Source organism: Delftia sp. Lp-1 (assembly GCF_020523835.1).
GTDB classification, from domain to species: Bacteria; Pseudomonadota; Gammaproteobacteria; order Burkholderiales; family Burkholderiaceae_C; genus Comamonas; species Comamonas acidovorans.
In genome coordinates, this window is sequence record NZ_JAJALJ010000004.1 from 226,951 (window position 1) to 675,256 (window position 448,306).

General features: G+C 68.3%; 415 protein-coding genes, 1 tRNA gene and 1 riboswitch (2 of these 417 running past the window's edge). Of the genes, 213 read left to right on the forward strand and 203 right to left on the reverse strand.

Annotated features, from left to right (window positions below; translation table 11 throughout):
• The 5 genes from LGR64_RS26225 to LGR64_RS26245 all read right to left on the reverse strand — a co-directional run.
• A protein-coding gene (locus LGR64_RS26225; RefSeq protein ID WP_013800247.1) for a D-alanyl-D-alanine carboxypeptidase family protein crosses the window boundary here: on the reverse strand, positions 1-1,027 show its 5' portion. Its footprint begins 143 nt before the window's first position; the window shows 1,027 of its 1,170 coding nt (coding positions 1-1,027); its start codon is at positions 1,025-1,027; its stop codon lies off the left edge, out of view.
• Between the two features lie 92 nt (positions 1,028-1,119).
• The gene (locus LGR64_RS26230; RefSeq protein WP_012202323.1) at positions 1,120-1,755 is read right to left on the reverse strand and encodes an alpha/beta hydrolase; all 636 of its coding nucleotides are present in this window, start codon (positions 1,753-1,755) and stop codon (positions 1,120-1,122) included.
• Positions 1,756-1,835: 80 nt separating this feature from the next.
• Positions 1,836-2,210: a (2Fe-2S) ferredoxin domain-containing protein gene (locus LGR64_RS26235; RefSeq protein ID WP_230357321.1), complete on the reverse strand. Its 375-nt coding sequence runs from the start codon at positions 2,208-2,210 to the stop codon at positions 1,836-1,838.
• Between the two features lie 10 nt (positions 2,211-2,220).
• Complete coding sequence (locus tag LGR64_RS26240; protein WP_141832724.1) at positions 2,221-3,354, reverse strand: VanZ family protein; 1,134 nt, start codon at positions 3,352-3,354, stop codon at positions 2,221-2,223.
• Positions 3,355-3,385: 31 nt separating this feature from the next.
• Positions 3,386-3,814: a CopD family protein gene (locus tag LGR64_RS26245; RefSeq protein WP_013800243.1), complete on the reverse strand. Its 429-nt coding sequence runs from the start codon at positions 3,812-3,814 to the stop codon at positions 3,386-3,388.
• A gap of 123 nt (positions 3,815-3,937) precedes the next feature.
• On the opposite strand from LGR64_RS26245, the gene hemB reads away from it, so the two are divergent.
• Both hemB and LGR64_RS26255 read left to right on the forward strand, forming a co-directional pair.
• Positions 3,938-4,945 carry a porphobilinogen synthase gene (gene hemB / locus LGR64_RS26250; RefSeq protein WP_013800242.1) on the forward strand — a complete coding sequence of 336 codons (1,008 nt, stop codon included), beginning with the start codon at positions 3,938-3,940 and terminating at the stop codon, positions 4,943-4,945.
• Positions 4,946-4,949: 4 nt separating this feature from the next.
• On the forward strand, positions 4,950-6,152 hold the full coding sequence (locus LGR64_RS26255) for a magnesium transporter CorA family protein (protein WP_141832728.1): 1,203 nt from the start codon (positions 4,950-4,952) through the stop codon (positions 6,150-6,152).
• On the opposite strand, the gene LGR64_RS26260 is transcribed toward LGR64_RS26255, so the two are convergent.
• Together LGR64_RS26260 and LGR64_RS26265 are read right to left on the reverse strand one after the other, a co-directional pair.
• Positions 6,149-8,107, reverse strand: a complete 1,959-nt coding sequence (locus LGR64_RS26260) for a sensor histidine kinase (protein ID WP_141832730.1) — start codon at positions 8,105-8,107, stop codon at positions 6,149-6,151. The genes LGR64_RS26255 and LGR64_RS26260 overlap by 4 nt on opposite strands.
• A gap of 19 nt (positions 8,108-8,126) precedes the next feature.
• Entirely contained in the window at positions 8,127-8,864 is a 738-nt protein-coding gene (locus LGR64_RS26265) for a response regulator transcription factor (RefSeq protein ID WP_012202316.1), read from the reverse strand.
• Positions 8,865-9,073: 209 nt separating this feature from the next.
• Between LGR64_RS26265 and LGR64_RS28595 the strand changes: the two genes are divergently transcribed.
• The 3 genes from LGR64_RS28595 (at position 9,074) to LGR64_RS26280 (ending at position 12,883) form a co-directional block, all read left to right on the forward strand.
• Positions 9,074-11,695, forward strand: a complete 2,622-nt coding sequence (locus tag LGR64_RS28595) for a choice-of-anchor Q domain-containing protein (protein ID WP_268869065.1) — start codon at positions 9,074-9,076, stop codon at positions 11,693-11,695.
• Positions 11,692-12,336, forward strand: a complete 645-nt coding sequence (locus LGR64_RS26275; RefSeq protein ID WP_141832734.1) for a molybdopterin-dependent oxidoreductase — start codon at positions 11,692-11,694, stop codon at positions 12,334-12,336. Before LGR64_RS28595 ends, LGR64_RS26275 begins: the two co-directional genes overlap by 4 nt.
• A 229-nt stretch (positions 12,337-12,565) precedes the next feature.
• Positions 12,566-12,883 carry a hypothetical protein gene (locus LGR64_RS26280; RefSeq protein ID WP_099732463.1) on the forward strand — a complete coding sequence of 106 codons (318 nt, stop codon included), beginning with the start codon at positions 12,566-12,568 and terminating at the stop codon, positions 12,881-12,883.
• A gap of 77 nt (positions 12,884-12,960) precedes the next feature.
• On the opposite strand, the gene LGR64_RS26285 is transcribed toward LGR64_RS26280, so the two are convergent.
• Positions 12,961-13,251, reverse strand: coding sequence for a nucleotidyltransferase family protein (locus tag LGR64_RS26285; protein ID WP_034399096.1), 291 nt, complete (start codon positions 13,249-13,251; stop codon positions 12,961-12,963).
• 122 nt (positions 13,252-13,373) lie between these two features.
• Complete coding sequence (locus LGR64_RS26290; protein ID WP_013800233.1) at positions 13,374-14,066, reverse strand: dienelactone hydrolase family protein; 693 nt, start codon at positions 14,064-14,066, stop codon at positions 13,374-13,376.
• A 189-nt stretch (positions 14,067-14,255) separates the two neighbouring features.
• On the opposite strand from LGR64_RS26290, the gene LGR64_RS26295 reads away from it, so the two are divergent.
• Complete coding sequence (locus tag LGR64_RS26295; RefSeq protein ID WP_123695576.1) at positions 14,256-14,903, forward strand: MarC family protein; 648 nt, start codon at positions 14,256-14,258, stop codon at positions 14,901-14,903.
• Positions 14,904-14,936: 33 nt separating this feature from the next.
• Here the strand turns inward: LGR64_RS26295 and LGR64_RS26300 are convergent, their stop codons facing one another.
• The 7 genes from LGR64_RS26300 to LGR64_RS26330 form a co-directional block, all read right to left on the reverse strand.
• The gene (locus tag LGR64_RS26300) at positions 14,937-15,437 is read right to left on the reverse strand and encodes a hemerythrin domain-containing protein (protein ID WP_034365659.1); all 501 of its coding nucleotides are present in this window, start codon (positions 15,435-15,437) and stop codon (positions 14,937-14,939) included.
• 254 nt (positions 15,438-15,691) lie between these two features.
• Positions 15,692-16,279: a hypothetical protein gene (locus LGR64_RS26305; protein ID WP_096914293.1), complete on the reverse strand. Its 588-nt coding sequence runs from the start codon at positions 16,277-16,279 to the stop codon at positions 15,692-15,694.
• Positions 16,280-16,423: 144 nt separating this feature from the next.
• On the reverse strand, positions 16,424-16,642 hold the full coding sequence (locus LGR64_RS26310; protein ID WP_012202308.1) for a CsbD family protein: 219 nt from the start codon (positions 16,640-16,642) through the stop codon (positions 16,424-16,426).
• A gap of 519 nt (positions 16,643-17,161) precedes the next feature.
• Positions 17,162-17,830 carry an ABC-type transport auxiliary lipoprotein family protein gene (locus tag LGR64_RS26315; protein ID WP_230357323.1) on the reverse strand — a complete coding sequence of 223 codons (669 nt, stop codon included), beginning with the start codon at positions 17,828-17,830 and terminating at the stop codon, positions 17,162-17,164.
• A gap of 14 nt (positions 17,831-17,844) precedes the next feature.
• A complete protein-coding gene (locus LGR64_RS26320) occupies positions 17,845-18,807 on the reverse strand; it encodes an MlaD family protein (RefSeq protein WP_013800229.1) in 963 nt (320 codons plus the stop codon).
• 198 nt (positions 18,808-19,005) lie between these two features.
• Complete coding sequence (locus LGR64_RS26325) at positions 19,006-19,809, reverse strand: ABC transporter ATP-binding protein (RefSeq protein WP_016448536.1); 804 nt, start codon at positions 19,807-19,809, stop codon at positions 19,006-19,008.
• The gene (locus tag LGR64_RS26330) at positions 19,809-20,939 is read right to left on the reverse strand and encodes an MlaE family ABC transporter permease (protein ID WP_034397875.1); all 1,131 of its coding nucleotides are present in this window, start codon (positions 20,937-20,939) and stop codon (positions 19,809-19,811) included. The genes LGR64_RS26325 and LGR64_RS26330 overlap by 1 nt, the downstream gene beginning before the upstream one ends.
• 321 nt (positions 20,940-21,260) lie before the next feature.
• Between LGR64_RS26330 and LGR64_RS26335 the strand changes: the two genes are divergently transcribed.
• A complete protein-coding gene (locus LGR64_RS26335) occupies positions 21,261-22,988 on the forward strand; it encodes a GMC family oxidoreductase (protein WP_230357474.1) in 1,728 nt (575 codons plus the stop codon).
• Here the strand turns inward: LGR64_RS26335 and LGR64_RS26340 are convergent.
• Positions 22,985-23,908, reverse strand: coding sequence for a LysR family transcriptional regulator (locus LGR64_RS26340; RefSeq protein WP_088166594.1), 924 nt, complete (start codon positions 23,906-23,908; stop codon positions 22,985-22,987). The two genes, LGR64_RS26335 and LGR64_RS26340, sit on opposite strands and share 4 nt — an antisense overlap.
• 99 nt (positions 23,909-24,007) lie before the next feature.
• Here LGR64_RS26340 and LGR64_RS26345 point away from each other — a divergent pair, with 99 nt between their 5' ends.
• From LGR64_RS26345 to LGR64_RS26365, 5 genes are all read left to right on the forward strand, one after another.
• On the forward strand, positions 24,008-25,036 hold the full coding sequence (locus LGR64_RS26345; protein WP_230357325.1) for a zinc-dependent alcohol dehydrogenase family protein: 1,029 nt from the start codon (positions 24,008-24,010) through the stop codon (positions 25,034-25,036).
• 297 nt (positions 25,037-25,333) lie between these two features.
• Positions 25,334-26,092 carry a sulfite exporter TauE/SafE family protein gene (locus LGR64_RS26350; protein ID WP_013800226.1) on the forward strand — a complete coding sequence of 253 codons (759 nt, stop codon included), beginning with the start codon at positions 25,334-25,336 and terminating at the stop codon, positions 26,090-26,092.
• A 251-nt stretch (positions 26,093-26,343) separates the two neighbouring features.
• A complete protein-coding gene (locus tag LGR64_RS26355; protein ID WP_013800225.1) occupies positions 26,344-27,114 on the forward strand; it encodes an ABC transporter substrate-binding protein in 771 nt (256 codons plus the stop codon).
• Positions 27,115-27,179: 65 nt separating this feature from the next.
• Positions 27,180-27,962: an amino acid ABC transporter permease gene (locus LGR64_RS26360; protein ID WP_012202298.1), complete on the forward strand. Its 783-nt coding sequence runs from the start codon at positions 27,180-27,182 to the stop codon at positions 27,960-27,962.
• Complete coding sequence (locus LGR64_RS26365; protein WP_012202297.1) at positions 27,959-28,717, forward strand: amino acid ABC transporter ATP-binding protein; 759 nt, start codon at positions 27,959-27,961, stop codon at positions 28,715-28,717. The genes LGR64_RS26360 and LGR64_RS26365 overlap by 4 nt, the downstream gene beginning before the upstream one ends.
• Before the next feature lie 68 nt (positions 28,718-28,785).
• Here the strand turns inward: LGR64_RS26365 and mrdA are convergent, their stop codons facing one another.
• The 4 genes from mrdA to LGR64_RS26385 all read right to left on the reverse strand — a co-directional run bounded on the left by mrdA (position 28,786) and on the right by LGR64_RS26385 (position 33,661).
• Complete coding sequence (mrdA, locus tag LGR64_RS26370) at positions 28,786-30,831, reverse strand: penicillin-binding protein 2 (protein WP_088166591.1); 2,046 nt, start codon at positions 30,829-30,831, stop codon at positions 28,786-28,788.
• Positions 30,832-30,844: 13 nt separating this feature from the next.
• On the reverse strand, positions 30,845-31,363 hold the full coding sequence (gene mreD / locus LGR64_RS26375; RefSeq protein ID WP_013800223.1) for a rod shape-determining protein MreD: 519 nt from the start codon (positions 31,361-31,363) through the stop codon (positions 30,845-30,847).
• Positions 31,360-32,433 carry a rod shape-determining protein MreC gene (gene mreC, locus LGR64_RS26380; RefSeq protein WP_063327706.1) on the reverse strand — a complete coding sequence of 358 codons (1,074 nt, stop codon included), beginning with the start codon at positions 32,431-32,433 and terminating at the stop codon, positions 31,360-31,362. Before mreC ends, mreD begins: the two co-directional genes overlap by 4 nt.
• A gap of 184 nt (positions 32,434-32,617) precedes the next feature.
• A complete protein-coding gene (locus LGR64_RS26385) occupies positions 32,618-33,661 on the reverse strand; it encodes a rod shape-determining protein (RefSeq protein WP_012202293.1) in 1,044 nt (347 codons plus the stop codon).
• Between the two features lie 212 nt (positions 33,662-33,873).
• Here LGR64_RS26385 and gatC point away from each other — a divergent pair, with 212 nt between their 5' ends.
• From gatC to gatB, 3 genes are read left to right on the forward strand one after another with little or no spacing between them, the layout of a single operon-like run.
• Positions 33,874-34,173: an Asp-tRNA(Asn)/Glu-tRNA(Gln) amidotransferase subunit GatC gene (gene gatC / locus LGR64_RS26390; protein WP_012202292.1), complete on the forward strand. Its 300-nt coding sequence runs from the start codon at positions 33,874-33,876 to the stop codon at positions 34,171-34,173.
• 52 nt (positions 34,174-34,225) lie between these two features.
• Positions 34,226-35,722 (forward strand): Asp-tRNA(Asn)/Glu-tRNA(Gln) amidotransferase subunit GatA, encoded by a 1,497-nt coding sequence (gene gatA, locus LGR64_RS26395; protein ID WP_013800221.1) that lies wholly within the window; start codon positions 34,226-34,228, stop codon positions 35,720-35,722.
• Between the two features lie 6 nt (positions 35,723-35,728).
• Positions 35,729-37,174, forward strand: a complete 1,446-nt coding sequence (gene gatB / locus LGR64_RS26400) for an Asp-tRNA(Asn)/Glu-tRNA(Gln) amidotransferase subunit GatB (RefSeq protein ID WP_230357327.1) — start codon at positions 35,729-35,731, stop codon at positions 37,172-37,174.
• Positions 37,175-37,217: 43 nt separating this feature from the next.
• Here gatB and LGR64_RS26405 read toward each other — a convergent pair whose 3' ends face one another.
• A complete protein-coding gene (locus LGR64_RS26405) occupies positions 37,218-38,189 on the reverse strand; it encodes a tripartite tricarboxylate transporter substrate binding protein (RefSeq protein ID WP_065347697.1) in 972 nt (323 codons plus the stop codon).
• Positions 38,190-38,316: 127 nt separating this feature from the next.
• Here LGR64_RS26405 and LGR64_RS26410 point away from each other — a divergent pair, with 127 nt between their 5' ends.
• Together LGR64_RS26410 and LGR64_RS26415 are read left to right on the forward strand one after the other, a co-directional pair.
• Entirely contained in the window at positions 38,317-39,540 is a 1,224-nt protein-coding gene (locus tag LGR64_RS26410) for a serine hydrolase domain-containing protein (protein WP_230357329.1), read from the forward strand.
• A 131-nt stretch (positions 39,541-39,671) separates the two neighbouring features.
• Positions 39,672-40,838 carry an HPP family protein gene (locus LGR64_RS26415; RefSeq protein ID WP_230357330.1) on the forward strand — a complete coding sequence of 389 codons (1,167 nt, stop codon included), beginning with the start codon at positions 39,672-39,674 and terminating at the stop codon, positions 40,836-40,838.
• A gap of 64 nt (positions 40,839-40,902) precedes the next feature.
• Here LGR64_RS26415 and serA read toward each other — a convergent pair whose 3' ends face one another.
• A complete protein-coding gene (serA, locus tag LGR64_RS26420; RefSeq protein ID WP_016453593.1) occupies positions 40,903-42,132 on the reverse strand; it encodes a phosphoglycerate dehydrogenase in 1,230 nt (409 codons plus the stop codon).
• 358 nt (positions 42,133-42,490) lie between these two features.
• Between serA and LGR64_RS26425 the strand changes: the two genes are divergently transcribed.
• From LGR64_RS26425 to LGR64_RS26440, 4 genes are all read left to right on the forward strand, one after another.
• Positions 42,491-43,468 (forward strand): hypothetical protein, encoded by a 978-nt coding sequence (locus LGR64_RS26425; RefSeq protein ID WP_230357332.1) that lies wholly within the window; start codon positions 42,491-42,493, stop codon positions 43,466-43,468.
• Positions 43,469-43,517: 49 nt separating this feature from the next.
• On the forward strand, positions 43,518-44,081 hold the full coding sequence (locus LGR64_RS26430; RefSeq protein ID WP_034397858.1) for a nitroreductase family protein: 564 nt from the start codon (positions 43,518-43,520) through the stop codon (positions 44,079-44,081).
• Positions 44,082-44,203: 122 nt separating this feature from the next.
• On the forward strand, positions 44,204-44,440 hold the full coding sequence (locus tag LGR64_RS26435; RefSeq protein ID WP_013800215.1) for a hypothetical protein: 237 nt from the start codon (positions 44,204-44,206) through the stop codon (positions 44,438-44,440).
• A gap of 76 nt (positions 44,441-44,516) precedes the next feature.
• On the forward strand, positions 44,517-44,870 hold the full coding sequence (locus LGR64_RS26440; protein ID WP_063327711.1) for a hypothetical protein: 354 nt from the start codon (positions 44,517-44,519) through the stop codon (positions 44,868-44,870).
• A gap of 30 nt (positions 44,871-44,900) precedes the next feature.
• On the opposite strand, the gene LGR64_RS26445 is transcribed toward LGR64_RS26440, so the two are convergent.
• The 3 genes from LGR64_RS26445 to pyrE form a co-directional block, all read right to left on the reverse strand.
• Positions 44,901-47,507 carry a membrane-bound PQQ-dependent dehydrogenase, glucose/quinate/shikimate family gene (locus tag LGR64_RS26445; RefSeq protein ID WP_141832762.1) on the reverse strand — a complete coding sequence of 869 codons (2,607 nt, stop codon included), beginning with the start codon at positions 47,505-47,507 and terminating at the stop codon, positions 44,901-44,903.
• Between the two features lie 211 nt (positions 47,508-47,718).
• On the reverse strand, positions 47,719-48,387 hold the full coding sequence (locus LGR64_RS26450) for a hypothetical protein (protein ID WP_013800212.1): 669 nt from the start codon (positions 48,385-48,387) through the stop codon (positions 47,719-47,721).
• Positions 48,388-48,394: 7 nt separating this feature from the next.
• Complete coding sequence (pyrE, locus tag LGR64_RS26455) at positions 48,395-49,096, reverse strand: orotate phosphoribosyltransferase (RefSeq protein WP_013800211.1); 702 nt, start codon at positions 49,094-49,096, stop codon at positions 48,395-48,397.
• Positions 49,097-49,106: 10 nt separating this feature from the next.
• Between pyrE and LGR64_RS26460 the strand changes: the two genes are divergently transcribed.
• The gene (locus LGR64_RS26460; protein WP_034399090.1) at positions 49,107-49,910 is read left to right on the forward strand and encodes an exodeoxyribonuclease III; all 804 of its coding nucleotides are present in this window, start codon (positions 49,107-49,109) and stop codon (positions 49,908-49,910) included.
• Positions 49,911-49,962: 52 nt separating this feature from the next.
• Here LGR64_RS26460 and LGR64_RS26465 read toward each other — a convergent pair whose 3' ends face one another.
• From LGR64_RS26465 to LGR64_RS26475, 3 genes are read right to left on the reverse strand one after another with little or no spacing between them, the layout of a single operon-like run.
• A complete protein-coding gene (locus tag LGR64_RS26465; protein ID WP_012202277.1) occupies positions 49,963-51,387 on the reverse strand; it encodes an NAD(P)(+) transhydrogenase (Re/Si-specific) subunit beta in 1,425 nt (474 codons plus the stop codon).
• On the reverse strand, positions 51,384-51,728 hold the full coding sequence (locus LGR64_RS26470; protein WP_012202276.1) for an NAD(P) transhydrogenase subunit alpha: 345 nt from the start codon (positions 51,726-51,728) through the stop codon (positions 51,384-51,386). Before LGR64_RS26470 ends, LGR64_RS26465 begins: the two co-directional genes overlap by 4 nt.
• A gap of 1 nt (position 51,729) precedes the next feature.
• Positions 51,730-52,845, reverse strand: a complete 1,116-nt coding sequence (locus LGR64_RS26475) for a Re/Si-specific NAD(P)(+) transhydrogenase subunit alpha (RefSeq protein WP_063327715.1) — start codon at positions 52,843-52,845, stop codon at positions 51,730-51,732.
• 320 nt (positions 52,846-53,165) lie between these two features.
• Here LGR64_RS26475 and LGR64_RS26480 point away from each other — a divergent pair, with 320 nt between their 5' ends.
• The 3 genes from LGR64_RS26480 to LGR64_RS26490 all read left to right on the forward strand — a co-directional run bounded on the left by LGR64_RS26480 (position 53,166) and on the right by LGR64_RS26490 (position 55,706).
• Positions 53,166-53,405: a zinc ribbon domain-containing protein gene (locus LGR64_RS26480; RefSeq protein WP_013800208.1), complete on the forward strand. Its 240-nt coding sequence runs from the start codon at positions 53,166-53,168 to the stop codon at positions 53,403-53,405.
• Positions 53,406-53,491: 86 nt separating this feature from the next.
• Positions 53,492-54,130 carry an MBL fold metallo-hydrolase gene (locus LGR64_RS26485; RefSeq protein WP_012202273.1) on the forward strand — a complete coding sequence of 213 codons (639 nt, stop codon included), beginning with the start codon at positions 53,492-53,494 and terminating at the stop codon, positions 54,128-54,130.
• 115 nt (positions 54,131-54,245) lie between these two features.
• Entirely contained in the window at positions 54,246-55,706 is a 1,461-nt protein-coding gene (locus tag LGR64_RS26490) for an aldehyde dehydrogenase family protein (protein WP_141832764.1), read from the forward strand.
• Positions 55,707-55,892: 186 nt separating this feature from the next.
• Here the strand turns inward: LGR64_RS26490 and LGR64_RS26495 are convergent, their stop codons facing one another.
• The 3 genes from LGR64_RS26495 to LGR64_RS26505 all read right to left on the reverse strand — a co-directional run bounded on the left by LGR64_RS26495 (position 55,893) and on the right by LGR64_RS26505 (position 58,628).
• Complete coding sequence (locus LGR64_RS26495; protein WP_141832766.1) at positions 55,893-56,795, reverse strand: M48 family metallopeptidase; 903 nt, start codon at positions 56,793-56,795, stop codon at positions 55,893-55,895.
• Between the two features lie 60 nt (positions 56,796-56,855).
• Positions 56,856-57,827, reverse strand: a complete 972-nt coding sequence (locus LGR64_RS26500) for a DMT family transporter (RefSeq protein ID WP_141832768.1) — start codon at positions 57,825-57,827, stop codon at positions 56,856-56,858.
• Between the two features lie 72 nt (positions 57,828-57,899).
• The gene (locus LGR64_RS26505; protein ID WP_047326943.1) at positions 57,900-58,628 is read right to left on the reverse strand and encodes a helix-turn-helix domain-containing protein; all 729 of its coding nucleotides are present in this window, start codon (positions 58,626-58,628) and stop codon (positions 57,900-57,902) included.
• Positions 58,629-58,714: 86 nt separating this feature from the next.
• Between LGR64_RS26505 and LGR64_RS26510 the strand changes: the two genes are divergently transcribed.
• The 3 genes from LGR64_RS26510 (at position 58,715) to LGR64_RS26520 (ending at position 62,186) form a co-directional block, all read left to right on the forward strand.
• Complete coding sequence (locus tag LGR64_RS26510; RefSeq protein WP_434533786.1) at positions 58,715-60,085, forward strand: AmpG family muropeptide MFS transporter; 1,371 nt, start codon at positions 58,715-58,717, stop codon at positions 60,083-60,085.
• 104 nt (positions 60,086-60,189) lie between these two features.
• Positions 60,190-60,951, forward strand: coding sequence for a response regulator transcription factor (locus LGR64_RS26515; RefSeq protein ID WP_230357336.1), 762 nt, complete (start codon positions 60,190-60,192; stop codon positions 60,949-60,951).
• 8 nt (positions 60,952-60,959) lie between these two features.
• On the forward strand, positions 60,960-62,186 hold the full coding sequence (locus LGR64_RS26520) for an ATP-binding protein (RefSeq protein WP_063327723.1): 1,227 nt from the start codon (positions 60,960-60,962) through the stop codon (positions 62,184-62,186).
• Between the two features lie 15 nt (positions 62,187-62,201).
• Here the strand turns inward: LGR64_RS26520 and LGR64_RS26525 are convergent, their stop codons facing one another.
• Positions 62,202-62,639: a hypothetical protein gene (locus LGR64_RS26525; protein ID WP_230357338.1), complete on the reverse strand. Its 438-nt coding sequence runs from the start codon at positions 62,637-62,639 to the stop codon at positions 62,202-62,204.
• 374 nt (positions 62,640-63,013) lie between these two features.
• Positions 63,014-63,904: a LysR family transcriptional regulator gene (locus LGR64_RS26530; protein ID WP_223275289.1), complete on the reverse strand. Its 891-nt coding sequence runs from the start codon at positions 63,902-63,904 to the stop codon at positions 63,014-63,016.
• A gap of 110 nt (positions 63,905-64,014) precedes the next feature.
• Here LGR64_RS26530 and LGR64_RS26535 point away from each other — a divergent pair, with 110 nt between their 5' ends.
• Both LGR64_RS26535 and LGR64_RS26540 read left to right on the forward strand, forming a co-directional pair.
• Positions 64,015-65,403, forward strand: coding sequence for an MFS transporter (locus tag LGR64_RS26535; protein WP_230357340.1), 1,389 nt, complete (start codon positions 64,015-64,017; stop codon positions 65,401-65,403).
• Positions 65,375-65,794, forward strand: a complete 420-nt coding sequence (locus tag LGR64_RS26540) for a DUF4440 domain-containing protein (RefSeq protein ID WP_141832776.1) — start codon at positions 65,375-65,377, stop codon at positions 65,792-65,794. Before LGR64_RS26535 ends, LGR64_RS26540 begins: the two co-directional genes overlap by 29 nt.
• 22 nt (positions 65,795-65,816) lie before the next feature.
• On the opposite strand, the gene LGR64_RS26545 is transcribed toward LGR64_RS26540, so the two are convergent.
• The 4 genes from LGR64_RS26545 to LGR64_RS26560 are packed head-to-tail and all read right to left on the reverse strand — an operon-like array spanning position 65,817 to position 70,178.
• Positions 65,817-66,770, reverse strand: a complete 954-nt coding sequence (locus tag LGR64_RS26545; RefSeq protein WP_230357342.1) for a glycosyltransferase family 32 protein — start codon at positions 66,768-66,770, stop codon at positions 65,817-65,819.
• Positions 66,767-67,795 (reverse strand): glycosyltransferase family 2 protein, encoded by a 1,029-nt coding sequence (locus tag LGR64_RS26550; RefSeq protein ID WP_230357344.1) that lies wholly within the window; start codon positions 67,793-67,795, stop codon positions 66,767-66,769. Before LGR64_RS26550 ends, LGR64_RS26545 begins: the two co-directional genes overlap by 4 nt.
• Positions 67,792-68,913 (reverse strand): glycosyltransferase, encoded by a 1,122-nt coding sequence (locus LGR64_RS26555; protein WP_141832782.1) that lies wholly within the window; start codon positions 68,911-68,913, stop codon positions 67,792-67,794. Before LGR64_RS26555 ends, LGR64_RS26550 begins: the two co-directional genes overlap by 4 nt.
• Positions 68,910-70,178 carry an O-antigen ligase family protein gene (locus tag LGR64_RS26560; protein ID WP_141832784.1) on the reverse strand — a complete coding sequence of 423 codons (1,269 nt, stop codon included), beginning with the start codon at positions 70,176-70,178 and terminating at the stop codon, positions 68,910-68,912. The genes LGR64_RS26555 and LGR64_RS26560 overlap by 4 nt, the downstream gene beginning before the upstream one ends.
• A 131-nt stretch (positions 70,179-70,309) precedes the next feature.
• On the opposite strand from LGR64_RS26560, the gene LGR64_RS26565 reads away from it, so the two are divergent.
• Positions 70,310-71,176 carry a capsular polysaccharide synthesis protein gene (locus LGR64_RS26565; protein WP_230357346.1) on the forward strand — a complete coding sequence of 289 codons (867 nt, stop codon included), beginning with the start codon at positions 70,310-70,312 and terminating at the stop codon, positions 71,174-71,176.
• A 31-nt stretch (positions 71,177-71,207) separates the two neighbouring features.
• Here the strand turns inward: LGR64_RS26565 and LGR64_RS26570 are convergent, their stop codons facing one another.
• The 4 genes from LGR64_RS26570 to radA all read right to left on the reverse strand — a co-directional run bounded on the left by LGR64_RS26570 (position 71,208) and on the right by radA (position 74,338).
• On the reverse strand, positions 71,208-71,417 hold the full coding sequence (locus LGR64_RS26570; RefSeq protein ID WP_012202256.1) for a zinc-finger domain-containing protein: 210 nt from the start codon (positions 71,415-71,417) through the stop codon (positions 71,208-71,210).
• A 35-nt stretch (positions 71,418-71,452) separates the two neighbouring features.
• Positions 71,453-72,391, reverse strand: a complete 939-nt coding sequence (locus tag LGR64_RS26575) for a branched-chain amino acid transaminase (protein WP_016448585.1) — start codon at positions 72,389-72,391, stop codon at positions 71,453-71,455.
• A 44-nt stretch (positions 72,392-72,435) separates the two neighbouring features.
• The gene (locus LGR64_RS26580; protein ID WP_141832788.1) at positions 72,436-72,873 is read right to left on the reverse strand and encodes a glycerate kinase; all 438 of its coding nucleotides are present in this window, start codon (positions 72,871-72,873) and stop codon (positions 72,436-72,438) included.
• Between the two features lie 79 nt (positions 72,874-72,952).
• Positions 72,953-74,338: a DNA repair protein RadA gene (gene radA, locus LGR64_RS26585; protein ID WP_034397813.1), complete on the reverse strand. Its 1,386-nt coding sequence runs from the start codon at positions 74,336-74,338 to the stop codon at positions 72,953-72,955.
• 143 nt (positions 74,339-74,481) lie between these two features.
• Here radA and LGR64_RS26590 point away from each other — a divergent pair.
• Positions 74,482-74,558 (forward strand) — tRNA-Met (locus tag LGR64_RS26590).
• Positions 74,559-74,625: 67 nt separating this feature from the next.
• On the opposite strand, the gene LGR64_RS26595 is transcribed toward LGR64_RS26590, so the two are convergent.
• Positions 74,626-75,438, reverse strand: coding sequence for a siderophore-interacting protein (locus LGR64_RS26595; protein ID WP_141832790.1), 813 nt, complete (start codon positions 75,436-75,438; stop codon positions 74,626-74,628).
• Positions 75,439-75,534: 96 nt separating this feature from the next.
• On the opposite strand from LGR64_RS26595, the gene LGR64_RS26600 reads away from it, so the two are divergent.
• Positions 75,535-75,975: a MarR family winged helix-turn-helix transcriptional regulator gene (locus tag LGR64_RS26600; RefSeq protein ID WP_012202251.1), complete on the forward strand. Its 441-nt coding sequence runs from the start codon at positions 75,535-75,537 to the stop codon at positions 75,973-75,975.
• Here the strand turns inward: LGR64_RS26600 and alr are convergent, their stop codons facing one another.
• On the reverse strand, positions 75,976-77,079 hold the full coding sequence (gene alr / locus LGR64_RS26605; RefSeq protein ID WP_141832792.1) for an alanine racemase: 1,104 nt from the start codon (positions 77,077-77,079) through the stop codon (positions 75,976-75,978). It lies immediately after the preceding gene.
• Positions 77,080-77,213: 134 nt separating this feature from the next.
• Between alr and lplT the strand changes: the two genes are divergently transcribed.
• Positions 77,214-78,515 carry a lysophospholipid transporter LplT gene (gene lplT, locus LGR64_RS26610; protein WP_198820250.1) on the forward strand — a complete coding sequence of 434 codons (1,302 nt, stop codon included), beginning with the start codon at positions 77,214-77,216 and terminating at the stop codon, positions 78,513-78,515.
• 198 nt (positions 78,516-78,713) lie between these two features.
• Positions 78,714-79,613: a DMT family transporter gene (locus LGR64_RS26615; RefSeq protein ID WP_230357348.1), complete on the forward strand. Its 900-nt coding sequence runs from the start codon at positions 78,714-78,716 to the stop codon at positions 79,611-79,613.
• 51 nt (positions 79,614-79,664) lie between these two features.
• Here LGR64_RS26615 and LGR64_RS26620 read toward each other — a convergent pair whose 3' ends face one another.
• From LGR64_RS26620 to glcE, 5 genes are all read right to left on the reverse strand, one after another.
• Complete coding sequence (locus LGR64_RS26620; RefSeq protein WP_013800183.1) at positions 79,665-80,183, reverse strand: AmiS/UreI family transporter; 519 nt, start codon at positions 80,181-80,183, stop codon at positions 79,665-79,667.
• Positions 80,184-80,490: 307 nt separating this feature from the next.
• Positions 80,491-81,357 (reverse strand): ProQ/FinO family protein, encoded by an 867-nt coding sequence (locus tag LGR64_RS26625; protein WP_034397802.1) that lies wholly within the window; start codon positions 81,355-81,357, stop codon positions 80,491-80,493.
• Positions 81,358-81,441: 84 nt separating this feature from the next.
• Positions 81,442-82,692, reverse strand: a complete 1,251-nt coding sequence (gene glcF, locus LGR64_RS26630; RefSeq protein WP_141832794.1) for a glycolate oxidase subunit GlcF — start codon at positions 82,690-82,692, stop codon at positions 81,442-81,444.
• A gap of 61 nt (positions 82,693-82,753) precedes the next feature.
• On the reverse strand, positions 82,754-83,536 hold the full coding sequence (locus LGR64_RS26635) for a YoaK family protein (protein WP_088166567.1): 783 nt from the start codon (positions 83,534-83,536) through the stop codon (positions 82,754-82,756).
• A 25-nt stretch (positions 83,537-83,561) separates the two neighbouring features.
• A complete protein-coding gene (gene glcE, locus LGR64_RS26640) occupies positions 83,562-84,701 on the reverse strand; it encodes a glycolate oxidase subunit GlcE (RefSeq protein WP_230357350.1) in 1,140 nt (379 codons plus the stop codon).
• A 38-nt stretch (positions 84,702-84,739) separates the two neighbouring features.
• On the opposite strand from glcE, the gene LGR64_RS26645 reads away from it, so the two are divergent.
• On the forward strand, positions 84,740-84,877 hold the full coding sequence (locus tag LGR64_RS26645) for a hypothetical protein (protein ID WP_185750964.1): 138 nt from the start codon (positions 84,740-84,742) through the stop codon (positions 84,875-84,877).
• A 16-nt stretch (positions 84,878-84,893) separates the two neighbouring features.
• On the opposite strand, the gene amt is transcribed toward LGR64_RS26645, so the two are convergent.
• The 3 genes from amt to LGR64_RS26660 are packed head-to-tail and all read right to left on the reverse strand — an operon-like array spanning position 84,894 to position 87,392.
• Positions 84,894-86,267, reverse strand: a complete 1,374-nt coding sequence (gene amt / locus LGR64_RS26650; RefSeq protein WP_170962109.1) for an ammonium transporter — start codon at positions 86,265-86,267, stop codon at positions 84,894-84,896.
• Positions 86,268-86,298: 31 nt separating this feature from the next.
• Positions 86,299-86,637: a P-II family nitrogen regulator gene (locus tag LGR64_RS26655; RefSeq protein ID WP_012202241.1), complete on the reverse strand. Its 339-nt coding sequence runs from the start codon at positions 86,635-86,637 to the stop codon at positions 86,299-86,301.
• 23 nt (positions 86,638-86,660) lie between these two features.
• Positions 86,661-87,392, reverse strand: coding sequence for a TorF family putative porin (locus LGR64_RS26660; RefSeq protein WP_013800176.1), 732 nt, complete (start codon positions 87,390-87,392; stop codon positions 86,661-86,663).
• Between the two features lie 496 nt (positions 87,393-87,888).
• Here LGR64_RS26660 and LGR64_RS26665 point away from each other — a divergent pair, with 496 nt between their 5' ends.
• Positions 87,889-88,407: a DUF2165 family protein gene (locus LGR64_RS26665; RefSeq protein ID WP_088166697.1), complete on the forward strand. Its 519-nt coding sequence runs from the start codon at positions 87,889-87,891 to the stop codon at positions 88,405-88,407.
• Positions 88,408-88,441: 34 nt separating this feature from the next.
• Here LGR64_RS26665 and LGR64_RS26670 read toward each other — a convergent pair whose 3' ends face one another.
• The gene (locus tag LGR64_RS26670; protein ID WP_141832798.1) at positions 88,442-89,770 is read right to left on the reverse strand and encodes a sulfatase family protein; all 1,329 of its coding nucleotides are present in this window, start codon (positions 89,768-89,770) and stop codon (positions 88,442-88,444) included.
• An 85-nt stretch (positions 89,771-89,855) separates the two neighbouring features.
• On the reverse strand, positions 89,856-90,833 hold the full coding sequence (locus tag LGR64_RS26675; protein ID WP_141832800.1) for a tripartite tricarboxylate transporter substrate binding protein: 978 nt from the start codon (positions 90,831-90,833) through the stop codon (positions 89,856-89,858).
• 102 nt (positions 90,834-90,935) lie between these two features.
• On the opposite strand from LGR64_RS26675, the gene LGR64_RS26680 reads away from it, so the two are divergent.
• Positions 90,936-91,451 (forward strand): MarR family winged helix-turn-helix transcriptional regulator, encoded by a 516-nt coding sequence (locus LGR64_RS26680; RefSeq protein WP_013800170.1) that lies wholly within the window; start codon positions 90,936-90,938, stop codon positions 91,449-91,451.
• Positions 91,452-91,472: 21 nt separating this feature from the next.
• Here the strand turns inward: LGR64_RS26680 and aldA are convergent, their stop codons facing one another.
• From aldA to LGR64_RS26700, 4 genes are read right to left on the reverse strand one after another with little or no spacing between them, the layout of a single operon-like run.
• Positions 91,473-92,906: an aldehyde dehydrogenase gene (gene aldA / locus LGR64_RS26685; RefSeq protein ID WP_141832802.1), complete on the reverse strand. Its 1,434-nt coding sequence runs from the start codon at positions 92,904-92,906 to the stop codon at positions 91,473-91,475.
• Positions 92,907-92,922: 16 nt separating this feature from the next.
• Entirely contained in the window at positions 92,923-93,732 is an 810-nt protein-coding gene (locus tag LGR64_RS26690; protein ID WP_047474140.1) for an HpcH/HpaI aldolase family protein, read from the reverse strand.
• 11 nt (positions 93,733-93,743) lie between these two features.
• A complete protein-coding gene (gene rhmD, locus LGR64_RS26695) occupies positions 93,744-94,931 on the reverse strand; it encodes an L-rhamnonate dehydratase (RefSeq protein WP_043823180.1) in 1,188 nt (395 codons plus the stop codon).
• 29 nt (positions 94,932-94,960) lie between these two features.
• Entirely contained in the window at positions 94,961-96,256 is a 1,296-nt protein-coding gene (locus tag LGR64_RS26700; RefSeq protein WP_141832804.1) for an MFS transporter, read from the reverse strand.
• Positions 96,257-96,505: 249 nt separating this feature from the next.
• On the opposite strand from LGR64_RS26700, the gene LGR64_RS26705 reads away from it, so the two are divergent.
• Complete coding sequence (locus LGR64_RS26705) at positions 96,506-97,480, forward strand: LysR family transcriptional regulator (RefSeq protein ID WP_185750965.1); 975 nt, start codon at positions 96,506-96,508, stop codon at positions 97,478-97,480.
• Here the strand turns inward: LGR64_RS26705 and LGR64_RS26710 are convergent.
• Positions 97,468-98,874 (reverse strand): aminotransferase-like domain-containing protein, encoded by a 1,407-nt coding sequence (locus LGR64_RS26710; RefSeq protein ID WP_141832808.1) that lies wholly within the window; start codon positions 98,872-98,874, stop codon positions 97,468-97,470. The two genes, LGR64_RS26705 and LGR64_RS26710, sit on opposite strands and share 13 nt — an antisense overlap.
• A 118-nt stretch (positions 98,875-98,992) precedes the next feature.
• On the opposite strand from LGR64_RS26710, the gene LGR64_RS26715 reads away from it, so the two are divergent.
• From LGR64_RS26715 to LGR64_RS26730, 4 genes are all read left to right on the forward strand, one after another.
• The gene (locus LGR64_RS26715; protein WP_016448615.1) at positions 98,993-100,282 is read left to right on the forward strand and encodes a hydroxymethylglutaryl-CoA reductase, degradative; all 1,290 of its coding nucleotides are present in this window, start codon (positions 98,993-98,995) and stop codon (positions 100,280-100,282) included.
• A 41-nt stretch (positions 100,283-100,323) separates the two neighbouring features.
• Entirely contained in the window at positions 100,324-100,749 is a 426-nt protein-coding gene (locus LGR64_RS26720; RefSeq protein ID WP_016448616.1) for a hypothetical protein, read from the forward strand.
• A gap of 1 nt (position 100,750) precedes the next feature.
• Positions 100,751-102,133, forward strand: a complete 1,383-nt coding sequence (locus tag LGR64_RS26725) for a tripartite tricarboxylate transporter permease (RefSeq protein ID WP_123695045.1) — start codon at positions 100,751-100,753, stop codon at positions 102,131-102,133.
• 166 nt (positions 102,134-102,299) lie between these two features.
• On the forward strand, positions 102,300-103,958 hold the full coding sequence (locus LGR64_RS26730; RefSeq protein WP_034397775.1) for a YifB family Mg chelatase-like AAA ATPase: 1,659 nt from the start codon (positions 102,300-102,302) through the stop codon (positions 103,956-103,958).
• Here LGR64_RS26730 and LGR64_RS26735 read toward each other — a convergent pair.
• Positions 103,953-104,870, reverse strand: a complete 918-nt coding sequence (locus LGR64_RS26735; RefSeq protein WP_034397773.1) for a LysR family transcriptional regulator — start codon at positions 104,868-104,870, stop codon at positions 103,953-103,955. The two genes, LGR64_RS26730 and LGR64_RS26735, sit on opposite strands and share 6 nt — an antisense overlap.
• A gap of 102 nt (positions 104,871-104,972) precedes the next feature.
• Between LGR64_RS26735 and LGR64_RS26740 the strand changes: the two genes are divergently transcribed.
• On the forward strand, positions 104,973-106,175 hold the full coding sequence (locus LGR64_RS26740) for a YbfB/YjiJ family MFS transporter (protein WP_141832813.1): 1,203 nt from the start codon (positions 104,973-104,975) through the stop codon (positions 106,173-106,175).
• A 34-nt stretch (positions 106,176-106,209) separates the two neighbouring features.
• Positions 106,210-107,283: an NAD(P)H-dependent flavin oxidoreductase gene (locus LGR64_RS26745; RefSeq protein ID WP_141832815.1), complete on the forward strand. Its 1,074-nt coding sequence runs from the start codon at positions 106,210-106,212 to the stop codon at positions 107,281-107,283.
• Between the two features lie 13 nt (positions 107,284-107,296).
• Here the strand turns inward: LGR64_RS26745 and metC are convergent, their stop codons facing one another.
• The 4 genes from metC to LGR64_RS26765 all read right to left on the reverse strand — a co-directional run bounded on the left by metC (position 107,297) and on the right by LGR64_RS26765 (position 111,816).
• The gene (gene metC / locus LGR64_RS26750; protein WP_141832817.1) at positions 107,297-108,514 is read right to left on the reverse strand and encodes a cystathionine beta-lyase; all 1,218 of its coding nucleotides are present in this window, start codon (positions 108,512-108,514) and stop codon (positions 107,297-107,299) included.
• Positions 108,514-109,512 carry a Bug family tripartite tricarboxylate transporter substrate binding protein gene (locus tag LGR64_RS26755; protein WP_141832819.1) on the reverse strand — a complete coding sequence of 333 codons (999 nt, stop codon included), beginning with the start codon at positions 109,510-109,512 and terminating at the stop codon, positions 108,514-108,516. Before LGR64_RS26755 ends, metC begins: the two co-directional genes overlap by 1 nt.
• Positions 109,513-109,567: 55 nt before the next feature.
• Positions 109,568-111,148 (reverse strand): rhodanese-like domain-containing protein, encoded by a 1,581-nt coding sequence (locus LGR64_RS26760; protein WP_230357355.1) that lies wholly within the window; start codon positions 111,146-111,148, stop codon positions 109,568-109,570.
• Between the two features lie 131 nt (positions 111,149-111,279).
• A complete protein-coding gene (locus LGR64_RS26765) occupies positions 111,280-111,816 on the reverse strand; it encodes a cysteine dioxygenase family protein (RefSeq protein WP_230357479.1) in 537 nt (178 codons plus the stop codon).
• Positions 111,817-111,978: 162 nt separating this feature from the next.
• Between LGR64_RS26765 and LGR64_RS26770 the strand changes: the two genes are divergently transcribed.
• From LGR64_RS26770 to LGR64_RS26785, 4 genes are all read left to right on the forward strand, one after another.
• Positions 111,979-112,839, forward strand: a complete 861-nt coding sequence (locus tag LGR64_RS26770) for a LysR substrate-binding domain-containing protein (RefSeq protein ID WP_230357357.1) — start codon at positions 111,979-111,981, stop codon at positions 112,837-112,839.
• A 147-nt stretch (positions 112,840-112,986) separates the two neighbouring features.
• The gene (locus LGR64_RS26775; RefSeq protein WP_160851204.1) at positions 112,987-113,301 is read left to right on the forward strand and encodes a DUF3649 domain-containing protein; all 315 of its coding nucleotides are present in this window, start codon (positions 112,987-112,989) and stop codon (positions 113,299-113,301) included.
• On the forward strand, positions 113,298-115,016 hold the full coding sequence (locus LGR64_RS26780; RefSeq protein ID WP_230357359.1) for a PepSY-associated TM helix domain-containing protein: 1,719 nt from the start codon (positions 113,298-113,300) through the stop codon (positions 115,014-115,016). Before LGR64_RS26775 ends, LGR64_RS26780 begins: the two co-directional genes overlap by 4 nt.
• Entirely contained in the window at positions 115,013-115,294 is a 282-nt protein-coding gene (locus LGR64_RS26785) for a DUF3325 domain-containing protein (RefSeq protein ID WP_012202210.1), read from the forward strand. The genes LGR64_RS26780 and LGR64_RS26785 overlap by 4 nt, the downstream gene beginning before the upstream one ends.
• A gap of 17 nt (positions 115,295-115,311) precedes the next feature.
• Here LGR64_RS26785 and LGR64_RS26790 read toward each other — a convergent pair whose 3' ends face one another.
• Positions 115,312-116,103: an SDR family NAD(P)-dependent oxidoreductase gene (locus tag LGR64_RS26790; protein ID WP_034397753.1), complete on the reverse strand. Its 792-nt coding sequence runs from the start codon at positions 116,101-116,103 to the stop codon at positions 115,312-115,314.
• Between the two features lie 93 nt (positions 116,104-116,196).
• On the opposite strand from LGR64_RS26790, the gene LGR64_RS26795 reads away from it, so the two are divergent.
• The 6 genes from LGR64_RS26795 (at position 116,197) to LGR64_RS26820 (ending at position 120,654) form a co-directional block, all read left to right on the forward strand.
• Positions 116,197-117,132, forward strand: a complete 936-nt coding sequence (locus LGR64_RS26795; RefSeq protein WP_141832827.1) for a LysR family transcriptional regulator — start codon at positions 116,197-116,199, stop codon at positions 117,130-117,132.
• 260 nt (positions 117,133-117,392) lie between these two features.
• Positions 117,393-118,166, forward strand: a complete 774-nt coding sequence (locus tag LGR64_RS26800) for a ferredoxin--NADP reductase (RefSeq protein ID WP_012202207.1) — start codon at positions 117,393-117,395, stop codon at positions 118,164-118,166.
• Positions 118,167-118,210: 44 nt separating this feature from the next.
• Positions 118,211-119,017: an IclR family transcriptional regulator gene (locus LGR64_RS26805; RefSeq protein WP_141832829.1), complete on the forward strand. Its 807-nt coding sequence runs from the start codon at positions 118,211-118,213 to the stop codon at positions 119,015-119,017.
• Positions 119,018-119,150: 133 nt separating this feature from the next.
• Positions 119,151-119,924, forward strand: a complete 774-nt coding sequence (locus tag LGR64_RS26810; RefSeq protein ID WP_012202205.1) for an SDR family oxidoreductase — start codon at positions 119,151-119,153, stop codon at positions 119,922-119,924.
• 95 nt (positions 119,925-120,019) lie between these two features.
• Entirely contained in the window at positions 120,020-120,313 is a 294-nt protein-coding gene (locus LGR64_RS26815; RefSeq protein WP_141832831.1) for a DNA-binding protein, read from the forward strand.
• Positions 120,314-120,315: 2 nt separating this feature from the next.
• Entirely contained in the window at positions 120,316-120,654 is a 339-nt protein-coding gene (locus LGR64_RS26820; RefSeq protein ID WP_141832832.1) for a BrnA antitoxin family protein, read from the forward strand.
• 25 nt (positions 120,655-120,679) lie between these two features.
• Here the strand turns inward: LGR64_RS26820 and LGR64_RS26825 are convergent, their stop codons facing one another.
• The 12 genes from LGR64_RS26825 to LGR64_RS26880 form a co-directional block, all read right to left on the reverse strand.
• Positions 120,680-120,979 carry a HigA family addiction module antitoxin gene (locus tag LGR64_RS26825; protein WP_034399070.1) on the reverse strand — a complete coding sequence of 100 codons (300 nt, stop codon included), beginning with the start codon at positions 120,977-120,979 and terminating at the stop codon, positions 120,680-120,682.
• A gap of 42 nt (positions 120,980-121,021) precedes the next feature.
• Positions 121,022-121,303, reverse strand: a complete 282-nt coding sequence (locus LGR64_RS26830; RefSeq protein WP_141832834.1) for a type II toxin-antitoxin system RelE/ParE family toxin — start codon at positions 121,301-121,303, stop codon at positions 121,022-121,024.
• Positions 121,304-121,432: 129 nt separating this feature from the next.
• Positions 121,433-122,608, reverse strand: coding sequence for an ABC transporter substrate-binding protein (locus LGR64_RS26835; RefSeq protein ID WP_013800139.1), 1,176 nt, complete (start codon positions 122,606-122,608; stop codon positions 121,433-121,435).
• A gap of 177 nt (positions 122,609-122,785) precedes the next feature.
• On the reverse strand, positions 122,786-123,493 hold the full coding sequence (locus LGR64_RS26840; protein WP_043823207.1) for an ABC transporter ATP-binding protein: 708 nt from the start codon (positions 123,491-123,493) through the stop codon (positions 122,786-122,788).
• Complete coding sequence (locus LGR64_RS26845; protein ID WP_013800137.1) at positions 123,480-124,244, reverse strand: ABC transporter ATP-binding protein; 765 nt, start codon at positions 124,242-124,244, stop codon at positions 123,480-123,482. The genes LGR64_RS26840 and LGR64_RS26845 overlap by 14 nt, the downstream gene beginning before the upstream one ends.
• Positions 124,231-125,205 (reverse strand): branched-chain amino acid ABC transporter permease, encoded by a 975-nt coding sequence (locus LGR64_RS26850; RefSeq protein ID WP_012202200.1) that lies wholly within the window; start codon positions 125,203-125,205, stop codon positions 124,231-124,233. The genes LGR64_RS26845 and LGR64_RS26850 overlap by 14 nt, the downstream gene beginning before the upstream one ends.
• A complete protein-coding gene (locus LGR64_RS26855) occupies positions 125,206-126,069 on the reverse strand; it encodes a branched-chain amino acid ABC transporter permease (protein WP_043823209.1) in 864 nt (287 codons plus the stop codon). It lies immediately after the preceding gene.
• Between the two features lie 236 nt (positions 126,070-126,305).
• Positions 126,306-127,244, reverse strand: coding sequence for a LysR family transcriptional regulator (locus LGR64_RS26860; RefSeq protein WP_043780296.1), 939 nt, complete (start codon positions 127,242-127,244; stop codon positions 126,306-126,308).
• Positions 127,245-127,368: 124 nt separating this feature from the next.
• On the reverse strand, positions 127,369-128,355 hold the full coding sequence (locus LGR64_RS26865; protein ID WP_141832840.1) for a YihY/virulence factor BrkB family protein: 987 nt from the start codon (positions 128,353-128,355) through the stop codon (positions 127,369-127,371).
• A 70-nt stretch (positions 128,356-128,425) separates the two neighbouring features.
• Positions 128,426-129,991 carry a galactarate dehydratase gene (gene garD / locus LGR64_RS26870; protein ID WP_141832842.1) on the reverse strand — a complete coding sequence of 522 codons (1,566 nt, stop codon included), beginning with the start codon at positions 129,989-129,991 and terminating at the stop codon, positions 128,426-128,428.
• A gap of 174 nt (positions 129,992-130,165) precedes the next feature.
• Positions 130,166-131,164 carry a Bug family tripartite tricarboxylate transporter substrate binding protein gene (locus LGR64_RS26875; RefSeq protein WP_141832844.1) on the reverse strand — a complete coding sequence of 333 codons (999 nt, stop codon included), beginning with the start codon at positions 131,162-131,164 and terminating at the stop codon, positions 130,166-130,168.
• Between the two features lie 50 nt (positions 131,165-131,214).
• On the reverse strand, positions 131,215-132,531 hold the full coding sequence (locus LGR64_RS26880; RefSeq protein WP_141832846.1) for a glucarate dehydratase family protein: 1,317 nt from the start codon (positions 132,529-132,531) through the stop codon (positions 131,215-131,217).
• Between the two features lie 82 nt (positions 132,532-132,613).
• Here LGR64_RS26880 and LGR64_RS26885 point away from each other — a divergent pair, with 82 nt between their 5' ends.
• The 10 genes from LGR64_RS26885 (at position 132,614) to LGR64_RS26930 (ending at position 142,158) form a co-directional block, all read left to right on the forward strand.
• Positions 132,614-133,402 carry a FadR/GntR family transcriptional regulator gene (locus LGR64_RS26885; RefSeq protein ID WP_133073289.1) on the forward strand — a complete coding sequence of 263 codons (789 nt, stop codon included), beginning with the start codon at positions 132,614-132,616 and terminating at the stop codon, positions 133,400-133,402.
• Between the two features lie 148 nt (positions 133,403-133,550).
• Positions 133,551-134,528: a Bug family tripartite tricarboxylate transporter substrate binding protein gene (locus LGR64_RS26890; protein ID WP_013800130.1), complete on the forward strand. Its 978-nt coding sequence runs from the start codon at positions 133,551-133,553 to the stop codon at positions 134,526-134,528.
• A 45-nt stretch (positions 134,529-134,573) separates the two neighbouring features.
• Positions 134,574-135,485, forward strand: coding sequence for a 5-dehydro-4-deoxyglucarate dehydratase (gene kdgD / locus LGR64_RS26895; protein ID WP_012202190.1), 912 nt, complete (start codon positions 134,574-134,576; stop codon positions 135,483-135,485).
• 58 nt (positions 135,486-135,543) lie between these two features.
• Entirely contained in the window at positions 135,544-136,503 is a 960-nt protein-coding gene (locus LGR64_RS26900; protein ID WP_012202189.1) for a Bug family tripartite tricarboxylate transporter substrate binding protein, read from the forward strand.
• A 105-nt stretch (positions 136,504-136,608) separates the two neighbouring features.
• Positions 136,609-137,595: a 2-hydroxyacid dehydrogenase gene (locus LGR64_RS26905; RefSeq protein ID WP_230357362.1), complete on the forward strand. Its 987-nt coding sequence runs from the start codon at positions 136,609-136,611 to the stop codon at positions 137,593-137,595.
• Positions 137,596-137,639: 44 nt separating this feature from the next.
• Positions 137,640-138,977, forward strand: coding sequence for an enolase C-terminal domain-like protein (locus tag LGR64_RS26910; RefSeq protein ID WP_097204620.1), 1,338 nt, complete (start codon positions 137,640-137,642; stop codon positions 138,975-138,977).
• A gap of 36 nt (positions 138,978-139,013) precedes the next feature.
• Positions 139,014-140,462, forward strand: a complete 1,449-nt coding sequence (locus tag LGR64_RS26915; protein WP_013800127.1) for an aldehyde dehydrogenase family protein — start codon at positions 139,014-139,016, stop codon at positions 140,460-140,462.
• A gap of 226 nt (positions 140,463-140,688) precedes the next feature.
• Positions 140,689-141,462 (forward strand): hypothetical protein, encoded by a 774-nt coding sequence (locus tag LGR64_RS26920; protein ID WP_141832852.1) that lies wholly within the window; start codon positions 140,689-140,691, stop codon positions 141,460-141,462.
• Positions 141,459-141,752 carry a hypothetical protein gene (locus LGR64_RS26925; protein ID WP_141832854.1) on the forward strand — a complete coding sequence of 98 codons (294 nt, stop codon included), beginning with the start codon at positions 141,459-141,461 and terminating at the stop codon, positions 141,750-141,752. Before LGR64_RS26920 ends, LGR64_RS26925 begins: the two co-directional genes overlap by 4 nt.
• A gap of 124 nt (positions 141,753-141,876) precedes the next feature.
• Entirely contained in the window at positions 141,877-142,158 is a 282-nt protein-coding gene (locus LGR64_RS26930) for a hypothetical protein (protein ID WP_133073283.1), read from the forward strand.
• Between the two features lie 55 nt (positions 142,159-142,213).
• Here LGR64_RS26930 and LGR64_RS26935 read toward each other — a convergent pair whose 3' ends face one another.
• The 3 genes from LGR64_RS26935 to LGR64_RS26945 form a co-directional block, all read right to left on the reverse strand.
• The gene (locus LGR64_RS26935) at positions 142,214-142,528 is read right to left on the reverse strand and encodes a hypothetical protein (protein WP_012202185.1); all 315 of its coding nucleotides are present in this window, start codon (positions 142,526-142,528) and stop codon (positions 142,214-142,216) included.
• A gap of 746 nt (positions 142,529-143,274) precedes the next feature.
• The gene (locus LGR64_RS26940; RefSeq protein WP_061287476.1) at positions 143,275-143,967 is read right to left on the reverse strand and encodes an LrgB family protein; all 693 of its coding nucleotides are present in this window, start codon (positions 143,965-143,967) and stop codon (positions 143,275-143,277) included.
• A gap of 5 nt (positions 143,968-143,972) precedes the next feature.
• On the reverse strand, positions 143,973-144,446 hold the full coding sequence (locus LGR64_RS26945; RefSeq protein ID WP_012202183.1) for a CidA/LrgA family protein: 474 nt from the start codon (positions 144,444-144,446) through the stop codon (positions 143,973-143,975).
• A gap of 76 nt (positions 144,447-144,522) precedes the next feature.
• Between LGR64_RS26945 and LGR64_RS26950 the strand changes: the two genes are divergently transcribed.
• On the forward strand, positions 144,523-145,431 hold the full coding sequence (locus tag LGR64_RS26950; RefSeq protein ID WP_012202182.1) for a LysR family transcriptional regulator: 909 nt from the start codon (positions 144,523-144,525) through the stop codon (positions 145,429-145,431).
• Positions 145,432-145,435: 4 nt separating this feature from the next.
• On the forward strand, positions 145,436-146,071 hold the full coding sequence (locus LGR64_RS26955) for a pseudouridine synthase (RefSeq protein WP_013800122.1): 636 nt from the start codon (positions 145,436-145,438) through the stop codon (positions 146,069-146,071).
• Here the strand turns inward: LGR64_RS26955 and LGR64_RS26960 are convergent.
• On the reverse strand, positions 146,068-147,090 hold the full coding sequence (locus tag LGR64_RS26960; protein WP_230357363.1) for a hypothetical protein: 1,023 nt from the start codon (positions 147,088-147,090) through the stop codon (positions 146,068-146,070). The two genes, LGR64_RS26955 and LGR64_RS26960, sit on opposite strands and share 4 nt — an antisense overlap.
• Before the next feature lie 2 nt (positions 147,091-147,092).
• Positions 147,093-147,449 carry a zinc ribbon domain-containing protein YjdM gene (locus LGR64_RS26965; protein WP_016448692.1) on the reverse strand — a complete coding sequence of 119 codons (357 nt, stop codon included), beginning with the start codon at positions 147,447-147,449 and terminating at the stop codon, positions 147,093-147,095.
• Positions 147,450-147,587: 138 nt separating this feature from the next.
• On the opposite strand from LGR64_RS26965, the gene LGR64_RS26970 reads away from it, so the two are divergent.
• From LGR64_RS26970 to LGR64_RS26980, 3 genes are all read left to right on the forward strand, one after another.
• A complete protein-coding gene (locus tag LGR64_RS26970; protein ID WP_230357365.1) occupies positions 147,588-148,481 on the forward strand; it encodes a LysR family transcriptional regulator in 894 nt (297 codons plus the stop codon).
• Between the two features lie 94 nt (positions 148,482-148,575).
• A complete protein-coding gene (locus tag LGR64_RS26975; RefSeq protein WP_013800118.1) occupies positions 148,576-149,298 on the forward strand; it encodes a DsbA family oxidoreductase in 723 nt (240 codons plus the stop codon).
• A gap of 92 nt (positions 149,299-149,390) precedes the next feature.
• A complete protein-coding gene (locus LGR64_RS26980) occupies positions 149,391-150,422 on the forward strand; it encodes a cyclase family protein (protein ID WP_016448695.1) in 1,032 nt (343 codons plus the stop codon).
• 174 nt (positions 150,423-150,596) lie between these two features.
• Here LGR64_RS26980 and argE read toward each other — a convergent pair whose 3' ends face one another.
• Positions 150,597-151,760 carry an acetylornithine deacetylase gene (gene argE, locus LGR64_RS26985; RefSeq protein WP_013800116.1) on the reverse strand — a complete coding sequence of 388 codons (1,164 nt, stop codon included), beginning with the start codon at positions 151,758-151,760 and terminating at the stop codon, positions 150,597-150,599.
• A gap of 164 nt (positions 151,761-151,924) precedes the next feature.
• Between argE and LGR64_RS26990 the strand changes: the two genes are divergently transcribed.
• The 4 genes from LGR64_RS26990 (at position 151,925) to LGR64_RS27005 (ending at position 157,098) form a co-directional block, all read left to right on the forward strand.
• Positions 151,925-153,238 carry an MFS transporter gene (locus LGR64_RS26990; RefSeq protein ID WP_096914349.1) on the forward strand — a complete coding sequence of 438 codons (1,314 nt, stop codon included), beginning with the start codon at positions 151,925-151,927 and terminating at the stop codon, positions 153,236-153,238.
• Positions 153,239-153,556: 318 nt separating this feature from the next.
• Positions 153,557-154,900 carry a C4-dicarboxylate transporter DctA gene (locus LGR64_RS26995; RefSeq protein ID WP_141833170.1) on the forward strand — a complete coding sequence of 448 codons (1,344 nt, stop codon included), beginning with the start codon at positions 153,557-153,559 and terminating at the stop codon, positions 154,898-154,900.
• On the forward strand, positions 154,897-155,583 hold the full coding sequence (locus LGR64_RS27000; RefSeq protein WP_012202175.1) for a GntR family transcriptional regulator: 687 nt from the start codon (positions 154,897-154,899) through the stop codon (positions 155,581-155,583). The genes LGR64_RS26995 and LGR64_RS27000 overlap by 4 nt, the downstream gene beginning before the upstream one ends.
• Positions 155,584-155,754: 171 nt before the next feature.
• Complete coding sequence (locus tag LGR64_RS27005; protein ID WP_141833172.1) at positions 155,755-157,098, forward strand: glycerophosphodiester phosphodiesterase family protein; 1,344 nt, start codon at positions 155,755-155,757, stop codon at positions 157,096-157,098.
• A gap of 102 nt (positions 157,099-157,200) precedes the next feature.
• Here the strand turns inward: LGR64_RS27005 and metH are convergent, their stop codons facing one another.
• Positions 157,201-159,930: a methionine synthase gene (gene metH / locus LGR64_RS27010; RefSeq protein ID WP_230357367.1), complete on the reverse strand. Its 2,730-nt coding sequence runs from the start codon at positions 159,928-159,930 to the stop codon at positions 157,201-157,203.
• Positions 159,931-159,984: 54 nt separating this feature from the next.
• Positions 159,985-160,111, reverse strand: a riboswitch (S-adenosyl-L-homocysteine riboswitch).
• Positions 160,112-160,388: 277 nt separating this feature from the next.
• Here metH and LGR64_RS27015 point away from each other — a divergent pair.
• The 5 genes from LGR64_RS27015 to LGR64_RS27035 are packed head-to-tail and all read left to right on the forward strand — an operon-like array spanning position 160,389 to position 164,126.
• A complete protein-coding gene (locus LGR64_RS27015) occupies positions 160,389-161,180 on the forward strand; it encodes a FadR/GntR family transcriptional regulator (RefSeq protein ID WP_099732517.1) in 792 nt (263 codons plus the stop codon).
• On the forward strand, positions 161,177-161,983 hold the full coding sequence (locus tag LGR64_RS27020) for a transporter substrate-binding domain-containing protein (protein WP_230357369.1): 807 nt from the start codon (positions 161,177-161,179) through the stop codon (positions 161,981-161,983). Before LGR64_RS27015 ends, LGR64_RS27020 begins: the two co-directional genes overlap by 4 nt.
• Before the next feature lie 31 nt (positions 161,984-162,014).
• A complete protein-coding gene (locus LGR64_RS27025) occupies positions 162,015-162,743 on the forward strand; it encodes an amino acid ABC transporter permease (protein WP_016448704.1) in 729 nt (242 codons plus the stop codon).
• Entirely contained in the window at positions 162,740-163,393 is a 654-nt protein-coding gene (locus tag LGR64_RS27030) for an amino acid ABC transporter permease (protein WP_012202167.1), read from the forward strand. The genes LGR64_RS27025 and LGR64_RS27030 overlap by 4 nt, the downstream gene beginning before the upstream one ends.
• On the forward strand, positions 163,380-164,126 hold the full coding sequence (locus LGR64_RS27035) for an amino acid ABC transporter ATP-binding protein (RefSeq protein ID WP_012202166.1): 747 nt from the start codon (positions 163,380-163,382) through the stop codon (positions 164,124-164,126). Before LGR64_RS27030 ends, LGR64_RS27035 begins: the two co-directional genes overlap by 14 nt.
• Before the next feature lie 72 nt (positions 164,127-164,198).
• On the opposite strand, the gene LGR64_RS27040 is transcribed toward LGR64_RS27035, so the two are convergent.
• The 7 genes from LGR64_RS27040 to urtA form a co-directional block, all read right to left on the reverse strand.
• Positions 164,199-164,558 (reverse strand): FmdB family zinc ribbon protein, encoded by a 360-nt coding sequence (locus LGR64_RS27040; protein ID WP_012202165.1) that lies wholly within the window; start codon positions 164,556-164,558, stop codon positions 164,199-164,201.
• A 46-nt stretch (positions 164,559-164,604) separates the two neighbouring features.
• A complete protein-coding gene (gene fmdA, locus LGR64_RS27045) occupies positions 164,605-165,834 on the reverse strand; it encodes a formamidase (RefSeq protein WP_013800108.1) in 1,230 nt (409 codons plus the stop codon).
• Positions 165,835-165,870: 36 nt separating this feature from the next.
• On the reverse strand, positions 165,871-166,560 hold the full coding sequence (gene urtE, locus LGR64_RS27050) for an urea ABC transporter ATP-binding subunit UrtE (protein ID WP_012202163.1): 690 nt from the start codon (positions 166,558-166,560) through the stop codon (positions 165,871-165,873).
• Positions 166,561-166,580: 20 nt separating this feature from the next.
• Entirely contained in the window at positions 166,581-167,324 is a 744-nt protein-coding gene (gene urtD / locus LGR64_RS27055) for an urea ABC transporter ATP-binding protein UrtD (RefSeq protein ID WP_012202162.1), read from the reverse strand.
• 19 nt (positions 167,325-167,343) lie between these two features.
• On the reverse strand, positions 167,344-168,546 hold the full coding sequence (gene urtC, locus LGR64_RS27060) for an urea ABC transporter permease subunit UrtC (RefSeq protein ID WP_141832868.1): 1,203 nt from the start codon (positions 168,544-168,546) through the stop codon (positions 167,344-167,346).
• Between the two features lie 72 nt (positions 168,547-168,618).
• Positions 168,619-169,533 carry an urea ABC transporter permease subunit UrtB gene (gene urtB / locus LGR64_RS27065; RefSeq protein WP_141832870.1) on the reverse strand — a complete coding sequence of 305 codons (915 nt, stop codon included), beginning with the start codon at positions 169,531-169,533 and terminating at the stop codon, positions 168,619-168,621.
• A 110-nt stretch (positions 169,534-169,643) separates the two neighbouring features.
• Positions 169,644-170,909 (reverse strand): urea ABC transporter substrate-binding protein, encoded by a 1,266-nt coding sequence (gene urtA / locus LGR64_RS27070; RefSeq protein ID WP_012202159.1) that lies wholly within the window; start codon positions 170,907-170,909, stop codon positions 169,644-169,646.
• Positions 170,910-171,123: 214 nt separating this feature from the next.
• On the opposite strand from urtA, the gene LGR64_RS27075 reads away from it, so the two are divergent.
• Together LGR64_RS27075 and LGR64_RS27080 are read left to right on the forward strand one after the other, a co-directional pair.
• A complete protein-coding gene (locus tag LGR64_RS27075) occupies positions 171,124-174,624 on the forward strand; it encodes a hybrid sensor histidine kinase/response regulator (protein WP_141832872.1) in 3,501 nt (1,166 codons plus the stop codon).
• 19 nt (positions 174,625-174,643) lie between these two features.
• Positions 174,644-175,618: a response regulator transcription factor gene (locus tag LGR64_RS27080; protein WP_230357370.1), complete on the forward strand. Its 975-nt coding sequence runs from the start codon at positions 174,644-174,646 to the stop codon at positions 175,616-175,618.
• Here the strand turns inward: LGR64_RS27080 and LGR64_RS27085 are convergent.
• Positions 175,591-176,085, reverse strand: a complete 495-nt coding sequence (locus LGR64_RS27085; protein ID WP_012202156.1) for a PACE efflux transporter — start codon at positions 176,083-176,085, stop codon at positions 175,591-175,593. The genes LGR64_RS27080 and LGR64_RS27085 overlap by 28 nt on opposite strands.
• Positions 176,086-176,159: 74 nt before the next feature.
• Here LGR64_RS27085 and LGR64_RS27090 point away from each other — a divergent pair, with 74 nt between their 5' ends.
• The 4 genes from LGR64_RS27090 to LGR64_RS27105 all read left to right on the forward strand — a co-directional run bounded on the left by LGR64_RS27090 (position 176,160) and on the right by LGR64_RS27105 (position 180,115).
• A complete protein-coding gene (locus LGR64_RS27090) occupies positions 176,160-177,092 on the forward strand; it encodes a LysR family transcriptional regulator (protein ID WP_123694984.1) in 933 nt (310 codons plus the stop codon).
• A 68-nt stretch (positions 177,093-177,160) separates the two neighbouring features.
• The gene (locus tag LGR64_RS27095; RefSeq protein ID WP_141832876.1) at positions 177,161-178,807 is read left to right on the forward strand and encodes a M30 family zinc metallopeptidase; all 1,647 of its coding nucleotides are present in this window, start codon (positions 177,161-177,163) and stop codon (positions 178,805-178,807) included.
• 5 nt (positions 178,808-178,812) lie between these two features.
• Positions 178,813-179,214 carry a hypothetical protein gene (locus tag LGR64_RS27100; protein ID WP_141832878.1) on the forward strand — a complete coding sequence of 134 codons (402 nt, stop codon included), beginning with the start codon at positions 178,813-178,815 and terminating at the stop codon, positions 179,212-179,214.
• A gap of 28 nt (positions 179,215-179,242) precedes the next feature.
• Positions 179,243-180,115 (forward strand): PPK2 family polyphosphate kinase, encoded by an 873-nt coding sequence (locus tag LGR64_RS27105; protein ID WP_043823254.1) that lies wholly within the window; start codon positions 179,243-179,245, stop codon positions 180,113-180,115.
• 24 nt (positions 180,116-180,139) lie between these two features.
• Here LGR64_RS27105 and LGR64_RS27110 read toward each other — a convergent pair whose 3' ends face one another.
• Entirely contained in the window at positions 180,140-180,958 is an 819-nt protein-coding gene (locus LGR64_RS27110; RefSeq protein ID WP_141832880.1) for a fumarylacetoacetate hydrolase family protein, read from the reverse strand.
• 176 nt (positions 180,959-181,134) lie between these two features.
• On the opposite strand from LGR64_RS27110, the gene LGR64_RS27115 reads away from it, so the two are divergent.
• The 7 genes from LGR64_RS27115 (at position 181,135) to LGR64_RS27145 (ending at position 188,128) form a co-directional block, all read left to right on the forward strand.
• Positions 181,135-182,439: a Glu/Leu/Phe/Val family dehydrogenase gene (locus tag LGR64_RS27115; RefSeq protein WP_013800098.1), complete on the forward strand. Its 1,305-nt coding sequence runs from the start codon at positions 181,135-181,137 to the stop codon at positions 182,437-182,439.
• A 320-nt stretch (positions 182,440-182,759) separates the two neighbouring features.
• Positions 182,760-183,728, forward strand: coding sequence for a Bug family tripartite tricarboxylate transporter substrate binding protein (locus LGR64_RS27120; protein ID WP_141832882.1), 969 nt, complete (start codon positions 182,760-182,762; stop codon positions 183,726-183,728).
• A gap of 21 nt (positions 183,729-183,749) precedes the next feature.
• Entirely contained in the window at positions 183,750-185,330 is a 1,581-nt protein-coding gene (locus LGR64_RS27125) for a class I adenylate-forming enzyme family protein (protein ID WP_141832884.1), read from the forward strand.
• Between the two features lie 20 nt (positions 185,331-185,350).
• Positions 185,351-186,340, forward strand: coding sequence for a tripartite tricarboxylate transporter substrate binding protein (locus tag LGR64_RS27130; RefSeq protein ID WP_207442907.1), 990 nt, complete (start codon positions 185,351-185,353; stop codon positions 186,338-186,340).
• Positions 186,341-186,366: 26 nt separating this feature from the next.
• Positions 186,367-186,819: a PaaI family thioesterase gene (locus LGR64_RS27135; protein ID WP_043783107.1), complete on the forward strand. Its 453-nt coding sequence runs from the start codon at positions 186,367-186,369 to the stop codon at positions 186,817-186,819.
• A 347-nt stretch (positions 186,820-187,166) separates the two neighbouring features.
• Positions 187,167-187,643 carry a Rap1a/Tai family immunity protein gene (locus LGR64_RS27140; RefSeq protein WP_230357372.1) on the forward strand — a complete coding sequence of 159 codons (477 nt, stop codon included), beginning with the start codon at positions 187,167-187,169 and terminating at the stop codon, positions 187,641-187,643.
• On the forward strand, positions 187,640-188,128 hold the full coding sequence (locus LGR64_RS27145) for a T6SS effector amidase Tae4 family protein (protein WP_141832888.1): 489 nt from the start codon (positions 187,640-187,642) through the stop codon (positions 188,126-188,128). Before LGR64_RS27140 ends, LGR64_RS27145 begins: the two co-directional genes overlap by 4 nt.
• 228 nt (positions 188,129-188,356) lie before the next feature.
• Here LGR64_RS27145 and LGR64_RS27150 read toward each other — a convergent pair whose 3' ends face one another.
• The 8 genes from LGR64_RS27150 to LGR64_RS27185 all read right to left on the reverse strand — a co-directional run bounded on the left by LGR64_RS27150 (position 188,357) and on the right by LGR64_RS27185 (position 197,190).
• On the reverse strand, positions 188,357-188,902 hold the full coding sequence (locus LGR64_RS27150; RefSeq protein WP_012202143.1) for a hypothetical protein: 546 nt from the start codon (positions 188,900-188,902) through the stop codon (positions 188,357-188,359).
• Between the two features lie 138 nt (positions 188,903-189,040).
• On the reverse strand, positions 189,041-190,120 hold the full coding sequence (locus LGR64_RS27155; RefSeq protein ID WP_328511986.1) for a Bug family tripartite tricarboxylate transporter substrate binding protein: 1,080 nt from the start codon (positions 190,118-190,120) through the stop codon (positions 189,041-189,043).
• Positions 190,121-190,307: 187 nt separating this feature from the next.
• Entirely contained in the window at positions 190,308-191,180 is an 873-nt protein-coding gene (locus LGR64_RS27160) for an HpcH/HpaI aldolase/citrate lyase family protein (protein WP_230357376.1), read from the reverse strand.
• 23 nt (positions 191,181-191,203) lie between these two features.
• Positions 191,204-192,211, reverse strand: a complete 1,008-nt coding sequence (locus LGR64_RS27165) for a tripartite tricarboxylate transporter substrate binding protein BugD (protein ID WP_017406883.1) — start codon at positions 192,209-192,211, stop codon at positions 191,204-191,206.
• Between the two features lie 103 nt (positions 192,212-192,314).
• Positions 192,315-193,679, reverse strand: coding sequence for an MmgE/PrpD family protein (locus LGR64_RS27170; RefSeq protein ID WP_230357378.1), 1,365 nt, complete (start codon positions 193,677-193,679; stop codon positions 192,315-192,317).
• Between the two features lie 41 nt (positions 193,680-193,720).
• A complete protein-coding gene (locus LGR64_RS27175) occupies positions 193,721-194,923 on the reverse strand; it encodes a CaiB/BaiF CoA transferase family protein (RefSeq protein WP_230357379.1) in 1,203 nt (400 codons plus the stop codon).
• 164 nt (positions 194,924-195,087) lie between these two features.
• Positions 195,088-196,254 carry an acyl-CoA dehydrogenase family protein gene (locus tag LGR64_RS27180; RefSeq protein WP_012202137.1) on the reverse strand — a complete coding sequence of 389 codons (1,167 nt, stop codon included), beginning with the start codon at positions 196,252-196,254 and terminating at the stop codon, positions 195,088-195,090.
• A 30-nt stretch (positions 196,255-196,284) separates the two neighbouring features.
• Entirely contained in the window at positions 196,285-197,190 is a 906-nt protein-coding gene (locus LGR64_RS27185) for an FAS1-like dehydratase domain-containing protein (protein WP_230357381.1), read from the reverse strand.
• Positions 197,191-197,397: 207 nt separating this feature from the next.
• On the opposite strand from LGR64_RS27185, the gene LGR64_RS27190 reads away from it, so the two are divergent.
• The 6 genes from LGR64_RS27190 (at position 197,398) to LGR64_RS27215 (ending at position 203,012) form a co-directional block, all read left to right on the forward strand.
• Positions 197,398-198,315 (forward strand): SDR family NAD(P)-dependent oxidoreductase, encoded by a 918-nt coding sequence (locus tag LGR64_RS27190; RefSeq protein ID WP_230357383.1) that lies wholly within the window; start codon positions 197,398-197,400, stop codon positions 198,313-198,315.
• A gap of 13 nt (positions 198,316-198,328) precedes the next feature.
• A complete protein-coding gene (locus tag LGR64_RS27195; protein WP_230357384.1) occupies positions 198,329-199,222 on the forward strand; it encodes a MaoC family dehydratase in 894 nt (297 codons plus the stop codon).
• Between the two features lie 212 nt (positions 199,223-199,434).
• Positions 199,435-200,244 carry an enoyl-CoA hydratase/isomerase family protein gene (locus LGR64_RS27200; RefSeq protein ID WP_013800086.1) on the forward strand — a complete coding sequence of 270 codons (810 nt, stop codon included), beginning with the start codon at positions 199,435-199,437 and terminating at the stop codon, positions 200,242-200,244.
• On the forward strand, positions 200,241-201,542 hold the full coding sequence (locus tag LGR64_RS27205; RefSeq protein ID WP_013800085.1) for an acetyl-CoA hydrolase/transferase family protein: 1,302 nt from the start codon (positions 200,241-200,243) through the stop codon (positions 201,540-201,542). Before LGR64_RS27200 ends, LGR64_RS27205 begins: the two co-directional genes overlap by 4 nt.
• Before the next feature lie 35 nt (positions 201,543-201,577).
• Positions 201,578-202,786, forward strand: a complete 1,209-nt coding sequence (locus tag LGR64_RS27210; protein ID WP_012202131.1) for an acetyl-CoA C-acetyltransferase — start codon at positions 201,578-201,580, stop codon at positions 202,784-202,786.
• A 10-nt stretch (positions 202,787-202,796) separates the two neighbouring features.
• Entirely contained in the window at positions 202,797-203,012 is a 216-nt protein-coding gene (locus LGR64_RS27215) for a hypothetical protein (protein WP_052151677.1), read from the forward strand.
• A gap of 11 nt (positions 203,013-203,023) precedes the next feature.
• Here the strand turns inward: LGR64_RS27215 and LGR64_RS27220 are convergent, their stop codons facing one another.
• From LGR64_RS27220 to LGR64_RS27230, 3 genes are read right to left on the reverse strand one after another with little or no spacing between them, the layout of a single operon-like run.
• Positions 203,024-204,031 carry a Bug family tripartite tricarboxylate transporter substrate binding protein gene (locus tag LGR64_RS27220; protein WP_034397674.1) on the reverse strand — a complete coding sequence of 336 codons (1,008 nt, stop codon included), beginning with the start codon at positions 204,029-204,031 and terminating at the stop codon, positions 203,024-203,026.
• Complete coding sequence (locus tag LGR64_RS27225; protein ID WP_230357480.1) at positions 204,028-205,047, reverse strand: NADPH:quinone oxidoreductase family protein; 1,020 nt, start codon at positions 205,045-205,047, stop codon at positions 204,028-204,030. Before LGR64_RS27225 ends, LGR64_RS27220 begins: the two co-directional genes overlap by 4 nt.
• Before the next feature lie 56 nt (positions 205,048-205,103).
• Entirely contained in the window at positions 205,104-206,327 is a 1,224-nt protein-coding gene (locus tag LGR64_RS27230; RefSeq protein ID WP_230357386.1) for a CaiB/BaiF CoA transferase family protein, read from the reverse strand.
• 99 nt (positions 206,328-206,426) lie between these two features.
• On the opposite strand from LGR64_RS27230, the gene LGR64_RS27235 reads away from it, so the two are divergent.
• The 6 genes from LGR64_RS27235 to LGR64_RS27260 all read left to right on the forward strand — a co-directional run bounded on the left by LGR64_RS27235 (position 206,427) and on the right by LGR64_RS27260 (position 213,060).
• The gene (locus tag LGR64_RS27235) at positions 206,427-207,422 is read left to right on the forward strand and encodes a LysR family transcriptional regulator (protein WP_442873859.1); all 996 of its coding nucleotides are present in this window, start codon (positions 206,427-206,429) and stop codon (positions 207,420-207,422) included.
• Between the two features lie 155 nt (positions 207,423-207,577).
• Entirely contained in the window at positions 207,578-208,594 is a 1,017-nt protein-coding gene (locus tag LGR64_RS27240) for a Bug family tripartite tricarboxylate transporter substrate binding protein (protein WP_043823455.1), read from the forward strand.
• 14 nt (positions 208,595-208,608) lie between these two features.
• A complete protein-coding gene (locus LGR64_RS27245; protein ID WP_141832910.1) occupies positions 208,609-210,120 on the forward strand; it encodes a class I adenylate-forming enzyme family protein in 1,512 nt (503 codons plus the stop codon).
• Positions 210,121-210,475: 355 nt separating this feature from the next.
• Positions 210,476-211,447: a tripartite tricarboxylate transporter substrate binding protein gene (locus tag LGR64_RS27250; RefSeq protein WP_230357389.1), complete on the forward strand. Its 972-nt coding sequence runs from the start codon at positions 210,476-210,478 to the stop codon at positions 211,445-211,447.
• Positions 211,425-211,685, forward strand: a complete 261-nt coding sequence (locus LGR64_RS27255; RefSeq protein WP_013800077.1) for a hypothetical protein — start codon at positions 211,425-211,427, stop codon at positions 211,683-211,685. The genes LGR64_RS27250 and LGR64_RS27255 overlap by 23 nt, the downstream gene beginning before the upstream one ends.
• On the forward strand, positions 211,669-213,060 hold the full coding sequence (locus tag LGR64_RS27260; RefSeq protein WP_013800076.1) for an amidase: 1,392 nt from the start codon (positions 211,669-211,671) through the stop codon (positions 213,058-213,060). The genes LGR64_RS27255 and LGR64_RS27260 overlap by 17 nt, the downstream gene beginning before the upstream one ends.
• 68 nt (positions 213,061-213,128) lie before the next feature.
• Here LGR64_RS27260 and LGR64_RS27265 read toward each other — a convergent pair whose 3' ends face one another.
• The 5 genes from LGR64_RS27265 to fmdA (LGR64_RS27285) form a co-directional block, all read right to left on the reverse strand.
• On the reverse strand, positions 213,129-214,259 hold the full coding sequence (locus LGR64_RS27265; RefSeq protein ID WP_141832925.1) for a zinc-dependent alcohol dehydrogenase family protein: 1,131 nt from the start codon (positions 214,257-214,259) through the stop codon (positions 213,129-213,131).
• Complete coding sequence (locus LGR64_RS27270) at positions 214,256-215,497, reverse strand: ABC transporter substrate-binding protein (RefSeq protein ID WP_141832927.1); 1,242 nt, start codon at positions 215,495-215,497, stop codon at positions 214,256-214,258. Before LGR64_RS27270 ends, LGR64_RS27265 begins: the two co-directional genes overlap by 4 nt.
• A gap of 146 nt (positions 215,498-215,643) precedes the next feature.
• Positions 215,644-216,669, reverse strand: coding sequence for a tripartite tricarboxylate transporter substrate binding protein (locus LGR64_RS27275; protein ID WP_141832929.1), 1,026 nt, complete (start codon positions 216,667-216,669; stop codon positions 215,644-215,646).
• 146 nt (positions 216,670-216,815) lie between these two features.
• Positions 216,816-217,169, reverse strand: coding sequence for a zinc ribbon domain-containing protein (locus LGR64_RS27280; RefSeq protein WP_034397657.1), 354 nt, complete (start codon positions 217,167-217,169; stop codon positions 216,816-216,818).
• Positions 217,170-217,186: 17 nt separating this feature from the next.
• A complete protein-coding gene (gene fmdA / locus LGR64_RS27285; protein WP_216294508.1) occupies positions 217,187-218,419 on the reverse strand; it encodes a formamidase in 1,233 nt (410 codons plus the stop codon).
• A gap of 364 nt (positions 218,420-218,783) precedes the next feature.
• Between fmdA (LGR64_RS27285) and LGR64_RS27290 the strand changes: the two genes are divergently transcribed.
• Genes LGR64_RS27290 through LGR64_RS27305 form a run of 4 tightly spaced genes read left to right on the forward strand, consistent with a single transcriptional unit; the run spans position 218,784 to position 221,986 of the window.
• Positions 218,784-219,188, forward strand: coding sequence for a Zn-ribbon domain-containing OB-fold protein (locus tag LGR64_RS27290; protein ID WP_016452202.1), 405 nt, complete (start codon positions 218,784-218,786; stop codon positions 219,186-219,188).
• Entirely contained in the window at positions 219,185-220,396 is a 1,212-nt protein-coding gene (locus tag LGR64_RS27295) for a thiolase (protein WP_141832931.1), read from the forward strand. The genes LGR64_RS27290 and LGR64_RS27295 overlap by 4 nt, the downstream gene beginning before the upstream one ends.
• A gap of 25 nt (positions 220,397-220,421) precedes the next feature.
• Positions 220,422-221,579 carry an acyl-CoA dehydrogenase family protein gene (locus tag LGR64_RS27300; protein WP_013800068.1) on the forward strand — a complete coding sequence of 386 codons (1,158 nt, stop codon included), beginning with the start codon at positions 220,422-220,424 and terminating at the stop codon, positions 221,577-221,579.
• A gap of 5 nt (positions 221,580-221,584) precedes the next feature.
• Positions 221,585-221,986 carry a PaaI family thioesterase gene (locus LGR64_RS27305; protein WP_047473018.1) on the forward strand — a complete coding sequence of 134 codons (402 nt, stop codon included), beginning with the start codon at positions 221,585-221,587 and terminating at the stop codon, positions 221,984-221,986.
• Between the two features lie 152 nt (positions 221,987-222,138).
• Here LGR64_RS27305 and LGR64_RS27310 read toward each other — a convergent pair whose 3' ends face one another.
• Entirely contained in the window at positions 222,139-223,053 is a 915-nt protein-coding gene (locus LGR64_RS27310) for a LysR family transcriptional regulator (RefSeq protein WP_012202113.1), read from the reverse strand.
• Positions 223,054-223,215: 162 nt separating this feature from the next.
• Here LGR64_RS27310 and LGR64_RS27315 point away from each other — a divergent pair, with 162 nt between their 5' ends.
• A complete protein-coding gene (locus LGR64_RS27315) occupies positions 223,216-224,517 on the forward strand; it encodes a CaiB/BaiF CoA transferase family protein (RefSeq protein WP_088166499.1) in 1,302 nt (433 codons plus the stop codon).
• Positions 224,518-225,111: 594 nt separating this feature from the next.
• Positions 225,112-226,764, forward strand: coding sequence for a methyl-accepting chemotaxis protein (locus tag LGR64_RS27320; RefSeq protein ID WP_141832936.1), 1,653 nt, complete (start codon positions 225,112-225,114; stop codon positions 226,762-226,764).
• Here LGR64_RS27320 and LGR64_RS27325 read toward each other — a convergent pair whose 3' ends face one another.
• The 9 genes from LGR64_RS27325 to LGR64_RS27365 form a co-directional block, all read right to left on the reverse strand.
• Positions 226,765-227,763, reverse strand: coding sequence for a porin (locus LGR64_RS27325; protein ID WP_012202110.1), 999 nt, complete (start codon positions 227,761-227,763; stop codon positions 226,765-226,767). It lies immediately after the preceding gene.
• Between the two features lie 319 nt (positions 227,764-228,082).
• Positions 228,083-229,492, reverse strand: coding sequence for a Fe-S oxidoreductase (locus LGR64_RS27330; protein ID WP_141832938.1), 1,410 nt, complete (start codon positions 229,490-229,492; stop codon positions 228,083-228,085).
• A gap of 22 nt (positions 229,493-229,514) precedes the next feature.
• On the reverse strand, positions 229,515-230,579 hold the full coding sequence (locus LGR64_RS27335; protein ID WP_043823294.1) for a homocysteine S-methyltransferase family protein: 1,065 nt from the start codon (positions 230,577-230,579) through the stop codon (positions 229,515-229,517).
• 218 nt (positions 230,580-230,797) lie between these two features.
• Entirely contained in the window at positions 230,798-231,481 is a 684-nt protein-coding gene (locus tag LGR64_RS27340; RefSeq protein ID WP_185750967.1) for a helix-turn-helix domain-containing protein, read from the reverse strand.
• A gap of 53 nt (positions 231,482-231,534) precedes the next feature.
• Positions 231,535-232,620 (reverse strand): YkvI family membrane protein, encoded by a 1,086-nt coding sequence (locus tag LGR64_RS27345; RefSeq protein WP_012202106.1) that lies wholly within the window; start codon positions 232,618-232,620, stop codon positions 231,535-231,537.
• Positions 232,621-232,681: 61 nt separating this feature from the next.
• On the reverse strand, positions 232,682-233,836 hold the full coding sequence (locus LGR64_RS27350) for an NAD(P)/FAD-dependent oxidoreductase (RefSeq protein ID WP_328511987.1): 1,155 nt from the start codon (positions 233,834-233,836) through the stop codon (positions 232,682-232,684).
• 151 nt (positions 233,837-233,987) lie between these two features.
• Positions 233,988-235,421, reverse strand: coding sequence for an efflux transporter outer membrane subunit (locus LGR64_RS27355; protein ID WP_230357393.1), 1,434 nt, complete (start codon positions 235,419-235,421; stop codon positions 233,988-233,990).
• A complete protein-coding gene (locus LGR64_RS27360; protein WP_034397640.1) occupies positions 235,414-238,608 on the reverse strand; it encodes an efflux RND transporter permease subunit in 3,195 nt (1,064 codons plus the stop codon). The genes LGR64_RS27355 and LGR64_RS27360 overlap by 8 nt, the downstream gene beginning before the upstream one ends.
• 13 nt (positions 238,609-238,621) lie before the next feature.
• Complete coding sequence (locus tag LGR64_RS27365) at positions 238,622-239,836, reverse strand: efflux RND transporter periplasmic adaptor subunit (protein WP_230357395.1); 1,215 nt, start codon at positions 239,834-239,836, stop codon at positions 238,622-238,624.
• Positions 239,837-240,275: 439 nt separating this feature from the next.
• Between LGR64_RS27365 and LGR64_RS27370 the strand changes: the two genes are divergently transcribed.
• The 3 genes from LGR64_RS27370 (at position 240,276) to LGR64_RS27380 (ending at position 247,462) form a co-directional block, all read left to right on the forward strand.
• Positions 240,276-243,419, forward strand: a complete 3,144-nt coding sequence (locus tag LGR64_RS27370) for a hypothetical protein (protein ID WP_230357397.1) — start codon at positions 240,276-240,278, stop codon at positions 243,417-243,419.
• Positions 243,420-243,450: 31 nt separating this feature from the next.
• The gene (locus LGR64_RS27375) at positions 243,451-245,178 is read left to right on the forward strand and encodes an SWIM zinc finger family protein (RefSeq protein ID WP_043823302.1); all 1,728 of its coding nucleotides are present in this window, start codon (positions 243,451-243,453) and stop codon (positions 245,176-245,178) included.
• Between the two features lie 307 nt (positions 245,179-245,485).
• Positions 245,486-247,462, forward strand: coding sequence for a reverse transcriptase family protein (locus tag LGR64_RS27380; protein ID WP_230357399.1), 1,977 nt, complete (start codon positions 245,486-245,488; stop codon positions 247,460-247,462).
• A gap of 20 nt (positions 247,463-247,482) precedes the next feature.
• Here the strand turns inward: LGR64_RS27380 and LGR64_RS27385 are convergent, their stop codons facing one another.
• Both LGR64_RS27385 and LGR64_RS27390 read right to left on the reverse strand, forming a co-directional pair.
• On the reverse strand, positions 247,483-248,316 hold the full coding sequence (locus tag LGR64_RS27385; protein WP_013800053.1) for a helix-turn-helix domain-containing protein: 834 nt from the start codon (positions 248,314-248,316) through the stop codon (positions 247,483-247,485).
• A 31-nt stretch (positions 248,317-248,347) separates the two neighbouring features.
• Positions 248,348-248,731 (reverse strand): hypothetical protein, encoded by a 384-nt coding sequence (locus LGR64_RS27390; protein ID WP_034397631.1) that lies wholly within the window; start codon positions 248,729-248,731, stop codon positions 248,348-248,350.
• Between the two features lie 223 nt (positions 248,732-248,954).
• Here LGR64_RS27390 and soxR point away from each other — a divergent pair, with 223 nt between their 5' ends.
• Positions 248,955-249,458, forward strand: coding sequence for a redox-sensitive transcriptional activator SoxR (gene soxR, locus LGR64_RS27395; protein ID WP_012202096.1), 504 nt, complete (start codon positions 248,955-248,957; stop codon positions 249,456-249,458).
• On the opposite strand, the gene hutG is transcribed toward soxR, so the two are convergent.
• From hutG to LGR64_RS27460, 13 genes are all read right to left on the reverse strand, one after another.
• Complete coding sequence (gene hutG, locus LGR64_RS27400) at positions 249,459-250,322, reverse strand: N-formylglutamate deformylase (protein WP_065345020.1); 864 nt, start codon at positions 250,320-250,322, stop codon at positions 249,459-249,461.
• A 14-nt stretch (positions 250,323-250,336) separates the two neighbouring features.
• The gene (locus tag LGR64_RS27405) at positions 250,337-251,737 is read right to left on the reverse strand and encodes a formimidoylglutamate deiminase (RefSeq protein WP_141832952.1); all 1,401 of its coding nucleotides are present in this window, start codon (positions 251,735-251,737) and stop codon (positions 250,337-250,339) included.
• Positions 251,734-252,879, reverse strand: a complete 1,146-nt coding sequence (locus LGR64_RS27410; protein WP_141832954.1) for a histidinol-phosphate transaminase — start codon at positions 252,877-252,879, stop codon at positions 251,734-251,736. The genes LGR64_RS27405 and LGR64_RS27410 overlap by 4 nt, the downstream gene beginning before the upstream one ends.
• On the reverse strand, positions 252,876-254,264 hold the full coding sequence (locus tag LGR64_RS27415) for an FAD-binding oxidoreductase (protein ID WP_141832956.1): 1,389 nt from the start codon (positions 254,262-254,264) through the stop codon (positions 252,876-252,878). Before LGR64_RS27415 ends, LGR64_RS27410 begins: the two co-directional genes overlap by 4 nt.
• Before the next feature lie 10 nt (positions 254,265-254,274).
• Entirely contained in the window at positions 254,275-255,573 is a 1,299-nt protein-coding gene (hutI, locus tag LGR64_RS27420; protein ID WP_141832958.1) for an imidazolonepropionase, read from the reverse strand.
• A 26-nt stretch (positions 255,574-255,599) separates the two neighbouring features.
• Complete coding sequence (locus tag LGR64_RS27425; RefSeq protein WP_141832960.1) at positions 255,600-256,160, reverse strand: HutD/Ves family protein; 561 nt, start codon at positions 256,158-256,160, stop codon at positions 255,600-255,602.
• 23 nt (positions 256,161-256,183) lie between these two features.
• Positions 256,184-257,917, reverse strand: a complete 1,734-nt coding sequence (gene hutU / locus LGR64_RS27430; RefSeq protein WP_012202089.1) for a urocanate hydratase — start codon at positions 257,915-257,917, stop codon at positions 256,184-256,186.
• A gap of 39 nt (positions 257,918-257,956) precedes the next feature.
• Positions 257,957-259,528, reverse strand: a complete 1,572-nt coding sequence (hutH, locus tag LGR64_RS27435; protein ID WP_141832962.1) for a histidine ammonia-lyase — start codon at positions 259,526-259,528, stop codon at positions 257,957-257,959.
• 113 nt (positions 259,529-259,641) lie between these two features.
• Positions 259,642-260,412 (reverse strand): histidine utilization repressor, encoded by a 771-nt coding sequence (gene hutC, locus LGR64_RS27440; protein ID WP_049801468.1) that lies wholly within the window; start codon positions 260,410-260,412, stop codon positions 259,642-259,644.
• Between the two features lie 27 nt (positions 260,413-260,439).
• Positions 260,440-261,219, reverse strand: coding sequence for an ABC transporter ATP-binding protein (locus LGR64_RS27445; protein ID WP_012202086.1), 780 nt, complete (start codon positions 261,217-261,219; stop codon positions 260,440-260,442).
• Positions 261,219-262,103: an ABC transporter permease gene (locus LGR64_RS27450; RefSeq protein WP_016447378.1), complete on the reverse strand. Its 885-nt coding sequence runs from the start codon at positions 262,101-262,103 to the stop codon at positions 261,219-261,221. Before LGR64_RS27450 ends, LGR64_RS27445 begins: the two co-directional genes overlap by 1 nt.
• 18 nt (positions 262,104-262,121) lie before the next feature.
• Positions 262,122-263,096 carry an ABC transporter substrate-binding protein gene (locus LGR64_RS27455; protein WP_043823311.1) on the reverse strand — a complete coding sequence of 325 codons (975 nt, stop codon included), beginning with the start codon at positions 263,094-263,096 and terminating at the stop codon, positions 262,122-262,124.
• A gap of 274 nt (positions 263,097-263,370) precedes the next feature.
• Positions 263,371-264,261 carry a LysR substrate-binding domain-containing protein gene (locus LGR64_RS27460; protein ID WP_230357401.1) on the reverse strand — a complete coding sequence of 297 codons (891 nt, stop codon included), beginning with the start codon at positions 264,259-264,261 and terminating at the stop codon, positions 263,371-263,373.
• A gap of 94 nt (positions 264,262-264,355) precedes the next feature.
• Between LGR64_RS27460 and LGR64_RS27465 the strand changes: the two genes are divergently transcribed.
• The 3 genes from LGR64_RS27465 (at position 264,356) to LGR64_RS27475 (ending at position 268,911) form a co-directional block, all read left to right on the forward strand.
• A complete protein-coding gene (locus LGR64_RS27465) occupies positions 264,356-265,597 on the forward strand; it encodes a CaiB/BaiF CoA transferase family protein (protein WP_230357404.1) in 1,242 nt (413 codons plus the stop codon).
• 10 nt (positions 265,598-265,607) lie between these two features.
• Entirely contained in the window at positions 265,608-266,759 is a 1,152-nt protein-coding gene (locus LGR64_RS27470) for an acyl-CoA dehydrogenase family protein (protein WP_230357406.1), read from the forward strand.
• A gap of 220 nt (positions 266,760-266,979) precedes the next feature.
• Positions 266,980-268,911 carry a RecQ family ATP-dependent DNA helicase gene (locus tag LGR64_RS27475; RefSeq protein WP_034397618.1) on the forward strand — a complete coding sequence of 644 codons (1,932 nt, stop codon included), beginning with the start codon at positions 266,980-266,982 and terminating at the stop codon, positions 268,909-268,911.
• A 100-nt stretch (positions 268,912-269,011) separates the two neighbouring features.
• Here LGR64_RS27475 and LGR64_RS27480 read toward each other — a convergent pair whose 3' ends face one another.
• The 3 genes from LGR64_RS27480 to LGR64_RS27490 all read right to left on the reverse strand — a co-directional run bounded on the left by LGR64_RS27480 (position 269,012) and on the right by LGR64_RS27490 (position 272,909).
• Entirely contained in the window at positions 269,012-269,821 is an 810-nt protein-coding gene (locus LGR64_RS27480; RefSeq protein WP_141832968.1) for a DUF4198 domain-containing protein, read from the reverse strand.
• Positions 269,822-269,827: 6 nt separating this feature from the next.
• Positions 269,828-270,316 carry a hypothetical protein gene (locus LGR64_RS27485; protein ID WP_141832970.1) on the reverse strand — a complete coding sequence of 163 codons (489 nt, stop codon included), beginning with the start codon at positions 270,314-270,316 and terminating at the stop codon, positions 269,828-269,830.
• Positions 270,317-270,488: 172 nt separating this feature from the next.
• Entirely contained in the window at positions 270,489-272,909 is a 2,421-nt protein-coding gene (locus LGR64_RS27490) for a TonB-dependent hemoglobin/transferrin/lactoferrin family receptor (RefSeq protein WP_141832972.1), read from the reverse strand.
• Positions 272,910-273,187: 278 nt separating this feature from the next.
• On the opposite strand from LGR64_RS27490, the gene LGR64_RS27495 reads away from it, so the two are divergent.
• The 3 genes from LGR64_RS27495 to LGR64_RS27505 are packed head-to-tail and all read left to right on the forward strand — an operon-like array spanning position 273,188 to position 276,529.
• Positions 273,188-274,561 carry an aspartate aminotransferase family protein gene (locus LGR64_RS27495; RefSeq protein ID WP_034397609.1) on the forward strand — a complete coding sequence of 458 codons (1,374 nt, stop codon included), beginning with the start codon at positions 273,188-273,190 and terminating at the stop codon, positions 274,559-274,561.
• Between the two features lie 7 nt (positions 274,562-274,568).
• Complete coding sequence (locus LGR64_RS27500; RefSeq protein WP_141832974.1) at positions 274,569-275,642, forward strand: GNAT family N-acetyltransferase; 1,074 nt, start codon at positions 274,569-274,571, stop codon at positions 275,640-275,642.
• Positions 275,624-276,529, forward strand: coding sequence for a hypothetical protein (locus LGR64_RS27505; protein WP_141832976.1), 906 nt, complete (start codon positions 275,624-275,626; stop codon positions 276,527-276,529). The genes LGR64_RS27500 and LGR64_RS27505 overlap by 19 nt, the downstream gene beginning before the upstream one ends.
• Before the next feature lie 18 nt (positions 276,530-276,547).
• Here LGR64_RS27505 and LGR64_RS27510 read toward each other — a convergent pair whose 3' ends face one another.
• From LGR64_RS27510 to LGR64_RS27550, 9 genes are read right to left on the reverse strand one after another with little or no spacing between them, the layout of a single operon-like run.
• On the reverse strand, positions 276,548-277,777 hold the full coding sequence (locus LGR64_RS27510; RefSeq protein WP_141832978.1) for a DegT/DnrJ/EryC1/StrS family aminotransferase: 1,230 nt from the start codon (positions 277,775-277,777) through the stop codon (positions 276,548-276,550).
• Positions 277,770-278,264 carry a DMT family transporter gene (locus LGR64_RS27515; protein WP_230357408.1) on the reverse strand — a complete coding sequence of 165 codons (495 nt, stop codon included), beginning with the start codon at positions 278,262-278,264 and terminating at the stop codon, positions 277,770-277,772. The genes LGR64_RS27510 and LGR64_RS27515 overlap by 8 nt, the downstream gene beginning before the upstream one ends.
• A 1-nt stretch (position 278,265) precedes the next feature.
• Complete coding sequence (locus LGR64_RS27520) at positions 278,266-278,634, reverse strand: EamA family transporter (protein ID WP_141832980.1); 369 nt, start codon at positions 278,632-278,634, stop codon at positions 278,266-278,268.
• Positions 278,624-279,565 carry an alpha/beta hydrolase gene (locus LGR64_RS27525; RefSeq protein ID WP_141832982.1) on the reverse strand — a complete coding sequence of 314 codons (942 nt, stop codon included), beginning with the start codon at positions 279,563-279,565 and terminating at the stop codon, positions 278,624-278,626. The genes LGR64_RS27520 and LGR64_RS27525 overlap by 11 nt, the downstream gene beginning before the upstream one ends.
• Positions 279,562-280,266, reverse strand: a complete 705-nt coding sequence (locus tag LGR64_RS27530) for an MtnX-like HAD-IB family phosphatase (protein WP_141832984.1) — start codon at positions 280,264-280,266, stop codon at positions 279,562-279,564. The genes LGR64_RS27525 and LGR64_RS27530 overlap by 4 nt, the downstream gene beginning before the upstream one ends.
• Positions 280,259-281,203: an HlyD family secretion protein gene (locus LGR64_RS27535; RefSeq protein ID WP_141832988.1), complete on the reverse strand. Its 945-nt coding sequence runs from the start codon at positions 281,201-281,203 to the stop codon at positions 280,259-280,261. The genes LGR64_RS27530 and LGR64_RS27535 overlap by 8 nt, the downstream gene beginning before the upstream one ends.
• Entirely contained in the window at positions 281,200-281,958 is a 759-nt protein-coding gene (locus LGR64_RS27540) for an ABC transporter ATP-binding protein (protein ID WP_013800028.1), read from the reverse strand. The genes LGR64_RS27535 and LGR64_RS27540 overlap by 4 nt, the downstream gene beginning before the upstream one ends.
• Before the next feature lie 15 nt (positions 281,959-281,973).
• On the reverse strand, positions 281,974-283,128 hold the full coding sequence (locus tag LGR64_RS27545) for an ABC transporter permease (protein WP_034397592.1): 1,155 nt from the start codon (positions 283,126-283,128) through the stop codon (positions 281,974-281,976).
• Complete coding sequence (locus tag LGR64_RS27550) at positions 283,125-284,597, reverse strand: efflux transporter outer membrane subunit (protein ID WP_043823333.1); 1,473 nt, start codon at positions 284,595-284,597, stop codon at positions 283,125-283,127. The genes LGR64_RS27545 and LGR64_RS27550 overlap by 4 nt, the downstream gene beginning before the upstream one ends.
• A gap of 344 nt (positions 284,598-284,941) precedes the next feature.
• Here LGR64_RS27550 and LGR64_RS27555 point away from each other — a divergent pair, with 344 nt between their 5' ends.
• From LGR64_RS27555 to LGR64_RS27565, 3 genes are all read left to right on the forward strand, one after another.
• A complete protein-coding gene (locus LGR64_RS27555) occupies positions 284,942-285,946 on the forward strand; it encodes a fimbrial protein (RefSeq protein WP_141832992.1) in 1,005 nt (334 codons plus the stop codon).
• Between the two features lie 133 nt (positions 285,947-286,079).
• Entirely contained in the window at positions 286,080-286,805 is a 726-nt protein-coding gene (locus LGR64_RS27560; RefSeq protein WP_013800025.1) for a response regulator, read from the forward strand.
• Positions 286,790-287,968 (forward strand): sensor histidine kinase, encoded by a 1,179-nt coding sequence (locus LGR64_RS27565; RefSeq protein ID WP_012202061.1) that lies wholly within the window; start codon positions 286,790-286,792, stop codon positions 287,966-287,968. The genes LGR64_RS27560 and LGR64_RS27565 overlap by 16 nt, the downstream gene beginning before the upstream one ends.
• A 41-nt stretch (positions 287,969-288,009) precedes the next feature.
• On the opposite strand, the gene LGR64_RS27570 is transcribed toward LGR64_RS27565, so the two are convergent.
• The gene (locus LGR64_RS27570) at positions 288,010-288,669 is read right to left on the reverse strand and encodes a TetR/AcrR family transcriptional regulator (protein WP_141832994.1); all 660 of its coding nucleotides are present in this window, start codon (positions 288,667-288,669) and stop codon (positions 288,010-288,012) included.
• Positions 288,670-288,714: 45 nt separating this feature from the next.
• Here LGR64_RS27570 and LGR64_RS27575 point away from each other — a divergent pair, with 45 nt between their 5' ends.
• Entirely contained in the window at positions 288,715-290,421 is a 1,707-nt protein-coding gene (locus LGR64_RS27575) for an acyl-CoA dehydrogenase family protein (protein WP_141832996.1), read from the forward strand.
• 45 nt (positions 290,422-290,466) lie between these two features.
• Complete coding sequence (locus LGR64_RS27580) at positions 290,467-291,987, forward strand: class I adenylate-forming enzyme family protein (protein WP_141832998.1); 1,521 nt, start codon at positions 290,467-290,469, stop codon at positions 291,985-291,987.
• Between the two features lie 41 nt (positions 291,988-292,028).
• Here LGR64_RS27580 and LGR64_RS27585 read toward each other — a convergent pair whose 3' ends face one another.
• Together LGR64_RS27585 and LGR64_RS27590 are read right to left on the reverse strand one after the other, a co-directional pair.
• A complete protein-coding gene (locus LGR64_RS27585; protein ID WP_141833000.1) occupies positions 292,029-293,141 on the reverse strand; it encodes a siderophore-interacting protein in 1,113 nt (370 codons plus the stop codon).
• Between the two features lie 123 nt (positions 293,142-293,264).
• Positions 293,265-294,293: a helix-turn-helix transcriptional regulator gene (locus LGR64_RS27590; protein ID WP_141833002.1), complete on the reverse strand. Its 1,029-nt coding sequence runs from the start codon at positions 294,291-294,293 to the stop codon at positions 293,265-293,267.
• Between the two features lie 135 nt (positions 294,294-294,428).
• Between LGR64_RS27590 and LGR64_RS27595 the strand changes: the two genes are divergently transcribed.
• The 3 genes from LGR64_RS27595 to LGR64_RS27605 all read left to right on the forward strand — a co-directional run bounded on the left by LGR64_RS27595 (position 294,429) and on the right by LGR64_RS27605 (position 298,075).
• Complete coding sequence (locus LGR64_RS27595; RefSeq protein ID WP_141833004.1) at positions 294,429-295,628, forward strand: threonine ammonia-lyase; 1,200 nt, start codon at positions 294,429-294,431, stop codon at positions 295,626-295,628.
• A 106-nt stretch (positions 295,629-295,734) separates the two neighbouring features.
• On the forward strand, positions 295,735-295,884 hold the full coding sequence (locus LGR64_RS27600) for a hypothetical protein (protein ID WP_013800017.1): 150 nt from the start codon (positions 295,735-295,737) through the stop codon (positions 295,882-295,884).
• Between the two features lie 325 nt (positions 295,885-296,209).
• Positions 296,210-298,075: a phosphoenolpyruvate carboxykinase (GTP) gene (locus LGR64_RS27605; RefSeq protein WP_071953918.1), complete on the forward strand. Its 1,866-nt coding sequence runs from the start codon at positions 296,210-296,212 to the stop codon at positions 298,073-298,075.
• Positions 298,076-298,218: 143 nt separating this feature from the next.
• Here the strand turns inward: LGR64_RS27605 and LGR64_RS27610 are convergent, their stop codons facing one another.
• Entirely contained in the window at positions 298,219-298,638 is a 420-nt protein-coding gene (locus tag LGR64_RS27610; protein ID WP_141833006.1) for a hypothetical protein, read from the reverse strand.
• Between the two features lie 141 nt (positions 298,639-298,779).
• On the opposite strand from LGR64_RS27610, the gene LGR64_RS27615 reads away from it, so the two are divergent.
• From LGR64_RS27615 to LGR64_RS27700, 18 genes are all read left to right on the forward strand, one after another.
• Positions 298,780-299,739 carry a LysR family transcriptional regulator gene (locus LGR64_RS27615; protein ID WP_013800015.1) on the forward strand — a complete coding sequence of 320 codons (960 nt, stop codon included), beginning with the start codon at positions 298,780-298,782 and terminating at the stop codon, positions 299,737-299,739.
• 48 nt (positions 299,740-299,787) lie between these two features.
• Entirely contained in the window at positions 299,788-300,687 is a 900-nt protein-coding gene (locus tag LGR64_RS27620) for a metallophosphoesterase (RefSeq protein WP_230357412.1), read from the forward strand.
• 63 nt (positions 300,688-300,750) lie between these two features.
• Positions 300,751-301,173, forward strand: coding sequence for a universal stress protein (locus tag LGR64_RS27625; protein WP_012202049.1), 423 nt, complete (start codon positions 300,751-300,753; stop codon positions 301,171-301,173).
• A gap of 210 nt (positions 301,174-301,383) precedes the next feature.
• Positions 301,384-305,031 (forward strand): fibronectin type III domain-containing protein, encoded by a 3,648-nt coding sequence (locus tag LGR64_RS27630; protein WP_230357414.1) that lies wholly within the window; start codon positions 301,384-301,386, stop codon positions 305,029-305,031.
• Positions 305,032-305,204: 173 nt separating this feature from the next.
• Positions 305,205-305,885: a fumarylacetoacetate hydrolase family protein gene (locus LGR64_RS27635; RefSeq protein WP_141833010.1), complete on the forward strand. Its 681-nt coding sequence runs from the start codon at positions 305,205-305,207 to the stop codon at positions 305,883-305,885.
• Positions 305,882-306,643: a fumarylacetoacetate hydrolase family protein gene (locus tag LGR64_RS27640; protein ID WP_141833012.1), complete on the forward strand. Its 762-nt coding sequence runs from the start codon at positions 305,882-305,884 to the stop codon at positions 306,641-306,643. Before LGR64_RS27635 ends, LGR64_RS27640 begins: the two co-directional genes overlap by 4 nt.
• A gap of 27 nt (positions 306,644-306,670) precedes the next feature.
• The gene (gene hpaE / locus LGR64_RS27645) at positions 306,671-308,128 is read left to right on the forward strand and encodes a 5-carboxymethyl-2-hydroxymuconate semialdehyde dehydrogenase (protein WP_012202045.1); all 1,458 of its coding nucleotides are present in this window, start codon (positions 306,671-306,673) and stop codon (positions 308,126-308,128) included.
• Between the two features lie 45 nt (positions 308,129-308,173).
• Positions 308,174-309,181, forward strand: a complete 1,008-nt coding sequence (locus LGR64_RS27650) for a tripartite tricarboxylate transporter substrate binding protein (protein ID WP_230357416.1) — start codon at positions 308,174-308,176, stop codon at positions 309,179-309,181.
• Between the two features lie 22 nt (positions 309,182-309,203).
• Positions 309,204-309,530, forward strand: coding sequence for an aromatic ring-opening dioxygenase subunit LigA (locus LGR64_RS27655; RefSeq protein WP_012202043.1), 327 nt, complete (start codon positions 309,204-309,206; stop codon positions 309,528-309,530).
• A 1-nt stretch (position 309,531) separates the two neighbouring features.
• On the forward strand, positions 309,532-310,350 hold the full coding sequence (locus LGR64_RS27660) for an extradiol ring-cleavage dioxygenase (RefSeq protein ID WP_141833016.1): 819 nt from the start codon (positions 309,532-309,534) through the stop codon (positions 310,348-310,350).
• Positions 310,351-310,785 carry a 5-carboxymethyl-2-hydroxymuconate Delta-isomerase gene (locus LGR64_RS27665; protein WP_012202041.1) on the forward strand — a complete coding sequence of 145 codons (435 nt, stop codon included), beginning with the start codon at positions 310,351-310,353 and terminating at the stop codon, positions 310,783-310,785.
• Between the two features lies 1 nt (position 310,786).
• Positions 310,787-311,620 (forward strand): 2-oxo-hept-4-ene-1,7-dioate hydratase, encoded by an 834-nt coding sequence (gene hpaH / locus LGR64_RS27670; RefSeq protein WP_141833018.1) that lies wholly within the window; start codon positions 310,787-310,789, stop codon positions 311,618-311,620.
• A gap of 45 nt (positions 311,621-311,665) precedes the next feature.
• Positions 311,666-313,120 (forward strand): NAD-dependent succinate-semialdehyde dehydrogenase, encoded by a 1,455-nt coding sequence (locus tag LGR64_RS27675; RefSeq protein ID WP_141833020.1) that lies wholly within the window; start codon positions 311,666-311,668, stop codon positions 313,118-313,120.
• Between the two features lie 18 nt (positions 313,121-313,138).
• On the forward strand, positions 313,139-313,960 hold the full coding sequence (locus tag LGR64_RS27680) for an aldolase/citrate lyase family protein (RefSeq protein ID WP_012202038.1): 822 nt from the start codon (positions 313,139-313,141) through the stop codon (positions 313,958-313,960).
• Between the two features lie 86 nt (positions 313,961-314,046).
• Positions 314,047-314,535, forward strand: coding sequence for a homoprotocatechuate degradation operon regulator HpaR (gene hpaR, locus LGR64_RS27685; RefSeq protein WP_013800005.1), 489 nt, complete (start codon positions 314,047-314,049; stop codon positions 314,533-314,535).
• Positions 314,536-314,579: 44 nt separating this feature from the next.
• Positions 314,580-315,215: a 3'-5' exonuclease gene (locus LGR64_RS27690; protein ID WP_141833022.1), complete on the forward strand. Its 636-nt coding sequence runs from the start codon at positions 314,580-314,582 to the stop codon at positions 315,213-315,215.
• Positions 315,216-315,405: 190 nt separating this feature from the next.
• Positions 315,406-315,909 carry a flavin reductase family protein gene (locus LGR64_RS27695; RefSeq protein WP_012202035.1) on the forward strand — a complete coding sequence of 168 codons (504 nt, stop codon included), beginning with the start codon at positions 315,406-315,408 and terminating at the stop codon, positions 315,907-315,909.
• Positions 315,910-316,119: 210 nt separating this feature from the next.
• Complete coding sequence (locus tag LGR64_RS27700; RefSeq protein ID WP_141833024.1) at positions 316,120-317,535, forward strand: amino acid permease; 1,416 nt, start codon at positions 316,120-316,122, stop codon at positions 317,533-317,535.
• Here the strand turns inward: LGR64_RS27700 and LGR64_RS27705 are convergent.
• On the reverse strand, positions 317,532-318,731 hold the full coding sequence (locus LGR64_RS27705; RefSeq protein ID WP_230357418.1) for a DUF5666 domain-containing protein: 1,200 nt from the start codon (positions 318,729-318,731) through the stop codon (positions 317,532-317,534). The genes LGR64_RS27700 and LGR64_RS27705 overlap by 4 nt on opposite strands.
• A 148-nt stretch (positions 318,732-318,879) precedes the next feature.
• Between LGR64_RS27705 and LGR64_RS27710 the strand changes: the two genes are divergently transcribed.
• The 3 genes from LGR64_RS27710 to LGR64_RS27720 are packed head-to-tail and all read left to right on the forward strand — an operon-like array spanning position 318,880 to position 321,597.
• The gene (locus LGR64_RS27710; protein WP_224986229.1) at positions 318,880-319,590 is read left to right on the forward strand and encodes a PepSY domain-containing protein; all 711 of its coding nucleotides are present in this window, start codon (positions 318,880-318,882) and stop codon (positions 319,588-319,590) included.
• Entirely contained in the window at positions 319,590-320,270 is a 681-nt protein-coding gene (locus tag LGR64_RS27715) for a response regulator transcription factor (RefSeq protein WP_016452258.1), read from the forward strand. The genes LGR64_RS27710 and LGR64_RS27715 overlap by 1 nt, the downstream gene beginning before the upstream one ends.
• Positions 320,260-321,597, forward strand: a complete 1,338-nt coding sequence (locus LGR64_RS27720) for a sensor histidine kinase (protein ID WP_141833028.1) — start codon at positions 320,260-320,262, stop codon at positions 321,595-321,597. The genes LGR64_RS27715 and LGR64_RS27720 overlap by 11 nt, the downstream gene beginning before the upstream one ends.
• Positions 321,598-321,616: 19 nt before the next feature.
• Here the strand turns inward: LGR64_RS27720 and minE are convergent, their stop codons facing one another.
• The 7 genes from minE to LGR64_RS27755 all read right to left on the reverse strand — a co-directional run bounded on the left by minE (position 321,617) and on the right by LGR64_RS27755 (position 328,899).
• Complete coding sequence (gene minE / locus LGR64_RS27725) at positions 321,617-321,880, reverse strand: cell division topological specificity factor MinE (RefSeq protein WP_012202033.1); 264 nt, start codon at positions 321,878-321,880, stop codon at positions 321,617-321,619.
• A 6-nt stretch (positions 321,881-321,886) separates the two neighbouring features.
• Positions 321,887-322,699 (reverse strand): septum site-determining protein MinD, encoded by an 813-nt coding sequence (minD, locus tag LGR64_RS27730; protein ID WP_034397563.1) that lies wholly within the window; start codon positions 322,697-322,699, stop codon positions 321,887-321,889.
• A gap of 49 nt (positions 322,700-322,748) precedes the next feature.
• On the reverse strand, positions 322,749-323,495 hold the full coding sequence (minC, locus tag LGR64_RS27735; protein WP_043823374.1) for a septum site-determining protein MinC: 747 nt from the start codon (positions 323,493-323,495) through the stop codon (positions 322,749-322,751).
• A 168-nt stretch (positions 323,496-323,663) separates the two neighbouring features.
• Positions 323,664-324,452 carry a crotonase/enoyl-CoA hydratase family protein gene (locus tag LGR64_RS27740; RefSeq protein WP_141833030.1) on the reverse strand — a complete coding sequence of 263 codons (789 nt, stop codon included), beginning with the start codon at positions 324,450-324,452 and terminating at the stop codon, positions 323,664-323,666.
• A 24-nt stretch (positions 324,453-324,476) separates the two neighbouring features.
• The gene (locus tag LGR64_RS27745; protein ID WP_141833032.1) at positions 324,477-325,505 is read right to left on the reverse strand and encodes an acyl-CoA dehydrogenase; all 1,029 of its coding nucleotides are present in this window, start codon (positions 325,503-325,505) and stop codon (positions 324,477-324,479) included.
• A gap of 84 nt (positions 325,506-325,589) precedes the next feature.
• Entirely contained in the window at positions 325,590-326,747 is a 1,158-nt protein-coding gene (locus LGR64_RS27750; protein ID WP_141833034.1) for an acyl-CoA dehydrogenase family protein, read from the reverse strand.
• Positions 326,748-326,835: 88 nt separating this feature from the next.
• Positions 326,836-328,899 carry an acetoacetate--CoA ligase gene (locus tag LGR64_RS27755; protein WP_230357420.1) on the reverse strand — a complete coding sequence of 688 codons (2,064 nt, stop codon included), beginning with the start codon at positions 328,897-328,899 and terminating at the stop codon, positions 326,836-326,838.
• A gap of 195 nt (positions 328,900-329,094) precedes the next feature.
• Here LGR64_RS27755 and LGR64_RS27760 point away from each other — a divergent pair, with 195 nt between their 5' ends.
• The 3 genes from LGR64_RS27760 (at position 329,095) to LGR64_RS27770 (ending at position 332,727) form a co-directional block, all read left to right on the forward strand.
• Positions 329,095-330,402 carry a solute carrier family 23 protein gene (locus tag LGR64_RS27760; RefSeq protein ID WP_012202026.1) on the forward strand — a complete coding sequence of 436 codons (1,308 nt, stop codon included), beginning with the start codon at positions 329,095-329,097 and terminating at the stop codon, positions 330,400-330,402.
• Between the two features lie 207 nt (positions 330,403-330,609).
• Positions 330,610-332,124 carry an acetyl-CoA hydrolase/transferase family protein gene (locus tag LGR64_RS27765; protein WP_230357422.1) on the forward strand — a complete coding sequence of 505 codons (1,515 nt, stop codon included), beginning with the start codon at positions 330,610-330,612 and terminating at the stop codon, positions 332,122-332,124.
• A 129-nt stretch (positions 332,125-332,253) separates the two neighbouring features.
• Positions 332,254-332,727 carry a hotdog fold thioesterase gene (locus LGR64_RS27770; RefSeq protein WP_012202024.1) on the forward strand — a complete coding sequence of 158 codons (474 nt, stop codon included), beginning with the start codon at positions 332,254-332,256 and terminating at the stop codon, positions 332,725-332,727.
• Here the strand turns inward: LGR64_RS27770 and LGR64_RS27775 are convergent, their stop codons facing one another.
• The 6 genes from LGR64_RS27775 to LGR64_RS27800 are packed head-to-tail and all read right to left on the reverse strand — an operon-like array spanning position 332,728 to position 338,958.
• Positions 332,728-333,441 carry an ABC transporter ATP-binding protein gene (locus tag LGR64_RS27775; protein WP_409333513.1) on the reverse strand — a complete coding sequence of 238 codons (714 nt, stop codon included), beginning with the start codon at positions 333,439-333,441 and terminating at the stop codon, positions 332,728-332,730.
• Entirely contained in the window at positions 333,434-334,192 is a 759-nt protein-coding gene (locus tag LGR64_RS27780) for an ABC transporter ATP-binding protein (protein WP_141833040.1), read from the reverse strand. Before LGR64_RS27780 ends, LGR64_RS27775 begins: the two co-directional genes overlap by 8 nt.
• Complete coding sequence (locus LGR64_RS27785; RefSeq protein ID WP_141833042.1) at positions 334,185-335,261, reverse strand: branched-chain amino acid ABC transporter permease; 1,077 nt, start codon at positions 335,259-335,261, stop codon at positions 334,185-334,187. Before LGR64_RS27785 ends, LGR64_RS27780 begins: the two co-directional genes overlap by 8 nt.
• 3 nt (positions 335,262-335,264) lie before the next feature.
• A complete protein-coding gene (locus LGR64_RS27790; protein ID WP_074921168.1) occupies positions 335,265-336,137 on the reverse strand; it encodes a branched-chain amino acid ABC transporter permease in 873 nt (290 codons plus the stop codon).
• Between the two features lie 42 nt (positions 336,138-336,179).
• Positions 336,180-337,343 (reverse strand): ABC transporter substrate-binding protein, encoded by a 1,164-nt coding sequence (locus LGR64_RS27795; protein WP_141833044.1) that lies wholly within the window; start codon positions 337,341-337,343, stop codon positions 336,180-336,182.
• Positions 337,344-337,401: 58 nt separating this feature from the next.
• The gene (locus tag LGR64_RS27800) at positions 337,402-338,958 is read right to left on the reverse strand and encodes a benzoate-CoA ligase family protein (protein ID WP_126311550.1); all 1,557 of its coding nucleotides are present in this window, start codon (positions 338,956-338,958) and stop codon (positions 337,402-337,404) included.
• A 174-nt stretch (positions 338,959-339,132) separates the two neighbouring features.
• On the opposite strand from LGR64_RS27800, the gene LGR64_RS27805 reads away from it, so the two are divergent.
• The 4 genes from LGR64_RS27805 (at position 339,133) to boxA (ending at position 344,736) form a co-directional block, all read left to right on the forward strand.
• The gene (locus LGR64_RS27805) at positions 339,133-340,047 is read left to right on the forward strand and encodes a helix-turn-helix transcriptional regulator (RefSeq protein WP_230357424.1); all 915 of its coding nucleotides are present in this window, start codon (positions 339,133-339,135) and stop codon (positions 340,045-340,047) included.
• A gap of 194 nt (positions 340,048-340,241) precedes the next feature.
• On the forward strand, positions 340,242-341,912 hold the full coding sequence (boxC, locus tag LGR64_RS27810) for a 2,3-epoxybenzoyl-CoA dihydrolase (RefSeq protein ID WP_141833046.1): 1,671 nt from the start codon (positions 340,242-340,244) through the stop codon (positions 341,910-341,912).
• A 38-nt stretch (positions 341,913-341,950) separates the two neighbouring features.
• Positions 341,951-343,378: a benzoyl-CoA 2,3-epoxidase subunit BoxB gene (gene boxB, locus LGR64_RS27815; protein ID WP_047217550.1), complete on the forward strand. Its 1,428-nt coding sequence runs from the start codon at positions 341,951-341,953 to the stop codon at positions 343,376-343,378.
• 26 nt (positions 343,379-343,404) lie between these two features.
• Positions 343,405-344,736, forward strand: a complete 1,332-nt coding sequence (boxA, locus tag LGR64_RS27820) for a benzoyl-CoA 2,3-epoxidase subunit BoxA (RefSeq protein ID WP_141833048.1) — start codon at positions 343,405-343,407, stop codon at positions 344,734-344,736.
• On the opposite strand, the gene LGR64_RS27825 is transcribed toward boxA, so the two are convergent.
• On the reverse strand, positions 344,730-345,491 hold the full coding sequence (locus tag LGR64_RS27825) for an aspartate/glutamate racemase family protein (RefSeq protein ID WP_141833050.1): 762 nt from the start codon (positions 345,489-345,491) through the stop codon (positions 344,730-344,732). The two genes, boxA and LGR64_RS27825, sit on opposite strands and share 7 nt — an antisense overlap.
• A 14-nt stretch (positions 345,492-345,505) precedes the next feature.
• Complete coding sequence (locus LGR64_RS27830; RefSeq protein ID WP_012202010.1) at positions 345,506-346,387, reverse strand: amino acid ABC transporter substrate-binding protein; 882 nt, start codon at positions 346,385-346,387, stop codon at positions 345,506-345,508.
• Positions 346,388-346,609: 222 nt separating this feature from the next.
• Here LGR64_RS27830 and LGR64_RS27835 point away from each other — a divergent pair, with 222 nt between their 5' ends.
• Entirely contained in the window at positions 346,610-347,839 is a 1,230-nt protein-coding gene (locus LGR64_RS27835) for a D-amino acid dehydrogenase (protein WP_141833179.1), read from the forward strand.
• A 12-nt stretch (positions 347,840-347,851) separates the two neighbouring features.
• Here the strand turns inward: LGR64_RS27835 and LGR64_RS27840 are convergent, their stop codons facing one another.
• Together LGR64_RS27840 and LGR64_RS27845 are read right to left on the reverse strand one after the other, a co-directional pair.
• Positions 347,852-348,757 carry a LysR substrate-binding domain-containing protein gene (locus LGR64_RS27840; protein ID WP_012202007.1) on the reverse strand — a complete coding sequence of 302 codons (906 nt, stop codon included), beginning with the start codon at positions 348,755-348,757 and terminating at the stop codon, positions 347,852-347,854.
• Positions 348,758-348,810: 53 nt separating this feature from the next.
• Complete coding sequence (locus LGR64_RS27845) at positions 348,811-349,383, reverse strand: cob(I)yrinic acid a,c-diamide adenosyltransferase (RefSeq protein WP_141833052.1); 573 nt, start codon at positions 349,381-349,383, stop codon at positions 348,811-348,813.
• Between the two features lie 180 nt (positions 349,384-349,563).
• On the opposite strand from LGR64_RS27845, the gene LGR64_RS27850 reads away from it, so the two are divergent.
• Both LGR64_RS27850 and LGR64_RS27855 read left to right on the forward strand, forming a co-directional pair.
• On the forward strand, positions 349,564-349,923 hold the full coding sequence (locus LGR64_RS27850; RefSeq protein WP_096914465.1) for an EF-hand domain-containing protein: 360 nt from the start codon (positions 349,564-349,566) through the stop codon (positions 349,921-349,923).
• An 82-nt stretch (positions 349,924-350,005) separates the two neighbouring features.
• On the forward strand, positions 350,006-351,430 hold the full coding sequence (locus LGR64_RS27855) for an FAD-binding oxidoreductase (RefSeq protein ID WP_013799978.1): 1,425 nt from the start codon (positions 350,006-350,008) through the stop codon (positions 351,428-351,430).
• Here LGR64_RS27855 and LGR64_RS27860 read toward each other — a convergent pair.
• Complete coding sequence (locus LGR64_RS27860) at positions 351,420-352,325, reverse strand: LysR family transcriptional regulator (RefSeq protein ID WP_071953945.1); 906 nt, start codon at positions 352,323-352,325, stop codon at positions 351,420-351,422. The genes LGR64_RS27855 and LGR64_RS27860 overlap by 11 nt on opposite strands.
• A 129-nt stretch (positions 352,326-352,454) precedes the next feature.
• Here LGR64_RS27860 and LGR64_RS27865 point away from each other — a divergent pair, with 129 nt between their 5' ends.
• Together LGR64_RS27865 and LGR64_RS27870 are read left to right on the forward strand one after the other, a co-directional pair.
• Entirely contained in the window at positions 352,455-353,663 is a 1,209-nt protein-coding gene (locus LGR64_RS27865; protein ID WP_013799976.1) for a CaiB/BaiF CoA transferase family protein, read from the forward strand.
• Positions 353,664-353,734: 71 nt separating this feature from the next.
• On the forward strand, positions 353,735-354,736 hold the full coding sequence (locus LGR64_RS27870) for a Bug family tripartite tricarboxylate transporter substrate binding protein (protein ID WP_013799975.1): 1,002 nt from the start codon (positions 353,735-353,737) through the stop codon (positions 354,734-354,736).
• 453 nt (positions 354,737-355,189) lie between these two features.
• On the opposite strand, the gene LGR64_RS27875 is transcribed toward LGR64_RS27870, so the two are convergent.
• Both LGR64_RS27875 and LGR64_RS27880 read right to left on the reverse strand, forming a co-directional pair.
• A complete protein-coding gene (locus LGR64_RS27875; RefSeq protein ID WP_012202000.1) occupies positions 355,190-356,479 on the reverse strand; it encodes a M20/M25/M40 family metallo-hydrolase in 1,290 nt (429 codons plus the stop codon).
• Positions 356,480-356,636: 157 nt separating this feature from the next.
• A complete protein-coding gene (locus LGR64_RS27880; RefSeq protein WP_043795639.1) occupies positions 356,637-357,911 on the reverse strand; it encodes an MFS transporter in 1,275 nt (424 codons plus the stop codon).
• 65 nt (positions 357,912-357,976) lie between these two features.
• Between LGR64_RS27880 and LGR64_RS27885 the strand changes: the two genes are divergently transcribed.
• The 5 genes from LGR64_RS27885 (at position 357,977) to sorU (ending at position 362,005) form a co-directional block, all read left to right on the forward strand.
• Entirely contained in the window at positions 357,977-358,999 is a 1,023-nt protein-coding gene (locus LGR64_RS27885; protein WP_230357426.1) for an AraC family transcriptional regulator, read from the forward strand.
• A gap of 98 nt (positions 359,000-359,097) precedes the next feature.
• Positions 359,098-359,673, forward strand: a complete 576-nt coding sequence (locus LGR64_RS27890) for an RNA polymerase sigma factor (protein WP_088166429.1) — start codon at positions 359,098-359,100, stop codon at positions 359,671-359,673.
• Positions 359,670-360,257, forward strand: coding sequence for a hypothetical protein (locus tag LGR64_RS27895; protein WP_013799970.1), 588 nt, complete (start codon positions 359,670-359,672; stop codon positions 360,255-360,257). The genes LGR64_RS27890 and LGR64_RS27895 overlap by 4 nt, the downstream gene beginning before the upstream one ends.
• A gap of 56 nt (positions 360,258-360,313) precedes the next feature.
• Positions 360,314-361,561 carry a SorT family sulfite dehydrogenase catalytic subunit gene (gene sorT / locus LGR64_RS27900; protein ID WP_230357428.1) on the forward strand — a complete coding sequence of 416 codons (1,248 nt, stop codon included), beginning with the start codon at positions 360,314-360,316 and terminating at the stop codon, positions 361,559-361,561.
• Between the two features lie 96 nt (positions 361,562-361,657).
• The gene (sorU, locus tag LGR64_RS27905) at positions 361,658-362,005 is read left to right on the forward strand and encodes a SorU family sulfite dehydrogenase c-type cytochrome subunit (RefSeq protein WP_230357430.1); all 348 of its coding nucleotides are present in this window, start codon (positions 361,658-361,660) and stop codon (positions 362,003-362,005) included.
• 16 nt (positions 362,006-362,021) lie between these two features.
• On the opposite strand, the gene LGR64_RS27910 is transcribed toward sorU, so the two are convergent.
• The 9 genes from LGR64_RS27910 to mnmG all read right to left on the reverse strand — a co-directional run bounded on the left by LGR64_RS27910 (position 362,022) and on the right by mnmG (position 372,554).
• Positions 362,022-364,322, reverse strand: a complete 2,301-nt coding sequence (locus LGR64_RS27910; protein ID WP_230357432.1) for an IPTL-CTERM sorting domain-containing protein — start codon at positions 364,320-364,322, stop codon at positions 362,022-362,024.
• 335 nt (positions 364,323-364,657) lie between these two features.
• A complete protein-coding gene (locus LGR64_RS27915; RefSeq protein WP_230357434.1) occupies positions 364,658-365,479 on the reverse strand; it encodes a class I SAM-dependent methyltransferase in 822 nt (273 codons plus the stop codon).
• A 173-nt stretch (positions 365,480-365,652) separates the two neighbouring features.
• Positions 365,653-366,687, reverse strand: a complete 1,035-nt coding sequence (locus LGR64_RS27920) for a peptidoglycan-binding domain-containing protein (RefSeq protein WP_013799966.1) — start codon at positions 366,685-366,687, stop codon at positions 365,653-365,655.
• A 196-nt stretch (positions 366,688-366,883) separates the two neighbouring features.
• Positions 366,884-367,819, reverse strand: coding sequence for a ParB/RepB/Spo0J family partition protein (locus tag LGR64_RS27925; protein ID WP_230357436.1), 936 nt, complete (start codon positions 367,817-367,819; stop codon positions 366,884-366,886).
• Between the two features lie 13 nt (positions 367,820-367,832).
• The gene (locus tag LGR64_RS27930) at positions 367,833-368,411 is read right to left on the reverse strand and encodes an RBBP9/YdeN family alpha/beta hydrolase (RefSeq protein WP_212645598.1); all 579 of its coding nucleotides are present in this window, start codon (positions 368,409-368,411) and stop codon (positions 367,833-367,835) included.
• A gap of 2 nt (positions 368,412-368,413) precedes the next feature.
• Positions 368,414-369,184, reverse strand: a complete 771-nt coding sequence (locus LGR64_RS27935) for a ParA family protein (protein ID WP_012201989.1) — start codon at positions 369,182-369,184, stop codon at positions 368,414-368,416.
• A 13-nt stretch (positions 369,185-369,197) separates the two neighbouring features.
• The gene (locus LGR64_RS27940) at positions 369,198-369,812 is read right to left on the reverse strand and encodes a LysE family transporter (RefSeq protein WP_012201988.1); all 615 of its coding nucleotides are present in this window, start codon (positions 369,810-369,812) and stop codon (positions 369,198-369,200) included.
• A gap of 106 nt (positions 369,813-369,918) precedes the next feature.
• Entirely contained in the window at positions 369,919-370,578 is a 660-nt protein-coding gene (rsmG, locus tag LGR64_RS27945; RefSeq protein ID WP_013799961.1) for a 16S rRNA (guanine(527)-N(7))-methyltransferase RsmG, read from the reverse strand.
• A complete protein-coding gene (gene mnmG / locus LGR64_RS27950; RefSeq protein WP_088166421.1) occupies positions 370,575-372,554 on the reverse strand; it encodes a tRNA uridine-5-carboxymethylaminomethyl(34) synthesis enzyme MnmG in 1,980 nt (659 codons plus the stop codon). The genes rsmG and mnmG overlap by 4 nt, the downstream gene beginning before the upstream one ends.
• A 300-nt stretch (positions 372,555-372,854) precedes the next feature.
• Between mnmG and LGR64_RS27955 the strand changes: the two genes are divergently transcribed.
• Entirely contained in the window at positions 372,855-373,442 is a 588-nt protein-coding gene (locus LGR64_RS27955) for an NADPH-dependent FMN reductase (RefSeq protein WP_230357437.1), read from the forward strand.
• Positions 373,443-373,537: 95 nt separating this feature from the next.
• Positions 373,538-374,146, forward strand: a complete 609-nt coding sequence (gene gstA, locus LGR64_RS27960; protein WP_013799958.1) for a glutathione transferase GstA — start codon at positions 373,538-373,540, stop codon at positions 374,144-374,146.
• Between the two features lie 60 nt (positions 374,147-374,206).
• On the opposite strand, the gene LGR64_RS27965 is transcribed toward gstA, so the two are convergent.
• Positions 374,207-374,980, reverse strand: a complete 774-nt coding sequence (locus LGR64_RS27965; RefSeq protein WP_230357439.1) for an IclR family transcriptional regulator — start codon at positions 374,978-374,980, stop codon at positions 374,207-374,209.
• A gap of 138 nt (positions 374,981-375,118) precedes the next feature.
• Here LGR64_RS27965 and LGR64_RS27970 point away from each other — a divergent pair, with 138 nt between their 5' ends.
• From LGR64_RS27970 to LGR64_RS27995, 6 genes are all read left to right on the forward strand, one after another.
• Positions 375,119-375,850, forward strand: a complete 732-nt coding sequence (locus tag LGR64_RS27970) for an SDR family NAD(P)-dependent oxidoreductase (protein WP_230357442.1) — start codon at positions 375,119-375,121, stop codon at positions 375,848-375,850.
• A 13-nt stretch (positions 375,851-375,863) separates the two neighbouring features.
• Positions 375,864-376,250 carry an NIPSNAP family protein gene (locus LGR64_RS27975; protein ID WP_063327853.1) on the forward strand — a complete coding sequence of 129 codons (387 nt, stop codon included), beginning with the start codon at positions 375,864-375,866 and terminating at the stop codon, positions 376,248-376,250.
• 12 nt (positions 376,251-376,262) lie between these two features.
• A complete protein-coding gene (locus tag LGR64_RS27980) occupies positions 376,263-376,814 on the forward strand; it encodes a VOC family protein (RefSeq protein WP_012201980.1) in 552 nt (183 codons plus the stop codon).
• 73 nt (positions 376,815-376,887) lie between these two features.
• Entirely contained in the window at positions 376,888-377,862 is a 975-nt protein-coding gene (locus tag LGR64_RS27985) for a tripartite tricarboxylate transporter substrate binding protein (protein ID WP_230357444.1), read from the forward strand.
• Positions 377,863-377,866: 4 nt separating this feature from the next.
• On the forward strand, positions 377,867-378,448 hold the full coding sequence (locus tag LGR64_RS27990) for an NADPH-dependent FMN reductase (RefSeq protein WP_230357446.1): 582 nt from the start codon (positions 377,867-377,869) through the stop codon (positions 378,446-378,448).
• Between the two features lie 81 nt (positions 378,449-378,529).
• Positions 378,530-379,648: an alkene reductase gene (locus LGR64_RS27995; RefSeq protein ID WP_230357448.1), complete on the forward strand. Its 1,119-nt coding sequence runs from the start codon at positions 378,530-378,532 to the stop codon at positions 379,646-379,648.
• 104 nt (positions 379,649-379,752) lie between these two features.
• On the opposite strand, the gene LGR64_RS28000 is transcribed toward LGR64_RS27995, so the two are convergent.
• On the reverse strand, positions 379,753-381,447 hold the full coding sequence (locus LGR64_RS28000; RefSeq protein ID WP_034397522.1) for a methyl-accepting chemotaxis protein: 1,695 nt from the start codon (positions 381,445-381,447) through the stop codon (positions 379,753-379,755).
• Positions 381,448-381,747: 300 nt separating this feature from the next.
• Here LGR64_RS28000 and LGR64_RS28005 point away from each other — a divergent pair, with 300 nt between their 5' ends.
• Complete coding sequence (locus LGR64_RS28005) at positions 381,748-381,942, forward strand: heavy-metal-associated domain-containing protein (RefSeq protein WP_012201975.1); 195 nt, start codon at positions 381,748-381,750, stop codon at positions 381,940-381,942.
• A gap of 44 nt (positions 381,943-381,986) precedes the next feature.
• Positions 381,987-382,421 carry a Cu(I)-responsive transcriptional regulator gene (gene cueR, locus LGR64_RS28010; protein WP_012201974.1) on the forward strand — a complete coding sequence of 145 codons (435 nt, stop codon included), beginning with the start codon at positions 381,987-381,989 and terminating at the stop codon, positions 382,419-382,421.
• A 26-nt stretch (positions 382,422-382,447) separates the two neighbouring features.
• On the opposite strand, the gene LGR64_RS28015 is transcribed toward cueR, so the two are convergent.
• Positions 382,448-383,212, reverse strand: coding sequence for a TetR/AcrR family transcriptional regulator (locus LGR64_RS28015; RefSeq protein ID WP_230357450.1), 765 nt, complete (start codon positions 383,210-383,212; stop codon positions 382,448-382,450).
• Positions 383,213-383,342: 130 nt separating this feature from the next.
• On the opposite strand from LGR64_RS28015, the gene LGR64_RS28020 reads away from it, so the two are divergent.
• From LGR64_RS28020 to LGR64_RS28055, 8 genes are all read left to right on the forward strand, one after another.
• Positions 383,343-384,227, forward strand: a complete 885-nt coding sequence (locus LGR64_RS28020) for an ABC transporter ATP-binding protein (protein ID WP_034397519.1) — start codon at positions 383,343-383,345, stop codon at positions 384,225-384,227.
• Entirely contained in the window at positions 384,224-385,105 is an 882-nt protein-coding gene (locus LGR64_RS28025; RefSeq protein ID WP_013799949.1) for a branched-chain amino acid ABC transporter permease, read from the forward strand. The genes LGR64_RS28020 and LGR64_RS28025 overlap by 4 nt, the downstream gene beginning before the upstream one ends.
• A gap of 22 nt (positions 385,106-385,127) precedes the next feature.
• Positions 385,128-386,165 (forward strand): branched-chain amino acid ABC transporter permease, encoded by a 1,038-nt coding sequence (locus LGR64_RS28030; protein ID WP_230357452.1) that lies wholly within the window; start codon positions 385,128-385,130, stop codon positions 386,163-386,165.
• 37 nt (positions 386,166-386,202) lie between these two features.
• A complete protein-coding gene (locus LGR64_RS28035; protein WP_043825208.1) occupies positions 386,203-387,384 on the forward strand; it encodes an ABC transporter substrate-binding protein in 1,182 nt (393 codons plus the stop codon).
• A gap of 13 nt (positions 387,385-387,397) precedes the next feature.
• Positions 387,398-388,216 carry an ABC transporter ATP-binding protein gene (locus LGR64_RS28040; protein ID WP_230357454.1) on the forward strand — a complete coding sequence of 273 codons (819 nt, stop codon included), beginning with the start codon at positions 387,398-387,400 and terminating at the stop codon, positions 388,214-388,216.
• Positions 388,217-388,229: 13 nt separating this feature from the next.
• Positions 388,230-390,059, forward strand: coding sequence for an AMP-dependent synthetase/ligase (locus tag LGR64_RS28045; protein WP_230357456.1), 1,830 nt, complete (start codon positions 388,230-388,232; stop codon positions 390,057-390,059).
• Between the two features lie 9 nt (positions 390,060-390,068).
• On the forward strand, positions 390,069-390,857 hold the full coding sequence (locus LGR64_RS28050) for an enoyl-CoA hydratase/isomerase family protein (RefSeq protein WP_013799944.1): 789 nt from the start codon (positions 390,069-390,071) through the stop codon (positions 390,855-390,857).
• 99 nt (positions 390,858-390,956) lie between these two features.
• The gene (locus LGR64_RS28055) at positions 390,957-392,144 is read left to right on the forward strand and encodes an acetyl-CoA C-acyltransferase family protein (protein WP_013799943.1); all 1,188 of its coding nucleotides are present in this window, start codon (positions 390,957-390,959) and stop codon (positions 392,142-392,144) included.
• A 60-nt stretch (positions 392,145-392,204) separates the two neighbouring features.
• Here the strand turns inward: LGR64_RS28055 and LGR64_RS28060 are convergent, their stop codons facing one another.
• Positions 392,205-393,251: a recombination-associated protein RdgC gene (locus tag LGR64_RS28060; protein WP_230357457.1), complete on the reverse strand. Its 1,047-nt coding sequence runs from the start codon at positions 393,249-393,251 to the stop codon at positions 392,205-392,207.
• Positions 393,252-393,561: 310 nt separating this feature from the next.
• On the opposite strand from LGR64_RS28060, the gene LGR64_RS28065 reads away from it, so the two are divergent.
• Together LGR64_RS28065 and LGR64_RS28070 are read left to right on the forward strand one after the other, a co-directional pair.
• Positions 393,562-394,119, forward strand: a complete 558-nt coding sequence (locus LGR64_RS28065; RefSeq protein WP_183018729.1) for a Spy/CpxP family protein refolding chaperone — start codon at positions 393,562-393,564, stop codon at positions 394,117-394,119.
• 175 nt (positions 394,120-394,294) lie between these two features.
• Positions 394,295-394,957: an acyloxyacyl hydrolase gene (locus LGR64_RS28070; RefSeq protein ID WP_230357458.1), complete on the forward strand. Its 663-nt coding sequence runs from the start codon at positions 394,295-394,297 to the stop codon at positions 394,955-394,957.
• Between the two features lie 1,546 nt (positions 394,958-396,503).
• On the opposite strand, the gene dinG is transcribed toward LGR64_RS28070, so the two are convergent.
• Entirely contained in the window at positions 396,504-398,678 is a 2,175-nt protein-coding gene (gene dinG, locus LGR64_RS28075; protein ID WP_230357459.1) for an ATP-dependent DNA helicase DinG, read from the reverse strand.
• A 794-nt stretch (positions 398,679-399,472) separates the two neighbouring features.
• Here dinG and LGR64_RS28080 point away from each other — a divergent pair.
• From LGR64_RS28080 to LGR64_RS28100, 5 genes are all read left to right on the forward strand, one after another.
• A complete protein-coding gene (locus LGR64_RS28080) occupies positions 399,473-400,621 on the forward strand; it encodes an efflux RND transporter periplasmic adaptor subunit (RefSeq protein WP_013799937.1) in 1,149 nt (382 codons plus the stop codon).
• Between the two features lie 21 nt (positions 400,622-400,642).
• Positions 400,643-403,747: an efflux RND transporter permease subunit gene (locus LGR64_RS28085; RefSeq protein ID WP_230357460.1), complete on the forward strand. Its 3,105-nt coding sequence runs from the start codon at positions 400,643-400,645 to the stop codon at positions 403,745-403,747.
• Between the two features lie 289 nt (positions 403,748-404,036).
• Positions 404,037-405,173: a TolC family protein gene (locus tag LGR64_RS28090; RefSeq protein WP_224986423.1), complete on the forward strand. Its 1,137-nt coding sequence runs from the start codon at positions 404,037-404,039 to the stop codon at positions 405,171-405,173.
• A 153-nt stretch (positions 405,174-405,326) separates the two neighbouring features.
• On the forward strand, positions 405,327-406,031 hold the full coding sequence (locus LGR64_RS28095) for a response regulator transcription factor (protein WP_017407046.1): 705 nt from the start codon (positions 405,327-405,329) through the stop codon (positions 406,029-406,031).
• 4 nt (positions 406,032-406,035) lie between these two features.
• Positions 406,036-407,436 carry a sensor histidine kinase gene (locus LGR64_RS28100; RefSeq protein ID WP_013799933.1) on the forward strand — a complete coding sequence of 467 codons (1,401 nt, stop codon included), beginning with the start codon at positions 406,036-406,038 and terminating at the stop codon, positions 407,434-407,436.
• A 7-nt stretch (positions 407,437-407,443) separates the two neighbouring features.
• On the opposite strand, the gene LGR64_RS28105 is transcribed toward LGR64_RS28100, so the two are convergent.
• The 3 genes from LGR64_RS28105 to LGR64_RS28115 all read right to left on the reverse strand — a co-directional run bounded on the left by LGR64_RS28105 (position 407,444) and on the right by LGR64_RS28115 (position 409,420).
• Complete coding sequence (locus tag LGR64_RS28105; RefSeq protein WP_013799932.1) at positions 407,444-407,842, reverse strand: YkgJ family cysteine cluster protein; 399 nt, start codon at positions 407,840-407,842, stop codon at positions 407,444-407,446.
• 130 nt (positions 407,843-407,972) lie between these two features.
• The gene (locus tag LGR64_RS28110) at positions 407,973-408,437 is read right to left on the reverse strand and encodes a MaoC family dehydratase (RefSeq protein ID WP_016447265.1); all 465 of its coding nucleotides are present in this window, start codon (positions 408,435-408,437) and stop codon (positions 407,973-407,975) included.
• Between the two features lie 11 nt (positions 408,438-408,448).
• Entirely contained in the window at positions 408,449-409,420 is a 972-nt protein-coding gene (locus LGR64_RS28115) for a tripartite tricarboxylate transporter substrate binding protein (RefSeq protein ID WP_099751006.1), read from the reverse strand.
• 126 nt (positions 409,421-409,546) lie between these two features.
• Between LGR64_RS28115 and LGR64_RS28120 the strand changes: the two genes are divergently transcribed.
• On the forward strand, positions 409,547-410,467 hold the full coding sequence (locus tag LGR64_RS28120; protein ID WP_141833183.1) for a LysR family transcriptional regulator: 921 nt from the start codon (positions 409,547-409,549) through the stop codon (positions 410,465-410,467).
• Positions 410,468-410,600: 133 nt separating this feature from the next.
• Positions 410,601-411,707 (forward strand): CaiB/BaiF CoA transferase family protein, encoded by a 1,107-nt coding sequence (locus LGR64_RS28125; RefSeq protein ID WP_230357462.1) that lies wholly within the window; start codon positions 410,601-410,603, stop codon positions 411,705-411,707.
• Positions 411,708-411,787: 80 nt separating this feature from the next.
• Here the strand turns inward: LGR64_RS28125 and gyrB are convergent, their stop codons facing one another.
• From gyrB to dnaA, 3 genes are all read right to left on the reverse strand, one after another.
• Entirely contained in the window at positions 411,788-414,367 is a 2,580-nt protein-coding gene (gene gyrB / locus LGR64_RS28130; RefSeq protein ID WP_230357464.1) for a DNA topoisomerase (ATP-hydrolyzing) subunit B, read from the reverse strand.
• 202 nt (positions 414,368-414,569) lie between these two features.
• Positions 414,570-415,688, reverse strand: coding sequence for a DNA polymerase III subunit beta (dnaN, locus tag LGR64_RS28135; RefSeq protein ID WP_012201942.1), 1,119 nt, complete (start codon positions 415,686-415,688; stop codon positions 414,570-414,572).
• Positions 415,689-415,809: 121 nt separating this feature from the next.
• Positions 415,810-417,216: a chromosomal replication initiator protein DnaA gene (dnaA, locus tag LGR64_RS28140; RefSeq protein WP_012201941.1), complete on the reverse strand. Its 1,407-nt coding sequence runs from the start codon at positions 417,214-417,216 to the stop codon at positions 415,810-415,812.
• 414 nt (positions 417,217-417,630) lie between these two features.
• Here dnaA and rpmH point away from each other — a divergent pair, with 414 nt between their 5' ends.
• The 7 genes from rpmH (at position 417,631) to LGR64_RS28175 (ending at position 423,477) form a co-directional block, all read left to right on the forward strand.
• Positions 417,631-417,765 carry a 50S ribosomal protein L34 gene (gene rpmH, locus LGR64_RS28145; protein ID WP_012207856.1) on the forward strand — a complete coding sequence of 45 codons (135 nt, stop codon included), beginning with the start codon at positions 417,631-417,633 and terminating at the stop codon, positions 417,763-417,765.
• A 58-nt stretch (positions 417,766-417,823) separates the two neighbouring features.
• Positions 417,824-418,333, forward strand: a complete 510-nt coding sequence (locus tag LGR64_RS28150) for a ribonuclease P protein component (protein ID WP_012207855.1) — start codon at positions 417,824-417,826, stop codon at positions 418,331-418,333.
• Positions 418,330-418,620: a membrane protein insertion efficiency factor YidD gene (yidD, locus tag LGR64_RS28155; protein ID WP_012207854.1), complete on the forward strand. Its 291-nt coding sequence runs from the start codon at positions 418,330-418,332 to the stop codon at positions 418,618-418,620. Before LGR64_RS28150 ends, yidD begins: the two co-directional genes overlap by 4 nt.
• Positions 418,617-420,329, forward strand: coding sequence for a membrane protein insertase YidC (yidC, locus tag LGR64_RS28160; protein WP_012207853.1), 1,713 nt, complete (start codon positions 418,617-418,619; stop codon positions 420,327-420,329). The genes yidD and yidC overlap by 4 nt, the downstream gene beginning before the upstream one ends.
• Before the next feature lie 98 nt (positions 420,330-420,427).
• The gene (gene mnmE / locus LGR64_RS28165; RefSeq protein ID WP_230357466.1) at positions 420,428-421,849 is read left to right on the forward strand and encodes a tRNA uridine-5-carboxymethylaminomethyl(34) synthesis GTPase MnmE; all 1,422 of its coding nucleotides are present in this window, start codon (positions 420,428-420,430) and stop codon (positions 421,847-421,849) included.
• A 219-nt stretch (positions 421,850-422,068) separates the two neighbouring features.
• Positions 422,069-422,548: a Crp/Fnr family transcriptional regulator gene (locus LGR64_RS28170; RefSeq protein WP_012207851.1), complete on the forward strand. Its 480-nt coding sequence runs from the start codon at positions 422,069-422,071 to the stop codon at positions 422,546-422,548.
• 176 nt (positions 422,549-422,724) lie between these two features.
• Positions 422,725-423,477: a hypothetical protein gene (locus tag LGR64_RS28175; protein ID WP_230357468.1), complete on the forward strand. Its 753-nt coding sequence runs from the start codon at positions 422,725-422,727 to the stop codon at positions 423,475-423,477.
• A 17-nt stretch (positions 423,478-423,494) separates the two neighbouring features.
• On the opposite strand, the gene LGR64_RS28180 is transcribed toward LGR64_RS28175, so the two are convergent.
• A complete protein-coding gene (locus LGR64_RS28180) occupies positions 423,495-424,052 on the reverse strand; it encodes an adenine phosphoribosyltransferase (RefSeq protein ID WP_012207849.1) in 558 nt (185 codons plus the stop codon).
• Between the two features lie 97 nt (positions 424,053-424,149).
• Here LGR64_RS28180 and LGR64_RS28185 point away from each other — a divergent pair, with 97 nt between their 5' ends.
• Genes LGR64_RS28185 through LGR64_RS28200 form a run of 4 tightly spaced genes read left to right on the forward strand, consistent with a single transcriptional unit; the run spans position 424,150 to position 427,167 of the window.
• Positions 424,150-425,151, forward strand: a complete 1,002-nt coding sequence (locus LGR64_RS28185) for a KpsF/GutQ family sugar-phosphate isomerase (RefSeq protein WP_230357470.1) — start codon at positions 424,150-424,152, stop codon at positions 425,149-425,151.
• Positions 425,151-425,711 (forward strand): KdsC family phosphatase, encoded by a 561-nt coding sequence (locus LGR64_RS28190; protein WP_012207847.1) that lies wholly within the window; start codon positions 425,151-425,153, stop codon positions 425,709-425,711. Before LGR64_RS28185 ends, LGR64_RS28190 begins: the two co-directional genes overlap by 1 nt.
• Positions 425,708-426,325: an LPS export ABC transporter periplasmic protein LptC gene (gene lptC / locus LGR64_RS28195; protein WP_013804806.1), complete on the forward strand. Its 618-nt coding sequence runs from the start codon at positions 425,708-425,710 to the stop codon at positions 426,323-426,325. Before LGR64_RS28190 ends, lptC begins: the two co-directional genes overlap by 4 nt.
• A 41-nt stretch (positions 426,326-426,366) precedes the next feature.
• Positions 426,367-427,167 (forward strand): SDR family oxidoreductase, encoded by an 801-nt coding sequence (locus LGR64_RS28200; RefSeq protein ID WP_141833114.1) that lies wholly within the window; start codon positions 426,367-426,369, stop codon positions 427,165-427,167.
• A gap of 104 nt (positions 427,168-427,271) precedes the next feature.
• Here LGR64_RS28200 and LGR64_RS28205 read toward each other — a convergent pair whose 3' ends face one another.
• A complete protein-coding gene (locus LGR64_RS28205; protein WP_141833116.1) occupies positions 427,272-427,805 on the reverse strand; it encodes an RNA recognition motif domain-containing protein in 534 nt (177 codons plus the stop codon).
• A 255-nt stretch (positions 427,806-428,060) separates the two neighbouring features.
• Positions 428,061-428,435, reverse strand: a complete 375-nt coding sequence (locus tag LGR64_RS28210) for an RNA recognition motif domain-containing protein (RefSeq protein ID WP_012207843.1) — start codon at positions 428,433-428,435, stop codon at positions 428,061-428,063.
• A 493-nt stretch (positions 428,436-428,928) separates the two neighbouring features.
• Between LGR64_RS28210 and LGR64_RS28215 the strand changes: the two genes are divergently transcribed.
• The 4 genes from LGR64_RS28215 (at position 428,929) to LGR64_RS28230 (ending at position 432,579) form a co-directional block, all read left to right on the forward strand.
• Positions 428,929-429,507: a TMEM165/GDT1 family protein gene (locus tag LGR64_RS28215; RefSeq protein ID WP_034397481.1), complete on the forward strand. Its 579-nt coding sequence runs from the start codon at positions 428,929-428,931 to the stop codon at positions 429,505-429,507.
• Between the two features lie 106 nt (positions 429,508-429,613).
• Entirely contained in the window at positions 429,614-430,762 is a 1,149-nt protein-coding gene (gene metX / locus LGR64_RS28220; RefSeq protein ID WP_099735023.1) for a homoserine O-succinyltransferase MetX, read from the forward strand.
• Complete coding sequence (gene metW / locus LGR64_RS28225) at positions 430,759-431,343, forward strand: methionine biosynthesis protein MetW (protein WP_012207840.1); 585 nt, start codon at positions 430,759-430,761, stop codon at positions 431,341-431,343. The genes metX and metW overlap by 4 nt, the downstream gene beginning before the upstream one ends.
• Before the next feature lie 72 nt (positions 431,344-431,415).
• Complete coding sequence (locus tag LGR64_RS28230) at positions 431,416-432,579, forward strand: glycerophosphodiester phosphodiesterase (protein WP_141833118.1); 1,164 nt, start codon at positions 431,416-431,418, stop codon at positions 432,577-432,579.
• Here LGR64_RS28230 and LGR64_RS28235 read toward each other — a convergent pair.
• Both LGR64_RS28235 and LGR64_RS28240 read right to left on the reverse strand, forming a co-directional pair.
• On the reverse strand, positions 432,563-433,213 hold the full coding sequence (locus LGR64_RS28235) for an NAD(P)H-dependent oxidoreductase (RefSeq protein WP_141833120.1): 651 nt from the start codon (positions 433,211-433,213) through the stop codon (positions 432,563-432,565). The genes LGR64_RS28230 and LGR64_RS28235 overlap by 17 nt on opposite strands.
• 25 nt (positions 433,214-433,238) lie before the next feature.
• On the reverse strand, positions 433,239-433,652 hold the full coding sequence (locus tag LGR64_RS28240; RefSeq protein WP_141833122.1) for a MerR family transcriptional regulator: 414 nt from the start codon (positions 433,650-433,652) through the stop codon (positions 433,239-433,241).
• 122 nt (positions 433,653-433,774) lie between these two features.
• On the opposite strand from LGR64_RS28240, the gene LGR64_RS28245 reads away from it, so the two are divergent.
• Both LGR64_RS28245 and LGR64_RS28250 read left to right on the forward strand, forming a co-directional pair.
• Positions 433,775-435,283: a M20 family metallopeptidase gene (locus tag LGR64_RS28245; protein ID WP_013804799.1), complete on the forward strand. Its 1,509-nt coding sequence runs from the start codon at positions 433,775-433,777 to the stop codon at positions 435,281-435,283.
• Positions 435,283-436,167, forward strand: coding sequence for an alpha/beta hydrolase (locus LGR64_RS28250; protein WP_141833124.1), 885 nt, complete (start codon positions 435,283-435,285; stop codon positions 436,165-436,167). Before LGR64_RS28245 ends, LGR64_RS28250 begins: the two co-directional genes overlap by 1 nt.
• Here LGR64_RS28250 and LGR64_RS28255 read toward each other — a convergent pair.
• Entirely contained in the window at positions 436,154-436,906 is a 753-nt protein-coding gene (locus tag LGR64_RS28255; RefSeq protein ID WP_141833125.1) for a 16S rRNA (uracil(1498)-N(3))-methyltransferase, read from the reverse strand. The genes LGR64_RS28250 and LGR64_RS28255 overlap by 14 nt on opposite strands.
• Positions 436,907-436,919: 13 nt before the next feature.
• On the reverse strand, positions 436,920-438,017 hold the full coding sequence (locus LGR64_RS28260; protein WP_013804796.1) for an aminoglycoside phosphotransferase family protein: 1,098 nt from the start codon (positions 438,015-438,017) through the stop codon (positions 436,920-436,922).
• A 92-nt stretch (positions 438,018-438,109) separates the two neighbouring features.
• Here LGR64_RS28260 and LGR64_RS28265 point away from each other — a divergent pair, with 92 nt between their 5' ends.
• The 3 genes from LGR64_RS28265 to rsmA all read left to right on the forward strand — a co-directional run bounded on the left by LGR64_RS28265 (position 438,110) and on the right by rsmA (position 442,858).
• Positions 438,110-440,545 (forward strand): LPS-assembly protein LptD, encoded by a 2,436-nt coding sequence (locus LGR64_RS28265; RefSeq protein ID WP_099735025.1) that lies wholly within the window; start codon positions 438,110-438,112, stop codon positions 440,543-440,545.
• A 41-nt stretch (positions 440,546-440,586) separates the two neighbouring features.
• Complete coding sequence (locus LGR64_RS28270) at positions 440,587-442,014, forward strand: peptidylprolyl isomerase (protein WP_013804794.1); 1,428 nt, start codon at positions 440,587-440,589, stop codon at positions 442,012-442,014.
• A 76-nt stretch (positions 442,015-442,090) separates the two neighbouring features.
• The gene (gene rsmA, locus LGR64_RS28275; RefSeq protein ID WP_043783066.1) at positions 442,091-442,858 is read left to right on the forward strand and encodes a 16S rRNA (adenine(1518)-N(6)/adenine(1519)-N(6))-dimethyltransferase RsmA; all 768 of its coding nucleotides are present in this window, start codon (positions 442,091-442,093) and stop codon (positions 442,856-442,858) included.
• Between the two features lie 86 nt (positions 442,859-442,944).
• Here rsmA and LGR64_RS28280 read toward each other — a convergent pair whose 3' ends face one another.
• From LGR64_RS28280 to LGR64_RS28300, 5 genes are all read right to left on the reverse strand, one after another.
• Positions 442,945-443,370 carry a barstar family protein gene (locus LGR64_RS28280; protein WP_013804792.1) on the reverse strand — a complete coding sequence of 142 codons (426 nt, stop codon included), beginning with the start codon at positions 443,368-443,370 and terminating at the stop codon, positions 442,945-442,947.
• Positions 443,371-443,519: 149 nt separating this feature from the next.
• Positions 443,520-443,939: a ribonuclease domain-containing protein gene (locus LGR64_RS28285; protein WP_065345005.1), complete on the reverse strand. Its 420-nt coding sequence runs from the start codon at positions 443,937-443,939 to the stop codon at positions 443,520-443,522.
• 317 nt (positions 443,940-444,256) lie between these two features.
• A complete protein-coding gene (locus LGR64_RS28290; RefSeq protein WP_012207827.1) occupies positions 444,257-446,566 on the reverse strand; it encodes an NADP-dependent malic enzyme in 2,310 nt (769 codons plus the stop codon).
• A 208-nt stretch (positions 446,567-446,774) separates the two neighbouring features.
• Positions 446,775-448,241 (reverse strand): M81 family metallopeptidase, encoded by a 1,467-nt coding sequence (locus LGR64_RS28295; RefSeq protein WP_141833127.1) that lies wholly within the window; start codon positions 448,239-448,241, stop codon positions 446,775-446,777.
• Positions 448,238-448,306: the end of a Zn-dependent hydrolase gene (locus LGR64_RS28300; protein ID WP_141833130.1), read on the reverse strand. It continues 1,227 nt past the right edge of the window; only the last 69 of its 1,296 coding nucleotides appear in the window; the start codon falls outside the window, past its right edge; the stop codon is at positions 448,238-448,240. Before LGR64_RS28300 ends, LGR64_RS28295 begins: the two co-directional genes overlap by 4 nt.

Below are 448,306 nucleotides of genomic sequence, written 5' to 3' on the forward strand. Positions count from 1 at the left end.
TGAACGGGGCGATCAGCGGGTCCTGGCGCACGACTTCGGTGCTCAGCTTGCCGCCGCTGCCGGCCGGCACGGTGACCACGATGGGCGTGGTGCGGCCGATCTTGACGGTGTTCGCCTTGCCCTTCCAGACTTCGGGCGTGGCCACGGCCTGCTCGGCATCGAACAGCTTGACCGAATCGAAGGCCGCATAGCCCCAGTTCAGCAGCTTCTGGCTTTCATTGGCACGCGCGTTCTCGCTGGCCGCGCCCAGCACGATGGAGATCAGGCGGCGGCTGCCCACGTTGGGCAGGTCGCGCTTGGCGGTGGCCACCAGGCAGTAGCCGGCGGCGGCCGTGTGGCCGGTCTTGAGGCCATCGACGGTCGGGTCGCGGAACAGCAGCGAGTTGCGGTTGGTGCCGTTGGAGGCCGGCGTGCCCGGATAGAAGTACTTCTTGGTCGAGTAGTAGTGCATGTACTCGGGGAAGTCCTGCATCAGGCGCTGGGCGAGGATGGACAGGTCGCGCGCCGTGGTCAGGTGGCCGGGCTCGGTCAGGCCTTCGGGGTTCTTGTAGCTGGTGTTCTTCATGCCCAGCGCCTTGGCCTGCTCATTCATGAGCCGCACGAAGTTCTCGGCCGAGCCACCCACGCCTTCGGCCAGGGCCATGGTGGCGTCGTTGCCGGACTGCACGATCATGCCCTTGACCAGGTCATCGACCGGCACCTGCATCTTGGGGTCGATGAACATGCGCGAGCCGGGCATCTTCCAGGCGCGTTCGCTCACGGGCAGGCGCTGCTCCAGCGTGATCTTCTTGGCACGCAGCGCGTCGAAGACCAGGTAGCCGGTCATCAGCTTGGTCAGCGAGGCCTGCTCGATGGGCGCATCGATGTCCTTGGCGCCCAGCACCTGATTGGCGGTGACATCGACCAGCAGATAGTTGCGCGCCGCGATTTCGGGCGGCTGGGGCGGGGTGATCTGCGCCAGCGCCAGGGCCGGCGCCATGGCGGCCGCCAGTGCCAGGACTCGCAGCGTGGAGGAAAGTGGCTTCATGAGGAAAACTCTCGCTAAAGGGCAGGGAATGCAGGAAAGGCGAAAACATGCCCGCCCGATGGGGCAGGCCTGTTGAGCAGCGGCGCGGGCCGCTAGGGGAGTGAGCGCAAATGGCGGACCACGAGGCTTTTGAGCAGCGGCAATTGTCCGTGAAAGAAATGACCGCCCCCGGGCACGACGGTAACAGGCAGTATCTGCGGGCGCGCCCAGTCCATGACGGCAGACAGAGGCACCGTGTCATCGGCTTCGCCGTGCACCACCAGGGTCCGGTCATGGGCTTCGGGCGGGACAGGCGCCACGGTGAAACGGCTGGCCGCCGTTCCCACCAGCACCGCCTTTTCCACCCGGCCCTCGTTCCAGAGCCCCGCCAGCACATGGCTGGTGACGAAGGCTCCGAATGAGAAGCCGGCCAGCGCGATCGGTCCTTCGGGGGCGACCTGGCGGACCACGGACAGCATGTCCTGGGCCTCGCCGACGCCTGCGTCGTGCTCGCCGGCACTGGCGCCCACGCCGCGGAAGTTGAATCGCACGGCCGTGTAGCCGCACTGCACGAAGGCACGCGCCAGGGTCTGCACCACCTTGTTGTCCATGGTGCCGCCGAACAGCGGATGGGGGTGGGCGATGATGGCCACGCCGCGCGGCGGTGCATCGGCGGCCGGCGCATCGCGCAGGGCCTCCACGGCCCCGGCAAGGCCGGTCAAGGTCAAACGTTCGGTCTGCGCATTCACAATCGCTATCCTAGTAGTAGCAGCCAATCCAAGCTGACAAAGCACTGATGCCCGGAAAGGCCCAAAGTTCCAGCCGGTGCTCAGCGACCCACGTCGGGCGGCAGCAGCAGGCGCTCCACGGGCTGGCCGTTCTTGAGGTGGGACTCGACGATCTCGTCGATGTCGGACTCGTCCACGAAGGTGTACCAGGTGCCTTCGGGGTAGACCACGGCCACGGGACCGCCCGCGCAGCGGTCCAGGCAGCCGGCCTTGTTCACGCGCACCTGGCCCTTGCCGGCCAGACCCAGCTGCTTGACCTGCTTCTTGCAGTGGTCAAAGCCCGCCTTGGCGCCGTGCAGCGCACAGCAGTCCTCGCCGTTGGGCCTCTCGTTGAGGCAAAAAAAGATGTGGCGCGCATAGTAGTTGCCTGCGCCTTGCTGGCCGCTGTCGGCCCAGGGACGTGGGTGTTCGCTCATGGAGCGGATTCTAGGCCTGCGGCACTGCAGGCGCCGGGGGCGGCGGCGGTGCCGCATCGCGGCGCGCCAGCCTGAGCAGCACATAGACCAGGGTCGCATAGGGCCACAGCCAGCCCAGCCACTGGCCCAGTCCGTAGAAGCGGATGAAGCGGCCCTGCTCCCAGGCCTGCAGCGTTTCCGAGAAATAGGCGCTGGTGGGCGCCTGGTTCAGGATGCTCAATTGCAGCACCAGCACCAGCAGCAAGAGGGCAGCACAGGCCCGGCGCGGCAGCGGCATGGCCACCATGGCCAGGCCCAGGCCACCCCACACGCCCATGCGCACCGGCAGGTCCACCCACTCCCAGGCATGGGCCGGCCCCCAGCTCAGCGCAGCCGACAGTGCCGAGACACCGATGCCGATCACCACCGCAGAGCCCGCCAGCATGGCGCGCCGGCCCATGTGGCGCATCACGCAGTAGGCCAGCAGACAGGGCACCCACAGGCCCAGCATCACGCACAGCATTTCGGTCACGGGCGACAGCGGCGTCAGGGCCGACTCGCGCAGAGGCAGCCACATGAGGAAGGGCGTGCCTTCGAGCAGATCCAGCAGCCCCTGCTCCAGCCGCTCCAGCACCTGGCCCAGGCCAAAGGGAACGGCGGCGGGAAAGAGCAGCGCCCAGGGCCACAGCGCCAGCAGCACCATGGCGCCGCCGCCGTCCTCGCCCAGCCAGTGGGTGCGAAAGGCGCTCCAGCGCGCCAGCGCGCCCAGTCGCTCCAGCAGCAGCGCCACCAGCGCCCCCAGCAGGGTGCCGCCCGCATTGAGCACCAGATCCAGATTGGAGGGAACACGCCGCGGCAGGTAGATCTGCAGGAACTCCATGGACAGCGACAGCATGGTGCCTGCCAGCGCCGCCAGCGGCACGGCCGCGCGCGGGCTGCCGCTGCGCACCAGGGCCAGCGCCAGGAAAAAGCCCAGCGGCGCGTAGCCGACGATATTGATGTTGATGTCGAACCAGGTCCAGTACGGCGGCGGGATCTTTGCCGTCAGGAAGACCAGCGGATCAATGCCCTGGGCACGCCAGCCATCGAAAGGAAACAGGCTGGCGAAAACGATGAGCACCGCATAGACCAGTGCCAGCGGCCAGGCCGAAGTCTTTTGCACCACGCCCTGCCTCCCTCTTCGTTGGATCGGTTTCTCAGAAAGGTTTGACGACCACCAGGATGACGATGGCCACCAGCAGCAGCACCGGCACCTCGTTGAAGAAGCGGAACCAGCGGTGGCTGTGCTGGTCCCGGTTGTCGATCAGCTTGCGCAGCAGGCGCGCGCAGGCGTGGTGGTAGCCGATGACCAGCAGCACGCCGGCCAGCTTGGCATGCATCCAGCCGTTGCCCGGCCCCTTGCCGATGCCGTAGCCCAGGTACAGCCACAGGCCCAGGCCCAGTGCAGGCACGGCCAGCAGCGTGGTGAAGCGCAGCAGCTTGCGTGCCATCAGCAGCAGGCGCTCGCGCTCGGCCACCGAGCCGGGCGTGACCATGGCCACGTTGACGAAGATGCGAGGCAGATAGAACAGGCCCGCGAACCAGCTTGCCACGAACACGATATGAAAGGCTTTGACCCACAGCATGCGGGCAGTGTACGTGCGTACAGGGGTGCGCCAGGCTGCGCAGGCGCAAAAGCCGAGTCCCGCGTGCCGGCGTCGTCGCCAGGGTTGCGGGGCCTGCGGCGGGAATGGGGCACAATTTTCGGCATGCATCTGTCCAGCCCCACCCCCTTCCCGCACAACCGCCCTCGCCGCCTGCGCCGCGATGCCTTCACGCGCAATCTGGTGCGCGAGAACGTGCTCACGGCCCATGACTTCATCTACCCCGTGTTCGTGCACGAAGGCACGAACCAGCGCGAGGCCGTGCCCTCCATGCCCGGCGTGGACCGCCTGAGCCTGGACCTGCTGCTGCCCGTGGCCGAGCAGTGCGTGCAGCTGGAGATCCCGTTCCTGGCGCTGTTCCCCGCCATCGAGACCTCGCTGAAGACGCCCGACGGCAAGGAAGCGCTCAACCCCGACGGCCTGATCCCGCGCGTGGTGCGTGCGCTCAAGAAGGAATTCCCGCAACTGGGCGTGATGACCGACGTGGCCCTGGACCCCTACACCAGCCACGGCCAGGACGGCATCCTGGATGAGTCCGGCTACATCATCAATGACGAGACCGTGCAGGTCCTGGTGGGCCAGGCCCTGAACCATGCCGAGGCCGGCGTGGACATGGTGGCGCCCAGCGACATGATGGACGGCCGCATCGGCGCCATCCGCGAGGCGCTGGAGGCCCACGGCCACATCCACACCCGCATCATGGCCTACAGCGCCAAGTACGCCAGCGCCTTCTACGGCCCGTTCCGCGATGCCGTGGGCACGCGCGGCGCGCTGGGCAAGGCCGACAAGAACGTCTACCAGATGGACCCCGCCAACACCGACGAGGCCCTGCGCGAAGTTGCCCAGGACCTGGCCGAAGGCGCCGACATGGTCATGGTCAAGCCCGGCATGCCGTACCTGGACGTGGTGCGCCGCGTCAAGGACGAGTTCGGCGTGCCCACCTTCGCCTACCAGGTCAGCGGCGAGTACGCCATGCTCAAGGCCGCCGCCGCCAACGGCTGGCTGGACCATGACCAGGTGATGATGGAATCGCTGCTGGCCTTCAAGCGCGCGGGTGCCGACGGCATCCTGACCTACTTCGCCATCGACGCCGCGCGCAAGCTGCGCGGCTGAGCGCATGCAGCCGGTGACGCCGCCCGCGGGAGCCGCTCCCGCCGCCAGGAACATGCGCATCTTCCACCTGCAGCCGGGCGGCGCCACCGAGCTGGCCGCCCTGCCCGACCAGGCGCCTGCGCAGGGATTCGTCTGGATCTCCTGCACCCGCGCCACCTTGCAGGAGCGGCTGGCCGAGGTGCAGCGCACGCTGCAGCTGCTGTCGGGCCAGCAGCTGGTGGACCTGCATGTCTCGGACCTGCTCAACGCCCAGCTGCCCTCGCGCTACGACTACACCTCGCAGTACGACCTGCTGGTGTTTCGCCGCCTGGCCAGCGGGCAGGCACGTGCCGCCCCGCAGGCCGGCACGGCCTCTTCGCCTGCGGCGCAGGCGGTGCCCCCCTCACCTCCCGTGCGCCGCACAGGTCCGCCCGTGCTGCGCAACATCGACACCAGCCCCGTGGGCTTTGCCATGTTCGATCAGGTGCTGCTGTCCGTGCACCCCGACGACTGCACCGTGCGCGACGCCTATGCCGCGCGGCTGCTGGCCGCCGTGCCCAATGACCCGCGCGAGGGACGGCTGAACCCCACCTCCGGCACGCGGCTGCCTGCCAGCCCGCCCGACCTCATGCTGCGCGTGGTCAACCTCATCGTGGACGGCTTCCTGGACCTGCGCCGCGAACTGTCGCGCCAGCTGGACCATTGGCAGACCGAGCTGCTGCGCCCGCGCACGCGCTTTGCCAACTGGAGCGCCCTGCTGGACGCACGCCTGGCCCTGCACGAGCTGGACGAGGTCTGCGAAGACCAGCGAGCCGCCGTGCAGGACTGGACGGACGCGCTGGAGACCTGGGCGCCGCCTGAAGATGCGGCGGCGCTGCGCGAGCTGGACCTGCTCAAGGTGCGCAGCCGCGACGTGCTGGAACACATAGAGCGCGTGGTCCACCACGTGCGGCGGCTGGAGCAAAGCACCGAGACCGTGGTGCAGATGCATTTTTCGGTGCAGAGCAACCGCACCAACGACATCATGCGCACGCTCACCGCGCTGACGGCCGTCTTCCTGCCGCTGAACCTGATTGCCGGCATCTTCGGCATGAATTTCGAATTCATCCCCCTGGTGCACAAGCAGGACGGCTTTTGGTGGGCCATGGGCTCGATGACGACGATTGCCGTGGGCCTGACCGTGTTCTTCTGGCGCAAGCGCTACATGGCGCGCACGGCGCAGGACTAGGGCCCTGCCCGCTCCAGCGGCATCCACAGCGTGAAGCGATTGCCGCCGGCCAGCGGCGCCCAGTCCAGCCGCGCCTGCAGCGCCAGCGCGCGCGTGCGCATGTTCACCAGTCCCTTGCGGCCCTCGGTGGGTGCCTGGGCGCGGTCGAAGGGGTGGCCGTCGTCCACCACCAGCACCTGCACGCCGGCCCGGCCTTGCAGCGGGGCCTGGGCCGTGCGCACCGTGATCTCGCGCGCGCCGCTGTGCTTGATGATGTTGGTCAGCACCTCCTGCAGGATGCGCAGCACATGCAGGGCGGCCTGCGCGTCCAGCCAGGGCAGCGCGGGCAGGTCGCTCACCTCCCAGTGCAGCCGCAGCCCCGCCCCCTCCAGGCGCGGCCCCAGCCGGTAGCGCAGCCCGGCCAGCAGCGCCAGCAGGTCGCAGTCCAGCGGCTCCAGCGAATCGATGGACAGCTTCAGGTCATCGATGCACTCCTGCAGCAGCTGCACCAGGTCCACCGTGCCGGCCTGGTTGAACTCCACCACGCGCAGCGCGCTCATCAGCGAAGAGCCCACGCCGTCGTGCATCTCGCGCATCAGGCGCTGGCGCTCCTGCATCAGCGTCTGCTCGCGCTCCACGGCCAGCAGGCGTTCATGGGCCTGGGCCAGCTCCGCCTCCTGGGCCTTGAGCCGTTCCGCCAGATGCAGGTTGGCGTTCTCTGCCACGGCCAGCGCGCCGTTGTAGCGCCGGTAGGCCACCAGCAGGAACAGCGTGAACAGCCCCAGGTACACATAGGGCGTGAGGTAGATGCTCTCTATGCTGATCAGGTAGCTCTGCAGCGCCAGGTCATGGAAGCCGATGGGAAACGACAGCAGCATCCACACGGCCAGCATGGTGCTGCCGCCATCGCGCATGCGCCAGGCGCCCGCCACGGCCATGCACAGCACCAGGATCTCCGGCGGCACCATCAGCAGCCGCAGCAGCGGCAGGATGGTCTCGTGCGCCGGCCCCCACAGCGGCACCGCCACCAGCAGCACCGTGCCCACATAGCCCTGCAGCACCCGGCCCAGCCATGGCCGGCGCCTGCGCTGCATCAGGCACAGGAAATGGAAGGCCGCCACCGTGGCGCCCATGAGGCCGGCCAGCGTCAGCCAGGAGAACCAGCCGTCCGACAGGGCCAGCCCCTCGCCGTCCACCATGAACTGCAGCGAGCCCAGCAACTGGCACAGCGACATCAGGAAGAACAGCAGGAACACCACATCCCCGCGCCGCCGCTGCAGCGTCCACAGCGCCAGCGCGAACAGGCCCAGCACCAGGTAGGAGCCCGCCGTGTAGACCACCAGATCGGCCTGGAGCAGGCTGCGCAGCCGCCAGGACAGGCGCAGCGACTCGGCCGGCCCCGCCCACAGGCTGGACAGCGCCCCGCCCACGCCCTGCTGGCTGGCCATGCGCACATGCACCTGCAGCGGCCTGCCCGGCTGCGCCAGCCCGCCCAGGTCCAGCCACACCGGCCGGTTGAAACTGTTCCACACCCGGCTGCCGCGCGTCTGCCAGGCCAGCGCCCCGTCCACATACACCGCCACCGTGCCCACCGTCTGCCAGCGCGGGATGTACAGGCGCGCGCCCTGGGGCGTGGGCGCCAGCGCCCCGGGCGGCACCACGGCGCGGAACCAGCGCACCTCTGGCGGCGCCGCGGCCAGGTCGTCGCTGCCCGACACGGCCCTGTCGCCCCCATAGGGCAGTTCCACATCGCTCCACGGCGTCGATGCATCCAGCACCGCATCGTCGGCCGACGCAAGCGCCGCAGGCGGCGCCCAGTGCGGGCTGTCCGACCGCCACAGCTGCGCCTGGCGCAGTTGCACCGCTTCGCCTGCGGCGGGTCCACGCAGCCCGAACGCCCCCGCCAGCAGCATCGCCAGCGCCACCAGCCCCGCCGAAACCAGCAAGACCCTCCCCCGCAGCAGCGGCTGCGTCATCTGCCCACCCTGGCGGCGCTCATTGCCGCCCCTCGGCAAGCCAGCCCCGCTGCAACGCCACATGCATCATCTGCGTGCGGCTGGACACCTGCAGCTTGCCGTAGATGCGCCGCACGAAGGTGCGCACCGTATGGCGCGACACGCCCAGCTGGCGCGCCACCTCGTCCAGCGTATGGCCGCGCGCCACCAGGCGCAGCACCTCCAGCTCGCGCGCAGACAGCGCCTGCGCGGCGGCCTGCGGCTCGGCAGGCGGCTGCAGCCCGGCCACCGCCCCGGCCCGCTGCTGGCGCAGCAGCAGCTTGCGCGCCACCATGGGATTGATGGGGCTGCCGCCCGCGTGCAGGCTGCGCACTTCCTCCAGCACCGCGTCGGCGGCCAGGTCCTTGAGCAGATAGCCCATGGCGCCGGCCTCGATGGCGGCCAGCACATGCTGCTCGTCGCCAAAGATGGTGCTGACCATCACCGCCGCCCCCGGATGGCGGGTGCGCACGGCAGCAATCACCTCCAGGCCGCTGCCGTCGGGCAGGCCCAGGTCCACCAGCATCACGTCCATGGCACCGGCCCCATCGGCCCGGCCGAGCTGGTGCAGGGCCTCCGCGCGGCTGGCTGCCGCCCAGCACAGGACCATGTCCTTCGCAGCATTGATCACGCCCACCAGGGCGTGGCGGCAGGCGGCGTCGTCCTCCACCACGGCCACGCGGATGGGTGTGGCGCCACCCGTCGCGGCGGCAGAGTAAGGGTCTGTGTGCGTGTCCATGGACGTGGAGTGCGTGGCGAGGGCCGCATGTTCACATGGAACAAGACCGCTGTCATGTCGCCCGGATAGGCGACATGGGCGGCATGGCGCCCTGCCCCCTCTCATCGGCCATGTAGCCCGAACGGGGGACATACAGAAAGCCGGACACCCCATAGATTTGCCCTCTTCAGCACATCACCGAGATGCTGTGCCTACCGAGGGGGTCCGCCATGTCCATCATCCACCCGTCTGCTGCAGCCGACGTACCACCCATACCCACGCCGAGCCCCCGGGGCCGGACATTGCCGGGCCTGGCGGGCGGGTTGGCACTGGCCCTTGCCGGCGCCGCGGCCCAGGCCGCCACACTCACCGTCACCACCGCCGGCGAGATTGCAGACACCGAGCCGCTGTCTCGTGCGCAATGCTCGCCTGCCGCAGGCGACCGCAACTGCGACACCCTGCGCGACGCCATCAACCATGCCGCCGATGGCGACACCATCGTCTTCGGCGCGGCCCTGGATGGGCAGACCATCTCGCTGACCCGCTTTACCAACTGCATGGACACCGGGCAGGCCGCCGGCGCCACCTGCCTGCCGCTGGCCAGCTGGCCCGGCTACGTCTCGCAGTTCGGCCCCAGCGCCTTCTTCATCAGCGGCAAGCGCATCACCATCGATGCCACCGCCAATGGCATGACGCCCCAGGGCGTGAGCGTGCAGCGCCTCGGTACCGCACCCGGTTTCCGGCTGTTCGACATCGATGCGCAGGGTGGACTGGTCCTGCGCGGCCTGACCCTGGCCGGGGGGCAGGCCACAGGCGGCTCCAGCCGCTTTGGCGGCGGCGCGCTGGGTGCGGGCGGTGCCATCTTCAATCGGGGCCAGCTCACCATCGAACGCAGCACGCTCACGCGCAATCACGCACAAGGGGGGCAAGGAGGCAGGCTTTCCTTGAACTCCTTTGCAGGTGCCGGCGTGGGCGAGGATGGGACTTTGTCCCCGGGGGGACGGCCGAACGCTGGTGGCCCGGACGATGGCGGCCTGGGCGGTGGCAGTGGCAGCGCCAGCGGCAAGAACGGCGGCTTCGGTGGTGGCGGCGGCGGCTCCGGCGGTGGCGGATTTGGCGGCGGTGGTGGCCGTCGTGGCAGCGGTGGCGGCTTCGGCGCTGGCAACGGTGGGGGCGGCGCCTTCGACGCTGGCGGTGGCGCAGGCGGCATGGGAGGGGCCATTTTCAACAACGCAGGCACCTTGACGCTGAACCAGGTCACCCTGGCTGGCAACGGTGCACACGGCGGGCTGGGCAACAGCAGCGGCGGCGGCGCCGGCCTGGGTGGCGCCGTTTTCAACTACAACGGCGCGCTCACCATCCGTTTCTCCACCCTGGCCGGCAATACCGTGCAGGCCAATGGCGACGACAACCCGGCCGCGCAAGGCGGCGCCATCTACAGCCTGGGCGATTCCCAGGCCGCCTGCAGTTCGGGTGGCAACATCAGCTGCACCCGCAGCGGCGCCTCGCTGGAGATGCAGGCCAGCATTGCCCAGGGCAGCGTGTTCGAGCCGGCCACCAAACAGCCCGCTGGCAGGGACGTGGTGCTGGACCTGCGCAATGGCGGCACCAGCGATGCCAGCGGCAGCAACAATCTGCTGGGCCTGGCGCAGGCCCTGAACAATGCCGACATCAGCGCCCTGGCCTTCACCACGGGCAACCCGCAGCTCGGCCCCCTGGCCAGCCACGGCGGCCCTACCCAGACCATGTTGAACAGCACCGGCAGCCCGGCACTGGACGGGGTGGCCTGCACGGCCGCACCCGGCACGGACCAGCGCGGCGTGGTCAGGCCCCAGGGTGCGCGGTGCGACATCGGTGCCGTGGAGGCGAACGTCTTCCAGGCGGCATTGACCGTGCTGACCAGCGGCGTGGGCGGCGTATCGGCGCAGGCCTTCCCGCCTGCGGCCACGGGTGCCATACAGGACTGCGGCCGCCCAGGCGGCCTGTGCCAGGCCGGCTATGGCTACTTCGAAGGCGCGCCCACCCTGGTGACCCTGGCCGCCACCCCCGACCCTGGCCATGCCTTTGCCACCTGGGGTGGTGCCTGCAGCGGCAGCATGTCCACCTGCAGCGTCACCATCGATGCAGCCAGGAGCGTGCAGGCCAGCTTCACGGCATTCAGCGTCACGGCAAGCCTGCCCTCCGGCACCTACGGCACGGCCTACAGCCAGCCGCTGGCGCCCGTGCCCGGCGGCGGCGTGGGGCCGTTCAGCTACAGCGTGGGCGGCTTGCCCGCAGGCTTCAGCCAGGCCGCCGGCACGCTCTCGGCCCCGGCCACGCAGGCGGCAGGCAGCTACAGCTTCACGCTGACCGCCACCGATGCCAACGGCGCCACCACCGAACCCGCAGCCGTGACCGTGGTGATCGGCCCGGCAGCCACCAGCGCCCACCTGTCGGCCTCCCCCTCTGCGCCAGGCCCTGGCCAGAGCGTGACTTTCAGCGTCCAGGTCACGCTGCCTGCCGGCGCCAGCGGCACGGTGGATTTCTTGAACGGAACGCAGGTGCTGTGCGCCAGCGTTCCGGTGACCGGCGGGCAGGCCAGCTGCAGCGTGCCCCGGCTGCCCCCGGGCACGGCCACGGTGCAGGCACGCTATGTGCCCGGTGATGGCAATACCTCCGGCTCGGACAGCAACACCGTGACCGTCACGGCGGCCCCCGCACCATCTGCGGCGCCCATTCCAGCGCTGGGCGCCGGGGGGCTGGCGCTGCTGGGCCTGCTGACCGCAGCGGGCGCGGCGTTGTCGCGCAGGCAGGGCACTTCACGGAAAATCGGCGCTGGCACATCGCCACGCACCCCCAGGAGTTCCCCATGACCGCATCCGCAAGCCGGAGCCCGCTTTCACGCCGCAGCCTGCTGGCCGCCAGCGCAGCCACCGGCCTGGCCCTGTGCGAAAGCGCCCTGGCCGCCCCCGCCGCCCCCGGGAAAAGCACCGAAGCCGCCGTGCTCACCATCAGCGGCCCCGGCGTGCGCGGCAACCGGGGGCCGCTGGACCCGGTGGCCGACCTGCTGCTGAAAAACCATGGCCTGGCCTTCGACTCGGCCTGGACCACAGGGGCCGGTGCGCTGGAGCGCCTGCCCACGGTGGAGATCACGCCCCATATCGAATACGACGGCCAGCCCCACCGGCTGCGCGGCCCGCTGCTGGCCACCGTGCTGCAGGCGGCCGGAGTGGACAGCGCCGCCGCAGCGGCCAAGGGCCAGTGGATCACCCTGCAGGCCATCGACGGCTACCGCGCCCAGCTGCCGCTGGACCAGGCCCTGCAATGGCGCATGCTGCTAGCCACGCACATGGACGGCCGGCGCCTGGGCCTGGGCGGCCTGGGCCCGCAATGGGCCATGTACGACGCCGACCGCATTGCCGATCTGGCAGGCAAGCCCCTGAAGGAACGCTTTGCGCAGGCGCCCTGGGGGCTGTACCACATGGGGCTGCACGCGCAGCAGCCCCAGGGCTGAACCTGGCTTCAGAGCGCGGCAGGGCGCGCATTTGGAGTACCATTTCGCGATCCCCTCGGGGGATACGGGCTTGGCGGCCCGAAAGCAAAGGAGCAGCAGCCGTTTGTCTTTACAACGAGACAGCGGCTTTTCCATCTTCCCAGTGTGCTGCGCTGGGCACAGTTCCGTTTTGGCGGGGCTGTGCGGGACCTCCGCAAGGGGGTGCCAGTCCAATGCCAAAGGAGCCGCCATGCCTGACCTCGATGCACCCAGCGGAGCACACGCCTCCCCGCCTTTCTTTTCTTCCCCGCAACTGCCGAGGGAAGAGACCAGCCTGTACTACCCCATTTCCGAATACGAGGTCTATCGCATCAAGGACTGCATGCACCAGATGGGCCTGGTGATCGACCTGTGCTGCATGGCCGGCCCCGACCAACAGCTGAACGACCTGGGCGGGCTGATGAGCTTCCTGACCGCGCAGCAGCGCGCGCTGCGGGGCACGCTGCAGACCGTGCAGGCACGCAAGGCGACGCCGGGGCCAGCCTGTGATCCTGACCCCGGGGACTGATCAGGCCAGTTGCGGACACTCGCGCAGCACCGATCAGCACAGCTTGTCGCCGAGGTAATCGGGAAGGCGATGCCCGTTCATATCGGCTGCGCCTCCGCAAGCACCTGGGCACGGAACTTCAGCGGCAGGTCTCCGGGCGTCAGCAGATCAACGCGAAGGCCGAGCAGCGATTCCAGCTCGACCTGCAGGCCGCCCAGGTCGAACAGCGTCGCGCCCGGCAATGCATCGACCAGCAGGTCGAGGTCGCTGCCGTCCCGGTCGGTGCCATGCAGCACGGAGCCGAAAACGCGCGGGTTCGCAGTGCGGAAACGGCTGGCCATTTCACGCACTGCGCTGCGATTCATGTCGAGCACCACGGACGGTCGCATGGACATCCTTTCCTGTTGAGACTTCTGGAAAGCCTATTGCATCAGGCACCGGGTTTCAAGCAGCACTCCCGGAAATCCCGATGCCTGGATTTTCCATGCCGGGCCACGCCCGGCACGGCAGATCAGGCCAGGTGCTGGTCGAAGAAGGCCAGCGTGCGGTCGCGCGCCTGCAGGGCGCTGGCCTCGTCGTAGGCGCTGCGCTGGTCGCAGTTGAAGCCGTGGTCGGCGTCGTACAGGTGCACCTGCACATGCTTTTGCGCCTGGGCGAAGGCCTGCACGGCGTCCACGGGAATGTGCGTATCGCGCCGGCCGAAGTGGGCGATGACGGGACACAGCGGCTCGCGGCCCATCTCCAGCGGCGTGGTCATGCCGCCGCCGTAGTAGCAGGCTGCAGCCGACAGGCTGGGCAGGTTGCAGGCCGCGCGCCAGGCCCACAGGCCGCCCCAGCAAAAGCCCACGATGCCCACCTTGCCGCCGGGCACCAGCGTGGCGGCATGGGCGATGGCGGCCTCGATCTCGGGCAGCACGCCGGGCTGGGGCAGCGCCTCGGCGGCGGATTTCAGCGCCATGCCCTTGGCACGGTCGGCGTCGCCGTAGCCCAGGTCCACACCGGCCTCGACACGCGTGAACAGCGACGGCGCCACGGCCACATAGCCGCGGGCTGCCAGGCGGTCGGCCACGGCGCGGATATGGGCGTTGACGCCGAAGATCTCCTGCAGCACCACGACGGCACCGCGCGCGGGCACGTCGGGCCGGGCCACCCAGGCCGGCGAAGCCGTGCCATCCAATGAAGTCAACTGCACAAAACTGCCCATGCCCGCGTTCCTTTCTGTCTGAGAACCTGTTGTGATTTCCCGGTGGGCGGACGCGCCCCGCAATGCTGTAATGGCGGCGGGCCGGCCCGTGCGGCAATTCTTTCACAGGAGACATTCGATGGAACGAAAAGTCGTGCGTACCGGCAAGCGCCGGGCACAGGTGGGCGGCGGCAACCTACAGGGAATGCGATGGACCTCAAACCGCTGATCACGCTGGTGGCCATCATCAACCCGCTGGCCATCGTCCCCTTCTTCATCCACTACACCGAGGGATTCAGCACGCAGCAGCGCCAGCAGACCATTCGCACGGCGGCGCTGGCCTCGTTCTGCGTGATCGCGGCCTGCGCCATCATCGGGCTGCAGGTGCTGGACTTCTTCAACATCTCGCTGCAGAGCTTTCAGGTGGGCGGCGGCCTGCTGCTGCTGATCAGCGCGATGAACATGCTCAACGCCCGCCCGGCCGAGGAACGGCCCAACGCGCCCACGCTGGTCGCTGGCGCGGAAAAGGCCGCCATGGGCAACAGCATTGCCGTGGTGCCGCTGACGATTCCGCTGCTGACGGGGCCGGCCTCCATGTCCACCGTGGTGATCTACGCCGACCAGGCACGCACCATCTGGCAGCACCTGGCCCTGGTGGGCTATGGCGTGGTGGTGGCGCTGGTGGTGATGGTCTGCTTTTCGCTGGCCGACCCGATCGCCCGCGTGCTGGGCAAGACCGGCATCAACGTGATGACGCGGCTCATGGGCCTGATCCTCGCGGCCCTGGCCGTGGAGGTGATGGCGGGCGGGCTGGTGAAGATCTTCCCCATCCTGGCCTCGCCCGCGATCGTGCCCTGAGCGGGCTGGCTGGCCGATTGAAGGCCCGCCGGCTCAGGCCGGCACGGCCCGCGCGCGGTCGGCGCTGCCGTCGCAGGCACCGCCGCAGCCTGTGATGGGCTGCTCGGGCAAGGCCTCAGGGTGCGCCAGGGAGCCCGTGGCGGGATCGAAGCCCGCACTGCGCAGATGCAGGGCCAGCGCCGCATCCATGGTCTGCGCATGGTGCACGAACCACGCCGCCAGCTCGCCCGCCATGCTGCGGATCACGGCCAGATCACCGGCCGCCGCCTTGGCCGCCCCCTCGCGCATCACCTGCAGCACCACCTTGTGCTGCAGGCTGTGGCAGTTGGTGCTGGTGAAGCGCGTGGACTGCATCCAGCGGTCTTCCTGGTCGAAATGCACCTGCGTATGCGCGATCAACTCATCCCAGCGCGCGCACAGCTGCGCATCATCGGCCGCCTCCACCTCGGCCAGCAGCAGGACGAACTCCTGATGCACCTCGTCCATGGCCGGCAACTCCAATGCCAGCGCTCCGCTCCATTCCAGCACGGCCATATGCTTCTCCTGCCTTCATCGTGAAAGCCTGCAGCTTAGGAACAGCACCGCCCAACCCGTTTGACCCACATCAGCCAACCCGAAAACAGCAAAGCCCCGCGAACGGGGCTTGGTCAAGGCGGATAAAACTGGCGCGGCCAAAAGGCCAGGGGCACCGAGCAAGAGCCGCCTCGCGGCGAAGGTGCCGTCCCCCTCCCTTGCGAAGCAAGTAGAGAGGGGGAAGGCGCGCAGCGCCTCAGGGGGTGCCTACCAGCTTACTGTCCAAACTTCCGCTTGGCATCAGCCACGCAGGTGTCCTTGGCAGCGCCGCTCATGGTGTCGCAACGGGCCTTGGCAGCCTTGTAGTCCGCTTCGCGGGTTTCCTCGGCAGCGTCCTTGCGGGTTTCGGCCACGTTGGCAGCCTTGGCTGCGGAGTTGGCAGCGGGCTCGGCCTGGGCCTTGTTCACCTTGGCGGCTTCCACGGCGTGCACGTGGGCGGCCTTGGCATCCTTCACGCAGACATCCTTGGCGTCGCCCTTGAGGTCGTCACACTTTTCCTTGGCGATGTCGTAGTCCGCATCAGCCTTGGCCTTGAGTGCCTTTTCGCTGTTCTTGGGCGAAGGATTGCGGCGCGATTCCAGTTCGGCCTTGGCCACGTTTTCCTGGCCCTTGGCCTGCTTCTCGCAGACGTCCTTGGCGTTGTCCTTGAGCGGCTTGCACTGTTCCTTGGCAGCCTTGTAGTCGGCCTCGATCTGGTTCTTGGCGGCCGTGTGCTCCGCATTGGTCATGGCCATGGCGCCGGAGGCCATCAGGCCCAGGGCGACGGCGGACAGCATGTGGCGAAAGCGTTGCGGTGTTTGCATGATGGAACTCCTTGTATTTGTACTGAAGCGGCCCTTGGTGCCTGCGGCGGCGGGCCATTGGTGCGTGCCCTCAGGCACGCTGGCTGTCGAGGAGCGGATGGCGGCGCCGGCCAGGGCGTCCAGCCCATCCGCAGTCCACCCTCGTCAGTCTTCGAAGCGGAAGTCGGGGTTGCGCTTTTGCCAGTCGGTCAGCTGCTTTTCGGCAGCGTCGCGGGCCAGGCCCTGGCGCTCCTGCAGCTTGCCCAGGAATTGCTCGCGCTTGCCGGCGATCACGTCCAGATCGTCATCGGTGAGCTTGCCCCATTGCTCACGGATCTTGCCGGTGAATTGCTTCCAGTTGCCCTTGATGCGGTCTTCATTCATGGCTTGGTCCTTTCAGTGATGTTGAAGTAGCGCTGTGCAATCAGGCCTTGTTTTTTCAAAGCCGCGATCTGCATCAGCGACGGTTCCACTGTAAAAAACCTGGGGGCTGCGCGTCGTAGTCTGGACCTAGTGTTGACGGTCGTCCCAGGGGCAGCCGAGACGGTGGGATCGGGACTACAGCCCCTGACGGACGCGCGGGAAGCGCTGGGTCAGGCGCGGCCCGCCCCTGCCCTGAGTACCCGGCCTTTTCCCCGTATGTCCGCGCCTGCGCCGTGGCGAAGCGAAGGGGTCGCGGATATTCGGGTCGCCTTCTTTGATCTGACCTTTCTTGGCGAATCAAGAAAGGGCCGTCGGCTGCCGGGCCGAGACCCGGCCTCGAAAAGCAACCACCCGGCAGGGGCGGAAAAAGCCCCACTTGCTTGCAGAGCCAATTGCCCGAGAACAAAAAACGGCCAGCGGATGCAATGCACCCACCAGCCGTTCTCAAGAGAATGGATGGGCTGGAAATCCAGCCGCCGCTCAGTGCCCCTGCTGCCCCAGCCACGCATCGATCTGCGCAATGGCGGCATCGGCCGCCGTCGCCAGCGCCTTCGCGCCGCCTGCGGCATCGCCCGAAGCTGCAGGACTGCGCACCTCGAAGAGTTTTTGGCCCAGCAGGCGGTCCACGGCACCGCTTTGCTCGACCAGGGTGGCGCGCAGGCGCACGACGCCGGCACTGGAGCCGGGCGCGTCAAAGACCTGGCTGAACTCTTCGATGTCCACGCGCAGCAGCGTGGGCACGGCGCCCTGCAGGCGCGGCTGGGCCACGCTTTCGCTGCTGGCCAGCACGGGGCGCTGCAGGCCCAGTTGGCTGCGCAGGCGCTGCTGCAGCAGCAGTGCAGGAGGCTGGCTCCAGCGCGCCAGCTGGTAGGGGCGCAGTTCCTGGCCGTTGGCATAGGCCAGGCGGTAGAACATGGCCGTGCTGCCGTCGGACAGGGCGGGCGCCTCCACATCGGCCAGCGCCAGCGGCGTGCGTGCCTGCGGGGCGGCGGATGTGGCGGACTGCGCGGGCGCAGACAGCGGCGCCAGGCCGAAGTCATAGCGCGCGGGCTGGGCGGGGGGCTGCGGCAGGGCCGAGCAGCCGGCCAGCAGGATCAGGGCGGCAGCCAGTCCAGCGCTGGCCACGGCGGTCTTGCGAGATAGGGGCATGCGGGTTCCTTGGGTCAGGGCTGGGTGGCTGCGGACGGGGCGACGAAGCCGGGCTCGCCCGGCCCCGGGCGGGCCTGGCCCGGCCCGTAGATCACGGCCTGCGGGTTGTCGCTGAAGCGGCTGGCCGCCGTGCCCATCTGGCGCGCGGCGCGCGAGACATCGTCGGCCGCGCGGTTGGCGTGCGGCACCGTGCTGCGGCCCAGCGAATCGGCCATGCGGGTCAGCGCGCGCGTGCTCTGGGCGATCTGCTCCAGCGGCCCGTCCTGCGCGTTCACGCGGCGCACGGTCTGCTGCAGTTCGGAGGCCACGGCAGAGGCGCCGTTGCTGGCCTTCTCCAGCGACTGCAGGGTGTTGTGGGCGTCGGCGGCGAGCTGCGGCACCTGGGTGGACAGCGTGCGGTCCAGGTTCTGCGTGAGCTGCTGCACGCCTGCGGCAGCCGCTGCAATGTTCTCCAGCGCCTGGCTCACGCGCTTTTGGTTGTCGGTGTCCAGCATGTCGCTGAGGCGGCGCGAGATCTCATCGGCGCGCTCCAGCAGCACTTGCCCCTGGTCGGCCAGCATGCTCAGCGGCGACGAGCGCAGCGGCAGGCGCGGCAGCCCGCTGGGGCCCGGGGGCAGCTGGGGCTGCGGCTGGTCCGCATCATCGAGCTGCACATGGGCCAGGCCCGTGACGCCCTGGTAGCCCAGCACGGCGAACGTGGTGGGCGTGATGGGCGTGTTCACACCGATGGCGATGCGGATCAGCACATTGCCATTGGTCTGCGGATCGAACCCGATCCGCGTGACCTTGCCCACCGCCACGCCCTTGTAGCGCACGGCAGCCTGGGCCTGCAGCCCGCTGATGCCGTCCTTGGTGGACAGCTCGTACTCGTTGTACTGCCGCGTATCCCGCGTCAGCCAGATCGCCAGCCCCGCCAGCAGGGCCGCCACGACCAGCACGAAAATGCCGGCCGCCATGGCATGTGATTTGTTTTCCATATCAATGGTCCATAACGTTGAGCCCAGCAAAACAAGGCATGGGGCCACAGCCCCAAGGGCCAGCACTCAGAGCGCGGCCTTCAAAACCGGCGCACCCCAAGGCAAGGGACACCGAGCAAGGGCCGCCCCGCCGCGAGGGTGTCGCCCCCCCCCGCAAAGCGAGAGGGGGGAAGGCGCGAAGCGACTCAGGGGGGCTTCTCATACCGTGCTCATCGCGCGCCTGCCGCGCTCCCCCTGGAAGAAATGCTCGATGAACGGATGCTTGAACTCGGCCACCTCGCGCGGCGGGCCGCTGACCAGCACCTTCTTCTCGGCCAGCACGGCCACGCGCGAGGACAGGGCGAACAGCGTGTCCAGGTCGTGCGTGACCATGATGACGGTCAGGCCCAGCTCGGCACGCAGCTCGCGCAGCAGTTCGCAGAATTCGTCGGAGCTGGTGGGGTCCAGCCCGGCCGTGGGCTCGTCCAGCAGCAGCAGGGGCGGGTCCATGATCAGCGCCCGCGCCAGCGCCACGCGCTTGATCATGCCGCCCGAGAGATCGGCCGGCATGCGCGAGGCATGCTCGGGCTTGAGGCCCACCATCTGCAGCTTGACCAGGGCCGCGTCGCGCACCAGTTCGTCGGGCAGCGTGCCCTGCTCGCGCAGCGCGAAGGCCACGTTGTCCAGCACGCTGAAGGCCGAGTACAGCGCCCCATGCTGGAACAGCATGCCCACGCGGCTGGCGGCGCCCTCGCGGCCCATTTCGCTGGCCGGGCGGCCCAGCACTTCGACACGGCCCTTGGTGGGCTCCAGCAGCCCCAGCATCTGGCGCAGCAGCACGGTCTTGCCCGTGCCCGAGCCGCCGACGATGGACAGCATCTCGCCGCGCTGCACATCCAGGTCCAGGTCCTGGTGCACGGCAAAGGCGTTCTCGCCTTCGCCGAACACGCTCCACAGCCCGGCGATGCGCACGATGGGCTCGTCGGCTGCGGGCGTGGAGGAGGTTTCGGTGTCCATGGCCATCAGATGCCTACGTCCTTGAACAAGATGGCGAAGATCGCATCCACCACGATGACCATGGTGATGGCCGTCACCACCGAGGCCGTCGTGCCCTTGCCCAGGCTCTGCGTATTGGGCTCCACGCGCAGGCCCCAGTGGCAGCCGATCAGGGCGATGAGGGCGCCGAAGACCACGGATTTGCCCATGGCGATCCAGAGGTTGCCGATCTTCACGGCGGCAGGCAGGGCCTCGGCAAAGTAGGCGCCCGTGACGCCCATGGTGAGGTCGGCCGCGAGCATGCCGCCGGCCAGCGCGGCCAGCGTGGTCCACAGCGAGACCAGGGGCATGGCGATGGCCAGCGCCAGCGCGCGCGGCAGCACCAGGCGAAAGCCGTGCGGTATGCCCATGACCTGCATGGCATCCAATTCCTCGGTCACGCGCATGACGCCGATCTGGGCGGTGATGGCCGAGCCCGTGCGGCCGGCCACCAAAATGGCCGCCAGCAGCGGACCCAGCTCGCGGATCAGCGAGATGCCCAGGATGTTGACGATGAAGGATTCAGCCCCGAACTGGCGCAGCTGCAGCGCCATCAGGTAGGCCAGCACCACGCCGATCAGAAAGCCCACCAGGGCCGTGATGGGCAGGGCCGTGGCGCCCATGGAATAGAGATGGCCGGAGATGTCGCGCCAGGGCCCCCGGTGCGGGGCACGCGCAAAGCGCAGCAGGTCGATCAGCAACTGGCCGATGAGCCGCGTCATCTGCGCGAAATGGCCGCAGGCGTTGATCACCAGGCACCCCAGGCTGTCGATGCGCTCCAGCAGGTTCGGGCGCGGGGGCGGCGGCGCAGGTTCCTTGGAGAAACGGCCCACGCGTTCGAGCATGGCACGCTGCGCATCGCTGGCCGCAAGACGCGCGGGCAGGCGACGGCCCCAGTGATTCCACAGCAGCTGCGCGCCCACGTGGTCCAGCCAGTCCAGCCCTTCGAGGTTCCAGCCCAGGTCATCGCCCTTGGCATCGGCCAGCTGCGCACGCAGCCTGCGCCATTGCGCCCGCCGGCCCAGCTCGGCCGCGCCCCAGGAGCCGGTCAGCAACGCCCACTGGCCGTCGTTGTCGCGGCGCAGGCTGCATTGGGGGGGATTGTTGAGGGCAGACAAGTGCGGAAAGTCCTTGGGGGTTGCGAAGGCGGGGCGCGCAGGCAGGGCCGGGCGGCATTGCAGCCAAGACCGCAGGATAACCGAGCGGCACGGGCCGCAGATTGCCTGGCGGCGCCGTGCGCACGACAGCTTTGCCCTACGCGTGCAATTTTTATCAAAAAACCAGCGCGACAGCCATGACTGCTGCATGCGATGCTGCAAAAAAAGGAGTCCAGCGCGCTTTCCCTCTCGACAGTGCGCATGCCGTCCGCACAATGGGCCGAAGCACCAACCCCGGCTCCCAAGGACGTTCCGGCCCGCAGCGGACGCCCGCCCATCTCCATGAGCAACACCACCTTCGACTACATCGTCATCGGCGCCGGCACGGCGGGCGCCCTCCTGGCCAACAGGCTTTCGCGCGATGGCCGCAGCCGCGTTCTGCTGATCGAGGCGGGCGCCAAGGACGACTACCACTGGATCCACATCCCCGTGGGCTACCTGTACTGCATCGGCAATCCGCGCACCGACTGGCTCTACCAGACCGAGCCCGACGCAGGGCTCAACGGCCGCAGCCTGCGCTATCCGCGCGGCAAGACGCTGGGCGGCTGCTCCAGCATCAACGGCATGATCTACATGCGCGGCCAGGCCCGCGACTACGACAGCTGGGCCGAGCTGACCGGGGACGACGCCTGGCGCTGGGACCAGGTGCTGCCGGCCTTCCGCCAGCATGAAAGCCATTGGCGGCTTGATGCCGGCGGCAATGCCGATGCAGGCTTTCGTGCCCTGCACGGCGGCACGGGCACAGGCGGCAGCGCTGAATGGCGCGTGGAGCGGCAGCGCCTGCGCTGGGACATCCTGGACGCCTTTGCCGAAGCCGCGCAGCAGGCCGGCATTCCGGCCACCGAGGACTTCAACGGCGGCAGCAACGAGGGGGTGGGCTACTTCGAGGTCAACCAAAAGGGCGGCCTGCGCTGGAACACCGCCAAGGCCTTCCTGCGGCCCACCTGCTATGGCCGCCCCAATTTCGAGCTGTGGACCCATGCCCAGGTCAGCCAGCTGCTGTTCGAGCCATTGCCCGCCGGCGGCCTGCGCTGCAGCGGCGCCCAGGTCTGGACCGGCTCGGAAATGGTCAACGTGCAGGCAAGCCAGGAGGTGCTGCTGTGCGCGGGCGCCGTCAACTCCCCGCAGATCCTGCAGCTGTCGGGCATCGGCCCGGGCGCGCTGCTGCAGAACCACGGGATTGCCGTGCGCCACGACCTGCCCGGCGTGGGCGAGAACCTGCAGGACCATCTGCAGATCCGCTCGGTCTACAAGATCAAGGGCGCGCGCACGCTGAACACCATGGCCAATTCGCTGTGGGGCAAGGCCGGCATCGGCCTGGAATACCTGCTGCGCCGCAGCGGGCCTATGAGCATGGCGCCCTCCCAACTGGGGGCCTTCACGCGCAGCAGCCCGCAGCAGGAGCACCCCAATATCCAGTACCACGTGCAGCCGCTGTCGCTGGACGCCTTCGGCGAGCCGCTGCACGGTTTTCCGGCCTTCACGGCCAGCGTCTGCAACCTCAATCCGACGAGCCGGGGCACGGTGCGCATCCACAGCGGGGACTTCCGCCAGGCGCCGGCCATTGCGCCGCACTACCTGTCCACGCCCGAGGACCGGCAGGTGGCCGCCGACAGCCTGCGCGTGACGCGGCGCATCGTCAGCCAGAGCGCGCTGGCGCGCTTCGTCCCCGAGGAATGGAAGCCCGGCGTGCAGTACCAGAGCGACGAAGATCTGGCGCGCCTGGCCGGCGACATCGCCACCACCATCTTCCACCCCGTGGGCACGACGAAGATGGGCCGCGCCGACGACCCCATGGCCGTGCTGGACAGCCGCCTGCGCGTGCGCGGCGTACAGGGCCTGCGCGTGATCGATGCAGGCGCCATGCCGCGCATCACCAGCGGCAACACCAACAGCCCCACGCTGATGATGGCGGAGAAGGCGGCCGGCTGGATTCTTGCGGACCGGCAGGGCCGGGGCCAGGGGCCGGCACGGCAGAGCACGGAACCGGCCGTTGCGCTGGCCGCCTAGGACTGCTCCTGCAGCAGCGGCGGAATCGCCGCCAGCAGCGCATCGATGGTCACGCGCAGCCGGTAGGGCAGAAAGCGCGTGCGCGGCCACAGCACATGCAGGGGAATGCGCGCGGCCGGCACGTCGGGCAGCAGGCGCACCAGCGCCCCGCTGTCCAGAGCACTGCGCACCCGCCACAGCGGCATGTGGGCCAGGCCCGCGCCCTGCAACGTGGCCGTGGCAATGGTTTCTATGTCGTCAAAGCCCAGCGCCGGCTCCAGCACGGGCGCGGCCAGCGATCCATCCTCACCTGCCAGCCTCCAGGGGGCGGCGCGGCCGCTGCGCATATAGGCAATACAGCGATGCCCGGCCAGGTCGGCCACGCTGCGCGGCGCGCCATGGGCCTGCAGATAGGCGGGTGATGCGCACAGCACCATGGTTTGCATGCCAAGGGGCCGCGCAACCAGCCAGTCGCTGTCAGACAGTTCCCCGCTGCGTATGGCCAGGTCGATGCCGTCATCGGCGAAGTCCAGCTGGCGGTCGGTGAAGCTGGCCTCGATGCGCAGGCGCGGATGCAGCTGCGCCAGCTCCAGCAGCAAGGGAGCCACGTGGTGGCGGCCGAAGACCACGGGTGCGCTGATGCGCAGCCGGCCCACCACTTCCCGCCGCCCGGCTTCCAGCATGTGCCGGGCGGCATCCAGGTCCTCCAGCGCCTGCGCGCAGCGCTCGTAGAACATCTGGCCGTCCTCGGTCAGCCCCAGGCTGCGCGTGGTGCGCACGAACAGCCGCGCGCCCAGGCGCTCTTCCAGCCGCGCCACGGCCTTGCCGACAGCCGAGCGCGTAAGGCCCAGGCGCTCGGCCGCCTGGGCGAAGCTGCCGGCCTCGGCCGAGGCGACGAAAGCGCTGACGCCTGCCAGCCTGTCATTTGCAATTGGTTCCATAAATTCTACAAACCATAGCCTCAATTGAATCAATGCAATTATGAAGGAATCAATAGACTGAAGTCCTGTTTGATACCTGCCTCGAAAGGACCGCCTTCCATGACCGTGCCTGCGTCTTCCCCATTCATGCAGCAATGGCAACTGCCCGCTCTGGGCCATGAAAACCTGCAGCTGGTGCAAGTACCCATTCCCGAGCCCCGGCGGGGCCAGGTACTGGTGCGCGTGCATGCGGCATCGCTGAACTACCGCGATCTGATGATCCTGCGCGATGGCATGGGCATGGTGCCGGCCCTGCCCCTGGTGCCCGGCTCGGACATGGCTGGCGAGGTGGTCGCCCTCGGCCCGGGTGTCGCGGAGTTCGCGGTTGGCGACGCCGTGATCAGCACATTCTTCGCCGGCTGGCAGGACGGCGTGCAGCCGCGCACCAGCCTGCCGCTGGGCTCGCCCGGGCCGGGCATGCTGTCGGAATACGTGGTGCTGGGCGAAGACAACCTGGTCGCCGCGCCCCTTCAGCTGGACTTTGCGCAGGCCAGCACCCTGACGTGCGCGGGCGCAACCGCCTGGTTCGCGCTGGCCGAGTCCGCGCCGACGCGGCCCGGCGACACGGTGGTCATCATGGGCACGGGCGGCGTGGCACTGTTCGCCATGCAGATTGCCCATGCCCAGGGTGCGCGCGTGGTGGTGGTTTCGGGCAGCGACGACAAGCTGGCGCGGGCTGCGCAGCTGGGTGCAGACCACGGCATCCACCGCCACCGCACGCCCGACTGGGCCGCCGAAGTGCGCGCCCTCACGGGAGGGCGTGGTGCCGACCATGTGCTGGAACTGGCCGGGGGGGATAACTTCGGCCGCTCGCTATCGGCCCTGGCACAGGGCGGTCGCGTGTCGGTGATCGGCAATCTGCAGGGCGATGAGCTGCACGGCTCGGTCTATCCGCTGCTGCTGGGGCGCGCCACCGTTCAGGGCATCGGCGTGGCACACCGGCGTGCGCTGCAGGATCTGGTGCGGGCCGTGGACTGGCTGAAGCTGCAACCTGTGATCGACAGCGAATACGCGCTGGCCGATCTGCCGACAGCCCTGAAGCATCTGGAGCGGGGTGCTTTCGGCAAGCTGGTGCTGCGCATGCGCTGAACGTCCGGCAACCGACAATCATCGCTCCAGCCCTTTGCTGGTGCAATCCCGCACTTTTGCGGTAACTGCGGGAAATCCCCGATGCACCACCCAGGTGCGACCATTAAAGTCCACCCACTCTCGCGGCACCACAGTGCTGCACAAGAGGGGCCGAGGAGACAACTCGTACACAACCAGATCAACATTCATAAATAGCATCTCAAGATGCATTTCCCAGAGCGCCGGCAAGTCCGGCGCTTTTTTTATGCCTGCGGCCAGCCTGCTGCGGCACCTGGGCGGTGCGACAATCGCCGCCCTATGGAATGGATCATCGTCTCGCTGGCCTCGATGCTGGCCGGCTTCGTGGACGCCATCGTGGGCGGCGGGGGCCTCATCTTGCTGCCCGCGCTGTTCGCCACCTTCCCCACCGCACCGCCCGCCACGCTGCTGGGCACCAACAAGAGCGCCTCGGTCTGGGGCACGGCCATGTCCACCTGGCAGTACGGCCGCAAGGTGCAGTTGCCCTGGCGCGCGATGATGCCGGCGGCCTGCGTGGGCATGGCGGGCTCCTTTGCGGGCGCCTGGGCCGTCACGCAGATCTCCCCCGATTTCCTGCGCCGGCTGCTGCCGCTGGTGCTGCTGGGCGTGCTGGTCTACACGCTGGCGCGCAAGGACATGGGCCGCCACCACACGCCGCACTATTCGGGCCGCGCCGAGACGCTGATCGCCTGCGCCATCGGCCTGGTGATTGGCTTCTACGACGGTTTCTTCGGCCCCGGCACGGGCAGCTTCTTCGTGTTCCTGTTCGTGCGGCTGATGGGCTATGACTTCCTGAACGCATCGGCCTCGGCCAAGCTGCTGAACATGGCCACCAACCTGGCGGCGCTGGCGCTGTTCGCGCTCAAGGGCCATATCTGGTGGCACCTGGCCGTGCCCATGGCGGTGGCCAATGTGCTGGGCGCCATGCTGGGCACGCACATGGCCCTGCGCCATGGAACGGGCTTTGTGCGCGGCATTTTCATCGGCGTGGTGAGCCTGCTGATCCTCAAGACCGGCTACGACGCCTTCATCGCCTGAGCACGGGCCAGCGGCGTTCGCAACACCTGCCATCGGCGTTGGCGACGGCAACCTTCTATAATTGCCGACTTTTCGCCTTGAGCTGCGGCGGCTGGTGCATGTCGCACCCCTGCCAGCGGCCGTACCCGACCAGCCGACCAGCCGCAAAAAACCGGCCCCGCCGTCCATGGCCCATGCACTGATGCGTGCCTTGGCGCTTTCTTCATGCTGCGGCGCCGGGGTCAGGTCTTGAGCGACAGCCCAGGAGTTCCATGAAACGCTTTACCGTCATCGCCGCCGCCGCGCTGGCCCTGTGGACCGCCGCCGGCGTTCAGGCCCGCCCCTTCGACGCCATCCAGAAGGAAGGCACGCTGCGCCTGGCCACCGAGGGCTACTACGCGCCCTTCGCCCATTTCGAGGGCAAGCAGCTGACCGGCTTCGAAGTCGAGCTGGCCCAGATGATGGCCGCCAAGATGGGCGTGAAGTACGAGTGGAAGACCATCAGCTTCGATGCCCTGCTCACCGGCCTGCAGCAGGACCGCTGGGATCTGGTGATTTCCTCGCACGGCATCACGCCCGAGCGCGAGAAGGCCGTGACCTTCACCCAGCCCCACTACTGCTCTGGCGCCATCGTGATGTCGCTGGACCCGGCCATCCGCTCGGCCAAGGACCTGGCGGGCAAGACGGTGTCGGTGCAGACCGGCACCACCTATATGCAGTACATGGAGAAGAACCTGCCCGGCATCAAGCGCCTGGTCAACTTCCCCACCAACGAGGCAGCCCGCAATGCGCTGCTGTCCAAGCGCGTGGACGCCTGGGTGACCGAACGCTTCATTGCCAAGGAACTGCAGCAGAAGAACCCCAATGCCCAGCTCAAGCAGGGCGAGTTGCTGCTGGTCGAGCGCATTGCCGCCGCCGTGGCCAAGGACAACAAGTCGCTGGCCGATGCCTGGAACAAGGCCTTCAAGGAAGCCCTGGCCGACGGCAGCTACGCCAAGCTGTCGCAGAAATACTTCCACGAAGACATCCGCTGCCCTGACTGAGGCCCCGGGCAGATCTGCCCGACCGGCGCCCACTTGCAGGGCGCCTTTTTGTTTCTAGCCCACCTATGCTTACCGTCCTCTGGCCCGCCCACTGGAGCCGCTCGCAGCGCAGCAACGCCACCCTGGTCACGGCCCTGCTGCTGATGGTGCTCGTGGTTTCGCTGCTGGGGCAGTTGCTGTCCCTGCTGCCCGAGCCCATAGGCTCCAATGCCGACACCTTCGCCGAAGGCGCGCGCACCACGCTGTACCTGACGCTGGTCAGCGGCGCCGCCGGCCTGGTGCTGGGCATCGCCGCCGCGCTGGCGCGCACCTCGCGCACGGCCGCCCTGCGCTGGGCCGCGGGCTTTTATGTCTGGGCGATCCGCGGCACGCCGCTGCTGGTGCAGATCCTGTTCATCTACTTCGCGCTGCCGGTGCTGATCCCGGGCCTGAACCTGCCCGACTTCGCAGCCGCCTGCATTGCACTGGCGCTGAACGTGGGCGCCTACAACGCCGAAGCCGTGCGCGCCGGCCTGCAGGCCGTGCCGCGCGGCCAGGCCGAGGCCGCACGCGCCCTGGGTCTGCCGCGCATCTGCGTTTTCATGGACGTGGTGTTCCCGCAGGCCTTCAAGATCTCGCTGCCGCCGCTGGTGAGCAACTTCGTGGCCCTGCTCAAGGATTCGTCGCTGGCGTACGCCATCGGCGTGGTGGAGCTGACCAATGTGGGCAACCGCATCCAGTCGGCCACCTTCCAGCCCGTGGAGACCCTGGTCACCGTGGGCGTGACCTACCTGGTGCTGACCACGCTGGTGACCCAGGTCACGGCTGCCGTGGAGTACCGCTTCGACGTGGAGGGCCGCCACAAATGAGCGCCGACAAGCTGGCACGGGGCATGCCCTACATCGTGGCCGAGAAGGTCACCAAGTCCTTCGGCAGCCACCAGGTGCTCAAGGGCGTTTCCACGCAGTTCTGCACGGGCGAGGTGACGGTGATCATCGGCGCCTCGGGCTCGGGCAAGTCCACGCTGCTGCGCGCCATCAACCGGCTGGAGCCGCACGACGGCGGGCGCATCACCATCGACGGCGTCGAAGTCACCGACAACGAAGCCACGCTGCAAAAGCAGCGCTGCGAAGTGGGCATGGTGTTCCAGCAGTTCAACCTGTTCGGCCACATGACGGTGCTGGACAACGTGACCCTGGCGCCGCGCCGCATCCACAAAACGCCGCGCGCCCAGGCCAATGCCAAGGCCATGGCCCTGCTGGAGCGCGTGGGCATGCAGGCCCATGCCCACAAGTACCCTTGGCAGCTGTCGGGCGGCCAGCAGCAGCGCGTGGCCATTGCCCGCGCCCTGGCCATGGAGCCGCAGGTGATGCTGTTCGACGAGCCCACCAGCGCGCTGGACCCGGAGATGGTCCAGGAAGTGCTGGACGTGATGCGCGAGCTGGCACGCGGCGGCATGACCATGATCGTGGTCACCCACGAAATGGGCTTCGCCCGCGAGGTCGCCGACCGCGTGATGTTCTTCGACCAGGGCTGCATCGCCCACGAGGCGCCACCGGCCGAGTTCTTCGGCAACCCGGCCAGCGAGCGGATCGCGGCGTTCATCGGGCGCATGGGGCATTGAGGCCTGGGCCTGCGCACGCAGGCTGCTCAAGAAAACAAAGAGCCGGCAATGCCGGCTCTTTTGCTTTCTCAATCCTCCAGCTCGCCAGCAGACGGCGGTGGCAGCGCGGCAGCGCGGTTGGATGCCACGGGCGCCGATGCCTCGGGCGGCTCGTAGCGCGGCAGGCCGGGCAGGTTCACGGTTTCTGCGTCCAGCGTGATTTCGGAGACGCGGCGCGGGGCGCCTATGGGCACGCCAGCCTGGCCCTTGCGCATGGCGGCCATGTCCTCCAGGCTGGGGTAGCGGCCCAGCAGCCAGTAGTCGAACACGCGGCGTGCCAGCGGCGCGGCGGCGGCGGCGCCAAAGCCGGCGTTCTCCACGATGACGGCGACGGCGATGGTGGGGTTGTCGGCCGGCGCGTAGGCGATGTACAGCGAGTGGTCGCGCTGGAACTCGGACAGGCGCGAGGCGTTGTACTTCTCGTTCTGGCGCACGCCCACGGCCTGGGCCGTGCCGGTCTTGCCGGTGGAGGTGTAGGGCGCGTTGCCGAAGATGCCGCGCGAGGTGCCCTCCACCGTCACGGCGGCCACGGCGGCGCGCACGGCTTCCACGTTCTCGGGCTTGTAGCCCATGCTGGTGCCGGGGTCCTTGTTGATGGCCGAGAACTGCTGCGTCACGGCATCGACACGTCCCACGGCCAGGTGGGGCCGGTGCTTGACGCCCTTGGCCGCCAGCGTGGACATGGCGTTGGCCAGCTGCAGGATGGTGAAGTTGTTGTAGCCCTGCCCGATGCCCAGCGAGATGGTCTCGCCCGCGTACCACTTCTTCTGCTCGGGCCGCTTGTAGGTGTTGCGCTTCCACTCGGTGCTGGGCAGCACGCCGCGCGCCTCGCCGCGCACGTCGATGCCGGTGATCTGGCCGAAGCCCAGCGGCTTCATGTAGTCGTGGATCATGTCCACGCCCATGTCGTTGGCCAGCATGTAGTAGTACACGTTGGACGACTTGATGATGGAGCGGCGCAGATTGGTCGGCCCGTTGGGGTGGCCCGAGCGGAAGGTGTGGCCGCCGAAGGTCCAACTGCCGTTGTCCATGATGGTGGTGTCGGGGCGGCGCTTGCCCGACTCCAGCGCGGCAATCGCCATGAAGGGCTTGTAGGTGGAGCCCGGCGGATAGGTGCCCCGCAGCGCGCGGTTGAGCAGCGGGCGGTTGATGGATTCGTTGAGCGCGGCCCAGCTTTCCTGGTCGATGCCATCGACGAAGAGATTCAGGTCGAAGGTCGGTCGGCTGACCATGGCCAGCAGCTCGCCGCTGCGCGGATCGATGGCCACCAGGGCGCCACGGCGGTCGCCGTACAGCTCCTCCACCATGCGCTGCAGCTTGATGTCCAGCGACAGCACCAGGCTGTCGCCGGGCGTGGCGGGGCGGCTGCCGAGCTTGCGCACGGCATGGCCGCCGGCCGAGGTTTCCATCTCTTCCCAGCCGGTCTGGCCGTGCAGGTCGGTTTCGTAGCTCTGCTCCACGCCCAGCTTGCCGATGACGTCGGTGCCCCGGTAGTTGGCGGCGTCGTCGGAGTCTTCCAGTGCTTCCTTCTCGCGCTGGTTGATGCGGCCGATGTAGCCGATGACGTGGCTGGCCGTGTCCTGCATGGGGTAGGTGCGGAACAGCCGCGCCTTGATGTCCACGCCCGGGAAGCGGTAGCGCTGCGCGGCGAAGCGCGCGACCTCGTCATCGGTCAGGCGCGTGCGGATGGGCAGGGAGTCGAAGCTGCGGGAATCATCCACCAGGCGCTTGAACTTGCGCCGGTCGCGCGGCGTGATCTCGACGATCTCGGCCAGGCCGTCGATGGTCTCTTCAAGGTTGCCCGCGCGCGAGGGCATGATCTCCAGCGTATAGGCCGAGTAGTTGGTGGCCAGCACCACGCCGTTGCGGTCCAGGATCTGGCCCCGGTTGGGCACGATGGGCACCACGGCCGTGCGATTGCTTTCGGCGCGCTCGGCCAGCTCCTCATGGCGCTGCACCTGCAGCACCAGCAAGCGAGCCACCACCAGCCCGAAGGCCAGCAGCACCACCACGCTCATCACCCATGCGCGCAGCCTGAATCGCTGCAGCTCGGCTTCTGTATTGCGGATTTCCATCACGCGTCAAGCCTCACAGGGGACGGTTCTCGTCACTGTCCGGCGGGCGGCGCTGCGGCGCCAGCAGCAGGCCGCTGACCAGGGGCCACAGCAGGGCCTCGATCAAGGGAGCCACCACCACCAGCGGGCCGGGCACGATGCCGCCGGCCACCATGCGCAGCAGCACCTGCAGGCCGTGCACGACGGCGAACAGGGGCAGCAGGTGCAGCGCCTGCACGGGCGTGGAGAACCAGGACAGGCGCCGGCCCATGGCGCCGGCCGCGAACACCAGCAGCGCATAGGCCAGCGCATGCTGGCCCAGCAGGGAGGAGCGGTCCACATCCATGCACAGGCCCAGCAAAAAGGCCACGCCCATGCCCACGCGCTGGGGCTGGTTCAGCGCCCAGAAGGCCAGCAGCACCATCAGCAGGTCCGGCTGCCAGGCCTGGCGGCCCAGCGGCAGCATGTTGAGTGCCAGCGCCGCCAACAGGCTGACGACGATGAACAGGGGGTTGACCGGCAGCAGCAGCTGCTGGCCGCGCGGCATGATCATGCGGGCTCCTTCCTGGCGGAGGCGGGTGCGGCGGGAGCAGCGGGTGCTGCAGGCGTGGCCGGTGCATCTGTCTTGCCGGCCTTGCCACCGTCCCTGGAGGCTTCCTTGCCCTTGCCGTCCTTGGCCTTGTCTTTTTCCTTGCCCTTGTCTTTTTCCTTGCCCTTGCCGGCGCGCAGGGGTTCGGCGGCGCCTTCCGCCTCGGGGTGGGTGGCACGGTCCAGCGGCTTGAGCACCACCACGTGGCGCACGCCTTGCACGCGGCCCACGGGCTCGCAGTAGATGCGCGAGAAGGCCGAGTCGGCGCGGCGCTCCACCGAGACCACCTTGGCCACGGGCAGGCCCGGCGGGTACAGGCCATCGACGCCGCTGGTGGTCAGCAGGTCGCCTTCCTGGACATCGGCATTGCTGGGCATGAAGCGCAGCTCGATGCCGCCGGTGCGCAGCGGCGACGGATCGCCATAGGCCACGCTGCGCGCGCCGGTGCGCGGGTTGAAGACGGGAATGGCCTGGTCGCGGTCGATGAGCAGGGTGACCTCGGCACGCAGCGGATACACGCGCGTGACCTGGCCGACCACGCCCTTTTCATCGAGCACGGGCGAGCCCTGGTCGATGCCATCCACCTGGCCGCGGTCGATGACCACGCGGCGCGTATAGAGATCGGGGCTGTCGTAGACCACCTCGGCAGCGGTACCGGGCGTGGTGAGGCGATCGCGCAACTGCAGCAGCTCGCGCAGGTGGTCGTTTTCCTGGATCAGCTCGTCGGCCAGCGATGCACGCTGGGCCATGGCCACCAGTTCCTTGCGCGCGGCCTGTTCGCGGGCCTGGGCATCGTCCAGCGAGCCCAGGTAGCGGCTGGCGTCGTGCACGGCCTGCACCGGCTTGAGCATCACCCATTGCACGGGGTACAGCACGGTGGCCACGGCCACGCGCACGGGATCGGTGATCCTGAAACGCGCGTCGGCCACCATCAGGAACAGCGCCAGGGCGCTGTACAGGGCCAGTTGCGAGACCCGCGAGGGCCGACGCTTGAACAGCGAGGGCGCCGAGTGGTCCAGGGTATTGGGATTCATGCGGCCCTCCCGCGTGGCAGGGCCTGCCCTGCCGCACTTGCTGCAGCCTGGAAAGCACGGGCCGGTCCCGGTGCGAAGGAAGGCAGGGCAAGCATGCAGGTCACCACGGAAGGGGGAGAAAAATCGTTGCAGTCAGACGGCTGCGGCCCCGGGCCCGCGACAACGGGCCCCGGCCTGCGCCGCATCAGTCGCTGGTGAAGATGCTGCCCTGGCGGTCCATGGTCTCCAGCGCCATGCCGCAGCCGCGCACCACGCAGGTCAGCGGCTCTTCGGCCACCAGCACGGGCAGGCCGGTTTCTTCGGCCAGCAGGCGGTCCAGGTCACGCAGCAGCGCGCCGCCGCCGGTGAGCATCATGCCGCGCTCGGCAATGTCGGCGCCCAGCTCGGGCGGTGTCTGCTCCAGCGCGTTCTTGACGGCGCTGACGATCTGGTTGAGCGGATCGGTCAGGGCTTCCAGCACCTCGTTGGACGAGATGGTGAAGCTGCGCGGCACGCCTTCGGAGAGGTTGCGGCCCTTGACTTCCATCTCCTTGACTTCCGAGCCGGGGAAGGCCGAGCCGATGTTCTTCTTGATGGACTCGGCCGTGGGCTCGCCGATCAGCATGCCGTAGTTGCGGCGGATGTAGCTGATGATGGCTTCGTCGAACTTGTCGCCGCCCACGCGCACGGAGCCCTTGTAGACCATGCCGCCCAGCGAGATCACGCCGACTTCGGTGGTGCCGCCACCGATGTCCACCACCATGGAGCCCGAAGCCTCGGACACCGGCAGTCCGGCGCCGATGCCGGCAGCCATGGGTTCCTCGATCAGGTAGACGGAGGTGGCGCCTGCCGCCTCGGCCGCGTCCTTGATGGCGCGGCGCTCGACCTGGGTGGAGCCGCAGGGCACGCAGATGATGATGCGCGGGCTGGGCGTGAGCACCGAGCGCGGATGCACCATCTTGATGAACTGCTTGATCATCTGCTCCGTGATGACGAAGTCGGCAATCACGCCGTCCTTCATCGGGCGGATGGCCTCGATGTTGCCGGGCACCTTGCCCAGCATGGCCTTGGCCTCGCGGCCCACCGCCTGGATCACCTTCTTGCCGTGCGGCCCGCCTTCGTGGCGGATCGCGACAACGGAGGGTTCGTCCAGAACAATGCCCTTGTCGCGGGCGAAAATCAGGGTGTTGGCTGTGCCAAGATCAATGGCAAGGTCGGTGGAGAAATACCGACGGAAAGCTCCGAACATTACGAGAGTCCTCTCAGGCACGGCATGCTCGTCGGCCTGCCATCGCCGGGATGAAAGTTAGGGAGTCTGGATGGGGTTGGCTTTTCGCACAATGACCGGCTCGGAGAGGGTATTGCGGCAAAGCCGAGATAATACCGTATCCCCTGTGAATAACTTCTACTGCCGGGGCTTGAAATACGGGTTTACATCCCGTTGCCCCCTTCAAAAATCCTATGGCACTGAACGCACAAGACATCGCACGCATCGCGAACCTGGCACGACTTGAGCTCTCCTCCACCGAGAGTGAGCGCATGCTAGGCCAGCTCAATGATTTTTTCGGCATCGTGGAGAAGATGCAGGCTGTGGATACTTCAGGCGTCAGCCCGCTGTCACATCCGGTCGCCGCCATCCAGGACATTGCCCTGCGTCTGCGCGAGGACATTGCCAGCGAGCCCGACCAGCGCGACGCCAACCAGCGCAGCGCACCGGCCGTCGAGCGCGGCCTGTTCCTGGTCCCCAAGGTGATCGAGTAAGCGTCGCGCGCCCTCGTCACTGGCATCCGTCCCCGTTTTCCGCACCCCATACATGACCCAGCAAACCACTGATCTGCACACGCTCGGCGTGTCGGCCCTGTCGGCCCTGCTGCGCGAGCGCAAGCTCGGCGCCGTCGAAGCCGCCCAGCACTTCCTGGCCCGCGCCCAGGCGCACCAGAACCTGGGCGCCTTCGTCAGCATCGACGAAGAGGCCACCCTGGCCCAGGCCCGCGCTGCCGACGCCCTGATTGCCCAGGGCAAGGGCGGCCGCCTGGCTGGCGTGCCCATTGCGCACAAGGACATCTTCGTCACGCGCGACTTCCCGACCACGGCCTCCAGCAAGATGCTGGCCGGCTACCGCTCGCCCTTCGACGCCACCGTGGTGACGCGCCTGGCCGAGGCCGGCGCCGTGACGCTGGGCAAGCTCAACTGCGATGAATTCGCCATGGGCTCGGCCAACGAGAACTCGGCCATCGCGCCCGTGGGCTTCGACGCCCCCGCGCCCGTGCGCAACCCCTGGAACACGGACCGCGTGCCCGGCGGCTCCTCGGGCGGCTCGGCCGTGGCCGTGGCCGCCGGCCTGGCGCCCGCCGTCACCGGCACCGACACGGGCGGCTCCATCCGCCAGCCCGCATCGTTTTGCGGCATCACGGGCATCAAGCCCACCTATGGCCGCGCCAGCCGCTACGGCATGATCGCCTTCGCCTCCAGCCTGGACCAGGCCGGTCCCATGGGCAAGAGCGCCGAGGACTGCGCCCTGCTGCTGTCCGAGATGTGCGGCCCCGACCTGGACCGCGACTCCACCAGCCTGGACGTGCCGGCCGAGGACTTCACGGCCCGCCTGAACGACGGCATCGAAGGCCTGCGCATCGGCATTCCCGCCGAGTTCTTCGGCGAAGGCCTGTCGGCCGACGTGCGCGCCGCCGTGGATGGCGCCCTCAAGGAATACGAGAAGCTGGGCGCCCGCCTGGTGCCCATCTCGCTGCCCCGCACCGAGCTGTCGATTCCCGTGTACTACATCCTGGCCCCGGCCGAGGCATCGTCCAACCTGTCGCGCTTCGACGGCGTGAAGTTCGGCCACCGCGCCAAGGACTACACGGACCTGGTGGACATGTACAAGAAGACCCGCGCCGAAGGCTTCGGCGACGAGGTCAAGCGCCGCATCATGATCGGCGCCTATGTGCTGTCCGAGGGCTACTACGACGCCTACTACCTGCAGGCGCAGAAGATCCGCCGCATGATCGCCGACGACTTCCAGGCCGCCTTCCAGCAGTGCGACGTGATCGCCGGCCCCGCCGCGCCCACCGTGGCCTGGCAGCTGGGCGGAAAGAGCGACCCGCTGGCCAACTACCTGGCCGACATCTTCACGCTGCCCGCATCGCTGGCCGGCCTGCCCGGCATGAGCGTGCCCGCAGGCTTTGGCGAGGCCGGCATGCCCGTGGGCCTGCAGCTGATCGGCAACTACTTCAAGGAAGGCCAGTTGCTCAACGCCGCCCACCGCTTCCAGCAGGCCACCGACTTCCACCTTCAAGCTCCGAAGGGCATCTGATCTCCCATGACCGCGAAACTCATCCATGGCTATGAAGTCGTCATCGGCTTCGAGACCCACGCCCAGCTGGCCACCCAGTCCAAGATCTTCAGCCGCGCCAGCACCGCCTTCGGCGCCGAGCCCAACACCCAGGCCTGCGCCGTGGACATGGCGCTGCCCGGCACGCTGCCGGTGATGAACAAGAAGGCCGTCGAGTGCGCCATCCGGCTCGGCCTGGCGCTGGGCTCGCACATTGCGCCGCGCAGCATCTTCGCGCGCAAGAACTACTTCTACCCCGACCTGCCCAAGGGCTACCAGATCTCGCAGTTCGAGATTCCCGTGGTCCAGGGCGGCGAGGTGGCCTTCTTCCTCGGCGACGAGAAGAAGACCATCCGCCTGGTGCGCGCCCACCTGGAGGAAGACGCCGGCAAGTCGCTGCACGAGGACTTCATCGGCCAGTCGGGCATCGATCTGAACCGCGCCGGCACGCCGCTGCTGGAGATCGTGACCGAGCCCGACATCCGCAGCACGGAAGAAGCCGTGGCCTACGCCAAGACGCTGCACCAGATCGTGACCTGGATCGGCATCTGCGACGGCAACATGCAGGAAGGCAGCTTTCGCTGCGACGCCAACGTCTCCGTGCGCAAGCCCGGCCAGCCGCTGGGCACGCGCCGCGAGATCAAGAACCTCAACAGCTTCAAGAACATGCAGCTGGCCATCGACTACGAGATCCGCTGGCAGATCGAGGAAATCGAGGACGGCCGCCGCATCCAGCAGGCCACCGTGCTGTTCGACCCCGACACGGGCGAGACGCGCTCCATGCGCACCAAGGAAGACGCGGCCGACTACCGCTACTTCCCCGACCCGGACCTGCCGCCGCTGGTGGTCGCGCCCGAATGGGTGGAACAGGTCAGGGCCGACATGCCCGAGCTGCCGCGCGCCATGGCCGCGCGCTTTGTCGAGCAGTACGCCCTGCCCGAGTACGACGCCACCACGCTGACGCAAAGCCAGGCCATGGCCGCCTACTTCGAGGACACGGCCCGGGCCTGCAATGCGCCCAAGCTGGCCAGCAACTGGATCATGGGCGAGATCTCGCGCCGCCTGAACACCGAGGAAATCGGCATGGAGGCCGCCAAGGTCTCCAGCGCCCAGCTGGCAGCGCTGATACAGCGCATCGGCGACGGCACCATCTCCAACAACGCCGCCAAGCAGGTCTTCGAGGCGCTGTGGAGCGGTGAAGGCAGCGATGTCGATGCCATCATCGAGGCCAAGGGCCTCAAGCAGATGAACGACACGGGCGCCATGGAGAAGATCATCGACGAGGTGATCGCCGCCAACCCGGCCAACGTGGAGCAGTACCGCGCAGGCAAGGACAAGGCCTTCAACGCCCTGGTCGGCCAGGTCATGAAGGCCTCCAAGGGCAAGGCCAACCCGGCGCAGGTCAACGAGCTGCTCAAGGCCAAGCTGGCCTGACCGGCCGCAGCGGGCGCCCCACGCGCTCCGGGGGGCGCCTGCCTCAATCCACCGAGGCGCCCGACTGCCGCACGGCCTGGCCCCACTGCGTGATCTCGGAGGCCACAAAGGCATCCATCTCGCGGGGCGTGGTGGGCGCAGCCTCCGAGCCCCGGTCACTGATGAACTTGCGCATCTCGGGGCTGCGCAGGATGGCCACGGCCTCGCGGTTGAGACGGTCGATCACTTCCTGCGGCGTGCCCTTGGGCGCCATCAGGCCCAGCCAGCCCACGGCCTCGAAGCCCCGGAACTCGGGCAGGCCCGATTCGGCAATGGCCGGCACCTCGGGCAGCTGGCTGGAGCGGGCGCTGGAGGTCACACCCAGCGGCACCGCCTTGCCCGCCTGGATATTGGGCAGGGCGGCCGTCACCGAATCCACCATCAGCGGCACCTGGCCGCCCACGAAGTCCGCCTGCGCGGGGCCGCTGCCCTTGTAGGGGATGTGCTCTATCTGTATCTTGGCGCGCGCCTTGACCATCTCGGCGCTCAGGTGCTGGGTGCCGCCGATGCCGGCGCTGGCGTAGTTCCAGCGGCCCGGCTCGGCACGCGCCTTGGCCACCAGATCTTTCATCGATTGGATGCCCGCACCCGGGTGCGCCAGGAACACCAGCGGCACCTTGGCGATCAGCGTGATGCCCACCAGGTCGGTGCGCGGGTCGAAATTCACCTTCTTGTACAGCGTCTGGTTCACGGCCATGGCACTGCCGGCCACGAGCAGCGTGTAGCCGTCGGCCGGGCTGCGCACCACCTGCTCGCTGCCGATGTTGCTGCCGGCCCCGGCCTTGTTCTCCACCACCAGCGGCTGGCCCAGCTTCTGGGCGAGCTTTTCAGCCAGCGCGCGCGCAAAGATGTCCGTGGCCTGCCCGGGCGGGAAGGGCACGACCAGGCGGATGGGCTTGTCGGGATAGGCGGCGCTGGCCGGCATGGCAAAGGCGGCGGCCGCGCAGGCTGCGGCGGCCAGAATGATCTGCTTCATGGTGTCGTTGTCTCCTGCGGGCCAGTTTAGCGGCGGCATGCCCGCTGCACCTGCACGCCGCTGTCCCGCAGCCAACAGCGCACTAGGCCATCTGCCGGAACAATCGGCGCACACCACAGGAGACTCCATGACCGCCAGCACCGACCGCCTGCACATCCCCGGCCTGCCCTGGGCCGACTCCCCTGAAACCGTGGGCCTGGGCAGCGCGCGCCTGGCGCGCCTGTCGGCCCGGCTGCAGCGCGGCGTGGACACCGGCGAGATCCCGGGCGCCGTGGCCCTGGTGGCACGGCGCGGCAAGCTGGCCTACCTGGAGAGCTTCGGCCTGCTGGACCCCGAGGCCGGCACGGCCATGCGGCCCGATGCCATCTTCCGCATCGCCTCCATGAGCAAGCCCATCACCTCGCTGGCCATCATGATGCTGGCCGAGCAGGGGCGGCTGTCCATCATCGAGCCCGTGGAGCAGTACCTGCCCGAGCTGGCCGCGCTGCGCGTGGGCCTGGAGCGCGCGCCGCTGGCGCGGCCCATCACGCTGCAGGACCTGCTGCGCCACACCTCCGGCATTCCCTATGGATTCGCCGGCACCGAGCACCCCGTCAAGAAGATGTACCTGGATGCGGGCCTGTTCAGCGGCAAGTTCACCAATGCGCAGTTCATCACCAAACTCGCGCAGCTGCCGCTGGTGGCCCAGCCCGGCGAGACCTGGGAATACGGCATGTCCACCGACGTGCTGGGCCGCGTGGTCGAGGTGGTCAGCGGCCAGACGCTGGCCGCCTTCGTGCGCGAGCACATCACCGGGCCGCTGGGCATGGCCGACACGGGCTTTCATGCACCCGACAGCGAGATCGCACGGGCCGCCCGGCCCCAGCCCGAAGGGCCACAGAAACAGATGCCGCCCATCCCCTCGGTCACGCGCGCCATGATGTTCGAGTCGGGCGGCGGGGGCATGGTCTCGACCATGGCCGACTATGCGCGGCTGTGCCTGTTCTGGTGCAACGGCGGCACGCTGGACGGCGTGCGCCTGGTCTCTCGCAAGACCGTGGAGCTGATGACCACCAACCACCTGCCCGCCAGCGTGCGCATGGGGCCGGACATGGCGTATTTCGGCGCCCAGCTGCCCTCGCCCGAGGTGGGCCAGGGCTTCGGCCTGGGCTTTGCGGTGCGCACGGCGCCCGGCCTCAACCCGCTGCCGGGCAGCGTGGGCGACTTTTCATGGAGCGGCATCTACGGCACCTTCTTCTGGGTGGATCCGAAGGAGGATTTGTTCGCCATCCTCATGATGCAGTCCATGGCCCAGCGCATTCCCTACCGCTGGGTGATGCGCGAGGGCGTGTACCAGTCCGTGGTGGACTGAATCTTCCAGGTTTGCACCAAGGCAGTGCAAAGCCCATGCTGCCAGCAAGAGCGGCGTCCCTTCCTAAAATGACGCGCTTTTGCAGCCCTCCCCCGGGGCCGCGCAGGCAAAGACAAAAAGACAACAAGGCCATGGGCTGGAACAGAAAAGCATGGGGGCCGGTGGTGCCACGCCCCGCGCCTGCGGACATGTGGCGCGTGGCCATGGGCTCCATCGTGGGCATGGGGCTGGCCACGGCCCTGGTCTGGCTGGCGCATGCGGGTACCTGGGATCTTCCCCTGCGCCTGTTCGCACCGCTGGGCGCCACGGCCGTGCTGCTGTTCGCCGTGCCCACCAGCCCGCTGGCCCAGCCCTGGTCCTGCGTGGTGGGCAATACGGTGTCGGCGCTCTGGGCCCTGTTCGTGCTGCAGTGGTGCCCGCCCCAGCTGGCCCCTGCGCTGGCCGTGGGCGGCGCCATAGGCTGCATGCTGCTGACGCGCTCGCTGCACCCGCCAGGTGGCGCCATGGCCCTGCTGACGGTGCTCAACGCCAAGGCCTCGCTGGCCGCCGGCTGGATGCTGCCCTTCCTGCCCGTGGGCGCGCTGACACTGGGGCTGGTCCTGGCGGCCACGGCGCTCCACCGCGCCACGGGCCGGCGCTATCCCCACCATGCCGACACGGCGCCCAAGGCCGCGCCCGCCGATGCAGCCCACCGCCATGCCTCGCGCCTGGGCCTGTCCCATGCCGATCTGGAGGGGCTGCTGCTGCGCTTCGGCCAGGAAAACAACCTGGAAGCCGATGACCTGGCCGAGCTGCTGGCCGCCGCCGAGGAAACCGCCATCGAGCACCGCCTGGGCGGCGTGCGCTGCGCCCAGCTGATGACGCGCGATCCCGTGAGCTGCGCCTTGGACGACGACGTGCACGCCGTGGCGGCACGCTTTCGCGCGCACCCGGCCAAGAGCCTGCCGGTGCTGGACGCCGATGGCGGCCTGGCCGGCACGGTCTCCCGTGCCGAGCTGTACGAGTGGCTGTGGATGAGCCCCGTGCGCCCGGCCGAATCTGCGGCAAAACCTTCTTTGTTGAACTGGTTGGGCCAGCGCCTGCCCGGCAAGACCCGGGCCGCGCCCCGCCTGTCGGAGCTGCCCCAGCTGGTTCATGCGCCTGAACTCAGCGTGGACGAAGACACGCCCGTGGGCCAGTTGCTGGACGCCCTGGCCCGGCACAGCGTGCCCTGCATTCCCGTGATGCGCGAAGGCCGGCTGACCGGCCTGATCACGCGCACGGATCTGATGCGGCTGCTGCTGCAGCCGGGCAGATAGGGCGACCCGGCAATGCGCCAGTTTCAGGAAGTGCGCCCAAGCGCAGCATCCTGAAACCTGGCCATCAGAACAGCACGCGGCAGCGGATGGTGCCGGGAACCTGGGTCAGTTTCTCGACCGCCAGACCCGAGGACTGGGCCGCCAGGTCGATCACCACATAGCCCACCTTCTCGTCGGTGCGCAGGTACTGGCCGGCGATGTTGATGCCGTTCTCGGCAAACACCTGGTTGATGGCCGACAGCACGCCGGGCTGGTTGTGGTGCACGTGCAGGATGCGGTTCTGGCCGGGGTGGGCGGGCAGGGCCACTTCGGGGAAGTTCACCGCCGAGGTGGTGGTGCCGTTGTCGCTGTACTTGACCAGCTTCTCGGCCACTTCCAGGCCGATGTTGGCCTGGGCTTCCATGGTGGAGCCGCCCACGTGCGGGGTCAGGATGACGTTGTCCAGGCCGCGCAGGGGCGAGACGAATTCATCCTTGTTGCTGCGCGGCTCGGTGGGGAACACGTCGATGGCGGCGCCCAGCAGCTTGCCGGCCTTCAGGGCCTCGGCCAGCGGCTCGATTTCCACCACGGTGCCGCGCGAGGCATTGATCAGGATGGCGCCGGGCTTCATGGCCGCGATTTCCTTGGCGCCGATCATCCACTGGGTGGAGGGCAGCTCGGGCACGTGCAGGGTGACGATGTCGCTGCTGGCCAGCAGATCGGCCAGCGATGCGGCCTGGCGCGCATTGCCCAGCGGCAGCTTGGTGGACACGTCATGGAAGAGCACCTGCATGCCCACCGACTCGGCCATCACCGACAGCTGGGTGCCGATGGAGCCGTAGCCCACGATGCCCAGCGTCTTGCCGCGGATTTCGTAGGAGTTTTCGGCGCTCTTGAGCCAGCCGCCGCGGTGGGCGGAGGCGTTCTTGGCGGGCACGCCGCGCAGCAGCAAGATGGCTTCGGCCAGCACCAGCTCGGCCACCGAGCGCGTGTTGGAGTAAGGCGCGTTGAAGACCACCACGCCACGCTCGCGCGCCGCGTCCAGGTCCACCTGGTTGGTGCCGATGCAAAAGCAGCCCACGGCCACGAGCTTTTGCGCGGCGGCGAACACGTCGGCCGTCAGCTGCGTGCGCGAACGGATGCCGACGAAGTGCACGTCGGCGATCTTGCGCTTGAGCTCCTCGCCTTCCAGCGCGCCCGTCACGGTCTCCACATTGGTGTAGCCCGCGTTGCGCAGCACTTCGAGTGCGGAAGGATGGATGCCTTCGAGCAGCAGGAACTTGATCTTCGATTTATCCAGCGACGTTTTGGTCATGGGCGAGCCCTCTCTAGTCAGTCAGAAATCAGAGCGAGCATTACAGCGGATTCGGGAAGCCGCTACAGCCGGTAGGCCCAAAGCCTGCGCGCCCGCAAGCGGGAGAACCATGCGCCCTGCGGCCATGAACATCCCGCCATCCGGCAGACACCCATTGCAGGACAGCGCATGCCACGGGAGCACATGCACACTTCGAGATTGGCGCGAAATGTAAAACATTGAGAACCGGTGCGCCCGTGCGCGGCAGCCTTCCTAGAATTCGCGCGTCTGTGTCCGGCGCTTTCAAATCAATAGCAACAGAACAGGCCTACAGGCGGGCCGGACGCGCCCTTGTTTTACGAACCAACCGAGGATTCCGATGATTACAAACATGCTGCGCAGGATCGAGGACCTGCTGGTGCAGGTGGTGCGCGTGGTGCTGCTGGTGTTCTCCCTGCTCGTGCTGGTGGGCATGGCACTGTGGACCTGGGAGAGCTTCAGGCCCGGCAAGGCCGAGGCACCCCAGGCCGTGGCCCAGGAATTGAACTGGAAGGACGCCAGGCCCGACCTGCAGTTCGTCGTGGACGAAACCAGCCGAGACCTGGGCGCGGGCGGCGGCGAACCCGCCATGGAAAAGCGCCTGGCCGATCCGGCGCTGCGCCCCGCCTTCCAGAAGGCCGACGCCCTGGTGCGCGCCTTCGTGAACAAGGATCCCGCGCGGCGCGAGCGCACCGAGCGGGACAACCAGGCCCGGGGCCTGGCACCGCTGCACCCGCTGCTGCAAGGCGACGCCCTGCCATCCGAGGCCGATGTGCAGCGCCGCATCCAGGAACGCGGGCAGCGCGAAGGCGATGCCGGGGCCGTGGATGCGGCAGCCGATGCAGCGGCTGCCGATGCAGCGGCTGCCGCTGCAGCCTCCACCGACGAGGAAGACGGCTGGATGGTCGAGCCCGTGGATACCGCCGCCGCCATCCATGAGCGTGCCCAGGCCGCCGAGCTGGAACACGGCAAGGGCGCCTATGCGGCCTACGTGCAGGGTCTGCCCGCCGCGCTGGAGCAGGTCTTCGGCAATGCCGCGCTGGAGCCGCGGCTGCAGGCGCAGACGGCCCAGCAGATCCTGTCCACGGTGCTGCTGAACTACACGCTGTCCCTGGACAATGCGGCGCGCGCGCTGCGCGGCGAGGACAGCCACGGCAGCAGCTCCTGGAAGGAGCGCTTCGGCGCCGTGGAGACGGCCTTCTGGAGCATGCTGATGTCATTCCTCGTGCTGGTGGTGATGGTGCTGGTCTTCATCCGCATGGAGCGCCACCTGCGCGTGATCAGCCAGCAGCATGGCCAGGCACCGCGCCAGCCCTGAGGCCTTGCGCTATCGTTGCCGCTTTCCTTTCTGCTTGCCGCCCATCCGCATGACACGCAACACCACCACCCCCATCCATCCCCAGTTCCTGGGCCGCATGTCGCCGCGCGCCTTCAAGCCGGAGGCACTGAGCCAGGCCCAGATCGAGCAACTGGCCGACGCCGCGCGCTGGGCCCCTTCGGCCAGCAACAAGCAGCCCTGGCACTTTGCCTATGCGCTGCGCGGCGATGCGAACTGGCAGGCCTTCAGCACCATCCCCAACGAGTTCAACCGCCGCTGGTGCCTGGAGGCGGGCGCGCTGATCGTGCTGATGTCCGACCGCCAGGCCTCGCCCGGCAAGCACAGCTTCGACGCGGGCTGCGCCTGGGGCTACCTGGCGCTGGAAGCCCACGCCATGGGCCTGGCCACGCACGCCATGGGCGGCTTCTCGGCCGACGCCGCACGCGAGGTGCTGCGCCTGCCCGAGCACCTGGAGCCCGAGGTGGTGATCGCCGTGGGCTGGCGTGGCGATGCGGCCACCCTGCCCGACGATCTGCGCGAGCGCGAGGTGCCCTCGCCCCGCAAGCCGCTGGCCGAAGTGCTGAGCGCCGGCCCCGTGGCCACGGGCGGCTGACGGCGGGTTCCAAGTCCTACGCCGCTTTGCGGGGATGCCCCGGATGGCCTGCCCAGGCCCCGGGGCTACACTGGCCCACAGGCCTGCAGCGCAGCAGGCGTCCATGACCCCAAGGAGTTGCCATGACCCCATCCACCAGCCCCAATCTCGACAAGCTGCGCAACATCGTCCAGAAGTTCGGCGCAAGCTCCTTCACCACGGACCAGGTGGCCAGCGAATACGACGACGCCCCGGCCACGGCGGAAAGCACCGAGCAATTCGACGCCCTGCTGCAGCGCCACGCGGCCGTGCTGGGCATCCATGCCGTGCCCGGAAGCGGCGGCCAGGGCCACGGCGCCACCGTCTGGCAGCCGGCCTGAGCGCGCAGGCGGCGCAAAGCACGGCGCCGCTACACTCGCTGCGGCCGGCACGGTGCCGGCGCGCAGTTTTCTTTTGATGTCCTCACTCTCTCCCCATACCTGGCTGCAGCTGTCCGTGGCAGCCAGTGCCTTGCTGGTGCTCGCCTCCATCGGCTGGGTCTGGCACGGCACGCGCGCCCTGCCCGCAGATTCGCGCGATGGCCGCAGCGCCCGGCGCATGGCGGCCTTGTTCGCCCTGGGGGCGCTGGCCTGGCTGGCCTACGGCCTGTACACGGGCTATGCCGCGCTGTGGAAGGCCGACGCGCTGATGCTGTTTGCCCAGCAAGGCGCGCTGCTGCGCCTGCCGTTTCTGATCGGCGGACTGGCCTGGGTGGCCGCGCTGCTGGTCACGCGCGTGCTGCGCATGCTGGGCCGGGCCGGATCGGCATGAGCCGGCGCAGACCCCCATGGTGCTGAGTGCTCAGGGCGCCGCCACCTCCTTGGGCAGCACATAGGCGCGCACGCTGTCCCCGGCCTTGGTTCCGGTCGAACCATGCCCACCCGCCACCACCACCAGGTACTGGCGCTGGTCCGTGCCCAGGTAGGTCATGGGCGTGGCCTGGCCGCCTGCGGGCAGGCGGTCCTGCCAGAGCTGGCGGCCGCTGTCCACGTCATAGGCGCGCACATAGTTGTCCAATGCCCCTGAGTAGAAGGCCACGCCGCCAGCGGTCATCACCGGGCCGCCAATGCCGGGCACGCCCATGCGAAAGCCCAGCGGCAGCGGGCTCAGGTCACGCGGCGTGCCGTTGCGGCGCTGCCAGACGATCTGGCCCGTGCGCAGGTCGGCACCCGCCACAAAGCCCCAGGGCGGCGCCTGGCAGGGAATGCCCAGCGGCGAGACAAAGGGCTTGAGCCGTACCGCAAACGGTGCGCCGAAGTTTTCGTTGAGCGCGGGCAGGCCGTCCTTGGGCGGGCCGCCATCCTGCACTAGCAGCGAGGTATCGTCCGCACGCGGCACCAGGGTGGAGACGAAGGCCAGCCGCGTGGGCGTGGCAAACACCACCTGCCGGCGCGGGTCCACGGCCACGCCGCCCCAGTTGAAGACGCCGAAGTTGCCCGGATAGATCAGCGAGCCCTGCTCCGAGGGCGGCGTGAAGCGCCCCTCGTAGCGCAGGCGGCGAAAGGCCAGCCGGCACCACAGTTGCTCGAAGGGGCTGGCGCCCCACATGTCGCGCTCGGTCAGGGCCGGGGGGTTGAAGCTCAGCTGCGAATGCGGCTGCGTGGGCGCCGTGCGGTCGCCGCGCGCCGCGCCCTGCGGCGCAGCCACCTCGGTGACGGGCAGCAGCGGCTGGCCCGTGCGCCGGTCCAGCACGAACAGCTCGCCCTGCTTGGTGGGCTGCACCAGGGCGGGCACGCTGTGGCCGCCGATCTCCAGGTCGATCAGGCTGGGCTGCGAGGGCACGTCGTAGTCCCAGAGATCGTGGTGCACGGTCTGGAACACCCAGCGCACGGCGCCCGTGGCAATGTCCAGCGCCACCACCGAGGACGAATACTGCTCGGCCTCGGCGCTGCGCCGCCCGCCCCATTGGTCGGGCGGCGCATTGCCCATGGGCACAAAGACGAGGCCCAGCGTCTCGTCCACGCTGGAGATGGACCAGCTGTTGGGCGAGCTGGGCACATAGGTCTGCCCCGGGGGCAGCGGCGTGCTGTTGCCTGGCCGCCCCGGGTCCCAGGCCCACAGCAGCGCACCCGAGCGGATGTCGAACGCACGGATCACGCCCGAAGGCTCGCGCGTGGAATGGTTGTCCAGCACCGTGCCGCCCACGATGATGCGGTCGCGCGCCACCACCACCGGCGAGGTCGAGTAGTACGAGCCCGGCTTGCGCTCGGGCATGCCCTGCCAGAGGTCGATCTGGCCCTGGCCGCCCGCCACATTGCTGCAGGTCTGGCCATCTGCGGGATTGAGCGCGACCACCTTGCCGTCGGCCGTGGCCATGAACAGCTTGGCGGTGCAGCGGCCGTCATCGCCAGGGGCTGCAGAAGCCGAAGCCGTGGATGCGGCGGTGGGTGCAGGCATGGCCTGCGCGCCGGACTTCCTTGCAGCCGGCGCCACCGCCGAATGCGTCTGCCCTGCCGCCGCATCGAACTGCGCGGCCGCCTGCGCCGACTGGTAGGACAGGCCCCGGCAGGTCAGATGCTGCAGCGCCAGCCCCTTGGGCATGGGCAGGTCGCGCCGCCACAGCTGCTTGCCCGTGGTGGCATCGAGTGCAATCACCGACTGGTGGGGCGTGCACAGGAACAGGCGCTCGCCGATCTTCAGCGGCGTGACCTCGAACGTGGTTTCTTCGGGATCGCCGGGTTTGCCACGCACATCGCCCGTGCGGAACTCCCAGGCCAATTGCAGCAGCCGCACGTTGTGCGGGCCGATCTGGCGCAGCGGCGAATAGCGCTGGCCCGCTCCGGTGCGGCCGTAGGCGTGCCATTCGCCATCGGGCACGGCATCGGTGGCATCGCCCTGCAGCACCGGCGGGCTGCGCAGGCCACCGGCATCGGAGGCCACCATGGACATGTTCTGCACGGCCGTGACCTGGCCATCGGCCGGAAGGTCCGACGCGGCGGCGGCCGCGCCCGCAAACTGGCCCTGGGTTTCATGGGCATCGCGCTGGCGCCCGAATGACAGGCCCGCAAGAATGGCTGTGCCCAGCACCACCAGCGCCAGCGCCGCATGGGCCGGTGCCAGGCCCCGGTTCTGGCCCATGTCGGGCTCATGGCGCAGCGCACGCACCGACCAGGGCAGCACCAGCAGCAGGCCCATCAGCCAGGGCACCCCCAGGCGCCCCGCCAGCGGCCACCAGTCCAGCCCTATCTCCCAGACCGCCCACAGCGCGGTGCCCAGCAGCCACAGCGCAAACAGCCACAGCGCCGCAGCCGAACGGCGCGCCACGCCCAGGCCCACGGCCAACAGCAGCACACCTGCCACCACGTAGTAGCCGCTGCCCCCGGCCCACAGCAGCTGGGCGCCTCCCCAGGCCAGCCAGGCACCGGCGGCCCACAGCCACAGCACCGTCAACCATCGCCATGCCGTCATGCATGCTCCCTTCTCGCGGCGGCCCGGCACCAGTGGCTGCAGCGCACACCAGCAGCCAGGCCCTGAGGGCCCGGGAAAATCCGTGGCCGGGAATGTAGTGACAGCCTAGACCGCCGCAATGGCAGCGCTTGCAGGACGAATCCGATTCACGCGCACCGGGCGTGCGGCAGGCCGTTCGCGCCAGACGGGAAAGACAGGGGGCAAGGGCCGTTCAGCGGCCCGTGGGAGCCGCAGCGGCGGCGGCCGCGCTCCACAGCGCACGCAGCGGCACGAGCTCGGCATCGAAGCGCTGGTTGATGCGGCTTTTTTCCTGCTCCTGCTGCTGGATGAAGCGCTGCTGCTCTTCTTGGCTGCTGCGGTTTTCATCGAGCTGGCGGCGCAGGGAGGCGGGGGCCTTGGACGGGTCCTTGCGGTAGAACTCCATCTCGCCATCGATCTTGACGCGCTGGGCCTGCAGCTCCTGTATGCGCTGGCGCGCCAGGTTGGCGACCTGGTCGGTCTGCGACAGGGCCTCGGCGCGTTCGGCGTCGTGCGCGGCCTGGTTGGGATAGCGCGCAATCAGGGCGCGCTCGCGCGAGCGCTCCTCGCGCACACGGCGCTGTTCGGCCTGCTCGCGGCGGCGCTGGGCATCGAGTTCGGCGCGCTCGTTGTCAGTCAGCGTGGGGCCGACGCGGCGCAGCTCCACACCGGAGCTGCCCAGCACACGCTGGTCGCGGTCCACGCATTCGGCAATCGGGCGGTCTGCCGTCAGGCGCCGACCCTTGGCGTCGGTGCATGCATAGATGCCGGCCGGCACGCCGGCATCCAAGGCGCAGGCAGGGCCAGCCGCGGCACCAGCCAGGGCGCACCACAGGAACCGTGCATGCAACGCCTTGTTCATCAAACCCTTATTCCTTGTCGTTGACTCCGTAACGCTGGCGGTAGGCCAGCACGCGCTCATGGTGGCCGCTGCCTTCGCTGCCACCTTGAATCTCAAGATAAAGCAATAAGTCTGCCAACTTTGCAATGGTGCAGACCTGCATACCCAGCTGGTTGCGCACGTACTGCACGGCGCTGTGGGGCACGTCCTGGCCATTCTCGGTGGCCATTTCCTGGCGGTCCAGCGCGATCGCCACGGCATGCGGCGTGGCGCCTGCGGCGCGGATGATGGCGATGGACTCGCGCGCGGCCGTGCCAGCGCTCATCACGTCGTCCACGATCAGCACGCGGCCCTTGAGGGGCGCGCCCACCAGGGTGCCGCCCTCGCCGTGGTCCTTGGCTTCCTTGCGGTTGTACGCAAAGGGCTTGTTCAGGCCCATGCGGGCCAGCTCCACGGCCACGGTGGCGGCCAGCGGGATGCCCTTGTAGGCGGGGCCGAAGATCATGTCGAACTCGATGCCGCTGGCTGCGATGGCTTTTGCATAGAATTCGGCGAGACGGCCCATCTTGCCGCCGTCATCGAACAGGCCGGCATTGAAGAAGTACGGGCTCATGCGCCCGGCCTTGGTCTTGAACTCGCCGAAACGCAGCACCCCTGCATCAACGGCGAATTGCACAAATTCCTGCGCCAGACGGCCTGTGTCATCGGCCTGCAGATTACTCACCACCATGGATTCATCCTTGTTCAAATTGACCAGCCTCAACCTCAACGGCATCCGCTCGGCCTCGACCAAGGGCGTCGAAGCCTGGATCGAGGCCACTGCGCCGGATTGTATTTGCGTGCAGGAAATCAAGGCCCAGGCCGCCGACATGACCGGACGCTTCGAGCTGCTGGCCGGCCTGCGCGGCCACTTCCACTACGCCGAGAAGAAAGGCTACTCGGGCGTGGGCGTCTACAGCCGCCACGAGCCCAGCGATGTCGTGGTCGGCTTCGGCTCGCACGAGTTCGACGCCGAGGGCCGCTACGTGGAGGCGCGCTTCGACACGCCTGCGCGCAAGCTGTCCATCATCAGCGCCTACTTTCCCAGCGGCAGCTCGGGCGAACTGCGCCAGACGGCCAAGTTCCGCTTCCTGGCCGAAATGCACGATCACCTGATGCGCATGAAGGGCGAGCGCGAGTTCATCCTGTGCGGCGACATCAACATCGCCCACCAGCAGATCGACCTCAAGAACTGGCGCAGCAACCAGAAAAACAGCGGTTTCACGCCCGAAGAGCGCGAGTGGATGACAAAGTTGTTACACAAAACTGATCCCACGGGCGGTCTTGTGGACGTTTATCGCCTGCTCCAGCCCGACACCACGGACACCTGCTACACATGGTGGAGCAACCGCGGCCAAGCCTATGCCAACAACGTGGGATGGCGCCTGGACTACCACCTGGCCACCCCGGCCACCGCCGCACTGGCTCGCACCGAGCACATCTACAAGGATGTGAAGTTCTCGGACCATGCGCCGGTCACCATCGGCTATGACATGAAGGTGTGAGCGCAAGGAGCGGCTCGCGCCGCCCCTTGTACCTTGTGCTCCACGCAGCACCTCACTCCAGCGCCTTGCCCATGTCCTCCACCACCTTCTTGGCGTCGCCGAAGACCATCATGGTCTTGTCCATGTAGAACAGCTCGTTGTCCAGGCCCGCATAGCCGGCCGCCATGGAGCGCTTGTTGACGATCACCGTCTTGGCCTTGTAGGCCTCCAGGATGGGCATGCCGTAGATGGGGCTGCCCTTGACGTGTGCGGCGGGGTTCACCACGTCGTTGGCGCCCAGGATGATGGCCACGTCGGCCTGGCCGAACTCGCTGTTGATGTCCTCCATCTCGAAGACCTGGTCGTAGGGCACCTCGGCCTCGGCCAGCAGCACGTTCATGTGGCCGGGCATGCGGCCGGCCACCGGGTGGATGGCGTACTTCACCGTCACGCCGCGCTCGGTGAGCTTGTCGGCCAGCTCCTTGACCGCGTGCTGGGCACGCGCCACGGCCAGGCCGTAGCCGGGCACGATGACCACGGTTTCGGCATTGCCCAGGACGAAGGCCGCATCGTCGGCGCTGCCGCTTTTCACGTTGCGCTGCTGCTGGGAGCCTGCCGCCGCGCTGGTGGCCTCGCCGCCGAAGCCGCCCAGGATCACGCTGAAGAACGAGCGGTTCATGGCCTTGCACATGATGTAGCTCAGGATGGCGCCCGAGCTGCCCACCAGCGAACCCGCAATGATCAGCATGCTGTTGTTCAGCGAGAAGCCGATGCCCGCCGCCGCCCAGCCCGAGTAGCTGTTGAGCATGGACACGACCACCGGCATGTCCGCGCCGCCGATCGGAATGATCAGCAGCACGCCCAGCAGCAGGCCCAGGGCGATGACCAGCACGATGTCCATCCAGCTTTGGCTGTGCCAGAAGCCGAAGACGAAGAAGGCCGCTGCCAGCCCCAGCACGGCGTTGAGCGCATGCTGGCCCTTGAACTGCACGGGCGCGCCCTGGAACAGGCGGAACTTGTACTTGCCGCTGAGCTTGCCGAAGGCGATCACCGAGCCCGTGAAGGTCACGGCGCCGATGAAGGCGCCCAGCGCCAGCTCCACGCGGTTGCCGCCCGGAATGGCGCCGCCCTTGGCCGTGATGGCAAAGGCCCAGGGCTCGGCCACGGCGGCCACGGCGATGAACACCGCCGCCAGGCCGATCATGCTGTGCATGAAGGCCACCAGCTCGGGCATCTTGGTCATCTCCACGCGCTGGGCCATGACCGCACCGGCCGTGCCGCCGACCAGCAGGCCCAGCAGCACCCAGCCCAGCCCCAATGCATTGCCGCCCGCCAGCTGCACGATGAGCGCCGCCGTGGTCAGCACGGCGATCACCATGCCGGCCATGCCGAACAGGTTGCCGCGTATGGAGGTGGTGGGATGCGACAGCCCCTTGAGCGCCTGGATGAAGCAGACGCTGGCCACCAGGTAGAGCAATGTGACGAGGTTCATGCTCATGACTGGCCCTCCGCCTTGGCGTCCTTGCCGTCCTTGGCCGGAGCGCTCTTGCGCTCTTTCTTGCGGAACATCTCCAGCATGCGCCGCGTGACCAGGAAGCCGCCGAACACGTTGACCGCGGCCAGCGCCACGGCCAGCACGCCCATGGTCTTGCCCAGGCCCGTTTCCGTGAGCGCCGCCGCCAGCATGGCGCCGACGATGACGATGGCCGAGATGGCATTGGTCACCGCCATCAGCGGCGTGTGCAGCGCGGGCGTGACGGTCCAGACCACGTGGTAGCCCACGTAGATGGCCAGCACGAAGATGATGAGATGGATGATGGTGGGGGATACGGCTTCCATGTCATTTCCTCCGCAGCTGGCCTTCATGGGCCATCAGGCACGCGGCCACGATGTCGTCCTCCATGTCCACATGCAGGGCGCCATCCTTGTTGATGATGAGCTTGAGAAAATCGAGCACATTGCGTGCATACAGGGCCGAGGCATCGGCCGCCACCATGGCGGGCAGGTTGGTCAGGCCCACGATGGTCACGCCATGCGTGACCACGGTCATGCCGGCCTGGGTCAGCGGGCAGTTGCCGCCGCGCTCGGCCGCCAGGTCCACGATGACAGCGCCGGGCTTCATGGCCTGCACCATCTCGGCCGTGACCAGCACGGGCGCGGGCCGGCCCGGGATCAGCGCCGTGGTGATGACCACGTCGGCCTGGGCCACGCGCTTGGCCACCTCGGCCTTCTGGCGGTCCAGCCAGCTTTGCGGCATGGGGCGCGCGTAGCCGCCCACGCCTTCGGCGGCCTCTTTTTCCTCGGCGGTCTCGTAGGGCACGTCGATGAACTTGCCGCCCAGGGATTCGACCTGCTCACGCACGCTGGGCCGCACATCGCTGGCCTCGATCACGGCGCCCAGGCGCTTGGCCGTGGCAATGGCCTGCAGGCCGGCCACACCCACGCCCAGCACCACGACGCGCGCGGCCTTCACCGTGCCGGCCGCCGTCATCAGCATGGGAAAGAAGCGCTGGTACTGGTTGGCCGCGATCATCACGGCCTTGTAGCCGGCGATATTGGCCTGGCTGGACAGCACGTCCATGCTCTGCGCACGCGTGGTGCGCGGAGCCGCCTCCAGCGCATAGGCCGTGATGCCCGCATCGGCCAGGCGCTGCAGGCCTGCGGGCTGGAACGGGTCCAGCATGCCGACCAGCGTTGCACCCTTGCGGATGCCGGGCAACTCGTCCTCCGAAGGGATACGGACCTTGAGCACCAGGTCGGCGCCCAGGGCGCCTGCCACATCGACGATCTCCGCGCCCGCCGCCTCGTACAAGGCATCGGGCACGCTGGCCGCCACTCCCGCCCCCGCCTGCACGCGCAGCACATGGCCTTGCGCACGCAGCTTCTTGACGGTCTCGGGGGTCGCAGCCACCCGGGTTTCTCCTGCCATGGTCTCGGCAGGCACGCCAATCAACATACCGGTTCTCCCTCGCGTGATGCCGGTACCCGCCCTGCATTGCGCAGGTGGCGGCCCGGCCCATCCTCGAAAAAATCCTTGCGTGCCTGCATCGGGGGCAGGCTGGCTTGGCGGCACGGCTAGCTTGTAACACGGCGGCGTTGCCGCAGCCACGGGGTCTGCCCGCGAGGCTGTCTCCTGTCCGTCACAGGACCTGGATTGCCACGAGATGACAGCCACATTAAATGATCGCCATCCACGGCCCGGCGGACCGCTGCCGTGTCCCAATGCACCTTTGAACGACTGCAGCGGCGCATCCGCGCAGTGCGAAGGAATGCACCATGGGACTCTTGCAAAGACTGTTCGGAAATCATTCGCGCGGCGGCCACCACGGGGGCGGCGCATACCGTGCCGCAGCCGTGGCGGCGGTCTGCCCCGGCTGCCGTGCATCCATTGCCGCAAGCTCGCGCTTTTGCCCGCAGTGTGGCGGCGCGGTGCTGCCGCAGGCCTGCAGGAACTGCAACGCCAGCCATCCGGCCGGCGCGCGGTTCTGCGGGCAATGCGGCCAGCCGACCACCTGACGGCGCAAGCGGGGGCGGCCCTGCGCTGCCATCAGGGGAAGGAGCGGGAATAATGGGCGCTTTCGCCAGAAGCACCCACGCCGCCCATGCTCCAGTACCACACCATCCCCGTCACCGCCTTCCAGCAGAACTGCTCGCTGGTCTGGTGCGACCAGACCATGGAAGCCGCCGTCATTGACCCGGGCGGCGACCTGGAGCAGATCGGCTGGGAGATTGAGCGCCTGGGCCTGGCGCTCAAGGCCATCTGGCTCACGCACGCCCACATAGACCACGCGGGCGGCACGCGCGAGCTGGCCGATGCACAGCAGCTGCCCATCATCGGCCCCCATCCCGGAGACCAGTTCTGGATCGATGCCCTGCCCCAGCAGGGCGCCATGTTCGGCTTCCCGCATTCGGACCCCTTCACGCCCACGCGCTGGCTGCACGATGGCGACACGGTGAGCATCGGCCAGGAAACGCTGCAGGTGCGCCACTGCCCCGGCCATACGCCCGGCCACGTGGTGTTCCATGCGCCGCAGATCGACCGCGCCTTCGTGGGCGATGTGCTGTTCGCGGGCAGCATCGGCCGCACCGACTTTCCCCAGGGCAACCACCAGCAGCTGATCGACAGCATCGTCCAGCGCCTGTGGCCCATGGGCGACCAGACCGTGTTCATCCCGGGCCACGGCCCCGAAAGCAGCTTCGGCCGCGAGCGCAAGAGCAACCCCTACGTGGGCGGTACCTGAGCCGTACGGGAGTCCCCTACAGGACTCCGCGCGCCTGCGTCCATCGGGCATCATGCCCGGCACAGTCGGCGGCGCCCCCGGACCGCCTCCCATTCCAACTAACGGAGACAGCTTCATGAGCACGCAAGAGCACCTGCAGTTCTATATCGACGGCCAATGGGTTCCCCCGGCCGTGCCGCGCACGCTGGATGTGATCAATCCGTCCACCGAGGAGGTGGCGGCTCGCATCAGCATGGGCTCGGCCGCCGATGTCGATGCAGCCGTGGCCGCCGCACGCCGAGCGTTCGACGGCTTCTCGCAGACCACGCGCGACGAGCGGCTGGCCCTGCTGGACAAGGTGCTGGCGGTCTACATGCGCCGCATCGACGAGGTGGCGCAGACCATCTCGCTGGAGATGGGCGCGCCGCTGTGGCTGTCGCGCGCCGCCCAGGCCACGGTGGGCGCGGGGCACCTGAAGCAGACCCTGCAGGTGCTCAAGGAATTCGAGTTCGAGAGCGTGCGCGGCACCACCGGCATCGTGCATGAGCCCGTGGGCGTGGTGGGCATGATCACGCCCTGGAACTGGCCCATCAACCAGATCATGTGCAAGGTGGCACCGGCCCTGGCGGCGGGCTGCACCATGGTGCTCAAGCCCTCGGAGATCGCGCCGCTCAACGCCATCCTGGTGGCCGAGATCCTGCACGAAGCGGGCGTGCCGGCCGGCGTGTTCAACCTGGTCAACGGCGACGGCCCCTCGGTGGGCGAGGCCATGTCCGTGCACCCCGGCATCGACATGATGACCTTCACCGGCTCCACGCGCGCGGGCATTGCCGTGGCCAAGGCCTCGGCCGATACCGTCAAGCGCGTGACGCAGGAGCTGGGCGGCAAGTCGGCCAACATCGTGCTGGACGACGCCGACATCGAAAAGGCCGTGGCCCAGGGCGTGAACGCCTGCTTCACCAATTCGGGCCAGAGCTGCAACGCACCCACGCGCATGTTCGTGCCGCGCGCCCTGCATGCGCGCGCCGTGGCGGCCGCCAAGGCCGCTGCCGAGGGCATGAAGGTGGGCGATGCATTGGCCGACACCGGCGCCATGCACATGGGCCCCGTGGTCAGCGAGGCGCAGTTCCGCAAGATCCAGGGCCTGATCGAGGCCGGCATCGCCGAAGGCGCCACCCTGGTGGCCGGCGGCACGGGCCGCCCCGAGGGCCTTGCACGCGGCTACTTCGTGCGGCCCACGGTGTTTGCCGACGTGCGCAACGACATGACCATTGCGCGCGAGGAAATCTTCGGCCCCGTGCTGGTCATCCTGCCCTACGACACGGAGGAGGAGGCCATCGCCCAGGCCAACGACACGCCCTACGGCCTGTCGGGCTATGTGCAGTCAGGCAGCCTGGAGCGCGCGCGCCGTGTGGCCTCGCGCCTGCGCACCGGCATGGTCCACCTCAACGGCGCAGGGCCGGACTTCGGCGCGCCGTTCGGTGGCTACAAGCAGTCAGGAACGGGCCGGGAATGGGGCGAGCACGGCTTCAAGGAGTACCTTGAAGTGAAAGCCGTGATGGGCTACCAACCCAAGCAAAAAATCACCACCCTCTGAGTCGCTACGCGCCTTCCCCCCGTAGCACGTCGCCTCTCTACTCGCTACGCGAGGGAGGGGGACGACACCCTCGGTGCGGGGCGGCGCGGCCGGCTTAGGCCCTTCCTCGGTGTCCCTGATCTTTGGCCGCGCCAGTTTCAAACACTGCGCCCAAAAAGCTGCCCGGGTCTTAGCTTGCTGGCACGCCTACCCGCGCCGTGCGGCCTCGTAGAGGCCTTCCACGCGCGGGATGTTGCGCTCCAGTTCGCGGATGCGCTCGGGGCCTGCGGGGTGGGTGGACAGGAATTCCAGACCACCACGGTCGCCCGTGGCCTGGCCCATCTTGCGCCACAGCGAGACCGAGGCCTGGGGGTTGTAGCCGGCGCGCGCGGCCAGCTCCAGGCCCACGAGGTCGGCCTCGCTCTCATCGCCCCGGCTGAATTTCAGCGACAGCAGCTGGCCGCCCAGGCGGGCCGCCGCATTGCCCAGGTCGCCCAGGCCCAGCAATTGGGCGCCCAGCGAGATGCCGATGCTGGTGGCCTGGTTCTTGGCCAACTGCTCGCGCGAGTGTTCGCGCAGCGCATGGGCCATTTCGTGGCCCATGATCATGGCGATCTCGTCGTCGGTCAGCTGCAGCTGGTCGATGATGCCCGTGTAGAAGGCGATCTTGCCGCCCGGCATGCAAAAGGCATTGATCTCCTTGCTGCCGATCAGATTCACCTCCCAGCGCCAGGCATTGGCGCGCGGGTTCCATTGGGCGGTGTACGGAATCAGCCGCCGGGCAATGGCGCGCAGCCGCTGAAGCTGCGGGTTGCTGTCGCCAGCCAGTGCGCCCTGGGCGCGGGCCTTGGCCAGCAGTTGCTGGTACTGGTCGGTGGCGGCGCCTTCCAGCGTCTCGGCCGGCACCAGCTTGCGCAGGCCCGAGGCACCGCCCACCTGCACCTGTGCCGCCACCGGCGCCGTGGCCAGCCCCATGGCCACCGCGCTGCCGGCCAGCAGAAAACCGCGACGCGCGCGCCAGGGCGCGCAGGCACAGCCCCAGGCGGACGGGGCACAGGATTCGGAGAAGAGATGGGATGGCTGCTGCATGCCGCCAAGTCTAGCGGCCACGCATGCCTGAAACATGCGGAGAACAGCGCATCGTGAAGAGCGGCGCCGGCCTACAAAGAGTTACGCCATCTGCGCGGCCATCACGGCCCGCTGCGCCCGCATCTCGGCGCCGATCACCAGCATCAGCCCCGCCAGCACGGCCAGCAGCCCCAGCCACGATTGCAGCGGCTGCCGCTCGCCCACGACCCACACCGCCAGCACGAAGGCCGCCACGGGCTCGATCAGGCTCAGCGTCACGCCCGTGGGGCCGGAGATGCTGCGCAGCCCGATGGAAAACAGCATGTGCGCCAGGCCCGACACCACCACGCCCAGGTAGACCACCACCAGCACGGCCGCCAGGCTCCACTGCGGCAGGCCGCTTTGCACCAGAGCAATCGGCACCGCCATGCAGGCGGCCCCGGTGAAGACATAGAAATTCACCACGCGCGGCGACATGTGGGTGACCAGGCGCTTGTTGATCAGCGCATAGCCCGCGTACGACAGCCCCGCCAGCAGGCACAGGGCCAGGCCGCTCCAGGACAGCGTGGCGCCGCCCCGTGCCATCACCATGGCCGCACCTCCCGCCACGCTCACCAGCGTGCCGGCCCACCACAGGGCAGACAGGGGCGCGCGCAGCACCAGCGCCTGCATCAGCCCGGCCCAGATGGGGCCGCTGCCAATGGCCACGGCCGTGCCCACGGCCACGCCCGTGAGCGTCACGCCCTCGTAGAAGAAGATGCTGTAGCCGCCGATTCCCATGGATGCCAGCACGAACCAGGCCGGACGCAGGCCCAGGTGCACGGGGTTGGGCAGCAGCGGCTGGACGGATGCCACGCCCTGCCCCGCCCGCCCGCGCAGCCTCCAATGAGAAACCGCCAGCAGCGCCCCCAGAAACAGGCTGGAAACCGCCAGCTGCGCGGCGCCCACCCAGAACGGCGACAGCCCGCCTGCGCCCAGGCTTTGCGCCGTGCCCGTCGTGCCCCAGAGCACGGCAGCCACCGAAACGAAGGCGATGCCGACGGCGGAGGAAGAAGCGGAAGAGTTGCGAACCATGGCGCCATGTTGCGCCTGGCGCGGCCGGGCACTTGTCGAGAAACGCTCGTAGTCCGCAAGACTGTGAACGGGCTAGCCGCGCAGCTGCCGCGCCGTCACGCCCCGGTCGCGCCGCAGCGCATAGGCCAGCGCGCTGGCCGAGGCATAGCCGCAGCGCAGCGCCGTGGCCTCCAGGGGCAGGCCCCGCGCCAGCCCGCGCTCGGCCGCATCCAGGCGCAGGCCGCGCAGCCAGGCCTGGGGCGGCTGGCCCGCCAGCTCCACGAAGCGTGCGTGAAAGCGCTGGGCGCTCATATGGCACAGGGCGGCCAGCCGGGCCGTGGGCCAGTCCTCGTGCAATGCGGCCTGTACGCTCGTGGTCAGTTGCTGCAGGTCCAGCCCCCGACGCGCCAGCAGGCCGGGCGCCTGCAGCACCTGGGCCAACTGCTCTGTGGCCGGGCCTTCCGACTCCCGGCCGCGCAGGGCGGGCGGCACGGAAAAGCGCCGCATTCGGTCCAGCCCTGGGCCGCTGGGCGCATCGATGACGAACACGCGCGAGCGCGGCGCCGCCAGGTAGCCGTGGTCCACGCCGGCGGGGATGAGCATGCCGCTGACGGCGTCCACAAAGGCGCTGCGCCCGCCCACTTCCAGCTCCATGCGGCCCTGCAGCGCATAGAGGATTTGCGCATGGCCGTGGGCATGGGCCTGGTGCTCGCCGCTGTAGCTGCGCACCGAGCTGTGCGGCGCGAAGGCGGTATCGGTGGCATCGGCCGCGCCGTCTTGCGCGGCGGCATCGCTGTGGAGGGAAGAGAGGGTGTAGGCCATGGCGGCATCCTGTGCCCGCGATGGTAGCGCGCGCCAGTCCGCGCCACCATGGGCCCGATAATGGCCGCAGCCTGCCGCAGCACAACATGACCGAGCCGTCCACCACCCCCCCCTCCGCCCCCTCCACCGCCGCCGAAACGCCCCGCCGCAGTTGGGGCCAGACCCTGCGCGTCTATGCCGAGCCGGCCAGCCTGCGCATGCTGGCCCTGGGTTTTTCGGCAGGCCTGCCGCTGCTGCTGGTGCTGGGCACGCTGTCGTTCTGGCTGCGCGAGGCCGGCGTGGACCGCACCACCATCGGCTACCTGAGCTGGGTGGGCCTGGCCTATGCCTTCAAGTGGGTCTGGTCGCCGCTGGTGGACCGCATGCCGCTGCCGCTGCTCACGCGCTGGCTGGGGCGGCGGCGCGGCTGGCTGCTGTTCGCGCAGATGCTCATCGTCGCCGGGCTGTGCGGCATGGCGTTCAATGATCCGCGCGTCTCGCTCACGCCGCTGGTGTGGTGCGCGCTGGCCGTGGCCTTCGGCTCGGCCACGCAGGACATTGCGCTGGATGCCTACCGCATCGAATCGGCCGACACCGAGCGCCAGGCCGCGCTGGCCGCCACCTACCAGACAGGCTACCGGCTGGCCATGATCTGGGCCGGCGCCGGCGTGCTGTGGCTGGCCGCCCGCGCCGAGGTGGCGGGCACGGCGGGCTACCAGAGCGGCGCCTGGCAGGTGGCCTACCTGGCCATGGCCGCCTCCATGGCCGTGGGCATGCTGACCGTGCTGCTCTCGCCGGAACCGGTGCCGCGCCCGCTGGCGCCTGCCCGCAACGCGGCCGAGTGGCTGCACAGCGCGCTGGTCGAGCCCTTTGCCGACTTCCTGGGCCGCTACCGCTGGCAGGCGCTGCTGGTGCTGGGCCTGATCGCCATCTACCGCATCAGCGACGTGGTCATGGGCATCATGGCCAACCCCTTCTACGTGGACATGGGCTTCACCAAGGACGAGGTGGCCGCCGTGACCAAGGTGTACGGCGTGATCATGACGCTGGCGGGCGCCTTCCTGGGCGGGGCGCTGGCCATGCGCTGGGGCGTGATGCGCGTGCTGATGCTGGGCGCCGCGCTGTCGGCCGCCACCAATCTGCTGTTCGCCTGGCTGGCCACGCGCGGCCATGACGTGAATGCGCTGGTCTGGGTGGTGAGCGCGGACAACCTGGCCGGCGGCATCGCCTCGGCGGCCTTCATCGCCTACCTGTCGGGGCTGACCAATGTGCAGTACTCGGCCACGCAGTACGCGCTGTTCAGCTCCATGATGCTGCTGGCGCCCAAGTGGCTGGCCGGCTTCTCGGGCGCCTTTGTCGATGCGCATGGCTACGTGAGCTTCTTCCAGGCCACGGCCCTGCTGGGCCTGCCCGTGCTGGTGCTGATCGCGCTGGCCTCGCGCGTGCATGCGGTGCGGCCCGCGCAACGCGGCAGTTGAGCGGCTGGCCGCAGGCTGCGCTGTTTTACCGAACTTTACGCAAGCGACAAGCACGGCTGACGGGGCGCTGCGAGCATCGTCGCAATACGACGCCAGGCCCCAGCATGAATACACTGCCCTCCATGAGTACGCACCATCTTCTGATGATCGAAGACGACACCCGCCTCGCGCAGATGGTGGGTGACTACCTGGGCAACAACGGCCTGCAGGTCACCCACATGGGCGACGCCCGCAGCGGCCTGGAGCAGCTGCAGCCCGCCGACGGCGTGGCCGGCGCCGACCTGCCCGACCTCGTCATCCTCGACCTCATGCTGCCCGACATGGACGGCCTGGAGGTCTGCCGGCGCATCCGCGCCCTGCCCGGCCCCGCAGCCCAGGTGCCGGTGCTGATGCTCACGGCCAAGGGCGACCCCATGGACCGCATCATCGGCCTGGAGATCGGCGCCGACGACTACCTGCCCAAGCCCTTCGAGCCGCGCGAGCTGCTGGCGCGCATCCGCGCCATCCTGCGCCGGCGCGGCGGCGGCGGCGAGGGCGCGGCAGCAGGCCAGCCGACCACGGCACTGCGCTTCGGCAGCCTGGAGATCGACCGCGACGCGCGCAGCGTCACCGTGGCGGGCCAGCCCTGCGAGCTGACCTCCTACCAGTTCGACCTGCTGGTCACGCTGGCCGAGCGCGCGGGCCGCGTGCTCACGCGCGACCAGATCATGGAGGCCGTGCGAGGCCGCGAACTGGAGGCCTTCGACCGCTCCATCGACGTGCACATGGGCCGCATCCGCGCCGCCATCGAGGCCGACCCCAAGGCGCCCAAGCGCATCCTGACGGTGCGCGGCGTGGGCTACGTCTTCGCCAAGCAACAAGACTAGCCAAGCGAATGAAGCTGCTGTCCCTCTTCTCCCAGCGCCTGTACCTGCGCATCTGGCTGGCCGTGGTGGGCGGCGTGGCCGTGCTCACGCTGACGGTGGCCTGGGCCTGGCAGATCGCGGCCGAGCAGAACGCGCAGAACGTGCAAAGCGCCAGTTCGCCGCCCTCGCGCGACGTGGCCATGCGCGACGGCCAGGGCAACGTGATCGCCCAGGGCCGTGCGCGGCGCCTGCCCGGCCCGCCCGAAGAGGGCCTGCGCTTCGAGATCGAGGGCACGGACGGCCAGACCTACATGCTGCACATGGCGCCGCGCCCGCCGCGCGGCGACCGCCCGCCGCACGACGGTGCCGCCGCCTTCTGGCTGCGCCCGCCCTTCGGCTTTCTGTGGCTGCTGGGCCTGGTGGGCGTGGCCGTGGCCGTGGGCGTGTTCCCCATCATCCGCCGCCTGCTCAAGCGGCTGGAGAACCTGCAGCGCGGCGTCAAGCGCTTTGGCGAGGGCGACCTGTCGGTGCGCGTGCCCGAGCACGGCAGCGACGAGGTGGCCGACCTGGCCCACCAGTTCAACGCCGCCGCCGCACGCATCGAGACCCTGGTGACCTCGCACAAATCGCTGCTGGCCAATGCCTCGCACGAGCTGCGCTCGCCGCTGACGCGCATCCGCATGGGCCTGGAATTCATGGGCGACGACCCCGCCAGCGCCCGCGCGCGCGCCGAGATCCAGCGCAACATCAGCGAGCTGGACCAGCTGGTGGACGAGATCCTGCTGGCCAGCCGGCTGGAGACCTATGAGGGCGACGTGGGCACGATCGAGCCCGTGGACCTGATCGGCCTGGCCGCCGAGGAATGCGCGCGCGTGGATGCCGACCTGGACCTGCAGTCCACCGACGCGCTGGAAGTGCCCGGCATCTCCAAGCTGCTGCGCCGTGCCGTGCGCAACCTGCTGGAGAACGCGCGCCGCTACAGCCAGGGCGCCATCACGCTGGAGCTGGCGCGCCAGGACGCCATGGCCGAGATCCGCATCTGCGACCATGGTCCCGGCGTGGCCCCGGCCCACCGCGAGCGCATCTTCGAGAAGTTCTTCCGCCTGCCCGGCGCCAGCGAGCGCTCGGGCGGCGTGGGCCTGGGCCTGGCCCTGGTGCGCTCCATCGCCCAGCGCCACGGCGGCAGCGTGCACTGCGAAGGCCGCGCCGACGGCCAGCCGGGCGCCTGCTTCGTGCTGCGGCTGCCGCTGGCCTGAGCTGCCGCCTGCGGCTCAGCCGCGCCGGTGCTGCCACTCCACACGTTCCACCAGATCCCTGAGCAGGTCGAAATGCCAGCGGGTGCGCTTGAGCAGGCGGCCGTAGCGCGAGCGGGGGAAGCGGTAGGCGCCATCGGCCAGCTCGATGGCGCAGGACGCCAGGTGCCACTGCTGCTCGAACGCCTGGTGGCTGTCCGGCGGGTCGGCGCGCATGCGGCGTATGTGCGCCAGCGCCAGCTCCACCGCGCATTCCACGTCGAACTGGCGGGCCTTGCGGTCGGGCTTTTTGCCACAGACCTCCGCCAGGGTGACCAGCCTCCCCTCGATGACGACCAGACAGACATGCATGGCCTGCCACGCGCTGGGCCAGTCGGAAGTCTTTGCGGCTTGTGATCGCTTCGGCAACGGCTGCGCCTGCACTGCCGCGCCGGCAGTGTTTTTGCGGGATGTCATGGGGTCAGCCCTCCTGATAGAGAAGAGGGCCGGAAGGGGCAAGCGCAGCGCTGGGGCTGGCAAGGATGGGGAGGGTCATGGTCTGTTTTCCTACGAGATCACAGAAAACCACCGGTTGAGTTTCTACGCACAACAGGTGGGCGTGGTGGTTAGAAACACGTCCGTAGCCGTGCGGGCGTCCTTGCGGATAGCCCCCACCACGCCCGAAACCATGCGGACAGGCGCAAGCAAATGCGCCAATCCGACGAGATAAGGCATGACAAAGCCCCGCTTTAAGGTGGGGGCTGCAACCTCACGGAAGGTGTTTCTACGCACCGGGCCTTTCGGCTTGCGGCCAGTTTAACGGGGCCAGGGCGGGCCGGCCAGCCGCACCCTCAATCCCGGCCCAGGTGCTCGCACAGGAAGTCGATGAACACGCGGGTCTTGCGCGGCAGGTGGCTGCTGTCGGGAAAGACCACGCTGATGGGCTGGGGCGGCAGCGCGTGGTCCGGCAGCACGCGCTGCAGCACGCCGCCGGCCAGGTCGTCCTCCACAAACCACGCAGGCAGCACGGCCACGCCCAGCGAGGACCGGGCCAGGGCGCGGATGGCGGTGGAGGAGTTGGATTGGTGGGCCGCCCGGCCCACCACGTCCACGCCCTGGCCGCCGGCAGTGCGCAGCGTCCAGGCCGTGGGGTGGGTGAGGTTGCTGTTGGCAATCCAGGGCAGGTCCGCCAGGTCTTCGGGCCTGCGCACGGGATGGCTGCGCAGGAAGGCGGCCGAGGCCACCAGCACGATGTCGTAGCCGGCCAGCCTGCGGCTTTTGAAGCTGGAGTCCGCCAGATGGCCCAGGCGCACGACCAGGTCCAGCTTTTCGGCCACCAGGTCGCTCAGCGAAGAGTTGACGTCATAGGCCACCGAGATGCCCGGGTAGCGCTCCAGGAAGGCCGGGATCAGCGGAAGAATGTACTTCTCCCCGTATTCGCTGGTGGTGCTGATGCGCAGCCGGCCCGCGATGCGGTTGCCGCTGTGCATGGCGTTGTCGAAGGCGCTGCCCACGTCGCGGACGATGCCCTTGAACTCGTCGTAGAACTCCCGCCCGGTTTCCGTCAGGGCGATGCTGCGGGTGTTGCGCACCAGCAGGGCCACCGACAGCGCCTCTTCCAGCGCCTTGACGTGCAGGCTGGCCATGGCCTTGCTGATGCCCAGGAAGTCCGCCGCCCTGGTGTAGGAGCCGAAATCCACCACGGCCAGAAAGGTCTGCGCGCGGTGGAGCAGTGTGTGCATGGCCGTGCTTGTGGGGGTCATTGTTCAATCCAGTCAAACAAAGAGTCCAGCATAGCCCCATCGACGTGGCCGCCCGCGCTCTTTAGTCTTGCCCCTCCTGAAAGCGCAAGATGACATACCGATACCGCCTGGCCACCGTTTTCCTGATGGGTTTTTTCGTCGACTGCATCAACATCTTCATGCCCGCCGTCGCGCTGCCCACGATTGCGGCCGAGTTCCATGTGGGCATCTCGGCCGGGGCCTGGGTGGCCAATGCCTACATGCTGGGATTGACGCTGGCCATTCCCCTCGCCCCCTGGCTGGCCGACCGCTGGGGCGCGCGCGGGCTGATGGCGGGCTCCATGCTGGCCTTCGCCCTGGCCGCCTGGGCCTGCGGCGAGGCAGGCAGCTTCGGCCAGCTGGTGGGCTGGCGCTTCATCCAGGGCATGGCGGGCGGCCTGGTGATCCCAGTGGGCCAGGCCCTGGCCTTCAACCGGTTCCAGGGACCGGCGCGCGCGCGTGTCTCCACGCTGGTCATGGCCGTGGCGCTGATTGCACCGGCCCTCTCGCCCTGGCTGGGCGGGCTGATCGTGGACCACGGCTCCTGGCGCTGGGTGTTCCATTCCAATATTGCGCTGGCCCTGGCCGCCGCAGGCCTGGCCTGGCTGTGGGTGCGCGATGCACCGGCCACGGCCCGGCAGCGGCCCGACCTCAAAGGCCTGGTGCTGGTCAGCGCCGCGCTGGCCGCCTGGCTGCTAGGCATGTCGCTCTATGGCGCAGGCCAAGGCTCGGGCCAGGGCCTGGCGCTGGCCTGGCTGGGCATGGCGGCGGGCCTGGCCTTCACGGTGCTGTATGCCCTCCATGCCCGCAAGACGGCCCACCCCATTGTGGAACTGCAACTGCTCAAAAGCCCGCGCCTGCGCATGTCGGTGGCCGTCTACCACGCCATTCCCGGCGTGTTCACGGGCGTGAACCTGCTCAACATCTTCTACCTGCAGGACATGCTGCACCTGAGCGCGCAGGCCACAGGCCGATTCATGATGGTCTACGCCGGCGGCGCCCTGGTGTCCATGCTGGTGGGCGGCCGGCTGTACAACCGCGCGGGCGCACGGCCCCTGTTCATCGCCAGCATGGTGCTGCACAGCCTGGGCATTGCGGCGCTGGCCGCCGTGGCGGCCCCTGCCGACCCCTGGCTGCTGGCGGCCGCCTACGGCCTGATGGGCCTGGGCGGCGGCCTGGGGGCCAATACCGCGCAGACGACGGCGCTGCTGGACTTCGACGGCCGGCAGACGCAGCAGGCCAGCGTGATCTGGAACCTCAACCGGCAGATGGCCTTCAGCGTGGGCGCTGCGTTTTTCCTGATGGTTTTCAACACGCTCGCCACCCGCCTGGACGCAGGCCGGGCCTATCACATGACGTTTCTGATCGCGTCGCTGGCAGGGCTTGTGCCCCTGCTGCACCTGCGATCGCTGCACACTCCCAAGGACCACCATGCAAGACGACAAGCCCATCGACCGTGACATTGACATCGGCATCGCCGAACGCAGCATCCACCAGGTGCACGCGCTGATCCACACCGTCTTCACCCAACCAGCGGGCGCACAGGCCGCGCTGCAGGCGCTGATGGCGCAGTTCAGCCCGGAATTCAGCATGGTGACCACCACGGGCAGACTTGTCGGCCTGGACGATGTGGAACAGATGTTCCGGCGCGCGGCCGGCCAGCGGCCAGGGCTGGAGATATGCGTCTGCGACATGCAGCCCGTATGGCGGGACACGGCCGGCCTGGCCATGCGCTACCTGGAAACCCATCGCCTGGACGGCGTGGAGACTTCGCGCCGCTCGGTGGTCATCCTCAAACGTGCGGGCCAAGGGGTGCTGTGGCACTACCTGCATGAGACGGCAATGGGCTGATGGCCCAGTCCGCGCTCGCCGCTCAGCCCCGCAGGTAGCGGTCGGCGATGCTGTCGGGCACGTAGAGGCCGCGCTCCAGATAGAAGTCCAGCTTCTTGCGGTCGGGGGCGCGCAGCTTGATCAGCGGCACGGGCGCCTGTTCGGCGCGCGAGAACATCAGGCGGATCTTGAGCGGGGTGCGGCCCCAGTTACCCTGCACGTGCAGGAAGAAGGGTCCGTCCTCGGCCTTGGCCAGCCGCAGGCGGTAGCTGCCACCGGCGCGCAGCACGCGCTGCATGGCTAGGTGCATGCTCAGGTAGGCGGGCATGTCGATGCCCTGGCGCAGTTGTTCGTAATCGCCGGCCTGCTGGAGCTGGGCGATATAGGCCTCGCCCGTCTGCGGCAGGACCTGCTCCACGTATTCCTTGTGCAGGGCCGCGATGAAGGCGCTGCCCGGGGGCGCGGCCATGAGCCAGTTCTCGACCACGGGCACCTGCGGGTCGCGGGTGTAGCGCTCCAGGTAGTAGGCGACCAGGTCGGCGCCGCTGCGCTGCTGCTGCTCCAGCAGCCAGTCCAGCGGCTCGGTGAGGATGGTGCTGGCGTCCAGCCAGATGCCGCCGTGGCGGTGCAGCAATTCCAGGCGCAGCCAGTCCGAGCGCTTGGCCACGGGCAGCTGCTGCAGGTTGCCCGGCAGTTGCGGCACGTACTGCGGCAGTTGCGCGTCGTTGAGGATGCGCAGGCTGTAGCCGGGGTTCAGGCGGGCCCAGTTGTCAAAGCAGCGCTGTATGAGCAGGGGCACCGAGTCGCCGTTCCAGTAGGCCCAGATGATGCGGGGAATGGGCGTGGAGACGGGCACGGGCGCCGCAGGCCCGATGTCATGGCTGCGGAAGTCGGGCGCGGGGCCCTGCTCCAGGCGGCGTGGGAAGGTGGCGTAGAAGCGGCGCATACCGGCCGCCAGCCATAGCTCGCCCCGGGTTTTCAGTTTCAGGCCGCTCATGCAGGGGCTCCTTGCTGGCGTGCCCACTGCTCCCAGCGGCGCAGCTTCCAGGCGCGCAGCACCCAGCCCCTGCGCACATAGGCCTGGCGCAGGGCCGGCAGGGCCAAGGGGGAGATGCGGCCGAAGTCCGCCAGGAACTGCTGGGCCAGTGCCTGCAGCTGCGCGGGCGGCATGTCCCGCTGCCGGTCGAGAAAGCGCAGGGCGCCGATGAGGTTGCGCGCGGCCTGGTGCGCCCAGGCGAACTGCAGGCGCCCGTCGTTGCGCAGCGCATCGTCCTGCAGGGCTTGCACGGCCTGGGCCAGGGGCCACAGGGCGGCGGACTGGTCTGCGGCCTTGGCCGGCGTCATGGACGCGAGGATGGAGTTGGCACGCTGCCGGTAGGCCACCCAGGGCTGGGGGTGGTAGTAGAAGCTGGCGCAGCGCAGCGCCATCTGCGGCATGGTCATCATGTCTTCGAAATAGCGGCCTGCAGGAAAGCGCAGGCCGGCATCCCACAGGCTGCGGCGCGAGATCTTGGACCAGGCATGCAGCTGGCCCGTGCGCAGCAGGCCGGCCAGCAGGGCGCCCCGGTCCTGTGAGCATTGCAGCGTGGGGCCCTGGAAGCTGTGCCGGTGCGCCTCGCCGCGCAGGCGGTGCTTGAGGCGCGGGGCCTCGCGCCAGACGGAGAAGTCGCAGAGCACGGCATCGGGCGCATGTTGTTTCACGATGGCCGACAGCCCGGCAATCGCACCGGGCAGCAGCTTGTCGTCGGAGTCCAAAAACCACAGGTAGTCGCCCGTGGCCGCCTCGATCATGGTGTTGCGCGCCGCGCTCAGGCCGGCGTTGCGCTCATGCTGCATGAGCTGCAGGCGGCCGGGCCAGCGCTGGTCCAGCTGCTGCATCAGGGCCCAGGAGCCATCGGTGGAGCAGTCATCCAGCACCAGCACCTGCATGCCGGCATCGGCCTGGTCCATGACGGACTGCAGGCATTCCTCCAGGTAGGGCACCACGTTGTAGACGGGCACCAGGATGCTGAGCCAGGTCACGGACGCTCCCCCTGCAGCAGGCGGGCGAACAGGTCTTCGTACTGGCCGGTCATGCGCTGCAGGCTGTAGTGCGAAAGGGCTTCCTGCCGCGCGGTGGCGGCCATGCGCACGGCGGCCTCGTCATCCTGCAGCGCCTGCTGCAGGGCGTCGGCCAGCGATTCAGGGTCGGCGTGCGCGGCCAGCAGGCCGTTGTCGCCGGGCCGCACCACTTCCTGCACGCCCACCACGCGGCTGCCCACCACCACGCAGCCCGCCGCCATGCCTTCCAACAGGGACAGGGGCATGCCCTCGTAGTGCGTGGACAGCACGCAGACGCGGTGCGCACGCAGCAGGCCGGGCACGTCGTTGCACATGCCGATGAATTGCACCTGGTCCTGCAGACCCAGTTCGGCGCTGAGCCGCTGCGCCGCCTGCTGGGCGCGCGCCTTGCCGCCGCCGGCCAGGGTCAGCGTGGGCTTGATGCCGCGCTGTCGCAGCACGGCCAGCGCGCGCAGCAAGGTGGCATGGTCCTTTTGCCGCGCAAAGCGCGCGGCCATGACGATGTCCGGGCGGCGCTGCAGCAAGGGGGGTGGCTCCTGCAGATAAGGCTCGGGCCGGATGCCGTTGCTGATGGCCATCAGCTTGGCGGCAGGAAATCCACGGTCCTGCAGGCTCTGGCGCACGCCTTCGGAGCAGCCGACGATGGCGGCCGTGCGCTCGGTCAGCCACAGGGCCTGAGCCAGCCGCCAGCGCGTGTAGCGCTCGCGCGAGTTGTGCTCCACATGCACCAGCCAGGGCACGCCGGCCCACAGCGCGGCAAAGCGGCCCCAGAGGTGGTCGCTGAAACCATGGGCGACCACGATGTCCGGCCGAAAGTCCAGGCAGATGCGGCGCAGCTGCCAGACGGTGGCGGCATGGGACCAGCCGGCCACCACGTCGACATCGATGCCGCCGTCGCGCAGCTTTTGCACGCGTTCATCGGAGGTATTGCGCTTGCGCCGCAGCACCAGCCGGGCGTCGAAGCGGCCCGACGCGCGGTGCGCCGACACCAGATCCACCGCCACCTGGGTGGCACCAGAGAAGCCGCCCGTCACGAAGTGCAGCACCCGGGGCCGGGCCGTGGTGGCGCGCTCTGTCACCGCACGGCTCCGCTGGCCCTTTCCAGGCCATGCAGCGATGACCACAGGGCCACCACGAGGAAGACGAAGAAGACGATGCCGCTGTTGTGCACGAAAAATTGCTGTGACATGCCGAACGCCAGGTACATGGCTGGCATCAGGCTGCCCAGGATACGCAGCAGCAGGGCCTCGCGCCAGGGGGTGCTGTCCGCAGGCCACAGCGCCATGCGCCGCCGCGAGGGCCAGAACAGCCACAGCAGCGAGATGAACAGCGCTGCCTGCAGCAGAACGCCCGGCACGCCGAGCTTGACCCAGATGTCCAGGAAGTCGTTGTGGATGAAGTTGTATTCGCGGATGGACTGGCCATAGCTGCCGGCGTCCACGCGCCGGTGCATCTCGTCCACATAGCCCTGCATGCCCCAGCCCAGCAGGGGCTTCTCGCCGATCATCTGCACGGCCAGCCGGTACTGCTCCAGCCGGGTGCCCAGCGAGGTGTTGGAGTTGCCGGCATGAAGGTAGGTGCTCACATCCAGGTAGACCTCATCCACGCGCTCGCTGACGCGCGGGATGAAGGCCATCACGGTGGCCAGCGCCACCAGCAATGCGGCGCAGCCCAGCAACAGGCGGCCGAAGTACTGCGGACGGTACATGCGCACCAGAATCGTCAGCATGAAGAACATCGGCAACAGCGCCAGCCACCCGCCGCGCGAGCCCGACAGCAGCGAAGCCAGCGCCCCCAGCGCGGCGGCCGCCAGCACCAGCAGGCGCCAAAGCAGGGAGCGCTGGTGCCAGAAGGACAGGGCATAGATGCAGGAGAAGCAGCCCAGCAGCAAGGCCATGTTGCCCCACTGGATGGCATTGGTGTAGCCTGTGGCCCGTTCCATGCCCAGCACGCAGACCTGCCACAGGGCCATGAAGCCCGCGCCTGCGCTGCCCAGCGGAATGCCCCACAGGAAGATCCGCGCCGTGGGCGGATAGCACATGGCAAACAGCAGGCTGACGGCGCCCAGGATGAACTTCACGGGGCGGTCGAACTGCCCGGTGCCCCCGTCCAGCACGGACAGGTGGTACCACATCACCGCCATGCCCATGAACAGTGCAACCAGCAGCCAAGTGCCAGGTGACTGCCTGTACCGGACCCAGCGGGGCAGAAAACACAAGGCGCCCAGGACCATGAGGCCGGCGCCATAGGAATAGCCCGAGCGCAGCCACAAGGCCAGCCCGGGCACCAGAACAGCTGCCAGGGTCGTGAGGACTCCTGGCAGCTTCGACTTGTCAAATCTCATCAAGACCGCAACTTTCTGCCCCAAAATGCGGGCATTCCGCTTTCCATCCGCTCATGAAAAAAATTCCTGCGGTCTTATTCAGGCTGCTCCATCGCTGGGCGGCGCCTTCCAAAATCGGCGCAGATTACACCATGCCTGCGCCCTTGCAGCTGCCCCCATCGCCCCCGGCAGCCGATGGTCTTGCAGCGGAAATCCCGAAAACGATCTGGACGTACTGGAACCAGTCCGGCCTGGATCCCTTCGTCCAGCAGTGCGTGGACAGCTGGCGGCGGCAGTGCCCGGATCACCAGGTCATCGTCGTGACGCCAGAGAACCTGGGCCAGTACGTCGCCCCCGGCGACCTTCCTGCGGCGTTTGCCGAACTCCATCCCACCAAGCAATCGGACTGGCTTCGCCTGTACCTGGTGGCACGCCACGGCGGCTACTGGTTCGACGCCACCACGCTGCTGACCGCGCCACTGGACTGGATGGGCGCCTGCCCCGGCGCAGGCGCTGCCGAGCTGGCAGGCTTCTACCTTGAGGGCTTCACCAGGGACAGGCGCTACCCCGTGATCGAAAGCTGGTCATTCTGCGCTCCGGCCGGCTCGCGCTTTGTATCGGAATGGCAAAAGGAGTTTCACCAGGCGCTGATCGTGGACGGCCCCGAGGCCTATCTGCTGCGCCTGCAGTCGCGGCCCGACGCCGCCGAGGTGCTGCAGGGCATTCCCGATCCAAATTACCTTCTGATCCATGTGACGGCCCAGCAGGTGATGCGGCGCCTGCCCGATGCCCGGTTCACGCTGTTCAAGGCCGAGGACACGGCCTTCTTCTATCACTCTGCCCTGCGCTGGAAGTGGTACCTGCTCTACCCCCAGCTGTGCCTGGCGAAGGCGCCGCAGGTGGCGGCGCCCATCGTCAAGCTGCGCGGCGGGGAGCGGCGCCATTTCACGGACATGCTGGCTTTGCACGGAGGTGCTGCGCCCGGCAGCATCTGGAGCCGCGCGCTGTCGGCGCGCTGAGACACACAAAGCGGGCCGAGGCCCGCTTTGTTCAATGCCCGCCTGCGAAGACTTCGCCGGCTTTCAGGCGGTACAGCGTGCCGCAGTAGGGGCACTTGGCTTCGCCGGTGTGGGCCACGTCCAGGTAGACCTTGGGATGGCTGTTCCACAGCTTCATGTCGGCCTTGGGGCTGGGGCAGAACACGCCGCCCTGGGCGTTGAGGTCCTTGGCCGCCAGTTCGACGGTGGCATTCGTTGTCATGCTTGCTTATCTCTTTCGTGGGTCTCTAGGGATGTTCAGACCCGAGTCAGCCAATGGGCGTACTTGGGGTTGCGGCCGTTGACGATGTCAAAGAAGGCCTGCTGGATCTTTTCGGTGAGAGGGCCGCGGCTGCCCGCGCCGATCTCGATGCGGTCCACCTCGCGGATGGGCGTGACTTCGGCGGCCGTGCCGGTGAAGAAGACTTCGTCGGCGATGTACAGCTCGTCGCGCGTGATGCGCTTTTGCACCACTTCCAGGCCCAGGTCCTTGCAGATGTGCATCACGGTATTGCGCGTGATGCCGTTGAGCGCGCCGGCCGACAGGTCGGGCGTGTAGACCACGCCGTCCTTGATGACGAAGATGTTCTCGCCCGAGCCTTCGGAGACGAAGCCCGAGGCGTCCAGCAGGATGGCCTCGTCATAGCCGTCGTCCAGCGCCTCGGTGTTGGCCAGGATGGAGTTGGTGTAGTTGCTCACCGCCTTGGCCTGGCTCATGGTGATGTTCACATGGTGGCGCGTGAAGCTGGAGATCTTCACGCGTATGCCGCGCTGCATGCCTTCTTCGCCCAGGTAGGCGCCCCAGGCCCAGGCCGCGACCATCAGGTGGATGGTGTTGCCCTTGGGGGAGACGCCCAGCTTGCGGTCGCCGATCCAGGTCAGCGGGCGCAGGTAGCACGATTCCAGCTGGTTGGCGCGCACGACCTCGACCTGGGCCTGGTTCACCGCTTCCTGGGTGAACGGGATCTGCATGCGCAGGATCTTGGCGCTGTTGAACAGGCGCTTGGTGTGGTCTTCCAGGCGGAAGATGGCCGGCCCCTGCTCGGTCTTGTAGGCCCGAACGCCCTCGAATGCGCCGCAGCCGTAGTGCAGCGTGTGGGTCAGCACATGGATCTTGGCATCGCGCCAGTCCACCAGCTGGCCATCCATCCAGATCTTGCCGTCACGGTCGGCCATCGAGGGAACAACGGGGCTCATAGGAACATCCTTGGGGGTATTGAACAGAACACCAACCCGGTATTTTAGGGCGCAGGGGCTGCCTCGGGGGCCGCAGACGCCGGCTCGGGCTCGGGCGTGGGGCGTACCAGGGTCCATTTCATGAGACGGCCACTCTTGAACTCGCAGGTCACATACGACTGCGTGCCGTCGGTCCAGCGGTAGATCTCGGGCTGCTGGCCCTCCTCGGACAGGCGCTCGCCCAGGGAGCGCGTCATGGCCACCACGTGCATCAGCGAGACCTTGGGCTTGAGCTTGACGTTGAGCATGACGGCGCTGCCCACATAGCCCATGGGCCGGTCCGATGCCTTCCTCATGATGGACATCAGCCGCGTGAAATGCAGCAACAGCCACATCATGATGCCGCCGCCCACGGCGACCACACCCATCCAGCCATAGGACTGGTGCGCAGCCACCAGCAGTACGAGCAGGCCCAGAGGAATCAGGATATTGCGCAAATTCATGGCGCCGATTGTCTTATGGAGGCGCCGCAGGGCCGCTGCGGACAGTGCGTATGCCCCCGCAATGCGCTCGGCAAGAGCGTCAGCCCATCCCTCGGACGATATTCATGGCCTCGTCCACGCGTTCGACGGCATGCACGGTCAGACCGGCAATAGCCTTCTTGGGCGCATTGGCCTTGGGTACCACGGCCATGGTGAAGCCCAGCTTGGCCGCTTCCTTCAGGCGCTCCTGGCCGCGCGGCGCGGGGCGGACTTCGCCGGCCAGGCCCACTTCGCCAAAGGCGAGGAATCCCTTGGGCAGGGCGCGGCCACGCAGGCTGGAGGTGATGGACAGCATGACGGCCAGATCGGCCGCAGGCTCGCTGATGCGCACGCCGCCCACGGCGTTGACGAACACATCCTGGTCCGCGCAGGCCACACCCGCGTGGCGGCTGAGCACGGCCAGCAGCATGGCCAGCCGGTCGCGGTCCAGGCCCACGGACAGGCGCCGCGGCGCGGGGCCGCCCTGATCGACCAGGGCCTGTATCTCCACCAGCATGGGGCGCGTGCCCTCCAGCGTGACCAGCACGCAGGAGCCGGGCACGGGCTCGCTGTGCTGGGACAGGAAGATGGCGCTGGGGTTGGTGACGCCCTTGAGGCCCTTCTCCGTCATGGCGAAGACGCCGATCTCGTTGACGGCACCAAAGCGGTTCTTGATGGCGCGCACCAGGCGAAAGTTGCTGTGCGTGTCGCCCTCGAAGTAGAGCACCGTGTCCACCATGTGCTCGAGCACGCGCGGGCCGGCCAGTGCGCCTTCCTTGGTCACATGGCCGACCAGGATCACGGTGATGCCCGTGGTCTTGGCCGCGCGCGTGAGGTGGGCCGCGCATTCGCGCACCTGGGCCACCGAGCCCGGTGCCGAGGACAGCTGATCCGAGTACACGGTCTGTATGGAGTCGATGACGACCACGGCCGGCTGGGTGGCCTCCATGGTGGCGAGGATCTTCTCCAGCTGGATCTCGGCCAGCACGTTGACCTGGCTGGCCTCCAGCCCCAGGCGGCGCGAGCGCAGCGCGACCTGGGCACCGCTTTCCTCGCCCGTGACATACAGCGTGGGCAGGCCGACGCGGTGCAGCGCGTCCATGGCCTGCAGCAGCAGGGTGGACTTGCCGATGCCGGGATCGCCACCAATCAGCACCACGCCGCCTTCGACAATGCCGCCTCCCAGCACGCGGTCCAGCTCCTCGATGCCGCTGGGCGTGCGCGCCACGTCCTGGGCCTCGATGGCCGACAGCGGCATCACGGCCTGGACATTGGCCAGGCCCGCATAGCCCTGGGGCTGGCTGAGCCGGTTCTTGCCCGCGCTCGCAGGCTCGGCAACGGCCTCGATCAGCGAGTTCCAGGCCCCGCAGGCCGGGCATTTGCCCAGCCAGCGCGGGCTGGTGCCTCCGCAGGCATTGCAGATGAACGTGGTTTTGTCTTTGGCCATGGGGTGAGCACTATACCGAGCGGTGGTTGCCGCCCTGGCACGCATGTTTCGCGCCTATCGCAGTTGCGTGACGGAAAGATATCGGTTATAGTTCACTTCTTCGCTGCAGAAAATGCAGTGAAAACGAAATTACTGCGGATTACCGCGCGATGGAGCAGTCTGGTAGCTCGTTGGGCTCATAACCCAAAGGTCGGAGGTTCAAATCCTTCTCGCGCAACCACCACGAAAAAAAGCCCACTTCGGTGGGCTTTTTTTCGTCTGTACTTCCGTTCTTTTCTCCAGGCAGGTCAGCTGGGATCGTTCAGGTCTTCATGGTGGTCGGCCGTGCCCTGCTTCCAGTAAGAGGCCACGCGCATGCGCTTGGGAGATGCGCCCTTGGCCAGCAGCAGGCGACGCAGCTCGGCCATGGCGCTGTGCTCGCCCGCCGCCCAGATATAGCCGTCGTCCTGGGGCAGCTCCAGCGCCTGCACGGCATCGGCCAGCGATTCGACCCAGTCGCAGTCCAGCCGGGCCGTGCTGCTCCACTGACGGCGGTCGGCCGGGTTGCGCAGCTGCACGCGCACCACGGCGCGGCTGCCGGCGGGCAGCTCGGCCAGGCGCCGCTCGATGGCGGGCATGGCGGTCTCGTCGCCGAACAGCCAATGCCATGGCAGGTTGGCCGAGATCACCAGGCTGCCGCGCGGACCGGCCAGGCCCACCCACTGGCCCAGCGGGGCGGTCAGCGCCCATTCGGTGGCGGGGCCGGCATCGTGCAGCGCGAAATCCATGATGAGGTTCTGGCGCGCGGCGTCGTAGCGCAGCGGCGTGTAGTCGCGCAAGGTGGGGCGCTCGTCCTCCACGAAGGTCGGGCGGCCATCGAGCAGCACGGGAAGCGCGGGCAGTTCGCGCCCGGCCTGCGGCAGGATGAGCTTGACGTGGTCGTCAAAACCGGCGCTCACGAAGTCCTCCAGATCGGGGCCGCCCAGGGTCAGGCGGACAAAGCCGGGGCTGGGCTGTTCGCGCGAGAGCAATTGCACATGGCGGGCGCGGAAGGAATGGCGGACACGGTGGACGACGGGGGCCGGTGTCACGGCAGAGGTGGCTGGATTGGGCAAGTTCATTGGCGAAACGGCCTGTGACGGCCTAGAATGTTGATTTAGTCCACCAATTCTCTGTCGTCCGTTGACTTTGTCAACATATTTCCACAAGACCCTGCCATGAATGCCTCCCTGCCCGCCGATATCTTCGAGGCCATGCACGAGCTGCTGCACCTGTTCCGGTCGCGCATGCGCGAGGACATGGAGTCCATGGAGCCCGGGCTGACGCCCAACGAGGTGCGCGTGCTGATGTACGTGGGCCGGCACCCGGGCCGCACGCAAAGGGATCTGGTCGACCACAGCCACATGGACAAGGCCCAGCTTGCGCGCATGCTGGCGCAGCTGCAGGAGCAGGGATGGCTGGACCGCGAACCGGACGCCCGCGACCGCCGCGTGCGCTGCCTGAGCCTCAGCCCCCAGGGGCAGGCCCTGTTCGACCGGCTGCGCCAGTCGCGCCAGGCGCTGGCGGCCCGGCTGCTCAAGGATTGGGAGCCCGCCGCGCAACAGCAGTTGATGGCGCTGCTGGAGCGGGCCAGGGACAGCGTGGAAGCCGCGCCCTGATCAATCGACGGTCTTGTTCACGCGCGGCGCGACGGCGCACATGAGTTCATAGCCCAGCGTGCCTGCGGCCTCGGCCACCTCGTCGATGGGCAGCACCGCGCCGTTGCTGGCGCGGCCCCACAGCGTGACTTCGCTGCCCATGCCGGCATCGGGCACGGGCGTCAGGTCCACGGCCAGCATGTCCATGCTCACGCGGCCCAGGGTGCGGGTGCGCACGCCGTTCACCAGCACGGGCGTGCCCGTGCCGCAGTGGCGTGGATAGCCGTCGGCATAGCCGCAGGCCACGGTGCCCAGGCGCAGGGGGCCGTCGGCCGTGAAGCGCGATCCATAGCCCACGCTCTGCCCCTCGGTCAGTTGCTGCACGCCGATGATGCGCGAGCTCAGCGTCTGCGTGGGCTGCAGGTCCCAGTGGGCCGCCGTGTGCTGCGGATAGTCGGGGGAGCTGCCGTAGAGCACGATGCCCGGCCGCACCCAGTCGCAGCGCACCAGCGCGTCGTCGCCCTGGCGCAGCGTGGCGGCGCTGTTGCCCACGCTGCGCTCGCCGGGCAGGTCGCGCGTGGCGTCATGAAAGCGCTGCAGCTGTGCCGAGATTCCGGGCTGTCCAGCCCCTGCGTCGGCATCGCTGAAATGGGTCATGAACGAGATTTCCTCCACCTGGGGCAAGGCGTTCAGCCGGGCCCAGGCCGCGCGGTATCGCTCGGGCGTGAAGCCCAGGCGGTTCATGCCGGAGTTCATCTTGAGGAAGACGCGGTGGCCGTTCTGCGTCTTGTGCGCGGCCAGCCAGTCGATCTGGGCGTCGCAGTGCACGGCATGCCAGATGGACAGGCGCGAGCACAGCTCCAGGTCGCGCGGCTCGAAGACGCCTTCCAGCAGCAGGATGGGGCCGCGCCAGCCCAGCTGGCGCACGCGTTCGGCCTCGGCCAGGTCCAGCATGGCGAAGCCGTCGGCGCCGCGCAGGGCCTCGAACACGTTCTCGATACCGTGGCCATAGGCGTTGGCTTTGACCACGGCCCACAATTTGGCATCGGGGACCGCTTGCCGCACCCGCTCCAGATTGTGGCGAAGCGCGGCGGAATGGATGGTGGCAAGAATGGGACGCGGCATGGTTTTCACTCAGTCAGAAGCTTGGGATTCTGGCACTGCCAGCCAAAGGCCGCGTGATATAACCGCCAGTCACTTGCCACGGGGTCCTTATTTAACCGGTCAGCAGCCCTGCAGCTGACCCCATCTGCCTATCCATGAAGCGCGGTTTCTACACCATCATGTCAGCGCAGTTCTTCAGCTCGCTGGCAGACAACGCCCTGTTCGTGACCGCCGTGGAACTGCTGCGCACCAATGGCGCCCCCGAGTGGCAGCGCGCCGCCCTGGTGCCCATGTTCGCGCTGTTCTACGTGATCCTGGCCCCCTTCGTCGGCGCCTTTGCCGACGCCCTGCCCAAGGGGCGGGTGATGTTCATCAGCAATGCGATCAAGATCGTGGGCTGCCTGATGATGCTGTTCGGCAACCACCCGCTGATCGCCTACGCCGTGGTGGGCCTGGGCGCAGCGGCCTACTCGCCGGCCAAGTACGGCATCCTCACCGAGTTGCTGCCCGCCTCCCAGCTGGTCAAGGCCAATGGCTGGATCGAGGGGCTGACCATCACCTCCATCATCCTGGGCGTGCTCGTGGGTGGGCAGTTGCTGAGCCCGGGCATCTCGGCCCATCTGCTGGACTTTGACCTGCCGCTGCTGGACACGGGCGTGGACACGGCCGCTGAAGCGGCGATTGCCGTGCTGGTCGGCGTCTATGCGCTGGCCGCCTGGTTCAACCTGCGCATTCCGCTGACCGACACCATCCTGCGCCCGCTGCGCCAGGACCCCAGCAAGAGCCTGCTGGCCAACACCCTGGCCCTGCTGCCCGACTTCTGGACCTGCAGCCAGCGGCTGTGGGGGGACAAGTTGGGCCAGATCTCGCTGTCCACGACCACGCTGTTCTGGGGCGTGTCGGGCAACCTGCGCTACATCGTGCTGGCCTGGGGCGCGGCGGCCCTGGGCTACGGCACCTCCCAGGCATCGGCCCTGGTGGGCGTGGTGGCCATCGGCACGGCCGCAGGCGCCATCCTCGCGTCCATGCGCATGCGGCTGGACAACGCCACGCGCGTGATTCCGCTGGGCATCACCATGGGCCTGCTGGTGATCGCCATGATCTTCATCAAGAGCGTGTGGGTGGCCATTCCCTTCCTGATCCTGCTGGGCGGCCTGGGCGGCTTCCTGGTCGTGCCCATGAATGCGCTGCTGCAGCACCGCGGCCACAACCTCATGGGCGCGGGCCGCTCGATTGCCGTGCAGAACTTCAACGAGCAGGCCTGCATCCTGGCGCTGGGCGCCTTCTATGCGCTGTCCACCAAGTTCGGACTGTCGGCTTTCGGCGCCATCACGGTGTTCGGCCTGGTGGTGGCCGGCATCATGTGGCTGATCGGCCGCTGGCACGTCAGCAATGTGCGCAACCATCCCGAGGAAGTCGAGCGCCTGCTGGTGATTGCCCGCAAGGATTGTCATTGAGACTACCCCCTGAGGCGCTTCGCGCCTTCCCCCAGGGGGGACGACACCCTCGCGGCGGGGCGGCCCTGGCTCGGTGTCTCTCGCTTTGGGCCTCGCCAGTTCCATAGGGCGCTATCGATTGATAGGCCTGGTCTAAATGGTCTTCTCGTATTGTGTTCGGTGCGGGCTTTGCCTGACCGGGCACTTTTTCGTGGTTTTATGCACAGCCCCCTGCCCGTTCTCGCCCTGCTGTTCAACACCCTGGTCTGGGGTCTGGCCTGGTGGCCGTTTCGCGCCATGCACGAGGCTGGCCTGCATCCGCTGTGGGCCACGGCGCTGATGTATGCCCTGGTGCTGGTGGGGCTGGTGGCGCTGCGCCCGGCCAGCCTGCGCCAGGCGCTGCAGTACCCGGCGCTGATCCTGCTGGGCGCCTGCGCGGGCAGCAACAACATCGCCTTCAACTGGGCCGTGACCATTGGCGATGTGGTGCGCGTGGTGCTGCTGTTCTATCTGATGCCGGCGTGGTCCGTGCTGCTGGCCTGGAAGATCCTGGGCGAGCGGCCCACGCCGGCCGCGCTGACGCGGCTGCTGCTGGCCTTTGGCGGGGTGGCGCTGGTGCTGGTGCCCGAGGGCACATTCAGCGGCGGCTCGCCCGGGCTGCTGCGCGGTCTGTCGCTGGCCGACGGCCTGGCACTGTTCGGCGGCTTCACCTTTGCGCTGACCAATGTGCTGCTGCGCCGCCTGCAGGCCGTGCCGGCGCAGGCGCGCATGCTGGCCATGTTCAGCGGCTGCATGGCCATGGGGCTGGCCAGCGCCTTCGCGGGCAGCAGCGTGGGGCTGGTGCCGCCCATGCCTGCGCCGCAGGCCGGCTGGATGCTGATTGCCGCCGGCCTGGCCGTGCTGCTGATGCTGGGCAACTGGGCGCTGCAGTTCGGCGCCGCACGCCTGCCGGCCGGCGTGACCGCCGTGGTCATGCTGGCCGAGGTGGTGTTTGCCAGCGTCTCCTCGGTGTTGATTGCAGGCGAGGTGCTGACGCCGCGCACGCTGCTGGGGGGCGCCTGCATCATCGCGGCAGCACTGCTGTCTGCGTTGGCCCATGCACGCAGGCGCGCGGCCTGACGCCCTTGCCCATCGCGCGATGCGGGCGGCGCTAGGGTGTGGACTAGGCGGTCAGCCCGTGAGCTGCCCCGCCAGCAGCAGGTAGCCCGGCAGCCAGCCCGTGAGCACGCCCTGCGCAATGCACAGGGCGCCCGTCACGCGGCCGATGTTGCGGCCCAGGGCAAGCAGCACGAAGAACATGGCCCACAGCACGGCCCAGGCCGCCCAGTTGGCCGCCATCCACCAGTCGATGGCGGTGCGCGCGCCCAGCAGGGTGTCGATGGCCACGGGCACGGCGGTGATGGCCACGAACAGGCTGAACCAGCCCAGGCCCCGGCCATCGGCGCCCGTGAAGCGGTTGATGGCCACCCACAGGTAGGTGAAGGCGAACAGCAGGGTCAGCGCGCCGGTCTTGACCGAGGCCGCATCAGGCTCGGGCCCGAAGGCGGAGGCCAGGCCGATGATCAGCGAGACCAGGCCCGCGAACACGTTGATGACCCAGATCTCCCGGTCGGCAATGCGCCCCAGCATCCACAGGCCGTTCAGGCACAGCACGGCGCCCACGTAGAACAACGACAAACCCAGCCACATCGCAAGTCTCCTTTTGCTTTTTTGCTTTGAAGTGCCTTGCGCGCCGTGTTCATTTCCCGGAACGAGCGCGCACGGCAAGGCGCCGCCGCCCCGTGGCCGGGTGCAGCGGCGTCCGTGAAACAGTTCATCCCCGGGCCCGCCCCTGGTGGGCATCTGCGTGCTGGCGGAAGGGTCCGCTGCAGAGATGCCGCCTGTGATCCAGGGCAGGTGCACCGGCGCGGCCCTTGCCGGGCACGCGGCGGTGGAGTGTGCCGGCAGGCGGTGCTGCCGGTCCTTGGTGCCGGTCCTTGGTGCCGGTCCTTGTGCCTCAGGCCGCCTGCGTCTGCAGGCGGCGGCGGGCGCGTTCCAGCTGCTGCGCCACCTGGCGCGGGTTCATGCCGTACATGTCGGCAAAGCCGGCTTCGGAAGTCTGGCCGCTGGCCTCGAAGGCGCGCAGCAGCGCCTCGTCGCGGGCGGTGCGCGCATCGGCCTCGGCCAGTGCCTCGGCCACCAGGGTGTTGGTGGCCTCGTCACGGCCTTGCACACGCGCCGCGTAGTCGTCACGCGACAGGCCCGATGCCTCGTAGGCCGCGATGATGCGGTTGCGCAGCTTGGGCGCCAGGTCTTCGGGCGAGCGGTGCTGGCGGCGGCGGAAGACTTCGATTAGCGCATGGTGCACATGCTCGGGCGCCATGGCCTCGACCGACTGGCCCTGCAGGTCATGCCGGGCCTGGCCGCTGGCCACCACGGTGAGGTAGCGGCTCGAGCGCGTGTGCTGGGACAGGGCCAGCTTGAGCTGGTCGCGGTCAATGGCTTCAGGATGGGCGGCCAGCAGGTCTTCGAAAATGCCGCGCTTGAGCGGCAGCGGCTGCTCGCCGAACAGGTTCGGATGCCATTGGGCCAGTTGCGCCAGCAGCGGGTGCTGGGTGCGCACGGGCCTGGAAGCGTTGGCCTCGGCACTGGCGGCCGTGCCGGATGCGGCATCGGCGGCAGGCTCGGTGGCCTTGCCCTTGTTGCGGCCACGTCCGCCACGGCGCGAGCGCTTGCGGCCCTGGCCATCGGCGCTGGCTGCAGCCTGCGGCTCGGTGCCGGCAGCGGCGTCCGCCGGCAGCGCGGCGCTCTGTTCTTGCGGTTCAGACACGGATTCAGTCATGGCGGAGCACGTGGGCTTGGAGAAAACGAAACCCCGCATCATGCCAGCATTGCAAAGGCTTGCGCGGGCATAGGCCCCACGGCGTCGCGCTGGAGGCACAGATGCGCAGTCGGTACGCGGCGGGTCTCAGGCCAGCAGGGCCTCGTCCAGCACCTCGATCCAGTGGCGCACGGGCAGGTCCGTGCCGTTTTGCAGGTGGACGATGCAGCCCATGTTGGCCGAGAGGATGGCGGCGGGCCGCTGGGCATCGAAGCCTTCGGTCAGCGCACCGATCTTGCGGTCGCGCAACTGGTGCGAGAGTTCGGGCTGCAGCACCGAGTAGGTTCCCGCCGAGCCGCAGCACAGGTGCGACTCGGTGCGCGCCACACGCAGCTCGAAGCCCAGCCTGGCCAGATGGGTTTCCACGCCGCCGCGCAGCTTTTGCCCGTGCTGCAGCGTGCAGGGCGGGTGGTAGGCCATGGGCGCGGCCGGTGCGCGCACCCGGCCCTGCAGGCGCTCGGCCAGCTCGGGCAGGAGCTCAGGCAGCAGCTCGCTCAGGTCGCGCGTGAGGGCGCTGATGCGGGCAGCCTTGTCCGCGTACTGCGCATCGTCCTTGAGCAGATGGCCGTATTCCTTGACGGTGACGCCGCAGCCCGAGGCATTCATGACAATGGCCTCCACCGCGCCGCTGTCCACCTGCGGCCACCAGGCGTCGATATTGGCGCGCATCTGCGCCTTGCCGCCTTCCTGGTCGTTGAGGTGGAATTTCACGGCGCCGCAGCAACCGGCCTTGGGCGCGATCACGGTCTGTATGCCGGCCGCATCCAGCACGCGCGCGGTGGCGAAGTTGATGCGCGGCATCATGGCCGGCTGCACGCATCCGGCCAGCAGCAGCACCTTGCGCGCATGCTCGCGCACGGGCCAGGCGCCGGCATCCTGGGGCTGGGGCACTTTCTCGGCCAGGTCTTCGGGCAGCAGGCCGCGCACGGCCTGGCCCAGCTTCAGGGCCGGGGCGAACAGCGGCGAGTTCAGCCCCTCCTTGAGCGCCCAGCGCTTGGCGCGCTCGCCGAAGGGGCGCGGTACCTGTTCCTCGACGATCTTGCGGCCTATGTCCACCAGGTGGCCGTACTGCACGCCGCTGGGGCAGGTACTTTCGCAGTTGCGGCAGGTCAGGCAGCGGTCCAGATGCTGCTGGGTGGCGCGCGTGGGCGTCTCGCCCTCCAGCACCTGCTTGATCAGGTAGATGCGGCCACGCGGCCCGTCCAGCTCGTCGCCCAGCAATTGGTAGGTCGGGCAGGTGGCCGTGCAAAAGCCGCAGTGCACGCACTTGCGCAGAATGGCTTCGGCCTCCTGGCCCTCGGGCGTGGCGCGGTACTGGGGTGCGAGTTGGGTCTGCATGGTGGGGCTCTTGTTGTATGGGTATCGGGGAACGATCAGGCACGGCAGCCGGACGCGGCGGTCACGCGCGAGGCGCGGGGCGCCGGCCCAGCAGCAGCGGCAGCCGCGCACGGTCGGCCCACAGCGGCGGCAGGGACAGCAGGCACAGCACCACGGCCAGCGGCACGACGAAGACAAAGCCCAGGTGCCGGAAACCCAGCGCACCCGCAATGCCGCCCAGCAGGAACATGGACAGCAGCCCTGCGAACAATCGCAGCCGCACATGGTTGGCGTGGACCCGGTGCTCGGGCGGGCTGCCATGGCGATTCCAGTAGAGGGCTCGGCCCAGCTCCATGCCCAGGTCGGTGATCACGCCCGTCATGTGCGTGGTGCGGATCTGCGAGGACGACATCTTGGTCACCGTGGCGTTCTGCAACCCCATGATGAAGGACAGCAGCAGCACGGCCAGCGGCACGGCGAACGGCGTGGGCCAGGCCAGCATGGCCGCGCCCAGCACGCCGAAGAGCAGCATCAGCGCGGCTTCCAGCAGCAGCGGCAGCGCATAGCTGCTGCGCAGCCGGTGGTGGCGCGCCCAGTTGACCAGCAGCGATGTCGCGGCCGCGCCGCACAGAAAGGCCAGCAGCGCGCCGCAGGCACTGAGCACCAGCGCCGTATTGCCCAGCACGAGGTTGTCGGCCAGCAGCGAGACAAAGCCCGTCATGTGCGAGGTATAGGAGTGCACCAGCAAAAAGCCGCCCGCATTCACCGCACCCGCGTTGAAGGCCAGCAGCAGGCCCAGCGTGCGGTTGCTGGCCACCGTGCGGTGCCGGTCCGTGAGCAGGTGCAGGTGGTGGCGCATGCGCATGGGCGGAGCCAGGCGTTGGCCCGGCCTACCAGGCGGCGGCCAGCCGGCCGCGGTTGAAGATGCCCGCAGGATCGAAGGCCTGCTTGAGCCGCGCATGCAGCGCGGCCGTGGCATCGGCCGCCTGGGCGTCGAAATCGGGCTCGGCGCCGGGCTGGTCTGCGGCCTCGGAGCGGAACAAGGTGGCCGATCCGCCCGCTGCTTTTGCCAGCGCGCGCAGCGCATGGCCCAGCGCACGCGGCGCCTGTACCCAGCGCAGTGCGCCGTGCCATTCGATCAGCGGCCCCGTGCAGCCGTCCGGCAGCGTCAGGGCCGGAGTCGTCTGCGGCACGGACAGGCGCCACAGCGCATGGCCCGGCGCACGTGCGGTGAACCAGGGCAGCTGCTGCTCGCGGCAGGCCTGCCAGTCGGCAGCGGCACTGTGCATGCGCTCGCCACTCAGGCGCTCGCAGGCCGCCTGCACGGCGGCACGTGCGCCGCGCAGGCGCAGGTACAGCACGCCCTGGGCTGCGCCCTCCTCCTGCAGCCAGCAACTGGCATTGAGCGGCAGCGGCTGACCGCCCCAGGCATTGAGCCAGTCCAGCGCCTGCTGCTCAGTGCATTTGAAGCGCAGCGTGGCCTCGGCCGGCGCCACGGGCAGCACCTTGAGGCTGACCTCGGTGATCAGGCCCAGCGTGCCCCAGGAGCCCGCCATCAGCCGCGAGACGTCGTAGCCCGCCACGTTCTTCATGACCTGCCCGCCGTAGCGCAGCAACTCGCCCTGGCCGTTGATCATCTCCAGCCCCAGCACGAAGTCACGCACGGCGCCCACGCTGGCACGCGAAGGCCCGGACAGGCCGCTGGCCACCATGCCGCCCACGGTGGCGTTGCGGCTGTCTCCATCGAAATGCGGAGGCTCGAAGGCCAGGCACTGGCCCTGTGCGGCCAGCAGGGCCTCGACCTCGGCCAGCGGCGTGCCGGCGCGCACGGTCACGACGAGCTCGCTGGGCTCATAGCTGATCACGCCGGCCAGCGCCCGCGTATCCAGCAGCTCGCCCTGCAGGGCCAGGCCGTGAAAATCCTTGGTGCCGCCGCCGCGTATGCGCAGCGGCGTGGCGTCGGCCGCAGCAGCGCGCACGCGCTGGGCGATCTGGAGGAGGTGGCTTTGGGCTGAATCCATGGCCTGCATCGTAGCGGCTGGGCCCTTTTGCGCCTCGGTACGGACCCGTGAATTTTTTGAACGGCGCGCTTGAAGTTCTGCGGGCGGCGCAAAACAGCCGGGACGAAAAAGCAAAGACGCTATCTCTGCAGCGGCTCCAAAGCAAAAAAGGCCCCGGTGCAAGCACCGAGGCCAATCCGCAATGAACTCCCTGAAAACCGATCAGCGGTAGTACGCCACCTCGCCGTGCGTGGTGATGTCCAGGCCCTGGCGTTCGGACTCTTCGCTGACGCGCAGGCCGACGACCAGGTCGCAGATCTTGTAGGAGATGCCAGCCACCACGCCGGACCAGACGATGGTCAGCAGCACGCTCTTGACCTGCACCCACACTTGATGGCCCATGTTGAAGTCTGCGGGCTCGATGCCGCCCAGGCTGGAGGCGCAGAACACGCCGGTCAGGATGGCACCCAGGATGCCGCCCACACCGTGCACGCCGAACACGTCGCAGACGTCATCGACCTTGAGCAGCTTCTTGAGGCCCGACACACCCCACAGGCAGACGGGACCGGCGATCAGGCCCATGACGATGGCACCCATGGGGCCCACGAGGCCGGCCGCCGGGGTGATGACCACCAGGCCGCCCACGGCGCCCGAGGCGGCGCCCAGCATCGAGGCCTTGCCCTTGTGCAGGGCTTCGGCAGCCAGCCAGGAGATGGTGGCGGCGCCCGTGGCGACGATGGTGTTGATGAAGGCCAGGCCGGCAATGCCGTTGGCAGCGCCTGCCGAGCCGGCGTTGAAGCCGAACCAGCCCACCCACAGCAGCGAGGCACCGACCATGGTCAGCGTCAGGCTGTGCGGAGGCAGGGCTTCACGGCCGAAGCCGATGCGCTTGCCCAGCATGTAGGAGCCCACCAGACCGGCGATACCGGCGTTGATGTGCACCACGGTGCCGCCGGCGAAGTCCAGCGCGCCGTCCTTGCCCAGCAGGCCGCCACCCCAGACCATGTGGGCCATGGGGATGTAGCTGAAGGTGAACCACAGCACCGAGAACAGGATCACGGCCGAGAACTTGATGCGCTCGGCGAAGGCGCCGACGATCAGGGCCACGGTGATGGCGGCGAACGTGGACTGGAAGGCCACGAACACGTACTCGGGAATGGTCGGCAGCGCGCCGGCCAGCGTGTCGGGAGCAATGCCCTTGAGGAAGATCTTGCTGAAGCCGCCGAAGAAGTTGCCTTCGCCCGCAAAGGTCAGCGAGTAGCCGTAGACGGCCCACAGCAGCGTGATCAGCGAGAAGATCACGAACACTTGGCAGAGCACGGACAGCATGTTCTTCGTGCGCACCAGGCCGCCGTAGAACAGTGCCAGGCCCGGGATCACCATCAGGATCACCAGCATGGTCGAGGTCAGCATCCAGGCCGTGTCACCGGCGCTGAGTGCGGGGGCCGGCGCCTCGGCTGCGGCCGCGGCGGCGGGGGCTGCTGCAGCGGCCGCATCGGCAACGGCTGCAGCGGCGGCGGGCTCCTGTGCCAGGGCAGCGGCGCCTGCGGCCAGCAGGCCCAGCCCCAGGCCCATGGAAAGAAGTCGTTTGGTCATGGCAGTCTTTCGGGAAACGAGGGGTTGAAACTCACAGTGCGCTGTCGCCGGTCTCGCCGGTACGGATGCGGACGGCCTGCTCGATGGGCAGCACGAAGATCTTGCCGTCACCGATCTTGCCGGTGCGCGCAGCGGCCTCGATGGCATCGATCACCTGGTCCACCAGCGCGTCGGGCACGGCGGCCTCCAGGCGCAGCTTGGGCAGGAAATCGACCACGTATTCCGCGCCGCGATACAGCTCGGTATGGCCCTTTTGGCGGCCGAAGCCCTTGACTTCGGTCACGGTGATGCCCTGCACGCCGATGTCGGAGAGCGCCTCGCGCACCTCGTCGAGCTTGAAGGGCTTGATGATGGCGGTCACCAGTTTCATGATGCTTTGCTCCTCAGGTCCGGTTACAGGGTCTTGGTCAGCGTCACGATCAGGCGCGCCTTGTTGACGTCACCGAAGTACGACTTCTTGTTCGCACCCGTCACGGCCGCGCCCAGCGACACGCCGTCGCCGAAGTCGTAGGCGCCGCCCACGCTGTAGTCCATATAGTTGGGCACGCCCAGGCCCTTGATGTCGCTGGCAAAGCGGGTGAAGCCCAGCGATGCCTTGACCGTCACCTTGGGCATCACTTCCTGGGTGAAGCCCAGCCACAGGTAGCCGGTGTTGCGGCCCGACAGTCCCGAGCCGGCCTTCTCGCCGGCCCAGCCGAAGTAGTCCTTGGACACGGTGTGCGAGTACTTGGCCGTGAACGGTCCATAGGTGGCCGCGCCATACAGCTCGGTGGTGTTGCCACTGGAATTGCCCGAGTACAGGTACTGCAGCGCGCCGAAGTCCAGGTCCACCTCGCCGGCCTTGAACTTGTAGCCGCCGTAGAAATCGGTTTCCAGCGAATTGCGGGGGAGCCAGTCCACGCTGGAGTTCCAGTTGCCGATGTACCAGCCGCTGTCGCCGAAGGTGTAGTCGAAACCGCCTTGCAGGGCAGGCTTGACGGCCTTGTTGCGTCCCGTGTCCTGGTCCTGTCCGCGGAACTTGTAGTTCGTCGTCAGGGACACATTGGCTGTGAGCTGGGCGTGGGCCCAGAGCGGAGCGATGGCGACACAGGCGATGGCGAGCGACTTGAGGCTGGCACGGGACATGGGATCCTCCGGTTTGAAAAATTTCGTGACAACCGGGTTAAGCACGGACCGTGCCAGTCTTTTTTGCTCGGTGGTGCGCCTTCCGACTCACCAATGCGGCACCGCAGCATCCTCGCATGCACCGGCTTTGTGCAGAAGTTCTGCACCGTTACGGTGATAGCGGTCGCTCACATGGCTGCAATGGCGTATTGCACCAAAACAGTGCAACCAGATCCGATGTGCTTGCCGGCAGCGCCAGATTGACGCGCATCAATGCCAACCCCCACAATCGCGGCTCCCTCCTGGCGTGGCACTCGATCCAGTTGGTGTGGGCGTTTCCCAGACGCACTGCCGGCTTCAGGTTTTCCAGTCCCGATCTCCGCGCCTTCGTGCGTCCGCACGTCTGTTTGCCAGCCCCCCACCACGGCTGGCGTCTTCCCCTGTCTACGGGTCGCCTCCATGCGTGCCGGTGCGCCGGCATGCAGGCCTGCGCGCGCCCGCCCATACGGAGTTCCTCATGTTTATTCGCCTGTCCAAATCCGCCATGGTGCTTGCCATGGCCTTTTTCGCGTCCCTGGTCGCCTTCGGCAACATCACCGACTACGCAACCAACTTCGCCTTCGTGCACCACGTCTTCCTGATGGACACGACCTTCCCCGGCAACGGGATCATGTACCGCGCCATCCAGACGCCATGGGTGCACCATGCGGGCTATATCGGCATCATTGCACTGGAGACGACGACCGCCGTCCTGTGCTGGATCGGCGGCTGGCGGCTGCTGCAGGCGCGACAGGCCGGCACCCGGGCCTTCCGCGCCGCGAAGTCATGGGCGGTGGCTGGGCTGACCCTGGGCTTTCTGACCTGGCAGGTCGGCTTCATGTCCGTGGGCGGCGAGTGGTTCGGCATGTGGATGTCCAAGCAGTGGAATGGCGTGCCCGATGCCTTCCGCTTCTTCATCACGCTGCTGCTGGTGCTGGTCTATTTGACGATGGACAACGACGCCATCCAGGAAGAAGACAAGGCGGCGCAAGGCTGAGCGCCACCTCTTTGCTGCCTGCGCCGTCCGGGCCTCAGAAGGTGGCCGAAGGAAGGTCCTGTCGTGTGAAGACCAGGGAGACCTTGGCCTCCTCGGGAATGGGCGGCAGGCTGGCATCCCAGGCCGTCCAGGCCCGGCGCAGTTCAGCCAGGCGCTGGGGCTCGCGGTCGCGCAGGTTGGCGCGTTCGCGCGGGTCCTGGGCCACGTTGAACAGGTATTCCACGCCTTCGATCTGCAGGTATTTCCAGTCGCCGCGCACCAGGGCGCGCTGGGCGCGGTGCTTCATGCGCCAGCACAGGTCGCGCTCGGGGTTCCAGGCGCCATCGTCCATGAGGGGCAGCAGGCTGATGCCGTCCAGCGGGTAGTCGGCGTGGCCGTGCACGCCGGCGGCGGCCAGGAAGGTGGCCGACCAGTCCATGGTCAGGTTGGGGGTGTCGCTGACGGCGCCTGCCGGCATGCGGTCAGGCCAGCGCGCCACCAGGGGCACGCGGATGCCGCCTTCGAGCAGGTCCATCTTCTGGCCGATGAAGGGCCAGTTGTTGGAGAAGCGTTCGCCGCCGTTGTCGCTGGTGAAGACGATGAGCGTGTTCTCGGCCATGCCCTTTTTCTCGAGCGCGTCCAGCACCCAGCCAATGCCTTCGTCCATGTGGTGGATCATGCGCTGGTAGGTCTCGATGGTGCCTCCGTCGGTGTGCTTGCCGAAGCCGCCGATGCGCCGCGATTCCTCCAGGTCGTCGCGCGTGAGCCAGGGCCAGTGCGGGGCGCTGTAGTGCAGGGACAGGTAGAAGGGCTTGTCGGCCGTCTGGCGCTCGACGAAGTCCACGGCGCGGCGGCTCAGCAGGTCGGTGAGGTAGCCCTCTTCCTCGTGCGGCTCCTCGTTGATCCAGAAGTCGGGGCGGCCGCGCGGGTCGCAGTGGGCGAAGTAGTCGGCGCCGCCTGCGTGAAAGCCGTAGAACTCCTCGTAGCCCGACATGCGCGGGCCGAAATGCGGCGGGTAGCCCAGGTGCCATTTGCCGACCAGGGCGGTGGCGTAGCCGGCGTCGCGCAGCAGCGAGGCCACGGTGGGATGGTCGGGCGGCAGGCCCAGCACCTTGTCGCCGTGGACGCTGGCGATCGGCTCCTCGGCCGCGCCGCGCAGGCGGTACTGCCAGCGGCCCGTGGCCAGCGCAAAGCGCGTGGGCGAGCACACGGCCGAGTTGGAATAGCCACGCGTGAAGCGCATGCCCTGCGCGGCCATGGCGTCCAGGCGGGGCGAGACATCGGTGGCGCGGCTGTGCGCATCGCGCGCGCCCGTGCAGCCGAGGTCGGCGTAGCCGAGGTCATCGGCCAGGATGAAGATCAGATTGGGGCGCTGGGTTGCCATGGGAGCCAGGAGACAGTGGATGCGTTGGGAAAGGGAGTATCGCCAAAACGGCGGTGCCTCAGGGCCACAGGCCCTAGTGGCGGCTTCAGTCGTTGGTCAGGTGGATGCGCTTGACCAGGGCGGCCCACTGCGCGGACTGGCCCTTGGCGCGCGCCTGGGCCTCGGCCACGGTGGAGCCGACCATCTCGATGTCCAGGGCCTTGGCGCGTTCCTTTTGCTCGGGCGCGCGGATGGCCTCGTTCATGGCATCGACAAAGCGCTTTTGCACAGCGGGCGGCACGCCCTTGGGTGCGGCCAGCAGGATCCAGAAGGTGCCGTCGAACTCGGGAAAGCCCGACTCGGCAATGGTCGGCAGCTCGGGCGCCAGCGCCGAGCGCGTCTTGCCCGAGGTGGCCAGGGCGATCAGCTTGCCGCTCTGGACCTGGGGGAAGACCGTGGGGCCGGCCAGGAAGCCGCAGTCCACCTGGCCACCCAGCAGGTCCTGCATGGCCGGCGCCGGTCCCTTGTAGGGTACGTGGACCATCTTGGCGCCCGAGGTGGCCAGCAGCGATTCCATGACCAGGTGGCCCGGCGAGCCCGCGCCGCCCGAGGCATAGGTCAGCTCGCGCGTCTTGCTGGCGGCCACCATGTCCTTGACGGACTTGAAGCCCGTGCCAGGCCCGCAGACCAGGGTCTGCGAGAAGCGCGCAGCCACGACCAGGGTTTCCAGCGCGTCGGCCTTGTAGCCCATGTTCTTGTAGACATGGGGGTTGACGGTGAGCACGGGGTCCATGGCCCACAGCCAAGTGTAGCCATCGGCGGCGGAGCGCGCGACCTCGGCCGCGCCGATGTTGCCGTTGGCGCCGGGCTTGTTGTCCACCACCACGGCCTGGCCCAGCGCCGCCTGCATGGCGGCGGCCACGGGGCGCAGCGAGATGTCGGACGGACCGGCCGGCGGATTGGGCACGACGATGCGGATGGGCTTGGCCTTGGGCCATTCCTGGGCCAGGGCGGGCGCCGCGCACAGGCTGGCGGCGACCAAAGCCAGGGCGGCACGCGCCAGGGCTGCGAGGGGGCTGGGCATACTTGTCTCCTTGTCGTTGTCTTGCGGCCAATGTACGCAGGCCGCAGACAATGCATCTAATCCATCATCCCTAGCGTAAACCCGAAACCGGCCCGCGAGCCCATGACCGACCTCCACCGCTGGCGCCACCCCGCCGTGCTCGACGACATGTTCCTCTACCACCTGGCGCGGCTGCAAGCGGCCGCCGGCAGCCGCGTGGTGCGCCTGTGCGAGGGCCGCTACGGCATCACGCGGCGCGAGTGGCGCATGCTCTGCCTGCTGGCCGAGGCCGGCCAGCTGCAGCCCTCGCAGCTGGCCGAGCAGGCGCAGTTGGACCGCACGCGCACCTCGCGCGCGGTCACGGCGCTGCTGGCCAAGGGGCTGTTGTGGAAAGAGAGCCAGGTGGGCGATGCGCGCCGCGCGCTGCTGCGCCTGAGCGACACGGGCCGCGCCCTGCATGCCGAGCTGTTCCCGCAGGTGCAGGCCATCAACCGCGAGCTCATGGACGCCGTGCCCGAGCCCGAGCTGCAGGCCATGGCCAGCGCCTTTGCCCGCATCCGCACCCGGGCGCGGGAGCTGGAGGCCAGCAGCCCGCCGCCCAAGGCGCCGCGCAACCGCAAGAAACCGGCAGCGCCCTGACGCCAAGGCTCAGGAGGCACCTCAACCCTGCAGGTACACCACGTGCGTGTGCGTGTACTCGTACAGGCCGTGCTTGCCGTCGGCCCCGCCCACGCCGGACTTGCGCACGCCCGCGTGGAAGCCCTGCATGGCCTCGAAGTTCTCGCGGTTGATGTAGGTCTCGCCGAAGTCGATCTCGCGCATGGCCTGCATGGCCTTGGACAGGTCGCGCGTGTAAAGCGACGAGGTCAGCCCGTATTCGCAGTCGTTGGCCAGGGCGATGGCCTCGTCCAGGTCCTCCACCACCTGGATGGGCAGCACGGGGCCGAAGATTTCCTTGCGCATGATCTCCATGCCGGCATGGCAGCCGGCCAGCACCGTGGGCTGGAAGTGAAAGCCCGCGCCCAGGTCTGCGGCCTGCCCGCCCGTGACCAGTTGCGCGCCGTCGGCGATGGCCTGGCGCACCTTGGCCTGCACGCTGTCCAGGCCCTTTTGGTTGATCAGCGGGCCCATTTCCACGTCGGGGCGCGCAATCGGGTCGCCGTAGCGCGTGGCGGCCATGGCCTGGGCGATGCGGGCCGTGAACTCGTCGGCCACCTGGCGCTGCACGTAGACGCGTTCGGCGCAGTTGCAGACCTGGCCGGTGTTGATGATGCGCGAGTCGCGGATGGCGCGCACGGCCAGGTCCAGGTCGGCATCGGCCAGCACGATGGCCGGGGCCTTGCCGCCCAGCTCCAGGTTGAGCTTGGTGATGTGGGGCGCGGCGGCTGCCGCGATGCGCTCGCCCGTGGCCACGCTGCCCGTGAAGCTGACCATGTCCACGCCCGCATGCCCGGCCAGCGCAGCGCCCGTGCCGCCCTGGCCATAGACCACGTTGAACACGCCGGCCGGCAGCTCGCACTGGGCCAGCAGCTCGGTGAAGGCGTGGCAGTTGATGGGCGTTTCCTCGCTGGGCTTGATGACGATGGTGTTGCCCGTGAGCAGGGCCGGCGCCATCTTGCGGGCGATCAGGAAGAAGGGAAAGTTCCAGGGCAGGATGCCCGCGACCACGCCTAGCGGCTTGCGCAGCAAAAAGATCTGCTCGTTGGCCCTGTCGCTGGTGATGACCTCACCCTCGATGCGGCGTGCCCATTCGGCCATGTAGTCCAGATAGTCGGCGGTGAAGTTCACCTCGACCTCGGCCAGGCCCAGGACCTTGCCCTGCTCCTCGGTGATGGTGCGCGCAATGCGCGCGGCGTTGTCGCGGATGCGGGCCGCCACGCGGCGCAGGTACTGCGCGCGCTCCACGGCCGGGCGGCGCGCCCAGGCCCTGTGGGCGCCACGCGCGGCGGCGATGGCGCGGTCCACATCGGCCTGAGTGGACAGGGGCGAGCGCGCCAGCACCGCGCCCGTGGCGGGGTTGGTCACCTCATGCAGTTCGGCGCTGTCGGTGAAGCTGCCGGCGATGAAATTGCGCAGCACGGGAAGGGATGCCATGGAGTTCTCCTTGGGTTCAGTAGGTGCGGGATGCAGGGGCCGCCTGGTCCGTGGCTTGGGTGGCGCGATAGCGCCCCAGGTTGGCCAGCGCAGCCTGGCGCAGCAGGCTGATGTCGATGCCCACGGCGATGAAGCGGCAGCCCCAGTCCGCATAGCGGCGTGCATCCTCCTCGCGCGGCGCGAGGATGCCGCAGGCCTTGCCGGCGGCCAGCGTGGCCTGGACGGTACGGCGTATGGCGTCCTGCACCTCGCCCTGGCTGGCGTCGCCCGCGTGGCCCATGCCCGTGGACAGGTCGGCCGGGCCGATGAAGACGGCGTCCACGCCATCGACGGCCGCAATCTCGGCGGCGTTGGCCACGCCCCGGGGCGATTCGATCTGCACGATCAGGCACAGCTGTTCATGCGCCGTGCGGATGTAGTCGGGCACGGCATCCCAGCGCGTGGCCCGCGTCAGGCCGCCGCCCACGCCGCGCACGCCGTGGGGCGGGTAGCGCATGGCGCGCACCAGTTCGCGCGCCTGTTCGGCCGTCTCCACCATGGGCACCATCAGCGTCTGCACGCCCACGTCCAGCAGTTGCTTGATGAGCACGGTGTCGCCCTGCACGGCCCGCACCACCGGGTGCGTGGCGTAAGGCGCCACGGCCTGCAGTTGGCCCAGCAGCGTGGGCACGGTGTTGGGGGCATGCTCGCCATCGACCAGCATCCAGTCGTAGCCCGTGGTGGCGATGATCTCGGCCGCATAGGGCGTGGCAAAGCCGGCCCAGATGCCGTACAGCGGCTCGGCGCGCCGCAGCGCGGCCTTGAAGGGGTTGGCAGGCAGTTGCATGGCGGGCTCCTTCAGTGCGTGTACGGGCGGTGCAGCGCGCACTCGGGGTTGAGCTCCACGCCGAAGCCAGGCTTGTCCAGCGCCGACAGGCGCATGCGGCCGTTGACGGGCACGGGCTCCCCCAGCAGTTGCGGATGGAACATGGGCACGACCTCGTCGGCCTTGGGGGCCATCATCAGGAACTCGGCAAACGGGCTGTTGTGGCGCGTGGCCACGAAGTGGTAGCTGTAGACGCTGGAGCCATGCGGGATGACCAGGGCCTGGTGGGCATCGGCCAGGGCCGAGATCTTGAGCAGCTCGGTGATGCCGCCGCACCAGCCCACGTCAGGCTGGATGATGTCGCAGCAGCCCATCTCCAGCAGCTGGCGAAAGCCCCAGCGCGTGGCCTCGTGCTCGCCCGTGGTCACCAGCATGCCAGTGGGCACGTTCTTACGCAGGGCCGCGTAGCCCCAGTAGTCGTCGGGCGGCAGGGCCTCCTCGATCCACTTGAGGCCATGGGCCTGCGCACCCTGGGCCAGGCGCGTGGCGTAGTTCACGTCCAGGCTCATCCAGCAGTCCAGCATGAGCCAGAAGTCCGGGCCCACGCGCTCGCGCATGGTGGCCAGCTCCTGCAGGTTGCGGCGCAGGCCCTCCTCCCCTTCGGCCGGGCCGTGGTGCAGCGGCATCTTGCCGCCGATGAAGCCCATCTTCTGCGCCAGGTCGGGCCGCGCGCCCGTGGCGTAGAACTGCAATTCGTCGCGCACGGCGCCGCCCAGCAGCTGGTGCACGGGCTCGCCGCGCACCTTGCCCAGCAGGTCCCACAGCGCCAGGTCCACGCCGGAGATGGTGTTGATGACGATGCCCTTGCGACCGTAGTACAGCGTGGACAGGTACATCTGGTCCCAGATGCGCTCGATGTCGGTCACCCGGGCGCCTTCGAGGAAGCGCGCCAGGTGCTTTTCGACGATGTAGGCCGCAGGCTCGCCGCCCGTGGTCACGGCAAAGCCCACGCGTCCGGCGCTGTCCTCGATCTCCACCACCAGCGTGCCCAGCACGTTGATGCCGAAGCTGCGGCGGCTTTGCCGGTACTCGGGGTACTTGGCCATGGGCGTGGCGATGTGGTCGTCGATCCAGTGGCCATCGGACTGGTCGTGGTAGTCGGCGCCGCCGCCCTTGAGCGTGAAGGCGCGCACCTGCTTGATGGTGGGGATCTGTGTCATGGGATGGCTTTTCTCCGTGTGCAAGTGGTTCAGGCGGCGGACGGTGCGGCCAGGGCCGGCGCCAGGCGTGCGCGCACGCCCAGCACCAGGGCCGCAGCCAGCAGCGTGGTGCCGGCCAGCAGGTACAGGCCGGCCGCCGGGGAGTGGAAAAAGCCCTCGGCCCAGTTCTTGACGATGGGGGCGATGAAGCCGCCCACGGCGCCGAGGGAGTTGATGAAGGCGATGCCGCCAGCGGCCGCAGCGCCGGCCAGCGTGTTGGCGGGAAAGGTCCAGAACACGGGCTGCACGGCGATGAAGCCGGCCGCCGCCAGGCACAGCGCGGCCACACCCAGCAGGGGGCTGGAGAAACTCACCGATGCAGCCATGCCCACGGCAGCCATCACCAGCGTCAGGCTGGCGATGCCGCGCGGCTGGCCTGTTCGCTCGGCATGGCCCGGAATCCACCAGGCGGCCAGCAGCGCGCACAGCCAGGGAATGGCCGAGACCACGCCCACCAGCAGGCCCACCTTGGTGCCCAGCAGGCCCGCCACCTGGCTGGGCAGGTAGAACACCACGCCATAGACGCTGGCCTGGATCAGCAGGTAGATCAGCGCCAGGTAGAGCACGCGCGGCTGGCACAGCGCGGCCAGCAGGCTGTGGCTGTGGCTGCCCTTGGCGCGCTCTTCGCTGTCGAGAATGTCCTGCAGCAGCGCCTTGTCCTCGCGGCTGAGCCAGGTGGCGTCGGCGGGGCGGTTGTCCAGGTGGAAATACGCCCAGATGCCCACGGCCACCGCCATCAGCCCCTCCACCGCGAACAGCCACTGCCAGCCGTGCCAGCCACCCATGCCGTCCAGCTCCAGCAGCAGGCCCGACAGCGGGCTGCCGAAGATGAAGGCCAGCGGCGCGCCGAAGTAGAAAAAGCCCATGGCCTGCGCGCGGTGCGCTGCCGGGAACCAGTAGGTCAGGTACAGGATGACGCCGGGGAAGAATCCCGCCTCGGCCACGCCCAGCAAAAAGCGCAGCACGTAGAACGTGGTCTGGTCGTGGGCGAACATCATGGCCGCCGACACCAGGCCCCAGGTGACCATGATCCGGCACATCCACATGCGTGCGCCCACGCGGTGCATGATCAGGTTGCTGGGCACTTCCAGCAGCGCATAGCCCGCGAAGAACACGCCCGCGCCAAAGGCGAAGGCAGCATCGCTGATGCCGGTATCGGCCTGGAAGGCCACCTTGGCAAAGCCCACGTTGGCCCGGTCCAGGAAGGCCATGATGTACATGAGCAGCAAAAAGGGCAGCAGGCGCCAGGAGATCCTGGCGAGCAGGGGAGCGGGGAGTTTTTTCATGACTTTCCTTGCAGGCAATGAGAGGCCATCACGCCCGGTCGTCCGGAGCGCTGAAGGCGTGCTTTGTGAAGGTGCGAGCGCGGCCGCGGCGTTGGTGCCGGCCGCGTCAGCGCGTCATGAAACAGGCGATGGGCTGTGCATGTCTTGTCTCCTGGATTGGGTCTGTTTTTTCTTGTCGCAGGGCCAATGTACGGCGCATGATCGATGCTCAACAAATCGAATTTCGGTCACATCCGATACCTTGCGCTTATGCCTGCGAACACGCCCGAATCCGCCCCGCCCGTGCTGCACCGCAGCCTGCTCAACCGCCTGCGCTACAAGCACCTGCACATGCTGGTGGCGCTGGGATCGAGCCTGAACCTTCACCGCGCATCGCTGAGCCTGGCCATGTCCCAGCCTGCGGCCACGCGCATGCTGCACGAGATCGAGGACATGTTCGGCTGCCAGCTCTTCGAGCGCCTGCCGCGCGGCATGCGGCCCACGGCGCTGGGCGCGCAGCTGGTGCGGTTTGCCGAGGCTTCGCTCAACAGCCTGGACCGCTGCGCCGAAGACCTGGCCGCGCGCCGCCAGGGCGGCTACGGCTACCTGTCCATCGGCACCATCATGGGCGCCGCACCCGACCTGGTGATGACGGCCGTGGCCCGCATGAAGGCGCAAAGCCCGCAGCTGCGGTTGCGCATCATGGGCGACACCAGCGACCAGATCCTTCGCCTGCTGGACCAGCGGCGCATCGACATGGCCATTGCGCGGCGCAGCCCTGCGGCCCACAGCAGCAGCTACAGCTTCGAGGAACTGGGCAACGAGCGGCTGCTGGTCGTCGTGCGCAGCGGCCATCCGCTGACACGCCGGCGCAAGCTGGGCTGGCAAGAGCTTGTCGGCGACTGGCCCTGGATACTGCAGCCGGCCACCAGCCCCGCGCGCATCGCGCTCGACCAGCTGCTGCAGCGCCTGGAGCTGCCCGCGCCCGCCGACATCATCGAATGCAGCTCGGTGTACTCCATGCAGCAACTGGTGCAACTGACCGATGCCGTGATGCTGCTGTCCGAATCCGCGCTCAAGGACTATCTGCGCATGGGCCTGGTCAGGGCGCTGCCGGTCTGCATCGACGTGCCCATGGCGCCCTTCGGCATCCTCACCCGCACCGACGACGCGCCCACGCAGGAGCAGCAGCGCTTCATCGCGCTGCTGCGTGCGCAGGCCCGGGGGCTGGCTCAGGCGGGTTGAGCCAGCACCTGCCCCATCGCTGCCTGAAAGCGCGCATCCAGCATGGCGCTGACGTTGCAGCGCGACCAGCGCGAGACGGCCGAGGGATCGACGTGGAAAACACGGCCTGGCGCCATGCTGAGCTTGCGCGGCACCAGTTGCTCGGCCAGCCGCAGCGAGTCCTGCACACCTGCGAAAGCCACCCACAGGTACAGGCTTTGCGGGCTGCGCGCAAAGACTTCGCAGCCGTTTGCATCGAGCCAGCCCAGCGCCTGGGCCGTGGCCTGGCCCAGCTTGTGGCGCAGGCGCACCAGGTGGCGCTCGTAGTGGCCCTCGCGCAGCATCACGTCCACCATGCGCTCGCAGTACTCGGAGCCGCTGACGTGGATCAGCGCCTTGAGGTCGGCCAGGTCGCTGGCCAGCGCATCGTTGCAGGCGATGAAGCCCACGCGCAGCGCGGCCGAGAAGGACTTGGAGAAGCTGCCGATGTAGATGGTGCGCTCCAACTGGTCCAGCGTGGACAGGCGCACGGCCGAGGTGGGCTTGAAGTCGGCCAGCGGGTCGTCCTCGACGATGAGCAGGTTGTGGCGCTCGGCCAGCTGCAGCACCTTGTAGGCCTTGGCGGCTGAGATGTCGGATCCCGTGGGGTTGTGGGCCAGCGACTGCGTGAAAAACAGGCGCGGCCGGTGCTGGGCCAGCAGTGATTCGAGCGCGGCCACGTCGGGCCCGTCGGCCAGGCGCGGCACGCCGACCACATGGGCGCCGGCCAGCCTGAGCTTGCCGAACAGCGGGTAGTAGCCGGGCTCGTCCACGAGCACGGAGGCCCCCGGCGGCACGAAGTAGCGAATGACCAGGTCCATGGCCTCATTGGCGCCATGGGTCAGCACCAGCTGGCCCGGCGTGGCCTGCAGGCCGAAGTCACCCAGCTTGCGCACCAGGCTATCGCGCAGCGGCGCATAGCCGTAGCGGCTGCCGTAGCGGAACAGCGATCCCAGCCCCGTGCGCACCACCTTCTGGTGGTAGCGGTCCAGCCGCATGTCGGCCAGCCATTCCACGGGCGGAAAGCCGTCGCCCACGCCCACGCAGTCGGGCTGGGTCTTGAGCTGCTCGCGCATCAGCCAGACGATGTCCATGGCGCGGCCCAGCTGGCCCGCGTCCTCATCGGTGCGCTGGGCACCGCGCCCCGTGCCCAGCACGTAAAAGCCCGAGCCCCGGCGCGGCTCCACGATGCCGCGCGAGACCAGCAGATCGAAGGCCGAGACCACGGTGTTCTTGGCATAGCGGTGCAGCTGCACCAGTTCGCGCAGCGAAGGCAGCTTGTCGCCAGGGCGGTACACGCCGTCGGCGATCTGCTGGCCGATCAGGTCGGCCAGCTTCTCGGCAATGGGGGCCGAGCGCCCTCTGGTGTCTGCCATGCGCCCTCCGTTCATGTTGCAGTGCGATGGTACTGTTCCCCGAAACTGTACCTTTTGAAAGCGGTACAGTTTTCCTACAGTCCGGCGACCAGAGTTTTGATCCGAGGAGATTTCTTCCATGGTTGCCGATTCGCGCCTGCCCAATTTCCGTGCCCTCACCCCGGCCCAGCGCCGGGATTTCCTGGCCGATGCCTGCGGCCTGTCCGATGCCGAGCGCGCCCTGCTCGCCGCCCCCGGCGCACTGCCCCTGGCGCTGGCCGACGGCATGATCGAGAACGTGTTCGGCAGCTTCGAGCTGCCGCTGGGCGTGGCCGGCAACTTCCGCGTCAACGGCCGCGACGTGCTGGTGCCCATGGCGGTGGAGGAGCCCTCGGTGGTGGCCGCCGCCTCGTACATGGCCAAGCTGGCGCGCGAGGACGGGGGCTTTCAGACCTCCAGCACGCTGCCGCTGATGCGCGCCCAGGTCCAGGTGCTGGGCGTGACCGATCCGCACGGCGCGCGCCTGGCCGTGCTGCAGGCGCGTGCGCAGATCATCGAGCGCGCCAACAGCCGCGACAAGGTGCTGATCGGCCTGGGCGGCGGCTGCAAGGACATCGAGGTCCACGTCTTCCCCGACACGCCGCGCGGCCCCATGCTGGTGGTCCACCTGATCGTGGACGTGCGCGACGCCATGGGCGCCAACACCGTCAACACCATGGCCGAATCGGTGGCGCCCCTGGTCGAGCAGATCACGGGCGGCAGCGTGCGGCTGCGCATCCTGTCCAACCTGGCCGACCTGCGGCTGGCCCGCGCCCGCGTGCGGCTCACGCCGCAGACCCTGGCCACGCAGGAGCGCAGCGGCGAGGAGATCATCGAAGGCGTGCTGGACGCCTATACCTTCGCGGCCATCGACCCCTACCGCGCGGCCACGCACAACAAGGGAATCATGAACGGCATCGACCCCGTCATCGTGGCCACGGGCAACGACTGGCGCGCGGTCGAGGCCGGCGCCCATGCCTATGCCAGCCGCAGCGGCAGCTACACCTCGCTCACGCGCTGGGAAAAGGACGCCGGCGGCGCCCTGGTCGGCAGCATCGAGCTGCCCATGCCGGTCGGGCTGGTCGGCGGCGCCACCAAGACCCATCCGCTGGCACGCCTGGCGTTGAAGATCATGGACCTGCAGTCCGCCCAGCAACTGGGCGAGATCGCCGCCGCCGTGGGCCTGGCGCAGAACCTGGGCGCCCTGCGCGCCCTGGCCACCGAAGGCATTCAGCGCGGCCACATGGCCCTGCACGCCCGCAACATCGCCCTGGTGGCCGGTGCCACGGGCGACGAGGTGGATGCCGTGGCGCGCCAGCTGGCCGCAGAGCACGACGTACGCACCGACCGCGCGCTGGAAGTGCTGGCCGCGCTGCGCGCCAGGGCCTGACCAGCGCGCGGCCACACAAACAAAAACCCAAGGAGACACACATGACAAGCAAGGATCCCGCCGACTGGCGGCTGGCCGAGGTCTGGGGCGACACCGTGGACCTGCGCCACCTGGCCTGGGCGATTGCCATCGGCACCGGCATCAGCGTGCTGGGCTTCTACCTGGCCAGCCGCTGGCTGGCCACGGTGGTCGAGTCGCGCCAGCTGGCCCACGCCTACGCCATGCTCGCGGGCCTGGCCGGCTGCGTGATCGCCGGCGTGATCTGCGCACGCGCCTTTCCGCCCAAGCGGGAAGTGACCGAGCTGGACACCTCGAACGACCCCGAATGGCGCCGCGAAGTACTGGAGGAACTGGCGCGCCAGCCCGGAGGCCTGGGCACGGTGCAGGACCTGCCGCCCGCCGTGGTGCAGGAGCTCAAGGAGCTCAAGCTCTACGAGCTGTTCGCCGACAAGGCCGGGAGGGCATGAGATGGAAGCCCTGCTGACCAATGACATCGCCGTCGCAGCCGCCATGGGACTGATAGGCGCCGTGGTGTTCGCCGCCATCGGCCTGGTCTCCGGAACGGACGAGACCACCACGCTGGCCCCGCTCACCCTGCTGGTGGTGCTGCTGGGCGTGCCGCCCGCGGGCGTGTTCACCTTCTTCCTGGCCGGCGCCGTGGCCAAGCACATGACGCATGCCGTGCCCACAGCGCTGCTGGGCATTCCCGGCGACACGCTGGCCACGCCGCTGCTGCAGGACGCCAACATGCTGCGCAAGCTGGGCGTGCCCCACATCGCGCTGCGCAAGATGGTCTCGGGCGGCATCGTCGCGGCCTTTGTCGCCGTGCCGCTGGCCGTGCTGTTCGCCGTGATGCTGGCGCCCTTCGGCAGCATGATCACCAAGACGGCGCCCTGGATCTTCCTGGCCGCCGCCCTCCTCATCGCCTACTTCTCGGCGGGGCGCTGGGCCTCGGTGATGCTGCTGATTCCGTTCGTGGTCGTCATCATTGCGCTGCAAAGCCTCACCGCCAAGTACGAGGTCAAGCTCAGCATCAGCTACTTCCTGGGCATTGCCATCGGGCCGCTGATCGCCGACCTGTTCACCGTGATCTCGCCGGCCGGCCGCCAGCGCATGCTGCGCGACAAGGTGCGCCAGTTCAACCTGGCGCCCGACGTGAAGGGCTGGTCGGGCTACTTCCCCAACCCGCTCAAGGTGCTGGACCGCGTGCAGACGCGCTGGACCCTGGCCACGGCCACCATCTCCAGCGCCACCTTCGTCTTCAGCCCCGTGGCCATGACCGTGGTGCTGGGCGAGCTGGTGGGCTCGCGCATCAAGCATGCCTACCACCGCCTGACCACGGTGCTGAGCGCGCGCAACGGCGTGACCGAGGCCACCTACATCGCCGAGGCGCTGATCCCGCTGATCGCCTTCGGCCTGCCGCTGAGCCCGGTGGCCGCCGGCCCCGCCGCGCCGCTGTTCAACGCGCCGCCGCGCTTCACCGTCGATGCCGCCACGGGCCAGGTGAACAACCTGCACAACCTGCTCAGCCACTGGGAGTTCCTGGGCTACGGCATGCTGGCCGTGGTGCTGGCGGCCCTCGTGTCCTACCCCTTCGCCATGAACTTCGCGCGCAGCGCGGCGCTGTTCGTCTCGCGCCGGGTCAGCCACGAAGCCATCATCGCCACCTTTGTCGGCCTGATCATCGTCATCAGCGTCTGGGAAGGCCAGTTGCTGGGCCTGCTCGTGATCCTGACCATGGGCCTGCTCGGCGGCCTGCTGTCGCGCGGCTTCGGCTTCAACACCGGCGTGCAGTTCATGGGCTACTACACGGCCGTGCTGAGCGTTCCGGCGCTGGTGAAGCTGTTCTGATTTTTGCGCCACAAGGGTCAGAACATTCTGAGATTTGGGGGCAGCGCCGCACCCGCCGCCCACAAGGCCCAAGGCCGTTGCCATACTGGGTTACCGAGGCCGCCACACCGCTGGCGGCCTCTTCCTTTGTGTCTGGCTTTGTGTCTGTCGTTTCTGCGAGGTGCCCATGGGTCTGGCCCTGGTTCAAAGTCGTGCGCTGCTGGGGCTGGCCGCCCCGCGTGTCACTGTGGAAGTGCATCTGGCCAACGGCCTGCCGTCGTTCACGCTGGTGGGTCTGGCCGATGTCGAGGTCAAGGAAGCGCGTGAACGCGTGCGCTCGGCGCTGCTGAACTCCGGGCTGGAGTTCCCGAGCAACAAACGCATCATCGTCAACCTGGCGCCCGCCGACCTGCCCAAGGATTCGGGGCGCTTCGACCTGCCCATTGCTCTGGGCATTCTCGCGGCCAGCGGCCAGATCAATGGCGATGCGCTGGCCGACTACGAATTCGCGGGCGAGCTGTCGCTGTCGGGTGCGCTGCGGCCCGTGCGCGGCGCGCTGGCCACAGCCCTGGCCCTGCACCGCCAGCAGGACGGCGCCCGCCTGGTGCTGCCGCCGGGCAGCGCGCAGGAGGCGGCCTTCGTGCCGTCGGCCCAGGTTTTCTGCGCGCACCACCTGCTGGACGTGGTGCGCCGCTTCATCACTCGCTCGGCCAATGCCCTGGTGCAGACGGAGCAGGACACGGACGGTGCCGACGACACGGACAACGGCGAGGATGCCGATGGAGTCGATGGCGCCCATGACATCGACAGCACCGACGATCTGTCGGCAGCCAGCGATGTCCGGTCCTGCCCCGGCCCGGGCTGGCATGCGGTGCAGCCGCAGCCCGCTGCCCCAGTGCGCAGCAGCCTGGACCTGGCCGAGGTGCGCGGCCAGGCGCAGGCGCGGCGCGCGCTGGAAATCGCTGCGGCCGGAGGCCACGGCCTGCTGCTGGTGGGGCCGCCGGGCTCGGGCAAGTCCATGCTGGCCCAGCGCTTTGCCGACCTGCTTCCGCCCATGAGCGATGACGAGGCGCTGGAGGCCGCCGCCATCGCCAGCCTGGCCGGCCGCTTCACGCCGGAGCGCTGGCGCCAGCGCCCCACGGCCAGCCCGCATCACACGGCCAGTGCCGTGGCCCTGGTCGGAGGAGGCTCGCCACCGCGTCCCGGCGAGATTTCGCAGTCCCACCACGGAGTACTGTTTCTGGACGAATTCCCCGAGTTCGCGCGCAGTGCGCTGGAGGCGCTGCGCGAGCCGCTGGAGACCGGCCAGATCACCATCGCCAGAGCCGCCCAGCGCTGCGAATTCCCCGCGCGCTTTCAGCTGGTCGCGGCCATGAACCCCTGCCCCTGCGGCCATTGGGGGTCGACGGTGCAGCGCTGCCGCTGCACGCCCGACAAGGTGGCGCGCTACCAGGCGCGTATCAGCGGCCCGCTGCTGGATCGCATCGACCTGCATGTGGAAGTCGGCGCCCTGCCCCCGCAGGAGCTGCTGGCCGCGCGCTCGGGCGAAACCAGCGAGGCCGTGCGCGGGCGCGTGGTCCAGGCCCGCGCGCTGGCCGTGCAGCGCCAGGGCAGTGCCAACCACCAGCTCCAGGGCCAGGCCCTGGACGACCACCTGGGCCTGTCGCCCGAGGCCCTGGCCTTCGCCCACAAGGCCGCCGCACGCCTGGGCTGGTCGGCCCGCAGCACCCACCGCGCGCTCAAGGTGGCGCGCACCATTGCGGATCTGGCGGGCAGCGCGGCAGTGGAGACCGGGCATGTGGCCGAGGCCATGCAGTATCGGAGGGTGTTGCGGTTGCCGTCATGAGCCGGCAGGCACCAGGCCTTGCGCATCGACAGCCGCAACCCCCTGGTCGATCCCCAGCACCTCCACGCACGCATGCAGCGCAGGCGACCAGCCCTGGCGCGCGGGCACGACGAACCAGGTTTCCACGCGGGCGACTTCCTGGGCGAGTGCGCCGGGCAGGGCCGTGATGTGCACGCCGAAGCGGTGCTGCTGTGCCTGGACCACGCTGCGCGGCAGCAGGCCGTAGCCCATGCCGGCGGCCACGCAGCCGAGGATGGCGTCCAGCGATCCCATTTCCATGATGCGTGCCGCTACGCCGCGCGCGGCCAGCAGCAGTTCGATGCGCTGGCGGTAGCTGCAGCCCTGGCGGAAGGCCAGGAAGGGCACGGCGCTGAGCTGGGCGGCATCGGGAAAGCGCGGCAGCGCGAAGGCGGTGACCAGGACCAGTTCCTCCTCGAAGACGCGCCAGCCCTGCAGGCGGGACTGGGGCGGCATGCCGGAGACGAAGGCGCAGTCCAGCCGCCCGGCAAGCAGATCGGCCAGCAGCTCGGCCGTGGTGGCCGTGCGCAGCTCCAGGTCCAGGCCGGGCTGGGCCTGGTGCAGGCGCGCCAGCAGCGGCGGCAGGCGCAGCGCGGCCGTGGTTTCCATGGAGCCTATGCGCAGCGCGCCTGCGGCCCGGGCGCTGCCTTGCAGCAGGGCCAGCGCCTCGTCATGGTCGGCCAGCATGCGCCGCGCGTATTGCTCCAGCAGGCGGCCGGCAGGCGTGGCGTGCACGGGAGCGCTGCGTTCCAGCAGTTGCACGCCGGCCTCGTCCTCGAGCTTTTTCACATGTGCCGTCACGTTGGACTGCACGGTGTGCAGTTGCTGCGCGGCGGCGCCGAAGCTGCCGCTGTCGCAGACGGCCAGGAACATGCGCAGGGACTTCAGTTGCATCGCGGCTCCAGTGACGTCCATCTTCAATCGAGATCGACGCCATCATTTTGAATCATTGGACATGATGAGCGGCAGCGCCTAATGTATGCCCATCCTCCCCGCATGGCGCCCACTCCCGTGATCCAACGCAACGAAACTTCCCTGCTGCTGACCGGCTTCATGGCCACGCTCAGCGGCGTCGGCCTGGCGCGCTTTGCCTACACGGCGCTGATGCCGCAGATGGTGCATGCCGGCTGGTTCAGCGGCGAGCAGGTGGCCTACCTGGGTGCGGCCAACCTGCTGGGCTATCTGATCGGGGCGCTGGCCGCCGCGCCGCTGGCCGAACGCCTGGGCGCGCTGCGCGTGCTGCTGTGGTGCTGGGTGGCCCTGGCGCTGAGCTTTGCGGCCTGCGCCTGGCCTCTGCCCATGCCCTGGTTCTTTGCCTGGCGCTGCATCTCGGGCATTGGCGGCGCCATCCTGATGGTGCTGGGCCCCTCGGTGGCCCTGGCGGCCACGCCCGTGCAGCGGCGTGCGGCCCTGGGGCCGCTGATGTTCTGCGGCATAGGCGCCGGCGCCCTGCTGTCGGCCACGCTGATACCGCTGCTGGCGCGCCAGAGCCTGGGCGCCGTCTGGTGGGCGCTGGCGGCGGTCTGCGCCTGGGCCGGCTGGCTGGGCTGGCGCCATGTGCGGCGGCTGCCGGTGCCTGCGCCCATTGCCATCACGCCCCATGCACGGCCCGTGCCCGCTGCACCCCTGTGGACGCTGCCCGTGGTGCTGGTGATGCTGGCCTATATGACGGACGCCTTCGGCTTTGTGCCGCACACGGTGTTCTGGGTGGACTACCTGGCGCGCGAGCTGCAGTTGGGCGATGCCTACGCCTCCACACAGTGGGCCGTGTTCGGCCTGGGCGCCATTGCCGGGCCGCTGGTGGCCTCGCTGTGCGCCACGCGCTTTGGCTGGTGGGGCACGACCACGGGCGCCTATGCGGTCAAGACCCTGGCCATTGCCATGCCACTGTTCTGGGTGGGATTTGCGGGGCATGCGACCTCGTCCTTTCTGGTGGGCGCCTTGTCGCCGGGCATGGCGGCCATCACCTCGGGCTACCTGATGCAGCTGATCGGCCCCGCGCAGCACAAGCGCATGTGGGGCTATGCGACGGCGGCCTTTGCGCTGATGCAGGCCGTGTCGGGATATTTCATGGCCTGGAGCTATGCGGGCCTGGGCTCGTACCAGCGTCTGTTCGTCATCGGCAGCGTGTCGCTGCTGCTGGGCACGCTCATGATCGCCACCAGCCGCGCCAGCGCGCGCCGACAGGCCGCCGCATGAGTGCGCGGATTCGAGACAGAAAACAAGGAGTCGTATGAGCACCGCAAAGACCGCATGGATGGCCCGCCTGGGCATGCGCCATCCCATCATCCAGGCCCCCATGGCCGGCACGTCCACGCCCGCGCTGGCGGCAGCCGTCACCGATGCGGGCGGCCTGGGCTCGCTGGGCATTGGCGCCAGCGGCACGGAGCAGGCACGCCAGCAGATCGTGCAGACGCGCGCGCTGACATCGGGCGCCTTCAACGTCAACCTGTTCTGCCACCGGCCGGCCCGGGCCGATGCACAGCGCGAGGCAGCATGGCTGGCCCATCTGGCGCCCGAGTTCGCGCGCTTTGGCGCCAAGCCGCCGGCCGGCCTGAACGAGATCTACGCCACCGCCGTCGGCAACGCGGCGCTGCAGGCCATGCTGCTGCAGGAGCGGCCCGCCGTGGTGAGCTTTCATTTCGGGCTGCCTGAGCAGGGCTTCATCGACGCGCTGCGCGCGGCCGGCGTCGTGACCCTGGCCAGCGCCACGTCGCTGGACGAGGCGCGCCAGGTGGAGCAGGCCGGTGTCGATGCCATCGTGGCCCAGGGCGTGGAGGCCGGGGGGCACCGCGGCACGTTCGACCCCGCGCAGGACCGCATGATGGGCACCTTCGCCCTGGTGCGCGTGCTGGCGCGCAACACCGCCCTGCCGGTGATCGCGGCGGGCGGCATCATGGACGGCGAGGGCATTGCGGCCGCGTTGGGTCTGGGCGCCTGTGCGGCGCAGCTGGGCACGGCCTTCATCCTCTGCCCTGAATCGTCCGCCAGCCCGGCCTACCGTGCCGAGCTGCGCAGCGAACGCGCCCACCACACGGGCATCACCGCCGCCATCTCGGGCCGGCCGGCGCGCGGCATGGTCAACCGGCTGCATGCGCTGGGCGCCAGCCATGGCCAGCCCCTGCCCGACTACCCGCGCGTCTACGACGCGGGCAAGGCGCTGCACCAGGCGGCGTCCGCCCAGGGCAGCTCCGACTACGCAGCCCACTGGGCCGGCCAGGGTGCGCCGCTGGCGCGCGAGATGCCGGCCGCCGCGCTGGTGCAGACGCTGGCCGGCGAGCTGGCGAGTGCTCAGGCAGGCCGCTAGAGCGTGTTATCCACTAAAGTGCCGCCAGCCCCTGCTCCAGATCGGCGATGAGATCGCGCGGCGACTCCAGGCCGATGTGCAGGCGCACCACGGGCCCGCGCGCACTCCAGTCGGTGACGCTGCGCGCCTGCGCCATGTGCGCGGCCGTCGCCAGGCTCTCGTAGCCGCCCCAGGAGGCGCCTATGCCGAACAACCGCAGGCCGTCGATGAAGCGGTCCACGGCGGCCTCGGTGGTGCCGGGCTGCAGCTCCAGCGACACTAGGCCGTTCGTGCCCTGGCAGTCGCGCAGCCACAGCGCGTGGCCAGGGTGCGTGGGCAGCGCGGGACAGAACACGGTGGCCACGGCCGGGTGCTGCTGCAGCCAGTGCGCCACCTCCAGCGCATGCGCCTCGTGCATCTGCAGCCGTGCGGCCAGCGAGCGCATGCCGCGCAGCACCAGCCAGGCATCGTCGGGGCTGACCGCCATGCCGAAGGCATCGCAGCGCGCGGCCAGCGGCTCCCAGGCGGCCTCGGTGGTGGCCACGGTGCCCATCATCACGTCGGAGTGGCCCGACAGGTACTTGGTGGCTGCCATCACCGAGACATCGGCCCCCAGCGCCAGCGGCCGGTACTGGCAGCCCGACCCCCAGGTGTTGTCGGCCACAACCAGGGCGCCGCGCGCATGGGCCATGGCCGCCAGCGCGGGCAGGTCGCACATCTCGTAGACCAGCGATCCCGGGCATTCGGCATAGACCATGCGGGTGTTGGGGCGCATGCGCGCCTGGGCGTCGCTGCCATCGGCCGCGAAGAAGTCGTACTCGATGCCGTAGGGCCGCAGCCATTGCCCGGCCAGGTGGCGCACAGGCTGGTAGGCGCTGTCGGTCAGCAGCACATGGTCGCCGGGGCGCAGGTAGCTGAGCAGGGCCATGCCGATGGCCGCCAGGCCGGTGGGCAGCAGCCGCGTGCGGTGGGCGCCTTCCAGCTCGCTGACGGCATCTTCCAGCGCAAAGCCGGTGGGCGTGCCGCGCGCGCCGTAGCTGAAGATGCGCTCGCCGGCGCGGCGCTCGCGCATCTCGCGCTGCTGTGCCGTGCTCTCGAACAGCACGGTGCTGGCGCGCACCAGAGGCGGGTTGACGGCCGTGCCGCCCGCATAGGCCGGGCGCTTGCCCGCATGCAGCAGCCGGGTCTGCAGGTCCAGCGCGGGGGCGCCAGGGGCCGATGAGCCAGGCACGGGGGCGTGTGCGGCAGCCATCAGTCGATCTTCGCGCCCGAGAGCTTGACCACGCGCGACCAGCGCTCCATGTCCTGGCGCAGCTGGGCGGCAAAGGCCTCGGGCGTATTGGCCACGACTTCGCTGCCGCCATCGACGACCAGCTTGGTCACTTCAGGCAGTTGCAGGGTGCGCACGATGGCGTCGTGCAAGAAGGCCACACGCTCAGGCGGCGTGCCGGCGGGAGCGAAGAAGCCGTACCAGTCCTCGAAGCGCGCATTGCGCAGGCCCAGTTCCTCCAGCGTGGGCACCTTGCCGAACACGCCGATGCGGCGCGGGCTGGTGACGGCCAGCGCGCGCACCTGGCCCGCCTGGATCATGCCGGCCACGGACGAGGTGGAGGTGATCAGCACATCGACCTGCTGGCCCAGCAGATCGTTGATGGCCGGCCCCGCGCCCTTGTAGGGCACATGGGTCATGGGCACGCCGTTTTCCTTGGACAGCACCACGCCCACCAGGTGCGACAGCGTGCCGTTGCCGGGCGTGGCATAGGTGACGCGGCCCGGCTCGCCCTTGCTGCGCGCCACCAGGTCGGCAAAGCTCTTGAGGGGCGAGGCCGAGGCCACCACGATGGCCAGCGGCGCCGCGTTGATCTGCGTGATGGGCACGAAGTTCTTGAGCGGATCGAAGCCCGGCGCGCTGTAGAGCGCGGGGTTCACCGCCATCAGCGAGACCTGGCCCGTGAGCACGGTGTAGCCATCGGGCTTGGCCTCGGCCACGGCCTTGGCGCCGATATTGCCGCCCGCACCGCCCCGGTTTTCCACCACGGAGGGCTGGCCCGTGGCCTCGGTCAGCCGCGTGGTGACCCAGCGTGTGCTGGCGTCGTTGCCGCCGCCCGGCGGGAAGGGCGAGATGAAGCGGATCGGCTGGGCCGGATAGCCGTTGCGCGCAGCCAGCGGCTCGGCCGTGGCCTGCGAGAGCATGGCCAGGGCCGCGAGGCTGGCGACCAGCATCCTGGCAAGGTTGAGAGTTGCGAACATGTCTTGTCTCCTGTCGTTATGTGGTGTTGGGCTGTTCGGATGCTCTTTGCGTGGATCAGGACATTGCCGGCTCCGGCAGGCGGAAGGCGGCCAGTTCCTGGGCATCGAGCTGCGGCACCAGGCCCGTCTCCCAGGCCAGGTAGCGGCGTGCCGCTTCCTTGTTGCCGTCGTGGCGGTCGTGCACGAAGAACAGGTAGTCGATGCACTCGGCGTCGGTGGGGCTGTCGGGCGTGGCCTCGACGGGCAGGCCGGCCTGCTGCCATGCGGCCAGACCGCCTTCGAGCAGCAGCGGCGCGGCGCCCTGCAGTTCCAGTGCGGCCCATTGCGCCATGCCGGGCTCGTCGGCCACCAGCACGATCTGGCGCGTCTCGCCGGCCAGATCGCTGGCAAGGCACGGGCGGATGGACCAGCGGGCCCCGGCGATGTGGCCTGCGCGGTACTTCATGCCCGCGCGCAGATCGACAACGGCCACCTCGCCCTGGTGCATGCGCTCGTGCAGGGCCTGCGCCGTGATGCCTGCCAGTGCGGGGACCTGGGGCGGCTGGGCCGGTGCCAGGTCCAGGCCGCTTTGCAGGCCGCCCCGCAGCACGCAGGCGTCATGGCCGAGCTGGCGCAGCCAGCTGGCCACCACGGGGGCGCGCACGCCATCGCTGTCGAACAGCACCAGGCGCGCACCGCGCACGCCCACGTACTGGTCGCCGGCCTGCATGAGCTGGCCGCCGGGCGTGTGCTGGGCGCCGGGCAGCGAACCGGCCTTGAATTCCTCGGGCGTGCGCACATCGCACAGGAACAGCGTGCGCGCAGCATCCTGGCTCCAGGCGCGCACGGTGTCGGCATCGACCTCGGGCACGTCGAAGCGTTCGGCCAGGGCACGGGCCTGTGTTTGCAGCGCGCTGCTGGCCGAGTCGTCGCCATAGCGGTGCGTGCCGCCGTGCTCCAGCGGCAGGTCGGCCAGGTACCAGCCCTGGGTGCCGTTCTCCAGCGCGTAGACGGGGTTGGGAATGCCCAGGTTGATCAAGGTCTGCGCGCCGATGATGGAGCGCGTGCGGCCCGCGCAATTGACCACGATGGGCGTGGCCGCATCGGGCACCAGGCGGCTCACGCGCAGCGCCAGCTCGCCATTGGGGCAGCAGATGGCGCCGGGGATGTTCATCTTGTGGAACTCGGAGACGGGCCGGCCGTCCAGCACCACCAGGGGCAGGCCCGCCGCCTGGCGCGCCGCCAGCTGCTGTGCCGTGATGCGCGGCGTGCCATAGGCGTGTTCGGCCAGTTCGCCAAAGGTCTTGGAGGGCAGGTTCACGCCGGCGAACAGCGTGTAGCCCGCAGCGCTCCAGGCCTTGGCACCGCCTTCGAGCACGGCGACCTGGGTATAGCCCAGTGCTTCGAGGCGGCGCGCGGCGCGCTCGGCCACGCCCGCGCTGGCATCGCCCTCGCCACCGTCGTAGGTGACGACGCGCACCTGCCGGCGCGGCACCAGGCGGGGCACATCCAGCTCCAGCCGGCTGTAGGGCAGGGGCGTGGCGTAGAACAGGTGCGACTCGCCGTACTGGCCGTGCTCGCGCACGTCGAGCAGCGCGATCTCCTGGCCGTCGTGCAGCCAGGATTTGAGGGTGTGGGCGTCAATGGATGCGGTCATTGCATGCGGTCCGGGAAAAAGATCGGCAAGGAATTTCGGGCAAAGCCGTGCCACGCGCGCCCCGTGGGGCGCGCTGCGGCATGGACAGTGAAAAGGCAGGAAGCGGGAGGTAGCGGCCGGAAGGCCTGGGCTCAGCGGCGCGTCTGCACGCCGATGGCCATGGTCTGGCAGGTACCGGTGGCCAGGTCGTAGCTGGTGCGCTCGTTGAGCGTCTCCAGCGCGCGGCCGTACATGTGCAGGTGGCGGATGACCTGCTCGCCCTGGATCTCCACGGAGTGGATGTCCTCGGGCATGAGGGCGATGCCCTGGCCTGGTGCGACCACCACAAGCTCCGTCTCGCGCAGCGTGCCCTTGCCGGGGACGGAGCCGTCGTCGGTGCGCTCGTAGACGCGGTTGTGCTCCGTGCCTTCCACGGCGGCAATGCAGGCCCAGGTCGTGTGGTTGTGCGGCACGATGCGCTTGCCCGGGCGCATGACGTTGAGGTACAGCGCATAGCTCTGGTCGGCGTCCTCGGCGATCAGGTAGCGCGCCTGGTGCTCTCCCTCTTCGGGCGCAGCGTAGTCGGTCTGTTGCCAGAAATCGCGGCGCGCGGCCAGGCCCAGCAGTTGCTGGAGCACGGTGTCCAGGCTGGCACGCGTGGCCGCGTCCTCGCCAATGGCCTGCTTCATGCTGTCGATGGCTGCTGTCACAGCGGCGCTGCGCTGTTCGGTGATGGTGTTGGTGGTGGTGTTCAAAGGGGGCTCCTTGTCGTCGTTGAAGTCCACTGTAGTGAGGCGCCCGGCCCGCAACAATCCACGCATGCCCAATAAATACTTCAATAAAATTGAAGTATGGAGACGCTTGACCTGGACTTGCTGCGCACCCTGGCCGCCATTGCCAGCCACGACAGCTTTGCCGCCGCCGCCGTGCAGATGGGGCGCACGCAATCGGCCATCACCCAGCAGATGCAGCGGCTGGAGGAGAAGATCGGCCACGCGCTGTTCGAGAAGCAGGGCCGGCAAAAACGCCTCACCGACCACGGCCAGCGCCTGCTGGGCTATGCGCGCCACATGCTGGCCATCCACGACGAGGCGCTGCGCAACCTGCAGCACCGCCAGGTGCAGGGCCTGGTGCGCATTGGCGCACCCCACGACGCGGCCGACAACATGCTGCCGCCCGTGCTGCAGGAGATCGCGCTGAACTTTCCGGCCATGCAGATCGACATCCATGTGGGGCGCAGCCCGTTCCTGATGGAGTCGCTCAAGCAGGGCGAGCTGGACCTGGCCATCTCCAACCGGGAGGATGAGGGCTTCGAGGGCTTTGCCCTGCGCTCCACACCCACGGTGTGGCTGTGCGGCGCGGGCTATGCCCATGACCCGGGCAAGCCCGTTCCCCTGGTCATGGCCGACGGGCCCAGCATCTTCCGGCGCCTGGGCTGCGATGCGCTGGATGCGGCCGGCATCGCCTGGACGCCGCGCCACACCTGCACCAGCCTGGTGGGCATACGCGCGGCGCTGCGCGCCGGCCTGGGCGTGACGGCGCGCGGCGTGGAGCAGCTCGACCCGGGCCTGCGCGTGCTGGGCGCGGGCGACGGCATGCCCCCGCTGCCGGACCTGGCCTACCGCCTGTACATCCGCAGCCATGTGATCAGCCCCGTGACACGCCAGATCTTCGAGAACCTGCAGGCCCGCATGCGCCAGCCGGCGGGCTGAGCGCCGGGGCGCTTGGCGCGCGGCAGTGCTGGATGTGGCGGCGCACTTGACTGCACAGCTTGTAATGGGACTTATTCTCAAATAACATCCGCGCCACCGCCGCCCCCTCCGGCCGGCGTTTTTCGAGCCTTTCCAGGCCCCCGTGCCATGCCATCTCCCACTCTTGCCCGCACCCATGACTGGTTCCGTGACTACGGGCCGCTGATCTCCCGCATCCTCGCCGCGCTGTTTGGCGGCTACGCCGTGGCGGCGCTGGCCAGCGTGGCCGTGCTGGCCCTGCCGGCCGACCGCACGCAGGCGGCGATCTCGGGTACCTTGCTGAGCTTTGCCGTCTATGCGGGCGCGGTGATCTGGGTGTTTGCCGTGCGCAGCGCCACGCGCGCCTGGGCCGGCCTGCTGGTCGCCGCCCTGGTGCTGGCGCCTGCCGCGTGGTGGACCTGGGGCAAGGGGCTGGGCGCATGAACACGAACACCACGGACACCACGAACACGGCCGGCAAGCCCGCCAAGCCCGGGAAAGCTGCCAAGGCGCCCGGCATCCGACAGACCATGTCAGACCTGCACACCTGGGTCGGCCTGCTGCTGGGCTGGTTCCTCTACGCCATGTTCCTCACGGGCACGGTGAGCTATTTCAGGAACGAGATCACGCAGTGGATGCAGCCCGAGCAGCCGCACCAGAGCCAGGCGAGCGAGCCCGCGCTCGTGGCCCAGCGTGTGGGTGACGCCATGGCGCATGTGGCGCCCCAAAGCCCGCAATGGCTGATCAACCTGCCCGATGCGCGCAGCACGGTGGCCACGGTGTTCTGGAGCCCGCCGCAGACCGAAAAGGGCGCCAGGCGCCGCTTCGAGAACGGCCGCTTCGACCCGGCCACCGGCACGCGCCTCGAAGGCCCGGTGCGCGAGACGCGCGGCGGCGAGTTCTTCTACCGCTTCCACTTCCAGTTCCACTACATGCCCGTGCTCTGGGGCCGCTATCTGGCGGGGCTGTGCGCCATGTTCATGCTGGTGGCCATCGTCAGCGGGGTGATCACGCACAAGAAGATCTTTGCCGACTTCTTCACCTTCCGCTGGGGCAAGGGCCAGCGCTCCTGGCTGGACGCGCACAACGCGCTGTCGGTGCTGGGCCTGCCCTTTCACCTGATGATCACGTACACCGGCCTGGTGACCCTGGCCCTGATGTACATGCCCTGGGCCAATCTGGCCACCACCATGACGCCCGAGCAGCGCGTGGTGGCCGGCCAGCAGCTCAGTGCCTTTGTTCCCGCAGGCAAGCCCTCGGGCCAGGCCGCGCCCCTGGCACCGCTGGCCGACATGGTCCGCCAGGCCGAGCAGCGCTGGGGCGCGGGCCAGGTGGAACGCCTGAACGTCAACCTGCCCGGCGATGCCAATGCGCGCGTGACCGCCATCCGCGGCGAGAACGGCCGCGTCTCCATCAGCCCGCAGTTCATGATGTTCGACGGCGTCAGCGGCCAGCTGCTGCAGGCCCAGGACAGCGTGGGCGCCGCCGCCGAGACGCGCGGCGTGCTCTATGCGCTGCACATGGGCCGCTTCGGCGACCTGCCCACGCGCTGGCTGTACTTCATCGTCAGCCTTGCGGGCACGGCCATGGTGGGAACGGGACTGGTGCTGTGGAACGTGAAGCGGCGCAGCAAGCTGCCCGACCCGGAAAGGCCGCATTTCGGCTTCCGGCTCGTGGAACGGCTGAACATCGCCACCATTGCCGGCCTGTCCATCGGCATGGCCGGCATGCTCTGGGCCAACCGCCTGCTGCCGGTGGAGATGGCGCAGCGCGCCGAGTGGGAGGTGCACGCCATGTTCATCGCCTGGGGGGCCACCCTGTTCTGGGCGATGGGCCGGCCCGCCAAGCGGGCCTGGATCGAGTTGCTGTGGGCCGGCGCCGCCGTTCTGGCCCTGCTGCCCGTGGTCAACGCGCTGACCACGGATCGCGGCCTCTTGGCCAGCCTGCGCGCGGGCGACTGGGTATTCGCGGGCATGGACCTCATGCTGCTGGCCCTGGCCGCACTGCATGCCCATCTGGCCCTGCGCACCCAGCGCCACCAGCCCAAGGCCAAACCGGTGCGCGCCGCCCGGCCCGCGCCCAAGGCAGCCGCCACGGCAGTGGCCGCCACAGCAGTGGCCGCCACAGCAGCGGCCGCCGCAGCGGAGACCAGCGCATGAGCATGGCCCACCTGTTCTGTCAGCTGCTGGCCCTGGGCGCCTTCGCCTGCCTGGCCCTGGCGATGGACCGCCACCAGAGCGACCTGTTCGGCAAGGAACTGCCACCCGCCCGCACCCGGCGCCTGCGCGCGGCCGGCTGGGTGCTGCTGGCGCTGTCGCTATGGGCGGCGCTGCAGGTGGAGCCCTGGTCGCTGGGGCTGGTGGCCTGGTTCGGCCACATCGCCGCAGCAGCCGCCATCGTGCTGCTGTCCATGGTGGCGCGCGAGCGCCTGCGCTGACGACCCTCCCGGCGCCTTCAGAGAAACATGCCGCCCGAGGCCTCGATGCGCTGGCCCTGCACCCAGCCCATGCCGGGCTGCAGCAGGGCGGCCATCACGGGGCCGATGTCGTCGGGCTGGCCCACGCGGCCCAGTGCCGTCTGGCTGGCCAGGGCCGCGCCGACCTGCGCATCGTCGCGCACACGGCCACCGCCAAAATCCGTGGCAATCGCCCCCGGCGCCACCGTGTTGACGCGAATGCCGCGCGCCCCCAGCTCGCGCGCCAGGTAGCGCGTCAGCACCTCCACCCCGCCCTTCATGGATGCATAGGCCGCATAGCCCGGCTGGGTGAAGCGCGTGAGCCCGCTGGACAGATGGATGATGCTGCCGCCGTCGCGCAGCAGGGGCAGCAGGTGCTGGCTCAGGAAGAACGGCGCCTTCAGGTGGATGGCGACCAATTCATCGAACTGCGCCTCGGTGGTGGTGGCGAATGGCGCGTTGATGCCGATGCCGGCGTTGTGCACCAGCGCATCAAGGCGGTCGGCCTGCCAGGTATCGGCCAGCGCCTGGCGCACGCGGGCCGCAAAGTCCGCAAAGCCCGCGCTGCGCGCCACGTCCAGCTGCAGGGCGGCGGCCCGCCCGCCCAGCGCCTCGATGGCGGCCACGGCGGCCTGGGCCTCGTCGGCACGCTCACGGTAGGTCAGCACCACGTCCAAGCCCTGGCGCGCCAGGTGCTCGGCCGTATTGCGGCCCAGGCCGCGGCTGCCGCCCGTGACGAGGACGATGCGGCGGGCGGCAGGGGAAGAAGCGGTCGAAGGAGAAGCTGTCATGGCGGACCTCGTTAGGTGGTTTGCAATGACAGCGACTGTATTGAAGGTCTATTTTTGGATAAATTGGCTGTTTCTGATTTATTTGTTCACCCCATGCAAACAATCAAGCTTCTGGAGCAGATGCAGATCTTCAGCCGCGTGGCCGAGATGGCCAGCTTCACGCGTGCGGCCGACAGCATGGGTTTGCCCAAGGCCAGCGTCTCCCAGGCCGTGCAGCAACTGGAGGCGCGGCTGGGCACGCGGCTGCTGCACCGGACCACGCGGCGCGTGCAGCTCACCCAAGACGGCCAGGCCTGCTACGAACGCTGCCAGGACCTGCTGGCCGACGTGGACGAGTTCCAGGGCCAGTTCCAACAGGCCGGCGACGCGCCGCTGCAGGGCAAGGTCCGGCTGGACATGACCACGGGCCTGGCGCGCCACGTCGTCATGCCCTTGCTGCCGCAACTGCTGCAAATCCATCCGGCGCTGGAGCTGGAACTGAGCTGCACCGAGCGCCGCGTGGACCTGGTGCGCGAAGGCTTTGATTGCGTGCTGCGCCTGGGCCCCGTGGACGAGCCCGGCCTGGTGGCACGCCCGCTGGGCCTGTTGGCGCTGGCCACCTGCGCCAGCCCCGGCTATGTCCAGGCCCACGGGCTGCCCGCCACGCTGCAGGATCTGGGCGGTCACCGGCTGGTGCACTACCAGCGCACGCTGGGCGCGCGGCCGCTGGGCTTCGAGTACGAGGAGGATGGCCAGCCACGGTACCTGCCGATGACGGGCGCGCTCACCGTGAACAACGCCGAGGCGTATCTCGCGGCCTGCCAGGCCGGCCTGGGGCTGATCCAGGTTCCGCGCCTGGCCGTGCAGCCGCTGCTGGACGCAGGGGAACTGGTCGAGGTGCTGCCCCGCCACCCGCCGCCGCCCATGCCGCTGCACCTGATCTACGCGCAGCGCCGCCAATTGCCGCGCCGCGTGCGCGTGCTCATGGATTGGCTGGCCGAAGCGGTCCTGCCCTGGACGCTTGGCGCTGGCCCGGCCGCAAAGCCCTAGCGAGCGCTGCAGGGATTCAGCCAGCGTCATTTTGCTTATCACTAATCCGTATCAAGACAAAGGTTCGCGCCTGCCCCTTTTGACGCCATTTACCGGACAATAGCGACCTTGCCCCGGTCACCGGCCGCCACGAAGCAGCGGCAACGCGCACACCGCGCCTGCCCCCTGTGCTTCCCGCCACCGCGTGCCTGAATGGCACTGACCTCTCATTGCAACGTCCCGGCGGGCACTGCCTGCCCCGAATTCACCGTATTGCCAACATGAGTGCTTTTCTTGAAGAACGCGTGCTGTCCGTCCACCACTGGACCGACCGCCTTTTCTCCTTCACCACCACCCGTGACACCGCGCTGCGCTTTTCCAACGGCCATTTCACGATGATCGGGCTGAAGGTCGACGGCAAGAACCTGCTGCGTGCCTACTCCATCGCCAGCCCCAACTACGAGGAGCACCTCGAGTTCCTGTCGATCAAGGTGCCCGACGGTCCGCTGACCTCGCGCCTGCAGAACATCCAGGTCGGCGACACCATCCTCGTCGGCAAGAAGCCCACGGGCACGCTGCTGATCGACTACCTGCTGCCCGGCAAGAACCTGTACCTGATCGGCACCGGCACGGGCCTGGCCCCGTGGCTGGCCGTGGCCCGCGACCCCGAGACCTACGAGCGCTACGAGAAGGTCGTCGTCGTGCACGGCGTGCGCCACGCCAGCGAGCTGGCCTACCAGGAGCTGTTCGAGAAGGAACTGCCCGAGCATGAATTCCTCGGCGAAATCGTCAAGGACAAGCTGGTCTACTACCCCACGGTGACGCGCGAGCCCTTCCGCAACCAGGGCCGCATCTCCAACCAGATCACGGCCGGCACCTTCCCGCAGAACATCGGCCTGCCCGAGCTCAACCCCGAGACCGACCGCGTCATGCTGTGCGGCAGCCCCGCCATGCTGAACGAACTCAAGGAGCTGCTGGAGCACCGCGGCTTCAAGGAAGGCAACACCACCACGCCCGGCGACTTCGTGGTCGAGCGCGCCTTCGTCGAGAAGTAAAGCCCACGACACCCCGCGGCGGGGCGGCTGCCGATAATCGGCGCATGCCGCCCTCCCGCACCCCGCCGCCCCAGCCCAGCGACGATGACCGCAACTTCATCGTCGCCCTGGCGCGCGGCCTTGATGTCCTGTCCTGCTTTCGCTCCGGCGAAAAGCTGCTGGGCAACCAGGACATCGCCAGGCGCTGCGGACTGCCCAGGTCCACGGTTTCGCGCCTCACGCACACGCTGACCACGCTGGGCTACCTCATCCACGTGCCCGAAGAGGGCAAATACCGCCTGGGCACAGCCACGCTGGCCCTGGGCAGCGCCATGCTCTCGCGCCTGGACGTGCGCCAGATCGCGCGCCCGCTGATGCAAAAGCTGGCCGCCACCACCGATGCCGAGGTGGCCCTGGCCGCACGCGACCGGCACAACATGGTCTACATCGAGCACTGCCCCAGCGCGCGCTTCACGCACCGCGACCTGGACATGGGCTCGCGCATCCCCCTGGCCACCACGGCCGTGGGCCGCGCCTGGCTGGCCGCCAGCCCCGCATCCGAGCGCCAGCGCGCGCTGGACTACCTGCAATCACACGCACCCGAGCAATGGGCCGCCGCCCAGGCCCAGCTGCCGCTGTGGCCCGGCGCCAGCACCCATCCGCAACCCTGGCTGTCGTGCTCGTTCGGCGACTGGCAGCCCGAGGTCAACGCCATCGCCCTGGCCTTCTCGCCGGGGCGTGGCCTGCCGCTGATGGCCGTCAGCCTGGGCGGGCCCTCGCGCTTTGTCACGGCCGATGCGCTGCGCCAGGACGGCGTGCCTGCGCTGCAGCGCATGGTGCGGCGGCTGCAGCAGGACATAGACCGCGCCTGACCGCAGACCGGGCCTGGCCGGCTGTCCCGCAGGCGCCCGCACAGTAGCCAAGACGACAGCGCGCGCCGCACTGCCGCCCTAGCATGGAGGGCGTTGCTCAACCATCAGGAAACCAAGGCAGGAGACACCCAGCATGAGCGTGAAAGCACTGTTCAACCTCACCGGCAAGACCGCCCTCATCACCGGAGGCTCGCGCGGCCTGGGCCTGCAGATGGCCGAGGCGCTGGGCGAGATGGGCGCCCGCCTCGCCATCACGGCGCGCAAGTCCGATGAACTGGCCGAGGCCAAGGCCCACCTGCAGGGCCTGGGCTACCAGGTCGAGACCTTCACCAACGACCTGCAGAAGTTCGACACCATCCCCGCCCTGGTCGATGACGTGCTGACGCGCTGCGGCGACATCGACATCCTCGTCAACAACGCCGGCGCCACCTGGGGCGCCAAGGCCGAGGAATACCCGGACGAGGCCTGGAACAAGGTCATGAACCTCAACGTCTCCGCGCCCTTCTTCCTCACCCGCGAAGTGGCCAGGCGCGTGATGATCCCCAAGGGCCAGGGCAACGTGATCATCACGGCCTCGGTCGCGGCCTTCAAGGGCACGCCGCCCGGCATGAACACCGTGGCCTACAACACCTCCAAGGCGGCCGCCGTGCACCTGGCGCGCACGCTGGCCTCGGAATGGGGCCACTACGGCATCCGCGTCAACTCCATCTGCCCGGGCTTCTTCCCCAGCAAGCTGGCCAACGGCCTCATCGACAAGCTCGGCGACCAGCTCATCGCCCGCGCCCCGCTGCGCCGCATCGGCGGCGAGGAGGACCTCAAGGGCGCCGTGGTCTACCTGGCGTCCGATGCCTCGCGGCACATGACGGGGCAGGCGTTGGTGCTGGATGGTGGAGCGAGCTTGTTGTAAGGCGCATCGCACTAATCACAGAGGAGCGCCGCGGCGCTCCTTTTTGTTTCAATAAAAGCCCTTGTCGGATGATTTTCTGTGGATACGATAAATTCATGTTCACCGTCATCGAAACCCCGACATTCCAGAAGCAGGCCGCCAGCCTGTGGACGGAGACAGAGCGCCTGGACTTCATTTCCTGGATCTCTGCCAACCCTGGCTCAGGTGACGTGATACCCGGCACAGACGGCGCCCGCAAGATCCGCTGGACAGTGAAAGGCCGGGGCAAACGAGCAGGCGTCAGAGTGATTTATTTCAACTTCAGCGCCGAAGAAATCGTGCTGTTGGCAGCCATGTATGCCAAGGCCGAGCAAACAAACATCCTACCCAAGGACATCCGAAGGAGTTGACCATGGTGAAGTCCCTGAAGGCCCTGCAGGCCATGGACACGGAAAAGCTGGCCCAGGCCATCGAGGCCAACGCGGGCGAGGCGGTTCCCGGCCTGCGTCAGGCGCTGCAAGAGGCCAAGACAGGCCAGTTTGCCGCCGTGCACACGCCCGAGCAGATTGCCTCGCGCAAACGGGGCCGCCCGCAAGGCTCGGTCAAGGCAGATGCCAAGATCGCCACCAACATCCGCTTCGACCCCGACGTACTGCAAGCGCTCAAGGCCACCGGCCAGGGCTGGCAAACACGCGTCAACGAATTGCTGCGCGCGGATATCGAATCCGGGCGCCTCAAGCGCAGCCTCTGAGGCCAAGAGGCCGTACGGCGTAATTTCAAGCCTGCAGGGCAAACGGTTCGATGGACTCCAGATCGTCGCCGATGGACTTGCGTGCCATGTCGGCGTCGTACTGGCTTTGCAGATTCATCCAGAACTCCACGGACGTGCCAAAGAAGCGCGCAAGGCGCAGCGCCGTATCCGCGGTGATGGAGCGGCCGTTCTTGACGATGGCCGCGATGCGTGTCTGCGGGACATGGATGGCCTGGGCCAGGCGGTATTGCGTCAGGCCCATGGGCTCCAGGAATTCAGTGGCCAGGATTTCGCCTGGCGTGGGGAGGTTCAAAGGTTTGTTCATGGTCAGCACTCCTGCGCCAGATCCAGGATCAACGCTTTCGCTTCAGTGGTAATCGACGATCTCCAGCTCACTCGGGCCTTCATGGGTCCACACAAAGCACACGCGCCACTGATCATTGATGCGGATGCTGTGCTGCCCCTTGCGATCCCCCTGTAGCGCCTCCAGCCGGTTTCCGGACGGGACCCTCAAGTCCTGAAGCACATGAGCGGCATGCAGCATCCGAAGCTTGCGCAGCGCAACCACTTCAATGCTGCTCCACCGACGCACCCGCCTCTGCTGGAACAGTTGCTCGGTGTCGGGGCACTTGAATGACTGGATCGTCATGGAAGCAAATAATAACGTGCCGCGTCAGTAACGTCAAACGCAAGTACCAGGCAGCTGAGTCCACAAGAAAGCGCCTGGGCCAGATCAAGCTGGCACCAGGCGCTTTCGGTCGAAAAACTGAGCGGCGCTCTACTTGTTCGCCACCGTCATCACCGCCTCGATCTTGCCGTCGCGCACGGCTGCGCCACGCTCGGTGGTCAGGGTGCCGCCGCGCTCATCCACGCCCTTGACGCCGCCGGGGTTCACGTCGGGGCGCAGGGATTTGTAGGCTTCGTCCAGCTTGGCGTGGATGGCCTTGGTGTCCGAGGCCGAGCCGGCCAGCTGCATGGCCTTGACGGTGGCGTGCACGGCCGTGTAGTTCCACTGCGCCTCCGAGCCGGGGATGCGGCCCGGGTAGACCTTGCCGAAGCGTTCGACGAAGGCCTTGTTCTCGGGCTTGGTGTCCTCGGAGACGGGCATGACGCCGATGGCGCCTTCCAGCGGCGCATAGCCGCCGACCACGCGGGCCATTTCGTCGAGCTTGGCCTGGTCCATGACCACGAAGCCGCCCTTGAAGCCCAGCTCGCGCGCCTGCTTGACGACCAGGGCCGTGGGCTCGGAGGCACCGCCCACGAAGAGCACGTCGGGCTTCTCGGCCAGGGCCTTGCTCACGCCGCTGTAGAAATCGGTGGCGCGGTTGTAGCTCATGGCGTTCTCGGCCACCACGGTGCCGCCCAGCTTTTCCCAGCCGGGCTTGAAGGCGGCGACCCAGGCCTTGGCGTAGTCGTGGTCGGCGCCCACCAGGGCCACCTTCTTGCCGAAGCGGCCCATCACGTACTTGGAGAACGGGTCGATGTACGAGGTGAACTCGGGCGGGATGCGCAGGGTCAGCTTGTTGCCCCGGTTGGTGATCTGCGGCACCGAGCTGTAGGCCAGCACGATGAAGTTGCTGCGCTCGTTGGTGGTCTGCAGCGCGAAGATGCCGCCCGAATGCGGCACCAGGATGGCCGCCGTCTTGTGCTGCTGCACCAGGCGCTGGGCGTTGATCGCGGTCTCGGACGGGTTGTACTTGTCGTCCAGCGGCACGATCTCGATCTTGACTTTCTTGCCACCGATCTCGGGCGCTGCGGCATTGATCTCGGAGACGGCCATCTGCATGCCGTCGAGCACGTTCTTGCCGTACTGGGCAGCGCCGCCCGACAGCGGGCCGGAGTAGCCGATCTTGACCACCTCCTGCGCCAATGCAGGGCCGGCGGCGGCCACGGCGGCGCAGGCCAGGGCCAGCGTGCCCACCCTGCGGCGGGTCAATGGTGCGAATGCTGTCATGTCTGTCTCCTTGGATAGTGAAGAACGAATCGCTGCTGACGCAACGCATAAATCCGGCGCAGCCCAGACCAGGGACGCCGAGCAAGGGCCGCCCCGCAGCGAGGGCGTCGTCCCCCTCCCTCGCGAAGCGAGAGAGAGGGGGAAGCCGCGCAGCGGCTCAGGGGGTGCAGTGTCATGTCATGCGCCGATGTACGCCTTGCGGATGGAGTCGTCGGCCAGCAATTCGGCGGGCTTGCCCTCGCGCACGATGCGACCGCTTTCCATCACATAGGCGCGGTGCGCGATCTTCAGCGCCGCATAGGCGTTCTGCTCGGCCAGCAGCACGGTGGTGCCGGCCGCGTTGATGCGCTGTATGGCCTCGAACATCTGCTTGATGACCAGGGGCGCCAGGCCCAGCGAGGGCTCGTCCAGCAGCAGGGCCTGGGGCCGGCCCATCATGGCGCGGCCGATGGCCACCATCTGCTGCTGGCCGCCCGACAGCGAGCCGGCCGGGTCGTGCTGCTTCTCGCGCAGGATGGGAAACAGCTCCATCACCTCCTGCAGCGTCTTCTGGCTGGGGCCGGGGTCGCGGCGGTGCACGTAGGCGCCCAGCTGCAGGTTGCGCAGCACCGACATCTGGGGGAACAGCTTGCGTCCCTCGGGGCACTGCACCACGCCGGACTGCACGATGGCCGATGGCTTGCTGCCAGCCAGCTCCTTGCCATTCCAGACGATGGAGCCGCCTGCGGCCTTGTGGATGCCGCTGGCCGTGAGGAACAGCGAACTCTTGCCCGCGCCGTTGGCGCCCAGCAGCACCACCAGCTCGCCGCGGTCGGCATGCAGGCTGACCCCGTCCAGCGCCAGGAAGCTGCCGTAGCGCAGCGACACGTTCTCAAACTTCAGCATGCTCGCTCCCCAGGTAGGCATCGATGACGGCGGGGTTGCGGCGTATTTCCTCGGGCGTGCCCTCGGCGATCTTCTCGCCGTAGCTGAGCACCAGGATCTTGTCGGCCAGGCTCATGATCATGCCCATCTTGTGCTCGATCAGCGCCACCGTGATGCCGTGGCGCACCAGCTTGCGGATCAGCTCGGCCAGGCCCTCGGTCTCCTCGGGGTTGACGCCGCCGGCGGGCTCGTCGAGCAGCATCAGCTTGGGGTCGGTGGCCAGGGCCAGCGCGAAGGCCACGCGCTTGCGCTCCTCCTGCGTGATGTCGCCCGCGATGCGGCCGGCCACATGCGACAGGCCCACGAAGTCCAGCGCGTCGCGCGCCTTCTCGCGGCACACGCGCTCTTCCTCGCGCAGGCGGCTGGAGCCGCGCAGCACGTCCCACAGGCCTGAGCGCGTGCGCAGCCGGTGGCCCACGATGAGGTTGTCCAGCACCGTGGCGCGGTCGAACAGCGCTGTGGTCTGGAAGGTGCGCGCCACGCCCAGTTTCGCCACCTGGTCGGTGCGCAGAGAGGTCACGTCCTGGCCGTTGAAGGTGATGGTGCCCGAGGTGGGCTTGTGCACGCAGCTGATCAGGTTGAAGAACGTGGTCTTGCCCGCGCCGTTGGGGCCGATGATGGCGTTGATGCGGCCTTCCTCGATCACGGTGCTGACATCGTTGACGGCGGCCAGCCCGCCGAAGGTCTTGGTCAGGTGGTCAATCTTGAGCATGCGGCTTGCCCTCCTTGGCATTGCGGCGCGCGCGCCATGCGGTGAAGCTGCCCACCACGCCGTAGGGCATGAAGATCACCAGCATCACGAGAATCGGGCCGAAGACGATGAAGCGGTACTCCTGCAGGAACTGCAGGTACTGCGTGATCCAGGGCATGCCGATGGCGCCCAGCAGCGGCCCCAGCACCGTGCCCATGCCGCCGACCATGGCGAAGATCATCATGTCGAAGGTGTGGTGCACGCCGGCCATGTCGGGACCGATGAAGCGCACGAAGCCCGCATACAGGCCGCCCGCCACGCCCGCGTAGACCACGCTCAGCATGAAGGCCAGCACCTTGTTGCGCATGAGGTTGATGCCCAGCGCCTCGGCCAGCTCGTCGCTGTTGCGGATGGCCATGAAGGTGCGGCCCAGCAGCGACCGGACGATGCGCCGCATCACCCAGACCGAGGCCACGAGGAAGGCCAGCACCAGGTAGTACAGCGCCAGCGGCGACTCGAAGCTCAGCGCGCCCAGGGCCTCGGGCGCGGGGATGCCCATGATGCCCACCGTGCCGTGGGTCAGGCCCTCCCACTTCTCGATCACGAGGAACATGATGTAGCCCACGCACAGCGTGAAGATCGAGAAGTAATGCCCCTTCAGGCGCAGCGAGACGATGCCGATCAGGTAGCCCAGCACCGCGCACACCACGCCCGACATCACCAGCCCGCCCCAGAACGGCCAGCCATGGTCCACCGTGAGGATGCCCACGGTATAGGCGCCCGCGGCCATGAAGCCCGCATGCGCGAGGTTGAGCTGGCCCGTGTAGCCCGTGATCAGGTTCAGGCCCAGCGTGGCAATGGCGAAGATATAGGCCGTGCTCATCACCGTGAGGTGGTAGTCATTGCCCGCCAGCCAGGGGAAGGCGATGCCGGCGGCCAGCAGCAGGCCCCAGGCAACGCGGGAGTCGATGAATCCGTTCATTCAATGACTCCTCTTGGCGAACAGGCCCTGCGGGCGCAGCGACAGGATCACCACCAGCAGCACGAAGGCGATGATGTCCTTGTAGTCGGTGGAGATGTAGTAGGCGCCGAAGCTCTCGGCAAAGCCGATGATCAGCCCGCCCAGCACGGCGCCCGGGATGCTGCCCATACCGCCCAGGATGATGATCACGAAGGCCTTGGTGATGACCAGGTGGCCCATGGCCGGATAGACCAGGTTGATGGGCGCATACAGCGTGGCCGCCACGGCCGCGAGCACGCCCGAGATGGCAAAGGTCAGCATGGACACGCGGTTGGCGTCGATGCCCACCATGGATGCGCCTTCGCGGTTCTGCGCCATGGCGATGATGGTCGCGCCCGTGATGGTGCGCGTCAGGAACAGGTGCAGGGCCACCATCAGCGCAAAGGCCGCGCCGATGATCAGCAGGCGCTGCGCGGGCGCCGTGATGCCGCCCATCTCCACGATGGAGGTGTAGGGCGTGGGCATGCGCTGGAAGTCCGCGCCCCACAGCGCCTGGGCACCCGCCTCCAGGAACAGCAGCAGCCCGATGGAGGCGATCTTGGGATGCAGGGGCGAGGCCTTGCGCAGCGGATGGAAGATCAGCCGCTCGCTGACGATGCCCAGCACCGCCACCGCGATGGCTGCGGTCAGCATGGCCGCCCAGTAGCCCCAGCTCCAGGCCACCATGGCCTGGAAGGCCACGAAGGCGCCGATCATGTAGAAGCCGCCGTGCGCGAAATTGGGCACGTGCAGGATGCCGTAGACCAGGGTCAGGCCCAGGGCCACCAGGCCGTAGATGCCGCCCAGGGTCAGGCCGTTGAGCACTTGCTGCAGAAAAACGTCCATTCAACGCCTCCTGCGGAAAGGCGCGGCTCGGCGCCCGGCCAGGGTCTGTGCTTGCATTGTCTTGTCTCCTTTGCATGGCCGGCCGGCGCGGCGCGACAACGCATGCGGCAGACAGGCAAGGCCAGCTTAGGAGGGGGGTGGCGCCACGATCAACCCGAAGATTCCGCACAGCGGAATTCACCTGGGAAACCCCGAGACCCTCAGGGCCCCGCCAGTAACCTAGATGACAGCCGCGCTCAGATGGACAGGGCCGGCAAGTTGGCGGGCAGGCCCTGCATGGAGCGCTGCGTGTGCTCGGCCACGAAGTCCAGGAAGCTGCGCACGCGTGCCGGCATGAACTTGCGCGTGGGCAAGGTGGCGTAGAGCGTGAAATGGCCCGTGGTCCATTCGGGCAGCACATGGCGCAGGCGGCCCGAACGCAGGTGGCGCGCAATCAGGTCCAGCGGCTGGGTGCTGATGCCCGCGCCGTCCAGCGTGGCACGCAGCAGCGTGCCGGTGTGGTTGGCCACCAGCACGGGCTGCACGGCCACCTCGGCCTCGCCCGCATTGCCGTCCAGCCGGCGCAGGCGCAGCACGTCGGAGCGGCCCTGGGCGCGGCGGCGCAGCAGGCACTGGTGGCCCGCCAGATCCTCGGGCACGGCGGGCACGCCATGGGCGTCCAGGTACTCGGGCGAGGCGCATGCCAGGCCGCAGGTGGTGACGATGGGCCGCGCCACCACGTTGCCGTCATAGCCCTCCTCGGCGTTGAGGAAGGTGATGTCGTACTCGCCCACGGCGGCCTCGCTGGCCGACTCCACGAAGACCTCGATGCAGATGCGCGGGTGCAGGCGGTGGAAATCCGCCACCAGCGGCGCCAGCACATGCTCGGCAAACACGGGCGGCGTGAGCACGCGCACGGCGCCCGACAGCTCCAGCGTGTGCGCCTGCGCCAGGCTGAAGGCATCCTCCACATCGGCCAGGATGCCGCGCACGCGCTCCAGATAGGCCTCGCCGGCCTCGGTCAGCGACACGCTGCGCGTGGTGCGCTGCAGCAGCCGCGTGCCCAGGTGCTGCTCCAGGTCGGCCACCAGGCGCGTGACCGTGGGCACGGACATGTCCAGGCGACGCGCCGCCGCCGAAAACCCGGCCTCGTCGGCCACGGTCTGAAACACCCGCATGGTCTGCAATCGGTCCATGTTGTCCTTGGCCCCGGGCCTCGGTGCCCGGGGACTTTCGCTGCATTGTTCCACTCCCAAACGCCCTGCGCCGCGGCTTTGCGGGCCGCGGCGCAGGCGTTCATCTTCGTCGAAATGCAGCCACTCAGCCCTTGTCGTCCGAAGTGTCCCTGGCCTGCGATGGACCGGCGGGCGGCGCCCAGCGGATGGGGTGGGTGAAGCGCACCTCGGCGTCGCTGAAGGCCTTGGCCGTGGCGGCCGACAGCAGCAGGATGGCCGACGAGAAATAGATCCACATCAACAGCACCACCAGCGAACCCGCCGCGCCATAGGCCGAGACCACGGCCGCCGTGGACAGATACCAGGCCAGGGCCTGCTTGCCCAGCGTGAACAGCAGGGCGCCGACGATGGCGCCGAAGATGAGATAGCGCAGCCGGGGCTTGGGGCCGCTGCCGATGCGCATCAGCCCCACGAAGAGCAGCACGGCAATGCCGAAGGACACGCATTCGTTGATCAGGCTGATCAGCGGCCCCAGCGGCTGCATCTGCAGCTTGGTGCCGGCCCAGTTGGTGATCAGCTGGATGGCCGTGGACAGGGCCATGGACACCAGCAGCAAGAAGCCCAGCGCCAGCACATAGGTCAGGCCGCGCAGCCGCAGCGCGGCCATGCGCCACCACACGGCCTTGGGCGGCGGTGGCTCGCCGTTCGAGGTCCAGAGCTTTTCCAGCGCGGACTGCAGCTCCACGAAGACACCCGTGGCGCCCGACATCAGCAGGATGAAGCCGAACAGCGAGGCCAGCCGCCCCTCGTCGGGCCGCTGGGCGCTTTCCAGCGCGCCGCGCACCACCTGGGCACCGCGCTCGCCGATCACGTCCTGCACCTGGTCGATCAGCTGGTGTTCCACATAGCTGCGGTCCACCCACCAGCCCAGCAGGCCGACCAGCAGCAGCAGCAGCGGCGCCAGGCTCAGGATGCCGTAGAAGGACATGGCCGCGCTCATGCGCAGGCCATCGGCGTCCAGCCACAGCTGCACGGCATTCCACATGGCGCGCAGCGGGTTCAGTTCCATCAGGCGCTGCAGGCGTGCGGACCAGGACGAGGCGGGGGGAGTTTCCGGGGTATCTGAGGGCATGGCCCCCATTGTGCTCAGCGGCGCACCAGCGCCCTGTCAGCCTGTGCCGACAGGGGCCTGTGGGCATGGCTCAGGTCACGGGCGCTGGATTGAACAGCACCAGGGCGTTGTGCAGCTTCCACTGCTCGGCCCAGGTCTTCTTGCGGCCGCTGGCCACGTCCAGCATCAGGCGGAACATCTCCCAGCCCACGTCCTCGATGCTGGCCTGGCCTTCGGCGATGCGGCCCGCGTTCACGTCCATCAGGTCATGCCAGCGCCGCGCCAGGTCGCTGCGCGTGGCCACCTTGATCACGGGCACCTGGGCCAGGCCGTAGGGCGTGCCCCGGCCCGTGGTGAACACATGCAGGTTCATGCCGGCAGCCAGCTGCAGCGTGCCGCAGATGAAGTCGCTGGCCGGCGTGGCTGCATAGACCAGGCCGCTTTGGATGCCCCGGTCGGCCAGCCGCTGGCCCGGCGACAGCACGCCGGTGATGGGCGCCGTGCCGCTCTTGATGATGGAGCCCATGGCCTTCTCGACGATGTTGGACAGGCCGCCCTTCTTGTTGCCCGGCGTGGTGTTGGCGCTGCGGTCCACGCGGCCCTTGTCCAGGTAGGCGTCGTACCAGGCCATCTCCTCGATCATGGCCTGGGCCACCTCGGGGCTGGAGGCGCGCGAGGTGAGCTGGTCGATGCCGTCGCGCACCTCGGTCACCTCGCTGAACATCACGGTGGCGCCTGCACGCACCAGCAAATCGGTGCAAAAGCCCACGGCCGGATTGGCCGTGACGCCGCTGAACGCATCGCTGCCGCCGCACTGCACGCCCACCACCAGGGCGCTGGCCGGCACGGTCTCGCGCCGGCGCGCGTTCAGCCGCTCCAGATGCACCCTGGCGCGGCCCATGATGGAGTCCACCATGGACATGAAGCCCACATGCGCCTCGTCCTGCAGGCAGACCACGTCCAGCGCGGGCTCGCGCTCATCGACGATGGGAAACGAGCCCGGCGGCAGCAGCCGTTCGGGCTGCAGCTTCTCGCAGCCCAGGCTCACCACCATCACCTCGCCGCCAAAATTCGGGTTGTGGCTGATGTTGCGCAGCGTGCGCTGCGGAATCTCGGCGCCCACGGCATCGATGGCCACGCCGCAGCCATAGCTGTGCTCCAGGCCCACCACATCGTCCACATTCGGATAGCGCGGCAGCAGCTCGGCCTTGATGCGGCCCACCGCGAAATCCAGCACCCCGGCCACGCACTGCACCGTCGTGGTGATGGCCAGGATATTGCGCGTGCCCACCGTGCCATCGGCATTGCGGTAGCCCTCGAAGGTGTAGCCCGTCAGCGGCGGCAGCTCGGGCGGCTGCACCGTGGCGATCGGCAACCCCTCAAGAGACAGCGCCCCCGGCATGCGCAGCAGCCGCTCATGCACCCAGCTGCCCGCGGCAATGGCCTGCAGCGCATAGCCGATCACCACGTTGTAGCGGCGCACCTCGCCGCCCTCGGCAATATCCACCAGCGCCACCTTGTGCGCCTGCGGCACCTTGTCGACCAGCACCAGCCCCCCGGGCATCACCGTGCCCGCAGGCAACCCCCCGTCATTGGCCACGATGGCCACGTTGTCGGCCGGATGCATGCGGATGGAAAGAGGAAGTGGGGTACTCATGGCAATGTCTCAATTTTCTAGGGGCCTGTCGCAATCGGAGTGCAGCCCTCGCAACCGTCACGTCCCAACTCAGGAACGCCGAGCAAGAGCCGCCTCGCGGCGGGGGCGCCCAGCCGAAGGCGTTGTCCCCCTCCGCGAAGCGAGAAGGGGGAAGGCGCGAAGCGCCTCAGGGGGTCACTCTGCTTTTATTCCAGCAGCCTTGATCACCTTCCCCCACTTGACCACCTCGGCCTTCTGGTACTCGCCCAGCTCGGCCGGCGTCATCTGCGAGGGCAGCATGCCGAAGTTCTTCAGGCGCGCCTGCACCTCGGGCGTGGCGACGATCTTCATGATCTCCGCATGCAGCCGGTCCACGATGGGCCCCGGCGTGCCTGCGGGCGCGAACACGGCCTGCCACGATCCCATGTCGAAGCCTTTCTCGCCCGCCTCGGCGATGGTGGGCACATCGGGCAGGGACTCCAGGCGCCGCGAGCTGGTCACGGCAATGGGGCGCAGCTTGCCGGCCTGCACGTGGGGGCCGACGACCAGGGCGGTGTCGAACATCATGTCCACCTGGCCGCCGATCACGTCCTGCACGGCCGGGCCGCTGCCCTTGTAGGGCACGTGGGTGAACTTCACGCCCGTCTGGTAGCCCAGCAGCTCCAGCGCCATGTGGTTGGAGGTGCCGCTGCCCGGCGAGGCCGAGGTCAGTCCGCCCGCCGCCGCCTTGGCCTTGCTGGCGGCCAGCACGTCGGCCAGCGTCTTGTAGGGGCTGGAGGCCGGCACCACCAGCACGAGCGGGCCCGAGCCCAGCATGGCCACCGGCGTGAAGGACTTGACCGGGTCGTAGTCCAGCTTGGCGTACAGGCTCACATTGATGGCGTGCGAGCTGATGGTGCCGCCCAGGATGGTGTAGCCATCGGCCGGTGCGCGCGCCGCAATGGCCGAGCCCACGCTGCCGCCCGCGCCGCCCTTGTTCTCGATCACCACGGGCGTGCCCAGGGCCTTGCTCAGCGGCTGGGCGATCACGCGCGCCAGCGTATCGGTATTGCCGCCAGGCGGGAACGGCACCAGGTAGGTGATGGGCTTGCCCGTGGGCCAGTTGCCCTGCGCGGCGGCGGGCATGGCGGCCAGGGCCGTGCCCAGCAGCAGGGCGCTGGCGAGGGAATGTTGGATGAGTGTGCGGCGTTGCATGGTGCTTGTCTCCGGGAAGGGCTTGTCGTTGGAATGGTGTGAAAGCGGGTTCAGAAGCGCGGCTGGTGGCCGGTGAACGCGGGGTCGTACTTGCGCATCTGCCCCAGGTCGTCGCGGTTGCGGATGCCGCAGTGCAGGTAGTTGTCGTGCAGGCGGGCCAGGGCCTCGCGGTCCAGCCGCACACCCAGGCCGGGCGCCGTGGGCACGCGCAGGCTGCCCTGCTCGAACTGCAGCCGGCCGCCCTCGACGACTTCCTCGTCCTGCCAGGGGTAGTGCGTGTCGCAGGCATAGGTCAGCAGGGGCACGCTGGCGCACAGGTGCGTCATGGCCACCAGGCTCACGCCCAGGTGGGAATTGCTGTGCATGGACAGGCCCAGGTCGAAGGTGCGGCACAGCGTGGACAGGCGCTGCGTGGCGCGCAGCCCGCCCCAGTAGTGGTGGTCGCTGAGCACGATCTTCACGGGGCAGCCCATGTCGGCGTTGCGGCGGAACTCGGCAAAGTCCGTCACCACCATGTTGGTGGCCAGCGGCACATCGCACTCGCGTGCCACGGCGGCCATGCCGTCCAGGCCGGGCGCCGGGTCCTCGTAGTACTCGAGCACGCCCTGCAGCTGCTGAACGATCTTCAGGCTGGTCTCCACCGTCCAGTTGCCATTGGGATCGATGCGCAGCGGCGTGCCTGGAAAGGCCTCGGCCAGCGCCAGGATGCCGGCCGCCTCCTGCGCGGGCGGCAGCGCGCCGGCCTTGAGCTTGATGCTCTGGAAGCCGTACTGCGCAATCATGCGCCGCGCCTGCTCCACCAGCTGCTGCGGCGCCAGGGCCTCGCCCCAGGCGTCGGGCGAAGAATCTGGCCCATAGGGCCTGTCGATGTGCTCGGCGTACTTGTAGAACAGGTAGGCCGAGAACGGCACGCTGTCGCGCGCGGCGCCGCCCAGCAGGTCCACGATGGGGGCGCCCGCCATCTGGCCCTGCAGGTCCAGCATGGCGACCTCGAAGGCGCTGACCACCTTGGCCACCGTCTTGGACACATGCGTGCCCGGCGCCAGCGACACCTGCTGGCCCAGGAACTCCGACGCCGTCAGCGCAGGCGGCGCCACCAGGGCCGCGACGCGGACCTCCATCTCGTTGAGCGCCCAGGGCGACAGCCCCACCAGAGCGGGCGCGGCCTTGGCCAGCGCATCGAGCATGGGCTGGTCGCCATAGCTTTCGTTGATGCCGACCAGGCCCGAGGCCGTCTCGATCTCGATGATGGAACGCAGCGCCCAGGGTTCGTGGATGCCGGCCGCATTGAGCAGCGGCGGATCGCGGAAGGCAATGGGCGTGATGCGTATGTGGCGGATCGCGTGGGTCGCGTGGGTGGTGCTCATCTGGAATGCGGGTTCAGGAGGATCAGAAAAACTCGATGGCGCGGACGTCTTGTGATACGTTGTCGTACAACTTGGAGCGATTATGATCAGCACCATGGAAAGTTCGGCAAAGGGATTTCCCGCATCACCCCCAACGATCGAGCTTCCCCTGCGAGGAAAGTCCGGTCGCAGCGGCCGCAATCTGGCCGCCCTGCTGTTCGACGAGTTCGCGAGCAAGATCCGCAACGGCCTGCTGGCCGAAGGCGAGAAGCTGCCCACGGAGTCGTCGCTGGTGCAGACCTACGAAGTCAGCCGCACCGTGGTGCGCGAGGCGCTGTCGCGCCTGCAGGCCTCGGGCCTGGTGGAGACGCGCCACGGCATAGGCACCTTCGTGCGCGCCGCCCAGCCCGCATCCACGCTGATGCTCAATGCCGACGAGCTGACGGCCGCCGTGGACGTGATGGCCGTGCTGGAGCTGCGCATCAGCCTGGAGACCGAAAGCGCCGGCCTGGCCGCGCTGCGCCGCAGCCCCGAGCAGCTGCAGGGCATACGCATGGCGCTGCAGGCCTTCGAGATCGCCTTTGCGCGCGGCGAGGACACGGTGGCCCATGACCTGGCCTTCCACACCCAGATCGCCGAGGCCACGGGCAACCGCTACTTCGGCGACATCCTGCGGCACTTCGGCGCCCAGCTGATTCCGCGCACGCGCATCGCCTCCATCCACCAGCCCCAGCGCGACCCCGACTACCTGCGCCGCGTCAACCGCGAGCATGAGGAAATCCTCGCCGCCATCGAGCGCCAGGATGCCGACTCGGCCCGCGCGGCCATGCGCATCCACCTGACCAACAGCCGCGAGCGCCTGCGCCTGGCGCAAAAGACCAGCGCCTCCTGAGTACTCCCATGGGCCTTTCGGGGCCAATGGCTTTGTCACGGGAATTCAGACAACCAAGGGAAAACCCTTTATCACTGCTTGCAGATCTCGGTTAAAAATCGGCTTCAGTTGTACGACAACTGACAACATAAAACCCGGAGACAAGAGCATGACCCTGAGCCGAAAGCAGTTCCTGCGCGCCGCTGGCGCCACCGCCCTCGTAGCCACCGGCGCCGGTGCGCTGGCCCAGAGCAACTGGCCCACGCGGCCGCTGCGTCTGGTGGTGCCCTACCCGCCGGGCGGCAGCTCGGACATCATTGCGCGCGCCATCGGCCCGCTGCTGTCGGCAGAACTCAAGCAGCCCGTGGTCATCGAGAACAAGCCCGGCGCCAACGGCAACCTGGGCGCCGACATGGTGGCCAAGGCCCAGCCCGACGGCCACACGCTGATGCTGTGCGACCTGGGTGCGCTGGCCATCTCGCCCTCGCTCTACACCAAGCTGTCCTTCGACCTGTCCCGGGACCTGCGCGGCACGGCCATGCTGGCCTACTCGCCCCACCTGCTGGTGGTCCACCCCTCGGTGCCGGCCAACAACCTGCAGGAGCTGGTGGCCCTGTCCAAGAAGGAAGACCTGAGCTTCGCCGTCACCGCCACGGGCAGCGCCCCGCACCTGGCCGGCGTGGAACTGGCGCGCGCCACGGGCGCCCGCTGGGAATACGTGCCCTACAAGGGCGGCGTGCAGTCCATCCAGGACACGGTGGCAGGCCAGACCCAGGTGCTGATGAACGGCATGCTGGCCACCTACCCCCATGTGCAAAGCGGCAAGCTCAAGCTGCTGGGCCTGTCCAAGGGCACGCGCATGCCGCTGGCCGCCAACGTGCCCACCATCGCCGAGCAGGGCGTGCCCGGCTTCGAGACCGGCACCTGGCAAGGCGTGGTCGTTCCGGCCAAGACGCCCGAGGCCGTGGTCCAGCGCCTGCATGAGGCCCTGATCACCGCCATCCGCTCGCCCGAGGTGCGCGCCCGCCTCACGGGCCAGGGCGCCGAGGTCGTGACCATGAACCCCGCCGAGACCGCGCGCTTCCTGACCACCGAACGCCAGCGCTGGCAAAAAGTGGTTCAAACAGCCGGTTTGAAGCTCGACTGATTCCACCCTTTTTTCTTTCTTCCCCACCTTATTCCCGAGAGCACCATGACCCCCCAAGACCTCAAAGACGTGATGAGTTCCGGCCTGCTGTCCTTCCCCGTGACGGACTTCGACAGCAACGGCAACTTCAATGCCAAGGGCTATGCGGCCCGCCTCGAATGGTTGGCCCCCTACGGCGCCAGCGCACTGTTCGCGGCAGGCGGCACAGGCGAGTACTTCTCGCTGTACGGCGAGGAATACGGCCAGATCATCAAGACCGCCGTGGACACCTGCCGCGGCAAGGTGCCCATCATCGCGGGCGCCGGTGGTCCCACGCGCACGGCCATTGCCCATGCCCAGGAGGCGGAGCGCCTGGGTGCCCACGGCGTCCTGCTGCTGCCCCACTACCTGACCGAAGCCGGCCAGGAAGGCCTGATCGCCCATGTGGAGCAGGTCTGCAAGAGCGTGAAGTTCGGCGTCATCGTCTACAACCGCGACCGCACCCGCTTCACGCCCGAATCGCTGGCCATCCTGGCCGAGCGCTGCCCCAACCTGGTGGGCTTCAAGGACGGCATGGGCAACATCGAGACCATGTCCGCCATCTTCATGAAGATGGGCGACCGCTTCGCCTACCTGGGCGGCCTGCCCACGGCCGAGGTCTATGCGGCCGCCTACAAGGCCCTGGGCACGCCGGTGTACTCCTCGGCCGTCTTCAACTTCATCCCCAAGACGGCGATGGCGTTCTACGAAGCCGTGCGCACCGACGACATGGCCACGCAGCACAAGCTGCTCAAGGAATTCTTCATGCCCTACCTGAAGATCCGCAACCGCGTCGAAGGCTACGGCGTGAGCATCATCAAGGCCGGCGCCAAGCTGGTCGGCCACGACGCAGGCCCCGTGCGCGCCCCGCTGACGGACCTCAAGCCCTCCGAGCTGGAAGAGCTCAAGGCCCTGATCGACAAGCTCGGCCCGCAATAAGCCACAAGACCGGACGCAGGGGCCAGTCCGGCCCTTGCGCCCCCCAGGAGACAAGAACATGAAGAAGATTCTGATCACGCTGGGTGCCGCACTGGCCCTCACGGCGCAGGCGGCCGGCAGCTTTCCGGACAAGGCCGTCAACATCATCGTGCCCTTCCCGGCCGGCGGCTCCACCGACACCGTGGCGCGCGCCATGGCCCTGAGCATGGGCGAGCAGCTGGGCAAGCCCTTCGTGGTGGAAAACCGCCCGGGCGCCACCGGCACCATCGGCGCAGGCGCCGTCAAGCGCGCCCCGGCCGATGGCTACACGCTGCTGGTGGCCTCGCTGGGCCCTTTCGTGGTCACGCCGCACCTGGTGAAGAACGTGCCCTATGACGCAGGCAAGGACTTCGACTACATCACCATCCCCGTTCAGGCACCCAACGTGCTCGTGGCCAGCCCCGCGCAGAAGGCCCGCACCGTAGCCGAGGTCATCGCCGCGCTCAAGGCCAACCCCGGCAAGATCAGTTTCGCGAGTTCGGGCAACGGCTCCTCGGACCATCTGTCGGCCGAGCTGTTCTGGCAGCAAAGCGGCACCGAAGGCATGCACGTGCCCTACAAGGGCGGCGCCCCGGCCATCACCGACCTGATCGGCGGCCAGGTGGACTTCTCGTTCCAGAACGTCAACGCCGTGCTGCCCCATCTGCGCAGCGGCAAGCTGCATGCGATCGCCGTGACCGGCAGCCAGCGCTCGCCCGTGCTGCCCGATGTGCCCACCCTGGCCGAGGCCGGCGTCAAGGGCGCCGAGGTCTACTCCTGGCAAGGCCTGGCCGCGCCCAAGGGCCTGCCCGCCGATGTGAAGGCCAAGCTGGCCAAGGCCGCCATCGCCTCCGTGCAGCAGCCCGACATCCGCAAGCGCTTCGTGGAGCAGGGCCTGGAGATCGTGGGCAACACGCCCGAGGAATTCACGCGCTACCAAGCCCAGGAGTCGGAGCGCTGGAAGCAGCTGATCCAGACCCGAAAAATCACTGCTGATTGAGCTAGAAACAACGGGCCGGCCCCAGGGCCGTTCCCGCTGGCCTGCGCACCGCAGGCCCTTTTCACCGGGGCTTCCAGCCCCTGCAAGTTCCAAGGATTCCAAGGCATGGCGACCTCCCGTCCACGCGTTCTCCAGTTCGGCAAGATGCCGCTGCCCCAGCTCGATGCCGAACTGGCCCAGGCCTATGAGGTGACGCTGCTGTCCGAGCAGCCCGACCGCGAGCGCTTTCTCGCCAAGCACGGCGCGCAGTTCGAATACCTGGTCACCTCGGCCGCCATGGGCGTGCCCGCGAGCGTGGTGCAGGCCCTGCCCAGGCTGCGCTTCGTGAGCAGCTTCGGCGTGGGCTTTGACGCGCTGGACCGCGAGTCCCTGCTGCGCCAGGGCGCCCGCGTGGGCTACACGCCCGGCGTGCTGGACGACTGCGTGGCCGACATGGCCTTTGCCCTGCTGCTGGACGCCGCGCGTGGCCTGAGCGAGTCCGACCGCTTCGTGCGCCGGGGCGACTGGAGCCGAGGCCGCTTCGGCATCCGCACGCGCGCCAGCGGCAAGCGCCTGGGCATCTTCGGCATGGGCCGCATCGGCTCCACCGTGGCGCGCCGCGCGGCCGGCTTCGACATGGAGGTGGCCTATCACAACCGCCGCCCGGTCGAGGGATCGACCCACCTCTACCAGCCCTCGCTGCTGGAGCTGGCGCGCTGGGCCGACTTCCTCGTCATCACGGCCGCAGGCGGCGACGGCACGCAGCACCTGGTCAACGCCGAGGTGCTGGACGCGCTGGGGCCGCAGGGCTTTCTGATCAACGTGGCGCGCGGCAGCGTGGTCGACGAGGCCGCACTGGTCCAGGCCCTGCAGCAGGGCCGCATCGCAGGCGCGGGCCTGGATGTGTTCGAGGACGAGCCACGCCCCCGTGCCGAGCTGCTGTCGCAGGACAACGTGGTGCTTGCGCCCCACATCGCCAGCGGCACGCATGAAACCCGCCGCGCCATGGCCGACCTCGTGCTGCACAACCTGGCGCAGTTCATCGCCACGGGCCGGCCCGAGGCCGAGGTGCCGTGGTCCGCCGCGCAGCAGGCGGCCACCGCCGCCGCATAGCCGTTTTTTCCCAGAGACCGATCCAAACGATCCAAGAGCACGCCATGTCCTCCACCCCGACCATCACCGAGATCGAAGTCATTCCCGTCGCCGGCCGCGACGGCATGCTCATGAACCTCAGCGGCGCGCATGCGCCCTACTTCACGCGCAACATCGTGCTCGTGCACGACAGCGCGGGCCACACCGGTGTGGGCGAGGTGCCTGGCGGCGAAGGCATACGCCAGGCGCTGGAGGACAGCAAGGCGCTGCTCATCGGCCAGTCCGTGGGCAACCACCTCAAGCTGCTGCAGAACCTGCAGCAGGCCCTGGCCGGCCGCGACACGGGCGGGCGCGGCCTGCAGACCTTCGATCTGCGCATTGCCGTGCATGCCGTCACCGCCGTGGAATCGGCCCTGCTGGACCTGCTGGGCCAGCACCTGGGCGTGCCCGTGGCAGCCCTGCTGGGCGAAGGCCAGCAGCGCGACCGCGTGGAGATGCTGGGCTACCTGTTCTTCACCGGCCCCACCGACAAGACCGACCTGCCCTACGTCCAGCCCGGCGAAGACCAAAGCGGCAGCGACGACTGGACGCAGGTGCGCCACATGACCGCCATGGACCCGGCCGCCATCGTGCGCCAGGCCGAGGCGGCGCACGCGCGCTACGGCTTCAACGACTTCAAGCTCAAGGGCGGCGTGCTGGCCGGCGAGCAGGAGGTGGAGGCCGTCACCGCGCTGGCCAGGCGCTTTCCGCAGGCGCGCGTCACGCTGGACCCCAACGGCGGCTGGCTGCTCAAGGACGCCATCCGCCTCATGCGCGACATGCACGGCGTGCTCGCCTATGCCGAAGACCCCTGCGGCGCCGAGAACGGCTTCTCGGGCCGCGAAGTCATGGCCGAATTCCGCCGCGCCACCGGCCTGCCCACGGCCACCAACATGATCGCCACCGACTGGCGCCAGATGGTGCACGCGCTGTCGCTGCAGTCCGTGGACATCCCCCTGGCCGACCCGCATTTCTGGACCATGGCCGGCTCCGTGCGCGTGGGCCAGACCTGCCGCGACTGGGGCCTGACCTGGGGCTCGCACTCCAACAACCACTTCGACATCTCGCTGGCCATGTTCACCCACGTGGCCGCCGCCGTGCCCGGCAAGGTCACGGCCATCGACACGCACTGGATCTGGCAGGACGGCCAGTACCTCACCCAGAACCCGCTGCAGATCAAGGGCGGCTTCGTCGAAGTGCCCAAGACCCCGGGCCTGGGCGTCACCGTGGACCGCGCCGCGCTGCAGCGCGCCAACGCCCTGTACCTGGAGCACGGCCTGGGAGCGCGCAATGACGCCATGGCCATGCAGTACCTGATTCCCGGCTGGACCTTCGACAACAAGCGCCCCTGCATGGTCCGCTGACCCCTTCCTTCCGTTACCCCTTTCCCGGAGCACCTCATGTCCCGCTACGACAACCTCATCAACGGCCAATGGAAGGCCGCCGACGGCTACAGCGCCAACACCAACCCCAGCGACCTGTCCGATGTGATCGGCGAGTACGCCCAGGGCAATGCCGCCGATGTGGAAGCCGCCATCGCCGCGGCAGCCGCGGCCTTTCCCGCCTGGAGCACCTCGGGCATCCAGGCCCGCCACGACGCCCTGGACAAGATCGGCAACGAAATCCTGGCCCGCAAGGAAGAGCTGGGCGACCTGCTGGCGCGCGAGGAAGGCAAGACCCGCCCCGAAGCCATTGGCGAAGTCGGCCGCGCAGGCCAGATCTTCAAGTTCTTCGCGGGTGAATGCCTGCGCCTGGCCGGCGAAACCCTGCCCTCCGTGCGCCCCGGCATCGGCGTGGAAATCACGCGCGAGCCCGTCGGCGTGGTGGGCCTGATCACGCCGTGGAACTTCCCCATCGCCATTCCCGCCTGGAAGATCGCCCCGGCCCTGGCCTTCGGCAACTGCGTGGTCCTGAAGCCTGCCGACCTCGTGCCCGGCAGCGCCTGGGCGCTGGCCGACATCATTCACCGCTCGGGCATTCCGGCCGGCGTGTTCAACCTCGTCATGGGCCCGGGCCGTGTCATCGGTGATGCCCTGGTGCGCCACAGCGACGTGGCCGCCATCAGCTTCACCGGCTCCGTGGGCGTGGGCCGCGGCATTGCCCGCGCCTGCGTGGAAAGCGGCAAGAAGGTACAGCTGGAGATGGGCGGCAAGAACCCGCAGATCGTGCTGGACGACGCCGACCTCACCCAGGCCGTGGAGCTGTCCGCGCAAAGCGGTTTCTACTCCACGGGCCAGCGCTGCACGGCATCGAGCCGCCTCATCGTCACCGACAGGATCTACCCCGCCTTCATCGAGGCCCTGCAGGCCCGCATGGCCAGGATCAAGGTGGGCGACGCCCGCGCCGCAGGCACCGACATGGGCCCCGTGGTCAGCCAGGCCCAGCTGGAGCAGGACCTGAGCTACGTGGAAATCGCCAAGGCCGAAGGCGCCGTGCTGGCTGCGGGCGGCGCAGCCGCCGCCTGCCACACCGGCAGCGGCAACAAGGGCTACTACATGGCGCCCACCCTGTTCGTGGACACCCAGGCCGCCATGCGCATCAACCGCGAGGAAGTCTTCGGCCCCGTGGCCAGCGTCATCCGCGTGAAGGACTACGAAGAAGCCCTGGCCGTGGCCAACGACACCCCCTTCGGCCTGGCCGCAGGCATTGCCACCACCAGCCTCAAGCACGCCACCCACTTCAAGCGCCACAGCCAGGCCGGCATGGTCATGGTCAACCTGCCCACGGCCGGTGTGGACTACCACGTGCCCTTCGGCGGCCGCAAGGGCAGCAGCTACGGCCCGCGCGAACAGGGCCGCTATGCGCAGGAGTTCTATACGACGGTGAAGACGGCGTATACGCTGGCCTGAGGCTGGACCCAAAGCAGCCGCCAGGTGCTGGCGACTGCTTTCATCACTGACGCCATCCGCAACAAGACGATGCGGATGGCGTTTTTTCATTCGTCGTTGCGCCCACAGTCAATTCTCGTGCGCGAAAGTGCAGACCGCCCCGTCCATTGCACCAGGGCCTTGCATAGCATCTTCCTCAACGTGAGAGCCGGCTTCAGCCGGCCGGCGTCCATACCGGAGGGAGACCATGGCAACAACTGCAAGAATTTCCGGCCCCGTGGGGCGGGCGGCAATGAATCATCCCAAAGACGTGTTCACTGTCCAGCAATTGCTCAACGGACATATGCAGCGCGATCCCTGCCGCAAACTGCTGCGTGAGGACGGCAGATGGTCCAGGGCGCTGGAGCGCTCAATCGCCACCTTTCAGCAACTGTCCGGCTCGCCCGTCATGACCCAGGGCCGGATTGCACCAGCGACCCGCATGTTCGAACTGCTGGCCCAGCCTCCGGCAATCTTTGGCTACGAACGGCGCATGGCGCAATTCATGGGGCCGGAGCCGATGAGCGAGGAGCCTACGATCGAGGTGTTCATTTACGACGCACTTCTCACCAGGCCGGGATCACAGTGGGGACATGCTGCAATCGATATTGATGGAAAGACCTACAGTCAGGCTCCAACAAGATATGCTGTACTGGAGCGCGAGCAATATCTTTCATCGAATTTGGCAACCGTCAAAAGAGATGTCACTGGCTTGGTGCTGAGAGTGTCTAGCGAGGAAAAGACGAAAATCAAAGCAGAACTTGAAAAGCGGGTTGCTGCTCAAAAACCGTACAGCCTTACCGAAAATAGTTGCTCAACCAATGTTGCAGAGGTATTGGAGTCAGTTGGGATTCTGGCACACGACCCGCGGTTTCAAATGTCGCCATCTACTTCCCGCCTGGTTTCACCAAAGGAGTTATTGATCATAATCTCAAGATCCAATAGAATTTTGAGAAGAATAAATTACCAGAAGAATCCATGAAATCAAGAGCTTTCGCAGCATATGCAACAGCCTGCATTGCCACCATACTGAGCGCATGCAGCAACCCCGACGAATACATGCCGGCAGGGCAATGGGAAGCAACAGAAGATTTGTATGTCTACACTACAAATGACCATCCGTTGAAAATTGCATTCGTTATAGAAAAAGGTGAGATTTGCGCTGTAAGCAAAAAACCCGTTATCAGAAAAGACTTGGGCTATTTACAGGTCTCATGCGCAAAGGGGAGTGGATGGGAGATAACAGGAAAATTCAAGAAATTGAGTGAATAGGATGCTATACCTGGGCAGCCATCAAAAAAATATAGCGGTCACTCAAAAATCAGACAAAAGTGCATGAAGTCAGTTCGAAATTGAATAGTCAAAACAATAGAACCAACCTTAGGGAGACTATTTAATGAGAATAATCACCAACACTACCAGAATCATCTCCGCAATAGCATTGACCGCCTGCAGTTATGAGCCAACGGGCCAATGGGAGGCAATGGATACCGTGGATATTTATAAAAACAACAATCATCCATTGATTGTCGCCTTCGTGTTGGAAAAAGGAGAAATATGTGCCATCAGCGAAGACATCATCCTAAGAAAGGATCTTGGATATGCACAGGTCTCCTGCGAGAAGGGCCGGGGATGGGATAAATCAGGAAGGTTCAAGAAACTAACTGACCTGGATTGATTTGCAGAAACCCGGGGCGCAATGCCACGGCAGGCCTGTCACAAGAAAGCCTGAATCAGCGCTGAAACGCTGCCGCAGCGGCCGCCATCCGCCGCAGATACGCCGGGTCTTCCTGCAGGCAATGCACGTGGTTGACCTCGTCCTCCACCAGTTCCTCCATCCGCTGCGCGGCCCCGCAAATGGCCTGCAGCGCATTGGCCACCACCTCCAGATTGCGGTAGCCCTCGGGCCGCTCCAGCCAGGCCAGCGCCAGCTGGCCCAGGGAATACACCTCGCTGCTGCCCTGCAGCGTCAGCCGGCCGATCTCGGTCACGGCATGGCTCAACTGCTGCGGCGTGGGCTGGGTCAGGGTTGTGGAAGCGGTACTCATGGCGCCACCCTTCCCACGGCAGATGCGCGAGAGTGAGGCGCTCGGGTAGCAGAGGGGAATGCAAAAGAAGAAATGCCGTGCATGGTTTCGTACTCCTTCGTGAGAACAAAAACCACCGGCCCGTGTTCTTACGCACAGACAGGTGGACGGGATGTTAAGAACACGAACGAAGCCGTGCGGACGCCCTTGCGGGTAGCCCCATCCCGTCCGTAACCGCAGGAACGCAGGCTTGCGCCCACGCTCCGGAAATCAGACGTGACAAGGCCTCCTTGACGGCGAGGCCGCACCGCTTCGTTTTGGGTGTTCTTACGCACCGGCCCCGGAACAGGGGGCTGCCGCGATGATAGAGGCTTTCAAGATGGCAAGCGCCCCAGCACTCCAGGCCGAGCGCAGCGAAGGCCCGCACCCACTCCCCGTATGTCCGCGCCTGCGCCGCAGCGAAGCGAAGGGGTCGCGGACATCCGGGCGCTTTTCTTTGCTCACTTTCTTGTAGCAAGACAAGAAAGTGAGTCGGCTGCCGGGCCGAGACCCGGCCTCGAAAAACAACCACCCGGCAGGGGCTAAAAATGCACCTAAGCCAAAAGCAAACAAGGTGGGCGGGAGTTAAGAACATGTGCAAGGCATGCGGACGCCCTCACGGGTAGCCCCATCCCGCCCCAAACCCAAAGACAGCCGGGTCCCCAAAAGCCCCAGCCATCAAACCCCGGTCACGGATAGTAGCTCCCGCATCACTTCAGCAAATCACTTCAGAAAAACAGCACCCGCACCCAAGGCGCCACCACCACATTCAACGCCCCCGCAATCATCATCACCAACGAAGCAACCACCGCCTGCACATCCCCAAACTGCCGCGCCTTCGCCACCCCGCTGCCATGCGCGGCACCACCCAGAATGGCGCCCGCAGCCAGCTTGCTGCGCACGTGCGGCAGCAGCCGCAGGATGGTCTCGCCCATGAGCATGCCGCTGACGCCCGTGAGCAGCACGAACAGCGCGGCCAGGTCGGTGGGCCCGCCCAGCACGCGCTCAGCCTCGATGGCGAAGGGGGTGGTCACCGAGCGCACGGCCAGGCCCTTTTGCAGGTCCACGGGCAGTCCGAAGGCCTGTGCGAACCAGATGGTGGTGGCAATGGACACGCCACTGGCCACGAGCACGCCGGTGGCGATCGACATCCAGTGCTTGCGCAGCAAGTGGCGGTTTTCGTGCAGGGGCAGCGCAAAGGCCACCGTGGTGGGGCCCAGCAGCCAGACCAGCCAGTGCGTCTGGGCGATGTACTGCGGGTAGCGCACATGGGTCAGCAGCGCCAGCGCGATCAGCACCATGGGCGTGGCGACGATGGGCATGAGCAGCGGATGCGGATGGCGGCGGTACACGCGCTTGTTGGCCGCATAGCAGGCCAGCGTGGCCAGCAGCGACAGCAGGCCTATCGTCTGGTCGGACATGGCGTTCATTCCTGCTCCCTGTGCAGCCCGGCGCGCGTGGAGCGGCGCCGGGCAAGCCACAGCTCCAGCCGGTAGACGCGGTCCACGGCCAGCGCCGTGGCTGCCATCACGCAGGCCGTGCTGGCCACGATGACGCCCAGGATGCGCAGGCCCTGGTGCTGGATCAGGTCGGTGTATTCGGTGACGACCAGCATGGCGGGCACGAAGAACAGCAGCATCTCGGCCAGCAGCCAGTTGGTGCCGCCCTGCAGCCAGCGCGCCTTGACCAGCCCGCTGAAAAGGCCCGTGGCCAGCAGCGCGAAGCCGATCAGCCCGGCCGGCATGCCCCAGCCGAAATGCGCGCGCACGGCCTCCATGGCCACCCACAGCGCACTGAGCAGCCCCACCTGCAGCACGCCGCGCAGCAGCGGCCAGCAGCGATGCAGCAGGCCCTGAAACACCTGCGGCCGCAGGACGGGCATGGCGGAAATCTTTGACATGGGGCAATCCTAGGGTTTGCACTCAGATTCGTAAAATGAATAATTTCCATTTTTCCCATGCACAAAAGGAATCCTCATGGACCTGCGCGCGCTGCGCTACTTTGTCGAGGTGGTGCGCTGCAACAGCTTCACGCGTGCGGCCGAGGCGCTGCATGTGACCCAGCCCACCATCAGCAAGATGGTGCGGGCGCTGGAGGAGGAGCTGGGCGGCCCGCTGCTGCTGCGCGAGGGGCGCGGTGTGCAACTGACCGACGCAGGCCAGGTGGTCCATGCGCGCGGCCTGCAGGTGCTGGAGCAGTCACGCCAGCTGCTGCAGGAGGTGGCCGAGGTGGACGGCATTGCGCGCGGCAGCCTGAGCGTGGGCATCATGCCCACGGCCGGGCACTACATGGCGCCCGTGATCGCGCGCTTTCAGCAACTGCATCCGGGCGTGGAACTGCATGTGCAGGAGCAGGGCGCACGCGCCCAGCGCCAGCTGCTGCTGGACGGCAAGCTGGACATGGCGCTGGGCCTGCACGGCGCGGGCGAGGCGGGTGGCGACCTGGCCGGAGAGGGCCTGGAGTACTGCACCATCGCCCACCAGAAGACACGCGTGGCCTTTGCCGCGCACGAGGTGCCCGACCCGGACGCACCCGTGCACTGGAGCGAGCTGGCCCGGCGGCCCTTTGTGTTCTACACCTCGGACTTCGCCCTGCACCAGGCCGTGCTGGAGCATTGCGCGGCGGCAGGCTTCAGCCCACAGGTGCGGCTGCAGACGCGCTACTGGGACTTCATCGGCGACCTGGTGGCAGAAGGCGTGGGCGTGGCCGTGATGTTCGAGCACGTGATCGCGCGGTTCGACCCGCGGCGCGTGTCCAGCCGCCCGCTGGTGGGGCCTGAACTGCACTGGGACGTGGTGCAGCTGTGGCGCAGCGGCTATCTGTCGCGCGCGGCGAGGGCCTGGCTGGAGTGCGTGCGTGCGGTCTATCCCGACGACAATCGCTGAGTCCATGCAACCCAGAAAACGCCCACCCTTGCGCCCTTTTGCAGGCCCGGCCCTGCGCGCCCGCCCCGCCTTCGCCGACCGGCCCGACACCGGCCCCTCACGCCTGCTGTGCTTCAACAAGCCCTACGGCGTACTCAGCCAGTTCACCCCCGAGGGCCGCTGGCGTGGCCTCAAGGAATACATCGACGTGCCGGGCGTGCATGCGGCAGGCCGGCTTGACGCCGACAGCGAAGGACTGCTGCTGCTGACCAATGACGGCCCGCTGCAGGCGCGCATCGCCGATCCGCGCTTCAAGATGGAGAAGACCTACTGGGTACAGGTCGAGGGCCTGCCCGACGAGGCCGCGCTGCAGGCCCTGCGCCAGGGCGTGCAGCTCAACGACGGCATGACGCTGCCCGCGCAGGCGCGCCGGCTGGAGCCGCCGCCCGTGCTGTGGCAGCGCGACCCGCCCATCCGCGTGCGCCAGAACATTCCGGACTGCTGGATCGAGCTGGTCATCCGCGAAGGCCGCAACCGCCAGGTGCGCCGCATGACGGCGGCCATTGGCCACCCCACGCTGCGGCTGGTGCGCGCGGCCATCGGGCCCTACACGCTGGACGGCCTGGAGCCCGGCCAGTGGAAGGACGTGGAGCCCGCCTAAGGCTCCGGATTGTCGGGAAGTGCCGCAGCCTTCCAGCGCTGCAGGCCGAGCCACGGATGAAAGCGCCGCGCCTCGCCCACTTCCACCCGCTCCACACTGCCGGCCAGCAGCGGCCACAGGCGCTGCAATTGCGCCGAGCGCTGCTGCGTGCAGCGCCGCGCGCGGGCCAGCAGCTCGCTGCCCTGGCCCAGCAGGCGCGACAGCTCGCGCAGGCGCGGCGGCGGCAGGCATTGGGCGCTGGCCAGCATCAGCCAGGACGGTGCCTGGCCCGCCTGGGCCGGGCCGCTGGCGGCGAACTGCTCCAGCAAAGCGACATGGGCGCTGAGCAGGGGCGCGGGCGGCTTCTCGGCCAGCATGATCTCCAGCAGCCTGCCATCGATGCGCCAGCGGGCGGGCACCACGGCATGCTCGACCGAGTTGCCGAAGCGCGTGGACTGGCGATGGCTGACGGCGCGGCTGCCCTGCTCCAGCAAGGGCTGCAGCAGTTCGGCCAGGGCCTGCTCGCGCTGCGCCGTGGGCGCTTCGGCCAGCGTGATGCGCAGCGGCACGGCCTCGTAGCCGCGCAGCTGGTCGCGCCAGGCCATCCAGCCCGCCGTGTCGGGGCCGCCCAGCAGCAGGGCGAGGAAGGCGCCCAGGCCGGCCAGGGCCGAGCCGGTCCACCAGGACACCGGCACAGGCTGCCGCCCTGCGATCAGCCAGCCCGTCAACCAGACCAGCGCCCCGGCGCAGGTGGCTGCCAGCAGGCCCATGCCGAAGGCGAGGAAGGGCGCGCCATCGAGCCGGTCGGGCAGCAGCACCAGCATGGCCACGCAGGCCGCGCCGGCGCACAGCGCAACGGCCCACCAGCCCGCCACGGGCAGGGTGCGCGCGGTGCGGCCCGTGAGACCCGTACGGCCGGCCAGTGTCAGCAGCATGAGGGCCACCACCGCGCCAGCGGTCAGCGCAATGAACAGGGGCGCAAACACCCACAGCGCCAGCAGCCCGAGGACCGCCGATACCGCAAGCGACAGCGCCAGCATGCTCAGGCCTTCTTGAGGAACTCCGACTTGAGCAGCATGGAGCCCAGTTCGGTCTTGCAGTCCACGTTGTGGCCGTCGGCGCCATCGACCAGGCGGATGCCCTTGATTTTGCTGCCCTTCTTGAGCACGGTGGACGAGCCCTTGACCTTGAGGTCCTTCACCAGGATCACGGCATCGCCGTCGGCCAGCGCATTGCCGTTGGCGTCGCGCACGATGCCGTCGCCAGCGGCGGCTTCGCCGGACTCTTCTTCGGCCTGCATGGGCCATTCGAAGGCGCAGTCGGGGCAGATGTAGCTGGCGGCGTCGGGATAGGTGTTTTCAAGGCCGCACTGGGGGCAGGCGGGAGTGGTCTGGGGCATGGGATGGACAGATTCGGTGAAGACAAAGGGGCGCGGCGGGCGCGCCGTACCTGGCGATTGTCGCCCCTGCCCCCGCAGGCATGCCCCGGCAAACCCGAGCGGCCTGCTACGCTGCGCGCCACTCTTTGCTTTTTCCCCATGGATACGCTGACCCCCTTGCGCGCCTTCCGGCGCATCGTAGAACTGGGCTCCATCGCCAAGGCGGCCGACGCACTGGACCTGTCCTCGGCCGCGCTGAGCAAGCAGCTGCGCGCGCTCGAAGCCCATCTGGGCGCCGTGCTGCTGCAGCGCACCACGCGCCGCATGAGCCTGACCGACACGGGCCAGGCCTACTACGCCGAGTGCTGCCGCCTGCTTGATGAATTCGATGCGCTGGAGCAGTCGGTGCGCGCGCAGTCGCAGCAGGTGGCCGGCCGGCTGCGCGTGAATGCGCCGCTGTCGTTTGCGCTGAGCACGCTGTCGCCGCTGCTGGCGCGCTTCATGCAGCGCCATCCGCAGCTGCAGATCGACCTGTCCATGGAAGACCGGCTGGTGGATGCGGTGGGCCAGGGCTTCGATGTGTCCATCCGCCTGAGCGCGGAGCTGGCGGACTCCTCGCTGATCGCGCGGCGCCTGGCCTCGCTGTCGCAGATGCTGTGCGCGGCCCCTTCCTATCTGCAGGCGCATGGCCGCCCGGCCAGTGCCGCCGCGCTGCGCAGCCATGCGCTGCTGAACTACAGCCTGGCGCATGCGCCCCGCGAAGCGGGCGAGAGTCCCCAGGCGCCGTCCGAGGCACGCGCCAACGTCAACAACAGCCTGATGCTGCGCGACCTGCTGGTGGCGGGCCTGGGTATTGGCGCCCTGCCCTCGTTCCTGGCGCGGCCGGCGATTGCGGCAGGCCAGCTGGTCGCACTGGACCTTGCGGACCAGGCCGCGCAGGCCCGCCATGTCTACGCGGTCTATCCTACGCAGCGCCATCTGCTGCCCAAGGTGCGCGCCTTCGTGGACTTCCTGGCCGAGGAGCTGCCTGCCGCCATGGGCGAGGATTGTTGACGCCGCGTTAAGAGTTCCTCAAGCGCGCGCCCCTTTTTCGCGCCGGGCCTGCGACCTACGCTTGCCGTCCATCACAGCCATGAAGGACACAAGCATGACGCAATGCAATGATTTTTCCTGCGCCCTGCCCGCGCAGGATGCGGCGGCCCCCTCGCCGCAGCAGGCCCTGCAGGCGGCGCCCGCAGCGGCGCCTGCGGTCGCCCCCGCCATCGACTTCTTCCATGACGTGGTCTGCGGCTGGTGCTACGTGATGTCGCCACGCCTGCGCCAGGTGGCGCGCGAGCTGGGCCTGCGCGTGCGCCACCGCAGCTTCGTGCTGCAGGCCTCGCGCGCCGAGATGGTGGCGGCCTTCGGCTCCATGGAGCGCGCCAAGCAGGTCATCCTGGAGCACTGGCAGGCCTGCGCGGAGCATGACGACGAGGACCGCATCGACATCGAGGGCATGCGCCGCGAGGCCTTCGAGTACCCCAGCGGCATGGCCGGCGCACTGGCCTGCCAGGCGGCCCAGATCCTGGGTGGCGATGACGCGCACTGGGATCTGTTCGACGCCATCCAGCACGCCCACATGAGCGAGCACCGCAACATCGGCGACGCCGAAGTGCTGCTGGACATCGCCACGCGCACGGGCTTCGAGCGCAATGCCTTCGCGGGCTGCATGGAAGGCGCCCAGGCGCTGGAGCAGGTGCGCCAGGACCGCGCGCTGGCGCAGCGCATGGGCCTGCGCTCCATTCCCACGCTGATCGCGCCGCGCCTGCCGCCGCTTCAGACCCAGTCGCTGGCTGCGCTGCGCGAACGGCTGCACTTCCTGGCGGCCTGAGCGCCCCCGTCTTTGCTTTTTTCATCGGCGTTTTTCCGCCTTCCCTCGCGCGCGGCATGCGCGCCCTTTTTCAGCAGACCAAGGACTCTTGCATGACTCTCCAACGCTTCGCTCGCCGCATGGCGCTGCCCTCTCTCGTGATCGCCCTGGCCGCCGCCTTCGCGGGCACCGCGGCCCAGGCCCATGGCGGCCACGAGCCCCCGGCCGGCGCACGCCAGGACGTGGGCACCAGCCCCTGGGGGCCGGCCGACGAGATCGGCCGCCTGAACCTGATCACGCCGGCCTCGCGCGCGGCCATCCTGCAGCGCATCACGGGCGGGCAGGTCTATGACCTGGCCACCGAGTACTACGTGGGCATGCCCAGCTGGCAGGACGCGGGCGATCCGCACTACCAGTTCTGGATGACGCACACGCCGCGCGGCACCGTGGTGGACGATCCCATGAACGTGGGCAAGGACATGAACGCCACGCGCAGCTACACGGGCACGGCGTTTTCCATGTACAGCCATACGGGCACGCACATCGATGCGCTCAACCACTTCGGCATCCGCGGCAGGATCTGGAACGGCTTCAGCGCAGACCAGCATCTGGGCGACCGGGGCTGGCAGCGCACGGGCATAGAGAAATTCCCGCCGCTGGTGGCGCGCGGCGTGCTGATCGACGTGGCGGCCGCCAAGGGCCTGGAGATGCTGCCCGACCAGTACCGCATCACGCGCCAGGACCTCAAGGATGCGCTGGCACGCCAGAAGGTGACGCTGCAGGAGGGCGACATCGTGCTGGTGCGCACGGGCCGCATGAAGCTGTACGGCCAGCCCCAGGCCTACATGGCCAAGCCGCCGGGCCTGGGCCTGGATGCCGCGCGCTTTCTGGTGGAGGAAGGCGGCGCCATGATCGTGGGCGCCGACAACCTGAGCCTGGAGACGTTCCCGTCCGAGGTGGACGACGACTACGTACCGCTGCACAGCTACCTGCTGGCGCAAAAGGGCGTGCCCATCATGGAGCTGGTGGCACTGGACGATCTGTCGCGCGACAAGGTCTACGAGTTCGCCTTCATCGGCGGCCCGCTCAAGATCCGCGGCGGCGACGCCGCGCCGCTGCGGCCCATCGCCATTCCTGTACGCTGAGCGGGGCAAGACGAGATTTCTTGAGCTTGACCTCGAAACTCCCGCGCCCCCAAGGCGAGGGACACCGAGCAAGGGCCTACGCCGGCCGCGCCGCCCCGCAGCAAGGGTGTCGCCGGCTGCCCGTACGCCCCCCTCCGAAGAGAGGGGGAAGGCGCGAAGCGACTCAGGGGGTGATCACAGACTCGTGCCCATTTTGCTGAGGAAGCGCTCGCAGGCGTCGAGCTGGGCCAGCTCGACGAACTCGTCGGGCTTGTGCGCCTGCTCGATGGAGCCGGGGCCGCAGACCACGGTGGGAATGCCGGCGTTGTGGAACAGGCCGGCCTCGGTGCCGTAGGCCACCTTGCGCTTTTCCTGGTCGGCGGTCAGCGCGCGCACCAGCTGGGTGATGGCGGCTTCTTCCGAGGCTTCCAGCGCGGGGGCGCTGGCGCCGGTCTCGATCTCGATGCGCGCGTCGGCGAACTCGGCGCGCATGCGCGGCAGCAGTTCGTCGCGCACATAGGACTCGACCTGGGCCTGGATGCCATCCACCGACATACCGGGCAGGTTGCGGAATTCATAGGCGAATTCGCACAGCTCGGGGATGGTGTTGACCGCGATGCCACCCTGGATCTGGTTGGTGGTCATGGTGGTGAAGGGCACGTCGAAGAATTCGTCGTAGGGGCCGTGCGCCTTGAAGTGGTCGGCGATGTCCCGGATGCGACAGATCAGCCGCGCCGCGTACTCGATGGCATTGCTGCCGCGCGGCGTGAGCGACGAATGCGCGGCCTTGCCGTGCACGCGGCAGCGGTAGAGGTTGATGCCCTTGTGCGCCACCACGACCTGCATGCTGGTGGGCTCGCCGACCACGCAGCCGTCGAAGCGCGCGCCCTCGGCCTTGAGCTGGTTGATCATCACGGGTGCGCCCGCGCAGCCGATTTCCTCGTCGTACGAGAAGGCCAGGTGCACGGGCCTGGCGCGCTGCGTGGCCAGGAATTCGGGCACCAGCGCCAGCGAGGCGGCGATGAAACCCTTCATGTCGCAGCTGCCGCGACCATACAGGCGCCCGCCCTTTTCGGTGAGCGCAAAGGGGTTGGTGCTCCACTGCTGGCCATCGACCGGCACCACGTCGGTATGGCCGGACAGCACGATGCCACCCTGCGTTTCGCCGTTGTGGGCGGGCAAAGTGGCGAAGAGATTGGCCTTGGCGCCGTCCGGAGAGTGGAACAATCGGGCACTCACGCCCAGCGTGGCCAACTCATCGCGTACACACTCGATCAGCGCCAGGTTGGAGTTGCGGCTGGTGGTGTCGAATGCGACCAGTGTTTCCAGCCAGTCGCGGGTGTTTTTCCAGGTAGTCATGTGGTTCCATCTGCGCCATGGCCTGCGCCGCCCTTCGTGGACGACGCAGGCCATGGCATAGGCATTGCATATGGCGAAGCAGTGTACGCCCGGGTTGCGGCCCGGGCAGGCACGCCGACCCATGCCCCGGGCGTGACTGCCGTCTTTTCAATCCCTTTTCGGAAATGGACTCTGCTTTGACCAAGCAAACCGTCTCGACCCGCAACATCGTGGCTGCCGTCATCGGCAACGCGCTGGAGTGGTATGACTTCCTGGTGTTCGCCTTCATGACACCCATCGTCGCCAAGCTGTTCTTCCCCAGCAATCCCGACAATCCGGACGACAACATCAACCGCATCCTGATGACCACGGCCGTGTTCGGCGTGGGCTTCTTCATGCGGCCCGTGGGCGGCATCCTGCTGGGCCTGTACGGGGACCGCAAGGGCCGCAAGGCGGCCATGGTGATGGTGACGGGCCTGATGGCGGTGGCGATCGCGCTGATCACGCTGGCGCCCACCTATGCGGCCGTGGGCATCCTGGCGCCGCTGTTCATCGTGCTGGCGCGGCTGCTGCAGGGCTTTGCGGCCGGCGGCGAGTTCGGCACGTCCACGGCACTGCTGATCGAGCTGGCACCGCCCGGCAAGCGCGGCTTCTATGGCTCCTGGCAGATGGCCGGCCAGATGCTGGCCCTGCTGATCGGCGCGGCCACGGGCACGCTGATCACCGAGATCTTCACCGAGGAGGAGCTGATGGCCTGGGCCTGGCGCGTGCCCTTCGCCGTGGGCCTGCTGATCGTTCCCGTGGCGCTGTACATCCGCCGCCATGTGGAGGAGCCCGAGGTCTTCAAGGAAATGCAGGCCGCGCAGGCCAGCGGCAAGGCGCGCCAGATCGGCATCATGGAGATGCTGCGCACGCATGCGCGCGAGACGCTGGTGGGCATGGGCCTGGTGGTCACGGCCACGGTGTCCATCTACATCACCTTCACCTATCTGGTGACCTATGCCACGGTGACGCTGAAGCTGCCCATGCGCGATGCCTTCATGGTGCAGATGGCCGGCGCCGCGCTGATGGTGGTGATCATGCCGTTCTTCGGCGCCCTGTCGGACCGCGTGGGCCGCCGCATGCTGACCATCGGCTCGCTGATCGGCTACCTGGTCGTGCTCTACCCGCTGTATGCCTGGCTGACGGACGGCCCCACGGTGCAGAAGCTGCTGATCACCCAGCTGGTGGTCTGCGTGTTCGTGGCCGTGTTTTTCGGCGTGTTCAGCACGGTGATGGCCGAACTGTTCCCGCCCCAGGTGCGTTCGGCCGGCATGTCCATGGCCTACAACGTGGCGGTGATGATCTTCGGCGGCTTCGCGCAGTTCATCGTGACCTGGCTGATCCGCTCCACGGGCTCGCCCATGGCGCCGGCCTTCTATGTGATGTTCGGCGTGACGCTGGGCCTGTTCGCGGCCTTCTTCATCAAGGACCGCGCGATGGAGCGCAACCTGCGCTGATCCCGGTGCGGTGCGCAAGGCACCGCGCCCGCGCATGCCGCGCATACCCCGCATGCCCCGCCACGGGGCCTGCGCCCCGCACGCGCACCCGCCTGCGCACCATGCGCGGGCATGACGGCCACCCGCCCTGCACCACGGCGGGGAGGCCCGCCCGCATCGGCGGATTTCATGCAGAAAAAGTCAGGGCTGATGCTCTCTGGAGTGCCGCAAATCTGCAGGGAATACCCTCTGCTGGCACGCGTTTCGCTTGTCTACATTCTTGCATGCAAGTTGTAAATCCACTTGCATACAAGATTCCACAACTTGCGAAAGACGACTATGCGCCGCTTTGCCAGATCACTGTTCGGACAGGTGGTGATCGCACTCATCCTGGGTGTGCTCGCCGGAATATTGGCCCCTGAATGGGCCGTGAAGCTCAAGCCCCTGGGCGATGGCTTCATCAAGCTCATCAAGATGATCATTCCCGTGCTGGTGTTCTGCGTGGTGGTGCACGGCATCGCGGGCGCAGGCGACCTCAAGCGCGTGGGCCGGGTCGGCGTCAAGTCGCTGATCTACTTCGAGGTGCTGACCACCATCGCCCTGGTGCTGGGCCTGGTGCTGGCCTTCGTGTTCCAGCCGGGCGCGGGCATGAACGTGGACCCAAGCAAGCTCGACGCCTCGGCCATGAGCGCCTACGCCAGCAACGCCGACAAGCTGACCAGCGGCGGCACGGTGGACTTCCTGATGAAGCTCATCCCCACCACCGTGGTGCAGGCCTTTGCCACGGGCGACGTGCTGCAGGTGCTGCTGTTCGCCGTGCTGTTCGGCTGCGCGCTGACCATGCTGGGCGAGCGCGGCGCGCCCGTGCATGCGCTGATCGACACGCTGTCGAACGTGCTGTTCAAGATCATGGGCATCCTCATCAAGCTGGCCCCGCTGGGCGTGCTGGGCGCCATCGCCTTCACCGTGGGCCAGTACGGCATCGGCTCGCTCAAGCAGCTGGGCATGCTGGTGCTGCTGTTCTACGTGGCGGTGATCTTCTTCGTCTTCGTGGTGCTGGGGCTGGTGATGCGCTTTTCGGGCTTCAGCCTGATCAAGCTGCTGCGCTACCTGCGCGAGGAGCTGATGGTGGTCTTTGCCACCACCTCCTCGGACAGCGTGCTGCCCCAGATCATGGCCAAGCTGCGCAACATGGGCGTGCGCGACTCCACCGTGGGCCTGGTGATTCCCACGGGCTACTCGTTCAACCTGGATGCCTTCTCCATCTACATCACGCTGGCGGCCGTGTTCATCGCCCAGGCCACGAACACGCCCATCGGCATGGCCGACCTGCTGACCATCCTGGCGATTGCGCTGGTGACCTCCAAGGGCGCCCACGGCGTGCCGGGCTCGGCCATCGTGGTGCTAGCGGCCACGCTGCATGCGATTCCGGCCATCCCCGCCATCGGCCTGGTGCTGGTGCTGTCGGTGGACTGGTTCATGGGCATTGCCCGCGCGCTGGGCAACCTGATCGGCAACTGCGTGGCCACCGTGGCCATCGCCGCCTGGGAAGGTGACATCGACCGCGAGCGCGCCCATGCCGTGCTCAACGGCCTGGCCGACAATCAGGGGCCCGACGCCGAGCCCTCCGGCGCCGCCGCCGTCCCCGCAACCGTGACTCCTGCCCACCCTGCAACGCAATGACACCTGTAAGCCCCCAGCACATCGCCGAGCGCGTCGTCGAAGCCATCCTGGCCCAGAAACTGGCGCCCGGCGAACGGCTGGGGGAGCAGGAGCTGGCCGACAACTTCGCGGTCAGCCGCACCATGGTGCGCGAGGCGCTGATGCAGCTGCAGGCGCGCGGCTTCGTGCAGGTGCAGCCCCGGCGCGGCTGGTACGTGGTCCAGCCCTCGGCCGAGGAGGCGCAGGACGCCTTTGCAGCGCGCCGCATCATCGAGACCGGCATCCTGGGCGAGGCCGGCCGCCCGATGCAAAGCGTGATCGGCCAGCTGCGCCGCCACATCGCCCAGGAGCAGGACGCCATTGCCGGCGCCGACGCGGCCACGCGCGCCTTCCTGCTGGCCGACTTCCACGTCTGCCTGGCCGAGCAGATGGGCCACCGCCTGCTGGCGCTCACGCTGCGCGACCTCACGGCGCGCACCACGCTGGCGGCCACATTGTTCCAGTCCACGCACAGCGCCAGCCAGTCCTGCGCCGAGCACGAACGCATCGTCGAGGCCCTGGAGCGCGGCGACACCGAGGGCGCCAAGGCCCTGCTGCTGGAGCACATCGGCACGGTGGAACGCTCGCTGGAAATCCGCCCGCCCGAGGCGCCCGACGCCAGCGACCGCCTGCGCGCCACGCTGGCGCCCCTGTTCGGGGGATAACCCTGTGTCGGAGGGTCGGCAAATTCCCGTCGACCGTCGCTAAAACGCCAATCTGGCTCATAGGGGGCGCACTGTCATGGTGCCGACACGGCTGACTGCATACGCTGCTGAGTTGGCGCATTGCGCGCCGTTCATCAACCCACCACTGCTTCGGATATGACCCAACGTCCTATGTCCTTTTCCCGTACTCCCCTGCTCGCGTCCCTGTGCGCGGCTGCAGTCCTCACGGCCTGCGGCGGTGACGGCGGCTCGTTCTACCTCACGCTCGACGGAAAGCAGCCCCAGGTGATCGCCCACCGCGGCTTCTCGGGCAAGTTCCCGGAGCAGACGCGCATGGCCTACGAGGCCGCCGCCGATGCAGGCGCGGACATGCTCGAACTCGACATGCACATGACGAAGGACTGCCAGCTGGTCGCCCGCCACAACGCCTGGCTCAGCGACAGCACCAACGTGGCCGACGTCGCCAAGACCAATGCCGAAGTGGCGCGCCGCCAGCGCACTGCGGCCGGCGTGCTGGTCAACGTGAAGTACCCCGCCGTGCCTGCCAACGGCCCCTCGCAATACCTGAGCGACCAGCTGGACGCCAACGATCCCAAGTCCGTGCTCAAGGCCCTGGTGGTCGATGGCGAGGACCACCGCAACGACTGGTCCATCAGCGACTTCACGCTGCAGGAGCTGCGCAGCTGGCTGACCGGCACCATCCTGGACAACCGCAGCGAGCGCCCCACCGAGTGGAACGGCAAGCTGCCCCTGATCAGCGCCCAGGACGTGCTGGACATCGCCGCCGCCAAGGGCAAGGCCCTGGGCCGCACCATCCCCGTCTACGCCGAGACCAAGAACCCCTACTGGAACAACCAGCAGGCGATCGCCAACGGCTGCGGCGCACCTGGCTCGCGCCCGTTTGAAGACGCGGTGATCAAGCTGCTGGACCAGAACAAGCTCAACGCCAAGGACTCGGCCATCTACATCCAGAGCTTCGACCCGGCCAGCCTCAAGTACCTGCGCCAGGCCGGCATGAAGGCCAAGGGCGTGCAGCTGATCGACGGCAACGACTTCAGCCTGCGCGACGGCTCCATGATCTACATCACCAACGATGAGTGGACCTTCATCAGCGGCCGCCCCTACAGCTGGACCCTGGCCGGCGACGCCCGCACCTTCGCCGCCATGCTCACGCCCGCAGGCCTGGCCGACATCAAGACCTATGCCGACGGCATCGGCCCCTGGAAGCCCCAGGTCCTGGCCCACTCCGTCGTGCCCTACAAGGACGGCGCCGGCCTCAAGGACGTGAACACCGTCAAGGACACGGGCCTGATCCGCGACGCCCACAAGGCCGGCCTGATCGTGCACAGCTTCACCTTCCGCAACGAGCCGGGCCGCCTCGCCGGCCTGTACAAGGGCGACCCCGTGCAGGAATACCTGACCTACTACCGCCTGGGCATCGACGGCGTGTTCACCGACTTCACGGACACGGCCGTGGCGGCGCGCAAGGCTTACAACAAGGAAATCGGGCTCTGATCGAGCGCTGAATGCCGCTGCGGCGGCGTCCATAAAAAAGCCAGGGCATGCCCTGGCTTTTTTCTTGCAACGCGCGGCACCAGTCCGCGCGGCCAAACCTTCTCACCCCAGATTCGGCGCCAGCAACCGGCGCAGCTCCTCGATGTCCATGCCCCGGCGCGCGGCCATGTCGGCGAGCTGGTCCTCGCCGATTTCGCCGACGTTGAAATAGACGGCGTCGGGGTGGCCGATGTAGAAGCCACTGACGCTGGAGGCCGGGTTCATGGCCAGGCTTTCGGTCAGCGTCATGCCGATCTCGTCGGCCTTGAGCACGGCGAACAGGTCGGTCTTGGCGCTGTGGTCGGGGCAGGCCGGGTAGCCGGGCGCGGGGCGCACGCCCTTGTACTGTTCCTTGACCAGCGCTTCGTTGCTGAGGTCCTCGTCGGGCGCATAGCCCCACAGGTCCTTGCGCACGCGCTGGTGCAGGCATTCGGCGAAGGCCTCGGCCAGGCGGTCGGCCAGGGCCTTGAACATGATGCCGGAGTAGTCGTCCAGCGCGTCCTGGAACTCCTTGTCCTTCTTCTCGGCGCCGATGCCGGCCGTGACGGCGAACAGGCCCGCGTAGTCGTGGATGCCCGATTCCTTGGTGGCCACGAAGTCGGACAGGCAGCGGCTGGGGCGCATCACGGGCTGGCCATCCGGGCCTTCCACCATCTGCTTTTCGGTCTGCTGGCGCATGCCGTACCAGGTCATCAGCACCTGGCTGCGGGACTCGTCGGCATAGAACTCGATGTCATCGCCCACGCGGTTGGCAGGGAACAGGCCGATGGCGCCGTTGGCCTGCAGCCAGCGGCCTTCGATGATCTTCTTGAGCATGGCCTGGCCGTCCGCCAGCACCTTGCGCGCCTCGACGCCGACGATCTCGTCGTCGAGGATGGCCGGATAGGGGCCGGCCAGGTCCCAGGTCTGGAAGAACGGGCCCCAGTCGATGTATTCGGCGATCTCGGCCAGGTCGAAGTTGCGGAACACGCGCCGGCCCAGGGCACGCGGCGCAACGGGGGCCTGGGAAAAGTCCACGGGCGTGGCGTTGGCGCGGGCCTTTGCCAGTGGCCACAGCGGTGTCTTCTTCTTGTTGGCGTGCTGGGTGCGCACCTTGTCGTAGTCGGCCTGGATCTCGGCCAGGTAGTTGCCCTTGTTCTCGCCCAGCAGGCTCTGGGCCACGCTGACGCTGCGCGAGGCATCGGGCACGTAGACCACGGGGCCTTCGTACTTGGGCGCGATCTTGACGGCGGTGTGCACGCGCGAGCAGGTGGCGCCGCCGATCAGCAGCGGAATCTTCTTGATGCGGAAGTAGTCGTCCTTGTGCATCTCGCCGGCGACGTATTGCATCTCTTCGAGGCTGGGCGTGATCAGGCCCGACAGGCCGATGATGTCCGCGCCCTCGGCCTTGGCCCGGGCCAGGATCTCATGGCAGGGCACCATCACGCCCATGTTGATGACCTCGAAGTTGTTGCACTGCAGGACCACGGTGACGATGTTCTTGCCGATGTCGTGCACGTCGCCCTTGACGGTGGCGATGACGATCTTGCCCTTGCTGGACACGTCCAGGCCCGCCGCTTCCTGCTGGCGCTTTTCCTCTTCGATGTAGGGCACGAGGTGGGCCACGGCCTGCTTCATCACGCGCGCCGACTTGACTACCTGGGGCAGGAACATCTTGCCGGCGCCGAACAGGTCGCCCACGATGTTCATGCCGTCCATGAGCGGGCCTTCGATCACGTGCAGCGGGCGGCCGCCGCCCTGCACCACGATCTGCTGGTAGGCCTCTTCGGTGTCGGCGACGATGAAGTCGGTGATGCCGTGCACCAGGGCGTGCGACAGGCGCTCGCCCACGGTCTTCGGGTTCTCGGGCGTGCCGCGCCATTCGAGCTTCTTGCTGTCGTCCTTGGCGGCGCCCTTGGCGGCGTCGGCAATCTCCAGCAGGCGTTCCGCAGCGTCAGGGCGGCGGTTGAGCACCACGTCTTCCACGCGCTCGCGCAGCTGGGGCTCCAGGTCGTCATAGACGCCGACCATGCCGGCGTTGACGATGCCCATGTCCATGCCCGCCGAGATGGCGTGGTACAGGAAGACGGTGTGGATGGCCTCGCGCACAGGGTCGTTGCCGCGGAAGCTGAAGCTCACGTTGGAGACGCCGCCCGAGACCTTGGCGCCGGGCAGGTTGCGCTTGATCCAGCGCACGGCCTCGATGAAGTCCACGGCGTAGTTGTCGTGCTCCTCGATGCCGGTGGCCACGGCGAAGATGTTGGGGTCAAAGACGATGTCCTCGGGCGGGAAGCCCACCTCGTCCACCAGGATGCGGTAGGCGCGCTCGCAGATCTCGATCTTGCGCTGATAGGTGTCGGCCTGGCCCTTCTCGTCGAAGGCCATGACCACGGCGGCCGCGCCGTAGCGCCTGATCAGCCGGGCTTGGCGCTTGAATTCATCCAGGCCTTCCTTCATGGAGATGGAGTTGACGATGCCCTTGCCCTGCAGGCAGCGCAGTCCGGCCTCGATGACTTCCCACTTGGAGCTGTCCACCATGACCGGCACCTTGGCGATGTCGGGCTCGGAGGCGATGAGGTTCAGGAAGCGCACCATGGCGGCCTTGCTGTCCAGCATGGCCTCGTCCATGTTCACGTCGATGACCTGGGCGCCGTTTTCCACCTGCTGGCGTGCCACGGACAGCGCTTCCTCGTACTGCTCGTTGAGGATCATGCGCGCAAAGGCCTTGGAGCCCGTGACGTTGGTGCGCTCGCCCACGTTGACGAACAGCGTGCCCTCGCCGATGGAGACGGGCTCCAGGCCCGACAGACGCATGGGAGGGGGAGTGAAAGAGGACGACATCAAGCTCACCTGCAAAAACGGCATGGCAACAGGTGAGCGTCGTTGGCACCGTGGGCGCGGTCCGGCCGGGAACCTGCACCTGGCCCAAGCCTGACGCGGCACGCGATCCGGTGTACGGATGGGCGGGTGCCGCGCTGCAACGCTCCTCGGGCCAAAGCCCGGGATTCTACGGCGGCTGGCGGCGGCCTGCAGTGCGGGTTTTACGCCCGCATTCGGGGCAGGCCTGCACAAAGCCATGCGGCACTGCACCAAAGCGCGGCAGCGCGGGCCGCCGGCGGCGCCTTCGGGGCGGATTGTCGATACCCCATCGCCCCGGATTCTTTGCAGCGCCTGAGGACAACGCTCCTTTTTTTGCATCTGGCACGCAATTCGCTATCTGCTGGGTACGTGGTCTGACCAGTCAGGCCAAAACCCTCCACCCGCGCCAGCCCATGCAAAGCATTCCGATCTCGATGGCCCAGACGCTGCAGCAGCACATCCTGAGCGGCCACTACCCCGGCGGCAGCCAGCTGCCGCCGCAGCGCGAGCTGGCCCGGCAGCTGGGCATCAGCCGCGCTTCGCTGCGCGAGGCACTGTCCATGCTGGAGGCCCTGGGCCTGGTCGAGATCCAGCCGGGCAAGGGCGTGCGCATCAACGGCCCGCACAGCGGCCGTGCACGCATGCACCGCGCCTATGCCACCCCGGCGCTGGGCACGCTGTCGCCGCGCCAGCTGATCGAGCTGCGCCTGGTGCTGGAGCCCGGCTGGGCCGCGCTGGCGGCCGTGCGCGCCGACGACAGCGGCCTGCGCCAGCTGCAATGGACCCAGTCCCAGCTGGCCCACGCACTGGCCCGCAGCGACCTGCTGGCCGCCGCCGACGCCGATCTGCAGTTCCACCTGCTGCTGGCCCAGCTGTCGGGCAACCCGGGCCTGGTGGCCATGGCGCGCCAGCTGGAACTGGCCATCAGCCACAGCCTGCGCCTGCCCTTTGCCTGGAGCGGCGCCGACGACCAGCCCGTGCGCGAGCACGACGCCATCGTGCAGGCCGTCTGCGCGGGCGATGCACCGGGTGCCGCGGGCGCCATGCGCGCCCACCTGCTGTCGGCCGCAAGGCGCAGCGGCATCGATCTCGACACACCGGACGACGCGACGGCGCCCGACGCAACAGCGCCCGATACATCTGCGCCCGACCCTGACCCGCTTTCCTTTCGCCTCACCCCACCTTCCGAAGGAGCTTTCGCATGACTTCCCCCCTGACACCCCGCCGCGCATTCATCCGCACCGCCCTGGCGGCCGCCACCCTGGCCGCTGCCGGCCTGGGCGGCGCAGCCCATGCCGACATGCTGGCCAACATCCAGAAGGCCGGCGTGCTGCGCGTGGCGATTCCGCAGGACTTCCCGCCCTTCGGCTCGCTGGGCACCGACCTGAAGCTGCAGGGCTATGACATCGACATGGCCGCCCTGGTCGCCCAGGAGCTGGGCGTGAAGGTGGAGCTGGTGCCCGTGACCAGCACCAACCGCATCCCCTTCCTGACCACAGGCAAGGCCGACATCGTCATCTCCAGCCTGGGCAAGAACGCCGAGCGCGCCAAGGTGATCGACTTCACCCAGGCCTATGCGCCCTTCCCCAAGAGCGTCTACGGCCCCAAGGACGTGAGCATCAAGGCCCCTGCCGACCTGGCCGGCAAGACCGTGGGCGTGACGCGCGGCTCCACCGAGGACCTGGCCCTCACGCAGGTGGCGCCGGCCTCGGCCACCATCAAGCGCTACGAGGACAACAACGCCACCGCGCAAAGCTATCTGACGGGCCAGGTGCAGCTGGTGACGCTGGGCAACATCGTGGCCAACGCCGTCAACGAGCGCACCAGGCTGCGCCAGCTGGACGCGAAGTTCGCGGTCGAGGACACGCCCTGCTACATCGGCGTGGCCAAGGGCGAGCCGGCGCTGCTGCAGAAGGTGGACGCCATCATCACCAAGCTCAAGGCCGACGGCCGCCTGGGCAACCTGTCCCAGCGCTGGATGAAGATGCCGCTGCCCGCCACCCTGTAACCGCTGCGCCCCTGTTCCCGGAAATCCTTCCATGGCCTATCAATTCGACTTCGGCGCCGTGTTCGACTACAGCGGCCTGCTGGCACAGGGCGCAGGCTTCACGCTGGCGCTGACGGCAGCGGGCGCCGTGCTGGGCGGCGCCATCGGCGTGGCCGGCGGCGTCAGCCGCGCCTGGCGCATTGCGCCGCTGCACTGGCTGTTCAAGGTGTACGTGGAGGGCATACGCAACACGCCCTTCCTGGTGCAGCTGATGTTCGTGTTCTTCGGCCTGCCTTCGCTGGGCGTGCAGATCAACGAATGGCAGGCCTGCCTGTTGACCACGGTGATCAACCTGGGCGCCTACATCACCGAGATCGTGCGCGCCGGCATCCAGGAGACGCCGCGCGGCCAGCTGGAAGCCGCTGGCGCGCTGGGCATGGGCCGCTGGGCGGTCTTCCGCCATGTGGTGCTGCGCCCTGCGCTGCAGCGGGTCTGGCCCTCGCTGAGCAGCCAGATCGTGATCGTGATGCTGGGCACCTCGGTGGTCTCGCAGATCGCCGCCCAGGACCTGACCTTCGCCGCCAACTTCATCCAGTCGCGCAACTTCCGCGCGTTCGAGACCTACCTGGTGGTGACGGCGGCGTACTTCGTGCTGGCCCTGGCACTGCGCCAGTTGCTGGCCTGGATAGGCCAGCGCTTCGTGGTGGGCCGCCGCACGCCGCGTGCAGCCCGGCCCGCTGCACCCGCTGCACCTGCAACCACTGCCGGAGACGCCGCATGATTGCCGACATTCCCCTGCTGCCCATCCTGGCCAAGCTGGCCGAGGGCCTGCTGGCCACGCTGGCGCTGTCGCTGCTGGCCTTCGTGCTGGGCGGCGCCACCGGATTGCTGGTGCTGTTCGCCCGCGTGGGCCGCAGCCAGAACCTGCGCCGCCTGGCCAAGGCCTATATCCAGGCCTTCCAGAACACGCCGCTGCTGATGCAGATGTTCATCGTGTTCTTCGGCTCGTCCATGGCCGGCCTGGACATCTCGCCCTGGACGGCGGCCGCCATCGGCCTGACGCTGTACACCAGCGCCTACCTGGCCGAGGTCTGGCGCGGCTGCGTGGAGTCCATCCCCAGCGGCCAGTGGGAAGCCTCGTCCAGCCTGGCCATGGGCTACCTGCAGCAGATGCGCCATGTGGTGCTGCCGCAGGCGCTGCGCCTGTCGATAGCGCCCACGGTCGGCTTCTCGGTGCAGATCATCAAGGGCACGGCCGTGGCCTCGATCATCGGCTTCAGCGAGCTGACCAAGCTCGGCTCCATGCTGGCCAACGCCACCTTCCAGCCCTTCCTCATCTACGGCCTGGTCGCCGCAGGCTACTTCCTGCTGTGCTGGCCCCTGTCCCTCTACGCATCCCATCTGGAGAAGAAACTCTATGCCGCTCGTTGATGTGCGCGCCGTTCACAAGCATTACGGCAACAACCATGTGCTCAAGGGCGTGGACCTGAGCGTGGACAGCGGCCAGGTGGTCGCCATCATCGGCCGCAGCGGCTCGGGCAAGAGCACGCTGCTGCGCTCCATCAACGGGCTGGAGGCCATCCAGTCCGGCCAGATCGTGGTGGACGACGCCGTGCTCAAGGGCTCGGAGGGCAGTGCGCCCTCGCCCGCCCAGCTGCGCGCGCTGCGCCTGAACGTGGGCATGGTGTTCCAGCAGTTCAACCTGTTCCCCCACCTGACGGCGGGCGAGAACGTGGCCCTGTCGCCCACCGTGGTCAAGGGCGTGAAAAAGCCCGAGGCGGCGGCGCTGGCGCGCCAGATGCTGGCCAAGGTCGGCCTGGGCGACAAGTACGACAGCTACCCCGACCAGCTCAGCGGCGGCCAGCAGCAGCGCGTGGCCATTGCACGCGCGCTGGCCATGCAGCCCAAGGTGCTGCTGTGCGACGAGATCACCTCGGCCCTGGACCCGGAGCTGGTCAACGAGGTGCTGGCCGTGGTCAAGCAGCTCGCCGCCGAGGGCATGACGCTGATCATGGTCACGCACGAGATGCGCTTTGCCCGCGACGTGGGCGACCAGCTGGTGTTCATGCACCAGGGCCTGATCCACGAAAGCGGCCCGGCCAAGCAGCTGTTCGCCAACCCGCAGACGCCGGAGCTGGCCGGCTTCATCGGCGCGGTGCACTGAGCGGGACGGCCAGGCAGGACAAAGGCCCGCATCGCGGGCCTTTTTTGCATTGGCGCGGCGCAGGGGCCGCGGTCAGTGGCTGATCATCCAGGGCCGCTTGGTCGGGAAGGTCTTGGCGCCGTTGGGCGCCGTGACCGTGGAGCCGCGCTTGCTGGCGCCGCTGCAGCAGCCGCAGCCCGAAGGGTGGCGCATGCGCGCGTAGCTGCCCTCGGCCACATCACGTGAGCGCCTGGGCTCGTGCCGGGCGCGCTCGTTGGTGTCATGGGCGCGGCGCTGCTCGGGGCTGGTGCAGGCCAGGCGCGGCGCGCTGACGAAGACGCGGGGCGAGGCCGCCTCGCAGCTGGGGCAGGGCGCGGGCTCGTTGCGCTGCGAGAGGCTGCGCAGCGCGTCGAAGCCGCCGCATGCGGTGCAGTGGTAGTCATAGGTGGGCATGGGCGGCCTCTGGCGGATGGTGGATAGCGGGTGTCGTATGTCGGGCTTACTTGTCCTGGGCGATGGGCAGGTCCACCCCGCCCGTGATGATCTTCTGTGGTCCCTCGGCCGTGGGATTGATGTCGAAGTCGAAGATCTCCGTGGGCAGCCACAGCGTGGCGCAGGCATTGGGCACGTCCACCACGCCGCTGATGTGGCCCTGCACGGGCGCCGTGCCCAGCAGCGAGTAGGCCTGGGCGCCGCTGTAGCCGAATTTCTTCAGGTACTCGATGGCGTTCAGGCAGGCCTGGCGGTAGGCCACGGTCACGTCCAGGTAGTGCTGCTTGCCCTTTTCATCCACCGAGATGCCTTCGAAGATCAGGTAGTCCTTGTAGTTGGGCGTCATGGGGCTGGGCTTGAAGATAGGGTTCTTGATGCCGTACTTGGCCATGCCGCCCTTGATCAGCGAGACCTTCATGTGCACCCAGCCGGCCATCTCGATGGCACCGCAGAAGGTGATCTCGCCATCGCCCTGGCTGAAGTGCAGGTCGCCCACGCTCAGGCCCGCGCCATCCACGTAGACGGGGAAGAACACGCGCGAGCCGCGCGAGAGGTCCTTGATGTCGCAGTTGCCGCCGTGCTCGCGCGGCGGCACGGTGCGTGCGCCTTCGGCGGCGGCCTTGTCGCGCGCCTCGCCCTGCATTTGGCCCATGTGGGCGGTGGTGGCGTTGGGCGGGTTGGCCAGGCCGGGAATGCGGTCGGGATCGGTGGCGATGAGGCCGGTCTCGCGCTCATTCCAGCTGGCCAGCATCTTGGGGTCGGGCAGGCAGCCGATCAGTCCCGGGTGGATGAGGCCTGCGAAGTTGACGCCGGGGATGTGGCGGCTCTTGGTGAACATGCCGTGGAAGTCCCAGATGGACTTCTGGGCCAGCGGGAAATGCTCGTCCAGGAAGCCGCCGCCATTCTGCTTGGAGAAAAAGCCGTTGAAGCCCCAGAGGCTGTCGTCGCGCGCGCCGATGTCCAGCAGGTCCACCACCAGCAGGTCGCCGGGCTGCGCGCCCTTCACGCCCACGGGGCCGGACAGGAAGTGGACGGTGGACAGGTCCACGTCGCGCACGTCTTCGGCGCTGTCGTCGTTCTTGATGGCGCCGCCGGTCCAGTCATAGGTCTCCAGCTTGAACTCCGCGCCCGGCTCCACCCAGACCGCCATGGGGATGTCGGGATGCCAGCGGTTGTGCACCTGCGGGTTGTCGTAGGGGGACTGGTTGAGATCGACCTTGATCAGGGTTTCGGCCATGGTGTGCTCCTTGCGATGGCAGTGGGAAAAAACGGATCAGACGGAGAGGTAGGACTTGATGCGCTGCTCGTCGGTATCTGCTCTGGCCGTCTCATGGACCAGGCGGCCGCCCTCGATGACGAACAGCCGGTCAGCCACATCCATTGCGAAGGAAAGCACCTGCTCGCTGACCACGATGGTGATGCGGCGCAGCTTGCGGATCTCGTTGAGCGCCTTGGCGATGTCCTTGATGATGGAAGGCTGTATGCCCTCGGTGGGCTCGTCCAGCAGCAGCACCTTGGGGTCGGTGACCAGGGCGCGCGCAATGGCCAGCTGCTGCTGCTGCCCGCCCGAGAGGTTGCCGCCCTTGCGCCGGCGCATGTCCCAGAGCACGGGGAACAGGGCGTAGATGTCGTCGGGCACCTGGCGCGTCTTCGCGTTCTCCAGGCCCGTCTGTATGTTCTCTTCCACGGTCAGCGTGGGGAAGATCATGCGGCCCTGGGGCACGTAGGCAATGCCCTTGGCCACGCGCCGGAAGCTCTCGTCCTTCGTGACGTCCTGGCCGGCCACGGTGATCTGGCCGCTCTTGGCGGGCATGACGCCCATCAGGCTTTTGAACAGCGTGGTCTTGCCCATGCCGTTGCGGCCCATGATGGCCACGGTTTCGTTCTCGCGGCCCTCGAAGCTGATGCCGTGCAGCGCCTCGCTCTGGCCATAGGCCACGTACAGATCCTTGACTTGCAGCATGTGAATTCCTTGTGCGTGCCTCAGTGGCCGAGGTAGACGTCGATGACCTTGGGGTCGGCCTGCACCTTGTCCATGGGACCCTCGGCGAGGATCTTTCCCTGGTGCATGACGGTGACCTTGTGCGCGATGCGCGCCACGAACTCCATGTCGTGCTCGATGACGATGACGGAGCGGTTCTTGCAGATGCGCTGCAGCAGCTCGGCCGTCAGCTCGCGCTCGCGGGCGCTCATGCCGGCGATGGGCTCGTCCAGCATCAGCAGCTCGGGCTCCTGCATGAGCAGCATGCCGATCTCCAGCCACTGCTTCTGGCCATGGCTGAGCAGGCCGGCCTCGGTGTCCAGGCGCTCGTCCAGGCCGATGTCGGCGGCCACGGCCTGCACGCGATCGCGCACCGCCTCCGTGCACTTGAAGGCCAGCGCGCCGAAGACCGAGCGGCCTTGCGGGTAGGAGACCTCCAGGTTCTGGAAGACCGAGAGGTTCTCGTAGATGGACGGCGTCTGGAACTTGCGCCCGATCCCCAGGCGCACGCGCTTGTGCTCGGCCATGCGCGTGAGTTCCTCGTTCTTGAACTTGATGCTGCCGGCCGTGGCGCGGGTCTTGCCGCAGATCAGGTCCAGCAGCGTGGTCTTGCCCGCGCCGTTGGGGCCGATGATGACGCGCAGCTCGTTCTTGTCGATGTACAGGTTCAGCGCGTCGATGGCCTTGAAGCCGTCGAAGGAGACCGTCAGGTCTTCCACGGCCAGCGTGAAGTCGGTATTGCTCATGGTGTGCTCCCGCTGTGGTTCAGGCGCCCTGGCGGCCCATGCCTTCGGACAGGGCGGACGTGGGCTTGGTGGCGGCCGGGGCCGGGGCAGGTGCTGCCTGGGCTCCCTGCGCTGCGGCAGGCGCTGCGCCAGGTGCCGTGCCCTTGCGGCGGCTGTTCCACCACGGAACGATGCGGCTTTCCCACAGGCCGGCCAGACCCATCGGGAAGGCCATGGTCACGCCGATGAACAGGCCCGCCATGAGGAACAGCCACAGGTCCGGGAAGCTCTCCGAGAAATAGGTCTTGCCCGCGTTGACCAGCAGCGTGCCGTACACGGCGCCCACCAGGCTCATGCGCCCGCCCACGGCGGCGTAGATGACCATCTCGATGGAGGGCACGATGCCCACGAAGCTGGGCGACATGAAGCCCACCTGCAGCGTGAACATGGCGCCGCCTATGCCCGACAGCGCAGCGGCCAGGCAGAACACGAAGACCTTGAAGTTGGCCACGTCGTAGCCGGAAAAGCGCACGCGGTCTTCCTTGTCGCGCATGGCCAGCAGCAGGGTGCCCACCTTGCCCGTCTGTATCCAGCGGCACAGCACGATGGCACCGATCAGCAGGGCCACGCAGACGTAGTAGAGGATGTACTTGGCGCTGTCCGTGCGCGTGTCCCAGCCCCACAGGGTCTTGAGGTCGGTCATGCCGTTGACGCCGCCCGTGTAGCCCTGCTGGCCGATGATGAGCACGGTGACGATCAGCGCCACGGCCTGCGTGATGATGGCGAAGTACACCCCGCCCACGCGGCGCTTGAACATGGCGAAGCTGATGAGCCAGGCCAGCAGCGTGGGCACGGCGATGACGGCGGCCAGCGAGAACGGCAGGCTCTTGAAGGGCAGCCAGAACGAGGGCAGCTCGGTCAGCTGGTTCCAGTCCATGAAGTCGGGGATGCCGGGCGTGGACTGGATCTTGGTGCTGATGGGGTCGGACGCCTCCAGCTTCAGGAACATGGCCATGGCGTAGCCGCCCAGGCCGAAGAACACGCCCTGGCCCAGGCTGAGCACGCCGCCATAGCCCCAGACCATGACCAGGCCGATGGCGACGAAGGCATAGGTCAGGTACTTGCCGACCAGGTTGAGGCGGAAGATGTCCAGCGCCAGGGGCAGCACCACCGCCAGCAGGACGGTGAGCAGCACCAGGCTGGCGAGCTGGTAGCGCTGTATCCAGGCTTTGAGGGCTTGCATGGAATGACTCCGGTGAACTCAGGGGAAATCGGGGGAACGCGGGGGAATTCGTGGACAGGGCCGGCGCCGGGATCAGCGCCGCACCTTGGAAGCGAACAGGCCCTGGGGACGCAGCATCAGGATGAAGACGATCAGCGACAGCGTGATCACCTTGGCCATGGAGCCCGCGAGGAAGAACTCGGTGATGGACTGCGTCTGCGCAATGCCGAAGGCCGAGACCACGGTGCCCAGCAGGCTGGCCGCGCCGCCGAAGGTGACCACCAGGAAGGCGTCCACGATGTACAGCGAGCCCGAGGTGGGGCCGGTGGAGCCGATGGTGGTGAAGGCCGCGCCCGCCACGCCTGCGATGCCGCAGCCGATGGCAAAGGTCAGGCGGTCGGTCTTCTTGGTGTCGATGCCGATGGCATTGGCCATCACGCGGTTGCTGACCGTGGCACGCACGCGCAGGCCCCAGCGGCTCTTGTGCAGCGCGATCAGCACGCCGGCCGTGACCACCGCGGTCAGCGCCAGCACGAACAGGCCGTTGATGGGAATGTCCAGCCCCTCGGCCGGCGCCCACGAGCCCATCAGCCAGTCAGGCAGGGTGGGGCTGACTTCCTTGGGGCCGATGAAGGTGCGAAAGCACTGCTGCAGCGCCAGGCTCACGCCCCAGGTGGCCAGCAGCGTGTCCAGCGGGCGCTTGTAGAGATGGCGGATCAGCCCCCACTCCACCAGCCAGCCGGCCGCGAAGGCGAACAGGAAGGCGGCCACGATGGCCAGCGGGAAGTAGTAGGGCATGAACTCGGGCGCGTGCTGCGCCGTGAGCGTGGAGCCCAGGTAGATGGTGTAGGCGCCAATGGTCATGAACTCGCCATGCGCCATGTTGATTACGCCCATCTGGCCAAAGATGATGCCCAGGCCCAGGCCCATCAGCAGCAGCACGGCGAACAGGCTCAGCCCCGCGAAGCCCTGCATCAGGCCGATGTTCATCATGTCGGAAAAACTCATGGTGCTGCTCCTGCGCGCAAGCCAATCGGGAGAGGGGGAAACGGTTCACGCGGCGGCCCGCCCACCAGGCCGCAGGCCGCCACGCATCACCTGCCTGAACGGATCAGGACTTACTGGTAACCCTTGGGGAAGGGATCGGGTTTGATCAATTCCGGAGATTCCGAGACCACCTTGAACGTGCCGTCCGGCTGCCCCACGGCAATACGCGACTTGCTCCACAGGTGGTGGTTGGCGTCCACCTTCACGTAGCCTTCGGGCGCGGTCTTGAGCTCCAGCCCCGGCGATGCGGCCACCACCTTGTCCACGTCGAAGCTCTTGGCCTTTTCCACGGCGGCCTTCCACAGCCAGGGGCCCAGGTAGCCGGCCTGGGTGACGTCGCCGATGACGGCATTGGGGCCGTACTTGGCCTTGAAGGCGGCCACGAACTTCTTGTTGTTCTCGTTGTCCAGCGTCTGGAAGTACTTCATCGAGGAGTAGAAGCCCGTGAAGTTCTCGCCGCCCACGCCGGTCATCTCGTCCTCGGTCACCGACAGCGTGACCAGCAGTTGCTTGTCACCCGTGATGCCTGCAGCCTTGAGCGCCTTGTAGAAGGCCACGTTGGAGCCGCCCACCACGGCCACGAAGATGCAGTCCGGCTTTTGCAGCTTGATCTTGTTGACCAGCGAGCCGAAGTTGGTGCTGCCCAGCGGGTAGTACTCCTCGCCGACGACCTTGCCCTTCTGGAAGTTCTCGATGTGCTTGCGCGCGATCTTCATGGAGGTGCGCGGCCAGATGTAGTCCGAGCCGATCAGGAAGAAGGTCTTGGCCTTCTTCTCGGCCTTGGCCCAGTCCAGGCTGTACAGGATCTGCTGCGTGGCTTCCTGGCCCGTGTAGATCACGTTCTTGGACTGCTCCAGGCCTTCGTAGAAGGTGGGGTAGTACAGCAGGCCGTTTTCCTTCTCGAACACGGGCAGCACGGCCTTGCGCGAGGCGCTGGTCCAGCAGCCGAAGACGGCGGCGCAGCGGTCGTTGATGAGCAGTTTCTTGGACTTCTCGGCAAAGGTGGGCCAGTCGGAGGCGCCGTCTTCCTTGATCACGCGGATCTTGCGGCCCAGGATGCCGCCCATGGCGTTGATCTGGTCGATGGCCAGTTGCTCGGCCTGGATGGAGCCGGTCTCGGAGATCGCCATGGTGCCCGTGGCCGAGTGCAGCTGGCCCACGACGACTTCGGTATCGGTCACGGCCAGCTTGGTGGTGTTGACCTGGGCCGTGGGCTGGGCGAAGGACCAGGCTGGCAGCCCGGCCACCGAGGCGGCGCCAAGCGCCTGCAGGACGCGGCGGCGGCCCATTTCCGTGCCGGGGGAACCAGGTGTGCGGGGGTCGGAGGGGTGGCTCATGGTGACTCTCCTGTAAGGATCGGTTGGGTGATCTGCAAGTGGCTGAAAACTGGCGTTGCGGTTACGGCTTGTTTCCGCGCTGGGTCCAAGATTAGGAAGAACCCTTGAAACCGCCCATACGTCAATTGACGTAGCCATCTGCGTACGCACCCCGCGCGCTCCTCTTGAAAGCCGCGCCAGCATTGGCCCCGCACGTTTCTTGCTAGACCTGGGAATGCACTCCGCACCCCCGCCCGACAGCCCCGCCAGCACCTCGCCCGCGCCGCAGACCATCTTCCGGTTCCGGCGCGAATACAACGCCTGGGTGGCCGACGAGACCATGGAGGACTACGCGCTGCGCTACACGCCGCGCAGCTTCCGGCGCTGGAGCGAGTTCCGCGTGGCCAACACGGCCTTCGGCTCGCTGTCCTTCCTGGCGCTGGAGGCCATCGGCGGCGCCATTGCCCTGAACTACGGCTTTGCCAACGCCATGTGGGCCATCGTCACCGTGGGGCTGGTGATCTTCCTGACGGGGCTGCCCATCGCCGTCTGCGCGGCGCGCTACGGACTGGACATGGACCTGCTGACGCGGGGCGCGGGATTCGGCTACCTGGGCTCGACCATCACCTCGCTGATCTACGCCGTCTTCACCTTCATCTTCTTCGCGCTGGAGGCGGCCATCATGGCGCTGGCCCTGCAGCTGGTGGTGGACTGGCCGCTGCAGTGGTGCTATGCGCTGTCGGCCCTGGTGGTGCTGCCGCTGGCCATGCGCGGCATCACGCTGATCTCGCGCCTGCAGGCCTGGACGCAGCCGCTGTGGCTGTTCCTGCTGGTGCTGCCTTTCGTGTGGATGGCGCTGTCCCAGCCCCAGCTGTACCGCGACTTTGCCAGCCTCACCGGCCTGCGCTCGGGCAGCAGCCAGTTCGATCCGCTGATGTTCGGCGCGGCGGCGGCCGTGATCTTCGCGCTGGTGGTGCAGATCGGCGAGCAGGTGGACTTCCTGCGCTTTCTGCCGCCGCGCACCCGGGCCAACCGCCTGCGCTGGTGGGGCGCGGTGCTGGTGGCCGGGCCGGGCTGGGCCGTGATGGGCATGCTCAAGATGGCGGGCGGCGCGTTTCTCGCCTTCGCGGCCATGCAGCTGGAAGGGGTGGACGCCTCGCGCGCGGCCGAGCCCACGCAGATGTTCCTGGTGGGCTTCCAGCAGGTGCTGCAGGCCCTGGGCCTGCCGGGGCTGGCCGTGGCGGTGACCGTGGTCTTCGTGGTCATCTCGCAGGTCAAGATCAACGTGACCAATGCCTACGCGGGGTCGCTTGCCTGGTCCAACTTCTTCGCGCGCATCACGCGCAGCCATCCGGGGCGCGTGGTCTGGATGGTGTTCAACGTGGTCATCGCCACCTTGCTGATGACGCTGGGCGTGTTCGGCGCGCTGGAGAAGGTGCTGACCATCTACAGCAACGTGGCCATCGCCTGGGTGGGCGCGCTGGTGGCAGACCTGGTCATCAACAAGCCGCTGGGACTGAGTCCGCCGGGCATCGAGTTCCGCCGCGCCCATCTGTACGACTTCAATCCCGTGGGTCCGGGCGCCATGCTGCTGGCCGCCGCCGTGGCCTGCTGCGCCTATGCGGGCCTGCTGGGCGAGACGGCGGCCGCTTTCTCGCCCTTCATCGCGCTGGCGCTGTCCATGCTGCTGTCGCCGCTGCTGGCCTGGCTGACGGGCGGGCGCTACTACCTGGCGCGGCCCGCAGGCAACCTGTGGAAGCCCGGCGAGACCGTGCGCTGCGCCGTCTGCCAGAAGCATTTCGAATCCGAGGACATGGCGCACTGCCCCGCCTACGGCGCGCCCATCTGCTCGCTGTGCTGCTCGCTGGAGTCGCGCTGCCATGACCGCTGCAAGACCGGATCGCGCGCGGGCGAGCAGTTGCATGCGCTGGCCTCGGCCCTGCTGCCGCCGCGCTGGGCGACCAAGGTGAACTTCCGCGCGGGCCAGTACCTGGTGGTGATGCTGTCGCTGTGCGCGGTGACGGCCTTCATGGTGGGCGTGGTCTACATGCAGGAAAGCCTGCAGGCAGGCAGCGTCGATGGCGGCGCGCTGCGCATCCCCTTCCTCAAGGTCTTCGCGCTGCTGGCCCTGCTGTGCGCCGTGGCCGCCTGGTGGGTGGTGCTGAGCACGGACAGCCGGCGCATGGCGCAGGACGAGTCCGAGCGCCAGAACCAACTGCTGCTGCAGGAGATCGCCGCCCACAAGCGCACCGATGCCGAGCTGCAGGCCGCCAAGGACCATGCCGAGCAGGCCAGCCAGGCCAAGACCCGCTACGTGGCGGGCATGACGCACGAGCTGCGCTCGCCGCTCAACAGCCTGCTGGGCTATACGCAGATCCTGCTCAAGAGCCCGCAGGTCGATGGCTGGGTGCGCGAGACCCTGTCCACCATGCAGCACAGCGGCCAGCACCTGCGCGCGCTGATCGACGAATCGCTGGAGCTGGCCAGCATCGAGGCCGGCCGCCTGCGCCTGGACCTCGCCCCCCTGCCCCTGCCCGCGCTGATCGACGGCATCGAGGCCATGATGCGGCCCCAGGCACAGGCCAGGGGGCTGCAGTTCTCGGTCGAGACGCTGGGCACCATGCCGCGCTGGGTGCGGGCCGACGCCAAGCGGCTGCGCCAGATCCTGATCAACCTGCTGTCCAACGCCGTGCGCTTCACCCAGCACGGCGAGGTGCGGCTGCGCATGGACTTCAGGCCCCATGTCTCGCGCATCGAGGTCATCGATACCGGCATCGGGATCGAACCGCAGGACATGGAGCGCATCTTCGTGCCCTTCGAGCGCGGCAGCGCGGGGCGGCGCGTCAGCGAGGCGGGCACGGGCCTGGGGCTGACCATCACCCACCTGCTGACCGAGCTGATGGGCGGGCAGCTCACCCTGAGCAGCACGCCCGGCGAGGGCAGCTGCTTCACCGTGCGCCTGTACCTGCCCGAGATGGCGCCCGACGCGTCCTGGGTCCCTCCGGGCGCCGCCGCCACGCTGCACACCGTCATCGGCTATCTGCCGCCCCGGCGCACCCTGCTGGTGGTGGACGACCAGCCGCTGCAGCGCCAGCTGCTGGCCGGCCTGCTGCTGCCGCTGGGCTTCGAGATCCGCGAGGCCGCCAGCGGCCGCGAGTGCCTGGAGATCGTGGAGCAAAGCCCGCCCGACCTGGTGCTGCTGGACATCAGCATGGACGACCTGGACGGCTGGCAGACCGCCGCCCTGCTGCGCGCGCGCTGGGATGCGCAGCAGCTGCCCGTGGTCTTCGTCTCGGCCAACCTGTTCGACAACGACCCGCCGCGCCTGGCCGATGCGCGCTGCCAGGGCTTTGTCGCCAAGCCCGTGACCGAGTCCGAGCTGCTGCAGGTGCTCGAGCGCGTGCTGCGGCTGGAATGGGTGCATGACAACCGCCCGCTGCTGCTGCCGGCGCCACGTGCAGAGCAGGCAGAGGCCAAGGCAGAGGAGGCGCCGCCAGCCGCCCCCTTCCCGCCCGACCTGCGTGAAGACCTGGCCCGGCTGGCGCGCTCGGGCCAGGCCACCGCCCTGCGCGAGCGCCTGCGCCAGGCGCGCCAGCAGGCGCCCGCGCATGCCGCGCTGCTCGATGCGCTGCAGGCCTGCGCGAACCGCTTCGACTTCGATGCGCTGGCGCGCATGCTGCCGCGGCCCGAGCAAGAGGATGAAGAAGACGAAGAAAGAGAGGAGACCGATGAATGAGAACCCGCAAAGGCCACAGATGACGACCGCCGACAGCAGCAGCCACCCCAGCCACCCCCCTCACAACGCCCACGTCATCCTCGTGGTGGACGACGCGCTGGACAGCCTGCGCATGCTGTGCGACGCGCTGGCCGCCGAAGGCTACGTGGTGCTCGCCGCCCGCGACGCCGACGAGGCCCTGCAGCGCTTCGCCCTCACCGTGCCCGACGGCGTGCTGCTGGACGCCGTCATGCCCGGCATGGACGGCTTCACGCTGTGCCGCACGCTCAAGGCCACGCCGGCCTGGGCCCATGTGCCCGTGGTGTTCATGACCGGCCTGTCTGACACGGACCAGATCATCCGCGGCTTTGCCAGCGGTGGCGTGGACTACGTGGTCAAGCCGCTGCGCATCCCCGAGGTGCTGGTGCGCCTGGCCACCCATGTGCGCAACGCCCGCGCCACGCGCCAGGCGCAGGAGGCCGTGGACGTGGCGGGGCTGGGCGTGGTGGTGCTCGACGGCCAGGGCCGCGTGGCCTGGCGCTCTCCCCAGGCATCGCGCTGGCTGGAGGAGGCCTTTGCGGACCAGCCCTTCCCGCTGGAGGCGGCCGGGGACTGGCTGGCCGGCGCCCGCCAGCCGGATCAGCCCGGCCAGGCGGATCAGGAGGGCCAGCCCACCCCCCAGGATCTGGCGCTGGCCCTGGCCGATGGCCGCCAGCTGCTGGCGCGCCACATGGGCGCCAGCGGCCTGGGGGAGTCGATGGTGCTGCTCAGCCACGAGGCGCCGCAGACGCCTGCCGCGCGCCGGCTGCAGCAGGTGGCGCTCACCCCGCGCGAGACCGAGGTGCTGTCATGGCTGAGCAAGGGCAAGACCAACCGCGACATCGCCGACATCCTGGGCATGAGCCCGCGCACGGTGAACAAGCACCTGGAGCACATCTTCGAGAAACTCGGCGTGGAGACCCGCACGGCCGCCGCCGCCGTGGCCGGTCAATTGCTGCAGGCCGGCTCGCCCTGAGCACGGGGGGCCACCGCAGCGGACGCCGAGGCCGAAGCCGGCAGGCCGAACACATGGTCGAAGCACCAGTTGAAGACATAGGTGTAGACCAGGAAGAAGACCAGCAGGCCGGCCTCCATCACCGTGGCCTCCCACAGCGTGACACCGAACCACCAGGCCATCAGCGGAATCAGCACCATGGCCAGGCCGCCCTCGAAGCCCAGGGCGTGCACCACGCGGCGCATCACCGAGCGGCCCTTGACGCTCTGGCGCGCCTCCCATTGCTCGAACAGGTGGTTGAAGGTCAGGTTCCAGACGATGGCCAGCGTGGAGGCGGCAATCGCCATGCCGCCCGAATGCCCGGCGCTCTGGCCGATGGCCATGAACAGCAGGCTGGAGGCCGCGATGGCGATCAGTTCATACAGGGTCACGAAGACCACTTTGCGCTTGGGCCCCTGGAGGCCCTTTTTGTGTGTCTGCAAGGTCATAAGGGGCGCAGTTTATTTGTCCGGAATTGAACGTTAAAGTCAGATTCTTTCAATAAAACTGACAGGTTCCCGCCATGTCCTTCCCCGCTGACCAGGTGCCGCTGTTCCTTGCCGTGCTAGACCACGGTTCGTTTTCTGCCGCCGCACGCCGGCTGGGGCGGGTGCCCTCGGCCGTGAGCATGGCCATCGCCCAGCTGGAGGCGGAGCTGGACCTGCAGCTGTTCGACCGCAGCGGCCGCGAGCCCCGGCCCACGGCGGCGGCGCGCGCACTGGAGCCCCAGGCCCGGCTGCTGGCCGCCCAGCTGCAGCAGCTCAACCACCAGGCGCTGGCCCTGCACCAGGGACTGGAGGAGCGGCTGACCCTGGTGATCGCGCCCGAGCTGCTGTCCACGGCCTGGGCCGCGCCACTGCAGCCGCTGGTCGAGGAATTCCCGGGGCTGGAGGTGGAGGTGCTGGTGGCCGCCCAGGTCGATGCGCTCAAGGAACTGCATTCGGGCCGCGCGCATCTGGCCCTGGTCTTCGAGCGCCCGGCCATCGACGGCCGCGAGGATTTCCAGGAGATGGGTCAGGAAACCATGGTCGCCGTGATGGCGGCCAGGCACCCGCTGGCCCGGCAACTGGGCGTGGACGGGCAGCAACGCCTGGACGTGGGCCAGCTGGCCGGCGCGCGCCAGATCCTGCTGGCCAGCCGCGACCTGGCCCATACCGATCCGCGCTTCGTGTTCTCGCACCAGCTGTGGCGCACGGACAGCCATCTGGCGGCCCTGTCGCTGGTCTCGGCCGGCCTGGGCTGGGGGTGGCTGCCCTTCAGCGTCGCCGAGCCCCTGCTGCAAACGGGCGCGCTGCTGCGCATCCCGCTGTGCAACATCAGCAACGGCACCCAGCTGTTCGTCGACTGGGTGTGGTCCAAGGAGCGCCCGCTGGGGCTGGCGGCGCGGCGGTTCGTGGAGCAGCTGCAGGTGCCGGTGCGGCTGGAGCCGGACAGCGATGCGGATCGCATCGGGTAGCATCTCTCGCCATATCGGATCAAGAATCCACATCTCCAGCAGCAGGTCACACAAGAGGAAGGGAAAACATGTTCTTTGATCATCAGCACAGCAAAACCGCCATCGCACTGGCTTTGGGCGCCGTCCTGGCCGGTTGCGGCGGCGGTGGAGGCGGCGGGCCGTCCGGCCCGTCTTCCCAGTTGACGGCCGCCTGCTCGGGTACGGCCTGCGGCGCGGCCAATGCCACCACCTATTCGGGCCAGGGCGTGGGCGTCTGGAGCTACACCAACACCACGCAGGCCGAGCAGCAGATCCCTGTGGCGCTGACCAACCTGGGCAGCAAGCAGGTCACGCTGATCTACACCAACAACGGCGACGCCAGCGTGCCCATGCCCGCCCTGACGCTGACACCGCCCGCGGCGACCACCGCCACGGCCCAGAAAAGCCTCAGCGCCGCACCCGCAACGGGCAACCAGATTCCCGAGCGCATCCGCAACTTCAAGCCCCGCCTGACGGCAGCGGACACGCAGGCGCGGCAATCCATCAAGCCGCAGGCAGCGGCCATCCTGCCCGTGGGCAGCCAGCGCAGCTGGTTCGTGGAAACCGGCAGCTCGAAGATCGAGACCCGCCAGGCCACGCTCAGGCGCCAGGCCAGCGTGCCCACGCCCACCGGCACCCGCACCATCAACGTCTGGCTGGAAGACAGCGAGTACGACGCGGCCAAGGTCAGCGATGCCATGCTCGACACGCTGGTACAGCGATTCACCAGCGGCTCCGACGCGGTCTACCCCCTGATCACCGGACTGTCTGGCGAGCCCTGGGGAGCACACTCCTACGGCGACCTCATCGACCCCGACCAGCCCCTGGACATCGTGTTCGTGAATTTCGTGCCGGACCGCACTCCGTACGGGCTGCTGGGCTATTTCTGGTCTCTGAACAACTTCAAGGCGGACCCTGCAGATCCCGATGTCAAGTACAGCAACCAATCGCTGTCCTTCTATATGGACACGGAGACGCTGTACCTGGACCCTGCCGCCGGCATGACCAACCAGATCAGCACGCTGTCCCATGAGTTCGTCCACATGACGAACTTCTACCGCCGCAGCGTCCAGCTGTCCAAGCCGGGAACCGACTACGCGTTCGACACCTTCCTGGAGGAAATGAGCGCCATGATGGGCGAAGACATCGTGGCCCAGCGCGTCACGCCCGGCTTCAACTCCATCGCCAGCGGACGCGTCCCCTCCTGGCTGTCCCGCTCGGGCTTCAACTGCGATCCGGCCGCCTGGAGCGCCGACACCGCCGCGCCTTGCTTTGGCTACGACGTCAACGGCAGCCTGGGCGCCTATCTGGTGCGCCAGTACGGCGTGGGCTTCTACAAGCAGCTGCTGAGCAACACCACGTCCACCGATTCGCTGCAGGTCCTGGGCAATGCCATCCAGCAGGCCGGCGGTCCCACGCTGCCCGTTGCCGTCCAGCGCTGGGGCGCGAACATCGCCCTGCTGCCCGCAGACAGCCCCAGCGGCTTTGGCTGGCCTGCGCGCACGGAGCAGGGCTTCACCCTGGCGGCGATCAACGGCAGCAGCCTGGCGTCTTCCCGGGTCCTGCCCACCACGGTGCCGGTGAACCTCAATGCGCGCGGCCATTTCCCCTTCCTGCGTCAGCCTGATGCGCAAGGCACCTACCAGGAACAGCTGCGTGTTCCGGCAGGCAGCACGCTGACAGCCGTCGTACGCTGAACGCCATGAACCACGCACACCCGACTGCTTCCGCCCGCGGCCTGCGCCGCAGTCTGCCGCTGCTGCTGGCCAGCGGCCTGGCCCTGCTGAGCGCCTGCTCGGCCCCGGCTTCGCCCGCCGCCAGCGCGGCTGCGCCAGCCTCGGGCGCGGCGGCCGAACCGGGCCAGCCCCTGACCCTGCAAGGCCGTCTGGTGCTGCGTGGCAATGCGCCCCATGAGCAGCCCGTGCTGCAGACCGCCTCCGGCGAGACCTGGCAGCTCCAGGGCCTGAGCGCCGAGCAGGTCACGCAGTGGCAGCGGCAGAACGTGGAGGTCCGGGGCCAGCCCGGCCCCAGGCCCGCCGCTGGCGCCGCGCCTTCGATGGTGTCGCCGCAGCTACAGGTGCAAGCCATTCGCGCCCAGCCCTGACCTTCCCCGCTCACCCACCGCTCAAGCCATGGACGCCTTCAACCCTTTCTCCAGCCGCGATGCGGCCGTGCAAAAGCTCTGGGAGCAGTGGCAGCCGCGCTCCGCCAAGTCCGACAAGGACAAGCCGATTGCCCTGGCCGACTTCGACCCGGGCGCCAAGCCCTTTTCCAACGGCAACGGCAAGACCGAGGACAAGGCCGCCGTAGAGGCCCTGGCCGAAGAGATCGACGCGCTGCAGAACCTGCTGTACGCCGACCGCCGCTACAAGCTGCTGGTCGTGCTGCAGGGCACGGACACGGCGGGCAAGGACGGCACCATCCGTGGCGTCTTCGGCCGCACCAGCGCCCTGGGCATGAACGCCGTGGGTTGGAAGGCGCCAACCGATGCGGAGCGCGCGCACGACTACCTGTGGCGCATCCACCAGCGCGTGCCGGGGGCGGGCGAGATCACGGTCTTCAACCGCAGCCACTATGAGGATGTGCTGGTGCCCGTGGTCAACGGCTGGATCACGCCCGAGCAGCAGCGCCAGCGCTTTGCCCACATCAACGACTTCGAGCGCATGCTCAGCGAGACAGGCACCGTGGTCGTCAAGTTCCTGCTGCACATCAGCGCCGACGAGCAGCGCGCGCGCCTGCAGGAGCGCCTGGACGACCCGGCCAAGCACTGGAAGTTCGACGAGAACGACATGAAGGTGCGCACGCAGTGGAAGGACTACCAGCAGGCCTACGGCCAGTTGCTGGGCGCCACGCACACACCCTGGGCGCCCTGGACCATCGTGCCCGCGGATTCCAAGACGCATCGCAACCTCATGATCGCCACCTTGCTGCGCGAGGTGATGCGCAACCTGGACCTGCGCTTTCCGCCCGGCGATCCGGCCCTCAAGGACTACAAGATCACCTGATCACTCGATGGCCTGCCTGAAGCCTCACAGCTGCAGGCGGGCCTCGGCAATGCCGTCCAGCTCGGCCACCACCAGGTCACCGGCCTGGGCAAAGGCCAGGCCATTCCACGTGCCCGTAGTCACCACCGTGCCTGCGGGCACGCTGCCATAGCGGCGCACCAGTTCCTGCAGCCAGCCGGCCAGCAGCCACAGCGGGTCGCCCAGCGGATGCGTTCCGGTGAACGCCTGCAGCGGCGCCGCGCCCACGCGCAGCCGGCAGACCTGGGCAGACCAGTCCCGCGGCGACTCGCGCGGCAGCAGCCGCGAAGCGTCCTGCCAAGGTCCCAGCACCAGCGCGCCATGGCACAGGCCGTCGGCGGCCAGCAGCAGCGGCGGTGCCTTCAGATGCTGGCGCCAGCGCGTATCCACCACCTCGATGGCGGCGGTGATGCCGTCGATCAGCTCCAGGCCCTCGCCGGGCTGCAGGGCGGCGGCCATCTCGGCCGTCACCTCGCGGCCCAGGCGCAGGGCGATCTCGGCTTCGATGCCGCGCAGGTGCAGCGGCGCGCCGCCAGCGACCGAGGGGCTGGCCCAGACGCCTTCTTCGGGCAGCGGCGCATGGGTCAGCGGGGCATCGCGGCGCGGCGCGCCAGACTTCCAATAGCCCGGCACGCGGCCCGGTCCCTGCTGGCTGCCGGCCACGCGCCAGCCCAGGGCGGGCGCCATGGCGGCCTGCACGGCCTGTGCATCTGCGGGCGTGCGCACCACGTCGGCCCAATCGTCGGCATCCAGCAATTCGCCGCTGTGGCGTGCCTGGAGCAGCGCATGGGCCAAGGCTGTGGGAGTGCGGGGCGTATTCGTCATGGAGCGGCTTTCCTGGAGTGCATCGGTGGGTCTCAAGCGGCCCCGATTGTCCGCTGGACAAGGCGCTCCCAGGGTTATGCATTAAATGCATAAGGCTCTCGCTCATAAGGCGTTGGACAGCGCATAGCCCCGGGAATAAGCTCAAAACCCTCAGACAACTCTTGTGTGGAACCACCATGCAGCAACCCGCTTCGGCCGGCGTTACCAACCACGCCATCCCTTCCTACCTGCAGGCCGATCACCTCGGCCCCTGGGGCAACTACCTGCAGCAGGTCGATCGCGTCACGCCCTATCTGGGCCATCTCGCCCGCTGGGTCGAAACCCTCAAGCGCCCCAAGCGCATCCTGATCGTCGATGTGCCGATCGAGCTGGACAACGGCACCATCGCCCACTACGAAGGCTACCGCGTGCAGCACAACCTGAGCCGCGGCCCCGGCAAGGGCGGCGTGCGTTTCCACCAGGACGTGACCCTGTCCGAAGTCATGGCCCTGTCGGCCTGGATGTCGGTTAAGAACGCGGCCGTCAACGTGCCCTACGGCGGCGCCAAGGGCGGCATCCGTGTCGATCCCAAGACGCTGTCGCGCGGTGAGCTGGAGCGCCTGACGCGCCGCTACACCAGCGAGATCGGCCTGCTGATCGGCCCCTCCAAGGACATCCCCGCGCCTGACGTCAACACCAATGGCCAGATCATGGCCTGGATGATGGACACGTACTCCATGAACACCGGCGCCACCGCCACCGGCGTGGTCACGGGCAAGCCCGTGGACCTGGGCGGCTCGCTGGGCCGCGTCGAGGCCACCGGCCGCGGCGTGTTCACCGTGGGCGTGGAAGCGGCCAAGCTGACCGGCCTGTCGGTCCAGGGTGCGCGCATCGCCGTGCAGGGCTTCGGCAACGTGGGCGGCACGGCGGGCAAGCTGTTCGCCGACGTGGGCGCCAAGGTCGTGGCCGTGCAGGACCACACCGGCACCATCCACAACGCCAATGGCCTGGATGTGCCGGCCCTGCTGGCCCACGTGGCCGCCAAGGGCGGCGTGGGCGGCTTTGACGGCGCCGAGGCCATGGACGCTGCCGACTTCTGGAGCGTGGACTGCGACATCCTGATCCCCGCCGCACTGGAAGGCCAGATCACCAAGGACAACGCCGGCAAGATCAAGGCCAAGATGGTGATCGAGGGCGCCAACGGCCCCACCACCACCGAGGCCGACGACATCCTGACCGAAAAGGGCGTGCTGGTGCTGCCCGACGTGCTGGCCAATGCCGGCGGCGTGACGGTGAGCTACTTCGAATGGGTGCAGGACTTCTCCAGCTTCTTCTGGAGCGAGGACGAGATCAACGCCCGCCTGGTGCGCATCATGCAGGACGCCTTCGCGGCCATCTGGCAGGTGGCCCAGCAGCACGGCGTGACGCTGCGCACCGCCACCTTCATCGTGGCCTGCCAGCGCATCCTGCATGCGCGCGAAATGCGGGGACTGTATCCTTGATCACCCCCTGAGGCGCTGACGCGCCTTCCCCCTCTCTGCTTGCTTCGCAAGGGAGGGGGACGACACCCTCGCGGCGGGGCGGCCCTTGCTCGGTGTCCCTGACTTGGGCCGCGCCAGTTTCATGCGCTGTGCATTCTGCGAAAAAGAAAAGGCGCTTCGGCGCCTTTTTTCTTGTGGCCGCCTTTTCGGCAACGGGTTAGCACCCGTTCCAGCAGGCCTAAGCGCGGGTTTCCGAATGGCGAAGCGGATCTCCAGTCAAACCCTGGTGCCCTGGGGCCCAGGGTTTTCTATCGTTGCGGGCAGTGAACTGGAGACTGCCCATGACCGTCCGCCGCAGCCTGCTGGCCTTGCTGGCCGCTTTGCCTTTTTTCTCCCTGGCTCCTGCCGCCGCGCTGGCGGCGGCCTGGCCTGAACGCCCCATCACCATCGTGGTGCCGGCCGCCGCAGGCGGCACCACGGACATTGCAGCGCGCGTGCTGGCCGAGAAGATGGGCAAGGACCTGGGCACCTCGGTGGTGGTGGAGAACAAGGGCGGTGGCGGCGGCAGCATCGGCACGGCCCAGGTGGCGCGCGCCAGGCCTGATGGCTACACGCTGCTCATGGGCAACATCGGCCCGGTGGCCATCAATTTCAGTCTGTACAAGCAGCTCAGCTACAAGGAAAGCGATCTGCGCGGCATCACCAATGTGATCTCCGTGCCCAATATCCTCGTGGTCCATGCGGATTCGCCCGTGCGCAGCGTGCGCGAGCTGGTGGAGCTGGCCAGGACCCGGCGCCTGAACGTGTCCACGTCGGGCGTGGGCCAGTCGCCGCACATGTCCTCGGAGATGTTCCGCCAGAAGGCCGGCATCGAGGTCACGCTCGTGCCCTTTCCCGGGGCCGCGCCTGCGGTCACGGCGCTGCTGGGCCAGCAGGTGGACTACATGATCGACAACCTGCCCAGCTCCATGCCGCACATCAGGAGCGGCAAGTTCCGTGCGCTGGCCATCACCAGCGCCACGCGCTCGGCCCAGTTGCCCGAGGTGCCCACCATGACCGAGGCCGGCGTGCCCATGCAGGTCACGGCCTGGTTCGGGCTGCTGGCCCCTGCCGGCACGCCTGATGCCGTGGTCGGCCGCATCCAGGAATCTGCGCGGCGCGCCATGCAGACGGCCGAGGTGCGCCAGCGCTTTGCCGACCTGGGCGGCGTGCCCGGTGGCGAGACACCGGCCGAGTACGACGCCTTCATCGCCCAGGAACGCAAGAGCTGGGCCCAGATCGTCAAGGCCGCAGGCCTGTCGCTGGAATAGTTCTCCCCTCCCGCCCCTCCCATGCAAGAAGACATCGCCGCCCTGCTGCGCCAGCCCTTTGGCTCGCTGCCCGAACTCGTCGCGCTGCAGGCCAGCCAGCGCCCCCGCCACACCGCCCTGGCCATGGATGGCCGCAGCCTCGACTACGCCGCGCTGCGCCTGGGCATGGACCGCGTGGCCCTGCGCCTACAACGCCAGGGCCTGGGCCCCGGCGACGTGGTGGCCATTTGCGCGGGCAGCTCGCCCGAGTACGTGCTGGCCTTCCTGGGTGCGTTGCGCGCGGGCGTGGCCGTGGCGCCGCTGGCCCCGTCGGCCACGGCCGGCCACCTGAGCGCCATGCTGGACAACTGCGGCGCCCGGCTGGTGCTGCGCGACGCGGACACCGCAGCGCAATGGCCGCTGCAGGCCGGACAGGATCTGCAATGCGTCGCTCTGGACGGCGCTGTCGAAGCCGGCATGCCGTGGTCGCAATGGCTGGCTGCGGACGAAACGGACCATGGCACGGCACCCACGCCCATCCACCCCCAGCCCGACTGGCCCTTCAACGTCATCTACTCCTCGGGCACCACGGGCGTGCCCAAGGGCATCGTCCAGTCCTGGGCCATGCGCTGGGCCCATGTGCAGCGCGCCATCCACAACGGCTACGGGCCCGATGCCGTCTCGCTGTGCTCCACGCCGCTGTACTCCAACACCACCCTGGTCGCGGCCCTGCCCACCCTGGGGCTGGGCGGCACCCTGGTGCTGATGCGCAAGTTCGACGCGGCGCAGTACCTGGAACTGGCCGAGCGCCACCATGCCACCCACACCATGCTCGTGCCCGTGCAGTACCAGCGGCTGATGCAGTGCCCGGGGTTCGACGGCGCCGACCTGAGCCGCCTGCAGCACAAGTTCTGCACCAGCGCACCCTTCCATCCCGCGCTCAAGGCCGAGGTGCTGCGCCGCTGGCCCGGACGGCTCATCGAGTACTACGGCATGACCGAAGGCGGCGTGCGCTGCGAGCTGCACTGCCATGACTTCCCCGACAAGCTGCACACCGTGGGCAGGCCGGGACCGGGCGCCGACATCCGCTTCATCGATGAGCAGGGCCGCGAACTGCCGCCCGGCGAGCAGGGCGAGATCGTGGGCCGCTCGGCCGGGATGATGAGCGGCTACCACCGCCTGCCCGACAAGACGCAGGAGGCCGAATGGTTCGATGCCCAGGGCCTGCGCTTCATCCGCAGCGGCGACGTGGGCCGCCTGGACGAGGACGGCTTCATCGTGCTGGGCGACCGCAAGAAGGACATGATCATCACGGGCGGCTTCAACGTCTACCCGAGCGACATCGAGTCCGTGCTGCTGCAGCACCCGCAGGTGGTCGAATGCGCGGTGATCGGCGTGCCCTCCGATGCTTGGGGCGAGACCCCCGTGGCCTACGCCGTGGCACGCCCCGATGCCACGCCCTCAGCCGCCGAGCTGCGCGAATGGCTCAACGCCCGCGTGGGCAAGACCCAGCGCGTGGCCGAGCTGCGGCTGGCCGCCAGCCTGCCGCGCAGCGAGATCGGCAAAGTGCTCAAGCGCGCGCTGCGCGAGCAGTACCAGGCCGGCGCCCTGTCCTCTTCATGAAACGGAGTCCCCCCATGCCCATGCCCATGCACCCACTCCCGCGCCGCCGCCTGCTGTCCTGCCTGGCCCTGGCGACCTGCGCCCTGCTGGCCCCGGCCGCCCATGCTGCCGAGGCCTGGCCTGCCAAGCCCATACAGCTGGTCATTCCCTATCCACCCGGCGGCAGCGCCGACCTGCTGGGCCGCCCGCTGGCCGTGCAGCTGCAGCAGCAGCTGGGCCAGCCCGTGGTGCTGGAGTACAAACCCGGCGCAGGCGGCACGCTGGCCTCGCAATACGTGGCGCGCGCCAGGCCCGATGGCTACACCGTGCTCATGGTGCTGGCCGCCCATGCCATCAACGACAGCCTCTATCCCAAGCTGCCCTACGACACCCGCCGCGACTTCGCGCCCGTGTCCCTGGTGGCCAACCTGCCCATGGTGGTTGCGGCCAGCAGCAAGCTGCCGGCAAAGAACATTCAGGAACTCATCCAGGCCGCCAAGGCCAACCCCGGCAAGCTCACCTTCGGCTCGGCGGGCAACGGCAACACGGGGCATCTGGCGGCCGAGTACTTCGGCTCCATGGCAGGCGTGCGCATGACCCATGTTCCCTACAAGGGCAGCGCGGGCGTGGTCAACGCCATGCTGGCCGGCGACATCGACCTGACCTTCGACAGCATCTCCACCTCCATGCCCCACATCCGCAGCGGGCGCATGCACGCGCTGGCCGTCACCAGCCCGCAGCGCTCGGCGCTGGCGCCCGAGGTGGCCACCATCCAGGAGCAGGGCATCGCAGGCTTCGACGTGACCGGCTGGTACGCCGTCATCGCGCCGGCCGGCACGCCCGCCGAAGCCACCCAGCGCCTGAGCCGCGAGATCGCCACCGCCCTGCGCCAGCCCGCGCTGCAGGCCCAACTGGCCGCCGGCGGCTACGAGCCCGTGGGCTCCACGCCCGAGGCGCTGCAGGCGCATATCGACAAGGAAATCACGCGCTGGGCCACTGTCGTCAAATCGACAGGTGCACGGGTGGATTGAGTCATGCCGATGCGATGATTGCCCGCATGAATACACCCATCAAAGACCACCCGGCCAACCCCTTCGAAGGCGAGGCGCCCGGCATCCTCTTCGGCCTGCCCATGCCCATGGCCCGCGCCATGAAGCTCAGCGGTGAACGCATCGGCGAGGACCGCGCCCAGATCCGCATGGGCTTTCAACCGGATCAGGCCAACAGCCGCGGCGACGTGCACGGCGGCGCCATCGCCTCGCTGCTGGACTGCGCCCTGGCCTCGGCCTGCCGCTCGCACGACCCCACGGCCTTCGGCGTGGCCACCATCGATCTCACGCTGCACTACGTCTCGGCCGGCAGCGGCGATCTCATCGCCACCGCCCACTGCGAGCGGCGCGGCCGCTCCATCAGCTTCGCGCGCGGCGAAGTGCGCTCCGAGGACGGCACCCTGGTGGCCCTGGCCACGGGAACGTTCAAGCTGATGGCGCGTGGCGGGGCTCAGGCCTGAGTGATCCCCTCTTTCGCTGGCGCACGGCACGCCCCCAGGAAATACCGCCTCATCTGAAGCGGTATTTTTTTGAAGACACTTATTGTTACCTCCCTGACAAAGACGCGAAAGACTCCACCATTCCCCAAGAGCAATCTTGCCGTATGACTGCATTCCGGCAGGCTCGTACATGCCCAAATGAATGGCAATTCACTCAAACAGGAATGATGGCTATTGCCCAGACATGCCTGGCCAGTCAATAATTGCCCTTCGACCCGGAGCTTCCAGCCAGAATACAACTGCCAGTGCATGTTGATTGAGCCAAGAACTCTCGCACTCAAATCATCGCTTCATCATGAAAGGCAGAGATGGCAATGTACGGATTCTTGAGGGTTCACACAGACAGCAGAAAATCACCAGCCTTTGGCAATTCGATGCCGTTCTTTTTTTGGAAGTATCTTTCCAGCCCTATTCTCATTATTTCTACTTTGATACTGGGTGTCTTTCCCCATGCCAACGCTGAGACCCGGCTTGCCCGACCAGTTCCAGATTCCCAGCGTCTGATCATCGAGAACAATAATTTATCGGCGGACACGTTTTTTACTGCATATATGAGCAAAAACCTCATGGAAAGAAGATATGCGGAGATGTATCTGCTCGGTGTTCTGGATGCCACGGAAGGACGGGTCTGGTGCGATTACCAGCATTTCAAGACCATCACTCTGGCAGAAGTACTTCACAGCGGATTGAGCAAATTGGATCTCAAACAGCGTGAGTCACGGGCTGCCCATGTCATCAGCGACATTCTCGGAAAAGAGTTTCCTTGCAAAGGCGGGAAAAAATGAAACCGTCCTACGCAACGCTCAAATCTCATCACTATTCGGCCAACGAGCTGAACTCCAGCCATGTGTCTCGCACAGCACTCTATGAGGAGCTTGGATACGACGATGCAGCATTGATTCGGCAAAACGCCGGTTATCAGAACACCTGCGCAACCAGATTGAGCCTGGCCCTGATCAAGTCAGGCGTCATCATCAACGGGCGATTGAAGATAAAAACCGGGAAATACAAAGACCGGACGTTCGAGCCCGGCGCAAAACTACTCGCTGATCAGCTTGCCAAGCCCCATATACTTGGCAAGCCTCAGATATTTAGCGCTGCCGATGCACATACCAAATTATCCGGCAAGAAAGGGGTAATCTTCTTCTGGAAGATTGCAGGCTACAACGGAGGCCATATTGATGTGATTGAATCCCAAAATAGCACTCAGGTGTGTAACTCCGCATGCTATTTCGATTCAAGAGAAATATGGTTCTGGCCTTTGGACTGATCCGGGGCACTCCATCACCCTTCTCGACGCCCGCAAACCGCTAGCCGCCATCTCGGCATCGGGCGACTCCATGGCAGCCACAGGCCAGCAGCACTACTACCTGCCGCTGGGCATGGACGTGGAGCCCGACTGCTCCCCATCTGCCCAATAGCGCGCGCCGGGTCTTGCCCCCAGATCACGGCGCGCACAAGGAAAGCGCATGCCGCGCTTTCCTTTTCACTCAAGCGGTCAGAGCCGCTTTTCCTTGGCCTCGATCAGCTTCTGCATCAGTTCGCAGACCTGCCTGGCCTGCTCCTGCGTGATGTCGATGTTCTCGATCACCGAGCGCTTGAACTGGATGCCGTTGACTGCGCCGCTGTTCTCGATGAAGCCCAGCGTCAGGGTGCGGTTCAGGAAGTAGATGACGGCGGCGATGCCCCAGCCGATCAGCATGACCACCAGGCCTGCAAAGAAGCTCTGGGCCATCATGGACCCGCCCATGAACAGCGACAGGGCACCGATGCCCAGCGCCGTCTTCCAGGGCTTGTGATAGCCGTAGTAGGTGGAGCAGATGCCCTGCAGCGGGATCAGGCGCGACTGGGTGCCCGACAGCGAGGCGCTGCTGAACTCCAGGCGCTCGCTGCCCACGCGGATGGTGGTGGTGGGATCGATGTTGACCTTGGACAGGATCCAGGCGACCAGGCCGCCTTCGCGGCCTGTGATGGCAATGTGGTTGCCCTTGTCGTCTATGGGCTGCTCGCTGGCCTTCCAGGCCTTGATGACCAATGCACTCACGGTAATACCCTCTCTTGAATGTTTGAGAAACCACGGGCTGTCCCGTCATGGCATTGCACCACCGGGGCCGCCTGAGGAGGGGCGATTACAGCACAGGGCATGAGTGCAGCCTTGGGCAACCAGGGCCGCTGTGCGCCATCAACCGGGTTGCACCCCCGCCGACTGCAGCAGCCGCCCCCAGACCGGAGCCTCTTGCGCCCAGGCCTTGCCGAAGCGCTGAGGGCTGTCGTCATCGACAGGGACGAAGCCGGCCGCGATGATGCGGGCCGTGCCTTCGCGGCTGGCCACGGCGCGGTTGGAGATTTCGCCCCATTGCCGCGTGAGGTCGGCCGGCAGGCCCTTGGGGCCGGCGATGGCCAGCCAGCCGGACAGTTCCATGGCCTCGTGGCGGTAGCCGGCCTCGGCAAAGGTGGGCACCTCGGGCAGCAGGGGCACGCGGCGCGTGCCGGTGACGGCCAGGGCGCGCAGCTTGCCTGCATCGATGTGGGGCTTGAGCGTGAGCAGGCTGCCCATGCCGATGGGGATGCGCCCGCCCAGCATGTCCTGCACCATCAGCGCCTCGCCCCGGTAGGCGGCATGCGCCATGCCGGCACCGGCCATGTCGCTGAGCACGGCGCAGGCCAGGTGGCCGTGCGAGCCTATGCCGTAGGAGCCATATGAGAGCTTGCCCGCGTTGGCCTGGGCCCAGGCCATGAATTCGCGCAGGTTGGTGGCGGGCACGTCGGTCGTGACCACCAGGGCGATGGGCGCCATGCACACGCGCGACAGGGGCGTGAGGTCGGTCAGCGGGTCGTAGGCGGTCTTCTTGTAGAGGTATTTGTTGGTGAGCATGGTGGAGGTGGTGCCCAGCAGCAGGGTGAGCCCGTCCGGCGCGGAGCGGACCACCATTTCGCCGCCGATCAGTCCAGCCGCACCGGGCTTGTTGTCCACCACCACGGTCTGGCCCAGCTGCTGGGCCATGCGCTCGCCCAGGATGCGCGCAATCACGTCGGTGGCACCGCCCGCCGCAAAGGGCACGACGATGCGCACGGGCCGTGTGGCAAAGCCGGCCTGCGCCAGCACGCTGGCGGGCCCTGCCGCCACGGCGCCGGCCGCCAGGGCCAGTGCCTGGCGCCGATTCAATCGGTTGTTAAGTCGGTCATTCATTCGGTCTTCAAGTCGGTCATTCAATTGGCCGTTGAACCCGCTGTTCGATGCCGTCCCCGAGATCACTGCCATCACACGCTCCTTTGCCTGGGTGCCACCATGGACGGAGACACCGGATCAAGAAACCGCCGTCTCGAAATCAATCGAGTTGACCAAGCGTATTCGAGGCAGATGGATTCACCATCAGGGAAATCATTGGACTGCTTTCACCAGAATCAGAAAACTCTGAGTGCAAAACGGCCTTTCAGTCTCATTTTTATCAAGATCGTGCTGCAGATCTCTGTTGCGCCCAGGCATGGCGCAGCAGCACCTGTTCGGCCTGCTTGAGCACGGGCGCATCGACCATGCGGCCGTCCAGCACGCAGACGCCGCCTCCGGCCTCGGCTAGGGCCTGGCGCAGGCGCTGCGCGTGGGCCACGGCCGCTGCATCGGGGTCGAATACGGCGTGCAGGGGCTGGACCTGGGCCGGGTGGATGCACAGCTTGCCGCCAAAGCCCATGCGCCGCGCGCGTGCCGCGTCCTGGGCCAGCCGCTCGGGGTTGCGCGTGTCCACCGTCACGCCGTCCACGGCCGCGCCAATGCCGGCGCGGCGCGAGGCCAGGACCAGGGCCATGCGCATGGGCAGCAGCTCTTCCTCGCCCTGCCCGCAGGCCATGCCGGCATCGACCTGGAAGTCCAGGTGGCCGAAGGCCAGGCGCACCACCTGGGGCGCGGCGGCCAGGGCGTCGGCCGCGTCCAGGCCGGCCACGCTTTCGATGAGGGGCAGCACGGCCGCCCGTGCACCGGCAGCCTGGGCCACCGCATGCAGTGTCTGGGCGCGCTCGGCCTTGGAGACCATGGCGCCGGCCACGCCCTGCTCCACCAACTGCGCCAGCGCGCGCAGGTCATCCGCATGCCAGGGCGTGCCTTCGGCGTTGATGCGCACCAGCAGGCGGGCACGGGCCGGGCCTTCCAGCGCACCCACGGCCTGGGCCAGCGCCTGGCGGGCGCCGTCCTTGTCGGCCGGGGCCACGGCGTCCTCCCAGTCGGCGATGACCATGTCGGCACCGCTGTCCAGGGCCTTGCCCAGGCGCTCGGGCCGCGTGGCGGGGACGAAGAGAAAGGAAGTGGCCTGTCGCGCCAGATCGTGCATGCGGATGTCCTTGGGAGAGAGGTTTATTCGGCCGAGACGCCTGCGGCCTTGATGACCTTGTCCCAGCGCGCCACCTCGGCCTGCAGGTGGGTGCGCAGGCCTTCCGGTGTGGCCTTGTCGGGCGTGACCAGGTCGGAGCTGAGTTCGGCGATGCGCTTTTTGACGTTCTCGTCCTTGATGGCCACGTTCAGCGCCTTGTTGATGGCCATGACCACCTCCTTGGGCGTGCCCTTGGGCGCGTACATGCCGTGCCAGACCTTGACGTCGAAGCCCTTGAGGCCCTGCTCGTCCAGCGTGGGGATGTCGGGCAGCGAGGACAGGCGCTTGGGCGTGGTCACGCCGAAGACCTTGGCGCGCTGGCCGTCCTTGATCACGGGCACGGTCTGCGTGGTCTGGTCGCACAGCAGGTCCACCTGGCCGCCCATGAGGTCGTTCATGGCCGGGCCTGCGCCCTTGTAGGGCACGGTGGTGAGCTTGACGCCCGCCTGGTGCATGAACAGCATGCCGCACAGCTGGGAGACGGCGCCGATGCCGGCATTGGCCAGCGAGACCTTCTCCTGGTTCTTCTTCACGTAGTCCAGCAGCTCGGCAAAGTTGTTGGCCGGGAAGTCCTTGCGCGACAGCAGGGTCATGGGCACGTCCAGCACCTGGCCGATGTACTCGAAGTCCTTGAGCGGGTCATAGGGCAGCTTCTTGTACAGCGCAGGCGCCGTGGCCATGCCCATGTGGTGGATGAGGATGGTGTAGCCGTCGGCCTTGGCCTTGGCCACGCGGTTGGGCGCAATGGTGCCGCCCGCTCCCACGGTGTTCTCGACCAGCACGCTCTGGCCCAGCACCTGGCCCATGGGCACGGCCAGCAGGCGCGCCACCACATCGGTGGGGCCGCCAGCGCTGTAGGGCACGACGAGGACGACGGGCTTGTCGGGCCAGGCCGCGGCCAGGGCGCCGGTGGTCGTCCCGCCGGCGGCTAGGGCGCAGGCGGCGGCCGCTGCGTAAACGAGGCGGCGGCGGAAAGAAGTGGTGCGTTGCATGGTTTGTCTCCTGTGCACTTTGGTGGAAGCGGGAGGCGCTCTGTGGTGGCGCCTTTCCCATGGATTCGCCGGCCGGGGCCGGCGCGAAAACTCAGTCAAAAACTCAGTCAAGCAGGCGCTGCACACGCGGCCAGTGCGCGATCTGCCACAGCCGCGCTACGGCGGCCTGTGCGGGGTCGTCCTGCAGGGCACCGCCATAGGCGATCAGTCGCAGCGCCTTGGCCGTGATCTCCTCGCGCGACAGCGTGTTGCCCGGATCGCCCTTGGGCTCTTCCACGCGGCCGTGCAGCGAGCGGCCATCGGTGGTGAGCACGGTGACCTTGCCGATCCAGCGCTGCGGGTAGGCGGCATCGACCTCAGGGTCCAGCACCATGCCCACCTTCTCGCGCAGGGCCACCGTGGTAGCGGCCAGGTATTCGTTGTCGAACTCGTCCAGGCCCGCATGGCCGTGGCGCGCGGCCAGCGCCAGCACCGTGCCCATGGAGAACTTGCTCTGGTGCACCGTGCCGGGATCGACCACGGGGCCCAGCACGTCGATGGCGCCCTGGTGCACGTGGCAGGTAACCTGCGCCAGGTCGGCGGGGGTCAGGCCGTGGTCCTGCATGACCTGCAGCAGCGCGTCGGCGGCCGGGTGCGTGTGGCGGCAGGAGGCATGCCATTTGAACGAGGTCTCGGCCGTGGCCCAGCGCGTGCCGATGCCGTCCGTGAGGCGCGTGGGATCGGCGTCCGTGGACATGCCTGCCGCCAGGCCCTGCGGCCCGGTGAAGATGTCCTGCGCACCGGTGAATCCGTCCCGGGCCAGATAGGCCGACATCAGGCCCGCAGCGGCCGCATGCGCCGTGTGCAGCTGCTTGCTGTCGGCGCCCGTGCGCAGGAACTCCCACAGCCCTGCCGACTGCGTGCCGGCCGAGCCGAAGGCATGCTGCATCTGCGCGGGCGTGAGGCCCAGCAGCCGGCCCACGGCGGCCGCGGCGGCCAGGGTGCCGGCCGTGGCCGTGGTGTGGAAGATGCGGTAGTGGCTGCGGCCCAGGAACTCGCCCACGCGGATGCCGACCTCATAGCCGGCCACGCAGGCGGCCATGAGCTCGGCGCCGCTGGCACCGATGCTCTGCGCCACGGCCAGCGCGGGCGGGAAGACCACGGCGGCGGGGTGGAAGACCGAGCCGTTGTGCACATCGTCCTGCTCGGCCACATGCGAGGCCGCGGCATTGGCCAGGGCCGCCATCATGGGCGAGGTGGTGTCGGCACTGCCCAGGATCTCGCTAGGCCCCTGCGCCGGCCCCTGGGACAGCGCAAAGCGCGTGATGCTCTGCACGGGGCGCGCGCCCTGGCCTGCGAGCACGGAGCCGAACCAGTCCACCCAGAGGTCTTCGGCGCGCTGCTGAACGGCGGCGGGAACGTCGTCCCAGCGCAGCGAGGCAGCGAATTGGGCCAGCGGATGGATGCTCACTTGGGTGTCGTTTTTCATGGGTTGGGTCTCCGGCGCATTCTTGGGCATGCGCCCTGGTTTCAGGGGGCGGTTTTTCCCGGGGGCGGGCACAGGGCACTGATGCGCTCGGCGCTCCAGCCCAGCTCGGCCAGGATGGCGGCGCTGTGCTCGCCCACGGCGGGCACGGCCTCCATGCGGTAGTCGAAGGCGCTGTTGGCACCGGGAGGCAGCAGGGCCTGCACCGGACCGGCCGGCGTGTCCACGCTGCACCAGCGCTGGCGCGCGGCCAGTTGGGGATGGGCCCACAGGCCGGCCATGTCGTTGACGCGCGCATTGGCAATGCCGGCCGCATCCAGCCGCTGCACCACCTGGGCGGCATCCAGCGCGTTGAACACGCCCAGGATCAGCGCACGCAGCTCCTCGCGGTTGGCGTTGCGGCGCGCATTGCTGTCGAAGCGCGCGTCTGCAGCCAACGCGGGCTGCAGCAGCACCTGTTCGCAAAAGAGCTTCCACTCGCGTTCGTTTTGCAGGCCCAGCATCACCGTCCCCCCGTCACCGGCCTCGAAAGGCCCGTAGGGATAGATGCTGGCGTGCGAGGCACCGGTGCGCGGCGGTGGCGGCGCGCCGTCGAAGGCGTAGTACATGGGGTAACCCATCCACTCGCCCAGCGCCTCCAGCATGGACACGTCGATGTGGCTGCCCTCGCCCGTGCGCCCGCGCAGCAGCAGGGCCGACAGGATGTTGGTGTACGCATACATGCCGGCCGCGATGTCGGCCACCGAGATACCGGCCTTGGACGGCACCTCGGGCGTGCCCGTGACCGAGAGAAAGCCCGCCTCGCTCTGGATCAGCAGGTCGTAGGCCTTCTTGTCGCGGTAGGGGCCGTCGGCGCCGTAGCCGCTGATGTCGCAGACGATGAGGCGCGGAAAGCGATCGCGCAGCGCCGCATAGGACAGGCCCATGCGCGCGGCAGCGCCGGGCGCCAGGTTCTGCACCAGCACGTCGGCACCCTCCAGCAGCTGCAGCAGCGCCTGCATGGCCTCGTCCTGCTTGAGGTCCAGCGCCAGGCTCTGCTTGCTGCGGTTGATCCAGGTGAAGTGCGAGGACTGGCCCTGCACGCGCTGGTCATAGCCGCGCGCAAAGTCGCCGCTGCCGGGCCGCTCGACCTTGATCACGCGCGCGCCCAGGTCGGCCAGCTGGCGCGTGCAAAACGGTGCGGCCACCGCATGTTCCAGCGAGACGACGGTGGTGCCGTCAAGCGGCCGAAGACTTTGCTTTTTCATCTTGGAAATCCATTGCACTTTGGCGAAACCCACGACCCGACCAACTGGCGCGCTCCAAGCCAGGGACAGCAAGCAAGGGCCTGGGCCGGCCGCGCCGCCCCGCAGCGAGGCTGTCGTCCCCCTTCCAGGGGGAAGGCGCGAAGCGACTCAGGGGGTTTTCCATTTCAGAACGAGCGGGGGAGACCGAGGATGTGCTCGGCCACGTAGGAGTAAATGAGATTGGTCGAGATCGGCGCCACCTGGTACAGGCGCGTCTCGCGGAACTTGCGCTCCACGTCGTATTCGCAGGCAAAGCCGAAGCCGCCGTGGAACTGGATGCAGGCATTGGCCGCCTCCCAGCTGGCCTTGGCCGCCAGGTACTTGGCCATGTTGGCCTGGGCGCCCATGGCCTGGTTGGCGTCGAACATCTCGCAGGCCTTCCAGCGCATGAGGTTGGCGGCCTCGACCTCGATGAAGGCATCGGCAATGGGGAACTGCACGCCCTGGTTCTGCCCGATGGGGCGGCCGAACACGTTGCGGTCGCGCACGTAGTTGGTCACGCGGTCCAGGAACCAGTAGCCGTCGCCAATGCATTCGGCCGCAATCAGCGTGCGCTCGGCGTTCAGGCCGTCGAGGATGTACTTGAAACCCTTGCCTTCCTCGCCGATCAGGTTCTCCTCGGGGATTTCCAGGTTCTCGAAGAACAGCTCGTTGGTCTCGTGGTTGACCATGTTGGGGATGGGGCGCACGGTCAGGCCGCTCTTTTGCGCCTCGGCCAGGTCCACCATGAAGATGGACATGCCCTCGCTCTTTTTCTTCACCTCGGCCAGCGGCGTGGTGCGCGCCAGCAGGATCATCCAGTCGCTGTGCTGCACGCGGCTGATCCAGACCTTCTGGCCGTTGACCACGTAGCGGCCATCCTTCTTGACGGCGCTGGTCTTGATCTTGGTGGTGTCCGTGCCCGTGGTGGGCTCGGTCACGCCCATGGACTGCAGGCGCCATTCGCCCGAGGCGATGCGCGGCAGGTATTTCTCCTTTTGCGCCTGCGAGCCGTGGCGCAGCAGCGTGCCCATGTTGTACATCTGGCCATGGCAGGCGCCCGAGTTGCCGCCGCAGCGGTTGATCTCTTCCATGATCACGCTGGCCTCGGTCAGGCCCAGGCCCGAGCCGCCGTACTCCTGCGGGATCAGCGCGGCCAGCCAGCCGGCCTTGGTCAGCGCGTCCACGAAGGTCTCGGGATAGGCGCGCTGCTCGTCGATCTTGCGGAAATACTCGTCAGGGAACTCGGCGCACAGCGCACGGATGGCGTCGCGGATTTCGGGGAAATTGTTGGAAAGCGTGTGTTCGATCATGGTGGTCTCAAGGCTCGGTGTTCAGGGGTCTCAGGCCAGGGTGGCTTTTCCGGTCATGGTCAGCCAGCCCTCGTGGTCTTGCGCCCAGAGTTCGACGGTCTTGCCGTCCGCAGAAGGCTTGCCGTGCACGCTGAAGGCATGCAGGTCGAAGGTGGGGCGCACAGCCTTGAACTCGAAGGACAGCACGCGCGCCTGGGGCAGCTCGCGGCGCAGCAGGTCCAGCAGCAGCGTGGCGATCAGCGGGCCGTGCACGATCAGGCCCGGATAGCCTTCGACGCCCGTTACATAGCGGCGGTCGTAGTGGATGCGGTGGCCGTTGAAGGTCAGGGCCGAGTAGCGGAACAGCAGCACGTCGTCGGGAACGATGGTGCGCGACCAGGCTTGCTGGCCGTCCAGCGGCGGCTTCTGGGGCGTGGGCGCGGGATCGCCGGGCTGGGCAGCGGCGCGGTAGACGATGTCGTGCTCCTCGGTCAGCGCCAGGCCCTGGTCGTTGCTGTAGGCATGCTCGACCAGCACGAACAGCAGCTCGCCCGAGCGGCCGCTCTTGTGGCTGACCGAGCCGATGGTGGAGCGGCGCTGCACCTTCTGGCCCACCTGCAGCGGGTTGCCTGCCTCCCAGCGCAGGCGCCCGCCGGCCCACATGCGGCGCGGCAGCGGCACGGGCGGCAGAAAGCCGCCACGGCGCGGGTGGCCGTCGGGGCCGATCTCGCTTTGGCGTGCATGGGGCAGGAAGTACATCCAGTGCCACAGCGGCGGCAGCGCCGTGCCGTCGGCGGGCTCAGGGTCTTCCCGGTCCAGCGTGGCCGACAGCGCGGCCACGGGCGCGGCCGTGATGCTGTCTGCCAGGGTTTCGCTGCGGCCCTGCCAGGACTGAAGATGCGCCAGCGCTGCGGCGTCGAGGGTGTCGGTAGCTTGCTTGTCTGTCATGGCCGCCATGGTCGGTGCAAGCGCGGCGGCCCGCAATCCGCGTTTTCTTAAGCAAGCCTTTGGCCGCGCTGAAGGCTGGGCCGGCGCGGCCTGTCCGCCGCTGCTTTCATTCCCGCGAAGTCCGCCCTTGTGATTGGCGAATGGCGCGGCCCGGCGTTTGCCGGCATCCTTGGTCCCGACTTCTTTCCAACGAACACTGAACGGGGACGACAGGCCATGGCGCAGAAAATGATGCAGGACAAGGTAGTGGTGGTGACGGGTGCCGGCGGCGGCATCGGGCGCGACATGGCGCTGGCCATGGCGGCCGAGGGCGCCAAGGTGGTGGTCAACGACATAGGCACCTCCACCACGGGCGAGGGCACGGACGCCGGCCCGGCCCAGAAGGTGGTCGATGAGATCAAGGCCGCAGGCGGCCAGGCCGTGGCCAACACCGACAGCGTGGCCGAGGCCGCCAGCGCGGCCCGCATCGTGCAGTGCGCCGTGGACAGCTTCGGCCGCATCGACGGCGTGGTCAACAACGCCGGCATCCTGCGCGACCGGTTCTTCCACAAGATGAGCCTGGACGAGTGGGACGCCGTCATCAAGGTCCACCTGTACGGCAGCTACTACATGAGCCGCGCGGCCGCCAACCATTTCAAGGAGCAGGAAAGCGGCGCCTTCGTGCACATGACCTCGACCTCGGGCCTGATCGGCAACCTGGGCCAGGCCAACTACAGCGCCGCCAAGCTGGGGCTGACGGCCCTGTCCAAGTCCATTGCGCTGGACATGCAGAAGTTCAACGTGCGCTCCAACTGCATCGCGCCGTTCGCCTGGAGCCGCATGATCGGCTCCATCCCCACCGACACGCCCGAGCAGCAGGCGCGCGTGGCCAAGATCCAGCAGATGACGCCCAACAAGATCGCCCCGCTGGCCGTCTACCTGCTGTCCGACGCGGCCCGCGACGTGAACGCCCAGGTCTTTGCCGTGCGCAACAACGAGATCTTCGTCATGAGCCAGCCGCGCCCGCTGCGCTCGGTGCACCGCAGCGAAGGCTGGTCTCCCCAGTTCATTGCCGAGCACGGCATGCCTGCGCTCAAGGCATCGTTCGTCCCCCTGGACCGCTCGGCAGATGTCTTCAGCTGGGACCCGATCTGACCGGAGCTGATTCATGGCCATCAGTTACCAGCACCTGAAACAGCGCCCCTTCGAGCCCGTGCGCCAGCACTATGGCGAGCGCGACACCATGCTCTATGCGTTGAGCCTGGGCCTGGGCAGCGATCCGCTGAGCGCCGACGCCCTGCCTTTTTTCTACGAAGGGGCGCGCGGCGGGCTGCGCGCCCTGCCCTCGCAGGCCGTGGTGCTGGGCTACCCGGGCTTCTGGGCGCGCGAGGCCGATACGGGCATCGACTGGGTGAAGCTGCTGCATGGCGAGCAGCGCATGCGGCTGCACCGCCCGCTGCCGGCCAGCGCCGACGTGGTGGGCCACAACCGCATCACGCACCTGACGGACAAGGGTGAGGGCAAGGGCGCCATCATGGTCACCGAGCGGCGCCTGGAGACCGCCGGGGGCGAGCTGCTGGCCACCGTGCAGCAGGTCAGCTTTCTGCGCGGCGATGGCGGCTACAGCCTGCTGGACGGCGGCCAGCCCAGCGACGCGCCCCTGGCGCCGCTGCGCCCCACGCCGGAGGACCGCGCTCCCGACTTCACCGACACCCAGGCCATACGCCCCGAAGCCGCGCTGCTGTACCGCCTGATGGGCGACTACAACCCGCTGCATGCCGACCCGGCCGTGGCGCGCAAGGCCGGCTTCGAGCGGCCCATCCTGCATGGCCTGGCCAGCTACGGCCTGGTGGCCCATGCCGTGCTGCGCCAATGCGGCGACCGCAATCCCGCGCGCCTGAAGGCGCTGGATGTGCGCTTCACCGCGCCCGTCTATCCCGGGGAGACCCTGGTCACCGAGATCTGGCGCACGCCCGACCAGCCCTGCCAGCTGCAGTTGCGCGCCCGCGTGCTCGAACGTGACAAGGTCGTTCTGAGCCACGGCTACGCCGAACTCGCTTGAATGGATCACCCCCTGAGTCGCTGTGCGCCTTCCCCCTCTCTCGCTTCGCGGGAGGGGGACGACACCCTCGCTGCGGGGCGGCGCGGCCGGCCCAGGCCCTTGCTCGGTGTCCCTGGCTTGGGACATGCCGATTTGGACGCCTCGTCAAAGGTGCGCATAGGAGCAAGCAAGACATTCCAGCTTTTGTTCTCAAAGAATCCAACCTCGGCACCATGACTACATCACCTGAAACCTCCCCCGTATTGACCTCCGTCCAGGACGGCATAGGCACGATCACGCTGAACCGGCCCGAGGCCCGCAACGCGCTCAACCAGGCCATGCGCCCGGCCCTGGCCGCCGCCGTGGCGCAGATGCGCGATGACGCGCAGGTGCACACCGTCATCCTCACGGGCGCGGGCGGCGCCTTCTGCTCGGGCGGCGACATCAGCCAGATGATGGATGCCAGCCAGGCCGGCCTGCCCTGGCGCCAGCGCATGCGCAGCCTGCACCAGTGGTTTCCCGAGCTGGTCAACCTCGAAAAGCCCGTGATCGCCGCCGTGGACGGCCCGGCCTTCGGTGCGGGCCTGAGCCTGGCGCTGGCCGCCGACTTCGTGCTGTGCACGCGGCGCGCGAAGTTCTGCGCCGTGTTCGGCCGCATCGGCCTGGTGCCCGACCTGGGCGCCATGCACATGCTGCCGCGCATCGTGGGCCTGCAAAAGGCCAAGGAGCTGGTGTTCACCGCGCGCACCGTGCAGGCCGAGGAAGCCAGGTCGCTGGGCATGGTCTACGAGATCGTGGAAGACGGCGAGGCCCTGCAGGCCGCCGCCGTGGCACTGGCGCGGCGCTTCGGCGAGGCATCCACAGCCGCCATCGGCATGGCCAAGACGGCCATGAACCAGGCCTTCGAGCTGGACGCACGCGCCATGGCCGAGCTGGAAGCCTATGCCCAGACGATGTGCCGTGGCTCCGACTACCACCAGGAGGCGGTGCAGCGCTTCAAGGACAAGCAGCCCACGCGCTTCGACTGGGACCGCGCGCCATGAGCGTGCTGTCGCCGGACGCCCTGCAAGAAAGGCTGCAGGCCCTGATCCGCCCCGGCGACACCCTGTGGTGGGGCCAGGCCACGGCCGAGCCGCTGACGCTCACGCGCGCCGTGGTCGCGCAGCGCCATGCACTGGCCCGGCACGGTGGCCAGGGCCGGCTGCGCGTCTTCGTGGGCATGGGCGCATCGGACACGCTGCAACCGGCGCATGCCGACGCCATCGACTTCTTCGGCTACGCGGCCGGCGGTCCCCACCGCGCGCTGGCCCAGGCGGGCGTGCTGGACATCCTGCCCAGCCACTACTCCCACCTGCCCGGCCTGATCGACGAGGGCCTGCTGCCTGCCGATGTGGTGCTGCTCCAGGTCTCGCCACCCGATGCACAAGGCCGCTACAGCCTGGGCCTGGTCCATGAATACCTGCCGGCCGCCATACGCAAGGCGCGCGTGCTGATCGGCGAAGTCAACCCCGCCATTCCGTGGACGCACGGCAGCCTGCACCTGCAGGCCGGCGACTTCGCCCTGCTGGTCGATGCCGAACACCCTCCGCTGGACCAGGCGCGCAGCGCGCCCGGCCCTGCCGAGCAGGCCATTGCCGGCCATGTGGCCGCCCTCATCGAAGACGGTGCCACGCTGCAGGTGGGCGTGGGCAACCTGCCTGAGGCCGTGCTCGCCGCGCTGCACGGCCACCGCGACCTGGGCCTGCACAGCGGCGCCGTGGGCGACGGCATTGCAGCCCTGGCCGAAGCCGGCGTGCTGACCCACGCGCGCAAGAGCCAGGACCGCGGCGTGGGCATCGGCGGCATCCTCATGGGCGGCGAATCGCTCAGGCGCTGGGCCCACCGCAACCCCGCCCTGCAACTGCGCGAGACGCGCTACACGCACGACCCCGAGGTGCTGGCCGCCAGCCACCGGCTGGCCGCCATCAATTCGGCGGTGGAAGTGGACCTCACGGGCCAGATCAATTCCGAAGTGGCGGGCGGTGTCTACGTGGGCGCCGTGGGGGGCGCCGTGGACTTTCTGCGCGGCGCGGCACGCAGCCGCGGCGGCCTGCCCATCATCGCCCTGCCCGCCACGGCCAGGGGTGCCACGCGCATCGTTGCGCGGCTGTCCGGCCCCGTCAGCACGCCGCGCAGCGATGCCGGCCTCATCGTCACCGAACACGGCGTGGCCGACCTGCGCGGCCAGACGCTGTCGCGCCGCGTGAAACGGCTGATCGACATCGCGGCACCGGAGCACCGCGCCGACCTGGAACAACAGGCACATACCCTGCTGCGCCAATGCGGCGCAGCCTTTTCCTGATCCACTGATCCACTGATTCCCAAGGAGACAACACCATGCGCAGAGCCGCCATCGTCACCCCCCTTCGCACGCCCGTGGGCACCTTCGGCGGCAGCCTGCGGCCGGTATCGGTCGAGGAGCTGGCCGCCACCACGGTGCGCGCCGTGGTCGAGAAAAGCGGCATCGACCCCGCACGCATCGACGACGTGGTCTTCGCCCAGTCCTACGCCAGCAGCGAGACGCCCTGCGTGGGCCGCTGGGCCGCGCTGCAGGCCGGCCTGCCGGTGACGGTGCCGGGCATGCAGCTGGACCGGCGCTGCGGCGGCGGCCTGCAGGCCGTGGCCACGGCGGCCATGATGGTGCAAAGCGGCGCCGCCGACGTGGTGATCGCGGGCGGCGTGGAGAGCATGAGCAACATCGAGTACTACAGCACCGACATGCGCTGGGGCGCGCGCTCGGGCAATGTGCGCTTCTACGACCGCCTGGACCGCGGCCGCGAGCGCTCCCAGCCCGTGGAGCGCTTCGGCAAGATCTCGGGAATGATCGAGACCGCCGAGAACCTGGCGCGCGACTACGGCATCAGCCGCGAGGCAGCCGACGCCTACGCCGTGCGCAGCCACCAGCGCGCTGCCGCCGCCTGGGAGGCGGGCCGCTTCGCCGACGAGATCGTCCCCGTCAAGGTGCCCCAGCGCAAGGGCGACCCCGTGCTGTTCACGCGCGACGAAGGCTTTCGCGCCGACGCCACCACCGACAGCATGGGCAAGCTGCGCGTGCTCATGCCCAATGGAACGGTCACGGCCGGCAACGCCAGCCAGCAGAACGACGCCAGCGCCGCCTGCCTGATCGTGGCCGAGGACAAGCTGGCCGAACTGGGCCTCACCCCCATGGCCACCCTGGTGGGCTGGGCCGCCGCAGGCTGCGAGCCCTCGCACATGGGCATAGGCCCCGTGCCCGCCGTCAAGAAACTGCTGGCGCGCCTGAACCTCACGCTGGACCAGATGGACCTGGTCGAACTCAACGAAGCCTTTGCCTGCCAGGTGCTGTCCGTGCTCAAGGGCTGGGAGTGGAACGACCAGGGCGCCATAGACCACAAGCTCAACGTCAACGGCTCCGGCATCTCCCTGGGCCACCCCATAGGCGCCACCGGCGTGCGCATCCTGGCCACCCTGCTGCACGAACTGGAGCGCCGCAAGGGCCGCTATGGGCTGGAGACCATGTGCATAGGCGGCGGCCAGGGGATTGCGGCGGTGTTCGAGCGGGTGTGAGGAACCCGTCATGTCGACACGTCCAGTGAATCTGAGCCAGCAACAACATCGAATCGTTGAAGCTCAGACCCAAGCGACCAAGCTGGAGGCGCTACGGCAAGCGGCTATGCGGGGGTGGGCGGATGTCGCCTCGGGTCACTACATTGACGTGCCGGATGAAGACTTTGACCTCTTTATCGCGGATCTGGGAAGGCAGGCAGCCAGCCGAATCAAGGCTGGTGCCTGACGGCGGCCGCCTCAATCCGCCCGCGCCCCCGAAGCCTTCACGATCTCTTCCCACTTGCGGGCTTCGGCCTGGATGTAGCGCGCGAACTCGGCGGGCGTGGAGCCCACGGGCTCGGCGCCCAGGCGGCGGTATTGCGCGGCGATCTGGGGTTCGGCAAGCACGCGGCGGGACTCGGTCCACAGTTTCTGCACCACGTCCTGGGGCGTGTTCTTCGGCGCCCACAGTCCGTACCAGGTGCTGGTGCGAAAGCCGGGCATGCCGGCCTCTTCCATGGTGGGCACATCGGGCAGGGAGGGCGAGCGACTGGCCGAGGTGACGGCCAGCGCACGCAGCCGGCCCGAGGCGATGAAGGGCATGGCCGAGGGCATGGAGTCGAACATGAGCTGGATCTGCCCGCCCATCAGGTCGGTCAGGGCCGGCGAGCTGCCCTTGTAGGGCACATGCTGCATTTGCGCGCCGGTCTTCAGGCGGAACAGCTCGCCCGACAGGTGCTGGGACGAGGCATTGCCGGCAGAGCCGAAGTTCACTTGCCCGGGATGGGCCTTGGCCCAGGCGATCAGCTCCTGCACATTGCGCACCGGAAGCTGGCTGCCCACGACCAGCACCAGCGGGACATCGACCAGCTGCGTGACCGGCTCGAAATCGCGGAAGGCGTCGTAGGGCGCGCTGGCATAGACGTAGGGATTGATGACGTGGATGGAGGCATTGACCAGCAGCGTGTAGCCGTCGGCCGGCGCCTTGGCCACCAGCGCCGCGCCGACCATGCCGCTGGCGCCGGCCTTGTTGTCCACCACCAAGGGCTGGCCCAGCGCCTCGCCCAGCCGCGTGGTGACCACGCGCCCGACCACATCGGTAGGCCCGCCCGGTGGATAGGGCACGACGACGCGGATGGGCGCCTTGGGATAGCCCTGGGCCCCGGCGGATGGCTGCGCGCCTGCCGTTCTCCATGCGGCCAGCGCCGCAGCGGCGCCCAGCAGGGTGCGGCGGGAAAGCGCGGGGCCTGTGCGTTGCGTTGTCATACCTTGTCTCCTTGAATGGCGAGTGCGAGCTTGCCGGTCACGTTGCGGCCGTGCAGCGCATCCAGCGCAGCCGGCAGTTCATGCATGTCGAAGACCTGGCTGACCTGGGGATGGATGCATCCCCGGGCAGCCCAGTCGAGCAGCGTGGCAATGACGGGCTGCAGCTGCGCCGCGAAGGCCTGGCGCTCATCGGCCGGCGTCCAGCCGATGTAGCGGCCGTAGAAGAAGCCGTGCAGCGTGAGGTTCTTGACCAGGGCCAGGTTCATGGGCACGGCGGGAATGGCGCCGCTGGCGAAGCCCACGCTCAGCAGTTGCGCGTTCTGCGCAGCGGCGCGCAGCGCCTGCAGCAAGAGATCGCCGCCCACGGGGTCGAAGACGACGGAGGCGCCCCGGCCCTGGGTTGCCTGCTTGACCTGGGCGGCCAGGTCCTGCGGGGTGACTGCCTGGTGCGCGCCGCGGCGCAGCGCATCGGCGCGCTTGGCCTCGGTACTGGCGCAGGCGATGACCTGCACGCCGGGCGTCTGCCGGGCCACTTCCACCGCTGCGGCGCCCACGCCAGAGCCGGCGCCCAGCACCAGCGCCACATCGCCTTCCTGCAGGCGCGCGCGCCAGTGCAGGGCCGTGTAGGCCGTGCCGTAGGACAGGGGAATGGGCAGGGCCTGCAGCCAGGGCATGCCCGCAGGCAGGAGGTAGACGGTGGATGCATGCACCACCGTTTCCTGCGCAAAGGCACCCCAGTCGGCAATGAAGGCCACGGCATCGCCGGGCTGCAGGTGCTGCACCGCGCTGCCGCATTCCAGCACGCGCCCCACGCCTTCGGTGCCGGGCACGAAGGGTAGCGGCGGGCGCCGCTGGTAGCGGCCCTCGATCAGCAGGCCCGTGGCGTGGCTGACGTTGGCGTAGGCCACGGCAATCCGCGCCTGGTGCGCGCCCAGGGGCTGGCCGGGCCGGTCCATGGACTGCAGGCTGACCACCTCGTGCGGCGCGCCGAATTGATGGCAGACCAGGGCCTGCATGGAGGTGTCCGGGCAGGTGTCCGGGGAGGTGGGTGTGAACGTGGATATGGAAGCGCTCATGCCATGACCTCCTGCGCGCACTGGTGCACCACGCCGCTGGCCATCCATTGCTCCATCTCCTGCGGCGTGCAGCCGGCCTCGGCCAGGATCTGGCGCGTGTGCTCGCCCGTGCGCGGCGCGGCGCCAAGGGATGCACCGGAAGCTGCTGCGTCTGCCGGCCAGGGCGACGCCGCATACAGCAGCTGCCCGAACCCGGGCTGCGCCAGCGTGGCGAACGATGCGCGGTGCACGGCCTGGGGGTGCGCCACCACATCGGCCAGCGTGCGCACGCCCGCATGCAGGGCACCCTGCGCTGCCAGGCGCTGCTCCCAGTGGGCGCGCGGCTGCTGCGCCAGCAAGGCCTGCAGCCCGGCATGCAGGACATGGCGGTGGGCCATGCGGCCCGCATTGGAGGCAAAGCGCGCGTCCTGCAGCCAGTGCGGCAGGTCCAGCGCGCGGCACAGCCGCTCGAACTGGTCGTTGTTCAGGGCCAGCACGGTGATGAAGCCATCGGCCGTGGCGAACACGCCGTTGGGGGCGCTCACGCCTTCGGCGGGCAGGCCGCCGCGCAGCGTGTCTTCGGCCAGCACCGTGGATTGCAGGGCGCAGCAGACCTCGAACAGGTTCAGCTCCACATGGCGCCCGCGCCCGCTGCGCGCCTTGCCCAGCAGGGCCGCCGTGCACGCCTGTGCCGCGTAGACACCGGCCGCGATGTCGGCCAGCAGCAGGCCCACGCGCTGGGGCTGGCCCTGCGCGTCGCGGTTGCTGGTCATCAGTCCCGTGTCGGCCTGCATGACGGAGTCTGTGGCGGGCCGGTCGGCATACGGCCCCGTGGGTCCGTAGCCGCTGATGGAGACGTACACCGGGTCCAGGCCGGCCGCGCGCAGGCTGTCGTAGTCCACGCCCATGCGCTGCACGACCTGGGGGCGGAAGTTCTGCACCACGATGTCGGCCTCGCGCGCCAGCCGCAGCAGCAGCGCACGCCCCTGGGCCTGGCGCGCATCGACGGCAATGCTGCGCTTGCCCGCGTTGTAGGTGGCCGACAGGCTGCTGTGCCCGTTGCGCGAGATGCCCACGTGGCGCGCCCAGTCGCCTTCGGGCGGATCGACCTTGATCACCTCGGCGCCCTGGCGCGACAGCAGGTGGGTGCAGTAGGGGCCGGCCACGCCCTGGCTCAGATCGAGCACACGGTAGTGCGCCAGGGGCGCCGGCGGCGCGGTTTGCAAAGCTTCTTGGTTCACGGTCTGCGGCCTTTCGCCATGGTTTCCTCCATGCTAGGGAGGCAGGGCTGGCGCCACAATCCTCGCCAGCAGGCCAGGCCTGGTGACTCCCGATCAACAATGGCCGGCCCCGGCCCCGCAAAGAATGCCGAGATGGACCTGAACCTGTGCCGCGTCTTCATCGACATCGCCGAGGCCAAGAGCCTCACGCGGGCGGCCGAGCGCGGCGGCATGACGCGCTCCAACGTCTCGCGCCGGCTGCGTGCGCTGGAGACCGAGATGGGGACGCAGCTGCTGCGCCGCACCACGCGCAATGTGGAGCTCACCCAGGCCGGCCAGCTGCTGTACCGGCGCTGCCTGGCCATGATGGAGGAGCTGCAGCGCGCCCGCGATGCCATCCACCAGTTGCGCTCCACCGTGAGCGGCGAGGTGGGCGTGCGCGTGCCCACCGGCTTCGGGCATTTCTATCTCAAGCCGCTGATCCTGGGCTTTTGCCGCGAGCATCCCGACATCCGCCTGCGCCTGCTGATCAACGACCAGATGGCCGACCTCGTGGCCTCCAAGGTCGATCTGGCGGTGCAGATCACCTCCGCGCCGCTGGACGATCTGGTGGCCACGCGGCTGTGCGATGTGCGCTGGAACTTCGTGGCCACGCCCGCCTGCCTGCAGGCGCTGGAGCAGTCGCTGGGCCGGCCCCTGCGCGCGCCTGCCGACCTGCTGCAGGCCCGCCTCATCCTGCCGCTGGCCATGGGCGGCAGGCTGGCCTGGCTTGCCGGCAGCGGCGACGATGGCGTCGCCGCTGCCCTCGATGTGCTGCCCTCGCTGCAATCGGGCGACTACCGCCTGCTGTACGACGCCGTGCTGGACGGCCTGGGCCTGGCCCTGCTCCCGGACTACGTGACCTCGGCCGCGCTGGCCAGCGGCACCCTGGTGGCCGTGCTGGACCAGGTGGTGTTCTCCGGCCTGGGCAATGCCATGTACCTGGTGCGCATGCCCGACCGCCAGCCCACCATGGCGGCCCGCGCCTTCCAGCAGTTCCTGCGCGAGGCCATCGTCACCGCCGCGCCCAGCTGGCAGGCGGGCGCCGAGGAGGCGGGCGCGGACCTGTCTTCCTAGGACGTCCTAACAGCCGGCAAACCCCGGCTTAGGCAAAAGCAGATTCCCAAGAAGCGCCGGCGTGCGCACCATTGCCTGCATGTCCGGCGCAGACCGGGCGCGCCGCCGTGCAGGCCACGGCAGCGCTTCATTCATTTTTTGCAGGAGACATGCACATGCCCGCCCAACACCGCCGCAAGGCCCTGGCCACCCTGGCCCATGCCCCGCTTCTGGCGTCCCTGGTGACCGCCCTGGCCACCCTGAGCGCCCTGACCGCCCTCCCCGCCGCCGCGCAGGACGCGCAGCCCGTGCGCCTCATCGTGGGCTACTCGGCCGGTGGCCCCGTGGACCAGGGCGCCCGCCTGCTCAGCGTGGCGCTGACCAAGGAGCTGGGCGCCTCGGTGGTGGTGGAGAACAAGCCCGGCGCCAACGCCACCATGGCCGGCAGCGAGGTCGTGCGCGCCAGGCCCGATGGCCTCACGCTGTGGTTCGCGGCCAGCCCCACCATCACCATCAGCCCCAACGTGATGAGCAAGATGTCCTTCGACCCGGCCCGTGACCTCACGCCCGTGGCGCCCGTGCTCAGCTACTACAACGTGCTGGTGGTCAACAACAACGAGCCCTACAAGACCACGGCCGAGCTCGTGGCCTATGCCAAGGCCCATCCGCAAAAGCTCAACTACGGCTCGGCCGGCGTGGGCGGCTCCAACCACCTGGGCGCGCTGCTGTTCGCGCGGCGCAGCGGCATCGAGATGAACCACATCCCCTACAAGGGCAACGCACCGGCCATGACCGACGTGATCGGCGGCCAGCTGAGCATGATGCTGGACATCATCAGCACCGCCAGCACCTACATCCAGAGCGGCAAGGTGCGCGCCGTGGCCGTGACCTCGCCGCAGCGCAATGCCTCGCTGCCCGATGTGCCCACGTTTGCCGAGTCCGGCATCGAAGGCCTCAAGGGCTTCGACGTGGGCGGCTGGTATGGCGTCTACGGCCCCAAGGGCATGTCGCCCGAACTCGTGGCCCGCCTGAACAAGTCCATCAACGCCGCCCTGGCCCAGCCGGAGCTGCGCAAGCGCCTCAAGGAACTGGGCTACGAAGAGTGGACCGGCGCACCCCAGAAACTGGCCGAGCGCGGTGCAAAAGAACGCGCGATGTGGGCCACCGTCACCCAAGGCATTGTGGTGGACTGAGGGATACGCGGAGCATGAGTCAACGAATACACCATCTGCTGGACCGCTGGCTGGCCGAAGCGCCGCAGCGTCCCTTCATCCACCTGCCCGACGGCAGCAGCCTGAGCTTTGCCGACCTGGGCGCGCTGGCGGACACGGCCGAGGCCGAGCTGCGCGCGCTGCAGGTGCGGCCCGGCGACCGCGTGCTGGTCGTGGCCGAGAACTGCCCCGAGCACGCGGCGCTGATCCTGGCCTGCAGCCGCGTGGGCGCCTGGTCCTGCGGCGTGAACGCGCGCATGGCGCCCGGCGAGATCGATGCCTTTGCGGCCAAGGCCGATGCGCGCGTGGTGTATTTCACCTCGGCCGCATCGGACAGCGCCAGCGGCCACGCGCGGCGCTTTGGCGCAGGCGACTCGGCCCTGGCCGGCATGCAGCACAGCCCGGTGCGCGCGCAGGCCGTGGCCGAATCCGGCGCGCTGCAGGACGAGGTGGCGGCGCTGATCTTCACCTCGGGCACCACGGGCACGCCCAAGGGCGTGATGGTGGGGCATGACGCGCTGACGCTGTTCGCGCGCGTCTCGGCCGCATCGCGCGGCCTGGGTCCGCAGGACCGCAGCTACGCCTTCGTGCCCATGACCCACATCTTCGGTCTGGGCACGGTGCTGCTGGCCTCGCTGCATGCGGGCGCGCAGATGGTGATGCGCCCGCAGTTCGACCCGGCCGACCTGCTGGACGCGCTGGCCCGCCACGGCATCTCCCAGCTTCAGGGGCCGCCTGCGCTGTACGCGCGCCTGCTGGCCTATCTGCAGGAGCAGGGCATTGCACACCCGCAGGCGCCAGCGCTGCGCTATGTCTATACCGGTGCCGGCCCGCTGGACCTGACGCTGAAAAAGCGCGTGGAGGCCGCCTTCGGCCAGGCGCTGCACCATGGCTACGGCCTGTCGGAATACGCAGGGTCGGTCCACCTCACGCGACAGGGCGAGCAGCGGCCCGACACCAGCGCGGGCTACGTGGTGGAAGGCGCGGAAGTGCGCGCCGTGGACCCGGCCACGGGCCGCAGCCTGCCGGTGGGCGAGCGCGGCGAGCTGTGGATACGCGGGCGCGGCCTGATGCATGGCTACTTCCGCGATGACCAGGCCACGGCCGCCGTGATGCGCGAGGGCGGCTGGTACGCCAGCGGCGACCTGGGCGAGCTGCATGCCGACGGCGCACTCTTCGTGGTGGGACGGCTCAAGGAAATGATCATCCGCTCGGGCTTCAACGTCTATCCGGCCGAGGTGGAACTGGCGCTCAACGAGCTGCCCGGCGTGCAGCGCAGCGCCGTGGTCGGGCGGCCCGAGGGCGATGGCAACGAGGAGGTCATCGCCTTCGTCGAGCTGCAGCCCGGCGCCACGCTGGACAGCGCCGCAGCGCGCTCCCACCTGCGCGAACGGCTGGCGCCCTACAAGCTGCCCGCCCGCATCGTGCCCCTGGCCGAGCTGCCCACTAGCCCCAACGGCAAGGTGCTCAAGCGCCTGCTGCAGGAACAGGCGCTGCGCGTTTCCTGAGCCCGGGCCGCCCAGCAGTTGCGCCGGCCACCGCTGCCGGTGCAACCTTTGTCTTGCCCTGCCCCTTCCCTACCCCAAGCCCGGATGTGCGCACGCGCCACTGCCTTCCGGAGCCGGCCTCTGCAGCATGGACGCAACACCCCTACATTGCGCATCCGCAGGCCTTGCACCCCATCCTTCATGATGTAAAACTATGGCACTCAATGTTTCAATAGTTTTAACAAATTCATTATTTTTTGCCTGCCTTGGCCTTGGCTGCAGTTACCGGATCCATCGTGAGATGCATCCCGGCGTGTCGGCCCGGATCTGCACAGGGCATGCATCCTCACCCCCCGCAACCACATGAATCAAGCCCATGAAAAGAATCCTCAGCCTGTTTCTCGGAGGTATTTTCCTGGTCGCTGCCAGCCTGGTTCATGCGGCCTGGCCAGACCGGCAGATCACGCTGGTTGTACCTTTCCCGGCAGGCGGTGGCACTGATGTCGTGGGGCGCATCATCGCCAAGGAGCTTGCACAACGCCTGCGCGTCAACGTGGTGGTGGAAAACCGCCCTGGCGCCTCGGGCAACATCGGCGCGCGCCAGGTCTCCAAGGCCAGTCCCGATGGATATACGCTGCTGATCTGCACCACGGCCCAGACCATCTCGGGCGCGCTGTACACGCAGGCCGGGTATGACGTGGCCAGCGACCTGGAAGCCATCTCCACCATCAACGACAGTCCTCTGGTGCTCATCACACGCCCGGGCCTGCAGCTGTCGTCGGTGCAGGACCTGATCGAGCTGGCGCGGCGCAGCCCCGGCAAGCTGACCTATGCCACGCCGGGCTATGGCAGCGCGGGCCACATGGCGGCCGAGGCCCTGAGCCTGGCCGCCGACATACGCATGCTGCACATCCCGTACCAGGGCGCCGCGCCCATGATGGCCGACCTGGTCAGCGGCCAAGTCGATATCGCCTTCGACCTGCTGATCACGGCCAAGCAGTATGTGAACCAGGGCAAGGTCAATCGCGTGGGCGTGGCCACGCGCGAGCGCTCGCCCCTCATGCCCGAATGGCAGACGCTCAGCGAGCAAAGCCCGGCCCGGCTCGGCAATTTCAACGAGACCTCATGGAATGTGCTCATGGCACCCAAGGGCACGCCGGCCGCGATAGTGAACGCCATCAATGCACAGATGAAAAATATCCTGGCCGATGAAAAGGTGCAGCGGAAATTCATGGAGCTTGGCAGCATTCCCCTTTGGAAATCCGTGGACAGCACCAAGGCATTCGTATCCGACGACGCCAGAAAATGGAGAAAGGTGGTCAGTGATGCCGGCATCGCGAAAATCTGAAATACCCCCTTCGCCGCAGAAACTGGCAGGGCCCGATGTCAATGCGCTGCACGAATTGCTCAATGCGCTGAAAAAGCACGGCATCGACATCCCCTTCGAGCGGCTGGGACCCATCCTGGCGGAGCACCAATTGCTGATGGAGCACCGCGGCCTCGTCAACGAATTGGCGCATGAGGCGGGTCCCTCGCACATCCACACCACCATTTCCCGTCAGAGCAACCATGCGCGGCAGTCCTGAACTTTCCATACGGCAGATGGCCAGCGCGCTGCGCGCCGGCAAGACCACCTCTGAGATGCTGACCCGGGCGGCGCTGGGACGCATCCGCGCCATGGACATCGACATCCATGCCTTCACCAATCTCGATGCCAGCGGTGCCATGGAGGCTGCGCGCAGCGCAGACATGGCGCGCGCCGAAAGCGCCGACCTGCCGCTGCTCCACGGCATTCCCGTGGCCATCAAGGACGTCTACGACGTGGCCGGCCTGCCGACCACCTGCCAGTCCTGGCTGAGCCTGGACTATGTGCCCGAGGAGGATTCCACGCCGGTGCGGCGCCTGCGCGATGCCGGTGCCATCATCCTGGGCAAGCTGGCCACGCACGAGTTCGCCATCGGCGCGCCCAGCCCCGACCTGCCGTTTCCCGCGGCCCGCAACCCCTGGGACCTGGCCCATATCCCGGGCGGATCGTCGTCGGGCTCGGGCGCCGCCATTGCGGCGGGCTTCACACGGCTGGCCCTGGGCACCTGCACGGGCGGCTCCATCCTCATACCGGCCGCCTGGTGCGGTGCCGTGGGGCTGAAACCCACCTACGGCCGCGTCTCCAAGCACGGCGTGTTCCCCCTGGCCTGGACGCTGGACCACTGCGGCCCGCTGTCGCGCAGCGTGGAGGATGCGGCCATTGCGCTGCAGGTGCTGGCCGGGCACGACCCGCTGGACCCGGCCAGCTCCACCGAACCCGTGGACGACTACTGCACGGGGCTTGAGCAGGGCGTGAAGGGCCTGACCATCGGCGTGCCGCAGGACCACTTTCAGTCCTCGCCCCAGGCGTCGCCCACGTTCCTTTCGGCCTTCGATCGCACGGCCGCCCTGCTGGCCGAGGCCGGCGCCCGCCCCATCCACGTGAGCCTGCCCCACAGCCAGCAGTTCCTGGCGGCCGGCCGCGTCATCCTCAGTGCCGAGATGTTCACCATCCATGCGCAGGACCTGCGCTCGCGCCCGCTGGACTATGGCGAGCTCACGGCGGCGCGGCTGCTGCTGGGCGCCACCGTGTCCTCGGAGGACTACCTGAACGCCCTGCGCGTGCGCCGCATGCTGGCGGCCCGCGTGGACGCGGCCCTGGACCGCTGCGACGTGCTGCTGACCGCCATCACCCTGGATACGGCGCCGCGCTTCGACCCCATGCCGCATTTCCGCCACTGGCCGGTGCAGACCCATGCCTTCAACGTGACCGGGCACCCGGCCATCAGCGTGCCGGTCGGCCTGTCGCCCCAAGGCCTGCCGCTGGCCGTGCAGGTGGTGGGACGCTACTTCGACGAGGCCCGCATCCTGCAGGTGGCCCGGGCCATCGAGCGGCTGACCGGCTGGGAAAACCAGCTGCTGCCCGACGGCACCTGACCGCCGCGCTTGGCTTGGACACAGCCGCAGCAGCAGCCCCGGTCCTCGCTGATCGGCCTGACCTCCTATCAGGCCTCCATGCGGATGATCTGGCGTATGGCCTCGCCACGCGCCAGGCGGTCAAAGCCCTCGTTGATCTGGTCCAGCGTCAGGTGGCCGGTGACCAGGCGGTCCACGGGCAGCTTGCCGGCCGCATGCAGGGCCAGGTAGCGGTCGATGTCGCGGCGCGGCACGCAGCTGCCCATGTAGCAGCCCTTGAGCGTGCGCTCCTCGGCCACCAGGTGCCAGACCGGCAGGCTGATGGCCTGGGCGCTGGAGGGCAGGCCCGCCGTCACGGTCTGGCCGCCGCGCCGCGTGATGCGGTAGGCCATCTCCAGTGCCTTGGCCGATCCCACCATCTCGAAGGCATGGTCCACGCCGCCGCCCGTCAGCGCCCGCACCTGCTTGACGGCATCCTCGTCGCCGGCATTGACGGTATCGGTGGCGCCGAAATCGCGCGCCATGGCCAGCTTGTCGGCATTGAGGTCCACGGCCACCACGCGGGCCGCGCCCGCCGCCGCCGCACCCATCACCGAGGACAGGCCCACGCCGCCCAGCCCCACCACGGCCACGCTCTGGCCGGGGCTCACCCTGGCGGTATTGGCCACGGCGCCCACGCCGGTCATCACGGCGCAGCCGAACAGCGCGGCCAGCTCCAGCGGCACCGACTTGTCGATGCGGTGCACGCCGCGGCGCGAGAGCACGGCATGCTCGGCAAAGGCCGAGACGCCGACGAAGTGCGAGATGGGCTGGCCATTGCGCGACAGCCGCCTGGCACCCGACAGCAGCGTGCCCGCCACGCCGGCCTGGCCTGCGGGCTCGCAGAGCACGGGCCGGCCTTCGGCGCAGGGCTGGCAGTTGCCGCAGCCGGGCACGAAGAGCATGACCACGTGGTCGCCCACCTCCAGGTCGGTCACGCCCTCGCCCAGCGCCTGGATCACGCCTGCGGCCTCATGGCCGAGCACGATGGGCGTGTCGCGCGGACGGTCGCCGTTGATGATGGACAGGTCGGAGTGGCACACGCCTGCGGCGGCCACCTTGACCAGCACCTCGCCGGGGCCGGGCGGCGCCAGGTCCACCTCCCAGATCTCCAGCGGGCGGCTGTCGGCATAGGGCGCGGCTGCGCCCGTTCTCGTGAGTACGGCGGCGCGTGTCTTCATGATGTCTTCACCAGCTTGCAGCTGCTCTTGGACAGGGGGCGGAAGGCCTCGTCACCGGGAATGGTGGAAAGCACCTTGTAGTAGTCCCAGGGGTATTTGGATTCCTCGGGCTTCTTGATCTGCACCAGGTACATGTCGTGCACCATGCGGCCGTCCTCGCGCACCTTGCCGTTCTGGGCGAAGAAGTCCTCGATGGGCATCTGCTTGAGCTGGCGCGCCACCGCGTTGCCGTCGTCTCCCCTGGTGGCCTGCACGGCCTTGAGGTAGTTGGTGACGGCCGAGTAGGCGCCCGCATGAATCATGGAGGGCATCTTCTTCATCTTCTCGAAGAAGCGCCGCGACCAGGCGCGCGTGGCCTCGGTGCGGTCCCAGTAAAAGCCCGTGGTCAGCACCATGCCCTGGCCGTAGCGCAGGCCCAGCGCATGCACGTCGTTGATGAACAGCAGGCTGGGCACCAGGGTCTGCCTGGGCGCGATGCCGAACTCGTGCGCGGCCTTGATGGCGTTGACCGTGTCGCTGGTGGCATTGGCCAGGTTGATCACCGAGGCCTTGGACGCCTGGGCCTGCAGCAGGAAGGACGAGAAATCACTGGCGTTGAGCGGATGGAAGGTGGTGCCCACCAGCTTGCCGCCGCCGTCTTTCAGGAAGTCGGTCACGTTGGCCGTCATGGCCTTGCCGAAGGCATAGTCCACGCCCAGGATGAACCAGTCCTTCTTGCCCTGCGCCAGGATGCCGCGCACCGCGCCATTGGCCAGCGCATAGCTGTCGTAGGTGTAGTGGATGGCCGTGGGCGCGCAGTGCTCGTTGGTGAGGATGTCCGAGGCGCCGCCGGTGTTGATCACCATCTTGCCGCGCTCGCGCGCCAGGTTGTTGACGGCGATGGCGACGGCCGTGTTGTTGATGTCCACGATCAGGTCCACGCCGTCGCGGTCGAACCAGGTGCGCGCATGGGTAGCGCCCACGTCGGCCTTGTTCTGGTGGTCGGCCCAGACCACCTCGATCTTCCTGCCCAGCACCTGGCCGCCGAAGTCGGCCACGGCCATCTTCGCGGCCTCGACGGAGCCGCGCCCCGCCGTGTCCGCGTACAGGCCCGACATGTCGCTGAGCACGCCGATGCGCACCACATCGTCCGATATCTGCTGCGCCTGCGCCGCCGCCGTCCACAGCAGGCCGGCGCCCAGTGCGCAGCCGGCAGCGCGCGCCTTGGTCAAGCCGCCTCGCATCAAGCCTTTCCGCATATCCGTCTCCTTGTCTCGGGGTTGTTTTTCTGGATACCGAAGGCAAGCCTAAGCAGGCCATAGCGGCCCGCCTATGCGCGATTGCGAAAGGCGGGGTTGCAGCGCTGCGAAGCCGGGTTTGTCCCGACTCCGGCCCGCCGCCGCGCTCAGTCCGCCTGGATGCCGGCCACCTTGACCACCTGGGCCCATTTGCGCAGCTCGCTGCTCAGGCGCTCGCGCATCTGCTGCTGGGTGCCGGGGTCGGCCTCGGCGCCCGCCGTCAGCAGGCGCTGGCGCACGGCGGCATCGCGCAGCGCGGTGTTGAAGTCGGCGTTGATGCGCGCCAGCACGGCGGGCGGCGTGCGGGCCGGCGCAAACAGCGCGGCCCAGGAATAGGCCTCGTACTCGGACAGGCCCGACTCGGCAATGGTGGGCACCTCGGGCAGCATGGCCGAGCGCTGGCGGCTGGCCACGCCCAGCACCTTGATGCGGCCGGACTTGATGTGCTGCAGCGCGCTGGGCGCATCGGCAAACATCAGCTGCACCTGGCCGCCCAGCAGGTCGTTCATGGCCGGCGCGCTGCCCTTGTAGGGAATGTGCTGCAGCTTGATGCCTGCATGCATGTTGAACAACTCGCCGGCCAGGTGCGTGCCGCCGCCATTGCCCGAGGAGCCGAAGCTCAGGCCGTTGCCGGACTTGGCCAGCGCGATCAGCTCGCGCACATTGCTGGCGGGCACCGAGGGATGGGCCACCAGGAAGACCGGGAACATGGCCGCAAAGCTCACGGGCGCGAAGTCGCGCTCTATGTCGTAGGTCATCTTCGGCTGCAGCGCAGGGTTCACCGCATGGTGGATGGAGCCCACGAACAGCGTGTAGCCGTCGGCAGGCTCCTTGGCCGCAAGGGCAGCGCCCACCATGCCGCCGGCGCCCGCGCGGTTGTCCACCAGGTTGGGCTGCTGCCAGATCTCGCCCAGCTTCTGGGTGAAGGCGCGCGCCGTGGTGTCCACGGGACCACCGGGCGGAAAGGGCACGATGAAGCGCACGGGCCGCGTGGGCCAGGCATCGGCCGCATGGGCCACCCGGGCTGCGGGAAACAGGCTGCTGGCAGCCAGCGCGCCGCCGGCGGACAGCAGGCGGCGGCGGCGCGACGAAAAGGAAGACGGGGAAGAGGACGGGAGGGAAGACGGGGGCATGGCGAAACTCCGGGCAACGGGCGGCGGCTTGCCGCGCGGCCCATTCTGGGCAAGCCGACCTGCGCCGTGTTTCGCGAATGTGGAAGGCGCGCTTCCAGGGCTCCCAAGCGGTGGAAACCCTGGGAAGCGGTCCACTCCGCTGCAGCCTAGTGGCTGATCATCCAGGGCCGCCGCGAGGGCGCGGACTTTGCGCCGTTGGGCGCCGTCACCGTGGCGCTGCGCCGCCCCGATCCGCAGCAGCCGCAGCCTGCCGGGTGCTTGAAGCGCGCATAGCCATGGTCATAGTCGCGCGAGCTGGCGGGCTCGTGGCGCGCGCGCTCGTTGGTATCCATGGCGCGGCGCGTGCCGTCGGCCATCAGCGCCAGCCGGGGCGCGGCGGCCAGCACGCGCGCAGCCGCCGTGCCGCAGCCGGGGCAGGCCGCGGGCTCGTCGCGCAGGCGCAGCGGCCGCAGGGCCTCGAAGCCGCCGCATTGCGCGCAGTCGTAGTCGTAGGTGGGCATGGGCGGACTCCTTGGCGTCAGCGCAGGTCGGGAGACAGGGGCATGTCGATGCTGCCGTCGAACTGGACGACCGGCCCCGCCGCGTTGGGGTTGATGTCGAAGTCGAAGATGCCCGTGGGCAGCCACAGCGTGGCGCAGGAGTTGGGCACGTCCACCACGCCGCTGATATGGCCCTGCACGGGCGCCGTGCCCAGGATGGAATACGCCTGGGCGCCGCTGTAGCCGAATTTCTTCAGGTATTCGATGGCGTTCAGGCAGGCCTGGCGGTAGGCCACGTTGACATCCAGGTAGTGCTGCCTGCCGCTCTCGTCCACCGAGATGCCCTCGAAGATCAGGTAGTCGTCATAGCGCGGCGTGATGGGGCTGGGCTTGAAGATGGGGTTCTTGATGCCGTACTTGGCCATGCCGCCCTTGATGAGGCTGACCTTCATGTGCACCCAACCGGCCATCTCGATGGCGCCGCAGAAGGTGATCTCGCCGTCGCCCTGGCTGAAGTGCAGGTCGCCCACGCTCAGGCCGGCGCCGTCCACATAGACGGGGAAGAACACCTTGGCGCCGCGCGACAGATCCTTGATGTCGCAGTTGCCGCCGTGCTCGCGTGGCGGCACGGTGCGTGCGCCTTCGGCGGCGGCCTTGTCGCGCGCTTCGCCGCGCATCTGGCCCATGTGGGCCGTGCCGGCCGATGGCGGGTTGGCCAGTCCGGGCACGCGTTCGGGGTCAGTGGCGATCAGGGCGCGCTCGCGCTCGTTCCACATCTCCAGCATGGGCCGGTCAGGCAGGCAGCCGATGAGGCCGGGATGGATGAGGCCGGGGAAGTTCACGCCTGGTATGTGGCGCGAGCTGGTGAACATGCCCTTGAAGTCCCAGATCGACTTCTGGGCCGAGGGGAAATGGTCGGTCAGGAAGCCACCGCCATTGTTTTTGGAGAAGAAGCCGTTGAAGCCCCAGAGGCTGTCGGGCTTGGCGCCGATGTCCAGCAGGTCCACCACCAGCAGGTCGCCGGGCTCGGCGCCCTTCACGCCCACGGGTCCGGACAGGTAGTGCACCGTGGTCAGGTCGATGTCGCGCACATCGTCGGCGCTGTCGTTGTTCTTGATGAAGCCGCCGGTCCAGTCGTAGGTCTCCAGGATGAAGTCGTCGCCGGGCTGGACCCAGCAGGCCATGGGAATGTCCGGGTGCCAGCGGTTGTGGACTCTTTCGTTGTCGGTGGGCGGGCGGTTCAGGTCAACCTTGATCAGCGTATCCGTCATGTGCAAAAACCTCCTGGGTGGGTGGGGATCGACAGCGGAGAACGGGCCGGGGTGCGGCGCGCCATTGCCGGCCTTCCTGTGGCGCCACGCTGTGCCAAAGCAGCGGCGCGCCCTCGGTGCGCCGGCAGGCGGCGCAGGGCGGGTATGAAGAAAAGGCCGGGAATGCATAAACACCATAGCAGCCGTGCCCGCCGGCCCGCCTAGGCAGCAACCCTGGGTTGACAGCCGGGCGCCGGCACTGGTGAAGCCACCCTTCCAGATTGGCGAATTGAAGCGGCCCCGCGATGCGGGCATGCTGGCGGACAGCCGCTGCGCCCGCGTGCCGGGTGCAGCGCCAAGAACACCGAGAACGGAGACACCGCCCATGCACCTGAGCGCACAGACCCACTACCAGGCCGAACTCGATGCCGGCCGCTTCTGCATACAGCAGTGCCCGCAATGCACGCGCCATGTCTTCACCCCGCGCGAGCTGTGCCCGCACTGCGGCGCCAGCCCGCTGCGCTGGGTGCGCGCCAGCGGCCAGGGCACGGTCTACTCCACCAGCACCGTCGCGCGCAAGAGCGATGCCGGTGGCGACTACAACGTGGCCCTGATCGACCTGGACGAAGGCGTGCGCATGATGGGCCGCGTCGAAGGCATTGCGCCGGCCGACGTGCGCATAGGTCAGCGCGTGAGCGCCCATGTGGCGAGCAAGGACGGACGCGGCCTGGTGCTGTTCCAGCCCGCGCTCGGACAGGCGGCACAGGGATCGCAGGGAGGTGCAGCATGAACACCCGCATCCCCCAATCCACCCTGGACGCCGCCGCCGTGAACCGCCCGCTGCGCGGGCGCGTGGCCATTGCCGGCGCCGCCACCTATGGCTGTGGCGAGGCACCCGGCATGGACGACATGACCCTGCTGGTGCGCGCCGCCCACGCGGCCGTGGCCGATGCGGGCCTGACCATGCAGGACATCGACGGCCTGGCCACCTGCAGCGTCAACGCCAGCATGTGGACCATGCCCGTGATCGAGCACCTGGGCATCAACCCCACCTATGTGGACGGCACGATGATCGGCGGCAGCAGCTTCATCGCCCATCTGCTGCCCGCCATCCGCGCGCTGGAGGCCGGCCAGTGCAAGGCCGTGCTGGTGTGCTACGGCAGCGCCCAGCGCTCGGCCACCTTCGGCCGCAAGGAAGGCCAGGCGGCGCGGCGATTCCTGGACCCGCAGCCCTACGAGTTCCCCTACGAGCCCGTGCTGCCCGTGACCGCCTATGCGCTGGCAGCCGCGCGCCACATGCACGAGTTCGGCACCACGCGCGAGCAACTGGCCGAGGTGGCCGTGGCCGCGCGTGCCTGGGCCCAGCTCAACCCCGAAGCCTTCATGCGCGACCCGCTGACCATCGAGGACGTGCTCTCGGCCCGCCCCATCGCCAGCCCCTTGAGCGTGCGCGACTGCTGCCTGGTGACGGACGGCGCGGGCGCCATCGTGCTGGTGCGCGGCGAGCGCGCCCGCGACCTGCCGCACCCCCCCGTCTACGTGCTGGGCAATGCCACGGCCATCTGGAACCGCCAGATCTCCTGCATGCCCGACCTCACCACCACGGCCGCCGCGCAGTCCGGCGCCCAGGCCTTTGCCATGGCGGGGCTCACCGCTGCCGACATGGACATGGCCCAGGTCTACGACGCCTTCACCATCAACACCCTGCTGTTCCTGGAGGACCTGGGCTTTTGCGCCAAGGGCGAGGGCGGCGCCTTCGTGTCCAAGGGCGGTATCGCGCCCGGCGGGCGGCTGGCCGTCAACACCAACGGCGGCGGCCTGTCCTGCGTGCACCCGGGCATGTACGGCATCTTTGCGCTGATCGAGGCCGTGCGCCAGCTGCGCGGCGAGGCCGGCCAGCGCCAGCTGGGACGCCACCGCACGGCCGTGGTCCATGGCAACGGCGGCACCCTTTCCAGCCAGTCCACGGCTGTGCTGGGTACGGCCGAGGCGCTTTGATTCCGTAGAGAGAAAGAACACCGCAATGATCCGCGACCAAGAAACCCTCGAAGCCCTGCTGGACAGCGTGCGCCGCTTTGTGCGCGAGCGCCTGGTGCCCGCCGAGAACGAAGTGGCCGAGACCGACGAGATTCCCGAGTCCATCGTGCAGGAGATGCGCAACCTGGGTCTGTTCGGCATGACCATCCCCGAGCAGTTCGGCGGGCTGGAGCTGACCATGGAGGAAGAGGTGCGCGTGCTCTTCGAGCTGTGCCAGACCGCGCCGGCCTTCCGCTCGGTGATCGGCACGACCGTGGGCATAGGCTCGCAGGGCATCCTCATCGACGGCACGCCCGAGCAGCAGGCGGCCTGGCTGCCCAAGCTGGCCACGGGCGAGATCATGGCCTCGTTCGCGCTGACCGAGCCCGAGGCGGGCTCGGACGCGGCCTCGCTGCGCACCACCGCCATCAGGGACGGGGACCACTACGTGGTCAACGGCAACAAGCGCTTCATCACCAATGCGCCGCATGCGGGCATGTTCACGCTGATGGCGCGCACCGACCCGGCCAACAAGGGCGCGGGCGGCGTCTCGGCCTTCATCGTGGATGCGAAGTCGCCGGGCATCAGCTTCGGCAAGAACGACGTGAAGATGGGCCAGAAGGGCGCGCACACCTGCGACGTGTTCTTCGACAACGTGCGCGTGCCGGCGGCCAACCTCATCGGCCTGAAGGAAGGCCAGGGCTTCAAGACCGCCATGAAGGTGCTGGACAAGGGCCGCATCCACATCGCGGCCGTGAGCGTGGGCGTGGCGCAGCGCATCCTGCGCGACGCGCTGAACTATGCGCTGGAGCGCAAGCAGTTCGGCCAGCCCATCTGCGAGTTCCAGCTGGTGCAGGCCATGCTGGCCGACAGCCAGGCCGAGCTGTATGCGGCCGAGTGCATGGTGATCGACGCCGCGCGCCGCCGCGACGAAGGCCGCAACGTCTCCACCGAGGCCTCGTGCTGCAAGATGTTCGCCACCGAAATGGTGGGCCGTGTGGCCGACCGCGCCGTGCAGATCCTGGGCGGCTCGGGCTACCTGGCCGAGTTCGGCATCGAGCGCTTCTACCGCGACGTGCGGCTGTTCCGCCTGTACGAAGGCACGACCCAGATCCAGCAGGTCATCATCGCGCGCAACATGGTGCGCGAGGCGCGCGCCGCATGAGCCGTATGAGTGCACCGCCCCCCGACCGCAATGCCTTCATGCGGCTGATCGGCGCCTCGCAGGTGCCCGCGCCGCCCGGCAAGGTCCATGTGCGCCTGCCCCACATGCGCGAGGAACTGCTCAACCAGCTGCCCGCCGCGCACGGCGGCGTGCTCATGACGCTGCTGGACTCCGTGATGTCGCGCGCCGCGGGCGAGTTGCCCGGTGCGCCATCGCAGACCGCCGTGACGGTGGAGATGAGCAGCCGCTTCCACCGTCCGGGCAAGGGCGCGCTGCTGGCCGAAGGCTGGGTGGTGCACGCCAGCCGCAGCCTGTGCAGCTGCGCGGCGCAGTTGCTCGATGAAGACGGAAAGCTCGTGGCCACGGCCACCGGCACTTTCAAGTACTGGCTGGCACCGACGGTATGAACACCCCCTGAGCGGCTACGCCGCTTCCCCCTCTCTCGCTTCGCGGGAGGGGGACGACGCCCTCGCTGCGGGGCGGCCCTTGCTCGGCGTCTCGCGCTTGGAACACGCCAGTTGCGTAGGCCGTGCGCAAGCACTGAATAGTTGAGTCCAAGCTACTCCAGCGTGAGCCGGCCCTGTGCGTCGGCCACCAGCAGCTCCACCAGCTCCTGGGCGAAGGACGGCAGGGCCTCCAGGCTGCGCACGCAGATCTGCATCTCGCGCACCGACCAGGCATCGGACAGCGGCACGATGGCGATGTCCATGGAATGCGCATGGCGGCTGGCGGCCGACTCGGGCAGCACGCCCACGCCCACGCCGGACTCGATCATGCGGCAGGCCGTCTCGAAGTTGCCCACCTGGATGCGCTGCTTGATGGGCCGGTGCAGTTGGTCGCTGGCCTGGCGCAGGAAGGCGTGGATGGCACTGGATTCGTGCAGGCCCACATGGTCCAGGTCCAGCGTGTCGGCAAAGGCCATCTGCATCTCGCCATCGAGCGCATGGCCGCGCGGCACGACCAGCACCAGGCGGTCGCGGCGGTAGGGCAGGGTCTCCAGGTTCTCGGTGCGCACCAGGCCGGCGACGATGCCGATGTCGGTCTGCCCCTCGGTCACGGCACGCACGATGTCGTGCGACAGGCGCTCGCGCAGGTCGATGTTCACGTCGGGATTGCGGCGCAGGTAGTGGCGCAGCACGGGCGGCAGGAACTCGCCCAGCGAGGTGGTGTTGGCAAACACCCGCACATGGCCCTTGATGCCGCGCACGTACTCCTGCATGTCGCCGCGCAGATGCTCGATCTGGCCCAGCACCATGCGCGCATGGGTGACGAAGGCCTGGCCCGGCGGCGTCAGCGTCACGCCCTGGCTGGTGCGGTACAGCAGCTTGGTGCCGATGCTCTCTTCCAGGTTCTTGATGCGGGTGCTGGCCGCCGGCAGGGAGATGAAGGAAAGTTCCGCGCCACGCGTCATGCTGTTGGCGTCGGCGATGTGCACCATAAGGCGCAGATCCACAAGATCGAAATGCATGGCCATCCGGCATTGTAGAAAGCCGCAGGCTCCGGCACTGAGCCGCGCGCGTCAGTACAAACCGCAGTGCCGGCCCGTGCGCGAACGCGCGCTTTCACAAATGCGAAGCCGCAGCAGGCCCGCGCGCCGTAGCATGGGCCCATCTGCCCGGGATAGCCGCCTCAGTCCATGAACCACACAGAAACCCCCTCCCCCAGCCCCATCCACAACACGGCCACCCAGACCGCAGGAGCGCTGGGCCATCTGCGCGTGCTCGACCTCTCGCGCGTGCTGGCCGGCCCCTGGTGCACTCAGAACCTGGCCGACATGGGGGCCGACGTGATCAAGATCGAAAAGCCCGGCGAGGGCGATGACACGCGCCACTGGGGCCCGCCCTTCTTTCCCGATGCGCAAGGCAATCCCTCGGACAACGCCGTGTACTTCGCGGCCTGCAACCGCAACAAGCGATCGGTCACCGTGGACATGGCCACGGCCGAGGGCCAGCAGCTGATCCGCGAGCTGGCCATGCAAAGCGATGTGGTGGTGGAGAACTTCAAGACCGGAGGCCTCAAGCGCTACGGCCTTGACTACGCCTCGCTGAGCGCGCTGAACCCGCGCCTGATCTACTGCTCGGTCACGGGCTTCGGACAGACCGGGCCGTATGCGCCGCGCGCCGGCTACGACCTGCTGGTGCAGGCCATGAGCGGCCTCATGAGCATCACGGGCCGCGCCGACAGCGAGCCCGGCGGCGGCCCGCTGCGCGTGGGCGTGGCCGTGATCGACCTGTTCACCGGCATGTATGCGACCACGGCCATCCTGGGCGCCGTGGAGGCGCGCCACCACACGGGGCGGGGCCAGCACATCGACATGGCCTTGCTGGACGTGGCCATGGCCGTGCTGGCCAACCAGGGCGCGGGCTTCCTGAACACCGGCCATGTGCCGGGCCGCCAGGGCAACACCCACCCCAGCGTCGTGCCCTACCAGGACTTCCCCACGGCCGACGGCCGCATGCTGCTGGCCATCGGCAACGACGGCCAGTTCGCGCGCTTTTGCGGGGCGGCCGGCGTGGACTGGGCGCGCGACGAGCGCTTTGCCACCAATGCCGGCCGCGTCATCCACCGCGACGCGCTGATCCCGCTGATGGCCGAACTCACGCGCGGCCGGCCCACGGCCGAGTGGATCGCGCTGCTGGAAGACAAGGCCGTGCCCTGCGGCCCCATCAACCACATCGGCCAGGCCTTCGACGATGCCCAGGTGCGCGCGCGCGGCCTGCGCGTGGAGCAGGAGCGCTATCCGGGCGCCACACCGCCTGCGGGCGAGACCATCAACCGCGTGGTGACCACGGCCAGCCCGCTGCGCCTGTCGGACACGCCCACCACGCTGCGCCATGCGCCGCCCGCCCTGGGCCAGCACACGGACGAGGTGCTGCGCGAGCGCCTGGGCCTGGATGCGCAGCAGCTGCAGGCCCTGCGCGGCAAGGGCGTGGTCTGAGCGACTGGCGACAGATGCCGGTCGCCTTGATGCGCTGAAGTTTCCGATGCCTTGAAGCCGGCCATCCGCGGATGCGGATGGCTTGGCTGCGGGCCTGCAAACGGCTTTTAGGACACGTCCTATCCAAAATCAGATGGTGGGCATCCTCATCCTCAGACGGTGCGGAAATAATCCCCACCACAGATGCAGATAGCCACTTTTTCCCTGTCCGAAGTCCCTAGGACAACTACCCGCAATGCCCGCCCTCAGCGCGCGGCAGCCGCCGCCGAACGCCTGGCTGCAGCGGGTATCCGCGTGCCAAACGGTGCAGGCGGACGGTTCGCAATCCTCTGCATCTTCCCCGCTGCTGCGGCATGCCCGCGAAGCGCCCGCCGCAGCGCAGGCGCACGGACAGGGCCTGCGCCATGAGGCCCCGCATCAAGGGCCGCATCTGCCGGACCTCGGGCTGGTTCCCACCCTGAGCGGGCACTGCGGCCCTCGTTTTCTCTTTCGCTGATACCCGTTCCACCTTGCTCTGCACGGCAGGCAAGGTGCGCCCTGCTGCACGCCTTTTTTCCCCTTGCCGTTCAAGGGACACGCCTACAGGACTTCGCCATGCAAGCCTTTCGCAATCTCAAGATCTCCTCCAAGCTGCTGCTGGCCTTCGTGGCCGTCCTGGCGCTGACCACCTTCGTGGGCCTCTATGCCGTGCTGCAGCTCAGCCGGATCAACCAGGCGTCCATCGATATCGCCACGCGCTGGATGCCTTCATCACGCATGTTGCTCGACATCCGCGCCACCACGGCCCGCTACCGCGTCAACGAGCTGCAGTACCTGATATCCACCAGCGAGCAGGACATCGGTGCCTTCGACAGGATCATGGGCGAGCTGTGGAAGAAGACCCAGACCAGCTACGACAACTACGCCAGCTTCATCAGCTCCGCGCCGGAGAAGGCCGCCTACGACGAACTGGGCCGGCTGCGCAACGAGTACGCCAAGGAGCACGCCATGGTCATGGCCCTGGCGCGCAATGGCCGCAAGGACGAAGCCCTGGTGCTGGCCCAGGGCGAATCGCTGGAGCTGAGCCGACGCCTGTATGACCAGATCGACCGCATGGTGCAGATCGACCACGAAGGCGGACAGCAGGCCAACGACCACGCCAATGCCCTCTACCGCAGCGCACGCATCTGGGTGGTCGGCCTGCTGGGAGCCAGCATTTTGCTGGGGCTGGCCCTGGCGCTCACGCTGGCGCGCATCGTGGCGCGTCCGCTGAACGAGGCCCTGGGCGTGGCCCAGGCCGTGGCCGAAGGCGACCTGACGCGCCGCATCCAGGCCACCACCACCGACGAAACAGGCCAGCTGCTGCGCGCACTGCACCGCATGGACCAGAGCCTCATCCACATCGTCCGGCAGGTGCGCAGTGGCACGGACTCGATCGCCACGGCCTCCAGCCAGATCGCCTCGGGCAACAACGATCTTTCGGTGCGCACCGAGCACCAGGCCAGCTCGCTGGAAGAAACCGCTGCCTCCATGGAGCAGCTCACCGTCACGGTGCGTCAGAACACCGACAACGCGCGCCAGGCCAACCAGCTGGCGGCCTCGGCCTCGGCCGTCGCCCAGCAAGGCGGCGAGGTGGTCTCCCAGGTGGTGGACACCATGGGCGCCATCCATGCCTCCTCGCGCAAGATCGCCGACATCATCGGCGTGATCGACGCCATCGCCTTTCAGACCAACATCCTCGCGCTCAACGCGGCCGTGGAAGCCGCGCGTGCCGGCGAGCAGGGCCGGGGCTTTGCCGTCGTTGCTGCCGAAGTGCGCGCCCTGGCGCGGCGCTGCGCCGATGCGGCCAAGGAGATCAAGCTGCTCATCGAGGACTCCAACGGCAAGGTCAGCACCGGATCGGCCCTGGTGGCGCAGGCCGGCCAGACCATGCAGAACATCGTCAGCAGCGTGCGCAACGTGACCGACATCATGGGAGAGATCACGGCCGCCAGCGTCGAGCAGACGGCGGGCCTGGAGCAGATCAACCAGGCCATCTCGCAGATGGACCAGGTCACCCAGCAAAACGCCGCCCTGGTCGAGGAAGCCGCCGCCGCCGCCCAGTCCCTGCAGGAACAGGCCTATGGCCTGCAGCAGGCCGTGAGCGTCTTCAAGCTGGAGCAAGGCCTGGAACTCACCGCCCTGCCCGCAACCCCTCAGCCCATGCTGGCTCCAGGCCTGGCCAGGATCACCAGCGCTGCCCAGTCAGGCCGCTGGGAAGCGCATTGATCAGAAGGAATGGGCCATGCCCACGCCGAAGGCGGTGCGCGAGCTCTGGTTCTCGTAGCGCTGGTGTCCCAGGCTGGTGTAGAGCATGGTGCGCTTGGACAGCGCGTACTCGGCACCCAGCGACAGCATGTTGTTGGTATCGCGGTCCAGGCGCTGGCGTGCATAGCTGGCCTTGAGCGTGGTCGCCCCGATGCCGTAGGTGGCGCCCAGCGAGACCATGCGCGACTTGTCGGGCCCCGTGCCGGGCGTGCCCGACTTGCTGCGGTCATAGGCCAGCATCACCGCTGCCGTGCCGATGCGGTACTTGCCGCCCATGTACAGGTCGGTGTCGCCGCTGCCGTTGCGCTCGTGCGCCAGCATGGCCGCCACTGCGCCCTGGTCGTAGTTGACCGACACCGAGCGCGCACGGCCCTGGCGGCCAGGCGCCTCGGTGCGCTCGGGCGAGGCGCTCAGGTGCAGCGAAAAGCCGCCGAACTTGGGCGAGTCGTAGAACACGCCGTTGGACATGCGGCCGTACTCGGGCGAGCCGTTGTTGCTGGCGCGGTCGGTCGGCGTCAGGTAGTGGGCCATGTGCCAGGCCGGCGAGGCGATGCGGTTGAAGTTGCCCCAGGGATCGAACTGCCACTCCTGGCTCCACATGGCGCTGAGCGCGCGGCCCAGGCGCAGATGGCCCCAGCTGCCCTGCAGGCCAACGGTGGACTCGTCATGCCAGAAGGGCTTCTTCGGATAGTCCTCGGTGAGGCCCGTGTCCAGATCGAAACGCGTGCTCAGCCGGAAGGTGGCCTTCAGGCCACCGCCCAGGTCCTCGAAACCGGCAATCGCCAGGTTGCTGCGCTGAATCGTACCCAGCTTGCTGGTCTTGTCGAAATCCCGGAACACGCCAGCGTCGAGATAACCGCTGATGGTGACGTTGGAGCCTGTGGCAGATGACTGGGCAGCCACCGGCAGGGCAGCCGCAACGGCGAGAGAAGCAAGGGTCAAGCGGGAGGTACAACGCATCCTGAACGGGTTCCTGGAAATGAAAGATGGCACAACACCGGCGCGGCCCGGGGGCATGCGCAAACGGCGACGGTAGTTGCCACGACAGAGGTGGCTGGAAGGTGCGCGGCGGGCTGGTGGCTTGCAGCGACTTGGAGGCAGCCAGGATGCAGATCGCAGCATGATCGCTGCAAATTCATTGCACATCCCGGCCAAAGACGTCATCCGCGCAGATGGCGAACGACAGCCGGCATTATGAAAGCTGGGGCCGGCGATGACCACGCCACCGTCAGGCCCGGTCAGTTTCGTAGCGTGGAGACCCCGGGCCGGGGCCAGGTCGTCAGCGGCTGCGCTCGGTGCGCGACACGTCCCAGAGACGGTTCATCTCGCTGCAAAAAGGCTGGGCGCAGGGCGCGCGGCCCTCGTACTGGCAGCCTTCGGTGGTGCAGAAATGCGACTGGTGCTCGAAGGCGCGGCGCTCGCGCGGCAAGGCGCCCGAGGCCTGGGCCGCCGCCATGTGCAGCCAGGGATCGTTGCGCTGCTGCAGCATCTGCTGCACCTCCTGCGCAAGCGCAGGCGACAGCGAAGCCACCGAGGCCAGGCCGGCCGGCGACGCCATGGCGCCGCCCGGCTGGCGAAGCGGCTGCAGCTCCAGCAGCAGCAGGGCGCTGGTGCGCAGCGCATCGGCGCCACGCGGCTGCACCACCACGGCCACCGGCCCCGAGGCCAGCGATTGCAGCGAGGCATCCAGCGGCAGGCGCAGGCCCGGCTCCGTGGCCTGCGCGCCCGCCAAGGGCAGCGCAGCGCCCGCAGGCAGGGCCGCCGCCGCCGTGAAAGGGGCCGCACCCGGCGCGGAAGCCGATGCGGCCGCCAGCGCCATGGCCGCGCCCTGCGCCTGGGCCCAGGCCTGGGGCACCTGCAGGCTCAGCGTGAAGCCGCGCTCACCCTGGGGCGTCAGCAGCGTGCCCTGCTGCACCCACCAGCTTTGCAGCGCGGGCAGGGTCTGGGCGGCACCGCCTGCAACACCTCCAGGCGCGCTGGCACCGGCCTGCGGTGCCAGTCCCGATCCGGCCAGCAGCGCATCCACCACCTTGGCCTTGGCGGCTGCCACGGCCAGCGTCACTGCGGCAGCAGAGGGCTGCAGGGAGGCTGCTGCCTGCAATGCAGGCGAGGAAGACGCCGCCTGCGGAGCAGCGCCGGCCTGGGCAGAGGTCGATGTCCCCGTCTGCAGACTCTGCGATGGCTGCGCTTGCCCTCCGGCCGCCGCTGTACCTGCCGTTGCACCTGCCGCTGTACCAGCTGTCGTGCCGGCGGCCAGCGCCTGCAGCAAGGCCGCCGAACCCGGCTGGGCTGCCAGCAGTTGCAGGGCCTGGCCCTGCTGGGTACCTACTTGGGCCAGCAAGGCCTCCAGCAGCCGGCCCAGCGCCTCGGACACGCCGCTGGCCGGCCACTGCGGCGCGGGCGCGCCGGGGCTGGACTGGACCTGGCGCGCCAGCTGGGCCACCAATTGCTCGAAGGCCTGCAGGCGCAGGCTTTGCAGCATCTCGGGCGACCAGCGCACGGCCGTGGCCGCTGGCGGCGTGACGGGAACGGAGGGTGAGGCGGATGACGCGGGCGAAGCCGGCGCCACCGCAGCGGACGGAGCCTGTAGCGCCACCGGCGCGCCAGCGGCCGGGCCGGAGACAGGCGCCGCCACTGGCAGCGGCAGCCCTGCGGCAGGGGACGGGACGGGCGGCAGCGGCGAACTCATGTCAGAGGCTCCGCCCGGGCCATCAGGCCGATTCCGGGTAGAACAGGCGGCGCGTGGGCGTGCTGCCCACGGCCTTGGCGATGGCGCCGATGTGGTCCGGCGTGGTGCCGCAGCAGCCGCCCACGATGTTGACCAGGCCTTCGGACGCGAATTCGTGCACCAGGCGGCTGGTGACCTCGGGCGTTTCGTCAAAGCCCGTGTCGCTCATGGGATTGGGCAGGCCGGCGTTGGGGTAGCAGCTGATGAAGGTCTCGGGCGCGGCCTTGTTCAGTTCCTGGACGTAGGGGCGCATCAGCGCCGCGCCCAGCGCGCAGTTCAGGCCGATGGACAGCGGGTTGGCATGGCGCACGCTGTGCCAGAAGGCCGTCACCGTCTGGCCCGACAGGATGCGGCCCGAGGCATCGGTCACCGTGCCGCTGATCATGATGGGCAGGCATTCGCCGCTTTGCTCGAAGGCCTCGTCCACCGCGAACAGCGCGGCCTTGGCGTTGAGCGTGTCGAAGATGGTCTCGACCAGGATGACGTCGGAGCCGCCCTCGATCAGCGCCAGCGTCTGCTCCAGGTAAGCCTGGCGCAGCTGCTCGAAATTCACGTTGCGCGCGCCCGGATCGTTCACGTCGGGGCTGATGCTGGCCGTCTTGGGCGTGGGGCCCAGGGCGCCGGCCACGTAGCGCGGATGGCCGGGCGTGCTGTACTTGTCGCAGGCCGCGCGGGCCAGCTGGGCGCTCTTGAGATTCATCTCGCGCGCCAGATCGGCCATGTGGTAGTCGTCCTGCGCAATCGTGGTCGCGCCGAAGGTGTTGGTCTCGATCAGGTCGGCGCCGGCGGCCAGGTACTTGTCGTGGATGTCGCGGATCACGTCGGGGCGGGTGAGCGACAGCAGCTCGTTGTTGCCCTTGACGTCATGCGGGAAGTCCTTGAAGCGGTCGCCCACGCTGCCGGGGCCCGTGTAGCCCTGGCCCCGGTACTGGGCCTCTCCCAGCTTGAAGCGCTGGATCATGGTGCCCATGGCGCCGTCAAGAATGACGAGGCGCTTGGCAAGGATGGCGGGAAGCTCTTTGGCGCGGGTGTACTGGGGCAGGCTCATGGGCAGCGATTGTAGGAACTCCGGGGCGGCCGTGCCGGGCACGAGGATTCCCCCAGGAAACCTGTCTGCGCCCCAAACAAGAGGCGCGACCTATGAAACTAGCGCACCCCCACGCCAGAGACACCGAGGAAGGGCCGCCCCGCACCGAGGGTGTCGTCCCCCTCCCGCGTAGCGAGAGAGGGGGAAGCGGCTCAGCCGCTCAGGGGGTGCTAACCATTTCAGCTGCAGACAGAGACGACTTGAGCCGGCTGGCGGCTCAGGCTCACATACACATGGCCCACGCCGCTGTCGAAATATGCGGCCTCGTGGCGGCCCAGCTCCACCGATTCGCCGTTCTCGAACAGGATGCGCACCCGGCCCGAGAGCACCATCACGAACTCCTGGCCCGCATGGCGGATGGTTTCGGAGAATTCGCCGGCCTCGCGCGCATTGATCACGGCCACCAGGGGCTGCATCTTCTTGCCCGGGAAGGCGCCGCACAGCACGCTGTAGAGGTACTGGTCGGTCTCGTAGCGCTGCACGTCCTCGAAGCAGTCCTTGACCACGGTGGGCGTGTCGCCGGCCGCCTGCTGGGCGTCCCCGACCATGAACAGCCGTGTCATGTCGATGTCCAGCGCGTTGCCCAGCATGAGCACCTTCTCGTAACTCAGCGCGATCTGGCCGCGCTCGGCCTTGGAGATGGTGGACACGGCCAGCCCGCTGCTTTCGGCCACCTGCTGCAGCGTCAGGCCACGCTCCTTGCGCGCCTTGCGCAGCTTGGCGCCCACTTCGTGCTTGCCCGCAGGCATGGCGGCGGCCGTGCGGGCGCCCGGCAGCACGGCGGCGAGGACCTGGTCTGGCGTGGGGAGAGTGCTGGACCTGGGGCTGGACCTGGGGCTGGATCTGGTGCGGGGGCTGGGCATGAAGCGGGCGATCGGGGCTGGCGACCGCCCGATTCTAGGGTCAGGCCCGGCCGTCAGGCGCCGCGCAGGCCGGCCCCGGGCGCCTGCCTGCGGCCCATGCGCAGCCAGCCCACCAGCGCGCAGGCCATGAGGGCGAAGCCGATGTAGCCATAGACCGGGTAGACCATGCCCACCAGCGTGATGAAGCCCGCGAAGCTGCCGCCCAGGGCCAGCACGCCCGCCACGCCCGTGCCCCAGCGAAAACGCGGCGTGCCGGCCGGCAGGATGCGGGCCACGAAGGCATAGAGCATGCCCACGGCCGTGTTGAGGATCATGCCGAAGATGACCAGCGACATCAGGTGCCCCAGCCAGGGCGAGATCTGCGTGGCCAGCGACAGCATGGGCATGGACAGGCCGCCCAGCGTGTCCATGCGCCAGTACATCGCGGCCGCGATCATCAGCATCAGCAGGCCCAGCAGCAGCCCGCCCGCCACGCCGCCCCACAGCGCCACGCGGCGCGAGCTGGCCTGCCCGCCCATGATCACCAGGAAGGGCATGCCTGCCACCACGTTGTAGGAGACATAGAGCAGCGCCGCCACCAGCCAGTGGCCGGCGCCCCGGGGCTGGGAGGCGGCGGCGGCTTCCAGCGCGGCCATGTCGCCGTGGGGAGTCAGCAGCACGTAGCCGGCGACCACCACGGTCATGAACACCAGCAGCGGCGTGACGGCGCCGATGAAGGCGATCACCCGGCCCACGTCCAGGCAGACGATGAGCACCGTGGCGACGGTGGCCAGCACGCTGCCCCAGACCTCGGGCAGGCCCAGCCACTGGTGCAGCAGCGAGCCTGCGCCCGCCAGCATGACCACCGTGATGGCAAACAGGAAGAAGGTGATCAGCACATCGAACACCATGCCCACATGCCGGCCCAGAAGGGCCTGCACCACCTCCTTGTGCGAGCCGGCCTGCAGGCGCTGGCCCATGGTGGAGAACGCCATGGACAGGAAGACGAAGGCCAGGGCCGCCACCAGGCAGCCCGCCAGGCCGATGGCGCCAAAGCCCGCGAAGAACTGCAATATCTCCTGCCCCGAGGCGAAGCCCGCCCCGACGATGACGCCGACGAAGGCGCCGGCAATCCTGCTCACTTCCTTGAATGCACCCATGCCTGTCTCCTTGGATTGTTGTGTGTTGCGGGGGCTGAAAAGGTGAAAAAGGGATGACGGGTCAGGCCGCGAAGCGCGCCGGACTCAGCCGCAGGGCATCGACGCCCTGCGCCAGCAGCTCGGCGGGCAGCGGCTCGCGCATCAGCAGCGCGGCCGCGGCGGCCGAGGCGCCGGCCGCCGTCTGTATGCCGTAGCCGCCCTGCCCGGCCAGCCAGAAAAATCCCTCGCGCTGCGCATCCCAGCCGATCACGAAGTCGTTGTCGGGCGCAAAGCTGCGCAGCCCGGCCCAGACATGGCGCGGCCGGCGTATGCGCAGGCGGGTCAGTGTCTCGATGCGGTCAATGCCCATGGCCACGTCCAGCTCCTCGGCCACCACATCATGCGGCGGCACGGGATCGGCATTGGCGGGCGAGCCCAGCAGCTGGCCCGCATCGGGCTTGAAGTAGAAGCTCTCGTCCACGCCGATCACGGCAGGCCAGCCGTGGATGTCCTCGCCCTCGGGTGCGGCAAAGGTGAAGGCCGAGCGGCGCCGGGGCTCGATGCCCAGCGGCCGCGCGCCGCACAGCCGGGCCACGGCATCGGCCCAGGCGCCTGCGGCATTGACCACGGCGCGGGCACGGACCTGCGACCCGTCCTGCAGCACCAGGGTCCACAGGCCCTGGCCATCACCATCCACCTCACGCTCGGCGCCGGACAGTTCGGCGCCGCAGCGCAGCCGCGCACCGGCACGCGCCATGCCGCGCAGAAAGCCCTGGTGCAGTTCGGCCACGTCGATGTCCATGGCGTCCAGGTCATGCACGGCGCCCACGAGCAGGCTCTCCTGCAGGCAGGGCACCAGGGCGCAGGCCTGGCGCGCGTCGATGCGCTCGGCGCGCAGGCCGTCGCGGCGGTACATGGCCAGGGCCTCGTCCAGCTGGGGTTCCTGGCCGGCCGTTCCTATGTAGAGCACGCTGCGCGGCTGCAGCAGCGCGTGCTCGCAAAAACCTTCGGGCGGCGCGCTGTAGAAGCCACGGCTGGCGCGTGTCAGCGCGCGTATCTGCGCGGTGCCGTAGCTCTCCATGAACATGGCGGCCGAGCGGCCCGTGGCGTGGTATCCGGGCTGCGGCTCGCGTTCCAGCACCACTACCGAGGCGCCACCCCCGGCCAGCCGCCAGGCCACCGAGGCACCGGCCATGCCGCCACCGATCACCACGAAATCCAGAACCTGGCTTTCCATCATTCATTGCTCCATTTTTTTCCAATGAGAAAATTATCCGATAAGAAAAAAATGAGGCAAGCCCCTGGTCCTCGTGGTTTTCACCGGGGGCGCCGGACAAGAAAAAAGGGACGGCGCCTGGCCGTCCCTTGTGGCAATGCGCGCCGCACGCTCAGGCCGGCGGCAGCTTTCCGTCCCAGCCACCGGCCAGAGCCTGGTACAGCGCCACGGCGGCGCGCAGGCCGCGCGCACGGCTGTCGGCGGCCGCGTCCTGGGCCGCATACAGGTCGCGCTGCGCATCCAGCACTTCGTACAGGCCCACGCTGCCCAGGTGGTAGCGGCGCAGCGCCAGCTGTTCTGCGCGCTGGCGCTGCTCGGCGGCCTGCGCCAGGTGGGCGTCTTCGCTGCGCGTGCGCTGCAGGCGCACCAGGGCGTTCTCCGTGTCCTCCAGCGCCAGCAACACGGTCTGCTGGTACTGGGCCAGCGCGGCCTGGGCGCCGGCCTCGCTGGCCGCGATGCGCGCCCGCACGCGGCCCACGTCGAGAAAGGACCAGTCCACGCCCAGGAACACGCTGCTGCGGGCGCTGGCGCCCTCGAACAGCGAGCCGCCGTGCAACGCCGTGCTGCCCAGCAGCCCGCCCAGCGACAGGCGCGGGAACAGGTCGGCCGTGGCCACGCCGATGCGTGCCGTGGCCGCATGCAGCCGTGCCTCGGCCACGGCCACGTCCGGGCGCCGGCGCAGCAGGCCGGCCGGCGTGCCGGGGTCGATGGCCGGCGGCAGCTGCGGCAGGGCGGCAGGCACATCCAGCGCGGCAATCAGCGCCTCGGGCACCTGGCCCGTGAGCACGGCCAGCCGGTGCTGCGCCATGGCGATCTGCGCCTGCAGCGCGGGAATGCGCGAGCGCGTGGCCTCCAGCTGAGCCTGGGCGCGCGCCAGGTCGAACTCGGTGCCGCTGCCGTGCGCCAGGCGCAGCTGCACCAGGCGCAGCGTGTCCTGCTGGTTGGCCGCGTTGGCCTGCGCCAAGGCCAGGCGCTGCTGCCAGCCGCGCAGGTCGGCGTAGCTGCCCGCCACCTGGGCCGCAATGGCCACCTGCAGGGCCGCCAGGTCGGCCGCATCGGCGCGCAGGTCGGCATGCCGCGCCTCGATGCTGCGCCGCACGCGGCCGAACACGTCGATCTCCCAGCTGGCGGCCAATCCGGCGGTGTAGCTGCGCTGGCTGCGCGGGCCATAGAAGGCCTCGCTCTCGCTGAGCTTTTGCTGCGTGGCCCGGCCCGACATCGTGACCGTGGGGAACTGGTCGAAGCGGCTTTCGCGCAGCAGCGCCTGGGCACCGTCCAGCCGCGCCAGCGCCACCTGCAGGTCCTGGTTGTCGCCCAGCGCGCGCTCCACCAGCTGCGTCAGCTGCGGGTCCTGGAACTGGCGCCAGAAGGCGGCATCGGGCTCGGCCTGCGGGGTGGCCGGTGCAGGCTCGGCCCGCGCGAACTGCGCTGCGGCCCGCGGCGCCGCAGGCGCCTTGAAGTCGGGGCCGACCGCGCAGCCGCCCACCAGGGCGGCGGATGCCAGCGCCAGCGCGTGGCGGCTCAGGGACTTGCGTATCTCAGGCATGTGGGGACTCCAGGGAGGCGGGCTGGGCAGGCCCGGTGGAATGCGCAGGCGCATGCCCCGTCAGCGCGCGGCCCGAAAGCCGGCGCAGCGTGACGTAGAAAACCGGCGTGAGGAACAGGCCGAACAGGGTCACGCCCAGCATTCCCGAGAACACGGTCACGCCCGTGGCCGCGCGCACCTCGCTGCCCGCGCCGCCACCGATGAGCAGGGGCACGGCCCCGGCGATGAAGGCGATCGAGGTCATGACGATGGGCCGCAGTCGCAGGCGGCAGGCCTGCAGCGCGGCATCGACGATGCCCACGCCGCGCAGCTCCAGCTCGCGTGCGAATTCCACGATCAGGATGGCGTTCTTGCAGGCCAGCCCCATCAGCACCACCAGCCCCACCTGCACGAAGACGTTGTTGTCCCCCCCGGCCAGCCAGACGCCGAACAGCGCCGCGCAGATGCACACGGGCACGATGAGGATCACGGCCAGCGGCAGCGTCCAGCTTTCATAGAGCGCGGCCAGCACCAGGAAGACCAGCATCACGGCGATGGCGAAGACCACGGCCGCGGCGTTGCTCTGCTCCACCTGCTGGTAGCTCAGGTCGGTCCAGGCCAGCTCGATGCCGCGCGGCAGCGTGCGCTGCGCGATCTCCTGGAGCTTGGCCAGCACCTCGCCCGAGGACAGCACGCGCGGGTCGGAGTCGCCGATCAGATCGGCCGCCGGGAAGCCGTTGTAGCGCAGCACCGGGTCGGGGCCGAAGCTGGGCACCACGGTGACCATGGAGCCTATGGGCACCATCTCGCCGCGTGCATTGCGCGTGCGCAGACTGGCGATGTCCTCCACGGTCTGGCGGTGGTCCGCGTCGGCCTGCAGCATCACGCGCCAGACGCGGCCGAAGGCGTTGAAGTCGTTGACGTAGACCGATCCCAGGTAGGCCTGCAGCGTCTGGAACAGGTCGGTCAGCGCCACGCCCTGGGCCTTGGCCTTGGTGCGGTCCACCTTGACTTCCAGCTGCGGGATGTTGGACTGGTAGCTGCTGACCGGGTAGGTCATGCCCGGTGTTTTGGCGATCTCGGCCTGGAAGGCCTGCAGCGCCTGCTGCAGCGCCGCGTAGCCCAGGCCCGCGCGGTCCTGCAGGAACAGCGAGTAGCCCGAGCCGTTGCCCAGGCCCTGGATGGGCGGGGGCATCAGCGCATAGGCGAAGCCGCCCTCGATCTGCGAGAACTTGGCGCCCAGCTCGGCATTGATGGCCTCGGCGCTGCGCGTGCGCTCGCCGAAGGGCTTGAGCATGATGTAGGCGCTGGTCAGGTTGGGCGTGGTCGTGGACTGCAGCGCGTTGAAGCCCGCGAAGGCGGCGACCATGTCCACGCCTTCCACGCTTTTGGCGGCATCGACCATCTGGCGCGTGACCGCATCCGTGCGGTTCAGCGAAGCCCCCTCGGGCAGCTTGGCGCCGCCGAACAGGTACAGCTTGTCCTGCAGCGGGATGAAGCCGCCCGGCACGGCCTGGAACAGCACGGCCGTGCCCGCCAGCAGCGCCGCATAGACCGCGAACACCAGGCCCCGGCGGCGCAGCGAATGCCCCACCGAGTTCTGGTAGCCATGGGCGCTGCGGTCGAAGAAGCGGTTGAAGGGCCGGAAGAGCCAGCCCAGGCTGCGGTCCAGCCCGCGCGCCAGCGGATCGCGCGGCGCGCCGCGCGGCTGCAGCAGCTTGGCCGCCAGCGCGGGCGACAGCGTCAGCGAGTTGATGGCCGAGATCACCGTGGAGATGGCAATCGTCACGGCGAACTGCTTGTAGAACTGACCCGTCACGCCGCTGAGAAAGGCCATGGGCACGAAGACCGCGCACAACACCAGGGCGATGGCGATGATGGGGCCCGAGACCTCCTTCATCGCCAGGTGGGCCGCCTCCAGGGGCGTGTGCCCTTCCTCGATGTAGCGCTCCACGTTCTCCACCACCACGATGGCGTCGTCCACCACGATGCCGATGGCCAGCACCAGGCCGAACAGGGTCAGCGTGTTGATGGAGTAGCCCAGCAGGTACAGCCCCGCGAAGGTGCCGACGATGGACACGGGCACGGCCAGCAGCGGAATGATGGAGGCGCGCCAGGTCTGCAGGAAGACGATGACCACCAGCACCACAAGAATGACGGCCTCGATCAGCGTGCTCTGCACCGCCTTGATGGAGTCGCGCACGAAGACCGTGGGGTCCCAGACCGTCTCGAAGGCCACGCCCTCGGGCAGGTCCTGGGAGAGCTTGTCCATGGCCGCGTAGACCTGCTCGGCCACGCCCAGCGCATTGGCGCCGGGCGACAGGAAAATGCCCACGGCCGCCATGTTCTTCTTGTCGCTCCACGAGCGCAGCGTGTAGTCGCTGGCGCCCAGCTCGATGCGCGCCACGTCGGCCAGGCGCACGACCTGGCCGTCCGCGCCGCCCTTGAGCACGATGCTGCCGAATTCCTCGGGCGTCTTCAGCCGCCCGCGCACGTTGATGGACAGCAGCTTGTCCGCGCTCTGCGGACTGGGCTGCGCGCCCAATTGCCCGGCCGAGACCTGGATGTTCTGCTCGCGGATGGCGGCAATCACCTCGGGCGCCGTGAGCTGGCGCGCGGCCACCTTGTCCGGGTCCAGCCACACGCGCATGGCGTAGTCGCCCGCGCCGTAGATGCCCACATCGCCAATGCCCGGAATGCGTGCCAGCACGTCCTTGATCTTGAGCGTGACGTAGTTGCGCAGGTACAGCGCGTCATGCTGGCCGTCCTGGGAGACCAGGCCCACGTACATCAGCGGCGTGGACGACTGCTTTTGCGTGGTCACGCCGAACTGGCGCACTTCCTCGGGCAGACGGCTCTGGGCCTGGCTGACGCGGTTTTGCACGCGCACGGCGGCCGTGTCGGGGTCGACGTCGGGGCGGAAGGTGGAGACCACCTGCAGGCTGCCGTCGGACGCCGCGACCGACTTCATGTACATCAGGCCTTCGACGCCGTTGATGGCCTCCTCCAGCGGCACGGCCACCGACTCGGCGACCTCCTTGGGATTGGCGCCCGGATAGGTGGCGCGCACCACCACGCTGGGCGGCACGACCTCGGGATACTCGCCCACGGGCAGCTGCGGAATCGCAACCAGCCCCACGGCGAACAGGATGATGGAGAGCACGACCGCGAAGATCGGCCGGTCTATGAAGAATTTGGAGAAGTCCATGGTGCTTCCCGGTTCACTGCGCGGCCACGGCCGGCGCCTTGGCCACCGCCGTCTGCCCATCGCCGGGCGCAGGCTTGGGGCTGATGGGCATGCCGGGGTAGTAGATGCGCTGCAGGCCGCCGACCACCAGCCTATCGCCCGCCGCCAGCCCCTTGTCCACCACGCGCCGGCCATCGACCATGCGGCCCAGCTCCAGGTCGCGGCGCTCGGCCTTGTTGCCCTCGCCCACCACATAGACGTACTTGCGGTCCTGGTCGGTGAGCACGGCCTTGTCGTCGATCAGCAGCGTCTGCCGCTCGCCGCCCACGCCCTGCGCGTCTTGCAGTTGCACGCGCGCGAACAGGCCCGGCGTCAGCAGGCGGTCGGGATTGGGCAGGCGGGCGCGCATGCGCACCGTGCCCGTGCCCGCGTTGAGCTGGTTGTCGGTGAAGTCCAGGCTGCCCGCATGCGGAAAGCCTTCGTCGCCAGCCAGCCCCACACGCACGGGCCGCTGCACACCGGGCCGCCCCTTGGTGTCCTTGGCGGCCTGCTGCTGCCGCAGGAAGCTGTGCTCGTCCGCATCGAAGTAGACATACACCGGGTCCTGCGAAACCACGGTGGTCAGCACGCTCTGGTCGGCCTGGGCCAGGTTGCCCACGGTGAGCAGGGCGCGGCCCGCGCGGCCGGAGACCGGCGCGCGCACCTCGGTGAAGTCCAGGTTGAGCCGGGCTGCCGCCAGCGCAGCCTCGGCAGCGCGCACCTGGGCGGCGCTCTGGGCCAGGGCGCCGGCGCGCGTATCGGCTTCCTCGCGCGAGACGGCATGCTCGGCCACCAGTTGGCGGGCACGCTGGTCTTGGGTGCGGGCCAGCGCGGCGCCTGCGCGCGTGCGCTCCAGCTCGGCCTCGGCGCTGGCCAGGGCGGCGCGGTAGGGCCGCTGGTCGATCACGAACAGCAACTGGCCCTTCCTGACCTCCTGCCCCTCGCTGAAGGCAATGCGCTCGATATAGCCCGACACGCGCGGGCGCAGTTGGACCGACTCCACGGCATCGATGCGGCCGTTGAACTCGTCCCAGACGCGCACGCTGGCCGGCACGACCTCGCTCACCAGCACCTCGGGCGCAGGCGGCGGGCCGTCGCTGGCGTGGGCATCGCCCACGGCCTGCGGTCGGCAGCCGGCAAGCAGGGCCAGCGCCGCCAGGGCGCCTCCGAACAGGGCACGCCGCAACGGCGGCGGGGGAAGAACGGGCATGGATCGACTCTCCTTGAGGGGGATGGGTAAGGCCCTGCTGCCGGGGCTGCGGCGGGGCCGGAAAAAGGGGCGGGACCGCAGGCTCTGGAGGCCTTCCAGGCGGTTGCTCACAATGGGTTGCATTCTTCAAGTTCAAGTGAACTTGAAGTCAAGATCCGCGCGCAAAGACACCACGAAAATTGAGGACGGTTTGCCGGGGATATCGCTGGCCGGATCGGACAAGCGCAGCGGCAATTGACCAGGAACGACCTGAAAAGACCTGGACAGGCGCGCACAGACGGACACACGCGCGTTGCCGCACCTGCAGGACGCCACCACTACACTGCAAGGCCATCTGACCCAGGGTGGCGGCTAGGTATCACCAGGAACCGCCAGGTACCGCCAAAAAACGCCGACGAACGCCGACACCCTCCATGGAAAAGCACTGGATGCCTGCCGCATGAATCTGCTTGCTCACGCCACACTGTCCCGGCCACAGGGACGCAACGAACGCATCAGCACCGTGAGGGTGCTGGCCCTGGAGATGCCGGGCGGCGACACCACGGCCACCGCCGCGCGCCATGTCGTGACCTTGCAGGTCACGCAATTGAAGGCCGGCGTCGTCGCGCAGGTCGATGACAGCACGCTCACCCCCTTGCCTCAGGCGCTGGAGCCTGCACGCCAGCGCGCGCTGGCCTACCTGCGCCAGCGCCTGGGCGCGGGCGATGTGCTGCAGTCCCATGAGGGCTTTGCGGAGCTGGATGCTGAAGCAGGCCCGGCGCCCTCCCCCGGCCAGGCCCGGGAACAGGCCACGGTGCCGCCAGGCCTGCCGGAGTCGGCCCTGCAGGTCGGCGCCATTTCCGCCCTGTGCAAACGCCTGGACGGCAGCGCCTGGCGGCTGATGCCCTCGGGCCAGCAGGCCCGGCTGGTGTGGCGGCTGGCCGAGTATGCGGACCCCGCGCGCAGCGGCGCCGCCCAGCGCCTGCTGCATGCCCAGGTTCCACGCCTGGTGGCGCTGCTGGGCACCGGGGACGATCTGCTCGACTACTGCCTGGCCTACCTCATCGGGCGCCTGGGCGATGGCGGCGCAGCGGTGGCCCTGCAGGCGCTCTCGCAACGCGGCACCAGCGAGGCCACGCGCGATCTGGCGCACCAGGCCTGGCTGGCCCTGCTGGAGCCGCAGGAGCGCCAGGCGGCGCTGCAGGAGTACCAGGCGCAGTGGGCCGGGATCCCCCCGCAGGAAATCGGCCCGAAAGAGGACGGACCGCAGGCCGAACAGGCCTTCTTCCAGACCCTTGGGCCACAGGCGCTGCTGGCGGCCGATGCGCTGGGCGCCTACGACGGCGCCGTCCACCAGCAGCTGCTGGCCTGGATGGAGCGCATCCCTTTCACGCGCGCCTGGTGGCCGGCCCTGCGGCGCATCCACAAGCGTGCCGAGTGGCGGCGCGACCACGCCCTGCTGGCCGTGCTGCATGCGCGCTTCGATGGCCCGCGCGACGAGGGTGCCGTCTTCAGCCGCGACACCTCGCTGTACCTGCGCCTGCGCGGCTGGCGCCAGCTGCGGCGCATGGCCTCGGCCGACCACAGCGAAAGCGCCGCGCATGCCGCAGCCCTGCTCCAGGCCATGGACCGCTGCTGCGCGGGCCTGCCTGCCTCGCGCTCCGGCCGCCTGCCCGAATCGCGCTGGCTGCTCGCCGCCCGGCTGCTGTTGCCACGCTGGCCGGAACTGCATGCCTCGGCCCGCGCCCACACCTGGTACACCGACGAGCCGCTGGACCTGCAGCAGCTGCCCGCGCAGCGCGTCGAAGGGCTTTCGGCCATGTGGGACGCCCACCCCGGGCAACTGCTGCAACTGGTGGGCCGTTCGCAGTCCACGCTGCTGCTGTGGTCGCTCACGCGCGCCCTGCAGGACCAGAAGGCCTTTCTGGACGGCCTCGATGCAGCGGCCACCGCGCCGCTGCTGCAGAAAACCTATGCACCGGCGGCTGCGCTGGGCCTTCAGATCGCGCAGCAGCGCATGGTCTCGCTGACCGACGATGCGGCACGCCGGCCCTGGCTGCTGGCGCTTGCGCAATGCGGCGACGGGCCTGCCGCCAGCTACCTGGGCGCCTGGCTGTCGCGTGACCGCGCAGGCGCCGCGCGCGATGCCGAACTGGTGGCCGCCCTGCTGCTGTCACCGGCCGCCAGCTCGCGCACCCAGGGCCTGGCCCTGCTGTTTTATGCCGATGGTGCAGCCGTGGCCCTGGCCTTGCTGGCGGCGCTGCCCACGCTGGACGCCGAAAGCCCCACGCTGGCCGATATCCGCGATGCCGTGCAGGCGCTGTTCGATGGCAACGGCCCGCTGGCTGCGCAGGCCGCCAGCGTCCCGGCCCCGCCGCTGCACCACCTGCTGGCGCATTCGGTGACGGCGCTGGTGGAGATGGCCACCACCTGGCTGCTGGCGCATCCGCAGGGCCTGCGGACCCTGCCCCCGGCGGCGCTGCGCGGGCTGCTGGAATCCGAGGAACCTGCGCGCATGGCCTGCGGCATCCGGCTCATGGGCAGCCTGGCCGATGACCTGCTGTGCGAGCAGGCCGCCATGCTGGCCGAATTCGCCGTATCACCGCATGCCGCCTTGCGCGCAGCGGCAGCGCCCCTGGTCGAGCGCCTGGCCGGCACTCCCCTGTACAACACGCGCTGCAATGCCCAGATCGCCGAACGCCTGCACGAAGTGCTGTTCCGCGCGGAAAAGGCCGAAGGCGTCCACGACGCGGCGCTGCGGCTGCTCACCGGCCCGCTGGCCGCCGTGGCCCCGGCCCGCGATGCCTCGGGCATCTGGCGCGCCCTGCAGGCGCAGGCCAAGGGCGCACAGCGCTACGGCGCCTGGGGCCTGAAGGCGCTGGACCTGCAGGCCTACACGCTGCGCCAGTGGTCCACGCTGGCCCGGCATGCCGATGCCGACGTGCGCGCCTTGAGCCGCCAGAGCATCGATGCGCAGCTCACCCCCATGGACCGGACCCTGCCCGAGCAGGCCGAACAGCTGCTGCCGCTGGCCGACGCCCTGTTTTCCGACACGCAGCAGTACGCACGCGAGATGTTCGGCCAGCGGCTGCCGGACGGCGCCCTGTCGCCGCAGCTGCTGCTCGGCTGGGTCGATCACGCCCAGCCCTGGGTGCAGGCCCTGGGCCGCCAGCGGCTCGCGCAGCACATGAGCGCGCCCGAGGCCAGCCTCTTCCTCACGCGCCTGGCCCAGCACCCCGCCACCAGCGTGCAGCTGTTCGTCACGCAATGGCTGCTCGCCCTGCCCGACGAGCCCGCACCGCAGCGCGCGGCGCGCCTGCAGGAGCTGCAGCCCTACTTCCTGGCCGTGCTCAGCCAGGTGCACCGCGCGCGCGCCAGCAAGACGCGCGTGCTGCATTTCCTGCGCAGCCAGGTGCAGGCGCCCGAGACCGCCGCCGTGGTGGCGGCCATCTTTGCGCGGCAGGTGGTCAGCGCCAGCCATGCCGACCAGCCCGACTATGTGGCCGGGCTGCGCGACATCGTGCAGCGCCATCCCCAGCTGGCGCAAAGCTTCATGCAGCCCCTGGCGGCGGAGCGGCGCGGCCAGGCCCCGTCTTCAACCTGAGCGCCGCAACAAGGCACGGAGTCGATCGGACATGGAATTTCGCTATCAGTACTACGGCAGCACGCAGGTCAACGACACGGCGGCCGAGCAGGCCTTCTCCTTCGCGCCCGACCTGCTGCGCCCACCCACGCGCTTCGACGGCCTGCTCCGGCGCGACGGCCCGGCCTACCTGCAGGTGCGCGAAGGACTGTCCGCGCTGCACAGCGTGGTGGTCAGCGATCTGCGCACGCGCGGCCGCGACAAGACGGCCTACCGCGAATGGCTGCAGGAGCACGAAGCGCAAATGCTGGCCACCTTCATGGCCGACACCGGCGGCGCCCAGGCGCGCGCCAAGGAAATCAGCGCCGAACTCAAGGACCTGCGCGAGACCCGCAACCAGGTGCTCTCCCCCTTCTACAAGGCCCAGCGCAAGTACTTCGACTGGCTGTTCGTGGCCAACCGCGATGCCTGGTATGTGCTGGACCCCGTGATCACCGTGCACCCGGACCGGCTGCTGTTCGAGGCCTTCAGCCAGGACGAATCGAGCTACTGCGCGGTCAGCATCCGGCACGAGGCCTTCGAGCATGCGGGCGAGCGCATCTGCGGCACGACCAACATCGATTACTCGGCCAGCCTCTACGAAGAATTCCAGAAGATCCGCAGCTACCGGGACACGCGGCTGACGCTGGACCCGGCGGGCTTTGCCGTGCAGGTGGGCGGCGACCCCGCGCTGCGCGAGGAAAAGATCGACCTGCCCGACAGCTGGCTGCGCGGCTTCGTGCAGGTCTCCAGCGCCATGGCCCTGCCCGCCACCGTGCTGGAGCTGCACCCCATGGACCTGTTCAACATCTGCGCGCGTCTGCGTGCCCGGCGCGAGCGCCACGGCCCGCGCGCGCTGCGCTTCGAGCTGGCGCCGGGACAGCCGCCCACCGTGGTGTTCGAGCCCTGGGAGGAACGCCTGGCCACCCGGCGCTCGCACGTCGTCAGCGATGCCATGGGCACGGGCGGCGGCACCATCCGCCTGTGGGGGCGCCGCCGCCTGCTCACGCTGGAGCGGCTGATCTCCCAGGCCACGCGCGTGCGCGTGCACCTGCTGGGCAGCGGCATGCCCAGCTTCTGGGTGATCGAGCTGGGCCTGGTCACGGTCACGCTGGGCCTGTCGGGCTGGAGCGCCAACGACTGGGCCGCCAGCGCACGCTTTCACCTGATGGCGCCGCAGGCCGAGGTCACGCCCGCCCAGGTCGAGGCCGTGGGCCGGCAACTGCAGTCGTGCTGGCAGGCCGGCGCGCAGGAACTGGCCCAGGCCACGGGTCTGGCCCCGGCCCAGGTGCACACGGCCATGACACGCTGGATGCAGGCCGGGCGCGCGGTCTACGACCTGGACGCCGGGCGCTACGCCTGGCGCGAGCTGCTGCGCGAGCCGCTGACGGCGCAGCAATTGCAGCCCGCCAACCCCGAGCAAGACAAGGCGCTGGCCCTGGTGCGCGGCAAGGCCATTGCCCCGCCGCGCATCGACCGCAAGGACGGGTTCAGCCGCATCACCGGCCAGATCCCTCGCGCCGACGGCAAGCGCCTGTTCGACACCCAGCTCGAACTCGATGCCGACGAGCGCCTGACCGATGCGCGCTGCAGCTGCAACCACTACCAGCAGTACCGGCTGCGCCAGGGGCCCTGCGAGCACATGATTGCGCTGCGCCTGGTGGCGCAGCCCCAGCTCGATGCCGCCCGCCAGCCGACCGGCCCGCAGATGAAGGCCGCAGGACAAGGAGAAATCGCGTGAACCGCTTCAATTGCTCTACACTGCCACGCGGAGCGACGCGCAGGCTCTTGCAATCCGGGTGGTGTTTCGCCACCCTTGTGAACTGCCGTTTCATGCACCACGGGCGCCGTTTTCACTGTGCCACCCCAGCGACGGTATGCGTTTTCCTGAGTGGCTTGCCACAAGCGAAACACGCATACCGTCGCGGGGTGGCGTCGAGCGAACAGCTCCCGTCCCGTGAGCCCTGCGGGCTCTTCGACGAGAAGCGCGTCGCTCCATTTCTTTGCCCGCCGCACAGCGGCCGGGCCCGCCTTGCCGGGGTGGCCGCATGAGCCAGCCGCAACCCACACGCGCCGAGATCTACGAGCGCATCAAGGCCTCCAGCAAACAGGAAGTCATCCTCGACGAGATGCAGCGCCTGGGCTTCTGGCCCAAGGGCGAGGGGCAGCCGCAGCTGGCCGCAGCCCACATCCAGCGCGAAGGCGAGCTGCAGCGCGAGCTCGCCGAGCTGCGCCAGCAGATCGCCGTGCGCCACAACCCCGAGCGCGCACTGCGCCAGATGCGCAAGGAGCGCATGCAAAAGGCGCTGGCCCAGCGCGAGGAAACCAAACGCCGCCAGGCCCAGGAGCGCCACGACAAGGCGCTGGCCTGGCATGCGAAGCGGGCCACGCACGTGGGCTATCTGGGCCCCGGCGTCTCCGCTGCCCTGCAGGGGCCGCAGGCCGGTGAAGCACCGCCTGCTGCCGGGGAACGCCGGCAGGCCGACCCGCAAAGCCTGGCCCGGCATGGCCTGCCGGAACTTGCCGATGCGGCGCAGCTGGCCGATGCCATGGGCATCACCGTGGCCGAGCTGCGTTTCCTGGGCTTTCACCGCGAGGTGGCCCGCACCCACCACTACCACTCGTTCACCCTGCCCAAGAAGACCGGCGGCGAGCGGCTGATCTCCGCGCCCATGCCGCGCCTCAAGCGCGCGCAGTACTGGGTGCTGGACAACATCCTCGCCAAGGTGCCCGCGCACGATGCCGCCCACGGCTTCCTGGCCGGCCGCTCCATCGTGAGCAATGCCGCGCCGCATGCGGGCCACGACGTGGTCATCAACCTGGATGTGAAGGACTTCTTTCCCAGCATTGCCTTCGGCCGCATCAAGGGCGTATTCCGGCATCTGGGCTATGGCGAGGCCATGGCCACCCTCCTGGCCCTGCTGTGCAGCGAAAACCGCGCCCAGGCCTGGCAGGTGGATGGCGAGAAGCTCTTCGTCGGCGGCAAGGCGCGCGAGCGCGTGCTGCCCCAGGGCGCGCCCACCAGCCCCATGCTCACCAACCTGCTGTGCCGCCGCCTGGACCGCCGCCTGCTGGGCCTGGCCAGGCAGCTGGGCTTTGTGTACACGCGCTATGCGGACGACCTGACCTTCTCCGCCTCGGGCGAGGCCGCGCGCGACAACGTGGGCCGGCTGCTGGGCCGCGTGCGCTGGATACTGCGCGACGAAGGCTTCACGCCCCACCCCGACAAGGAGCGCGTGATGCGCAAGGGCCGCCGCCAGGAGGTCACGGGACTGGTGGTGAACGCAGACAAGCCCGGCGTATCGCGCGAGACGCGCAGGCGCCTGCGCGCCGCCCTGCACCGCGCCACGCAGGCCAACGCCGGCAAGCCGGCGCACTGGCAGGGGCAGGCAGCCCAGCCCTCGCAATTGCTGGGACTGGCGCAGTTCGTGTACCAGGTCGACCCCGTGCAGGGCGGCCCGCTGCTGGGCCAGGCCCGCCAGCTCACGCGCAGCCCCATCGACCGCGCCAACGATGCCCTGCTGCAGGCCAGCCACCAGGACCGCGCGGCGGCGCGTGCGCAGCCGCCCGCAAGCGCACAGTTCCGGCGTCTGGCCGCCAGCGGGCAGGCACCTGCGCTGGCCAGCGGCAAGACGTGGTGGCAGCCGGCCGAGCCGGCGGCACCCGTGATCGAGAAGACCGACCAGCAGCGGCGCGAACAGCGGCTGCAGGAGCGCGAGGCCGCACGCGCCCAGGCAGCTGCGGCCGCACGGCCGGCCGTGGACACGCCGCAGCAGCAGCCCGCACAGGCGCCGAGCCCCGACGCCCAGGCACCCGGCCCATCGCCGATGCCCGGCCTGCTGACCTACTGGACGCAGATCGTGATCTGCTTCTTGCTGGGCACGGTGTTCCAGGCACGCCTGATCACGCTGATCGGCATCGTGCTGGTCCTGCTCCTGCGCTACCGGCGCATACGGCGCTGGGATGTCTTTGCCGCTGCGATGGTGGTGGCCGTGCTGCTGGGCCTGGGGCTGCGGCTGTCGTGATGTTCACGGGGCCGCAGGCCTCAGAGGCCTGCGCCGCCGCCCGCCAAGGGTGCGCTGCGCAGCGCCAGGAAGCGGCGCGGCGAGGTGCCCACCGCCTTGCGGAACATGGTCACGAAGGCGGGTGCGCTCTCGTAGCCCAGGGCATCTGCCACGGTCTGTATGCGCAGCCCCTCGGACAGCTTTTGCAGTGCGGTGAGCACATGCAGCTGGCGGCGCCACTGGTTGACCGTAAGCCCGGTCTCGGCCAGGAACAGCCGCGTCATGCTGCGCTCGCTCATGCCGATGCGCTGGGCCCAGTCGGCCAGCCGTGCCTGCAGCTGCGGCTGCTCGCACAGGGCGTTGGTCATGCGGCGCAGGCGCCGGTCGTGCGGCAGGGGCAGGTGCAGTCCTTCGGGCTGCGCCGCCTGGATCTCGTCGAGCAGCACCTGCATGAGCCGGCCATCGCCGCTGTCGGGCTCGTAGTCCTGCGGCAGGCCCTGCACGCGGTCCAGCAGCGCACTGAGAAAGGGCGAGACGGCCAGCGCATGGCAGGGTCCGGGCACGGGGCGCACGGCCCCTGCCTCGACAAAGACCACGTAGCCGCTGGCCGCACCGCTGCAGCTGACGCGGTGCAGCGTGCCGCCCGGAATCCAGGCGGCGCTGCGCGGCGGCACCACGCAGACGCCCGCATCGGTCTCCAGCGTGATCAGCCCCGCATGGGTGACCATGAGCTGGCTCTTGCGGTGGGCATGGAAGTTCATCCCCCAGTCGCCGGGGCCCGACCGCATGGGCAGGACGATCACGGGACGGTCCACATGGTCGGGGTCCCACCTCTCGGGCAGGACTTTGAGCAGGGCTGAATCCACGGCATTCATGGTGTTTCTCTCAGTTCATGTCAATCGGTCATCAATCGGACCCGAGCAGCTCCCGTGCACGCTGCTGCGCCTCCTCGGGGGAGGCCACCAGCAGCATGGGATAGCCCCAGGCCTTGCCGAACATCTGTGCGAAGGCCTCGGCCTCGGCGCGCTTTTGCGCATCGGGCTCGGCGTGGACCAGGGCGCGCACCAGGCTTTTGAGCTCGGGGCGGCGGGCCTTCATCCACAGCACGACCTGCTTGCGCTCCTCAGGTGAGCGCTCCTCCTGGGCCATGTCGCCGTCGCTGAAGAAGACAAAGGCCTGGCCGCGGGCCAGCAGGGCCGAGAAGTCCTCCAGCAAGCGGTCCACAGGCACGGCCTTGTCGCGCTCGTAGCCCATGCGGACCAGGGGAAAGCTGCTGCTGTCGATGTACATGGAAACCTCCGGCCGATGCCATTCAATACAAATGAGACCCATTACTGTATGAATGAACGGCAGCTGCGTCATTGCAGCACTCAGCCAAAGAATTTCGCAGTCCGGCCAGGACGCTCGCATGGGCGGTACAGACCCGGTTGCCCTGTTCCTGCGCTTTCGCTCAGAATGGCCGCATTCTTCGAGTTCAAGTGAACTTGAAGTCAAGCCACAAAGGAAAGCCACCATGAAAACCGAGGATGATCCGCTGCTCAGCATCGGCGACGTGGCGCAGCGCAGCGGGGTCAAGGCCTCGGCGCTGCGCTTTTACGAGTCGCTGAACCTGATCGAGTCCGTGCGCAGCGCCAGCGGCCACCGGCGCTACCACCGCTCGTCGCTGCGGCGCATCGCCTTCGTGGTGTTCGCTCAGCGCATCGGCTTCACGCTGGAGGAGATCGCCGAGCAGCTGGCCAAGCTGCCCAGCCGCCATGTCCCCACGGGTGGGGACTGGCAGAAGATGTCGCGGGTCTGGAAGCAGCGGCTGGACGACCGCATAGGCGAGCTGCAGCGGCTCAGCGAGAGCCTGGACCAGTGCATTGGCTGCGGTTGCCTGTCGCTGCGCCACTGCGTGCTGCACAACCCCGGCGACCTGTGCGCACAGAACGGCCCCGGGCCGCGCCGCTGGCTGGGCGACCCGCCGCCCGTGGCCATGGGCGGGCCCTGCCCGGGCCACTGCCACGACGAAGGCTGATCAGGACACGCGCCGTGTCGTGACGAAGTCCAGCACCGCCTGCAGCATGCGCTGCAGCGTGGGCTGGATCTGTTCGGCGCGCTCGGGCAGGTAGTCGAAGGGCAGCGCTTCCTGCATGTAGCTGCACTGCGTCATCTCCAGCTGCACGGCGTGGATGCCGGCCTCGGGCTGGCCGTAGTGGCGCGTGATGTAGCCGCCCGTGAAGCGGCCGTTGAGTATGGCGGTGTGGCCCGGCGCGGTCTGCGCAATGGCCAGCAGATGCTCGGCCAGCTCCAGCGCGCAACTCGTGCCCTTGCCGGTGCCCAGGTTCAGGTCGGGCAGCTTGCCTTCGAAGAAGCGCGGCAGCACCGAGCGGATGGAGTGCGCGTCCCACAGCGCCACGGTGCCGTGCACGGCCTTGAGGCGGTCCAACTCGGCGCGCAGCTGTGCGTGGTACGGGCCCCAGATGGCTTCGCGGCGCGCGGCGATCTCGGCGTCCGCGGGCACATCGGCCGGGTCGGCGTACAGCGGCGTGTCGTCGAAGGTGTCCACGGGGCACAGGCCGGTGACGCTCTGGCCCGGGTAGAGGCTGGCGCCATCGGGCGGACGGTTCAGGTCCACCACATAGCGCGAATGCGTGGCCACCAGGATGGAGGCGCCCATGGCCTTGGCGAACTCGTACAGGCGCGGCAGGTGCCAGTCGGTGTCGGGCACGTGGCGGGCTTCCTCGGTCAGGCGCGCGGCGATGTCGGGCGGCACATGGGTGCCCGCATGCGGCATGGAGATCAGCAGCGGCGCCGTGCCCTGGTGGAAGACGAAGGGAGGGGGAGCGGTATCGGTCATGGTGTGATTCTGGAGCGGTTCTGGCGGGTTGTGCGAACCCATGGCATGCATGGGCCTCAGGATTGCAGGGTGGCCGTGCGCGCCGCGACAAAGCCATGGGCTGCCGCCTCGTGCAGGGCATGGCGGCCCGCCTGCACGCGGCGTTCGCCCCCCACCCAGAGGCTGTGCAGCGCGCTGCTGCGGTGGCTGCCGAAGACATGGGCCGAGACCATGGCCTGCACCGGCAGTCCGGCCAGCGCCACATGGTCTGCGTCCAGCGCCAGGAAGTCGGCCTGCTGGCCCACGGCCAGCCCAGCCACGGGGCGGCCTGCGGCCTGGGCGCCGCCCTGCACGGCTGCGGTCCACAACGCGGTGCCCACCTGCGGGTCGGGGCCGGCCAGCACGTTGCGCTGGCGCAGCGACAGGCGCTGGCTGTATTCGAGCATCAGCAGTTCCTCGGCCGCGTTGACGCAGGCATGGCTGTCCGAGCCCACGCCCCACGCGCCGCCGTGGCCCAGCCATTGCGGCATGTCGAAGATGCCATCGCCCAGGTTGGCTTCGGTGGTGGGGCAGATGCCGGCCACGGCGCCGCTGCGCGCGGCGCCCGCGTATTCACCGGGCGTCATGTGGGTGGCGTGGACCAGGCACCAGCGTGCGTCCACGGGGGCATGCTCCAGCAGCCATTGCACGGGGCGCTGGCCGCTCCAGGCCAGGCAGTCGTCCACCTCCTGGGTCTGCTCGGCAATGTGAATGTGGACGGGTGCGCGCGCGTCCAGCGCCGTCAGGCCCTCCACGGCCACGCGCAGGCTGTCGGGCGGCACGGCGCGCAGCGAGTGCGGCGCCAGGCCCAGGGCCGCGCCTTGTGCGCGCGCCTCGGGCAGCAGGCGCTGCAGCAGGGCCAGCATGTTGTCCGTGCTGCGGATGAAGCGCGCCTGGTCGGCGCGCGGCGGCTTGCCGCCAAAGCCGCTGGTCTGGTAGAGCACGGGCAGCAGGGTGATGCCCATGCCGGCCTTGCGCGCGGCGCGCAGCAGGGCCAGGGACAGCGTGGCGTCGTCGGCATAGGGCCGGCCATCCCGGTCGTGGTGCACGTAGTGGAATTCGCAGACCGAGGTGTAGCCGGCCTCCAGCATCTCCACGTACAGCCAGGTGGCGATGGCCTCCAGCGACTCGGGCGTGATGCGCGCGGCAAAGCGGTACATGAGGTCGCGCCAGCTCCAGAAGCTGTCCTGGGCCTCGGCGCGGTATTCGGTCAGGCCTGCAAAGGCGCGCTGGAAGGCATGCGAGTGCAGGTTGGGCATGCCGGGCAGCACGGGGCCGGGCGCGCGCGGCGCGCTGCCGGGCTGGGCGTCGGCCTGTACGGCCTGCAGGGTTCCTGCTTCATCCCAGCGCAGCAGTACATTGCGCGCCCAGCCCGTGGGCAGCAGCGCATGCTCGGCGAACAGCGTGCGGCTGTCGGGTGTCGGGTCGATGCCGCTCATTGCACGGCCTCCAGGATCTCGGCCAGCGCGCGCACGAAGCGTTCGTTGTCGGCCTCCGTGCCCACGGAGACGCGGATGAAGTGCTCGAAGCCCGGCTCCTTCCAGGGCTTGACGATCAGGCCCCGGGCCAGCAGCGCCTCGTTCACGGGACCGTTGGGACGGCCGATGTCGATGAACAGGAAGTTGGCGGCCGAAGGCGCTATCCGAAGTGCGGGCAGTGCAGGCAGGGCGGCCAGCCGCTGCGCCAGCACATCGCGCAGGCGCACGGTCTCGGCCACGCCGCGCTGCATGAAGTCCTCGTCGCCCCAGGCTGCCAGCGCCGCCGCCTGGGCCGCCTGGTTGACGTTGAAGGGCGTGCGCACGCGGTCCAGCAGTTGCACCAGGGCCGCGTCGCTGGCCAGGCCGTAGCCCACGCGCAGGCCGGCGAGGCCCCAGGCCTTGGAGAAGGTGCGCAGCACGATCCAGGGCATGGCGCGGCCGCGCAGCAGGGCCAGCACGTCGGGGTAGCCGTCGGCGTGCAGGGCGTACTCGTAGTAGGCCTCGTCCACCACCAGCAGGGTCTGCGGCGGCGTGGCGTCCAGCAGGCGCGCGAAATCCCCGGCGCTGAACATGCAGCCCACGGGATTGGAGGGATTGGCCAGCATGGCGATCTTGGGGCCGCGCGCCAGCGCCTGGCACCAGGCATCGACGTCGAAGTCCAGCGCGGTCGTCAGCTCCAGCAGCTCGACGCGGGCGCCCATCATGCGCGGGTAGATCTCGTGCAGGCCGAAGGCCGGGCGCTGGGTGAGCACGCGGTCGCCGGGCGAGAGAAAGGCCTGGCAGAGCATCTGCAGGATGTCCTCGGAGCCGTTGCCCACGGCAATGGCCTCGGCCGGCACGCCGGTGCGCGCCGCGATGGCCGCGCGCAGCGCCGTGCATTGCGCGTCGGGATAGGTGCCCACATGCAGGGCCAGGTCGGCCAGGGCGCGGGCCACGGCAGGGCTGGCGCCAAAGGGGTTCTCGTTGCTCGCCAGCCGCGCGATCTCGGTGACGCCGTAGCGCGCCCGCACGGCCTCGGAGGACAGGCCTGCGTTGTAGGGCGGCAGCGGCGGCACTTCGGGGCGTGCCAGGGTGTGGATCGCGTGGATGGCGGGAGCGTTCATAGGTCGAATACCTTGCCGGGGTTGAACAGATGCAGGGGGTCCAGCGCCTGCTTGATGGCGCGCATCGCGGCCAGTTCGGCCGGCGTGCGGCTGGCGCCGAGATAGGGCTTCTTGTGCAGGCCGATGCCGTGCTCGGCCGAGACGCTGCCGCCGAACTCGCCGACCAGGTGGTACAGCGCGGCCTCGACGCCTTCGCAGTCGCCGTTGGCGGTGGCACCGTCCACGGAGACATGCAGGTTGCCGTCGCCCACATGGCCGAAGAACAGCGAGTGGTGGCCGGGCCAGCGCGCGTCGAACGCGGCGCGGCAGGCATCGGCGAAGCGGCCGATGTCGGCCTGGGGCAGGCTGACGTCGAAGTTGACGGGCGGATGCATGTTCGTGTTGAGCTCGGCCGGCGCCTCGCGCAGCTTCCACAGCTGGCGCGCCTGGGCCACGGACTGGGCGATGACGGCATCGGCCACCTCGCCGGCCTCCATGGCCTCGCCCAGGGCCTCTTCCACGTCGGCGCGCAGCGTGGCCTCGTCCTTGCCGTCCACATCGATCAGGGCCAGCAGCGCATGCGCCTGGCCAAAGGGCGGCTGCAGCTTCTGCCAGCGGATGGAGGCCTGGATGAAGCTGTCCCACATCAGCTCGAAGGCCGCCACGCCGTTGCCAAAGCGCGATTGCATGCGCGCGAGCACGGACAGCGCCGCATCGAAGTCCGGCACGGCCACCAGGGCCGTGGCGCGGGCCTGGGGCGCGGGGCGCAGGCGCAGCAGCACGCGCGTGACGATGCCCAGCGTGCCCTCCGAGCCGATGAAGAACTGCTTGAGGTCGTAGCCCGTGTTGTTCTTGAGCATGGGGCGCAGCATGGGCAGCACCGTGCCGTCGGCCAGCACCACCTCCAGGCCCAGCACCTGCTCGCGCATCATGCCGTGCTGCAGCACGCCGTTGCCGCCCGCATTGGTGGCCACGTTGCCGCCGATCTGGCAGCTGCCGCGCGCGCCCAGGTCCACGCCGAAGACCATGCCTGCGGCCACGGCCGCCTCCTGAACGGCCTGCAGCGTGGCGCCGGCCTGCACGGTCATCAGCGCGGTGCGCGCGTTCACGTCCTCGATGGCGTTCATTCGCTCCATGGAGACGGCCACCGCACCCGGCACGGGCACGGCCGCACCGGCCAGGCCCGTGAGCCCGCCCTGGGGCACGACAGGCACGCGGTGGGCCGTGCACAGGCGCATGAGCGCGCTGACCTCGTCGGTGCTGCGCGGGCGCACCAGGGCCAGCGGGCGCTGGGGCGGCGTGCCGCTCCAGTCGGTGTGGTAGCGCGCGGGCACATCGTCGCCGCGCTGCGCCACTTCGGCGCCCAGGGTGGAAATCAATTCATCGAGAAACAGTGCATGGGACATGAGCAGGCTTTCAGTGGCTCCCCTGCCCGCGGCGGGTCCGCACGATGCGGCCCTGGCGCACGATGGTGCAGTCCGGCTTGCTGCCGAACCAGTAGGCCAGTTCGGCCGCATGGCGCACGGGCCAGAGCACGAAGTGGGCAGGACGGCCGGCCGCGATCAGGCCATGCTCGTCCTGCAGGCCCAGGGCGCGCGCGGCATGGCGGGTGATGCCCGCCAGGGCCTCGGGCACGGTGAGCCGGAACAGGGTGCAGGCCATGTTGGCCATGAGCAAAAGGCTCAGGCAGGGGGAGGTGCCCGGATTGTGATCGGTAGAGACGGCCATGGGAACGCCCGCGGCGCGCAGGCCCGCGATGGGCGGCATGTGGGTGTCACGCAGCGTGTAGTAGGCGCCGGGCAGCAGCACGGCCACGGAACCCGCGCCGCGCATGGCGGCAATGCCGGATTCGGACAGGTGCTCGATGTGGTCGCACGACAGCGCGCCATAGCGGGCCGCGAGGGCAGCCCCCTCCATGTTCGACAGCTGCTCGGCATGCAGCTTGACGGGCAGGCCCAGGCGGCGTGCGGCCTGGAAGACCTGCTCGGTCTCGGCCAGCGAGAAGGCGATGCGCTCGCAGAACACATCGACCGCATCGACCAGGCCCTCGGCCGCCAGCGCGGGCAGCATGGTGCCGGCGACGAGGTCGATGTAGTCCTGGCTGCGGCCTGCGTACTCGGGCGGCAGCGCATGCGCGCCCAGGAAGGTGGTGCGCACGGTCACGCCCAGGGCCTGGCCCAGGCGCCGGGCCACGCGCAGCTGCTTGCGCTCGTGCTCCAGCGCCAGGCCATAGCCCGACTTGATCTCGATGGCGCAGACGCCCTCGTCCAGCAGCTGCTGCAGACGCGGCAGGGCCTGGGCGAACAGCTCGTCCTCGCTGGCCTCGCGCGTGGCACGCACGCTGGAGACGATGCCGCCGCCGGCGCGTGCCACTTCCTCGTAGCTGGCACCATCCAGGCGCATGGCGAATTCGTTGGCGCGCTCGCCGCCATAGACCAGGTGGGTGTGGCAATCGACCAGGCCCGGCGTGGCCAGCATGCCCTGGCCGTCATGGCGCGGCAGGGATGCATATGCGGGCGGCAGGGCCTGGTGCGGCCCCACCCAGGCCACGCGGCCCTGCTGCACCACGATGCAGGCATCCTCCCCGTCACCCACGGCCTGGCCGGCCTCGAACATCTCAGGCGCCAGGCGCAGGTTCTGCCAGCAGCCGTCGGCCGAAGAGGATGGAGCGAGTGCGGAAGCAGGTGCAGAAGCGGGTGCGTGGGGCTCGGTCATGGAGGTGATTCCTTGGATGTCGTGGGTCAGCAGGCTTGCAGCAGCACCTGCACCAGCCGCGCGTCGTCGGTCTGCGGCACCAGATGCTGCGGGTCGGGCTGCTGCGCGCTCCACCACAGGCCCTGGCCGGGGATGAGCGCAGCGCCATCCGCCTGCCAATTGCCCTGCAGCGCCATGCACAGGCCGGCGTCGGCGCGGCCGGCGTCGGCAGCGCTGTCCAGCACCTGGACCTGCGCCCGCCACCGGCCGCGCCGCGCCATCACGTTGAAGTCGGTGGAAGTGCCGCCCGGCAGCGAGCAGCCCAGCGCCACATCGCCGGAGAAGGCAAACGGCTGCCAGCGCGCGTCCAGCACATGGTCGATGCCTTCGCCGCGCAGGTGCACGCCGTCGCCATCGAGCAGCATGATCTGCCGGTCCACGCCCGCAAAGGCCGAGAACGGGCCGGGCTGGTCAATGGTGGCCACGCTGATGCGCCAGCCAAAGGCCTCCATGCCCGCCCCGGGCGGCCAGCAGGCGATCTCGCGCGTGCTGCCGCCCCCGTTCTTCCAGGGGCTGGCGGCGATCTGGTTCAGGTCGAAACGCTGCATTGCCGTGGTGTCCTGCAAGCGGCTCACTTGACCATGGGCAGGTTCAGCTGATGGCGCTTGGCGGCCGCCACGGCAATGTCGTAGCCCGCGTCGGCATGGCGCATGACGCCGGTGGCCGGATCGTTCCAGAGCACGCGGCCCAGGCGGGCGGCGGCCTCGTCCGTGCCGTCGGCCACGATGACCACGCCCGCATGCTGGGAGTAGCCCATGCCCACGCCGCCGCCGTGGTGCAGGCTGACCCAGGTGGCGCCGCCCGCGGTGTTGAGCAGGGCATTGAGCAGCGGCCAGTCGCTGACGGCGTCCGTGCCGTCCTTCATGGATTCGGTCTCGCGGTTGGGACTGGCCACGGAGCCGCAGTCCAGGTGGTCGCGGCCGATCACGATGGGGGCCTTGAGTTCGCCGTTCTTCACCATCTCGTTGAAGGCCAGGGCCGCCTTGTGGCGCTCGCCCAGTCCCAGCCAGCAGATGCGCGCGGGCAGGCCCTGGAAGCTGATGCGCTCGCGCGCCATGTCCAGCCAGCGGTGCGTGTGCTTGTTGTCGGGGAACAGTTCCTTGATCTTGGCGTCGGTCTTGTAGATGTCCTCGGGGTCGCCGGACAGGGCCACCCAGCGGAACGGGCCCTTGCCTTCGCAGAACAGCGGCCGGATGTAGGCGGGCACGAAGCCGGGGAAGTCGAAGGCGTTCTTCACGCCCTGATCCAGGGCCACCTGGCGGATGTTGTTGCCGTAGTCCACCGTGGGAATGCCCATGGCCTGGAAGTCCAGCATGGCCTGCACGTGCTGGGCGCAGCCCTGGGCAGCGGCGGCCTTGAGCTGGGCATGGCGCGACGGATCGGCCGCGGCGGCACGCCACTCGTCCACGGTCCAGCCCACGGGCAGGTAGCCGTTGATCAGGTCATGGGCCGAGGTCTGGTCGGTCACGATGTCGGGGCGGGCGCCGCCGGCCTGGGCGCGGCGCACCAGCTCGGGCAGGATTTCGGCGGCATTGCCCAGCAGGCCGATGGAGATGGCCTCGCCCGCAGCCGTGTGCTGGGCGATGAGCTCCAGCGCGTGGTCGATGTCGCGCGCCTGCTTGTCCAGGTAGCGCGTGCGCAGGCGGAAGTCGATGCTGCTTTGCTGGCATTCGATGGCCAGCACGCAGGCGCCGGCCAGCACGCCGGCCAGGGGCTGGGCACCGCCCATGCCGCCCAGGCCCGCCGTGAGGATCCACTTGCCCGTGAGGTCGTTGTTGTAGTGCTGGCGGCCGGCCTCGACGAAGGTCTCGAATGTGCCCTGCACGATGCCCTGGGCGCCGATGTAGATCCAGCTGCCGGCCGTCATCTGGCCGTACATGAACAGGCCCTTCTGGTCGAGCTCGTTGAAGTGCTCCCAATTCGCCCACTGGGGCACGAGGTTGGAGTTGGCCAGCAGCACGCGCGGTGCGTTCTCGTGCGTCTTGAACACACCCACGGGCTTGCCCGACTGGATCAGCAGCGACTCGTCGGCCTCCAGCTTCTTGAGCGACTCCAGGATCTGGTCATAGCACTCCCAGTTGCGCGCCGCGCGGCCGATGCCGCCGTAGACCACCAGGGCCTTGGGGTTCTCGGCCACGTCGGGGTCCAGGTTGTTCTGCAGCATGCGGTAGGCGGCCTCGGCCAGCCAGTTCTTGCAGTGCAGTTCGCTGCCGCGCGGGGCGCGGATGACGCGGCTGGCGTCATAGCGGGGATTGGTGGCAGCCGTGGCAGCGTTGGCGTTGAGGATGGCGTCGTTGGCGTTCATGGCGATCTCCTGGATGCGGGGGGTGAGCGGTTGCGGGGTTCAGGCAGCCTGGTGGCTGGGCAGGTGGCGGGCGATGGCCTGGGGCCAGTCCGTGGCAAGCGCCCACTGGCGCATGGTTTCGATGTCGGGTGCCAGGTAGCGGTCACGGTCCAGGTGCGGAACCTGGCTGCGGATCAGCGCGTATTGCGCCTCGATCAGCTCGGAGCTGTTCAGGCTGCGGTCGAAGTCCATGCCCTGGGCGGCGGCCATGGCTTCCACGCCCACGATGACGGCCGTGTTGCGCGCCATCTCGCCCAGGCGCCGCGCGCCGTAGGTGGCCATGGAGACATGGTCTTCCTGGTTGGCCGAGGTGGGCAGGCTGGTGACGCTGCTGGGATGGGCCAGGCACTGGTTCTCGGCAGCCAGGGCGGCAGCCGTGACCTGGGCGATCATGAAGCCCGAGTTCACGCCGCTGTCGGCAATCAGGAAGGCCGGCAGGCCCGACAGGCCGGTGTCCAGCAGCAGGGCCATGCGGCGCTCGGAGATGGCGCCGATCTCGGCCAGGGCCAGGGCGATGATGTCGGCCGCAAAGGCCACGGGCTCGGCGTGGAAGTTGCCGCCCGAGATCACGTCGCCGTTGTCGAAGACCAGCGGGTTGTCCGAGGCGGCGTTGGCCTCGATCACCAGCACGCGGGCCGCATGGCTGAGGTTGTCCAGGCAGGCGCCCATGACCTGGGGCACGCAGCGGATGGAGTACGGGTCCTGCACGCGGCCGCAATGGGGGTGGGAGGTGTCGATGGCGCTGCCGTCCAGCAGTTCGCGCACGGCGGCGGCCACGGCGATCTGGCCAAGCTGGCCGCGCGCCTCGTGGATGCGGGCGTCAAACGGCTTGACCGAGCCCTTGATGGCCTCCAGCGTCAGGCAGCCCGCCACCAGGCCGGCGGCGAACACGCTCTCGCCCTGGAACAGGCCCACCAGGGCCAGCGCCGTGGATACCTGGGTGCCGTTGAGCAGGGCCAGCCCTTCCTTGGGGCCGAGCACGAAGGGCTCCAGGCCCACGTGGCGCATGGCCTCGGTGCCGGACACCACCTGTCCATCGATCTTGGCCTGGCCTTCGCCGATCAGCACGCAGGCCAGGTGCGACAGCGGCGCCAGGTCGCCCGAGGCACCCACCGAGCCCTTGGCGGGAATCACGGGCAGCACGTCGGCGTTGGCCAGGGCCAGCAGCGCATCGACCAGCTCGGGGCGCACGCCAGAGTGGCCGCGCGCCAGGCTCACGGCCTTGGTGGCCAGCACCAGGCGCACCACGGCGTCAGGCAGCGGATCGCCCGTGCCCACGCTGTGCGACAGCACGAGGTTGCGCTGCAGCTCTGCCAGGCGGTCATGGGCGATCTTGGTGGAGGCCAGCTTGCCGAAGCCGGTGTTGATGCCATAGACGACCTGGTCCTCATCCACGATGTGCTGCACATGGGCCTGGGCGGCGCGCATGCGCTCGTAGGCGGACGCCGCCATGGACAGGCGCACGCCGCCCTGCTGGATGGCCCGCAGCTGGGCCAGGCTGACCTGGCCGGGCTGCAGCGTCAGCGCGGTGCCGGGACGGGAGGTGAGGCCGGGAGTCGTGATGGTGTTCATGGTGATGCCCTGTCGGTGTCTGGGAGGGTGTGCCGGGATGGATGTCTATGCCTGTCTATACAATATCAATCGAAGCGGAACAGCGCAAGAGCGGGAACCCCGCCTTTCAGGCCTCAGCCGTCGTGCGATCCGCCGTCGGTGCGAAAGCGGCTGCCCAGCCGGTAGCGCATGCCCGGATGCACGCAGTGCACCCAGGTCACGGGCGTGCCCAGGTACCAGGTGCGGCGCGTCAGCGTCAGGCAGGGCTGGTCCGCGTCCATCTGCAGCCAGCGCGCCTGCTCGGGCGTGGGCAGCATGGCGTCCACCACATGCTCGATCTGGTCGAAGGGCACGTTGCGCACCAGATACACCGAAGGCTGGATCAGCGAGAAGTCCTGCTCCATGAAGTCCGGCGCCATGCGCGGGTTCACATGGCGGTCTTCCAGCTGCACGGGCACGTCGTTCTCGAAATGCACGCCCTGCAGGTGGAACACCGAGCTGCCCGCAGACAGCTGCAGCGAAGCCGCCGCCTCGGGCGAGGCCGACTCGCGGCGCACGCTGATCAGCTCGAAGCGGTGGTCATGCCCGCGCTGGCGGATCTCTTCGGCGATGTTGGCGATGCGCAGCAGCGTGGACTGCGGCTTTTCCTCGGCCACGAAGGAGCCCACGCCGGCCACGCGCACGATCACGCCCTGCTCGGCCAGCTCGCGCAGCGCGCGGTTGGCCGTCATGCGGGCCACGCCGAACTCCTGCACCAGCTCCTGCTCGGACGGCACGCGCTCGCCGGCCGACAGCGAGCCATCGGCGATCTTGCGCAGCACATGGTCCTTGACCTGCTGGTACAGGGCCATGGGCACCTCCGCCGTCGTTGCGGAAAGTCGGGAAGCCGTGGAACGCGAAGACATGGTGTGGGCAGTGGTCATGGAAAAGCGTCAGTGTGCAGCAGCGGCCAGCGACTCTGCGCGAATCTCTTCGGTCAGCCGGGCTTTCAGCTCCATGAACTCGGGCGATGTCTTGACCGTGTAGTGGCGCGGATGCGGCAGGTTCACGGGGATATCGGCCTTGATGCGGCCCGGCCGCGCGCTGAACACGGCCACGCGGTTGGCCATGAAGATGGCCTCGTCGATGTCGTGGGTGACGAACATCACGGTCTTGCGCTCGGCCTCCCAGATGCCCAGCAGCAGCTCCTGCATGAGCACGCGGGTCTGGTTGTCGAGTGCGCCGAAGGGCTCGTCCATGAGCAGGATCTTGGGATCGTTGGCCAGCGCGCGCGCAATGGCCGTGCGCTGCTGCATGCCGCCCGACAGCTGCTTGGGAAAGTGGTTCTCGAAGCCGCGCAGCCCCACCTTGGCGATGAAGTAGTCGCTGCGCTCTTTTTGCAGCGCCTCGCTCACGCCCTTCTCGCGCAGGCCGAAGCGGATGTTCTGCGCCACCGTCAGCCACGGGAACAGCGTGTAGCTCTGGAACACCATGCCCCGGTCGGCGCCCGGCCCGTCCACGGCGCGGCCGTCCAGCAGCACCTGGCCCGTGGTCGGGAAATCCAGCCCCGCCGCAATGCGCAGCATGGTGGACTTGCCGCAGCCCGAGGGGCCGAGGATGGTGACGAAGTCGTTCTCGCGGACCTCGAAATCCACAGGCAGCAGGGCCTGCGTACTCGTGCCCTTGTGGCTGGTGAAGGTGCGCGAAACACCTTGAATGGACAGCAGATTCATCACAGGGTGCTCCACTCGAACATGCGACGGTTCAGAGATTTGAAGATGAAATCGGACACCAGGCCGATGAGGCCGATCACGATGATGCCGAAGATGATCTGGCCCGTGTTCAGCAGCGCCTGGCTGTCGGTGATCATGTGGCCGATGCCCGAGGACGAGCCGATCAGCTCGGCCACGATCACATAGGTCCAGGCCCAGCCCAGCACCAGGCGCAGCGTCTCGGCAATGCCGGGCGCGGCGCCCGGGATCAGCACGCGGCGCACCACGCCGGTGTTGGAGGCGCCCAGCGTGTAGGCGGCCTCCACCAGGTCCTTGCGCGCGCCGCCCACGGTGACGGCCACCATCAGCGTGATCTGGAACACCGAGCCGATGAAGATGACCAGCAGCTTCTGCGTCTCGCCCACGCCGGCCCACAGGATCAGCAGCGGGATGAAGGCCGAGGCCGGCAGGTAGCGGCAGAACGACACGAAGGGCTCGAAGAAGGCCTCGACCGGCTTCCAGGCGCCCATGGCAATGCCCAGCGGCACGGCCACGACCGAGGCCAGGATGAAGCCGCCCATCACGCGCCAGACCGTCATGCCGATGTCGTGCAGGAAGCCGTACTCGGTGAACAGCAGCACGCCCTCGCGCGCCATGGTCATGGGGCTGGCCAGGAAGGTCGGGGAGACGAAGCCGCCCAGCGTCACAGCCGCCCAGACGAGAAAGAACAGCACGAAGAAGGCCACACCCAGCACCCACTTGGCCGTGGGGCTGACGGGCTCCAGCGGCGCCATGCGGCGGCGGCGGACGGGGGCTGGCGCCGCAGCGGGCGCGGGAGCGTGCGGTGTGGCGTGGGTCATGGGCTTGTTAGCCGGCTGGACTGCGGAAGTGGATGCGGCTTGCATGGTCATCCCCTGGCGGGCTTACTGGATGAAGCTGGCGTCGTACATCACGCCATAGTTCTCGGGGATGGAGCGGATGATGCCGGCCTCCTTGAGGATCACGGCCGATTCCTTCATGAACGGCACCAGCTCGTTGGCGAAGAATTTCTGGTTGGCTTCCTTGTCGGACCACTTCAGGTAGGAGGCCGACTTGCCGAACTGCTCGCCACCCTGCTTGACGGCTGCGCCCATGATCTCGAAGGACTTGGTCTTGTCGGCCTCGATCATGGCCACCGCATCGAAATACGACTGGGCCAGGGCCTTGGCGGCGGCCGTGTTCGCCTTGAGCCACTTGGGATCGCAGCCCACCGTGTCCATGACCATGGGGTAGTCGATGGTGGTGGCCAGGATCTTGCCCGCGGCCGGGTTGGCGCGGATGGTGGACAGGTAGGGCTCGTAGCTCATGGCCGCATCGTTCTGGCCGGCCACGAAGGCCTGGGCCGCGGGCTGGGGCTCCAGCGAGACGGTCTTCACATCCTTCATGGTCATACCGTTCTTGTGCAGCATCCAGGCCAGGCCGAAGTACGGCGCCGTGCCCGGCGCGCTCACGGCCACCGTCTTGCCCTTGAGGTCGGCAAAGCCCTTGACGTCATTGCGCACGGCAATGCCGTCGGCGCCATAGGACTTGTCCATCTGGAAGATCTGCACGATGGGCACGCCGTTGGTGTTCCAGGCCACATGCGTCTCGATGGTGGTGGCCGCGCACTGGATGGCGCCCGAGGCCAGGGCCAGGTGGCGGTCCTTCTGCGGGATCATCTTCAGGTCCACCGCCAGGCCGTTCTTCTTGAAGATGCCGGCCTTGTCGGCCAGGGTCAGCGGCGCAAAGCCGGTCCAGCCCGACATGCCCAGGGTGATCTTGGTCTCCTGCGCGGCAGCGGGCTGCAGTGCGGCGGCAAGGCAGAGGGCGGCGGCCAGCGGCCCCAGGGGCAGGCGGCGGAACGTGGGGATCGAACTCATGTGGCACTCCTCGGTCGGGAAAGCAAGTTGGCGATGGCAGTTTCGGGGTCCGCAGGCAGACCAGTGCGGGAGCCCGAAGTGTGTTTTTGCCGACCGGACATGTATATACAGGATTACCCGGCAAACCGGTGATGGAGCGAGCATCCTGCATCTACCTGCGATCAACACGGAGAGCAACAGCAAATGCCGTGCCAACTAAGCTTGTCCATACAACCTGGGGAAAATCCCGGGTAGCACCTCACCACCGTGGTGCATGCCACGGGGCTGCGCGCCGCTACGGTGCAATCACGGCACGTGCCACCTTCAAGAACGGTGCAATCAGCGGCGAGGCATTGCCCGCCGGCACGGCCAGCACCACGCCCTGGGGGGCCACGCGGCCCCGGATGCGGCGGCAGGCCAGGCGCTGGCCATCGTGGGCGCGGTCCACCACCGGCCGCGTGGTCAGCACGCTCAGGCCGTGGCCGTTGGCCACCATGGAGCGCAGCATCTCGATGGAGGCGAACTCATGGGCCACCAGCGGCGTCACGCCGGCCTCGCGGAACAGCGACAGGAAATACTCGCGACTGTGCGGCAGGTTGATCAGCACCAGCGGGTAGCGGGCCACCTCGACCAGCCCCACGCTGGTCCTGGCCGCCAGCGCATGGCGCTGCGGCAGCAGCACATAGGGCGGCAACGCCGCCACGGGCAGCAGCTCCATGCGGGGACGCGCCAGGCCTGTGTCGTACTGCAGGGCCGCATCGAGCTCGCCGCGCTCCACCTGCTGCGTGAGCGAGGCGATGTCGCCCTCCACCAGCTCCAGCGCAATGCCGGGGTGCAGGCGCTGCATCTGCGCCAGCAGGGCCGGCACCCAGCGCGCGCCCAGCGTGCTCAGAAAGCCCAGGCGCAGCACGCCCGCCATCGCCGCCGTGCGCGGCCCCTGCAGGCTGCGTGCGCCGTCCAGCAGCGCCTGGGCCTCGCGGCTGCGCACCGCGCCGGCCGCCGTGAGATCCAGCCCCCTGGCATGGCGGCGCACGAACAGTGCCTCGCCCCACAGCGCCTCCAGGTCGGCAATCGCCTTGGAGATGGACGGCTGGGACACGCCGATGGCCTCGGCCGCGCGCGCCGTGCTGCCATGGCGTGCGGCGGCCACGAAATACTCCAGCTGGCGCAGGCTGATTTGGATCATCTTTTTGAATGCAGTGAATCAGGAATGAATATTTTCCATTGATTCAATCACGCGCCAGCATGCAGCCATAGACCACCCGTCCAAGGCTGCACCCATGACCGAGTCCACCCCCCTCACCGCCCGCCCGCTGGACGGCGTGCGCATCCTCGACTTCACGCGCGTGCTGGCCGGGCCGCTGTCCACGGCCCTGCTGGCCGACCTGGGCGCCGAGGTCGTCAAGATCGAGCCGCCGCAGGGCGACGACTACCGCGCCATCGGCCCCATGAACAACGGAGAAAGCGCGCTGTTCACGGTGATGAACCGCAACAAGCAAAGCCTGGTGCTGGACCTCAAGCACCCCGAGGCCGTGGCCCTGGTCCACGAGATGGCGGCCCAGGCCGACGTGGTGGTGGAGAACTTCCGCCCCGGCGTGGCCGAGCGCCTGGGCATAGGCGCAAGCCAGTTGCGGGCGCTCAATCCGCGCCTGGTCTATGTCAGCGTCTCGGGCTTCGGCCAGACCGGGCCGCTGGCCCACCGGCCGGCCTACGACATCATCGTGCAGGCCATGAGCGGCCTCATGGAGGCCACGGGCGAGCCCGATGGCGCGCCCACCGTGGTGGGCGAGGCCGTCAGCGACGTGGTGGCCGGCCTGTTCGCCTCCTGGGCCACGCTGGCCGCGCTGCTGCAGGCCCGCGCCACCGGGCAGGGCCAGCAGGTGGACGTGGCCATGTTCGACACCACGCTGAGCTTTCTGGCCACCTCGGTGGCGCGCTACCTGTTCACGGGCCGGCCCGCGCGCCGCGTGGGCAACCGCCATCCGCTGTCGGCCCCCTTCGGCGTGTACCGCGCAGGCGACGGCCACTTCGCGCTGGCCGTGCTCAACAACAAGCTGTTCGCTGCCGCCCTGCAGGCCATGGAACTTGGCAGCCTGGCCGGCGACCCGCGCTTTGCCAGCGATGAATCACGCTCGGCCCACGAACCCGCGCTGCGCGCGGCCATCGAGGCCTGGGCCGGCCAGCATGAAGTGGCGCAGGTGGTGGCCGCGCTGGATGCGGCGGGCGTGCCCGCCGCCCCCATCTGGAACATTGCCCAGGCGCTGGAGTCGCCCCAGAGCCAGGCGCGCGGCCTGCTCGGCGCGGTGCAGGACGAGCGCCTGCCGGGCCTGCGCCTGCCCACCCAGCCCGTGCATTTCAGCGGCGCCGCACCCAACCGCGCCGAGCGCGCACCGGCCCTGGGCGAGCACACCGACGCCCTGCTCTCGCAGTGGCTGGGCCGGGGCGCCGAAGCCATTGCCGCGCTGCGCGCATCCGGTGCCCTGGGCACCGCAGGCGCGGCCCCCTCTTCCCCATCACATTGAGCGAACTTCCATGAACTTCCAACGACTGGGCACCACCGCCGAAGACCACGCCATTGCCGATGCCGTGGCCCGATTTGCCGACGACTCACTCGCCCCGCTGGCGCAGCGCATGGACGAAGAGGCACTGTCCGCCACCTGCCATGTGCCGGGCCTGGCAGCCCTGGGCGTGATGGGAATGAACCTGCCCGAGGCGCTGGGTGGCCCCGGCGTCACGCCCACGGCCATGCTGCTGTCCCTGGTGGCCATCTCGCGCGCCTGCGCGGCCACCTCGTCCATGATCGGCGCCCACTACCTGGGCACGGACGCCGTGCTCATCGGCGGCGACGACGCCCAGCGCCAGCAGTGGCTGCCGCGCTGCGCCAGCGGCGAATGGCTGGCCGCCTTTGCGCTGACCGAGCCGCGCGGCGGCTCCCACCCGGCCGACATGCGCACGCGCGCCGTGCGTGATGGGGACGACTATCTGATCACGGGCGTCAAGCACTTCATCTCCAACGCCGCCGAGGCACGCTTCATGGTGGTCTTCGCCAAGACCGACATGCAGGCCGGCGCGCGCGGCGTCAGCGCCTTCATCGTGCCGCGCGATCTGCCCGGCATCCAGATCTCGGCGCCCGAAAAGCTCATGGGCATCCGCGGCGGCCATGCCTTCGAGGTATCGCTGGACGGCGTGCGCGTGCCTGCCAGCCACCGGCTGGGCGCCGAGGGCACAGGCTTCAAGACGGCGATGAAGGTGCTGGACAACAGCCGCCTGGACGTGGCGGCCACCGCCCTGGGCGTGGCCGAGGCCGCCCTGGCCGCCGCCGCGCAATGGGCCAATCAGCGCCTGGTCGGCGGCGAGCCACTGGCCACGAAACAGGGCATCCAGTGGAAGCTGGCAGACATGAAGCTGCGCCTGGAGGCATCGTGGGCACTGACCATGCAGGCCCTGGCCTTGCGCCAGGCCGGCCAGCCCTTCACCCAGCACTCGGCCATGGCCAAGCTCCATGCGTCCGAAATGGTGGGCTTCGTCACCGATGAAGCCCTGCAGATTCACGGCGGCTACGGCTACACGCGCGAAATGCCGCTGGAGCGCCTGGTGCGCGATGCACGCATCCTGCGCATCTACGAAGGCTCGTCCGAGGTGCAGCGCAGCATCATTGCGCGCGGGGTGCTGGGCGGCAGCTGAATGCAGCAGCGGGTGGCTAGGAGAAATCTGAAAATGGCACCCTCGCGCCCGGAAAAGGCCATTGATGCAGAGCGGCTCAAACCCCAGGTCTTCCCTGGACCTTGCGAGGGGGCGCAAAATGGCGGCTGTTGCGGCCTTCGGGCCGCAGCGCATTTTTTGCGGGAAGCGCCCGCATCCCGCTCCCTCCCGCGCCAGCCGCCTCTGCCGAAAGAAGTCCCCGTTGTCCGCCGCGCATTCCGTCCTGCAAGCCGTGTTCGGCTACGAACAATTCCGCGGTCCGCAGGAAGCCATCGTCTCGCACGTGGTCGCCGGCGGCGATGCGCTGGTGCTCATGCCCACGGGCGGCGGCAAGAGCCTGTGCTACCAGGTGCCGGCCATCGTGCGCCAGCAGCAGGGCCACGGCGTGGCGGTGGTGGTGTCGCCGCTGATCGCGCTCATGCACGACCAGGTCGGCGCGCTGCACGAGGCCGGCGTGAGCGCGGCCTACCTGAACTCCACGCTGTCCTATGACGAGACGCAGGAAGTCGAATGGCGCCTGCAAAGCGGCGACATCACATTGCTGTATGCCGCGCCCGAGCGCCTGAACACGCCGCGCTTCCTGGGCCTGCTCGACGACCTGCATGCCCAGGGCAAGCTGTCGCTGTTCGCCATCGACGAGGCGCACTGCGTGAGCCAGTGGGGCCATGACTTCCGGCCCGAGTACCGCGCGCTGAGCGTGCTGCACGAACGCTATGCGGGCGTGCCGCGCATTGCGCTCACGGCCACGGCCGACGCACTCACGCGCGCCGACATCGTCGAGCGGCTGCAACTGGAGAGCGCGCGGCATTTCGTCAGCAGCTTCGACCGCCCCAACATCCGCTACCGCATCGCCGAGAAGAAGGACGTCAGCAACCAGCTGCTGCGCTTCATAGAGCGCGAGCACGAGGGCGAGGCCGGCGTGGTCTATTGCCAGTCGCGCAAGCGCGTGGAGGAGCTGGCCCAGACGCTGAGCCAAGCCGGCGTGCCCGCCCTGCCTTACCACGCGGGCCTGCCCTTCGAGACGCGCCAGCTGCACCAGGACCGCTTCCTGCGCGAGGACGGCATCGTCATCGTCGCCACCATCGCCTTCGGCATGGGCATCAACAAGCCCGACGTGCGCTTCGTGGCCCACGTGGACATGCCCAAGAACATCGAGGGCTACTACCAGGAAACCGGCCGCGCAGGCCGCGACGGGCTGCCCGCCGATGCCTGGATGGCCTACGGCCTGTCCGACGTGGTCAACCAGCGCCGCATGATCGACGAAAGCCCGGCCGAGGACACCTTCAAGCAGGTCATGCGCGGCAAGCTCGATGCCCTGCTGGGCCTGGCCGAGGCCACGGACTGCCGCCGCGTGCGGCTGCTGGCCTACTTCGGCGAGCAGTACGGCCTGGGCGCACCGGGAGAAGACGCAGAGACGGACATTGAAGGCCGGCCGCTGCAGCGCGTGGCAAAGACCGCCTGCGGCAACTGCGACAACTGCATGGAGCCCCCGGCCCTGTGGGATGGCACGGACGCCGCGCGCAAGCTGCTGTCCACCATCTACCGCGTGCACGAGGCCAGCCAGCTGACCTTTGGCGCAGGCCACATCATGGACGTGCTGCGCGGCAAGGACACCGAGAAGGTGCGCCAGTACGGCCACGACAAGATCTCCACCTTCGGCCTGGGCAAGGACTACAGCGAGCCCCAGCTGCGCGGCGTGATGCGCCAGCTGCTGGCCACGGGCGCCCTGGGCCTGCACAAGATCACCAGCGAGAACAGCGGCCACAGCTTCGACACCCTGTGCCTGGCCGATGGCTCGCGCGACGTGCTGCGCGGCAATGTCCCCGTGCAGCTGCGCGAGGCCGTGGCCGCGCCACGCACGCGCACCTCCAAGCGCGCCACCCAGCCCAACGCGGCCGCCGCCAGCCTGGGCCCCGATGCCCAGGTGCGCTTCATCAACCTCAAGGCCTGGCGCGCCGAGGTCGCGCGCGAGCACAACCTGCCCGCCTACGTGATCTTCCACGACGCCACGCTGGCGGCCATTGCCGAACGCAACCCGGCCTCGCTGGACGACCTGCAGGGCATCAGCGGCATGGGCGCCAAGAAGCTGGACGCCTATGGCGCCGAGGTGCTGCGGGTGGTGGCCACGGGTTGAGGCGCATAGCCCTCATGCACATCGCATGGGGCTGGGCTTCACCATGAGAAAAGGCCTGCACCTCCATGGCGGCAGGCCTTTTTCGTGAAACCGGAACCCCTTACTGCGCCAGCACCCTGAAGGTCAGCGTGTAGTTGTTGCCGTACTGCGGCGCGGCGGCGCCGGCGGGGGCGTCGGCGCGGTAGCGCACCAGGGCCAGGTAGATGCCGGACTTGGGCAGGGCGTAGGAGATGCGGCCCTCGCCATCGGTGGTCAGTGCATCCACGCTGTGCTGGCTGGCCAGGTCCATGGCCGAGCGGAAGATTTCCACCTTCTGCGCGGCCAGCGGCTTGCCGTCGTATTGCACGGTGAAGTCGAACTTCTCGCCCGCGAACAGGTCGGCGGGATGCGTGACGGGCACGATCTCCAGGCCCTTGCCTGAGGGCGCGAGTGCGGCCCGGCTGGGCTTGCCCACCGTGATGTAGGTCTCGGAGACCGACAGCGACTGGTAATGGCTCAGCAGCCTGGCATCGGCCGGCGTGGGCGTGGCGGGATCACGCGCGGTCTCCACCTTGCCGTTGCGCTCCCACGAACGGAAGACGGCGCCCAGGCGCGGGCCGGTGCTCACGCGGTAGGTGCCCTTCTCGTCGGGCAGTTGGTGCTCGGCCACGGTGCGGGTCTTGAACTGGCGCACATCGGCCACGGGCGTGACCGAGCCGTCGGGCGCCGTCACGGTGAAGCGCGTTTCGCCAAAAGCCACTTCGGGGATGAAGAACTTGTCGGCAAAGCTGGCGTCCACGCTGATGACGGCCCGGGGCGAAGCCTCGAAGCTGGTGGGCAGCAGGTAGGGCGTGTGGGCCTGGGCGGAGATGCACACGGCCGACAGCAGCGGCAGCCACCAGGCCAATCGCTTGGATGGGGTTTTGGCCATGTCCGCTCAGGGCTTCTTGACGTCGTTCTTGTCCACGACGCCATCGGCGTTGAAGTCGGCTTCCTTGAAGCTGCGTTCGGCGATGGCCATGTCTTCTTCCACGGTGTATTTGCCGTCGCGGTTCCTGTCCACGATGCCGAAGCGCACATGGGCCTGCTTCATGGACTGGGCATAGCGCTCGTCGGGCTGGCGGCCCGCGTACTGCTGCTTGAGGCGGGCCTCGAACTCGTCCACGTACTCCTTCTCGCTGAGCCAGCCGTCGCCATTGGTGTCGCCGGCCAGGAAGCGCTGCTTGCGCACGGTGTCGTACTCCTGGCGCGTGACCACGCCATCACGGTTGGCGTCGTAGCTGCCCATGAAGGCAGACTGGCCATGCCCGCCCGCAGGCTGGGCCGGGCCGCTGGCGGACGGTGCCGTGGGCGATGCGCAGGCGGTGAGCAGGGCCGCCAGGCCGGCAGCGGCCAGCATGCGGTGGGACAGAGAGAACTCGATCATGAAACGACTCCTGAAGTAGGCAGATACGGCGGCGGCTGCGATGGTGGTGGAGGCTTTCCGGCCGACACCGCCGCTGTAGGGAAGGCCGGCCGGCCCCTGGAGAAACTCCTCGGATCCGCGCCACGCGGCAAGTGAAGGTGGCGTGGATGCAATGGCATGGTGCGCAGGGTGCTCAGAACGCAACGTTCATGGACACGGCGAAGGTGCGGCCCGGGTTGCTCAGCAGCTCGATGTCGCGTCGGTCGCGCGCCACGCCGGGCTGCAGGCTGCGGGTGCTGGAATAGTCCCAGTAGCGCTTGTCGCCCAGGTTGTAGATGCCGGCGTTCAGGCGCACGTTCTTTGCGACCTGCCAGTAGCCGGCCAGGTCGAAGATGGCATAGCCGGGCACGCGGAACAGCTCGGTGGTCGAGTCGGTCAGGCCGGTGCCCGCGTTCAGGTAGCTGTCGCGGTTGGTGGCCACGGCCTGCTTGCCCGCGACGAAGGTGCCGGTCAGGTTCAGGCCCCATTGCCGGGCCGGTGCGTCATAGCCCACGCCGACGATGGCCTTGCGCGGCAGCACGCTGTCCAGCGGCACATCCTTGTCGCCTGCGTAGTAGGACTTGGAGGTGCCGCGGCTGATGCCCAGCGCCCAGGTGGAGTACAGGCCCCTGGCGGCGGGCATCCACTGGCCGTGGTCCAGGCGCGCGCTGGCCTCGAAGCCGTAGATCTTTGCGCTGTCGCGGTTCTCGGCCTGGTAGATGGTGCCGATGTGGGCGGGCACGTTGACGAACAGGTCGGGACGGCCCGCGCGCAGGTAGCGCGTGTAGGCGATGAAGTCGGAGTACCTGGTATAGAAGACCGAGCTGTTGAAGGTCACGCCCGGCGTGGGCGAACCCTTGAGGCCGAAGTCGAAGGCATTGCTGCTTTCCTCCTTCAGGTTGGGGTTGCCGACCAGGGCGTACTGGCCTGCCGCGTTGTAGTTGCTGGCCATGTTCCACGAGCCGAAGATCTCGCCGGCCGAGGGCGCTCGCCCGCTGCGCTTGAACTGGGCATAGGCGCTGAACGTGGGCGTGAGGTCATAGACCAGGGCCAGGCTGGGGCTGAGGATGGTGTTGCCGCGCGTGCCGCCGTAAATCTTTTCCACGTCGGCGGCCGTGAGCACGCCCGAGACGAAGTTGTCCAGGTCGCGCGTCTTGATCTCCACGCGGTCCACGCGCAGCGCGGGAATCAGCGCCAGGCGGCGGCCACCGGCCTGGAAGCTGATCTCGTCCTGCAGGAAGGCGCCGTAGCGGCGGGTGGTGGTGTCGGGCTGGGGCTTCATAACGGGCGTGCCGGTAGCGAAAACGTTCCACGGACGCTCCGTGTCCTGTGTCGATGCATTGACGCCAAAGCTCAGGCGGTGGCGGTCGATGCGCTTGTCGCCCGTGCTCGAGAAACCCCAGGTGCGCGTCTCGTTGCCGGAGACGTTGTGCACCTTGGCGCCCGTGGCCAGCGTGGTGGTGTCGGTGACGTCGTTGGTGTCCGTGTTCTGGAAGTACAGCCGCGTGTCCAGCTGGTCCACCCAGGCGCCGGCCGGTGTCCACAGGTGCTGCAGCTGCAGCGTGTTGCGACTGGTGTCGCTGTTCTGGCGCGAGCTTTCGGTGATGCTGGTGTTGGTGGTGTCCCAGCCGTGGAAGGAGGTGTCGTTCTTGCGGCGGTACAGGTCGGCCGACAGCACCAGGCGGTGGGCCGGGTTGATGCGCAGGCCGCCCTTGAGCAGCAGCGCGTTGGAGTTCCAGTCGTCGGGATAGCTGTTGACGATGGCGCTGTGGTTGCGCGTCTCGCGTCCGTCGCGGCGCGAGTAGGCGATCAGGCCGTCGAGGTCGCCCGAGCGGCCAGCGGCCGTGAAGCTCTCGTTCCAGGAGCGGTCGGCCGTGTCGTGGCCGATCTTGCCGCCCAGGTAGGAGGTCTTGCCGCCCACCAGGTAGTCCTCGGCGGACTTGGTGCGAAAGCCCACCGAGCCGCCAATGCCACCGGCCGCGCGCCGCGCCGTGGTGGTGCCGGAGAGGATGTCCACGGCCGAGAACATCTCGGGGTCGATGAAGTCGCGGCCCACGCCGAAGGTGTTGGCGCCGACACGGCTCACATAGGGGCGCGTGGTGGCGTCGGGCATCTCGACGCCGTCCACATCCATGCCGATGCGGTTGCCCTCGATGCCGCGGATGTTGTAGCCCGTGGTGCCCGAGCGGTCGAAGCTGCTGCGGTTGCGGCTGGTGCCCGAGGCCGTGCCCGGCGCGGAGACCAGGGGCTGGTAGCGCACCACGTCGGCCATGCTGCCGGCCTGCTCCAGCGCCGGGCCGCTGACGGTGGTGGAGGCGCCCGGCGTGCGCTGCACGGGCTCGGCTGCATCGACCACATCGACCTGGGCCAGCGCCTTGGTGGGAGCCTGTGCCATCAGCCGGGCCTCATCGTCCGCAGTCTGCGCATGCGTCTGCGTCTGTGCCCAGGCGCCGGGCGAGGCCAGACCGATCACGGCGGCCTGCACGGCCACGGCCAGCAGGCTGTGCCGCAATACCGGCGTGCGCGAGGGATTGCGGGAGAGGGAGAGGAAAGACGAACGCGAAGACACAGCCATGGCGGGAATCGGGGAAAGAGGGTTGCTGGCTAGCTGCCGACCTGTCCGCGGAGTGCTCTTGCGAGACCATTGCTCCCCCCGTGTGTGATTGTTCCTGCTGGCTTTCCGCGATTCTCCCATCAATTGATAATGATTATCATTTGTTTTGTCTCATTTACGTCACAGGGGCCGATCCAGGCACCGCGCGGGCCTCCTCCACAAACCCCACACAAAGACTCGACAGCGCAGCAAGATTGCCCGCTCACACTGCGGCGGCTGAATATCTGGAGCCCTTTGCTGTGATCAATAACGCCCAACTTCTGGCCGACGAAGCCAAGTACTGCTCGTTCGGGGATACCGTCCACTACGTCAACCCGCCCAAGATTTTCTCGGGCTGCGAAGGCAGCTACATGTACGACGAGGCCGGCACGCCCTACCTTGATCTGCAGATGTGGTATTCGGCCGTGAACTTCGGCTACAAGAACAAGCGCCTCGAGCAGAAGATGATCGAGCAGCTGCAGACCCTGCCCCAGGTCGCCAGCCAGTACCTGCACCCCACCAAGATCGAACTGGCCAAGTTCATCGCCCAGGATGCGGAGCGCAAGTGGGGCCATGCCGGCCGCGTGCACTTCAACGTGGGCGGCGCCCAGGCCATCGAGGACTCGCTCAAGGTCGTGCGCAATGCCAGCGGCGGCAAGAGCCTGATGTTCGCCTTCGAGGGCGGCTACCACGGCCGCACGCTGGGCGCCTCCAGCATCACCTCCAGCTACCGCTACCGCCGCCGCTACGGCCACTTCGGCGACCGCGCGCAGTTCATCCCCTTCCCCTACCCGTTCCGCCGCCCCAAGGGCATGACGTCCGAGGAATACGCGGACTCCATCGTCCGGGAATTCGCGCGCAAGTTCGAGAACGAGTACCACGCCATCTGGGACCCCAAGACCAACCAGTGCGAGTACGCGGCCTTCTACGTGGAGCCCATCCAGGGCACGGGCGGCTACGTCGTGCCGCCGCCCAACTTCTTCAAGGGCCTCAAGAAGGTGCTGGACGACCACGGCGTGCTGATGGTGGTCGATGAAATCCAGATGGGCTTCTGGCGCACCGGCACGCTGTGGTCGGTGGAGAACTTCGGCGTCAAGCCCGACGTGCTGGTCTTCGCCAAGGCGCTGACCAACGGCCTCAACGCCCTGTCGGGCCTGTGGGCGCGCGAGGAGCTGATCAACCCCACCATCTTCCCGCCGGGATCGACCCACTCCACCTTCGCCTCCAACCCGCTGGGCACGGCCCTGGGCCTGGAAGTCATGAAGATGACCCACGAGATGGACTTCGGCCGCCAGGTGCGCGAATCGGGCGCCTACTTCCTCGAAGGCCTCAAGGAGCTGCAAAAGCGCCACAAGGAAATCGGCGATGTGGACGGCCTGGGCCTGGCGCTGCGCGCCGAGATCTGCACCGAAGACGGCTTCACGCCCAACAAGGCGCTGCTGGACAAGATGGTGGACATCGGCCTCGAAGGCGGCCTGGAATACCAGGGCCAGAAACGCGGCCTGGTGCTGGACGTGGGCGGCTACTACAAGAACGTGATCACCTTCGCGCCCTCGCTGATGATCTCGCGCCCCGAGATCGACGAAGCCATGGTCCTGCTGGACCAGTTGCTCACGAAAGCCAAGGCGGCCTGAAGGCGCGATGCCCGCAGAGCGCCTGCACAACCAGCTCGAACCCCCAGGCCTGCTCGCGCAGTTCGCGGCCCATCCTCCCGAGGGCTTCGCACTGCTGCAGGACTGGCCGGCGCCGGCCTTCACGGCGCCCTTCGATCTTCTGACCACGGCGGACGACGCGCTCAAGGCGCGTCTTTTGTCGTTGCCCGGTGGCGGCTGGCTGTCGCGCCGGCTGCGACTGTCCACCGACTTCGTGGGCACCACGGTCAGCGAGTACGCCGTGCTGCCCATGGGCATCCCTGCCGCCCAGCAGGCTGCCGCGCTGCGTGCGCGCGCAGGCCGGCGCATGCTGACCATCGTCAAGGATCTGCCCCAGGATTCCCCGCTGCTGCCGGACGCCGACAACGCCCACGCACGGGCGCTGGCGCAGGCCCTGGCCGATGCCGGCTTCATCCTGGTCGAAGGCCAGGCCCTGGCCCATGTGCCCATCGACTTCTCCAGCCTGGACGAATACCTTGCGCGCCTGTCCAGGAGCCGCCGCCAGAACCTGCGCCGCAAGCTCAGGAGCCGCGCGCAGCTGCAGGTGCAGCGCATTCCCACGGGCGCGGCCTTTGCCGATGACGCCTGCGTCGATGCCTACTACGCGCTGTTCGATGCGGTGTATGCGCAAAGCGAGATCCACTTCGACAAACTCACGCGCGATTTCTTCGCGGCCCTGCTGCGCGATGCAGGCAACGGAGGCACCGTGTTCGAGTACCGCGCGCTGCAGGACGACGGCACGCCCGGCGCGCTGCTGGGCTGGAACCTGTGCTTCGAGCACGGCGGCAAGCTGATCGACAAGTACATCGGCCTGTCCTACCCGGCCGCGCGCGAGGCCAATCTCTACTTCGTGAGCTGGATGGTCAACCTTGAATACGCCATCGAACGCGGCCTGAGCCACTACGTGGCCGGCTGGACCGACCCCGAGGTCAAGGCCCAGCTGGGCGCCAGCTTCACCTTCACGCAGCATGCGGTCTTCATCCGCAATCCGCTGCTGCGCGCACTGGGCCGGCGCTTTGCCGGCCACTTCGAAAGCGATCGCCAATGGAGCGAACAGAACTGAATGCCCAGCCGGTCGTGCTGGATGTGGATGGCTCGGTGGGGACCTTGCCCGGCGAGCTGCGCCTGCCGCTGCAGGACTGGCAGGAGCAGGTGCGCTTTGGCTGCGGCCTGCGCCGCTTTGCGCAGTTCCGCGCGGCGCTCGATGCGCAACTGCCCGCCGCGCATGGCACGGCCCTCATGGGCAGTGGCGACTTCCACCACCTGAGCTGGCCGCTGATCGAGCGCTGCATCACCGCCCAGGCCCTGTCCGCGGGCCGGCCGCTGCGCGTGGTCGTGCTGGACAACCACCCCGACAACATGCGCTTTCCCTGGGGCGTGCACTGCGGCTCCTGGGTGCGGCACGTGGCCCTGCATCCGGCCGTCTCGCATGTGCATGTGGCCGGCATCACCTCCGGCGACATCGGCCGCGCGCACGCCTGGGAGAACTACCTCACGCCGCTGCGCGCCGGCCGCCTGAGCTACTGGAGCGCGGGCGTGGACACGGGCTGGGCGCGCCGCCTGGGCGTGGATGCCGCCTTTCGCGGCTTTGCCAGCGTGGCCGACCTGTCGCGCACGCTGGCGCGCATGCTGCGCGAGCAGGCCCAGCCCACCTACCTGAGCATCGACAAGGACGTGTTCGCGCCCGAGGTGGTGCGCACCAACTGGGACCAGGGTCGCATGCAGGAAGGCGAGGCCCTGGACATCATCGGCGCGCTGGCCGGCCAGATCGTGGGCAGCGACATCACGGGCGATGTGTCCTCCTGGCGCTACACGACCTGGTGGAAGCGCTGGATGAGCGCCGGAGACGGCCAGGACACGCAGATCGACGCACAGACGCTGGCCACCTGGCAGCTGGGCCAGCATGCGTTCAACGAGCGCCTGGTGGAGCGTCTGCAGCAGGCCAGTTGAGGAGCCGGGACCACGACGTCAGGCGGCAGCCTGCACTGTGGCGCTTTCCAGCACCTCGACCAGATCGCCAAAGCGCGCGTCGTCGAACCACAGGCTGTTGCCCACGGCCACCAGGCGCTGTGCCCAGTCGCGCCCCTGGTCCACCACGTCCTGGCGCGCCAGGCCCAGTACATGGTCGTAGCGGCCATAGTCGGGCAGCACATGGACGAAGGGCAGCGACAAACCCCAGCCCCGCCCCCATTGCGCGCGCAGCAGCGCATCGCGCGTGGCTGCATCGCGCAGGCGCAGCAGCAGCACGGGCCAGACGCCTTGCGCACCCGGCACGGTGTCACCCACCACCTCGACCCCATCGATGGCCGACAGCCAGGCGCCGCGCTCACGGGCCTGGCGCTGCAGTTGCTGCTGGAAATCCGCCAGCCGCGCCAGCGCGCGCCGGCCCACGCGGCGGCGCCAGGCGCCCAGTTCATGGCAGGGAATGGCGTCGTCGAAATCATCGCCGGCGGCCTGCACCCAGTCGCTGCGCGACAGCGCATCGCGCAGGGGACGGCCATAGGCCAGGTCCAGCCCGGCGGGGCGGTACAGCGCCGCATAGCCCAGCAGCTCCAGGCTGCGGCGCAACTCCCAGCCCCGGTCCTGGCGCACGCTGGCCGCATGTGTCTCGCGCAGTGCCTCGCGCAGCGCGGGGTCGCGCGCCAGCAGCACGCCACCCTCGAAGGTGGTCAGGCCCTTGCCCACGGCCAGGCTGTAGAAGCCCACATCGCCCTGCCAGCCCACGGACTCGCCGCGCAGGCGCGCGCCCAGGGCCTGGGCCGCGTCCTCCACCACCCAGGCGCCTACGGCGCGCGCGCAGTCCACGGCCGTGGCCACGTCGGCCACGCGGCCGCACAGATGCGTGGGCAGCACGGCCAGGGTGCGTTCGCTGCACAGGGCGCGCAGGCGCGTGGGGTCCATGTCCAGCGTGTCGGGATGCAGATCGCACAGGCGCAGTTGCAGGCCGCAGTGCGCCACGGCCAGGGCCACCAGCGGGCAGGTATAGGCGGGTGCGATGACTTCGCTGCGGCCCGGCGCCAGGCGGCGCAGGGTCTGCAACGCCACCATCAGCGCCGAGGTGCCCGAGCATTCAAGCTGCACGGCGGGCACGCCCAGCCACTGCGCCAGCGCCGTCGCCAGGTCCGCGTCGCCCCAGGGCAGCAGGTCGGCCGCGCGCAGCGGCAGGCCCGCCGTGGGCGGCAGCACGCGTTCAGCCACGGTGCGAGCCGTGCTCGGCCGAGGCCGCCAGATGCGCGGCGCCCGCGCTGGCCGAGCCCGCGCCCGGGTTGCCGCCCGCATGGCCCGGCGTGTCATCGTCTGCGCAGGGCCCCTCGGCCTCCTGCGTCTCGCTGACGGCCAGACAGGCGATGCCGGCCACGATGAACAGGCAGCCGATGATCTGGGGCATGCCTATGCGCTCGTCGAACAACCAGTACGACAGCGCCAGCACGGAAAGAATCTCCAGGTGCGATGCCGCAAAGGCCGGGCCGATGGGCGCGCGCTTGAGCAAGGTCATCCACGAGAAAAAGGCGCCGATGTAGCCCACGAAGGCGCCATAGATCCAGGGCTGGCCGAACACGCGCGCCAGCCAGGCCGTGGAGAACTCCAGCGGCAGCGCCGCATTGCCGGCCTGCTTGAAGCTCAGCTGGGCCAGCGTGTCGAAGGCCATGAGCACCAGAAAGCCGATGAAATAAAAGCGCTTCATTTCAATGGAGGCCCACGATGGCGACGCCGACGGACACCAGAACGATGCCTGCCACGCGCATGGGTGCCAGCTTCTCGGCAAACAGCAGCCGGCCCGCGATCATGATGGCCACGATGTTGATGGAGCCCAGCAGCACGCCCTCGGACAGCGGCACCAGCGAGAGAAAGGCCAGCCACAGCACGAACTCGGCCACGTAGCAGCCCACGCCCAGCCACAGCCAGGGCCTGGAGGCCATGAAGCGCCAGCGTGCCAGGCCGTCGAGGTCACCGGGCTGGCTGGCGGCGGCCTTGAAGGCCAGCTGGCCCCCGCTGTCCACCAGCACGTTCAGCACCCACAGCGTGATGACCAGCGGCGAGAGATCACTGCCCATGCCGTGCGGCCTCCGCAGCCCGCACCTCGCGGGGGGCGGCACCGCTGGCGATGCGCGCCACGAATTCGGTGGTGCGCGCGATCACGGTGCGGCGGTCGCGGTCGATGGTGACCATGTGGTAGCTGTTGTCCAGCAGCACCAGCTCGACATGGGCCTGGCTGGCGCCATGCACGATGTCATGGGCGTTGGCCACCGACGAGATGTCGTCGTTGCGCGCATGGATGACCAGGCAGGGCGAGCGCAGCTGGGGCAGGCGCGCCAGCACATGGGCCGAGAGGCGGCGCAGCTCGATGATGGACCACCAGGGATTGCCCGGCAGGCCGGCCGCCGCGCTGTCGCCCGAATGCATTTGCTCGACCACGCGCGCGCGCAGGGCCTCGTCCTTGATGCCGTAGGGCGGCTGCTCCATGAACACGCTGTGGCGGCCAATGCCCAGCGCGCGGAACAGCGGCAGCAAAAAGGCCAGGCGCGTGTAGAAGGGAATGCTCCAGCCGTCGTAGCGGAAGGTGGTGGACAGGGCGCAGACGCCGTCCACCTTGTCGGGGTGGCGCTGGGCCACGGCCAGGGAGAGCACGGCGCCCATGGACAGGCCGCCGACCACCACATGGTCCATGTGCTGCGACAGCCGCTGCAGGCCGGCCTCCACGCTGGCCAGCCAGTCGGTCCAGCGCGTGTCCACGAGATCTTCCATGCTGCCGCAATGGCCGGCCAGCTGGACCGCATAGACGGTGAAGCCCTGCTTGTTCAGCCCCTTGGCCAGCAGGCGCATCTCGGCCGGCGTGCCAGTAAGCCCGTGCACCAGCAGCACGCCGGTGCGCGCGGCCGCGCCCGTGCCGGGCATGACGAATTCATGCTTGGTCACGCAGACGCTGTCCAGCCCCGTGGCAGGCTCGCTGCGCTGAACGACGTCGAATCCATCGGCCATGTTCATGCCAGCGCCTCCAGGCCCAGGACGACCTTGTCGAGGAGGGCCGTGGCCTGCTCGAAATGCTCGAAGGGCGCATGGGCGATGCCCCGGCTTTCGCAGTGGGCGATCAACTTGTACTTGGCCAGCACGAAATCGGCCCGTCCCGAGACGCAGAAGTCCGAGGTGCTGTCGCCCACATAGAGCACGCGGCCGTGCAGGGCCTGCTGCTCGGCCAGGCGCTCGCACTTGCAGTTGCCGCTGGCGCGCGCGCACTGCGCGCTGGCCCAGGGAGAGTCCAGGCGCCAGTTGCGCTCGCCGGTCTGCACCAGGCGGTTGGCGATGACCTGCAGATGGCCCAGGCCATGGCGCTCCAGCACATGGCGTATGGCGTAGTCGATGCCGTCGCTGACCACCTGCACCACCATGCCGTGGGCCTGGGCGGCCGCCACGAAGCCGGCAAAGCCGGGGTCGATCTCAATGGTGTCCAGGTGGGCGCGCAGTTCGGCCTCGTCCATGTCCAGCAGCGCGACCTGGCCCTTCATGCATTCGCGCGAGCCGATCTCGCCGCGCTCCCAGGCATCTTCCAGTTCCTGCCAGCCGGGCTTGCCGAAGCGGTTGAGCAGGGTGTCGGTCACGTCCAGCAGGCTGATCGTGCCGTCGAAGTCGCTTTGCACCATCCAGCCGGGGGCGGCGGTATCCAGATACAGGGGAATGCGCTTATTCATGAAACTGCACCCTTACGTTTTGACCCACGCGCACGGCGGCGGCGGGAGCTTGCTCGAAGACCAGCACGCACTCGATGACACGCACCGGCCCGCGCTGCTGGTCGTCCTGCAGCCGCGCCGTGCCATAGACGGGGCTGATGCGCAGCACGCGTGCCGAGGGCAGTTGCTGCTGTGCGGCGCCATCGGCGTCCAGCGTCACCGTGGCCCGCATGCCTTCGCGCACGGCGGCGGCGAAGCTTTCGTTGATTTCGGCGCGCACCTGCAGCGGGCGCTGCGGCAGCAGCACCACATCCGGCGTGCCGGGCACGGCCTGGCTGCCCGCGTGGGTGGCCAGGCGCACCACGGTGCCGGCCTCGGGCGCGCGCAGTTCCTGGCGCTTGTGCTGGGCGCGCAATTGTTCGAGCTTGCGCTGTGCCACCTGGGCCTCGGCCGCGGCCACGTCGATCTCGGCCTGGGCATCGCGCAGCGCCTGCGCGGCCTCGTCCACGTTCTGCGCATCGGCGGCGCCCTCGCGCGCTGCGGCCTGCCAGCGCGACAGGGTCTGCTTGAGCTGGGGCAGGCGCGCGGCGCGCGCCTTCTGGCGGGCCTTGGCCAGCTGGGCCTCGGACTCGGCCACGGCCAGGTCGGCCTGGCCCGTATCGTCGGCCAGCCTCAGCAGCAACTGGCCGCGCTGCACGGACTGGCCTTCCTTGACGGACAGCTGCTGCACCACGCCGGCCACGGCGGGCGACAGGTCCAGCAGGCCGCCTTCCACCTCGATCTTGCCGCGCGCCACGGCCACGGCCGCCGGGCCGTTTTGCTGCGCCTTGGCGCTGGCCTGGCCGGCATTGGCAGGCGCATCGTGCGAAGGACCGCAGCCCGCCAGCAGCGCGGCGGCGGCCAGCGCCGCAGCCAGACCGGCAGTGGACGCGGCAAGGCCGCTCAGGGGGTACTTCATTCTTTTTCCTTCAACGGGGAGGTCTGGCGCCAGTCGCTGCGGATGGCGCCGTCCTCCATGCCGAGCACGCGGTCGGCATGGCGCACCAGGCGCGGGTCATGGCTCACGCACAGCACGGTCGTGCCATGGTTGCGCGCCGCGCGGTGCAGGATGTCGATGACGCGCTGGCCGCTTTCGGCATCCAGCGCACTCGTGGGTTCGTCGGCAAACAGCAGCTGCGGCGCCTTGGCCATGGCGCGGGCGATGGCCACGCGCTGCTTTTCGCCGCCCGACAGTTCGGCCGGGCGCATGTGGGCGCGGTGGGACAGGCCGACCTCGTCCAGCGCCTGCTGCGCGCGGCGCAGGGCCTCGTCGCTGCGCAGGCCCATGTAGCCCAGGGGCAGCTGCACCTGCTCGATGGCCGTCAGCGCCGGGAACAGGTTGAAGCCCTGGAAGACGAAGCCCGTGTGGCGCAGGCGGAATTTCTCCAGCGCCCGCGTGCCCAGCTTGCCCAGGTCCTCGCCCAGCGCCATGGCGTGGCCGCTGTCGGGCGCCTGCAGGCCCGACATCAGCGACAGCAGCGTGCTCTTGCCGCAGCCCGAGGGCCCGGAGATCAGGCTCAGCTCGCTCGGGTACAGCGACACGGACAGGCCTTGCAGCACCTGCACGCTGACCATGCCCGACAGAAAGGACTTGCACAGGCGCACGGCCTCCAGGCTGGGTGCCGTGCGGGGCGCCGCCGTGGGCGCGGGGGAGTGGGCATTCATCACGTTCATGGGGTCTGGCCGTCTTCAGCGCAGCAGCGTGGCCGGGTCGGCACGCAGCAGGCTGCGCATGGCGCCCAGGCCCGACAGCAGGGACAGCACGGCCACCAGCACGGCGCAGGCCAGCACGGCCGATGCGTTCAGCGCCACGGGCACGCGGTAGGCCATGGCCAGGGCCAGCAATACGGCGCTGGCCAGCGCGGCCATCACAAAGCCCAGGCCGCCGATCCAGCAGGCCTGCTCGACCACCACGCGGCCCAGTGCCGCGCGGCTCACGCCCAGCGCGTTGAGCACGGCGTACTCGCGCGAGGAAGCGGCCACCACGGCCTTGAGCGACTGGCTGGTGACCACCGAGCCCACCAGGCAGACGATGACGGCCATGAACAGCACGCCCGCGCCGGCGCCCGTGTCGAACATCCAGTAGCGCTGCGAACGCCGCGCGAATTCCCTGGCCGTCCAGGCCTCGTAGGGGCCGAAGCTGGGTGTGGGCTGGTTCAGACGCTGCTTCACGGCCTTGGCCGAGGCGCCCGGGCGCACGCGCGCCACGAAGTAGGTGCTGCCCTGGCCGGGGTCGCCCGCAATCTCGCGGGCCGTGGCCAGCGAGGCCAATACGTTCACGCCGCCCAGGCCACGCAGGCCGTCCACGGCCGCCACCACCTGCACGCGGTGGTTGTTGACCCAGGCCACGCCGCCTTCGCTGGTGCCCAGGGTCTGCAGGTCGGCCCGGTCCACGATCACGGCGCCGGTCTCGCGCAGGCGCTGGCGCTGCCAGGGCTGGAGCACGTGGGAAAACAGCATGGAGGCGTCATCGGTGGCAATGCCCGACAGGTAGACCGACACGCCGCCGCCGTGCTCGCTCGCCGCGCCGCCGGCCCCCGAGTCCGAGCGCCAGTCGCCGTCCACCCAGACATAAGGCTCGACCGCCGCGACATCGGGGTCCATGCGCAAGCGCATGTCCACATCGCGGCCGATGGTGCGCCCGAAGTTCACGCTCTGCGTGCCCGGATAGCCGATCCACAGGTCGGCCGAGGAAGCCGTCACATACAGCGCGGCCGATCCGAAGATGCCCAGCACCAGCGCGGCCTGCATGGCCAGCAGCACGCCGGAGAAGCCCACGGCGAAGACGGAGGGAATGAAGCGGCGCCACTCGTGCACCAGCGTCTTGCGTGCCAGGGCGATCATGAGGGCGCTCCTTGTGCGAGCGGAGCCAGTGGAGCCATGCCGCTGTCGGCAGCGTCCTGGTCCTCGGCCGGCAGCGGCGCGCCGCCCAGGGCCTTGTACAGCGCCACGTAGGCCAGCGCATGGGCGGCCAGGGCCGTGGTCTGCTCGCTGCGCGCCTGCAGCGCGGCGCGACGGGGCGCCAGGCCGCCGAATTCGCTGTCCAGGCCCAGCTTCAGGCGCTGGTCCTGCACGCGCTCGCGCTCGGCCAGCACCTGCTGGGTGGACTGCAGCGAGGCGATGCGCTCGCGCTGGGCGTCCAGCGCGGCCAGTGCGGACTCGACCTCGGCCACGCCGTCGAGCACGCTCTGGCGGTAGGCCTGGATGGCGGCCTGCAGCGCCAGCTCGCTGGCGTCGGCCTGGGAGCGGCGGCGGCCCCAGTCGAACAGGGGAATGTCGATCTGCGGCCCGAAGGTGGGTGCGTTGTCCTGCGTGGTACGCAGGTTCTGGGTGATGTTGAACGAGTACAGCAGCGAGCCGCCGATCACGAAGCGCGGATACAGCGCCGCATGCGCAATGCCCTGCTCGGCCGCCGCGCGTTCCACGGCGGCCTGCGCCACCTGGATGTCGGGGCGCGTGCGCAGCAGGTCGGCCGGCAGGGCGGCCACGCCCAGTGCCTGGGGGCCGGGCAGCGGGGCCTTGGCATCGGCCTGCAGCCACTGCGCATCGGGCCGCGTGCGGCCCAGCAAGGCGGCCAGCATGTGGGCGCTGCGGGCCTGGGTTTCGCGCAGGCTGGCACGCAAGGCGGCGCTCTGGCCGGCCTGCAGTTGCAGCTGGTGCACGGCCTCTGCCGTGCCCAGGCGCTGCTGCTGGCGCACCTGGGCCAGTTGCAGGGCACGCGCATCCAGCAGTGCCTGTTCGTCGATCAGGGCGCGCTGGCGCTGGGCCATGCGGATGTCCAGATAGCGGTGGACCACATCGGCCACCAGGGCCACGCGGGCCGCCTGCAGTCGGCCCCGTGCGTCAAGCACGGAGGCGGCGGCATTGCGCTCGCCGGCCTCGCGGGCGCCGAACAGGCCCAGGTCCCAGCTCACGTCGATGCTGGCGTGGAAATACGAGTCGATGGCCGCAATGTCCTGCAGCGTGCGCGCACCGGCCGTGAACACGGGCCGGAAGGCCGAACCGGCCGTGCCGGCCAGCAGCCGTTGCTGGCGCAGGCGCGACTGGGCCTGGGACAGGTCGAGGTTGGCGGCCAGCGCCTCCTCGACCAGGGTGTTGAGGGATTCGTCGCCCCAGGCCTTCCACCAGCCCTGCAGGTCGGGCGCTGCGGCCGAGCCAGGTGCACCCGGCGCGGCGGCTGGCAGGGGCTGCGTCCACTGCGTGGGCACCGAGCCGTCAAGCTGCGCCGGAGGCGGCGAGGAGCAACCGGCCAGCGCCAGGGCGGCGCCCAGGCACAGGCTGGAGAGGCGATGCGTCGCGGCGGCGTGGTTCACGGGATGGACAGGCGGGAGGGGATGATCGAGGGGAGGGCCGGGAAAACGAGGCCAGGGAACCATGTCCCCGGATAGCCATTGGACGCGGCCAAGCTTGCGCGAGGTTGCAGGCTTTATGGAGGAAACATGGAGAGCGCAGCGCCTTGCGGGAGCCTCTCTGCCCCAACCCGGGCGAGAGCCAGTTGCGGACCGCCCGATCACCCCGGACTCGGATGATTCCGAGTTTATTTTCAGAACGCTCCAATTCCAAGGCCGCATGCAGGTCAGTACATTGGCCGGATATCGCGCCCTATGCCACCTGTCCCAAGGCATTGATCCATATCTTCCAGGCTGGAGTTCACAGCATGTCTTTCACAGCCATCTTGCGCCATGCATTGGCCACGCCTCTCCTCTTGATTTTTTGTATGGCCCCTATTTCATCCTGGGCCCGTTGTTCCTCCCAGGGCTGGAATGCCCAGTTTCCGGGTTCAGCCAACACCCCCACCATCGTCAATGAAAATTATCCGATTGGCAGCGTTGTCTATTCCAGGACAATGAATTTACAAAATACCGGAGCCGGCAGCTACCACATTTCTTGCGACAATGATTTTTATTACATAGAAGGCATTGGAACGGAAAGCGGTGGAATATATTCCACCGCCATTCCCAACCTGGGCATGAAAATCACATGGGAAAGAGCCGCGCCTTATTCAGGGTCCATGCTGAAACAGGGCATATTCCATTCACTGCCAAGCAACAACATGACCCTCGAGCTCGTGAAAACCGGAGAACTCACATCTGGCGGCTCCCTGAATGGCAGCTTCGCACGAATCTACTCTGGGACCAGCAATGCCCGTGACTTGCTGGCCACGGTATTCTTTTCGAGTGGCATCACCGTCAACGTCAGCAGCCGCCCCAGGCCACCGACCTGCCGGGTGTCCACGGGCAAGATCGACGTGACCATGGCCCCCACCCCGTTCGCCGATTTCAAGGGAATCGGGACCGTCACGGCAGCCAAGGACTTCAGCATCGAGTTGACCTGCGCGGGAGGCGAAGCCAATACACGCCTGACCGCCTTCATCACGCTGACGGATGCCACCCAGGCGACCAACCGATCGAGCACGCTGACGCTGGCCCAAAATTCCAAGGCCCGGGGTGTCGGCATACAGGTACTGAGAAACAACGTGCCCGTGAGCTTCGGCCCCGACTCCGGCAGCCTGGGCAATGCCAACCAATGGAATGCGGGCCAGGTCGCACAGGGGCAGAACAGCCTGAAGATTCCGCTGAGCGCGCGCCTGGTGCAGACAGCCGGCAGCGTGACACCTGGCATGGCCTATGGCAGGGCGACCTTCACGATGAGCTACCAATAGCCGCTGATGGGTCCGCAGGAAATGAACAGCGCCAGCCTTGCGCGCGATTGCAGACTTCGTGGAGCCAATATGGAGGGGCGGCGGCATCCAGGGCATCGCACCATAATGTGCGCCTGGCCCTGCCAGCTTTCCCATGAACTCCACAGCACAGCCAACGGCAACCACCCCCCTCGTGCTCGTCGTCGAAGACGAGCCCGCCATCGCCAGCATCCTGACGGCCTATCTCGAGCGGGACGGGCTGCGTTCGCGCATGGCCTCGGACGGCCAGGAGGCGCTGCAGCTGTTCCGCCTGCTGCGGCCCGATCTGGTGCTGCTGGACATCCACCTTCCCGGCATGGATGGCATCGACGTGCTGCGCGCCATCCGCGATGACAGCCAGACGCCCGTGATCATGGTCACGGCCCTGGCCGACGATGTGGACAAGCTGCTGGCCCTGCGCCTGGGCGCCGACGACTACGTGGTCAAGCCCTTCAACCCGCCCGAGGTCGTGGCGCGCGTGCGCGCCGTGCTGCGCCGCACCCAGGCACGCAAGAACCCGGCGCCCGCGCCCATCCGCGTGGGCCCCATCGAGATCGACTCCGAGGCGCACAGCGCCGTGGTCTACGACAACGAGGGCCGCGCCCTGCCGCTGCCCCTGACGCTGACCGAATTCCGCCTGCTGGCCTGCCTGGCGGCCCAGCCCCGGCGCTGCTTCTCGCGCTCCCACCTGATCGAGCACTGCCTGCCCGAGAGCGATGCGCTGGAGCGCGTCATCGACTCGCACCTGTCCAAACTGCGTCGCAAGCTGCAGCTGGCCGGCCAGGAAGGCCTGATCGAGACCGTGCGCGGCATTGGCTACCGGCTATGGCCCTGGGACTGAGGCCCAACCGCATCTGGGTGCGCTTCGGCCTGTGGATCACGGCCACCGTGCTCAGCACCATTGCCCTGCTGGCCATCGGCGTGCTGGTGTTCTCGGAGATCCAGTACCGCGACTTCTACAGCAGCCTGCCGCCGGCCGTGCAGATCGAGCTGGACGAACTCAACGCGCAGTCGCTGGAAGACAGCCCGCGCGCCATGCAGATCTACGGCCAGTACTGGACGGGCGACCTGCTGTTCGGCGAGAAATGGTCCCTGGTCATCGGCCTGCTGGTGTGCCTGCCCTTCGGGCTGGCCGTGGGCTTCTGGGTCTCGCGCCTGGTGACGCGGCCCCTGGCGTCCATGGTCGAGGTGGCCAAGCGCGTGGAGCTGGGCGACTTCAGCGCGCGCGCCCTGCCCGGCAAGGCCCATGGCGAGATGGCCGAGATGGTGGTGGCCTTCAACCGCATGATCGATTCGCTGGAGACGCTGGAGGCCGAGCGCCGCGCCACGGCGGCCTCGATCTCGCACGAGCTGCGCACGCCGCTGACCGTGCTGCAGGCGCGCCTGCATGCCATCTGCGACGGCGTCATCGCCGCAGACGACACCGAGCTGAACACGCTGCTGTTCCAGGTCGAGCACCTGGGCCGGCTGGTCGGCGACCTGCACACGCTGTCCATGGCCGATGCCGGCCAGCTGTCGCTGCAAAAGCAGCGCCTGGACCTGGCCGAACTCGTGGCCGAGACGCTGGACCACCTGCACCCCCAGCTCCTGCAGCATGGCATGCAGCTGGAGATGCACCTGCCCGCGCCCAGTGACATCGGCATGGCCGACATCCGTGCCGACGCCGACCGCATGCGCCAGATCCTCTCCAACCTCGTCAGCAACGCCATCCGCCATGCGGCCAGCGGCGCATGGCTGGGCGTGGCGCTGACGGTGGAATCCGATATCGAAGGCCGTGCCTGGGCCGTGCTGCGCATCAGCGATGCCGGTCCCGGCCTGCCCAGCGAGCTGCGCGCCCACCCCTTCCAGCGCTTTGCCCAGGTGCCCGGCAAGCGCCGCCGCGAGGGCTCGGGCCTGGGCCTGTCCATCGTCAAGGCACTGACCGTCTCCCAGGGCGGCAGCGTAGAGGCCGACGACTCCGAGCAGGGCGGTGCCCGCTTCACGCTGCGCTTTCCGCGCGTCTGATCCCGCGCCGCTGGAGGCAGCCGGGGCAGCGGCTGGGTCCGCTACGCGGACGGAGCCTGCGCCTCGCGCAGCAGCGCATGGATGGCCCAGCCCAGCGGCGCGCGCAGCTGCTGCAGCGTCTGCTGCGGCCCCAGCGCCAGCAGCGACTGCGACACCCAGCCATAGGTCAGCGTGTGCAGCAGCCGTGCCAGGGGCTGGGTCGGCGCGGGCAGCGGCGGATCGCAGTCCTGCAATGCCGTGCCCCACAGCTGTACATAGGCCTGGTAGTGGCGGCGAAAGGGCTCGGGCGCGGACACCTTGCGCTCCAGCATGAACAGCGCGGCCCACATCGGCGCCTCGCGCGCAATGCCGTCGACCAGGGTGTCCAGCAGGCGGTCCACGCGCGTGGCCAGCGGCATGCCGGCACTGTCCTGCAGCGTCTGCAGCCCCTGGGCGTGCAGGGCCTGCACCTGGCGGTGGATGCACATGGCCGCCAGCGTGTCCATGTTGCCGAAGTATTCGTAGAAGGTGCCCAGGCCCACGCCGGCCACGGCGGCCACCTCGCGCACCGTGGTGCGCTCGTAGCCCTGCTCGATCACAAGCCGAACAAAGGCGTCCTGCAGCGCCTGCGACGTGGCCTGCGCGCGCGATTGCAGGGGGCGGCGCCGCACTTTGGGCGGCTGCGGCTGCTGCCGTGAAACCCGAACACCTTTGCTGGGCATTTTTCCTAGACTTTTGCGTTGAGACCAACGATCACGGAGACACGCATGAGCACCGGCCAGACATTGCAGACAGGGCACACCTGGAACACGCACGACGTCCTGAACCAGGTCGACGAACTCACCGACTTCAACCTGCTGGAGGCCGACCCTGCCCTGGCCGAGGCCCTTCAGCGCAACGGCGCCGCGCGCCACATCCCTTCGCTGTCGCGCTATGCGCAGCAGCTGGGCGAGCGCGCCACCTGGGAGCTGGCCGAGCAGGCCAACCGCCACACGCCCGAGCTGCACCGCTTCGACGCGCGCGGCCGCATCATCGACGCCGTGGAGTTCCACCCGAGCTGGCACACGCTGCTGGGACTATACCGGCAGCAGGGGCTGATCTCCCTGCCCTTCGAGGACAGCAGCGCGGGCCGCTGGAGCGCCTGGGCCGCAGGTTTCTACCTGCACGGCCAGGTCGAACAGGGCACGCTGTGCCCGGCCACCATGACCACGGCCGCCATCCCGCTGCTGCAAAAGGAACCGGCGCTGTGGCAGCAGCTGCAGGGCAAGCTGTTCAGCCACGAATACGATCCGCGCGACCTGCCCGTGGCCGACAAAGCATCGATGTGGCTGGGCATGGGCATGACCGAGAAGCAGGGCGGCTCCGACGTGCGCGCCAACACGACGGTGGCCATGCCGGTGCACGCCGGCGGGCGTGGCGGCGAGTACCTGCTGCGCGGCCACAAGTGGTTCTTCTCGGCACCCATGTGCGATGCCCACCTGGTGGTGGCGCGCATGGGCACGAACGAGGGGAACCACGGTGGCCAGGCCTGCTTCTACGTACCGCGCTGGCGCCCGGACGGCAGCAGGAATGCCGTGCGCGTGCAGCGCCTGAAGGACAAGGTGGGCAACCGCAGCAACTCCAGCAGCGAGGTGGAGTTCGAGGACGCCTGGGGCATCCTGATGGGCGAGGAAGGCCGGGGCATTCCCACCATCATCGAGATGGCCACCTACACCCGCCTGAACTGCGTGCTGGGCAGCGCCGCCATCCTGCGCTCGGCCACGGTGCAGGCCCTGGCCTATGCGCGCCGGCGCAGCGTCTTCGGCAAGCAGCTGGCCGAGCAGCCGCTGATGCGCACCGTGCTGGCCGATCTGGCGCTGGAAAGCGAGGCCGCGCTGCAGATCGCCATGCGCCTGGCCCAGGCCTATGAGCGTGGAGGCGACGAGGGTGATCCGCTGGAGCGCGCCTGGAAACGCATCATGACGCCAGCGGCCAAGTTCTGGGTCTGCAAGCGCGGCGTGGAGCTGACGGGCGAGGCCATGGAGGTGCTGGGCGGCAACGGCTATGTGGACACGGGCGTGATGGCGCGCCTGTTCCGCGAGGCGCCCGTGAACTCGATCTGGGAAGGCTCGGGCAACGTCATGTGCCTGGACGTGCTGCGCGCCATCTCACGCGAGCCCGACGGCGCGCAGCTGCTGCTGCAGGACCTGATCGACACGGCAGCGGGCGAGCCCGCGCTGCTGCAGCAGGCGCAATCGCTGGCACGGCGCCTGTCCGGCCCGCCTGACCAGCTCGAGGCCCAGGCACGCCGCCTGGTGCAGGACCTGGTGCTGCTGGCCCAGGCCTGCCTGCTGCGCCGCCATGCGCCGCCCGCCATGGCCGATGGCTTCATCGCCACGCGCCTGGGGGCGCAGCAGGGCGCCATGGTGGCGGGCGCCTTCGACCCGGCAGGCCTGGATATCGCCGCCATCCTGCAGCGCGCGCTGCCCGCCTGAAGCGGCCGCCGGCCCACCACACAACAAAGCACAAGGAGACAAGACATGAACCTGCTCGACGCCTTCGACAGCGCCGTGCGCAAGACGCCCGCCAAGGCCTTTCTGCGCGACCGCGGCGCCTCCATCAGCTATGCCGACATGCAGCGGCGCTCGCAGCGCGCGGCCGCCGTGCTCCAGGCCCAGGGCGTGGGCCGAGGCGATACCGTGGCCCTGATGTGCCTGAACACGCCGGGCTTTGTCGAAGCCCTGTTCGGCGCCTGGCGCCTGGGCGCCGCGCTGGTGCCCGTCAACCACAAGCTGCAGGCGCCCGAGCTGCAGTACATCCTCGACCACGCGCAGTGCAAGGCCCTGGTGTTTGACGCCGCACTCGCGCCCGTGGTCGCCGCCGCGCCACACCCCTGCGCCCGCCTTGTGACCGAGGCGCAAGAGGCCGTCCCGGGTGTCCAGGACTGGGACACGCTGGTGGCGGCCGCCAGGCCCATGGAAGGCACGCGGCCCGCCGATGGCGACATCGCCCAGGTGCTCTACACCTCGGGCACCACGGGCCGGCCCAAGGGCTGCCTGCTGAGTCACCGCGCCGTCACGCTGGCGGCGATCACGGCCGCACTGGGCCTGTCCATCACGCGCGAGGAACGCACGCTGATGGCCATGCCCATCTGGCATTCCTCGCCGCTCAACAACTGGTTTGGCGGCACGCTGTACATGGGCGGCACCGTGGTGCTGCTGCGCGAGTACCACCCGCAGCATTTCCTGCAGGCCGTGCAGGACGAGGGCGTGACGCTGTACTTCGGCGCCCCCGTCTCCTACTTTGCGCCGCTGCAGATGCTGCCCGACTTTGCCCGCTACGACCTGAGCAGCGTACGCGCCTGGGTCTACGGCGGCGGCCCCATCGGCGCCGAGATGGCACACAAGCTGGCCACGGCCTACCGCAGCGACCGCTTCTACCAGGTCTACGGCATGACCGAGACCGGCCCCACGGGCACCACGCTCTACCCCGAGGAGCAGGTGGAGCGGGCAGGCTCCATCGGCCGCGTGGCCCTGCCCGGCGTGGACATGCGCGTGGTGCGCGACGACGGCGAGGATGCCGGCCCCGGCGACACCGGCGAGATCTGGCTGCGCACCGGCAGCGTGATGGACGGCTACCTGCACGACGCCCAGGCCACGGCCGCCGCCTTCGCACCGGGCGGCTGGTACCGCACGGGCGATCTCGCGCGGCTGGACGATGCGGGGTATCTCTTCATCGTGGACCGGACCAAGGACATGGTCATCACGGGTGGCGAGAACGTGTATTCCAAGGAGGTGGAGGACGCGCTGTCGGCCCATCCCCAGGTCGCCGATGTCGCCGTCGTGGGCAGGCCCCACGCCGAATGGGGCGAGACCGTCGTCGCCCACGTGGTGACGCGCGGCGAGGCCGCGCCGCAGGCCGAGGCACTGCAGCAGTTCCTGGCCGACAGGCTGGCGCGCTACAAGATCCCGCGTGAATTCGTCTTTGCGGCCAGCCTGCCGCGCACGCCCACAGGCAAGCTGCAGAAATTCCTGCTGCGTCAGGAGCGCAGCGCCACCTGAGGTGCCGGCCTCCTGCGTGGCTGCGTGGCCTACTCCGCGGCCTACTTCGCTGCCTTGAAATCCGACTCGCTCATGCCGCGACGCCAATAGGCCACGACCAGCTGCTCGTGCTTTTCCAGACCGCGCTCCTCGCGCGCCCACTGGCGCACGGCCTGGGCGGTGTCGAACTCGCCAGCGGCCCAGACGAAGCGGCTGGCGGGATGACCGGCCAAAGCATCCGGCCAGCGCACGGCGCGCAGCGCGTCGATCAGCAGCGTGGTGGTGCCGGCCTCGGCAGCGCCGCGGTGCAGCCAGTGCCATTGCAGTCCTTCGGGCGCCTGCACGGGCTGCTCGTCCTGCGGACCCTGGACCTCGGCAAACACATGGCCGCGCGTGTGCGCCGGCAGGGCAGCCGCAATGCGCAGCATGGCCGGCAGGCCGGTGTCGTCGCCGGCCAGCAGCATCCAATCGGCCGGGGTGGCCGTGCGCCCGCCGGGGCCGGTCATACCGATGCGCTGGCCCGGCTGGGCGCGCGCGGCCCAGGCGGACCCGGGGCCTGCGTCCTCGTGCAGCACGAAGTCCACGTCGATCCATCCGTTGGCGCCGTCTTGGGCCATTCCCATCGCACGCATGGTGTACGTGCGCATGTCCAGGCGCATGTCGCCCTCGGGCAGGCGCAGCAGGCCGCTGGCCGACAGCGTGGGCCATTCGGGCTCGGCCACGCCCGGCTGCGGAAACAGCAGCTTGACGTGGATGTTGGTGTCCTGCGCATAGCGCGCCATGTCGTCACAGGCAAAGCGCACGCGGCGCATGTGCGGCGTGAGATCGCGCACGGCCAGCACCCGCAGTTCGCGGAAGGCCGGCGGGCGCTGCAGCGCGGCGCCATCACCCTCCCAGGCCAGGGAGCCGTCAGCGGCGCCCGTGGCCTCCAGCAGCAGGTGCGCCAGCATGAGCTTCATGTCCTGCAGCAGCTCCACGCCGGGTGCCGCCACCTCAGCATGGACCTGCCGGCCCTCCAGCCACAGCTGGCCCCGGCCGCCTTCGTAGTCGGCCACCCAGCGCGTGCCTTCGCGGCGCACGGTGATGTCGTGCTCCTGCATGTGCCCGACGATGGCGGCGATGGCCTCCTCGGCCCTGTCCATGCGCACCGAAGTGCGTGCCTGCAGCTGTGTCATTGACGGATGTCCTTTCGTTCGGTGATTGCAGCATCGCCCGGCGCCCGCGGGGTTTGCGCCAGCCCCGCCGACGTTTGCGCAGCGCGCCCATAAGCCCAAAGCCCCATACGGCGGCCCTGGCCCTCAGAGCCTGGCGCGCACCAGCTTGGGAGAGATGCCGAAGCGGCGCTTGAAGGCCGTGGAAAAGTTGGCCGCGCTGGAATAGCCGGCCCCATGCGCGACCTCGGCCACGCTGCAACCCGTCTGCTCCAGCGCGGCCCAGGCGCGTTCCAGCCGCTGCTCGCGCCGGTACCCGTCGATGCTCGATCCGTAGGCCAGGCGGAACTGGCGCTGCAGGGCGCTGGCGCTCAGGCCGACCTCGCGCGCGATCTCGGCCAGCGGGCGGCAGCCGTCGCCGCCGCTGTCCAGCAAGGCCTTGAGGCGCGCCATGCGCCGGTGTTCGCGCACGCCCAGCACGCCCGGCACGGTCTGCGCCGGATCGGGCTCGGGCGCGTCCAGCGCCTGCACGGCCTCGTGCACCAGCTCCAGCGCGCGGCTGGCCAGCAGCAGGGGGGCAGAGCCTTCGCGCGCCAGCTGGATGATCTGCTCGGCCACCGCCACGGCGCGCGGCGATGGCTGCCAGGGCTGTATGGCCAGCAACTGCTGCTCCATCCAGTGCCGCAGCAGCGGTGGCGCGACCATGGGCAGGGCCTGGGCGGCAAACCATTGCGGCTGCACGGTGATGCTGAGCTTGCGCTCGAACTTGCCGCGCCGCCAATGCCGCATGAACATGTCGCCGGGCCGCGAATGGATGACGGCGCCGCAGGCCTGCACATGGGCACCGGCCGGGCTGGCGGGCGCCACCTGCATCTGCAGGCCCTGGCTGCCGAAGGCCACGTCCACGCAGCCCTCCAGCAGCACGACCAGATGCAGCCCCGGCACGGCCGGCGAACGCGTGCTCATGGTGCGCAGGTCGCGCGCCTCCACGCCATGCAGCCACAGGCCGGGCTGGACCTGCCAGGACTGCAGGTGCCCGGCCAGCAGCGCGTCCTCGGCCGTGACCTCGGCGTCGAGGATGCGGTAGTCGGGACCGCTGAAGTCGCAGGCACGCAGCGTGCCCCGCCCCAGCCAGCGTGGAGGGCGTGCAGGTGTTTGGACAGAGGAAAGAGCCATGGCCAGCCGGAGCGGTGCGCGCCCCACAGACAAGAATGATTCTTATTTTATGGATCGCGCCGGTGCGGCGCTTTCTGCGGGGAATCCATGGCGTGCCCTGCCGCGCGCCCGGGCCGCCGTGCGCCACAATGCGTGATGCTCAGCCTCCAAGACATCCAGAACGCCGCCGACCGCCTGCGCGGCGCCGTGCTCGAAACGCCCTGCGTGGAATCGCGCACGCTGTCCCAGATCACGGGAGCGCAGGTCTATCTCAAGTTCGAGAACCTGCAGTTCACGGCCTCGTTCAAGGAACGCGGCGCCCTCAACAAGCTGGCCCAGCTCTCGCCCGAGGAGCGCGCACGCGGCGTGGTCGCCATGAGCGCCGGCAACCATGCCCAGGGCGTGGCCTACCACGCGCAGCGCCTGGGCGTGCGTGCCGTCATCGTCATGCCGCGCTTCACGCCGGGCGTGAAGGTGGAGCGCACGCGCGGCTTCGGCGCCGAGATCGTGCTGCACGGCGACTCCCTGGCCGAGGCGCGCCAGCATGCCTACACGCTGGCCGAGCAGCAGGGCCTGTGCTTCGTCCACCCCTATGACGACGAGCAGATCGCGGCGGGCCAGGGCACGCTGGCGCTGGAGATGCTGGCCGAGCAGCCGGATCTGGACCTGCTGGTCGTGGCCATTGGCGGCGGCGGCCTGATCGCGGGCGTGGCCACGGCGGCCAAGGGACTGAACCCGGGCATCGAGATCATCGGCGTGCAGACCCAGCGCTTTCCGTCCATGTTCAATGCCGTGCGCCAGGCCGGGCTGCCCATGGGCACCTCGACCATCGCCGAGGGCATTGCCGTCACCCAGCCCGGCGCGATCACGCAGGAAGTCGTATCGCGCCTGGTGGACGACATGCTGCTGGTCGATGAAGGCGACATCGAGCAGGCCGTGCTCATGCTGCTGGAGATCGAGAAGACCCTGGTCGAGGGTGCGGGCGCCGCGGGCCTGGCCGCGCTGCTGCGCCATCCGCAGCACTTCGCGGGCAAGAAGGTGGGGCTGATCCTGTCGGGCGGCAACATCGACCCGCTGCTGCTGGCGGCCATCATCGGGCGCGGCATGGTGCGCTCCGGGCGACTGGCGCGCATCAAGGTCAGCGCACGCGACGTGCCCGGCGTGCTGGCGCGCATCACGGCCACGGTGGCGGCGGCGGGCGCCAATATCGAGGAAGTCCACCACCAGCGCGCCTTCACCATGCTGGCCGCGCAGAGCGTGGAAATCGAGCTGGTGCTGCAGACCCGCAACAAGGCCCACATCGAAGAGGTCATCGCTTCCCTGCAGGCCGAAGGCATGCAGGTCAACGCCGTCTAGAGCCCTAGCAGGCCCCTGGCCCCTTGTGTCATGGCTTTCCCCGAAGGCGCTGGCGGGCAGGCCTGCCTAGAATGGGGCATCCCCATTGGCAGCCAGGAGCTTTTGCATGTCGCATGATCCCGCAGCGAACCACGGCGAGCAGTCGCCCCCCGAAGACGCCACCGAGGCCATCGTCCCCTACATGCCCGTCATCCTGCCCCTGGCAGGTGCCGTGATGATGTTTCTGCTGGCCTTCATCGCCGTCAACATGGCCTGATACGGCCCCTTCGCCCCCTGCACCAAGCCCCGCTTTGCGGGGCTTTTTGTTTGCCTATTGCATAGGCAAACAGACAGATCATTTTGCATATTTCAATGCGCAGAATGCATAGTTTTTGCTATTCGTTTGCTGACAAATTCGTGACCGCTCCCTAGAATCGAATCCCCAGCCGGTGCGCCGCCAGCTTCCGCCAGCGCCGCCTCGCCGCCCCGAGAAGAGCTTCCTTCGCGCGCCGACTGAACAAGAGCCCGTTTCTCAAAGTTGGCGCGGCAACAGGCGTGTCCCCTTTGAAAAACTGGTTTTTTCAATTGAAGGAAGCTCCGCGATGAACGCACCCGTCATGCAAGGCCTGAACATCCAGGCCCCTGCCTACGTCAAGAACAGCCGACTGATCGCCTGGGTGGCCGAGATGGCCGCACTGTGCAAGCCCGCCCGGATCCACTGGTGCGACGGCTCCCAGGAAGAGTACGAGCAGCTGTGCCAGCAGCTCGTCGATGCCGGCACCTTCAAGAAGCTCGATCCCGTCAAGCGCCCCGGCAGCTACCTGGCCTGGTCCGACCCGTCCGACGTGGCGCGCGTCGAGGACCGCACCTACATCTGCTCGGCCAACAAGGAAGATGCGGGCCCGACCAACAACTGGATGGCCCCGAACGAGATGCGCGCCACGCTGCAGCCGCTGTTCGACGGCTGCATGGCCGGCCGCACCATGTATGTGGTGCCTTTCTCCATGGGCCCGCTGGGCTCGCCCATCGCCCACGTGGGCGTGGAGCTGTCCGACAGCGCCTATGTGGCCGTCAACATGAAGATCATGACCCGCATGGGCCGTGCCGTGTATGACGTGATCGGCGTCGAAGGCGAGTTCGTTCCCTGCGTGCACACCGTGGGCGCGCCCCTGGCCGAAGGCGAGAAGGACCAGACCAGCTGGCCCTGCAACAAGACCAAGTACATCGTCCACTACCCCGAGACGCGCGAAATCTGGAGCTATGGCTCGGGCTACGGCGGCAACGCCCTGCTGGGCAAGAAGTGCTTTGCGCTGCGCATCGCCTCCACCATGGGCCGCGACCAGGGCTGGCTGGCCGAGCACATGCTCATCCTGGGTGTGACCAACCCCCAGGGCAAGAAATACCACGTGGCTGCGGCCTTCCCCAGCGCCTGCGGCAAGACCAACTTCTCGATGCTGGTGCCGCCCAAGGTCTTCGAAGGCTGGAAGGTCACCACCATCGGCGACGACATCGCCTGGATCAAGCCCCAGGCCGACGGCTCGCTGCGCGCCATCAACCCCGAAGCCGGCTACTTCGGCGTGGCTCCGGGCACGAACTACCACACCAACCCCAACTGCATGGCCAGCCTCGACAAGAACGTGATCTTCACGAACGTCGCGCTGACCGATGACAACGACGTGTGGTGGGAAGGCATGGACAAGGACACCGGCAAGCAGCCCGATCACCTGATCGACTGGCAAGGCAAGGACTGGACGCCCCAGATCGCCCGCGAGACCGGCGCCAAGGCTGCCCACCCCAACGCCCGCTTCACCGTGGCCGCGACCAACAACCCCGCGCTGGACGAAGCCTGGGACGATCCCAAGGGCGTGAAGATCGACGCCATCATCTTCGGCGGCCGCCGCTCCACCACCGTGCCGCTGGTGACCGAGGCCCGCAACTGGACCGAAGGCGTCTACATGGCCGCCACCATGGGTTCGGAAACCACGGCCGCCGCCTTCGGCGCCCAGGGCGTGGTGCGACGCGACCCCTTCGCCATGCTGCCGTTTGCCGGCTACAACATGAGCGACTACTTCCAGCACTGGCTCACGCTGGGCGCCAAGATCGAAGGCCAGGGCGCCGCCCTGCCCAAGATCTTCACCACCAACTGGTTCCGCAAGAACGCCGACGGCAAGTTCGTCTGGCCCGGCTACGGCGAGAACATGCGCGTCCTGAAGTGGATGATCGACCGCCTCGAAGGCCAGGCACAGGGCGAGCAGACCGCCTTCGGCATTGCGCCCCAGTACGCCGAGATCAACTGGACCGGCCTGGACTTCTCCGCCGACCAGTTCGCCAGCGTGACCAGCATCGACAAGGCCGCCTGGGCCGAGGAAATGCAGCTGCACACCGAGCACTTCGACAAGCTGGCCCACAAGCTGCCTCAAGAGCTGCTGGTGACCAAGGCCGAACTGGAAAAGCGCCTGGCGGCCTGATCCGGCGCCAGCCCATGGAAAAAGCCTCGCAGTGCGAGGCTTTTTTTGTGGCGTTTCAACGACGCCCCCCAGACAACAAAAAAGCCGCGCCTTGTGGGCAGCGGCTTTTTTGGAGGAGCGCCGAAAGGCGCCCCAGGCAGAGATCAGTTGCCTTGACGATCCATGGCGCGGGCCAGGTCGGCCATCAGGCGGGCGTCCTGCAGGGCGGCATTCCAGATGCGCTCGTCGGCGGCGGCCTGCTGGCGGCTCTCGGTCCAGGCGCGGTAGCCGGCGCGGACCGTCATGGCAGCGCGGCGGGCGGGAGCGGAGAACAGGGCCAGGCCCATGAAGGCGGCAACCCACAGCACCACCCAGGCGCCCAGCATGTGGCCGTCGGTCCAGTTGTGGGCGACCTCGTTGACCACCACCATCAGCGCGGCCACCAGGGCAGCGAGCAGCAGGGCGCTGGCGCCACGCTTGCCGGAGAAACGCTTGGCAGCGCTCTTGCGGTCATCGGCGGCTTGATAGACATGCACCACACCAGGGTGCTCGACACAGTAGGAGTTGTAAATGAAGTTGCTCATGGCAGATAAACCCAGTTAAATAGCCGCTTTTGACGGCGTGGCGGGCGACTAGGTGTAACTATAGGGTTTACCCTAGAGCTCTTCAAATTTATATCTTGAATCTGTAGCATTCACGCCAGTGATGACTCAGCGCCCGCCGCCATGTCTGCCCTGAACTTCCGCACACTGGATCTGAACCTGCTGCGCGTCTTCGACGAGGTGATGGCAGAGCGCAGCCTGACGCGGGCGGCCCACAAGCTGGCCATCACCCAGCCGGCCGTGAGCAACGCCCTGCGACGCCTGCGCGAGGCCCTGGGCGACGAGCTCCTGGTGCGCCAGGGCCAGGGCGTGGAGCCCACGCCGCGCGCACTGGCGCTGTGGCCCGTGATCCGGGAGGCGCTGCAGCAACTGCAGGACACGCTGACGCCGGGCGAATTCCATCCTTCCACCGCCACCGCCACCTTTGTGCTGGCCATGGCCGACGCCACGGCCGCCACGCTGATCCCGCCCATGTTCAGCCTGCTGGAGCGCGAGGCGCCCGGCGTGGGCATCCGCGTGCTGCCGCTGACCACGCGCGACCCGCGCGGCCTGCTGGAGGCCGGCGAGGCCGACATGGCCGTGGGCTACTTCCCCGCCGCGCTGGCCGACCTGACGGCGCGCGCGCAGTCGGGCGCCCTGGTGGCCTTCGACAGTCGGCGCCTTTATGAAGGCGAGTACCTGTGCGTGATGCGCCAGGGCCATCCCCTGGCCGATGTGCCGCTGACGCTGGACAACTACTGCGCGGCGCGCCACATGCTGGTGAGCTTCTCAGGCCGCTCCTTCGGTTTCATCGACGAGGCCCTGGCCTCGCTGGGCCGCACGCGCCAGGTGGTGCTCACCGTCAACCAGTTCTTCACGGCCGGGCGCGTGGTCATGAACTCCAACCTGCTGACCATCCTGCCACGCCACTTCGTGCCCGTGACCGGCATGGCCGACAAGCTGGTGCTGCGCGAGCTGCCCTTCGACGTGCAGCCCGTGCATGTGGATGCGCTGTGGCGCCGGCGCGGCCAGCATCCGCAGGCCTATGAATGGCTGCTGCGCACGCTCACGCGCTCGGCCGAAGCCACCTTCCCGCACACCTGAGAGCGTGTTGCGGGGGCGCGCGCCAGCGCAGGTTCTACACTTGGCCGCATGAAGATCCAGCTGCTGTCCGACCTGCACCTCGAGGCCCATCCGCATTTCATCGCCGAGCCCGCACCCGATGCCGACGTGCTGGTGCTGGCCGGCGACATAGGCTCCTACCAAAGCGGCAGCCTGCTGCAAGGCGAGCACTTCGGGCTGGAGCGTTTCTCTCCCCTGCCCCAGTACGCGGGCTGGCCCTGCCCCGTGATCTTCGTGCCGGGCAACCATGAGTACGACATGCAGGACTTCGACGCCGCCCATGCCCGCCTGCGCGCCGCCTGCGAGCGCATGGGCATGGTCTGGCTGGAGCGCGAGACCGCCGTGCTGGGCGGCGTGCGCTTCGTGGGCACCACGCTGTGGAGCGACTACGACGCCATGTCCATGCACGAAGGCGTGACCGACCTGACCCGGCTGCTCAAGCTGCGCGAGAAGGCCTTCCGCGCCGCCAACTTCTACCTGCACAAGACCGGCGGCACGCGCGGCGGCGAGCCCTTTCTGGCCGAGCCCATGCGCGAGCAGTCGCTGGTCTGCCAGCAATGGCTGCGCCAGGCGCTGGCCCGGCCTTTCGATGGCCCCACGGTGGCCGTCACGCACTTTGCACCCAGCCTGCGCAGCGCCGATCCGCGCTATGGCCTGGTGCCCGGCACGGCCGGCTTTTGCAATGTGCTCGACGACCTGCTGCCCTTTGCCGATCTGTGGCTGCACGGCCACCTGCATTCGCCCAGCGACTATGTGGCCGAGGGCCTGCGCGACGATGGCAGCGCCTGGCGCTGCCGCGTGGTGGCCAACCCGCTGGGCTATGCACGCAAGGGCGAGCAGGAGGGCTTTTTCCCTCGCTCTACCATCGAGTTGCCGGCGCACATGACCGCAGGGGCGGCAGAGGTGGCAGATGCGCCGGTCCGCGCTTGACCTGGATCAAGCACTCCATCCCGGCTTGGGCTTAGTCTTGGGCCATACCAAAGGAGGACTTTCATGAACATCCTGCTCGCAGTCGATGGCAGCCCCTACACCCAGAAGATGCTGGCCTACCTGACCTCGCACCCCGAGATCCTGGGCTCCGCCCACAGCTACAGCGCCATCACCGTCCAGCCCCAGCTGCCGGCCCGCGCGCGCGCCGCCCTGGGCAAGGAGGTGGTGGACGAGTACTACGCCGAGGAATCGACCAAGGTGCTGGACCCCGTGTGCAGCTACCTGGCCGAACACGGCGTGCAGGCCACGCGCCTGAGCAAGGTGGGCCCGGTCGCCGACTCCATCATCAAGGCCGCCGAGGAAGGCAAGTTCGACCTGCTGGTCATGGGCACGCATGGCCATGGCGCGCTGGGCCGCCTGGTCATGGGCTCGGTCAGCACCCAGGTGCTGGCCGGCAGCCAGGTGCCGGTGCTGCTGATCCGCTGATCCGCTGCACCGTGGACATGCGGCGCCCATAACCAGAAAAAGCAAAGCGCAGGCTTCACGGCGCAATGAACCAAAGACGGCTCCCCCGCGGGAGCCGTCTTTTTTTGCATGGCAGCTTGCCGCCATCGTGCATGGCCTGCCGTCACCGGGCTGTCACAGCCGCCTTTTACAGTCGCGCGATTTGTCACACAGGGGATGGTGAGCATGCGCATGGATACTTTGGATTGGCGGCACAAGGCGATTGCAACGGCCTGCCTGGCCCTGTGTGGCGCTGCATGGTCCGCGCCCTTCACCCCGGGCAATCTGGTGGCCTACCGCGTGGGCACCGGCACGGGCGCCCTGCCTGTGTACCTGGACGAGTACCGCGTGGACGGCACCCTGGTGCAATCGCTGCCGCTGTCAGGCGGTGCAACGCCGCTGACGGCCAGCAGCACGGGCTCGGAAGGCCTGCTCAACCGCTCGGCCAACGGCCTGTGCCTGACGGTCCCCGGCTATGCGGTGGCACCGGGCGGCGCCGATCCCAAGACGGCGGCGGCACGCGGCGTGGCCTTTGTCGATGCCGACGGTGTGGTGGGCAATGGCACGCGACTGGGTGGTACGGCCTTGGTCGGCGATGCCTTTCGCAGCGTGGTCAGCGACGACTGCAGCCGCGCCTGGGCCAGCGGCAGCGGCAGCCCCAACGCCAACCGCGGCATCTGGTTCGTCCAGAAAGATGCCACCAGCGCCACCCAGCTGAGCAACAAGAACACCCAGGGCATCACCATGGCCGATGGCCAGCTCTACGCGGCCTTTGCCAGCGGCGACACGCTCAACAGGATCGGAACCGGGCTGCCCACGACAGGCACGCCCGCAGTCAGCGCGCTGCCGGGCCTGGCGGGCAACAACCTGCGCGGCCTGGCCTTCCTCGATCTCGATGGCACGCCGGGCGCAGACACGCTCTACGTGGCCGCCAACAACGATGGCACCGGCACGGTGCGCAAGTACACGCTGGAAGCGGGCACCTGGGTGGCCCGGGGCTCGGCGCCGCTGGCAGGCGCCCATGGCCTGGCAGCCGTGCATCTGGGCCAGGGCGCGGTCATGCTGCTGGCCACCGGCTCCGACGGGCAGTTGTATCGCCTGTTCGATGCCTCGGGCCGCACCGGCACGCTGGCGGGCACGCCGCAGCCGCTGGCGTCGGGCATCGACGGCGTGCTGTACGGCCTGGCCTGGGCACCCGAAGTGTCCCCGCCGGCTGCCGTGCCCGCAGCCCCTGCGAGCGTGAATGCCAGCGCCTCGGGCAACAGCGTGCAGGCGCAGTGGGCCAGCGTGAACGGCGCGTCCTACTACCTGGTCGAACTGTCCAGCGACGGCTTCACCACCGTGTCGCACAGCCTGGCGGTGTTCGGCACCAGCCAGACCGTGGACGGCCTGGCGGCCGGCAGCCACCAGGTGCGCGTGCGTGCGGTGAACAGCCTCGGCGGCGGGGCGGCCGGCGTTTCCGCGCCCGTCACCACCAGCCCGCCCCCGACGACTTCCCTGCCCGCGCTGACCGCGTACTCGGGCGTGGTCGGCGATGCCAGCGATGTCCTCGCGGGCACGGGCCTGTCCTTCACCGTCAGCGATCCGGCCGCCACGGTCAGCGCCACGTCCAGCAATCTCGCCGTGGTCGCCGCCAACGGCCTGGTGGCGACGCAAAGCGGTGGCAACGCCGTGCTCAAGATCACGCCCACCGGCGTGGGCTATGCCGAAATCACCGTCACACTGACCAACGCGGGCGGCGCCTCCGTCAGCCGCACCATCAAGTACGCGGCCTCGGCCAACACCGCCGCCAACACCAGCCCGCGCTGGCTGGCCGGGCGCTCGGACGCATCGACGGCCATCGTCATCGATGCTGCCACCATGCTGGTGGGCGACGACGAGGCACCTGCCCAGGATGCCTCGGGCAATGCGCTGCCGGCCGGCAACTCCTTCTCGGCCTATGGCCCGGCCGGCGGGCTGCCCATCAAGCCGCTGATGCTGGACAGGACCGCCCTGGGCCTGGCCGATGCCGCCGCCTGCACCGCCCCCGGCCTCACGGGCCTGGACAGCTGCAAGAGCGACGAGGAAATGGACATCGAGGCCAGCTTTGCCCTGGGCAGCCGCGTGTACGTGGCGGGCTCGCACTCCAACAACAAGAGCGGCAAGTCGCGCACCGACCGCTGGCGCCTGGCGGCGATGGATGTGACCGGCTCCGGCGCCTCCACGGCGCTGACCGCCAGTGGCTACTACCGCTGGCTGCGCGAGGACCTGCGCAGCTGGGACGCGGCCGCGCATGACGGCCTTGCCGCCAACTACCTGGGCCTGGTGGCCAGCTCGGACGGCGGCGCCACCAAGGCGCCCGAGGCCGAGACGATGAGCGGCTTTTCCATCGAAGGCATGTCCACCAGCCCCGACAACGGCGCCGCCTGGCTGGGCTTTCGCGCGCCGCTGGTGCCGGCACCGGGCGCGCCCGCCGTCACGGCCGACCAAGCCACGGGCCGCACGCATGCGCTGATCGTGCCCGTGACCAACTTCGCGGCCCTGCCTGCGGCCGATGGCGGCAGCAAGGGCAGCGCGTCCATGGGCCAGCCGATTCGCCTGGATCTGGGCGGCCGCGGCATCCGCGAAATCCGCAAGAACGCGGCGGGCGAGTACCTGATCATTGCCGGCCCCTCGGCCAGCGCCACGGGCACCGCGCCGCGCAACTTCCAGCTCTATTCCTGGGATGGCCGCGTGAACAGCGCAGGCCTGGCACTGAACCTGCGCCCGCGCGCTGCCGACCTGGCCGCCATCACCGTGCCCAATACCGCCTGCTCGGCCGAAGGCATAGGCGCCATGCCGGCCAGCCTGGACGCAGGCGGCAGCGTGGACATCATCAGCGACTGCGGCGATGCCGATTTCTACGGCGATGGCACCGTGGCCAAGGACCTGCCCTATGCCGCCTGGAAAAAGGCGCGCCTGGACAGCCTGGCGGTGCCGGCGCTGTCCACCGTGGCCCTGTCCGCCCAGGCCGTGGACCAGACATCGGCCGCGGTCCAGGCCACGCCCAGCATGGGCGGCAGCCTGCGCGCCGTGGCCCTGCCCGCCAATGCGCCCGTCCCCAGTTGGGAACAGGTCATGGCCGGCCTGGATGCCGCCGGCCTGCCGGCCCCTGCCAGCAACACGGTCAGCACCGCAGCCGGCACGGCCGCCACGCTGTCCTTCACAGGCCTGGACCCTGCCGTGAGCTACCGCGTGCATGCGGTCAACCTGCCGGCATCGGGCACGGCCAGCGCGCCGGCTGTGCTGGCCCTGAGCAAGCCCGTGCCCATCGGCATGCAGATCGGCACGGGCAGCAACACGGCTGGTGTCAGCAACGGCACGGGCAATGTGGGTGCAGACCAATGGCAGTTCGCCTCGAACTCGGCAGGCTTTCAGCCTGCGCCCTCGCAAAGCCCGCTGCCGGGCAACCTGCGCCTGCCCTACGGCAGCCTGAGCTTCGTGCTCATGGGCGGCACGCCGGGCTCCATGGCCACCATCCGCATGGACCTGCCTGAAGCCGCACCCGCCCAGGCCACGCTCTGGAAGTACGGCCCAACGGCCGCCACGCCCACGGCGCACTGGTATGAGCTGGCCGCATCGGCCTACCGCTTCGCACCCGACCGCCGCTCGGTGAGCTTCGACATCACCGACGGGCAGACGGGCGACAGCGACCTGGCCGTCAACGGCGTCATCGTGGACCCCGTGGCGGTGGCCGCGCCTGCGGCCCTGCCGCCCGGCGCCACGGCCACCCCCGTGCCCGGCCTGTCCACACTGGCCCAGGCGCTGCTGGCGCTGGCCCTGGGCGGCATGGCCACACTGCTCCGCCGCCGCCGCGGCTGACGCCCGCGCGCCTTCTGCACCCGCCGCACCTGGCCGCGCCCGGTGCCCCTTCAAGCCCCTGCACGGTTCGCCGCGCAGGGGCTTTTTGCTGCGGCCTGGGAAAACCCTGAATCCACCGTGTTGACGGGGCTTGTTGCAAAAACAATAATTACCACGTTAACTAAATCCACACCATGCAGATTCAGCCCTTTCTCCTGGATGACGGCCTTTCGCTGGGCACGGTCTACGGCACGCTGCTCAACCAGCAGGCCACCGTGCAGCGCCTGTCGCCGCAGTTCGACAGCGCGCCCTACAAGGCCGCTCCGCGCGCCCCCGTGCTCTATCTCAAGCCGCGCAACACCTGGGCGCGCGATGGCGCTGCGGTGGCCGTGCCGGCCGATCCCGGCGAGGTCCGCGTCGATGCCAGCATCGGCCTGGTGATCGGCCGCAGCGCCACGCGCGTCAGCGAAGCAACGGCCCTGGACCATGTGGCCGGCTGGCTGATCGCCAGCGACCTCACGCTGCCGCACGAGAACTACTACCGCCCCGCCATCCGCCAGCGCTGCCGCGACGGTTTCTGCCCGCTGGGCGCCCTCGTTCGCGGCACAGGCTTTGACGTACAGGCGGCCACGCTCACGGTGTCCATCAATGGTGAACAGGTCTGGCAGCGCGGTTTTGCCGACCTGGTGCGCTCGCCCGCAAGGCTGCTGGCCGACGTGACCGAATTCATGACGCTGTCGCCCGGCGACGTGCTGCTGCTGGGCCCGGGCGAAGGCGCGCCGCTGGCGCGGCCTGGGGGCCGCGTGGTCATCGAGGTGCCCGGCCTGGGCCGGCTCACGCATTCGGTGGTGGCAGAACAGGGAGCAGCAGCATGAAGCACGGACGCGTCATCTTCGAAGGACAGACCCTGCAGGTCACCGAAGGCCCGCACGGACAGGTGCAGTTGCCCGATGGCCGCCTGGTGGCGGAGACCGCCGTGCAGTGGCTGCCGCCGCTGCAGTTCGGCACCGTCTTCGCGCTGGGCCTGAACTATGCGGACCATGCCAAGGAAATCGCCTTCAACAAGGCGCCCGAGGAACCGCTGGTCTTCCTCAAGGGCCCGAACACGCTGAACGGCCACCACGGCCGCACGTACCGGCCCGCCGACGTGGCCTACATGCACTTCGAGTGCGAGCTGGGCGTGGTCATCGGCAAGACCTGCCGCAACGTGCGCCGCGAAGACGCCTACAGCGTGGTCGCCGGCTACTGCACGGCCAACGACTACGCCATACGCGACTACCTGGAGAACTTCTACCGGCCCAACCTGCGCGTGAAGAACCGCGACGGCGCCACGCCCGTGGGCCCGTGGTTCGTCGATGCAGCCGATGTGCCAGACCCCATGAACCTGCGCCTGCGCAGCTGGGTCAACGGCGAGCTCAAGCAGGACGGCAGCACGCGCGACATGGTGCATGACATCCCCTCGCTGATCGCCCATCTGTCGGGCTTCATGACGCTGAACCCCGGCGACCTCATCCTCACGGGCACGCCCGACGGCGTGGCCGACTCCCGCGTGGGCGACGAGATCGTCACCGAGATCGAAGGCCTGGGCCGCCTGGTCAACACCATCGTCGGCGACGCGCCGGCCGCCTCCTGAACCCACCGCACACGCCAAGGAATCCCCATGCGCATTGACCACCTGATCGACGGCAAGGCCGTCGCCGGCAAGGACTATTTCGAGACCGTCAACCCCGCCACCCAGGAGGTGCTGGCCGAGGTTGCCGCTGGCGGCGAGGCCGAGGTGCAGGCCGCCGTCGCCGCCGCGAAGAACGCCTTTCCGAAATGGGCCAACACGCCCGCCACCGAACGCGCCAAGCTCGTGCGCAAGCTGGGCGACCTGATCGCCCGCCATGTGCCCGAGATCGCGCAGACCGAGACCAACGACTGCGGCCAGGTCATCGCCCAGACGGGCAAGCAGCTGGTGCCGCGCGCGGCCGACAACTTCTACTACTTTGCCGAGATGTGCACGCGCGTGGACGGCCACACCTATCCCACGCCCACGCACCTGAACTACACCCTGTTCCACCCCGTGGGCGTGTGCGCGCTGATCTCGCCTTGGAACGTGCCCTTCATGACGGCCACCTGGAAGGTGGCGCCCTGCCTGGCCTTCGGCAACACGGCCGTGCTCAAGATGAGCGAGCTGTCGCCCATGACCGCCGCGCGCCTGGGCGAGCTGGCGCTGGAGGCCGGCATTCCGCCCGGCGTGCTCAACCTGGTGCACGGCTACGGCAAGGACGCGGGCGAGCCCCTGGTGCGCCACCGCGATGTGCGTGCCGTCTCGTTCACGGGCTCGACCCAGACCGGCAACCGCATCGTGCAGGCCGCCGGCCTCAAGAAATTCAGCATGGAGCTGGGCGGCAAGAGCCCCTTCGTGATCTTTGACGACGCCGACTTCGAGCGCGCGCTGGATGCGGCCGTGTTCATGATCTTCTCCAACAACGGCGAGCGCTGCACGGCCGGCAGCCGCATCCTGGTGCAAAAGGGCATCTACGCAAAGTTCGTGGACCGCTTCGTGGAGCGCGCCAGGAAGATCACCGTGGGCGACCCGCTGGAGGAGTCCACCATCGTCGGCCCCATGATCAGCGCCAGCCACCTGGCCAAGGTGCGCCACTACATCGAGCTGGGCCAGAAGGAAGGCGCCAGCATGCTGTGCGGCGGGCTCGATGCGCCCGTGCTGCCCGAGCGCGTGCGCAAGGGCAACTATGTGCTGCCCACGGTGTTTGCCGACGTGGACAACCGCATGCAGATCGCCCAGGACGAGATCTTCGGCCCCGTGGCCTGCATCATCCCCTTCAGCGACGAGGCTGAGGCCGTGCGCCTGGCCAACGACATCCAGTACGGCCTGTCCAGCTACGTCTGGACCGAGAGCGTGGGCCGCGCCCACCGCGTGGCCGCCGCCATCGAGGCCGGCATGTGCTTCGTCAACAGCCAGAACGTGCGCGACCTGCGCCAGCCCTTCGGCGGCACCAAGGCCTCGGGCACGGGCCGCGAGGGCGGCAGCTGGAGCTACGAGGTCTTCTGCGAGCCCAAGAACGTGGCCGTATCGCTGGGCTCGCACCATATTCCGCACTGGGGCGTCTGAACGGGCGACCAGCGACAACGACAAAGAGAACCGAGGAGACAAGACATGCAACGCCGCCATTTCCTGCAATCCACCGCAGCCACCACGGCCGCAGCGCTGATGCTCCCGGGCCTTTCCCAGGCCCAGCCCGGTAGCCCGGCCGGCACCTGGCCTGCAAAGCCGCTGCGCATCATCGTGCCCTTCACGCCGGGCGGCACCACCGACCTGGTGGCGCGCCTGGTGGGCACCGAGCTGGGCAAGTCCCTGGGCCAGCCTGGCATGGGCCACCCCGTCATCGTGGAGAACAAGCCCGGCGCGGGCACGGTGATCGGCGTGGACTATGTGTCCAAGCAGCCGACCGACGGCTACACCCTGGTGTGCGTGGCCAACAGCTTCACGGCCAACAAGACGCTGGTGAAGAACCTGCCCTACGACACCACGCGCGACCTCAAGCCCGTGGCGCTGATGGGCCTGTCCGAGCATGTGCTGGCCACCCACCCGGGCAGCGGACTGAAGACGCTGGCGGACCTGCGCAGCCGCGCCAAGGCCAGGCCCGGCGAGCTCAGCTATGCCTCGTTCGGCAACGGCACCTCGGCCCATCTGTCGGGCGCGCTGCTGTGCCAGGAGATGGGCATCGAGATGGTCCACATCCCCTACAAGGGCCAGGGCCCGGCGCTGGCCGACCTGCTGGGCGGCCAGGTGGACGTGATGTTCGGCAACTGGCCCGAGTTCCGTGGCCATGTGCAAAGCGGCAAGCTGGTGGCACTGGGCATGGCCACGCGCCAGCGCTCGCAGTTCGCTCCCCAGGTGCCCACGCTGGCCGAGCAGGGCGTGGCGCTGGAATCCAACTCCTGGCAGGGTCTGCTGGCACCCGGTGCCACGCCCGATGCACTGGTGCAGCGCATCAACGCCGCCGTGGTCAAGGCCCTGGCCGAGCCCGCCGTGGTGGATGCCTTCGCGCGCGGCGGCATCGTCTCGCAGGCCGGCACGGCGCAGCAGTTCGCGGCCTTCGTCACCAGCGAAATCGCCAAGTACGAAGCCATCATCCGCCGCGCCAACATCACGCTGGGCTGAGGCTGGACCACCGGGAGACGCCATGAGCCTGTACACCATGCAGAAATTCCTGTTCCAGCTCAACCGCGAGCCCGAGGTGCAGCGGCGCTTTGCCGAGGACCGCGCCGCGCTGCTGGCCGAGTACGCGCTGGAGCCCGAGGAGTACGAAGCCATGTTCCACGGCGACATCGGCAAGCTCTACGTGCTGGGCTGCAACGGCCAGCTGCTGATGCACTTCGCGCCGCTGCTGGGAATGCCCTGGGCCGACTACCTGCAGGCCATGCGCGACGGCGTGCAAAAGCACGGACCGGTGCGCGCGGGCGTCTACGCGATGACGACAGCCACCAACGAAAAGATCGCAGGAGTTTGAGATGAGTCTGGTATTTGCAGGCGTTTGCAGCCACGCGCCCGGCATCACGGGCCGCGCACACCTGGCCGATCCGGCCACCAGGGATGCCTTCCATGCCGCCTTCCGCGACATGGGCGCACGGCTGGAGGCGGCGCGGCCCGATGCCGTGATCGTCATCGCGGCCGAGCACTTCGCCAACTTCTTCATGAACAACATGCCGGCCTATGCCATCGGCATGGCAGACCACTACGAAGGGCCCATCGAGGACCCGGCCTGGCTGGGCATAGAGCGCCACTGCATCCCCGGCAATGCCGAACTGTCGCGGCGCCTGATCACCGAGGTCATGCAGACCGTGGACGTGGCCTTTGCCGAGGAGTGGAAGTTCGACCACGGCATCATGGTCCCGCTGCACTTTCTGACACCGGCCTATGACAAGGACATCATCCCCGTCAACATCAACTGCCAGGGCCCGCCGCTGACGCCGCTGCACCGCGCCTGGGCCTTTGGCGAGGCCCTGCGCCGCGCCTGCGACAAGGTGCCCGAGCGCATCGCCATCGTGGGCACGGGCGGCATCTCGCACTGGCCGGCCACGCCCGACTCGGGCAAGGTCAACTGGGAGTGGGACCAGCAGTTCATGGACCGCTGGTGCCGCAACGACCGGGACGCGCTGCTGTCGTACACCGACGCCGAGACCTACCGCGACGGCGGCCAGGGCGGCTTCGAGATCCGCAGCTTCATCGCCGTGGCCGCCGCCGCGCGCGGCGCGGGCCAGGTGCTGTACTGCCAGCCCATTCCCATCTTCGCCGTGAGCTGCACGGCCGCCACCATGGAGGTGGCCTGAATGCCGCACGTGGTCATCCTCTACACGGCCAGCCTGGACGCGCACACCGACATGACGCAGCTGTGCCGCGCCCTGGCCGACACCATGCTCACCGTGCGTGCCGAAGACGGCGCCCAGGTCTTTCCCACGGGCGGCACGCGCGTGCTGGCCTACCCCGCGCCGCACAGCGCCGTGGCCGATGGCGGGGCCGCGGGCCGCGCAGCGGGCGGCGATGGCGACTACGGCTTCATCTACATCAACCTGCGCATGGGCCGGGGCCGCTCGGCCGCCGTGCAGCAGCAGGCCGGCGACGCCCTGCTGGCCTGCGCGCGCCGCCATCTGCAGCCGCTGTTCGCGCAGCGCCACCTGGGCCTGACCGTGCAGGTCGATGAAAGCCCGGGCCAGGTCTACGACGGCAAGCACAGCACCCTTCACCCCCTCTTTTCCAGGCCTTGAAATGTTTCCCCAAGAACTGTTGACCCAACTGGCCCAGGAACTCGACCGCAGCGAGAAGACGCGCGTTCAGGTCGAGCATTTCTCCAAGCGCTTTCCCGGCATGACCGTGGAGGATGGCTACCGCGTCTCGCGCGAATGGGTGCGCCTGCAGATCGCGGCGGGCCGCAAGGTAATCGGCCACAAGATCGGCCTGACCTCGCGCGCCATGCAGATATCAAGCCAGATCGACGAGCCCGACTACGGCACCCTGCTCGACAGCATGCTCTACCGGTGCACGCCGGGTCAGGTGCTGGACATCCCGGCCGCGCGCTTCATCGCGCCGCGCGTGGAGGTGGAGCTGGCCTTCGTGCTCAAGGCGCCGCTGCGCGGCCCGGGCCTGCCCGGCGGCAAGGAGATCACGCTGCAGGACGTGCTGGACGCCACCGACCACGTGACGCCGGCCATCGAGATCATCGACGCGCGCATCGAGCAGTTCGACCGCCACACCAAGGCCATGCGCAAGGTCTACGACACCATCAGCGACAACGCGGCCAATGCGGGCATCGTGGTCGGCGCCGGGCAGGCTGTTCCCGGGGTGCTTGACCTGCCCTGGTGCGGCGCCATACTGCGCTGCAACGGCGTGGTCGAGGAGACCGGCCTGGCTGCCGGCGTGCAGGGCCATCCCGCCATCGGCGTGGCCTGGCTGGCCAACAAGCTCTCGCCCTGGGGCGAGGCCCTGGAGGCCGGCCAGACCGTGCTGGCCGGCTCGTTCACGCGCCCCGTGGCCGCCAAGCCTGGCGACCTGTTCGACGCCGACTACGGCCCGCTGGGCCGCCTGCAATTCCGTTTTGTCTAGGCGCCGTCGTCCCGACGCCTGCCCCGCACTTATTGGAGATTTCCCATGCCGCTTGCACTGCGCGACCCCAGCCTGCTCAAGAACCTCTGCCTGATTGACGGCCAATGGCTGGCCGCCGACGATGGCAGCCGCATCGACGTCCACAACCCCGCCACGGGCGAGGCCGTGGGCCATGTGCCCCGCATGGGCGAGGCCGAGACGCAGCGTGCCATCGCCGCCGCCGAACGCGCCTTCGCCCTCTGGAAGCAGCAGACCGCCGAGGCCCGCGCGCGCCTGCTGCATCGCTGGTTCGAGCTGATGATGGAGAACCAGGAGGACCTGGCCCTGATCATGACCAGCGAGCAGGGCAAGCCCCTGGCCGAGTCGCGCGGCGAGATCGCCTACGCGGCCTCCTACGTGCAGTGGTTTGCCGAGGAAGCCCGCCGCATCTACGGCTCCACCGTGCCCGCGCCCTGGGCCGACAAGCGCATCATCGTGACCAAGGAGCCCGTGGGGGTCTGCGCCGCGATCACGCCCTGGAACTTCCCGGCCGCCATGATCACGCGCAAGGTCGCGCCGGCCCTGGCCGCGGGCTGCACCATCATCGTCAAGCCCGCGCAGCAGACACCGCTGTCGGCCCTGGCCATGGCCGAGCTGGCCCAGCGCGCCGGCATTCCCGAAGGCGTGTTCAGCGTGATCACGGGCTCCTCGCGCGCCATCGGCGGCGTGCTCACGGCCAGCATGGCCGTGCGCAAGCTGACCTTCACGGGCTCCACCGAAGTGGGCCGCGTGCTGGCCGAGCAATGCGCGCCCACGCTCAAGAAGATGTCGCTGGAGCTGGGCGGCAATGCGCCCTTCATCGTCTTCGACGACGCGGACCTGGATGCCGCCGTCGAGGGCGCCATGGCCTCCAAGTACCGCAACACCGGCCAGACCTGCGTGTGCGCCAACCGCCTGCTGGTGCAGGACGGCGTGTACGACGCCTTCATGGCCAGGCTCAAGGTCGCCGTGCAGGCCCTCAAGGTGGGCAACGGGCTGGAGGCCGGCGTGGGCCAGGGCCCGCTGATCGACCAGGCCGCCGTGGACAAGGTCGAGGAGCTGGTGGCCGACGCCGTGAAGAACGGCGCCGAGGTCGTGCTGGGCGGCAAGCGCCATGCGCTGGGCGGCACCTTCTACGAGCCCACCATCCTGGCCCATGCCACGGACCGCATGCGCATCGCCAGGGAAGAGGTCTTCGGCCCCGTGGCGCCCGTGTTCCGCTTCAAGACCGAGGAAGAGGCCATCCGCATGGCCAACGACACCGAGTACGGCCTGGCCGCCTACTTCTACGCCCGCGACGTGGGCCGCGTGTGGCGCGTGGGCGAGGCGCTGGAGTACGGCATGGTGGGCATCAACAGCGGCATCATCAGCACGGCCGTGGCGCCGTTTGGCGGCGTCAAGCAGTCGGGCATGGGCCGCGAGGGCGGCGCCGCCGGCATAGAGGAATACCTGAGCACCAAGTACCTGTGCATGGGCCACTGAGGCCCGGACAATCACACCATGCAGACACCTGTGAACCGCTTCAAGGCCGCCATTGCGGCCGACCAACCCCAGATCGGCCTGTGGCTGGGCCTGGCCGACGCCTATTCGGCGGAAATCTGCGCGGGCGCCGGCTTCGACTGGCTCCTGATCGACGGCGAGCATTCGCCCAACGACACGCGCACCCTGCTGGCGCAGCTGCAGGCCATCGCGGCCTATCCCGACAGCCATGCCATTGCCCGCGTGCCCATGGGACACGGCGAGGTCGGCGAGATGCTGATCAAGCAGTACCTGGACATCGGCGTGCAGACCCTGCTCGTGCCCATGGTGGACACGGCCGAGCAGGCCGCACGCATCGTGCGTGCCGCGCGCTATCCGCAGGCCGACGGCCAGGGCGGCATCCGCGGCATGGGCGGCGCACGCGCCTCGGCCTGGGGCCGGCGCGCCAACTACGCCCATGAAGCCAACGCCCAGGTCTGCGTGCTGGTGCAGGTGGAAACGCGCCAGGCGCTGGCCCACCTGGACGCCATTGCCGCCACCGAGGGCGTGGACGGCGTCTTCATCGGCCCGGCCGACCTGTCGGCCTCCATGGGCCACATCGGCAACCCCGGCCATCCCGAGGTGCAGGAGGCGATTGCCGACGCCATCGCCCGCATACGCCGCGCCGGCAAGGCGCCCGGCATCCTCACGCCCAACGAGGCCCTGGCGCGCAAGTACCTGGAGCTGGGCTGCACCTTCACGGCCGTGGGCCTGGACACCAGCGTGCTGGTGCAGGCCACCAGCGCCCTGGCTGCACGCTTCAAGCAGGCAGCGGCCCCCGCGCCGAAAAGCCAGACCTATTGAGGCCCCGGCCTGACAAGGCGCCCGCAACGCCGCTCCGGGGAGGGAGCGGCGGCTGCATAGAATCCAGCCGACAGATGCTGCCGAACATGCCCCAGACCACGCCCTCTTTTGCCCCCGAGCCGCTGCGCGCCTTCTCGCGCTCCCTGCCCATGGCGCTGCTGCGCGCCCGCGAGTCGGTCATGGTGCGCTTTCGGCCCATGCTGCGCGCCCATGGCCTGACCGAACAGCAGTGGCGCGTGCTGCGCGCCATGGCGGCGGTCACGCACAGGCTGCGGCCCATGGAACTGTCGCAGGCCACCTACATCAGCATGCCCAGCCTCTCGCGCCTGCTCAAGACGCTGGAAGGCCGGCAGCTGGTGGAGCGCTCGCGCCACGCCAGCGACATGCGCGGCGCCGAGTTCGAACTCACGGCGGCCGGCCACGCCATCGTGGCCGAGATCGCGCCGCATTCCTCCGAGACCTATGCCGAGATCGAGCGCCTGGTGGGCCATGAAGAGATCGAGCAGCTCTACGCCCTGCTCGACCAGGTCGTGCAGCGCCTGGGCGCGGCCGACGGCAGCCAGGCCGAGGAATAGCCGCCCCGGCACGCCGGTCGGGCACTGCCGGGCACAATCGCCCCATGCCGCAGCCGATTGCCGTCATCGACTTTGAAACCACGGGCATGGCGCCCGCCCAGGGCGCGCGTGCCACCGAGGTGGCCATCGTGCTGATCGAGGGCGGCCAGGTGGTGGACCGCTTCCAGAGCCTGATGCGCACGGGCGCCTGGATACCGCCCTTCATCACGCGGCTGACCGGCATCACCAATGCCATGGTCTCAGCCGCGCCGCCCGCCGAGGACGTGATGCGCGATGCCGCGCGCTTCGTGGGCAGCGCCCCCATGGTGGCGCACAACGCGGCCTTCGACAGCAAGTTCTGGCAGTCCGAGCTGGCCCTGGCCGGCCAGGCCGCGCCCCAGCCCTTTGCATGCACCGTGCTGCTGTCGCGCCGCATCTACCCGGAGGCGCCCAGCCACAGCCTGAGCCGGCTCACCGCCCACCTGGGCCTGCCCGTGGCCGAGCGTGCCCACCGGGCGCTGGCCGATGCCGAGATGGCCGCCGCCCTGCTGGCGCGCATGCAGCAGGACCTGTGCCGGCGCCACGCGCTGGCCTGGCCCGAGCATGCCCTGCTGATGCAGCTGCAGCGCTGCACGCGGGCCCGCATGACGGCCTGGCTGAACGAGAACGCCGCGCCCGCCCAGATGAGCATGGTGCTGTGAGCCGGCGCCGCGCACACAGGGCAAAGACCTCCCTGGTAGAGGCCCCATCGGCCGCTTCTGCCGGCATCCGCACCCATAATGCAAGGTTGCTGCCCGGCTCCGGGCGCCCGTCCCAAACGCTGCAGCCCTGCTGCGGCCTTGCTGCCGCCTGGTTCTTGCACCCGTGAATTCCGCACTGCCTTCCGCCGCCATGGCCGCCCTGCCTCCACAGTCCCCGTTCTCGTCGCGCGAGTTCCGCGACGCGCTGGGCCAGTTCGCCACGGGCGTGACCATCGTCACCGCACGCAGCCCGCAGGGCCATCCGGTGGGCGTCACCGTGAGCTCGTTCAACTCCGTCTCGCTCACGCCGCCGCTGGTGCTGTGGAGCATGGCGCTGTCGGCAGCCTCGCTGCCCGTGTTCCAGCATTGCTCGCACTACGCCATCCACGTGCTGTCGGCCTCGCAAAAGCCCCTGGCCGAGCTGTTCGCGCGCAAGGGCGTTGACCGCTTCGCCAACACCGCCTGGCGCAGCTCGGCCCAGGGCGTTCCACTGCTTTCCGAAGCCACCACCGTCTTCGAGTGCCGCAACCGCCATCGCCATGAAGAAGGCGACCATGTGATCTTCATCGGCGAGGTCGAGCAGTGCAGCCACCAGGCCGGCCACACGCCGCTGCTGTACCACGCAGGCCGCATGCACACGGGCGGCCTGGGCTGAGCCCGGGCCCGCGGCAGCACTCTCGTCGCATTTTTCGGCGACTCCCCCAATTCCCGTTCCTTTCCGCCTCCGGGTAATCCCCGGTCCGGGAAATCGGTGTCTGCGCATATTGTATATACAGGCTTATACATCTGATCGCAGACCCATCCGCAGGCTGATGAAGCCCGTGGATGCGGCAGCCATTTCACCAATGACGGGGGGAGACAGCGCATGAGTTCACCATCTGCAGGCAGCCTGCACCGAGGGCTGTCGGCCCGCCATATCCGCTTCATGGCGCTGGGCTCGGCCATAGGCACGGGGCTGTTCTACGGCTCGGCCAAGGCCATACAGCAGGCGGGGCCCTCGGTGCTGATCGCCTACCTGCTGGCGGGTGCGGCGGTCTACATGGTGATGCGCGCGCTGGGCGAGATGGCCGTGCACAACCCCGTGCCCGGCTCCTTCGGCCAGTACGCCAGCGACTACCTGGGGCCGTTCGCCGGCTTCGTCACGGGCTGGACCTATACCTTCGAGATGGTCATCGTCTGCCTGGCCGACGTGACGGCCTTCGGCATCTACATGGGGTTCTGGTTTCCCGAGGTGCCGCGCTGGATCTGGGTGCTGTCCATCGTCTGCTTCATCGGCGCGCTCAACCTGTGCTCGGTCAAGGTGTTCGGCGAGATGGAGTTCTGGCTGTCCCTGCTCAAGGTGGCGGCCATCATCGCCATGATCGGCGGCGGCCTGGGCATCATGGTGTTCGGCTTCGGCATGGCAGCCGACCAGGCGCCCACCGGCGTGCAGAACCTGTGGGTGCACGGCGGCTTCATGCCCCATGGCGTCTCGGGGCTGATCGCCTCGCTGGCGGTGGTGGTGTTCGCCTTCGGCGGCATCGAGATCATCGGCATCTCGGCCGGCGAGGCCAAGGATCCGGCGCGCGTGATCCCGCGCGCCATCAACGCCGTGCCGCTGCGCATCCTGCTGTTCTACGTGCTGACGCTGTTCGTGCTGATGAGCATCTTCCCCTGGCCGCAGATCGGCAGCCAGGGCAGCCCCTTCGTGCAGATCTTCAGCGGCCTGGGCATTTCCTCGGCCGCCACCATTCTCAACATCGTGGTGATCTCGGCGGCCGTGTCGGCCATCAACAGCGACATCTTCGGCGCCGGCCGCATGCTGTACGGCATGGCGCACCAGGGCCAGGCCCCCGGCGGCTTCGGCCGTGTCTCGCGCCATGGCGTGCCCTGGATGACGGTGGTGGTGATGGCCGTGGCGCTGCTGGCCGGCGTGGTGCTGAACTACCTGATCCCCGAGGACGTGTTCCTGCTGATCGCCTCCATCGCCACCTTCGCCACGGTCTGGGTCTGGCTGATGATCCTGCTGTCGCAGTTCGCGGCGCGCCGCCGCATGAGCCCGCAGCAAGTGGCCGCGCTGAAGTTCCCGGTCCCGCTGTGGCCCGCCGCGCCGCTGGCCGCCATCGGCTTCATGCTGCTGGTGCTGGGCGTGCTCGGCTACTTCCCCCACACCCGTGCAGCCCTGGTCGTGGGCGGCCTGTGGATCGTGCTGCTGGGCGCCGCCTACCTGCTGTGGGTGCGCCCCGCCGCCGCGCGTGCGCAGAGCGAGGCGATGCGGCCTGCGGCGAACGCGAACCCTTAGTCGAACTCGACCTCGGTGGCCACCACCATCGCGCCATCGATCGAGAGCCGGCCCTTGACCTCGACCACGCGCCCCACGGCAATTTGGGCAGCGCTGCCATCCTCGAAGCGCGCATTGCGATAGTCCACGCGCACGCCGCGCAGCTCGAAGATGCCGGCCAGGCTGTCGACAGCGGTGATGCGACCCTCGATCTCGAAGCCATCGTCACTGTCCAGCCGCAGCTTGCGCTCGACCTCGGAGGCGCGAAGCACCCCGTCCTGGAACATACCCTCGACCTCGACCAGGTCGCCCACGGCAAGGCCTGCGGGCAGGCGTGTGGCGCTGCCCGCGTCCACGCTCAGGCCGTCCACGACGAAGCGGGTCGGCGAGTCCATCCGGGTGATATGGCCGGTGACGTCGGCCTCCACTCCCGCCTGTTCGGGCAGCGTGGGTCGCTGCACCGACAGTGCGGTGGCCACCCACAGGCCGGCGGCATCGGGCTGGCGCGCCAGGCGCAGGCTGACCACGTCGCCGGCAGCCAGCGCTGCGGCAACCTGCACGCCGCTCCAGTTGACGACGGCCTCGCCGATGCGCAGGGTGCGGCGCGACGCGTCAACGGCATCCACAGGCGCGCGCAGGCGCCAGGGCTCGTCGGCGTCATCCTCGATCTCGATGCGGCTGGCAAGAATGCGGCCCTGCGCATCGCGCAGGCCGTGGACTTCCAGCACACGGCCGACCTGCAGCGCCGCCGCGCGGCCGTCCTCGAACACCGTGGCCGCATCGACGATCACGGTCTGGCCCAGTACGGTCAGCCGGTCGCCCACGACCGCGCTCAACGGACCTTCCAGATCGCTGCGCACAAGAATCTGGCGGGCCATGGCGCGCGCCACACCATCGCTGCCGGTGGTCACGGGGTCGGCCGTGACATGGACCGCCATGCCCAGCTTGAGCGCATCGCCGGCCAGCAGGACGCCATCGCCATCGGTGATCCGGGCCTGGCGCTCGTCATACCGCACCCCATTGACCAGGATGGAGCCGAAGCCGTCAATGGTGCCCGACGCATAGCTGGCGCTGGGAGTGACCGGCGTGGGGGCGGGCTTGTCAGCCCCGCCGCCGCCACCGCCGCAAGCGGCCAGCAGCACGGACAGCGAGAGCGCGCCAGCGCCCAGGACCCGGTGCAATGGCGGGGCAGAGCGGGAAAAGCGAAGAAAATGCATGGTGTTCGATGCCAGAAAGAAACAGATGAAAAGGCACCGCGGCGGGGCCATCGGTGCAACCGCCTGCAGTGTCGGCAAAGGCGCCTAAACCGCGCATGAATGGCGCGTTCATGCACTGTTTAAGAACGTGCACATAAGATGCGTGGCCGTGAAACTCCGCCTCGCACTTGCTGCCTTGCTGGCCTTGCCGCTGGCGCCCGCCTCTGCCACCACGCCAGCGGAGCATGAAAGCGTGCGCCGCGAGGTGCAGTCGAAGCGCCTGCGGCCCTTGGCGGAAATCCTCCAGGACGTGCAGCAGCGCCACAAAGGGCGCGTCATCGACATCGAACTCGAGCGCGGCGCCGACGGCCGGCGCTGGTACGAAATCAAGCTCGCCAATGGCCAGCGCACGGAGATCTATATCGATGCAGTCACGGGACAGGACATCCCCCGGCCGGGCGCGACCACCGCCGTGCTGATACCCATGTCCGCCGTGGCGGCAGCCGTCACCCGCTTGCATCCCGGCACCGTGCTGCAGATCGAGCTGGAGGAAACGCGCAGCCCCAGGCCCTACTACGAGATCCAGCTGCTCACGCGCGAAGGCCGTGAGCAGCTGCTGCGCGCCGACGCCCAGACGGGCCGCATCCTGGTGGAGCCTGTCCTGAGCCGGGAGCAGGCCGCCACGCTGCAACCGCTGCCGCGCATTCTTGAGGAACTGGAGCGCAAGTACCAGGCCCGCGCCACAGAGGCCGAGCTCAAGATCGACGTCCGGCAGCGCGCCTACTACGAGGTCGAGTTGCAGCTGAGCGCCGGCCGCAGCATCGAAGTGCATGTGGATGCGTACAGCGGCCAGCCCATCGAAGAGGACGGACTGCGCTGATGCGGGTGCTCATCGTCGAAGACGACGCCGATCTTGCTGCAGGCCTGCAGGCCATCCTGCAGGAGGCCGGCATGCTGGCCGAGTGCTGCGCGGACGGCCGCCTCGCCCAGGAACTGGGCAGCGTCGAACACTATGACGCCGCCTTGCTGGACCTGGGGCTGCCAGGACAGGACGGCGTCTCGGTGCTGCGCCATTGGCGCGAGCAGGGCCGCTCCTTTCCCGTGCTGGTGCTCACGGCCCGCAACCGCTGGAGCGACAAGCTCACGGCCTTCCAGGCCGGCGCGGACGACTACCTGACCAAGCCCTTTCTGCACGAGGAGGTCGTCACGCGGCTGCGCGTGCTGCACCGGCGCGCAGCAGGCAGCAGCCGGCCCCTGGTGCAGATAGGCCCGCTGGCCTACGACACCATGGCAGACCGCTTCACGCTCGAAGGACGGCCGCTTGCGCTGACCGCGCAGGAGCAACGCATCCTGAGCTTTCTGACCAACCGGCATGGACAGCTCGTCAGCCGCGCCGACATCAGCGAGCATGTCTACGCACGCGACCTGGACCCGGACTCCAACACCGTGGACGTGCTGGTCGGCCGCATCCGCCGCAAACTGTCCCCGCATGGCCTGATCCATACCGAGCGCGGACGGGGCTTTCGCCTGCAGCAGGCCAGCGGCGACCATGCGTCCTAGGCACTGGGGCCTGTCGGAGCGCCTGCTGGCGCTGAGCCTGGTGGCCACGCTGGCCTGCGGCACGGCCGCCAGCTGGCTGCTGCGCGAGCAGTTGCACGACGCGGTGCTGCGCAGCTTCAAGGCCGGCCTGCAGGACCGCGCCGAGCGGCTGCAGGCCGAACTGCAGTCCCCGGGGCCCCTGACCGGACAGGGCACGCGGCTCAATCGCGGCGAGTTCGGCCGCATTTTCTCGGGCTGGTACTGGACACTGGAGCAGGACGGGCGGCTGCAGCAGTCGCGCTCGGTCTGGGACGACAGCCTGGAGCTGGACGACGCCCGTCCCTGGCCCCGGCACAAGGGCAGCGAGACGCTGCTGTCGCTGCGCGGGCCGCAGGGGCGCGAACTGCTGGGCCTGCGCCGCAGCTTCGATGTCGCGGGCCGGCGCGTGCAGCTGCATGTCTTCGGCCCGCTGGACGGTACGCGCCAGGAATGGCGCCGCATCGACCGCATCCTGCTGGTCACCGAGCTGGGCCTGGTCGCCGCGCTGCTGCTGTGCACGGTGGCGCTGGTGCGCCTGGGATTGCAGCCGCTGCGCAGCCTGCAGCAGGCGCTGCAGGACATGGAAGACGGCACACGCACGCAGCTGGGGCGGCACTTCGGCCCCGACCTGGACCCGATTGCCGAGGCCGTGGACCAGGTGCTGCAGCGCAATGCCCAGGTCGTGGAGCGCGCGCGCCACCAGGCGGCCGACCTGAGCCATGCGCTCAAGAAGCCGCTGGCCGTGCTCGGCATCCAGGCACGCGGCCATCAGGTCGATGGCCCGTGGCTGCGTGACCAGGTACAGGCCATGTCCCACACCATCGACCGCCATCTGGCGCGCTTCGCCAGCGGCGCCGGCAGCGCCGGCAGCGTGGCGCTGGATGAGGTGCTGGCCCGGCTGCTGGATGCCATGCGCCAGATCCACGCCCAGCGGCGCCTGTCCTGGTCCATCCAGACCTCCACGCCGCTGCCCGGCCATGGGCTGCGCTGGCGCGGCGCGGCCTCGGACCTGGAGGAGATGGCGGGAAACCTGCTGGACAACGCCGGCAAGTGGGCACGCAGCCGCGTCACGCTGACCGTATGCCAGGATGGCACGACGACGCTGCTGCAGATCGATGACGACGGCCCAGGCCTGGCGCCGGAGCATCTCGCGCAGGCCATGGAGCGCGGTGTCCGCTTCGACGAACAGGCCCAGGGCCACGGCCTGGGCCTGGCCATCGTGCGCGACATCGCCGAGACCTATGGTGGATCGCTGGAGATGGGGCCGAGCCCGCTGGGCGGGTTGCGCTGCACGCTGCGCCTGGGCTGAGCACAGCGCCGGGCGGCGCTCAGCGCGAGGCGTCGGGCAGTTCGATCTTGACTTCGAGCACTTCCAGGTTTTCCTGGCGCTCCAGGTGCACCTTGATGTCGTTGACGTCGATGTCCACGTACTTGGAGATCACCGCCATCAGCTCCTTTTGCAGCGCAGGCAGGTAGTCGGGACCGCCGCCGTTGCCGCCCACGCGTTCGCGCGCGAGGATGATCTGCAGGCGCTCCTTGGCCACCGAGGCCGTCTTCTTCTTTTCTCCGAGCAGGAAAGAGAGCATGGACATGGCCGCTTACCTCCCCCCGAACATGCGTTTGAAGAAGCCGGGCTTTTGCGCTTCGGTGAAGCGCATGGGCTTTTCCTCGCCCAGGAAGCGCGCGACCACGTCCTGGTAGGCCTCGGCCACGTCCGAGCCCTGCATGTGCACGGCGGGAATGCCCTGGTTGGAGGCCTGCAGCACGGTTTCGGATTCGGGCACGACGCCGATCAGCTCGATGCGCAGGATGTCCTGGATGTCCTCCAGCGACAGCATCTGGCCGTCCTGCACGCGGTTGGGGTTGTAGCGCGTGATCAGCAGGTGTTCCTTGACGCTCTCGCCCGCAATGGCGCGCGCGGTCTTGGAGCTGAGCATGCCCAGGATGCGGTCGGAGTCGCGCACGGAGGAGACTTCCGGGTTGGTCACGACCAGGGCCTCGTCGGCGAAGTGCATGGCGATCAGCGCGCCGCTTTCGATGCCGGCCGGCGAGTCGCAGATGATGTACTCGAAGTCCATGCCCGACAGGTCGTCCAGGATCTTCTTGACGCCGTCCTGCGTCAGCGCATCCTTGTCACGCGTCTGGGAGGCGGCCAGCACGAAGAGGTTGTCGCACTGCTTGTCCTTGATCAGGGCCTGGTTGAGGTTGGCCTCTCCCTGGATGACGTTGATCAGGTCGTAGACCACGCGGCGCTCGCAGCCCATGATCAGGTCGAGGTTGCGCAGGCCCACGTCGAAATCGATGACGGCGGTCTTGTGCCCGCGCAATGCGAGGCCCGATGCGAAGCTGGCACTGGTGGTGGTCTTGCCCACGCCACCCTTGCCGGAGGTCACGACGACTATTTTGGCCATGTTTGCACGGTTCCTTAAAGACTGGAGAGCAAAGAAGAGGGGTCCGGTGTCATACCGGCTCGATGAGGATTTTCTCGCCGTCGAGACGCACCTTGGCGGGCCTGGCAGCCACGTCCGCCGGGAGATCGGTCTCGATTGTGCGATAGATGCCGGCAATCGACAGCAGCTGTGCTTCCATGCAGGTGCTGAAGATGCGCGCCTCGGTGTTGCCGCGCGCCCCGGCGATGGCCCTGCCGCGCAGCGGCGCGTAGACATGGACGTTGCCGTCGGCGATGACTTCGGCACCATAGCTGACCATGGCCAGCACCACGATGTCGGTGCCGCGCGCATAGACGCGCTGGCCCGAGCGCAGCGGCTTGTCCACGATGAGGGCGTCGGCCTGGGGAGCAGGCACCTCGCGCACCACCTCGATCTCGCGCACGACTTCCTGGATCTCGATCTCGGGCACCGTGGGCCGCACGGGTGCGGCCTCGGGCGCGGGCGCCAGGCCTGCGGCACGCGCCGCCTCCATCTGCGCCGGGCTGCCGCCGCGCACGGCCACGGGCACGGTGCGGTGAAAGCGCAGCGCCTCCACGAGCACGGCGAAGTCGATGGCCTCCTCGGCATCACGCACATGGGCCAGGTCGATCAGCACGGGGTCGTTGTCGAAGAAATCCGGGTCGTCGGCCAGGCGCTGGGCCAGGTCGGCCACGAGCGCACGTACGTCGGTATCCCGCAGGGTCACGGCCACCACGGGCAGCTGCGCGCTCTTGAGGTCGAAGCTGGGGCGGGCAGTACTCGTCGTTTCAACGGCCATGGGACTGGGAGTGCGGTGGATGGGAGAGTTGCCTCTCGACGCGCAAAGTGTACTGTGTGCGCAGTACATGGGCGCCCACTCCCGCCGGGAGGCCGGCACCGGGGAGTGTCCATTTGTGTTGTGTCACACACGGCCCATGCCCCCGTGGCGGGGGCCGGGCGGGCCCGGTCACTGAAACCGGGGCTTACGCTTCTCCACGAAGGCCATCACGGCCTCGCGGTGGTCGGCGGTCTTGTGGGCCAGGGCCTGGTAGCCGGCGGACAGCTCCAGCAGCGACTCCAGCGTGCTGTGCTCGCCCTCGCGCAAGAGGCGCTTGGTCATGCGCATGACGGCGCCGGGGTTGGCGGCGATCTTGTCGGCCAGCGCGCGCGCCGTGGGCAGCAGCTGGTCGGCGGGCACGACGCGGCTGACCAGGCCGCAGGCCAGGGCCTCCTGCGCGTCGATGGCCTCGCCCGTGAATGCCATCTCAGCCGCCTTGGCACGGCCCACGGCGCGCGGCAGCAGCCAGGCGCCGCCGTCGCCGGGGACGATGCCCACGCGCACGAAGCTCTCGGCAAAGGTGGCCGTCTCGCTGGCGATGCGGATGTCGCACATGCAGGTCAGGTCCAGCCCCGCGCCGATGGCCGGGCCGTTGACGGCGCAGATCACGGGCACGTCCAGCTGGTTGAGGGCGCGCGGAATGCGCTGTATGCCCTGGCGGTACTCCTCGCGGATGGCGTCGGGCGTGAGCGCGTCGTCGAAGAAGCGCTGCATGTCCTTGACGTTGCCGCCCGAGCTGAAGATGGGGCCGGCGCCCGTGAGGATGACGGCCTTGACCGAGGCATCGCGCCGGATCTCGTCGCAGACCTGCACGAATTCCTCCGCGGCCGTGTTGCCCGTGAGCGCGTTGCGCGTCTCGGGCTGGTTCATGGTGAGGGTCCAGATGGCGCCGTCGCGCGCGATGTTCAGAAAGGGCATGGATGGGGTTCCTTCGAGAGCCTGTCAGGCGGTGATATTGGCGGTGATATCGGTGGTGGAACGGATCAGATCCAGCGTGCTGCCCGCGTGGCCATGGACCAGCGCGGCACCCGCCACGCCATGCCAGTACGACTCGGAGCCGGCCGTCTGGCGCCAGGCATGCAGGCGGCGCGTGAGCAGTTGCAGGTCGTATTCCTCGGTGAAGCCCATGGCGCCGTGGATGGCGTGGGCCGCCTCGGCCACGGCCAGCGCGGCCTGGCTGCAGCGCGCCTTGGCCACGGCCACGCGCAGCCGATCGGGGAAGATGCCCTGCCCCGCGCAGCCCAGCCGGGCGGCCATGCGCGCGGCGAAGACATGCTCGCTCATCACCGCCAGCTGGTGCTGAATGGCCTGGAACTTGCCGATGGGGCGCCCGAACTGCTGGCGGTCATTCGCATACTGCAGCGTGCGCTGGAACACCTCCATGAGCGCGCCCGCAAGCTGCGCCGCCACCAGGCCGGCCTGCAGCGTGCGCAGGTCCAGCCCATCCGTCAGGGCGATAGCGGGAGCAGGCGCCGCGCGGACCTGATCGGCGCTCCAGCGCAGGTTCACGTCCAGGCAGAAGGCCGCCGGCTCGGACTGCGCCTGCGCCACGGGCAGCAGGCTACAGCCCTGCGCATGCTGCACCAGCACGCTGTCCGCCACCGCTCCCAGGCGCACGGGTGCGCAGTGCAGGCTGCCATCCGGCTGGAGCAGGCCTTGCGCCAACGCGATGGCGCCTGGTGGACGCTCCGCCCCCGCGCCAGCCAGCAGCGCGCGCGCCAGCATGGTCTCGCCCAGCGGCACGGGCAGCGCATGGGCGCCGGCCTGCGACCACACATCGAACAGCTGCGCCAGCGCCAGCCCCGCGCCGCCCGCGTGCTCAGGCACCAGGGCATCGGCAAAGCCGGCCTGCTCCAGCGATTGCCACAGCGCCCGGGGCGAGCCCCCGGCCTCGATGGCGCGCACCCGCGCGGGCGTGCACTCGCCCTGCAGCAACTGGCGTGCGGCATCGGCAAACAAATCGTCTTCCATGTCTCTCTCCATTCATGACACATGACGCCAGGCCTTGGGCGTTCCGTTTGAAACTGGCGCGCCCCAACTCAGGGGGAACCTTATTCAACGCAGGCCGAGGCCACGCGCGATCATTCCGCGCAGGATGTCGCGCGTGCCGCCGCGCAGCGAATACGAAGGAGCAACCTCCGTCACGTAGTTGAGGGTGCGCAGCAGCTCGAGCGGAACCTCGGACGCCTCGCGTGCGAACAGGTCGTCGGCGATGGCGGCGGGAATGGACTGCTCCAGCGTCGTGCCCAGCTCCTTGACCAGGGCCGCCTCGACGATGGGGCTTTCGCCGCGCACCAGCTTGTCCTGCACGGCCACCGACATGGCGCGCAGCGGGGCCAGCTCGGTGAACACGCGGCCGGCCAGGCGCAGCGCGCCTTCGCTGCGCTCGCCCGTTGCACGCAGCCAGGCCAGCCATTCGTCGAACAGCACGATGCTGGAGAACAGCCGCTCGGGTCCGCTGCGTTCGAAGGCCAGCTCGGCCGTGACCTGCTCCCAGCCCTGGCCTTCCTGGCCGATCAGGGCGTCGGGCGGCAGCTGCACGTTGTCGAAGAAGACTTCGCAGAAATGGCTGTCGCCCGAGAGGTCGGTGATGGGCCGCACGGTCACGCCCGGCAGCGACAGGTCCACGATGACCTGGGACAGCCCCTTGTGCCGGTCACCCGCATCGCCCGAGGTGCGCACCAGGGCGATCATGTAGTGGCAGTGGTGGGCGTTGGTGGTCCAAATCTTCTGGCCGTTGAGCACGAAGCCCTTGTCGTTCGGCACGGCGCGCGTCTTCACGCTGGCCAGGTCCGAGCCCGCGCCGGGCTCGCTCATGCCGATGCAAAAGAAGGCCTCGCCCCGGCAGATGCGCGGCAGGTAGAACCGCTTTTGCGCCTCGGTGCCGTACTTGAGGATCAGCGGGCCGCTCTGGCGGTCGGCAATCCAGTGCGAGCCCACGGGCGCGCCGCAGGCCAGGTATTCCTCCACCAGCACGTAGCGCGTGAAGGCGCTGCGCCCGCCGCCGCCGTACTCGCGCGGCAGGGTGACGCCTATCCAGCCCTTTTCGCCCAGCTGCCGGCTCAATTCGGCGCTGTAGCCGCCCCAGGAGCGCGCACGCACATGGGGCGGCAGGCCGCTTATGGCCTGGGCGAGGAAGGCGCGAACCTCGGCGCGCAGGGCTTCGTCCTCGGCGGGGATGCGGGTCAGGGCAAGGGAATCAAGCACGCTCATTGCAGGGCTCCATGGTTGGACCCCACTCTAGGCAGCCGGTCTGTCGCAGTCCAATATTAAAAACCGAGCCACTGATACCGTTTGAATATCAGGCGGCCTGTGCCTTGGCATGCTGCGCCGCAAAGCCCACATACCAGTCCAGGCAGCCCGGGTTGGCCATGGCCTCCTTGTTGACCACCTTGTCCAGCGGCTGGCCCAGCATCAGCTTCTTGATGGGCAGCTCCTGCTTCTTGCCGCTGAGCGTGCGCGGGATCTCGGCCACCTGCACGATCTCGTCGGGCACGAAGCGCGGCGACAGGGCTTGGCGGATGGCGCCCTGCAGGCGCGCGCGCAGGGCGTCGTCCAGATCCACGCCCGGGCGCAGCACCACGAACAGCGGCATGTAGCTTTCGCGGCCCAGGTATTCGAGGTCCACGACCATGGAGTCCAGCACTTCGGGCAGGGCCTCGACGGCGCTGTAGATCTCGCTGGTGCCCATGCGCAGGCCGTGGCGGTTGATGGTGGCGTCGCTGCGGCCGTAGATGATGCAGCCGCCCTCCGGGAGGATGCGTATCCAGTCGCCGTGGCGCCAGACCGGGCCCATGGCGGCGGGGCCGTCGCCGCCGCCGGGCGCGCGGCCATGGCCGGCCGGGTACATGTCGAAGTAGCTGGACAGGTAGCGCTTGCCGTCCGCATCGCCCCACAGGTACAGGGGCATGGAGGGGATGGGCTGGGTGCAGACCAGCTCGCCCACCTCGTCGATGACGGGCTGGCCCTGCTCGTTCCAAGCCTCCACGGCCGCGCCCAGCTGGCGGCACTGCATGATGCCCGGCTGCTGGGGCAGTTCGCGGTGGCCACCGATGAAGGCGCCCGCGAAGTCGGTGCCCCCCGAGATGTTGTTCCACCAGATGTCAGGCCGCCCCATGCCTGCGAACTGCGCCGTGCCCCAGCTTTGCACCTCCGGCGACAGCGGCGAGCCCGTGGTGCCCAGGCTGCGGATGCGCGACAGGTCGCCGCACTGGGCCAGGTCCACGCCGGCCTTCATGCAGTTGGCGTAAAAGGCCGCGCCCGAGCCGAAGCTGGTCACGCCGGTCTCGGCCGCGAAGCGCCACAGCACGCCCCAGTCGGGCCTGTCCTTGCTGCCGCCGGGGCTGCCGTCGAAGATCACGCAGGTGGTGCCGCCCAGCAGGCCCGAGACCTGGGCATTCCACATCACCCAGCCCGTGGAGCTGTACCAGTGGTAGCGCTCGCCCCAGCTGTTGGGGTGGTAGCTGCAGCCCACGTCGTTGTGCAGGGCCTTGAGCTGCAGGGCCACCAGCACCATGCCGCCATGGCCGTGGACGATGGGCTTGGGCAGGCCGGTGGTGCCGCTGGAGTAGACGATCCACAGCGGGTGGTCGAAAGGCAGCCATTCGGGCTCGAAGGCCGCCGTGGCCGCGTCGTCGCGCGCCGTGACCTGGCCGTAGTCGGCGGCATCGGCCAGGCTGGCCTGCAGGTCCAGGTTGGGCACAAGGACCACATGCTCCACGCTGGGCAGGCCTGCGCGCAGCTCGGCCAGCACGGCCATGCGGTCGATATCGCGCCCGGCGTAGTGCACGCCATCGACGGCGATCAGCGCCTTGGGTGCGATCTGGCGAAAGCGGTCCAGCACCGCGTTGGTGCCCATGTCGGGCGCGCAGATGCTCCACACGGCGCCCAGGCTGGCCGTGGCCAGCAGGGCGACCATGGCCTCGGGGATGTTGGGCAGGTAGGCAGCCACGCGGTCGCCGCGGCCCACGCCCTGGGCCTTCAGGTGCAGGGCCAGGGCGGCGACCTGGCGGCGCAGGTCGGGCCAGGACAGTTCGCGGTGGCGGCCCGTCTCGTTGCGGCTGACCACGGCGGGCATGCCGGCCGCATGGGCGGCATCCACATGGCGCAGCGCCTGGCGCGTGTAGTTGATCTGGGCACCCGGAAACCACTGGGCGCCGGGCATGGTGTTGCGCTCCAGCACGGCCGTGTGCGGCGTGGGCGACTGCAGCGCGTTGTAGTCCCAGATGCTTTGCCAGAAGGCGTCCAGGTCGGTCACCGACCAGCGCCACAGGGCGTCGTAGCTGTCGAACTGCAGGCCATGGCGCTCGCGCAGCCAGTCCTGGTACAGGCGGATCTGGGGGATGAAGGCAGGGGTATGGCTCATGACCGGCCACGGTACGCGCGCGCTGCCCGCGAGCCCAGACGGGAAAGCCACTAGCCTGGCACCTGGGCGACAAAGTCTGCGGGCCGGATCGCGTATCTCCGCACAAACACTGGGAAAAAATTTCCGCTCCACCCCACCTGCCAGAAAACAAATGCCTCTAATATCGCGCCAATTTTTTACAAGGAGCGATGCCACATGGGCCTTTTCCAATGGACGGAAAAATCCGCCAACCAGCTGCAACGGGGAGGCGTGATCGGCCCCGATGAGCGCCTGCCCTGGCCCCAGACCGGGCTGATGGGCATACAGCACGTGATCGCCATGTTCGGCTCCACCGTGCTGGCGCCCATCCTCATGGGGTTCGACCCCAACGTGGCCGTGCTCATGAGCGGCATCGGCACGCTGATCTTCTTCCTGATCACGGGCGGCAAGGTGCCCAGCTACCTGGGTTCGTCCTTTGCCTTCATCGGCGTGGTGATCGCAGCCACGGCCTATGGCGGCAAGGGCGCCAACGGCAACATCGGCGTGGCGCTGGGCGGCATCATTGCCTGCGGCGCGGTCTATGCGCTGATCGGCCTGGTGGTGCAGATGGTGGGCACGCGCTGGATCGAGCGCTTCATGCCGCCCGTGGTCACGGGCGCCGTGGTGGCCGTGATCGGGCTGAACCTGGCGGCCATACCCGTCAAGAACATGGCGGCCAACAACTTCGAGTCGTGGATGCAGGCCCTGACCTTCGTCTGCGTGGGCCTGGTGGCCGTGTTCACGCGCGGCATGGTGCAGCGCCTGCTGATCCTGGTGGGCCTGATCGCCGCCAGCCTGCTGTACGGCCTGTTCACCAATGTCCTGGGCATGGGCAAGCCCGTGGACCTGTCGGGCGTGATCAATGCCGCCTGGTTCGGCCTGCCCCAGTTCCACGCGCCCGTGTTCAGCGGCCCGGCCATGGTGCTCATCGTGCCCGTGGTCATCATCCTGGTGGCCGAGAACCTGGGCCACATCAAGGCCGTGACCGCCATGACGGGCAAGAACCTGGACCAGTACATGGGCCGGGCCTTCATCGGCGACGGCGTGGCCACCATGGTCAGCGGCGCGGCCGGCGGCACCGGCGTGACCACCTATGCCGAGAACATCGGCGTGATGGCCGCCACGCGCATCTACTCGACGGCCGTGTTCTTCGTGGCCGCCGTCCTGGCCGTGCTGCTGGGCTTCTCGCCCAAGTTCGGCGCGCTGATCCAGGCGATCCCGCTGCCCGTGATGGGCGGCGTGTCCATCGTGGTGTTCGGTCTGATCGCCGTGGCCGGCGCCAAGATCTGGGTGGACAACCGCGTGGACTTCTCGCAGAACAAGAACCTGATCGTGGCGGCCATCACCCTGATCCTGGGCACGGGCGACTTCACGCTCAAGTTCGGCGACTTCGCGCTGGGCGGCATCGGGACCGCGACTTTCGGCGCCATCATCCTGTACGCGCTGCTGGATCACGCACGCGACGATCAGCCACTGATCCATTGAATGTGAGCACACGCAAACATTCTTTGAGCCTTTGACTGCGCGGCAGGGCCTTTACGGGGAAACCCGAGGACCCCTGCCAGCGCTGCTACCATCGGTTTCCGGAGATATACCGCCCTTGCGTTCTTGCATGGGGCGGTTTTTTTTAGGCTTGCAAGCCAGCGCTGCGGCACCCTGCCGGCTGGCGCGAGCCGTCAGCCGGAGCCATAGATGTCCCTCGCAGACCGCGTACGTTTCCCAGAATTCCTTTCGCGCACCATGACGGCCGAGCAGGCCGCCGCCCTGATCCCCCACGGCGTCAACGTCGGCATGAGCGGATTCACGGGCGCGGGCTACCCCAAGGCCCTGCCCCAGGCCATCGCCCAGCACGCCAAGAGCGAACACGCGGCCGGCAGGCCCTACAAGATCAATGTCTGGACCGGCGCCTCCACGGCCGCCGAGATGGACGGCGCTCTGGCCGAGGCCGGCGCACTGGGCCAGCGCCTGCCCTTCAACACCGACCCGACCTGCCGCGCCAGGATCAATGCCGGCGAGATCGACTTCATCGACATGCACCTGTCCCACGTGGCCCAGCATGCGTGGTTCGGCTTCCTGGGCCCCATGAGCGTGGCCGTGGTCGAGGTGCTGGGCGTGACCGAGGACGGGCGCCTCATCCCCTCCACCGCCGTGGGCAACAACAAGACCTGGCTGGAGATCGCCGACAAGGTGATCCTGGAGGTCAACACCAAGCCGCCGGCCAAGATGGAAGGCATGCACGACATCTACTACGGCACGGCCATCCCGCCGCGCCGCGTGCCCATTGCCCTGACCCATGCCGATGACCGCATCGGCGAGCCCTACCTGCGCGTGGACCCGGCCAAGGTGGTCGCCGTGGTCGAGACCCACAAGGGCGACCGCGACAACGTCTTCGCCCAGCCCGACGCCAACTCCAACCTGATCGCCGCGTCCATCATCGACTTCCTCGCGCACGAGATGAAGATGGGCCGCCTGCCCAAGGAGATGCTGCCCATCCAGTCGGGCGTGGGCAACGTGGCCAACGCCGTGCTGGCCGGCCTGCTGACGGGGCCGTTCGAGAACCTGCTGGGCTTCACCGAGGTGCTGCAGGACGGCATGCTGGACCTGCTGCGCGCGGGCAAGATGAGCAAGGCCTCGGCCACCTCGATCTCGCTGTCCGGCAGCGCCTACAGGGACTTCGAGGAGAACATCGACTTCTACCGCGAGCGCATCATCCTGCGCCCCCAGGAGATCAGCAACCACCCCGAGCTGGTGCGCCGCCTGGGCGTGATCGCCATGAACTCCATGATCGAGGCCGACATCTACGGCAACATCAACTCCACCCACGTCATGGGCACGGGGATGATGAACGGCATCGGCGGCTCGGGCGACTTCGCGCGCAACGGCTACCTGTCCTTCTTCGTCACGCCCTCGGTGGCCAAGGGCGGCAAGATCAGCTGCATCGTGCCCATGTGCTCGCACGTGGACCATACCGAGCACGACACGCAGATCATCGTCACCGAGCAGGGCCTGGCCGACCTGCGCGGCCTGTCGCCGCGCAAGCGCGCCCAGGTCATCATCGACCGCTGCGCCCATCCCGACTTCCGTCCCCAGCTGCAAGACTACTTCGACCGCGCCCAGCACCAGGGCGCGCTGCACACGCCGCACATCCTGGGCGAAGCGCTGAGCTGGCACCAGCGCTTTGTCGAAACGGGCGACATGCGCGCCTGAACCGCGCAAGCGCGCCAGCGCGCAGTCTCCTGGGCTACAGGCAGCCATCGGCATGGCTGCCTGGACTGGCGTAGCATGCAAGGACGGCCCACGGGGCCGTCTTTTTCGTTGCACCACAGGACTTCTCCCATGCCGATCTGGAAGCGCAGCTTCACCCTTGAAGACATCACCTCGCTGAGCGCCGACACGGCCGTCTCGCACCTGGGCATCGAGTTCACCGAGATCGGTGACGACTTCCTGCGCGGCCGCGTGCACGTGGACCAGCGCACCTGCCAGCCCTACGGCATCCTGCACGGTGGCGTGAACGTGGTGCTGGCCGAAACCCTGGGCTCGGTGGCCGCGGCCTGCTCCATCCCCGAAGGCTGGCGCAGCGTGGGCCTGAACGTCTCGGCCAACCATGTGCGCGCCGCGCGCCAGGGCTGGGTCACGGGCACGGCCCGCCCCGTGCACCTGGGCCAGACCACCCATGTCTGGGCCATCGAACTGCACGACGAAACCGGCCGCCTGACCTGCACCTGCAGCCTGACCATGGCGCTGCTGCCGCCCACGCATGCGCAGAACGTCAAGCTCGCGGCGCAGCCGCCGGTGGCGGCCCAGCCCTGATCAAACCCCCAGCAACTCCGACAGGCGCTCCGGCTGCGCCAGCAGTTCCCGCGAGTCGGCCTGCAGCGCCAGCCGGCCCTTGGCCATGACCACGGCGCGGTCGGTGTGGGCCAGGACCTTTTTGTAGTCGCGGTCCACGATCAGGGTGGAGATGCCGGTGCTGCGGATGGCGGCGATCACGCGCCAGATTTCGGCGACGACCAGGGGGGCCAGGCCTTCGGTGGCTTCGTCGAGGATGAGCAGGCGCGGGTGTGTCATCAGCGCGCGGCCTATGGACAGCATCTGCTGCTCGCCGCCAGAGAGCTGGTCGCCGCCGTTGGCCAGGCGCTCCGCGAGCCGGGGGAAGGTGTCGAGCACGCGCTCCAGCGTCCAGTGGCGCTCGCCCTGCAGGCCGGGGCGGGCGCTCATGACCAGGTTCTCGCGCACGCTGAGGTTGGGGAAGATGCCGCGCCCCTCTGGCACATAGCCAATGCCCAGCCGCGCCATGCGCTCGGGCGGCGCGCCCGTGCAGTCGCGGCCATCGGCGCGCAGGCGGCCGGAGCGTGCCGGAACATAGCCCATGAGCGTGCGGATCAGCGTGGTCTTGCCCATGCCGTTGCGTCCCAGCAGGCCCACGGCCTGGCCCGCGCCCAGCGCCAGGCTCACGCCCTGCAGGATGTGGCTGTCGCCGTAGTAGGTATGCAGCTCGTCGATGGCGAACATGGGCTCACTCATGGTCTTCTCCCAAGTAGGCTGTACGCACGACCGGATCGACACGGATCTGCGCGGGCGTGCCCGTGGCCACCACGCTGCCGTTGACCATCACGGTGATGCGGTCGGCGATGCGGAACACGGCGTCCATGTCGTGCTCGACCAGCAGTACCGCATGGCCGCGCTTGAGCTCCTGCAGCAGGGCCAGCATGCGCTCGGTTTCCTCGGCGCCCATGCCGGCCAGCGGCTCGTCCAGCAGCAGCACGCGCGGGCCGGTGGCCAGGCACATGGCCACTTCCAGCTGGCGCTTGGCGCCATGGCTCAGCGTGCCGGCCACGGCCAGCGCCTGCCCGGCCAGGCCCGCACGCTCCAGGGCCGCATGGGCCTGGCGCAGGCTGACCGCGCAGCGCTGTGCGGACAGGCCCAGCTGCCAGGGCCTGAGCGCCATCTGCGCCTGGGCCGCGAGCCGGCAGTTCTCCAGCGCCGAGAACTCGGGAAAGATGGTGGTGCGCTGGTAGCTGCGGCCCACGCCGGCACGCGCGCGCCGGGGCTGGGGCATGCGCGTGACGTCCTGGCCCGCGAGCGCGATGCGCCCCGCGCTGGCCACCAGTTCGCCCGAGAGCATGTTGACCAGGGTGGACTTGCCCGCGCCGTTGGTGCCGATCACGGCATGGACCTCGCCCTCATGCAGGTCCAGGTCCACGCCGCCCACGGCCGTGAGCCCGCCGAAGCGGCGCGTGAGGCCGCGCACCGAAAGCAGTGCCGCATCAGCCATGGTCGGCCTCCTTGTGGCGGGCCTCGTTGTGCACTCCGGCGCGTTGCCGTGCGAGGCCCGCCAGCCCGATCAGCCCCATCAGTCCTTTCGGCAGCAGGGCCACGAGCACGATGATGGCCAGGCCCAGGCTCAGCTGCCAGTGGTCGGCCATGGGACCGACGATGGCATGCGTGGACAGCACCTCCTTGAGCGCGATGAAGGCCACCGTGCCGAGCACGGCGCCGCGCAGCGAGCCCAGGCCGCCGAGGATGACCATCAGCAGCACCTCGCCCGAGTGGTGCCAGGACAGCAGCTCGGGGTTGACCACGGCATCGCGCACCGCCAGCAGAAAGCCCGCCACGCCAGCCAGCATGCCGGCCAGCACGAAGGCCGCGAGCTTGTACCCGTAGGTGGTGAAGCCGGCCGCACGCATGCGCTGTTCGTTGACGCGTATGCCCGCCAGCGCCGCGCCGAAGCGCGACTGGCGCAGCCCGGCCAGGAAGGCATAGACCAGCACCAGGGCCGCCAGCACCACGTAGTACTGCACGCGCGGGATTTCCATGTTGATGGCGCCCAGCGCGGGCCGGGCCATCAGGTAGATGCCATCGCTGCCGCCGCCGATGCCCGTGTCGTGGACCACGAAGTAGGCCATCTGTGCGAAGGCCAGCGTCACCATGATGAAGTAGATGCCGCGCGTGCGCAGGCTCAGCAGGCCCACCAGCAGCGCATAGCCGCCCGAGGCCAGCAGCGCCCAGCCCAGCATGGCCGGCAGGCTGCCGCCCTCGTTGCCTGCGGACAGCACGGCGGCATAGGCGCCCAGGCCCATGAAGGCCGCATGCCCCAGGCTCACCAGGCCCGTGCCGCCCACCAGCAGCTGCAGGCTGAGCGCGAAGATGGCCAGGATCATGGTCTTGACCACCAGGCCCGACAGATAGTCCGACCACCAGGGGCCGGCCAGCGCCAGCAGCGCCACGCAGGCCAGCGGCACGGCGCAGGCCTGCCATCGGCAGGCGCGCTGCGGCATCTCTACGGGCTGCGCGGGCTGCACGGCGGCCGCCAGCAGGGCCGGAGAAGGATTGGATACGGCCATTGTTCAGCTCCTTTGCCCCATCAGGCCCTGGGGCCGCCACACCAGCACCACCGCCATCAGCAGGTAGACGCTCATGCCGCTGAGCTCCTGGAAGAACAGCTTGCCGAAGGTATCGACAAAGCCCACCAGCAGCGAGGCCAGCAGCGCGCCCGTGATCGAGCCGATGCCGCCGATCACCACCACCACGAAGCAGATGATGAGCACGTTGCCGCCCATGCCCGGATAGACCGAACTCATGGGCGCGGCGATCATGCCCGCCAGTGCCGCCAGCGCCACGCCGATGGCGAAGACGATGCGGTACAGGCGCTTCACGTCGATGCCCAGGCCGCGCACCATGTCGCGGTTGCTGGCGCCCGCGCGCACCATCATTCCCAGGCGCGTGCGGTTGACCACCCAGTACAGCGCCAGCGCCACCAGCAAGCACACGCACGAGGCGAACAGCCGGTACCACGGATAGCTCATGAGCCCGCCCAGCGAGAAGCTGCCCGACAGCCAGCCGGGCAGCGGCACGCCATGCACGTCATTGCCCGCCAGCAGCGAGCGCAGCTCCTCGAACACCAGGATCAGCCCGAAGGTCATCAGCACCTGCTGCAGGTGCTCGCGCTCGTAGAGGTAGCTGAAGAAGGCCCACTCCAGCGCATAGCCCAGCACCACGGTCAGCGCCACGCCGGCCAGCAGCATGGTGATGAAGTGCTGGCCCAGCAGCGGGGACAGCGCAAAGGCCATGTAGGCGCCGATCATGTAGAAGCTGCCATGGGCCAGGTTGATCACGCCCATGATCCCGAAGATCAGCGTCAGGCCCGAGGCCAGCAGGAACAGCAGCAGCCCGTACTGGACGGCGTTCAGGCACTGCACGAGAAAGGTGGCAAGGTCCATGGCGATGTCCGTATGCGTCCGTATATGAGTGCGCCCCGCGCCTCACATGCGGCAGCCGCGGCCGGTATCGCCCAGGGCCTTGATGGCCACGCCCATGCGCTGGTTCTCCTTGCCCACGACCTTGCGCAGGTACATGTCCTGCACGGGGTTGTGCGACTTGCTGATGGTGAAGTCGCCGCGCGGGCTGGGGATGGTGGCCTTCTCGATGGCCTGGCGGAACTCGGCCTTCTTCGCGATGTCGCCGCCCGCCGCCTTCAGGCCCACGCCCAGCATCTGGGCGGCGTCGTAGCCCTGCACGGCATACACATCGGGCATCAGCTTGTAGGCCTGGGCATAGGCGGAGCGAAAGCGCCGGTCGCGCTCCGTGCCCAGCTCGTCGGCGTAGTGCAGCGTGGTCAGCACGCCCTGGGCGGCCTCGCCCTGGGCCTCCAGCGTGCCGTCGGTCAGAAAGCCCGAGCCGTACAGCGGAATGGTCTTGTGCAGGCCGGCCGCGTGGTAGTCCTTGACGAACTTGACGGCGCCCGCGCCCGCGAAGAAGGCAAACACCGCATCGGGCCTGGCGGCCGCGATCTCGGTCAGCAGGGCCTGGAACTCCACGTTGGGAAAGGGCACGGTGAGCTGCTTGCTGACCTTGCCGCCCTCCTTCTCGAAGCCTTCCTTGAAGGCATTGGTCATCTCCTCGCCGGCCGCGTATTTCCAGGTGATGGTCATGGCGGTTTTCTTGCCTTCCTGCCTGGCCGCCACCACGCCCATGGGATAGGAGGACTGCCAGTTGGAGAAGGACGAACGGAAGATGTTGGGCGCGCACATGGCGCCCGTGACCGCATCGGCGCCCGCATTGGGCACGATGAGCACGGTGCCGCTTTCCTTGGCCGCGCGCGCCATGGCCATGGCCACGCCTGAATGCACGGTGCCCACCAGCACATCGACCTTGTCGCGCTTGATCAGGCGGTTGACGTTGTCCGTGGCCTTGGCCGGATCGGACTCGTCATCGACCTTGAAGAACTCGATCTCGCGCCCGCCCAGCCTGCCGCCCTGCTCGTTCACGAACATGCGAAAGCCGTTTTCTATGGCCGAGCCCAGCGCCGCATAGGTGCCGCTGTAAGGCAGCATGAAGCCGACCTTGATCCTGTCCTGCGCATATGCGCCGCAGGACAGGGAGGCCATCAGGGCGAGGACGGCCCAGTGTTTGCGATCGGTGTTCATGTGTGTCTCCTTGTGGTCGATGGGTCTTGCTTTTGTCAGGGGAATCGGAAGGGGCTGTTCAGCCGACGCTGGCTTCGCGTTCACGCAGGCGGAAACGCTGGATCTTTCCGGTGGCGGTCTTGGGAAGTTCGTCCACGAACTCGATGAAGCGCGGGTACTTGTAGGCGGCCAGGCGCTGCTTCACGAAGGCCTTGAGCTCGGCCTCGGTGGCGCTGCAGCCGTCCTTGAGCACGACGAAGGACTTGGTCTTGAGCAGGCCGTCGGCGTCGGTCTTGCCGATCACGGCGGCCTCCAGCACGGCCGGGTGCTGCATCAGCGTGGCCTCGACCTCGAAGGGCGAGACATAGATGCCGCTGACCTTGAGCATGTCGTCGCTGCGCCCGGCATAGGTGTAGTAGCCATCGGCGTCGCGCACGTACTTGTCGCCGCTCTTGAGCCAGCCGCCCTGGAAGGTCTCGCGCGTCTTGTCGCGGTTGCCCCAGTACATGAGGGCGGCGCTGGGGCCCTGGATGAACAGGTCGCCCACCTCGCCATCGGCCACGGGGCGGCCGTCCTCGCCGCGCAGCTCCACGCGGTAGCCGTCCACGGGCTTGCCCGTGGTGCCGTAGCGGATGTCGCCGGGCCGGTTGGACAGGAAGATGTGCAGCATCTCGGTGGAGCCGATGCCGTCCACGATGTCGGCGCCGAAATGCGCCTTGAAGCGCTGGGCGATCTCCGCCGGCAGCGCCTCGCCGGCCGAGGAGCACATGCGCAGGCTGACCTGCTCGCGCGCGGGCAGCAGGGGCGAGGCCAGCATGCCCGCAAAGCCCGTGGGCGCGCCGAAGAACACCGTGGGCCGGTGCTGCACCCAGCGCGCAAAGGTGGCCTCGGGCGTGGGCCGCTCGGCCATCAGCAGCACGGTGGCGCCCACGCTCAGCGGAAAGCTCAGGGCATTGCCCAGGCCGTAGGCGAAGTAGAGCTTGGCGGCGGAAAAGCAGATGTCGCCCTCGCCCAGGCCCAGCACCGGGCCGCCATAGAGTTCGGCCGTCCAGTACGGATTGGCATGCGTGTGGACCGCGCCCTTGGGCTTGCCCGTGGAGCCCGAGGAATACAGCCAGAAGCCCGGGTCATCGCCCAGCGTGGGCGCCGGTGCGGGCAGCGGCGGCTGCGCCGCCAGCCAGGGCTGCATCGGCGCAAAGCCTGCTGCGCGCGCCGCCGCTTCGTCGCCGGCCACCCAGACATGGCGCACCTCGTTGGGCGCCCGGTCCAGCGCCTGGCGCAGCAGGGGCAGCAGCGCATCGCAGGTCAGCACGGCCTGGGCGCGGCTGTGGCCCAGCATGTAGGCGTAGTCGTCGGCCGTGAGCAAGGTGTTCACCGCCACCGGCACCACGCCCGCATACAGCGCGCCCAGAAAGGCCACGGCCCATTCATGGCGGTCGTGCATGAGCAGCAGCACGCGCTCCTCGCGGTGGATGCCCGCCGCCAGCAGGCCGCTGGCCATGCGCTGCGCCTGCTGCTGCAGCTGGCCGTAGCTCAGCGTGCCGTGGTCGTCGATGTAGGCGATCTTGCCGGGCCGCCCCTCATTGAGCGCGAACAGGTGCGCAGCGAAATTGAAGGGCTGGGTGAAGTCGATCATCGGGGTCTCCTTCGACATCGGGCATCCGGCCCGACTTGTGATCTTCCGCACAACATGCAATATTGTGCGTGTACCAGAAAGATAGTTAGAACACCATCGAGCGTCAAGCACTATATTGCATGGCTGGTGTTAACCCCGACTGTTTATCATTCACGCCCTCTTCAAGGAAACTCTATGGACCAGTTCGAGACGGCAGCCCAGTCCGCCGGGGCGGCGGATTCCCTCTCAGAAGCCCCCAGGAACCAGGTGCTGCAGGCGCTGGGCGAGCGTGTGCGCAGCCTGCGCTCGCGCCGGGGCATGACGCGGCGCGCCCTGGCGGCGGCGGCCGATGTCTCGGAGCGCCACCTGGCCAACCTCGAATACGGCACGGGCAATGTGTCGGTGCTGGTCCTGCACCATATTGCACAGGCCCTGCAATGCTCCATGGCCGAGCTGCTGGGCGACGTGACCACCACCAGCGCCGAATGGCTGCTGATCCGCGAACTGCTGGAAGGCCGCGATGAAGAGGATCTGCGCCGCGTGCGCCTGGCCGCAGGCGAGCTGCTGGGCACGGCGCCCAGCGACCGCCAGCGCCACACGCGCATCGCCCTGATCGGCCTGCGCGGCGCGGGCAAGTCCACGCTGGGCCGCATGCTGGCCGAGCAGCTGGGCGTGTCCTTCCTCGAACTCAACCAGGAAATCGAGCGCATTGCGGGCTGCAGCGTGCGCGCCATCCACGATCTGTACGGTGCCAACGCCTACCGCCGCTACGAGCGCCGCGCGCTGGAGGAGGCCGTGCAGATCTACAGCGACGTGGTCATCGCCACGCCGGGCGGCATCGTCTCCGACCCGGCCACCTTCAACGAGCTGCTGTCGCACTGCACCACGGTCTGGCTCAAGGCCCAGCCCGAGGAGCACATGGCCCGCGTCGTGGCCCAGGGCGACACCCGCCCCATGGCCGCCAATCCCGAGGCCATGGACGATCTGCGCAGCATCCTCGAAGGCCGCGCCGGCTTCTACGCCAAGGCCGACCACGTGGTGGATACCAGCGGGCAGACGCTGGAGCAGAGCTTCGATCAGCTGAAGGCACTGTTCCTGCCCGCACGCTGAGACGGCGGCAGCAACCCACGGCATCCAGGCCCCAGGCCTGGATTTTTTTCGCCTGTGCTGGCTGGTGTTTACCCTGGATATGGCCAAAACACGCACTATCGTGCGTGTTGCTGCGTGCATTTTCTGAATGAATCTGCATAATTGTGCCTGCACCGTATCTGCAACTGCACTATTTTTCATCCAAGAGGCCGTCCATGCACCCGTCCAGCCCCACTGTCGATTACCGCACCGAGCCCGCCCAGTACCGCCACTGGTCGTTCACCGTCGAGGGCGCCATCGCCCGCATGCAGCTGAACATCGCCGAGGACGGCGGCATACGGCCCGGCTACAAGCTCAAGCTCAACAGCTACGACCTGGGCGTGGACATCGAGCTGCACGACGCGCTCAACCGCATCCGTTTCGAGCATCCGCAGGTGCGCACCGTCATCGTCACCAGCGGGCGCGACCGCATCTTCTGCTCGGGCGCCAACATCTTCATGCTGGGCGTGTCCAGCCATGCCTGGAAGGTGAACTTCTGCAAGTTCACGAACGAGACGCGCAACGGCATCGAGGACAGCTCGCGCCATTCGGGCCTGAAGTTCCTGGCCGCCGTCAACGGCGCCTGCGCGGGCGGCGGCTACGAGCTGGCCCTGGCCTGCGACGACATCGTGCTGATCGACGACCGCTCCTCCTCCGTCTCCCTGCCCGAGGTGCCGCTGCTGGGCGTGCTGCCCGGCACGGGCGGCCTCACGCGCGTGACCGACAAGCGCCATGTGCGCCATGACCTGGCCGACATCTTCTGCACCAGCGTGGAAGGCGTGCGCGGCCAGCGCGCCGTGGACTGGCGCCTGGTCGATGCCGTGGCCAAGCCCGCGCAGTTCGAGGCCGTGGTGGCCCAGCGCGCGCAGCGCCTGGCCGAGGGCAGCACGCGCCCCGCCAATGCGCAGGGCATCACGCTCACGCGCCTGGAGCGCGAGGCCACGGACGACGCGCTGCACTACCGCCATGTCAGCGTGCAGATCGACCGCGCGCGCCGCTGCGCCACGCTGACCGTGAAGGCGCCCACGCTTGGGCAAGGCCCGCAGCCCGCAAGCATCGAAGCCATCGAGCAGGCCGGCGACGCCTGGTGGCCGCTGGCCATGGGCCGCGAGCTGGACGACGCCATCCTGCACCTGCGCACCAACGAGCTGGACGTGGGCACCTGGCTGCTCAAGACCGAAGGCGATGCCGCCGGCGTGCTGGCCGCAGACGCCGCCCTGCTGGCCCACCAGGACCACTGGCTGGCGCGCGAGACGCTGGGCCTGCTGCGCCGCAGCTTTGCGCGGCTCGATGTGTCCTCGCGCACGCTGTTCGCGCTGATCGAGCCCGGCTCCTGCTTCGTGGGCATGCTGGCCGAGCTGGCCTTCGCGGCCGACCGCGCCTACATGCTGGTGCTGCCCGATGACACCGAGCGCGCCCCGCGCATCCAGCTGGACGAATTCAATTTCGGCCTGCTGCCCCTGGTCAACGACCAGTCGCGCCTGCAGCGCCGCTTCTACGAGGAGGCCGCACCGCTGGAAGCCGCGCGCGCCGCCACGGGCCGCGCGCTGGACGGCGACCAGGCCCTGGCCCTGGGCCTGGTCACGGCCGCGCCCGACGACATCGACTGGGACGACGAGATCCGCATCGCCATGGAAGAGCGCGCCGCCATGTCACCCGATGCGCTCACGGGCCTGGAGGCCAACCTGCGCTTTGCCAGCCGCGAGAACATGGTCACGCGCATCTTCGGGCGCCTGTCGGCCTGGCAGAACTGGATCTTCAACCGCCCCAATGCCGTGGGCGACAAGGGCGCTCTCAAGCTCTACGGCACGGGCCAGAAGGCCGGCTTCGACTTCAACCGCGTCTGACCGCAGGCACGCCCCGAAACATCCACGGAGACCCCACCATGAGCGCCATCAACTACAGCGAGAAGATCCCCAACAACGTCAACCTCGGCGAAGACCGCACCCTGCAGCGCGCGCTGGAGAGCTGGCAGCCCAACTTCCTGAACTGGTGGGGCGACGTGGGCCCCGAAGGCTCCACCGACTACGACGTCTACCTGCGCACCGCCATCAGCGTGGACCCCCAGGGCTGGGCCCAGTTCGGCCACGTGAAGATGCGCGACTACCGCTGGGGCATCTTCCTGAACCCGGCCGAGGCCGACCGCAAGGTGCACTTCGGCGACCACGCGGGCGAGAAGGCCTGGCAGGACGTGCCCGGCGAGCACCGCGCCAACCTGCGCCGCATCATCGTCACCCAGGGCGACACCGAGCCCGCCTCGGTGGAGCAGCAGCGCCACCTGGGCCTGACCGCGCCGTCCATGTACGACCTGCGCAACCTGTTCCAGGTCAACGTGGAGGAAGGCCGCCACCTGTGGGCCATGGTCTACCTGCTGCACAAGCACTTCGGCCGCGACGGCCGCGAGGAGGCCGAGGCCCTGCTGGAGCGCCAGTCGGGCGACGAGAACAACCCGCGCATCCTGGGCGCCTTCAACGAGAAGACGCCCGATTGGCTGTCCTTCTTCATGTTCACCTACTTCACCGACCGCGACGGCAAGTTCCAGCTGGCCGCGCTGGCCGAGAGCGCCTTCGACCCGCTGGCGCGCACCACCAAGTTCATGCTGACCGAGGAGGCCCACCACATGTTCGTGGGCGAGTCCGGCGTCTCGCGCGTGCTGCAGCGCACCTGCCAGGTCATGAACGAGCTGCGCACCGACGACGTGGGCCGCCTGCGCGCGGCCGGCGTGATCGACCTGCCCACGCTGCAGCGCTACCTGAACTTCCACTACAGCGTGACCATCGACCTGTTCGGCGCCGACCAGTCCAGCAATGCCGCCACCTTCTACAGCAGCGGCCTCAAGGGCCGCTACGAGGAAGGCAAGCGCGCGGACGACCACCGCCTGCACGACCAGCACTACAAGGTGTTGGAGGTCGTGGACGGCAGGCTGCAGGAAAAGGAAGTTCCCATGCTCAACGCGCTCAACGAGGTGCTGCGCGACGACTACATCAAGGACTCCAACGCGGGCGTGGGCCGCTGGAACAAGGTCATGGAAAAGGCCGGCATCGATTTCCGCCTCACCGTGCCGCACAAGGCCTTCAACCGCCAGATCGGCGCGCTGGCCGGCGTGCGCATGAGCCCCGACGGCCGCGTGGTCAGCGAGCAGGAATGGCGCATGCGCGAGGCCGAATGGCTGCCCACGGACGCCGACCGCGCCTTCGTCGCCTCGCTCATGGGCCGCTGCGTGGAGCCGGGCCAGTTCGCGGGCTGGATCGCGCCGCCGGTCATGGGCATCAACCGCCAGCCCGTGGATTTCGAATACGTGCGCTTCAACTGAAGCGCCGCGACAGCAGGGAGTCGCCCATGACAGTCGCCTTGGTAGAACACGGCATCCTCACGCAGCACCTGATCGACCCGGAGATCTGCATACGCTGCAACACCTGCGAGGCCACCTGCCCCGTGGGCGCCATCACGCACGATGACCGCAACTACGTGGTCCTGGCCGAGCAGTGCAACGGCTGCATGGACTGCGTCTCGCCCTGCCCCACTGGCGCCATCGACAACTGGCGCAAGGTGCCGCTGGCGAGCGCCTATCCCGTGGCCGAGCAGTTGCTCTGGGACGAGCTGCCCGAGGAGCTGCCGCCTGAGGCGCTGGTCCAGGCACTGGTTCAGGCACAGGCCACAGTGGACGCACCCGCCGCCGAGGACCTGAGCCAGGCCCAGGCCGTGATCGCGGCGGCCGCCACGCGCGGTGCGGATGCGGCCCGGCCCGATGACCAGGCCGATACCCAGGTGTTCCGCAGCGCCAGCTACGGCGCCACCGTGCCGCCCTGGTCGGCCGCCCATCCGTACACCAACCTGCATGGCCCCAGGAGCCCCGTCACGGCCACCGTGGTCGGCAACCTCAACTGCACGGAGGCGGGATTCGACAGCGAGACCCACCACATCGTGCTGGACTTCGGCAGCCAGCCGTTCCCCGTGCTCGAAGGCCAGTCCATCGCCGTCATCGCGCCCGGCACCGATGCCCAGGGCCGCCCGCATGTGGCGCGCCAGTACTCGGTGGCCAGTGCGCGCAATGGCGAGCGGCCCGGCTACAACAACCTGGCGCTGACCGTGAAACGCGTCACCCAGGACCACCAGGGCCGCCCCGTGCGCGGCGTGGCCAGCAACTACCTGTGCGACGCACGCATCGGCGACAGGGTCCAGGTCATAGGCCCGTTCGGCCAGTCGTTCCTGATGCCCAACCATCCCCGCTCGCACATCGTGATGATCTGCACGGGCACGGGCAGCGCCCCCATGCGCGCCATGACCGAATGGCGCAGGCGGCTGCGCAAGAGCGGCAGGTTCGAGGGCGGCAAGCTCATGCTGTTCTTCGGCGCACGCACGCCGCAGGAGCTGCCCTACTTCGGCCCGCTGCAAAGCCTGCCGCGCGACTTCATCGACAACAACCTGGCCTTCTCGCGCGTGGCCGGCCAGCCCCGGCGCTACGTGCAGGATCTGCTGCGCGAACGTGCGGCCGACCTGGCTGCCCTGCTGCGCGACGACAACGCGCACTTCTACGTCTGCGGGCTCAAGAGCATGGAGGAAGGCGTGGTGCTGGCACTGCGCGACGTGGCGCAGCAAGCCGGGCTGGACTGGGAACAGATCGGTACACGCCTCAAGCGCGAAGGCCGGCTGCATCTGGAGACTTATTGAATCGCCACAGGCCCATACGCATCGCTGGCCAGGGCCTGGGCCAGGATCCAGGCCGGATCCACCAGCTCGGCACCGCGCGCCAGCGGCGACTGCGGCAGGGCCAGCGGGATCTCGGTGCAGCCCATGATCACGGGCACATCGCCATGGCGCTGCAGCAGCGGCGCCAGCACCTCGCCGAAACAGCGCGCGGCCAGGTCCATGTCGCCCTGCTTGACGCCGTCATAGATGCCCTGCATCAGCCTCGCGCGGCCTTGTGCATCGGGCTGCAGCGCGGTGATGCCGCACTCCCTCAGCGCCGCGTCGTACAGGCCGCTGTCATAGGTGCCCTGCGTGGCCAGCACGATGGCCTGCTGCGCGCCGCCGGCCTGCAGGTGCAGGGCGGCCTGGCGTGCGATGTGCAGCACATGCAGCTGCGGAAACAGCGCCTGCAGCTGCCCATGCCAGGCATGGGCCGTGTTGCAGGCCAGGGCCACGCTGCGCACGCCCAGCGCCGCCATGCGGCCCACGCCCTGCAGCAGGTGCTGGGCCGGCCCCGTGGGCGACTGAGGGTCCGCGCGCAGCGCGGCGCTGCGGTCGGGCATGGGCAGCTGCACCAGCCAGTGCTCGGGATAGGCTTGGTCATGCACGGGCAGGCCCTGCTGCTGCAGGTGCGCCGTGCAGGCCTGCACGAACAGGCGCACGAAATCCGCGCCTGCGGCCGGGCCCATGCCCCCGAGAATGCCCACCGCGCGCGGGGGCTGAAGCTGCTGCTGCATGCTGCGATCCGAAATCAAAAAGCGGGTTTGTCGCTGAGGTCCTGCAGGTTTTTCTGCAATTGCTCGCTCATCGGCAGACCCAGGGCCACGTTCCTCGGGGCAATGGGCTGCATGAACCACTTGTCATAGAGCCTGGCGAACGCGCCCGACTTCATCATGTCGCCGATCACGCCATCGACCAGCTGCTTGAACTGGGGGTCGTCCTTGCGCAGCATGCAGGCATAGGGCTCGACCTGCAGCGAGTCGGCCACCACCTCGAAGTCCCCGGGATTCTTGGCCGTGGGGATCAGGCCGAAGAGCAGGATGTCGTCCATGCCGAAGGCCGCGGCGCGGTCGTTCTCCACCAGCAGAAAGCCGTCCGCATGGTCCTTGGCCATGACGATGTTCATGCCCCAGGCCTTGTCGGCATTGGCCTTGCGCAGCACCTGCAGGTTGGTGGTTCCCGTGGTGATGGCCACGGTCTTGTCCTTGAGGTCGGCGTAGTTTTTGATGCCCGAGCTCTTCTTCACCAGCAGCCGCGTGCCTGTGTAGAAATGGTTGATGGCAAAGGCCACTTCCTTGCCGCGCACCGTGTTGTTGGTGGTCGAGCCGCATTCCAGGTCGATGGTGCCGTTGGCCAGCAGCGGCATGCGGTTCTGCGAGGTCACGGCCTGCCACTGCACCTTGAGATCGGGCCGGTTCACCGCCTTCTTCACGGCCTCGGCCACGGCCTGGGACATCTCCACCGTCATGCCAATGGGCTTGCCGTTGTCCAGGTAGCTGAAGGGCACGGAGGACTCACGGTAGGCCAGCGTGATGCGGCCGCTGTCGCGCACCTTGGCCAGCGTGTCGGCATGGGCCGCAGCCAGGCCGCCCAGGGCCAGGGCCGCGCACAGCGCGGTGGTGTGAAGTTGCATGCTTGTCTCCTCGTCTTTGGTGGATGTGCGGCCAGTGTAGGAAGAGCGGCGGCCTTTGCGGAATGACAATATCGGGCCGGTCCATGCCCGCCTGTTATGGGCGGTCCCCCTGCACTGGGCAGCGGCCCGCAGCCATAACCTGCATGCATACCCCCTGTGCCAAATGCCATGGCGCAGCCTGCCGCGCGCGGCCTACAGTGCGGCTGCATGGAGAAACGATCAATGCATGTCTGCATCGTGGGCGCCGGCATCGTCGGCCTGGCAACGGCCTGGGCGCTGCAGCAGGCCGGCCACCGCATCACCGTGCTGGACCGCGCACCGGGCCCCGCCCAGGGCGCCAGCGGCGGCAATGGCGCGCAGCTGAGCTATTCCTACGTGCAGCCGCTGGCCGATCCCGGCATCTGGAAGATGCTGCCCCGCCTGCTGCTGGAAAAGGATTCGCCGCTGGCCTTCCGCCTGCGCGCCGACCCCGCGCAATGGGCCTGGGGACTGCGCTTTCTGGGCGCCTGCAATGCCCATGCCTCGGCCGAAGGCACGCGCGCCCTGCTGGCCCTGGCCGCCGAAAGCCGCCAGGCCTTCGAGTCGCTCCAGGCCGACGAAGCACTGGCCTGCGACCTGCACACGCCGGGCAAGCTGGTGCTCTACCCCACCCAGCAGGCGCTGGATGCCGCCGCGCAGCAGGTGGCACTGCAAGCGGGCCTGGGCGGTGCGCCGCAGCGCATCGTCAACGCTGCCGAAGTAGCGCGCATCGAACCCGCGCTCGCCGGCTACGCCCAGCGCATTGCAGGCGCCGTACACACGCCCAGCGAGGCCGCAGCCGACTGCTGCCTGCTGTGCGAACAACTGGCCGCCCGGCTCACCGCACGCGGCGCCGAACTGCGCTACGGCGTGGAGCTGCAGGGCTTTGAGCGCGAAGGCGACGCCATCACCGGCCTGCGCACCGCCGCAGGTCCGTTGCCGCTGCGCGCCGACCACTACGTGCTGGCCAGCGGCTGGGAAAGCGCGGTCCACGCGCGCCAGCTGGGCCTGCGCATTCCCGTCTACCCGCTCAAGGGCTACAGCATCACCGCCGATGCCGCCGCGCGGCTGCCGCACGCCGCGCCCCGGGTCAGCGTCACCGACACCGCACGCAAGGTCGTCTTCGCACGCATCGGCGAACGCCTGCGTGTGGCCGGCATGGTGGAGATCGTGGGCCGGGACACGCGCACCGACCCGCGCCGCATCGCCAGCCTGCGCCGCTCCACGCAGGAGGTCTTCGCCGACCTGCCGCTGGACGGCAACCTCCACCCCTGGACCGGCATGCGACCCGCCACACCCACCGGCCTGCCCCTCACCGGCCGCCAGCGCGGCGGTCCGCGCAACCTGTGGCTCCAGACAGGGCATGGCGCGCTGGGGCTGACGCTGGCGTTCGGATCGGCGCAGAGGCTGGTGGGGCAGATGGAGGAGGCCTGAAACCCGCAGGCCTCAACCAGCCAGCAACTCGCGCAAGGCCTTGCGCATTTCCTCGGTCATTGCCCGCGCCAGCACGGACCCCGGCCGCTGGGGCAGGCTGAGTGCATTCACACCCACGGTGATGCGCGGCAGCAGGGGCACGACATGGACCTTGCGGCGGTCGGCGGCCAGGGCGGTGCAGCCGTCCATGATGGCGGCGCCCAGGCCGTACTCGGCCATGGACAGGGCTGCGTGGTAGGTCTGCACGGTGACCACGGGCGACAGGCCCACGCCGTGCTCGCGGCAGGCCTGGCCCAGGCGCATGCCCAGCGGGTCGCGCGCATCAAGCGCGACCACGGGCAGCTCGGCCAGGTCCTTGAGCTCCATGCCCTCTTCGCGCACGCGCGAGGGCGGCAGCAGGCCCTTGGGCAGCACGCAGAACATGTCCACCTCGGCCAGCAGTTCATGCTCCAAGGCGGGCTGGCCCACGGAGCTGATGACGAAGCCCACGTCGGCCTCCTGCAGCAGCAGGGCCGAGACCACCTGGGGCGTGTGCAGTGCCTGCACATGGACCTGCACCTGGGGGTGTCGGCGCCGAAATCCGGCCACGGCGCGCGGCAGCACCTCGCGGCTGAGCGCGAAGACGGTGAGCACGGTGAGCCGGTCCGCCGCCTGGCCATGGCGCAGGTTGTCGGCCAGGCGCTGGACCTCGTCGAGCTGCTCGAACAGCTTCTCGATGTGGGGGAACAGCGCCAGCGCCTCATTGGTGGGCGTGAGCCGCCCGCGTGCGCGCTGGAACAGCGCAAAGCCCAGCTGCAGCTCCGCGTGCTGCAGGGTGCGGCTGACGGCCGGCTGGGTGATGTTGATCAGCCGTGCGGCAGCGCTGACGCTGCCGGTCTGCATGACGGCATTGAAGACCTCGATGTGGCGCAGGCGCATGGGCCGTCCTAAACGCGGAATTAGCGCGGGATTAGCGCAGGATCAGCGCGGGTTCACTCTTCGGCGGACTGCGCGCGGGCCATCCGCTCGCTCTTCCAGTAGACGTCGTCGCCGCCATCCATGCGGTTGAGCACGCGCGCCAGCACGAACAGCAGGTCGGACAGGCGGTTCAGGTACTGGCGCGGCGCGGGCCGCATGGCCTCGCCCTGCTCCAGCGCCACCACCATGCGCTCGGCGCGGCGTGCCACCGTGCGGCAGACATGGGCCTGGGCCGCGGCGCGGCTGCCGGCCGGCAGGATGAATTCCTGCAGCCGGGGCAGCTGCGCGTTGTAGTGGGCCAGCGCTTCATCGAGCTGCAGCAGGGCCTCGTCCTTGAGCAGTTCATAGCCGGGAATGGACAGCTCGCCACCGAGGTTGAACAGCTGGTGCTGCACATCGACCAGCAGTTCGCGCACGTCGTCGGGCAGGGCTTCGCACAGCAGCAGGCCGATGTGGGAATTGAGCTCGTCCACATCGCCCATGGCGTGCGGGCGCCCGCTGTTCTTGGAGACGCGCGTGTTGTCGCCCAGGCCCGTGCTGCCGTCGTCTCCGGTGCGCGTGGCGATCTGTGTCAAACGGTTGCCCATGGGGGTTCTCCTTGGCGATGCGGGGTGAAAAGCAGGACCCGTGACGGTCCATCACCTGATTGTGCGTTACAGCCGGCACGCAAATGTTGTCGCAGGCAACAGCCGGCAAAAGTGCTGGCCCTGCTGCGCTGCAACAGGTGGAATGCAGTCATGTTCCACGTTCGACAAGGAGTTCGACACATGACCTCTCAACTGCGCAAAGTCTCCGGTTTTGAAATCCGCAGCGTGATGTTGTTCGCGGCCATTTCGCTGGGCAGCGTCACTGCCATGGCGCAGGCTCCGTCCACGGCACCGCAGCCGACGTTTGGCGGCGGCTCGGCAGCAGGCGTGCAATCTGCGCCAGCACCCGCAGCACCAGCGGGCGGCGCCAACGAGGTGCAAGCCGCATTCGACCGCGCCGACACCAACCGGGACGGCAAGCTGAGCAAGAAGGAGGCCGAGGCCCTGCCCGCCGTGAGCAGCAATTTCGCCCAGATCGATGCCGACAAGAACGGATCGCTGTCGCGCGATGAATTCAGCAAGGCTGTCCAGCCGCGCTGACACCCGGATGCCTGGCGGCTGACCCACACGGTTGGGCGACAGGGCCGGTGGTATTCTTTCCAGTTCCCCCTGGAGAACACCGATGAACGCCCCTGTCGCCCCCGTCCGCTTGCAGCCCGACTTCGCTCAGCGCCCCATCCCCGAAGCCTTCCTCCAAGCTCTGGCCCAGCGTTTCGGCGCCCAGTGCTCCACGGCTTTGGCGGTGCGCGAACAGCACGGCCGCGACGAGGGCGCCATCCAGGCGCCCCCGCCTGCGGCCGTGGTCTTTGCCGAAAGCACGCAGGACGTGCAGGACGCGCTGAAGCTGGCCGACCAGCATGCCGTGCCGGTCATCCCCTACGGCGCAGGCTCCTCCCTCGAAGGCCATCTGCTGGCCGTCGAGGGCGGCATCAGCCTGGACCTGAGCCGCATGAACCGCATTCTCTCGGTCAACACCGAGGACCTGACGGTCACCGTGCAGCCCGGCATCACGCGCAAGCAGCTCAACGATGCCATCAAGGACACGGGCTTCTTCTTCCCCATCGATCCCGGCGCCGATGCCTCCATCGGCGGCATGACCGCCACGCGCGCCAGCGGCACCAATGCCGTGCGCTACGGCACCATGCGCGAGAACGTGCTGGCGCTGGAACTGGTCACGGCCAGCGGCGAGCTGATGCGCACCGGCACGCGCGCCAAGAAAAGCAGCGCGGGCTACGACCTCACGCGCCTGATCGTGGGCAGCGAAGGCACGCTGGGCGTGGTCACCGAGATCACGGTGCGCCTGTACCCGCTGCCCGAGGCCGTGAGCGCGGCCATCTGCTCCTTCCCCAGCATCGAGGCCGCCGTGCGCACGGTGATCCAGACTATCCAGATGGGCGTGCCTATTGCCCGCGTGGAGCTGGTGGACGTGAACTCGGTGCGCATGGTCAATGCCTACAGCAAGCTCACGCTGCGCGAGGAACCCATGCTGCTGATGGAGTTCCACGGCTCGCCCACGGGCGTGAAGGAGCAGGCCGAGATGGTGCAGGACATTGCGGGCGAGTTCGGCGGCAATGCCTTCGAATGGGCCGAGCGTCCCGAGGACCGCACGCGATTGTTCACGGCCCGCCACAACGCCTATTTCGCGGCCGTCTCCAGCCGCCCCGGCTGCCGCTGCATCACCACCGACGCCTGCGTGCCCATCAGCCGCCTGGCCGATGCGCTGCTGGACTCGGTGCGCGAGGCCGATGACAGCGGCATTCCCTACTTCCTCGTCGGCCACGTGGGCGACGGCAACTTCCACTTCGGCTACCTGATCGACCCGGACAACGAGGACGAGCGCTCGCGCGCCGAGCAGCTCAACCACCAGCTGGTGTCGCGCTCCATTGCGCTGGGCGGCACCTGCACGGGCGAGCATGGCGTGGGCATCCACAAGATGGATTTCCTGCGCGAGGAAGCCGGCGACGGCGCGGTGCAGATGATGCGCTCCATCAAGCAGGCGCTGGACCCGAAGAACATCCTGAATCCCGGCAAGATCTTCAGCCTCTGAGTCCCTCCGCCGCGGCTTTCTCGCGCAGGAAATCGATCAGCGTGGTGATGGCCCGCGTCTGGTAGTGGGACGGCATGTACAGCAGGTATTGGCGCGTGGCCAGAAAGTCCAGGCTGCCGGGCGGCAGCGGCAGGCGCTCAAGCGCGCCGCTGGCCAGCTCGGCTGCCACCATGTAGCGCGGCACCACGGCCACGCCCAGGCCCTGCAGCACGGCATCGCGCAGGAAGTGGAAGTTGGGCGACATCAGGCGCGGGCGTATGCGCAGCTCGGTGGGCCGGGCACCGTTCATGCCCGCCGTGCGCAGCTTCTGGCCCGTGAGCGCCGAGGTGATCAGCGGCACGCGCTTTAGCGCCAGCAGCGAATCGGGATGGCCATGCTGCGCCAGGAACTGCGGCGTGGCGCAGGCCTCGTAGAGCACATCGCCGAGCTTGCAGGCCACCAGGCTTTCGGGCGGCTCGGTCATCACGCGCACGGCGAAGTCCACCGCGCCCTGCATCAGGTCCTCGATGTCGTTGTCGAAGATCACCTCCAGCGTGATGCCCGGATGCATGCGCATGAACTCCGTCAGCCAGCCCGACATCTGCAGCTGGCCGTAGCCGCTGGGCACGCTCAGCCGCACGGTGCCCTGCAGGCTCTGGCCCAGGCTGTCCACCGACTCGTCCGCCGCCATGGCTTCCTGGCGTATCGCGCGTCCATGCGCGTACAGGCGCAGGCCCAGCTCGGTGGGCTCGACCTGGCGCGTGGTGCGGCGCAGCAGCTGCTGGCCGATCTGGCGCTCGAACTGGTTGAGCCGGTGGCTGACGTTGGCGCGGCTCATGCCCAGGCGCACGGCGGCGCGGCTCAGGTTGCCGGCTTCGATGATGTCCACCAGCAGGGACAGTCCGCCCAGATCCATTGTCAAACCTCAGTACACACAATGTCCATTTTTTAGCACGATTGTCAAAGTCCATAAACGAATGAAGAATGCGGGCCTGCCCGGGCATCACCGGCCCGTTGCGGTTTTCGTGGTTCGACAAGGTTTCGCATGAGTGCTCTCCCCTCTTCCCTGCCGCTGGACGGCGTGCGCGTCCTGGATCTTTCGCGCGTGCTGGCCGGCCCCATGTGCGCCATGGCGCTGGCCGACCTGGGCGCCGATGTCGTCAAGGTCGAGCACCCGGGCCGCGGCGACGACACGCGCGACTGGGGCGTGCGCGTGGGCCAGCGCAACACCTCCTACTTCAACAGCGCCAACCGCAACAAGCGCTCGGTCACGCTGGACCTGCAGGCCGAAGAGGGCCTGCGCATCGCACGCGAGCTGGCGGCGGACAGCGATGTGGTCATACAGAACTTCAAGGTCGGCGGCGCCGAGAAGCTGGGGCTGGGCTACGAGCAGCTGTCGCAGCTGAACCCGCGCCTGGTGTACTGCTCCATCTCGGGCTACTCGCGCAGCGGCCCCGAGGCCACGCGGCCCGGCTACGACCTGGTGGTGCAGGGCGAGTCCGGCATCATGGCCATGAACGGCGAGCAGGGCCAGGGCCCGCTGAAGTTCGGCGTGGCCGCCGTGGACATGTTCACGGGCATGTACTCGGCCCAGGCCATCCTGGCCGCGCTCTACGAGCGCGAGCGCAGCGGGCGCGGTCGCCATGTGCAGATGGCCCTGTACGACTGCGGCCTGATGATCACCAGCTACTACGGCATGGAGGCCCTGCTCAAGGCCGGCGACCCGCCCAAGTTCGGCAACGCCCATCCGTCCATCGTGCCCTACGGCGTGTTCGAGGCGGCCGACGGCCCGCTGGTCATCACCGTGGGCAACAACGGCCAGTTCCAGCGCTTTTGCACCGACGTCATCGCCAAGCCCGAGTGGGCCGCCGACGAACGCTTTGCCACCAATACCGCACGCTCGGCAAACCGCGATCTGCTGATGCCGCTGGTGCAGGCCGAGCTGCTGCGCTTCACGCGCGCCCAGTTGCTCGAATGCCTGACGGCCGCGCAGATTCCCTGCGGCGAGGTGCTGGGCCTGTTCGAGGCCCTGAACTCGCAGCGCACGGCCGACGCCGGCCTGCTGCACCGCTTCGAGGACAGCGAGGCCGGCAGCCAGTCCGTGCTGGCCCCGCCCTATGCGCTGGACGGCCAGCGCCTGCCCGTGCGCCGCCCGCCGCCGCACCAGGGCGAACACACCGACGAGGTGCTGCAGCAGCGCCTGGGCCTGGACGAACAGGCCCGCGCCGCACTGCGCGCCAAAAACATCATCTGAGAGCGCGCAGACGTTCCCACCCAGACCGCTCCGCGGCTCTCATTTCCACCCCTTCCCGCTTGAGGAGACATATGACTTCCACCCCCTTCCAGGCCTCGCGCCGCCAGATCCTTTCCGCCGCCTGCGCCACCGCCATCGCCACGCTGGCCCCCGCCGCCCGGGCCCAGAGCCAGTGGCCCGACAAGCTGATCAAGCTGACCGTGGCCTTCCCGCCCGGCGGCCCCACCGACACGGCCGCGCGCATCGTCGCGCAGCGCCTGACCGAGCGCCTGGGCCAGACCATCGTCATCGACAACCGCCCCGGCGCCTCGGGCTCGGTGGGCACGGCGGCCTTCATCAAGTCGCAGCCCGACGGCTACTCGCTGTCCATGTTCGGCATGCCCGCGCTGCTGGCGCCCATGCTGTTCAACAACAACCTGTACGACGTGCGCAAGGACTTCCTGCCCGTGGCCACGGTCTATGACCTGCCCATGGCCATCGTCATCAACCCGCGCGAGCTGCCGGACGTGACCAACCTGCAGCAACTGATCGAGCATGCCAAGAAGGCCAAGCCGGCGCTGAACTACACCAGCTCGGGCACGGGCAGCTTCGGCCACCTGTCCATGGAGCAGCTCAAGGACCTGGGCGGCTTCGACATGCAGCACGTGCCCTACCGCGGCAGCGCGCCGGCCGTGACCGACCTGATCGGCGGCCAGATCGCCGTGATGTTCGCCGACGTGGTCGCGGCCCTGCCCCACATCCAGGCCGGCAAGCTGCGCGCCATTGCCGTAAGCTCGCAAAAGGCTAAGCAGCTGCTGCCGAACGTGAAGTCGGTGGCCGAGCAGGGCTTCCCCGGCTTCGACGCCGACACCTGGGGCGGCCTGATCGCCCCGCTGAACACGCCGCCCGCCGTGGTCCAGCGCCTGAACCAGGAGCTCAAGCTCATCCTGGCCGAGCCCGAGCTGCAAAAGAAGATGCTGGCCGCAGGCGCCATCGCCACCTACCAGGACGGCGCGGCCATGAAGGCACGCCTGAACGCCGACTTCACGCGCTGGAGCAAGATCGCCAAGGACAAGAACATCTCTTCGCAGTAAAGAACACAGAGCGCCCCACGATGCGCCTTCAGGGCATGCCGCAAGGCATGCCCTTTTTTGCGTCCGCAAATGCTGGGTGCCTGTTGTTCACTCCCGTATGGCCGCGCCTGCGGCGTGGTGGTTGCGGGGTTGCAGTCCTGCCGAAGGACAGGACTGCTTCGTCAACTGACTCGCTGCGGTTGTCTGAGCGGAGTTCACGCAGTGAACGCAGCGAGTTCCGCAGCGAACCCCGCAACCGCCACGACGCAGGTTGCCCCGCAGCGAAGCGAAGGGGTCGCGGACATCCGGGTCGCCTTCTTTGACCTGACCTTTCTTGGCGAAACAAGAAAGGGCAGTCGGCTGCCGGGCCGAAACCCGGCCTCGAAAAACAACCACCCGGCAGGGTCAGAAAAAGCGACTCAAGCCACCGTCTGGCTTTGGCTTAACGCAGGAGTGCAGCCTGATAGCCGACCCTTACTTGGAAAGGTCCATGATCATGCGCGTGGCCAGGTACAGGCGCGGCACGATGGTGTTCAGCTGCACATACTCCGCATCATTGGAGTGCGCGCCGTAGCCGCTCAGGCCAAAGCCCTCGATGACCGCACCCTTGGCCTTGAGCGCCGCAAACGCCGCGTCGGTGCCGCCGCCCGTGGCCTTTTCCATCACGCTCATCTTCAGGCCCAGCTCATCGCTGTAGATGGTCTGCGCCTGTTTGGCCAGGCTGCGCGAGGCCTCGTTGGCCTCCAGCGGCGGGCGGCGCACTTCGAACTTGAGCTGCACCTTGCTGGCGTCCAGCAGCTTGTGGCCCACCTTGGCCTGCATGGCCTGCTCCAGCGCCGTGAAGTCGGCCACGCGCAGCGCGCGGGCATCGGCCTGGGCCGTGGCCTCGGCGGGAATGACGTTGCGGTTGGTGCCGGCCTTGGCCACGGTCCAGTTGAGCTTGAGGCCGGTCTCGGGCTTGGACAGGTCCTTCATCTGCAGCAGCTGGTGCGACAGCTCGTACAGCGCGTTCACGCCGTCCTCGGGCTTGGCGCCCGCGTGCGAGGCCTTGCCCTCGACCTTGAGGTAGGCCGCGCCGATGCCGCTGGTGGCCAGGCGCACGCCGCCGTCGGTGCCGCCGCCTTCGAACGAGAAGACCGCATCCTGCTCGGCGCCCATGCGCGTGATGGTGCTGCGCGCGCCGGGCGAGCTGATTTCCTCGTCGCTGTTCATCAGCACGGTCAGCGTGCCGTAGTTGTCGAAGCCCAGCTGGCGCAGCATGGCCACGGTGTGCAGGATCAGGGCCACGCCCTGCTTGTCGTCGGCAATACCCAGGCCGTAGGCGCGCTCGCCGTCGATGCGAAACGGCTGGTCCTTGAGCATGCCGCGCAGGTAGACCGTGTCCATGTGGGCGATCAGCATGATGCGGCTGGTGCCCTTGCCCTTGAACTCGGCATGCACCATGGGGCCGATCTTCTCGGGCGTGTCACCCAGTCGGTAGACGTCGGTGGGCTGCAGGATCTCGACCTTGCCGCCCTGCTCGCGCAGCTTGCCGGCCACGTAGTTGGCGATCTGCTCCACGCCCTCCATGTCCTTGCTGCCCGACTCGATGTGCACCAGGTCGCGCAGCGTGTCCAGCAAGGGCTGCTGGTGCTTTTGCGCCAGCGCCTGGATATCGGCCTTGGGCGCAGCCAGGGCACTGCCGGACAGGCCGGCCATGGCAAGGGCCAGCGCCAGCGGGGCGCTGCGGAACATGAGGGAAAGCGGTGCGAAGGCGGAACGCATGGACAGGTCTCCTGTGTTGAAAAAGTTGTGCCTGCACGATAGCAGGCGCCGCGCAGGGCGCACGCAATTGCCGTGCCTGTTTTGTCCATCTCACCGCCCAAAGCAAAGGCCCCGCAAGCCTTGGCCTGCGGGGCCTTGTGGGGAGCGAGATCCGGGATCAGCCCGCGCTCAGCGCCATGCCGCCCTTCTTGCTCACGCCATCGCCCACGACCACGGCCGACACCACGCTCAGCACCAGGGCAATGGCCGATCCGTAGAACACGCCGTGGCTCATGCCGTGGTCCAGCATGTAGCCGAACACCGGCGCGGCCAGGCAAAAGCCCAGGTCCAGGCCCGAATACACCGTGCCATAGACGCGACCGGTGGCGCCGGGCGGGGCGGCGCGCTTGATCAGCATGTCGCGCGAGGGGCCGGCCAGGCCCGTGCCCAGGCCCGCGATGGAGGCCACGGCCACGGCCGCCATGGCCGGCAGCCAGCCCGTGCCGACCAGGAACAGCGCAACACCCGAGCCCAGCATGCAGATGGAGATCACCTTCTCCAGCCGCTGCACGCGGCCCACGAGGAAGCCGCCGGCCAGCATGCCTGCCGCGCCGCACAGCATGTAGCCCGTGACGATCAGCGCCGTCACGCTCAGCGGCAGTCCGTACATGGACTGCATGGCGGGGCTGGCAAAGCTCTGGATGGCGCTGAGCGCGCAGGTGCTCCAGAAGAAGAACGAGAAGCACAGCCAGACCGAGGGCAGCTTCAGGAAGGCCATGGGATGCTCCTGCGGCACGGCGGCCGCAGCGGCGCGCGCCGCGGGGGCCTGGGCATCGGCCGCACGGTCGTCCAGCGCCTCGCGGTTGAGCACCATGATGGTGAGGATGACGGCGGCCAGGGCCGCGCCGCACAGGCAGGCCAGGCGCCACGAGCCCGTGGCCGTGGTGATGCCCGCCATGAACAGCGGCGCCAGCGCCCAGCCGATATTGCCCGACAGGCCGTGCACCGAGAACGCATGGCCGATGCGCTTGGCCGACACGCGCTTGTTGAGGATGGTGAAGTCCACCGGGTGGAAGGGCGCATTGCCCAGGCCCGCGAAGAAGGCCGCCAGCAGCAGCATTCCATAGCCCTGTGCCAGGCTGGCGACCACGCCCGCCACGGTGAAGCTGCCCAGCGCCGCAAACAGAATGGGGCGCGCGCCGAAGCGGTCCACGGCAAAGCCGGCCATGGCCTGTCCCACGCCGGAGACCACGAAGAACAGCGACACCATCACGCTGAGTTCGGCATAGCTGTAGCCGAACTCGGCGATCAGCCACGGGAACAGCGGCGGCAGCAGCAGGTGGAAGAAATGCGAGGAACCATGCGCCAGGCCGATCAGGCCGATGGTGCGCACATCGCTGCGCAGCGGGTCCGGAGCCACGGCGTCCGGCATGGAAGAAGAAGAGGCGGTCATGGGCCGCATCTTAGGCAGCAGCGTTTCGTCTTGTATGCGATAGTCTGCCAACTTCTGTCGCAAACATGCCAAAGCCTGTCTCCACGCCCGGCACCCCTGCCCACACCCTTGCCGACACTTGTGGCGAGACACTGCCCAGCGCCTGCCCCGCAGCCGCACTGCGGTCGGTGCGCAGGGCCCGGCCGATGGAGCCGGTCGAGGCCCTGCATCCGCACCTGTTCGTGCCCACGCCCCAGCGCCCCGTGCGCGCCAAGCAGCACCGTCTGTCGGCGCGCACGCGCGTCATACCGCACAGCCACAGCTGGGCACAGATCGCCATCTCGCTGGACGGCGTGCTGCACCTGTCGGCCCCCCAGGGCACGCTGATCGCACCGCCGTCCAAGGCCGTGTGGATTCCGCCCGGCCTGGTCCACGCCGTGGCCATGGTCGAGGAAGCCGATCTCGTCTCCATCTACGTGCTGCAGGACGATCCGGCCCAGGGCCCCGTACTGCCGGACCTCCCGTCCTGCGGCGTGGCCTGCAACCCGCAGGACTGGGCACGCTGCCGCGTGCTGGAGGTTTCGCCGCTGATGCGCGAGCTGATCACGGCCCTGCCCAAGCAAAGCGATGACCAGCCCGCACCCGACGCCGCCACGCTGCAGCGCGAGCACCATCTGAGCGCCCTGCTGCTGGAAGAACTGCGCCGGGCCAGCGAAGTCCACCTTGGCGTGAACATGCCCCAGGACAAGCGGCTGCGCATGCTCTGCGAGGCCGTGGTGGCCGACCCCACCCAGCACGAGAGCCTGGCCGACTGGGCGGCAGACACCGGCGCCAGCCCGCGCACCGTGGCCCGGCTGTTCCAGCAGCAGCTGGGCTGCAGCTTCACCGCCTGGCGCCAGCAAGTCGTGCTGGCCCATGGCCTGAGCCTGGCCGCGCGCGGCCTTCCCATACAGCAGATCGCGGCCGAGCTGGGCTACAGCCCCAGCGCCTTCAGCGCCATGGTGCACCGCACGGTGGGCATGCCTCCGGCACGGTTCTTCGGGCAGCAGGCCGGTTCCGCTGCCCACAGGGTCGGAACAGGCGCTGTATCGCGGCCGACCAGGGAATGAAAGGGAGCCATCGCCTCTTCGCGATAGCTGATCCGATATAGGGTTTGCCGATAGGCCGGCCATGGAATGCGGCGGCGCCCTGCGTGCTCTTATGCCGCATGATCTCCACCGCCGAGTCGCGCTACAACCAGTGGGTGCGCGAGCACTACCGATTCCTGCTGCGCAGCGCCTGGGCACTGACCGGCTCGCGCGCGCTGGCCGAGGACGTGGTGCAGGACTGCTTCACCAGCGCCTGGCGCTTTCGCCACCAGCTGCGCGAGGCCGCAATGGCGCGGGCCTGGCTGTTCCAGATCATGCGCCGCCATGCCTTCCGGCACCTTGCGCCATCGGCCCATCTGGTCAGCGATGACGAGGCGCTGGACCAGCACCCCGCGCCCTCCCCCTCGCCTTCGGCGCTGGACGACCGGCTCGACGTGGTCAAGGCGCTGGCGCGCATCGCGCCCATCCACCGCGAGGTGCTGGTGCTCTATTACTTCGACGACATGCCCACGGCCCAGATGGCCGAGGCCCTGGACATTGCGCCGGGCACGGTGCTGTCGCGCCTGTCACGCGCCCGCGATGCGCTGAAGGCGGTGCTGGAGCAGGCGGCCCCGGCGCCTGTTCCAGAGACTGCCAGCGTGATCCCACTGCGCCCCAACCCGCTGCGCGCCACACGATACCAAGGCTTGAAATGACTGCCCCGGACACGACCGACGAATCGGCATTCGACCTGCGCGCACGCGCCGAACTGGCCCTGGCCTTCGACCCCGGGCCGCACGGCGAGCCGCCCGCCCATCTGCTGCGCCACACGCCCTGGCATGCGCGCAGCGGCGTGCGCCGGCTGATCGCCGCGCTGCTGGTGGGCAGCTCGGCCGCCACCGCCGTGTTTGCCATGCGCCCGCCCGAGCTGGTGCGCGCCGCCATCGAGCACGAGTACTACGAGCGCACGCTGCGCGGCAGCTTCATGCCCGAGGCCGAGGTCGCGCGCCGCATGGACCTGCCGGCCGGCGAGAAGCTGCCCGGCTACACACAGCTGATGCGGCCCTGCGACATCGACGGCACGCGCGCCTACCACCTGACCACCTTCTTCGAGAAGGGCGGCATCGTCACCGTGCTGGCCTTCGACCAGCCCCAGCGCCTGGCCGATGGCCAGGGCTGGTGGGCCAACATGCACTGGCAGGTCGTCCGCTCGCGCGAAGGCCGGCCGCTGGTGCTCGTGGCCCAGAAGAAACAGGCCCTGGCCGTGGCCAGCAAGGCCCTGGGCAGCCCTGCCCCCTGAGATGCCCCATGAGACGCCATGACACGCCCCCTGACAACCACCACGAGGAGACAACCATGAACCACTTGCCGACATCGCCCACTTCCCCCGCGCGCCGCAGCCTGCTGGCCGGCAGCGTCAGCGCACTGGCCGCAGCTGGCCTGGCCGGCCTGCACGAGGGCGCATTGGCCCAAGCCCAGGCCCAGGCACCCGCAGCTGCGGCAGCACCGGCGGCCAAGCCCCTGCCCGGCTACGCGGGCTGGAAGAAGGCCGATGCCCTCATCGTCCACAGCTCCACCACCATAGAGACGCGGCGCGGCGCCTTCGGCACCAGCGTGATCACGCCCAGCGATCAGCTCTATGTGCGCAACAACCTGCCCACGCCGCCCGAATCCATCGTGACCGACCGCGATGCCTGGCAGCTGCAGGTGGAGGGCGTGCGCCAACCCCGCAGCCTCAGCGTGCGCGAGCTCAAGTCCCTGGGCCTGGAGACCGTGGCCATGGTGCTGCAGTGCTCGGGCAATGGCCGGGCCTTCTTTCCCAGCAAGCCCAGCGGCACGGCCTGGACCGTGGGTGCGGCCGGCTGCGTGGTCTGGAGCGGCGTGCCCGTGCGCGAGGTGGTCAAGGCCCTGGGCGGTGTGTCAGACGGCGGTCTCTACATGACCGGCACGGGCGGCGAGGTGCTGCCTGCGGGGCTGGACCCCAAGAGCGTCATCGTCGAGCGCTCGGTGCCGCTGTCGGCCATGGAAGACGCCCTGCTGGCCTGGGAGATGAACGGCGAGCCCATCCCGCTGGCCCATGGTGGGCCGCTGCGCCTGATCGTGCCCGGCTACACCGGCGTGAACAACATCAAGTACATCAAGCAGCTGGCCTTCACGCCGCGCGAGAGCGAGGCCCACATCATGTCCCACGGCTACCGCATCTCGCCACCCGGCAGCAAGGGCGACCCGAGCCAGCCCTCGGTGCAGGAGATGAGCGTCAAGTCCTGGATCAACTCGCCCCTGCCCGAGGACGGCGGGCAGGCCGCCGGCCTGGTGCAGATCCACGGCGTGGCCTTTGGCGGCATGGACGCCGTCAAGGGCGTGGAGGTGTCCACGGACGGCGGCAAGAGCTGGCAGGCCGCGCGCCTGGTCGGCCCCGACCTGGGCAAGTACGCCTGGCGCCAGTTCGTGCTGCAGGCGCGCCTGCCCAAGGGCACGCATGTGCTGGCCAGCCGCGCCACCGACGCGCGCGGCCGGGTCCAGCCCGAGACGCGCGGCGAAAACCAGAGTGGCTACAACAACACCAGCTGGGCCGACCACGCCGTGACCGTCACCGTGGCCTGAGCACGGCCCGCGCGTTCATCCCGCCACCCCTTCTCTTCACTGCCGTCACTTCCCGCACACGGCGCCAGACCGTGGCGGGCCCGTACCCCCATTGCCATGTTCACGATGAAACACCTGATCCACACCGCCCTGCTGGGCAGCTCTTTGCTCGGCAGCGCCCTGCTGTCCGCCCCCGTCTTTGCCGATGAAGCGGCCCAGATGGCCCTGGGCAAGAAGCTGTTCTCCACGGCCACGCCTGCCTGCGCGCTGTGCCACACGCTCAAGGACGCGGGCGCCGAGGGCGCCATCGGCCCCGTGCTCGACGAGCTCAAGCCCGATGCCGCGCGCGTGGCCCGCGCCCTGCGCGACGGCATAGGTGCCATGCCCTCGTTCAAGGCCACGCTCAGCGAGGCCGAGATCGCCGCGCTGTCGCTCTACGTGAGCAAGGCCAGCGCGAAGAAGTAGAGGCAGGCCGCCGTGCTCAGTCCCGCACGGCGCCCGGGCGGCGGCGCTGCCGCCAGGCAGCCAGCCCGCCCAGCATCAGGGCCAGGCCAGCCAGGCCCGCCGTGCCCAGCGCGGGAATCTGCTGCACCCCTGTGGCACCCGCCAGGCGTGACTGCAGATACCAGTGGCTGCCCACCTGCACCAGCTGGTAGCTGTAGCCTCCGGCCTGCAGCGGCGCCGCCAGCACGAAGGCACCTGCAGGCGATGCCGCACCATTGACCTGCACGACCAAAATACCGTTGCCCGCGGTCGCCGCGCCCAGGCCTGCGGCGTTGGCAATGTCCAGGCGCGTGGGCGCACCTGCCGTCACGCTGCCGTTCACCACCAGGCGGTCACTGGGCGACGCTTCATTGCCCAGTTGCGTGGCCATGGCCAGCACGCCGCCGCCGCTGTAGTTGCCTGTCACGCTCAGCGTGGTGCCGGGTACGGCCGGAGCACCGTTCCGGGGAAGGCGCACCGTGCCCGCGTTCACCAGGCTGGCCACGGTCTGGGCCAGGCCGTCGAGATCCAGCACGCCCGAAGCCTGCACCTCATGGGCCGAAACGCTGGTCAGCACATTGGCAGCGCCGGCACGCAGACTGCCGCCCTGGACCGTGGTGGCGCCGCCGTAGCTGCCGGCAGCTTCCAGCACCAGCGTGCCGGCGCCGGCCTTGGCCAGGCCACCCGGGCCGGACAGCACCAATGCCACCGTCGCCGTCGCGCCGCTGGCCACGTTGACCGTGTTGGCTCCCGCGCCCTGCAATCCCAGGGTCGCACCCTGGAGGAGGTAGCCATCGACATCGAACTGCATGCCGGTAATTCCGATGGCCCCCGCACCGGCATCCGCCGTCACCACACCGGCCAGGCCCTGGAACCGGGCCACGGTGGGGTTGGGTTGATAAGGGCCGTTGAGCGCGCCGCCCGCACCGGTCCAGTTGCGGCCATCGGCGCGCCAGACGCCTGTGCCGCCGTTGACCACGTTGTTGTCCCTGAGCGCGGCATTGCCACCATCCCAATAGCCCAGTGCCACGCCGACCGTGGAGAGCAGGTTCACCTGCCCGGGCACCGAAGTCTGCAGGGTCAGGTTGTCCGCCACCACGCCTGCGGGCAGCGCGCCGAAGGCCAGGCTCCCGGCCAGCGTGCCGCGATAGTCGAACAGCCGGTACACGCCTGCGCCAAAGCCGCCCAGGTCATTGATGCCAAGCGTGCCGCCCAGCGTGAGATTGCCGTTCACATCGAACAAGGCCGTGGCCGAAGGCGCTCCCAGGCCGGCCTGTACCACCGCACCGCCGCCCAGCGTCGCCAGGCCTGCAACGCTGAGCTTGCGGCCTTGCTGGCCCAGCAGCACGCCGCCGGCGGTCTGGTCCAGGTCGCCAGAGACCGTGCCCGCCCCGGACACCACGCCGGAGCCGCTGGCCGTGACGGTGCCGCCCTGCGTGCCATCGACATCCAGCTGCCCGCCCGTGACCGACGCCGTGCCGCCAAGCGCACTGGCGACCACCAGCCGCCCCCCGGAGACCGCGGTGCTGCCCGAGAAACCGGAGCTGTCGGCCGACAGCGTGGTCGTGCCGGCCTGATGGGTGATGCGGTGCGTGCCGGGATCGACGCTGAACAGCGCAAGCGCAAAGCCCAGGTTGGCACCCGTATGGTTGAAATGCAGGGTGCCTGTCCCCAGGCTGAAGTCGATGCGGGCCGCATCGACCACGCCGGGCGCCATGGCGGCGTCGGCCGGTCCACCGCCCACCTGCAGGGTTCCGACAGCGCCCGGGTCAGCATCCATGGTGATGGTCCCGGCGCCCCCCTGCACAGACAGCGCACCACCATCGCGCACGGTGACCGTGCCCGTTCCGTTGAAGCTGGTGAAGAAATCCTGGGTGCTGCGCCAAGCCGAGCCTGTTCCACTGATCGTCGCAGTGCCCACGCCTTCAGGGACATCGCCCAAAGCACCCACCACACCTGACACCACGCCCCCATCTTCGACCTTCAAGGTGCCTGTGCCCCTGCCACCAATCACGAGACTGCCTGAACCGTTCCACGTGGAACCCGGGCCCCGGACGGTGACCGTGCCATTGCTGCCCAGGTCGTAACCCACGGTGCCGACCCCGGAGTGGGTCACTGAGCCTCCGCTGTCCATGGTGAGCGTTCCCGTGCCCGTACTGCCGACGTGCAGCGTGGTGCCCGCATTCCAGCTGGGCGAGGGGTTGGGCACCTGGACAGGCACCACATCGCCGGTGGACGTGACCGTCTGGGCCTGCGCCTGGGTGCAGCACAAGGCCACGCCCCATGCCAGGATTTTCAACACGGACCGAGGGGGCACAGGCAGCGAAGAAGAAGGCGAACGCATGCGGCTGCGGGCCGTGCATGCACGAGACAGTTCCATATCCATCTTGGCGATCTTTGTGTTTGTCATCTGCACCGCAGCCTGGCGCAGCAGATGGGTCAAGACTTGCAGAGCCTGCATCTGTGGATGGCAGGCAGAGCAAGTCTTGCGCACGTACACAAAGAGTCAATTCCGGGGAGCATGGAGAGCCTGCCTTTCTCCTGTAAGACAAAGGCGCGAAGTGTGTGGGCCCGCCGTCCGGACTCAGTGCCTGGCCCGGCCGTGCAACGCCACGGCTGGAGCGGCACAGGCTCTCATCGGCGCTGCTGCAGTTCCCGCCGCGCCTTCTCGTAAGGCGTTTCCTCGGGCTCGGGCACATGCACCACGGCCTCGCTGGAGCCGCCCAGCGGCATGCGGTAGACCCAGAGGCTGTGGCGGCCCGGTCCCTGGCGCTGCCAGGAGGGCTCCACGCCGGGCAGCGCAAAGTCCAAGCTGACCAGCCAGGCGCCCTCAGGCAGCTCCGTGGCGGCCTTGACGGCCGCACGGCCCATGCTTTCAGGGCGCTGGAACAGGTAGACCATCTGGTAGCCGCTCCAGTCGGCCAGCCAGATGTCGGCACGGCGCACGCGGGCCCAGGGGCAGCGCAGCGCGCACAGCCAGCGCAGCGGCCAGCTCCACTCCATGCCGTTGAGCCGCGCCTGCGGGTACTGCCCGCGCAGCGCGCGCAGGCCGTCGCCCAGGCCGCAACCGGCATCGAGCACGGCCGCGCCGTCCGGCAGCGGCGCAGCATCGGCCAGGCCTTGCAGCGCATCGGCGGGCGTGGGAAACAGCGGCGCATCGCGCCAGGCGTTGAGCGGGTAGACCAGGGTCAGCAGGCCCAGCGCCGCCAGCCACAGCCAGGGGCTGATGGCGGCCAGGCCGCCCGGCCCCCACAGCATCAGGCAGGACAGCGGAAAGCCCGCCGCCACGGCCAGGCGCCGCCACCAGGGCGTGGCCAGCAGGCTGGCGAGCACGCCCAAAAAACAGGCCGCCAGCCAGGCGGCCAGCGGCCCTAGGGTCGATTGCAGCGCGGCGTAGACAAGCCAGGCGCCCGCCCAGGCAAGAAGGGCCGGGGCCGGCCAGGGAAGGCGCCGCATGTCAGAGCCTCATTGCGCGACGCGCCTCCCACAGCCCATGAAACGAGCGCGACCTATGCGCCCGAAACGCCCCAAACCAGGGACAGCGAGCAAGGGCCGCCCCGCAGCGAGGCTGTCGTCCCCCTCCCGCAGGAGAGGGGGAAGGCGCGAAGCGACTCAGGGGGTGCTGCATCTCATTGCTGTTGCAGTGCTTGCGAGGTGGCACGGTCGAGGCGGCCGGTCTGCGGCAGGCTCTGGTCGCGCTGGAACTCGCGCAGGGCGTTCTGGGTGTTCTTGCCCATGGAGCCGTCAGGCGTGCCTGCGGTGTAGCCCAGGGCATTGAGCTTTTGCTGTGCGGCGCGCAGCGACATGCCGGCGGCATTGGCGCCCGGAGCCGATGTCTGCGACGGTGCGGCACCGCCGTCCACGCCCAGGCGTCCACCGCCGCCCAGGCCCTGGCCCTTGACGGTCTGCGCCTTGTAGTTGCGCAGCGAGCGCACCATCTGGTTGTAGGCGTCCATGAAGGCGGCGGCGATCACCTTGCCTTCGGCCGTGCGTGTGTAGCCGCCCAGCGAGGCGCCAGCGGAGCCGCCGAACAGCGCGCCCATGCCGCCCCAGTCGGTCTTGGAGGACGAGCCTTCGGAAGCCGACACCTGCACGCCCGAGCGGTTGTCCACCAGGGCCAGCATGACCGAGGCCTCGCGCGTCTTGGTGGCTGCAGCCAGCGCGCCGAAGATGCCGCCGGCGCGGCCGCCGATGGCGCCGCCCATGCCACCGGCATCGCTCTGGTTGAAGATCACTTCGGGGGACAGGCCGTAGTCGGAGGCCACCATCTGGCCCTTGCCCAGGTTGCTGCCGCCACGCATTTCGCCCGAGTCCATCAGCGCGCGTTCACGCGCCATGGCACCCATGCCGGCCGCGCCGCGTTCCACGACGATGAAGCAGTTGGACTGCTGGATCATCAGGCGCAGCAGCTGCGAGGTGGGCGGCAGACGGTACTGCTGGGTGAGGATGGTGTACCAGCCGGCGGTCTGGTTCTCGACCAGGGAGATGGTGCCCAGCGAGGAGTCGCAGCGCTCCAGCTCGGTATTGGCGTTTTCGGCGCTGGCACCGCCTGCGGCGCCCGTGGCCACGGTCTTGGCTTCGGGCGAGCCCATGCGCATGTCGGTGGTCACGCAGCCGGTCAGCGCCACGGCAGCGATGGCAGTCAGGGCAAGATACTTCTTCACGTTGTAATCCTCTTGGTCTGGTCTAGGTGAATCAGCGCCAGGGCAATGGGCGTCCACGCACTGGCAACGTCGCCAGTCATCGATTACACACAATTACCCCGCATAACAGCGCGCAAATATACCGGGATTCACCCTTGCGAAAAAGCGCTGCTTTGCTGGAGAACGACAGATCACAGACGGTTACAAGCTGTTGTCATCACACGGGTGCATCGCCGCGCAAACGTTCGATCAGCCCGTTGAGCGCATCGAGCGAGCCGAACTGGATCGCCACTTCGCCCATTTCCTGCAGCTTGCCGCCACGGCGCACGGACTTCTTGATGCGCACTTCGACATCGGCCATGAGCAGGTCGGACAGCTCTTCTTCCACGCGCTTGATGTCGCGCGACTTGCCGTCCTTCTTGGACTTCTGGCGCACCAGGCTAAAGTCGGCGCCGATCTTCTTGACCAGGGCCTCGGCCTCGCGCACCGACAGCTTCTTGGCAGCGATCTGGTTGCCGGCCGTGATCTGGGCCGCGCGGTCCAGCGACAGCAGGGCACGCGCATGGCCCATGTCGATGTCGCCGGCCATGAGCATGGTCTGCACCGGGTCGGCCAGGTTGAGCAGGCGCAGGATGTTGGTGGCCGCGCTGCGCGAGCGTCCCACGGCCTGGGCCGCCTGCTCGTGCGTGAGGCCGAATTCCTTGACCAGGCGCGACAGGCCCTGGGCCTCTTCCAGCGGGTTCAGGTCCTCGCGCTGGATGTTCTCGATCAGCGCCATCGCGGCGGCGGCCTCGTCGGGCACCTCGCGCACCAGCACCGGCACCTCGGCCAGGCCGGCGATGCGGGCCGCACGGAAGCGCCGCTCGCCCGCGATGATTTCGTACTTGCCGGCGTGGTCGCCCTTGGCCAGGCGGCGCACCAGGATGGGCTGCATGATGCCCTGGGCCTTGATGCTTTCGGCCAGCTCGTAGAGCGCGCCCTCGTCCATGTGGGTGCGCGGCTGGTACTGGCCGGGCACCATGACGTCGAGCTGCAGGATGCTGGGCAGGCCGGTCTCGGCCACCGGGCCGCCGCCCTCTTCCTTGTCGTGGACCTTGGGTCCGAGCAGGGCTTCCAGCCCGCGTCCCAGTCCCTTGGGTTTCTTGGTCACCATGGTGTTGTCCTTGTCAAAGCGATGCCAGCAGCGCGTGTCCGCTGTCCCAGTCGCCCAGCCCGCTGGCCGTGTTGAGATGGCCCGAAGGCCCTGCGTCGACGAAGCGTGCGCCCCAGGCATCGGCCATGGCTTGCACGCGCTGGGCGCTGCAGTAAATGTCGTTGTCGCTGCCGACCACGATGGAGGCAAACGGCAGGCGTTGCATCATCACGGGCGACCAGCCGGGCAATTGCTCGCGCAGCTGGGGCTGCTCGGTATCGCCGGGGGCCACCAGCAGCGCACCACGCACCTTGCGGGCGGCCAGCGGCGAATGCGCCGCCCACCAGGCCACAAGGATGCAGCCCAGGCTGTGCGCCACCAGCACCACGGGGCGCGGCGCGTCGAGCACCGTCTCCTGCAGCCTGGCGCTCCAGTCGCCGCGCAGCGGGCGGTCCCAGTCGTTTTGCTCCAGGCGGCGGTAGCCGTGGCGCTGCTCCCAGCGGCTTTGCCAGTGATCGGCGTCCGAGTTCTGCCAGCCGGGCAGCAGCCAGACGTCCTCGGCAGCCCACCCGGTCGGCACGCCCTGCCCTGCCGTTTCATGTGAACCTTGCATGACTACATCTTCTTGATGCGGCGCACCATCTCGTGCGCGAAATCGATGAAGGCCTTGCTGCCCTTGGCGCCAGGGTCGAAGACCACGCCCGGCACGCCATAGCTGGGCGCCTCGGCCAGGCGCACGTTGCGCGGGATGACGGTGTCGAACACCTTGTCGCCGAAGTGTTCCTTGAGCTGGTCGCTGACCTGCTGCTGCAGCGTGGTGCGCGGATCGAACATCACGCGCAGCAGGCCGATGATCTGCAGGTCGGGGTTCATGTTGGCGTGCACCTGCTTGATGGTGTTGACCAGGTCGGTCAGGCCTTCGAGCGCGAAGTACTCGCACTGCATGGGCACGACCACGCCATGGGCCGCGCACAGGCCGTTCAAGGTGAGCATGGACAGGCTGGGCGGGCAGTCCACCAGCACGAAGTCGTAGTCGGCATCGACCGCCTTGAGGGCGCCCTTCAGGCGATCGTTGCGGCGCTCCAGGGTGACCAGCTCGATCTCGGCGCCGCTGAGTTCGCGGTTGGCGCCCAGCACGTCGTAGCCCACGGCCTCGGAACGCACGGCGGCTTCCTTGACGCTGGCGTTCTCCAGCAGCACGTCATAGACCGACAGCTCCAGCGCACGCTTGTCCACGCCCGAGCCCATGGTGGCATTGCCCTGCGGGTCCAGGTCGATCATCAGCACGCGCTGGCCGACCTTGGCCAGGCCCGCTGCAAGGTTGACGGCGGTGGTGGTCTTGCCGACCCCGCCCTTTTGATTGGCGACACAGAAGATTTTGGCCATGGTATTTACACGCTTATTTGGCGATGGCCAGCTTGAGGCCAAAACCGATCAGGAACACGCCCGCAGTCTTTTCGAGAACCCGGGAAACCGCAGGATTGGCGCGCATGCGCTCGGCCAGATGCGCGGTCAGCAGCACCACGATCAGGCAATAGAGAAAGGTCAGAGCGGCCACCGTGGCCGCCATCACCGCGAACGTGAGCAGGCCCTGGTGGCTTGCGGGATCCACGAACAGCGGGAAGAAGGCCATGTAGAACACGATGGACTTGGGGTTCATCAGGGTGATCAGGCCGGCCTGGCGAAAGTAGTGGCGCGGCTCGATGTGGAGCACGGGCTTGTCGCCGGGCTTGGCAGTGAGCATCCTGAAACCCAGCCAGCCCAGGTAGGCGGCGCCCAGCCACTGCACGGCATGGAAGGCCGTGGGATAGGAGGCCAGCAGCGCGGCCACGCCCGCCACGGCCATCCAGATCAGCACCTGGTCGGCCGCCAGCACGCCGGCGCAGGCCGCCATTCCGGCACGTATGCCGCCCTTGCCGGTGGAGGTGATCAGCGCCAGATTGCCCGGCCCCGGAATCAGCAAAAACAGAAGAATGGCAACAACGAATGCGCTGAAATCGGAGATGCCGAACATGCTGACCCCTGAGCGATGAAAGCTGGGAGTTTATGCGAGGGCCATGGCCAGCGCATGTGGAACATGGCCCCGCCGCAACGCGGCAGTGTGCCATTCGGTAAAAAAATCAGGCGCAAACGCGCAGCCAGAGGATGCAGCGCTCGGCATCCAGGCCCGGCACCTTCAATGGTTCCACGTGAAACACCTGCACGTCGGCGGGCAGCGCGGCGATTTCATCGTCGGGGTGCTTGCCCTTCATGGCCAGCCAGGTGCCGCCCTCCTCCAGCGCCTGGCGCGACCAGCTGGTGAAGTCCACCAGCGAGGCAAACGCACGGCAGCTGATCAGCGGATAGCGCGTGGTCAGCTGCTCCACGCGGCTGTGGATGCCGCGCAGGTTGGGCAGGCGCAGCGTGGCCGCCGCCTGCTGGATGAAGGCGGCCTTCTTGCCCACGGTATCTACGCAGTGCACGTCGATCTGCGGGCAGCAGATGGCAAAGACCACGCCGGGCAGGCCGCCGCCCGAGCCCACGTCCAGCATGGCGGTGCGGCCTTCGCGCGCAGGCATCTGTGCCAGATGGCGCTGCAGGGCCGGCACGGCAGCCAGGCTGTCGAGCAGGTGATGGGTCAGCATCTCCTGCGGATCACGCACGGCCGTGAGGTTGTAGACCTTGTTCCACTTGCCCAGCAGGGCCTGGAATTCCATCAGCGTATCGATCTGGGCGGGGGTGAGGTCCAGCCCCAGCGCCTGCAGGCCGGCTTCGAGCGGAGCGCGCAGTTCCTGGCTCATGCGGATGCCTCCTCGCCCTTCGCGTCAGTCACATCCGGTGCAAAGCCCCGAAAGCCCCCCTTCTTCAGATGCACCATCAGCAGCGAGATCGCCGCCGGCGTCACGCCCGACATGCGCGACGCCTGGCCCAGCGTCTCTGGCCTGTGCTTTTGCAGCGACTGGCGCACCTCGAAGGACAGGGCAGGCACCTGCATGTAGTCCAGCTCGGCCGGCAGGCGCAGGTTCTCGAAGTGGGCGGCGCGCTGCACCTCGTCCTTCTGGCGGTCGATGTAGCCCGCGTACTTGGCCGCGATTTCCACCTGCTCGACCACGGAGCCGCTGAGATCGCCCAGCACCTCGGGCTGCACATCGGCCGAGGCATAGCGGCCCTCGTTCAGGCTCATCAGCTTGCCGTAGCCCACATCGGGCCGGCGCAGCAGGTCGAACAGGTTGTATTCGCGCTCGATGGACTTGCCCAGCACACGCTCTGATTCCTCGGGCGTGACGATGCGCGGATTGACCCAGGTGGACTTCAGGCGCTCTGTTTCACGTGAAACAGCATCGCGCTTGCGGCTGAAGGCATCCCAGCGCGCATCGTCCACCAGGCCCATGGCGCGGCCCGCTTCGGTCAAGCGCATGTCGGCGTTGTCCTCGCGCAGCTGCAGCCGGAACTCGGCGCGGCTGGTGAACATGCGGTACGGCTCGGTCACGCCCTTGGTGATCAGGTCATCGACCAGCACGCCCAGATAGGCCTCGTCGCGGCGCGGCAGCCAGGCTTCCTGGCCACGGCACTGCAGCGCGGCGTTGAGGCCGGCGAACAGGCCCTGGGCCGCCGCTTCCTCGTAGCCGGTCGTGCCGTTGATCTGGCCCGCGAAGAACAGGCCCTGGATCTGGCGCGTCTCGAAGCTGCTCTTGAGCGAGCGCGGATCGAAGTAGTCGTACTCGATGGCGTAGCCGGGGCGCAGGATGTGCGCGTTCTCCAGCCCCTTCATGCTGCGCACCAGTTCGTACTGGATGTCGAAGGGCAGGCTGGTGGAGATGCCGTTGGGATAGAACTCGTTGGTGGTCAGGCCTTCGGGCTCCAGGAAGATCTGGTGGCTTTCCTTGTCGGCAAAGCGGTTGATCTTGTCCTCGACGCTGGGGCAGTAGCGCGGGCCCACGCCTTCGATCTTGCCCGTGAACATGGGGCTGCGGTCAAAGCCGCTGCGGATGATGTCGTGCGTGCGCTCGTTGGTGTGGGTGATCCAGCAGGGCATCTGGCGCGGGTGCATGGCCGCATTGCCGATGAAGCTGAACACGGGCAGCACGCCTTCGTTGACACCACCGGGCATGCCGTCGCCGGGCTGCTCCTCGCACTGCGAGAAATCGATGCTGCGGCCATCCAGGCGCGGCGGCGTGCCGGTCTTCAGGCGGCCCTGGGGCAGCTGCAGCTCCTTGAGCCGCGACGACAGGCTGACGGCTGGCGGGTCGCCCGCACGGCCTGCCGCGTAGTTGTTCAGGCCCACGTGGATCTTGCCGTCCAGGAAGGTGCCCGCCGTGAGCACCACGGTGCGGCTGCGAAAGCGCACGCCCACCTGGGTGACGGCGCCCACCACGCGGTCGCCCTCGACCATGAGGTCATCCACCGCCTGCTGGAACAGCCACAGGTTGGGCTGGTTCTCCAGCATGTCGCGGATGGCGGCCTTGTAGAGAATGCGGTCGGCCTGGGCGCGCGTGGCACGCACGGCCGGGCCCTTGGAGCTGTTGAGGATGCGGAACTGTATGCCGCCGATATCGGTGGCCAGCGCCATGGCGCCGCCCAGCGCATCCACTTCCTTGACCAGATGGCCCTTGCCGATCCCGCCGATGCTGGGATTGCAGCTCATCTGGCCCAGGGTCTCGATGTTGTGGCTCAGCAGCAGCGTCCTGCAGCCCATGCGCGCAGCGGCCAGCGCGGCCTCGGTGCCAGCGTGGCCGCCACCGACCACGATCACATCAAATTCCTGTGGGTACAACATGCTTATCACTCCGGGGGCCTGCCCGGCCCAAGCCCCCGACACGGAGCACTCACGCTCCGGCGCTCATGGCAGGTGGCCCTCGTTCATGTAGCGAGGGGAACCCAGCGGGGAACCCGCGATTTTCCCACCTTTGCCGCACCAGTGCCTTGCAAGGGGTCGGCCGGCCCCGCCACCGGGCCGGCACTGCGCCGGTGTTCCACGTGAAACAGTGCGGCGAACACGTGTGCACCGCAGGATGCTGCGCGCCGCCGCCCGCAGGGCGGCCCGCTTGCAAGAAACATGTGCAGGGCCTGTGATGCAATGGCGGCCATGCAGATCCTCATCTTCGCGGGCAGTACCCGCCAACAATCGCACAACCGGCGCCTGGCCGCCGCCGCCGCCGACATGGCGCGCGAACTGGGCGCCCAGCCCACGCTGCTGGAGCTGTCGGATTTCGACATCCCCATGTACAACGCCGACCTGGAGGCCAGCGGCACGCCGCCTGACGTGCTGCGCTTCAAGGCCGCGCTGCACAGCCACCCGGCCTGGCTGATCTGCTCGCCCGAGTACAACGGCAGCTACCCTGCCCTGCTCAAGAACGCCATCGACTGGGCTTCCAGCCCCGTGGCCGGTGATCCGGTCTGGTCCGATGGCACCCTGCCCTTTCGCGGCAAGGTCGTGGGCATGGCCAGCGCCTCGCCCGGCGGCCTGGGCGGCCTGCGCGCCCAGTCGCACCTGGCGCCGCTGCTGCTGAACCTGCAGTGCTGGTTGGCCCCCGTGAGCCACGCCGTAGGACAGGCAGGCCAGGCATTCGACGACGCCGGCCGCCTGCAGCGACCCCAGGACCAGCAGGGCGTGAAGGCCGTGCTGGAACAGGTGCTCTGGGCTGCACAGCGCCTGTCGGCCTGAACCCTGCCGCCAGCGCGGTCCCATCATGCGCAGCCCCTGCACATGGGGTTAGCATGGGCGCTTGTCTTTCTTACCCTGATCGGAAGCCATCCACCATGAAGCTCTACTACAGCCCTGGCGCCTGCTCTCTGTCTCCCCACATCGTCCTGCACGAGGCAGGCCTGGCCTACGAGCCGGTCCTGGCCAGCACCAAGACGCACAAGCTGCAGGACGGCACGGACTACTACGGCATCAACCCGCTGGGCTATGTTCCCTTCCTCGTGCTCGACGACGGCGACACGCTGCATGAAGGCCCGGCCATCGTCCAGTACCTGGCCGATCTGGTCCCCGAGAAGAAGCTGGCACCGGCCAACGGCACCATGGCCCGCTACCACCTTCAGGAGTGGTTGAACTTCATCGGCACCGAGCTGCACAAGGGCTTCGGCCCCCTGTTCAACCCCGCCACGCCCGACGACTACAAGCCCGTGGTGCGCCAGCGCGTGCTGGACCGCCTCAAGTGGGTGGACGGCGAGCTCAATGGCCGCGACTACCTGATGGGCGAGCAGTTCACCGTGGCCGACGCCTACCTGTTCACCGTGACGGGCTGGGCCCAGTTCGTGGGCGTGGACATCTCCGAGCTGACCAACCTCCTGGCCTACCGCGAGCGCGTGCTGGCCCGCCCTGCCGTGCAGGCCGCGATGAAGGCCGAAGGCCTGCTCAAGTAAGCAGCGCCGAGCCCGGGCTCGGCGGCACAAGGGGCCGGCTGGTGTGAACCAGCCGGCCCCTTATCTTTTGCGCGTGCGGATGCGCTGCTCTATCTGGGCCGCCGCAGCGCGCACCTGCTGGGCGATGCGCCGCACGCGCGCCGCCGTCATGCGCTGGGTCAGCGCGGCCACGCTGACCGCCCCCATGGCCTGGCCCATGCTGTCGCAAAAATGCGCGCCCACGGCCGTCACGCCCAGGCTCACGCGGTTCTGTATCACGGCCACGCCTGCGCGGGCCGTTTCCTCGCAGGCCAGGCGCAGTCCCGCATCGGTGAGCTTGCCAAAGGCCGGCAGGGCGGGCGCCACGCGCTCGATGATGGCCTCGCGCTCCTCGGGCGCAATGGCGGCCAGCACGGCCAGCCCCCCGGCGCCCACGCCCAGCGGGCGCCGGCTGCCGACCTGCAGCACCAGCGTGCGTATGGGGAAGTCGCCTTCGAGCCGGTGCAGGCACACGGCCTCGAATCCGCTGCGCACCACCAGGTAGGCCGTGTCCTCGGTTTCACGTGACAGCGCCGCCATGGCCGGCTCGCACAGGTCGCGTATGTCGTGCAGCATCGACCCGGCCAGGCCCAGCTCGAAGGCCAGCGGCCCCAGCCGGTAGCGGTGGGTCTGGGCGTCGTGCACCACCAGGCGCTCGGCAATCAGCTGCTTGAGGATGCGGTGGGCCGAAGGGTGGGGCACGCCGGATTTTTCGGCCAGTTCGCTGAGCGGGCAACCGCGCGTGCCCCCGGTCGCCAGCAGCTTGAGAAAGGTCACGCCCCGCTTGAGGGAGCCGGCATCGGACGATGAGGTCATGTTCGTTTATCGGACAACTGAGTGGCGCCGCCGGGCGATTTGAAAACAATCGGAATGGCCGATCAACCACGGCCCGGCCAGGGCACGGCAAGGCCGGGCGCCACGGATTTCCGAATGATGCAACTCTCCCATCCGCCATTGCAAGACAGAATCGCCGTCGTCACCGGCGCCAGCAGCGGCATAGGCGCCGCCACGGCGAGGGCCCTGGCCAGCGAGGGCGCCACCGTCGTGATCGGCTACCACCAGGGCCGCGACCGCGCCCAGGCGCTGCGCGAGGAACTGCCGGGCAGCCACCACACGCTGCAGCTGTCGCTGCAAGACGAGGCCAGCCACGCCACCGCCGCCCAGTGGCTGCAGCAGCACCTGGGCCGGGTGGACCTGCTGGTCAACTGCGCGGGCTTCACCGAGCGCATCGCGCACGCGCAGATCGATGCACTGAAGCCCGCTCTGTTCAACCGCATCCTGTGCGCCAACGTGGGCGGCACCTATGCCGTGACGCGGGCCCTGCTGCCGCTGCTGCGCGCCTCGCAGGACGCCGCCGTGGTCAACGTGTCCTCGGTCTCCGCCTTCACGGGCCTGGGCAGCAACATGGCCTATTGCGCCGCCAAGGCCGCGCTGGACACGCTGACGGTGTCCATGGCGCGCGCCTTCGGCCCGGTGCGCTTTCTCTGCGTCTCGCCCGCCGCCGTGGACACGGGCTTCGTGGGAGGCCGCAGCCGCCAGGAGCTGGAGAAAAGGGCCGCGCACACGCCGCTGGGCCGCGTGGTCGAGCCCGACGATGTGGCGCAGGCCATCCTCGCCTGCGCCACGCATCTGCGCACGGCCACGGGCACGCGCATCGTGATCGACGGCGGCCACAGCCTCGGTTGAAAGAAGGCACGGCATGCTCGTCGAACAACGCACCTACACCGCCCACCCCGGCAAGTGGCGGGACTACCTGGCGCTCTACCAGGCCGAGGGCCTGGAGCTGCAGCAGCGCATTCTGGGCCGCATGGTCGGCTACTACACCAGCGACTCGGGGCCACTCAACCAGATCGTCCACCTGTGGGCCTATACGGACCTGAACGAGCGCGCCGAGCGCCGCGCCCGCCTGCTGGCCGAGCCACGCTGGCAGGCCTATGTGGCGCGCATGCTGCCGCTGCTTCAAAGCCAGGAATCGAAGTTCCTGGTCCCGGCCCCCTTCTTCCAGCCCCAGTGGAGCGGCTGCCAGGAGCCGCTCCACGGCGCCACAGGCCCCGCGTCCACTTCCGGCCCCCTTTCCACCGACTGACAGGAGACATCCATGCTGTGCAAAAAGCTTCACCACGCCGCCTACCGCTGCAAGGACGCGGCCGAGACCGTGCGCTTCTATACCGAGGTGCTGGGCCTGCGCTTCACCCACGCCATGGGCGAGGACCATGTGCCCTCCACGGGCCAGTACAGCCCGCACATCCACATCTTTTTCGAGATGGAGGACGGCAGCTCCATCGCCTTCTTCGAGTGCCCCAGGGACCCGGGCCAGATGAAGGACATGGAGTCGCCGGGCTGGATACAGCACTTCGCCTTCGAGGTCGCCGACGTGGACACCGTGCTGCGCGCCCGGCAGGACCTGCTGGACCGGGGCATTGACGTGGTGGGCCCCACCAACCACGACGACTTCATCACCTCCATCTACTTCTTCGACCCTTCGGGCCACCGCCTGGAGCTGACCGCGCGCACGGCCGACGCGGCGCGCCACCAGGTCTTCGAGCAGGAGGCCATGCAGGTGCTGGCCCTGTGGAACGAGACCCACGACTGGTCGCAGCGCGAAAAGCTCTACGGCGCCCAGACCGGCTACGCGCGCGCAGACCGCTAGCCGCAACGCCAGCGAGGCCAGCGAAGCCACTGGACACGTCCGCAGCGCGCAATACAAAAAAAGGAGACATGACATGACTGCCATCACCCGACGCACGGCCCTGCTTGCAGGCGCCGCCTCACTCACCCTGCCCACGGCCCGGGCCCAGGGCGGTTTTCCCAACCGGCCCATTCAATTGATCCACGGCTTTGGCGCGGGCGGCAACGCCGACGTGGTGGCCCGGCTCGTGGCCCAGAAGCTGCAGGAATCGCTCAGGCAGCCCGTGGTGGTGGAGATCAAGAGCGGCGCGGGCGGCTCCATTGCCAGCAACTTCGTGGCCAAGGCGGTGCCGGACGGCTACAGCCTGGTCATGCTCACGGGCGCGCACACCGTGTCGGCCGCGCTGCGCAAATCGCTGCCCTACGACGCGGTCAAGGACTTCGCCTTTGTCTCCACCGTCTCGTCCTTTCCCTTCGTGGTGGCCGTGCGCGCCGAGCATCCCGCCAGGACCCTGGCCGATCTGCTGGCCATGGCGCGCAAGGAGCCGGGACGCATCACCTTCACCTCGGTGGGCGTGGGCTCCACCCAGCACATGGCCGGCGAGCTGCTGGGCTCCACGGCCAAGGTACAGCTGCTGCACGTGCCCTACCGGGGCGGTGGCGCACCCGTGCAGGCCGTGATAGCGGGCGATGTGGACGTGCTCAGCGACACGCTGACCGTGGCCATGCCGCACATCAAGTCGGGCCGGCTGCGCGCCCTGGCCGTTACCAGCGCCCAGGCCTGGCCCACCCTGCCAGAGGCGCCGCCGGCCTCGGCCGTGCTGCCCGGCTTCGAGGTGCGCTCCTGGCTGGGCCTGGCCGCGCCCGCAGGCACGCCCGCCGACGTGGTGCAAAGGCTGGCCGCCGAAACCCACAAGGCCCTGAAGGAGCCAGACCTGCTCCAGGCCCTGGCCAGCGCCGGCAGCGCGGCCACGCCCTGCAGCCCCGAGGAGATGCGTGGCATGGTGGGCGCCGAGATCGCGCGCTGGCGCGGCGTCATCCAGCAGGTCGGCATTCCGCTGCAGGCCTGACGCCATGGACATCATCAGCCTGTGCGGCAGCCTGCGCCGCCATTCCCTGAACCGCCTGCTGCTGGAGTTGGCGGGCAGCTGCCTGCCACCCCAGGCCACGATGCAGGTCTGCGACTGGCGCGCGCTGCCGCCGCTGGATGCCGACCTGCTGGCCACGGGCATGCCCGAATCCGTGCACCAGTTGCGCGAGCGCATCCGCCGTGCCGACGCCGTGGTGCTGGCCACGCCCGAGTACAACTTCTCCATTCCAGGCATGTTCAAGAATGCGCTGGACTGGATCTCGCGTGGCGATGACCAACCCTTTCGGCACAAGCCCGTGGCCCTTGTCTCGGCCTCGCCGGGCCCGCTGGGCGGGGCGCGCGTGCAGTACGAACTGCGCAAGGTATTGCAGTGCATGGAAGCCGACGTGCTGGCCCGGCCCGAGGTCTTCGTGGGCCAGGCGGCGCAGAAATTCGACAGCCAGGGCCTGTGCACCGATGCCGCCACGCGCAGCTTCGTGACGGCGCAGATGCAGGCGCTGGGGCAACTCGTGGCACAGCACCGTCGCCTGCACGACAGCGCGCAAATCCCTGGCCTGCACGATTGATTCCATGGGCGTAATCTGTGCCGTACGCCGCGCCGCCCGCACGGGCGGCGCTTTTGCTTCACGCACAGAAAGCCCCGTTGCATGACCTCTCTGTTCGATCCCATACAGGCTGGCGAACTGCGCCTGCCCAACCGCATCGCCATGGCGCCGCTGACGCGCAACCGCGCACCCCAGGCCCTGCCCAACGACATCATGGTCACCTACTACGCCCAGCGCGCCAGCGCCGGCCTGCTGATCAGCGAAGGCACGGCCATCAGCCACCAGGGCCAGGGCTATGCCCATGTGCCGGGCCTGTACGGCAGCGAGCAGCTCGACGGCTGGAAGCGCGTGACCGACGCCGTGCACAAGGCGGGCGGACGCATCGTCACCCAGCTGTGGCATGTGGGCCGGGTCTCGCACACCTCGCTGCAGCCCGAAGGCCAGGCGCCCGTGGGGCCGTCCCCGGTGGCGGCCAAATCCAAGACCTATGTGATCGACGAGGACTCGGGCAAGGGCCAGTTCGTGCCCACCTCCGCGCCGCGCGCGCTCGCCCAGCACGAGCTTCCCGCCATCGTCCACAGCTTCGCCGTGGCCGCGCGCAATGCCGTGGAGACGGCCGGTTTCGACGGCGTGGAGCTGCACGGCGCCAACGGCTATCTGCTAGACCAGTTCCTCAAGACCGGCGCCAACCAGCGCGATGACGACTACGGCGGCAGCATCGAGAACCGCGCCCGCCTGCTGCTCGAATGCACGCGCGCCGCTGCCGATGCCGTGGGCGGCGGCCGCGTGGGCATCCGCCTGTCGCCCGTGACGCCGGCCAACGACATCGCCGATGCCGACCCCCAGCCGCTGTTCGAATACGTGGTGCGCCAGCTGGCGCCGCTGGGCCTGGCCTACATCCACATCATCGAAGGCTCCACCGGCGGCCCGCGTGAATTGCCCGACCGGCCCTTCAACTACGCGGCGCTCAAATCCGCCTACCGCGAGGCCGGCGGCCAGGGCGCCTGGATGGTCAACAACGGCTATGACCGCGACATGGCGCTGCGCGCCGTGGAAAGCGGCCACGCCGATATCGTGGCCTTCGGCAAGGCCTTCATCTCCAACCCCGACCTGGTCCACCGCCTGCGCGACGACCTGCCGCTGAACCCCTGGAACTCCAGCCTGTTCTACGGCGGCGGCGCAGAGGGCTATACCGACTACCCGTTCGCGCGCCAGGCCTGATTTGCGGCGCTGCAAAGCAAAAAGCCCGCAGGCATGGCCTGCGGGCTTTTTTCGTTCGGCGATTCACGGGGTCACGTGAAAAAGAGCCGCTGGCCCCTGCCTTCTCAGGCGTGTTCCAGCAACTGGGTCTCGCGGGCCGAAGCCAGCGGGGCGCGGCCGGCAGCCGGGGCCAGGCCGGGCTTGCCCTGGCCGGGACGGCCATAGGAAGCATGCGAGCCCATGGACGCCACGGCCGCACCGGCAATGCGGAACTGGCCCACCACCTGCGCCAGGCGCGCGGCCTGCTCGCGCAGCGACTCGGCGGCGGCGGCCGATTCCTCGACCAGGGCTGCGTTCTGCTGCGTCATGCGGTCGATATCGCCCACGGCCTGGTTGACCTGGCCGATGCCGCCCGACTGCTCGCTGGAAGCCGCCGTGATCTCGCCAATGATGTCGCCCACGCGCTGCACGCTGTCCACGATTTCCTTCATGGTCTTGCCAGCATCCTCCACCTGGCGCACGCCCACGTCCACGGCCTGCACGCTGGTCTGGATCAGCGCCTTGATCTCGCTGGCCGCCTGGGCCGAGCGCTGGGCCAGCGAACGCACCTCGGCCGCCACCACGGCAAAGCCGCGGCCCTGCTCGCCGGCACGTGCCGCTTCCACGGCGGCGTTCAGCGCCAGGATGTTGGTCTGGAAGGCGATGGAGTCGATCAGGCCGATGATGTCGCCGATCTTGCGGCTGGAGGTCGTGATCTCCTGCATGCTGACCACCGCCTGGGCCACCACGTCGCCACCGCGCGTGGCCGTGGTCGAGGCGGAGGCCGCCAGCTGGTTGGCCAGTTGCGAGGACGATGCCGTCTGCTGCACCGTGGCCGTGAGCTGGGACAGCGAGGCCACTGTCTCCTGCACATTGCTGGCCGTCTGCTCGGTGCGCGAGGACAGGTCCTGGTTGCCCGTGGCGATCTCCTGGCTGGCCGTGGCGATGTTGCCGCTGGCGTCGCGCACCTGGGTCACCATGGAGCCCAGGCTCTGCTGCATCTGGTCCAGCGCGCGCTGCAGGTCGGCCACCTCGTCCTTGCCCTCCACCTTCACGCTCTGCGACAGATCGCCCTGGGCAATGGTCAGCGCCGTCTGGCGCGCCTGCACCAGGGGGCGGCAGATGGACAGCATGTTCATCAGCGTCAGCGGCACCACCACCAGCACCGTGAGCACCACGGCAGCCACGAAGATCCACTGCGTCTGCTCGGCCACGCCCTGCTCCTCGGCGGCCATGGCATCGACCTGCTGGCGCAGCAGCTGGTCGAGCTGGGCGATGAGCTTTTCGACCTCGGCCACCTCGGCCATGGCCTTGCCGCTCATGCGGTTGGCCGTGGTCGCCGTGTCATAGCCACCGGCCTCCAGCTGTCGCGCAATGTGCTCGAACTGCTGGCGGTAGCGGTCCACGCGCTCGGAGATGCCGCTGACGATGGCATCGTCGGCCGGATCCTCATCCTTCAGAAAGCGCTCGGCCACGGATTTCACGCGGTCGATGGCGGCCAGCCACTGGGTGTGGGCCTTGCGCACCTCTTCGGCACGCTCGTACTGGATGATCATGTCCTTTTCATGGGCGCGCACGGCACCCAGCTCGGCGCGCAACTCCACCATGTAGCCCATCTTGGCGTACGAGGTATGCATGAACTGCTGACTCATGCCATGGATGCGGAACATGCCCAGCATCCCGGCTCCGCCCAGCAGACCCAGCAGTACCAGCACCATGGCGATGGCACCCAGCATCCGCGTGCGGATCGTGAAAGCCCGCATCATTCCCAACAAGTTCATGACCGTTTTCCTCTCTGTCAGTCAGGGCGCACGCACGGTCTCCAAATGCATAGCGCCAACGTAAATACAAATTGTTGCAGTTTGTCAGATGATCGCCAATGGTCTATGACGGTTTTTGCCTATTCACGGCTCTTTTCGATGTATCGGCCATTGAGGCGAATCATTGAGCCAGGCCGGCCCGCATGCTTTGGGCCAAATCAACCCATTCCCGGCCAGACGCTTGACCTTGCCATGGTGTCAGGGTTCAACATGCCGTCCATGGCTTGCGCCACTTCGGCGCGCCCCAACCAGGAGCGAGAGATGCAACATGTTTTCACCGTGCAGGGCATGACCTGCGGCCACTGCGAACGCGCCGTCACCCAGGCCGTGCAGGGCGTGGATGACCAGGCCCAGGTAAAAATCGATCGCGCCGCCCAGCGCGTTGAAGTCGACAGCAGCGCCAGCCGCGAGGCACTGGGCGCCGCCATTGCCGAAGAAGGCTACAAGGTCGCCTGAGAGACACCTCAAAGACACCCGAAGGCATCCGAAAGGCACGCACCATGTCCGCCCACCCCGCACAGCACTGGCCCGTCTCCATCGGCGAGGCCGCGCGCCGCGCCGGTGTCTCGGCGCGCATGGTGCGCCACTACGAAGCCCAGGGCCTGCTGCCGCCCATGCACCGCACGGACGGCGGCTACCGCCAGTACGCCGAGGCCGACGTGCACGCCCTGCGCTTCATCCGCCGAGGGCGCGACCTCGGTTTTTCCATGGACGAGATCGCCACCCTGCTCGGCCTGTGGCAGGACAAGAGCCGCGCCAGCAGCCAGGTCAAGGCCATCGCCCAGCGCCACATCGACGAACTGACCGAGCGCATCGCCGCCATGCAGGCCATGCAGCGCACGCTCAAGACCCTGGTGCACTGCTGCCACGGCGACGACCGGCCGGACTGCCCGATATTGGATGATCTGGCGGCGCAGGAGAGTGCGGCGCCGTAGCGTGTCTCACGGCAGGGAACGGCGCTTCAGGCGCCCGCCTTCGCACGCTTTGCAGGCTTGCCCACCTTGGGTGGCTTGGATAACTTGGGCGTATCGAGAACATCCGCCCGCCGCAACACGCCCCCCATCAAGGTATCAATGCACTGCTGCGCCACTTCCTCTGCCGAGTACTGGCCGCCAGGCTGGTACCAGCGGCCTATCCAGCTGAGCGCGCCGGCAATCACGAAGGCGGTCATCTTGGGGTCGCAGGGGGCCAGGGAGCCCTCCTGCACGCCGGCGGCCACCAGGCGGCGGAAGGCCTGGTCTATGGCGGCCTTCTGGCGGCGCAGTTCGCGGCGGCTGTCGGGGGGGACCTGTTCGTCGCCCACGCGGATCAGGCACATGCCGAAGTCCATGGTGACGATGCGCGCATAGACCTGCATGCAGGCGCGCAGCTGGTCCACGGCCTGGCCACCTGCACGGCGCGAGGCCTCGATGCCTTCCAGCGTCATGGCCAGGCCCTGGTTCACGCACTGCAGCAGGATCTCGTCCTTGTTCTTGACGTAGTAGTACAGCGTGGGCTTGCTCACGCCCAGCCGTGCGGCGATGTCGTCCAGCGAGGTGGCGGAGAAGCCGCGCTCGTTGAACAGCTGCGCGGCGGCCTGCAGCACGGCCTGGCGCTTGGCCTCGCGCTGCTGCTCGCGGTCGGGCGTGCCGCTCCAGGGCGAATCCACGGCGGGCGCCGCACGGCCGTTGCGGGCGCGGGCGCCAGGGCTGGGTCGGGTCTTGGTTTCAGGGCTCGATGGCTTCATGGCGGCGGTCGCACCGGGGAAATCACCGATGCTGCATGCGGTGGGCGACAACCAGAATCTACTCCAAAGTAAACAGCCTACGCATCAGTAGGCTCCTGCCCGGCTCGACGAACCAACGCACGAGAGCGCCATGGAGACACACCCCGACGGCGGCCCGCCCGCCCCCTTGCTGCAGGTCGATGGCGTCACGCTCGCCTTTGGCGGCGTGAAGGCGCTGTCGGGCGTGGGCTTCGATGTGCAGCCCGGCTCGATCACGGCGGTGATCGGTCCCAACGGCGCGGGCAAGACGTCGCTGTTCAACACCATCTCGGGCTTTTACCGGCCCACGGGCGGCTCCATCCGCTTCCAGGGCGAGGACATCACGCGCATGCCGGCGCCGCGCCGCGCGCGGCTGGGCCTGGGGCGCAGCTTCCAGAACATTGCGCTGTTCCGGGGCATGACGGTGCTGGACAACATCAAGCTGGGCCGCCACGCCCACCTGCGCACCAACGTGCTCGACGCCCTCCTCTACCTGGGCCGCGCGCGCCGCGAAGAGGCCGAGCTGCGCCGCGACATCGAGGAGCGCATCATCGATTTCCTGGAGATAGACCACATCCGCCATGCGCCCGTGGCCGCCCTGTCCTACGGGCTGCAAAAGCGCGTGGAGATGGCGCGCGCCCTGGCCATGCAGCCGCGCATCCTGATGCTGGACGAGCCCGTGGCCGGCATGAACCGCGAGGAGACCGAGGACATGGCGCGCTTCATCCTCGACGTGCGCGCCGAATGGGGCGTGACCGTGCTCATGGTGGAGCACGACATGGGCATGGTCATGGACCTGTCCGACCATGTGGTGGTGCTCAACTTCGGCCAGGTCATCGCCCAGGGCACGCCTGCCGTGGTGCAGGCCGATCCCGAGGTGAACCGGGCCTACCTGGGCGCCGGTGATGTGGGCGAGCTGCGGCGCCGGCTGCGCGGCGCGTCCGCCCGGCCGGAGCCCGCCACGCCGCAGCCTGCCCTGGCACAGGAAGCCGCATGATGGACTGGGCCTACCTGTTCGAGATCGCCCTCACGGGCCTGGCCGCAGGCGGCCTGTATGCGCTGGCCGCGCTGGCCTTCGTGGTGGTCTACAAGGCCACGCGCGTGGTCAACATCGCCATCGGCGAGCTGCTGATGGTGGGCGCCTACCTGTTCTTCACCTTCGCGGCCATGTTCGCGCTGCCGCTGTGGCTGGCCATTCCCGCCGCCGTACTGGGCACGGGGCTGCTGGGCGCGCTGATCGAGCGCACCATGATCCGGCCGCTGCTGGGCGAGCCGCCGATCTCGGTGTTCATGGTCACCGTGGGCCTGGCCTCGGTGCTGGTGGGCCTGGTGGAGCTGATCTGGACGGCCGACCAGCGCCGCCTGCCCGAGTTCATGCCCACGCAGCCCGTGATGATCGGCGAGGCCTTTCTCGCGCCCAAGGTGGCCTGGGGCGCAGCCGTGGCCGTGGTCTTCATCGCGGCCGTGCTGCTGGTGTTCCGCTACTGGCGCGGCGGCGTGGCCCTGCGTGCGACGGCCAGCGACCAGGCAGCGGCCTATTCGGTGGGCATCAACGTGCCGCGCGTGTTCTCGCTGGCCTGGGTGGTGTCGGCCATGATCGCCGCCGTGTCGGGAATCATCGTCGGCTCCATCGGCGGCATCTCGTCGAGCATGGGCGTGTTCGGCCTGTCGGTGCTGGTGGTCGTCATCGTGGGCGGGCTGGACAGCGTGCTGGGCGCCCTGGTCGGCGGCCTGTTCATCGGCCTGGTGGAGGCGCTGGCCGGTGCCTACCTGGGCGGCGAGTACAAGCTGCTGGCCACCTTCATCGTGCTGGTCGTGGTGCTCATGCTCAGGCCCTACGGCCTGTTCGGCACGCACGAGATCGAGCGGCTCTAGACAGCTTCAGAAAGACGGCAGCATGCGCATAGGCACCCTCAAGGAAAGCTACATCGCCGATGCGGCGCTGTTCGACTCCCGCACGCAACGCATCTGGCTGGCCATGGCCGGCGCGCTGCTGGTGCTGTTTCCCTTCATGGCCAGCGACTACTGGCTGTACCTGGCCTGCCTGGTCAGCATCAACGTGGCCGGCGCCACGGGGCTGAACATCCTCACCGGCTACACGGGCCTGGTCAGCCTGGGCCAGGCCGCCTTCATGGGACTGGGCGCCTACACGGTGGCCATCCTGCAGGCGCGCTGGGGCACGCCCGTGCTGTTCAACCTGCTGGCGGGCGGCTTCGTGGCCATGCTAGGCGGCATCGTGGTGGGCCTGCCCTCGCTGCGCGTCAAGGGCCTGTACCTGGCGATTGCCACCATCGCGGCCTCGTTCATCGCCCATTTCCTGTTCGCCAACCTCAAGCTCACGGGCGGCACGGCGGGCCTGACGCTGCAGCCGGCCACGGTGTTCGGCGTGGCGCTGGACACCTCGTTCCGGCTGTACTGGGTGATCGTGCCCGTCACGCTGCTGATGCTGCTGGGCGCGGCCAACCTGTTTCGCACGCGCATAGGCCGCGCCTTCATCGCCATCCGCGACCGCGACATCTCGGCCGAGGTGCTGGGCATACCGCTGCTGCGCTACAAGCTGCTGTCGTTCGGGCTGTCCTCGTTCTACGCGGGCGTGGCGGGCGGGCTGTGGGCGTACTTCTTTCGCGTGGTCACGCCCGAGAGCTTTCCCCTCTTGATGTCCATCTTCTTTCTGGCGGCCATCATCGTCGGCGGCATGGGCTCCATCCTGGGCGGCATCCTGGGCGCGGTCTTCATGACCATGGTCCCGGAGCTGCTCAAGCTCATCGTGGACCTGCTGCCCGGCGGCTCCGAGCTGGCCGTCTTCCTGTCGCCCGTGCGCACCATGGTGTTCGGGCTGCTGATCATCGTCTTTCTGGTCTTCGAGCCGCAGGGGCTCGCAGAAATGTGGCGGCGCCTGCGCCGCTTCTTCCACCTGTGGCCCTTCCGCAATTGAGGCGGCGCCGCGCACGACAAGCAAAAGGAGACAAGCAATGCAGCAACACCCGACCTCCTCGCGCCGCCGCAGCCTGCTGCTGGCGGCCGGTGCCAGCCTGGCCGCACCGCTGGCCGCCCGCGCCCAGGCTGGCGGCGAAGACATCGTGATCGGCGGCTCCATCCCCATGACGGGCGTGTTCGCCTTCGCGGGCGTGGGCATCAATGCCGGCATGGGCGACTACGTGAAGATGGTCAACGAGGCCGGCGGCATCAAGGGCCGCAAGGTCCGCTACGTGCCCGAGGACACGGGCTACAAGGTCGATGTCTCGGTGGCCGCGTTCAAGAAGATCACCAGCCAGAACAAGGTCAACCTCTACTACGGAGACTCCACGGGTTTTTCCAAGACCATCAACCCGGAGCTGGACCGCAACGGCGCCATCCTCATGGCGGGCGCCTCCTTCGCCACCGAGCTCAACAACCCGGCCAAGTACCCGAACCAGTTCCTCGTGGGGCCCGACTACACGGAGATGTTCGGCATCCTGCTCAAGCACATCGCCAAGGAGAAGCCGGGCGCCAAGGTGGCCTTCGTCTACTCCGACTCCGAATTCGGCCGCGACCCCATCGAGGCCAGCGAGGCGGCCGCCAAGAAGCTGGGCCTGAACGTGGTGGCCAAGCTGATGACGCCGCCCGGCAGCGTGGACGTGTCCACCGAAGTCATCAAGCTGCGCCGCGCCGCGCCCGACTACACCATCTTCCACGGCTACATCCTCGCGCCCATTCCCGAGTTCATCCAGCAGGGCAAGCAGATGGGCATGACCAGCCAATGGATGGGCACCTTCTGGACCATGGACAGCTCCACCGTCATGAAGATGGGCGAGGCCGGCGACGGCTTCATGGGCGTCATGCCCTACCGCTACTACTACGACACCTCGGCCAAGGCGCCCATGCTGGACAAGATCCGCGCGCTGCGCCCCGAGTACCAGAGCACGGCCTATATCCAGGGCTTTCTGGCGGCCATGCTGTTCGTGGAATCGGCCAGGCGCTGCCTGGACGCGGGCAAGCCGCTCACCGGCCCCAACCTCAAGGCCGCGCTCAATTCCATCAAGGACTTCGACACGGGCGGACTGATCGGCGTGCCCATCACCATCAAGGGCAATTCCATCCCCGTGGGCCGCGTCTACAAGGCGGACATGAAGGCGCAGAAGATGCTCCCAGCGTCCGACTGGATAGCGCTCTGAATCCCGTGGCGCCATGACCCAGACTGCCCAGGATCTGGTCCTCGAAATCAACAACATCGAGGTCATCTACAACAAGGTCGTGCAGGCCCTGCGCGGCCTGTCGCTGGCCGTGCCGTGCGGCCAGATCGTGGCCCTGCTGGGCAGCAACGGCGCGGGCAAGAGCACCACGCTCAAGGCCGTCTCGGGGCTGCTGGCGCTGGAGGACGGCCTGCTGGCCAGCGGCAGCGTGCGCTACAACGGCCAGTCCACCGCGCAGTACGCGCCCCAGCAGCTGGTGCGCCTGGGGCTGTCGCATGTGATGGAGGGCCGGCGCGTGTTCGAGGACCTCACGGTGGAGGAAAACCTCGTGGCCGCCACCTATGCGCTCACGGGCCGCAATCAAGTCAAGCCCGACTTCGACCTGGTCTACAGCTACTTCCCGCGTCTGCATGAGCGACGCAAAGGCCTGGCCGGCTACCTGTCGGGCGGCGAGCAGCAGATGCTGGCCATTGGCCGCGCGCTGATCGCAGAGCCCCAGCTCATGCTGCTGGACGAGCCCTCGCTGGGCCTGGCGCCGAAGCTGGTGGAGGACATCTTCACCATCATCGCGCGCATCAATGCCGAGCGCGGCACCTCCATGCTGCTGGTCGAGCAGAACGCCACCGTGGCCCTGGCCGTGGCGCACAGCGGCTACATCATGGAGAACGGCAAGATCGTCATCGACGGCCCGGCCGAACGCCTGGCCCAGGACGCCGACGTGCGCGAGTTCTACCTGGGCATGGGTGGCAGCGGCGAGGCAAAAAGTTTTCGCGACCTGAAGCACTACAAGCGCCGCAAGCGCTGGTTGTCCTAGCCTGGGAGCGCACATGCAAGCCCTTCCCGAACTCACCCTGCCCCAGATGCTGGCCGAACGCGCGCGCAGCGATGCCCAGCGCGTGGCCATACGGCAAAAGGACTTCGGCATCTGGAAGCCCACCAGCTGGGCGCGCTACCACGAGCGTGCCAGCCACTTCGGGCTGGGCCTGGCGCAGCTGGGCCTGCCGCCAGGCGGCCACATGGGAGTGATCTCCGAGAACCGCATCGAATGGGTGCTGGCCCAGATGGGCGCGGGCCTGATCGGCGCCATCACCGTGGGCGTGTATCCCACCAGTCCCACGCCCGAGGTCGCCTATGTGGCGGGCCATGCCGATGTGGACATCATGGTCTGCGAGGACCAGGAGCAGACCGACAAGCTGCTGGCCGCCCTGCCCCAGCTGCCGCGCCTGAAGAAGATCATCGTCATGGAGACCAAGGGCCTGCGCAGCTTCGCGCCGGAGGTCCGCGCCCTGATCGCCACCTTCGACGAGGTCGAGCGCCTGGGCGCCCAGGCCGCCAGCCGCGCCCCCATCGAACAGGCGCTGGCACGCCAGACGCTGGATGACGTGGGGCTGATGATCTACACCTCGGGCTCCACCGGCAAGCCCAAGGGCGCCATGATCACCTACCGCAACATCCGCGGCGTGGTGCCCGGCATTGCCGAGCGGCTGGGGCTGGACGGCGGCACGCGCCACCTGTCCTACCTGCCGCTGTGCCACGTGGCCGAGCAGATGCTGACCAGCTTCGTGCCGGTCTACCTTGGCTCGCAGGTGCACTTCGGCGAGTCCATCCGCACGGTGCAGGAAGACCTGCGCGAAGTCGCGCCCAACATGTTCCTGGGCGTGCCGCGCATCTGGGAAAAGCTGCATGCGGCCATCAGCATCAAGATGCAGGAGACCGGGCCGCTGCGCCGCGCGCTCTACCGGCGCGCCATGGCGGCCTGCGCGCCGCTGGCCGAAAAGCCCCGCAGGCAGTGGAGCCTGGCCGAGCGCCTGGCCTGGGCGGCCAGCTACTGGAGCGTGCTGCGCGCGCTGCAGAACTTCATCGGCCTGCGCGAGGCGCGCGTGGCGCTCACCGGCGCCGCGCCCATACCGCCCGACGTGGTGCGCTTTTTCCGCACGCTGGGCGTGCCGCTGATCGAGGTCTACGGGCTGACCGAATCCACGGGAATGGTTACTGGCCACCGCCTGGACGACGTGGCCGTGGGCACCGTGGGCGTGGCCACCGAAGGCGTGCAATGGCGGATTGCCACCCATGCCCGCCCCGATGAGGGCGACGGCAGCGGCGAGCTCCAGATCAAGGGCGACATGGTCTTCGCGGGCTACTACAAGAACCCCGAGGCCACGGCGCAAAGCCTGCAGGACGGCTGGCTGCACACGGGCGACGTGGTGCGCGTGCAGGGCGGCCAGCTGCGCATCGTGGACCGCCTCAAGGACATCATGATCACCGCCGGCGGCAAGAACCTCACGCCCTCGGAGATCGAGAACACCATGAAGTCCAGCCCCTTCATCAAGGAGTGCATCGTCGTCGCCGAGGGCCGCAAGTTCGTGGGCGCGCTGGTGCAGATCGACTACGAGACCGTGGGCCAATGGGCCCAGGCGCGGCGCATTCCCTTCACGCATTTCCGCTCCCTGGCCGAGATGGCCGAGGTGCGCGCGCTGATCGATGCCGAGATCGCGCAGGGCAATGCGCGCCTGGCCCAGGTCTCGCATGTGCGGCGCTTCCATCTGCTGACCAAGGAGCTGGACCACGACGATGGCGAAGTCACGGCCACGATGAAGGTGCGCCGCTCGTCCATCTACAAGACCTACGCCGCCGAAATCGACGCCCTGTACCACTGATCCGCTCCCATGACCGACACGCAAGACACCCCGCTGCTGCTGCACCGCGAAGGCGCCATCGCCACGCTGACCTTCCACCGCCCCGCCGCCCTCAACGCCATCGACGTGCCCATGGCGCTGGCACTGCGCGACGCCGTGCGCACCCTGGCCCAGGACCGCGCGCTGCGCTGCGTGGTGCTGAACGGCGCGGGCCGCGCCTTCATGGCGGGCGGCGACCTGGACACGCTGGCCGCCGACCCCGTGCGCGGCGCGGCCGAGCTGCTGGCGCCGCTCAACGAGGCCGTGGCGCTGCTGGGCCAGCTCGATGCGCCCGTCATCGCCAAGGTGCACGGCGCGGCGGCAGGCGCAGGCCTGTCGCTGATGCTGCAGGCCGACTTCGTCTACGCGGCCGAGGGCACGCGCTTCAACCTGGCCTACATCAACCTGGGCGCCAGCTGCGACGTGGGAGCCTCCTGGGCGCTGCCGCGCATCGTGGGCCTGCGCAACGCGCTGGAGATCGCCATGCTGGGCGAGACCCTGGACTGCGCCCAAGCGCAGCGCCTGAGCCTGATCAACCGCGTCCTGCCGCCCGCCGAACTCGACGCCGCCGTGCAGCAGCTGGCCCAGCGCCTGGCCGCCGGCCCCACGGTGGCGCTGGGCCATATGCGCCGCCTCATGCGCGCGGGCCTGGACCGCAGCCTGCGCGACCAGCTGGCCGCCGAGGCCTGCGCCTTCGATGCCTGTGCCCGCACGGCCGACCTGCCGCGCGGCATTGCGGCGTTCCACGCCAAGCAGACGCCGCAATTCGAGGGACGTTGACCTGCGCCCGGAACTGACGCCGAGGCGGCTGCGCTGCCTGCCGCCTGCCCGGCACAATGCACTCCATCCCCCGTGTTCATCGCTTCGAGGAGCTTCACCATGACCCCACGCGACGTCTTCGTCGTCGGCACTGCGCGCACCGCCATCGGCACCTTCGGCGGCAGCCTCAAGGACGTACCCAACACCCAGCTGGCCACCACGGCCGTCAAGGCGGCCATCGAGCGCGCTGGCCTGGCGCCCGACGCCGTCGGCCACGTGGTCATGGGCAATGTGATCCCCACCGATACCAAGGACGCCTACCTCTCGCGCGTGGCCGCCATCGATGCGGGCTGCCCCATCGAGACGCCGGCCTTCAACGTCAACCGGCTGTGCGGCTCCGGCCTGCAGGCCATCGTCTCTGCCGCCCAGGCCATTGCGCTGGGCGACTGCGACGTGGCCATCGGCGGCGGCAGCGAGTCCATGAGCCGCGGGCCCTACTTCGACCAGGCCGCCCGCTGGGGCGCGCGCATGGGCGACGCCAAGAGCATCGACTACATGCTGGGCATCCTGCACGACCCCTGGCAGAAGATGCACATGGGCATCACGGCCGAAAACGTGGCCGAGCGCTACCACATCAGCCGCGAAATGCAGGACGAACTGGCGGCAGCCAGCCACCAGCGCGCGGCCGCTGCCATTGCGGCAGGCCACTTCAAGGAGCAGATCGTTCCCGTGGAAATCGCCACGCGCAAGGGTGTCGTGGTCTTCGATACCGACGAGCATGTGCGCGCCAGCACCACCATCGAATTGCTGTCCACCATGAAGCCCGCGTTCCGCAAGGAAGGCGGCAGCGTGACGGCCGGCAATGCCTCGGGCATCAACGACGGCGCCGCCGCCGTGGCCCTGGCCGCAGGCGATCGCGTGGCCGCCCTGGGCCTGAAGCCCCTGGCGCGCCTGGTGGGCTACGCCCATGCCGGCGTGGACCCCGCCTACATGGGCATAGGCCCCGTGCCGGCCACGCAGAAGGTGTTGCAGCGCACGGGCCTGAAGATTGCAGACATGGACGTGATCGAGGCCAACGAGGCCTTCGCGGCCCAGGCCTGCGCCGTGATCCAGCAGTTGGGCATGGACCCGGCCAAGGTCAACCCCAACGGCTCGGGCATCTCGCTGGGCCACCCGGTCGGCGCCACGGGCGCCATCATCACCACCAAGGCCATCGCCGAGCTGCAGCGCACGGGCGGCCGCTATGCGCTGGTGACCATGTGCATTGGTGGCGGCCAAGGGATCTCGGCCATCTTTGAAAGAGTCTGAGCGCCGCCTGGGCGTGGCGATGTTTCACATGAAACATCGCCACCGCAGCCGCCTGCAGGCCTAGAAAGGCGCTTCTTCAGGCGCCGTATCCACGGGCGCCAGGGCCGGCCCCGTCAGTGCACCACGGCCCGATGCCGCTGCACGCGGTGTCGCTGGTGTCGCTGCGGGAGTCTGGGCAGCGGGCGTCTGCAGCGATGCCGGTAGATCCTGGCCCAGGCCCGTGCGCCCTTCCCCACCCAGCGCCTCGATCAGATCGGGGATGAGCTTGGACAGCTCGCCCGTGGCAATCGCCACATCGGCATCGAAGCCGCCGTCGTCCTGCGACTGGCCTTCCATCACGGCATCGAGCAGCGCGATCTTGCGGATCTGCAGACCCTCGGTCAGCACAAAGCTCACGCGGTCATCCCAGGTCAGCGCCAGGCGCGTGGGCAGCTTGCCGTGCTCGATGTGCTGGCGCACCTCGTCGATGTCCAGCGGATGGCGCGCATAGCGCACCACGGCCTTGGATTCGTCGGCGGCCTTGAGCTCGCATTCGCGGTCAATCGAGAAGCCGGCCGGGCTTTCCTGCGTGGTCAGCCAGTGCGCCATGGCGGCCTGGGCGCTGGTCTGCGTATCGACCAGGGCCAGCGCAAAGCCTGTGAGGCCCTCCACCAGCGAGCTGACCACCTCGTCGGCGCGCGCCTGGCTGCCCGTGTCCAGCACCAGGGTGCGGGCCTGCGGGTCCAGCCAGACCCACATGGCGCCCTGCTTGGTGAAGGCCATGGGCAGCAGGTCCAGCTTGGCCTCGTCCTTGAGTTCCTTCTTTTCCTTCTTGCCCGGCTTGCGGCCTTCGGTGGCCTCGATGTGGGCAGCCTTTTCGTTGACGCGGCGGTTGAGCACGCTGGCCGGCAGCATCTTGGCCTCGGTCATGAAGCGCATCACCCACTGATTGGCCACGGACTCGGCCAGCGGGCCATGGGGCTCGCCGCGCGGCGGCACCCAGCCGGCGCTGCGCTCCTGCGTGGCGCCGCACTCGGCAAACGGGCTCTTGCCCAGGGCTTCTTCAAGCTGCTGCAAATCGCCCTGCCAGCTCTCGGCAATGCGATAGACGATCATGTTTTTGAACATAGCGAACCTTTGCTCGGACGGACTGCGGCTGCGCCGCAGCAGGGGTGTGCAACACCGGGCTGCGCCGCCTCCATCCAGAGGGAGAAAACAGAAAAAACAGCAGGGGCGCCATGCCTTGGCGCCCCGCCCGGTCATTGTGCATGCCTGGCACCGGACGGCGCTGCACAAGCTTGTCAATTCTTTACAAGCCGTGCGCAAAACCTCACTGCCCCGATACATCGGACGACCACACTTCAATCATCCGCTGCACAGGGCTCGCCAAGTGCCTTGACGGCGGCCTTCAGTCACCCTCTCCAGAAAGGATTTTGGAATGACCACCACCTTCCGCCGCACCCTCGCCAGCGCAGCCGCTGCCACCGCCTTGCTGGCATCGTTCGCCCTGCCCTCGTACGCCCAGACCGCCGCGCCGGCAGCCCCCGCCGCCGCCGCCGCTACCACCACGGCGCCCAAGCCCGATCGCTCCATGCACAAGCACGGCGACCGCATGGAGCACATGCAGCAGCGCATCGCCAAGCTCAAGGCCGACCTCAAGCTCACGCCGGCCCAGGAAACCGCATGGAACACCTATGCGGCCACCTTCAAGCCCGGCGAGCGTCCCCAGCGCATGGAGCGCGAGGACTTCGCCAAGCTGACCACGCCCCAGCGCATCGACAAGATGCGTGAAATGCGCGCCCAGCGCGCGGCCGATGCCGATCGCCGCGGCGAAGCCACCAAGGCCTTCTACGCCCAGCTGGACGCCAGCCAGCAAAAGACCTTCGATGCCGCCACGCTGCACAAGGGCCACCCCGGCCACCACGGCATGGACCACGGCCCGCGCCATGACCACAAGAGCGGCCAGGCCCGCCCTGCCCCGGCACCCGCCCAGTAAGCAGCCACCTGGCCTGCCCGCCACCAGCGGGCAGCCGGATTGCTTGCGCCAGCCCTTGCACGGACGCCTTGTCAGGCGGCCGACAGTGCAAGGGCTTTTTTGCTGACTCCCCGATCTTCCCCGGACTGCCTAGAGTGGAACAGGCACAGCATTGTGTGCTGCCCCGGAGAAGATCATGGCCCCCAAAAACACTCAAACGACGCCATCCAGCTGCCAGAACCACGCAACGGCGTGCAAACATCCACCAGAACGTTCAGGGCAACCAGAGCGACCAGGACGAACCGGAAGTTTTGCCGCCGTGCTGCTGGCCGGTGCAGCGGCCGTCCTGCCCCTGGCGGCGCAGGCGCAGTCCACGCCGGAATCCTCCCCCTCCATGTACCTGCAATACGGCGCGGCCGAGCACAGTGCCGACGCCTGGACCGTGGGCGTCACCGTGCCCTGGCGCAACTGGCGCCATGCGCTGTGGGGCGGCCAGCTCAGCGGCTACTGGGATGTCTGGGGCGCCCGCTGGTCGGCGCCGCTGGAGGGTCGCGATCGCAGCACCTGGGTCATCGGCGTGAATCCCACCGTGCGCTGGCGCCCCAGCAACGGGCAGTCGCCCTGGTTTGCAGAAACCGGCGTGGGCCTGAGCTGGGCGCTGAACCGTCGCTACGTCACGGACGAGAAGGAATTCCCCACGCGCTACAACTTCGCCACCCATATCGGCGTGGGCTATCTGTTTGGCAGCCAGGGCCAGCATGAGCTGGTGCTGCGGCTGGAGCACCATTCCAACGCAGGCATCAAGAAACCCAACCCCGGCGAAAACTTCCTGCAGCTGCGCTACGCCCACCATTTCTGATCACGGTTGCGGATCCCGGCAAGACCACCTTCGAGGTGGTCTTTTTTTGTCCTCAGCCGCCCTGTGGAAAAACCTGGGTATAAAAATCTCGTAAATCCCTGCTTATCCACAAGGAGGATGCGCCATGGAAAGTTGTGCCCAAAACGGGTGCAGCAGCGGAGCAGCATCCACCACAGGGTTTGGAGTGTCTTAAGTTGTTGATTTTTATAAGACAAATTCAGTTATCAACAATTAAGCACTTCACTTACTACTACTACTAGTTAAAAAATAAGAGAGATAGGAATAACAGCCAAGGGCGGTTTTTCACAGCGGCAAGACCGTTCTGGATAAAAAAAGGCAGCCGGTCCGTCAGGAAAAACGGCCTGTCAACAGGTCACAGCACTGCCAGACCATGTGCTCATCCATGTCCGGCAAGCCTCATTTTTATCTGGATAAACTGAAAAATCCTTATAGATCAATAACTTGAAGTTCAATAAAGGAAAAAATGCACCTCGCACAAAACTGTGGATAGATGAAGACCAACTCAACAGTTATCCACAGAAAAAATCGAAACAGGCAAACTATCCCCGTTCGGGAGACACCGGGAACAGGGCTTTGATCACATGTTTTTCAATCGGGCAAGACATTGTTTTTTTTGAGGAATAGTGAGTTATCCACAGAGATGTCATGCCTCTACTACTACGACTATTCTTTATAAGAAGATCAAAGAACAACCGAAGGCGAAGTCACGCGGGAAGCGAAGGCCGAACGGTTTTTCAAAAAAACAGACGTGCCAGGTTGTCTGGAGCCTGGGCATGTCCAGACGAGGGACTGCTCCAGCGAAATTGGCGCGCCTGTGTTCAAAAAATTCCGGATCGGTTCGCGCGCCATGGCCGTATGCACGAAGACAAGACTTCCTCGCGGCCACGCAGGAACGCTGTGGAACGGCCGCTTTTCCACAACGGGCTGTGCACTGGACGTGGAAGACTTCAGGAAAACGCGGCCTGCCAGGCGGACGCAAGCGGATGCGCCAGAGGCAGTGTTCGTCCATTCAAAAAAATTCAACCCCTTGTTGCCAGCCTGCAAGAGGACTGCGCATCCAGATCAGGAGCAGCAGATCCAGTCCAGGCAAGGGCAATCACGAAAAGTGATGGCTGCTGGCGCACCAGGGCAAGAGGACGTGAATCAGCCCGAGCGCTTCAGCGGCCTGCAGAGGACCGTGGAGGCTTGGCAGCTGTCAGGCCCTGGGTTGCCCGCGCCAGCGCGTCCTGGGCGTTCTGCTGGCCCGTTGGCGGGGTATGGAGGGTATGGCCGGGCCGGGGAGCAGGCACGGTCTGCGAGATCCAGCGGTATCCCGCGGGATCCGGGGACCGTGCTGCACAGGCATGCAGGGAGATGCGGGAGCCGGGAAATACGGTTACCCACAGGCTGTGTGCAAGTGGCCTGTGGGCAATCGGCAAGCTCGCTGATTGAAAAAATCAGCCGTGATCAATGACTTGCGTATGCAAAGGAATGCAGTGGCGACAGGGTACTGCCTGTTTTTCGCATGCTTTCCACAGGGTCCGGCTCAGCGTGCCGGGCGGCGCTGCAAGGCAAAGGGCGGCAGGCCCTTGAGCAGCTGCTGGCCATAGCTGGTGTTCACCAGGCGCCGGTCATAGCAATACACATGGGCCTGGTCTTCCTCGGTGCGTATGGCGCGGCCCACCCACTGGGCCAGGCGGATCGCCGTGGCCGGCACCACCAGCTCATTGAAGGGGTTGCGGCCGCTGCTGCGCAGCCATTCGGCCCGGGCCTCGCCCACGGGGTCATCGGGCGGGGCAAAGGGCAGCTTGGTGATGAACAGGGACTCGCACAGCGCGCCGGGCAGGTCCAGGCCCTCCCCGAAGGACTGCATGCCGAAGATGATGGAGGGCTCGCCCATCTCCACGGCATCGCGGTGGCGGGCCAGCAGCAGGGCGCGGGGCATGGCCGTCTGCACCAGCACCTGCGAGCGCATGGCCGTGGACAGCGCATCCACCGCCAGGCGCATCTGCTCGCGCGAGGTGAACAGCACCAGGGCGCCGGCCTGCACGCGGGACAGGTCGCCCAGCAGCGCGTCCACCATCTCCTGGGTGAAGCGGGCGGCCTCCTTGGGGTCGGCCACGGTTTCGCGCGCCACCAGGGTGCCCTGGCGCGCGTAGTCGAAGGGGCTGGGCACTTCCAGCGTGGTCACGGCCGCATCGTCGTGCAGGCCTGCCTCGCGCAAAAAGAAGTCGAATTGTCCACAGCTGGTCAAGGTAGCCGACGTGAGCACGGCACCGCGCACCTGGGACCACAGATGGTGGCGCAGCGTGGCACCGGGCAGGATGGGGCTGGCATGGGCCTTGACCACGATGTACTCGCCATCTGTCTCCAACGTAAACCATTTCGCATTGGGCACGCGGCTACTGTCGTCATCCTGCGCTGGCTGCTGCATCAGCAGCTGGGCCGTGTCATAGACGGATTCCAGGCGGGGCGCCAGTGCGCCAACCTGTGCATAAGCTGTAGACAGCCTGCGTGCTTCCTCTGGATTGTCCTTGATGGCGGCGCGCAGTGCCTTGGAGATGGCACGCAGCGCATCCAGAAAGCTGTTGGCATGGTGGGCGGCCTTGCCCAGAGGCTCCAGCAGGGGCTCGGGCAGCATGCCGCGCGGTGCGCGCACCCGCGCCGGCCCCCAGCTGTCCTTTTGCGACTTGAGCGTATCGCCGTACAGCTCCATCACCAGGCGCGCCAGTTCCTGCAGCTGCTGGCGCAGCTGGCTGGCATGACCGGGCAGATCGGCCAGTTCCTCTACTTCGACCAAGGTGTTCACGCGCAGGGCGCGGCTGGTCAGCTTGTCTATCCAGCCCAGGCGGCTCAGGTCCATCTCGCCAGCGAATTGGCCCAGCGCCGTGGCGGGCAAATGGTGGGCTTCGTCCAGCACCAGCAGGCAGTTGTCCAGCTCGGGCAGCAGCCGAGCGCCCAGGGAGGACAGCAGCAGATCGTGGTTGGCCACGATGACCTGGGCGGCCACCAGGTCCTTGCGGCGCTCGTAATAGACGCAGTTGCTGAAGGCCGGACAGTGCTTGCCGGTGCAGGACGAGGATTCGGCCGCCACGGGGCTCCAGGCCTCGGCCTCGGGCGGGGTCTCCAGAGAGTCTCGGTCGCCGTCCCAGGCCTGGGACGCCAGCGCGTTGGCCATGCTTTTGTAGAACTGCATGCGCGCCTCCAGCTCCTGGGCCGGGCGCGCCACGCGGCTTTGGGCCTGCGCCTTTTCTTCGGCGAACAGATCGTCCAGATCCTCGTCCTGGGCTTCGCCGGTGCTGGCCAGCCGCTCCAGCTTGAGCTTGCAGACAAAGCGGCCCCGCCCCTTGGCCAGCGCGAATTTGAAGGGCTGCTCCAGCTGCTGGGCCAGCGCGGGCAGATCCTTGTTCACCAGCTGTTCCTGCAGGGCGACGGTGGCCGTGGAAATCAGCACCCGGGTGCCGCGCGCCAGCGCCATCGAAATGGCGGGAATGCTGTACGCCAGCGATTTGCCCACCCCCGTTCCGGCCTGCACCACGGCAATGGACCGGGTGGGCTCCGGTGCGCCCTCATCGATTTTTCCCAGCTGGGCCTGGCTGAAGGTCTGCGCGATCTGGGCCGCCATTTTTCGCTGCCCCTCACGATTTCGGAACCCTGGGATGGCCCCGACCACGTCATCAAAGGATTTCAGGGCCTGATCAGCCCATTTTTTTTCATGCATTTCGGCGTGTTTTGACCAAATGGATCATCTTGGTCCATCTGTTTATAAAGATTCGTACAGTGATATGTATTAAATAAGATGCGAAATCTTATGAAATACAGCGCACAAAGCGCGTTTTTCGTATGCCGTACAGCCTACAAGCTGCCCGTCATATGGATCACTGAACCCGCCAATCGCATGTGTGCACAGGTGGGTATCGGTCACCGGGATGGACATCTGTCCACCGGCTGTTCCTGGATTGTTCCCATGGCCGTTGATGGCCATGCGCGTGGCCGCATCCACAGTCTTGCCCACAGCAGCCAGGGCGTTCGGCCTGTGATCAATCCTGTGTGCATGTTGTTGGCATGCTTGTGGATTGATTGGGTGATTGTCGCCATTCACCGTTGATTTGCAACGGATTTTTCATGGGTTCAGGTTCCCCGCGATTTCCAGAAGATGGTGGAAGTTGTCACCACTGTGGAGAACAGGGCCTGTGCAGATCTTTGGCTTTGCAGAGCGCGTTTTTCCCGGGGATATCCACAGGTCTGTGGCCGCTGCGGCTGGGGCCTTGGTGCACCGCCAGGCGGCAGGTCCGCGGCGGCGCAGCGGATCGCGCTGGTTCTCGAAAAAGCGCAGGCGATCCCTGCCAGGGATCGGCCCCGGGCGCCGGCCCAGGTACGCGAATGTCTTACCAAACGGTAATGAAGGCTTCACGCACGCAGGAAGATGCGTTTTCTAGCATCTGTTTCATCTCAGGAGACAAGGGTCGGCTCGCTGCAGTCCCTGCGCTCCAGGCATGGATTGAAGGGGCAAGAATGATCAAGACATTTGCGGGCCTGCCCAAGGCAGCCCGGTTTCCGGCGGCATCGGCATGCGCTGTCATCGCCGTGGCCTGCCTTGTGGCGGGCTGCGATGCATCCAAGGCATCGGCACAGAACGAACCTGCCGTGCAGGCGCCCGCGCCGGCCGGCGTGGTGCGGGTCAAGCCCGAGTCGCTGAAGATGCTGGACATCGCCGTGGTGGCCGATCCGCAGGGCACGCAAATGGCCTGGGCGCCCGCACGCGTTGCCTTTGCCGAGGACCGCGTGGCCACTGTCTCGGTGCCGCTGGCCGCGCGCGTGGTGTCGGTTCGTGCCCACGTGGGTGACATCGTCAAGGCCGGCGACGAGCTGGCCACCCTGGTCAGCCCCGAGGCGCTGCGCGTGCGCTACGAGGTGGAAGCTGCCCGCAGCGCGCATGACGTGGCAACCGTGGAAGTGCGGCGCCAGCAGACCATGGTGGACAAGGGCGTGGGCGTGGAAGTGGATCTGCGTGCGGCCCAGGCCAAGCTGCGCGAGTCGGCCCAGGAGCTGGCGCGTGCCCAGGGCACGTCGGCGCTGCTGGGGCAAGGTGGCGGCGACCGGCTGGTGCTGCGTGCGCCGCGCGCCGGCGTGGTGGCCGAGCGCAAGGCCGTGGTCGGCGCCTCGGTCGAGCCCAGCGGCGAGCTCTTCCTGATCGGCGATCCCGCCGCCATGAACGTGGTGGCCGATGTCTTTGAAAGCGATCTGCCCGGCATCCGCCTGGGCAGTGCCGTGCAGGTCGATGTGCCGCAGCTGCCCAAGCCCCTGACCGGCACGGTGCGCCACCTGGGCGCCACGCTGGACAAGGAGTCGCGCCGCGCCTCCGTCATCGTGCAGCTCGATGCGCAAAACCCCGTGCTGCGTTCCGGCATGCAGGCGCGTGTGGGCCTGCAGGTCTCCAACGAGCACGAGATGCTGATCCCCGTGACGGCCGTGCTTATCAAGGATGAAAGCCGCAGCATCGTCTTCGTGCAGACCGGCGAGCAGCAGTTCGAGGCCCGCACCGTGGTGCTGGGCCGGCCCTCGCGCGGCATGGTGCCCGTGGTGTCGGGCCTGAAGTCGGGTGAAAAGATCGTCGTGCGCGGTGGCCTGCTGCTCGACGGCGCAGCCAGCCAGCTGCTCTGATCGCGGCCAGGAGACTCATCAATGCTGCGTTCCCTGATAGCGTTTGTGGTGCACCGGCGGCTCGTCGCCCTGTGTGCCACCCTGATCATCGCCATCTATGGCGTGTATTCATACCTGCACACGGCCATCGAGGCCTATCCCGATGTGACCAATGTGCAGGTCGGCGTGATTGCCCAGGCGCCGGGCCTGGCTCCCGAGGAGGTGGAGCGCCAGATCACCCAGCCGCTGGAGCGCGAGCTCAACGGCACGCCGGGCCTGGTGTCGCTGCGCTCGGAGAGCTACTTCGGCCTGGCCATGATCAACCTCGTCTTCAATGACGATGCCGACAGTTTCCATGCGCGCGCCGAGGTGTCGCAGCGCCTGCCCCAGGCCAATCTGCCCGACGGCGTCACGCCCGAGATGGCGCCCGACTACACGCCGCTGGGCAAGATCTTCTACTACCGCCTGAAGAGCGACCGCCACACGCTGGCACAGCTGCGCACCGAGCAGGAATGGCGCGTGGTGCGCACCCTCAAGCAGGTGCAGGGCGTGGCCGACGTGGTCAGCATCGGCGGCTTCGTCAAGGAGTACCACGTCGAGGTGGATCCCGAGAAGCTGTATGCGCTGGGCCTGTCGCTGGAAGACGTGAGCGATGCCCTGTCCAAGTCCAACCGCAACGTGGGCGGCGGCCTGATGCGCCGGGGCGAGCAGTCGCTGATCATCCGCGGCATCGGCCTGTTGCGCACGCCGCAGGAGATCCAGGGCGTGGTCGTGGCCATGCGCGGCAGCGCGCCCGTGACCATTGGCGACGTGGCGCGCGTGGTGCAGTCGCATACGCCGCGCCAGGGCTCGGTGGGCATGGATGATGCCGACGACGTGGTCCAGGGCATCGTGCTGCTCAAGCGCGGCGAGAACCCCTCTGTAGTGCTGGACCAGATCCATGCCAAGGTGGCCGCGCTCAATGACGGCGGCCTGCCCGAGGGCATGCACATGGAGACCAACTACGACCGCTCCGACCTGGTCGGCCACACGCTGGGCACGGTGCAGCACAACCTGCTGTTCGGCGCCACGCTGATCGTGGGCGTGCTGTGGCTGTTCCTGCGCAGTCTGCGCGGCTCGCTGATCGTGGCCACGGTGATCCCGCTGTCGCTGCTGGTGGCCTTCATCGGCCTGCACCTGCTGGGCATGCCGGCCAACCTGATCTCCATGGGCGCCATCGACTTCGGCATCATGGTGGACGGCGCCGTGGTGCTGGCCGAGAACATCATCCGCAACGCCCGCCTGCGCAAGCCGCAGACGCAGGCGGACATGCGCCACATCATCATCGACTCGGCCGTGGCCGTGGCCAAGCCCACGCTGTTCGCCATGGCCATCGTGATCGCGGCGCTGATCCCCGTGTTCTCGCTGGAAAGCATCGAGGGCCGCATCTTCCGTCCGCTGGCCATGACCTACAGCTTCGCGCTGCTGGGTGCCCTGGTCTTCGCCATGGGCCTGGTGCCGGCGCTGTGCGCGCTGTTCCTCAAGCCCCAGCACGTGATGGTGGAAGAGCCCAAGATCTTCGACCGCGCGCACCACGGCTACCAGCACTGGATCGGCACCCTGCTGGGTGCCGGGCGCCGCCGCGCCATCGTCATCGTCGGCTCGCTGGCCATCCTGGTGGCGGCCGGCCTGTCGGCGGCCTGGCTGGGCACGGAATTCCTGCCCGAGCTCGATGAAGGCGATGCCTATGTGCTGGTGCAGATGCCCGCATCGATCTCGCTGGAAAAGGGCCAGGAAGTGCTGCGCGACGTGCGCCTGCGCCTGAAGACCTTCCCCGAGGTGATCACCGTCACCACCGAGCAGGGCCGGCCCGAGTCCGGCACCGACAACGAGACGCTGAACCTGGCCAAGGTGCTGGTGCGCCTGAAGGGCCACGGCGAATGGCGCAAGGGCCTGACCAAGCCCCAGCTCATCGAGCAGATGCGCGCCACGCTGGGCGAAATTCCGGGCGTGTCGTTCAACTTCGCCCAGCCCATCCGCGACAGCGTGGAGGAATCGACGTCCGGCGCGCGCGGCCAGGTGGTGCTCAAGGTCTTCGGCCCCGACATTCCGCAGCTGCGCGCCATCCTGCAGCAGACCGTGGACCTGGTGAAGGACATCGATGGCGTGGTCGATCTGGGCCTGTACCGCGATGCGCCTGCACCCCAGGTCCACGTGGAGTTCGACCGCCAGTCGCTGGCGCGCCAGGGCATTGCCATGGAGACCGCGCAAAAGACGCTGGAGGCGGCGCTGGCCGGCAACATCTCCACCACGCTGTGGGAGGGCGAGTACCCCGTGCCCGTGCGCGTGCGCCTGCCCTATGTGGACCGCATGGATGAGGAGCGCATCCGCAACATCGCCATCCCCCTGCCCAACGGCGGCTCGGTGCCGCTGCATTCGGTGGGCCAGGTCGCCATCAAGATCGGCAACTCCTCCATCTTCCGCGAAGGCAATGCGCGCTACATGGCGCTCAAGTTCAACGTGGAAGGCCGCGACATCGGCTCCGTGGTCAAGGACACGCTGGCCACGTTCAAGAAGAACGTGAAGATCCCTGAGGGCTACCAGGCCGTCTGGGGCGGCGAGTGGGAGAACCAGCAGCGCGCGGCCGCACGCCTGAAGATCGTGGTGCCGCTGTCGCTGATCATCGTCTACGCCCTGCTGTTCGGCGCGCTGGGCCAGGCGCGCAGCGCCGGCATCATCTTGCTGTGCGCGCCCTTCACCATGGTGGGCGGCATCGCGGCCCTGCACTTTGCGGGCATCGAGCTGTCCATCAGCGCGGCCATCGGCTTCATCGCGCTGCTGGGACAGGTGGCGCTGGCCGGCCTGCTGGTGATCTCGGCCGTGGAGGAATTGCGACGGCAGGGCATGCCCATGATGCAGGCCCTGGTCGAGGGCGCTGCCGAGCGCATGCGCTCCATCGTGCTCGTGGCGCTGCTGGCGCTGCTGGGCCTGCTGCCCATGGCACTGTCCACGGGCGTGGGCAGCGAGACGCAAAAGCCCTTCGCCTCCGTGATCGTGGGCGGCATGGTGGTGCTGCCCCTGGTGGCCCTGGTGCTGCTGCCCGTGCTCTATGCGCTGCTGGGCCCCAAGAACATGTTGACGCAGGAAGAACTCGATGAAAAAGAGTGATAGCCCCCTGAGCGGCTTCGCCGCTTCCCCCTCTCGCTTCGCGGGGGGGACGACGCCCTCGCCGCGAGGCGGCTCTTGCTCGGCGTCCCTGGCTTTTGGTCGCGCCGGTTTTGCAGGCAGCGCCCGTTATCGGGCCCTGTTTGTGGCTGTGGCGCTGTGCTGGGGGGCGGGTTCTGCGCTTGCGCAGCAGGCTGTGCCCGCTGTACCGGGCGGGTCGGCTGTGCCGGCCATCACTGCGGCGCCTGCCTCCGAGGTGGCTCCGGCGGCTGCGCCGCAGCAGCCGGTGGGGATGCAGGAGTATCTGCAGATGGTGGTGCGCAACCAGCCCCAGCTGGCGGCGCAGCGGTTGCAGATCGGGATTGCGCAGGCGGACAGCCGCACGGCGGCGGCGTTTCCCAATCCCACGGCGTCGTACAGCAGCAAGCCGGGCGAGAAGCAGTGGGGCATCGAGCAGCCGCTGCCCATCTTCGGCCAGCGGCGTTTGCGCATGGAGAACGCGCGCAAGGGCGAGACGGCGGCGCGTGCCAATGTCGAGGTGGCCGTGGCCACCACGCTCAACGATGCAGCCACGGCCTTCATCGACCTGCTGATGACGCAGCAGCGCCTGAAGGTCTGGGAAGAGGCGCAGGAGTCGCTGAACGGCGCAGGCAATATCGTACGCGGCCAGATCGAGGCCGGCGCGCGCAGCCGCTATGACGGCGCGCGCCTGAGCCTGCAGCAGGCCCAGATGGCCATGCAGGTCAGCCAGGCCCAGTCGGACTGGCAGGACGCCGCCTCGCACGCCGCCGCCCTGGCCGCCCTGCCCCAATGGGCGCCGCGCGCCACGGGCAGCCTGCAGGCCGTGCCCGTGGGCCAGCTGCTGCACGAGCAGGAGCTGTGGGAGGCCGCGCGCCTGCGCCTGCCGGCCCTGGTGGCTGCCCAGGCCGAGCTGGACCAGCTGCGCCACAAGGTCGAGCTGGAACGCCGCGAAGCCCTGCCCACGCCCAGCGTGAGCGTGGCGCGCGTGCGCAACCGCCTTGACGGCAACTACAACCAGATCGGCGTGTCGGTGGAGCTGCCGCTGTTCGATCGCCGCGAAGGCCCCATCGCGCGTGCCCAGGTGGAGGCCGAACAGGCCCAGTTGCGCTACGACGCCGCGCTGATCGAGGCGCGTACCGAGCTGCAGCGCGCCATCAAGCAACTGAAGCTGCGCCGCGATGCCGTGCGCGCCTACGAAAAGCAGGGCCTGGCCCAGATCGCGCCGCTCAACCAGATGGCCCAGGACGCCTACAAGCTGGGCCAGGGCTCCATCCTGGAGCTGATCGATTCGCTGGGATCGATCAACGAGCACCGCCTGGAGCACCTGGACCTGGTCAAGGAAATGATGCTGGCCGAGTGGCAGGTGCGCGTGGCCAGCGGCGATCTGCCGATGTGGGCTGCGCCCTGACGGTTTCATGCGGCGCGGTGCTCTGGGATGCCGCGCGGCCCTGCCCCTAGCTGGAAAGAGGTGGTCAACATGCCGGCACCCCCACCGATCTCGGCGGAGTCTGGCGCGCCGTATAGTGTCTGCCTCAGTTTCGAGTCAGGCCCTGCCGCCCGCATGTACCGCTATCTCATCATCGAAGACGACGCGCTGAACGCGCGCTACATCGCCGAAGGCCTGCGCCAGCAGGGCGCGCAGGTGGCGGTGTGCAGCGATGGTGTGCAGGGCATCGCCATGGCCGTGGGCGAGAGCTGGGATGTGATCATCCTCGACCGCATGCTGCCCAACGGCTTCGACGGCCTGCAGATCCTGCAGACGCTGCGCTCCATGGGCAAGCAGACGCCGGTGCTGGTGCTCAGCGCCCTGTCGGCCACGGACGAGCGCGTGCGCGGCCTCAAGGCCGGCTGCGACGACTACCTGACCAAGCCCTTTGCCTTCTCCGAACTCTCGGCGCGCCTGGAGGCCCTGGTGCGCCGCGCCCAGATCCCGGCCCCCGCGCGCGAGATGCGCCTGGCCGACCTGCGGCTGAACCTGCTCACGCGCAGTGCCGAGCGCGCGGGCCAGCCGCTGGCCCTGCAGCCGCGCGAGTTCCGCCTGCTGGCGTTTCTGATGCAGCATGCGCACCAGATCGTCACGCGCACCATGCTGCTGGAGTCGGTGTGGGACTACCGGTTCGACCCGCAGACCAATGTCATCGACGTGCACATCAGCCGCCTGCGCGGCAAGGTGGACAAGGGCTTCGAGCCTGCGCTGATCCACACCGTGCGCGGCGTGGGCTACAGCCTGTCGGACCGGCCGCAGGACCTGCCGCAGGTGGCCTGATCCCATGTCGCTGGCCAAGCCCTGGAGCTCCACGGCCTTCCGGCTGGCGCTGACCTACGGCGTGCTGCTGGTGCTGACCATGTCCATCGTGCTGTCGGTGTTCTACGTGCAGACCGTGGGCGTGCTGCGCATGCGCATGGACCGGCAGGCCGAGAACCACATGCGCCGCCTGGTCGAGCACCGCGACAAGTACGGCGAGCCCGCGCTGGAGGCCGAGATCCAGCAGACCCTGCTGGACGGCGTCAACACCGATACCGAAATCCTCATCCTCATGGATGGCGACGGCAATCCCATCATTGGCAACGCCGACGTGGTGCCCGCACGCCGCCTGACGGAGATGGGCGTGCGCGATCTCAAGGTGCGGCGCAACGGCCGCATCATCGCGGGCCGCGTGGCCGTGGCCCAGCTGTCCGACGGCAAGCTGCTGGCCGTGGGCAGCGACATGCAGGTGCAAAGCGATGTGGAGGAGCTGTTCGGCCGCGCCAGCCTGTTGGCCGGCCTGGTGGCCCTGGGCATGGCCGTGCTGGGCGCCGGGGCCTTCCGGCGGGTGGTGGAAGAGCGTGCCGCCGACATCCGCAGCACCATGGCGCGCGTGGCCACGGGCGACCTGCGCCAGCGCATTCCGGTCACGCGCCGCGACGATGAGTTCACGCTGCTCAACCGCGACATCAACACCATGCTGGACCGGCTGGAGCTGCTGATGGACGGCATACGCCATGTCTCCAACACCATCGCCCACAACCTGCGCACGCCGCTGACGCGCATCCTGCTGCGCCTGCGCAATGCCCAGCAGGCCACGCCCGAGGAAAAGAACGAGACGCTGGCGCTGGTGGCCCAGGAAGTGGCCGAGCTGGGCGTGGTCTTCGACAAGCTGCTGCAGATTGCCGAAGTGGAAAGCGGCGCCAGCCGCAAGAACTTCGCGCCCGTGGACCTGCGTGCCCTGCTGGTGGACGTGGTGGAGTTCTACGAACCGCTGGTCGAGGACGCAGGCGGCGTGCTGCGCCTGGAGGTCGAGGGCACGCCCATGGCGCTGGGTGACGGCGACCTGCTGGCCAGCGCCGTGGCCAACCTCGTGGACAACGCCATCAAGTACGGATCACTGCCCGACAGCGACCACGGCGCCGACATGCTGCTGCGCGCGGGCGTGGCCCACGAGCACGGCATGGATGGCGGCGCCTGGGGCGTGGAAATCATCGTGCAGGACCGAGGCCCCGGCGTGGACGCGCAGACGCGCGAGAAGATGAGCACCCGCTTTTACCGCGCCGAATCGGACCGCGAAGGCTATGGCCTGGGCCTGGCCAGCGTGTTGGCCATCGTGCAGCTGCATGGCGGCAAGCTGGGCTTCGAGAACATGCATCCGGGCCTGCAGGCAAGGATCTGGCTGCCCGGGTTGCCCACGGCCTGAAGCCGTTTCAGCGGTCCTTGTGACCGTAGGCGCAAAAGCCGGGCTTGGGCCCCTTCTTGGGGTGCAGGCGACAGGTTTCGGGCCGCTTGTCGTAGACCGTGCAGCGCCGCGACTTGGCATCCAGGAAATTGCAGTCCCCGCTGGCGCGCCGCGCCATGGTGAAGATGTTGTGCTTGGGGTTGTAGTGGTCGATCAGCCGCATCTTCATCAGCCGCTTGGCGATGAGCTTGGGCTCCACGTTGTCCACCTCGAACGGATCCACCAGCTCCAGCCGCACCAGATCGGGCAGCTGCACCTCCAGCGGCATGGTGCAGCAGTTGGCCGCACAGCTGTCGCACATGCCGGGCTTGTATTTGCTCCAGGAGTCGAGGCGGTCGACGTCGACGATGCTGATGGGGGATCTCATGGTGGGGGGATGGGCGTGTGCAGGGCCGCTATTTTTCGCCAGAAAGCCCGGCGGCGGTTGCCGCGCCGGCGTAGCCAAGCGACGGGGCGGGTCTTTGGGGGACGCTGCCCCTGCATCCATCCCCTGGCCTTCAGGCCGGCCGCTTCCTCAACAGGTATTTCTGAAACCCGTCGGACACCCGCTCGTCGCGCTGGTTCAGCACCTCGGTGGCCAGGGTCAGCACGCCCGTGGTGTTGCCGGGCTTGAGCTCGGACACCGTCAGCGTGCAGTACAGCGTGTCGCCCACATGGACGGGGGCCAGGAAGCGGCTGCCCTGCTCCAGGAAGCCCTTGAGCGATTCCTCGACCATGTGCGGGAACAGGCCGGCGCCTGCCGCCGTCTGTATGGCCACCTGGTAGCCGTGGGCCAGCATATGGGGCATGCCGCGCGCGCGGCAGTACTCCACGTCGTAGTGCACGGGATGGTTGTCGCCGCTGGCCAGCTGGAAGGCGGCGAACAGGGCATCGGTCATGGTGCGCGAGGGCAGGGCGAAGACCTCGCCCAGCGCGAAGTCTTCAAAGTAGCGCTGGGCGCACAGGGATGGGTGGCGTGGCATGGCGACTCTCCTCAGTTCGCGCTCATGTGGGCGGCGCGGGCGACCTTGCCCCATTTGTCCAGTTCCTGCTTGAGGAAGGCGGCCAGCGCCTGGGGGCGCGGCTGCTTTTCCAGCACCAGGCCCATGTCGTAGGCCTTTTTCTGCAGCCCGGCATCGTCCACCGTGGCCTGCAGGCTGGACTGCAGGCGGGCAATCAGCGCTGGCGGCGTGCCTGCGGGGGCGAACACGGCGTTCCAGGTATAGGCCTCGTAGCCGGGCACCTGCTCGGCAATGGCAGGCGTGTCGGGCGTCTGCGGCAGGCGCTGGGCCATGGTGGTGGCCAGCAGGCGCACCGTGCCCGCCTTGACCTGGGCCAGGCCCGTGGGAGCGCTGTCCAGCATGAAGGCCAGGTGCCCGCCTATGAGGTCCTGTATGGCTGGCGCACTGCCCCGGTAGGGCACATGCTGGGCCCGGGTGCCCGCCATCAGGTTCAGCAGCTCCGCACCCAGATGCGGAGCGCTGCCCACGCCCGCCGAGGCATAGTTGACCTGGCCGGGCCGCGCCCGCAGATAGGCCAGGAAATCCGGCAGGCTCTGCACGGGCAGCCGCTTGTCCACCACCAGCACCAGCGGCGCCCTGGCGAGCAATCCCACGGGCGCGAAGTCTTCCTCCGTGCGGTAGCCCAGCTTGTCGTGGATGTAGGGATTGACGGCATGCGCCACCGTGGTCAGCAGCAGGGTGTAGCCGTCAGGGGCTGCCTTGGCAACCGCCTCCGTGCCCACCAGGGTGCCGGCGCCCGTGCGGTTCTCGATCACCACGGGCGTGCCCAGCTTCTGGCTCCAGACATCGGCCATGGCGCGGCCAAAGGTGTCGGTGGGGCCGCCCGCCGCATAGGGAATCACCAGCTTGATGGGGCGCGCCGGATAGTCCTGTGCTGCGGCCGCGCCGGCGGCCAGAAGCAGGGCGGTGAGAAGGGTTTGGCGTCTTGCCGTCTTGAAGTCCATAATTTTCTCCGTTGTCTCCTGGCGCCGACTATAGAAATGCGCGGCCAATGCAGCCAGTCGAATCATTGATAGGGCGGTTAGAAACCGTCTAACACCAAGGAAATGCTCCCGGCGGGCATGCAACGAATGCGATATGAATTGACGGATCTCAGGGTTTTCCTTGCGATTGCACAGGCCAAAAGCCTCAGCGCAGGCGCGGCTGAAATGCATTTGACGGCGCCATCGGCCAGCTACCGGCTCAAGAATCTGGAGCAGGCCATGGGTGCATCGCTGTTTGAAAGAACGTCCAAAGGCATGGTGCTCACTCCGGCCGGCATGACGGTCAAGAAATACGCCGATTCCATTTTCGGCAGCGTGGACCGCTTGCACGGAGAAATGCAAAGACACATCAACGGAATATCGGGCCATATCCGCGTCTTTGCCAACAGCAGCACGCTGACGGGAATTGCGCCCGTGCTCAGCCGCTATCTGGCCCATTATCCGAACGTCAATGTGGATCTGGAGGAGCGCCTGAGCGAAGACACGGTGCGCGCCGTGCTCGACGGCAGTGCCGACGTGGGCCTGGTGGCCGGCCAGATCGATCTGCATGGCCTGCATGCCATCACCTATGGCCACGATGAACTGGTGTTTGTGGTGCCCGCTGGCCACCCCTTGGCCGCCAGCAGCAGGGTACCGCTGGAAACCGCGCTGACCTACGACCTGGTCTCGATAGGCCGCAAGACCAGCAACTTCCTCTACCTCCAAGGCATGGCCTCCAGGATGGGCATGAATCCCAGGGTACGTGTGCACGCACCAACATTTGAGGCCGTGCTGCAGTGCGTGCAGGAAGGCGTGGGCATTGCGCTGGTGCCACGCTCCATTGCCCGGCCGGCGCTGCAGGCACGCAGGCTGGCTGCCGTGGGCCTGGACGAGGCCTGGGCGCAGCGCGAGCAGAGGGTGGTCACGCGCGAACCCGAAACCCTGCCCGCCTATGCCCGCGATTTCGTGGCCTATGTGGCGGCCCAGCCTTTGCCCGAGGAAGGCGCCGTGCAGGAATCACTGCCTTAGAAGATTTGAAATTCCACTTAGAAAATGCCGACTGGCTGGGTGATGGTTGCACTTCTAGAATGCGGCGAATCGAATATTCGCCTCGTTCAAGAAAATGCAGACACGCCCATTGGATGGTTTGACGGTATTGGCCATGGAACACGCCGTGGCAGGGCCTTTTGCCAGCCGGCAGCTGGCGGACCTGGGGGCCAGGGTCATCAAGCTGGAGCGATTGCCCGATGGGGATTTTGCACGGGGCTATGACGAAAAGGTCCATGGTGAATCATCCTTTTTTGTCTGGGCCAATCGTGGAAAGCAAAGCCTGTCCGCAGATATCAAGACCGCCGAAGGGCAGCATATCGTCGGGAAAATACTGGAAAACGCCGATATCCTGATCCAGAACCTGGCCCCGGGTGCCATGCAGAGAATGGGCATGGATTTCGACAGCCTGCATGAGAAATATCCGCGTCTCATCGTCTGCGATATATCGGGCTATGGCGAGGGCGGCCCGCTCAGCGACAGGAAGGCCTACGACCTGCTGATCCAGGCGGCAGCCGGCCTGATCTCGGTCACGGGCACGCCCGACCAGCCCGCGCGCGTGGGCATTTCCATCGCCGACATCGCGGCCGGCATGTATGCCTACTCGGGCATTTTGTCCGCCCTGCTGCAGCGCGCCCGCACGGGCCGGGGCCTGCGCGTGGAGGTGTCCATGTTGGAGGCGCTGGCCGAATGGATGTCCTACCCGCTGAACTTCGCCCACTACGGCGGCACGGCGCCCGCGCGCAGCGGGCTGACCCATCCTTCCATCGCGCCCTATGGCCAGTACACGGCCGGTGATGGCCAGAGCCTGATCTTCGGCCTGCAGAACGACCGCGAATGGCACAGCTTCTGCACCCATGTGCTGCAGCAGCCCGCGCTGGCGCAGGACGCGCGCTTTGCCACCAACCTGCAGCGCGTGGCGCACCGCGCGGAACTCGACGCGGTGATCGCATCCGTGCTGGCTCACCTGAGCCGCGAACAGGCCATGCAGCGCCTGGATGCAGGCGGCATCGCCAACGCGCCGCTCAACGACATGCACGCGGTCTGGAACCATCCGCAATTGCAGGCGCGCGAACGCTGGCGCGAGGTGGCCACGCCCACCGGCAGCATCCAGGCCCTGCTGCCCCCGGCCACGCTGTCGGATGCCGAAGCCGCCATGGGCGCCGTGCCCGCGCTGGGCGAGCATACGCAGGCGCTGTGGGAGGAGTTTTGCGGGCGGTGAACATGGCCAGGGGGCCAGGGTCCGGCCATGAAAAAAGCGCTCCTTGCAGAGCGCTTTTTGCAGTGTGCCGTTCGGCTGGATCAGACGTCGATATTGCCCGCCCGCAGCGCATTCGTCTCGATGAATTCCCGGCGTGGCTCCACTTCGTCGCCCATGAGCATGGTGAACACGCGGTCGGCCTCGATGGCGTCGCCGATCTGCACCTGCAGCAGGCTGCGCACGGTGGGGTCCATGGTGGTTTCCCACAACTGCTCGGGGTTCATTTCGCCCAGGCCCTTGTAGCGCTGGCGGGCCGTGGTGCGTTCGGCTTCGTGCAGCAGCCATTGCATGGCCTGGCGGAAGTCGCCGGCCTTGTCGCTCTTGGCCTTTTCGCCTTCGCCACGCGTGACCTTGGCGCCTTCGCCCAGCAGGCCGTTGAAGTTCTGGGCTTCGTCGGCCAGCGCGGCGTAGTCGTGGCTGCGCACGAACTCCTGGGTGAGGATGGAGCTCTTGATGTTGCCGTGGTGGTGGCGGCTGATGCGCAGCACGGGCTTTTCGGAGACCGGAACGATTTCGGCCGTGACCTCGGCGGGCACGCCCGTGGTGGTCAACTCGCGCAGCTTGGCCTCCAGGATGGGGGCGCAGGCCTGGGCCGCCTCGATGCTGTCCAGCGTGATCTGCACGCCGTCGGCGATGGCGCGCAGGGCCTCGGCATCCATGAAGTTGGACAGGCGGTCGATGACGGTCTCGGCGGCCAGGTGCATGTTGGCCAGCTTGGCCAGTTCCTCGCCGTCCAGCGTGCGCGGGTTGGCGCCGCCGGTGCTGACGCTGGCGTTCATCAGCGCGATGCGCAGCAGGTACTGGTTGAGCGCGGGGCCGTCCTTGATGTACAGCTCTTCCTTGCCGTTCTTGACCTTGTACAGCGGCGGCTGGGCGATGTAGATGTGGCCGCGCTCGACCAGGTCCGGCATCTGGCGGTAGAAGAAGGTCAGCAGCAGGGTGCGGATGTGGGCGCCGTCCACGTCCGCGTCGGTCATGATGATGATGCGGTGGTAGCGCAGCTTGTTGGGGTCGAAGTCGTCGCTGCCGCTCTTGCCCGATTCGGCCGTGGCCTTGCCGATGCCGGTGCCCAGGGCCGTGATCAGGGTGACGATTTCGTTGCTGGTCAGCAGCTTTTCGTAGCGGGCCTTTTCCACGTTCAGGATCTTGCCGCGCAGCGGCAGGATGGCCTGGAACTTGCGGTCGCGCCCTTGCTTGGCCGAGCCGCCGGCGGAGTCACCCTCGACGATGTAGATCTCGCACAGCGCCGGGTCCTTTTCCTGGCAGTCGGCCAGCTTGCCGGGCAGGCCCATGCCGTCGAGCACGCCCTTGCGGCGCGTCATCTCGCGGGCCTTGCGCGCGGCCTCGCGGGCACGCGCGGCATCGACGATCTTGCTGCACAGGATCTTGGCGTCGTTGGGCTTTTCTTCCAGGTAGTCGGTCAGCGCCTTGGCGACGATGTCTTCCACGGGCGCGCGCACTTCGCTGGAGACCAGCTTGTCCTTGGTCTGGCTGCTGAACTTGGGTTCGGGCACCTTCACGGACAGCACGCAGCACAGGCCTTCGCGCATGTCGTCGCCGCTGACCTCGACCTTGGCCTTCTTGGCCAGTTCGTTCTGCTCGATGTACTTGCCGATCACGCGCGTCATGGCGGCGCGCAGGCCCGTCAGGTGGGTGCCGCCGTCGCGTTGCGGGATGTTGTTGGTGAAGCACAGCACCTGTTCGGCATAGCTGTCGTTCCACTGCATGGCGACTTCGACGCCGATCTCGGTGCCGGGGATGCCGCCGTAGCTTTCCGCAGGACGCGTGCCGTTGGCGTGGAAGGCCGTGGGATGCAGCACCTTCTTGTTGGCGTTGATGAACTGCACGAAGCCCATGACGCCGCCAGCGCCGGAGAAGTCGTCCTCGCGGCCGTCGCGCTCGTCCTTGAGGCGGATGCGCACGCCGTTGTTCAGGAAGGACAGTTCGCGCAGGCGCTTGGCCAGGATCTCGTAGCGGAACTCATGGTTCTGCGTGAAGATTTCCGTGTCGGGCAGGAAGTGGACCTTGGTGCCGCGCTTGTCGCTCTTGCCGACCACGCGCATGGGCGAGACCTCGACGCCGTCCACGATCTCGATCGGGCGGTTCTGCACGTGGCCGCGCGAGAAGTCGATTTCGTAGACCTCGCCGTCGCGGCGCACGTTGAGCTTGAGCCAGATGGACAGCGCGTTCACGCAGGACACGCCCACGCCGTGCAGGCCGCCCGAGACCTTGTAGCTGTTCTGGTTGAACTTGCCGCCGGCGTGCAGTTCGGTGAGGGCGATCTCGGCCGCCGAGCGCTTGGGCTCGTGCTTGTCGTCCATCTTCACGCGCGTGGGGATACCGCGGCCGTTGTCGATGACGGACAGGGAGCCATCGGCATGGATGGTGACCAGGATGTCGTCGCAGTAGCCGGCCAGGGCTTCGTCGATGGAGTTGTCCACCACTTCGAAGACCAGGTGGTGCAGGCCCGTGCCATCGGAGGTATCGCCGATGTACATGCCGGGGCGCTTGCGCACGGCCTCCAGGCCTTCGAGGATCTGGATCGCGCCTTCGCCATAGCCGCTGGAGTCTGAGCCTTCGGGGGCAATGGTCTGGTTTTCTGGCTTGTTCTCGTCGGTCATGGAAGGCCCTGGGGTAGTTCCGTCGGAAGCTGTCGCTTCGCTTGAAAATGTTCGATTCGGCCGCTGGCGCGGTGCGTAGGGACGCGCGCTGCGGGCTACGAGTCGGGTAGGGTGGTTGCGCACCGTGCACCGGCTTGTGCCACCGGGCGGCGGGTGCAGGGGTTGCGCAATGTGTCAGGCATCGGTGTCGTGTGGCGCGCGGTCAGATGCGCATGGGCATCACGACGTACTTGAAGCTGTCGTTCTCGGGGATGGTCAGCAGGGCCGAGCTGTTGCCGTCCTGCAGGTCGATCCTGATCATGTCCTGGCTCATGTTGGACAGGGCGTCGATCAGGTAGGTGACGTTGAAGCCGATCTCGATGGTGTCGCCACCGTAGTCGATGTCCAGCTCGTCCATGGCCTCTTCCTGCTCGGCGTTGTTGGACGCCACGCGCAAGGTGCCGGGCTCCACCGTCAGGCGCACGCCCTTGAACTTGTCGCTGGTCATGATGGCCGTGCGCTGCAGGCTGGCCAGCAGCGGGGCGCGGCCCAGGGTCACGCTGTTGGTGTGGTTGCGCGGGATGACACGGTTGTAGTCGGGGAACTTGCCCTCGACCAGCTTGGTCACGAACTCCATGCCGCCAAAGGTGAACTTGGCCTGGTTGTTGGCGAACTGCATCTCGATGTGGGGCTGGTTCTCGCCACCGGCATCCGACAGCAGGCGCTGCAGCTCCAGCACGGTCTTGCGCGGCAGGATCACTTCCTGCTTGGGCACTTCCACGTCCAGCTGGCTGCTTGCGAACGCCAGGCGGTGGCCGTCGGTGGCCACCAGGGACAGCTGCTTGCCCTCGGCCACGAACAGGATGCCGTTGAGGTAGTAGCGGATGTCCTGCACGGCCATGGCGAAGGAGACCTGGCCCAGCAGGTCCTTGAGTACCTTCTGCGGTACGCTGAAGGAAGGGCCGAAGGCCGCAGCCTCCTGCACCAGCGGGAAGTCCTCGGCCGGCAGGGTCTGCAGCGTGAAGCGGCTCTTGCCGCCCTTGAGCACCATCTTGGCCTGCTGGGTCTCCAGGCTCACGGTCTGGTCGCCGGGCATGGTCTTGAGGATGTCGATCAGCTTGCGCGCGCCCACGGTGGTGGTGAAGTCGCCGGTGTCGCCGCCGAGCTCGGCGGTGGTGCGGATCTGGATTTCCAGATCGCTGGTGGTCAGCTGCAATGCGTTGCCGGTCTTCTTGATCAGCACGTTGGCCAGGATGGGCAACGTGTGGCGGCGTTCGACGATGCCGGACACCGATTGCAGGACCGCGAGAACTTTGTCTTGTGTGGCTTTCAGGACGATCATGTCAACCTCTGATTTAAGGATGCGGGTCTCGGTAGGAGCGGCGGCTCACAAATGAGCCCCCTCTTGCCGCTCGAATCCCCCATTTTGCCGCGTACATACGACCAGAATGGGGGAGTTTTCATCAACCTTTGAGAGTTTGCTCCAGCACGTGCAGCTGCTGGTTCAGCTCGGTCAGTTGCTGGCGTTCGCCGGCGATCTTGCGCACCGCGTGCAGCACGGTGGTGTGGTCGCGCCCGCCGAACAGCTCGCCGATCTCGGGCAGGCTCTTCTGGGTCAATTCCTTGGCCAGGTACATGGCAATCTGGCGCGGCCGGGCGATGCTGGCCGGGCGCTTCTTGCTGTACATGTCGGCCACCTTGATCTTGTAGTAATCGGCCACCGTCTTCTGGATGTTCTCCACACTGATCTGGCGGTTCTGGATGGACAGCAGATCACGCAGGGCCTCGCGGGCCAGCTGGATGGAGACTTCCTTCTGGTTGAAGCGCGAATAGGCCAGGATCTTGCGCAGCGCGCCTTCGAGCTCGCGCACGTTGGAGCGCACGTTCTTGGCCACGAAGAAGGCGACTTCCTCGGGCATCTCGGCGTTCTCGGCGCGGGCCTTGTTGATCAGGATGGCCACGCGCATCTCCAGCTCGGGCGGCTCGATGGCCACCGTCAGCCCGGAGTCGAAGCGCGATACCAGCCGCTCGTGGATGTTCGCCAGACCCTTGGGATAGGTGTCCGAGGTCATCACGATGTGGCTCTTCTTGGCCAGCAGCGCCTCGAAGGCGTTGAAGAACTCCTCCTGCGTGCGGTCCTTGTTGGCGAAGAACTGCACGTCGTCGATCAGCAGCAGATCCAGCGAGTGGTAACGCTCCTTGAATTCGTCAAAGGTGCGGCGCTGGTAGGCCTTGACCACATCCGAGACGAACTGCTCGGCATGGATGTAGAGAACTTTGGCGTCGGGCTTGTCGGCCAGCAGCTTGTTGCCCACGGCATGCACCAGGTGGGTCTTGCCCAGGCCTACGCCGCCGTAGATGAACAGCGGGTTGTACAGGTGTCCGGGCGAGCCCGCCACATGCATGGCGGCCGAGCGTGCCATCCGGTTGGCCGTACCTTCCACCAGGGTCTCGAAGGTCAGCGCGGCGTTCAGGCGCGTGCGAAAGACGGGCGCTGCCGCGTCTTCGCTGGTGACCGTGGGCACCGAGGTGACGATGGTTTCCGGCGGGGCCGAGCGCTCGCTGGAGGAGGGGCGGACGTAAGTCCGCACAACGCTTTCCCGCTGAGCGAGTGCCAACTCAAGCGTCACCGGCTGGCCATAGAGCGACTCCAGCATGGCCGAGATGCGGCCTGCATATTGGGCGCGGATCCAGTCGAGCTTGAAGCGGTTGGCCACGTAGACGGTGACTTTGGAGAAGTCTTCGGCGACGTGCGCGGTCAGGGGCTTGATCCAGGTGTTGAACTGCTGTTCGGGCATTTCCTGCCCCAGTTGCTCAACGCAGACTTGCCACAGGCCCTGGCCTGCATCGTTCGTAGGTTCCTCTGTCATTGTCGAAGTCTAGTTGTGGATAGGAGGAACTGTTGCGAGGCTGCCATTGTAGCTTTTGCGGAAGTTATCCACAAAATATCAGGAGCTTGTCCTCCGCCTTGTCGCAAAATGGGCAGGCATCCTTCGGGTTCGAAGGGCATTGCATCAAGTGGACAACGCTGTGATAATCGCGGGTTTCCCTGAATGTGTTCAGGGTGATATGTCCCGCCCGTCTGCATCGGGTCTGCATGCTGCCGCTGGCGGCCTTGGGCGAAACCTCTCGGGGTTGCTCCTTGGGCTGCACATGGCAAGTGCATCGTGCAGATTTTTGGCAGGTGGCCTGGCGGTTTGCCTTTGTGGCGGCTGCTGGCTGCACTGCGTGTAGCGTGCCGGATACGGGACCGGTGCAAAACTGAACCTTCTCTAGGAACCAACATGAAACGTACTTACCAACCCTCCAAGACCCGTCGCGCCCGCACCCACGGCTTTCTGGTCCGCATGAAGACCAAGGGCGGCCGCGCCGTGATCAACGCTCGCCGCGCCAAGGGCCGCAAGCGTCTGGCCGTCTAAGGCCAGCCATTGCTGGGCGGTTTGCTCGCTGCACTGAACCCCTGAACGGGGTGCTGGCATGCAACGGCTGAAAACACGTCCGCAGTTTCAGGCCGCCATGGCTGCCGGTACGGTATCGCGTACCGCGCATTTCGCCCTGCACCGTCTCGTTCTGACGGAGCAGGGCGGCGCCATGGCGCCACCGACAGGGCCCGGGTCGCAAGACCCGCAGGCCCTGTTCGGCGTTGGCGCCGTGCGCCAGGATGCTTGGCTGGGCGCCATGGTGCCCAAGCGCTGGGCGCGCCGCTCGGTGACGCGACACACCATCAAGCGGCAGATCTATGCCGTGGGCAGCGAGCATGAGACCCTGATGCTCCAAGGCGCCCATGTGGTGCGGCTGCGCTCGGGCTTTGACCGGCGCCAGTTCGTGAGCGCCACTTCTGATGTGCTCCGGCAGGCCGTGCGCGCCGAGCTGCAGCAGTTGTTCGCCTATGCGGCGAAACGCCTGTCGCAGCCTGCGCCCGAGCTCCCGCAGCCCGCACAGGAGCGCGCCGCAGCCGCTGGCGAGAGCATCGGGGTTGCGCCATGATGCAGCGGCTGCTGATGGCGCTGGTGCGCGGCTATCGGCTGATGCTCAGTCCCTGGCTGGGCTCGGCCTGCCGCTTCACGCCCACCTGCTCTGCCTATTCCCTTGAAGCGTTGGAGCAACACGGCGCTGCGGTAGGCTCCTACCTGACGCTGCGCCGCCTGGCGCGCTGTCATCCGTGGTGTGACGGGGGGCATGACCCTGTGCCAGAGCAAAAGCCCAGGCTGTTCACCAGCCTGACGGCTGCGCCCGAAAACACCCAACCTTCCTCACCTAAGAAGTCTTCATGAACGATATTCGCCGCACCATCCTGTGGGTGATATTTGGCTTTTCGCTGGTCTTGCTATGGGACAAATGGCAAGTGCACAGCGGCAAGAAGGCCACTTTTTTCCCCGCGCCTGCCGTCGCCACGGCCCCGGCACCTGAAACGGGCAAGGCGCCCGGCGATGCCAGCGTGCCCTCGGCGGCTGCTGCGGCAACGGCCGGTGCCGGCGAAGTGCCTGGCGGCGCTGCCGCCGCGCCCGAGGCAGCCCCGCGCCAGAACGTCACCATCAGCACCGACGTGCTGCGCCTGACCTTCGACAGCCAGGGCGGCACGCTGCGCCATGCCGAGCTGCTCAAGTACGCGGATTCCGTGCACAAGGACAAGCCAGTGGTGCTGTTCGACGAGAGCGTGCACCGCGTGTACCTGGGCCAGTCGGGCCTGATCGGCGGCGGTTTCCCCACGCACAAGACGACCATGACCGCGCTGCCCGGCGCGCGCGAGCTCAAGGACGGCGAGGACCAGATGGAACTGCGCTTCGAGTCGCCCGACATGGGTGGCGTGAAGCTGGTCAAGATCTGGACGCTCAAGCGCGGCGCCTACGACATCGGCGTGCGCCATGAAGTGGTGAACACCGGCACGGCGGCCGTGAGCCCGCAGCTGTACCTGCAACTGGTGCGCGACGGCAACAAGCCCGAAGGCGAACAGTCCACCATGTACTCCACCTTCACGGGCCCGGCCGTCTACACCGACGAGAAGAAGTACCAGAAGGTCGAGTTCAAGGACATCGAGAGCGGCAAGGCCAGCGTCGAGAAGTCGTCCTCGGGCGGCTACGTGGCCATGGTCCAGCATTACTTCGCCAGCGCCTGGCTGCTGGCCGAAGGCATCCAGCGCGACAACTTCCTGCGCAAGGTGGACAACAACCTCTACGCCGTCGGCATGATCACGCCGGTGGGCACCATCGAGCCTGGCCAGAGCAAGAGCGTGGAAGCGCGCCTGTTCGCCGGTCCCCAGATCGAAAAGCGCCTGGAATCGCTGGCGCCCGGGCTGGAGCTGGTCAAGGACTATGGCTGGCTGACCATCCTGGCCAAGCCGCTGTACTGGCTGCTGGACAAGCTGCACGGCTTCCTGGGCAACTGGGGCTGGTCCATCGTGGCCCTGGTGCTGCTGCTGAAGATCGCCTTCTACTGGCTCAATGCCAAGGCCTACTCCTCGATGGCCAAGATGAAGGCCATCAACCCGCGCATCATGGAAATGCGTGAGCGCCTCAAGGACAAGCCCCAGCAGATGCAGCAGGAGATGATGCGCATCTACCGCGAGGAAAAGGTCAACCCCATGGGCGGCTGCCTGCCCATCATCATCCAGATCCCGGTATTCATCGCGCTGTACTGGGTGCTGCTGTCCAGCGTGGAAATCCGCAACGCGCCCTGGATCGGCTGGATCACCGACCTGTCGGCCAAGGATCCTCTGTTCATCCTGCCCGTGCTGATGACCCTGTCCTCGCTGCTGCAGACCGCGCTGAACCCCGCTCCGCCGGATCCGATGCAGGCCAAGATGATGTGGATCATGCCCCTGGTCTTCAGCGTGATGTTCTTCTTCTTCCCGGCCGGCCTGGTGCTGTACTGGCTGACGAACAACATCCTGTCCATCGCCCAGCAGTGGATCATCAACACCCGCATGGGCGTGCCGCCGCAGTTCAACCTGCCCAAATTCGGCAAGTCCACGCCTGCCAAGTAAGCCTGCGAAGGCCCTGGCTCCAAAGCCCGCTTCGGCGGGCTTTTTCATGGGCGGCCTATCATCGGCGGCCTGAAATCCCTCCCAAGAAAGCTCCATCCATGCTGCCCCGCCACAACGACCCCATCGCCGCCATCGCCACCGCCCCGGGGCGGGGTGCCGTGGGCATCGTGCGTGTGTCCGGCAAGGGCGTGGCGCCGCTGGTGCGGGCGCTGTGCGGGCGCGACCTCAAGCCGCGCGAGGCCACCTATCTGCCGTTTCGCGATGCCCAGGGCGGCCCCATCGACCACGGCCTGGCCCTGTTCTTCCCGGCGCCGCACAGCTATACCGGCGAGGATGTGCTGGAGCTTCAGGCCCACGGCGGCCCCGTCGTTCTGCAACTGCTGCTGGCGCGCTGCCTGGAGGCTGCGCAAGCCTCTGGCGAAGGCCATCGCAGCGTGCTGCCGGGCCTGCGCCTGGCCCAGCCCGGTGAATTCACCGAGCGTGCCTTTCTCAACGACAAGATCGACTTGGCCCAGGCCGAGGCCATTGCCGACCTGATCGACGCCAGCACCGAGGCCGCCGCGCGCAGTGCGAGCCGTTCGCTGTCGGGCGCTTTTTCCGAGGAAATCCATGGCCTGCGCGACGCGCTGGTGCACCTGCGCATGCTGGTCGAGGCCACGCTGGACTTTCCCGAGGAAGAGATCGACTTCCTGCAAAAAGCCGATGCCAGCGGCCAGCTCGCACGGCTGCGTGGCAAGCTGGACCAGGTGCTGTCGCGCGCCCACCAGGGTGCGCTGTTGCGCGAAGGCATCAAGGTCGTGATCGCGGGCCAGCCCAACGCGGGCAAGAGCTCGCTGCTCAACGCGCTGGCCGGTGCGGAACTGGCCATCGTCACCCCGATTGCCGGTACTACGCGCGACAAGGTGCAGCAGACCATCCAGATCGAGGGCGTGCCCCTGCATGTGATCGACACGGCAGGCCTGCGCGAGAGCAGCGACGAGGTCGAGCGCATCGGCATCGCGCGCGCCTGGGACGAGATCGCCGCGGCCGATGCCGTGCTCTTCCTGCACGACCTCACACGCATGGGCGAGCACGACTACCTGGCGGCCGACGCCGCCATTGCCGAAATCCTTGCCCAGAAGCTGCCGCGCCAGGTGCCCGTCATCGATGTCTGGAACAAGACCGATCGCGCGGAACCCGCCCAGATGCAGGCGCATGGCGGCCGTGAAGGCAGCGTGGCACTGTCGGCACGCACGGGCGACGGCCTGGATGCCCTGCGCCGGCGCCTGCTGGACGTGGCCGGCTGGCAGTCGGCCCCAGAAGGCCTGTACCTGGCGCGCGCGCGCCATGTGGAGGCACTGCAGGCCGTGGCCGCCCACCTGCAGGAGGCCGAGCTGCAGCTGGCGGCCCAGGCCGCCCACCTGGACTTGCTGGCCGAGGAACTGCGCCTGGCCCAGGTCTCGCTGAACTCCATCACCGGGGAATTCAGCTCCGACGATCTGCTGGGCGTGATCTTTTCCAGCTTCTGCATCGGCAAGTGACCGGGCTGCCGGATGGCCCCGGCCCCATTCGCACAGCCAGCAGAGTTGCTGCAATACTTATCTTTTGCTACAAAATTTGCCGCCGAAAACCCGCTTGTCGGCATTGGCGTGCCCGCTGCCGTCGCTTAGCATGCGGCGTGCCGCAGCGGCCCTCGTCGCTGCCTGCCGCCGGGCGCAGCCCTGGCGCGGGTGCGCGGCCCAATTCGAACCGGATCCGCCATGTCTTCTTCCTCCCACAATGATTTGCGGCCACTGGCCCAGGCCATGTCGTCGGCCGTGGCTGTCGATGGTGTGCAGAACGCGCTGACCTTGGAGCAATGGGATCTGCTGGCGCCCTACCTGGTGCCGGTCACGCTGGCGGCGGGCGAGCTGCTGTTTGCCGAAGGTTCGCTGGACCGCAATCTGTACTTCGTGGAGTCCGGCAGCCTCAGCGTGCACTACCAGGATGCGAAGGAGCGCATCCGCCTGGCCATCGTCGGCCCGGGTTCCATCCTGGGCGAGGGCGCCTTCTTCGCCCACCGTGCGCGCCATGCCACCGTGCAGGCGGCTGCGCCGGGACGGCTTTGGTGCCTGACGGCCATGCGCTTCGCCGAACTCAGCAATCGCCAGCCCGGTGTGGCGCTGGCCCTGGTCATGGCGGCCGGGCAGGTGCTTGCCCGCCGTGCGGTGGACAGCCGTCGCCGGGTGGCCAGTACCTGAAAGGCTCCCGGGCAGCACCTGGGACGGGGCACTCTGCGGGCGCGGGGCGGTGACAGGCCGGCCTTTGCGCTGCGACAAATTGATACAGCGGTTTTGCTGCGGCCGTGCTCGAAATGTCGCAAAGTTGCAGGCACAATGCCGCGAGTTTGTGACTATTCGTGACAATGAGAGCCCCCATGTCTGTGTTCAACTGGTTTTCCCGCAAGCCTGTGCCGGAGCAGGGCCGTGGTTCGCCCGGAGACGATGGCCAGGCCAGTGCCGTGGCGCGTCGTGATGCAGGGCCCGGCGGGCGCCGCAGCGAGCGTTCCGAGCGCCGTGAGCAGCTCTACGGTGTGGTGCGCGATGTCATGGTGCGTGCCGGTGTGTTGTCCGCCAGCTACAAGTTCAAGGTGCTCTCGCTGGACAACGTGGGCCAGCGCTTCGTGGTGATGATGGACCTGGCGCGGGCCTATGCCAGCGAAACCGCGCGGCTCAGCGAGATCGAGGCCATGCTGGCCCAGGCGGCCAAGGCCCGCATGGGTGCGGTCGTGACGGCCGTGTACTGGCGGGTCAGCGACCAGAACGCTGCAGCCCAGGCCCAAGCCCAGGTGCATTCCGCAGCGACGCGCGCCCCGCGTCCCGCCCCGCCCATGGCCGTCCCGGTGGTGGCCGCGATGGAGGCGGCAGCGCCCCAGCGCCGCAGGCAGGACATGGCGCCGTTCGAACCCATAGACGATCAGGAAATGGCCGCCTTCAAGCTCGCCGTGGCAGCCATGCCCGCAACCGGGCGGGGAGCGGGTTCTGCAGGCTCTGCTGCAGCGGCTCCCGCTGGTGTGCGCCGCTCGGGCCCCTTGCTCGGGCCGGGCGCAGGCGATCGCGGTGCGGACTTTCCCCACAGCACGCTGGACCACCTGGACCTGGGCGTCACCCAGTACGGCGAACTGCGCTGACCGGGCTGCGGCCTGGCTCAGTGGCCGGCGAAATCCACCAGCGTGAACAGCGGCAGTCCACTATCGCGCAGCAAGGTGGAGCCGCCCAGCTCGGGCAGGTCCACGATGGCCGCACCCTCGATCACGGTGGCGCCGAGTTTTTCCAGCAGCCGCTTGCCGGCCATCATGGTGCCGCCGGTGGCGATCAGGTCGTCGATCAGCAGCACGCGGTCGCCCGCCTTGACGGCGTCGGTGTGCAGCTCCACGGTGGCACTGCCGTATTCGAGTTCATAGGTTTCCTCCACCGTGGTGAAGGGCAGCTTGCCCTTTTTGCGGATGGGTACAAATCCCACGCCCAATTCGTGGGCCACCACGGCGCCCAGGATGAAGCCGCGCGCATCAAGCCCGGCCACCACATCGGGGCGCATGCCGCGCTGCATGTAGCGGTGCACGAAGGCGTCGGTCATCACGCGAAAGACCTGCGGGTCCTGCAGCAGCGGCGTGATGTCGCGGAACTGCACGCCGGGCGCCGGCCAGTCGGGAACGGTGCGTATGTGCGTGCGCAGGTAATCGTTGACGCTGGGGGTGGTATGCATGGCGCTGGATCGGGGGCTGGAGAAGACGGGCCAGTGTACCCAGGCGCCCGATGGCGACCGCCGCCGCCGGATGGCCAGACCGCCTAAAATCATCCAGATGAATTCTGATGCTGCCACCCTGGATGCGCTGGACACGCCCCGTGCCCTGCGCTTGGCCCGCGACACCCTGGGCATCGAGGCCGATGCCCTTCAAGCCATGTCGCAGCGCCTTGATGGCGTGTTCGGCGAAGTGGTGCAGCGCATCCTGCGGCTGTCCGGCCGCGTCGTCGTGATGGGCATGGGCAAGAGCGGCCATGTCGGGCGCAAGGTGGCCGCCACCCTGGCTTCCACGGGCACGCCTGCGTTCTTCGTGCATCCGGCCGAGGCCAGCCATGGCGATCTGGGCATGGTGACCGGCATTGACCTGGTGCTGGCGCTGTCCAACAGCGGCGAGGCCGATGAGCTCGCTGCGCTGCTGCCGGCCATCAAGCGCCAGGGCATTGCGCTGGTGGCCATGACCGGCGGCGCGCAATCCACGCTGGCCCGCCATGCCGACTGGGTGCTGGACACCCGTGTCGAGCGCGAGGCCTGCCCCCTGAACCTGGCGCCCACGGCCAGCACCACCGCGCAGATGGCCATGGGCGACGCCCTGGCCGTGGCCCTGCTCGATGCGCGCGGCTTTGGCGCCGAGGACTTTGCGCGCTCCCATCCGGGCGGTGCGCTGGGCCGCAAGCTGCTGACCCATGTGCGTGATGTCATGCGCAGCGGCGATGAGCTGCCGAAGGTCGGGGCCGATGCCAGCTTTGTCGAACTGATGCGCGAGATGAGCGCCAAGGGCCTGGGCTGCTCGGCCATCGTCGATGGGGCAGGCGTGCTGCAGGGCATCTTCACCGACGGAGACCTGCGCCGCCGCGTGGAGGCCGGCACCGACCTGCGCGCGCTGCAGGCCGGCGATGTCATGCACAAGGGGCCCCGCACCATCGCCGAAGACGCGCTGGCCGTGGACGCCGCCAGCATGATGGAGGAGCACGGCATCACCGCGGTGCTGGTGGCCGATGCGCAGCGCCAGCTGCGCGGCGTGGTCCATATCCGCGACCTGATGCGCGCCAAGGTGATCTGATGGCACGCGCTCCTTTGACGCCCGTGCAGAACTGGGACGCACAACTGCTGCTGCTGGCACAGGATGTGCGGGTGGCCTTCTTCGATGTCGATGGCGTGCTCACCGATGGCGGCCTGCTGTTCTCTGGCGAAGGCGAGGTGCTCAAGCGCTTCAACACGCTGGACGGCCATGGCCTGAAGCTGCTGCAAAAGGCCGGCATCACGCCCGCCGTGGTGACGGGCCGCGATTCGCCGGCCCTGCGCCTGCGGCTGAGCAACCTGGGCGTCACGCATGCGCGCTTTGGCACGGAAGACAAGGTGCCTGCCGCCGAGGCCATTCTGGGCGAGCTGGGCCTGCAGTGGCACCAGGCGGCAGCCATGGGCGACGACTGGCCCGACCTGCCCGTGATGCGGCGCTCCGCCTTTGCCTGCGCGCCGGCCAACGCCCATGACGAGGTGCTGGCCGTGGCCGACTGGATCACGCCGCGCAGCGGTGGCGAAGGGGCGGTGCGCCAGCTGTGCGACCTGCTGCTGGCCGCGCGTGGCGCCTATGCCGGGCTGCTGGCGGAATACGCATCATGATCCAGGCTTGGCGCCGCGTCGGTGACCGGCTTTCCCTGTACCTGCCCGTGCTGCTGATGGGCCTGCTGGCGCTGGGCACCTGGTGGCTGGTGCGCAATGCACCGCAGCCCGTGGCCAGCGGCACCGAAAAGGCCGTGGCGCATGAGCCCGACTACTTCATGAAGGATTTCTCGATCAAGAGCTTCGACGCCACGGGGCGGCTCAAGAGCCAGATCGAGGGCAGCATGGGCCGCCACTATCCGGATACCGACACCCTCGAAATCGACAACGTGCGCATGTTCGCGGTCTCGCCTGAAGGCCGCATCACGCGCGGCAGCGCCAAGCGGGCGCTGAGCAATGCCGATGGTTCCGAGGTGCAGATGTTTGGCAATGCCGTCGTCACGCGCGAGCCATTTGTGACAGCAGGTAAACAACCGCAGCCGCAGTTGCAATTCCAGGGCGAATTCCTGCACGCCTGGCCCAACGAGGAAAGAGTGAGTTCCAACCAGCCCGTGGTGCTGACCCGTGACAAGGACCGTTTCACGGCCGACAGCATGCAGTACAGCAACCTGGATCTGGTGATGAAGCTGCAGGGCCGCGTGCGCGGCACCCTGCAGCCGTCCAGGACCAAGTAAGGCGCCAGCGCAAGCGCAGGCCTGCCGATGGAGAACAAGCCATGACGACATCCTCGCGCAGCCCGGCACCCCTGGCCTTCATCACCGGCGCATCCAGCGGCATAGGCCAGGCCCTGGCCTGGCATGCCTACCAGCAAGGCTGGTCGCTGGCACTGGTTGCGCGGCGTGGCGACGTGATGGCGCAATGGGCTGCGCAGCAGGGCCTGGAGGCGTCGCGCTTCGCCATCTACGAGGCCGATGTGGCCGTGCCCGACAGCATCATCGCTGCCGCCCGGCGCTGTGAGCAGCAGCAGGGCCTGCCCGATGTCGTGATTGCCAATGCCGGCGTCAGCTGGGGTGTGGACACCTCGATGCGCGAGGATATCGACACCATGCAGCAGGTGCTGGCCGTCAACACCATGGGCGTGGCGGCCAGTTTCCATCCTTTTATCGCGCCCATGGTGCGGCGTGGCAGCGGGCAGTTGGTCGGTATCGCCAGTGTGGCCGGGCTGCGCGGCCTGCCGGGACATGGTGCTTATTGCGCCAGCAAGGCTGCAGTCATTGCCTATTGCGAAAGCCTTCGCGGTGAATTGCGCAGTAGTGGCGTAAAAGTCACTACATTGCTTCCTGGTTATGTAGATACACCCCTCACACGCGGTAACCGCTATGGCATGCCATTCCTATTGCAGCCCCATGAGTTTGCTGCAAGGGCCTGGCGTTCCATTGATGCCGGGCGCAGCCTGGCCATCATCCCCTGGCAAATGGCGTGGGTTGGCCGTTTGATGAAAATTCTGCCAAACCCCTTGTTTGATCGGCTGCTTGTAGGACGAAATCGCAAACATCGTCATTCGAAAAATCCCTGAAGTTCGTCGTGCTCAGGGAATATGTTCATGCATAAACTTGCACCCGCAAAAAAGGCTCCCTGAAGGAGCCTTTTCTTGTTTGGGAGAACATGGAGACCGGGGTCTCATTCTCCGTTGTTATTGTTGTTTCCCCAGCCGCCGCCACGGCCGCCATTGCGGGGGCCGGAGCCATAGGGGCTGCGGAAACCACCATCGCCACGGCCGCCGTAGCCGCCGCCACCACCGCCGTCACCACGGCCATAGCCACCACCGCCGCCGCCATCGCTGCGTCCGTAGCCTCCGCCATCACCGCGGCCACCGCCACCGTAGCCACCGCCGCCGCCCTCACCACGGCCATAGCCGCCACCACCGCCGCCGCCACCAAAGCCGCCCGAGCGCGGGGGACGGGGCTCCATGGGGCGCGCTTCGTTCACCACGAGGCTGCGTCCGCCCAATGGCTGGCCATTCATGCCTTGAACGGCTGCCTGTGCCTCGGCATCGCTGCCCATTTCGACAAACCCGAATCCCTTGGAGCGGCCTGTGTCGCGTTCCATCATGACCCGGGCGCTGGTGACAGCGCCGAACTGGCTGAATGCCTGCTCCAAGTCGTTGTCACGCACACCATAGGGAAGGTTGCCGACGTAAAGCTTATTGCCCATCAAAAACTCCTCAACTCCTCAATGCTCACTGGTTTGCGCTCGGCTTCAGGACGCACAGACATCAGGTTCTTTGTATACAAGAGCCTGTCCAACCTTCCTAAACACATAGCGTTCGAACGGGTCTGCCCGAAACCAAATTATGAAGCACAAAAATCAAAAAGATAAATGCTCGAAAACACAAGCTGATAACGTTTGGCAACAAAAAAGGGGCCCGAAGGCCCCATTTTTTTGCTAACGCAAGCTCTAAGCGAGTGCTTAGTAGCTGTTGCGACGGCCGCCGCCACCGCCGTAGCCGCCGTCACGGTTGCCGCCGCCGAAGCCGCCGCCACCGCCGCCACCACCAAAGCCGCCGCCGAAGCCGCCGCTACGGGGAGCGCGGGGCTCCATCGGACGGGCTTCGTTGACCACCAGGTCACGGCCGCCGCGGTTTTGGCCGTGCAGGCCTTGGATAGCAGCTTGTGCTTCGGCATCGCTGCCCATTTCGACGAAGCCGAAACCCTTGGAACGGCCGGTGTCGCGCTCCATCATCACTTTGGCGCTGTTGACGGCGCCGAATTCGCTGAAGGCTTGCTCCAGATCGCTGTCACGGAAGGTGTACGGCAGGTTGCCGACGTAAAGCTTGTTGCCCATGGAGGACTCCTGAAAAAACTGGAAAACGCGATGGAGCCCTAGGGAGTCAACACGGGATGACAACGTTAGAGACGCAAACGCACTCGCCCTCATTGAGCCGAAGCCCGAACGAAAGCCTGCCCATTATGTGGCAGAAGTTTTCGCACGTTATTACTGTTTCGCAAAAATTCGTCGTGCCCGCCACAGAATGCCCCTGGGAGTAACCCTGAAATTGCGGCAGCGCATAAGCAAGTGCCGTGGCGGCAGTGGTGGTCGGCATGCGGATCGGGGGGCTGCTATGATCGCCGCCTCAGTCTTTGGGGAGTAGATCGTTCGGCTCAGTGGCCGGATGCATGCGTCAACAAACTTGGGCCTTCGCTGGCCTATGGCGTATGCGGCGCGCAGTGCAATGCTGCGTGTGACCGATCGAGACCATTGACCGCGCACCGATCCAAAGGCCGGAGTCGGAGCGTGGTCAATGCGTGCTCTATCCGGCCGGATAAATCCCCACACCATGGAAGCCTTCCTGATTTCAACCTCCGTCGTCGCACTTGCCGAGATGGGGGACAAGACCCAGCTGCTGTCGCTGGTGCTCGCCGCGCGTTTTCGCAAACCCTGGCCCATCGTTGCGGGCATTTTCGTGGCCACGCTGGTCAACCATGCGCTGGCCGGTGCCGTGGGTGCCTGGATCACCAGCTACCTGGGCGAGAACGCCATGCGCTGGATCCTGGGCCTTTCCTTCATCGCCATGGCGATCTGGATGCTGATCCCCGACAAGCTCGACGAGGACGAGGTCTCCGGGCATTCGCGCTGGGGCGTCTTCGGCACCACGCTGGTGGCCTTCTTCCTGGCCGAGATGGGCGACAAGACGCAGATCGCCACCGTGATGCTGGCGGCCAAGTACAACGCCTACCTGTGGGTGGTGGCCGGCACCACGCTGGGCATGATGCTGGCCAACGCTCCCGTGGTGTGGCTGGGCGACAAGCTGGTCAAGCGCGTGCCCATACGCCTGGTGCATGTGGTCTCGGCCGTGATCTTCCTGGTGCTGGGCGTGCTGGCCCTGTTCCTTCCGGGGACGGGCGTTTTGGCATAATGAGCCTTCATGCGCCGATTTGCTTCTGCTTGCGGGCGCTTTATAAATCCTGCTAAAGACGACACCAGAGAACCCGGCCTCGTTTTTAGCGATGCCGGGTTTTTTCATGTCCTTCATCGCCACACCACAAACCATGCACTTCGACGAGCCCCTGCCGCTGCAGGGCGGCGGCTCGATCCGGGACTACGACCTCGCCTACGAGACCTACGGGCAGCTCAATGCCGATCGCAGCAACGCGGTGCTGGTCTGCCATGCGCTCAATGCCTCCCACCATGTGGCAGGCGTCTACGAGGGCCAGGCCAAGAGCGAGGGCTGGTGGGACAACATGATCGGCCCGGGCAAGCCCGTGGATACGAACCGGTTCTTCGTGATCGGCGTGAACAACCTGGGCTCGTGCTTTGGCTCGACCGGCCCCATGCACGCGCATCCCGACACCGGCAAGATCTATGGCGCCGACTTCCCCGTGGTCACGGTGGAGGACTGGGTGGACGCCCAGGCCCGGCTGCTGGACCGGCTGGGCATTGGCCAGCTGGCCGCCGTGCTGGGCGGCAGCCTGGGCGGCATGCAGGCGCTGTCGTGGTCGCTGCGCCACCCTGACCGCATGCGCCACGCCGTGGTCGTGGCCAGTGCGCCCAACCTCAATGCCGAGAACATCGCCTTCAACGAGGTGGCGCGCCGCGCCATCGTCACCGACCCTGATTTCCACGGCGGGCATTTCTACGAGCACGGCGTGGTGCCGGCGCGGGGACTGCGCATCGCCCGCATGATCGGCCACATCACCTACCTCAGCGACGACGTGATGAACCAGAAGTTCGGCCGCCAGCTGAGGGAGGGGCTGGACCTGAAGTACAGCACGCAGGACGTGGAGTTCCAGATCGAGAGCTACCTGCGCTACCAGGGCGAGAAGTTCAGCAGCTACTTCGACGCCAACACCTACCTGCTGATCACGCGTGCGCTCGATTATTTCGACCCGGCGCGCGCGCATGGCGGCGACCTGACCCGGGCGCTGTCCGTGGCCAAGGCCGGCTTCCTGCTGGTGAGCTTCACCACCGACTGGCGCTTTGCCCCCGCGCGCAGCCGCGAGCTGGTCAAGTCGCTGCTGGAGAACAACCGCGACGTCAGCTACGCCGAGATCGACGCGCCCCACGGCCATGACGCCTTCCTGCTCGACGATCCCCGTTACATGAAGGTGATGCGCTCCTACTTTGACAACATCGCCCAGGAAACCCCGACAGTCGCCAAGGAGGCCGCATGACCGAGCTGAACACCATGCAGGCGATTGCGCGCCTGATCCCCAAGGGCTCGCGCGTGCTCGACCTGGGCTGCGGCGATGGCGCCCTGCTGTCGCACCTGCAGCGCGAGCGTGGCTGCACCGGCTACGGCGTGGAGCTGGACGACGCCAATGTGCTGGCCTGCGTGCGCCGGGGCGTGAACGTGCTGCAGCTGAACCTGGAGGACGGGCTGGCCATCTTCCAGGACAACAGCTTCGACGTGGTGCTGCAGATCGACACGCTGCAGCATCTGCGCAATGCCGAGACCATGCTGCAGGAGACGGCGCGCATCGGGCGCGCGGGCATCGTCGCCTTCCCCAACTTCGCGCACTGGCCCAACCGCCTGTCCGTGCTGCGCGGGCGCATGCCGGTGACGCGGCGCCTGCCCTACCAGTGGTATGACACGCCCAATATCCGCGTGGGCACCTACAAGGACTTCGAGGTGCTTGCCACCCGCAACCGGCTGCGCATTCTGGACTCCTTCGGCCTGCAGGATGGCCGTAGCGTGCGTACCCTGCCCAATCTCATGGCGGGCACGGCCGTCTTCCATTTCGAGCACGCCTGAGCGGCGGTCCGGTCCGTGCCCGTGTCATGGGTGGCGCGCACAATCGACGGATTGCGAACCCGAAAGGCAGACATGAACCGCTTCCCACGCCGCCGCGCGCTGGCCCTGGCCGGCGCGGCCGCCGGCCTGCTGCTGGCAGGCTGCGCCACGCCGCAGGCCGCCAATTCCCCATCACAGGCCGCGGACTGGCCTCCCCGGCCCGCGCTGATCGCGCACCGCGGCGCATCGGCACTGCGGCCAGAGCACACGCTGGAGGCCTACCGGGAGGCCATACGCGCAGGCGCCGACTTCATCGAGCCCGACCTGGTCATCACGCGCGATGGCGTGCTGGTGGTGCGGCATGAGAACGCCATCGCCATCCTGGCGGCCGACGGCAGCCTCAAGGAGGCCACCACCAATGTGGCCGACCGCCCCGAGTTCGCGGCGCGCAAGACCACCAAAACCATCGACGGGCAGGCGATCACGGGCTGGTTCGTGGAGGATTTCACGCTGGCCGAGCTGAAGACGCTGCGTGCGCGTGAACGCATCCCGGCGATCCGCCCGGCGAATGTGCAGTTCAATGACCGTTTCGAGGTGCCCACGCTGCAGGAGGTCATCGACCTGGCTCGAGCCGAGAGCGTACGCACGAACCGCACCATAGGCATCTATCCCGAGACCAAGCACCCGAGCTACTTCCAGTCCATCGGCCTGCCGCTGGAGCCCGTGCTGCTGAAGCTGCTTGCGGACAACGGCTGGAACCATGCGCAGGCGCCAGTCTTCGTGCAGTCCTTCGAGGTGGAGAACCTGCGTTGGATCCGTGCGCGCAGCAGCCTGCGCCTGGTGCAATTGCTGGCGCCCAAGGGCAAGCCCTATGACAGCGTGGCGCGCGGCACGGGCCCCGGCTATGCCGACATGGTCACGCCCGCGGGCCTGGCCGAGATTGCGCGCTATGCCAATGGCATCGGGCCGAGCAAGAGCATGGTGATCCCCGTGGTGCAGGGCGCCAATGCGGCGCCCACGGCACTGGTGGCCGATGCCCACCGTGCCGGGCTGCTGGTCCATCCCTGGACGCTGCGGCCCGAGCACGCCTTCCTGCCCCTGAGCCTGAAATCGCCGCCCGCACAGGACGGCGCCCGGCGCGGCAATGCACGCGCCGACATGGACGATTTCCTGCGCACGGGCATCGATGGCATCTTCACCGACGATCCGTCGGTGGGGCGCGCGGCCATCGATGACCTGCTCAAACCGAAGCCTTGAGACGGCGCGCCGCCGCGCGCCGGCCTGCTGCCTGCGCCCGCTCCAGCCACTGCTGCACACGGGCGGCCTCGGCGCCGAGCACGGGGCCGAAGCTGTGTATGCGCACGGGCCGGATGCCGCTGAATTCCAGGATGGCGCGGCGCATCTGGTGGTGGCCCGGCATGTGCGCCACCCAGCGGTAGTACCAGGGTGGTGAATCCATGCTCACCAGCAGGTCGGCCGTGCGGCCGGCCAGCAGCCGGTCCCACAGCACCGAGCCCTTGCGGTACTTGAAGGCGAAGCCCGGCAGAAAGATGCGATCGATGAAGCCCTTGAGCAAGGCCGGCAGGCCGCCCCACCAGGTGGGATAGGCCCATGCCAGGTGGCTGGCCCACAGGATGTCGGCCTGGGCCCGCTGCAGGTCAGGCTCCAGGGGCTGGTCCTGGCGGTAGCCGGCATGCAGCAGCGGGTCGAAGTCCAGTTCGCCCAGGCGCAGCAGGCGTACCTCGGCGCCGCTGTCGCGTGCGCCCTGTGCGTAGGCGTCGGCCAGGCCTGCGCACAGGCTGCTGGCCGACGGGTGGCCGAGGATGATCAGGATGCGCTGGGGATGCGTATCGGCAGGAGGGTGGGCGGTTCTTGGAGACATGGCGCCCATGTTCGCCTTGCCCCTTGGGGCAGGGTCAAGCACCCGGGCTCAGGCCGCGGGCCCAGACCAATGCGGGTTCGCAGGCGCCCTGGGTACCTGCCGTCTCCAGGCTGCATTCGAGCAGTTCGCGCTCCAGCGCCGCCAACTGGGACTGCTGTGCCTGGAGGCGCCGGATTTCTGCCTGAACCTGGCTGCTGCGCTCGCGCAGCAGCCGGGCCAGGGCTTCCCAGCTTGTGGCCTCATGGATGCGGTGCAGGCCGTGCAGCTCGTCCAGCCGAAAGCCCAGTCCCAGCGCCTGGCGTATGCGCTGCACAAGCACCAGGTCCTGCTCGCCATAGATGCGGTAGCTGCCTGCCCGTGCCACGGCGCCGAGCAGGCCCCGTGATTCATACAGCCGGACGGCCTTGGGCGAGCAGCCGGCGCGTCGGGCGAGTTCTCCGATATACATGGCGCGATCGTAGTCGTTGGCGGCGGGGTGTCCGGGGTCCGTGCCGCCTTGGCGCACAATGACCGGATCGCGGCGCTGGCTTCGCTCGAACGGTGCGCCGACCCATGACACGAGGACCCGCCATGAACGCACGCACCCCTTCGCAGCTGCTGCAGCCCGCAGCCGCGCTTGACCAGATCAGCCGCTCCTGGGACGAGCGCATCGTCCCGGCGCTGACCGAGTACATCGCCATTCCCGCCAAATCGCCCATGTTCGCGCCCGACTGGGAGCAGCAGGGCCACCTGGAGACCGTGCTGCGCAATGCGGCCGACTGGGTGCTGGCGCAGAAGGTGGCCGGCCTGACGCTGGAGATCGTGCGCCAGCCCGGCCGCACGCCGGTGCTGTTCTTCGAGGTGGAAGGCACGCAGGACAAGGCGGCCTCCAGCCCCACGGTGCTGATGTACGGCCACCTGGACAAGCAGCCAGAGTTCGACGGCTGGCGCAGCGACCTGGGCCCGTGGACGCCCAAGTACGAGAACGGCAAGCTCTATGGCCGTGGCGGCGCCGACGACGGCTATGCGGTCTACGCCAGCATCGCGGCCGTGCAGGAGCTCAAGCGCCAGGGCGTGCCGCACCCGCGCATCCTGGGCCTGATCGAGACCTGCGAGGAAAGCGGCTCGCGTGACCTGTTGCCCTATGTCGATGCCCTGCGTCCGCGCCTGGGCGATGTGGGCCTGGTGATCTGCCTGGACAGTGGCGCCGGCAACTACGACCAGCTGTGGCTGACCACCAGCCTGCGCGGCATGGCCAGCGGCACGCTGAAGGTGGAAATCCTCACCGAGGGTGTGCATTCGGGCGATGCCTCGGGCGTCGTGCCGTCGTCCTTCCGCATCCTGCGCCAGGTGCTGGACCGGCTGGAGGACAGCAAGACCGGGCGCCTGCTGCCCGCCAGTTTCCACTGCGAGGTGCCGGCCGAGCGCATGGCGCAGATGCGCGACACGGCGGCCATCCTGGGCGAGGAAACCTATGCCCGCTTCCCCTGGGCGCACTACGACTGCGGCGGCTCCACGCTGTTCGCCCTGCCCACCACCACCGACCCGGTCCAGGCCCTGGTCAAGCGCACCTGGGAGCCCACGTTGAGCGTGACCGGCGCCGAGGGCCTGCCCGCGCTGCAGGACGCCGGCAACGTGCTGCGCCCCTATACCGCCTTCAAGCTCAGCCTGCGCCTGCCGCCCCTGGTCGATGCCGCCGCCTGCGTGCAGGAAATGAAGGCGCTGCTGGAGGACAACGCTCCCTACCAGGCCCGTGTGACCTGGCAGGGCCTGTCGGGCGCCAGCGGCTGGAATGCGCCAGCCATGGACGGCTGGTTCGAGGACGCGCTCAACGCGGCAAGCCAGGCGCATTTCGGCGCCTCCTGCGGCTACATCGGCCAGGGCGGCACGATTCCGCTGATGAACATGCTCAGCCAGGGCTTCCCCAAGGCCCAGATGATGGTCTGCGGCGTGCTCGGTCCCAAGAGCAATGCCCACGGTCCCAATGAATTCCTGCACGTGCCCTATGCCAAGAAGCTCACGGCCGCCGTGGCCCAGGTGATCGCCGCCATGGCCGGGGCGCAGGCAGCCGCCGAGGCGGGCGCTGCTGGCGTGGCGTGATGGCAGCGCCTGCCCCCGCACCCGTTCCCGCACCTGTCTCGCAAGGCCAGGTCACGCGCCTTGCGTCCAGCGACGGCGCCGAGCTGTCACTGTGCGACTGGCCCGTGGACGGGGGCCAGGCGCGCGCCACCGTGCTGCTGGTGCACGGCCTGGGCGAGCACATCGGCCGCTATGAGGCGCTGGCCCGGCGCCTCAATGCCTGGGGCTATGCGGTGCGCGGCTACGACCAATACGGCCATGGGCGCTCGGCAGGGCCGCGCGGCGGCTTGACGGCCGATGGCCGGCTGCTGAATGACCTTGCAGCCGTGGTCGATGCCACGCGTGCCCAGCAGCCCGCTGGCCAGCCGCTGGTGCTGCTGGGCCACAGCCTGGGCGGCCTGGTGGCGGCGCTGTTCGTGGCGCGTGCCATCCGGCCTGTCGATGCGCTGGTGCTGTCTTCGCCGGCCCTCGACGTGGGTTTGTCGCCCATCCAGAAGCTGCTCGTGGGCACGCTGCCGCGCCTGGTGCCCGACCTGCGCGTGTCCAACGGCCTGCAGATTCCCTATCTCTCGCATGACGCGGCGGTCTGCGATGCCTACCGTGCCGATCCGCTGTGCCATGACCGCATCTGCGCGCGGCTGGCGCGGTTTCTGGCGCAGGGCGGCCCGCAGGTGCTGGCCCGCGCGGGGCAGTGGAGCGTGCCCAGCCTGCTGATGTGGGCGGGGGACGACAGGCTGGTGGCACCGGCCGGCAGCCAGGCCTTTGCCGACCGCGCGCCGCCAGCCGTGGTACAGGCGCAGTGCTTTGACGGCGCCTACCACGAGCTGTTCAACGAGCGCGATGACTTCGCCGCGCCCGTGTTCGCGCGGCTGCGCGACTGGCTGGGCCGCTTCAGGCCAGCGTGAGCGCCGCCAGCGCGGCCAGGGGCGCGGTTTCCGCGCGCAGCACGCGTGGCCCCAGCGTGACGGGCACAAAGCCCTGGGCGCGGGCGAGCGCCTCCTCGGCAGGCGACAGGCCGCCCTCGGGGCCGGAGAGAAAGACCACGGGTGCATCCTCGGCCGTGGCATCCAGGATCTCAACCAGCGGCCGCGTGCCCTCGCCCAGCGACAGCAGCAGGCGCAGCGTGCCGGGCGGCAGCTGTTTCGCACCGCCCTCCAGCCAGTCCTCCAGGTCTGCAGGGGTGTGCAGCGGGGGAACGCGGTTGCGCGTGCACTGCTCGCAGGCCGATACGGCCACGGCCTGCCAGTGGGCGAGTTTTTTCTCGGCGCGCTCGCCCTTGAGCTTGAGCACGCTGCGCTCGGCCACCAGCGGGGTGATGCTGGCGGCACCCAGCTCGGCCGCCTTCTCCACCAGCCAGTCCATGCGTTCGTTGGCCGTGATGCCGGCCAGCAGGTGCACGGGGCGCAGGGGCTCGCGTTCCACGGCGTGGTGCGCGCCTATGCGCACGGCCACGGCGCTGCGGCCCATGCGCAGCACGGTGGCCTCGAACTCGCCGCCGCTGAAGCCTTCGCCGGCGCGGCCTTCGAAGAGGGTGATGCCGTCGCCGGGCTGCAGGCGCAGCACCTGCACATGGCGCGCCGCGCCGGGCGGCAGGTCGATGTCGGCGCCGCTGCGCAGCGCAATGGGGCAGTGAAAGCGTGGCATGGCGTATCCGTTCTCAGACGCGCCCGTAGGCCCAGCCGACCTGGGGCTGGATGTTTTCGATCTGGTCCACCAGGCGCAACAGCGGCGTCAGCTCGCGGTAGCGGCTGCAGGTGGAGCGGATGTAGTGGATGAAGCGCGGCGCGTCGGCCAGGTAGCGGGGCTTGCCGTCGCGCAGCGTCAGCCGCGCGAAGATGCCGGCCACCTTGAGGTGGCGCTGCAGGCCCATCCACTCCACGCCTCGGTAGAACTCGCCGAAATCGTCGCCCCAGCCGCTTTGGCTGCGCGCGCCGACCAATCCCGACTTGCGCGCCTTCTCCCAGTAACGCACGGTAATGTCGATGACAAAGTCCTCTTCCCAGCTGATGAAGGCATCGCGCAGCAGGCTGGCGATGTCATAGGTCACCGGGCCATAGACCGCATCCTGGAAGTCCAGCACGCCCAGCGGGCCGCTGGCGGTCACGGGCTGCATGAGATTGCGCGTCATGAAGTCGCGGTGCACAAAGACGCTGGGTGCCGCCAGGTTGTGGGCCACGATCTGGTCGAAGGCCTTGGCCAGCGTGGCCTGCTGCCTGTCGTCGAGCACGGTCTCGCGGTGGCGCGCGATGTACCAGTCGGGGAACAGCTGCAGCTCGCGGCGCAGCAGCGCGTCGTCATACGCGGGCAGCACGTCGGGGCGCGAGGCGGTCTGCCAGGCCAGCAGCACCTCCAGCGCCGAGCGGTACCAGGCTTCCGCGTCCTGGGGCTTTTCCGGGTCCAGCGCCTCGATGACGGTGTGGCCGCCCAGGTCGGACAGCAGCATGAAACCGTGCGCCGCATCCCAGTCCAGGATCTGCGGCACGGCCAGCCCGGCCGAGGCCATCAGCGCCTGCACCTTGGCGAAGGGCGCGCAATCTTCCTTGTCCGGCGGGGCATCCATGACGATGAGGCTGGCGCCCGCGCTGGTGTCCAGGCGCAGATAGCGGCGAAAGCTGGCATCGGCCGAGGCAGGGCGCAGGGTTTCGGGGCGCAGCGCGTGGCGGGCGGACAGCGGGGCCAGCCAGGCGTCGAAGGCGGCGTGGCGGGCGGGGTCGGCCCAGACAACGCCGGCCGTGGGGGTGTTTGGATGGCTCATGGATAATCGCGATTCTACAAACCGCCACCCCGGCGAATGCCCGGCGGTGATGCTAGGCTTGCGCCTTTGTCCACCCGCCGCTGTTGACCACCGTGTACCTCCGACCGCCGCTCCCCGATCCGCTGGCTGCCCGCGCGCCCGCGCGCCCCGCTGTACGCCCGCTGGCCTGGCTTGTGGCTCTCGCATGGGCCGGTGGCTCCACCATGGCCCAGGCCCAGCCCGCTGCAGCCGACGAAGGCCGGCTGCAGCAAGTCCGCCCGCTGCGCCCCAGCACGCTGATGCAGGAAACCTATCCCGAGGCGGTGCGCTCCCAGCAGCCCGTCTATGTGCGCGGTGACGCGCTCAGCGGCCAGCCGGACATCAACTCGGTGGTCGAGGGCAATGCCGAACTGCGCCGTGGCGACACGATGATCCGCGCCGACCGGCTCGAGTACCAGGTGCCCGACGACCGCGTCAATGCCTCGGGCGCAGTACACATCAACCAGGCCGGCAATGTCTACGAGGGCTCGCAGCTGGACCTGGAGGTCGATGCCTTCAAGGGCTTTTTCGACAACGCCGGATATCGCTTCCTGGCCAATGGCGCCTACGGCAAATCCTCGCGCGTGGACTTCATCGACCGCGACCATGCCGTGGTCCACGATGCCACCTACACCACCTGCCAGCGCGACGACGAGGCCAGCTGGGAGCCGGCCTGGATGCTGCGCGCCCGGACCCTGCACATCGATATGGCCGAGGAAGTGGGCGTGGCCGAAGGTGCGGCCCTGCAGTTCAAGGGCGTGACCGTGCTGCCCGTGCCGCGCATGAGCTTTCCGCTGTCGGACAAGCGCAAGTCGGGCCTGCTGCCTCCCACCATGGGCCTGGACAAGCTCAGCGGCATCGAATACACGCAGCCCTATTACTGGAACCTTGCGCCCAACCGCGACATGACCCTGTATCCCTCGGTCATGAGCAAGCGCGGCGTCAACCTGGGAGCCCAGTTCCGCTACCTGGAGCCGACCTATTCGGGCGAGGCCTATGCGGCCTACATGCCCGGCGACCGCCAGCGTGACCGGGACCGCTGGGCCTACTCGCTGCAGCACCGGGGCGTCATCGACTCGCCCATCGGTGGCCTGGGGTTGAACATGAACCTCAACCGCGTCAGCGACGACAACTACTGGCGTGACTTCCCGCTGGCCGCCAAAACGCTGCGCGAGCGCCTGCTGCCCAACGATGTGAACCTGTCCTGGGCGCGTGGCGACAATGTGCTGACCCTGCGCACCCTGTACTGGCAGACCATGCAGGATGCATCGGCGCCCATTGCCCCGCCCTACGGCATGAAGCCGCAGCTGCAATGGCGCTACACGCCGCTGGACCTGCCGCACGGCCTGGACTTCAGCTTTGTGGCCGACACCACGCGATTCGAGATCGACAAGCCCCTGGCCGGCATGACCTACAACAACGGCCAGCGCAGCTACATGCTGGCCCAGGTGAGCCGCCCCTTCCTGTCGCCGGGCGCCTTCATCACGCCCAGGATCCAGTTGCACACCAGCAACTACCAGGTGGACAGCCTGATGAGCAACGGCAGCCGCAATGCCTCGCGCACGCTGCCCACGGTCAGCGTGGACAGCGGCCTGGTGTTCGAGCGCGACACCACGCTGTTCGGCCGCCAGCTGCTGCAGACCTTCGAGCCGCGCGCCTTCTACACCTACACGCCCTACCGCGACCAGAGCTTTCTGCCGCTGTATGACACGGCGCGCAACGACTTCAACTTCGCGAGCATCTACTCCGAGAACGACTACAACGGCCAGGACCGCATTGCCGACAACCACCTGCTGACCCTGGGCGCGACCACGCGCCTGATCGACGGGGCCACGGGTGCGGAAAAGGCGCGCTTCGGCATTGCGCAGCGCGTGCGTTTCTCCGACCAGAAGGTCATCCTGCCCGGCGAGGTGCCGGCCACCAGCCGCCTGTCCGACGTGCTGCTGGGCGCGGCCATCAACTGGACCGATGCCTGGTCCACCGAAGGCACGACCCAGTACAACCGAGACCTCAACCGCTCGGTGCGTACCACCTTTGGTGCGCGCTACAGCCCCAGCTCCTACCGCACGGTGAACGTGGCCTACCGTACCCAGTACGACACCGTGGCGCGTACCGACGCCAGCAAGCTGGTCGATGTGGGCTGGCAATGGCCCATCAACGACCTGTGGGGCGACAAGGGGCGCGACCTGGGCGCTGGCCGTGGCCAGGGCGGCGGGCGCTGGTACACGGTGGGCCGATTGAACTACAGCCTGAAGGACCGCAAGCTCGTCGATACCGTGGTCGGGCTGGAGTACGACGGCTGCTGCTGGATTGGCCGCGTGGTGCTGGAGCGCCTGCAAAGCTCCATCACCCAGTCCAACACCCGGCTGCTGTTCCAGATCGAGTTCGTCGGCTTCTCGCGGCTGAGCCTGGGTGCAGACCCGCAGCGCAGCCTCAAGCAGAATGTGCCGCGCTACCAGTACCTGCGCGAGTCCGTGACGCCTCCCAGCCGCTTCACCAACTACGATTAGAGCCAACGCTCCAAACACGCTTTTTGCAAGGCATCTCTCCCATGCGTTTTCTTTCCCAGACCCATTGCTGCGCAGCTGCCGCTGTGGCGCTGGCCTTGCTGGCCACCACAGCCCAGGCGCAAGGCCTGCGTGTTCCGGGCCAGTCCAGGGCGCCCCAGGCCGGCGATGCCTCCGTCTCGCGTGCGCTGGACGCCACCAACCTGCCCTCGTCGCGCGATCGCGGCGCCAAGGCTGGCGTGCGCTCGGCCGATTACATCGTCGCCGTGGTCAACTCCGAACCGGTGACCAACAACGAAGTGCGTGCCCGCATGGCGCGCGTGGCGCAGAACATTGCCGAGCAGGGCGGCCAGATGCCGCCCGAGGCGCTGCTGGCCCGCGAGGTGCTCGAGCGCCTGATCGTCGAAAAGGCCCAGCTGCAGGAAGCCAAGGACACGGGCCTGCGCGTGGATGACTACGCCGTGGACCAGGCGCTGACCAATGTGGCGCGGCAAAACGGCCTGGACAAGGCTGGCCTGCAGTCCCGCCTGCGGGCCGAAGGCGTGAACGAAAAGCAGTTCCGCGAAGAGCTGCGCCGCCAGATCACGCTGCAACGTCTGCGCGAGCGCGATGTGGACGGCCGCGTGCGCGTCACCGATGCCGACATCGATCGCTACCTGGCTGAGCAGCGCAGCGGCGGTGCCGACAAGGCACCGGCCGCCGTGAACCTGGGCCACATCCTGATTTCCGTGCCCGAGAACGCCAGCCCCGCCGAAGTGGCCGAGCGCGAGGCCCGCGCCAAGCAGGCCGCCGAGGCCGCCCGCACGCAAGGCGACTTCCTGGCCGTGGTCAAGGAGTTCTCCGATGTGCCCGACGGCCAGGGCGGCGGCGCCATGGGCATGCGCCCGCTGGACCGCTATCCCGAGCTGTTCACCAAGGCAGTGGGCCAGACGGCGCAGGGCGGCATCGTCGGCCCCTTCCGTTCGGGCGCGGGCTTTCACGTGCTCAAGGTGCTGGAGAAGTCGCAGGCCGGCATGCCGTCCGTGGTCACGCAAAACCATGCGCGCCACATCCTGCTGCGCATTGGCGACCAGATGACCGAGGCCGATGCCGCCAAGCGCCTGGCCGACTACAAGCGCCGCGTGGACAGCGGCCAGGCCAGCTTCGAATCGCTGGCCCGCGAGTTCTCGCAGGACGGCAGCGCGCGCAACGGCGGCGACCTGGGCTGGGCCTCGCCCGGCCAGTTCGTGCCCGAGTTCGAGCAGGTGCTCAATGCGCTGCAGCCCGGCCAGGTCAGCGACCCGCTGGTCTCGCGCTTCGGTGTGCACCTGATCCAGCTCATCGAGCGCCGCCAGGCTGCGCTGACGCCCCGCGAGCAGCGCGACATGGTTCGCAACGTGGTGCGCGAGCGCAAGCTCGAAACCGACTACCAGACCTGGCTTCAGGAGCTGCGTGGCCGCGCCTACGTCGAGTACCGCGAGCCTCCGCAATAAGACACCCCCCGAGCAGCTGCGGCTGCGGCAGTCCACAATGGAAGGCGGTGCCATGGCGCACCGCCTTGCTTTTTCTATGAAACACATTCCTCGCAAACGCTTCGGCCAGAACTTCCTGACCGATGACGGCATCATCGACGGCATCGTGAGCGCCATCGACCCCCGGCCGGGCCAGTCCATGGTCGAGATCGGGCCGGGCCTGATGGCCCTGACCCAGCCCCTGGTCGAACGCCTGGGCCGGCTCACCGTGATCGAGCTGGACCGCGACCTGGCCGTGCGCCTGCGCCTGCACGAGCAGCTCGACGTGGTCGAGTCCGACGTGCTCAAGGTGGACTTCCGTGCCATTGCCGCGCGCCTGGGCGTGCCCAAGCTGCGCATTGCGGGCAACCTGCCCTACAACATCTCCAGCCCCATCCTCTTTCACCTGCTCGAGCAGGTGGACGTGGTCGAGGACCAGCACTTCATGCTGCAAAAGGAGGTCATCGACCGCATGGTGGCGTCGCCCTCCACGGCCGCCTATGGGCGGCTGACGGTCATGCTGCAGTGGCGCTATGCGATGGAGAGCGTGCTGTACGTGCCGCCCGAGAGCTTCAATCCGCCGCCCAAGGTGGACAGCGCCGTCGTGCGCATGGTCCCGCGCGAGTCGCCGGCGGCCCTGGACGCGAAGCTGCTGGAGGAGATGGTGCAGGTGGCCTTCAGCCAGCGGCGCAAGATCCTGCGCAACACGCTGGGGCGCTGGCTGGAAGCCAAGGGCTTTGACGGGGAATTCGACCTGCAGCGCCGCGCCGAGGAAGTGCCGGTGTCCGAATACGAGGCACTCGCCGCCCGGTTCACGCGCGCCTAGGCACAGGCGCCCAGCGACTGCAGAGCCCACAGAGCCCACAGCACCCGATTGGGCGCTGTGGGCTCTGGGCCCTCAATGTCCTGCGCTTACAGGAACGAGTAGAAGCAGCGGAACGGAATCTTGCGCTCGGCCCAGTACTCGGCCGCGTCGCGGAAGCTGTCCAGTAGCTGCTCGCGCACTTCCTTGTCGAACTTGGGCGTGGTCGGGATCTGGTCGAGCACGAGCACAAAGCCCGGCTGCGGGCCGGCCTTGTGGATGGGGTCGGTCAGGCAGTCGTAGAGCGCGTCGAAGTTCTTGCCGAAATGCGCGGGGAAGAAGAACTGCGTAGCCAGCAGTTCCAGGATGTCGGCCTTGGTCTGCGCATGGGCCAGGTTGGCATACAGAAAATGGCACCCCAGCGTCTCGGCCGCCTGTTGCAGATCCTCCACCCTGTAGGCGCGGATCGACTGCACGATGTTGGCGCGCACGTTCCGCAAAGGGGTGTCGGGGATCTTACGAAGTGGTGCATCCATCTCCGTGGCTCTTTCTCTAACGTGGATGTGGCCTGCGGGGACGGGCTCATGGCCTTCGGCATCCCTGGGCTGTGGATGAAATGCAGACCCCTGCCAGCGCACTGCGTCGGACACGGAGGGTCGAACTGGCTGTAGAGACTGGGTCGAGGTCATTCGATGATCTTGCGAAAGCTGCTGTAGTGGTCGCTGGTGTAGTAGCAGGCATCGGGCTGCTGGGGCTCTCCGCCGCAGACGATGCGGCGGGCTCCACGGTCACGCGAACCGGGCGTGCGCACCGTGTACTCACGGTAATAGCCGCGCGACTGGCGCGGCAGGATGCGCTCGCGGTTGCCGAACACCGTGCCGTCCTTGTCGTGGGCAAAAGGCCCGCCGCGCAGGATCAGCGTATACGTGGAACGGCCTTCGCGCGGCAACTCGGACAGGGAGACGGTGGCCACGGCCGCCGTCGTCTCCACGCTCTCGGGCGCCGAGCGGCGCGCATCAGCGAGCGAGGGCGACAGCACAAAGGCGGCCCCGACGATGAGCGCTAGACCGGACTGGTACGCCTTGGCGGCGGCTGCCTTCAGCATCAACTACACCTTTCAGAAATCCAGGGAAGCCCTGAAATCTCGACCCGCTAGTGTGACGGAACACCCCTCAAAATGCAAGTTCTGCCCAAAAAACAGGCAGCTTGACCAAGGAAATGTCTGGGGATTGAACAGTGAGCATGGCAACTCTGCGCCTGAGTTGCCAGCTATTCAATGCAAATGCCGCCCGTTGCCTCAAAAACGCGCGCGGCCAAAAAACCAGGGGCGCCGAGCAAGAGCCGCCTCGCGGCGAGGGCGCCGTCCCCCTCCCCCGCGGAGCGGGTAGAGAGGGGGAAGCGGCGAAGCCGCTCAGGGGGTGCTTACCGGTTAGCGTTAGCGTCCGCCACCGTCAGCGCCGTCATGTTGACGATGCGGCGCACCGTCGTGCTCGGCGTGAGGATGTGCACGGGACGGGCGGCGCCCAGCAGCACGGGGCCGATGGCAATGCCGCCGCCAGCGGCCTGCTTGAGCAGGTTGTAGCTGATGTTGGCCGCGTCGATGTTGGGCATGACCAGCAGGTTGGCGTTGCCCAGCAGCGTGCTGTTGGGCATGAGCTGGGCGCGGGCCTTGCCGTCCAGGGCCACGTCGCCGTGCATCTCGCCGTCCACTTCCAGCCACGGGGCCTGCTCGCGCAGCAGCTCCAGGGTCTGGCGCATCTTGACGGCGCTGGGCTGGTTGCTGGAGCCGTAGTTGGAGTGCGACAGCAGGGCGGCCTTGGGCTTGACGCCGAAACGCATCATTTCCTCGGCGGCCATGATGGTGATCTCGGCCAGCTGCTCGGCCGTGGGGTCGTAGTTGACGTGGGTGTCCACCAGGAAGACCTGGCGGTCGGGCAGCAGCAGGCCGTTCATGCAGGCATAGGTCTGCACGCCGGCGCGGCGGCCGATCACCTGGTCCACATACTGCAGGTGGTGCGATGTCTGGCCCCAGGTGCCGGTGATCAGGCCATCGACTTCGCCCTTGTGCAGCAGCATGGAGCCGATCAGGGTCAGGCGGCGGCGCATCTCGATCCGGGCGATGGGCACGGTGATGCCCTTGCGCTCGGTCATGCGGTGGTAGGTCTGCCAGAAGTCGCGGTAGCGCTCGTCGTGCTCGACGTTGACCACGTCGTAGTCCGTGCCTTCCTTCAGGCGCAGGCCGAATTTCTCGATGCGCTGGGCAATGATGGCCGGGCGGCCGATCAGCGTGGGGCGCGCAATGCGCTCGTCCACCACGATCTGCGTGGCGCGCAGGATGCGCTCTTCCTCGCCCTCGGCGTAGGCCACGCGCTTCTTGGCGGCCTTCTTGGCCGCGGCGAACAGCGGCTTCATCATGGTGCCCGAGGCGTAGACGAAGGTCTGCAGGTGGGCGCGGTAGGCATCCATGTCCTGGATCGGGCGCTGGGCCACGCCGCACTCGGCGGCAGCCTGGGCCACGGCCGATGCGATCTTCATCATCAGGCGCGGATCGAAGGGCTTGGGGATCAGGTACTCAGGGCCGAAAGTCAGTTGCTCGCCCACGTAGGCGGCCGCCACTTCCTCGCTTTGCTCGGCCTGGGCCAGCTCGGCGATGGCGTGGACGGTGGCGATTTCCATCTCGGTGGTGATGGTGGTCGCGCCGCAGTCCAGGGCACCCCGGAAGATGTACGGGAAGCACAGGACGTTGTTGACCTGGTTGGGGTAGTCCGAGCGGCCCGTGGCGATGATGGCGTCGCTGCGCACGGCCTTCACGTCTTCGGGAATGATCTCGGGGTTGGGGTTGGCCAGCGCGAAGATCACCGGACGCGCGGCCATCTTGACCACCATGTCCTGCTTGAGCACGCCGCCGGCGGACAGACCCAGGAAGACGTCGGCGCCTTCAATGACCTGGCCCAGCGTGCGCAGCTCGGTGGCGCGCGCGAACTGGGCCTTGTCCTCGTCCATCAGCTCGGTGCGGCCCTCGTAGACCACGCCGGCCAGGTCGGTGACGAACACGTTCTCGCGGCGCAGGCCGACCTTGAGCAGCAGGTTCAGGCAGGCCAGGGCAGCGGCGCCCGCGCCCGAGGCCACGAGACGGACCTCCTCGATCTTCTTGCCGGCCACCTTGAGCGCGTTGACCATGGCCGCTGCCACGGTGATGGCCGTGCCGTGCTGGTCATCGTGGAAGACGGGGATCTTCAGGCGGCGGCGCAGCTCGCGCTCCACGAAGAAGCACTCGGGCGCCTTGATGTCTTCCAGGTTGATGGCGCCGAAAGTGGGCTCCAGCGCGGCGATCACATCGACCAGCTTTTGCGGGTCCTTCTCGTTGATCTCGATGTCGAAGACGTCCACGCCCGCGAACTTCTTGAACAGGACGGCCTTGCCTTCCATCACCGGCTTGGAGGCCAGCGCGCCGATGTCGCCCAGTCCCAGCACGGCGGTGCCGTTGGAAATCACGGCCACCAGGTTGCCGCGCGCCGTGTACTTGAAGGCGGCGGCCGGGTCCTTGACGATCTCTTCGCAGGGCGCTGCCACGCCGGGCGAGTAGGCCAGGGCCAGGTCATGCTGGTTGGCCATGGGCTTGGTCGGCACGATGGTCAACTTGCCGGGCTTGGGAAACTCGTGGTATTCGAGTGCGGCACGGCGCAGCTGGGCACGTTTATCGGAAGGGGTCGGGGCCGTGTTGTCGGACATCAAGCGTCTCCAGCGAAGGCATGGCCAACGCACGCGCGGATCAGCCCGCGTGCCGTCGGCCGAGGTAGGGGGGAACCGATTGTAGGCCGACAGGCAATAGCCGGGCCCTGCTGTGAAACTGTTGTGATGCCTGGTTGCCCAATGCCCCGCAGCGGCGGCGGTCTTTGCTTGCGCGCCGCCGCAAAGCCGGGCAATCACATGGCATCCATCAGATGGCGTCCAGCGGAAACACCGGGCGGCTGACCCGGGCGAACGGAAAGCGCGAATAGTCCGAGGTGGTCACGCCAGGGCTGTCGCACTCGACCAGGCCGGCGGACAGCGGCACGAAGACGGGCCGGCAGTACATGCGCGACTTGAGCAGCACGAAGCGAAAGCGCGTTGGGTCCATGCCCACGCAGTGGAACACGCCCAGGTCCCAGGGCTCGTGCGTCTGCTCGGTGATCACGATCTGCGCTGCGCCCGTGTCCAGGCAGACCGTGCGGCCCATGTGGCAGCGCTGGCCCGTGTAGATGGGGCCGCTGACCGTGTAGGCGCCGTCGCTGACGGCGCGCACCGTGCCGCGCAGCCGCAGCGGCTGCTTGTGCAGGCCTATGCGCTCCAGCGATACCTTGTTGCCCAGCGCGATCTCCACCTCGGCGCCTTCGCCGGCCGCCGTGAGCGAGGCAACCGCTTCGGGGTCGCACAGCGGGCCTACGGCAATGCCTGACAGGCCCAGCTCCAGCGCGGTCTGCAGCACGTCCATGGTGTCGCAGGTGCCGCCGGACATGCAGTTGTCGCCGTGGTCGAGCAGCAGCACGGGGCGGTCGGCGCCTTCGGCCAGGGCCTGGGCGCGGCGCAGCGAATCGGCCAGCGGCTCGCTGCGGTAGACGTAGTCGGCGCGGCGCTGCCAGATCCGGGCGGCCAGCGCGTCCACGCTCGCCTGGGTGGCTGCGCGCTCGTCGGTCCTGCAGGTGGCGACCACGCTCACGCAGGGCGCGGCGATGTCGGCCAGCGAAAAGCCGCCGAACACCGAGACCGCGGGCAGGCCCTCCGCTTCCAGGGCGCGCGCTGCGTTCACGGCGTCCAGCATGGGGCCGTCCAGCGTGGTGCTGCGCAGCGTGTGGCTCATCAGGGGCAGGCGGTGCCAGCACACGGCGTAGCGCGCGCGGCCGGCCAGCATGTCCAGCAGCAGGCGGCCCGCGTGCTCGCCGGTCTCGTACATGTCGATGTGCGGATAGGTCTTGAAGCCGACCATCACGTCGGCATTGCCCACCATTTTTTCGGTGATGTTGCCGTGCAGGTCCAGCGCCACGCCAACGGGCACGCCGGGCGCGGCGGCGCGCACGCGTTCGAGCAGGTCGCCTTCGCCGTCGGCGCTGTTCTCGGCCACCATGGCGCCGTGCAGGTCCAGCAAGATGGCATCGCAGCCCGGCGCGGCCGCCACGATGCGGCGCGTGAGTTCGTCGTAGGCGGCCGCATGCACGGGGCCGCTGGGATTGGAGGTGGCCGATACCGGCGTGACCAGGGTGGCGCCCGCCGCCTCGGCCAGGTCGATGAAGGCGGCCATGGCCGTGCGCATGCCCTTGTTGGCCGAATAGGCGGCCTCGCCATAGGTGGGCGCAAACGCCTCGATGGGCGTGGGCACGGGCGAGAAGGTATTGGTCTCGTGGTTGAGCCGGGCGATCAGGATCTTCATGCCGGCACCCCGCCGTCCGCTGCCTGCACCACGCCCGCGGCCGCCAGCATGGCGCGCAGCAGCAC

Excerpts from the sequence above, each read along its gene's own strand:
- LGR64_RS26615 (WP_230357348.1), top strand. The coding sequence starts at position 78,714 with ATGCACAGCCCCCTGCCCGTTCTCGCCCTGCTGTTCAACACCCTGGTC.
- dinG (WP_230357459.1), bottom strand. The coding sequence starts at position 398,678 with ATGCATGAAAAAAAATGGGCTGATCAGGCCCTGAAATCCTTTGATGAC.
- gatA (WP_013800221.1), top strand. The coding sequence starts at position 34,226 with ATGACCCAGCAAACCACTGATCTGCACACGCTCGGCGTGTCGGCCCTG.
- LGR64_RS26810 (WP_012202205.1), top strand. The coding sequence starts at position 119,151 with ATGAGCGTGAAAGCACTGTTCAACCTCACCGGCAAGACCGCCCTCATC.
- LGR64_RS26735 (WP_034397773.1), bottom strand. The coding sequence starts at position 104,870 with ATGCAACTGAAGTCCCTGCGCATGTTCCTGGCCGTCTGCGACAGCGGC.
- LGR64_RS27845 (WP_141833052.1), bottom strand. The coding sequence starts at position 349,383 with ATGGGCAACCGTTTGACACAGATCGCCACGCGCACCGGAGACGACGGC.
- LGR64_RS27405 (WP_141832952.1), bottom strand. The coding sequence starts at position 251,737 with ATGAGCGGCATCGACCCGACACCCGACAGCCGCACGCTGTTCGCCGAG.
- mnmE (WP_230357466.1), top strand. The coding sequence starts at position 420,428 with ATGCTGCCCCGCCACAACGACCCCATCGCCGCCATCGCCACCGCCCCG.
- LGR64_RS26355 (WP_013800225.1), top strand. The coding sequence starts at position 26,344 with ATGAAACGCTTTACCGTCATCGCCGCCGCCGCGCTGGCCCTGTGGACC.
- LGR64_RS28230 (WP_141833118.1), top strand. The coding sequence starts at position 431,416 with ATGAACCGCTTCCCACGCCGCCGCGCGCTGGCCCTGGCCGGCGCGGCC.
- LGR64_RS26860 (WP_043780296.1), bottom strand. The coding sequence starts at position 127,244 with ATGGACCGATTGCAGACCATGCGGGTGTTTCAGACCGTGGCCGACGAG.
- LGR64_RS27115 (WP_013800098.1), top strand. The coding sequence starts at position 181,135 with ATGCAGCAACCCGCTTCGGCCGGCGTTACCAACCACGCCATCCCTTCC.
- LGR64_RS26780 (WP_230357359.1), top strand. The coding sequence starts at position 113,298 with ATGAACACGAACACCACGGACACCACGAACACGGCCGGCAAGCCCGCC.
- LGR64_RS26440 (WP_063327711.1), top strand. The coding sequence starts at position 44,517 with ATGTCCTCACTCTCTCCCCATACCTGGCTGCAGCTGTCCGTGGCAGCC.
- LGR64_RS27895 (WP_013799970.1), top strand. The coding sequence starts at position 359,670 with ATGACTGCCCCGGACACGACCGACGAATCGGCATTCGACCTGCGCGCA.
- LGR64_RS27515 (WP_230357408.1), bottom strand. The coding sequence starts at position 278,264 with ATGAAGCGCTTTTATTTCATCGGCTTTCTGGTGCTCATGGCCTTCGAC.
- LGR64_RS28285 (WP_065345005.1), bottom strand. The coding sequence starts at position 443,939 with ATGCTGAAGGCAGCCGCCGCCAAGGCGTACCAGTCCGGTCTAGCGCTC.
- LGR64_RS26925 (WP_141832854.1), top strand. The coding sequence starts at position 141,459 with ATGAAATCAAGAGCTTTCGCAGCATATGCAACAGCCTGCATTGCCACC.
- LGR64_RS26995 (WP_141833170.1), top strand. The coding sequence starts at position 153,557 with ATGCGCCGCTTTGCCAGATCACTGTTCGGACAGGTGGTGATCGCACTC.
- LGR64_RS26445 (WP_141832762.1), bottom strand. The coding sequence starts at position 47,507 with ATGACGGCATGGCGATGGTTGACGGTGCTGTGGCTGTGGGCCGCCGGT.
- LGR64_RS27925 (WP_230357436.1), bottom strand. The coding sequence starts at position 367,819 with ATGGTGACCAAGAAACCCAAGGGACTGGGACGCGGGCTGGAAGCCCTG.
- LGR64_RS28095 (WP_017407046.1), top strand. The coding sequence starts at position 405,327 with ATGTACCGCTATCTCATCATCGAAGACGACGCGCTGAACGCGCGCTAC.
- LGR64_RS27210 (WP_012202131.1), top strand. The coding sequence starts at position 201,578 with ATGCGCAGAGCCGCCATCGTCACCCCCCTTCGCACGCCCGTGGGCACC.
- LGR64_RS26435 (WP_013800215.1), top strand. The coding sequence starts at position 44,204 with ATGACCCCATCCACCAGCCCCAATCTCGACAAGCTGCGCAACATCGTC.
- LGR64_RS27140 (WP_230357372.1), top strand. The coding sequence starts at position 187,167 with ATGGCAATGTACGGATTCTTGAGGGTTCACACAGACAGCAGAAAATCA.
- boxC (WP_141833046.1), top strand. The coding sequence starts at position 340,242 with ATGCACCCGTCCAGCCCCACTGTCGATTACCGCACCGAGCCCGCCCAG.
- LGR64_RS27190 (WP_230357383.1), top strand. The coding sequence starts at position 197,398 with ATGGCGCAGAAAATGATGCAGGACAAGGTAGTGGTGGTGACGGGTGCC.
- LGR64_RS26825 (WP_034399070.1), bottom strand. The coding sequence starts at position 120,979 with ATGAACAAACCTTTGAACCTCCCCACGCCAGGCGAAATCCTGGCCACT.
- LGR64_RS27675 (WP_141833020.1), top strand. The coding sequence starts at position 311,666 with ATGCCGCTTGCACTGCGCGACCCCAGCCTGCTCAAGAACCTCTGCCTG.
- LGR64_RS27745 (WP_141833032.1), bottom strand. The coding sequence starts at position 325,505 with ATGGAAGACGATTTGTTTGCCGATGCCGCACGCCAGTTGCTGCAGGGC.
- LGR64_RS27220 (WP_034397674.1), bottom strand. The coding sequence starts at position 204,031 with ATGACAACGCAACGCACAGGCCCCGCGCTTTCCCGCCGCACCCTGCTG.
- LGR64_RS26760 (WP_230357355.1), bottom strand. The coding sequence starts at position 111,148 with ATGACCGCATCCATTGACGCCCACACCCTCAAATCCTGGCTGCACGAC.
- LGR64_RS27125 (WP_141832884.1), top strand. The coding sequence starts at position 183,750 with ATGCAAGAAGACATCGCCGCCCTGCTGCGCCAGCCCTTTGGCTCGCTG.
- LGR64_RS27015 (WP_099732517.1), top strand. The coding sequence starts at position 160,389 with ATGCAAAGCATTCCGATCTCGATGGCCCAGACGCTGCAGCAGCACATC.
- alr (WP_141832792.1), bottom strand. The coding sequence starts at position 77,079 with ATGCCGCGTCCCATTCTTGCCACCATCCATTCCGCCGCGCTTCGCCAC.
- minD (WP_034397563.1), bottom strand. The coding sequence starts at position 322,699 with ATGGCCAAAATAGTCGTCGTGACCTCCGGCAAGGGTGGCGTGGGCAAG.
- LGR64_RS27130 (WP_207442907.1), top strand. The coding sequence starts at position 185,351 with ATGCCCATGCACCCACTCCCGCGCCGCCGCCTGCTGTCCTGCCTGGCC.
- LGR64_RS28100 (WP_013799933.1), top strand. The coding sequence starts at position 406,036 with ATGTCGCTGGCCAAGCCCTGGAGCTCCACGGCCTTCCGGCTGGCGCTG.
- LGR64_RS26850 (WP_012202200.1), bottom strand. The coding sequence starts at position 125,205 with ATGAACGGATTCATCGACTCCCGCGTTGCCTGGGGCCTGCTGCTGGCC.
- gstA (WP_013799958.1), top strand. The coding sequence starts at position 373,538 with ATGAAGCTCTACTACAGCCCTGGCGCCTGCTCTCTGTCTCCCCACATC.
- LGR64_RS26410 (WP_230357329.1), top strand. The coding sequence starts at position 38,317 with ATGACCGCCAGCACCGACCGCCTGCACATCCCCGGCCTGCCCTGGGCC.
- LGR64_RS26360 (WP_012202298.1), top strand. The coding sequence starts at position 27,180 with ATGCTTACCGTCCTCTGGCCCGCCCACTGGAGCCGCTCGCAGCGCAGC.
- LGR64_RS27410 (WP_141832954.1), bottom strand. The coding sequence starts at position 252,879 with ATGAACGCTCCCGCCATCCACGCGATCCACACCCTGGCACGCCCCGAA.
- hemB (WP_013800242.1), top strand. The coding sequence starts at position 3,938 with ATGCATCTGTCCAGCCCCACCCCCTTCCCGCACAACCGCCCTCGCCGC.
- LGR64_RS28125 (WP_230357462.1), top strand. The coding sequence starts at position 410,601 with ATGGAACACGCCGTGGCAGGGCCTTTTGCCAGCCGGCAGCTGGCGGAC.
- LGR64_RS27780 (WP_141833040.1), bottom strand. The coding sequence starts at position 334,192 with ATGGCTGATGCGGCACTGCTTTCGGTGCGCGGCCTCACGCGCCGCTTC.
- LGR64_RS27665 (WP_012202041.1), top strand. The coding sequence starts at position 310,351 with ATGCCGCACGTGGTCATCCTCTACACGGCCAGCCTGGACGCGCACACC.
- LGR64_RS26730 (WP_034397775.1), top strand. The coding sequence starts at position 102,300 with ATGGGTCTGGCCCTGGTTCAAAGTCGTGCGCTGCTGGGGCTGGCCGCC.
- LGR64_RS27575 (WP_141832996.1), top strand. The coding sequence starts at position 288,715 with ATGAGCACCGGCCAGACATTGCAGACAGGGCACACCTGGAACACGCAC.
- LGR64_RS27160 (WP_230357376.1), bottom strand. The coding sequence starts at position 191,180 with ATGCACGATCTGGCGCGACAGGCCACTTCCTTTCTCTTCGTCCCCGCC.
- LGR64_RS28040 (WP_230357454.1), top strand. The coding sequence starts at position 387,398 with ATGACCCAGACTGCCCAGGATCTGGTCCTCGAAATCAACAACATCGAG.
- LGR64_RS26385 (WP_012202293.1), bottom strand. The coding sequence starts at position 33,661 with ATGTTCGGAGCTTTCCGTCGGTATTTCTCCACCGACCTTGCCATTGAT.
- sorU (WP_230357430.1), top strand. The coding sequence starts at position 361,658 with ATGTTCACGATGAAACACCTGATCCACACCGCCCTGCTGGGCAGCTCT.
- LGR64_RS27535 (WP_141832988.1), bottom strand. The coding sequence starts at position 281,203 with ATGAAGTACCCCCTGAGCGGCCTTGCCGCGTCCACTGCCGGTCTGGCT.
- LGR64_RS26335 (WP_230357474.1), top strand. The coding sequence starts at position 21,261 with ATGAGCAACACCACCTTCGACTACATCGTCATCGGCGCCGGCACGGCG.
- LGR64_RS27175 (WP_230357379.1), bottom strand. The coding sequence starts at position 194,923 with ATGAAAAAGCAAAGTCTTCGGCCGCTTGACGGCACCACCGTCGTCTCG.
- LGR64_RS27605 (WP_071953918.1), top strand. The coding sequence starts at position 296,210 with ATGAACGCACCCGTCATGCAAGGCCTGAACATCCAGGCCCCTGCCTAC.
- LGR64_RS26260 (WP_141832730.1), bottom strand. The coding sequence starts at position 8,107 with ATGACGCAGCCGCTGCTGCGGGGGAGGGTCTTGCTGGTTTCGGCGGGG.
- hutG (WP_065345020.1), bottom strand. The coding sequence starts at position 250,322 with ATGGGTTCGCACAACCCGCCAGAACCGCTCCAGAATCACACCATGACC.
- LGR64_RS27650 (WP_230357416.1), top strand. The coding sequence starts at position 308,174 with ATGCAACGCCGCCATTTCCTGCAATCCACCGCAGCCACCACGGCCGCA.
- LGR64_RS26245 (WP_013800243.1), bottom strand. The coding sequence starts at position 3,814 with ATGCTGTGGGTCAAAGCCTTTCATATCGTGTTCGTGGCAAGCTGGTTC.
- LGR64_RS27390 (WP_034397631.1), bottom strand. The coding sequence starts at position 248,731 with ATGTACATCGACAGCAGCAGCTTTCCCCTGGTCCGCATGGGCTACGAG.
- LGR64_RS26770 (WP_230357357.1), top strand. The coding sequence starts at position 111,979 with ATGGAGACGCTTGACCTGGACTTGCTGCGCACCCTGGCCGCCATTGCC.
- minE (WP_012202033.1), bottom strand. The coding sequence starts at position 321,880 with ATGTCCATGCTCTCTTTCCTGCTCGGAGAAAAGAAGAAGACGGCCTCG.
- lptC (WP_013804806.1), top strand. The coding sequence starts at position 425,708 with ATGATCCAGGCTTGGCGCCGCGTCGGTGACCGGCTTTCCCTGTACCTG.
- LGR64_RS28065 (WP_183018729.1), top strand. The coding sequence starts at position 393,562 with ATGACCACCACCTTCCGCCGCACCCTCGCCAGCGCAGCCGCTGCCACC.
- LGR64_RS26655 (WP_012202241.1), bottom strand. The coding sequence starts at position 86,637 with ATGAAACTGGTGACCGCCATCATCAAGCCCTTCAAGCTCGACGAGGTG.
- LGR64_RS26320 (WP_013800229.1), bottom strand. The coding sequence starts at position 18,807 with ATGGAAAACAAATCACATGCCATGGCGGCCGGCATTTTCGTGCTGGTC.
- LGR64_RS26660 (WP_013800176.1), bottom strand. The coding sequence starts at position 87,392 with ATGTCCCGTGCCAGCCTCAAGTCGCTCGCCATCGCCTGTGTCGCCATC.
- LGR64_RS26845 (WP_013800137.1), bottom strand. The coding sequence starts at position 124,244 with ATGCTCAAGATTGACCACCTGACCAAGACCTTCGGCGGGCTGGCCGCC.
- LGR64_RS26280 (WP_099732463.1), top strand. The coding sequence starts at position 12,566 with ATGCCTGACCTCGATGCACCCAGCGGAGCACACGCCTCCCCGCCTTTC.
- LGR64_RS28185 (WP_230357470.1), top strand. The coding sequence starts at position 424,150 with ATGAATTCTGATGCTGCCACCCTGGATGCGCTGGACACGCCCCGTGCC.
- LGR64_RS27180 (WP_012202137.1), bottom strand. The coding sequence starts at position 196,254 with ATGATCGAACACACGCTTTCCAACAATTTCCCCGAAATCCGCGACGCC.
- LGR64_RS27660 (WP_141833016.1), top strand. The coding sequence starts at position 309,532 with ATGAGTCTGGTATTTGCAGGCGTTTGCAGCCACGCGCCCGGCATCACG.
- argE (WP_013800116.1), bottom strand. The coding sequence starts at position 151,760 with ATGACTACCTGGAAAAACACCCGCGACTGGCTGGAAACACTGGTCGCA.
- LGR64_RS27930 (WP_212645598.1), bottom strand. The coding sequence starts at position 368,411 with ATGCAAGGTTCACATGAAACGGCAGGGCAGGGCGTGCCGACCGGGTGG.
- LGR64_RS27800 (WP_126311550.1), bottom strand. The coding sequence starts at position 338,958 with ATGATCGACTTCACCCAGCCCTTCAATTTCGCTGCGCACCTGTTCGCG.
- LGR64_RS27480 (WP_141832968.1), bottom strand. The coding sequence starts at position 269,821 with ATGGCCAAAACCCCATCCAAGCGATTGGCCTGGTGGCTGCCGCTGCTG.
- LGR64_RS27185 (WP_230357381.1), bottom strand. The coding sequence starts at position 197,190 with ATGGCGGCCATGACAGACAAGCAAGCTACCGACACCCTCGACGCCGCA.
- sorT (WP_230357428.1), top strand. The coding sequence starts at position 360,314 with ATGAACCACTTGCCGACATCGCCCACTTCCCCCGCGCGCCGCAGCCTG.
- LGR64_RS27715 (WP_016452258.1), top strand. The coding sequence starts at position 319,590 with ATGCGGGTGCTCATCGTCGAAGACGACGCCGATCTTGCTGCAGGCCTG.
- LGR64_RS27690 (WP_141833022.1), top strand. The coding sequence starts at position 314,580 with ATGCCGCAGCCGATTGCCGTCATCGACTTTGAAACCACGGGCATGGCG.
- LGR64_RS27705 (WP_230357418.1), bottom strand. The coding sequence starts at position 318,731 with ATGCATTTTCTTCGCTTTTCCCGCTCTGCCCCGCCATTGCACCGGGTC.
- LGR64_RS26365 (WP_012202297.1), top strand. The coding sequence starts at position 27,959 with ATGAGCGCCGACAAGCTGGCACGGGGCATGCCCTACATCGTGGCCGAG.
- LGR64_RS27270 (WP_141832927.1), bottom strand. The coding sequence starts at position 215,497 with ATGCGGAAAGGCTTGATGCGAGGCGGCTTGACCAAGGCGCGCGCTGCC.
- LGR64_RS27365 (WP_230357395.1), bottom strand. The coding sequence starts at position 239,836 with ATGCCCGTTCTTCCCCCGCCGCCGTTGCGGCGTGCCCTGTTCGGAGGC.
- LGR64_RS26965 (WP_016448692.1), bottom strand. The coding sequence starts at position 147,449 with ATGCCCCAGACCACTCCCGCCTGCCCCCAGTGCGGCCTTGAAAACACC.
- LGR64_RS28050 (WP_013799944.1), top strand. The coding sequence starts at position 390,069 with ATGACCGACACGCAAGACACCCCGCTGCTGCTGCACCGCGAAGGCGCC.
- mnmG (WP_088166421.1), bottom strand. The coding sequence starts at position 372,554 with ATGTTGTACCCACAGGAATTTGATGTGATCGTGGTCGGTGGCGGCCAC.
- LGR64_RS27520 (WP_141832980.1), bottom strand. The coding sequence starts at position 278,634 with ATGGGCAGTGATCTCTCGCCGCTGGTCATCACGCTGTGGGTGCTGAAC.
- LGR64_RS27825 (WP_141833050.1), bottom strand. The coding sequence starts at position 345,491 with ATGCAGCAGCAGCTTCAGCCCCCGCGCGCGGTGGGCATTCTCGGGGGC.
- LGR64_RS26475 (WP_063327715.1), bottom strand. The coding sequence starts at position 52,845 with ATGTTGATTGGCGTGCCTGCCGAGACCATGGCAGGAGAAACCCGGGTG.
- LGR64_RS26675 (WP_141832800.1), bottom strand. The coding sequence starts at position 90,833 with ATGCCCAGCCCCCTCGCAGCCCTGGCGCGTGCCGCCCTGGCTTTGGTC.
- LGR64_RS27075 (WP_141832872.1), top strand. The coding sequence starts at position 171,124 with ATGCACTCCGCACCCCCGCCCGACAGCCCCGCCAGCACCTCGCCCGCG.
- LGR64_RS27790 (WP_074921168.1), bottom strand. The coding sequence starts at position 336,137 with ATGGACCTTGCCACCTTTCTCGTGCAGTGCCTGAACGCCGTCCAGTAC.
- LGR64_RS26835 (WP_013800139.1), bottom strand. The coding sequence starts at position 122,608 with ATGACAGCATTCGCACCATTGACCCGCCGCAGGGTGGGCACGCTGGCC.
- LGR64_RS26865 (WP_141832840.1), bottom strand. The coding sequence starts at position 128,355 with ATGCCCTCAGATACCCCGGAAACTCCCCCCGCCTCGTCCTGGTCCGCA.
- LGR64_RS26300 (WP_034365659.1), bottom strand. The coding sequence starts at position 15,437 with ATGGCCGTGCTGGAATGGAGCGGAGCGCTGGCATTGGAGTTGCCGGCC.
- LGR64_RS26785 (WP_012202210.1), top strand. The coding sequence starts at position 115,013 with ATGAGCATGGCCCACCTGTTCTGTCAGCTGCTGGCCCTGGGCGCCTTC.
- LGR64_RS28110 (WP_016447265.1), bottom strand. The coding sequence starts at position 408,437 with ATGCCACGCCACCCATCCCTGTGCGCCCAGCGCTACTTTGAAGACTTC.
- LGR64_RS27760 (WP_012202026.1), top strand. The coding sequence starts at position 329,095 with ATGGGCCTTTTCCAATGGACGGAAAAATCCGCCAACCAGCTGCAACGG.
- boxB (WP_047217550.1), top strand. The coding sequence starts at position 341,951 with ATGAGCGCCATCAACTACAGCGAGAAGATCCCCAACAACGTCAACCTC.
- LGR64_RS27090 (WP_123694984.1), top strand. The coding sequence starts at position 176,160 with ATGTCCTTCCCCGCTGACCAGGTGCCGCTGTTCCTTGCCGTGCTAGAC.
- LGR64_RS27855 (WP_013799978.1), top strand. The coding sequence starts at position 350,006 with ATGAACGCCCCTGTCGCCCCCGTCCGCTTGCAGCCCGACTTCGCTCAG.
- LGR64_RS27245 (WP_141832910.1), top strand. The coding sequence starts at position 208,609 with ATGAGTCAACGAATACACCATCTGCTGGACCGCTGGCTGGCCGAAGCG.
- LGR64_RS26990 (WP_096914349.1), top strand. The coding sequence starts at position 151,925 with ATGGACTCTGCTTTGACCAAGCAAACCGTCTCGACCCGCAACATCGTG.
- LGR64_RS26345 (WP_230357325.1), top strand. The coding sequence starts at position 24,008 with ATGACCGTGCCTGCGTCTTCCCCATTCATGCAGCAATGGCAACTGCCC.
- LGR64_RS27890 (WP_088166429.1), top strand. The coding sequence starts at position 359,098 with ATGATCTCCACCGCCGAGTCGCGCTACAACCAGTGGGTGCGCGAGCAC.
- LGR64_RS27320 (WP_141832936.1), top strand. The coding sequence starts at position 225,112 with ATGCAAGCCTTTCGCAATCTCAAGATCTCCTCCAAGCTGCTGCTGGCC.
- LGR64_RS26310 (WP_012202308.1), bottom strand. The coding sequence starts at position 16,642 with ATGAATGAAGACCGCATCAAGGGCAACTGGAAGCAATTCACCGGCAAG.
- LGR64_RS26235 (WP_230357321.1), bottom strand. The coding sequence starts at position 2,210 with ATGAGCGAACACCCACGTCCCTGGGCCGACAGCGGCCAGCAAGGCGCA.
- LGR64_RS27120 (WP_141832882.1), top strand. The coding sequence starts at position 182,760 with ATGACCGTCCGCCGCAGCCTGCTGGCCTTGCTGGCCGCTTTGCCTTTT.
- LGR64_RS28120 (WP_141833183.1), top strand. The coding sequence starts at position 409,547 with ATGCGATATGAATTGACGGATCTCAGGGTTTTCCTTGCGATTGCACAG.
- LGR64_RS28045 (WP_230357456.1), top strand. The coding sequence starts at position 388,230 with ATGCAAGCCCTTCCCGAACTCACCCTGCCCCAGATGCTGGCCGAACGC.
- LGR64_RS26775 (WP_160851204.1), top strand. The coding sequence starts at position 112,987 with ATGCCATCTCCCACTCTTGCCCGCACCCATGACTGGTTCCGTGACTAC.
- LGR64_RS28255 (WP_141833125.1), bottom strand. The coding sequence starts at position 436,906 with ATGCCACGCTTTCACTGCCCCATTGCGCTGCGCAGCGGCGCCGACATC.
- LGR64_RS26635 (WP_088166567.1), bottom strand. The coding sequence starts at position 83,536 with ATGCGCATGCGCCACCACCTGCACCTGCTCACGGACCGGCACCGCACG.
- LGR64_RS27235 (WP_442873859.1), top strand. The coding sequence starts at position 206,427 with ATGGCCGGCCCCGGCCCCGCAAAGAATGCCGAGATGGACCTGAACCTG.
- LGR64_RS27720 (WP_141833028.1), top strand. The coding sequence starts at position 320,260 with ATGCGTCCTAGGCACTGGGGCCTGTCGGAGCGCCTGCTGGCGCTGAGC.
- LGR64_RS26905 (WP_230357362.1), top strand. The coding sequence starts at position 136,609 with ATGGCGACCTCCCGTCCACGCGTTCTCCAGTTCGGCAAGATGCCGCTG.
- LGR64_RS26975 (WP_013800118.1), top strand. The coding sequence starts at position 148,576 with ATGACGCAATGCAATGATTTTTCCTGCGCCCTGCCCGCGCAGGATGCG.
- LGR64_RS27380 (WP_230357399.1), top strand. The coding sequence starts at position 245,486 with ATGAGCCAGCCGCAACCCACACGCGCCGAGATCTACGAGCGCATCAAG.
- LGR64_RS26560 (WP_141832784.1), bottom strand. The coding sequence starts at position 70,178 with ATGAGATTTGACAAGTCGAAGCTGCCAGGAGTCCTCACGACCCTGGCA.
- LGR64_RS27290 (WP_016452202.1), top strand. The coding sequence starts at position 218,784 with ATGCACCTGAGCGCACAGACCCACTACCAGGCCGAACTCGATGCCGGC.
- LGR64_RS27280 (WP_034397657.1), bottom strand. The coding sequence starts at position 217,169 with ATGCCCACCTACGACTACGACTGCGCGCAATGCGGCGGCTTCGAGGCC.
- LGR64_RS27695 (WP_012202035.1), top strand. The coding sequence starts at position 315,406 with ATGGCCGCCCTGCCTCCACAGTCCCCGTTCTCGTCGCGCGAGTTCCGC.
- gatC (WP_012202292.1), top strand. The coding sequence starts at position 33,874 with ATGGCACTGAACGCACAAGACATCGCACGCATCGCGAACCTGGCACGA.
- LGR64_RS26910 (WP_097204620.1), top strand. The coding sequence starts at position 137,640 with ATGTCCTCCACCCCGACCATCACCGAGATCGAAGTCATTCCCGTCGCC.
- LGR64_RS26980 (WP_016448695.1), top strand. The coding sequence starts at position 149,391 with ATGACTCTCCAACGCTTCGCTCGCCGCATGGCGCTGCCCTCTCTCGTG.
- aldA (WP_141832802.1), bottom strand. The coding sequence starts at position 92,906 with ATGGCATCCCTTCCCGTGCTGCGCAATTTCATCGCCGGCAGCTTCACC.
- LGR64_RS26915 (WP_013800127.1), top strand. The coding sequence starts at position 139,014 with ATGTCCCGCTACGACAACCTCATCAACGGCCAATGGAAGGCCGCCGAC.
- LGR64_RS26540 (WP_141832776.1), top strand. The coding sequence starts at position 65,375 with ATGCAAGACGACAAGCCCATCGACCGTGACATTGACATCGGCATCGCC.
- LGR64_RS27555 (WP_141832992.1), top strand. The coding sequence starts at position 284,942 with ATGTCTTTCACAGCCATCTTGCGCCATGCATTGGCCACGCCTCTCCTC.
- LGR64_RS26425 (WP_230357332.1), top strand. The coding sequence starts at position 42,491 with ATGATTACAAACATGCTGCGCAGGATCGAGGACCTGCTGGTGCAGGTG.
- LGR64_RS28080 (WP_013799937.1), top strand. The coding sequence starts at position 399,473 with ATGATCAAGACATTTGCGGGCCTGCCCAAGGCAGCCCGGTTTCCGGCG.
- LGR64_RS26755 (WP_141832819.1), bottom strand. The coding sequence starts at position 109,512 with ATGTTCGCAACTCTCAACCTTGCCAGGATGCTGGTCGCCAGCCTCGCG.
- LGR64_RS27955 (WP_230357437.1), top strand. The coding sequence starts at position 372,855 with ATGGCGGCCATGCAGATCCTCATCTTCGCGGGCAGTACCCGCCAACAA.
- LGR64_RS27265 (WP_141832925.1), bottom strand. The coding sequence starts at position 214,259 with ATGAAGACACGCGCCGCCGTACTCACGAGAACGGGCGCAGCCGCGCCC.
- LGR64_RS26565 (WP_230357346.1), top strand. The coding sequence starts at position 70,310 with ATGCCTGCGCCCTTGCAGCTGCCCCCATCGCCCCCGGCAGCCGATGGT.
- metC (WP_141832817.1), bottom strand. The coding sequence starts at position 108,514 with ATGGCTGCCGCACACGCCCCCGTGCCTGGCTCATCGGCCCCTGGCGCC.
- LGR64_RS27775 (WP_409333513.1), bottom strand. The coding sequence starts at position 333,441 with ATGAGTGAGCCCATGTTCGCCATCGACGAGCTGCATACCTACTACGGC.
- metH (WP_230357367.1), bottom strand. The coding sequence starts at position 159,930 with ATGCGTCTGTCGGGCCTGGAGCCCGTCTCCATCGGCGAGGGCACGCTG.
- LGR64_RS27630 (WP_230357414.1), top strand. The coding sequence starts at position 301,384 with ATGGATACTTTGGATTGGCGGCACAAGGCGATTGCAACGGCCTGCCTG.
- rsmA (WP_043783066.1), top strand. The coding sequence starts at position 442,091 with ATGAAACACATTCCTCGCAAACGCTTCGGCCAGAACTTCCTGACCGAT.
- LGR64_RS28055 (WP_013799943.1), top strand. The coding sequence starts at position 390,957 with ATGACCCCACGCGACGTCTTCGTCGTCGGCACTGCGCGCACCGCCATC.
- LGR64_RS28170 (WP_012207851.1), top strand. The coding sequence starts at position 422,069 with ATGTCTTCTTCCTCCCACAATGATTTGCGGCCACTGGCCCAGGCCATG.
- LGR64_RS27105 (WP_043823254.1), top strand. The coding sequence starts at position 179,243 with ATGGACGCCTTCAACCCTTTCTCCAGCCGCGATGCGGCCGTGCAAAAG.
- LGR64_RS27300 (WP_013800068.1), top strand. The coding sequence starts at position 220,422 with ATGATCCGCGACCAAGAAACCCTCGAAGCCCTGCTGGACAGCGTGCGC.
- LGR64_RS26705 (WP_185750965.1), top strand. The coding sequence starts at position 96,506 with ATGCCTGCGAACACGCCCGAATCCGCCCCGCCCGTGCTGCACCGCAGC.
- LGR64_RS27465 (WP_230357404.1), top strand. The coding sequence starts at position 264,356 with ATGACCGAGTCCACCCCCCTCACCGCCCGCCCGCTGGACGGCGTGCGC.
- LGR64_RS28105 (WP_013799932.1), bottom strand. The coding sequence starts at position 407,842 with ATGAGATCCCCCATCAGCATCGTCGACGTCGACCGCCTCGACTCCTGG.
- LGR64_RS26875 (WP_141832844.1), bottom strand. The coding sequence starts at position 131,164 with ATGCAACGCCGCACACTCATCCAACATTCCCTCGCCAGCGCCCTGCTG.
- LGR64_RS26485 (WP_012202273.1), top strand. The coding sequence starts at position 53,492 with ATGCTCCAGTACCACACCATCCCCGTCACCGCCTTCCAGCAGAACTGC.
- LGR64_RS26505 (WP_047326943.1), bottom strand. The coding sequence starts at position 58,628 with ATGGCCTACACCCTCTCTTCCCTCCACAGCGATGCCGCCGCGCAAGAC.
- LGR64_RS27700 (WP_141833024.1), top strand. The coding sequence starts at position 316,120 with ATGAGTTCACCATCTGCAGGCAGCCTGCACCGAGGGCTGTCGGCCCGC.
- LGR64_RS27580 (WP_141832998.1), top strand. The coding sequence starts at position 290,467 with ATGAACCTGCTCGACGCCTTCGACAGCGCCGTGCGCAAGACGCCCGCC.
- LGR64_RS27170 (WP_230357378.1), bottom strand. The coding sequence starts at position 193,679 with ATGAAAAACGACACCCAAGTGAGCATCCATCCGCTGGCCCAATTCGCT.
- LGR64_RS26885 (WP_133073289.1), top strand. The coding sequence starts at position 132,614 with ATGATCAGCACCATGGAAAGTTCGGCAAAGGGATTTCCCGCATCACCC.
- LGR64_RS27335 (WP_043823294.1), bottom strand. The coding sequence starts at position 230,579 with ATGAGCCTGCCCCAGTACACCCGCGCCAAAGAGCTTCCCGCCATCCTT.
- LGR64_RS27565 (WP_012202061.1), top strand. The coding sequence starts at position 286,790 with ATGGCCCTGGGACTGAGGCCCAACCGCATCTGGGTGCGCTTCGGCCTG.
- LGR64_RS28280 (WP_013804792.1), bottom strand. The coding sequence starts at position 443,370 with ATGGATGCACCACTTCGTAAGATCCCCGACACCCCTTTGCGGAACGTG.
- fmdA (WP_216294508.1), bottom strand. The coding sequence starts at position 218,419 with ATGACGGATACGCTGATCAAGGTTGACCTGAACCGCCCGCCCACCGAC.
- LGR64_RS27470 (WP_230357406.1), top strand. The coding sequence starts at position 265,608 with ATGAACTTCCAACGACTGGGCACCACCGCCGAAGACCACGCCATTGCC.
- urtB (WP_141832870.1), bottom strand. The coding sequence starts at position 169,533 with ATGAGTTTTTCCGACATGATGAACATCGGCCTGATGCAGGGCTTCGCG.
- rpmH (WP_012207856.1), top strand. The coding sequence starts at position 417,631 with ATGAAACGTACTTACCAACCCTCCAAGACCCGTCGCGCCCGCACCCAC.
- LGR64_RS27370 (WP_230357397.1), top strand. The coding sequence starts at position 240,276 with ATGAATCTGCTTGCTCACGCCACACTGTCCCGGCCACAGGGACGCAAC.
- LGR64_RS27680 (WP_012202038.1), top strand. The coding sequence starts at position 313,139 with ATGCAGACACCTGTGAACCGCTTCAAGGCCGCCATTGCGGCCGACCAA.
- LGR64_RS26880 (WP_141832846.1), bottom strand. The coding sequence starts at position 132,531 with ATGAGCACCACCCACGCGACCCACGCGATCCGCCACATACGCATCACG.
- LGR64_RS27805 (WP_230357424.1), top strand. The coding sequence starts at position 339,133 with ATGGACCAGTTCGAGACGGCAGCCCAGTCCGCCGGGGCGGCGGATTCC.
- LGR64_RS26450 (WP_013800212.1), bottom strand. The coding sequence starts at position 48,387 with ATGAACAAGGCGTTGCATGCACGGTTCCTGTGGTGCGCCCTGGCTGGT.
- LGR64_RS27295 (WP_141832931.1), top strand. The coding sequence starts at position 219,185 with ATGAACACCCGCATCCCCCAATCCACCCTGGACGCCGCCGCCGTGAAC.
- LGR64_RS27980 (WP_012201980.1), top strand. The coding sequence starts at position 376,263 with ATGCTGTGCAAAAAGCTTCACCACGCCGCCTACCGCTGCAAGGACGCG.
- LGR64_RS27875 (WP_012202000.1), bottom strand. The coding sequence starts at position 356,479 with ATGCGTTCCGCCTTCGCACCGCTTTCCCTCATGTTCCGCAGCGCCCCG.
- LGR64_RS27975 (WP_063327853.1), top strand. The coding sequence starts at position 375,864 with ATGCTCGTCGAACAACGCACCTACACCGCCCACCCCGGCAAGTGGCGG.
- LGR64_RS26940 (WP_061287476.1), bottom strand. The coding sequence starts at position 143,967 with ATGTCCGACCAGACGATAGGCCTGCTGTCGCTGCTGGCCACGCTGGCC.
- LGR64_RS26295 (WP_123695576.1), top strand. The coding sequence starts at position 14,256 with ATGGACCTCAAACCGCTGATCACGCTGGTGGCCATCATCAACCCGCTG.
- LGR64_RS26465 (WP_012202277.1), bottom strand. The coding sequence starts at position 51,387 with ATGAGCATGAACCTCGTCACATTGCTCTACCTGGTGGCCAGCGTCTGC.
- LGR64_RS26570 (WP_012202256.1), bottom strand. The coding sequence starts at position 71,417 with ATGACAACGAATGCCACCGTCGAACTGGCGGCCAAGGACCTCAACGCC.
- LGR64_RS27590 (WP_141833002.1), bottom strand. The coding sequence starts at position 294,293 with ATGGCTCTTTCCTCTGTCCAAACACCTGCACGCCCTCCACGCTGGCTG.
- LGR64_RS26545 (WP_230357342.1), bottom strand. The coding sequence starts at position 66,770 with ATGAGCGGCCTGAAACTGAAAACCCGGGGCGAGCTATGGCTGGCGGCC.
- LGR64_RS26790 (WP_034397753.1), bottom strand. The coding sequence starts at position 116,103 with ATGACAGCTTCTCCTTCGACCGCTTCTTCCCCTGCCGCCCGCCGCATC.
- LGR64_RS27915 (WP_230357434.1), bottom strand. The coding sequence starts at position 365,479 with ATGCGGCGCCTTCCCTGGCCGGCCCCGGCCCTTCTTGCCTGGGCGGGC.
- LGR64_RS26515 (WP_230357336.1), top strand. The coding sequence starts at position 60,190 with ATGAATACACTGCCCTCCATGAGTACGCACCATCTTCTGATGATCGAA.
- gatB (WP_230357327.1), top strand. The coding sequence starts at position 35,729 with ATGACCGCGAAACTCATCCATGGCTATGAAGTCGTCATCGGCTTCGAG.
- LGR64_RS27965 (WP_230357439.1), bottom strand. The coding sequence starts at position 374,980 with ATGACCTCATCGTCCGATGCCGGCTCCCTCAAGCGGGGCGTGACCTTT.
- minC (WP_043823374.1), bottom strand. The coding sequence starts at position 323,495 with ATGGCCGTTGAAACGACGAGTACTGCCCGCCCCAGCTTCGACCTCAAG.
- LGR64_RS27215 (WP_052151677.1), top strand. The coding sequence starts at position 202,797 with ATGTCGACACGTCCAGTGAATCTGAGCCAGCAACAACATCGAATCGTT.
- LGR64_RS27355 (WP_230357393.1), bottom strand. The coding sequence starts at position 235,421 with ATGCCTGAGATACGCAAGTCCCTGAGCCGCCACGCGCTGGCGCTGGCA.
- LGR64_RS26805 (WP_141832829.1), top strand. The coding sequence starts at position 118,211 with ATGCCGCCCTCCCGCACCCCGCCGCCCCAGCCCAGCGACGATGACCGC.
- LGR64_RS27600 (WP_013800017.1), top strand. The coding sequence starts at position 295,735 with ATGTCGCATGATCCCGCAGCGAACCACGGCGAGCAGTCGCCCCCCGAA.
- LGR64_RS28005 (WP_012201975.1), top strand. The coding sequence starts at position 381,748 with ATGCAACATGTTTTCACCGTGCAGGGCATGACCTGCGGCCACTGCGAA.
- LGR64_RS26970 (WP_230357365.1), top strand. The coding sequence starts at position 147,588 with ATGGATACGCTGACCCCCTTGCGCGCCTTCCGGCGCATCGTAGAACTG.
- LGR64_RS27310 (WP_012202113.1), bottom strand. The coding sequence starts at position 223,053 with ATGGCCATGCATTTCGATCTTGTGGATCTGCGCCTTATGGTGCACATC.
- urtA (WP_012202159.1), bottom strand. The coding sequence starts at position 170,909 with ATGAGCCACCCCTCCGACCCCCGCACACCTGGTTCCCCCGGCACGGAA.
- LGR64_RS27165 (WP_017406883.1), bottom strand. The coding sequence starts at position 192,211 with ATGCAACGCACCACTTCTTTCCGCCGCCGCCTCGTTTACGCAGCGGCC.
- LGR64_RS27100 (WP_141832878.1), top strand. The coding sequence starts at position 178,813 with ATGAACCACGCACACCCGACTGCTTCCGCCCGCGGCCTGCGCCGCAGT.
- LGR64_RS27500 (WP_141832974.1), top strand. The coding sequence starts at position 274,569 with ATGCCCGCAGAGCGCCTGCACAACCAGCTCGAACCCCCAGGCCTGCTC.
- LGR64_RS26340 (WP_088166594.1), bottom strand. The coding sequence starts at position 23,908 with ATGGAACCAATTGCAAATGACAGGCTGGCAGGCGTCAGCGCTTTCGTC.
- LGR64_RS26510 (WP_434533786.1), top strand. The coding sequence starts at position 58,715 with ATGACCGAGCCGTCCACCACCCCCCCCTCCGCCCCCTCCACCGCCGCC.
- LGR64_RS26820 (WP_141832832.1), top strand. The coding sequence starts at position 120,316 with ATGGTGAAGTCCCTGAAGGCCCTGCAGGCCATGGACACGGAAAAGCTG.
- garD (WP_141832842.1), bottom strand. The coding sequence starts at position 129,991 with ATGAGTACCCCACTTCCTCTTTCCATCCGCATGCATCCGGCCGACAAC.
- LGR64_RS26855 (WP_043823209.1), bottom strand. The coding sequence starts at position 126,069 with ATGGACGTTTTTCTGCAGCAAGTGCTCAACGGCCTGACCCTGGGCGGC.
- LGR64_RS28030 (WP_230357452.1), top strand. The coding sequence starts at position 385,128 with ATGCGCATAGGCACCCTCAAGGAAAGCTACATCGCCGATGCGGCGCTG.
- LGR64_RS27570 (WP_141832994.1), bottom strand. The coding sequence starts at position 288,669 with ATGCCCAGCAAAGGTGTTCGGGTTTCACGGCAGCAGCCGCAGCCGCCC.
- LGR64_RS27315 (WP_088166499.1), top strand. The coding sequence starts at position 223,216 with ATGAACCACACAGAAACCCCCTCCCCCAGCCCCATCCACAACACGGCC.
- LGR64_RS26955 (WP_013800122.1), top strand. The coding sequence starts at position 145,436 with ATGCAACCCAGAAAACGCCCACCCTTGCGCCCTTTTGCAGGCCCGGCC.
- LGR64_RS26580 (WP_141832788.1), bottom strand. The coding sequence starts at position 72,873 with ATGAATTTGCGCAATATCCTGATTCCTCTGGGCCTGCTCGTACTGCTG.
- hutC (WP_049801468.1), bottom strand. The coding sequence starts at position 260,412 with ATGTCTTCGCGTTCCACGGCTTCCCGACTTTCCGCAACGACGGCGGAG.
- LGR64_RS27935 (WP_012201989.1), bottom strand. The coding sequence starts at position 369,184 with ATGGCCAAAATCTTCTGTGTCGCCAATCAAAAGGGCGGGGTCGGCAAG.
- LGR64_RS27560 (WP_013800025.1), top strand. The coding sequence starts at position 286,080 with ATGAACTCCACAGCACAGCCAACGGCAACCACCCCCCTCGTGCTCGTC.
- LGR64_RS26305 (WP_096914293.1), bottom strand. The coding sequence starts at position 16,279 with ATGCAAACACCGCAACGCTTTCGCCACATGCTGTCCGCCGTCGCCCTG.
- hpaR (WP_013800005.1), top strand. The coding sequence starts at position 314,047 with ATGCCCCAGACCACGCCCTCTTTTGCCCCCGAGCCGCTGCGCGCCTTC.
- LGR64_RS27250 (WP_230357389.1), top strand. The coding sequence starts at position 210,476 with ATGAAAAGAATCCTCAGCCTGTTTCTCGGAGGTATTTTCCTGGTCGCT.
- LGR64_RS27340 (WP_185750967.1), bottom strand. The coding sequence starts at position 231,481 with ATGCCCAGCCCCCGCACCAGATCCAGCCCCAGGTCCAGCCCCAGGTCC.
- LGR64_RS26935 (WP_012202185.1), bottom strand. The coding sequence starts at position 142,528 with ATGAGTACCGCTTCCACAACCCTGACCCAGCCCACGCCGCAGCAGTTG.
- LGR64_RS28150 (WP_012207855.1), top strand. The coding sequence starts at position 417,824 with ATGCAACGGCTGAAAACACGTCCGCAGTTTCAGGCCGCCATGGCTGCC.
- LGR64_RS27155 (WP_328511986.1), bottom strand. The coding sequence starts at position 190,120 with ATGGCAGTGATCTCGGGGACGGCATCGAACAGCGGGTTCAACGGCCAA.
- LGR64_RS26740 (WP_141832813.1), top strand. The coding sequence starts at position 104,973 with ATGGCGCCCACTCCCGTGATCCAACGCAACGAAACTTCCCTGCTGCTG.
- LGR64_RS26960 (WP_230357363.1), bottom strand. The coding sequence starts at position 147,090 with ATGCTGGCGCTGTCGCTTGCGGTATCGGCGGTCCTCGGGCTGCTGGCG.
- LGR64_RS27490 (WP_141832972.1), bottom strand. The coding sequence starts at position 272,909 with ATGGCTGTGTCTTCGCGTTCGTCTTTCCTCTCCCTCTCCCGCAATCCC.
- rhmD (WP_043823180.1), bottom strand. The coding sequence starts at position 94,931 with ATGACACAGATCCCCACCATCAAGCAGGTGCGCGCCTTCACGCTCAAG.
- LGR64_RS27860 (WP_071953945.1), bottom strand. The coding sequence starts at position 352,325 with ATGGATCTGGGCGGACTGTCCCTGCTGGTGGACATCATCGAAGCCGGC.
- glcF (WP_141832794.1), bottom strand. The coding sequence starts at position 82,692 with ATGCAGACCCAACTCGCACCCCAGTACCGCGCCACGCCCGAGGGCCAG.
- LGR64_RS28260 (WP_013804796.1), bottom strand. The coding sequence starts at position 438,017 with ATGAGCCATCCAAACACCCCCACGGCCGGCGTTGTCTGGGCCGACCCC.
- LGR64_RS27000 (WP_012202175.1), top strand. The coding sequence starts at position 154,897 with ATGACACCTGTAAGCCCCCAGCACATCGCCGAGCGCGTCGTCGAAGCC.
- hpaE (WP_012202045.1), top strand. The coding sequence starts at position 306,671 with ATGCGCATTGACCACCTGATCGACGGCAAGGCCGTCGCCGGCAAGGAC.
- LGR64_RS26840 (WP_043823207.1), bottom strand. The coding sequence starts at position 123,493 with ATGCTGAAGTTTGAGAACGTGTCGCTGCGCTACGGCAGCTTCCTGGCG.
- LGR64_RS27110 (WP_141832880.1), bottom strand. The coding sequence starts at position 180,958 with ATGACGAATACGCCCCGCACTCCCACAGCCTTGGCCCATGCGCTGCTC.
- LGR64_RS26620 (WP_013800183.1), bottom strand. The coding sequence starts at position 80,183 with ATGTGGCTGGGTTTGTCGTTGTTCTACGTGGGCGCCGTGCTGTGCCTG.
- LGR64_RS26535 (WP_230357340.1), top strand. The coding sequence starts at position 64,015 with ATGACATACCGATACCGCCTGGCCACCGTTTTCCTGATGGGTTTTTTC.
- LGR64_RS28020 (WP_034397519.1), top strand. The coding sequence starts at position 383,343 with ATGGAGACACACCCCGACGGCGGCCCGCCCGCCCCCTTGCTGCAGGTC.
- LGR64_RS26290 (WP_013800233.1), bottom strand. The coding sequence starts at position 14,066 with ATGGGCAGTTTTGTGCAGTTGACTTCATTGGATGGCACGGCTTCGCCG.
- LGR64_RS27375 (WP_043823302.1), top strand. The coding sequence starts at position 243,451 with ATGGAATTTCGCTATCAGTACTACGGCAGCACGCAGGTCAACGACACG.
- amt (WP_170962109.1), bottom strand. The coding sequence starts at position 86,267 with ATGACCAAACGACTTCTTTCCATGGGCCTGGGGCTGGGCCTGCTGGCC.
- LGR64_RS27625 (WP_012202049.1), top strand. The coding sequence starts at position 300,751 with ATGAACATCCTGCTCGCAGTCGATGGCAGCCCCTACACCCAGAAGATG.
- LGR64_RS26520 (WP_063327723.1), top strand. The coding sequence starts at position 60,960 with ATGAAGCTGCTGTCCCTCTTCTCCCAGCGCCTGTACCTGCGCATCTGG.
- LGR64_RS28210 (WP_012207843.1), bottom strand. The coding sequence starts at position 428,435 with ATGGGCAACAAGCTTTACGTCGGCAACCTGCCGTACACCTTCCGTGAC.
- LGR64_RS27145 (WP_141832888.1), top strand. The coding sequence starts at position 187,640 with ATGAAACCGTCCTACGCAACGCTCAAATCTCATCACTATTCGGCCAAC.
- LGR64_RS28245 (WP_013804799.1), top strand. The coding sequence starts at position 433,775 with ATGAACGCACGCACCCCTTCGCAGCTGCTGCAGCCCGCAGCCGCGCTT.
- LGR64_RS28290 (WP_012207827.1), bottom strand. The coding sequence starts at position 446,566 with ATGTCCGACAACACGGCCCCGACCCCTTCCGATAAACGTGCCCAGCTG.
- LGR64_RS27240 (WP_043823455.1), top strand. The coding sequence starts at position 207,578 with ATGCCCGCCCAACACCGCCGCAAGGCCCTGGCCACCCTGGCCCATGCC.
- LGR64_RS28240 (WP_141833122.1), bottom strand. The coding sequence starts at position 433,652 with ATGTATATCGGAGAACTCGCCCGACGCGCCGGCTGCTCGCCCAAGGCC.
- LGR64_RS27870 (WP_013799975.1), top strand. The coding sequence starts at position 353,735 with ATGACTTCCACCCCCTTCCAGGCCTCGCGCCGCCAGATCCTTTCCGCC.
- LGR64_RS28175 (WP_230357468.1), top strand. The coding sequence starts at position 422,725 with ATGTCTGTGTTCAACTGGTTTTCCCGCAAGCCTGTGCCGGAGCAGGGC.
- hutI (WP_141832958.1), bottom strand. The coding sequence starts at position 255,573 with ATGACCGAGCCCCACGCACCCGCTTCTGCACCTGCTTCCGCACTCGCT.
- LGR64_RS27880 (WP_043795639.1), bottom strand. The coding sequence starts at position 357,911 with ATGACCGCCTCTTCTTCTTCCATGCCGGACGCCGTGGCTCCGGACCCG.
- fmdA (WP_013800108.1), bottom strand. The coding sequence starts at position 165,834 with ATGGCCGAAACCCTGATCAAGGTCGATCTCAACCAGTCCCCCTACGAC.
- LGR64_RS28190 (WP_012207847.1), top strand. The coding sequence starts at position 425,151 with ATGGCACGCGCTCCTTTGACGCCCGTGCAGAACTGGGACGCACAACTG.
- LGR64_RS28200 (WP_141833114.1), top strand. The coding sequence starts at position 426,367 with ATGACGACATCCTCGCGCAGCCCGGCACCCCTGGCCTTCATCACCGGC.
- LGR64_RS27275 (WP_141832929.1), bottom strand. The coding sequence starts at position 216,669 with ATGCCCCCGTCTTCCCTCCCGTCCTCTTCCCCGTCTTCCTTTTCGTCG.
- LGR64_RS27445 (WP_012202086.1), bottom strand. The coding sequence starts at position 261,219 with ATGAATCTGCTGTCCATTCAAGGTGTTTCGCGCACCTTCACCAGCCAC.
- LGR64_RS26595 (WP_141832790.1), bottom strand. The coding sequence starts at position 75,438 with ATGAACTTGCCCAATCCAGCCACCTCTGCCGTGACACCGGCCCCCGTC.
- LGR64_RS26350 (WP_013800226.1), top strand. The coding sequence starts at position 25,334 with ATGGAATGGATCATCGTCTCGCTGGCCTCGATGCTGGCCGGCTTCGTG.
- LGR64_RS26415 (WP_230357330.1), top strand. The coding sequence starts at position 39,672 with ATGGGCTGGAACAGAAAAGCATGGGGGCCGGTGGTGCCACGCCCCGCG.
- LGR64_RS27485 (WP_141832970.1), bottom strand. The coding sequence starts at position 270,316 with ATGATCGAGTTCTCTCTGTCCCACCGCATGCTGGCCGCTGCCGGCCTG.
- LGR64_RS27225 (WP_230357480.1), bottom strand. The coding sequence starts at position 205,047 with ATGCAGGCCCTGGTCTGCCATCAATTCGGCGCGCCGCACGAGGTGGTC.
- serA (WP_016453593.1), bottom strand. The coding sequence starts at position 42,132 with ATGACCAAAACGTCGCTGGATAAATCGAAGATCAAGTTCCTGCTGCTC.
- hpaH (WP_141833018.1), top strand. The coding sequence starts at position 310,787 with ATGTTTCCCCAAGAACTGTTGACCCAACTGGCCCAGGAACTCGACCGC.
- LGR64_RS27035 (WP_012202166.1), top strand. The coding sequence starts at position 163,380 with ATGCCGCTCGTTGATGTGCGCGCCGTTCACAAGCATTACGGCAACAAC.
- dnaA (WP_012201941.1), bottom strand. The coding sequence starts at position 417,216 with ATGACAGAGGAACCTACGAACGATGCAGGCCAGGGCCTGTGGCAAGTC.
- LGR64_RS28595 (WP_268869065.1), top strand. The coding sequence starts at position 9,074 with ATGTCCATCATCCACCCGTCTGCTGCAGCCGACGTACCACCCATACCC.
- LGR64_RS26795 (WP_141832827.1), top strand. The coding sequence starts at position 116,197 with ATGCAAACAATCAAGCTTCTGGAGCAGATGCAGATCTTCAGCCGCGTG.
- boxA (WP_141833048.1), top strand. The coding sequence starts at position 343,405 with ATGACAGTCGCCTTGGTAGAACACGGCATCCTCACGCAGCACCTGATC.
- LGR64_RS27360 (WP_034397640.1), bottom strand. The coding sequence starts at position 238,608 with ATGGACTTCTCCAAATTCTTCATAGACCGGCCGATCTTCGCGGTCGTG.
- LGR64_RS26710 (WP_141832808.1), bottom strand. The coding sequence starts at position 98,874 with ATGGCAGACACCAGAGGGCGCTCGGCCCCCATTGCCGAGAAGCTGGCC.
- metX (WP_099735023.1), top strand. The coding sequence starts at position 429,614 with ATGTCCTTCATCGCCACACCACAAACCATGCACTTCGACGAGCCCCTG.
- LGR64_RS26625 (WP_034397802.1), bottom strand. The coding sequence starts at position 81,357 with ATGATGCGGGGTTTCGTTTTCTCCAAGCCCACGTGCTCCGCCATGACT.
- LGR64_RS27740 (WP_141833030.1), bottom strand. The coding sequence starts at position 324,452 with ATGCCCTTTCTGAACATCGCGCGCGACGGCGCCATCTGGACCCTCACC.
- lplT (WP_198820250.1), top strand. The coding sequence starts at position 77,214 with ATGAAGCGCGGTTTCTACACCATCATGTCAGCGCAGTTCTTCAGCTCG.
- LGR64_RS27865 (WP_013799976.1), top strand. The coding sequence starts at position 352,455 with ATGAGTGCTCTCCCCTCTTCCCTGCCGCTGGACGGCGTGCGCGTCCTG.
- LGR64_RS27205 (WP_013800085.1), top strand. The coding sequence starts at position 200,241 with ATGAGCGTGCTGTCGCCGGACGCCCTGCAAGAAAGGCTGCAGGCCCTG.
- LGR64_RS28070 (WP_230357458.1), top strand. The coding sequence starts at position 394,295 with ATGGCCCCCAAAAACACTCAAACGACGCCATCCAGCTGCCAGAACCAC.
- LGR64_RS28015 (WP_230357450.1), bottom strand. The coding sequence starts at position 383,212 with ATGAAGCCATCGAGCCCTGAAACCAAGACCCGACCCAGCCCTGGCGCC.
- LGR64_RS27540 (WP_013800028.1), bottom strand. The coding sequence starts at position 281,958 with ATGAACGTGATGAATGCCCACTCCCCCGCGCCCACGGCGGCGCCCCGC.
- LGR64_RS26665 (WP_088166697.1), top strand. The coding sequence starts at position 87,889 with ATGTTTATTCGCCTGTCCAAATCCGCCATGGTGCTTGCCATGGCCTTT.
- LGR64_RS26315 (WP_230357323.1), bottom strand. The coding sequence starts at position 17,830 with ATGCCCCTATCTCGCAAGACCGCCGTGGCCAGCGCTGGACTGGCTGCC.
- LGR64_RS27040 (WP_012202165.1), bottom strand. The coding sequence starts at position 164,558 with ATGCCCACCTATGACTACCACTGCACCGCATGCGGCGGCTTCGACGCG.
- urtD (WP_012202162.1), bottom strand. The coding sequence starts at position 167,324 with ATGAGCAATACCGACTTCACGCTGGCCGTGGAAGACCTGACGGTCTCC.
- LGR64_RS27085 (WP_012202156.1), bottom strand. The coding sequence starts at position 176,085 with ATGACCTTGCAGACACACAAAAAGGGCCTCCAGGGGCCCAAGCGCAAA.
- LGR64_RS27260 (WP_013800076.1), top strand. The coding sequence starts at position 211,669 with ATGCGCGGCAGTCCTGAACTTTCCATACGGCAGATGGCCAGCGCGCTG.
- LGR64_RS27525 (WP_141832982.1), bottom strand. The coding sequence starts at position 279,565 with ATGAACATGGCCGATGGATTCGACGTCGTTCAGCGCAGCGAGCCTGCC.
- LGR64_RS27325 (WP_012202110.1), bottom strand. The coding sequence starts at position 227,763 with ATGCGTTGTACCTCCCGCTTGACCCTTGCTTCTCTCGCCGTTGCGGCT.
- LGR64_RS26670 (WP_141832798.1), bottom strand. The coding sequence starts at position 89,770 with ATGGCAACCCAGCGCCCCAATCTGATCTTCATCCTGGCCGATGACCTC.
- LGR64_RS27940 (WP_012201988.1), bottom strand. The coding sequence starts at position 369,812 with ATGTTCGGCATCTCCGATTTCAGCGCATTCGTTGTTGCCATTCTTCTG.
- LGR64_RS26430 (WP_034397858.1), top strand. The coding sequence starts at position 43,518 with ATGACACGCAACACCACCACCCCCATCCATCCCCAGTTCCTGGGCCGC.
- LGR64_RS26715 (WP_016448615.1), top strand. The coding sequence starts at position 98,993 with ATGGTTGCCGATTCGCGCCTGCCCAATTTCCGTGCCCTCACCCCGGCC.
- LGR64_RS28295 (WP_141833127.1), bottom strand. The coding sequence starts at position 448,241 with ATGAAGATCCTGATCGCCCGGCTCAACCACGAGACCAATACCTTCTCG.
- glcE (WP_230357350.1), bottom strand. The coding sequence starts at position 84,701 with ATGCAGGCCATGGATTCAGCCCAAAGCCACCTCCTCCAGATCGCCCAG.
- LGR64_RS27305 (WP_047473018.1), top strand. The coding sequence starts at position 221,585 with ATGAGTGCACCGCCCCCCGACCGCAATGCCTTCATGCGGCTGATCGGC.
- mrdA (WP_088166591.1), bottom strand. The coding sequence starts at position 30,831 with ATGGAAATCCGCAATACAGAAGCCGAGCTGCAGCGATTCAGGCTGCGC.
- metW (WP_012207840.1), top strand. The coding sequence starts at position 430,759 with ATGACCGAGCTGAACACCATGCAGGCGATTGCGCGCCTGATCCCCAAG.
- LGR64_RS27350 (WP_328511987.1), bottom strand. The coding sequence starts at position 233,836 with ATGGAAAGCCAGGTTCTGGATTTCGTGGTGATCGGTGGCGGCATGGCC.
- LGR64_RS27785 (WP_141833042.1), bottom strand. The coding sequence starts at position 335,261 with ATGGCCGTATCCAATCCTTCTCCGGCCCTGCTGGCGGCCGCCGTGCAG.
- LGR64_RS28250 (WP_141833124.1), top strand. The coding sequence starts at position 435,283 with ATGGCAGCGCCTGCCCCCGCACCCGTTCCCGCACCTGTCTCGCAAGGC.
- LGR64_RS26500 (WP_141832768.1), bottom strand. The coding sequence starts at position 57,827 with ATGGTTCGCAACTCTTCCGCTTCTTCCTCCGCCGTCGGCATCGCCTTC.
- LGR64_RS28025 (WP_013799949.1), top strand. The coding sequence starts at position 384,224 with ATGATGGACTGGGCCTACCTGTTCGAGATCGCCCTCACGGGCCTGGCC.
- LGR64_RS26745 (WP_141832815.1), top strand. The coding sequence starts at position 106,210 with ATGAGCACCGCAAAGACCGCATGGATGGCCCGCCTGGGCATGCGCCAT.
- LGR64_RS27990 (WP_230357446.1), top strand. The coding sequence starts at position 377,867 with ATGGACATCATCAGCCTGTGCGGCAGCCTGCGCCGCCATTCCCTGAAC.
- LGR64_RS26930 (WP_133073283.1), top strand. The coding sequence starts at position 141,877 with ATGAGAATAATCACCAACACTACCAGAATCATCTCCGCAATAGCATTG.
- LGR64_RS28205 (WP_141833116.1), bottom strand. The coding sequence starts at position 427,805 with ATGGGCAATAAGCTTTACGTCGGCAACCTTCCCTATGGTGTGCGTGAC.
- LGR64_RS26480 (WP_013800208.1), top strand. The coding sequence starts at position 53,166 with ATGGGACTCTTGCAAAGACTGTTCGGAAATCATTCGCGCGGCGGCCAC.
- kdgD (WP_012202190.1), top strand. The coding sequence starts at position 134,574 with ATGACCCCCCAAGACCTCAAAGACGTGATGAGTTCCGGCCTGCTGTCC.
- LGR64_RS27385 (WP_013800053.1), bottom strand. The coding sequence starts at position 248,316 with ATGAATGCCGTGGATTCAGCCCTGCTCAAAGTCCTGCCCGAGAGGTGG.
- LGR64_RS26680 (WP_013800170.1), top strand. The coding sequence starts at position 90,936 with ATGACCGACCTCCACCGCTGGCGCCACCCCGCCGTGCTCGACGACATG.
- LGR64_RS26800 (WP_012202207.1), top strand. The coding sequence starts at position 117,393 with ATGAGTGCTTTTCTTGAAGAACGCGTGCTGTCCGTCCACCACTGGACC.
- LGR64_RS26325 (WP_016448536.1), bottom strand. The coding sequence starts at position 19,809 with ATGGCCATGGACACCGAAACCTCCTCCACGCCCGCAGCCGACGAGCCC.
- hutH (WP_141832962.1), bottom strand. The coding sequence starts at position 259,528 with ATGAACACCATCACGACTCCCGGCCTCACCTCCCGTCCCGGCACCGCG.
- LGR64_RS27840 (WP_012202007.1), bottom strand. The coding sequence starts at position 348,757 with ATGCGCCTGCGCCACATCGAGGTCTTCAATGCCGTCATGCAGACCGGC.
- LGR64_RS26575 (WP_016448585.1), bottom strand. The coding sequence starts at position 72,391 with ATGAGCCCCGTTGTTCCCTCGATGGCCGACCGTGACGGCAAGATCTGG.
- pyrE (WP_013800211.1), bottom strand. The coding sequence starts at position 49,096 with ATGGTGGTGAGTAATCTGCAGGCCGATGACACAGGCCGTCTGGCGCAG.
- LGR64_RS26690 (WP_047474140.1), bottom strand. The coding sequence starts at position 93,732 with ATGCAACTGCCTGCCAACCCCTTCAAGGCCGCGCTGCGGCGCGCCGAG.
- LGR64_RS28085 (WP_230357460.1), top strand. The coding sequence starts at position 400,643 with ATGCTGCGTTCCCTGATAGCGTTTGTGGTGCACCGGCGGCTCGTCGCC.
- LGR64_RS26530 (WP_223275289.1), bottom strand. The coding sequence starts at position 63,904 with ATGCACACACTGCTCCACCGCGCGCAGACCTTTCTGGCCGTGGTGGAT.
- LGR64_RS26725 (WP_123695045.1), top strand. The coding sequence starts at position 100,751 with ATGGAAGCCCTGCTGACCAATGACATCGCCGTCGCAGCCGCCATGGGA.
- LGR64_RS27080 (WP_230357370.1), top strand. The coding sequence starts at position 174,644 with ATGACGACCGCCGACAGCAGCAGCCACCCCAGCCACCCCCCTCACAAC.
- LGR64_RS28235 (WP_141833120.1), bottom strand. The coding sequence starts at position 433,213 with ATGGGCGCCATGTCTCCAAGAACCGCCCACCCTCCTGCCGATACGCAT.
- LGR64_RS27850 (WP_096914465.1), top strand. The coding sequence starts at position 349,564 with ATGACCTCTCAACTGCGCAAAGTCTCCGGTTTTGAAATCCGCAGCGTG.
- LGR64_RS26945 (WP_012202183.1), bottom strand. The coding sequence starts at position 144,446 with ATGTCAAAGATTTCCGCCATGCCCGTCCTGCGGCCGCAGGTGTTTCAG.
- LGR64_RS27595 (WP_141833004.1), top strand. The coding sequence starts at position 294,429 with ATGCTCAGCCTCCAAGACATCCAGAACGCCGCCGACCGCCTGCGCGGC.
- LGR64_RS27995 (WP_230357448.1), top strand. The coding sequence starts at position 378,530 with ATGACCTCTCTGTTCGATCCCATACAGGCTGGCGAACTGCGCCTGCCC.
- LGR64_RS26920 (WP_141832852.1), top strand. The coding sequence starts at position 140,689 with ATGGCAACAACTGCAAGAATTTCCGGCCCCGTGGGGCGGGCGGCAATG.
- LGR64_RS27030 (WP_012202167.1), top strand. The coding sequence starts at position 162,740 with ATGATTGCCGACATTCCCCTGCTGCCCATCCTGGCCAAGCTGGCCGAG.
- LGR64_RS27415 (WP_141832956.1), bottom strand. The coding sequence starts at position 254,264 with ATGTCCCATGCACTGTTTCTCGATGAATTGATTTCCACCCTGGGCGCC.
- LGR64_RS27460 (WP_230357401.1), bottom strand. The coding sequence starts at position 264,261 with ATGATCCAAATCAGCCTGCGCCAGCTGGAGTATTTCGTGGCCGCCGCA.
- LGR64_RS27005 (WP_141833172.1), top strand. The coding sequence starts at position 155,755 with ATGTCCTTTTCCCGTACTCCCCTGCTCGCGTCCCTGTGCGCGGCTGCA.
- LGR64_RS27545 (WP_034397592.1), bottom strand. The coding sequence starts at position 283,128 with ATGATCGCCCTGGCACGCAAGACGCTGGTGCACGAGTGGCGCCGCTTC.
- LGR64_RS28215 (WP_034397481.1), top strand. The coding sequence starts at position 428,929 with ATGGAAGCCTTCCTGATTTCAACCTCCGTCGTCGCACTTGCCGAGATG.
- LGR64_RS27450 (WP_016447378.1), bottom strand. The coding sequence starts at position 262,103 with ATGCAAGCCGCATCCACTTCCGCAGTCCAGCCGGCTAACAAGCCCATG.
- LGR64_RS26765 (WP_230357479.1), bottom strand. The coding sequence starts at position 111,816 with ATGAAGCAGGCCATTGGCGAGGACGCGGCCACGCGTGCCAGCCTGGAC.
- LGR64_RS27455 (WP_043823311.1), bottom strand. The coding sequence starts at position 263,096 with ATGAGTTCGATCCCCACGTTCCGCCGCCTGCCCCTGGGGCCGCTGGCC.
- LGR64_RS27620 (WP_230357412.1), top strand. The coding sequence starts at position 299,788 with ATGAAGATCCAGCTGCTGTCCGACCTGCACCTCGAGGCCCATCCGCAT.
- LGR64_RS27795 (WP_141833044.1), bottom strand. The coding sequence starts at position 337,343 with ATGAACACCGATCGCAAACACTGGGCCGTCCTCGCCCTGATGGCCTCC.
- LGR64_RS27200 (WP_013800086.1), top strand. The coding sequence starts at position 199,435 with ATGACTACATCACCTGAAACCTCCCCCGTATTGACCTCCGTCCAGGAC.
- LGR64_RS26525 (WP_230357338.1), bottom strand. The coding sequence starts at position 62,639 with ATGACATCCCGCAAAAACACTGCCGGCGCGGCAGTGCAGGCGCAGCCG.
- LGR64_RS27765 (WP_230357422.1), top strand. The coding sequence starts at position 330,610 with ATGTCCCTCGCAGACCGCGTACGTTTCCCAGAATTCCTTTCGCGCACC.
- urtC (WP_141832868.1), bottom strand. The coding sequence starts at position 168,546 with ATGCAAGCCCTCAAAGCCTGGATACAGCGCTACCAGCTCGCCAGCCTG.
- LGR64_RS26490 (WP_141832764.1), top strand. The coding sequence starts at position 54,246 with ATGAGCACGCAAGAGCACCTGCAGTTCTATATCGACGGCCAATGGGTT.
- LGR64_RS26830 (WP_141832834.1), bottom strand. The coding sequence starts at position 121,303 with ATGACGATCCAGTCATTCAAGTGCCCCGACACCGAGCAACTGTTCCAG.
- yidC (WP_012207853.1), top strand. The coding sequence starts at position 418,617 with ATGAACGATATTCGCCGCACCATCCTGTGGGTGATATTTGGCTTTTCG.
- LGR64_RS26900 (WP_012202189.1), top strand. The coding sequence starts at position 135,544 with ATGAAGAAGATTCTGATCACGCTGGGTGCCGCACTGGCCCTCACGGCG.
- LGR64_RS27330 (WP_141832938.1), bottom strand. The coding sequence starts at position 229,492 with ATGAGTTCGCCGCTGCCGCCCGTCCCGTCCCCTGCCGCAGGGCTGCCG.
- LGR64_RS26405 (WP_065347697.1), bottom strand. The coding sequence starts at position 38,189 with ATGAAGCAGATCATTCTGGCCGCCGCAGCCTGCGCGGCCGCCGCCTTT.
- LGR64_RS27755 (WP_230357420.1), bottom strand. The coding sequence starts at position 328,899 with ATGAGCCATACCCCTGCCTTCATCCCCCAGATCCGCCTGTACCAGGAC.
- LGR64_RS27610 (WP_141833006.1), bottom strand. The coding sequence starts at position 298,638 with ATGAGCAACTTCATTTACAACTCCTACTGTGTCGAGCACCCTGGTGTG.
- radA (WP_034397813.1), bottom strand. The coding sequence starts at position 74,338 with ATGGCCAAAGACAAAACCACGTTCATCTGCAATGCCTGCGGAGGCACC.
- yidD (WP_012207854.1), top strand. The coding sequence starts at position 418,330 with ATGATGCAGCGGCTGCTGATGGCGCTGGTGCGCGGCTATCGGCTGATG.
- LGR64_RS27505 (WP_141832976.1), top strand. The coding sequence starts at position 275,624 with ATGGAGCGAACAGAACTGAATGCCCAGCCGGTCGTGCTGGATGTGGAT.
- LGR64_RS27750 (WP_141833034.1), bottom strand. The coding sequence starts at position 326,747 with ATGAGCGTGCTTGATTCCCTTGCCCTGACCCGCATCCCCGCCGAGGAC.
- LGR64_RS26255 (WP_141832728.1), top strand. The coding sequence starts at position 4,950 with ATGCAGCCGGTGACGCCGCCCGCGGGAGCCGCTCCCGCCGCCAGGAAC.
- mreD (WP_013800223.1), bottom strand. The coding sequence starts at position 31,363 with ATGATCATGCCGCGCGGCCAGCAGCTGCTGCTGCCGGTCAACCCCCTG.
- LGR64_RS27345 (WP_012202106.1), bottom strand. The coding sequence starts at position 232,620 with ATGGGTGCATTCAAGGAAGTGAGCAGGATTGCCGGCGCCTTCGTCGGC.
- LGR64_RS26890 (WP_013800130.1), top strand. The coding sequence starts at position 133,551 with ATGACCCTGAGCCGAAAGCAGTTCCTGCGCGCCGCTGGCGCCACCGCC.
- LGR64_RS27585 (WP_141833000.1), bottom strand. The coding sequence starts at position 293,141 with ATGACACAGCTGCAGGCACGCACTTCGGTGCGCATGGACAGGGCCGAG.
- soxR (WP_012202096.1), top strand. The coding sequence starts at position 248,955 with ATGAAAACCGAGGATGATCCGCTGCTCAGCATCGGCGACGTGGCGCAG.
- hutU (WP_012202089.1), bottom strand. The coding sequence starts at position 257,917 with ATGAACGCCAACGACGCCATCCTCAACGCCAACGCTGCCACGGCTGCC.
- LGR64_RS26600 (WP_012202251.1), top strand. The coding sequence starts at position 75,535 with ATGAATGCCTCCCTGCCCGCCGATATCTTCGAGGCCATGCACGAGCTG.
- rsmG (WP_013799961.1), bottom strand. The coding sequence starts at position 370,578 with ATGAGCCAGGAACTGCGCGCTCCGCTCGAAGCCGGCCTGCAGGCGCTG.
- dnaN (WP_012201942.1), bottom strand. The coding sequence starts at position 415,688 with ATGATCGTCCTGAAAGCCACACAAGACAAAGTTCTCGCGGTCCTGCAA.
- LGR64_RS28060 (WP_230357457.1), bottom strand. The coding sequence starts at position 393,251 with ATGTTCAAAAACATGATCGTCTATCGCATTGCCGAGAGCTGGCAGGGC.
- LGR64_RS27255 (WP_013800077.1), top strand. The coding sequence starts at position 211,425 with ATGCCGGCATCGCGAAAATCTGAAATACCCCCTTCGCCGCAGAAACTG.
- LGR64_RS27885 (WP_230357426.1), top strand. The coding sequence starts at position 357,977 with ATGCCAAAGCCTGTCTCCACGCCCGGCACCCCTGCCCACACCCTTGCC.
- LGR64_RS27640 (WP_141833012.1), top strand. The coding sequence starts at position 305,882 with ATGAAGCACGGACGCGTCATCTTCGAAGGACAGACCCTGCAGGTCACC.
- LGR64_RS27195 (WP_230357384.1), top strand. The coding sequence starts at position 198,329 with ATGGCCATCAGTTACCAGCACCTGAAACAGCGCCCCTTCGAGCCCGTG.
- LGR64_RS28270 (WP_013804794.1), top strand. The coding sequence starts at position 440,587 with ATGCGTTTTCTTTCCCAGACCCATTGCTGCGCAGCTGCCGCTGTGGCG.
- mreC (WP_063327706.1), bottom strand. The coding sequence starts at position 32,433 with ATGAATCCCAATACCCTGGACCACTCGGCGCCCTCGCTGTTCAAGCGT.
- LGR64_RS26700 (WP_141832804.1), bottom strand. The coding sequence starts at position 96,256 with ATGAAAAAACTCCCCGCTCCCCTGCTCGCCAGGATCTCCTGGCGCCTG.
- LGR64_RS27655 (WP_012202043.1), top strand. The coding sequence starts at position 309,204 with ATGAGCCTGTACACCATGCAGAAATTCCTGTTCCAGCTCAACCGCGAG.
- LGR64_RS26720 (WP_016448616.1), top strand. The coding sequence starts at position 100,324 with ATGACAAGCAAGGATCCCGCCGACTGGCGGCTGGCCGAGGTCTGGGGC.
- LGR64_RS27635 (WP_141833010.1), top strand. The coding sequence starts at position 305,205 with ATGCAGATTCAGCCCTTTCTCCTGGATGACGGCCTTTCGCTGGGCACG.
- LGR64_RS27020 (WP_230357369.1), top strand. The coding sequence starts at position 161,177 with ATGACTTCCCCCCTGACACCCCGCCGCGCATTCATCCGCACCGCCCTG.
- LGR64_RS27025 (WP_016448704.1), top strand. The coding sequence starts at position 162,015 with ATGGCCTATCAATTCGACTTCGGCGCCGTGTTCGACTACAGCGGCCTG.
- LGR64_RS26265 (WP_012202316.1), bottom strand. The coding sequence starts at position 8,864 with ATGGACACGCACACAGACCCTTACTCTGCCGCCGCGACGGGTGGCGCC.
- LGR64_RS27095 (WP_141832876.1), top strand. The coding sequence starts at position 177,161 with ATGTTCTTTGATCATCAGCACAGCAAAACCGCCATCGCACTGGCTTTG.
- LGR64_RS28180 (WP_012207849.1), bottom strand. The coding sequence starts at position 424,052 with ATGCATACCACCCCCAGCGTCAACGATTACCTGCGCACGCACATACGC.
- LGR64_RS27135 (WP_043783107.1), top strand. The coding sequence starts at position 186,367 with ATGAATACACCCATCAAAGACCACCCGGCCAACCCCTTCGAAGGCGAG.
- LGR64_RS28035 (WP_043825208.1), top strand. The coding sequence starts at position 386,203 with ATGCAGCAACACCCGACCTCCTCGCGCCGCCGCAGCCTGCTGCTGGCG.
- LGR64_RS27770 (WP_012202024.1), top strand. The coding sequence starts at position 332,254 with ATGCCGATCTGGAAGCGCAGCTTCACCCTTGAAGACATCACCTCGCTG.
- cueR (WP_012201974.1), top strand. The coding sequence starts at position 381,987 with ATGTCCGCCCACCCCGCACAGCACTGGCCCGTCTCCATCGGCGAGGCC.
- LGR64_RS26815 (WP_141832831.1), top strand. The coding sequence starts at position 120,020 with ATGTTCACCGTCATCGAAACCCCGACATTCCAGAAGCAGGCCGCCAGC.
- LGR64_RS26470 (WP_012202276.1), bottom strand. The coding sequence starts at position 51,728 with ATGGAAGCCGTATCCCCCACCATCATCCATCTCATCATCTTCGTGCTG.
- LGR64_RS26950 (WP_012202182.1), top strand. The coding sequence starts at position 144,523 with ATGGACCTGCGCGCGCTGCGCTACTTTGTCGAGGTGGTGCGCTGCAAC.
- LGR64_RS28000 (WP_034397522.1), bottom strand. The coding sequence starts at position 381,447 with ATGAACTTGTTGGGAATGATGCGGGCTTTCACGATCCGCACGCGGATG.
- urtE (WP_012202163.1), bottom strand. The coding sequence starts at position 166,560 with ATGCTGCAAGTCAAGGATCTGTACGTGGCCTATGGCCAGAGCGAGGCG.
- LGR64_RS27615 (WP_013800015.1), top strand. The coding sequence starts at position 298,780 with ATGTCTGCCCTGAACTTCCGCACACTGGATCTGAACCTGCTGCGCGTC.
- LGR64_RS27830 (WP_012202010.1), bottom strand. The coding sequence starts at position 346,387 with ATGCAACTTCACACCACCGCGCTGTGCGCGGCCCTGGCCCTGGGCGGC.
- LGR64_RS26275 (WP_141832734.1), top strand. The coding sequence starts at position 11,692 with ATGACCGCATCCGCAAGCCGGAGCCCGCTTTCACGCCGCAGCCTGCTG.
- gyrB (WP_230357464.1), bottom strand. The coding sequence starts at position 414,367 with ATGACCGACGAGAACAAGCCAGAAAACCAGACCATTGCCCCCGAAGGC.
- LGR64_RS28090 (WP_224986423.1), top strand. The coding sequence starts at position 404,037 with ATGCAGGAGTATCTGCAGATGGTGGTGCGCAACCAGCCCCAGCTGGCG.
- LGR64_RS27985 (WP_230357444.1), top strand. The coding sequence starts at position 376,888 with ATGACTGCCATCACCCGACGCACGGCCCTGCTTGCAGGCGCCGCCTCA.
- LGR64_RS27425 (WP_141832960.1), bottom strand. The coding sequence starts at position 256,160 with ATGCAGCGTTTCGACCTGAACCAGATCGCCGCCAGCCCCTGGAAGAAC.
- LGR64_RS28115 (WP_099751006.1), bottom strand. The coding sequence starts at position 409,420 with ATGGACTTCAAGACGGCAAGACGCCAAACCCTTCTCACCGCCCTGCTT.
- LGR64_RS27835 (WP_141833179.1), top strand. The coding sequence starts at position 346,610 with ATGCATGTCTGCATCGTGGGCGCCGGCATCGTCGGCCTGGCAACGGCC.
- LGR64_RS27530 (WP_141832984.1), bottom strand. The coding sequence starts at position 280,266 with ATGAATAAGCGCATTCCCCTGTATCTGGATACCGCCGCCCCCGGCTGG.
- LGR64_RS26285 (WP_034399096.1), bottom strand. The coding sequence starts at position 13,251 with ATGCGACCGTCCGTGGTGCTCGACATGAATCGCAGCGCAGTGCGTGAA.